This is a genomic window from Methylomicrobium lacus (genome assembly GCF_041897535.1).
In the GTDB taxonomy this organism is placed as follows: Bacteria; Pseudomonadota; Gammaproteobacteria; order Methylococcales; family Methylomonadaceae; genus Methylomicrobium; species Methylomicrobium lacus_A.
This window is the reverse complement of the sequence record NZ_CP169217.1, coordinates 2569678-3031050: the sequence shown is the minus strand read 5'-3', so window position 1 is coordinate 3031050 and position 461373 is coordinate 2569678. Positions and strand designations below refer to the sequence as shown.

The 461373-nt window shown below is 56.0% G+C and carries 389 protein-coding genes, 12 tRNA genes, 1 other RNA gene and 3 pseudogenes (2 of these 405 cut by a window edge); 196 read left to right on the top strand and 209 right to left on the bottom strand.

What is annotated here, in order from left to right; translation table 11 throughout:
* Nucleotides 1-2475: the 5' portion of a pyruvate:ferredoxin (flavodoxin) oxidoreductase gene (nifJ, locus tag ACEPPP_RS13335; RefSeq protein ID WP_374087448.1), read on the bottom strand. The gene continues 1149 nt to the left of window position 1, outside the view; 2475 of the gene's 3624 nt are visible here — the first part of the coding sequence; it begins with the start codon at nucleotides 2473-2475; its stop codon lies beyond the left edge, outside the window.
* 167 nt (nucleotides 2476-2642) lie between these two features.
* On the opposite strand from nifJ, the gene ACEPPP_RS13330 reads away from it, so the two are divergent.
* Nucleotides 2643-5033, top strand: coding sequence for a Lon protease family protein (locus tag ACEPPP_RS13330; protein ID WP_374087446.1), 2391 nt, complete (start codon nucleotides 2643-2645; stop codon nucleotides 5031-5033).
* Nucleotides 5034-5068: 35 nt separating this feature from the next.
* Here ACEPPP_RS13330 and ACEPPP_RS13325 read toward each other — a convergent pair whose 3' ends face one another.
* The 7 genes from ACEPPP_RS13325 to ACEPPP_RS13295 form a co-directional block, all read right to left on the bottom strand.
* A complete protein-coding gene (locus ACEPPP_RS13325; protein WP_374087444.1) occupies nucleotides 5069-6988 on the bottom strand; it encodes a PAS domain S-box protein in 1920 nt (639 codons plus the stop codon).
* Between the two features lie 586 nt (nucleotides 6989-7574).
* Nucleotides 7575-8189 carry an SPOR domain-containing protein gene (locus tag ACEPPP_RS13320; protein ID WP_374087443.1) on the bottom strand — a complete coding sequence of 205 codons (615 nt, stop codon included), beginning with the start codon at nucleotides 8187-8189 and terminating at the stop codon, nucleotides 7575-7577.
* A gap of 1 nt (nucleotide 8190) precedes the next feature.
* On the bottom strand, nucleotides 8191-9951 hold the full coding sequence (argS, locus tag ACEPPP_RS13315; RefSeq protein ID WP_374087441.1) for an arginine--tRNA ligase: 1761 nt from the start codon (nucleotides 9949-9951) through the stop codon (nucleotides 8191-8193).
* 165 nt (nucleotides 9952-10116) lie between these two features.
* A complete protein-coding gene (locus tag ACEPPP_RS13310) occupies nucleotides 10117-10473 on the bottom strand; it encodes a hypothetical protein (protein WP_374087439.1) in 357 nt (118 codons plus the stop codon).
* Nucleotides 10474-10973: 500 nt separating this feature from the next.
* Nucleotides 10974-13199 (bottom strand): primosomal protein N', encoded by a 2226-nt coding sequence (locus ACEPPP_RS13305; protein ID WP_374087438.1) that lies wholly within the window; start codon nucleotides 13197-13199, stop codon nucleotides 10974-10976.
* 345 nt (nucleotides 13200-13544) lie between these two features.
* Nucleotides 13545-14063 carry a disulfide bond formation protein B gene (locus ACEPPP_RS13300; protein ID WP_374087436.1) on the bottom strand — a complete coding sequence of 173 codons (519 nt, stop codon included), beginning with the start codon at nucleotides 14061-14063 and terminating at the stop codon, nucleotides 13545-13547.
* Between the two features lie 53 nt (nucleotides 14064-14116).
* The gene (locus ACEPPP_RS13295) at nucleotides 14117-14908 is read right to left on the bottom strand and encodes a sulfite exporter TauE/SafE family protein (protein ID WP_374087435.1); all 792 of its coding nucleotides are present in this window, start codon (nucleotides 14906-14908) and stop codon (nucleotides 14117-14119) included.
* Between the two features lie 93 nt (nucleotides 14909-15001).
* On the opposite strand from ACEPPP_RS13295, the gene ACEPPP_RS13290 reads away from it, so the two are divergent.
* Nucleotides 15002-16237: a multifunctional CCA addition/repair protein gene (locus ACEPPP_RS13290; RefSeq protein ID WP_374087433.1), complete on the top strand. Its 1236-nt coding sequence runs from the start codon at nucleotides 15002-15004 to the stop codon at nucleotides 16235-16237.
* Between the two features lie 106 nt (nucleotides 16238-16343).
* Complete coding sequence (locus ACEPPP_RS13285) at nucleotides 16344-16826, top strand: YajQ family cyclic di-GMP-binding protein (RefSeq protein ID WP_374087431.1); 483 nt, start codon at nucleotides 16344-16346, stop codon at nucleotides 16824-16826.
* A gap of 102 nt (nucleotides 16827-16928) precedes the next feature.
* Here the strand turns inward: ACEPPP_RS13285 and ACEPPP_RS13280 are convergent, their stop codons facing one another.
* From ACEPPP_RS13280 to lon, 5 genes are all read right to left on the bottom strand, one after another.
* Nucleotides 16929-18809 (bottom strand): SurA N-terminal domain-containing protein, encoded by a 1881-nt coding sequence (locus tag ACEPPP_RS13280; RefSeq protein WP_374087429.1) that lies wholly within the window; start codon nucleotides 18807-18809, stop codon nucleotides 16929-16931.
* Nucleotides 18810-18898: 89 nt separating this feature from the next.
* Nucleotides 18899-18975 (bottom strand) — tRNA-Asp (locus tag ACEPPP_RS13275).
* 6 nt (nucleotides 18976-18981) lie between these two features.
* Nucleotides 18982-19057 (bottom strand) — tRNA-Val (locus ACEPPP_RS13270).
* Between the two features lie 16 nt (nucleotides 19058-19073).
* The gene (locus ACEPPP_RS13265) at nucleotides 19074-19343 is read right to left on the bottom strand and encodes an HU family DNA-binding protein (protein ID WP_374087428.1); all 270 of its coding nucleotides are present in this window, start codon (nucleotides 19341-19343) and stop codon (nucleotides 19074-19076) included.
* A gap of 192 nt (nucleotides 19344-19535) precedes the next feature.
* A complete protein-coding gene (gene lon, locus ACEPPP_RS13260) occupies nucleotides 19536-21968 on the bottom strand; it encodes an endopeptidase La (RefSeq protein ID WP_374087426.1) in 2433 nt (810 codons plus the stop codon).
* A gap of 201 nt (nucleotides 21969-22169) precedes the next feature.
* Between lon and ACEPPP_RS13255 the strand changes: the two genes are divergently transcribed.
* The 10 genes from ACEPPP_RS13255 (at nucleotide 22170) to ACEPPP_RS13210 (ending at nucleotide 36180) form a co-directional block, all read left to right on the top strand.
* Nucleotides 22170-22700 carry a Slp family lipoprotein gene (locus ACEPPP_RS13255; RefSeq protein ID WP_374087424.1) on the top strand — a complete coding sequence of 177 codons (531 nt, stop codon included), beginning with the start codon at nucleotides 22170-22172 and terminating at the stop codon, nucleotides 22698-22700.
* Between the two features lie 271 nt (nucleotides 22701-22971).
* Entirely contained in the window at nucleotides 22972-23373 is a 402-nt protein-coding gene (locus tag ACEPPP_RS13250; RefSeq protein ID WP_374087422.1) for a hypothetical protein, read from the top strand.
* Between the two features lie 133 nt (nucleotides 23374-23506).
* Nucleotides 23507-24808 carry a TolC family protein gene (locus ACEPPP_RS13245; protein ID WP_374087421.1) on the top strand — a complete coding sequence of 434 codons (1302 nt, stop codon included), beginning with the start codon at nucleotides 23507-23509 and terminating at the stop codon, nucleotides 24806-24808.
* Nucleotides 24805-25959 (top strand): efflux RND transporter periplasmic adaptor subunit, encoded by a 1155-nt coding sequence (locus ACEPPP_RS13240; RefSeq protein WP_374087420.1) that lies wholly within the window; start codon nucleotides 24805-24807, stop codon nucleotides 25957-25959. The genes ACEPPP_RS13245 and ACEPPP_RS13240 overlap by 4 nt, the downstream gene beginning before the upstream one ends.
* Nucleotides 25959-29018, top strand: coding sequence for an efflux RND transporter permease subunit (locus tag ACEPPP_RS13235; protein ID WP_374087417.1), 3060 nt, complete (start codon nucleotides 25959-25961; stop codon nucleotides 29016-29018). Before ACEPPP_RS13240 ends, ACEPPP_RS13235 begins: the two co-directional genes overlap by 1 nt.
* Complete coding sequence (locus ACEPPP_RS13230; RefSeq protein WP_374087416.1) at nucleotides 29015-29320, top strand: DUF3240 family protein; 306 nt, start codon at nucleotides 29015-29017, stop codon at nucleotides 29318-29320. Before ACEPPP_RS13235 ends, ACEPPP_RS13230 begins: the two co-directional genes overlap by 4 nt.
* A 494-nt stretch (nucleotides 29321-29814) precedes the next feature.
* Nucleotides 29815-31008, top strand: coding sequence for an efflux RND transporter periplasmic adaptor subunit (locus tag ACEPPP_RS13225; RefSeq protein ID WP_374087415.1), 1194 nt, complete (start codon nucleotides 29815-29817; stop codon nucleotides 31006-31008).
* 9 nt (nucleotides 31009-31017) lie between these two features.
* Nucleotides 31018-34122, top strand: a complete 3105-nt coding sequence (locus ACEPPP_RS13220; RefSeq protein ID WP_374087414.1) for an efflux RND transporter permease subunit — start codon at nucleotides 31018-31020, stop codon at nucleotides 34120-34122.
* Complete coding sequence (locus ACEPPP_RS13215; RefSeq protein WP_374087412.1) at nucleotides 34119-35432, top strand: TolC family protein; 1314 nt, start codon at nucleotides 34119-34121, stop codon at nucleotides 35430-35432. The genes ACEPPP_RS13220 and ACEPPP_RS13215 overlap by 4 nt, the downstream gene beginning before the upstream one ends.
* A 28-nt stretch (nucleotides 35433-35460) precedes the next feature.
* The gene (locus ACEPPP_RS13210) at nucleotides 35461-36180 is read left to right on the top strand and encodes a hypothetical protein (RefSeq protein WP_374087411.1); all 720 of its coding nucleotides are present in this window, start codon (nucleotides 35461-35463) and stop codon (nucleotides 36178-36180) included.
* A 182-nt stretch (nucleotides 36181-36362) separates the two neighbouring features.
* On the opposite strand, the gene ACEPPP_RS13205 is transcribed toward ACEPPP_RS13210, so the two are convergent.
* A complete protein-coding gene (locus ACEPPP_RS13205) occupies nucleotides 36363-37340 on the bottom strand; it encodes a hypothetical protein (protein WP_374087410.1) in 978 nt (325 codons plus the stop codon).
* Nucleotides 37341-37591: 251 nt separating this feature from the next.
* Here ACEPPP_RS13205 and ACEPPP_RS13200 point away from each other — a divergent pair, with 251 nt between their 5' ends.
* On the top strand, nucleotides 37592-37717 hold the full coding sequence (locus ACEPPP_RS13200) for a hypothetical protein (protein WP_374087409.1): 126 nt from the start codon (nucleotides 37592-37594) through the stop codon (nucleotides 37715-37717).
* Nucleotides 37718-37778: 61 nt separating this feature from the next.
* Here ACEPPP_RS13200 and ACEPPP_RS13195 read toward each other — a convergent pair whose 3' ends face one another.
* The 4 genes from ACEPPP_RS13195 to ACEPPP_RS13180 form a co-directional block, all read right to left on the bottom strand.
* Nucleotides 37779-39011: a hypothetical protein gene (locus ACEPPP_RS13195; RefSeq protein ID WP_374087407.1), complete on the bottom strand. Its 1233-nt coding sequence runs from the start codon at nucleotides 39009-39011 to the stop codon at nucleotides 37779-37781.
* 168 nt (nucleotides 39012-39179) lie between these two features.
* The gene (locus ACEPPP_RS13190; RefSeq protein ID WP_374087406.1) at nucleotides 39180-39785 is read right to left on the bottom strand and encodes a hypothetical protein; all 606 of its coding nucleotides are present in this window, start codon (nucleotides 39783-39785) and stop codon (nucleotides 39180-39182) included.
* 130 nt (nucleotides 39786-39915) lie between these two features.
* Nucleotides 39916-40644 carry an esterase family protein gene (locus tag ACEPPP_RS13185; RefSeq protein WP_374087404.1) on the bottom strand — a complete coding sequence of 243 codons (729 nt, stop codon included), beginning with the start codon at nucleotides 40642-40644 and terminating at the stop codon, nucleotides 39916-39918.
* Nucleotides 40641-41579: an acetylxylan esterase gene (locus tag ACEPPP_RS13180; RefSeq protein WP_374087402.1), complete on the bottom strand. Its 939-nt coding sequence runs from the start codon at nucleotides 41577-41579 to the stop codon at nucleotides 40641-40643. Before ACEPPP_RS13180 ends, ACEPPP_RS13185 begins: the two co-directional genes overlap by 4 nt.
* Before the next feature lie 280 nt (nucleotides 41580-41859).
* Here ACEPPP_RS13180 and ACEPPP_RS13175 point away from each other — a divergent pair, with 280 nt between their 5' ends.
* Nucleotides 41860-42876 (top strand): SGNH/GDSL hydrolase family protein, encoded by a 1017-nt coding sequence (locus ACEPPP_RS13175; RefSeq protein WP_374087400.1) that lies wholly within the window; start codon nucleotides 41860-41862, stop codon nucleotides 42874-42876.
* 11 nt (nucleotides 42877-42887) lie between these two features.
* On the opposite strand, the gene ACEPPP_RS13170 is transcribed toward ACEPPP_RS13175, so the two are convergent.
* From ACEPPP_RS13170 to ACEPPP_RS13150, 5 genes are all read right to left on the bottom strand, one after another.
* The gene (locus ACEPPP_RS13170) at nucleotides 42888-43466 is read right to left on the bottom strand and encodes an NADPH-dependent FMN reductase (protein WP_374087398.1); all 579 of its coding nucleotides are present in this window, start codon (nucleotides 43464-43466) and stop codon (nucleotides 42888-42890) included.
* Nucleotides 43467-43487: 21 nt separating this feature from the next.
* The gene (locus tag ACEPPP_RS13165) at nucleotides 43488-44084 is read right to left on the bottom strand and encodes a DUF502 domain-containing protein (protein WP_374087396.1); all 597 of its coding nucleotides are present in this window, start codon (nucleotides 44082-44084) and stop codon (nucleotides 43488-43490) included.
* A gap of 154 nt (nucleotides 44085-44238) precedes the next feature.
* On the bottom strand, nucleotides 44239-45516 hold the full coding sequence (gene phoR / locus ACEPPP_RS13160; protein ID WP_374087394.1) for a phosphate regulon sensor histidine kinase PhoR: 1278 nt from the start codon (nucleotides 45514-45516) through the stop codon (nucleotides 44239-44241).
* A 12-nt stretch (nucleotides 45517-45528) separates the two neighbouring features.
* Complete coding sequence (gene phoB, locus ACEPPP_RS13155; protein ID WP_374087387.1) at nucleotides 45529-46221, bottom strand: phosphate regulon transcriptional regulator PhoB; 693 nt, start codon at nucleotides 46219-46221, stop codon at nucleotides 45529-45531.
* Nucleotides 46222-46289: 68 nt separating this feature from the next.
* Nucleotides 46290-46757, bottom strand: coding sequence for a nucleoside deaminase (locus ACEPPP_RS13150; protein WP_374087385.1), 468 nt, complete (start codon nucleotides 46755-46757; stop codon nucleotides 46290-46292).
* Between the two features lie 104 nt (nucleotides 46758-46861).
* On the opposite strand from ACEPPP_RS13150, the gene mscL reads away from it, so the two are divergent.
* Nucleotides 46862-47269, top strand: coding sequence for a large-conductance mechanosensitive channel protein MscL (gene mscL, locus ACEPPP_RS13145; protein ID WP_374087383.1), 408 nt, complete (start codon nucleotides 46862-46864; stop codon nucleotides 47267-47269).
* 88 nt (nucleotides 47270-47357) lie between these two features.
* On the opposite strand, the gene arsS is transcribed toward mscL, so the two are convergent.
* Entirely contained in the window at nucleotides 47358-48323 is a 966-nt protein-coding gene (gene arsS, locus ACEPPP_RS13140) for an arsenosugar biosynthesis radical SAM (seleno)protein ArsS (RefSeq protein WP_374087381.1), read from the bottom strand.
* Between the two features lie 3 nt (nucleotides 48324-48326).
* The gene (locus tag ACEPPP_RS13135; protein ID WP_374087379.1) at nucleotides 48327-48986 is read right to left on the bottom strand and encodes a DUF3047 domain-containing protein; all 660 of its coding nucleotides are present in this window, start codon (nucleotides 48984-48986) and stop codon (nucleotides 48327-48329) included.
* A 298-nt stretch (nucleotides 48987-49284) separates the two neighbouring features.
* Here ACEPPP_RS13135 and ACEPPP_RS13130 point away from each other — a divergent pair.
* Nucleotides 49285-49371, top strand: a tRNA-Leu gene (locus tag ACEPPP_RS13130).
* A 181-nt stretch (nucleotides 49372-49552) separates the two neighbouring features.
* Nucleotides 49553-49924: a hypothetical protein gene (locus ACEPPP_RS13125; RefSeq protein WP_374087377.1), complete on the top strand. Its 372-nt coding sequence runs from the start codon at nucleotides 49553-49555 to the stop codon at nucleotides 49922-49924.
* Nucleotides 49925-50061: 137 nt separating this feature from the next.
* Here ACEPPP_RS13125 and ACEPPP_RS13120 read toward each other — a convergent pair whose 3' ends face one another.
* From ACEPPP_RS13120 to ACEPPP_RS13110, 3 genes are read right to left on the bottom strand one after another with little or no spacing between them, the layout of a single operon-like run.
* The gene (locus ACEPPP_RS13120) at nucleotides 50062-50259 is read right to left on the bottom strand and encodes a hypothetical protein (protein WP_374090961.1); all 198 of its coding nucleotides are present in this window, start codon (nucleotides 50257-50259) and stop codon (nucleotides 50062-50064) included.
* A complete protein-coding gene (locus ACEPPP_RS13115; protein ID WP_374087375.1) occupies nucleotides 50165-50461 on the bottom strand; it encodes a transposase family protein in 297 nt (98 codons plus the stop codon). Before ACEPPP_RS13115 ends, ACEPPP_RS13120 begins: the two co-directional genes overlap by 95 nt.
* A 45-nt stretch (nucleotides 50462-50506) precedes the next feature.
* Nucleotides 50507-52081 carry an alkaline phosphatase gene (locus tag ACEPPP_RS13110; protein WP_374087373.1) on the bottom strand — a complete coding sequence of 525 codons (1575 nt, stop codon included), beginning with the start codon at nucleotides 52079-52081 and terminating at the stop codon, nucleotides 50507-50509.
* A gap of 378 nt (nucleotides 52082-52459) precedes the next feature.
* Between ACEPPP_RS13110 and ACEPPP_RS13105 the strand changes: the two genes are divergently transcribed.
* Nucleotides 52460-54646 (top strand): multicopper oxidase family protein, encoded by a 2187-nt coding sequence (locus ACEPPP_RS13105; RefSeq protein ID WP_374087371.1) that lies wholly within the window; start codon nucleotides 52460-52462, stop codon nucleotides 54644-54646.
* 197 nt (nucleotides 54647-54843) lie between these two features.
* Nucleotides 54844-56514, top strand: a complete 1671-nt coding sequence (locus ACEPPP_RS13100) for a di-heme-cytochrome C peroxidase (protein WP_374087369.1) — start codon at nucleotides 54844-54846, stop codon at nucleotides 56512-56514.
* A 46-nt stretch (nucleotides 56515-56560) separates the two neighbouring features.
* Here the strand turns inward: ACEPPP_RS13100 and ACEPPP_RS13095 are convergent, their stop codons facing one another.
* Nucleotides 56561-57781 carry a glycerophosphodiester phosphodiesterase gene (locus ACEPPP_RS13095; RefSeq protein WP_374087367.1) on the bottom strand — a complete coding sequence of 407 codons (1221 nt, stop codon included), beginning with the start codon at nucleotides 57779-57781 and terminating at the stop codon, nucleotides 56561-56563.
* Between the two features lie 325 nt (nucleotides 57782-58106).
* Between ACEPPP_RS13095 and ACEPPP_RS13090 the strand changes: the two genes are divergently transcribed.
* The gene (locus ACEPPP_RS13090) at nucleotides 58107-58748 is read left to right on the top strand and encodes an SCO family protein (protein ID WP_374087366.1); all 642 of its coding nucleotides are present in this window, start codon (nucleotides 58107-58109) and stop codon (nucleotides 58746-58748) included.
* A gap of 57 nt (nucleotides 58749-58805) precedes the next feature.
* Here ACEPPP_RS13090 and ACEPPP_RS13085 read toward each other — a convergent pair whose 3' ends face one another.
* The 11 genes from ACEPPP_RS13085 to ACEPPP_RS13035 all read right to left on the bottom strand — a co-directional run bounded on the left by ACEPPP_RS13085 (nucleotide 58806) and on the right by ACEPPP_RS13035 (nucleotide 80104).
* Nucleotides 58806-59804 carry an SCO family protein gene (locus ACEPPP_RS13085; RefSeq protein WP_374087364.1) on the bottom strand — a complete coding sequence of 333 codons (999 nt, stop codon included), beginning with the start codon at nucleotides 59802-59804 and terminating at the stop codon, nucleotides 58806-58808.
* 15 nt (nucleotides 59805-59819) lie between these two features.
* Nucleotides 59820-62381, bottom strand: coding sequence for a multicopper oxidase domain-containing protein (locus tag ACEPPP_RS13080; RefSeq protein ID WP_374087362.1), 2562 nt, complete (start codon nucleotides 62379-62381; stop codon nucleotides 59820-59822).
* Between the two features lie 515 nt (nucleotides 62382-62896).
* Nucleotides 62897-63208 carry a hypothetical protein gene (locus ACEPPP_RS13075; protein WP_374087360.1) on the bottom strand — a complete coding sequence of 104 codons (312 nt, stop codon included), beginning with the start codon at nucleotides 63206-63208 and terminating at the stop codon, nucleotides 62897-62899.
* Nucleotides 63209-63287: 79 nt separating this feature from the next.
* The gene (locus ACEPPP_RS13070) at nucleotides 63288-64136 is read right to left on the bottom strand and encodes a hypothetical protein (RefSeq protein WP_374087359.1); all 849 of its coding nucleotides are present in this window, start codon (nucleotides 64134-64136) and stop codon (nucleotides 63288-63290) included.
* A gap of 139 nt (nucleotides 64137-64275) precedes the next feature.
* The gene (locus ACEPPP_RS13065) at nucleotides 64276-69603 is read right to left on the bottom strand and encodes a choice-of-anchor D domain-containing protein (RefSeq protein ID WP_374087357.1); all 5328 of its coding nucleotides are present in this window, start codon (nucleotides 69601-69603) and stop codon (nucleotides 64276-64278) included.
* 586 nt (nucleotides 69604-70189) lie between these two features.
* A complete protein-coding gene (locus ACEPPP_RS13060; protein WP_374087355.1) occupies nucleotides 70190-70423 on the bottom strand; it encodes a response regulator in 234 nt (77 codons plus the stop codon).
* A gap of 943 nt (nucleotides 70424-71366) precedes the next feature.
* Nucleotides 71367-72029, bottom strand: a complete 663-nt coding sequence (locus ACEPPP_RS13055) for a response regulator (protein WP_374087353.1) — start codon at nucleotides 72027-72029, stop codon at nucleotides 71367-71369.
* A gap of 309 nt (nucleotides 72030-72338) precedes the next feature.
* Nucleotides 72339-73019 carry a LuxR C-terminal-related transcriptional regulator gene (locus tag ACEPPP_RS13050; RefSeq protein ID WP_374087351.1) on the bottom strand — a complete coding sequence of 227 codons (681 nt, stop codon included), beginning with the start codon at nucleotides 73017-73019 and terminating at the stop codon, nucleotides 72339-72341.
* 1014 nt (nucleotides 73020-74033) lie between these two features.
* Nucleotides 74034-74999: an SCO family protein gene (locus tag ACEPPP_RS13045; protein WP_374087349.1), complete on the bottom strand. Its 966-nt coding sequence runs from the start codon at nucleotides 74997-74999 to the stop codon at nucleotides 74034-74036.
* Nucleotides 75000-75017: 18 nt separating this feature from the next.
* Nucleotides 75018-77603: a multicopper oxidase domain-containing protein gene (locus ACEPPP_RS13040; protein ID WP_374087347.1), complete on the bottom strand. Its 2586-nt coding sequence runs from the start codon at nucleotides 77601-77603 to the stop codon at nucleotides 75018-75020.
* 203 nt (nucleotides 77604-77806) lie between these two features.
* Nucleotides 77807-80104, bottom strand: a complete 2298-nt coding sequence (locus ACEPPP_RS13035; protein ID WP_374087345.1) for a hypothetical protein — start codon at nucleotides 80102-80104, stop codon at nucleotides 77807-77809.
* A gap of 732 nt (nucleotides 80105-80836) precedes the next feature.
* Here ACEPPP_RS13035 and ACEPPP_RS13030 point away from each other — a divergent pair.
* Entirely contained in the window at nucleotides 80837-81082 is a 246-nt protein-coding gene (locus tag ACEPPP_RS13030; protein WP_374087343.1) for a hypothetical protein, read from the top strand.
* A complete protein-coding gene (locus ACEPPP_RS13025) occupies nucleotides 81079-81540 on the top strand; it encodes an iron-containing redox enzyme family protein (protein ID WP_374087341.1) in 462 nt (153 codons plus the stop codon). Before ACEPPP_RS13030 ends, ACEPPP_RS13025 begins: the two co-directional genes overlap by 4 nt.
* 235 nt (nucleotides 81541-81775) lie before the next feature.
* Here ACEPPP_RS13025 and ACEPPP_RS13020 read toward each other — a convergent pair whose 3' ends face one another.
* Complete coding sequence (locus ACEPPP_RS13020; protein WP_374087339.1) at nucleotides 81776-82219, bottom strand: hypothetical protein; 444 nt, start codon at nucleotides 82217-82219, stop codon at nucleotides 81776-81778.
* 394 nt (nucleotides 82220-82613) lie between these two features.
* On the opposite strand from ACEPPP_RS13020, the gene ACEPPP_RS13015 reads away from it, so the two are divergent.
* The 3 genes from ACEPPP_RS13015 to ACEPPP_RS13005 all read left to right on the top strand — a co-directional run bounded on the left by ACEPPP_RS13015 (nucleotide 82614) and on the right by ACEPPP_RS13005 (nucleotide 87339).
* On the top strand, nucleotides 82614-83669 hold the full coding sequence (locus tag ACEPPP_RS13015) for a rod shape-determining protein (protein ID WP_374087337.1): 1056 nt from the start codon (nucleotides 82614-82616) through the stop codon (nucleotides 83667-83669).
* Between the two features lie 129 nt (nucleotides 83670-83798).
* Nucleotides 83799-85991, top strand: coding sequence for a glycoside hydrolase family 3 N-terminal domain-containing protein (locus tag ACEPPP_RS13010; protein ID WP_374087335.1), 2193 nt, complete (start codon nucleotides 83799-83801; stop codon nucleotides 85989-85991).
* 64 nt (nucleotides 85992-86055) lie between these two features.
* Entirely contained in the window at nucleotides 86056-87339 is a 1284-nt protein-coding gene (locus tag ACEPPP_RS13005; protein ID WP_374087334.1) for a sugar MFS transporter, read from the top strand.
* Here the strand turns inward: ACEPPP_RS13005 and ACEPPP_RS13000 are convergent.
* Nucleotides 87282-88073, bottom strand: coding sequence for a hypothetical protein (locus tag ACEPPP_RS13000; protein ID WP_374087332.1), 792 nt, complete (start codon nucleotides 88071-88073; stop codon nucleotides 87282-87284). The genes ACEPPP_RS13005 and ACEPPP_RS13000 overlap by 58 nt on opposite strands.
* Nucleotides 88074-88483: 410 nt before the next feature.
* Between ACEPPP_RS13000 and ACEPPP_RS12995 the strand changes: the two genes are divergently transcribed.
* Nucleotides 88484-90028: an alpha-isopropylmalate synthase regulatory domain-containing protein gene (locus tag ACEPPP_RS12995; RefSeq protein WP_374087330.1), complete on the top strand. Its 1545-nt coding sequence runs from the start codon at nucleotides 88484-88486 to the stop codon at nucleotides 90026-90028.
* Between the two features lie 18 nt (nucleotides 90029-90046).
* Nucleotides 90047-90144 (top strand): annotated as a pseudogene (locus ACEPPP_RS12990) (transposase); the annotation flags it as partial.
* A gap of 282 nt (nucleotides 90145-90426) precedes the next feature.
* On the opposite strand, the gene ACEPPP_RS12985 reads toward ACEPPP_RS12990, so the two are convergent.
* A complete protein-coding gene (locus ACEPPP_RS12985) occupies nucleotides 90427-90609 on the bottom strand; it encodes a hypothetical protein (RefSeq protein WP_374087328.1) in 183 nt (60 codons plus the stop codon).
* Between the two features lie 374 nt (nucleotides 90610-90983).
* Between ACEPPP_RS12985 and ACEPPP_RS12980 the strand changes: the two genes are divergently transcribed.
* From ACEPPP_RS12980 to ACEPPP_RS12960, 5 genes are all read left to right on the top strand, one after another.
* The gene (locus tag ACEPPP_RS12980) at nucleotides 90984-91853 is read left to right on the top strand and encodes a hypothetical protein (protein ID WP_374087327.1); all 870 of its coding nucleotides are present in this window, start codon (nucleotides 90984-90986) and stop codon (nucleotides 91851-91853) included.
* 233 nt (nucleotides 91854-92086) lie between these two features.
* Nucleotides 92087-93022 carry a hypothetical protein gene (locus ACEPPP_RS12975; RefSeq protein WP_374087325.1) on the top strand — a complete coding sequence of 312 codons (936 nt, stop codon included), beginning with the start codon at nucleotides 92087-92089 and terminating at the stop codon, nucleotides 93020-93022.
* 294 nt (nucleotides 93023-93316) lie between these two features.
* Nucleotides 93317-93526, top strand: coding sequence for a hypothetical protein (locus ACEPPP_RS12970; RefSeq protein ID WP_374087323.1), 210 nt, complete (start codon nucleotides 93317-93319; stop codon nucleotides 93524-93526).
* A gap of 89 nt (nucleotides 93527-93615) precedes the next feature.
* Nucleotides 93616-93963, top strand: a complete 348-nt coding sequence (locus tag ACEPPP_RS12965) for a DUF1566 domain-containing protein (protein ID WP_374087322.1) — start codon at nucleotides 93616-93618, stop codon at nucleotides 93961-93963.
* Nucleotides 93964-94119: 156 nt separating this feature from the next.
* On the top strand, nucleotides 94120-94461 hold the full coding sequence (locus tag ACEPPP_RS12960) for a hypothetical protein (RefSeq protein WP_374087320.1): 342 nt from the start codon (nucleotides 94120-94122) through the stop codon (nucleotides 94459-94461).
* 33 nt (nucleotides 94462-94494) lie between these two features.
* Here ACEPPP_RS12960 and ACEPPP_RS12955 read toward each other — a convergent pair whose 3' ends face one another.
* A complete protein-coding gene (locus ACEPPP_RS12955) occupies nucleotides 94495-97542 on the bottom strand; it encodes an AAA family ATPase (RefSeq protein WP_374087318.1) in 3048 nt (1015 codons plus the stop codon).
* A 403-nt stretch (nucleotides 97543-97945) separates the two neighbouring features.
* Between ACEPPP_RS12955 and ACEPPP_RS12950 the strand changes: the two genes are divergently transcribed.
* Nucleotides 97946-98608, top strand: coding sequence for a hypothetical protein (locus ACEPPP_RS12950; protein WP_374087316.1), 663 nt, complete (start codon nucleotides 97946-97948; stop codon nucleotides 98606-98608).
* A gap of 249 nt (nucleotides 98609-98857) precedes the next feature.
* Here the strand turns inward: ACEPPP_RS12950 and ACEPPP_RS12945 are convergent, their stop codons facing one another.
* The 7 genes from ACEPPP_RS12945 to ACEPPP_RS12915 form a co-directional block, all read right to left on the bottom strand.
* Complete coding sequence (locus tag ACEPPP_RS12945) at nucleotides 98858-99127, bottom strand: hypothetical protein (protein WP_374087314.1); 270 nt, start codon at nucleotides 99125-99127, stop codon at nucleotides 98858-98860.
* Nucleotides 99128-99265: 138 nt separating this feature from the next.
* A complete protein-coding gene (locus ACEPPP_RS12940; RefSeq protein ID WP_374087313.1) occupies nucleotides 99266-100006 on the bottom strand; it encodes an ABC transporter ATP-binding protein in 741 nt (246 codons plus the stop codon).
* Nucleotides 100003-100749 carry an ABC transporter permease gene (locus ACEPPP_RS12935; RefSeq protein WP_374087311.1) on the bottom strand — a complete coding sequence of 249 codons (747 nt, stop codon included), beginning with the start codon at nucleotides 100747-100749 and terminating at the stop codon, nucleotides 100003-100005. Before ACEPPP_RS12935 ends, ACEPPP_RS12940 begins: the two co-directional genes overlap by 4 nt.
* Nucleotides 100750-100761: 12 nt before the next feature.
* The gene (locus ACEPPP_RS12930) at nucleotides 100762-101727 is read right to left on the bottom strand and encodes an ABC transporter substrate-binding protein (protein ID WP_374087310.1); all 966 of its coding nucleotides are present in this window, start codon (nucleotides 101725-101727) and stop codon (nucleotides 100762-100764) included.
* Between the two features lie 89 nt (nucleotides 101728-101816).
* Nucleotides 101817-102227, bottom strand: coding sequence for an ExbD/TolR family protein (locus ACEPPP_RS12925; protein ID WP_374087308.1), 411 nt, complete (start codon nucleotides 102225-102227; stop codon nucleotides 101817-101819).
* 1 nt (nucleotide 102228) lies between these two features.
* A complete protein-coding gene (locus ACEPPP_RS12920; protein WP_374087307.1) occupies nucleotides 102229-102894 on the bottom strand; it encodes a MotA/TolQ/ExbB proton channel family protein in 666 nt (221 codons plus the stop codon).
* Between the two features lie 16 nt (nucleotides 102895-102910).
* Nucleotides 102911-103666 (bottom strand): energy transducer TonB, encoded by a 756-nt coding sequence (locus ACEPPP_RS12915; RefSeq protein ID WP_374087305.1) that lies wholly within the window; start codon nucleotides 103664-103666, stop codon nucleotides 102911-102913.
* A gap of 202 nt (nucleotides 103667-103868) precedes the next feature.
* On the opposite strand from ACEPPP_RS12915, the gene ACEPPP_RS12910 reads away from it, so the two are divergent.
* The gene (locus ACEPPP_RS12910; RefSeq protein WP_374087304.1) at nucleotides 103869-105719 is read left to right on the top strand and encodes a hypothetical protein; all 1851 of its coding nucleotides are present in this window, start codon (nucleotides 103869-103871) and stop codon (nucleotides 105717-105719) included.
* Nucleotides 105720-105772: 53 nt separating this feature from the next.
* Here the strand turns inward: ACEPPP_RS12910 and ACEPPP_RS12905 are convergent, their stop codons facing one another.
* Nucleotides 105773-106318, bottom strand: coding sequence for a TIGR02281 family clan AA aspartic protease (locus ACEPPP_RS12905; protein ID WP_374087303.1), 546 nt, complete (start codon nucleotides 106316-106318; stop codon nucleotides 105773-105775).
* Between the two features lie 256 nt (nucleotides 106319-106574).
* On the opposite strand from ACEPPP_RS12905, the gene ACEPPP_RS12900 reads away from it, so the two are divergent.
* A complete protein-coding gene (locus ACEPPP_RS12900; protein ID WP_374087301.1) occupies nucleotides 106575-107546 on the top strand; it encodes a hypothetical protein in 972 nt (323 codons plus the stop codon).
* A 109-nt stretch (nucleotides 107547-107655) separates the two neighbouring features.
* Here ACEPPP_RS12900 and ACEPPP_RS12895 read toward each other — a convergent pair whose 3' ends face one another.
* Nucleotides 107656-108597 (bottom strand): hypothetical protein, encoded by a 942-nt coding sequence (locus tag ACEPPP_RS12895; RefSeq protein ID WP_374087299.1) that lies wholly within the window; start codon nucleotides 108595-108597, stop codon nucleotides 107656-107658.
* 133 nt (nucleotides 108598-108730) lie between these two features.
* Between ACEPPP_RS12895 and ACEPPP_RS12890 the strand changes: the two genes are divergently transcribed.
* Entirely contained in the window at nucleotides 108731-109075 is a 345-nt protein-coding gene (locus ACEPPP_RS12890; protein ID WP_374087291.1) for a DUF5329 family protein, read from the top strand.
* 21 nt (nucleotides 109076-109096) lie between these two features.
* On the opposite strand, the gene ACEPPP_RS12885 is transcribed toward ACEPPP_RS12890, so the two are convergent.
* From ACEPPP_RS12885 to ACEPPP_RS12870, 4 genes are all read right to left on the bottom strand, one after another.
* A complete protein-coding gene (locus ACEPPP_RS12885; protein ID WP_374087289.1) occupies nucleotides 109097-109417 on the bottom strand; it encodes an NGG1p interacting factor NIF3 in 321 nt (106 codons plus the stop codon).
* A 159-nt stretch (nucleotides 109418-109576) separates the two neighbouring features.
* Complete coding sequence (locus tag ACEPPP_RS12880) at nucleotides 109577-111439, bottom strand: Hsp70 family protein (protein WP_374087288.1); 1863 nt, start codon at nucleotides 111437-111439, stop codon at nucleotides 109577-109579.
* Nucleotides 111436-112110, bottom strand: coding sequence for a DUF2760 domain-containing protein (locus tag ACEPPP_RS12875; RefSeq protein WP_374087286.1), 675 nt, complete (start codon nucleotides 112108-112110; stop codon nucleotides 111436-111438). The genes ACEPPP_RS12880 and ACEPPP_RS12875 overlap by 4 nt, the downstream gene beginning before the upstream one ends.
* Before the next feature lie 10 nt (nucleotides 112111-112120).
* Nucleotides 112121-112504 carry a hypothetical protein gene (locus ACEPPP_RS12870; RefSeq protein ID WP_374087285.1) on the bottom strand — a complete coding sequence of 128 codons (384 nt, stop codon included), beginning with the start codon at nucleotides 112502-112504 and terminating at the stop codon, nucleotides 112121-112123.
* 175 nt (nucleotides 112505-112679) lie between these two features.
* Here ACEPPP_RS12870 and ACEPPP_RS12865 point away from each other — a divergent pair, with 175 nt between their 5' ends.
* The 4 genes from ACEPPP_RS12865 to ACEPPP_RS12850 all read left to right on the top strand — a co-directional run bounded on the left by ACEPPP_RS12865 (nucleotide 112680) and on the right by ACEPPP_RS12850 (nucleotide 116156).
* The gene (locus tag ACEPPP_RS12865) at nucleotides 112680-113519 is read left to right on the top strand and encodes a spermine synthase (protein ID WP_374087283.1); all 840 of its coding nucleotides are present in this window, start codon (nucleotides 112680-112682) and stop codon (nucleotides 113517-113519) included.
* Nucleotides 113516-115684 (top strand): YgiQ family radical SAM protein, encoded by a 2169-nt coding sequence (locus ACEPPP_RS12860; protein ID WP_374087281.1) that lies wholly within the window; start codon nucleotides 113516-113518, stop codon nucleotides 115682-115684. Before ACEPPP_RS12865 ends, ACEPPP_RS12860 begins: the two co-directional genes overlap by 4 nt.
* Before the next feature lie 130 nt (nucleotides 115685-115814).
* A tRNA-Thr gene (locus ACEPPP_RS12855) sits at nucleotides 115815-115890 on the top strand.
* Between the two features lie 35 nt (nucleotides 115891-115925).
* Nucleotides 115926-116156 carry a hypothetical protein gene (locus tag ACEPPP_RS12850; protein WP_374087280.1) on the top strand — a complete coding sequence of 77 codons (231 nt, stop codon included), beginning with the start codon at nucleotides 115926-115928 and terminating at the stop codon, nucleotides 116154-116156.
* A 569-nt stretch (nucleotides 116157-116725) separates the two neighbouring features.
* On the opposite strand, the gene ACEPPP_RS12845 is transcribed toward ACEPPP_RS12850, so the two are convergent.
* Nucleotides 116726-117724 (bottom strand): tyrosine-type recombinase/integrase, encoded by a 999-nt coding sequence (locus tag ACEPPP_RS12845; protein WP_374087279.1) that lies wholly within the window; start codon nucleotides 117722-117724, stop codon nucleotides 116726-116728.
* A gap of 479 nt (nucleotides 117725-118203) precedes the next feature.
* Nucleotides 118204-118413 carry a hypothetical protein gene (locus ACEPPP_RS12840; RefSeq protein WP_374087277.1) on the bottom strand — a complete coding sequence of 70 codons (210 nt, stop codon included), beginning with the start codon at nucleotides 118411-118413 and terminating at the stop codon, nucleotides 118204-118206.
* A 163-nt stretch (nucleotides 118414-118576) separates the two neighbouring features.
* On the opposite strand from ACEPPP_RS12840, the gene ACEPPP_RS12835 reads away from it, so the two are divergent.
* Entirely contained in the window at nucleotides 118577-119026 is a 450-nt protein-coding gene (locus ACEPPP_RS12835; RefSeq protein WP_374087275.1) for a hypothetical protein, read from the top strand.
* 343 nt (nucleotides 119027-119369) lie between these two features.
* Here ACEPPP_RS12835 and ACEPPP_RS12830 read toward each other — a convergent pair whose 3' ends face one another.
* The gene (locus tag ACEPPP_RS12830; RefSeq protein ID WP_374087273.1) at nucleotides 119370-119753 is read right to left on the bottom strand and encodes a transposase; all 384 of its coding nucleotides are present in this window, start codon (nucleotides 119751-119753) and stop codon (nucleotides 119370-119372) included.
* 238 nt (nucleotides 119754-119991) lie between these two features.
* On the opposite strand from ACEPPP_RS12830, the gene ACEPPP_RS12825 reads away from it, so the two are divergent.
* Together ACEPPP_RS12825 and ACEPPP_RS12820 are read left to right on the top strand one after the other, a co-directional pair.
* Nucleotides 119992-121470, top strand: coding sequence for an alpha-amylase family glycosyl hydrolase (locus tag ACEPPP_RS12825; RefSeq protein ID WP_374087271.1), 1479 nt, complete (start codon nucleotides 119992-119994; stop codon nucleotides 121468-121470).
* Between the two features lie 282 nt (nucleotides 121471-121752).
* Entirely contained in the window at nucleotides 121753-122280 is a 528-nt protein-coding gene (locus ACEPPP_RS12820) for a TIGR02281 family clan AA aspartic protease (RefSeq protein ID WP_374087269.1), read from the top strand.
* A 104-nt stretch (nucleotides 122281-122384) separates the two neighbouring features.
* On the opposite strand, the gene ACEPPP_RS12815 is transcribed toward ACEPPP_RS12820, so the two are convergent.
* Complete coding sequence (locus tag ACEPPP_RS12815; RefSeq protein WP_374087267.1) at nucleotides 122385-124142, bottom strand: di-heme oxidoredictase family protein; 1758 nt, start codon at nucleotides 124140-124142, stop codon at nucleotides 122385-122387.
* Nucleotides 124143-124799: 657 nt separating this feature from the next.
* Between ACEPPP_RS12815 and ACEPPP_RS12810 the strand changes: the two genes are divergently transcribed.
* The 3 genes from ACEPPP_RS12810 (at nucleotide 124800) to ACEPPP_RS12800 (ending at nucleotide 128144) form a co-directional block, all read left to right on the top strand.
* A complete protein-coding gene (locus ACEPPP_RS12810) occupies nucleotides 124800-125930 on the top strand; it encodes a magnesium transporter (protein ID WP_374087265.1) in 1131 nt (376 codons plus the stop codon).
* A gap of 36 nt (nucleotides 125931-125966) precedes the next feature.
* Nucleotides 125967-126740, top strand: coding sequence for a TVP38/TMEM64 family protein (locus tag ACEPPP_RS12805; RefSeq protein WP_374090923.1), 774 nt, complete (start codon nucleotides 125967-125969; stop codon nucleotides 126738-126740).
* Nucleotides 126741-127004: 264 nt separating this feature from the next.
* A complete protein-coding gene (locus tag ACEPPP_RS12800) occupies nucleotides 127005-128144 on the top strand; it encodes a hypothetical protein (protein ID WP_374087263.1) in 1140 nt (379 codons plus the stop codon).
* A 110-nt stretch (nucleotides 128145-128254) separates the two neighbouring features.
* Here the strand turns inward: ACEPPP_RS12800 and ACEPPP_RS12795 are convergent, their stop codons facing one another.
* Nucleotides 128255-129511 carry an MgtC/SapB family protein gene (locus ACEPPP_RS12795; RefSeq protein ID WP_374087261.1) on the bottom strand — a complete coding sequence of 419 codons (1257 nt, stop codon included), beginning with the start codon at nucleotides 129509-129511 and terminating at the stop codon, nucleotides 128255-128257.
* Between the two features lie 276 nt (nucleotides 129512-129787).
* On the opposite strand from ACEPPP_RS12795, the gene ACEPPP_RS12790 reads away from it, so the two are divergent.
* A complete protein-coding gene (locus ACEPPP_RS12790) occupies nucleotides 129788-130249 on the top strand; it encodes a hypothetical protein (RefSeq protein WP_374087259.1) in 462 nt (153 codons plus the stop codon).
* On the opposite strand, the gene ACEPPP_RS12785 is transcribed toward ACEPPP_RS12790, so the two are convergent.
* Complete coding sequence (locus ACEPPP_RS12785; protein ID WP_374087257.1) at nucleotides 130209-130766, bottom strand: YbhB/YbcL family Raf kinase inhibitor-like protein; 558 nt, start codon at nucleotides 130764-130766, stop codon at nucleotides 130209-130211. The genes ACEPPP_RS12790 and ACEPPP_RS12785 overlap by 41 nt on opposite strands.
* A 343-nt stretch (nucleotides 130767-131109) precedes the next feature.
* On the opposite strand from ACEPPP_RS12785, the gene ACEPPP_RS12780 reads away from it, so the two are divergent.
* The 6 genes from ACEPPP_RS12780 to acs all read left to right on the top strand — a co-directional run bounded on the left by ACEPPP_RS12780 (nucleotide 131110) and on the right by acs (nucleotide 133859).
* Nucleotides 131110-131186: transfer RNA gene (locus ACEPPP_RS12780), tRNA-Pro, on the top strand.
* Between the two features lie 2 nt (nucleotides 131187-131188).
* Nucleotides 131189-131265, top strand: a tRNA-Arg gene (locus tag ACEPPP_RS12775).
* 22 nt (nucleotides 131266-131287) lie between these two features.
* Nucleotides 131288-131363 (top strand) — tRNA-His (locus tag ACEPPP_RS12770).
* Nucleotides 131364-131480: 117 nt separating this feature from the next.
* Nucleotides 131481-131557 (top strand) — tRNA-Pro (locus ACEPPP_RS12765).
* A gap of 2 nt (nucleotides 131558-131559) precedes the next feature.
* Nucleotides 131560-131636 (top strand) — tRNA-Arg (locus tag ACEPPP_RS12760).
* A gap of 279 nt (nucleotides 131637-131915) precedes the next feature.
* Nucleotides 131916-133859, top strand: coding sequence for an acetate--CoA ligase (acs, locus tag ACEPPP_RS12755; RefSeq protein ID WP_374087255.1), 1944 nt, complete (start codon nucleotides 131916-131918; stop codon nucleotides 133857-133859).
* A 44-nt stretch (nucleotides 133860-133903) separates the two neighbouring features.
* Here the strand turns inward: acs and ACEPPP_RS12750 are convergent, their stop codons facing one another.
* The 3 genes from ACEPPP_RS12750 to plsY all read right to left on the bottom strand — a co-directional run bounded on the left by ACEPPP_RS12750 (nucleotide 133904) and on the right by plsY (nucleotide 136566).
* Entirely contained in the window at nucleotides 133904-134707 is an 804-nt protein-coding gene (locus tag ACEPPP_RS12750; RefSeq protein ID WP_374087253.1) for a ferritin-like domain-containing protein, read from the bottom strand.
* A 27-nt stretch (nucleotides 134708-134734) separates the two neighbouring features.
* Nucleotides 134735-135841: a 3-isopropylmalate dehydrogenase gene (gene leuB / locus ACEPPP_RS12745; RefSeq protein WP_374087251.1), complete on the bottom strand. Its 1107-nt coding sequence runs from the start codon at nucleotides 135839-135841 to the stop codon at nucleotides 134735-134737.
* 140 nt (nucleotides 135842-135981) lie between these two features.
* Nucleotides 135982-136566 carry a glycerol-3-phosphate 1-O-acyltransferase PlsY gene (plsY, locus tag ACEPPP_RS12740; RefSeq protein WP_374087249.1) on the bottom strand — a complete coding sequence of 195 codons (585 nt, stop codon included), beginning with the start codon at nucleotides 136564-136566 and terminating at the stop codon, nucleotides 135982-135984.
* 94 nt (nucleotides 136567-136660) lie between these two features.
* Here plsY and folB point away from each other — a divergent pair, with 94 nt between their 5' ends.
* A complete protein-coding gene (gene folB, locus ACEPPP_RS12735) occupies nucleotides 136661-137020 on the top strand; it encodes a dihydroneopterin aldolase (protein WP_374087248.1) in 360 nt (119 codons plus the stop codon).
* Entirely contained in the window at nucleotides 137017-137517 is a 501-nt protein-coding gene (gene folK, locus ACEPPP_RS12730; RefSeq protein WP_374087246.1) for a 2-amino-4-hydroxy-6-hydroxymethyldihydropteridine diphosphokinase, read from the top strand. The genes folB and folK overlap by 4 nt, the downstream gene beginning before the upstream one ends.
* Here the strand turns inward: folK and ACEPPP_RS12725 are convergent.
* The gene (locus ACEPPP_RS12725) at nucleotides 137506-138237 is read right to left on the bottom strand and encodes a pteridine reductase (protein WP_374087244.1); all 732 of its coding nucleotides are present in this window, start codon (nucleotides 138235-138237) and stop codon (nucleotides 137506-137508) included. The two genes, folK and ACEPPP_RS12725, sit on opposite strands and share 12 nt — an antisense overlap.
* Nucleotides 138238-138249: 12 nt before the next feature.
* Here ACEPPP_RS12725 and ACEPPP_RS12720 point away from each other — a divergent pair, with 12 nt between their 5' ends.
* Nucleotides 138250-138849, top strand: coding sequence for a GDSL-type esterase/lipase family protein (locus ACEPPP_RS12720; protein WP_374087242.1), 600 nt, complete (start codon nucleotides 138250-138252; stop codon nucleotides 138847-138849).
* A 102-nt stretch (nucleotides 138850-138951) separates the two neighbouring features.
* Here the strand turns inward: ACEPPP_RS12720 and murI are convergent, their stop codons facing one another.
* From murI to rpe, 8 genes are all read right to left on the bottom strand, one after another.
* Nucleotides 138952-139764, bottom strand: a complete 813-nt coding sequence (gene murI, locus ACEPPP_RS12715) for a glutamate racemase (protein ID WP_374087240.1) — start codon at nucleotides 139762-139764, stop codon at nucleotides 138952-138954.
* 13 nt (nucleotides 139765-139777) lie between these two features.
* Complete coding sequence (trpC, locus tag ACEPPP_RS12710; protein ID WP_374087238.1) at nucleotides 139778-140578, bottom strand: indole-3-glycerol phosphate synthase TrpC; 801 nt, start codon at nucleotides 140576-140578, stop codon at nucleotides 139778-139780.
* Nucleotides 140579-140581: 3 nt separating this feature from the next.
* Nucleotides 140582-141607: an anthranilate phosphoribosyltransferase gene (gene trpD / locus ACEPPP_RS12705; RefSeq protein WP_374087236.1), complete on the bottom strand. Its 1026-nt coding sequence runs from the start codon at nucleotides 141605-141607 to the stop codon at nucleotides 140582-140584.
* A gap of 15 nt (nucleotides 141608-141622) precedes the next feature.
* Nucleotides 141623-142129 carry a hypothetical protein gene (locus ACEPPP_RS12700; protein ID WP_374087234.1) on the bottom strand — a complete coding sequence of 169 codons (507 nt, stop codon included), beginning with the start codon at nucleotides 142127-142129 and terminating at the stop codon, nucleotides 141623-141625.
* A 2-nt stretch (nucleotides 142130-142131) separates the two neighbouring features.
* Entirely contained in the window at nucleotides 142132-143178 is a 1047-nt protein-coding gene (locus tag ACEPPP_RS12695; RefSeq protein ID WP_374087232.1) for an ATP/GTP-binding protein, read from the bottom strand.
* A 76-nt stretch (nucleotides 143179-143254) separates the two neighbouring features.
* Entirely contained in the window at nucleotides 143255-143845 is a 591-nt protein-coding gene (locus ACEPPP_RS12690; RefSeq protein WP_374087230.1) for an aminodeoxychorismate/anthranilate synthase component II, read from the bottom strand.
* Nucleotides 143842-145329, bottom strand: coding sequence for an anthranilate synthase component I (gene trpE / locus ACEPPP_RS12685; RefSeq protein ID WP_374087228.1), 1488 nt, complete (start codon nucleotides 145327-145329; stop codon nucleotides 143842-143844). The genes ACEPPP_RS12690 and trpE overlap by 4 nt, the downstream gene beginning before the upstream one ends.
* A 134-nt stretch (nucleotides 145330-145463) precedes the next feature.
* A complete protein-coding gene (rpe, locus tag ACEPPP_RS12680; protein ID WP_374087226.1) occupies nucleotides 145464-146138 on the bottom strand; it encodes a ribulose-phosphate 3-epimerase in 675 nt (224 codons plus the stop codon).
* 116 nt (nucleotides 146139-146254) lie between these two features.
* Between rpe and ACEPPP_RS12675 the strand changes: the two genes are divergently transcribed.
* Entirely contained in the window at nucleotides 146255-147109 is an 855-nt protein-coding gene (locus tag ACEPPP_RS12675; RefSeq protein ID WP_374087224.1) for a fumarylacetoacetate hydrolase family protein, read from the top strand.
* 9 nt (nucleotides 147110-147118) lie between these two features.
* Here the strand turns inward: ACEPPP_RS12675 and ACEPPP_RS12670 are convergent, their stop codons facing one another.
* The 6 genes from ACEPPP_RS12670 to ACEPPP_RS12645 form a co-directional block, all read right to left on the bottom strand.
* Nucleotides 147119-148723: an ATP-binding protein gene (locus tag ACEPPP_RS12670; protein ID WP_374087222.1), complete on the bottom strand. Its 1605-nt coding sequence runs from the start codon at nucleotides 148721-148723 to the stop codon at nucleotides 147119-147121.
* Nucleotides 148723-149388: a response regulator gene (locus tag ACEPPP_RS12665; RefSeq protein WP_374087220.1), complete on the bottom strand. Its 666-nt coding sequence runs from the start codon at nucleotides 149386-149388 to the stop codon at nucleotides 148723-148725. The genes ACEPPP_RS12670 and ACEPPP_RS12665 overlap by 1 nt, the downstream gene beginning before the upstream one ends.
* A 63-nt stretch (nucleotides 149389-149451) precedes the next feature.
* A complete protein-coding gene (locus tag ACEPPP_RS12660; protein ID WP_024299567.1) occupies nucleotides 149452-149724 on the bottom strand; it encodes an oxidative damage protection protein in 273 nt (90 codons plus the stop codon).
* Nucleotides 149708-150775, bottom strand: a complete 1068-nt coding sequence (mutY, locus tag ACEPPP_RS12655; protein WP_374087218.1) for an A/G-specific adenine glycosylase — start codon at nucleotides 150773-150775, stop codon at nucleotides 149708-149710. Before mutY ends, ACEPPP_RS12660 begins: the two co-directional genes overlap by 17 nt.
* A 25-nt stretch (nucleotides 150776-150800) precedes the next feature.
* Nucleotides 150801-151175 (bottom strand): hypothetical protein, encoded by a 375-nt coding sequence (locus ACEPPP_RS12650; RefSeq protein WP_374087216.1) that lies wholly within the window; start codon nucleotides 151173-151175, stop codon nucleotides 150801-150803.
* Nucleotides 151176-151224: 49 nt separating this feature from the next.
* Entirely contained in the window at nucleotides 151225-152607 is a 1383-nt protein-coding gene (locus ACEPPP_RS12645; protein ID WP_374087214.1) for an AsmA family protein, read from the bottom strand.
* A gap of 127 nt (nucleotides 152608-152734) precedes the next feature.
* On the opposite strand from ACEPPP_RS12645, the gene ACEPPP_RS12640 reads away from it, so the two are divergent.
* Nucleotides 152735-153037 carry a hypothetical protein gene (locus tag ACEPPP_RS12640; RefSeq protein WP_374087212.1) on the top strand — a complete coding sequence of 101 codons (303 nt, stop codon included), beginning with the start codon at nucleotides 152735-152737 and terminating at the stop codon, nucleotides 153035-153037.
* 91 nt (nucleotides 153038-153128) lie between these two features.
* Here the strand turns inward: ACEPPP_RS12640 and ACEPPP_RS12635 are convergent, their stop codons facing one another.
* A complete protein-coding gene (locus ACEPPP_RS12635; RefSeq protein WP_374087209.1) occupies nucleotides 153129-153734 on the bottom strand; it encodes a peroxiredoxin in 606 nt (201 codons plus the stop codon).
* Nucleotides 153735-154041: 307 nt separating this feature from the next.
* On the opposite strand from ACEPPP_RS12635, the gene ACEPPP_RS12630 reads away from it, so the two are divergent.
* Complete coding sequence (locus ACEPPP_RS12630) at nucleotides 154042-154554, top strand: hypothetical protein (RefSeq protein WP_024299562.1); 513 nt, start codon at nucleotides 154042-154044, stop codon at nucleotides 154552-154554.
* Nucleotides 154555-154689: 135 nt separating this feature from the next.
* Here ACEPPP_RS12630 and ACEPPP_RS12625 read toward each other — a convergent pair whose 3' ends face one another.
* Nucleotides 154690-155703 (bottom strand): NAD-dependent epimerase, encoded by a 1014-nt coding sequence (locus ACEPPP_RS12625; protein ID WP_374087205.1) that lies wholly within the window; start codon nucleotides 155701-155703, stop codon nucleotides 154690-154692.
* 127 nt (nucleotides 155704-155830) lie between these two features.
* Here ACEPPP_RS12625 and ACEPPP_RS12620 point away from each other — a divergent pair, with 127 nt between their 5' ends.
* Together ACEPPP_RS12620 and ACEPPP_RS12615 are read left to right on the top strand one after the other, a co-directional pair.
* On the top strand, nucleotides 155831-156430 hold the full coding sequence (locus ACEPPP_RS12620; protein ID WP_374087204.1) for a hypothetical protein: 600 nt from the start codon (nucleotides 155831-155833) through the stop codon (nucleotides 156428-156430).
* 570 nt (nucleotides 156431-157000) lie between these two features.
* The gene (locus ACEPPP_RS12615) at nucleotides 157001-157384 is read left to right on the top strand and encodes a 4a-hydroxytetrahydrobiopterin dehydratase (RefSeq protein WP_374087202.1); all 384 of its coding nucleotides are present in this window, start codon (nucleotides 157001-157003) and stop codon (nucleotides 157382-157384) included.
* A gap of 88 nt (nucleotides 157385-157472) precedes the next feature.
* Here the strand turns inward: ACEPPP_RS12615 and fbaA are convergent, their stop codons facing one another.
* The 7 genes from fbaA to hxlA all read right to left on the bottom strand — a co-directional run bounded on the left by fbaA (nucleotide 157473) and on the right by hxlA (nucleotide 165465).
* Nucleotides 157473-158552 carry a class II fructose-bisphosphate aldolase gene (gene fbaA, locus ACEPPP_RS12610; protein WP_374087200.1) on the bottom strand — a complete coding sequence of 360 codons (1080 nt, stop codon included), beginning with the start codon at nucleotides 158550-158552 and terminating at the stop codon, nucleotides 157473-157475.
* A gap of 110 nt (nucleotides 158553-158662) precedes the next feature.
* Nucleotides 158663-159664 (bottom strand): transaldolase, encoded by a 1002-nt coding sequence (locus ACEPPP_RS12605; protein WP_374087198.1) that lies wholly within the window; start codon nucleotides 159662-159664, stop codon nucleotides 158663-158665.
* 361 nt (nucleotides 159665-160025) lie between these two features.
* The gene (locus ACEPPP_RS12600; protein ID WP_374087196.1) at nucleotides 160026-161336 is read right to left on the bottom strand and encodes a hypothetical protein; all 1311 of its coding nucleotides are present in this window, start codon (nucleotides 161334-161336) and stop codon (nucleotides 160026-160028) included.
* Nucleotides 161337-161339: 3 nt separating this feature from the next.
* A complete protein-coding gene (locus ACEPPP_RS12595; protein WP_374087195.1) occupies nucleotides 161340-162050 on the bottom strand; it encodes a hypothetical protein in 711 nt (236 codons plus the stop codon).
* A gap of 122 nt (nucleotides 162051-162172) precedes the next feature.
* Nucleotides 162173-164167, bottom strand: a complete 1995-nt coding sequence (gene tkt / locus ACEPPP_RS12590) for a transketolase (RefSeq protein ID WP_374087193.1) — start codon at nucleotides 164165-164167, stop codon at nucleotides 162173-162175.
* A gap of 120 nt (nucleotides 164168-164287) precedes the next feature.
* A complete protein-coding gene (gene hxlB, locus ACEPPP_RS12585; protein WP_374087192.1) occupies nucleotides 164288-164821 on the bottom strand; it encodes a 6-phospho-3-hexuloisomerase in 534 nt (177 codons plus the stop codon).
* 2 nt (nucleotides 164822-164823) lie between these two features.
* Entirely contained in the window at nucleotides 164824-165465 is a 642-nt protein-coding gene (gene hxlA / locus ACEPPP_RS12580; RefSeq protein WP_374087190.1) for a 3-hexulose-6-phosphate synthase, read from the bottom strand.
* A gap of 440 nt (nucleotides 165466-165905) precedes the next feature.
* Between hxlA and ACEPPP_RS12575 the strand changes: the two genes are divergently transcribed.
* Nucleotides 165906-166742 (top strand): HAD-IIA family hydrolase, encoded by an 837-nt coding sequence (locus tag ACEPPP_RS12575; RefSeq protein ID WP_374087188.1) that lies wholly within the window; start codon nucleotides 165906-165908, stop codon nucleotides 166740-166742.
* Nucleotides 166743-166759: 17 nt separating this feature from the next.
* Nucleotides 166760-167749 carry a dihydroxyacetone kinase subunit DhaK gene (dhaK, locus tag ACEPPP_RS12570; RefSeq protein ID WP_374087187.1) on the top strand — a complete coding sequence of 330 codons (990 nt, stop codon included), beginning with the start codon at nucleotides 166760-166762 and terminating at the stop codon, nucleotides 167747-167749.
* Here the strand turns inward: dhaK and dhaL are convergent.
* Complete coding sequence (dhaL, locus tag ACEPPP_RS12565; RefSeq protein ID WP_374087185.1) at nucleotides 167732-168376, bottom strand: dihydroxyacetone kinase subunit DhaL; 645 nt, start codon at nucleotides 168374-168376, stop codon at nucleotides 167732-167734. The genes dhaK and dhaL overlap by 18 nt on opposite strands.
* Nucleotides 168377-168466: 90 nt before the next feature.
* Here dhaL and ACEPPP_RS12560 point away from each other — a divergent pair, with 90 nt between their 5' ends.
* The 3 genes from ACEPPP_RS12560 (at nucleotide 168467) to ACEPPP_RS12550 (ending at nucleotide 170479) form a co-directional block, all read left to right on the top strand.
* On the top strand, nucleotides 168467-169369 hold the full coding sequence (locus tag ACEPPP_RS12560; protein ID WP_374087183.1) for a carbohydrate kinase family protein: 903 nt from the start codon (nucleotides 168467-168469) through the stop codon (nucleotides 169367-169369).
* A 52-nt stretch (nucleotides 169370-169421) separates the two neighbouring features.
* Nucleotides 169422-169958: a cob(I)yrinic acid a,c-diamide adenosyltransferase gene (gene cobO / locus ACEPPP_RS12555; RefSeq protein WP_374087181.1), complete on the top strand. Its 537-nt coding sequence runs from the start codon at nucleotides 169422-169424 to the stop codon at nucleotides 169956-169958.
* A gap of 134 nt (nucleotides 169959-170092) precedes the next feature.
* Nucleotides 170093-170479: a hypothetical protein gene (locus ACEPPP_RS12550; protein WP_374087179.1), complete on the top strand. Its 387-nt coding sequence runs from the start codon at nucleotides 170093-170095 to the stop codon at nucleotides 170477-170479.
* 54 nt (nucleotides 170480-170533) lie between these two features.
* Here the strand turns inward: ACEPPP_RS12550 and eutC are convergent, their stop codons facing one another.
* Both eutC and ACEPPP_RS12540 read right to left on the bottom strand, forming a co-directional pair.
* Entirely contained in the window at nucleotides 170534-171277 is a 744-nt protein-coding gene (eutC, locus tag ACEPPP_RS12545) for an ethanolamine ammonia-lyase subunit EutC (RefSeq protein ID WP_374087178.1), read from the bottom strand.
* Nucleotides 171274-172662, bottom strand: a complete 1389-nt coding sequence (locus tag ACEPPP_RS12540; RefSeq protein ID WP_374087176.1) for an ethanolamine ammonia-lyase subunit EutB — start codon at nucleotides 172660-172662, stop codon at nucleotides 171274-171276. The genes eutC and ACEPPP_RS12540 overlap by 4 nt, the downstream gene beginning before the upstream one ends.
* A 203-nt stretch (nucleotides 172663-172865) precedes the next feature.
* Between ACEPPP_RS12540 and ACEPPP_RS12535 the strand changes: the two genes are divergently transcribed.
* Complete coding sequence (locus ACEPPP_RS12535; protein WP_374087174.1) at nucleotides 172866-174314, top strand: flavin monoamine oxidase family protein; 1449 nt, start codon at nucleotides 172866-172868, stop codon at nucleotides 174312-174314.
* Nucleotides 174315-174407: 93 nt separating this feature from the next.
* On the top strand, nucleotides 174408-175463 hold the full coding sequence (locus tag ACEPPP_RS12530; RefSeq protein WP_374087173.1) for an AI-2E family transporter: 1056 nt from the start codon (nucleotides 174408-174410) through the stop codon (nucleotides 175461-175463).
* A 74-nt stretch (nucleotides 175464-175537) separates the two neighbouring features.
* On the opposite strand, the gene purM is transcribed toward ACEPPP_RS12530, so the two are convergent.
* Entirely contained in the window at nucleotides 175538-176575 is a 1038-nt protein-coding gene (gene purM / locus ACEPPP_RS12525) for a phosphoribosylformylglycinamidine cyclo-ligase (protein ID WP_374087171.1), read from the bottom strand.
* 218 nt (nucleotides 176576-176793) lie between these two features.
* On the opposite strand from purM, the gene ACEPPP_RS12520 reads away from it, so the two are divergent.
* The 3 genes from ACEPPP_RS12520 to ACEPPP_RS12510 all read left to right on the top strand — a co-directional run bounded on the left by ACEPPP_RS12520 (nucleotide 176794) and on the right by ACEPPP_RS12510 (nucleotide 179697).
* A complete protein-coding gene (locus tag ACEPPP_RS12520) occupies nucleotides 176794-177366 on the top strand; it encodes a hypothetical protein (RefSeq protein WP_374087169.1) in 573 nt (190 codons plus the stop codon).
* A 183-nt stretch (nucleotides 177367-177549) separates the two neighbouring features.
* Entirely contained in the window at nucleotides 177550-178029 is a 480-nt protein-coding gene (locus tag ACEPPP_RS12515; RefSeq protein ID WP_374087167.1) for a methylated-DNA--[protein]-cysteine S-methyltransferase, read from the top strand.
* Between the two features lie 195 nt (nucleotides 178030-178224).
* Entirely contained in the window at nucleotides 178225-179697 is a 1473-nt protein-coding gene (locus ACEPPP_RS12510) for a RimK family protein (protein ID WP_374087165.1), read from the top strand.
* Here ACEPPP_RS12510 and ACEPPP_RS12505 read toward each other — a convergent pair.
* Complete coding sequence (locus ACEPPP_RS12505; protein WP_374087164.1) at nucleotides 179662-180603, bottom strand: serine/threonine protein kinase; 942 nt, start codon at nucleotides 180601-180603, stop codon at nucleotides 179662-179664. The genes ACEPPP_RS12510 and ACEPPP_RS12505 overlap by 36 nt on opposite strands.
* Nucleotides 180604-180646: 43 nt before the next feature.
* Between ACEPPP_RS12505 and ACEPPP_RS12500 the strand changes: the two genes are divergently transcribed.
* The 5 genes from ACEPPP_RS12500 (at nucleotide 180647) to ACEPPP_RS12480 (ending at nucleotide 188940) form a co-directional block, all read left to right on the top strand.
* Nucleotides 180647-181513, top strand: coding sequence for a YicC/YloC family endoribonuclease (locus ACEPPP_RS12500; protein WP_374087162.1), 867 nt, complete (start codon nucleotides 180647-180649; stop codon nucleotides 181511-181513).
* Nucleotides 181514-182052: 539 nt separating this feature from the next.
* Nucleotides 182053-184302 carry a CHASE2 domain-containing protein gene (locus ACEPPP_RS12495; protein WP_374087160.1) on the top strand — a complete coding sequence of 750 codons (2250 nt, stop codon included), beginning with the start codon at nucleotides 182053-182055 and terminating at the stop codon, nucleotides 184300-184302.
* A gap of 124 nt (nucleotides 184303-184426) precedes the next feature.
* Nucleotides 184427-187795, top strand: a complete 3369-nt coding sequence (locus ACEPPP_RS12490) for a tetratricopeptide repeat protein (protein WP_374087159.1) — start codon at nucleotides 184427-184429, stop codon at nucleotides 187793-187795.
* Between the two features lie 73 nt (nucleotides 187796-187868).
* A complete protein-coding gene (locus tag ACEPPP_RS12485) occupies nucleotides 187869-188126 on the top strand; it encodes a hypothetical protein (protein ID WP_374087157.1) in 258 nt (85 codons plus the stop codon).
* A gap of 148 nt (nucleotides 188127-188274) precedes the next feature.
* The gene (locus ACEPPP_RS12480; RefSeq protein ID WP_374087155.1) at nucleotides 188275-188940 is read left to right on the top strand and encodes a Crp/Fnr family transcriptional regulator; all 666 of its coding nucleotides are present in this window, start codon (nucleotides 188275-188277) and stop codon (nucleotides 188938-188940) included.
* Between the two features lie 111 nt (nucleotides 188941-189051).
* Here ACEPPP_RS12480 and ACEPPP_RS12475 read toward each other — a convergent pair whose 3' ends face one another.
* Together ACEPPP_RS12475 and ACEPPP_RS12470 are read right to left on the bottom strand one after the other, a co-directional pair.
* A complete protein-coding gene (locus ACEPPP_RS12475; protein WP_374087153.1) occupies nucleotides 189052-190956 on the bottom strand; it encodes a pyruvate kinase in 1905 nt (634 codons plus the stop codon).
* Nucleotides 190957-190999: 43 nt separating this feature from the next.
* Nucleotides 191000-191860, bottom strand: coding sequence for a LysR family transcriptional regulator (locus ACEPPP_RS12470; protein ID WP_374087151.1), 861 nt, complete (start codon nucleotides 191858-191860; stop codon nucleotides 191000-191002).
* A gap of 189 nt (nucleotides 191861-192049) precedes the next feature.
* Here ACEPPP_RS12470 and ACEPPP_RS12465 point away from each other — a divergent pair, with 189 nt between their 5' ends.
* From ACEPPP_RS12465 to ACEPPP_RS12425, 9 genes are all read left to right on the top strand, one after another.
* A complete protein-coding gene (locus ACEPPP_RS12465; protein WP_374087149.1) occupies nucleotides 192050-192904 on the top strand; it encodes a hypothetical protein in 855 nt (284 codons plus the stop codon).
* A gap of 3 nt (nucleotides 192905-192907) precedes the next feature.
* Complete coding sequence (locus ACEPPP_RS12460) at nucleotides 192908-193321, top strand: hypothetical protein (RefSeq protein ID WP_374087147.1); 414 nt, start codon at nucleotides 192908-192910, stop codon at nucleotides 193319-193321.
* A gap of 245 nt (nucleotides 193322-193566) precedes the next feature.
* The gene (locus ACEPPP_RS12455; protein WP_374087145.1) at nucleotides 193567-195150 is read left to right on the top strand and encodes a DHA2 family efflux MFS transporter permease subunit; all 1584 of its coding nucleotides are present in this window, start codon (nucleotides 193567-193569) and stop codon (nucleotides 195148-195150) included.
* On the top strand, nucleotides 195147-196589 hold the full coding sequence (locus tag ACEPPP_RS12450) for an efflux transporter outer membrane subunit (RefSeq protein WP_374087143.1): 1443 nt from the start codon (nucleotides 195147-195149) through the stop codon (nucleotides 196587-196589). The genes ACEPPP_RS12455 and ACEPPP_RS12450 overlap by 4 nt, the downstream gene beginning before the upstream one ends.
* 7 nt (nucleotides 196590-196596) lie before the next feature.
* On the top strand, nucleotides 196597-197769 hold the full coding sequence (locus tag ACEPPP_RS12445; protein ID WP_374087142.1) for an efflux RND transporter periplasmic adaptor subunit: 1173 nt from the start codon (nucleotides 196597-196599) through the stop codon (nucleotides 197767-197769).
* Between the two features lie 246 nt (nucleotides 197770-198015).
* Nucleotides 198016-203916 (top strand): alpha-2-macroglobulin, encoded by a 5901-nt coding sequence (locus tag ACEPPP_RS12440; protein ID WP_374087140.1) that lies wholly within the window; start codon nucleotides 198016-198018, stop codon nucleotides 203914-203916.
* A 381-nt stretch (nucleotides 203917-204297) separates the two neighbouring features.
* On the top strand, nucleotides 204298-204477 hold the full coding sequence (locus ACEPPP_RS12435; protein ID WP_374087138.1) for a hypothetical protein: 180 nt from the start codon (nucleotides 204298-204300) through the stop codon (nucleotides 204475-204477).
* A 184-nt stretch (nucleotides 204478-204661) separates the two neighbouring features.
* The gene (locus tag ACEPPP_RS12430; RefSeq protein ID WP_374087137.1) at nucleotides 204662-205876 is read left to right on the top strand and encodes a hypothetical protein; all 1215 of its coding nucleotides are present in this window, start codon (nucleotides 204662-204664) and stop codon (nucleotides 205874-205876) included.
* A 127-nt stretch (nucleotides 205877-206003) separates the two neighbouring features.
* Nucleotides 206004-206480: a hypothetical protein gene (locus ACEPPP_RS12425; RefSeq protein ID WP_374087135.1), complete on the top strand. Its 477-nt coding sequence runs from the start codon at nucleotides 206004-206006 to the stop codon at nucleotides 206478-206480.
* A 48-nt stretch (nucleotides 206481-206528) separates the two neighbouring features.
* Here ACEPPP_RS12425 and ACEPPP_RS12420 read toward each other — a convergent pair whose 3' ends face one another.
* Nucleotides 206529-207860 (bottom strand): IS4 family transposase, encoded by a 1332-nt coding sequence (locus ACEPPP_RS12420; protein ID WP_374086177.1) that lies wholly within the window; start codon nucleotides 207858-207860, stop codon nucleotides 206529-206531.
* Nucleotides 207861-208110: 250 nt separating this feature from the next.
* Between ACEPPP_RS12420 and ACEPPP_RS12415 the strand changes: the two genes are divergently transcribed.
* Entirely contained in the window at nucleotides 208111-208281 is a 171-nt protein-coding gene (locus ACEPPP_RS12415; RefSeq protein WP_374087134.1) for a hypothetical protein, read from the top strand.
* A gap of 164 nt (nucleotides 208282-208445) precedes the next feature.
* Nucleotides 208446-209900, top strand: coding sequence for an IS66 family transposase (locus ACEPPP_RS12410; protein ID WP_374086375.1), 1455 nt, complete (start codon nucleotides 208446-208448; stop codon nucleotides 209898-209900).
* A gap of 94 nt (nucleotides 209901-209994) precedes the next feature.
* On the opposite strand, the gene ACEPPP_RS12405 is transcribed toward ACEPPP_RS12410, so the two are convergent.
* Together ACEPPP_RS12405 and ACEPPP_RS12400 are read right to left on the bottom strand one after the other, a co-directional pair.
* Entirely contained in the window at nucleotides 209995-210867 is an 873-nt protein-coding gene (locus ACEPPP_RS12405; RefSeq protein ID WP_374087132.1) for a magnesium transporter, read from the bottom strand.
* Between the two features lie 126 nt (nucleotides 210868-210993).
* Nucleotides 210994-211122: pseudogene (locus tag ACEPPP_RS12400) on the bottom strand (transposase); the annotation flags it as partial.
* Between the two features lie 744 nt (nucleotides 211123-211866).
* Between ACEPPP_RS12400 and ACEPPP_RS12395 the strand changes: the two are divergent.
* From ACEPPP_RS12395 to ACEPPP_RS12375, 5 genes are all read left to right on the top strand, one after another.
* A complete protein-coding gene (locus tag ACEPPP_RS12395; protein ID WP_374087130.1) occupies nucleotides 211867-212322 on the top strand; it encodes a hypothetical protein in 456 nt (151 codons plus the stop codon).
* A gap of 54 nt (nucleotides 212323-212376) precedes the next feature.
* Complete coding sequence (locus ACEPPP_RS12390) at nucleotides 212377-216810, top strand: DUF4082 domain-containing protein (protein WP_374087128.1); 4434 nt, start codon at nucleotides 212377-212379, stop codon at nucleotides 216808-216810.
* Nucleotides 216811-216996: 186 nt separating this feature from the next.
* On the top strand, nucleotides 216997-217155 hold the full coding sequence (locus ACEPPP_RS12385) for a hypothetical protein (RefSeq protein ID WP_374087126.1): 159 nt from the start codon (nucleotides 216997-216999) through the stop codon (nucleotides 217153-217155).
* Between the two features lie 196 nt (nucleotides 217156-217351).
* Nucleotides 217352-218806, top strand: coding sequence for an IS66 family transposase (locus ACEPPP_RS12380; RefSeq protein WP_374086375.1), 1455 nt, complete (start codon nucleotides 217352-217354; stop codon nucleotides 218804-218806).
* Between the two features lie 46 nt (nucleotides 218807-218852).
* The gene (locus ACEPPP_RS12375) at nucleotides 218853-219098 is read left to right on the top strand and encodes a hypothetical protein (RefSeq protein WP_374087124.1); all 246 of its coding nucleotides are present in this window, start codon (nucleotides 218853-218855) and stop codon (nucleotides 219096-219098) included.
* A 348-nt stretch (nucleotides 219099-219446) separates the two neighbouring features.
* Here ACEPPP_RS12375 and ACEPPP_RS12370 read toward each other — a convergent pair whose 3' ends face one another.
* The 4 genes from ACEPPP_RS12370 to mgtE all read right to left on the bottom strand — a co-directional run bounded on the left by ACEPPP_RS12370 (nucleotide 219447) and on the right by mgtE (nucleotide 223880).
* A complete protein-coding gene (locus tag ACEPPP_RS12370) occupies nucleotides 219447-220217 on the bottom strand; it encodes an ABC transporter permease (protein ID WP_374087122.1) in 771 nt (256 codons plus the stop codon).
* A 9-nt stretch (nucleotides 220218-220226) separates the two neighbouring features.
* Nucleotides 220227-221051: an ABC transporter ATP-binding protein gene (locus ACEPPP_RS12365; protein ID WP_374087120.1), complete on the bottom strand. Its 825-nt coding sequence runs from the start codon at nucleotides 221049-221051 to the stop codon at nucleotides 220227-220229.
* Between the two features lie 305 nt (nucleotides 221052-221356).
* Nucleotides 221357-222130 carry an SPFH domain-containing protein gene (locus tag ACEPPP_RS12360; RefSeq protein WP_374087118.1) on the bottom strand — a complete coding sequence of 258 codons (774 nt, stop codon included), beginning with the start codon at nucleotides 222128-222130 and terminating at the stop codon, nucleotides 221357-221359.
* 307 nt (nucleotides 222131-222437) lie between these two features.
* Nucleotides 222438-223880, bottom strand: coding sequence for a magnesium transporter (mgtE, locus tag ACEPPP_RS12355; protein WP_374087116.1), 1443 nt, complete (start codon nucleotides 223878-223880; stop codon nucleotides 222438-222440).
* Nucleotides 223881-224131: 251 nt separating this feature from the next.
* On the opposite strand from mgtE, the gene ACEPPP_RS12350 reads away from it, so the two are divergent.
* The 5 genes from ACEPPP_RS12350 (at nucleotide 224132) to rdgB (ending at nucleotide 229015) form a co-directional block, all read left to right on the top strand.
* Nucleotides 224132-225136: a DUF475 domain-containing protein gene (locus ACEPPP_RS12350; protein ID WP_374087114.1), complete on the top strand. Its 1005-nt coding sequence runs from the start codon at nucleotides 224132-224134 to the stop codon at nucleotides 225134-225136.
* A gap of 28 nt (nucleotides 225137-225164) precedes the next feature.
* Nucleotides 225165-226370: an ABC transporter permease gene (locus ACEPPP_RS12345; protein WP_374087112.1), complete on the top strand. Its 1206-nt coding sequence runs from the start codon at nucleotides 225165-225167 to the stop codon at nucleotides 226368-226370.
* A gap of 2 nt (nucleotides 226371-226372) precedes the next feature.
* Complete coding sequence (locus ACEPPP_RS12340) at nucleotides 226373-227569, top strand: ABC transporter permease (protein ID WP_374087111.1); 1197 nt, start codon at nucleotides 226373-226375, stop codon at nucleotides 227567-227569.
* Nucleotides 227570-227687: 118 nt separating this feature from the next.
* Nucleotides 227688-228407, top strand: coding sequence for a ribonuclease PH (rph, locus tag ACEPPP_RS12335; RefSeq protein ID WP_374087109.1), 720 nt, complete (start codon nucleotides 227688-227690; stop codon nucleotides 228405-228407).
* Nucleotides 228401-229015, top strand: coding sequence for an RdgB/HAM1 family non-canonical purine NTP pyrophosphatase (gene rdgB / locus ACEPPP_RS12330; protein ID WP_374087105.1), 615 nt, complete (start codon nucleotides 228401-228403; stop codon nucleotides 229013-229015). Before rph ends, rdgB begins: the two co-directional genes overlap by 7 nt.
* 106 nt (nucleotides 229016-229121) lie before the next feature.
* On the opposite strand, the gene ACEPPP_RS12325 is transcribed toward rdgB, so the two are convergent.
* From ACEPPP_RS12325 to ACEPPP_RS12315, 3 genes are all read right to left on the bottom strand, one after another.
* On the bottom strand, nucleotides 229122-229448 hold the full coding sequence (locus ACEPPP_RS12325; protein WP_374087103.1) for a BON domain-containing protein: 327 nt from the start codon (nucleotides 229446-229448) through the stop codon (nucleotides 229122-229124).
* A 61-nt stretch (nucleotides 229449-229509) separates the two neighbouring features.
* A complete protein-coding gene (locus ACEPPP_RS12320) occupies nucleotides 229510-229824 on the bottom strand; it encodes a BON domain-containing protein (RefSeq protein ID WP_374087101.1) in 315 nt (104 codons plus the stop codon).
* Nucleotides 229825-230143: 319 nt separating this feature from the next.
* Nucleotides 230144-231232, bottom strand: coding sequence for a hypothetical protein (locus ACEPPP_RS12315; protein WP_374087099.1), 1089 nt, complete (start codon nucleotides 231230-231232; stop codon nucleotides 230144-230146).
* 320 nt (nucleotides 231233-231552) lie between these two features.
* Here ACEPPP_RS12315 and ACEPPP_RS12310 point away from each other — a divergent pair, with 320 nt between their 5' ends.
* From ACEPPP_RS12310 to ACEPPP_RS12225, 18 genes are all read left to right on the top strand, one after another.
* Complete coding sequence (locus ACEPPP_RS12310) at nucleotides 231553-231729, top strand: YezD family protein (RefSeq protein WP_084480156.1); 177 nt, start codon at nucleotides 231553-231555, stop codon at nucleotides 231727-231729.
* A gap of 96 nt (nucleotides 231730-231825) precedes the next feature.
* Nucleotides 231826-233439 carry an alginate export family protein gene (locus ACEPPP_RS12305; RefSeq protein ID WP_374087096.1) on the top strand — a complete coding sequence of 538 codons (1614 nt, stop codon included), beginning with the start codon at nucleotides 231826-231828 and terminating at the stop codon, nucleotides 233437-233439.
* 115 nt (nucleotides 233440-233554) lie between these two features.
* Nucleotides 233555-234559: a sulfate ABC transporter substrate-binding protein gene (locus ACEPPP_RS12300; RefSeq protein ID WP_374087092.1), complete on the top strand. Its 1005-nt coding sequence runs from the start codon at nucleotides 233555-233557 to the stop codon at nucleotides 234557-234559.
* 339 nt (nucleotides 234560-234898) lie between these two features.
* On the top strand, nucleotides 234899-235726 hold the full coding sequence (gene cysT / locus ACEPPP_RS12295; RefSeq protein WP_374087090.1) for a sulfate ABC transporter permease subunit CysT: 828 nt from the start codon (nucleotides 234899-234901) through the stop codon (nucleotides 235724-235726).
* A 12-nt stretch (nucleotides 235727-235738) separates the two neighbouring features.
* Nucleotides 235739-236596, top strand: a complete 858-nt coding sequence (cysW, locus tag ACEPPP_RS12290; protein ID WP_374087088.1) for a sulfate ABC transporter permease subunit CysW — start codon at nucleotides 235739-235741, stop codon at nucleotides 236594-236596.
* 44 nt (nucleotides 236597-236640) lie between these two features.
* Complete coding sequence (locus tag ACEPPP_RS12285; RefSeq protein WP_374087086.1) at nucleotides 236641-237690, top strand: sulfate/molybdate ABC transporter ATP-binding protein; 1050 nt, start codon at nucleotides 236641-236643, stop codon at nucleotides 237688-237690.
* A gap of 35 nt (nucleotides 237691-237725) precedes the next feature.
* Nucleotides 237726-238634: a LysR substrate-binding domain-containing protein gene (locus ACEPPP_RS12280; protein ID WP_374087084.1), complete on the top strand. Its 909-nt coding sequence runs from the start codon at nucleotides 237726-237728 to the stop codon at nucleotides 238632-238634.
* 224 nt (nucleotides 238635-238858) lie between these two features.
* Nucleotides 238859-239812 (top strand): serine O-acetyltransferase EpsC, encoded by a 954-nt coding sequence (epsC, locus tag ACEPPP_RS12275; protein WP_374090921.1) that lies wholly within the window; start codon nucleotides 238859-238861, stop codon nucleotides 239810-239812.
* Between the two features lie 29 nt (nucleotides 239813-239841).
* Nucleotides 239842-240774 carry a family 2A encapsulin nanocompartment shell protein gene (locus tag ACEPPP_RS12270; protein WP_374087082.1) on the top strand — a complete coding sequence of 311 codons (933 nt, stop codon included), beginning with the start codon at nucleotides 239842-239844 and terminating at the stop codon, nucleotides 240772-240774.
* Entirely contained in the window at nucleotides 240758-242542 is a 1785-nt protein-coding gene (locus tag ACEPPP_RS12265) for a family 2A encapsulin nanocompartment cargo protein cysteine desulfurase (protein ID WP_374087081.1), read from the top strand. The genes ACEPPP_RS12270 and ACEPPP_RS12265 overlap by 17 nt, the downstream gene beginning before the upstream one ends.
* 711 nt (nucleotides 242543-243253) lie before the next feature.
* Nucleotides 243254-244588 (top strand): TolC family protein, encoded by a 1335-nt coding sequence (locus ACEPPP_RS12260; protein ID WP_374087079.1) that lies wholly within the window; start codon nucleotides 243254-243256, stop codon nucleotides 244586-244588.
* On the top strand, nucleotides 244585-245757 hold the full coding sequence (locus ACEPPP_RS12255) for an efflux RND transporter periplasmic adaptor subunit (protein WP_374087077.1): 1173 nt from the start codon (nucleotides 244585-244587) through the stop codon (nucleotides 245755-245757). Before ACEPPP_RS12260 ends, ACEPPP_RS12255 begins: the two co-directional genes overlap by 4 nt.
* Nucleotides 245754-248864 carry an efflux RND transporter permease subunit gene (locus ACEPPP_RS12250; RefSeq protein WP_374087076.1) on the top strand — a complete coding sequence of 1037 codons (3111 nt, stop codon included), beginning with the start codon at nucleotides 245754-245756 and terminating at the stop codon, nucleotides 248862-248864. The genes ACEPPP_RS12255 and ACEPPP_RS12250 overlap by 4 nt, the downstream gene beginning before the upstream one ends.
* A 15-nt stretch (nucleotides 248865-248879) precedes the next feature.
* The gene (locus ACEPPP_RS12245) at nucleotides 248880-249272 is read left to right on the top strand and encodes a hypothetical protein (RefSeq protein WP_374087074.1); all 393 of its coding nucleotides are present in this window, start codon (nucleotides 248880-248882) and stop codon (nucleotides 249270-249272) included.
* A gap of 356 nt (nucleotides 249273-249628) precedes the next feature.
* The gene (locus ACEPPP_RS12240; protein ID WP_374087072.1) at nucleotides 249629-251674 is read left to right on the top strand and encodes a hypothetical protein; all 2046 of its coding nucleotides are present in this window, start codon (nucleotides 249629-249631) and stop codon (nucleotides 251672-251674) included.
* A gap of 159 nt (nucleotides 251675-251833) precedes the next feature.
* Nucleotides 251834-252679: a peptidylprolyl isomerase gene (locus tag ACEPPP_RS12235; protein WP_374087070.1), complete on the top strand. Its 846-nt coding sequence runs from the start codon at nucleotides 251834-251836 to the stop codon at nucleotides 252677-252679.
* A 6-nt stretch (nucleotides 252680-252685) separates the two neighbouring features.
* Entirely contained in the window at nucleotides 252686-253228 is a 543-nt protein-coding gene (locus ACEPPP_RS12230) for a hypothetical protein (RefSeq protein WP_374087068.1), read from the top strand.
* 43 nt (nucleotides 253229-253271) lie between these two features.
* Nucleotides 253272-254570 (top strand): OmpP1/FadL family transporter, encoded by a 1299-nt coding sequence (locus tag ACEPPP_RS12225; protein ID WP_374087066.1) that lies wholly within the window; start codon nucleotides 253272-253274, stop codon nucleotides 254568-254570.
* A gap of 223 nt (nucleotides 254571-254793) precedes the next feature.
* Here ACEPPP_RS12225 and ACEPPP_RS12220 read toward each other — a convergent pair whose 3' ends face one another.
* Together ACEPPP_RS12220 and ACEPPP_RS12215 are read right to left on the bottom strand one after the other, a co-directional pair.
* A complete protein-coding gene (locus ACEPPP_RS12220) occupies nucleotides 254794-255666 on the bottom strand; it encodes a hypothetical protein (RefSeq protein ID WP_374087064.1) in 873 nt (290 codons plus the stop codon).
* 200 nt (nucleotides 255667-255866) lie between these two features.
* A complete protein-coding gene (locus ACEPPP_RS12215; protein ID WP_374087062.1) occupies nucleotides 255867-256637 on the bottom strand; it encodes a methyltransferase domain-containing protein in 771 nt (256 codons plus the stop codon).
* A gap of 334 nt (nucleotides 256638-256971) precedes the next feature.
* Here ACEPPP_RS12215 and ACEPPP_RS12210 point away from each other — a divergent pair, with 334 nt between their 5' ends.
* Together ACEPPP_RS12210 and ACEPPP_RS12205 are read left to right on the top strand one after the other, a co-directional pair.
* Entirely contained in the window at nucleotides 256972-257184 is a 213-nt protein-coding gene (locus tag ACEPPP_RS12210) for a hypothetical protein (protein WP_374087060.1), read from the top strand.
* A 170-nt stretch (nucleotides 257185-257354) separates the two neighbouring features.
* On the top strand, nucleotides 257355-257858 hold the full coding sequence (locus ACEPPP_RS12205) for a hypothetical protein (protein WP_374087058.1): 504 nt from the start codon (nucleotides 257355-257357) through the stop codon (nucleotides 257856-257858).
* 239 nt (nucleotides 257859-258097) lie between these two features.
* Here the strand turns inward: ACEPPP_RS12205 and ACEPPP_RS12200 are convergent, their stop codons facing one another.
* Nucleotides 258098-260455 carry a penicillin-binding protein 1A gene (locus tag ACEPPP_RS12200; protein WP_374087056.1) on the bottom strand — a complete coding sequence of 786 codons (2358 nt, stop codon included), beginning with the start codon at nucleotides 260453-260455 and terminating at the stop codon, nucleotides 258098-258100.
* 345 nt (nucleotides 260456-260800) lie between these two features.
* Nucleotides 260801-261505: a hypothetical protein gene (locus ACEPPP_RS12195; protein ID WP_374087054.1), complete on the bottom strand. Its 705-nt coding sequence runs from the start codon at nucleotides 261503-261505 to the stop codon at nucleotides 260801-260803.
* A 712-nt stretch (nucleotides 261506-262217) separates the two neighbouring features.
* On the opposite strand from ACEPPP_RS12195, the gene ACEPPP_RS12190 reads away from it, so the two are divergent.
* Nucleotides 262218-262598 carry a hypothetical protein gene (locus tag ACEPPP_RS12190; protein ID WP_374087052.1) on the top strand — a complete coding sequence of 127 codons (381 nt, stop codon included), beginning with the start codon at nucleotides 262218-262220 and terminating at the stop codon, nucleotides 262596-262598.
* 207 nt (nucleotides 262599-262805) lie between these two features.
* Here ACEPPP_RS12190 and ACEPPP_RS12185 read toward each other — a convergent pair whose 3' ends face one another.
* The 12 genes from ACEPPP_RS12185 to ACEPPP_RS12130 form a co-directional block, all read right to left on the bottom strand.
* Nucleotides 262806-263099, bottom strand: coding sequence for a hypothetical protein (locus ACEPPP_RS12185; protein WP_374087050.1), 294 nt, complete (start codon nucleotides 263097-263099; stop codon nucleotides 262806-262808).
* Nucleotides 263100-263507: 408 nt separating this feature from the next.
* Complete coding sequence (locus tag ACEPPP_RS12180) at nucleotides 263508-264374, bottom strand: SIR2 family protein (RefSeq protein ID WP_374087048.1); 867 nt, start codon at nucleotides 264372-264374, stop codon at nucleotides 263508-263510.
* Complete coding sequence (locus tag ACEPPP_RS12175; protein ID WP_374087047.1) at nucleotides 264374-264682, bottom strand: hypothetical protein; 309 nt, start codon at nucleotides 264680-264682, stop codon at nucleotides 264374-264376. Before ACEPPP_RS12175 ends, ACEPPP_RS12180 begins: the two co-directional genes overlap by 1 nt.
* Nucleotides 264646-265362 carry a ParA family protein gene (locus ACEPPP_RS12170; RefSeq protein ID WP_374087045.1) on the bottom strand — a complete coding sequence of 239 codons (717 nt, stop codon included), beginning with the start codon at nucleotides 265360-265362 and terminating at the stop codon, nucleotides 264646-264648. Before ACEPPP_RS12170 ends, ACEPPP_RS12175 begins: the two co-directional genes overlap by 37 nt.
* Before the next feature lie 330 nt (nucleotides 265363-265692).
* Nucleotides 265693-266007, bottom strand: a complete 315-nt coding sequence (locus ACEPPP_RS12165; RefSeq protein ID WP_374087043.1) for a type II toxin-antitoxin system RelE/ParE family toxin — start codon at nucleotides 266005-266007, stop codon at nucleotides 265693-265695.
* Nucleotides 265992-266180, bottom strand: a complete 189-nt coding sequence (locus ACEPPP_RS12160) for a hypothetical protein (RefSeq protein WP_374087042.1) — start codon at nucleotides 266178-266180, stop codon at nucleotides 265992-265994. Before ACEPPP_RS12160 ends, ACEPPP_RS12165 begins: the two co-directional genes overlap by 16 nt.
* A gap of 97 nt (nucleotides 266181-266277) precedes the next feature.
* On the bottom strand, nucleotides 266278-267090 hold the full coding sequence (locus ACEPPP_RS12155; protein ID WP_374087040.1) for a formylmethanofuran dehydrogenase subunit C: 813 nt from the start codon (nucleotides 267088-267090) through the stop codon (nucleotides 266278-266280).
* The gene (fhcD, locus tag ACEPPP_RS12150) at nucleotides 267087-267983 is read right to left on the bottom strand and encodes a formylmethanofuran--tetrahydromethanopterin N-formyltransferase (RefSeq protein WP_374087039.1); all 897 of its coding nucleotides are present in this window, start codon (nucleotides 267981-267983) and stop codon (nucleotides 267087-267089) included. Before fhcD ends, ACEPPP_RS12155 begins: the two co-directional genes overlap by 4 nt.
* Nucleotides 267984-268009: 26 nt before the next feature.
* Nucleotides 268010-268270, bottom strand: coding sequence for a DUF2442 domain-containing protein (locus tag ACEPPP_RS12145; RefSeq protein ID WP_374087037.1), 261 nt, complete (start codon nucleotides 268268-268270; stop codon nucleotides 268010-268012).
* A gap of 4 nt (nucleotides 268271-268274) precedes the next feature.
* On the bottom strand, nucleotides 268275-268523 hold the full coding sequence (locus ACEPPP_RS12140; RefSeq protein WP_374087036.1) for a DUF4160 domain-containing protein: 249 nt from the start codon (nucleotides 268521-268523) through the stop codon (nucleotides 268275-268277).
* Between the two features lie 121 nt (nucleotides 268524-268644).
* Nucleotides 268645-270306: a formylmethanofuran dehydrogenase subunit A gene (locus tag ACEPPP_RS12135; RefSeq protein ID WP_374087034.1), complete on the bottom strand. Its 1662-nt coding sequence runs from the start codon at nucleotides 270304-270306 to the stop codon at nucleotides 268645-268647.
* On the bottom strand, nucleotides 270300-271577 hold the full coding sequence (locus ACEPPP_RS12130) for a formylmethanofuran dehydrogenase subunit B (RefSeq protein WP_374087032.1): 1278 nt from the start codon (nucleotides 271575-271577) through the stop codon (nucleotides 270300-270302). The genes ACEPPP_RS12135 and ACEPPP_RS12130 overlap by 7 nt, the downstream gene beginning before the upstream one ends.
* Nucleotides 271578-271816: 239 nt before the next feature.
* Here ACEPPP_RS12130 and prfB point away from each other — a divergent pair.
* A protein-coding gene (gene prfB, locus ACEPPP_RS12125; protein WP_374090920.1) for a peptide chain release factor 2 occupies nucleotides 271817-272915 on the top strand; the annotation gives its coding sequence in 2 pieces (ribosomal slippage) (nucleotides 271817-271891 and nucleotides 271893-272915; 1098 coding nt in all).
* 32 nt (nucleotides 272916-272947) lie between these two features.
* The gene (lysS, locus tag ACEPPP_RS12120) at nucleotides 272948-274444 is read left to right on the top strand and encodes a lysine--tRNA ligase (RefSeq protein ID WP_374087030.1); all 1497 of its coding nucleotides are present in this window, start codon (nucleotides 272948-272950) and stop codon (nucleotides 274442-274444) included.
* 122 nt (nucleotides 274445-274566) lie between these two features.
* Here the strand turns inward: lysS and clpX are convergent, their stop codons facing one another.
* From clpX to ACEPPP_RS12100, 4 genes are all read right to left on the bottom strand, one after another.
* Nucleotides 274567-275841 (bottom strand): ATP-dependent Clp protease ATP-binding subunit ClpX, encoded by a 1275-nt coding sequence (gene clpX, locus ACEPPP_RS12115; RefSeq protein WP_374087028.1) that lies wholly within the window; start codon nucleotides 275839-275841, stop codon nucleotides 274567-274569.
* 95 nt (nucleotides 275842-275936) lie between these two features.
* Nucleotides 275937-276569, bottom strand: coding sequence for an ATP-dependent Clp endopeptidase proteolytic subunit ClpP (gene clpP / locus ACEPPP_RS12110; protein WP_374087026.1), 633 nt, complete (start codon nucleotides 276567-276569; stop codon nucleotides 275937-275939).
* A 6-nt stretch (nucleotides 276570-276575) separates the two neighbouring features.
* Entirely contained in the window at nucleotides 276576-277877 is a 1302-nt protein-coding gene (gene tig, locus ACEPPP_RS12105) for a trigger factor (protein ID WP_374087024.1), read from the bottom strand.
* A gap of 96 nt (nucleotides 277878-277973) precedes the next feature.
* Nucleotides 277974-278058 (bottom strand) — tRNA-Leu (locus ACEPPP_RS12100).
* A 387-nt stretch (nucleotides 278059-278445) separates the two neighbouring features.
* Here ACEPPP_RS12100 and ACEPPP_RS12095 point away from each other — a divergent pair.
* Nucleotides 278446-281904 (top strand): PAS domain S-box protein, encoded by a 3459-nt coding sequence (locus tag ACEPPP_RS12095; RefSeq protein ID WP_374087022.1) that lies wholly within the window; start codon nucleotides 278446-278448, stop codon nucleotides 281902-281904.
* Nucleotides 281897-284023, top strand: a complete 2127-nt coding sequence (locus ACEPPP_RS12090; RefSeq protein WP_374087019.1) for a putative bifunctional diguanylate cyclase/phosphodiesterase — start codon at nucleotides 281897-281899, stop codon at nucleotides 284021-284023. The genes ACEPPP_RS12095 and ACEPPP_RS12090 overlap by 8 nt, the downstream gene beginning before the upstream one ends.
* Here the strand turns inward: ACEPPP_RS12090 and ACEPPP_RS12085 are convergent.
* Entirely contained in the window at nucleotides 284013-284864 is an 852-nt protein-coding gene (locus ACEPPP_RS12085; protein ID WP_374087017.1) for a radical SAM protein, read from the bottom strand. The genes ACEPPP_RS12090 and ACEPPP_RS12085 overlap by 11 nt on opposite strands.
* Before the next feature lie 47 nt (nucleotides 284865-284911).
* Complete coding sequence (locus ACEPPP_RS12080) at nucleotides 284912-286291, bottom strand: hypothetical protein (RefSeq protein WP_374087015.1); 1380 nt, start codon at nucleotides 286289-286291, stop codon at nucleotides 284912-284914.
* Between the two features lie 501 nt (nucleotides 286292-286792).
* Between ACEPPP_RS12080 and ACEPPP_RS12075 the strand changes: the two genes are divergently transcribed.
* Entirely contained in the window at nucleotides 286793-287551 is a 759-nt protein-coding gene (locus ACEPPP_RS12075; protein ID WP_374087013.1) for a methyltransferase domain-containing protein, read from the top strand.
* Here the strand turns inward: ACEPPP_RS12075 and ACEPPP_RS12070 are convergent.
* Complete coding sequence (locus ACEPPP_RS12070; protein WP_374087012.1) at nucleotides 287532-288173, bottom strand: hypothetical protein; 642 nt, start codon at nucleotides 288171-288173, stop codon at nucleotides 287532-287534. The two genes, ACEPPP_RS12075 and ACEPPP_RS12070, sit on opposite strands and share 20 nt — an antisense overlap.
* A gap of 118 nt (nucleotides 288174-288291) precedes the next feature.
* On the opposite strand from ACEPPP_RS12070, the gene ACEPPP_RS12065 reads away from it, so the two are divergent.
* The gene (locus ACEPPP_RS12065; RefSeq protein WP_374087010.1) at nucleotides 288292-289470 is read left to right on the top strand and encodes a DUF1624 domain-containing protein; all 1179 of its coding nucleotides are present in this window, start codon (nucleotides 288292-288294) and stop codon (nucleotides 289468-289470) included.
* A 91-nt stretch (nucleotides 289471-289561) separates the two neighbouring features.
* Here ACEPPP_RS12065 and ACEPPP_RS12060 read toward each other — a convergent pair whose 3' ends face one another.
* A complete protein-coding gene (locus tag ACEPPP_RS12060; RefSeq protein ID WP_374087008.1) occupies nucleotides 289562-289819 on the bottom strand; it encodes a hypothetical protein in 258 nt (85 codons plus the stop codon).
* Between the two features lie 758 nt (nucleotides 289820-290577).
* On the opposite strand from ACEPPP_RS12060, the gene ACEPPP_RS12055 reads away from it, so the two are divergent.
* The 7 genes from ACEPPP_RS12055 (at nucleotide 290578) to ACEPPP_RS12025 (ending at nucleotide 299367) form a co-directional block, all read left to right on the top strand.
* Nucleotides 290578-291894: a cytochrome C gene (locus ACEPPP_RS12055; protein ID WP_374087006.1), complete on the top strand. Its 1317-nt coding sequence runs from the start codon at nucleotides 290578-290580 to the stop codon at nucleotides 291892-291894.
* 203 nt (nucleotides 291895-292097) lie between these two features.
* Nucleotides 292098-292877 carry a hypothetical protein gene (locus tag ACEPPP_RS12050; RefSeq protein WP_374087005.1) on the top strand — a complete coding sequence of 260 codons (780 nt, stop codon included), beginning with the start codon at nucleotides 292098-292100 and terminating at the stop codon, nucleotides 292875-292877.
* 403 nt (nucleotides 292878-293280) lie between these two features.
* Nucleotides 293281-294297 (top strand): cytochrome c oxidase subunit II, encoded by a 1017-nt coding sequence (locus tag ACEPPP_RS12045; protein WP_374087002.1) that lies wholly within the window; start codon nucleotides 293281-293283, stop codon nucleotides 294295-294297.
* A gap of 11 nt (nucleotides 294298-294308) precedes the next feature.
* Nucleotides 294309-296303 carry a cytochrome c oxidase subunit I gene (ctaD, locus tag ACEPPP_RS12040; RefSeq protein ID WP_374087001.1) on the top strand — a complete coding sequence of 665 codons (1995 nt, stop codon included), beginning with the start codon at nucleotides 294309-294311 and terminating at the stop codon, nucleotides 296301-296303.
* On the top strand, nucleotides 296296-296874 hold the full coding sequence (locus tag ACEPPP_RS12035) for a heme-copper oxidase subunit III (protein WP_374086999.1): 579 nt from the start codon (nucleotides 296296-296298) through the stop codon (nucleotides 296872-296874). Before ctaD ends, ACEPPP_RS12035 begins: the two co-directional genes overlap by 8 nt.
* A gap of 108 nt (nucleotides 296875-296982) precedes the next feature.
* On the top strand, nucleotides 296983-298653 hold the full coding sequence (locus tag ACEPPP_RS12030; RefSeq protein ID WP_374086998.1) for a cytochrome c: 1671 nt from the start codon (nucleotides 296983-296985) through the stop codon (nucleotides 298651-298653).
* Between the two features lie 285 nt (nucleotides 298654-298938).
* The gene (locus tag ACEPPP_RS12025; protein WP_374086996.1) at nucleotides 298939-299367 is read left to right on the top strand and encodes a DUF2721 domain-containing protein; all 429 of its coding nucleotides are present in this window, start codon (nucleotides 298939-298941) and stop codon (nucleotides 299365-299367) included.
* Between the two features lie 74 nt (nucleotides 299368-299441).
* Here the strand turns inward: ACEPPP_RS12025 and ACEPPP_RS12020 are convergent, their stop codons facing one another.
* Together ACEPPP_RS12020 and ACEPPP_RS12015 are read right to left on the bottom strand one after the other, a co-directional pair.
* Nucleotides 299442-299756 (bottom strand): hypothetical protein, encoded by a 315-nt coding sequence (locus ACEPPP_RS12020; RefSeq protein ID WP_374086995.1) that lies wholly within the window; start codon nucleotides 299754-299756, stop codon nucleotides 299442-299444.
* Nucleotides 299757-299865: 109 nt separating this feature from the next.
* Nucleotides 299866-300696, bottom strand: a complete 831-nt coding sequence (locus ACEPPP_RS12015; protein WP_374086993.1) for an ion transporter — start codon at nucleotides 300694-300696, stop codon at nucleotides 299866-299868.
* Nucleotides 300697-301124: 428 nt separating this feature from the next.
* Here ACEPPP_RS12015 and cydP point away from each other — a divergent pair, with 428 nt between their 5' ends.
* From cydP to ACEPPP_RS11970, 9 genes are all read left to right on the top strand, one after another.
* Complete coding sequence (cydP, locus tag ACEPPP_RS12010; RefSeq protein WP_374086991.1) at nucleotides 301125-301346, top strand: cytochrome oxidase putative small subunit CydP; 222 nt, start codon at nucleotides 301125-301127, stop codon at nucleotides 301344-301346.
* Nucleotides 301346-302911: a cytochrome ubiquinol oxidase subunit I gene (locus ACEPPP_RS12005; protein WP_374086989.1), complete on the top strand. Its 1566-nt coding sequence runs from the start codon at nucleotides 301346-301348 to the stop codon at nucleotides 302909-302911. Before cydP ends, ACEPPP_RS12005 begins: the two co-directional genes overlap by 1 nt.
* A complete protein-coding gene (cydB, locus tag ACEPPP_RS12000) occupies nucleotides 302904-304043 on the top strand; it encodes a cytochrome d ubiquinol oxidase subunit II (protein ID WP_374086987.1) in 1140 nt (379 codons plus the stop codon). The genes ACEPPP_RS12005 and cydB overlap by 8 nt, the downstream gene beginning before the upstream one ends.
* A 12-nt stretch (nucleotides 304044-304055) precedes the next feature.
* On the top strand, nucleotides 304056-304160 hold the full coding sequence (cydX, locus tag ACEPPP_RS11995; RefSeq protein ID WP_374086986.1) for a cytochrome bd-I oxidase subunit CydX: 105 nt from the start codon (nucleotides 304056-304058) through the stop codon (nucleotides 304158-304160).
* Between the two features lie 123 nt (nucleotides 304161-304283).
* Complete coding sequence (gene rplM, locus ACEPPP_RS11990) at nucleotides 304284-304712, top strand: 50S ribosomal protein L13 (protein WP_024299380.1); 429 nt, start codon at nucleotides 304284-304286, stop codon at nucleotides 304710-304712.
* 11 nt (nucleotides 304713-304723) lie between these two features.
* On the top strand, nucleotides 304724-305116 hold the full coding sequence (gene rpsI / locus ACEPPP_RS11985; protein WP_024299379.1) for a 30S ribosomal protein S9: 393 nt from the start codon (nucleotides 304724-304726) through the stop codon (nucleotides 305114-305116).
* A gap of 198 nt (nucleotides 305117-305314) precedes the next feature.
* Nucleotides 305315-306046: a glycosyltransferase family 2 protein gene (locus ACEPPP_RS11980; protein WP_374086985.1), complete on the top strand. Its 732-nt coding sequence runs from the start codon at nucleotides 305315-305317 to the stop codon at nucleotides 306044-306046.
* Nucleotides 306039-306314, top strand: coding sequence for a lipid-A-disaccharide synthase N-terminal domain-containing protein (locus ACEPPP_RS11975; protein ID WP_374086984.1), 276 nt, complete (start codon nucleotides 306039-306041; stop codon nucleotides 306312-306314). Before ACEPPP_RS11980 ends, ACEPPP_RS11975 begins: the two co-directional genes overlap by 8 nt.
* Before the next feature lie 34 nt (nucleotides 306315-306348).
* Nucleotides 306349-307980 (top strand): ArnT family glycosyltransferase, encoded by a 1632-nt coding sequence (locus tag ACEPPP_RS11970; protein ID WP_374086983.1) that lies wholly within the window; start codon nucleotides 306349-306351, stop codon nucleotides 307978-307980.
* Nucleotides 307981-308000: 20 nt separating this feature from the next.
* On the opposite strand, the gene ACEPPP_RS11965 is transcribed toward ACEPPP_RS11970, so the two are convergent.
* The 5 genes from ACEPPP_RS11965 to lgt form a co-directional block, all read right to left on the bottom strand.
* Entirely contained in the window at nucleotides 308001-308711 is a 711-nt protein-coding gene (locus ACEPPP_RS11965; RefSeq protein ID WP_374086982.1) for a hypothetical protein, read from the bottom strand.
* A 93-nt stretch (nucleotides 308712-308804) separates the two neighbouring features.
* Nucleotides 308805-312287: a DNA polymerase III subunit alpha gene (dnaE, locus tag ACEPPP_RS11960; RefSeq protein ID WP_374086980.1), complete on the bottom strand. Its 3483-nt coding sequence runs from the start codon at nucleotides 312285-312287 to the stop codon at nucleotides 308805-308807.
* A gap of 10 nt (nucleotides 312288-312297) precedes the next feature.
* On the bottom strand, nucleotides 312298-312924 hold the full coding sequence (locus ACEPPP_RS11955) for an inorganic pyrophosphatase (protein WP_374086978.1): 627 nt from the start codon (nucleotides 312922-312924) through the stop codon (nucleotides 312298-312300).
* Between the two features lie 253 nt (nucleotides 312925-313177).
* Nucleotides 313178-314011 (bottom strand): thymidylate synthase, encoded by an 834-nt coding sequence (gene thyA / locus ACEPPP_RS11950; protein ID WP_374086977.1) that lies wholly within the window; start codon nucleotides 314009-314011, stop codon nucleotides 313178-313180.
* A gap of 48 nt (nucleotides 314012-314059) precedes the next feature.
* Entirely contained in the window at nucleotides 314060-314842 is a 783-nt protein-coding gene (gene lgt / locus ACEPPP_RS11945) for a prolipoprotein diacylglyceryl transferase (RefSeq protein WP_374086975.1), read from the bottom strand.
* A gap of 214 nt (nucleotides 314843-315056) precedes the next feature.
* Between lgt and ACEPPP_RS11940 the strand changes: the two genes are divergently transcribed.
* The 3 genes from ACEPPP_RS11940 to ACEPPP_RS11930 are packed head-to-tail and all read left to right on the top strand — an operon-like array spanning nucleotide 315057 to nucleotide 317083.
* Nucleotides 315057-315752, top strand: coding sequence for a cytochrome c3 family protein (locus tag ACEPPP_RS11940; protein WP_374086973.1), 696 nt, complete (start codon nucleotides 315057-315059; stop codon nucleotides 315750-315752).
* Nucleotides 315742-316602 (top strand): DUF3365 domain-containing protein, encoded by an 861-nt coding sequence (locus ACEPPP_RS11935; protein ID WP_374086972.1) that lies wholly within the window; start codon nucleotides 315742-315744, stop codon nucleotides 316600-316602. Before ACEPPP_RS11940 ends, ACEPPP_RS11935 begins: the two co-directional genes overlap by 11 nt.
* On the top strand, nucleotides 316586-317083 hold the full coding sequence (locus ACEPPP_RS11930) for a hypothetical protein (RefSeq protein WP_374086970.1): 498 nt from the start codon (nucleotides 316586-316588) through the stop codon (nucleotides 317081-317083). The genes ACEPPP_RS11935 and ACEPPP_RS11930 overlap by 17 nt, the downstream gene beginning before the upstream one ends.
* 27 nt (nucleotides 317084-317110) lie before the next feature.
* Here the strand turns inward: ACEPPP_RS11930 and ACEPPP_RS11925 are convergent, their stop codons facing one another.
* The 15 genes from ACEPPP_RS11925 to sucC all read right to left on the bottom strand — a co-directional run bounded on the left by ACEPPP_RS11925 (nucleotide 317111) and on the right by sucC (nucleotide 346366).
* A complete protein-coding gene (locus ACEPPP_RS11925; protein WP_374086968.1) occupies nucleotides 317111-317623 on the bottom strand; it encodes an aspartate carbamoyltransferase in 513 nt (170 codons plus the stop codon).
* A gap of 171 nt (nucleotides 317624-317794) precedes the next feature.
* Nucleotides 317795-320089 (bottom strand): penicillin-binding protein 1C, encoded by a 2295-nt coding sequence (gene pbpC, locus ACEPPP_RS11920; RefSeq protein WP_374086967.1) that lies wholly within the window; start codon nucleotides 320087-320089, stop codon nucleotides 317795-317797.
* 183 nt (nucleotides 320090-320272) lie between these two features.
* A complete protein-coding gene (locus ACEPPP_RS11915) occupies nucleotides 320273-323341 on the bottom strand; it encodes an SdrD B-like domain-containing protein (RefSeq protein WP_374086965.1) in 3069 nt (1022 codons plus the stop codon).
* 228 nt (nucleotides 323342-323569) lie between these two features.
* The gene (locus tag ACEPPP_RS11910) at nucleotides 323570-329908 is read right to left on the bottom strand and encodes a hypothetical protein (protein ID WP_374086963.1); all 6339 of its coding nucleotides are present in this window, start codon (nucleotides 329906-329908) and stop codon (nucleotides 323570-323572) included.
* A gap of 198 nt (nucleotides 329909-330106) precedes the next feature.
* On the bottom strand, nucleotides 330107-332902 hold the full coding sequence (locus ACEPPP_RS11905) for a beta strand repeat-containing protein (protein WP_374086962.1): 2796 nt from the start codon (nucleotides 332900-332902) through the stop codon (nucleotides 330107-330109).
* A gap of 192 nt (nucleotides 332903-333094) precedes the next feature.
* Nucleotides 333095-333682: a hypothetical protein gene (locus ACEPPP_RS11900; RefSeq protein ID WP_374086960.1), complete on the bottom strand. Its 588-nt coding sequence runs from the start codon at nucleotides 333680-333682 to the stop codon at nucleotides 333095-333097.
* Between the two features lie 731 nt (nucleotides 333683-334413).
* Nucleotides 334414-336057, bottom strand: coding sequence for a 2,3-bisphosphoglycerate-independent phosphoglycerate mutase (gpmI, locus tag ACEPPP_RS11895; protein WP_374086958.1), 1644 nt, complete (start codon nucleotides 336055-336057; stop codon nucleotides 334414-334416).
* A 413-nt stretch (nucleotides 336058-336470) separates the two neighbouring features.
* Nucleotides 336471-336977: a hypothetical protein gene (locus tag ACEPPP_RS11890; protein WP_374086957.1), complete on the bottom strand. Its 507-nt coding sequence runs from the start codon at nucleotides 336975-336977 to the stop codon at nucleotides 336471-336473.
* A 479-nt stretch (nucleotides 336978-337456) separates the two neighbouring features.
* Nucleotides 337457-338284: a reverse transcriptase domain-containing protein gene (locus tag ACEPPP_RS11885; protein WP_374086956.1), complete on the bottom strand. Its 828-nt coding sequence runs from the start codon at nucleotides 338282-338284 to the stop codon at nucleotides 337457-337459.
* 51 nt (nucleotides 338285-338335) lie between these two features.
* Nucleotides 338336-338794, bottom strand: a complete 459-nt coding sequence (locus ACEPPP_RS11880) for a hypothetical protein (RefSeq protein WP_374086954.1) — start codon at nucleotides 338792-338794, stop codon at nucleotides 338336-338338.
* Nucleotides 338795-339516: 722 nt separating this feature from the next.
* Entirely contained in the window at nucleotides 339517-340959 is a 1443-nt protein-coding gene (locus ACEPPP_RS11875) for a cation:proton antiporter (protein ID WP_374086952.1), read from the bottom strand.
* A 255-nt stretch (nucleotides 340960-341214) separates the two neighbouring features.
* The gene (locus ACEPPP_RS11870; protein ID WP_374086950.1) at nucleotides 341215-342546 is read right to left on the bottom strand and encodes a CorA family divalent cation transporter; all 1332 of its coding nucleotides are present in this window, start codon (nucleotides 342544-342546) and stop codon (nucleotides 341215-341217) included.
* A gap of 56 nt (nucleotides 342547-342602) precedes the next feature.
* A complete protein-coding gene (locus ACEPPP_RS11865; RefSeq protein ID WP_374086948.1) occupies nucleotides 342603-344219 on the bottom strand; it encodes an NAD+ synthase in 1617 nt (538 codons plus the stop codon).
* Nucleotides 344220-344324: 105 nt separating this feature from the next.
* Nucleotides 344325-345200, bottom strand: a complete 876-nt coding sequence (sucD, locus tag ACEPPP_RS11860) for a succinate--CoA ligase subunit alpha (RefSeq protein ID WP_374086947.1) — start codon at nucleotides 345198-345200, stop codon at nucleotides 344325-344327.
* A complete protein-coding gene (gene sucC / locus ACEPPP_RS11855) occupies nucleotides 345197-346366 on the bottom strand; it encodes an ADP-forming succinate--CoA ligase subunit beta (protein ID WP_374086943.1) in 1170 nt (389 codons plus the stop codon). Before sucC ends, sucD begins: the two co-directional genes overlap by 4 nt.
* Nucleotides 346367-346492: 126 nt before the next feature.
* Between sucC and ACEPPP_RS11850 the strand changes: the two genes are divergently transcribed.
* On the top strand, nucleotides 346493-348115 hold the full coding sequence (locus tag ACEPPP_RS11850; protein WP_374086941.1) for a nitrogen regulation protein NR(II): 1623 nt from the start codon (nucleotides 346493-346495) through the stop codon (nucleotides 348113-348115).
* A gap of 3 nt (nucleotides 348116-348118) precedes the next feature.
* A complete protein-coding gene (locus ACEPPP_RS11845) occupies nucleotides 348119-349465 on the top strand; it encodes a sigma-54-dependent transcriptional regulator (protein ID WP_374086940.1) in 1347 nt (448 codons plus the stop codon).
* 142 nt (nucleotides 349466-349607) lie between these two features.
* Here ACEPPP_RS11845 and ACEPPP_RS11840 read toward each other — a convergent pair whose 3' ends face one another.
* The 5 genes from ACEPPP_RS11840 to ACEPPP_RS11820 all read right to left on the bottom strand — a co-directional run bounded on the left by ACEPPP_RS11840 (nucleotide 349608) and on the right by ACEPPP_RS11820 (nucleotide 354528).
* Nucleotides 349608-350093: a hypothetical protein gene (locus ACEPPP_RS11840; protein ID WP_374086938.1), complete on the bottom strand. Its 486-nt coding sequence runs from the start codon at nucleotides 350091-350093 to the stop codon at nucleotides 349608-349610.
* A gap of 147 nt (nucleotides 350094-350240) precedes the next feature.
* The gene (locus ACEPPP_RS11835; protein WP_374086937.1) at nucleotides 350241-351461 is read right to left on the bottom strand and encodes a UbiH/UbiF/VisC/COQ6 family ubiquinone biosynthesis hydroxylase; all 1221 of its coding nucleotides are present in this window, start codon (nucleotides 351459-351461) and stop codon (nucleotides 350241-350243) included.
* Between the two features lie 5 nt (nucleotides 351462-351466).
* Nucleotides 351467-352678 (bottom strand): 2-octaprenyl-6-methoxyphenyl hydroxylase, encoded by a 1212-nt coding sequence (gene ubiH / locus ACEPPP_RS11830; protein ID WP_374086935.1) that lies wholly within the window; start codon nucleotides 352676-352678, stop codon nucleotides 351467-351469.
* The gene (gene pepP, locus ACEPPP_RS11825) at nucleotides 352678-353988 is read right to left on the bottom strand and encodes a Xaa-Pro aminopeptidase (RefSeq protein ID WP_374086934.1); all 1311 of its coding nucleotides are present in this window, start codon (nucleotides 353986-353988) and stop codon (nucleotides 352678-352680) included. The genes ubiH and pepP overlap by 1 nt, the downstream gene beginning before the upstream one ends.
* Before the next feature lie 15 nt (nucleotides 353989-354003).
* Nucleotides 354004-354528, bottom strand: a complete 525-nt coding sequence (locus ACEPPP_RS11820) for a UPF0149 family protein (protein WP_374086932.1) — start codon at nucleotides 354526-354528, stop codon at nucleotides 354004-354006.
* 285 nt (nucleotides 354529-354813) lie between these two features.
* Here ACEPPP_RS11820 and ACEPPP_RS11815 point away from each other — a divergent pair, with 285 nt between their 5' ends.
* The 3 genes from ACEPPP_RS11815 (at nucleotide 354814) to ssrS (ending at nucleotide 355538) form a co-directional block, all read left to right on the top strand.
* Entirely contained in the window at nucleotides 354814-355038 is a 225-nt protein-coding gene (locus ACEPPP_RS11815) for a TIGR02449 family protein (RefSeq protein ID WP_374086930.1), read from the top strand.
* Complete coding sequence (locus ACEPPP_RS11810; RefSeq protein WP_374086928.1) at nucleotides 355035-355337, top strand: cell division protein ZapA; 303 nt, start codon at nucleotides 355035-355037, stop codon at nucleotides 355335-355337. The genes ACEPPP_RS11815 and ACEPPP_RS11810 overlap by 4 nt, the downstream gene beginning before the upstream one ends.
* Nucleotides 355338-355358: 21 nt before the next feature.
* Nucleotides 355359-355538, top strand: a non-coding RNA gene (ssrS, locus tag ACEPPP_RS11805) — 6S RNA.
* Nucleotides 355539-355774: 236 nt separating this feature from the next.
* On the opposite strand, the gene ACEPPP_RS11800 is transcribed toward ssrS, so the two are convergent.
* Entirely contained in the window at nucleotides 355775-356203 is a 429-nt protein-coding gene (locus ACEPPP_RS11800) for a heme-binding protein (protein ID WP_374086927.1), read from the bottom strand.
* 3 nt (nucleotides 356204-356206) lie between these two features.
* A complete protein-coding gene (locus tag ACEPPP_RS11795) occupies nucleotides 356207-356833 on the bottom strand; it encodes an arylesterase (protein WP_374086924.1) in 627 nt (208 codons plus the stop codon).
* Here ACEPPP_RS11795 and ACEPPP_RS11790 point away from each other — a divergent pair.
* The 3 genes from ACEPPP_RS11790 to ACEPPP_RS11780 all read left to right on the top strand — a co-directional run bounded on the left by ACEPPP_RS11790 (nucleotide 356832) and on the right by ACEPPP_RS11780 (nucleotide 360490).
* The gene (locus tag ACEPPP_RS11790; RefSeq protein ID WP_374086922.1) at nucleotides 356832-357530 is read left to right on the top strand and encodes an ABC transporter ATP-binding protein; all 699 of its coding nucleotides are present in this window, start codon (nucleotides 356832-356834) and stop codon (nucleotides 357528-357530) included. The two genes, ACEPPP_RS11795 and ACEPPP_RS11790, sit on opposite strands and share 2 nt — an antisense overlap.
* Complete coding sequence (locus ACEPPP_RS11785; RefSeq protein WP_374086921.1) at nucleotides 357518-360001, top strand: ABC transporter permease; 2484 nt, start codon at nucleotides 357518-357520, stop codon at nucleotides 359999-360001. The genes ACEPPP_RS11790 and ACEPPP_RS11785 overlap by 13 nt, the downstream gene beginning before the upstream one ends.
* 93 nt (nucleotides 360002-360094) lie before the next feature.
* A complete protein-coding gene (locus ACEPPP_RS11780; protein ID WP_374086919.1) occupies nucleotides 360095-360490 on the top strand; it encodes a glycine zipper family protein in 396 nt (131 codons plus the stop codon).
* A gap of 54 nt (nucleotides 360491-360544) precedes the next feature.
* Here the strand turns inward: ACEPPP_RS11780 and ACEPPP_RS11775 are convergent, their stop codons facing one another.
* Together ACEPPP_RS11775 and ACEPPP_RS11770 are read right to left on the bottom strand one after the other, a co-directional pair.
* Entirely contained in the window at nucleotides 360545-361282 is a 738-nt protein-coding gene (locus tag ACEPPP_RS11775; protein ID WP_374086917.1) for a tRNA1(Val) (adenine(37)-N6)-methyltransferase, read from the bottom strand.
* A 144-nt stretch (nucleotides 361283-361426) separates the two neighbouring features.
* The gene (locus tag ACEPPP_RS11770; protein ID WP_374086915.1) at nucleotides 361427-365539 is read right to left on the bottom strand and encodes a hypothetical protein; all 4113 of its coding nucleotides are present in this window, start codon (nucleotides 365537-365539) and stop codon (nucleotides 361427-361429) included.
* A gap of 160 nt (nucleotides 365540-365699) precedes the next feature.
* On the opposite strand from ACEPPP_RS11770, the gene ACEPPP_RS11765 reads away from it, so the two are divergent.
* From ACEPPP_RS11765 to ACEPPP_RS11750, 4 genes are read left to right on the top strand one after another with little or no spacing between them, the layout of a single operon-like run.
* Nucleotides 365700-366152 carry a universal stress protein gene (locus ACEPPP_RS11765; protein ID WP_374086914.1) on the top strand — a complete coding sequence of 151 codons (453 nt, stop codon included), beginning with the start codon at nucleotides 365700-365702 and terminating at the stop codon, nucleotides 366150-366152.
* Nucleotides 366153-366162: 10 nt separating this feature from the next.
* On the top strand, nucleotides 366163-366735 hold the full coding sequence (locus ACEPPP_RS11760) for a hypothetical protein (protein WP_374086912.1): 573 nt from the start codon (nucleotides 366163-366165) through the stop codon (nucleotides 366733-366735).
* A gap of 15 nt (nucleotides 366736-366750) precedes the next feature.
* Nucleotides 366751-367317: an elongation factor P-like protein YeiP gene (yeiP, locus tag ACEPPP_RS11755; protein WP_374086910.1), complete on the top strand. Its 567-nt coding sequence runs from the start codon at nucleotides 366751-366753 to the stop codon at nucleotides 367315-367317.
* A 13-nt stretch (nucleotides 367318-367330) separates the two neighbouring features.
* Nucleotides 367331-368464 (top strand): methyltransferase, encoded by a 1134-nt coding sequence (locus ACEPPP_RS11750; RefSeq protein ID WP_374086908.1) that lies wholly within the window; start codon nucleotides 367331-367333, stop codon nucleotides 368462-368464.
* A gap of 104 nt (nucleotides 368465-368568) precedes the next feature.
* On the opposite strand, the gene ACEPPP_RS11745 is transcribed toward ACEPPP_RS11750, so the two are convergent.
* Complete coding sequence (locus ACEPPP_RS11745; protein ID WP_198408475.1) at nucleotides 368569-368721, bottom strand: hypothetical protein; 153 nt, start codon at nucleotides 368719-368721, stop codon at nucleotides 368569-368571.
* 253 nt (nucleotides 368722-368974) lie between these two features.
* Between ACEPPP_RS11745 and mfd the strand changes: the two genes are divergently transcribed.
* On the top strand, nucleotides 368975-372448 hold the full coding sequence (mfd, locus tag ACEPPP_RS11740) for a transcription-repair coupling factor (RefSeq protein ID WP_374086906.1): 3474 nt from the start codon (nucleotides 368975-368977) through the stop codon (nucleotides 372446-372448).
* Nucleotides 372449-372463: 15 nt separating this feature from the next.
* Here the strand turns inward: mfd and ACEPPP_RS11735 are convergent, their stop codons facing one another.
* Together ACEPPP_RS11735 and gshA are read right to left on the bottom strand one after the other, a co-directional pair.
* A complete protein-coding gene (locus ACEPPP_RS11735) occupies nucleotides 372464-373189 on the bottom strand; it encodes a phosphoadenylyl-sulfate reductase (RefSeq protein ID WP_374086904.1) in 726 nt (241 codons plus the stop codon).
* Nucleotides 373186-374793, bottom strand: a complete 1608-nt coding sequence (gshA, locus tag ACEPPP_RS11730) for a glutamate--cysteine ligase (RefSeq protein ID WP_374086901.1) — start codon at nucleotides 374791-374793, stop codon at nucleotides 373186-373188. Before gshA ends, ACEPPP_RS11735 begins: the two co-directional genes overlap by 4 nt.
* 75 nt (nucleotides 374794-374868) lie before the next feature.
* Between gshA and recQ the strand changes: the two genes are divergently transcribed.
* Nucleotides 374869-377010, top strand: a complete 2142-nt coding sequence (gene recQ / locus ACEPPP_RS11725) for a DNA helicase RecQ (protein ID WP_374086899.1) — start codon at nucleotides 374869-374871, stop codon at nucleotides 377008-377010.
* 196 nt (nucleotides 377011-377206) lie between these two features.
* Here recQ and ACEPPP_RS11720 read toward each other — a convergent pair whose 3' ends face one another.
* The 6 genes from ACEPPP_RS11720 to ACEPPP_RS11695 all read right to left on the bottom strand — a co-directional run bounded on the left by ACEPPP_RS11720 (nucleotide 377207) and on the right by ACEPPP_RS11695 (nucleotide 380498).
* Nucleotides 377207-377815: a metal-dependent hydrolase gene (locus ACEPPP_RS11720; protein WP_374086897.1), complete on the bottom strand. Its 609-nt coding sequence runs from the start codon at nucleotides 377813-377815 to the stop codon at nucleotides 377207-377209.
* 236 nt (nucleotides 377816-378051) lie between these two features.
* A complete protein-coding gene (locus tag ACEPPP_RS11715; RefSeq protein WP_374086895.1) occupies nucleotides 378052-378249 on the bottom strand; it encodes a winged helix-turn-helix domain-containing protein in 198 nt (65 codons plus the stop codon).
* Between the two features lie 31 nt (nucleotides 378250-378280).
* A complete protein-coding gene (gene minE / locus ACEPPP_RS11710) occupies nucleotides 378281-378547 on the bottom strand; it encodes a cell division topological specificity factor MinE (RefSeq protein ID WP_024299426.1) in 267 nt (88 codons plus the stop codon).
* 2 nt (nucleotides 378548-378549) lie between these two features.
* Nucleotides 378550-379356 carry a septum site-determining protein MinD gene (gene minD, locus ACEPPP_RS11705; protein ID WP_374086893.1) on the bottom strand — a complete coding sequence of 269 codons (807 nt, stop codon included), beginning with the start codon at nucleotides 379354-379356 and terminating at the stop codon, nucleotides 378550-378552.
* Nucleotides 379357-379386: 30 nt separating this feature from the next.
* Nucleotides 379387-380121, bottom strand: a complete 735-nt coding sequence (gene minC / locus ACEPPP_RS11700) for a septum site-determining protein MinC (RefSeq protein ID WP_374086891.1) — start codon at nucleotides 380119-380121, stop codon at nucleotides 379387-379389.
* Between the two features lie 122 nt (nucleotides 380122-380243).
* Nucleotides 380244-380498: a DUF504 domain-containing protein gene (locus ACEPPP_RS11695; protein ID WP_374086889.1), complete on the bottom strand. Its 255-nt coding sequence runs from the start codon at nucleotides 380496-380498 to the stop codon at nucleotides 380244-380246.
* 83 nt (nucleotides 380499-380581) lie between these two features.
* Here ACEPPP_RS11695 and ACEPPP_RS11690 point away from each other — a divergent pair, with 83 nt between their 5' ends.
* From ACEPPP_RS11690 to ACEPPP_RS11670, 5 genes are all read left to right on the top strand, one after another.
* Nucleotides 380582-381223, top strand: coding sequence for a SagB/ThcOx family dehydrogenase (locus tag ACEPPP_RS11690; RefSeq protein ID WP_374086887.1), 642 nt, complete (start codon nucleotides 380582-380584; stop codon nucleotides 381221-381223).
* Nucleotides 381224-381907: 684 nt separating this feature from the next.
* On the top strand, nucleotides 381908-383842 hold the full coding sequence (locus ACEPPP_RS11685; RefSeq protein ID WP_374086885.1) for a M6 family metalloprotease domain-containing protein: 1935 nt from the start codon (nucleotides 381908-381910) through the stop codon (nucleotides 383840-383842).
* Nucleotides 383843-383927: 85 nt separating this feature from the next.
* A complete protein-coding gene (locus ACEPPP_RS11680; RefSeq protein ID WP_374086883.1) occupies nucleotides 383928-384596 on the top strand; it encodes a hypothetical protein in 669 nt (222 codons plus the stop codon).
* Between the two features lie 368 nt (nucleotides 384597-384964).
* A complete protein-coding gene (locus tag ACEPPP_RS11675; RefSeq protein ID WP_374086881.1) occupies nucleotides 384965-386557 on the top strand; it encodes an ABC-F family ATPase in 1593 nt (530 codons plus the stop codon).
* A 35-nt stretch (nucleotides 386558-386592) separates the two neighbouring features.
* Nucleotides 386593-387096, top strand: coding sequence for a hypothetical protein (locus ACEPPP_RS11670; protein WP_374086879.1), 504 nt, complete (start codon nucleotides 386593-386595; stop codon nucleotides 387094-387096).
* A gap of 87 nt (nucleotides 387097-387183) precedes the next feature.
* Here the strand turns inward: ACEPPP_RS11670 and ppk2 are convergent, their stop codons facing one another.
* From ppk2 to ACEPPP_RS11650, 4 genes are all read right to left on the bottom strand, one after another.
* Nucleotides 387184-388347 (bottom strand): polyphosphate kinase 2, encoded by a 1164-nt coding sequence (ppk2, locus tag ACEPPP_RS11665; protein ID WP_374086877.1) that lies wholly within the window; start codon nucleotides 388345-388347, stop codon nucleotides 387184-387186.
* A 127-nt stretch (nucleotides 388348-388474) separates the two neighbouring features.
* Nucleotides 388475-389278, bottom strand: coding sequence for a DUF2063 domain-containing protein (locus tag ACEPPP_RS11660; protein WP_374086876.1), 804 nt, complete (start codon nucleotides 389276-389278; stop codon nucleotides 388475-388477).
* 6 nt (nucleotides 389279-389284) lie between these two features.
* Nucleotides 389285-390133: a DUF692 domain-containing protein gene (locus tag ACEPPP_RS11655; protein WP_374086874.1), complete on the bottom strand. Its 849-nt coding sequence runs from the start codon at nucleotides 390131-390133 to the stop codon at nucleotides 389285-389287.
* Nucleotides 390134-390224: 91 nt separating this feature from the next.
* Entirely contained in the window at nucleotides 390225-390632 is a 408-nt protein-coding gene (locus tag ACEPPP_RS11650) for a hypothetical protein (protein WP_374086872.1), read from the bottom strand.
* Nucleotides 390633-390861: 229 nt separating this feature from the next.
* On the opposite strand from ACEPPP_RS11650, the gene ACEPPP_RS11645 reads away from it, so the two are divergent.
* On the top strand, nucleotides 390862-392580 hold the full coding sequence (locus ACEPPP_RS11645) for a copper resistance system multicopper oxidase (RefSeq protein ID WP_374086870.1): 1719 nt from the start codon (nucleotides 390862-390864) through the stop codon (nucleotides 392578-392580).
* Nucleotides 392577-393284: a copper resistance protein B gene (locus ACEPPP_RS11640; protein WP_374086868.1), complete on the top strand. Its 708-nt coding sequence runs from the start codon at nucleotides 392577-392579 to the stop codon at nucleotides 393282-393284. The genes ACEPPP_RS11645 and ACEPPP_RS11640 overlap by 4 nt, the downstream gene beginning before the upstream one ends.
* An 84-nt stretch (nucleotides 393285-393368) precedes the next feature.
* Here ACEPPP_RS11640 and ACEPPP_RS11635 read toward each other — a convergent pair whose 3' ends face one another.
* Together ACEPPP_RS11635 and ACEPPP_RS11630 are read right to left on the bottom strand one after the other, a co-directional pair.
* Nucleotides 393369-394004 (bottom strand): thiol:disulfide interchange protein DsbA/DsbL, encoded by a 636-nt coding sequence (locus tag ACEPPP_RS11635; protein ID WP_374090919.1) that lies wholly within the window; start codon nucleotides 394002-394004, stop codon nucleotides 393369-393371.
* Between the two features lie 437 nt (nucleotides 394005-394441).
* On the bottom strand, nucleotides 394442-395122 hold the full coding sequence (locus ACEPPP_RS11630; protein WP_374086866.1) for a cytochrome c: 681 nt from the start codon (nucleotides 395120-395122) through the stop codon (nucleotides 394442-394444).
* Nucleotides 395123-395228: 106 nt separating this feature from the next.
* On the opposite strand from ACEPPP_RS11630, the gene yihA reads away from it, so the two are divergent.
* Nucleotides 395229-395837, top strand: coding sequence for a ribosome biogenesis GTP-binding protein YihA/YsxC (gene yihA / locus ACEPPP_RS11625; RefSeq protein WP_374086862.1), 609 nt, complete (start codon nucleotides 395229-395231; stop codon nucleotides 395835-395837).
* Here the strand turns inward: yihA and ACEPPP_RS11620 are convergent.
* Together ACEPPP_RS11620 and ACEPPP_RS11615 are read right to left on the bottom strand one after the other, a co-directional pair.
* Nucleotides 395834-396715 carry an MBL fold metallo-hydrolase gene (locus tag ACEPPP_RS11620; protein ID WP_374086860.1) on the bottom strand — a complete coding sequence of 294 codons (882 nt, stop codon included), beginning with the start codon at nucleotides 396713-396715 and terminating at the stop codon, nucleotides 395834-395836. The genes yihA and ACEPPP_RS11620 overlap by 4 nt on opposite strands.
* Nucleotides 396716-396732: 17 nt before the next feature.
* Nucleotides 396733-397575: an HDOD domain-containing protein gene (locus ACEPPP_RS11615; RefSeq protein WP_374086858.1), complete on the bottom strand. Its 843-nt coding sequence runs from the start codon at nucleotides 397573-397575 to the stop codon at nucleotides 396733-396735.
* 335 nt (nucleotides 397576-397910) lie between these two features.
* Here ACEPPP_RS11615 and ACEPPP_RS11610 point away from each other — a divergent pair, with 335 nt between their 5' ends.
* Nucleotides 397911-398117, top strand: a complete 207-nt coding sequence (locus ACEPPP_RS11610; RefSeq protein WP_374086856.1) for a DUF6494 family protein — start codon at nucleotides 397911-397913, stop codon at nucleotides 398115-398117.
* 10 nt (nucleotides 398118-398127) lie between these two features.
* Here ACEPPP_RS11610 and acnA read toward each other — a convergent pair whose 3' ends face one another.
* The 5 genes from acnA to ACEPPP_RS11585 all read right to left on the bottom strand — a co-directional run bounded on the left by acnA (nucleotide 398128) and on the right by ACEPPP_RS11585 (nucleotide 404103).
* On the bottom strand, nucleotides 398128-400836 hold the full coding sequence (gene acnA / locus ACEPPP_RS11605) for an aconitate hydratase AcnA (RefSeq protein ID WP_374086854.1): 2709 nt from the start codon (nucleotides 400834-400836) through the stop codon (nucleotides 398128-398130).
* Between the two features lie 41 nt (nucleotides 400837-400877).
* Complete coding sequence (locus ACEPPP_RS11600; RefSeq protein WP_374086852.1) at nucleotides 400878-401618, bottom strand: rubredoxin-like domain-containing protein; 741 nt, start codon at nucleotides 401616-401618, stop codon at nucleotides 400878-400880.
* A gap of 106 nt (nucleotides 401619-401724) precedes the next feature.
* Nucleotides 401725-402624, bottom strand: a complete 900-nt coding sequence (locus tag ACEPPP_RS11595; protein WP_374086850.1) for a DMT family transporter — start codon at nucleotides 402622-402624, stop codon at nucleotides 401725-401727.
* A gap of 53 nt (nucleotides 402625-402677) precedes the next feature.
* Nucleotides 402678-403730, bottom strand: coding sequence for a phosphotransferase enzyme family protein (locus ACEPPP_RS11590; RefSeq protein ID WP_374086848.1), 1053 nt, complete (start codon nucleotides 403728-403730; stop codon nucleotides 402678-402680).
* A 19-nt stretch (nucleotides 403731-403749) separates the two neighbouring features.
* The gene (locus tag ACEPPP_RS11585) at nucleotides 403750-404103 is read right to left on the bottom strand and encodes a TraR/DksA family transcriptional regulator (protein ID WP_374086846.1); all 354 of its coding nucleotides are present in this window, start codon (nucleotides 404101-404103) and stop codon (nucleotides 403750-403752) included.
* A 129-nt stretch (nucleotides 404104-404232) separates the two neighbouring features.
* On the opposite strand from ACEPPP_RS11585, the gene ACEPPP_RS11580 reads away from it, so the two are divergent.
* Genes ACEPPP_RS11580 through ACEPPP_RS11570 form a run of 3 tightly spaced genes read left to right on the top strand, consistent with a single transcriptional unit; the run spans nucleotide 404233 to nucleotide 408037 of the window.
* The gene (locus tag ACEPPP_RS11580; RefSeq protein WP_374086845.1) at nucleotides 404233-405135 is read left to right on the top strand and encodes an AAA family ATPase; all 903 of its coding nucleotides are present in this window, start codon (nucleotides 404233-404235) and stop codon (nucleotides 405133-405135) included.
* Nucleotides 405135-406085: a DUF58 domain-containing protein gene (locus tag ACEPPP_RS11575; RefSeq protein ID WP_374086843.1), complete on the top strand. Its 951-nt coding sequence runs from the start codon at nucleotides 405135-405137 to the stop codon at nucleotides 406083-406085. Before ACEPPP_RS11580 ends, ACEPPP_RS11575 begins: the two co-directional genes overlap by 1 nt.
* On the top strand, nucleotides 406082-408037 hold the full coding sequence (locus ACEPPP_RS11570) for a DUF3488 and DUF4129 domain-containing transglutaminase family protein (protein WP_374086839.1): 1956 nt from the start codon (nucleotides 406082-406084) through the stop codon (nucleotides 408035-408037). The genes ACEPPP_RS11575 and ACEPPP_RS11570 overlap by 4 nt, the downstream gene beginning before the upstream one ends.
* Before the next feature lie 20 nt (nucleotides 408038-408057).
* On the opposite strand, the gene ACEPPP_RS11565 is transcribed toward ACEPPP_RS11570, so the two are convergent.
* On the bottom strand, nucleotides 408058-408435 hold the full coding sequence (locus tag ACEPPP_RS11565) for a hypothetical protein (protein ID WP_374086838.1): 378 nt from the start codon (nucleotides 408433-408435) through the stop codon (nucleotides 408058-408060).
* 327 nt (nucleotides 408436-408762) lie between these two features.
* On the opposite strand from ACEPPP_RS11565, the gene ACEPPP_RS11560 reads away from it, so the two are divergent.
* The 5 genes from ACEPPP_RS11560 (at nucleotide 408763) to ACEPPP_RS11540 (ending at nucleotide 412018) form a co-directional block, all read left to right on the top strand.
* On the top strand, nucleotides 408763-409494 hold the full coding sequence (locus ACEPPP_RS11560; protein ID WP_374086837.1) for a DUF1538 family protein: 732 nt from the start codon (nucleotides 408763-408765) through the stop codon (nucleotides 409492-409494).
* Nucleotides 409491-410270 carry a DUF1538 domain-containing protein gene (locus ACEPPP_RS11555; protein WP_374086835.1) on the top strand — a complete coding sequence of 260 codons (780 nt, stop codon included), beginning with the start codon at nucleotides 409491-409493 and terminating at the stop codon, nucleotides 410268-410270. The genes ACEPPP_RS11560 and ACEPPP_RS11555 overlap by 4 nt, the downstream gene beginning before the upstream one ends.
* A gap of 8 nt (nucleotides 410271-410278) precedes the next feature.
* Nucleotides 410279-410629: a P-II family nitrogen regulator gene (locus ACEPPP_RS11550; RefSeq protein ID WP_374086834.1), complete on the top strand. Its 351-nt coding sequence runs from the start codon at nucleotides 410279-410281 to the stop codon at nucleotides 410627-410629.
* Nucleotides 410626-411033 (top strand): CBS domain-containing protein, encoded by a 408-nt coding sequence (locus tag ACEPPP_RS11545; RefSeq protein ID WP_374086832.1) that lies wholly within the window; start codon nucleotides 410626-410628, stop codon nucleotides 411031-411033. The genes ACEPPP_RS11550 and ACEPPP_RS11545 overlap by 4 nt, the downstream gene beginning before the upstream one ends.
* A 538-nt stretch (nucleotides 411034-411571) precedes the next feature.
* Nucleotides 411572-412018, top strand: coding sequence for a hypothetical protein (locus ACEPPP_RS11540; protein ID WP_374086830.1), 447 nt, complete (start codon nucleotides 411572-411574; stop codon nucleotides 412016-412018).
* A gap of 85 nt (nucleotides 412019-412103) precedes the next feature.
* Here ACEPPP_RS11540 and ACEPPP_RS11535 read toward each other — a convergent pair whose 3' ends face one another.
* From ACEPPP_RS11535 to ACEPPP_RS11515, 5 genes are all read right to left on the bottom strand, one after another.
* Nucleotides 412104-412607, bottom strand: a complete 504-nt coding sequence (locus ACEPPP_RS11535; RefSeq protein ID WP_374086828.1) for a DUF1269 domain-containing protein — start codon at nucleotides 412605-412607, stop codon at nucleotides 412104-412106.
* 282 nt (nucleotides 412608-412889) lie between these two features.
* Nucleotides 412890-413219 carry an exosortase system-associated protein, TIGR04073 family gene (locus tag ACEPPP_RS11530; RefSeq protein WP_374086826.1) on the bottom strand — a complete coding sequence of 110 codons (330 nt, stop codon included), beginning with the start codon at nucleotides 413217-413219 and terminating at the stop codon, nucleotides 412890-412892.
* 197 nt (nucleotides 413220-413416) lie between these two features.
* Nucleotides 413417-415648 carry a DNA topoisomerase IV subunit A gene (gene parC, locus ACEPPP_RS11525; RefSeq protein WP_374086824.1) on the bottom strand — a complete coding sequence of 744 codons (2232 nt, stop codon included), beginning with the start codon at nucleotides 415646-415648 and terminating at the stop codon, nucleotides 413417-413419.
* Nucleotides 415649-416146, bottom strand: coding sequence for an acyl-CoA thioesterase (locus tag ACEPPP_RS11520; RefSeq protein WP_374086822.1), 498 nt, complete (start codon nucleotides 416144-416146; stop codon nucleotides 415649-415651).
* A gap of 155 nt (nucleotides 416147-416301) precedes the next feature.
* Nucleotides 416302-417624: a UDP-glucose/GDP-mannose dehydrogenase family protein gene (locus tag ACEPPP_RS11515; RefSeq protein WP_374086820.1), complete on the bottom strand. Its 1323-nt coding sequence runs from the start codon at nucleotides 417622-417624 to the stop codon at nucleotides 416302-416304.
* 113 nt (nucleotides 417625-417737) lie between these two features.
* Between ACEPPP_RS11515 and ACEPPP_RS11510 the strand changes: the two genes are divergently transcribed.
* Complete coding sequence (locus ACEPPP_RS11510) at nucleotides 417738-419855, top strand: bifunctional (p)ppGpp synthetase/guanosine-3',5'-bis(diphosphate) 3'-pyrophosphohydrolase (RefSeq protein WP_374086818.1); 2118 nt, start codon at nucleotides 417738-417740, stop codon at nucleotides 419853-419855.
* 64 nt (nucleotides 419856-419919) lie between these two features.
* Here the strand turns inward: ACEPPP_RS11510 and ACEPPP_RS11505 are convergent, their stop codons facing one another.
* Together ACEPPP_RS11505 and ACEPPP_RS11500 are read right to left on the bottom strand one after the other, a co-directional pair.
* The gene (locus tag ACEPPP_RS11505; RefSeq protein ID WP_374086816.1) at nucleotides 419920-421056 is read right to left on the bottom strand and encodes an SMP-30/gluconolactonase/LRE family protein; all 1137 of its coding nucleotides are present in this window, start codon (nucleotides 421054-421056) and stop codon (nucleotides 419920-419922) included.
* A gap of 58 nt (nucleotides 421057-421114) precedes the next feature.
* Nucleotides 421115-422227 (bottom strand): IS5 family transposase, encoded by a 1113-nt coding sequence (locus ACEPPP_RS11500; RefSeq protein WP_374086814.1) that lies wholly within the window; start codon nucleotides 422225-422227, stop codon nucleotides 421115-421117.
* A 311-nt stretch (nucleotides 422228-422538) separates the two neighbouring features.
* On the opposite strand from ACEPPP_RS11500, the gene polA reads away from it, so the two are divergent.
* The 3 genes from polA to ACEPPP_RS11485 all read left to right on the top strand — a co-directional run bounded on the left by polA (nucleotide 422539) and on the right by ACEPPP_RS11485 (nucleotide 428322).
* A complete protein-coding gene (gene polA / locus ACEPPP_RS11495) occupies nucleotides 422539-425244 on the top strand; it encodes a DNA polymerase I (protein WP_374086812.1) in 2706 nt (901 codons plus the stop codon).
* 182 nt (nucleotides 425245-425426) lie between these two features.
* On the top strand, nucleotides 425427-425921 hold the full coding sequence (locus ACEPPP_RS11490) for a DUF2934 domain-containing protein (protein WP_374086810.1): 495 nt from the start codon (nucleotides 425427-425429) through the stop codon (nucleotides 425919-425921).
* Nucleotides 425922-426078: 157 nt separating this feature from the next.
* On the top strand, nucleotides 426079-428322 hold the full coding sequence (locus ACEPPP_RS11485; protein WP_374086808.1) for a fused MFS/spermidine synthase: 2244 nt from the start codon (nucleotides 426079-426081) through the stop codon (nucleotides 428320-428322).
* 143 nt (nucleotides 428323-428465) lie between these two features.
* Here ACEPPP_RS11485 and ACEPPP_RS11480 read toward each other — a convergent pair.
* Together ACEPPP_RS11480 and ACEPPP_RS11475 are read right to left on the bottom strand one after the other, a co-directional pair.
* Nucleotides 428466-428919 (bottom strand): annotated as a pseudogene (locus ACEPPP_RS11480) (IS5 family transposase); the annotation flags it as partial.
* A gap of 141 nt (nucleotides 428920-429060) precedes the next feature.
* Complete coding sequence (locus tag ACEPPP_RS11475; RefSeq protein ID WP_374086806.1) at nucleotides 429061-429591, bottom strand: hypothetical protein; 531 nt, start codon at nucleotides 429589-429591, stop codon at nucleotides 429061-429063.
* Between the two features lie 298 nt (nucleotides 429592-429889).
* Between ACEPPP_RS11475 and ACEPPP_RS11470 the strand changes: the two genes are divergently transcribed.
* Nucleotides 429890-430642 carry a hypothetical protein gene (locus ACEPPP_RS11470; RefSeq protein WP_374086804.1) on the top strand — a complete coding sequence of 251 codons (753 nt, stop codon included), beginning with the start codon at nucleotides 429890-429892 and terminating at the stop codon, nucleotides 430640-430642.
* Between the two features lie 6 nt (nucleotides 430643-430648).
* On the opposite strand, the gene ACEPPP_RS11465 is transcribed toward ACEPPP_RS11470, so the two are convergent.
* The gene (locus ACEPPP_RS11465; protein WP_374086802.1) at nucleotides 430649-431431 is read right to left on the bottom strand and encodes a TIGR01458 family HAD-type hydrolase; all 783 of its coding nucleotides are present in this window, start codon (nucleotides 431429-431431) and stop codon (nucleotides 430649-430651) included.
* 312 nt (nucleotides 431432-431743) lie between these two features.
* Here ACEPPP_RS11465 and ACEPPP_RS11460 point away from each other — a divergent pair, with 312 nt between their 5' ends.
* The 7 genes from ACEPPP_RS11460 to ubiD all read left to right on the top strand — a co-directional run bounded on the left by ACEPPP_RS11460 (nucleotide 431744) and on the right by ubiD (nucleotide 439604).
* Entirely contained in the window at nucleotides 431744-433636 is a 1893-nt protein-coding gene (locus tag ACEPPP_RS11460; protein WP_374086800.1) for an ATP-binding cassette domain-containing protein, read from the top strand.
* A gap of 61 nt (nucleotides 433637-433697) precedes the next feature.
* Entirely contained in the window at nucleotides 433698-434207 is a 510-nt protein-coding gene (locus tag ACEPPP_RS11455; RefSeq protein ID WP_374086798.1) for a hypothetical protein, read from the top strand.
* 8 nt (nucleotides 434208-434215) lie between these two features.
* On the top strand, nucleotides 434216-434659 hold the full coding sequence (locus ACEPPP_RS11450) for a universal stress protein (RefSeq protein WP_374086793.1): 444 nt from the start codon (nucleotides 434216-434218) through the stop codon (nucleotides 434657-434659).
* 78 nt (nucleotides 434660-434737) lie between these two features.
* Nucleotides 434738-435166: an NINE protein gene (locus ACEPPP_RS11445; RefSeq protein ID WP_374086791.1), complete on the top strand. Its 429-nt coding sequence runs from the start codon at nucleotides 434738-434740 to the stop codon at nucleotides 435164-435166.
* A gap of 56 nt (nucleotides 435167-435222) precedes the next feature.
* Nucleotides 435223-435999 carry a pentapeptide repeat-containing protein gene (locus ACEPPP_RS11440; RefSeq protein ID WP_374086789.1) on the top strand — a complete coding sequence of 259 codons (777 nt, stop codon included), beginning with the start codon at nucleotides 435223-435225 and terminating at the stop codon, nucleotides 435997-435999.
* 105 nt (nucleotides 436000-436104) lie between these two features.
* On the top strand, nucleotides 436105-438144 hold the full coding sequence (prlC, locus tag ACEPPP_RS11435) for an oligopeptidase A (RefSeq protein ID WP_374086787.1): 2040 nt from the start codon (nucleotides 436105-436107) through the stop codon (nucleotides 438142-438144).
* Nucleotides 438141-439604 (top strand): 4-hydroxy-3-polyprenylbenzoate decarboxylase, encoded by a 1464-nt coding sequence (gene ubiD / locus ACEPPP_RS11430; protein WP_374086785.1) that lies wholly within the window; start codon nucleotides 438141-438143, stop codon nucleotides 439602-439604. The genes prlC and ubiD overlap by 4 nt, the downstream gene beginning before the upstream one ends.
* Here ubiD and ACEPPP_RS11425 read toward each other — a convergent pair whose 3' ends face one another.
* Together ACEPPP_RS11425 and ACEPPP_RS11420 are read right to left on the bottom strand one after the other, a co-directional pair.
* Nucleotides 439605-440591: a 2Fe-2S iron-sulfur cluster-binding protein gene (locus ACEPPP_RS11425; RefSeq protein ID WP_374086783.1), complete on the bottom strand. Its 987-nt coding sequence runs from the start codon at nucleotides 440589-440591 to the stop codon at nucleotides 439605-439607.
* A gap of 61 nt (nucleotides 440592-440652) precedes the next feature.
* Complete coding sequence (locus tag ACEPPP_RS11420; RefSeq protein ID WP_374086781.1) at nucleotides 440653-441021, bottom strand: group 1 truncated hemoglobin; 369 nt, start codon at nucleotides 441019-441021, stop codon at nucleotides 440653-440655.
* A gap of 252 nt (nucleotides 441022-441273) precedes the next feature.
* On the opposite strand from ACEPPP_RS11420, the gene ACEPPP_RS11415 reads away from it, so the two are divergent.
* Nucleotides 441274-441900: a helix-turn-helix transcriptional regulator gene (locus ACEPPP_RS11415; protein WP_374086779.1), complete on the top strand. Its 627-nt coding sequence runs from the start codon at nucleotides 441274-441276 to the stop codon at nucleotides 441898-441900.
* A gap of 30 nt (nucleotides 441901-441930) precedes the next feature.
* On the opposite strand, the gene queA is transcribed toward ACEPPP_RS11415, so the two are convergent.
* Nucleotides 441931-442950 carry a tRNA preQ1(34) S-adenosylmethionine ribosyltransferase-isomerase QueA gene (queA, locus tag ACEPPP_RS11410; protein ID WP_374086777.1) on the bottom strand — a complete coding sequence of 340 codons (1020 nt, stop codon included), beginning with the start codon at nucleotides 442948-442950 and terminating at the stop codon, nucleotides 441931-441933.
* 90 nt (nucleotides 442951-443040) lie between these two features.
* On the opposite strand from queA, the gene ACEPPP_RS11405 reads away from it, so the two are divergent.
* From ACEPPP_RS11405 to ACEPPP_RS11380, 6 genes are all read left to right on the top strand, one after another.
* Nucleotides 443041-443127: transfer RNA gene (locus tag ACEPPP_RS11405), tRNA-Leu, on the top strand.
* Between the two features lie 177 nt (nucleotides 443128-443304).
* The gene (locus ACEPPP_RS11400) at nucleotides 443305-444558 is read left to right on the top strand and encodes a tyrosine-type recombinase/integrase (RefSeq protein WP_374086776.1); all 1254 of its coding nucleotides are present in this window, start codon (nucleotides 443305-443307) and stop codon (nucleotides 444556-444558) included.
* A 19-nt stretch (nucleotides 444559-444577) separates the two neighbouring features.
* On the top strand, nucleotides 444578-445456 hold the full coding sequence (locus ACEPPP_RS11395) for a DUF6387 family protein (RefSeq protein WP_374086774.1): 879 nt from the start codon (nucleotides 444578-444580) through the stop codon (nucleotides 445454-445456).
* Nucleotides 445457-445579: 123 nt separating this feature from the next.
* The gene (locus ACEPPP_RS11390) at nucleotides 445580-445810 is read left to right on the top strand and encodes a helix-turn-helix transcriptional regulator (protein WP_374086773.1); all 231 of its coding nucleotides are present in this window, start codon (nucleotides 445580-445582) and stop codon (nucleotides 445808-445810) included.
* Nucleotides 445807-447012: an AAA family ATPase gene (locus ACEPPP_RS11385; RefSeq protein WP_374086771.1), complete on the top strand. Its 1206-nt coding sequence runs from the start codon at nucleotides 445807-445809 to the stop codon at nucleotides 447010-447012. Before ACEPPP_RS11390 ends, ACEPPP_RS11385 begins: the two co-directional genes overlap by 4 nt.
* Before the next feature lie 688 nt (nucleotides 447013-447700).
* Nucleotides 447701-449194 carry a restriction endonuclease gene (locus ACEPPP_RS11380; protein ID WP_374086769.1) on the top strand — a complete coding sequence of 498 codons (1494 nt, stop codon included), beginning with the start codon at nucleotides 447701-447703 and terminating at the stop codon, nucleotides 449192-449194.
* 634 nt (nucleotides 449195-449828) lie between these two features.
* Here ACEPPP_RS11380 and ACEPPP_RS11375 read toward each other — a convergent pair.
* The 10 genes from ACEPPP_RS11375 to ACEPPP_RS11330 all read right to left on the bottom strand — a co-directional run bounded on the left by ACEPPP_RS11375 (nucleotide 449829) and on the right by ACEPPP_RS11330 (nucleotide 458802).
* On the bottom strand, nucleotides 449829-450185 hold the full coding sequence (locus ACEPPP_RS11375; RefSeq protein WP_374086767.1) for an HPF/RaiA family ribosome-associated protein: 357 nt from the start codon (nucleotides 450183-450185) through the stop codon (nucleotides 449829-449831).
* Between the two features lie 195 nt (nucleotides 450186-450380).
* Nucleotides 450381-451163 carry a hypothetical protein gene (locus ACEPPP_RS11370; protein ID WP_374086765.1) on the bottom strand — a complete coding sequence of 261 codons (783 nt, stop codon included), beginning with the start codon at nucleotides 451161-451163 and terminating at the stop codon, nucleotides 450381-450383.
* Between the two features lie 170 nt (nucleotides 451164-451333).
* Nucleotides 451334-451409: transfer RNA gene (locus ACEPPP_RS11365), tRNA-Lys, on the bottom strand.
* A 93-nt stretch (nucleotides 451410-451502) separates the two neighbouring features.
* Nucleotides 451503-451892: a ClpXP protease specificity-enhancing factor gene (locus tag ACEPPP_RS11360; RefSeq protein ID WP_374086764.1), complete on the bottom strand. Its 390-nt coding sequence runs from the start codon at nucleotides 451890-451892 to the stop codon at nucleotides 451503-451505.
* On the bottom strand, nucleotides 451889-452464 hold the full coding sequence (locus ACEPPP_RS11355) for a glutathione S-transferase N-terminal domain-containing protein (RefSeq protein ID WP_374086762.1): 576 nt from the start codon (nucleotides 452462-452464) through the stop codon (nucleotides 451889-451891). Before ACEPPP_RS11355 ends, ACEPPP_RS11360 begins: the two co-directional genes overlap by 4 nt.
* Nucleotides 452465-452654: 190 nt before the next feature.
* Entirely contained in the window at nucleotides 452655-453380 is a 726-nt protein-coding gene (locus tag ACEPPP_RS11350) for a cytochrome c1 (RefSeq protein WP_374086760.1), read from the bottom strand.
* A 1-nt stretch (nucleotide 453381) separates the two neighbouring features.
* The gene (locus ACEPPP_RS11345) at nucleotides 453382-454800 is read right to left on the bottom strand and encodes a cytochrome bc complex cytochrome b subunit (protein WP_374086758.1); all 1419 of its coding nucleotides are present in this window, start codon (nucleotides 454798-454800) and stop codon (nucleotides 453382-453384) included.
* Nucleotides 454797-455396 carry a ubiquinol-cytochrome c reductase iron-sulfur subunit gene (gene petA / locus ACEPPP_RS11340; RefSeq protein ID WP_374086757.1) on the bottom strand — a complete coding sequence of 200 codons (600 nt, stop codon included), beginning with the start codon at nucleotides 455394-455396 and terminating at the stop codon, nucleotides 454797-454799. Before petA ends, ACEPPP_RS11345 begins: the two co-directional genes overlap by 4 nt.
* A 189-nt stretch (nucleotides 455397-455585) precedes the next feature.
* On the bottom strand, nucleotides 455586-456680 hold the full coding sequence (hisC, locus tag ACEPPP_RS11335) for a histidinol-phosphate transaminase (protein ID WP_374086754.1): 1095 nt from the start codon (nucleotides 456678-456680) through the stop codon (nucleotides 455586-455588).
* Nucleotides 456681-456744: 64 nt separating this feature from the next.
* Entirely contained in the window at nucleotides 456745-458802 is a 2058-nt protein-coding gene (locus ACEPPP_RS11330; RefSeq protein WP_374086752.1) for a TonB-dependent receptor, read from the bottom strand.
* A 236-nt stretch (nucleotides 458803-459038) separates the two neighbouring features.
* Between ACEPPP_RS11330 and ACEPPP_RS11325 the strand changes: the two genes are divergently transcribed.
* On the top strand, nucleotides 459039-460394 hold the full coding sequence (locus ACEPPP_RS11325; RefSeq protein WP_374086751.1) for an ATP-binding protein: 1356 nt from the start codon (nucleotides 459039-459041) through the stop codon (nucleotides 460392-460394).
* A 122-nt stretch (nucleotides 460395-460516) separates the two neighbouring features.
* On the opposite strand, the gene ACEPPP_RS11320 is transcribed toward ACEPPP_RS11325, so the two are convergent.
* Nucleotides 460517-461092, bottom strand: a complete 576-nt coding sequence (locus ACEPPP_RS11320) for a TetR/AcrR family transcriptional regulator (protein WP_374086750.1) — start codon at nucleotides 461090-461092, stop codon at nucleotides 460517-460519.
* A 109-nt stretch (nucleotides 461093-461201) separates the two neighbouring features.
* On the opposite strand from ACEPPP_RS11320, the gene ACEPPP_RS11315 reads away from it, so the two are divergent.
* Nucleotides 461202-461373, top strand: partial view of a glutathione S-transferase family protein gene (locus tag ACEPPP_RS11315; protein WP_374086748.1) — the 5' portion only. Its footprint extends 485 nt past the window's final position; the window shows 172 of its 657 coding nt (coding positions 1-172); the start codon lies at nucleotides 461202-461204; the stop codon falls past the right edge of the window.

Below are 461373 nucleotides of genomic sequence, written 5' to 3'. Positions count from 1 at the left end.
AAACTCGAACAGAGGACGCAGGTGCATCGCCTCCGGAATCTTGTTATGATGCAGCGCGCCGCGCTCGAAATCCCGGATGCTTTCGAAAAACCGCCAGTTGGCGCTTTCCTGTTTGCGCAGCGGCGGCTGCGGGGCCATGTTGACCGCCTTGCGCTCCGGCTTCAAAGGATCGCGGATCGGACAGACGTCCACACACAGGCTGCAACCGGTGCAATCCTCCGGCGAGACCTGATAGCTGATCAGCAGATTCTCGAACGCCTTGCTCTTGACCGGCACATATTTGAACGTCGGAGGCGCATCCTTGACCTGTTCCGGTGCAAACACCTTGCTGCGGATCACGCTATGTGGGCAGACGAACACGCATTTGCCGCACTGCGTGCAGAGGTCGCTTTCCCAGACCGGAATTTCGAGCGCCAGATTGCGTTTGTCCCAGACCGAAGTCGCGGTCGGAAAGGTGCCGTCGGCCGACAAAAAGCTGACCGGCACCGCATCGCCGCGGCCGGCGATGATTTCGCCGGTCACGTTTTTGATGAACTCGGGCGCATCGGCCGGCACCGGCGGCGGGATTTCGCTTTGGCTGGTGGCATCGCTCGGCACCGCGACGCGATGCAGGTTGGCCAGCGCCGCATCGATCGCGTTCAGGTTCGCCTCGAGTATCCGCTGCCCGGCCTTCTGATAGGTTTTTTGTACGGCCGCCTTGATCGCGGCGATCGCATCAATCTTCGGAATGATCTCGACCAACGCGAAGAAACAGGCCTGCATGACCGTGTTGATCAGGCGTCCGAGGCCCGATGCCTCCGCGATCGCATAGGCGTCGATCGTATAAAACGCGATTTGCTTTTCGATCATCGCGGCCTGCATCGAGCGCGGCAGCGATGCCCAGACCTGATCGGCCGGCAGCGACGAATTCAAGAGAAACACAGAACCCTGCGCGGCCTTGTCGAGCATCCGGTAACGCTCAAGAAACACCGGCTGATGGCAGGCGATAAAACCGGCCTCGCCGTTGCCGATCAGGTAGGTCGAACGGATTTTTTCTTTGCCGAAGCGCAGATGCGAAACGGTCACCGCGCCGGATTTCCGCGAATCGTAGACGAAATAGCCTTGCGCGTAACCCTGCGTCTTGTCGCCGATGATCTTGATCGAATTCTTGTTCGCGCTGACCGTGCCGTCGCTGCCGAGGCCGTAAAACAGCGCGTTGACCGCCTGTTTCGAGGCATCGGTGCGAAAGCCCGCATCCCAGCGCAAGCTGGTATGGCCGACATCGTCATCGATGCCGATCGTAAACTGATTTTTCGGCTCCTGCTTCTCCAGTTCGTCGAAAACGGCTTTGACCATGCCCGGCGTGAACTCTTTCGACGACAGCCCATATCTTCCGCCGATCACCTTTGGCAACGCGGCAAAGCAAGGCTGTGCGCCCATCGCGTCTTGCGCGAGCGCGGTCAGAATATCTTTGTATAAGGGGTCGCCGTCCGCGCCGGCTTCCTTGGTGCGGTCCAGCACCGCGAGTCGGCGCAGCGTCTTCGGCAGCGCCGCCAGCAAGGCCTCGGCACAGAAAGGCCGAAACAGCCGCACCTTCAGCAAACCGACTTTTTCGCCGCGCGCGGCCAGATGCTCGACCGTCTCTTCGACCGTCTCCGCGCCGGAACCGATCAGGACGATCGCCTTTTCGGCATCGGCAGGGCCGACATAGTCGAACAGGCGGTAATGGCGGCCGGTCAATTCGGCGAAGCGGTCCATCGTGTCCTGCACGATGCCGGGCATCGCCTGGTAGTAAGGATTGACCGTCTCGCGCGCCTGGAAATAAATATCCGGATTCTGCGTCGAACCGCGCAGCACCGGATGCTCGGGCGACAAGGCCCGCCGTCGGTGCGCGGCGATCAGTTGGTCATCGATCAGCACGCGAATCGTTTGCTGGTTGAGCGGTTCGATGCTGGCGATCTCATGCGAGGTTCGGAAACCGTCGAAAAAATGCACGATCGGTATCCGCGCGGCCAAGGTGGCGGCCTGCGCGATCAACGCGAAATCCTGCGCCTCCTGCACCGAATTGGACGCCAGAAACGCAAAACCGGTAGCCCTGGCCGCCATCACGTCGCTGTGGTCGCCGAAGATCGACAGCGCCTGGCTCGCCAGCGACCTTGCCGCGACATGGAACACCGCCGGGGTCAACTCGCCGGCGATCTTGTACATGTTCGGAATCATCAGCAGCAGGCCCTGCGAGGCGGTAAAGGTCGTCGCCAGGGCGCCGTTCTGCAAGGCGCCGTGGATCGCGCCGGCCGCGCCCGCCTCGCTCTGCATCTCGATGATGCTCGGCGTCGTGCCCCAGAGATTCCCGCGCCGTTCGGATGCCCATTTATCGGCCAACTCGCCCATCGGCGACGCCGGCGTGATCGGATAAATCGCGATCACTTCACTGGTCAAATAAGCGACCGTGACGGCCGCTTCGTTGCCGTCGATCGTGGTTTTGCTCTTTTGCATACACGTTACCTCAATATTAAGGTTGTGAATCACGGGTTCCTCCGGGATTGTACTCTAAAACCATCCTGCCGCGCTGCCAACCCGCGTGACTGCGGCGGTTTTTCGAACCTGTGCCGAAAAATGGTAGAATCGACAGTTTCTCTCCTTAGATTCCATCCGAACGCTGAATGACCACCGTCTCCAAACTGCCTGCCGAAGCCCTGAAACTGCATATCGATCTGACCGGCGTCGATCTTGAGGAAGCGTCGATGCCGCATGCGCCGATACTGGGGCAAGCCCGGGCGCAATCGGCGCTCGAATTCGGCGTCGCGATGACCCGGCCCGGCTATAACATCTATGTGATGGGCGAGCCGGGAATCGGCCGCCTGTCGATGATCAGCCAGCATCTGACCGCGATCGCCGAACAGCAGGACGCGCCTCCCTCCTATGCCTATGCGGACAATTTTCAGAATCCGCGCGAACCGGTCGCGATCGAATTGCCGCCCGAATACGGCGCGGTATTCAGCGCGGATATCGAACATCTGATCGACAATCTGCTCGCGACCTTCCCGGCCGCCTTCGAAAGCCCGACCTATCAGCAAAAAAAGACATCGATCGAGCGGCATTTCAATCAGTATTACAACAACGCGATCGACTTGGTCGATCAGAAAGCGCTGGCGATGAGCATCGCGCTGTTCCGGGAAAGCGAGCAGATTTCGTTCGCGCCGATCCGGGAAGGCAAGGCGCTCGACGACAATCAGTTCACGCAATTGCCGCAGGCCGAACGCGACACCTTTCACAAGCAGGTCGAGGAGCTTGAGGAATATTTGAGCGACGTGCTGCTCGAATTGCCGCAATGGCGAAGGGCGTTGGTCGAAAAGATCAAGCAGCTCGACAACGATACGATCAGTCTGGCGATCGAACCGTTGTTCGCCGAGCTGAACGACAAATATCAGAATTTCGACGATGTGATCACCTATCTCGCCGAAATCGACAAAAATCTGCGCAACACGATTCCCGAATACCTGATGCCGGGACGGACGATCGATCCCCGCGAATTTGCGAACCGGCGGCAGGTGCTGACCGAATTGTATGCGCCGAATATATTGGTCGACAACAAGCTCGAACACGGCGCGCCGGTGATCCACGAGCCGCATCCGACTTATCAAAACCTGTTCGGCCGCATCGAATATGTCAGCGAACAGGGCACCCTGGTCACCAATTACCGGCGCATCTGCGCAGGTTCCTTGCACCGGGCGAACGGCGGCTATCTGGTTCTCGATGCGGAGAAAATGCTGACTTATCCCTTCGTCTGGGAAGGGCTGAAGCGCGCCTTGCAGGCCGGCAAGATCGAGATCGAATCGCCTTACTCGGAAATCGGCATCAATACGATTACCCTGAAACCGGAAGTGATTCCGCTGAATGTAAAGGTGATCCTGGTCGGCTCGCGCGACATTTATTATCTGCTCGAAGAACTGGACAGCGAATTCAACGAAATGTTCAGAATCCTGGCCGACTTCGACCATTATATTCCGCGCGATGCCGGATCGATGAAACAGTTTGCCGCGCTGATGAACCGCCATGCGAAGGATTCCGGAGCGAAACCGCTGACCCGGGCCGCGATCGAGGCACTGATCGAACACAGCTGCCGGTTGTCCGAGAACCAGCATCATTTTTCCGCGCGGATCACCGAATCGCTCGACATCATCGGCGAAGCGAGTTTGTTTTGCGCGAAGGCGAAGCTTGACCGGATCGACAGGCAGCAGATCGAAGAGGCGCTAGCCGCCCGTGAATTCCGTAACGGGCGGATTGCCGAGATCATGCTCGAAGAAATGCTCGACGGCACGATCCTGATCGATACCGAAGGCGAAGCGATCGGCAAGATCAACGGTCTGACCGTGCTCGAAATCGGCGGCAGCAGCTTCGGCGCGCCGGCGCGGATCACCGCGACCGTGTATCCGGGCTCGCGCGGCATCGTCGATATCGAAGGCGAGGCCGAGCTCGGCCTGGCGATCCACTCGAAAGGTGTGATGATCCTGACCGGTTATCTCGGCCATACCTACGCGCAGCAGTTTCCGTTGGCGATTTCGGCCAGCATCGCGATCGAGCAGTCCTACGGTGAAATCGACGGCGACAGCGCCTCGCTGGCCGAACTGTGCTGCCTGATTTCGGCGCTGACCCGCACGCCGATCAAACAGTCGTTCGCGCTGACCGGCTCGATCAATCAATATGGCGAGGCGCAGGCGATCGGCGGCGTGAACGAAAAAATCGAGGGTTATTTCAGACTTTGCAAGGCGCGCGGTCTGGACGGCCATCATGCGGTGATCATTCCGGCCGCCAACAAACGCAATCTGATGCTGAAGCAGGACGTGATCGACGCGGTTGCGAAGGGATTGTTTTCGGTTTATGCGGTGTCGAACGTCGATCAAACGCTCGAACTACTGACCGGCCAGCTGGCCGGCACGGCCGATCATGACGGCAATTATCCGGAGAATAGCATCAACTTCAAAGCCATCTCCCGACTGAAGGAAATTTCGGACATGGCGAATGCGGATGAGGAAAAGGTCGAAGGCGCCTAGCTCACAAAAGGGCTGCCAACGCCACGCCTCGCAATTTAGATCGTGGCCCGCACTTGATAAGGCGCTTCATAGTCGTTGTGATACAAAAACTGCAGCCCGGCGTCTACATTTCGATCAATAAAGCCGCTGCCGATATCCCACAGCACGGTCACTTGCGTGCATTTTTGCGGATGCACGCGAACCTGCAAATAATCGGACAGCCGCCAGATCATATACAGACCGACGCCGCTTTCCCTGACTTCAATACCGCCCTCCATCGCCCGCGCCAGGCTCTTGAAAAAAACCCCGGGTGTCAAGGTTCCCCAGTAATCGGTAATCATCAGCCCCAAAATATCGCCGCCCCGCGCGACATCGACGCTGATTTCCTCATAAGAAGCCAATTCCCTCGCCTCGCCTTTCGTATAATAAGGCATGCCGCTGTTGTCGCGCGGCGCAGAGTACAGGCTGTTTTCGATCATTTCGTCCAGCACGGTCAATACGGCGTCCAGCAGATCGTTCGGCAGGTTATGATGATCCCTGAGCCAGGCAGAGACCGATTCGGTAATGGCCGCCTCGTCATCCGTACGCTTCAATTCGAAATGGCGGTATTCGGACTTGCTGGGCATCAGCGCATACAAATCGTCATCGAGCGATTCGTTATGCTGATTCAACAGCCGGTTCCAGCCCAGCTTATTACAAAAATCGTTATGCCTTGGCAGGATACGGCAAATACGATCCTGATCGAAGTGTCTCGAAAATCCGGAGTAACCGTCTTCGGTAAAAAATGCAATGCTATCCTTCGCCGCCTGGGTAATTGGACGCCCGTTGCGACGGCACAGGGAAGCCGGCATGCGGATAATGTTGTCGGCTTCGCCGTGCGCGGTGCCCGGAATCAAGGCATCGCCACCGGGTAAGATAACCTCATCCTGCTGCCGGGCATTGAATTGCAGCAAATTGGCATCGGCGGTTTGCGGAAGCACCGAATCGCCCTGGTTCACGGAAGCCTCGGCACCGGTGAGCAGAAACATGCCCGGTTTGCCGGAGGCGGGTTCTTCGATCACCGTCATATGCCAGTCCATCGGCATTTGTTTACCCGAAGCATTCATCATGGGCGCCTCGATTCGGGCAAACGCCGCGTGCGCGCCGGACATCATGCCGTTAAACAGCGCCTGCAATTCATGCCTCTGTTCGGCCGGAATCAACCGCGCAAAAAAACCATCCCCCTTGATTTCGCCTGCGCTCCAGCCGCAATGCCGTTCGGCATGGCGATTCATCAGCACCACGTTGCCGTCGGCATCCAGACCGAAAATAGAGACCGGCACGGTATCTATCACCTTGTCCGCCAGGAGCTTTTCCTGGCGCATCCGCAATGCGCTGTCCCGCAACTGCTGCAATAAGGGCTGCAACAACAGCATGCCGATCATCACCAGGGAACCGAGCGAAACCGCAAACATCCAGTGCTGCTTGTTCGCCACGTTGCCGAGCATCGCCTCGCTGTGCTGTTGATAGCCAGTACTGACTCGGCGCATCTCCTGCAATAAGCGTGGCGACAGTGAATCCAGCAGCCTGCGCAATTCGGGATCGGTACTATTCAGCGCGTGCGGCGGCATCTTCTGCAGCTTGTCGGCGGACGCCGTGTATTCCTTCAGCAACGTATCCAGAGGCTTATCCTGACCCGCGAGCAATGCGGCATGAACCCGCTCCAGTTGCTCGATGGCGCCGAGAATCTTGTCGTCACCCCCAAAAGCCGCAGGACCGTCGCCATTGATGCTTTTCCGGATCAACCCGAGGTTGATCGTCTGCACGGCTTCCGCCTGCTCGGCGCTCATTTTGAGCCGCTCCGGATTGTTGTGCAAATCGCGCATCCCGGCAGCCGTCACGAGATAAGTCAATGTCACCGCGCCCCCCATCACGCACAACACCCGCATGGGCTGCTCCAGCATCCGGCCGGCAATACGGCGAAAAATGTCTTGCATCAGGTTTTCTCCTGTCAGTTTGTTGTCGTCCTTTCAGACGGAATGATTTACCGGTTTAACCTGTTTCCTGGACGGAGCACCTCGACCTATGACGCTCGAAGAGCCTATAGAAAACACCCAAACACTGTTGCTCGGCCGAAAAACCTAGAGGGACATTCAAGTTTTCGATACCCCAAAGGTAGCAGAGAACGCAGGGGTGTCAAAAAAGGGGGAGATTTCCAGACGTCACGGCAAAACGGATGAATTAAAGATAATGCAAAATATCTTTTTTATTTGGGCTGGAGGCAGATCGGCAAAACCGACATCAGGATGACCGCATGCGAGCGGGGCCGCCTTGTTGGCACAATGCAGGCAGGAGAGGAGGATTAAAGCCTATGTTTTCAAGGCATTACTGAAAACCGCAGAACAAGGACTGCATGCGGGTGCGGCCCTTATCTACTGCAAATATTGTTTTGATAGCGTGAACCAATTCACAAAATTGAAGACGAAAATCCTACGAACCCGGGATCGCCTGGAAAGGGGAAAGCGCCCGTGATTTCTCCGGGCGCTTTGCTAGTTCAATGCGGATGCCGAGGTTACCGAGCCATTACTGCCCCGACTCGGTCACGATCACATCGATACCGTTTTGCCGCAAGCGCGAGCGGATCACGCTGACGCTGGCCATGCGCGTATAAGGCCCCAACATCACGCGATGCCAGACCACGCTGCCTACCTTGGTTCTTTCGATACGCGACTCGATCCCCATCATGGCCAGTTTGGCGCGCAGACTATCGGCTTCCTCGCCATCCTGGTAGGAACCCGCCAGCAGAATGTAGTGGCTTGCCTTGGCCTTGCCGACCCGCTCCTCGCGCGTGCGCGTGTTGATCTCATGATCGGGCACGATGATTTCTTTTTTCGGCAAATACTGATAAAAATCGAATTGCGGGCCTTGCGGCTTGGGCACCGCCTCGACTTTTTGCCCGGTTTTATCCTCAGGCTTTGGCGCCGAACCATTAGCCGGTTTTTCCGCAACAGGCGGGTTGGCGGCCTGCTGGGAGCCTGTCTGTTGGGCGCCCTTGCTGCCGATGTAAAACAGAAAGACCACAAAGCCGATGATCAACGCGGTGATCAGCATCCACCGCCACATCGACATGCCGTCTTTCTGCTTGGGCCGGCGGCCGCCGCGCGGATCCTGGGCTCTGTATTTGTAATCTCTGGCCATGTTACATTGTTTCAGGCGTGGTGATATTCAACAATCCCAAGCCGTTGGCAAGCACTTGCCTGACCGCGGCGATCAGATTCAAGCGGGCGTTGCGCAACGGCGCGTCCTCGACCAGTACCTTATGCGCGTTGTAGTAGGCATGAAAATCGTTCGCCAACTCGCGCAGGTACAGGATCAACTGATGCGGCTCGTGTTGCAGCGCGGCGCGCTCCAGCGTCTCGGGATAGCGCGCCAGCTTGGTCACCAAATTCATCTCGTGCTCCTCGCTCAGCAAGCCGAGGTTTTCCATGCCGAGCGGCAGGTTTCTGTCCAGCCCTTTCTCGTCGAGTTGGCGGAACACGCTGCACACCCGCGCGTGCGCATACTGCACATAAAACACCGGATTGTCGTTGGTTCTGGAGGTCGCCAGCTTCAAGTCGAAATCCATGTGCTGCTCGGAACGGCGCAGCACATAGAAGAAGCGCGCCGCATCCTTGCCGACTTCGTTGCGCAGTTGTCTCAAGGTCACAAACTCGCCCGAACGGGTCGACATCTGCACCTTTTCTTCGCCGCGGTATAGCGTCGCAAACTGCACCAGCAACACCTTCAATTTGGAGGCATCGGCGCCGAGGGCGGTCATAGCGGCCTTCACCCGCGGAATATAACCGTGGTGATCGGCGCCCCAGATGTTGATGATCTCTTCGAACCCCCGGTCCAGCTTGTTCATGTGATAGGCGATATCGGACGCGAAATAGGTGTATTGGCCGTTTTCGCGCTGCACCACGCGGTCCTTTTCATCGCCGAGCCGGCTCGAGGCAAACCAGGTCGCGCCGTCCTGTTCGTAAAGATGGCCACCGGCGCGCAGGCGGTCGAGCGCCTTCGCGACCGAATCGTCAGCCATCAGGCTGCGTTCGGAGAACCATTCCTGATAGTCGACGCCAAACTCCTGCAAGTCGGCCCGAATGTCGTCCAGGATGTTGTTCAGGCCGGCCTGGAAAAAATGTTCGTAATGCGCGCTGCCGAGCAAATCCTTAGCCCGCGCGATCAAGGCATCGATGTGGATTTCCTTGTCGCCGCCCTGCGGTTCGTCGGGCGGGATATTTTCGAAAACCGCCTCGACCGAAAAACGGAAGGCTTCGCCCGAGTCCTTATGAATTGCCCAGGAGATGTCGCGCACATACTCGCCGCGGTAACCGTTGCTCGGGAAATGCACGACTTCGCCGCAATCCTCGAGGTAGCGGAGCCAAATGCTGGTAGCCAGAATGTCCATCTGGCGGCCGGCATCGTTCACATAATACTCGCGGTGTACGTCGAAGCCGACCGCCGCGAGCAGATCGGCGACGACCGAGCCGTAGGCCGCGCCGCGTCCGTGACCGACATGCAGGGGGCCGGTCGGGTTGGCCGAGACAAATTCGACCTGCACCCGTTTGCCGGCGCCCGCCTTGCTGGTGCCGAATTCGACGCCCTGGTCATGGATGGCCCGGATGATGTCGTACTGACCGGCCGGATCGATGAAGAAATTGATGAAACCCGGCCCTGCGATTTCGACTTTGGCGACCGCATCGTCCTTTGGCAGCGCCGCGACAATTTTCTCGGCCAGTTGCCGGGGATTCGATTTGGCCGGCTTCGCCAGCATCAAGGCCAGATTCGATGCAAAATCGCCATGCAAGGGATCCTTGCTGTGATCGATGTTGATGGACGGTTCTACGTCCAGGGGCAATGCGCCATCGCTTTTGAGTGTTTCAACGGCCAGGCGCAGCAGTACCTCTAGTTTTTTTTTCATTACGGGTAAACAGATGAAAGAATCGGAAAAATATGCGTGCATTATCCATCAAAATCACCGGATTATCCATCCGGCCGACAGCTGACGCCTGAAATCACGGGCTTTCCATGATCTCAAATCAGCCACTGCTTTCCTGCGGCAACCGAGTTCATCACACCCCGGCATCTACCGTGCCGCCTTGTCTGACGCAGCTTTCCTCAACAGCATAGTCGATTTTTTCAAGACCGCACTGTATTCCGCATCGAGAAAAGCCGATACCAGGAACCCGAGCAAAACCCGTTCCAGAGAGGAAATGCAAATCTTTGGCATGGGATTTAGCGCCGAATTCGAGCCTCCCCGCATAAATTCCCGCCCCTTCATAATCGTCGCAAAAACATCCGCCATGACCAAGACAGTGCAATATCGCGTCGAATCACACCAACTCGGTGCAAAAAGAACGGATGCCGCCCCCACTGTTCCTTGAAGCCCGCTTGTCATACCCAGCGATGGCTTCACTTTTTGCCCAAGAACGCTCTCTGGCATGGAATATGCTAAATGATTAATGCAATACCCGTAGTGACTCCGGCCTACTCGGACCCGCTCTTTTTCAACTTGCTCTGCTTCATGTCGGTGAAAACAGCCGCGCTGCCGCCGTAGCGTTCAACGATGCCGTTCTCCGCCTCGACCGCTACGACTCTGCGCCGCATCGACCTGTTTCCCCTCCGGAAAAACTCGCTCCCGGCGTGGTTTTCCGGCGCGTGCCAAGCCTTCAGCCCTGCATGTTCGGCGGTCAACCGCTCCCTATCGACGGCGATCCGCCGAATGAAGGCAACATGCTTACCCGCAACGACCAGGGCCAACTTTGACTGACCCGCGGCGATTCGACTGTCGCCAAGGCAGGCAAAGCCCCCGCGTCCTGGCGGCGGGTCAAACCGCGCAACGCGGTGCCAAGTACGCTGCACGGCCCACCGCTCCTTAGGGCTCCCGCAGGAGAGGGTGGCCAGGGCCAGGGCGGCGGAGTTTGTGCGGAATCGAAAATCCCCTCAATACAGATCCACCGGGTCGACATCGAGCGACCAGCGCAGATGCTTTTCCTTTTTCATCTTATCGATTGCCGGCGTCAGACTATCCAGCAATTGCTGCAACGCCTGCCGGTTGACATCCTGGAACAATAGCTGATACCGGTAGAGACCTGCGCGTTTCGCCATCGGCGCGGCAACCGGGCCCAGGATCAGCGTCTCTCCGGCCTGCAGCTTGCCGGCCAGTTTTTTGACTTCCTCCAAAAACACCTTGGGTCTGAAGGCATCGCTCGCCTGAACTCTCAGCAAGGCCTGATGACTGAACGGCGGCAGCGCTGCCGCCCTACGCTCGTCCAGCGCCTGCCGGGCGAAACCGTTGTAGCCCTCGCGGATCAAGGTCGTCAGCAAGGGATGCTCGGGATGGCGGGTTTGCAGGATCACCGTACCGGGCTTATCCTCGCGTCCGGCCCGCCCTATCACCTGCACGATCATCTGCGCGAGTTTTTCGGCGGAGTGAAAATCGATGCTGTACAGGCCGCTGTCGGTGTCGAGGATCGCGACCAGCGTCACATTCGGAAAATGATGGCCTTTCGCGAGCATCTGCGTGCCGAGGATGATGTCCGCCTGGCCTTCGTTGATCTGGCGCAAATATTTTTCGAGCGAGCCTTTGCGCTGTGTGGTGTCGCGGTCGAGCCGAATGACCGTTTTGCCCGGAAACAAGGTGGGCAGGACTTGTTCGACCCGTTCGGTGCCGAGCCCGAGCGGCGTCAAGGTACTGCCGGTGCAGGAAGGGCAGAATTTCACGATCGGCTGTTCGCCGGCGCAGTGATGGCAACGCAACTTTTGTTCGCGAAAATGGATCACCAGATTCGCGTCGCAATGCGCGCAACGCGCGACCCAGCCGCAGTCGTGGCAGATCAAGGTCGGCGCGAAGCCGCGCCGGTTCAGGAACAGCAGCACCTGCTCGTTCTTGTCCAGGGTTTGGCGGATCTCCGCGAGCAAGGCGGCGGAGATGCCTTCATGCAGGGCCTTGTTGCGGATGTCGAGCAGGCGGACCCGAGGCGCCGAGGCGTTGCCGGCGCGGTTAGGCAATTGCAGCCAGCGATAGCGTCCCGATTGCGCGTTATACAGACTCTCCAGCGACGGCGTCGCGGAGCCGAGCACTACCGGAATGTTCAACAATTTTCCGCGCACGATAGCGACATCGCGCGCGGAAAAGCGGAAGCCTTCCTGCTGTTTGAACGAGGTGTCGTGCTCCTCGTCCAGGATGATCAGCCCCGGCCTCGGCAACGGCGTAAACAGCGCCGAACGGGTGCCGAGCAGAATCGAGCAGACGCCCTGCTGCATCGACAGCCAGGCGGTCTGGCGCTGGGTATCGGTCAGCTTCGAATGCGACACCGCGATATTCACCGCAAAACGCTGCCGGAAGCGGTTTTCGAGCTGCGGCGTCAGCGTGATTTCGGGCAGCAGCACCAGCACCTGCTGGCCGCGCTCCAGCACCTCCCGAATGATCTGCATGTACACTTCGGTCTTGCCGCTGCCGGTCACGCCTTCGAGCAGAAACACGCCGAAACGGCCGAGTCCGTCGCAGACTTCGCTAATCGCTGCGGACTGTTCGGGATTGCATTCGATCGGAGTGCCCTTGATCAGCGGCAGAGCGGCATCCGCCGGCATGTCGCCATCGCCGATCTTGACCCAATCCTTCGCGAGCAATTGCTTCAGCGCGGGCCGCCAATTTTCGACCGCCGCCAATTGTTCCTCGCTCAAACCGTTCGGGCTGTTCTGCAGCGCTTCCAGCAATTGTTTTTGTTTCGGCGCTCTATGCAGCCCTGCCGAATCGAGTGCCCTGCCTGCATCGGTCAGCACGTAGCGTATCGGAAGGTCGAGGATCGCGGCCTTGCCCTGCCGCAGCCCGACCGGAAAGGCCGCGGCGAACACCTCGCCCAAGGGATGATGGTAGTAACGCGCCGCCCAATGCAGAAGGCGCAAATCGTCCGGCGCCAACAGGGGGGCTTGATCGAGAATCCGCGTGACGGGTTTTAACTGCTTCCGGCTCACTTCGCTGACCTCTTCCACGCCGACCAGATACGCGATCTTCTGCGTGCTGCCGAACGGCACCGCCAAGCGCTGTCCGGGTTTGAGCGCTTCCGGGGCTATCGTCTCCGGCGCTGCGTAATCGAATAAACGATGCAGCGGCACATCGATGGCCACCCGGAGAACGGGCGGATGGTCTTGCGGCAACTCTGGCATAGAAATTACAGTGGGGATTAAAAATGAGTGCTAAGTTGCTCTATCTCGGGGATTACTTCGAGTTACCCACAAAAGCTGTGGATAAGTCTGTGGACAAAGACTTTTTAACTGCGCTTAATTGCGGTTTTTATTACAGTTTTATTAATTTGACCAAAAAATGACCTTGTCATTTTTTTAATTTATTTTCAATGACTTGAGTCGAAATAAAAAAACTAAACGCCGCTTTTTGGACTGGTCCAGCGATCAAACGCGATACCGTAAGGCCCAATCCAATCGGTGTATAACTTGTCAAGCGCGGGAACACAATAGGCCATGAAGAATCCTGTCCCCGCCGCAGAAGAGCGATCAATTTGGCTTAGCATTCCAAAATTGCAGCAGGCTCAACGTCGCCAACAGCAAAAATGCGACCAGGGTCCAGCCCGGCATGCTCAGGCCCATGAAAATCCAGTCGACCTTCGCACAGTCTCCGGTGCCGTTCAGCATCAGTTTCAGCGTTTCGGTCAGCGGGAAGTTGTTGAAGATGTATTCGAGTCCTGGCCCGCATTCCGGCACGTCTTCGGGCGGCAGATGCTGCAGCCAGACATGGCGCGTCGAAATCGCGCCGCCGCCCAACGCGGTCAACGCGCCGAGTATCGCGTAGGTTTTGACGCCAGCGACGCCGGGATTATGCAAGGCGGCCAGCAAAAACACGATACCGGTCAGCAAAATCGCGATGCGCTGGGAAATGCATAGCGGACAGGGTTCCAGTCCGTCGACGAACTGAAAATAAGCGCCCATCGAGAGCAGAAACGCGCAGCCCAGAAAACCGAGCAAAAACCAGAGGCGTGGGGTCAATCTGATCCATTCGAGCCAATTTTTATTCATTCAATACCCGTAAGTGAATTCAAGTTAAGTAGAACCGGTGATTGTTCGGCCGCTTACAACCATAGCATCTTCGCCGCCACGGCCAGCAGCAATAACGCGAAATAGCGTTTCAGTTTTTGCGCCGGAATGATGCCGGCCAGCTTGGCGCCGATCGGCGCGGTGATCACGCTGGTCAAGACGATGCCGATAAACGAAGGCAGATAAATATACCCCAAACTCCATTCCGGCAACAGCGGCGAGCGCCAGCCCAACAGGATATAACTGGCGGCTCCGGCCACCGCGATCGGCAGGCCGCAGGCGCTGGACACCGCGACCGCATTGCGGATCGGTATCTGAAAATGCACCAGATAAGGCACGGTCAGCGTGCCGCCGCCGATGCCGATGAGCGCGGACAGACTGCCGATCACCCCTCCCGCCAAGTGATCCAAAAACCGCGATGAAGGCTTCCGGCCGGCATTCGGCTTCCTCTGCAAGGCCAGTTGCAGCGCCGCATACAACAGATAGACGATGAAAAGATAACGCAATACTTCGCCGGAAATCTTGTCGGCAATCACCGCGCCGAGCGCCGAGCCGACCATGATGCCGGGCACGAGGCGCCTTACCTTGTCCCATAAGACCGCGCCAAGCCGGTGATGCGCGGCCACCGAGGCCACGGCGGTCAGCATGATCGTCGCCAGCGAAGTCGCGACCGCCATGATCATCACGATCTCCGCGGCGAACCCCTGCCTAACGAACAGCATCGCCAGCACCGGCACCATGATCAGGCCGCCGCCGATGCCGAACAGGCCCGCAAACAGGCCCGCGACCGCGCCCAGCGCCATGCTGGCCAAAAATAAGATGATCACGTCTTCCCCTCAATCCTGTGGCGGCCAGAAAATGCCGCTCTCCGTTGCCGGCTATGTTATGCTAAGACGCATCGTTAAATAAAGTGATGTGATATGGAAATTTATCTGGTCGGCGGCGCGGTGCGCGACAGTTTGCTGAAGCTTCCGGTGGAGGAGCGCGATTGGGTGGTGATCGGCGAGACGAACGAATCGATGCTGCGCCAGGGCTTCAGGCCGGTCGGCAAGGATTTTCCGGTGTTTCTGCACCCGGACAGCCATGAGGAATACGCGCTGGCCCGGACCGAACGCAAGACCGCACGCGGCTACAGGGGCTTTGCGGTCGATGCGGCGCCGGACGTGACGCTGGAGCAGGATTTGCTGCGCCGCGATCTGACGATCAATGCGATGGCGATGAGCGCCGAAGGCCAAATCATCGATCCCTACGGCGGCAGGGCCGATCTCGAAAAACGCATCCTGCGCCATGTGTCGCCGGCTTTCGCGGAAGATCCGGTACGGATCCTGCGCATCGCCCGCTTCGCGGCCCGTTATCAGCGTCTCGGCTTCACGGTCGCGCCGGAAACCGTCGCGCTGATGCGGCAGATGGTTGCGGCCGGCGAAGCCGATTTCCTGGTCCCGGAACGGGTCTGGGCCGAACTGGTCAAGGCGCTGAAAGAGCCCCGTCCCGCCGCGTTTTTCGAAACCCTCAGAGACTGCAACGCGCTCGCGGCGGTATTCCCGGAAATCGACCGCCTGTTCGGCGTGCCGCAGCCGGAAAAACATCATCCCGAGATCGATGCTGGCGTGCATACCCTGCTCTGCCTGAATCAGGCGGCACGCTTGTCGAATAATCCGATTGTCCGCTTCGCCGCGCTGACGCATGATCTCGGCAAGGGCGTCACTCCGAAAGAAAACTGGCCGCATCATTACGATCATGAACACAAAGGCCTCGCCGTGCTCGAAGCGCTGTGTGAGCGTCTGCGCGTGCCGAATACGTACAAAGCCCTGGCGATGCAGGTCGCGCGCTTCCATACCCACTGCCATAAAGCGTTCGAACTACGTCCCGGCACCCTGACCGACACCTTGGCCGCGCTCGGCGCCTTCAAGCCCCGGCACGCGCAGCTCGAAGACTTCTTGTTGGCCTGCGAAGCCGACGCCAGGGGCCGCACCGGCTTCGAAGAGCGGCCTTATCCGCAGGCCGACTTCCTGCGCGGCGCCGCGCGGGCCGGCGCCGCGGCCGATACCGCGTCGATACTGAACGGCGGCTTGAAGGGCGCCGAAATCGGCGAAGCGATCCGCCGTCTGCGCATCGCGGCGATCAACGACTTCAGCAAGCAGCAACCGAACGGATAAAGCCGCTCGGTTTTTTGTGCGCAGGCACGCGGCGGATTCCGGTTGAATCGAGATGCAATCCTCGTTATAGTAAAAATTCCATTTTTTAACAGACGATCACCCATCAATGCCCTCTTTTGACATCGTTTCCGAATTCGACAAACAGGAAGCCCGCAACGCGGTTGACCAGGCCAACAAGGAAGTCACCACCCGCTTCGACTTCAAAGGCACGAATTCCAGCTACGAACTGAGCGACAATAAACTGTTGATGACATCCGGCTCGGAATTTCAACTGCAACAGATGCTCGACATCGTACAAACTAAGCTGACCAAGCGCGGCATCGACATCGCCTGCATGGACATCGCCGAACCGAAAGCCAGCGGCAAGATCGTGCGCCAGGAAATCACCCTCAAACAAGGCATCGAGAGCGTCCTGGCCAAAAAAATCGTCAAGCTGATCAAGGACAAAAAATTGAAGGTGCAGGCCGCGATCCAGGGCGATCAAGTGCGGGTCACCGGCAAGCAGCGCGATGATTTGCAGGAAGTGATCCAGATGTTGAAGCAGGAAAACCTGGAGATGCCGTTGCAGTATATCAATTTCCGGGATTGACCTCGGCCTGGCGCGTACTGAATCGCGCCAGACCGACCGAAGCTTCGATGGTGCGGGTCGTAAAAGGACAAAAAAAAGGGAGCTTAGCGCTCCCTTTTTTGTTTACTGTTTCTTGGCGTCGTCGGCCGGTTTGTTGATCTCGACATCCGCATCCGCTTCGAGCGTTTCCAGCATCGCATTGAACTCGGCTTGCCCGAAGGCCTTCGCGATATTCTTGGTCGCCAGCTCCATTTTCTTCTTGTCGTCCTCGCTCATCACGCCCGGCGTCACCTTGTTCAGGCTGACCACCGCCTGCGCGCCGTCCGGCAACTCGGCCACCAGGATCGTCGGCTTGCCGCCGACCGGTTTGGCCGCCTTGAATACCGCATCGCTGAGCGCGTCCGGAATCTCGGTTTTGCTGCGCGTATAGCCGGTCAGCTTTTTCACTTCGAGTTTTTCGCTCGCCGCCAGGTTCGCGAGGGTTTCCCCCTTTCTCAACGCATCCTTCAGTTTTTGCGCCGTGGCCGACGCCTGCTTCTTGGCCTTTTCGGCCAGCAGCTCGGCGCTGATGCCGGCTTTTACGCTGTCCAATGGCTGGATCGCGGCCGGCTTGTGTTCGAGTTTACGCAGCACGACCACATGTTCGGCGCTGATTTCGACCGGCGTGCTGTTGTTGCCTTGCAGCACTTCCTCGGTGAATGCCGCTTCGCGAACCTTCGGATTCGCGGCAATGCCGGTGCCGGTCGCCTTGGTAAAGAAGTCGGTTTTATTGACCGTCAGCCCCAAGGCCTTGGCGACCGTATCCAGGTTATCCGGATTTTCGTAACTCATCTCGGCGAGTTTTTCGCCGGAATCATAGAAAACCGTTTCGGCCTGAGACTTGCGATAAGCCTTTTCCACATCGGCCTTCACGCTCTCGAACGGCTTGGTTTCGCCCGGCACCAGTTCGGTCACCTTGATCAGATGATAGCCGAACGAGGATTTGACCGGCTCCGACACTTCGCCCAGCTTCAGTTTGCCGACCGCGTCTTCGAACGATTTTTCCATCGCGCCGGCATTGAACAGACCCAAATCGCCGCCGGTCTTCGCGGTCAGTTTGTCGTCCGACACTTCCGCGGCCAGTTTTGCGAAATCCTTGCTTGCCAGTTCGGCTTTGGCCTTTTGCGCCTTGGCGAGCGCGGCCTTGTCGTCGGTTTGCGCGTTGACCGCAAACAGGATATGGCTTATTTTCCGGCGTTCCTGCGTGCTGTACTGATCCTTTTGCTCCGCATAATACGCTTTCAGCTTGTCATCGCTCACCGCAACTTTTTGCGCGATCGCATCGAGCGACAGTTCCACATAAGCGACCGAGATCTGCTCGGGCGATTTAAATTGATCCTGATGTTGCTGATAGTAGGCGTTGATTTCTTCGTTGGAAGGCGGCTCGGACAGTTTCGGCAGCGCCACGGTCACGTACTCGAAATCGCGTTGCTGATTCTGGATCTTGAAAAAGCTCTCGACATCGTAGGCCGTCGCGAAACTGGTATCGGTCACGCTGCCTTGCAGTTGCTGCATGACCAGCGCATTCTTGATCCTGGCGACGAAATCGTTCGAGGTCATTCTTTGCGCATTCAACAACGATTTATAACGATCCTCGTTGAACTTGCCGTCGACCTTGAAGTAATCGAGTTCCTTAATAAAGTCGCGCGCTTCCTGATCGGTCGCGACCAAGCCCTTCGCATGCGCATATTGCAGCAGGACTTCGTCCTTGATCAGTTTATCGAGCGCCTGAGCTTTCAGAGTGGCTTCGTCGATGCCCATCCCGCGCAAGTTCTGGGCGTATTGCTCATAGGCGCGGTTCACATCGTTCTGATAAAAGTCCTTGTCGCCAACCGAAGCGACCGGTGCAATTTTTCCGGCGTCAATATAGTTTTGAATACCCCATAACGCAAACGGAACACCGATCACCAGCAAGATGACCCATGCGAACGCACCTTGCGCCTTTTCTCTGATTGTCGTCAGCATATGCTCTGTCCTAAAGAAACCACACGATAGTAGGAAAAACTCGGTTAAAAAAAAAGCCCCGGACCGATCGGTACGGGGCTTTCTTGTTTTGGCGGAGCGGACGGGGCTCGAACCCGCGACCCCCGGCGTGACAGGCCGGTATTCTGACCAACTGAACTACCGCTCCAAAGTCTGGTGGGTGCTGAGGGGTTCGAACCCCCGACCCTCGCCTTGTAAGGGCGATGCTCTCCCAGCTGAGCTAAGCACCCGACTTAAAGATTGCTATTATACAGCATCTTTTAAAGATTTGCCAACTTTAAATGAAGGAATTTTTGCAGCCTTGATCGTAATTTCTTCTCCGGTCTGCGGATTACGGCCTTTACGCTCTGGTCTTTCCTTCACGGAAAAGGTGCCGAAGCCGACCAAAGTGACCGAATCGCCTGCTTTCAAGGTGTCTTCCACTGCTTTAATGAAACCGTCCAGAGCACGGCCGGCGTCTGCCTTGGTCAGTCCAGCATTCTGTGCGATTGCGTCAATCAATTCCGATTTATTCATTATTCCCCCTTAAGGAAGTTCTATTCTGTATGTTCGTGTTTGCTCGTACAACTATAACCCGCTTCAATTCTTATGAGTGCATGAAAACCACACAAGAAAGCGCTCTTTATATCAAGCGCCGTCGCCGACTGTCAAGCCCGGAACGCGCAGAATGACTGCATTTCTGCGCGTTCGTCACAAAACAAACACCGATCAATGCGCGGTCAATCCCTGATTTTTGATTTTCCCGGGATCGAGTTCGGCCTTCGCCTTGTCCTCGGCCTCGCCTTTCGCCGTGGGCGTCGGCAAGGATTGCAGGGCGACCGCCAACACTTCGTCGATCCAGTGCACCGGCTTGATGTCCAGGTTCTGCTTGATGTTTTCCGGAATCTCCGCCAAATCCTTCGCATTATCGGCCGGAATCAACACCGTCGTGATGCCGCCCCGATGCGCGGCCAACAGTTTTTCCTTCAATCCGCCGATCGGCAAGACTTCGCCGCGCAGCGTGATCTCGCCGGTCATCGCGACGTTCGCGCGCACCGGAATCTTGGTCAACGCGGAAATGATCGCGGTGCACATGCCGATGCCTGCGCTCGGGCCGTCTTTCGGCGTCGCCCCTTCCGGGACATGGATGTGAATGTCGTGGTTCTGGAATGCCTCGTTGGCGATGCCCAGAATCTCCGCACGGCTTCTGACGACCGTCATCGCCGCCTCGATCGACTCCTTCATCACCTCGCCGAGCTTGCCGGTCGACGAATGCTTGCCCTTGCCCGGAATCACCGCCGTTTCGATCGTCAGCAATTCGCCGCCGACTTCGGTCCAGGCGAGGCCCGTGACCTGACCGATCTGATCCTGCTCCTCGGCCAGGCCGTAATCGAAACGTCTGACACCCAAAAAGCTGTCCAGATTCTCCGGCGTGACCACGGTTTTATGCTCGGCCGGCTGCAAGAGCAGCGATTTGACCTCCTTCCGGCACACCTTCGAAATGTCGCGCTCCAGACCCCGAACGCCCGCCTCGCGGGTGTAATAACGGATCATGTCGCGCACGGCCGCCTCGGTAATCTCGATCTCTTGCGGTTTCAGCCCGTTGTTCTTGACCTGCTTCGGAATCAGATAGCGCATCGCGATATTGATTTTCTCGTCCTCGGTATAGCCCGCCAGACGAATCACTTCCATCCGGTCGAGCAGCGCCGGCGGAATGTTCATCGTATTCGCGGTCGCGACGAACATCACGTCGGACAGGTCGAAATCGACTTCCAGATAATGGTCCGAAAAGGTATGGTTCTGCTCAGGATCCAGCACCTCCAGCAACGCGGACGCCGGATCGCCGCGGAAATCGGCGGCCATCTTGTCGATCTCGTCGAGCAGGAACATCGGGTTGCGCGTCTTCACCTTGGCCAGATTTTGCAGAATCTTGCCCGGCATCGAACCGATATAGGTGCGGCGGTGGCCGCGGATTTCGGCCTCGTCGCGCACGCCGCCGAGCGCCATCCGCACATATTTGCGGTTGGTCGCGCGCGCGATCGACTCGCCGAGCGAGGTCTTGCCGACGCCCGGAGGTCCGACCAGGCACAGGATCGGTCCCTTCAATTGTTTGACGCGCTGCTGCACGGCCAGGTATTCGAGAATCCGCTCCTTGACCTTTTCGAGACCGAAATGATCTTCTTCGAGTACCTGTTCGGCGATTTTCAGGTCGTGGCGGACCTTGGTCTTCTGTTTCCACGGCACGTTGACCATCCAGTCGATGTAGTTCCTGACCACGGTCGCTTCGGCCGACATCGGCGACATCAGCTTCAGCTTGTTCAATTCGGCCAGCGCCTTGGTTTTGGCTTCCTTGGACATGCCGGCGTCTTCGATCTTGTTTTCGAGATCCTCGATTTCATTCGGCGCATTTTCGATTTCGCCGAGCTCCTTCTGGATCGCCTTCATCTGCTCGTTCAGATAATATTCGCGCTGGTTTTTCTCCATTTGCTGCTTCACACGCACGCGGATGCGCTTTTCCATTTCGAGCAGATCGACCTCGCCTTCCATATAGGTCATCAAACTTTCCAGGCGCTTGCCGACGTCGATCGTTTCGAGAATGTTCTGTTTCTCGTTCACTTTCAACGCCATGTGCGCCGCGATCGTGTCGGCCAGCCGGCTCAGGTCATCGATGCCGGCCAACGCATTCAACACTTCGGGCGGAATCTTGTTATTCAGCTTGACGTATTGATCGAACGAACTGATCGCGGTGCGCTGCAAGACTTCCTGTTCCTGTACGGACGAGGTCAACTGGTCTTCGAGCGCCTGGACCTGGGCCGAGAAATAGCTGCCGGTTTCGATGTATTTCAATACCTGACTGCGCTCGCTGCCTTCGACCAGCACCTTGACCGTGCCGTCGGGCAGTTTCAGCAATTGCAGGATGTTCGCCAGCGTGCCGATCCGGTAGAGATCGTCGAAATCCGGTTCATCGACCTCGGCTTCGCGCTGCGCGACCAGCAATATCTGCTTGTTGTCCTTCATCGCGGCGTCCAGCGCATCGATCGAGCGCTCCCGGCCGACGAACAACGGAATCACCATGTGCGGATAAACCACCACATCGCGCAGCGGCAGCACCGGCACCAGCGATAGGGGTTGAGGTATGTCTAAATCTTTCTGTGTGTCCATTTAAGGAACCTTCAACACTGTTCTTGGAATAGTGATTATGGGGATGTCCTGAAAAATAGCAAGCTCCCCGGAAAATTATTCGCGCTATTTAGAGTCTTAATAGGCGTCCAATTTTGACCGGTTACCTTATTAATGGTGCAACATTCGACTGAAAACTAGCGAACGGCGGAAAACGCCCCGCAATACTCATGGAGACCTGCAATGAAAATCCTGTTATCGCTGATCCTGTTGTTATTAACCGCCTGCTCGAACCTGCCGAAGGCGATCGAAGACCCGCCGGCGATCGATATTTCGTACCCGCAGGCAAGCGCCGACATTTCGCGTTATCAAGGCTCGCCGGTGCGCTGGGGCGGCGTGATCATCGACGTGCAGAACGAGCAATCCTATACCCGCTTGCAGGTGATGGCCTATCCGCTGAACTGTTACGGCCGTCCGCTTCGTGATAAGCCGCATCAGGGCCGTTTTTATGTCGACAGCAACGAGTTTCTCGATCCGGCGATCTATGCCAAGGAGCAAGAGATCACCGTAGCCGGCGTGCTGAACGGCGACCAGGAACTGCTGGTCGGCAAAAAGCCGCTCAGGTTGCCGGTGATCAAGGCCACTACGCTGCATCTGTGGCCGGAGTATGAACCCCTACCTTATTATTATGAAGGCTATTACCCCGGCTATTACCGCTATTACGGTTATCCGTATTTTTGGGGCGGTTACTACGGCATTTATCCGCGCTATTAGCGCCTGAACGCCGCGCCCTGTATAAGGTGGTCCAGCGCAAGCCGTTGGCGAAGCGCTGTGATCGCGCGCATGGACCACTATCAAATGGCCGACAGCGGCCACCCTATGCCCGGAGACAGCCATGATCGAAAAGGCAACGCCTGAGACCGCGAGTTTTACCGCCTTAAAAGACAGGACCGCCGAAGACTGGAAGATTCTCTAGCCATTTAAATTTCATATTTGATTAAGTTTAGCGCGTATAATACGCAGACGGTTATCCACTTTCACCGCCATGTCGTTATCGATCCGCTCACTTTTGCCGCTTTTGCTGGTCATCCTGCAATTTTTTGCGCCGCTGTTGCATGCGCATGCGGGACAGCGCGACACGCATTTCGGCCTGCATGTTCCGGGACTTGAAGCTTACAGCAGCGCTTCCGGCGGCAGCCTCGCCAGCCAACCCGAGGCAAGTTACGCGGCAGCGAAAGACTGCATCGTTGCGATCGACGACGGCATACGTGAAAAACGCGCCCGCTCGATCGAAAAGCCTGCCGGCGGCGAATGCCTACCGCTTCTAACCTGGCTTTCCAGCTCTTCCGCCGAACCTCATTTTCTAGCAGAATTCCCTCGCCCGCCGCTGTTACTGTCGCGGCCGCGCCCCCTCTCGCTGTCTCCGCGCGCTCCTCCGGTCATTTAAAGTTCTGATATCTTCCTTAACTGGAAGATAAAACCGTCAGGCTTTTCAGCGCGTCTTGCTTTTTCGCACGGCCTCGCTTCGAATAGCCTATGTCATCCAGAGCGGCGCTGTCGCCGCATTGAGCATTTTTGTTATGACTGCACCTAATTTTCACGGCAGCCGCCGAGTCATCGTGACGCTTTGCGCCTCGCTGTTGTCTTTTGCCGCGCCGGCGGAAGACATCGACCGTCCGCCGGAGGTCCTTCCGGATGTCAAATCGATCGTCGGCCATCACGACCCGATCGAGGTCGATGCTTCGTTGAATCTGGCCAAGGTGATCGACCTGACGCTGGAAAAATTTCCCGATTCCGCCTGGCTTTCCGCGCAGGAAGCTGAAGCCGCGACGATCCTGGAGCGCAGCAAGAGCTGGACATCCGGCGCCTCGCGAGCCGGCCTGCGCTTTCAGGAAGCGACCAGCGGCACACTGCATTATGTCGACGCGGCCGTGCAGGTGCCGTTATGGAACTTCGGCCAGCGCGATGCGGAACGCAGCCTGGCCGACCGAGCGCAAGCGAGCGCCACCTCGCAATCGCAAGCGACCCGGTTGCGCGTAGCCGGATTGGTCAGGTCCGCGCTCTGGGATATGGCTTTGCAAAAAGTCCGTTATGATCAGGCTCAGGCCGAGGTCAGCAATTACGAGCAACTCTTCGCGAAAATTCAGCGGCGAGTCGAATTGGGCGACCTGCCGCGCGCCGACGAGTTGCTTGCGCAAACCGAATTGCTGCAAAAACGCGCGGCGCTGACGTTGGCCGAAGCCGAGATGATGCATGCGCGGAAACGCTATGCGAGTATCACGCAAACCACCAAAGCGCCCGCCGAATTCAAAGAAAAACTGATCGATCTCGACGAAATCCAGAAAACTCATCCGGCCTTGGCCGCGCTGAATAGTCAACTCGAACGCAAAAGAGCCGAAATTGAATCGTTGAAACTGGTCGGCTCCGGACAAACCGATCTGACGGTTGGCGTGAACAGCGATCGTCCGAGCCAAAACGATCCGCGCAGTAACAATACCGAGAGCTTCAATATCGGCGTGACAATTCCCTTCGGCGGCAAAGCCCACATCCAGCCGCATATCGCTGCCGTTCAGGTGGAAGCGGCCAAATTGCAATCCGACTACCAACAACTCTATCGCGATCTCGAACTGGCGCATCACGAAGCCGAGCACAATCTCGAAGTGAACAAGGAGGAACTGAAAATCGCCGAAGAAATGAAAAAAGTCGCCGAAGAACATATGCAGATGATGGAGCTCAGCTTTTCGATAGGCGAAATCGATTTGATGGATTTGCTAAAAGTCAAAGCCAGAACCCTGCAGGCCATCCTGAACGCGAAGGAGCGTTCGGTCATCTTACAACGCGATATTGCTTTTTATAATCAGGCGGTCGGAGTGATGCCATGAGAAAGATAATGATTAAACGCCAGACGATGGTTTTACTAAGCGCTTGCCTTGCGCCTTTTGTCGTGTCGTTTCCGAATCCCGGTCTGGCCGCCGCCAAGTCTGAAATGCAAGTCACGATTTCGGCTGACCGCTTCAATAATTTAGGCGTGACGCTGGGGAAACTGGAGCCTGTCGCGCAAATTCCGATGCTGACCGCACCCGCCAAAGTCGTAGTGCCGCCCGCACACGAATATCTGGTCAGCGCCTCGCAATCGGGTTTAATTACCCAATTGAACGCCTCGATCGGAGATCTTGTCCGCAAAGGCGATGTATTGGCGGAATTGAACAGCCCCGATTTGCTCTCGATGCAGCGGCTGTATTTGAAGGCCGAAAACGAATTGCAGCTGGGCTCTCTGTCCAATCAGCGCGATAAAAAACTGTTTGAAGAAGGCGTGATCGCCGAGCGCCGCTGGCAGGAAACCCATAGTCAATACAACGCCTTCGCTTCCGAAGCCAATGAACACCGGCAGTTGCTCGAAATCGCCGGCATGAGTGCGGCGGAAATCAACCGTTTGAAAAGCACGCACCGACTCAACAGCAAGCTGCAAGTACGCTCCCCTATTTCCGGCACCGTGCTGGAGCGGATGGGTGTTGCCGGATCGCGGGTCGACATGCTGGCGCCGCTGTACCGGATCGCCGATCTGAGCGAGCTTTGGCTTGAAATCAATATTCCTCAGGAACGCGCCGCCCAGATCAAAATCGGCGACAAGGTAGTGCCGGAGAATACTGACCCTTCCGCCGAGAAAATCAGCGCCAAAATCAGCCAGCTGAGTCAAAACGTGAATCTGGAAAACCAGACCGTTCTGGCCAGAGCGATTATCGACGCCAAACAACCGGCCATCCGTCCGGGACAACGGATCAATATTCAGATCATGCAGGCTACCGCGACACCGGTCTTCAAGGTACCGAACGCGGCGATCGCGCAAAACGAAGGCAAATCGTATCTGTTTATCCGTACCCCGGATGGCTTTCGGGTCACGCCGATTGCGATTATCGGCAAACAGAATGAAGAATCGGTGATCGGAGGCGAGTTGAGCGGAAACGAGGACATCGCGGTCAAAGGCGCGGTCGCGCTGAAGGCGAACTGGCTCGGCCTCGGGAGCGGCGAATAATGGCTAAGCTGATTCAATTTGCGCTGAGCCAGCGCATCCTGATTCTACTGTCGGTGCTGCTGCTGGCGGGCGCGGGCTATCATGCCTTCACGCATATTCCGATCGACGCGTTCCCGGAAGTGTCGCCGACGCAGGTCAAGGTGATCGTGAAGGCGCCCGGCATGACGCCCGAGGAAGTCGAGGCCCGTATCACCGCGCCGATCGAAATCGAACTGCTCGGCATACCGCATCAGGTGATGCTGCGCTCGATCGCCAAATACGCGCTGACCGACATCACGGTCGATTTTACCGAAGGCACCGACATCTACTGGGCGAGGCAGCAGATCGCCGAACGCCTGAACGGCATGTGGGGTTCTCTGCCTTCCGGCGTCGAAGGCGGTATCGCGCCGATGACCACGCCGCTCGGCGAGATGTACATGTTCTCGATCGAAGGCGGCGATTTGAACCTGATGGAGCGGCGCGACCTGCTCGACTGGGTGATTAGACCTGCACTCCGCACCGTGCCCGGCGTCGCGGACGTGAACTCGCTCGGAGGCCTGGTCAGAAGCTTCGAAGTGATTCCGGATAACACCCGGATGACCGCACGGGGCATCTCGATCGACCGGTTGACCCAGGCGATCGAAGCGAACAACCGCAACGACGGCGCAGGGAGAATGACAGACGGTGAAGAAGCCTTGATCGTGCGCGCCGAAGGCCGCATCAAGACGCTCGCCGACCTGAGCGGCGTCGTAATCGACAACCTTAACGGCATTCCGGTGACGGTCGGCGATGTCGCCGAGGTCCGGATCGGCTCAATGACCCGCTACGGCGCAGTCAGCAAAAACGGCAAGGGCGAATCGGTCACCGGCCTGGTGCTGAGCCTGCGCGGCGCGAATGCGCGGCAGACGATAACAGGCATCGAGCAAAAACTGGCCGAGATCCGCCCCGGCTTTCCGCCCGGCGTCGACGTGAAGGTGTTTTACAACCGCGGCAATCTGGTGGACAAGGCGGTCGATACGGTGCTGCATGCGTTGTTAGAGGCGATCGCGCTGGTCGTCGTGCTGTTGATCGCGTTTTTGGGCAATCTCCGGGCCGCGGTCACCGTGGCGCTGGCCTTGCCGATGGCCGCGCTGTTCACGTTCATCCTGATGAACGCGATCGGCATGTCGGCGAACCTGATGAGCCTCGGCGGCCTCGCGATCGCGATCGGCATGCTGGTCGATGCGGCGGTCGTGGTGGTCGAAAACATCATCACCCACCTCGCGTACACCGAAAAAGCCCAGCGTTTGCCGCGCCTGCATGTGATCTACCGAGCCGCGCGCGAAGTCGCAGCTCCCGTGACCTCCGGCATCCTGATCATCATCATCGTATTCCTGCCGCTGCTGACACTACAAGGACTCGAAGGCAAGCTGTTCACGCCGGTCGCGCTGACCATCGTCTTCGCGTTGAGCGGCTCGCTGGTGTTGTCGCTTTCAGTGATTCCGGTCGTCTCGTCCTTCCTGCTGAAAGAGGTTTCGCATGAAGAGCCGTGGCTGCCCCGGCACTTGTTGAAACTGTATCAGCCCTTGCTGGCCTGGTGTCTCGTTAATTACAAGAAGCTGTTCGCCGGTGCGGGCGCTTTATTGGCGGTGACCGTGATCGTCTTTACCCAGATCGGCAGCACCTTCATGCCGACGATGGACGAAGGCGACATCATCGTGCAGCTCGAAAAACTGCCGTCGATTTCGCTCGAACAATCGGTCGCGCTGGACGGGCAGGTGCAGAAAAACCTGCTCAAACAGGTTCCCGAGATCGACACGATCGTCTCGCGCGTCGGCTCCGACGAGCTCGGCCTGGACCCGATGGGCCTGAACGAGACCGACACCTTCCTGGTGCTGAAGCCGAAAGAAGAATGGCGGATAGACAGCAAGGACGAACTGCTCGAAAAGATCCGCGGGGTGATGGCGGAAACGCCCGGCATCGCTTTTGGTTTCACTCAGCCGATCGAAATGCGGGTCTCCGAGATGCTGACCGGAACGCGCGGCGACGTCGCGGTCAAACTGTTCGGCAGCGATTTAGCGGTACTTGGTGAAAAGGCCGAACAAATCGGCGACATTCTGCGCCATATCGACGGCTCTTCCGATGTCTTCGTCAAACAAAACAGCGGCATGCAGTTTCTGCAGGTCACCATCGACAAGGCGCGCGCGGGCCGCCTCGGCCTCGACAGCGACACCGTCGAAACGCTGCTGCGCTCGCAGATCGAAGGCCTGAAACTCGGCATCGTGCAGGAAGGCATCAAGCGCACGCCGCTGATTCTGCGCGGCAATAGCAACACCGCCAATTTCGACAACCTGCAGATCGCCTTGCCTGATGGCGGCCATGTGCCGATCACCGGTATCGCCAGGCTCGAAAAAGTCGAAGGCGTAGTCGCGATCGGCCGCGAACGCGGCCAGCGCTTCACGGTCGTGCGCAGCAACGTACAGAACCGCGACCTGGTCAGCTTCGTCGAGGAAGCGCGGCAAAAGGTCAAGGAACAGGTCAAGCTGCCGACCGGCTATACGGTCGAATTCGGCGGCCAGTTCGAAAACCAGCAGCGCGCGGCAGCGACCCTGTCGGTGGTGGTGCCGGTGTCCTTGGGCCTGATCTTCCTGCTGCTGTTTTCGACCTTCGGCTCGGTACGTCAGGCCGTGCTGGTATTGTCGAACATTCCGCTGGCGATGATCGGCGGGGTCTTCGGCCTGTGGCTTTCCGGCGAATACCTGTCGGTGCCCGCCTCGGTCGGCTTCATCGCGCTGCTCGGGATTGCGGTGCTGAACGGCGTCGTGATGGTCAGCTATTTCAACCAGCTTCTGGCCACCGGCATGGATCTCGCCAAGGTCGTCGTGATCGGCTCCGCCCGGCGTTTGCGGCCGGTGTTGATGACCGCCAGCATCGCGGCCTTCGGCCTGATCCCGCTGTTGTTCGCGACCGGCCCCGGCTCCGAGATCCAGCGCCCGCTCGCGATCGTGGTGATCGGGGGCCTGGTCTCGTCGACCTTTTTAACCCTCTTCCTGCTGCCGATCCTGTTCAAACTGTTCGGCAAAGCCCCGGAGCAAGCATGAGCAGCAAAGAATTTCTGGTCACCTTGAACGTGCCGACCAGCCTCGAAGAAGTGATCGTCGATTGCCTGTTGACGTTTGAGTCAGAACACGGCTTCAGCAGCTTCCCGGTCTATGCGCACGACCACCGCAACGAAGGCCTCTCGCTCGCCGAACAGGTCTCCGGCCGGCAAAAACGGCTGCGCTTCCAGATGTATGTCGAGGAAGCGGTGTTGACGGCGTTATTGGCGCGGCTCCGGGAGGAATTTTCCGGCGCGGGGATTAGGTACTGGGTGATGCCGGTGGTGGATAACGGGGTGATATGACCAGTCAAAAACAATCCGTAGTCGATTGATATTGTTGTAAAAAATACAAAACACCCGAGAGATTGTTGAGTTGATTCATCAGATTCCAATATAATAGCCAATCGATACTAACTTTCAAGTTTATAAGAACCCGTAAAGAAAGCCCAAACGCGTTCTTTTCTCAGGACGGCAGGCTTGCCGCGGTCCATTAAAACTGGCGATGCTGCTCGATGGCGGCATGGAACGTTTATTGCTTGAAGGTATCGAGAGTTAGAATAAATTCAAAGCATATCAAGGTATTGTCCTGCCAAGAAACTTACTCGACAGACGAAATCAACCGGTTAAACGGTTGATTTCAACCGCCCGTGCTTTCCTTAATGATAGGATTCGGCACCGATTAAGCACTTCCGTCACGTCCCAATGTTATCTTTGTAATTTTGTAACATGACTCATCCGTACCCGGTTTTTTAAAAAAATCGGTTTGTTACCACTCAATGGATCGGTTCGATTTGGATATGAAAACTCATTTTTCTCGGGACGCTTATTTCAAGAAGCTGACGAGTTTTCCCTGTTTTTTTATACTTCTCCTTGTCACGGCATGCAGTGGAGGCGAATCCGAACCCGATGCCGCCTCTTCCGCGCTTAAATCGCCATCTACCGCGAAGACTTTGCCCGGCAAACCCCAGCAACAATCCCCAGATTCCTCCGCAAACAAAGCAATCACGCTTCGCCCCGAGTCGCTGCCTTATATCAAGGTGCAGGAAGTCAAAGCCGAATCCCTGGGTGGCGTCATCTCGGCCCCCGCCCGCGTGGACTTTCGGGCCAAGGCGATCTCGACGACCGGAACCGTGGTGGAAGGACGGATCACCAAGATTTATGTTCAAGTCGGCGATCGAATCAAGGCTGGCGCCCCGTTGGCAACCTTATCGAGCGTACAAGCCACGCAGATGCGTTCGGACTATGCACGCGCGGAAGCCGAGCTGGGCAGAGCCGAAGACCGCTACCGGCGCCAGCTGGAAATGCAGCGTTCGGGGGTGGGGCTCGAGATTGAAAGGGTCGAAGCGGAAACGCAATTGAAGCAGGCCCGCACCGATCTTGACCGAAGCCGGGATTTTCTGCATTTGCTCGGCAGCGGCGCCGCCGACGAAGTGACTATTAGAGCGCCTTTTGACAGCATGGTTTTAAAGGCGTACGTTTCGGTCGGAGCCGCCGTCGGCAGCGACACGCCGTTGTTCGATCTCGGCGAGCCTTCCGCCGCCTGGATCGTGGCTGACGTCTTCGAACGGGATTTGGCGCTGGTCGAAAAAGGCGCCAAAGCCGTTATTGAACTGGCGTCATCGCCCGATCCGATACACGGCCATGTCGTCGCGGAAAGCGCCGCCATCCAAAGCGATCTCAGACGCGCCGCCGTCTTCATCGCGCCTGACGATGCCAAAATCGCTCTGCGGCCCGGCATGTATGCGCGCGCCTCGATCGAAACCTCCGGCCCCGGCCATATTTTTTTACCGGCTTCAGCGATCTTGATTCGTGATGGTAAAACGACCCTCGTCTATGTCGAGAAATCGGCCGGCGTTTACGAACCGAGAGTCGTACAGGTCGGTCAAGCGCGGGAAGGCTTGATACCGATTTTGAAAGGCTTGTCGGGCGGCGAGCGCGTCGTCGTGGGCGGAGCCCTGTTGATCGACGGCGAAGCCGCGATGCTGCTTTAAGGACGCCGTATGCTGAAGTTATTGATAGAACTTTGCGTCCACCGGCGGATGGCGGCCATTGCGGTCACCGTGGTAATCGCCTTGTTTGGCGTGCATGCGTATCTACAAACGCCGATTGAAGCCTATCCCGACGTAACCAATACTCAGGTCACCGTGATTTCGCTGATGCCCGGCTACGCACCGGAAGAGGTCGAACGGCAAGTCACCGTTCCACTGGAGCGCGTACTGAACGGCACCCCGCAAATGCTGCAAATGCGCAGTCAAAGCTTATTCGGCCTGTCGTTGATCACGATTACTTTCGACGACGACGCGGACAGCTTCCATTCGCGCACGGTGATTTCGCAGCGGATTTCCGGCGCGGAACTGCCGGACGGGGTGACGCCGGTGCTGGCGCCCGATTACACGCCGCTCGGAGAAATCTACAAATTCATGGTGGTCAGCGATCGCCATTCGCTTTATGACCTGCGTTCGGAAATGGAATGGAACGTTTCCCGGGTCTTGAAGCAGGTTCCTGGCGTCGCCGACGTGCTCACGTTCGGCGGATTTTACAAGGAGTTTTATGTCGAAATCGATCCGGTCCGTTTGGAATCTTTCGATTTGACGCTGGAAGACGTCAATCAGGCCATCACCCAATCCAACCGCAATGTCGGGGCCGGTTATCTGCGCCACGGCGATCAACAGATCGTGGTGCGCGGCGTGGGCTTCCTCAGCAAGCCGGATGAAATTCGCAACATCGTGCTGAAAAGCGCAGGCGGCACGCCGGTCACCGTCGGCGATGTCGCAAGGCTGGTGCAGTCTTATACGCCGCGGCAAGGCACGGTGGGATTGAACGATCAGAAAGAAGCGGTCGAAGGCATCGTGCTGCTGCGCCGCGGCGAAAACCCTTCGCTGGTCTTGGAGGCCGTGCATAAAAAAGTAGAGGAACTGAATCAACGGATCTTGCCGCAAGGCATGAAGATTCAACCTTTCCTGGATAGAACGGAGCTGGTTCACAATACCCTGCATACGGTTTACGACAATCTGCTGCACGGCTTCCTGCTGGTCGTCGGCGTCGTCTGGCTGTTTTTACGCAGTGTGCGCGGCTCCCTGATCGTCGCCGTGGTGATTCCCTTGTCGCTGTTGGTGGCCTTCGCCGGGCTCTATCAGCTAGGGCTGCCGGCCAATTTGATCTCGATGGGGGCGATCGATTTCGGCATCATTCTCGATGGCGCGGTGGTCCTGGTGGAACACGTGATCCATCAGGCGACGCACCAGCGGCCCCGTACCCATCGCGACATGGTCAAATTGATCGTCGAGGCGGCGGTTGATGTTGCAAAACCGACATTTTTCGCGATGCTGATCATTATCGCGGCATTGATTCCGGTATTCACTCTGGAGCGGGTTGAAGGCCGCATTTTCCGGCCCTTGGCGCTCACCTACAGTTTTGCCTTGGTCGGCGGGCTGATTTTTGCCTTGACCTTGGTGCCGGCCCTTTGCGCCGCCCTGATTCATCCGAAACATGCGATGATCGAGGAACCGCGGTTTTTGGTGCGCATCAGAAACGGCTATCGCCAATTGTTGGCCAAAGCGATAGACCGGCGCCCGATGACATTGGTTGCCGCCGCGGTTTTATTGGTCAGCGGCGCGGTGGCGTCGGGACAACTGGGAACCGAATTCCTGCCGGAACTTGACGAAGGCGACGTTCACGTTTTTGTCGAAATGCCGGCCAGCATCGCGCTCGGCAAGGGGCAAGAGATCCTGCTCGACATGCGGCAAAAGCTGCTGGCATTCCCCGAGGTGAAGGGCATTCTGAGCCAGCAGGGACGCTCCGAGGACGGCACCGACAACGAAGGGGTCAATATGAGCGAAACCTTCGTCCATCTGAAACCCCGCGACGAATGGCCGAAAGGCTGGCACAAGGATCGCCTGGTCGATGCGATGCGGGAATCGCTGACCTCGATTCCGGGCGTCCGCTTCAATTTTTCCCAGCCGATCAAGGACAACGTGGAAGAGGCGGTCAGCGGCGTGCGCGGCAAGGTGGTCTTGAAAATATATGGTGACGACCTGGAAAAGATGCGCGCGACCTTGGAAGCGGCCAAAGCGGTGCTGAAGAACGAGCCCGGCGTGATCGATCTGGATCTGTACCGGGAATCCCAAGTGCCGCAACTGCAAATCCGTCTCGACCGGCCCGGTCTGGCTCGCCAGGGCATCACCATCGATGCGGCTCAGGATGCGATCGAGACCAGTCTCGCCGGCAAGGTGGTGACCGATGTCTGGCAAGGGGAACGGCCGGTGCCGGTCCGCGTGATTCTTCCGGCCGGCGAGCGCGCGAATATGGAACAGATAGGCAATCTGATGCTGCCGACGCCGGCCGGCGCACGTATTCCGGTGCGGGATGTCGCCGACTTACATATCGAACGCGGCCGGACTTCTATCGAACGCGAAGCCAACCGCCGCTTTCTGGCGCTCAAATTCAATGTCGAAGGACGCGACCTCGGCACCGTGGTTCACGACGCGATGGCGCTAATAGAGGCAAAAGTCAAAGTTCCCGAAGGCCATTTTTTGGTTTGGGGCGGCGAATTCGAGAACCAGCAACGCGCGATGGGGCGGCTTGCGGTGATCATTCCGATCGCGGTGCTGATCGTGCTCGGTTTGCTGTATAGCGCGCTGCAATCGGCCCGCAGCGCCATCGCCATTCTGTTGGCCGTGCCTTTTGCGATGACCGGGGGCGTTTTCGTGCTGCTGATGTCCGGCATCGCCTTGTCGGTCAGCGCGACGATAGGCTTTATCGCGCTGTTGGGCCAGGTCTCGCTGATGGGGCTGCTGGTGTTGAGCGCCACCGAACAAAACCGGCGCAACGGCCAAGACTTACGCGATGCGATATTGAACGGCGCGACCGATCGCTTGCGTCCAGTGTTGATGGCTTCATTGCTGGCGCTGCTGGGCCTGTTGCCGATGGCCGTATCGACCGGCATCGGCAGCGAGACCCAGCAACCTTTCGCGATCGTGATCGTCGGCGGGATGTTGACCACCTTTTTCGTGGCGATGTTCGTGTTGCCGGTCATTTATTCCTATATCACTCCGAAGCGGCTGATTACTCCCGAGGAAGCCGACGAAATTCAGGACGCACTATGAGATTGTTAGCCCCCTCCACACGACGTCGGCACTCGCCTGCACCTTGGGCGGCATTGGGTTTGTTGCTGCTAAATCTGCTTGCCGAGCCGGTGTTGGCCTCTACCGAAACCGTGCCGGTCTCGGTCACGATCGGCGACTTGCTCAAAATCGTGCGCGAAAAAAGTCCTCGCTTTGCGGTGATGCTGCAACGCATCGAAACGGCCAGGGCCGAAGTGGTCGCCGCCGGCGTTCTGCCTAATCCGACCATCAGTTACGGCCGATATGATTTTGTTGGGGGTGGCGCGAATCACATGTTCGATGGCAATGCTCAGGAACAGGTCACCTTGGAAGTACCGCTGTTGATTGCGGGCCAACGCGGCGCCCGTATCGAAGCCGCGGAAAAGGGCGTCACCGCAGCCGAAGCGGATGTCGAGGCCGAATATGCGGCGTTGGTTCATGAAACGCGGCGGTTATTCGTAAAACTTTTGGCAGAACAGGAACGCGTCGCCATTTTTGAAGAAACCGCGCGCGACATGCAACATTTGGCGGCGATCGTGACCGGCCGCAAGGATGCGGGTAATGCCAGCTCTTTCGATGAACTGCGTATCGGTGTCGAAGCCAGCGGCATAGAGACAAAGCTCGAAACCGCGCGCAACGATCTGGCCGAAACCGTGGGTGATTTGGGCGTGCTCTTAGGCATGCCTGACTGGAAGCCGGCAGCGGTAGGCAAATTGGCGGTTTTAGGGGTGCCGGCCGATGCGCAAAAACTGCTGGCGGAAGCGCAAGTCTCGAATCCCGACATTGTCGCGGCGCAGCGCAGCGAATCCGCCGCCGATGCCGGTTTGGAAAAAGCGCGCCGCGAACGCTGGCCGGCCGTTTCTGTTCAGGTGGGCACGGTTTATACCGACAGTCCCTACAGTAACACGACGTTCGGCGGCGTTTCGGTCGAAGTGCCGATATTCGACCGCAACCAAGGCGGGATGGCAAAGGCCGAAGCCGCGAAACATGCGGCCATGCTGGAACATGACTTCGCGACGTCCCGCACCCGCGTGGCCATTGACCGCGCGGTCAACCTGCTCGTGCGCAGACAGGAAACCCGAGTCAAATTCGAAAAAGATGTGCTGTCCAAGCTGAACAGCCTTAAATCGATGGGCGAGTCGGCTTACCGTTTCGGCAAGGGAACCATTCTGGAACTGCTGGATTCCTACCGGTCCCGGACCGAAATGCGCTTGACCGAAGTCGATCTGATACAAGCCGAAACGGAGGCGGAACTGGATGCGCTGAGAGCATCCGGCCAGTTGTTAAGTTATCTGAACGCCACTCCCGATTGATCGCCTCAAGCAGATGAGGCCGCTCATAATGAAAAGCGCAAGGCTGATCATTTATCTGCTGAGTCTGCTGTGGGTTGGCTGGCCGCTTGTAACCTTTCCGAAGGGAAAGGTGCACGAAAAAGCCCCCAAACGAATCAAAGTCAATCCGGCCACCGAGGAGTCGGGCGGCCTGACGTTGACTCAGGAGTTCAATATCTATCGTGGCGCGACCTATGCCAATATCGTGATCGATTATGCCACGCGTGACGGCTGGGTCTTCGGTATGCAGCTTCTCAATGTTCCGGTCGCGGGCGACGGCGCCCAAACCTTTCAAAATGACGGCTACTTGACACTGTCCAAGACATTCACTATCAACGACACCTGGTCGCTGGCGGTAGGGTCACAAAACGGCAGGGTGCTGACCCATGCCCCTACGCACAGATGGCATCATTTTAGCTTTCTCGACAATCAGTTTATTCCGGGCGAACGGCTGAATTTTCATCTGGGCGCTTTCTATGTGAATGATGCGCTGGCGACGATTCACCAGCCTTATGGAGCGATGGCCGGTTTTGAACTTCGCATGCTTCCCAAAGTGCTGCATTTGCAGGCCGATTATTTCTCGGGCACATCCAACATTTCAGGCAATATCGTCAATCTTTTTTATTACCCTGCCGCAAACTGGCAAACCTATTTGGGCGTAAACATGCCGGCGCCGCATACGGGGGGTGAATTTGCGGGTAATGTGGGCATCGCCTATAACTGGCGCTAGCCGCGCCGCCGGATCGGCAAATCAATTTTTTTGTTCATCTCGATCCTGCGGCCTGACCTCGTCGGCTTTTTTGCCACCTTTCATTCCACTCACGGAAGGCAAACGATAAAGCGGCTGCCCTCCCGGCCTGATCCTGTTTTTTCAACCAGGCTGAAAATGGTGTTTTTATAGAACGCAAGAAATCATGGCTGCAAAAAAATGCCTTTCAACTCATCAGGTGCGAGCGTGTAGTTTCGCCAAATACGTTCAACGCTTTCCTGATGGTGAGGCCCAAAACGCTTCGGAAATTTCTTCAGCAGCGCCACGCCATCGAGCACTTGCGCGCGATGCAAATAGGCAATCGATTGAATCACCAACAGCAAGTTATCCTCATCAATTGGCGCGTCCCGTTCCAGATAGTCGTTGATCATGTTCGCATACTCAAGGGACGGCATTTGTAACGGCAGGAAAAGGATCCACTTTTCAACGGCAGGGTCTGACGTGGTGCGCATCACATCCCCCAAAAATTTGTACATGGGCTTCTCGCAACGGGAATAGGCCCAGATGTAGTTTAAGACCCATCCCCTGTCCTCCTCGGTCAACTGGCCCAAGTGTAAAATCGGCTCCGCCTGACGGCGAAGCTCCTCGGCGATTTCAGTCAGCTGATATTTCCCGATAAAATCGCTGGCCAGGTACTTCAGATTCTTATGGCTCTTGGGTTCTATCCAGGTGCTGAGTATTTTGACGATTTCTTTGGGCCGCATTTTGACCAGCGTGTCGAAAAAATCCATGCTTTCGGTAAACGTATATTCGTTGCTTTCCGGCCGCGCAGGATAAAACAGCGTCGGCGTCTGATTGATCTGGCTGGCGATTTCCTTTAATAAACGGAAAACCTCATCCGGCGTGAGCACATTGTAGGCTTTCAGCGCTTCATAAACCTGATCCTGACTCTCATGCAGAAGGTTTTTCAGAATTTCTTCCCGAAATAGATGCGAGGTGTACTCGTAAGTCAGTCCTATGACCACGGCAACGATCAGTGCGATGGAAATGTGGTCGGCCCAATTGCGCAGAACCTCGGGGAGCATGGGCTCGAAGTACTTTAAGAAAAAGGCGGTGAGTAAGATAATACCGAAGATCACAAAAGGGACAGCCGCATAAGCCGTTTGATTTGTCGATCGCATCGTTTTTTCTCCAAAATGACCAATTCCGATTTGAAGGAATGGCGGCTGAAAGATTCAGCGAAAGGGTAATTGAGTCTGGCGTGTATTGTGATTTTATTCACAACACTTGATGTGTTTAAGCGTAGCGAACTGCCGTGTTCGGCCAAAGAAGGAAAATTGCACTCATATTTTTTAATCCTTGCTTAAGCATACCTTCTGTTGCTTAATATTGCCTTAAAAGAAATAAGGCAATTACGTCTCCGGTTAACGAAATGCAAAAAGTGATTTTTACCGGTTTAACTGATTTTTTTGCTGCCGGCTGCAAGCGCCTCAGACCTGTAAACAGCCGTGGTGGCATGCAATCGGCCAAAGGCACCCGGCTTGGCTACTCCGCTTGACAGAATAAAACGCCGTCGACGGTTCAGGACTGAAACTCGGGTTATGGAAGCCGTAAAAGCCTCATTGTTTTGGCGACTCAACGGCTTCGGCTCCCTGCGCTTCGCTTTGGCGCAGTCCCCGAGTCCATGCCTTGATACGCTCGATCGCGCTGTCGAAAAGCGAAAAAGCGACTTCGACGCTATAGCCCATCACCAGTGCGGTCAATGTCAGGCTGATATTGAAGCCTTCCGCTTCTTTGGCGTCGGAGGTGATAAAAATACCGCTAATAGACCCCAGCAAACCGCCCAAACACAGACGCATGGTCAACATGCCGCGCGGGGAAGGCACATAGCTGTTCGAGGATAAGCGGTACAGCGTATGGCGTGTCACATAAGCGGTGGCGCCGATGAAGCCGAGCAATAGCGGCAGCACATAGCGCGACATCACCGTATGCGCCGAGAGCGCGTATTCGCGCTCCAGCGCCAGACAACCGAACAGAAAATTGCGGCTTTCCTTGATGGTAATGTGAAAATCTTTATTTTGGGCGCAACCGTTCAATGCATCGACGGTCGAATCACTGAGCCTGAAAAACGGGATATTTTTAAGCGGTTTGGTTAAATCGACCAGCGCTTGCGAGGCGGCGTTCAACTGCGTCCCCAGCATATAGGAAGCGCTCTCCACTTGCGCTTTCTGCTCAGCCGGAGTCTTGTCGTTGACCAAACGCTCGGCGGACTGCTGGCTTTCGATGCCGACGATCAACCTTGAAGAACTCGCCAGGGTGTCGGCCACCAGTACGCTGTAACATTGCACGACCACATAAAGGCTGACGAACACCAGCAGATACAGAGTAATCTGCGTTAAATCCTTATAGCACCGAGAAACGAGCTTGTTCATGCCGGAATTCAAACCGAACCAGTACAACAGCTTGGAGCCCGCCGAACCATCGTGTTTCGCTTGCGGCGCCATCACAGTGTCCTTGATGCCGTCGACAATTTGAATGCTGATGTCGGAGGCCGGATGAATCAGTTTCGCAAGTTGCGAATAAGTTTGCCACAACTTAACTTCATCGCTGTGCTGACAGGTGTCTGACTTCATGCGCAAAATATCGACGCCATTGGCGATCAATTCATCAGGAACGGTAATCGTGGGATTGGCGACCGCATAGCGCAGCATGCGCCCGACAGTGTCCCTCGCGCGCCGGATTTTCTCTATATCCTCGCTTGCCATCTCACCTGTAGGCTCGTTTGTTGCTTCCGGCAATAAGGAAGGACCGGATTGTTCTTGCATAGGATCACCGGTTTCTTTTTCACTCATTGGGTTTTCTCCGCCAAATTCAGCATGGAATAGTCCAACGCTTTCGATAGAACGATAATTTTCGTTAGCGTATGGCGAATTAGTTTGAATGTCAATGTCGCCGGGCGGAAAGGTAAACGCTTCGGCAGATTGTGCCGGCCTGATCCCGATTCCCGATCAATTCCCCCGTCAAATCGTGCCCGAATGCGGCGGCTGTTTTTCGGGCGGGATCGACTTTTCCAATTGTCGGCGGAATTCTTCCATCTGGCGCAGCAATTCTTCACTGAAAGACTTGAGCTGCCTTTCAAACAGCGGAATCTGCTGTTCGAGTTCCTTGTTGATCGCTTCGCCAATTTTGCTGAGGCTTTTAAAGATTTCGCCGAAAGGCTGGTTTAACAGGTTGTTCAGCGTTTGCTGATAATCCACCTTCCAGCGATCGTTTTCCTTCGACAGCGCGGTATCGAAAGTCAGGACCCTATTGTTTTCGGATTTTTGCAGCGTCAGCACGGTGGCAACCCGCGCATTGCCGCCTTCGACCAAGACCTTGCCGGTTTCCAGCGTCGCATCTTCGAGATTTTGCTGGCGACCCACCAGATGCTGGCTATCCCTGAGCGCATAGCTTCTGGCGGTTTCGAGATCGCCATCCGCCATCGCTTCCCAGAATGCCTCGGTGACTTGCTCCGGCGTCGAGACGGTTTGGCAGCCGCTCAGCATGAACAAAAACACGAACCCTCTGACCGCGTTTTTGATGCTCGGAAAGCGGGGGAAAATCGGCGCAGCGATGGGGGTTTTCATGTTCGGAATCTCCACGATGGGTCAGTCAAAACCAGCGCCGTTTAAACGCCGCCCTTTTTTCATCTGGGACAACGCATGGGGCCGAATGTTACCGATGCAATTGAGATAACCCATGCATTTGACTTCCGCATCACACATAGAGCCTTGTCATCTGCCGCCAATATCTGCCTCGATGCGCGCGCCCGTCCCATTCGTGCAACGCATGCGGCACGCCTTTGGACCAACATATCTGACTGAGATGGCGGTTGTTTTCGAGAAACGGGTCTTCCTTGCCGATCACGAACACCATGTCCATCTGCCGCAATTGCTTGAGGTGCGATTCGCAATCGAGCTGGGGCAGGAAATGCGTCGGGGTGTGGAAATAGATATTGTCGTCGTAGTAGCCGTCGAACAGGTTGTGAAAGTGCTCGACCGACAACGTCAAATCGTATCGGCCGGAAAATGCGCACAATTTTTGAAATCGATCGGGATGGCGGAAGGCGATGGTGGCGGCTTTATACGCCCCCAGGCTGCAACCGTAGGCGATCGTGCAGGGGTGTGGATTCTGCCTCGCCATGAACGGCAAGACATCGTTCAGGATGTAGTTCTCGTACTGGATGTGGCGCTGAATGCGCCCGGACGGATGGCACCAGTTGCAATAAAAACTCTCGTTGACGATGCTGTCCACGCAAACCAATTGCAGATGGCCGGCGTCGATTTTGTGTTCCAGCGTCCTGACGATGCCGATATCTTCGTACTCATAAAAACGCCCGTCGCGGGTCGGAAACATCAGGACTTTCGCCCCGCCATGGCCGAACACCAACAGCTCCATGTCGCGCCCCAGATCGGGACTATGCCAACAGTGATATTCGCGCTTCATAATCCGCCGAAAAACTCCCGCAACGCCGTAATTAATGCCTTATCCTGCTCCGCCTTGCGGGGATAGTCCGCATGTCCCTGGTCGAGGACGAACAGGTGTTTTTCCCGGGGCAGCGCGTTATAAATGCTGAACTGGCCAGGCGGCGCCACCACCGGATCGGCCAGCGCCGCCGCCACATGCACGGGCGCCTCGATGTAGCGCGCCGCGATGGCGGCATCATAATAGCGTAATGTGTCGAGAAGATGACCGTGCTCGCGCTGGTAGTTTTGCAGCGACGCCGCGCTGCCCCAGGTCGGCAGTTTCAGGCGCAGCGGGTGATCGCCGAAACTCGGCACATTCAGATGGGCGCGCTGAATGCGCTTGTCCCAGGGCAGCGCCAAGGCCCCGACGCCGCCGCCAAAGCTGATGCCGAGATAGCCGACATGGCCGGCCACGCCGGGAAATAGGGCCAGCAAGGCGGACACCGCGAGCCAGAGGTCTTCCACGCAACCGCCCAGGATGTAACGGTCTTTCTTATCGATGTCGTGCAAGACGTGATAGGCCGGATTATCCGAAATCGGCCAGCGCCGGCTGCGGGACAGACCGCGAAAACAGGGGAACAAAAACACCGCATCCGGAATCGGCAGATGAAAATCGGGACCGTCGCGTCCGCCATAACCGTGCCCGACGATCACACCGCGCGTCACCGGCGCACGCTTCGGAATCAGCGCCCAGCCCCCTATCTCGAACGCATCGGTGGACCGGTAGCTCAGATCGTAACACTCGAAATCGGGATGCGACCAAGCGCAGTGCGTGAGGCGCTGGCGCGGGTCCAATGCCAGCGCCCGCTGATAGCGCGCCTGCCAGAAGGGAACAAAATCATCCGGCGGCAGCGGCGGCGTGATGCTCAGTAATTGGTCCAGGGTATAACCGTAGGCGGGGTCGAAAGGCGGCATGAGTATCGATTCTGGTAAAATTCGTAATATCCTGGGGAGGCGGAGCCTCGCTGTTACCTTATTTTAAGGCCTGCAATGCGCCTGCATGACAAAATAATTACAAAAAAGTTCGTCAATTAGTAAAACTACCAATTGTTTAGCTAAGCTTAAATCAGCATGATGACAGCTAGAACGCCGCTCATTTCCGCGTCTGCCCGGAGATCGGCCCGTTTAATCACAGTCCAGCTTCCGCTACAACGGCATGGACAGGCGGATACCCATTAAAATAAGAGACAATACGATGAACTCAGGCACATTATTCGGAAAGAAACTGGCACAGGCCGGCTTGTGGCTCGCGCTGACGGCTCCAGCCCTGGCCGCGGCACAAACGCCTTACGACAGAATCGTGACTTTCGGCGCCAGTTTGACCGATCCCGGCAACGGCTTTTTCCTGCTCACGTCGTTGGTCGATCCTGAAACCCAGAAGCCATGCGGAACCCGATCATTAAGCGTCCCCCCCTATGATCAACTGGATGAACTGACCATCCCGGAAGCGCCCTATGCCAAAGGCGGCCATCATTTTACCAACGGCGAAACTTGGGTTGAATACCTCGCGCGCGCCCTCAAAATGCCAGGTGATACCCGTCCGGCGTTGAAGCCGGGCCAGCATGTCGCCAGTAATTATGCGGTCGGCGGCGCACGCAGCGAAGACTTCCCATGCCGGTTCAATCTGCCGGATCAGATCGACGCGTTCGACAAAGGCGGGCTGCAAACGACCGAACAGTCCTTATTTGTCTTGGAAATCGGGGGCAACGATGTGCGCGATGTGATGCTGTTGGCCTTATTCGATATGCAGTTAATAAGGCCTGCAATTGAGCGCATCGTAGGGAACATTTCGGCGACGGTGGAATATCTGCATACGCATCACAACGCGCGGCAAATTCTGCTGGTCAATGTTCCGGACATCGGGAAAACACCGGCAGTCACCGCACTCGACGCCAAATTTCCGGGCCTATCCGCCTTGGCAACTTACATATCGGCGCAATTTAATGGCGCTTTAGCCAATGCGGTCGCCAACACGATGATTCCCGCCGGCGTTGATGCCCGCATCTTGAATCTCTTTGACCTGCTCAACGACATCCTGGCTCACCCGGCCTCCTACGGCATCATCGATGCCGAACACGCCTGCGTGACCCCTAAAATTCCGCCGTACACCTGCAAGAAACCGGATACCTATCTGTTTTGGGACGGCATCCACCCCACCCGGGCCATTCATCAAACGATCGCCAAAGAAGCCGCGGCGACGCTGAGTTTTTGAGCCGCGTGCGGTTAACCCTGCAATTTCCGCGCTACGTCGACCAACCTCGCCCCCAAATTGAGCACGGTTGCCTGCATCTGCGCATCGTTCAGGTAGCCGTCAGGATGCAGCGCTTTGTCGGCTTGCACGATCGCCTGCTGCTCGGGCAACACCGTCACCCCGATGTTGCTGAGCAGCAATCTTAAAAAAACCAGCCCCCTGAGCCCTCCCAAAGCGCCCGGCGATGCGGCCATGATCGCCGCGACCTTGCCGCGATAAGCCAAGAGCGGCGCTTCATCGCCTTCGCGCCGCGACGCCCAGTCGATCGCGTTTTTGAGCAATGGGCTGAAGGCGCTGTTGTATTCGGGCGAGGCGATCAGAAAGCCGTCATGCGCGATCAACAATTGCTTGAAGGCGCGCGCGGCCTCGGGAATGCCGTGCTCGGCCTCGTCGTCCTGATTGAAGATCGGCATCGGAAAATCGGCCAGGTTGATCACCGTGACTTCCGCGCCGGCCTGTTCCGCGCCTTGCGCCGCGATTTTGACCAAGCGCTGGTTGAAGGAGTTTTTCCGGGCGCTGCCGGAAAAGGCGAGGATTTTGGGCTTGCTCATCGGGATGCTCAACCTGCGCCGTTATATTTTCGGCAAGGTGCCGATTTCGGCGACCTTGTTGAAGTCGACGCCGACGCTGATGATCAGGCTGCTCGCTTCCTCGATATTCATCGCCGATTTGATGACTTTCGACTTGTCCACGATCGCGGTAAAGCCGGAAGTCGGATTCGGCGAGGTCGGTATGAACAACACATATTTATCGTCGAAGCGGTTGGTCACATAGGCCGCCATCCAAACGCCTTCCTTCGGATATTCGACATAAACGACCTCTTTCGCGACCGTCTTGTCGTGGCCGGAAATCATATTGCTGACTTTTTTGAGGACCCGGTAAATGGTATTCAGTAATGGAATTTTATCGATAATACGATCGAAGGTCGCGATCACCCAGTAGCGCCCGTCCTTGACGATTTTATGGCCGATCCAGACCAGGATCGCGGTACTGACGCCGAACACCATCACCGTATAAAAATAATTGTCCGAGACGGCATAAACGGTGCCGATCAGATCGGACACGCGGTCTTTGACAAAAATCATGATCTGCAGCGTAATCACGATCGGGATTACGGCCAATACGCCGATCAGAAAATAATTTAAAACTTGTTTTACCAGTGGGTTCATTAGCGCTCCTCGTCGTTAACAGCGACCTTTCGCCGCGGCCGTTACTTTATAAAGTTGTTATTATTGAACGCCGTTACCTTGCCCCTGCGAATTTTTCGTTCAAGGCAGGGATGAGCCGGCAACTCATTATAAGCGAAATCAAGCAACTTACCGATCAATCGCACAGGCGATGCAACGGGAAATGACAACTGAAACAGCTCCCCTTCCCGAGCTCGCTGATGATATGCAGGCGGGCGTCATGCCGCATCAACACATGCTTCACGATCGCAAGGCCCAGGCCGGTGCCGGGCGTTTTCCGGGCGTGATTGGATTCGGCGCGGTAAAAGCGCTCGGTGACGCGCGGGATGTCCTCCGGCGCGATGCCGACCCCGCGGTCCTGGACCTCGAGCACGACCGTGCCGCCGTCCTCGAACCAGCGCACCTTCACGACCGAATCGGCGGGCGAATATTTCAGCGCGTTGCCGACGAGATTGGTAAACGCGCTGCGGAGTTCCTGCTCGTCGCCATGAATATTGGCATCCGATGCGAGAGACAATTCGATGCGCCCGGCCAAGTTTTCGACCACGCCGCGCTCATTGCAAATTTGCTTCAGCAATGCTGGCACATCGACGCAAACCGTACGCCTTTGCTGCGTCTCGAGCCGGGTCAGCATCAACAAGTCATCGACCAGATGCTGCATGCGCTCGGTCTGTCCGCGCATTTGTTCCAGCGAGCCGGTCAATAAGGCGGAACCGCCGTCATCCATATCCTGCAAGGTCTCGAGATAGCCTTTCAGCACCGTCAACGGCGTTCGAAGTTCGTGCGAAACATTCGCGACAAAATCCTTGCGCATCCTTTCCATCTTCTTCACTTGCGTGACATCCTGCGCCAACAACAGCCTGAGACCTGAACCGTAATTGACGATCCTGACCTCCAAGGTGATCTGATTGTTCACCGGCGAAGGCAACATGATCGCCTCCTGATAATCCTGCAATTTGAGATAGCGGATGAATTCAGGGTAGCGAATCAGATTCGGAATGCGCTGCCCCTTGTCCGCCGGCTGCAAGCCCAATACCTTCAGCGCCGCCTTGTTTGCCCATTCGATCACATCGTCCTCGCCCAAAATGACCGCGGCATCGGGCAAGGCCCCGGTGAAATCGCGAAACTGTTCGAGCAGTTTCCGGAGCTTCTTTTTACGGCGTTTTTCGGCCTTTCTGAGCCGGTAAACATGGTAGTAGATATCTTCCCAAATCCCTTTGGTTTTCGGATAATCGACTTTCCCCCCTCGGCTGATCCAGCGTTCGAAACGGCTGATTTGCTGCAGCTGCCGAAACAGAAAAATCAAGGTCGCCGCCATCAGTAAAGGCAGCAGAGCGCCTGTCAGAAAGCCGACAATGACTATCGCGAATAGCGATAGCAATACAATTGTAATTTCCCTTTTCCAAACTCCCATAAATTCTACGTTCTATTGCAGCAGCGAAAAACGATAACCGAAGCCGCGCACCGTTTGCAGAAGCTCCTCGCGGCCATACTCGGAGAGAATCTTTCTGAGCCTACGAATATGCACATCGACCGTGCGCTCTTCGATATATACACTGCGCCCCCAGACCTGATCGAGCAACTGCGTGCGCGTATAGACCTTGTCCGGATGGGTCATGAAAAACTGCATCAGGCGGAATTCGGTCGGACTGACTTCAAGTTGACGCTCGCCGATGCTCAGCCGGTGCTGTTCCGCGTCGAGCGCCATGTCGCCGAGCACGATCTGCCCGCCGCCAAGCAACTTACCGCTTCGGCGCAGCACCGCGCGAATCCTCGCGACCAGTTCCTTCGGCGAAAACGGCTTGGTGATGTAATCGTCGACGCCGACATCGAAACCGCGCACCTTGTCTTCCTCTTCACCTCGCGCAGTCAATAAAATGATCGGCAAGTCCTGATAGGCGCTTTCTTTACGCAAACGCCGCGCCCATTCCGCGCCGCTGATGCCGGGCAGCATCCAGTCCAGCAGAATCATGTCTATATGCGTCTGATCGAGAATCGCTTGCGCTTCCTTGGCGTCGCTCGCCGCATGCGCGATAAAACCGGCTTGCTCGAGCACTAAAAGCAGCATCGCGCGAATCGAGTCTTCATCTTCAACCACGAGAATAGAGAGTTTGGTCATGATAGGAAAGAAAAATAAAAGCTCGGATTGTAGTCCTGAATTAATGACAGCTTGATGACAGCGTCGCGCTAATTGGAACCGTCATCAAAACGCCCTTTTTGTGCCGCCGCGAATAAGGCATTGCATTCGGTTTCGAGAACACCGCCTAGGATCAGGGTTTGGCGAAATGCGGCTCTTGCGCTGATGTCGGCCGCGCGCAAATCGATCTGCCACCAACCGAGTTGTTGTAAATAGGGTATCGAGGCGCCATAAAAAACCCGGCCGATACCCGCCCATTCGATCGCCCCCTGACACATCACACAGGGTTCCGCCGTGGTATAAAGATCGAATCCGCTCCAGTCTTCCGGACGATGCCGCCGTGCACAGTCATTGATCGCGACCATTTCGCCGTGAAAAGTCGGATTCAGATCCGAGCGGTTAAAGCCCTCCCCGACGCACTGACCGTTCTCGCGCTGAATGATCACCGCGCCAAAAGGATACCGCGGCGCCTCCCTGGCCAATTCGATCGCTCGCCGCATGAAATGTTCATGATTCATAACGGCGAATTATATTAGAATTGCCCCGGCCGAGTTGAATTTTTAGCCTCACGAGGCGTCTCAGATGACGCAGTAAATCACGCTTCGCTGAACAGGAGAGCCACATGAGTGTATTACAAGAATTCAAAGAATTTGCGATCAAGGGCAACGCTGTGGACATGTCGGTCGGCATCATCATCGGCGCGGCCTTCGGCAAGATCGTGTCGTCATTGGTCGCCGATGTGATCATGCCGCCGATCGGCGTCCTGGTCGGCGGCGTCGACTTTACCGACCTCGCGATCACAATCAAGGAGGCATCCGGCGATGCGCCGGCGGTGATGTTGAAATACGGCAGCTTCCTGCAAGCCGTCGTCGATTTTACGATCATCGCCTTTGCGATTTTTCTGGTGATCAAACTGATCAACAACTTGAAGAAGAAAGAAGTCGAAGCCCCTGCCCCGGCTCCCGAACCAACCAAGGAAGAGCTGTTGCTGACCGAAATCCGCGATTTGCTGAAGGAAAGAAAACCTTAGCGACTCTACTCCCAGGAGAACGGCGCCATGGCTGATCGTCATCGCGCCCATTTCCTGACTTCCCTAACAGCACTTCCTATCGCTATTATCAGATTAACGCACCACCGCAACTGCTGCCCTGCCCGGCCGTGCAGCCGTAACAATGCTGGCGCACGCTGATCGGCGCGCCGGTCAGGGCCTTGCCGAACAATTGCTGCAAATGAATTTTTTGCTGGCCGGCAGAAGCGCCCAGCGGCAATTGCAGCATCTGGTTGAAATCGCAGTCATACACATAACCCTGCCAGTCGATGCTCAATGTATTCAGGCACATCACATGCCGGAGATTCTCTACGCAGTGGTTGTCTTTCAGCAATTGCAGGTACTGATTGAACATGCCCTTGCTGACCAGCATGCTGCCGAAGCGCTGGATCGGCAGATTGGCCATAGCGTAGAGCCGATTGAAGGTGACGCCGTAATGTTCCAGAAGATGGGCCTTGTAGGCTACTTCGAGCGGCTCTTGTGCGGGCGGCAGGGCCGCACCCTGCGGATTGAAGACCAGATTCAGGCGCAGATCGCCGCCTTCCTGTCCGTAACCGAGTCGGTTCAAGGCTTGCAGCGCCAAGATGCTCTGCCGAAACGTGCCCTTGCCGCGCTGCCGGTCGACATTGTCTTCGAGGTAACACGGCAAGGAGGCGGTGATTTCAACCTGCTGGCCCGCGAGAAAACCGGCCAGATCCTCGTAGCCGGGCTCTTCCAGAATCGTCAGATTGCAGCGGTCGATCACCTTCACGCCCAACCGCCTAGCTTCCGCCACCAGTTCGCGGAAATGGGGATTCATCTCCGGCGCGCCGCCGGTCAGATCGAGTATTTTGATGGCTTCCTTTTCGATAAACGCCAGCACCAGATCGACCGTGTCCTTGTCCATCAGTTCGTTTCTTTTCGGTCCCGCGTTCACATGGCAGTGCGTGCAGCTCAGGTTGCACAAATAACCGAGATTGACCTGCAACACCGCCAGTTCGTCCCGGAAAATCTGCGGAAAGTCGGTCTGATCGAGGAGCGGTAAGGTGGCGTGCATGGTTTACTTCGCGCTAAAAAAAATGTCGCCGTAATAGGCGGTCGCCCGGCCTCCGGCATTGTCGGTATCGGTCATGATCGCGACCGCGTCGATATGATCGATGGCTTCGCCGAATTGCTGGCGGAGGTCATCGAGAATGTTGCGTTTTTCGTGATACCAGACCGCCGTGTCGTCACCGGACGAGCGCAGCGCGATCATCATCACATTCTCGCCCGCATACGCATTCGGCCAGATTTTACCCTTCGGCGAGGTGCTTGCCCAGACATAATTGAGCGCCTTCTTGCGCCAGAACGCCAGTCCGCCGTCGATTACCACATACACCCGTGCCGCATAATCATCCCCAGGCTTCGACTGCTCGTTCAGCTGGCCGAGCCGGTTTTCGATCCGCCAGCGCCAGTTCAAAAACGGCGTTTTAGTCAGATCGATGCGCTGTTTCCTGAACAGACCCGACGCACTCGCCGCGCTGTCGGCCTGCAACACTTTGGCGCCGTCCTGTTGGACCAGGCGATAGCGCGTCTGTCCCTTGAACGCTTGCGTTTCCCAATCCTGTAGCGATCCGGATGAAAAATCGCCGATGCGGATCGTGTCAGCGCCCTGAGCGATGTTGGCTGCCAGCGTCAAAAGCAACAACGCAATCGATCGACGCGAAAATGTGATAGGCATGGCTTTTTGCTATGGCAATGGATTCTTGAAAAAACGGATCGGAATGATGCAGGTCCATGATCCGAACATGATGCCCAAACCCGAGGATCGGCAACGCACATCGCAGTCTCCGTAGCCTCGACGCGTGAAGTGGGCGCGCCTTGCGCACCACTTCAGATGGCCCGTTAGCCGCCATCCCAACAAAAATCGGGACCTCAACACGATGTTACAGAGGCAAACGATGCCCGGAAAAAATCCCGCCCGGCCCTAGTTTATTTTTGCGATTGCTATATAATACGCTGCTTATCAGCGCACCGATGCCTCGGTGGCGAAATTGGTAGACGCAAGGGACTTAAAATCCCTCGGTGGAAACACCGTGCCGGTTCGACTCCGGCCCGAGGCACCAACAAATTCAAGGACTTAGGTTTTTAGCCGAGTCCTTTTTTATTGCCTAAAATATTTTTGGGACACTGGCGGGGCATTTCAAGATAACAAATCACAACAAATGCCAATGCTTTAAAGTGACCTCTCCGGACAATAAGCTTCATAGAGCGTACCCTCGCCACCAATCATTTGAGCTTTGAACGATGAATACAGCGCAAATTAAATGCCTTTTGGTTTTCTCTGTCTTTGCCATCATCGGTTTTGGGCCAGTATCGCCGGGTTGCCTGATAGGAATGTACATCGTCATTGCGCGTCCACAATGGTTCATTACCTTTGCTCAGGATTTGTATGACAACCCGCACCCTCCTCATTTCCAAGAAAGACTTGGAACCGATTCCGAAAAGCAAACCAGACAAACAAGACTTAAGTGTTTTCTGAGTTTGCTAGGGTTGTTCATTATTGATATTGCACCAATCCCGACTACGCCAATCATTGCTGCCTTCATCATTTTTATTCGCCCTGCATGGTTTATCCGCACGATTGCGAACGTGTATGGGAAAGACCTAAAAGCATGACCAGTCGAATTCAAAAATCTCGCATCATCTGCACCAGGGAAAACCACTAAATTCGCCTCAAGACAAACGCCTGCACAGGGCAAAAAATTTATCCACAGGCTCTCGCTCATGTTTGGAGAGCTTTTATTTCGGGATTCTCAACAAGATTCATTTTCCAAAGATGAGCTCTGATCGATAACGGCTTGTTGCGCCAACACCCAGCGCGCTTTAGCCGCATAGGCGCTCGGCAAATGCACCGTTTTATCGCCGACGCGGCTGCCGCGTAGCATCTTGCCGTCCAGGCAGATTTGTTCGCCCGACGGCCCAGCAGGCTCGGCAACGCCGCTTGCACCCACAGCAAAAAGCGTCCTGGAAGGCTTTTGGATCGATCCAGCCCAATACGTCGCTTAAGGTGTCGTGGGATGGGATGCCGTTCGGCAACTCCAGAAATCCGCGCAGCCATGCCTCTTTCTCCTCGGCAAATCGGTAATTGTATGCCCCTTTACCTGTCAAAAACGAGACAGCGCGATTGCCCTGAAGTGCCAACGATAGCGTCATCGTTGGCCTAAAAGTGGCCGAGCTTGGCCGGCCACTTTCTATCAATTAGCGGTTCCTGAGCAGGGTTTTGCTGAAGACGACATCGCCGTTCAGGTCTTTCAGGTCAACCGTCAACGCCTTGCTCTTTTTGTCGATATTGACCTCGCCAAAGAACTGCAAGCCGGCATAAGGCGAAAGATTGGCTTGGCCGGCAGGCGGCGCCTTAGCAAAGACGACCTGAGGACCGAAGGTATTGTCGGTCGTATTGGGACCGAAGGAGCCCGCATTCAAAGGGCCCGCAACAAACTCCCAGAATGGAGCAAAATCTTTTGTTGAGGCCTTGTCAGGATCGTAATAATGCGCCGCCGCATAGTGGACATCGGCCGTCAACCAGACGATATTGCGAAGGCCCTTATGTTTGATGAAGCTCAACAAACGCGCAATTTCGAGCTCGCGGCCGGCGGCCGGGCCATTATTGCCGTTCGCGACGGCCTCCCAGCGCGGGTTGCCTTGCGCGTCGACGCCGTCGCCGATGTTCAGGCCAATCGGCATATCGGCCGAAATCACTTTCCATGCCGCCCGCGAATTTTTCAATTCCTTTTCGAGCCAAGCAAGCTGGGTTTCGCCCAGGAAAGCGGTTTCGGCGCTCTCCTGGCTTTGCAGATTACCCGTATTGGGCCCGCGGTAGCTGCGCATGTCGATCACAAACACATCGAGCAGCTTGCCGTAGGAAAGCTTCCGGTACACACGCTCGGACTCCTCCGCACCCTGCGGGCGCAGTGGCGCATATTCGTGAAACGCTTGGGTCGCACGCGCGACTAACAGCGGCACATCCTTGACCGCATAACGCGCATCACCGCTCAAATCCTTCGAGTCGGACCAGTTGTTCACTATCTCGTGATCGTCCCACTGCCAGACCTGCGGCACCTCGGCATTGAACCGGCGCAGGTTTTCATCGAGCAGGTTATATTTGTAACGGCCGCGAAACTCATCCAGCGTTTCGGCGACTTTGCTGACTTCCGGAGTCACCAGATTGGTCCATACCTGATCGTTTTCAGCGACTTTGCTTTCCGGTATCGGGCCGTCCGAATACACGTTATCGCCGCTTTGAATGAAAAACTGCGGCTCGACCTGGCGCATCGCTTCATAAATCTTCATGCCGCCAAAGGCCTCATTGATGCCCCAGCCCTGCCCCGCCGTATCGCCGCCCCAAATGAAACGGATATTGTCCTGCTTGCCGATCGTATGAAAATGCCCCGTCACCGGCTGGCTTGGGTGTCGCGCATTGGTCAAATCTTCAAACCAGACTTTCAAGAAAACATCTACACCCTCGGGAAGACCGACCAAATCCTGCCGGGCGGTAAAATCGGTTTCTGCAAAGGCATAAGGCCCTCTGATCGTGCGCGCGTCGTTGAATTGATCATTGAACGCATATTCAACCATCATCCGCGCCGGGCGGTCGGTGCGGCTCCACACCATTGCGCGCCCGGGCGCCAGGTCGCCGATTTGAATGCCTTGCTCCATCGCGGGCACATCGTCCGCTGCGATCGCATTTTCGGCCGTCAAAATCCAGGCCAACGACAGCGCCACCCTGCCGGCACGGCGGCAAACGGCATAGCCTTGTGTGGTTAACATCTTCATTGATTTGCTCTCTGCAAAAGTATTGAGAAAGCGCAAATTATAGGAAGCGTTAGATGACAAGATGATTAAGAGGAAAAACAGGATCCGGAGCCCAGCGACAATTTCAGCCAAAGCTGGTAACGCATCAATTCAGGTTTTTTTTGAATTCCCGAGTTAAATATCAGGTTTTCACCCGATGTTCATCCCTCGCCTTCAAGGCGTAAATTTAATCCGCCTTTTGCTTGATTATTAGAGGCATTGCTCGTCAGTGATCGGAGCGGTTTTTTTGATAATTGGGCGGGATCGTTGCCGAGCCAGTTTTATCCTTATTTATCAATTTATTATGCTTATTCCAATAACATAAATTTGTTAACTTAGCTGGTTTGTGGGGTATATATCATGTCTACTAAAACACAATCATACAGTGATGAAATCACTAACGGAGATGCTTTTCCTTCGCTAGCATCCCAATCCTATGATTCAAGATGGCTGTTCGGCAAAAACAGGAAGCACCGAGAAAAAGCCCGGCAAAAATCCGTATGCACGTCTAGGCGGCTGAACACGGCCGCAGTCTATCTAACCCTTTCATTGCCATGGCTGGGAAACGCCGCCTGGGCGGCGCTGCCGGGTGGCACTCTGGATCCGACGACAATACCCAAGTATGTCTCTCGCTTGTATGTTCCCCCGGCAATGCCAAAGACGCTTAACGCCGGCGATCCCAGTGTCGACTATTACGAAATCGCAGCACGCCAGATTACCCAACAGGTACTGCCTAAACCGTTGCCTAAAACGACACTGTGGGCATACGGCTCCAGCAGTGATTCAAAAACTTTCCATTCTCCTTCCTATAACATCGAGGCGAAATTTAACCGCCCGGTACGGGTGAAATGGATCAATGACTTGAAGGACGGCAATGGCAATTTCCTCCCCCATCTGCTGCCGGTCGATCAGACCGTGCACTGGGCCAATCCTGCCGGAGGCCCGGAAGGTCAGGATAGTATGGGCATGGACCCTAATCCGTATACCGGGCCGGTGCCCTTGGTCACCCATCTCCATGGCGCGGATGTAGTTTGGGGGAGCGATGGGTATCCGGAATCCTGGACCTTGCCGGCGGCATCGAATATTCCAGCGGGTTATGCGTCCAGGGGAAGCCATTGGAAGCAAATCGATGGATCGGAGGACGAGGCCGGAGCCGCGACCTATCAATACACCAATGCCCAGCGCGCCACGCACATGTGGTTCCACGATCATACCTTAGGCATGACCCGAAACAACGTCTATGCCGGTTTGACGGGCAATTATTTCTTGCGTGGCGGCGCATCGGACCTGCCTAGCGTGGCATTGCCGAAAGGCGACTTCGAGATCCCTTTACTGATTCAGGACCGCGCCTTCAATAGCGACGGCAGCCTTTTCTATCCGGGGGATCGGGCATTCTTCGAAGGGTTAGCCAAGAAGAAACTGCGGATACCCTTCATTCCGAGCAAAACGGTAGACGGCAAAGACAGCGATGTCTCGCCCATTTGGAATCCGGAGTATTTTTCCAACGTGATGCTGGTCAACGGCAACAGTTGGCCAAAGCTTGACGTAGAGCAACGCCGTTATCGTTTCCGCATCCTCAATGCGTCTGACTCCCGCTTCATGATTCTGAAAATAGCCAAAGACCCGACGGCCCGGCCTGCAACAGAAGCATCACCGATCTGGGTCGTGGGAGGCGACGGCGGCTTTCAACCCCAACCTGCAAAGGTCAATTCGCTGCTGATCGGTCCTGCAGAAAGAGTCGATGTGGTCGTGGATTTCACTCATGTACCGAAAGATTCACCGCTTTACCTGATCAATGAAGCTCCCGACGAGCCCTATGGCGGAGGGGAAGGCGGAACGGATTATGCCTATGCCGATCCTGATACCACCGGCCAGGTGATGAAGTTTGCGGTGATCGGACCTGCCACTTCAAAAGATGAATCGGTTCCTCCGGAGCAGCTAAAAACCTTGTTAGCCGCCGAGAAATTGGGCGCCCCGTTAACTGTACGCAAGGTTTCCATTAACGAAATGGAATCAGGAACCGTTTTCGCCGATTACAACGCCGATGCGAATGGCAACCTGGTAAGTATTATCGAGGATCCCGCCGGTATTCCATTCGGCCCGACCATTTCCATGCTCGGAACCATGGACAACACAGGAGCTCCCGCGCCTCTCCCCTGGATGGATCCAGCGACTGAAAATCCCGGCAACGGCGCCACAGAGATATGGGAAATCTACAATTTCACCGAGGATGCCCACCCCATTCATATGCATCTGGTCGAGTTCCAAGTTCAAAATCGTGAGCCGCTACAACCGGATCTGAACGGTATGCCCATGCTTCCCGCAACGCCACTCGGTGCAGCACGGGGACCGGAAGCTTGGGAGCTCGGTTCCAAAGACACGGTGATTGCTTACCCGGGTGAAGTGACGCGGGTCAAAGCCAGATTCGACCGCCCCGGCTTGTATGTCTGGCATTGCCATATTTTGTCTCACGAAGATAACGATATGATGCGCCCCATCTGCGTGGGTAGTCAGGATGACTGTCCGGTTCAACTCGCAAACCCCTAAGTCAAATGCCGCATCGAACAGGCAACGTCGCGCTTTGATCAGGCTTTATGCGGCGATCGACGTTCGCCATGCCTAACGGAGTGCAGCCTTGGACGGGCTGCACTCTTTTTATTGTTATCGAATTCTGTCATGCTATTTTTTGTCACCAGTCAACTGAGTTTTAGTTTACGCTATCGCTTTTTTTCTGGGTATCCATCATGAAATCCGATCATGCGAAGTTGGCTTTGTTTGCTGTGGGTAGTGTATTCGCGGTTGTTAACAGCACCGTTGTCGCAAATGACTTACCTTCTAAAATATCTAAAACACCTGACGATGTGATTTTTTTAGAGCAGGGTTGGGACGCCGAACAAAGGGCGGCCTTTTACCAGACCACGCAAGGCTCCAGAATGTTGCCTTATGACTGGTTCCTGAACTTGGAACAAGCCAAAGGGCGCCAGAAATTAAGCGCCGCCTCTAATTTGCGGAAAATGGGCTTTTTAGTCGATGAGCGTAGCGACACAAATCCCGATAAATTACCCGTTGGTTTTGCCAAGGATGTAGATCCTGTCAAAGGCGATTCCATAGGCCTTACCTGTGCAGCCTGCCATACCGGTCAATTAAAGTACAACGGATCGACTGTCCGTATTGATGGCGGACAAAGCCTGATAGACCTTGAACAACTGCAAAATGCCATTCTTGCCTCATTGGAGGCAACGCTCGCAGATGAGCAAAAATTTGACCGCTTCTCTAAAAAAATTATCGGCAAGTTTGCTTCTGATGCCCAACGCAATGACCTGATGGCAAAAGTTATCCATTATCGCGATTGGTGGAAAGCCCGTATTGAGCGCAGCAAAGGCATTACGCCGCATGGCCCCAGCAGAACCGATGCCTTTACCATCATAGCGAACGAGGTCGCCTGTTACTCCCTGGCTATACCGGAGAACTGCGCCCCTGCGGTAGCGCCCACTCAATTTCCGTTTTTGTGGAATACGCCGGATTTTGACTGGGTGCAATACAATTCGTCGGTACATAGCCCGCTTGGTCGTAATGTAGGCGAAGTGACGGGAGTCTTTGCCGAGACGGAAATTCGTTCGGACGGCTCGGTCGGTTCCAGTGCAAACATTAATAACTTGTATGATTTGGAAGCGTTGTTAAAAAAGCTGCACGCACCTGCCTGGCCGGAAAAAATATTTGGCAAGATCGACACCGGCCTGGCAAGCCAAGGGGAAGCTATTTTTGCCGACAAATGTTTGAGTTGCCATACGGAGGATCCGCAGCCGCGAACCGCCCCCAACAAATATGGTGAGACCTTTGCGAAAGTGAATTTCGAGACGCCTTTAAGCGTGCTGCAAACTGACTCAACGGCTGCATTGGCATTTGCAACCCGCCGCGCTTTACCCGGAGCTTTTTTACCCATTACCAACGCGTTGGGGATTGTCGGTGCGGATAACAAAGTCCCCGTAGCTTCATTATTGAATATTTCCGGCTCAGCGATTATCAAGGCGTTCTTCACGAATGGCGACTTGTCGAGAAGCCCGCTTGAATACCTCGGCTACCGCGAATCGCTCAGCCCCACCATTGCGCAGCTGACAACCTACAAAGCACGCCCGTTGAATGGCGTCGCCTTCACCGCTCCGTATCTGCACAATGGCTCGGTCGCCTCCCTCTATGAACTGCTATTGCCGGCCGCCGAACGGCTTGCTAAGTTTTATGTCGGCAGCAAACAATTTGATCCGGTTTATTTAGGCTTCTCGACCGAGCGTGAGGACCATAGCGTCCTGCTCGATACGGCTGCTCTGGGTAATGGTAATTCAGGTCATGAATTTGGCACGGATTTAAGCCATGATGAGCGTATGGCGGTTATCGAATACATTAAAACCTTGCAATAGCCATGGAGACCCGCCGGTTATTACACGACCGGCGGGCCGTCCCCAATCAATGACGCTTACACGCGCCAATCGCTGAAGGCTCCCTGGTATTATCAGACGCCTCCCGCGCCGCGAAGCCGGTATCGGGAAATTCGGTAAACAGGCCATCGACGCCCAGGTCATAGTAATAAGTCATCTCCTCGCGAGGATCGAAAAAGCCGTAGCCGCCGGCGTCGTTGCGGAATGTCCAGGTATGCACCTGCAAGCCTCTTTCGTGCGCTTTTTCCAAAACGCCGGTGCTGCCATCGACGCGGCGGTCGTTGATCGTGATCTGCCCGTCGCCATTGCGATCGACTTGATCATCGACGGTTTTGACCAGATAAGGCTTCCAGGGGCCGACCGCATCGGCATAGGTTTTGACAAAATCCAGCCCGGCATCGGTCAACAGGTCCGCAAAGGTGCGCGGATCGCCGGAGACGACGAAGTCATAAGGCTGGCGATAAGGCGCGACCAAAGACACCGAGCCGTCGGCGTTCACGTCATCGGCATCGATCAACTGCACCAAAGTGATTTGGGTTTTACGGCTAAGATATTGCAGGTTGCCGACTTCGAAAGACTGGATAAATACCGGCGCGCAAGCGCTGTTTCCGTATGCCTTATGCAGTTTGTTCAGTAACTTTATCTCGAAGAAATGCTTGCCGAACAGTTTATGTTTTTTTTGATTGGTCACCGTCGCATGATAGGTCGAATGCTTGATCTCGGGATAGATGCCGATCGTACGCCCGGTTTCCGCGCTCTTGCGCTTGGCCAAAGCAATCACTTGATCCAGCGTGGGTATCTCGTATAAGCCGTTGTATTGCTGATCGCGGTTCGCCCGCGCCTGCACAGCATGCAGGGTTTTAATTTCCGCCAGCGTAAAATCGGTCGCGAACCAGTCGTTATACTCGACGCCGTCAACCCTCCGCTTGGTCTTGCGGTCGGCAAATTCCGGGTGGTTCGCGACATCCGTGGTTGCCCCTATCATCGGCTCATGCCGGGCGATCATCTTGCCGTCCTTGGTCAACACCAAATCCGGTTCGATAAAATCGGCGCCCTGGTCGATGGCCAAGGCATAGCCTTCCAGCGTATGTTCGGGACGATAGCCCGACGCGCCGCGATGGGCTATCACAAGGGGTTTTGCGACCGGGGCCAAGGTTTCAACCGGTTTGGCTTGGACTCCGTTCTGGCAACCTAATACGGCCAAGGCGGCGGCCGCCAGACAGGCATGTTGGTGACTTTTGTTTAACATAAATCGTGTCCTTTATAAAAATCTGATGAAGGATGCAAACGCGGGGAAAGCGGCCGAGCTTACCCGGTCGCCTGCCATCCATTCGCGGCTTCTGAGATTGAGAAAGCGCAAATTATAGGAAGCATTAGGTGACAGGATGATTACGACAGAACGCGCTATGTTCGTGGGCTAGCAGACAGACTGCTTGGATGGGCTTTGATTACTATTTAAAACCGTAGGACCGTTGAAGTTCGTCTTTCAATATTTCGTTTAAACAACAGCCCATTTTGAGTTTCCGCGCTATCCGCCCGGAAATCGCCGCCGTTCAGTTTTAGGAATCAGCGCCATGATTATTGAACTCACCCACAAAGCCATCATCGTAATCTTGGCTTCCGGCATCCTGACGGTCCTCTTGCCAAGTGTGCCGCCGGTAGCTACCTCGGTGGCCATGCCTGCCGTTCAACTGCCGGATGCCGAACTGCTGGATCAGCACGGCACCTCGGTCCGCCTTGCCCGCGATGTCGTAGGTGACCGGATCATCGCCCTCAGCTTCATTTATACCGATTGCCATACGGCCTGCCCGGTCTCCTTGGCCATGTTCTCCGAGCTGCAAAGCCGGCTGGGAGAAAAACAGGCCCGGGACGTGCGCATCGTATCGCTGAGCATCAACCCGGCGGTGGATTCACCGGCTCGCCTGAAAGCCTATGCGGAGCATTTCCATGCCAAACCCGGATGGATCTGGCTGACCGGCAAGAAAGCCCAAATCGACGCCTTATTGAAGGAGCTAGGCATCTATACGAACGATCACGCCAGCCATGCGTCGGTCATTCTTGTCGGCGATCCGATCTTCGGTGAATGGCGGCGCTTTAACAATTTCTCCAATCCGGAGGCTATCGCCGCAAAAATCGATGAACTGCTCGATGCTCGCGATGAATTGCTGGTCGCTCGCGATGCCAGCCCCCGAGAACGGATAAGCGCTTCACATTAAGATACATTAGACAGCGGCAAGGCATAAATTTCTCAAGTCAGGTCTAATGCGTAAGATTTAATTTCCAGTACCTGCTTTTCCGGCCACAGCGATAGCACTTCCGCCATGCTTAACCGAATCCGAAGCGGCCATATAGGTGATCAGAGCTGCTACATCGTCGTCGCTGAGCCTCAGATTCGGCATCTTCAGTCTGTTGTAACGCTCAAACAATTGCGTCGCGATCGGGTCCTTTTCCGCCAGCATCTGATCCGGGGCCTTCAGCCAGCGTGCCAGCCAGGCGCGATCCCGCGTCTCGGTCACGCCGGCTAGCCCTGGCCCCAGTCCGTCTTCTGCACCCAGGCTATGGCAGCCATCGCAACGCGAACGATAGAGATCCTCACCCCGGCTCCTGTTGGGGAGGCGTGGCGCTTCGGCATAACTCGTTGGATTCGACTTGGCTACGGGCATGCGCTGGAGCGAATACCCGAGCAATCGAGCCAAAACCTTCGGCTCGTCAAAGGGCGAGCGTTTGATCCATTTCCCGGTGGCCTCGTTGCCGACGATGAGGCTGATGTTGTGATTCTGCGTTTTCTCGCCTGCCGGCTCTTCACTGTATAACCCCAGTTTCTTGCGCAGAAGCGTGATATCCGCCTTATTCCCGGTCAAGAATGTCCACCCTGGCCCTACCCTGAACCTCCCGGAATATTCCTTAAGCACCGCCGGCGTATCGTGCTCGGGATCCAGGGTGATCGAATAAAAGAAGACATCGCGGCCTACGCGCTCACCCAGCGCCTTTTGAACCTGGCGCAAGCTGGCCGTTTCTGTAGGGCAGGCATCCGGGCAATGCGTGAAAATGAAGTTGATCGCCACCACCTTACCCTTGATCAGATCATCATAGAAGCGGACTGTTTTCCCCTCCTGCGTCACCAGAGCAATATTCGGAAAATAGTCCCCGTTCCAGCGCGAGCCGGCAGGAGCGGCCACAACCGGGCCGCTCCCGAGAATCGAAGCGATGCAGACGAATAAAAGGAGAGTCGCCATTACCCTCGAATATTCTGCGGCATGCTGCATTTTCATCGCCTCCTCCAGGCCTCAGGGCAATAATTGGCAGTCGGCAAGCGGGCTATCGCATCCGTCCTTATAGGTCGGCAAAACATTTGAGCTTTCATATGAGACGCCATCCCATCCAGAAACAGGCGTAGGCAGCACTATGGGGTTAAGTGGGTCTTGAATATCCCAGCGCATCAGCATGGCCTTATCCTCGTGTTGCGTGTTGTGGCAGTGTTCCATGTAAGTCCCGGCGAATTCCCTGAAGCGTATAGCCATCTCGACACTGTCTGTCGCATCCGTTAGAGGACCGATACGATAGACGTCCTTGCGCGCCCATTTTTCCCATATCGGTGGCGCCTTACCGCCACGCTTCAGAATTTGTCCTTCTTCGAAATGCACATGCACGGGATGGCTCCAACCACTGCCGCCATTCACGATATGCCAGATCTCGGCGGCCCCCCCGGTCGGGGCGGCCGACAACCGATGCGGATCCATGTTGAGCCCTTGTCCGCCGTCGGTCTTGATGGTCCAGGGCTGTGTGTCGGTACCGTTGCTTCGCCCGAACTCGAATTTCCTATGTATCGCATTCTGGAGTTCATCCGCAGTAAAAGTGGGCAGCGGGATCATCTGCAAGCCTCCTTCGGCATAATCGGCCGGATTCATGCTGTAGTCCGGGCAGCTGACGGGACGCCCTCTCTGCACGCATGAGTGCACGCGGAATTCGAGGAACTTGCCTACGCCCGGATCGCCATTGATGCCGTCGGCCTGGTATACGCCGCTCACGACATCCTCGAGGGGTATCGCCTGTTTCGGACCTCTACCGTTGTCGTGCTCCAGCAGGTTGACGAAGTAGAGCTTGTCGCCGTCCTTGAAGTTTTTGAAGTCCACCACGAGGTCGTAACGCTCAGCAATTCCTTGTGATGGCAGATCGGCGGACTCGGCATTAGGGAACGGCACCGTATGCTCCATCAGATTGCCATCATTGGCGATCATATGAAACGGTACGCGCTGGCCCTGCTGATTGACCAGGGCAATCTTGAAGTAACGCGAAACACTGCCGTTCAAGATGCGGAAGCGGTAACGGCGTGCGCGTACATCGAGATACGGCTTCCACTGCCAGTTGACTGTGACCCGATCGCCGAGAAAGCCGTCCGTATTGAAAATATTGAAGAAGAGCTGGCCGTCTTGATCCCACGCTTTGTCGGCAATTATCAGGTTGACGTCGTAGTCGCGGTTGCCCCAATCAAGGGCTGTGCCGCTGGGGAGACATAGGTTTATGTTTTTGCCTGGATTGGCGTAGTGGCAGCCATAGCCGGGTTTTTTCGCATCGCCTCTCGCTTCTATCGCATTCGCCGCTTCCCGGCCTCGATCCACGGCGCTGTAATAGTTCATCATGGCCGCGTTGCCCTTGTAAACATTCTGCGCGGTGAAGTCGAGTTTATGGTCATGGAACCAATGCGTGCTCATCGTCTCGCGCCAGTCACCCGGAATCTTGATAATACCGCCGTTGCCATCCGGCGTACCGGCCGCCGGCACACCGGCCAAGGCATTGATACTGTCGTGCCCGGCGAGAATCATCGGCCAATTATAGTCATAGAACTCGCCCGGATAGAACCAAGAAGCCGTGTAACCGTCGCTCTCGGCCGGATTGTGGCCGTTATGCTCGTGGGTGCTGATCTCCTTGCTTCCAAAACCATGGTTCGCCACATCATCTATAGGGAGCGCATTGTAATGGCGGAATAATATAGATTCTCCGTAGCGCGCCATCAGCAACTTGGGAGGAAAGGTGCCGTCGAAGGTCCAGACGGTATCCGGCCGCTGGACGGGCAGCATGGGGTGGAGTTTGGCCTCGATGCCCTTCGTGGTTCCGCTGATATGGTAGAGTCCTCCGCTAGCGAATTCCCCTTTGCTGTAGCCGTGCCTCTGGTACAGATCGCGCAGGCCCAGGTTCTTGCGGGCACCGGTCTGTGCACTCTGGAAATAGACTTTGGGATAGATATATTTCCTATCATTAACTCCCGTCCACCGCTGATGGGCAAACCACACACCCGGCGGCCGGCCCTCCAAAACGGTTCTCGGGAATGGGCCCGCACATTCCTTAACTTTTGCATCCCAGGCATTCGGCAATAGCTCATTCGCGGCTTCGGTAGGAAGCGGATGAAGAGGCTCTCTAATGAAATTATCGAGGTCCTGCCCATTGGGTAGACTCTGGCAATCCAAAGGTGCAGGCAACGTGCTGGTATTCGAAGGCGGGCTCGTCGGCATTGCCTGCAGACCGAACTCCTCGAACATCAAGAGTGGAGCGGTAAAAGCCGTGGCGCATTGACCGTTGATGCACAATGGGCTGGGTACTGCAGCCGGGGGAATATCGGTAACCCCCGTGGGGATATTGAATGCCGCATAAACCGGCCTGGCAGCAATCATACCGAGGATGCAGGCCATAATAACTACTTTGCTCAGTTGATTGCTTGAACATTCGAAAGCATCTTTCGATCCGATCGGACGGCTGCAGTTCGCAGGTGTATTCGGTATAACAAGGTAATACCCTGCCCCAACGGTTCCGTGTTCGGCTAAGTTCATCCTGTGATTAATTTTGTTCAACATGATATACCTCCATTTAACTTTTATAAAATGGAATAAGAAAACCCACCTAGGTAGGCCTTTAACGGTATCCTACTCAGGGTCCTCATTATTTATTTGCGTCAGCAGGAGGGACTCATCCATCATTTTAAGATTGATCTAGAACCGGCCGACAAAACCCCCTCATGAGTTATCCTAATAATTCAGACTACTTAAAAGCACAGATTGCATATTTTTTGATATTCGGCATTTTATCAAATAAAAAACTTTACATATTAGCCATCTAATTACCGACTTCCCATTTTCAAAATATGCAAAACATAAAAAACACGAACCCTATTATTTTATATACTAATAACCAACTCAGCATAATCAGTACGGGCACTTATAATTAGTTCTGGTTAGATTAGTGCTCAGCATAAAACAAGACCACAGCCGCAGTACACAGCAAGCCAAGGCGCGCACAAAACAGGAGGCGAGGCAATATAGAAATGACCTTAGAAGCAAATTCTTCTAAGGTCTTTGATCATCTAATACTGCTACGGTTTAACACCCTCCCCCGAGCAACTTTGAAAAGTATTTATTGCAGCAATTAGAGTTCTATAATGAGCCTGAAAAGCACCTTGCACACAGTTTTGAACAACTGCCCCCGCAGGACGGTTCACGTAGCATTTATCTAACGCTGCTGACAGGGTTTGGCCAGAAGCCGTGGCTGTTTGCATATAAGTATTAGTACAAGCTGACGGAGCAGGAGCGGTGGCGGTAAAAGCCAAGCTACTCAAGCTTGAGATAGCGATAAGCACGACTCCGGCAACAAGGGTTCGCACCGTAATTTTTGATGAAATATTCATGATATGGTCCTCTTCATTAAAAAGTTTTTAATGGGGTTTAAGCGTCAATGCATTCGTCTCTGCAGGTCGGATAGATATCCTATTTATGCCTTTGCGAAAATTCCTGGCGCGCTGCTTTTGTCAATATGTTGTAAGCATCTTTTATGCTCTCACGTGCAGTTAATAACAAAAGCTCCTTCCCTTTCATTAGCTTTTCTTTCTCAGCTTCTGTTGAAGCGCTTGTAGCGGCGTCAAATTTCTCTTTTGCAGAATCTACATCCTGTTTTGCAGAAGCAATCTTTTTGCCATACAGAGAAAGCAGTTCTTCATGAACCCTAGTGTCTTTTCCGGATGCCTTAAGGAGATCTATACGTTTCTGAATACTTGAAGAATGTTCATCCGCATCCGATATCAGCTGATTTTCCTTTGCCGCAACGATCTGCCTTTCTGCGCGCTCCACACTGAGCCTGCTTTTTATCCATTCAGCCTTGATTTTATCGGCGACATTTTTGATGTCCTGCTTTGTTGCGCTCTTATTGATCTCTGTTTTGAATGCCTTGAACATGTCAATTTTGGCATCAAGCTCGGCAACCAGGCTTTTTCTTTCTGAATCGCTCAAGGTCGTCATATCGTTTACTCGGGTTCTGAAAGGCCCGAGCTGCTTCAGGCGATTGTTAACCTGGGTTAAAAGATAATTTTTCCCTCTAACCACCATCACTTCCATGGTATCGAGACGGTCCTTTTCTTTGCCGAAAGCCTTTCCCGCTCTGAAGCTGTCGGCTTTTGGGGTTATATATTGCTCGTCTGCCGCCGGGTTCTTCTCCTTGACTGCCTGTATTTTTGCAAGAGACGCGTTTTTTTCGGAAACATTGCCTACAAATGAAGGCGCAAGGATGGCCAGAACGAAAATAATGGCTATAAGAGATAATGCTATTGAGAAGGTTTTCATAAAAATATCCCACGTTCCTAAATCAAGATCGAATATCGCGGCGACCTTCGGAAGGTCGATTGCGGGAGCGGCTTGGGAGCCGTCCCGCAATCAGCCACGTAGCTAGCTACGCTACATTTCCATCATTGCCATTTTCATGTTAACGCCCCCTGCCCGTTAAGGTGCCGCTTGGGTTATTGCTGGCATTGCTCGCCATCGTCAGCGTTGCCGTATACGTCTGGACTGCCGTCGGTCTGAAAGTGACGCTGAGATTGCAGGTCCTTCCGGGATTAACCGGCGTAGTGCAGGTTCCGAGGGTGACCGAGAACGGTGCAGTCGTACTTGCAGAGGTGATAATGAGCGGGTTAGTGCCCGTATTCGTCACCCGGACGTTGCCGGTGGCAGAGGTACCGATCCGCACGCCCCCACCGCCTCCGATGGTCGCATTGGCGATGGTGGCGGTCGTTGCCGCGACGATGCCGTTGCCGCTCACCGTCACGCTGGAGGGCGATCCTGCCGCGTTGCTGGCGATGGAGACAGTGGCCGTCTTAGCGCCGGTCGAGGTCGGCCTGAACTGCACAGAGACAGTGCAGGAGCCGCCAGGGACGACAGCGGTCGTACAGTTGTTCGTGAACGAGAACTGTGTCGTCGCCCCGCTCAGGGTGACGCCGGATACGGTCAGATTGGCCGTTCCGGTATTACTGACCGTGATGGTCTGAGCCGCCGAGGTGGTGTTGATGACCTGGTCAGGGAAGGCCACGGCCAGCGAGACGGGCGCTATTGCGACAATCGGAGCAGGCGCGAGACCCGTACCGCTCACCGCGACGCTAGCAGGCGATCCTGCCGCGTTGCTGGCGATCGAAACACTGGCCGTCTTCGTACCGGTCGTGGTGGGCGCGAACTGCACATTGAAAGTGCAGGAGCCAAGAGGCGCGACGGTGGCACAGTTGATCGTGTTCGCCAGCAAGAACTGTCCCGGATCGACACCGGTCAGGGTGATGCCGGATACGACGAGGTTACTGTTGCCGGTATTGCTGACCGTAATAGACTGAGCCAGCGAGGTAGTGTTGACGACTTGGTTGCCGAAGGTCAACGCCAGCGAAGCAGGCGATATTGAAGCAACCGGAGCGATTGTACTGGCGACGCTGACAGGAGCCGCACGAACATCGCATGTTCCCTTAACGGCGCCAGGCGTCGTACAGAAGCTGAGCTGTTCGATATTCCGCAACGTGTCGGTGCCATCGACGCCCGTATTGTCTCTGACAGTCACGCTGCCATCGGCATTGCCAATGATGATGTAATTGGCCGCGGGACCCGAGAACCACGCCGTGTCGCAGTTGAGCGGAGTTGTGGCGCCGCAGTCGGCAACGGGAACGGTTGGTAGCAGGATCTCCCGCACGATCACGATGTTGCCCGGATTGACCTTGCCGGCGAACACCGCTTGTTGCAGGGTCATGCCGGTAGCGAGAGGACCAAAGTCTCCCGTAACAGCCGCGTTTTCCATCAGATCGGTGCTGCCGATTTCAGGGCCCGAGCCATTACGAACAGTGTCCACACCATTGGCGTCGTCCGTGCCATTACGAACGCTGAGCCGGACGTTCAGGTACCTGTCACCGTCGAGGATGTCATCGGCACCGCGGCCTTCCAGCGTATCGCTGCCTTCCCCGCCAAGGATGATATTACCTTCACCCCAGACCAGGCCAGTCAGCTGGCAATTGAATGATGCCGAGGCGGCAACAATCGGTGCGGACGGGATAGTTCGGATTGCCGCAGGCACCAATGCGTCAAGACCCTTGATGCGCGCCACGCCATTCGCATCCAACGCGTCGCAGCCGATGAAGCCGCCGCCATTGACCTGGCTGGGAATGATGCTGTCGCCATGCAGGATGTCGTTAAACTTCCATCCCGACATCGCTTCGACTTCGTTGAATTTATCGCGGGCAACGTTGACAGGAAGCGGCAAGCCCAGCAAAGGTATAGCCAGATCCATGTCTTGCGGCTGCGGATCACCCAGACCGATTTCCCAGTCATAGCCGGCAGCCCCGGCTACTTTCTCGACACCCGGACCGGACACGCCGATATCGTCGCCGCCTTCCATGTCGTAGTCGTCATCGCCGCCCTGGCCGATCAGGATGTCATGTCCAGGCAAGTTGTGGTCGTCGAAGAAAATGCTGGAACTGTCGCCGATCAAGAGATCAGGCTGATCGCCGCCTTCTTCCCACTCGTCGCCGCTGTCACCGAAGATGGCGTCTTCGCCCTGTCCGGCGATCGCGAAGTCATCATCGGGGCCGGCAAAGGTTTCATTGATATTGGCGCCGCCGTTGGTAAAGTCCTTGCCAGAGCCGGGAATGATGATGTCATCCCCGATACCGCCGTCGATGGCGTCGTTGCCGGGGCCCCCTTTCAGGATGTCGGCGCCGCCGAAGTCGGTGATGATGTCATCGCCGTCGCCACCGAGAGCCACATCGTCGCCGCCGCCGACCTCGATTCTATCGTCGCCGAGTCCGCCCCAGAAGGTATCGTTGTCATTGCCGCCATAGAATTGATCGGCAAAATCAGTGCCATTGTAAACGCTCTGACCGTTAATGCCGGCCGGGTCGATGTTATTGATCGCACGGTACTGGATCGTGCCATCGGCCTGAAACAACAGCAGTTGATTCTCATCGCATTCGGAGAGCGGGTCGTCATTTACCGACCCTGGACCCGTAATAGCAGCCAACGGGGGTACCAACGTCGATGATATGGGTAGTGGATCCGTACCTGGAACGTAAGGGGTATGGAGGTTTGCCAATTCGAACTTGCAATCGGCCGTCGCGAAGGGATCCGCCTTCAAGGTATGGGTATACGGATTGGTGTTGCGCATCACCAACTCGGCGAAGGAATTACCCTCGAGTTGGGTCCTGAGGTTCATGCCCGGCGTGCGGGCCAAATAGTACATGCGGTCGCCATTCTGGAGATCGGTGAGTTGCTTCTCGAACACGTAATTGAAGGTTGGACCGAGCAGGCCGCCGAACAAATTGGTGTTCTCGGCAAGACCGCCTACCCAGAGGTCGATGTCGTCAACGCCGGTTGTGGATACGCCGTTTGCATCATTCGCCCAGGCGCCCGTACTGAACATGAACGCACCACTATCGCCGGGAGGCAAGATGTCATCGCCGTCGCCAAGTATACCGTTCGGTCCAGGCAGGGTCGTGCCATTGACGATTTGATCAGCCGCCATCCGCCTGGCTTGTAAACTGCCGGCCAGGATCGGTCCGGCGCCATCTGGATCAAGTGTAGTAATACTAGGGTGTTTGCCATACGCCGCAATGAAGTTGACCAATGACACGTGGTGCTTAATATTCTGATCGAAGTCGATCCAGTTGGTGTAGGGCCGCAATTGGCCATCATTCGTCTTTGCGAAAATTTGCTTGCGGACGTTGTTCAGAGGTGGGATGCCTTCGCTGCGGGCACGCGCCATATTGATGCTGGGCAGATCAAGAGGGAGCCCCAGCAGATTGTTGCGCAGCGTGTCGGCGACGAATTCGTCGATCTCGTTGCCCGTTTGGTCAGACAGCCCCATTATGATAGAACCGGTGGCTTGTCGGGAATCGAGTGTGCCGGCGGAGCCACCCTGGTAGAACGCCGCCGGATTCAGGAAGCCAGCGAGCAGCGCAATGTCGTTATGCGAACCGTCTGCGTTTATGCGGGGAATCGTATCGGTCAGCATCGAATGGCCGAAGCGGTAGACCGCATGGGCATACTCAGCGGTGATTGCCGAGTTGAGGTCCGTCTGGTTGAAGGCGAAGGGCTGGAAGGGGTTGATCGCCGGTTGAACCTTGCGCGCGAACTCCTCGAACACCAGATGTTGATACTGCATTTCGGTGGCGAACCGTGCGGCCTGGAACAGGCGCTCCTGGAAGGTGAAAGGCTTCGGATTGTCCGCGGTGGGGGTGACGTTCTGGTAATCCGCCAATAGCGCGGCGTTCTCGGGTCGGGTCAGCACGCCATCCGTTGGATTCATGAAGTAATCGATCAGACGATCATGTTCCATATGGAAGATCTGGTGAACCGCGGTCAACGCGATGTTCTCGTTGCAGCGACCGTCACCGCAGATGAAGTGCAGGTTAAGCAGTTCGTCATCGTAGGAACCCGGTGGAGATGTTGTAGCCAAACTCGAGCCAACAACAGTGTCGGAGTCGGGAAACAGTATGCCGGGATTATTAGGATCGAAGGTTGGGGCTGCGCTGTGAGCGATATCGTTAAGGAAGGCCGTCTCGATACGGACAACATCCGCCGGGACAGGAACCGGGATGGCCGGATTGCCCTCGACGAGTCCGGTACCTCCGGTCGTCACGTACTGCGGCATTCCGCGGGCCGGACCGGGGATGAAGTTACCGTACTGGTCGGCAGCGATCATCGGGATGTTGGTTACATCCGCGTCTGAAAGTTGAAGGCCCAGTTTGGTCGCAGCCTGGGTTTTGACTGATGCCCAGGTCGCCATACCGCCATTGGCCTCCGAGAGGAACTTGCCCGTTGCAAGCGGTTTTCCAGAGGTATTGTCGTACTCACGCAAGAAAACCTGATGCGACGAATGTGAGGTATAGGTCTGGCTTTGATCTACGAACGGGGTGTCTGTGTTCGGCGCGCTACGGATACCGGTTATCGGATCGTTCTTGATCGTGCCCCGCGTCAGGACCATGAAGCGCAGTTGAGGCGCAAGGTCATCGACAGTGCCGAAGATATGGTCCGGGCCGGCGACCAGCGGATCGTCATCCTTCAACGGGACAAAGACTGTGCCGTTACCGCCGTTGGTGATCTTGTCCAGGCCGTGGTCGAAGAACTGGCCGAAGATGGTAAACAGCGAGTTGAAGGGCGGCGAGAGGCCGACATCGGTGGTCACGTTCGGGATAAACAGGGTCTGAAACTGCGGCACGCAGCCGGCGGGTAGTCCGCTGGCATCGCACGGAACCACGCCTGTGTCTCCCTGGGTTCTGGCGGGATTTCCAGCCACGAAGACAGCCGCCGGATTCGTGGAGGTCTGGTCGACAACCAGGTTACTGATTATGCGCGGCAGGGAGTCGGCAACCGCCCCGCTCGTCACCGCGTACGTAGATGGCGGTATTGCCGGAGAACCAGGGCCAAAAAAGTCCGCAGCAATCCCCTCCGTAGACCTGTTGAAATTAGGCGTGGTCAGGCGCGGAAAGACTTGGTCGGAAGCACCGAAGGTCTCCTGGCCTTTTTGCAGGTTGTTGCACGACCCATCTACGGTCCGAAGGCCGAAGGACAGGAGCGGGTCAGGGATTTGGTTAGGTCCAGAACCGACAAGTGCGCCACAAAGGTTCGTTGGTGTGGCATTCGCGGCATGGAACTCGGCGATCTTGATCTGCTGAAGGATAAACGCAAGATCGGCTGCTGTGACCGTGAACCCCGATCCGACCGATGAAGTGTTTATAGCCGCCTGCGAAGGTTCAACGCCGACATTCGTCATGGTGATGAGCACGGCCATCGGTATGGCCCGTAAGGATGCCTTACCGATTTCGGTAAGTCTGTGTTGGATTCTAGCTAACATTTCCTGATCCTCCTATCAATGAGGGATAGAGTCGCCTCCTGGATGAATCCTTGGACTTCAAACTGGGTCGTCGAAGGCGTTTCAGAATTTTTTACCGCTGCCAGAAAGTCTCCCGACAACAGCGATGCAGTTAATCTCACTATAGATTTCATGATCTCAAGCCCCTAGTAATTAAAATTTATTCTGCCAAGTCGACGAAGTCAGACAACCTTAGTCTGTGATGTCGCTCAGTAGACTTGTTAGTCATACCGACTACTTCTGCAACAGCCAACCGTTAGCAACATAATGAACTTTCGGTTTATTCATCAGATTTTTTCGTTGCGCCACTACTGTTTTGTTAAACTGATGCAAAGACTATCCACTATCTCTTTATTATTACCATAATACTAACTTAACCAGCTCGTTCTCCATCGCTGGAAACTAGCATACCACTGTCTTATTTACTAATTGACTTACCTATACTATTTTTCTCATCTATTAAGACACCCATTCATGTCCTTTAAAAAAACATGTCAGAAACATACTAATGGCCTGCGGAAATGTATTTTATAGCAGCAATAAAATGCTCCGTTGAAGCATCATTTAACAGACAACCATCGGCTCCCGCCTGGAATACCTCAGGAATGTAATTTTCCGCTTTGTTGCACGCATAAACCAGAACCTTAGAGGTATGCCAGTATTTCCTGATGTCTTCTATCACTGCCACGCCGTTCTTTTTTGGCATAACAAAACCCAGCAACACCAAATCAGGCGTCACAGAGAAATCTTTATTAAATAAGTCAATCGAATTTTTTTATTGAGCGATAATATTGAATTGAGGTTCTTTTGTTAATATGGAATAAAGCCCTACCCTCATAATCGTTTTATCCTCAACTATTGCAATATGGTACATCGTTGATTCTCCACTTATGACGATGCTTTGCAATAGATAGGCGCCCTGAGTAATTTATCAATAAACGCATATGAAGCTTATTTCATTAATCATGAGAATCCCTCTCCGCGCACTTGCCGACCGTCGAGATCGCTACGCATACTGCCACAGGAATTAACTCGCAATTGCCTTAATTCCATGCCTTAAGATTGACTCAGATCCCAAAGCAAAGCTGGCGATCTAAACCCATTTAAAGGCACCGAAAAAATACGAAATAAAGGCCGCACACCTTAGATGGCCTGGGCTTTCGCTTGTGCCCCATCTATAAATAAATTGCCGTTACAAAACAAATAACCCAGTGCTTTTATAAGGTATTTTATGATTCAAAGTAATCCGTATGCGTACTTATAAGTAGTCGCCCCATCAGTACTCGTACTTATAAGCCGTTGCAATTTTTTGTGGACTGAATAAATTATTCACTCCACAGCGAATCAGAGTGAAGGATGCAGGGATAGTTTGGTATGTTCTTATGTAGGATCACGGCCATTAAGTTAAGCGACTCATCGCAAAACTTAATCGTTGCTGAGTGGAGCCGATGCTAACGGCTTAATTTAATGGCAGTGTTTGTAGGCGTGCAAAAATCGGCACGGATATTGGGGTACCTAAAGACTGATTTTCCTACCCAAGGCTAAAACCAAGCCAAAAATAATATCTGGAGCCAAGGAAAATCACGAAAATCAATAAAGAAAGCGTGGGGAGTTCAAAGTGAAAGCGTCTAATTTAGAAAATTACAACCGCGTGTTAGTGATAAGAAATGAGACAGAATAGATCAAAGCTTTTTTTCATAAAGGTGAGTGATGCCTTCTTCTTCTGCAACTGAGATCAATTCGGCAACATTATGAACGTTCAGTTTTTTCATCAGATTGGTTCGATGCGTCTCGACTGTTTTTAAACTGATACAAAGACTATCGGCTATCTCTTTATTCTTATACCCTTCGACTATCAATTTAAGCAGCTCCCGCTCCCGCATCGTCAAAATAGTATGCAATTGATTCACCGATAACATTTTTTCCGCCTGAAGATAGCGATTCATAATCTTCGACAAAACCACATCCGAAACATAGTAATAGCCTGCCAAAGTTTTTTTCATAGCGACAATAAGTTCATCCGTTGAAGCATCCTTCAGCAGGTAGCCATCGGCCCCTGCCTGGAATGCCTTGGAAATGCTCTTGCTCGACTCATGGTACGTGTAAACCAGGATCTTAGTGCTATGCCAGCGCTTTTTGATTTCTTCTATGGCTTCCACGCCGTTCATTTTTGGCATAATCAGACCCAGTAACACCAGATCAGGCGCCGTAGGCCAGGCCTGCCGAAACAAGTCAATCGGATTTTTAGATTGAGAGATAATATCAAACCTAGGCTCTTGATTTAATACGGCATAAAGCCCTGCCCTCATAATGGTTTGATCCTCTACTATTGCAATCTTGTACATGCACTGAATCTCCATTGACGGCAATACTTTCTAGATGCATACACAGTATAAAGTTAAGAGGATATAGATTAAACAAAGCGTCATGATGCAGCTAAAATATTTGCCACGTATTATTTATACCTCTAATTGGATACTAAAAATAGTAATGGAGTTCAGTATTTTTTACAACAACTTCCATAAGGAAGGCTATTAGACTGGGTCGGACAGGTCGCCCCAGAAAAACCCTAGTTCCCAGAATTGACTTTAATGCCAACACAGATTGCAGAATCGCATGCTCACCTTTCATGTAATTCAGCCAAGAAGTCTGACTCAAACAAAGTCAGGCTGTAATTGCCATTTAGCGGAATGACTAGCAATATCTACTTCTTCGGCAACAGAAATCAGTTCGGCAACATTATGAACGTTCAGTTTTTTCATCAGATTGGTTCGGTGCGTCTCGACTGTCTTTAAACTGATACAAAGACTATCCGCTATCTCTTTATTCTTATACCCTTCGACTATCAATTTAAGCAGCTCCCGCTCCCGCGTCGTCAAAATGTTATACAATTGATTGACTGATAACATTTTTTCAGCCAGCCTATATCGACTAGCATTCTTAAACAAAACCCTATCCGAAACATAATAATGACCTACATAAAGGTTTTTTATTGCAGCAATTAAATCCTCCTGTGTAGCATCTTTCATCAGATAACCATCGGCGCCAGCCTGGAATACATCGTAAATACCCTCTCCCGCATCTTTGTATGTGTAAACCATAATCTTGGTGCTATACCAGAGTTTCTTGACTTGTGCTATCGCTGCCACGGTGTTCTTTTTGGGCATAATCAGCCCCATTAACACCAAATCAGGCGTGACAGACCAAGCTTGCTGAAACAAGTCAATCGGACTTTGGGATTGAGAGACGATATTAAACTGAGGCTCTTGAGTTAATATCGCATGAAGCCCTGTTCTAATAATCGATTTGTCCTCAACTATTGCAATCTGATACATAATTGACCTTCCATTATTACGATGTTTTGTCAATGAACTATGCGCTTTGCGCTCCCAATAGGCATTCCTCCTCTCTGCATGCGCCTCTACCCATCCTGTTTTTTGATTCTCATCTTCAAATTGGGTTTGTTACTATACCCTTGATGGCTTTCTGGAAAGCTAACTTATAGGGCACTCTCTCTAACAGGGTGTTCTTGTTGACCGGAGAGATCGCTTCGCATACTGCCGCAAGGATAAGCGGGTAAGACGGCATAGTGAATGTCCGGCCTTAAGGCATTAACAGCAATATTGTCCTGGCCCCCCTGACTTGATATTGAGCTGGATGCTACGCTGACGATAGAAACCCATTCACAGGTGCTAGGATCGCGTAGTTCGGCCTGAGTGCAGGCCGAATAAGCTATAAGATCTAGACGTTGGCTAATAGCTCCGGCATCATTGCAAACACTTACTTCATCCCAAGTTATCGCCGAAATCCGCTCATAAAAGACTCCGACCAGTAGACCTATCAGGAAAAACACCATAGGCTGAATTCTGCCGGCAGGAGCCCGATAGACTGAAATCCTGTCTGTTGATCTTTTCATCGCTGAGTCTCCCTTTCTTTCCGTAAATAAACGTACTCACGATATGCTTTTTATACCGGATCAACTGCCGCAACATAATTAGTACTGCTACTTATAAGTAGTTGCCCTTATATGGGTTACGGTTAGGTTAGTCAGGTCGTAGTAGTACCCGGCGAAGATTTCCGGAAAAGCTTGAACAGGAAGGCAGTAAATGAAGATAAGCTCGAAGTTTATGAAGGGACTGGCAAAACCAGCTCGGATATTGGAATATCCAAAGCCGGATCTGGTCCAGCCTGTCAACAGAGAATACGCTTGGGTTTATAGGTCAACTTTGGCTGCTGTCCGAAAACACAGGTTGAACGGATTGTGCTATGAAATTTTTCGTGCCTTTCGTGTTTTTCGTGGACAATGCGTAATATCAGCGACATAATGATTTTCAATGGCACAAGCCAAATTATCGTGCGGATTTGCTGCTCGCTTCCATATAGGCAATAAGGGCTTCCACATCGGCATCGCTGAGCCTTAGGTTAGGCATCACGACTTTTTTGTAGCGGTTGTAGAGATCAAGTGCAATGGGGTCTTTCTCGGCGAGTAATTGATCAGGCGTCTTCAGCCAGCGGGTAAGCCATGCCCTGTCACGCCGGTGAGTGACATTTAACAGCCCCGGTCCTAGGCCATCCGCATTGCCAAGGCTATGACAAGAATCACAACGGGAGCGGAAGAGTTCTTCACCCTTGCTCAGCTTGGGTATTTTTTCCGCACCTGCATAAGTTGCCAGATCGGTTTTCTGATCCGTCTTGCCATGACTCAAAGACCGGCCCAAAAGCCAAGCCAAAACCTTCGGTTCGTCAAAAGCAGAGCGCTTTATCCATTGCCCCGTGCCTTCATTACCTAAGCGAAAACTGGTGTTATGTTCGCCAAGTTTGCTGGCTTCGACACCGTCTCTGAATAAGCCCAGTTTTTTTCGCAGGAGCGTGGTATCTGCTTTGCTTCCCGTTAGAAAACTCCAGCCGGAATCGGATTTAATCCTGAACCTTTCGGCATACTCTTTCAGTACCTTCGGGGTATCGTGCTCAGGATCAATGCTGATCGAGTAAAAGAAAATATCTTTCCCCATACGATCAGCCAACAATTTGTACACCTGGCGCAAACTGGCCGTCTCGGCCGGACAGACATCGCCGCAGTGAGTATAGATGAAATTAATCGCGACGACTTTATCCTTGATCAGGTCATCGTAAAAGCGAACGGTTTTGCCATCCTGATTGACCAATTCGACATTCGGAAAATAGCTTTCTCCCCAAGGTGAACCCTTGGGGGCCGCCAACGCCGGGCGCCCCCCAAGGATCGACATAGCCCCGATGAATACAATGCAGAAAAACGACGTTCTCCAACAATCAACGGGGCAATGCGTTTTCATCATGGCTCTCCTCTTCCTTGATTATTGAGGTAAAACGAACGATTTCTTTGCAACCAAATCACCCGTTTTAGCCGTCGGTAAATAAATACTAGGATCGTATTGAACCCCCTCCCATCCCGGCATCGGTGTTGGGATGGCTAGCGTTTGCCCCGGATGCTCTATATCCCAGCGCAGCAACATGGCCCTGTCCTCATGCTGGGTATTGTGGCAGTGCTCCACATAGGTTCCCGCAAACTCCCTGAAACGGATAGCCATATCCACACTCGCGGTACTGTCTGCCAGTGACCCTATCCGGTACACATCCTTACGCGCATATTTTTCCCAAGGCGGTGGCGCTTTGCCGCCACGGTAGAGAATTTGCCCTTCTTCAAAATGCACGTGGACAGGATGACTCCAACCCCCACCGCCGAGCTTGATATGCCATATCTCAACTTTGCCTAAGCCGTTTGGCTGATCAGGAAGCGTTGGAGCCGCTGAAACCCGATGCTCATCGGCGTTAAAGCCCTTACCGCCATCGGTTTTGATTGTCCAGGGTTTTAGATCCGTGCCGTCCGATTTTCCAAACTCAAAGGTTCTCTGTACAGCCGCTTGCAGTTCCTGGGTCGTCGGTTTATTCAAAGGAATCATCTGTTTACCCGGTACCACTTTTTTAGTTACAGGATCGATAAAAGTTTCCTGATAGTAGTATGGATCCATGCTCAAATCCGTACCGCTGTAATCCTTGACACGCAATTCGAGGAACTTGCCAACGACTGGATCACCATTGATGCCATCCGCTTTATATTTGCCGCTCAGCACATCTGCCAATGCCACTACTTTGCTCGGTCCCAGACCGTTGACATGCTCCAGCAAATTGACGAAGTACAGCTTCTTGCCGGCCATGCCGTTGAAATCCACAACGATGTCATAGCGTTCGGCAATGCCCTGTTCTGGTAATGCCCCTTCTGCAGACGCAGAATTGGGGAACGGTACGGCATGTTGCAAGAGATTCCCGTCGTTAGCGATCATGTAGTAGGGTATTTTTTTTCCGGTTTCATCCACGATGGCGATCTTGTAATAACGCGAGACACTGCCGTTCAAGATACGGAAACGGTAACGCCGGGCGCGCACGTCAAGATAAGGCTTGTAAACCCAGTTGACGGTAATTCGGTCCCCCAGGTAACCATCGGTGTTAAAGATATTGTATTTAAGCTGGCCTGTATCATCCCACGCCTTGTCGGCAACCAGCAGGTTCACATCATAATCACGGTTGCCCCAGTCCAGTTCGGATCCACTCGGTAGACACAGATTCACGTTGAAAGGGCCTGGATTTGCCGGGTCAGGCGCAGCGTAATGACAACCGTAGCCAGGCTTGGAATGATCACCGCTGGCTTCCAGTATATCCTTAGGCTCTTTACCACGGTCCACGGCGCTATAATAGTTCATCATCGCCGCATTGCCTTTGTAGACATTTTGCGCGGTAAAATCCAGCATATGGTCATGAAACCAGTGGGTGCTCATGGTTTCACGCCAATCGCCGCGAACGGGAATAATTCCCCCGTTACCATCCGGGGAGCCCGCCCTATAATCGGTCGCACCGGTATTGATGCTGTCATGTCCAGCGAGAATCATCGGCCAATGATAATCGTAGAACTCACCAGGATAAGCATAGGCATGCATGAAGCCATCGCTTTCGGCCGGATTGTGCCCGTTATGCTCGTGGGTCGTGATGGTATGCCTGCCAAACCCTTTGTTTGCTGACTCATCGATCGGCAAGGCGTTGTAATGGCGGAACAATATGGATTCGCCATACCTTGCCATCAGCAACTTGGGCGGCAGAGTTCCATCAAAGGTCCACACAGAATTAGCATTCTGGGCGGGCAAATTAGGGTGAATCTTGACTTCTATTCCAGCAGCAGTGCCATTCGGCAGATAGTAAAGTCCGTTGGGGCCAAATTCCCCTTTATTATATTTGTGCATCTGGTAGCCGTCTCGAAGCCCGCCGTTGGCACGCGCGCCGGACATGGCGCTTTGAAAATACGTTTGTGGAAAAAACTCATCCCAGCGCTGATGCGAAAACCATTCACCGCCTGGCCGAGCATCGCCCCGTGTTGGCGTTTGATCCGATAATCCCACACACCCTTTCACCTTAGCTTCCCACGCATTAGTCAATGTCTCGTCTGCGGCTGCTCCGGGATAGGGATGAATTTCTTCCTTAAGGAAGGCGTCGAGATCCTGACCGGCAGGTGAGCTCTGGCAATCCGGAGCGCTTGGCAATACTGACGTTTGTGAAGATCCGCCTGGCATTTTTTGCAATCCGAATTCTTCAAACAGCAATAGCTTGGCGCTAAAAGGTGTGGCGCATTGACCATTGATGCACAATGGGCTCGCCGTTGAGTCTGTCGGGATGTTGAAGGCCGCCTTGACTGGTGCCGCATGAATTAACGACACCGACAATGCGGCTATGACCCAAGCCAAACTTGAATCAGCCTTGCTGATAGTTGTGGCTAATACGCTTCGGGTCATTGAATCAGGGAGCTTCAGCTCGGGTATTTGAGCTTTGCCGGTCCTATCCCTGCCTCGTTTTTCAGGATCATCCCTAACACTGAGCTTTATCTTCTTGTTCATGATAAATTCTCCTCTTCAGTTATTAAAACCTGATCGAGTTATTTGATGGCGTGCAAACGTTCTTTATTCGTTAGTTAACACGACTACAGTGGGTCCGATCGATTGCCTCATCTTGCTGTTGGTCGATAAGGTTGGCCTTGAACCAATGATTTTAAAAACCGGCCCCATGTGGAGCCGGTTTTTTTCTCTATACATACCTGATATTAATTAACACCGATATTTTCCCTCTTAGCGCCTGTCGCAGAGGACCGCAAGCTGATCGGCGTCTTGCAGGCAGGCCCTGGTTTTAACCGGAAGTCCCAGGTACCGTCGGGTATGCCGGCGAGCACAGGAGTTGCAGTTCCCAATTTATTGGTGTTCAGATCGGCCGGCACGGATGCCGTCAGGTACAACTGGATGCTGTTGTTCGTCTGCACCGAACTGGTGCCTCTGACCCGCCACTCGCCCGAAGTCGCATTGATGACTTTGCACGTTGCGGAGGAGATCACGATATTTTCAGGCGCAACAACCGTCACCGTGACATGCGCAAGCGGTGAAACCTGACCGCTGTCATTGGCTACGGTGTAGTCGAAGCCGAAGTTACCTGCCGTGGCACCGGCCGCGAAAGTCACCTTGCCGGTTGTATTAGGAGTCGCCGTACCTCCGGTGACGTTGGATACCGCTACCGATGCCGGATTCAACGTACCGCCATTGGCCGAGTCGTTGGCCAGCACGTCGATCACTACCGATTGGTTGACGGCCACATTGACCGGTCCATCGGGATTGGCAATCGGCGCAGGCCCAGCCGCGGATGCCGCGACCGTGACGATTACCGTTGCCACATTGGACTGCCCGACGCTGCTGACAGCCGTATATTGGAAACTCACGTCGCCATTGGCAGCCCCCGGCGTGTACGTGATGCTTGTGCCATTAACGGCTGCCGAGCCGGAACCCGCCGGGATTGCAGGTCCGACCAGCTGCACAGACGTAATCGGAGCCGCCGCGTTCGCGACATCGTTGGCGGTAACCGGAATGTCCACGGCCGGTCCTGCCGCTTGTGCCGCGGCACTATCATCCCTGGCCAACGGCACGCCAGCCCCGAGCGTTGTATTGATGCTTGTCGTTACCTGATTGCGCGCCACGATGAATGTGCCGCTGCCGTTGGCGGAAGATTTAACGGTCACGGTATCCGGCGGCGTACCAATACCGGTCGCTGTCAATCGGACTTCGGCCGGATCGGTAGTATTACCGGTCGATGCCGCCGTATGAGTGGGGTACTTGGTTTCGTCGAGGCTCAGAATAGGCGGCAGATCGGCTCCGAAGCCCTTATCACTGCTGGTCGCGATGACAGTCAGCGTGTCAGTAGAGAAATCGTAATTCGCCGATGAGGCCGTCACGACATCGACCGCGTCTTTCGTCACCATGCTGGGCGGCGTATCGGCGCTGTTGATCACCGAGATGGCTCCCGGCAACGTGCCGCTGGGGTCCACCATGCCCTGGGCATAGTACTCCCCGAGCGCAGTGAGGCCGAACGGGATCATCTTGACCGGCGCTATGTTCGCTGCGGCCGCCGTCAACGAAGGATCTGGCTGAGTAGGCAGTGCCTTGATGTTGCGAGCATACACATCGACCTGGGTGCCGGCGGTATCACGCCGGTAGAAGCTGTTGAAGATCTCCAGCGGACTGGGAATTGGATTTGCCACAAAATCGTGCAGGCGACCCATCAGGCTGAACTGGTCGGAACGCACGCACGTACCGCTGACTCCTTGGTCTCCCAATAAAATGGGAGTGCCATCGGCATGGACGCCGCAGATCTCTAAATAATTGGTGCCGAAGGGACTGCCGGTGACGAATTCCGTGGCGAGCCCGTCCGACAGGAATTGAGCACCATTAATCGTGACCGGTGGGAGCGGAGCGCCGCCGCTGCTGAGGGACCGTTGCAGGAAAGGCCCGAGACGGCTCTTCATTGCACCGTCAAACACGCCCCGCGCCACGCCGACATCTTCGCTGAAGGTGATGTCGCGATTGCCGGCAGCAACGGCATCAACCGGGAAGGTCTCGACGCCGTAAGGATGCGTGACCGTGTAAATGCCGGGTTCGGGAACGCCTGCAAATAAACGGATACGCGTAAATGTGATCTGATCGCCCACCACCACAGGCCCTACGGAGAAGGCTGCTTCCAGCGCCAGAACCAGGGTCGCGCGCTTGCCTCCCGGCATGTCCAACACGGACGTGGCATTAAAGTAAAAAGCCTCGTCGGGGAAGTTGGTCGGGAAGCTGTAGGGCGGATCGGGAAGGCCTGGCCCGACCAGTAAACAGGCATTCTGCTGCCCCGCGCCGGGATCGCTGGCGTTGGGCAAGCAAAGATCGAGGACCATGCCGTTCAGGTCCTGATACCAAAGCGGAAAGCCATGTCCCGCCGGAGATGGTAGGTTGGTCGGCCCGACCCGCGCCAGATCGGCGTATGCGGATAGGCTCGCCGCGGCAAGCGCGGCTGCAATCGCTATCTGTTTCGTTTTCATAGTCCACCTCAATGTAGAATTTGCTCTCATTAGGGTGTAGATCGGCGCGCCTTGCTATAGATGATTGCTCCTGTACCCATAATCCACACCCATTCCACAACCGGAGCTGCGCCTGATTCATATCCGGCATCAATACGGGATGTCAGGCATTCTGATGCAGCCCAGGGTCACAAGGTATAGCAAAAGCACATCAAACAAACTCAGGTGATCACCTGATATGGCACTAAGGAAATACCTGGAAAAAATAAATAGGATTGAGTTTTTAATTAAGGTGTTATCTTCATCTACGTTATAGATAGTTTTTAACCCATTGAAAAAAATGATGTTTTAAAAGAATTAACCGTTAATAATCTTGCTTCCGGCAAGACATCAAACGCGACCGAAACGCAAAAGCCGCACGGGGAACCACCTTCCAGGAACAACCCGAGCGATTTCCTGTCCGATCTGGATAGACTAATCGGCAGCCAGGGTAATGCATATTGAGTTTCGCCCCCTAAAAACCAGCCATTGCACGGAATTTCAGGAATTGCTGGGAATCTACCACGCAGCGTTCCCGCCAGAAGAGCGCCAGCCGGATCATGTGCTGAGGGAAAATATCGCGAAGACGATGCCTTACTGCATCAAAACCTTAGCGTCATCCCGGACAAGATAACTGTATCTAAACCGCTTACGTCAGGCCAGTTTGAGCCAGGTCGCCGTTAGAAAACCGCATCCGATAAAAAAGGAGATAACATGTCGAAGCACACATCTCTCACCCATCATTGGCTAATACAGATGCAGAAGGCATACCGTCAACTCGTCAGCGAGAGCCCGTTTTACGCGAAACTGGCCGATGCCCGCACCATGGACGATTTGCAATGGATTCGACAACCGTATTACTTGTCCTCTGACTTCACTGCCGCCGTCGCCTTGCGTTACGGCAGTTGCCTTGATCCTCGCTCCGCGACGCTTTCGGCGAACATGCCGCGGAGGAAGTGACCCATCCCCACGATTTGTGCGTCTGGATGCGGGAATTCGGCTTTCTTGCCGCCGACGAAGAGCCGACCTCGGTGCCGCCGAGTCTGGAAACCCTGGCCTATGGAAGCTATTTCATCCGCTCGGTCATGCGCGAACCCATCTGCCACCAAGTCATTACCCTGAATTTGATGGCCGAAGGCATGGCCAGGGATATGTTTGCCACTATCAACCCCCAACTGGCTGAGCGGGGGTTGCCGCCCAAGGGCTATTGGAAGGTCCATGAAAAAGCCGACATGAAGCACCAGATACTCGGGCTGGACCTGATTCCTGATCACGAACCGGCTTCCCTAGCCGGAAGACGCTATGCCCGCATCGCCTGGGAAGTCGCCAGCCTGGCGCGGCAAGCGTTGGACTCATGGGGCTGGATACCTCCGGAGTTGCGGCAAAAACTACCGCTGCCCCATGACCTCAAAGCCTGATTGATGCGCTTCTGCCTGGCCCTCGTAACCGAACGGTTCCGCCACTTCGGCGTGGATATTCATGAGCCCGTGGGTGACATTGGCGCGGGAGGACGCGTAGTCGGATTCTTTACCTGCTTGATCAAAAAGCTCGGGAACCGGGCCGGATACGTATTTACAGGCAAGGGCCCGAGCTTTGGCTGCCCCATCATCTGACCTGAGGCGACCGGCTACGACACCTTATCTTCCGTCGAGGTTAATGGCGATCGCGCCCGCCGCCCCCATGATGGTCGCCGCCTCCATGCGATTTACGCTGAATCAGGATTCCGCCGGAGCCGCTGCCCAAGAAAGGCCCGCCCCACATCCAGCCGAAATTTTGCTGAGGCGGGTAGCCCTGATGTATATCTATCTGTACCGGGTTTTGCCGGCTCCATTGCATTTCCTGTTGCTGCTGTTGCTGCTGTTGCATTTGCTTCAGTTGTTGTAGTTGCTGCTGTTGTTGTTCGACTTGTTCCTGCAACAATCTTGTTTTCTCGCGTTCCGCGTCCAGGAGCTTTTTTTGTTCGACTTCTTGCCGGCTTGGCGGTAATTCACCATTGGGCCCCAGATTGACGCCGCCCGGCCCGTAGATATTAGGGTCACCCCGGACAAAGCCTATCGCAGTGCCGAACAGAACGCATAGGGCGAATAGATTTTTCACGACATTCACTCCGATGTTGAACTCATTCATAAACCTTAGACCTACCAAGGAGGAAAAATAGTCCGATTGCCTTGCCAAACGCCGCACTTTTTAACCGATACGATCTACAACTGGCCTACGGATTGCCAATTCCTAACGGCACGGATTCCTGCACGAAACCGGGTCTAACTTCCATATCCAGGCAAGTTACCCCCCCCCCCCCAGCCGGGTATCACAACATTTCGCTATAATGATCAGCGCGCCCCGTGGGAACCGAGGACCGAACGCTAACGCCCGGTTCCGCGCTGTCGCACCGCTCGCTTGCTCCGCTTTCTGTAGGGTCGATGCCGACAACAAGCGTGAGGTAGCGAAAATACATTTCAATCAATTGCCTGGTGCCAAGGGACCATTCTCAATGCTATTCAAGAGAATTCGTGGATTTTTTTCGAACGATCTGTCCATCGACCTTGGAACCGCCAACACCTTGATCTATATCCCGGGACAAGGCATTGTCCTTAACGAGCCTTCGATCGTCGCGATCAAGAAAGACGAAAAGCGCGGCACCCAAAAGATCACGGCCATCGGCGCGGGCGCGAAACGCGTTGTCGGCCGGACGCCCGGCAACATCACCACGATTCGCCCGCTGAAGGACGGCGTGATCGCCGACTTCGCCATCACCGAACGCATGCTGCGCTTTTTTATTCACAAAGTGCATAAAAGTAAAATGTTGCGCCCAAGCCCTCGCGTTTTGATCTGCGTCCCTTGCGGCTCGACGCAAGTCGAGCGCCGCGCGATTCGCGAGTCCGCCACGCTGGCCGGCGCGCGCGAAGTATTTTTGATCGAGGAAGCGATGTCCGCCGCGATCGGCGCCGGTCTGCCGGTCGATGATATCTGTGGCTCGATGGTGCTGAACATCGGCGGCGGCACCTCCGAGGTCGCGGTGATCTCTATCAACGGCATCGTGTATTCGTCTTCGATCAGGATCGGCGGCGACCGCTTCGATGAGGCGATCATCAACCATGTGCGCAGCCACCATGGCAAACAAATCGGCAAACCGACCGCCGAAAGAATCAAGATGGAAATCGGCACCGCCTGCCCCGGCAGCGAAGTCAAGCACATCGACGTGATAGGCCATAATCCGGCCGAGGGCATTCCGCTCAATTTCACGTTGAACAGCGCCGAAATCCATCATGCCTGGCGGGAACTGCTCTCCGGCATCGTCGGCCTCGTCAAGGCGGCCCTCGAACAGACTCCGCCCGAACTGGGCGCGGATGTCGCGGCCCGCGGGATATACTTGACCGGCGGCGGCGCGCTGCTGAAGGATATGGACCGGCTGATCGCCGAAGAAACCGGCTTGCCAGTCTTTATCGCGGACAACCCGCAGACCTGCGTCGCCCGCGGCGGCGGCAGGGTGCTCGAAATGATGGGCAAAAAAGGCATCTCAGCTTTTTCCCTGTGCACGGTACCTTAATCTTTGACTGGGTTCCCGCTTCGAAGCGCACGCAATGCATCGAATCGCCCCAAACTCATTAGACAGACCTGAATCTTGAAAACAAAAACCTGTTTACTTATTAGCTTATTGTTTCCTCTGGAGTATGCCGTGAGCGCTGAAGCCGTAAAACCCAACATCGCCTCTCAAGTTAACCATCTTCTGGCCCAAATGACCTTGGAAGAAAAGGTCGGTCAGATGACACAAGTGGATTTTACGGTGATCGGGAAACCGGAAGAACGTCATGCCGAGAACCCTATCGATCAGGCCAAACTCGAGGATGCGGTATTAAGACGCCATGTCGGATCGATCATGAATACGCCATATACGCCGAACAACCAGGCGCAGCCCATCGCGACTTGGCGCAGGATGCAGGAGACGATACAGGCGGCAGCGGCCAGATCGCGGTTGAAGATTCCGGTGCTCTACGGCATCGATGCGATTCACGGCGCAACCTATACCCAAAATGCCACCTTGTTTCCGCAAGCCATCAGCATGGCGGCGACCTTCAACCCCGATTTGAGTTTTAAGGCGGGCGAGATTACCGCGCGCGAAATTCGCGCTTCCGGTTTACTGTGGAATTTTTCGCCGGTGATGGATATCGGCCGCCAGCCGCTTTGGCCGAGGCTGTGGGAAACTTATGGCGAAGACGTGCATTTGGCCACGGTGATGGGAACCCGCTTTATAGAGGGCCACCAAGGCGCCGACTTCAGCGCTGCCGACAAGGGCCTGACCTGTTTGAAACATTATGTCGGCTACAGCCTGCCGTTCAACGGCAAGGACCGCACGCCGGCATTCATCGGCGAGCGCATGCTGCGCGAATACTTTCTGCCCACCTTTGCCGCGGGCATCAAGGCGGGCGCGCCAACGGTGATGGTCAACTCCTCCGAAGTCGACGGCATTCCGGGGCACGCCAATCGCCATTACCTGACGACTGTTTTAAGGGACGAACTGGGCTTTAAAGGCTTTACGGTATCGGACTGGCAAGATATTCAGCGCTTATACACGCGCGACAGGTTAGCGGCTTCGGAAAAAGAAGCGGTCAAAATTGCGGTGATGGCCGGCGTGGACATGAGCATGGTGCCGTTCGATTTTTCGTTTTACGACATCTTGCTGGAACTGGCTAAAAGCGGCGAAGTCCCGATCGCGCGTATCGATGAAGCGGTCGGGCGGATTTTGACGGTCAAATATCAGGCCGGCTTGTTTAACACGCCTAAAGCGCCGATACCGGTAGAGGGTAATTTTGCGGCGCCTGCCGCGACCGCGACCAACCGCCAGGCCGCGCACGAGGCGATCATTCTCGCCAAAAATGAAAATCATCTTTTGCCGTTGAAAAAAGACGCCAACATCCTGGTGACCGGCCCCACCGCGAATCTTTTAAGCGTGCTGAACGGCGGCTGGACCATTACCTGGCAAGGCGATGCGGAACATTTATACCCGAAAGACAAGTCGACGGTGCTCGCCGCCCTCAAAAAACAATCGACCGGTAAAGTCACTTACGTCGGCGGCGATCGTTTCGACGATCCTATCGATAGTGAGAAAGTCGTTGCCGAAGCCAAGCATCATGATGTCATCTTATTGTGCCTCGGCGAAAAACCCTATACCGAAACCCCCGGCAATATCCCGTCCCTGGAACTTGACCCCGAACAACAGGCTTTGGCCGATGCAGTACTGGCAACCGGCAAACCGGTCATTTTATTGACTTTCGGCGGCCGCCCTCGCATTATCACGAAGGTTACCGAAAAAGCGGCGGCCGTATTACTCGGATTTTTGCCGGGCATGGAGGGCGGCGAGGCCGCCGCGGATATACTATACGGCGCCTATAACCCGGACGCCAAACTGCCGATCACCTACCCCCGCGATACCAACGCGATTACGCCTTATGATTACAAACCCATCGAGTCTTTTGAACAAAACACCTATGACCCGTTATACCCTTTCGGCCATGGTTTAAGTTACACCACCTTCGAAACCAGCCAGTTAAAGGTCGATAAGCCCCGCATCGGTTTCAATGAAAACATCAACGTCAGCGTGGATGTGACGAATACCGGCAAAATCGCAGGCAAAGAAACCGTTCTGGTGTATCTGAACGATGTGGCCGCTTCCGTGACCCGCCCGAATAAGCAGTTAAAGGCATTCAAAAAAGTCGCGCTGGAACCCGGTGAAACCCAACACTTGAACTTTACGTTAACGCCCGATGATTTATCGTTTATCGGCCTGGATTTTAAACGGCTTGTCGAGCCGGGGGACTTTACCGTGATGGTCGGCAATCAGAGCGTCAAGTTTACGGTGAGCCCCTCCTAAGACGCCGATTAAGCGCATTGCATGCTGCCGCTGACTTTCGACAACTATTTTTATCCAGGACATTATGCCGGCTAAAAACCCCTACCTTGGCTCTTTGAGCATTTTGACCTCGCTGTTTTTCATGTGGGGCTTCATTACCTGCCTGAATGACATCCTGATTCCGCATCTCAAGTCGATCTTCATCCTCAACTATACCCAGGTCATGCTGGTGCAGTTTTGCTTCTTTGCCGCCTACCTGATCGTTTCGGTGCCAAGCGGGTATTTCGTCGAACGGTTTAATTATCAAAAAGGCATTATTACCGGATTAGCCTTGGCCAGTCTCGGCTGCTGTCTGTTTTATCCTGCGGCGGAGTGGCTTTCCTATCCGTTGTTTCTCGCCGCCTTTTTTGTTTTAGCCTCCGGCATCACCTTGTTGCAAGTCGCCGCCAATCCTTATGTCACGATTCTGGGCCAACCCGAAACGGCCTCCAGCCGGCTGACGCTAACGCAAGCCTTTAACTCGCTCGGCACCACGTTGGCGCCCTATTTCGGCGGTTTATTCATCCTGGCATTGCCGGTCAAAACCACGGAGGAACTCAAATCCCTCGATGCCGAGGCATTGGCCGTTTATCAATCCGCCCAGGCGCAACTGGTACAGTTGCCTTATTTATGGCTCGCAGGCAGTTTATTGGCCATCGCCCTGGTCTTTGCGCTGATCAAATTACCGACTATCACGCCTTCTGCAATTGAACACTCCGGCACGGACCGCCCGGTTAACGATAATAAAAATGCCTGGCATTACCGGCATTTGCTGCTGGGTGCTCTAGGCATTTTTGTGTATGTCGGCGCGGAAGTGTCGATCGGCAGCTTTTTGATCAGTTATCTGGGCGAACCGGCTATCGCGGGGTTATCGGCGCAAGACGCCAGTCACTATGTTTCTTTTTACTGGGGCGGCGCGATGCTGGGCCGGTTTGTCGGCGCCTCCCTGATGCAACGCATTCCGGCCGGCAAATTACTGGCCTTTAACGCTTGCGCCGCCGTCCTGCTGGTGTTGATCGCGATGTCCTGGAACGGCCCTATCGCGATGTGGTCGCTGTTGGCCATCGGCTTGTTTAATTCGATTATGTTTCCGACAATATTTTCCCTGGCGCTGAATAGGCTCGGCAAACATACGGGACAAGGTTCCGGCATTTTATGTGCCGCGATTGTCGGCGGCGCGGTGCTGCCGGTGGTGCAAGGCCTGTTTGCCGACCGCATCGGCCTGCAAGCGGCTTTTTTTATTCCCGCGCTGTGTTACGGCTATATCGCCTATTACGGCTGGCGGGGCAGCCGGTTCGGCGTGGCAGGGGGCGCTTCCGTGCCGGAATAGAAATTATCAAAGGTGGGGGAAACGCCCTCCGCCTTACGACGCACAATGTGCACATAAGCAATCAAGCCGCTCCGTCCGCTGGGATAAACGCCGTCCTCCGCCGCAGAAATGCGATCTTTATATTTAGCACCGTCCCACATCATGATCGCGGCGCCGGTGCTCTTATCAATGATTTGCCCCCAGAGAAAGCCATCTTCCGACCAGAATTTCAGCCGGTAATCGCCGGCTGGGTCGGGCGCAGGCTTCATCCACCTGCCCTGTTCACCGCTCAGGAAAATCGGGGGAATGATTCCGCCCAGGCTTTTCACAATCATCAGCCTGCGCGAGGCGGGATCGCCATTCTTGTCGTTCCTTAGAATCAAGGCGTAACCCTTCAGCAGAAAATACGACGGCACGGGCTCCTGCAGCCGGGCCAATAGCCCGATGTCCTCCCCCCAGTTGTACGTCCAGTTCAGCAAATCGGCCTCCACATGGAATTTCGTATGCGCCGGCTCCTTCATATTGATGCTGCCGATGCGGCCCGGACTGAGAAGACTGCCCCATGGACTCTCCATTTTATATGCCACGCTGCCCGACTCCGTGGGGAACGAGTACGTCCCCGGCACCGGATTGTAACGCGTCCAACCATCGTCAATGCCGTCGTTGAAGTCGTCGAAGGTGGCGGCATGAGCAGAGGCAATGCAGCCGGCTACCATCAGGAATTTAAGGAGGGCTCTACTATTCAGTTTCATCATGCTTTCAACCGGCCGGATTGTTTTTAAACGATTATTTAAACGCAAGTTGAAGAAATACCGGCTGAAGGTTGGCGCACCACTTGCGCTATCGCTTGGGAATGGGGTTTTCCCAAGCGTGTCGATTCAGCCGATAGAAAAGTTCGTCGTGAAATTCCTGAATATAGAGTTCTGATATGCCATGATAAGTTCCAGGCAGATAGCTATTGGAATGGCCGACACATACAATCCGGCTTATTGGGACTGTGTCGTTTTTGGCAACGAAAGGAATGAACTTTGTGCGATTTCCGCAAAAAAACGCCATGATTTAGTGGCTAATGTTTTTTCCCATATCGGTGTACAATAAAAGGTTTTCTATCCACTCGATCAACGCGGCTGATCCCTGACCGCGCCAGGACCTAAAAACCTCGATTATGGCTACAAAATCCCGATACATCCAGCTCATGGACACGACCCTGCGCGACGGCGAGCAGACGCAGGGCGTTTCGTTCACGCCCGCGGAAAAAGTCAACATCGCGAAGGCGCTACTGCAATGGTTGCGCGTGGACCGGATCGAGGTCGCCTCGGCCCGGGTTTCGCAAGGCGAGAAAGAGGCGGTGGCCAGCATCAATGAATGGGCCCGGCAAGAAGGCTTTGCCGGCCGCGTCGAGGTGCTCGGATTTGTCGACCATACCCGTAGCGTCGACTGGATTCTCGAAACCGGCGGCAGCGTGATCAATCTGTTGACCAAGGGCAGCGAAAAACATTGCCGCGAGCAACTCGGCAAAACGCTCGAACAGCATACGCAGGATATTCTGCAAACGATCGACTATGCCTTGCAGAAAGGCTTGAAGGTCAACGTCTATCTGGAAGACTGGTCGAACGGCTACCAGAACAGCCCGGACTACGTGTTCGGCCTGATGGATAACCTGAAGGACGCCGGCATCAGTCATTTCATGCTGCCGGACACGCTCGGCGTGATGTCGCCGGACGAAGTGCTGGCCAGCATCGGCGACATGTGCTCGCGCTATCCCAGCTTGCTGTTCGATTTTCATCCGCACAACGATTACGGCCTCGCGACCGCGAATGTGATGGCGGCGGTGCGCGCCGGCGTCAGTTCGGTGCATTGCACGGTCAATTGCCTCGGCGAGCGCGCGGGCAATGCCTCGCTCGCGGAAGTCGCGGTCGTGCTGCGCGACAAGATGGCGATGCAGTTGTCTATCGACGAAACGCATATCGTCCGGATCAGCCAGATGGTCGAGAATTTTTCCGGCAAGCGCGTCGCCGCGAATGCGCCGATCATCGGCACCGACGTGTTCACCCAGACCGCCGGCATCCATGCCGACGGCGATCAGAAGGGCGGGTTGTACAAGACCCGTTTGAGCCCGGAACGCTTCTCGCGCACGCGCAGCTATGCGCTCGGCAAGATGAGCGGCAAGGCCTCCTTAAAGAAAAATCTGGAACTGCTCGAAGTCGAGCTGTCCGAGGAAAATCAGAAAAAAGTGCTGGCCCGTATCGTGCAGCTCGGCGATTCGAAGCAGACGATCACGACCGACGACCTGCCCTTCATCATCGCCGACGTGCTCGAAAGCAAGAGTTACGAGCATATCCGCCTGCTCAATTGTTCGATCACCAGCGGCTTGAATCTCGAATCGACCGCGAGCATCCGCGTCGAAGTCAACGGCGAGAAGCATTTGGCCGTCGGTTCCGGCAACGGCGGCTTCTCAGCGTTCATCGAGGCAATAGGCAAGGTATTGCAACAGCATGACTGCGCGCTGCCGGCGCTGGCCGATTATGAAGTCAGGATACCGAAGGGCGGCCATACCGATGCGTTGACCGAGTGCGTGATTACCTGGGATTTTGGCAATGAACTGCGCAAAACGCGCGGCGTGCATGCGAATCAGGTGTTTGCGGGGGTGATGGCGACGCTGAAGATCGTCAACATGCAGTTGCATGAGACGAGGGTGAATCAAGCTTGATTCAAGTCGGGCTTATCGATGCCGGAGTTTCTCAATCAGTTCGGTAGCGAAGCCCGATGTGAGAACGCGTTAGAACCCAGCACGCTGGCCACAAGGTTTTGTTTGCCCCTGTTGTGCCCATACGGGTCATAGTGTGTTCAAAGCCGGATCGCAAAAACGTTTACAAGGTGCCTTTTGTGGCTGCGCAGCCGCTCGATGACCAAGGATATCCCTTACTCCCGGGAGAAGCTGTCGAACGCCCCTTCGGCACACAGCCGATGCACGTGCAATTCCTGCTTTACCCGCCTCCTCGGGTGGTTCCGCAACGCCTCGCCCGCGCCAAAGTGCCGATGCCCTCCCCCCCAAAGCACCGCCGGCTTATCCTGTCCCGTCCGCATAAACATCTCGATTAAAGAGCTTTAACCTATCCCCGCTTCGCCGGTGACGAAGGCCAGTTGCCGGCGGCCTGCCACGGCCTTTTCCCTGAGTTGCTGAAGATGTGCCAAAGACGCCTCGCGGCCCACCCCGGGGCGGACGTTCTCCCGGCTCACTTCGATAGCCTCGCCGTGCCATCGTCTCGATGTAGCGCGGTGCCTTGGCATCTCATGCGTCCCTTGAGCGCCGATTCGCTGAAAAAGCGGTCCACACGGCATCCTGCAAATCATCCTTGGTCACCAGCCAGCCCGTCCGCTCGGCCAGGCAGCACGGAAGAGCGAAGGCCCGGGGGCAAAGGGCCGTCACGGCACAGGCTGGCATCGCCGGTATCGAGCCGGACTTAAACCGGACCGCATCCGAACCGGAGCCGGACGACTTTCCAAGCCCGTTCCGATATTCTGACATCAACTTCTGGAGCAGCCGCCTTTGCCTAATCCACACGCATGGGTTAGGGCGTCTGCATCGGAAGGTTTGACGCAAGGCTAAAACGTTCCATCTCAAAACGCTAACTTCGACAACCAAACGACCGAGGTAAAAACTCATGAATATTGACACAACGACATCAAGCGGCTTCAGAGCGCTGGTCTTCTGCACGCTGCTGGGTCTCATGGCGGGCCAGTCCGCCCAGGCCGCCGACTTTAACCCGCAGCCGGATCCTCCGGGGTTCGGCATGCTGGGCGTCGCCGGCGGGCAAACGGCGCGGCTCAACGTCAGGCTTGAGCGAGTGCCGGACCAAACCTATCCGCCCGACCCGTACCGCGTCACGCTGTATTTCCTGAACGGCGACGGCCGGGTCCTGACGCAACAGACCTTTCCGGTGATCGCCGGGCAGTCGGCGTTTCTGGATTATGCCGCTCCTGCAATAACGCTGGGCCAGCGGCAGAGAATTCGCCCGATTGTGACTGTCGAGCCGGATGCGCGCGGCAACACGCCGGATTTCAACTCAATGGTAGAAGTCATTGACAATGTCACCCAGCGCACCGCTTTCGTCTATCCGGGGCGGCATAACCCGCCCGCCGATACTTCCGCCGAACATAACCCGCCCAGCGATTACACTTCCGGCATCGTCGGCATCACCCGTGGGCAAGCGGCGCGGCTGAATGTGATCAACACCGTGGACATCCACAATCCGGACGGTCTCCCGCCCGACCCGTACCGCGTGACTCTCAGCTTTTATACCAAAGCAGGCGTATTGCTGGCGCAGACCACAAAATTGCTGGCACCCGGTCAAGCCGCCGCGCTGGATGTGAAAGCCGCTAATTTCCCGCCCAGCCAAGGTTCGCGTCTGGAGTTGTATCCGGTCGTCAGCGTCGTCCCCGACATCAACGGCATCGTCCCCTGTGTGATGCCGACGGTCGAGGGTTTCGATATCGCCAACGGCAAAACGGCCTTTTTGGTTCCGGCGATTTAGTACGCACCGATGCCAACCTCCCTGTGGGGAATAGCGAGCAAGGGTAAATCCATGTGCGAAGCAAACAACATTGAAAAGCCCGGTGCGGTAATTCCTCTCGCCGGGATTTGTGAGGGGACAGTCGGGTAACTGGCTGTCCTACCTTGATGGCCTTGATCGGTCATCACTCGATCGGCTGATAAAAAGTAGCCGCATATCCGTTTTAACCATTAACAGAAACAGAGGTACACCCAATGAAACTACAAGGCAAGTTGCACCGTATTACCAACCTCCAGACGTTTATTCCCAGTTGGATTAAGACCGGGGGAAAGCCGACTGAAGGATTTACCAACTGGGGGACGGCACGCGTCCATTTGGTTACTGACCTGCCCAGTGGGGTGTTTACAGGTGGATTCATTCCGTCGATGTCTTTGCAGACCGATGCCAATAGCCAAGGCGAGTTCAGCTTCAACACAGATGGCATATCGGCAAATTTTCGCGGTCAGATTGTCGCTTTTAGAACTACAACCGTTACGATTACATTACCTGGGCCTAGGCTAGTATCAGTCCCGGTATTCGATCCGGTGTACCGATCGGATATTTTCAAGTTCAGTGATGTTTCGCCGCAAGAGCAAGCGGCCTTTCAACACATATATATCTTCGAATCGACAACTCCAAACGAGGTCGGAATCTCTCAGAACCTGCTTGATACCGAACTCGCCGCACTCAGAGTCAAGCTCAAGCTCGACAGCTTGAAAGCGTCCATTCTCAGTGACCGCATAAGTGTGCAAGCCTCAAAGAGCGGCGGCGACATTAAATTCGATGCTTTCGTTCGCGGCTCGACTTCGGAGGATATTACGCGCGTCATCGAGGTCAGGGCTGGCGACATTGATATCGACCTGCCCGGTCCGGATTTCATAGTCGGCTTATGCGTCGATAAAGATCAAATCGAAGCCCAGATCCGGGTGGGGCTAGCCGGCCTGTCGAAAGACATCAGCCGCCGGCTCATTGCCGAATTGGAGAGGCTGGCTCCGGGAGCGTCGGCGTCGGCGACTATTTCGGTGTGGCGGACACGGCTTGCGCAAACTGGCACGAAATCCATCAATATTCCACGCGTACCGCCAATACAGATTCCGATTCGTTCAATTGTGCCGGATGCGGCCTTCGGCGTTCCGAAAAAATTGTATTGACGCGAGCGCGTAGATACTCTGTTCAAAGCCGGGAGCACACCCCACCCGGCTTCCTGTTGGGACTATTCCACTCCTACCGCCCCGTCGACAATTCGGGGAAGCTATTTATCACCAAATCATTAGGTTGTCAGGATGGGCAGGTTTTTTCCCATCCCTGACGACATTAAGGTATGAACTCAGCACTGGGGCGGGTGGAACAGCGTTGCATGTCTACTGAGGAGTTCCGTACGAAGCGGGCATAGTAATGTCTGTACCCCATTCCGGGGATTTTTCAACACTTTTTGGAGATTTAAAATGAAACAGTTTAATTTTACGAGAGCGCTAAGTATTGCAGTCATTTTTGCAATCACTCTATTGGGCATGATAACGCAGGCTGAAGCGCATGCGGGAATCACATCCGCTAATGTTATTCATGCCTGCAGCGGTAATGTGTTGGGTTTGACACGGATTGTGGGCGTCAAGGGAGCCTGTACGCCGCTTGAAAGCGCCCAGCACGGGACATAGTGGGTCCAACAGGTGCGACAGGACCCGCGGGTGCAATAGGGCCGGCAGGCGCAACTGGGCCACAGGGTCCTTCGGCTCCGGCAGGTGCAATGTATGTACTGGGCGACACTGGGCCCAATGGCCGCATAGTGTATTTTGTCGAGGGTTCTGGCGAACATGGATTGGAAGCACGAGCAGCAGACGAGCCGCATGGTTTAAATTGGTTTGAAGTTAAAACCGCCGCTAGCGCTTATGGACCCGGTTGGCATCTGCCCACAAAGACCGAGTTGGAACTGTTATATGAGCAAAGGAATATTGTAGGTATGGGCACTGATGGCTACTGGAGTTCTACGATTGCCAGTAACAATAACGCGTGGGCACAGAACTTCTTCACTGGCACTCAAGTCATCAGTAGTAAGCTCTTCACCTGGAGCGCGCGTGCGGTTCGGGCTTTTTAAACCATTCAGCTATTTTTTCTCCAGGCAGGGTGTGCGCCACGCGCCATGTGAACATGAAAACGGTGCGCGATGCGCACCCTTGACTGAATCAAGTGCCGAGGCGCGGCGGGGTTTGCAAATCCGCCGCCTGTCCATTCAACATTTTAAGGAACAGCCATGAAAACCCATTGTTTGTCTTGCCTCGTGCTGGCCGCCGCCAGCCTGTTCGCCGGCCATGCCCGGGCGCAAGTCGACCCGAATGTTCACGATCTGAGACAACGGGACACCGTGGTCGGGGTGATTTATGCGCCCGAACACCCCGGCCAAATTCGCTATGTGGAACATTGGTATTTGTTTAGCGCTTACGTCTACCCCGGTGCGAACAACCTCGTGACTACCGAAATCGTGCCGAAGGCCGGCAAGGGCTTCGATAGCGTCCGGAGTTTCCTCAAGGAAATGCAGGCACGCGACCCACGCGGCACCTATGTCGAGGTCTGGTCAGAAGCGCATACGCGCTAGGACATCAAAACTGTGCGCGATGCGAACATACCCTCAGCCCATCTTATGCGCTGCTTCGCCTTGCAGCAGCGGGTGGGCGAGGAGCGACCGGCGCAAGGGATCGTTCTCATCGAGCGAGCCGGCCAGGCGGGAAAGCCCTGCCTCGGCCTTGTGCCGGAAATCCCGGGCTGGGCCGGTCTGCCCCTGCCGCGCGTACAGTTCCGCAGCGGTTTCGTACACCCGCCAAGCTGCAAGCGGAACCTCCGCATTTTCGACGATAGCCAAAGCGCGGGAAAGCTGCGTTGCCGCTACATCCCAATCCTGCTCCGCGAGGGCGGCCTGTGCCAGCAACCGGTGGCCGAGCGCCTGATAGGCGCAATTGCCCGGTGGGTCGGACAGCTCCAGCAGACGCCCGGCCTCGGCCCGCGCCCGCGCGGGCTCCCGCTGCGCCAGCCAATACGCGCCGAGACCGCTGCGAAACCTTGTCTGATTGCGCAGTTCGGTCAAGCCGCCGGCGTCCAAGCCCCTGGTGAATTCCCCAAACCAGCGTGCGGCCTCGGCATACTCCCCCAGGCCCAGGTGGGCCTGGCCGCGCAGAACCCGATGCAAGAACAGGGCGGGATCACTCGGCGGCAGTTGCCCGCGTTCGCAAAGGGCCAGCGCCCCCTGAAAATCCTCAACCTCCAAATGCAGGGCCGCGCCCGCCAGGTGGAATATCGACCGGCCCATCGGACTGTTGTTTTGCTCCGCCGCTTTTATGCTTTCGGCCAGAACGCGCCGCAACTCGCCCCACCTGCCCAGGCCGAGCAAGGCCCAGGTGGAAAGATACTGGCCGCCCAGGTGAAGGTAGCCGTCGCCCATCGCCAGGCCAAACCGAGCGACTTCTTGCGCGGCCGCGAGCGCGCCGGCGTAATCTGCCTGATTGAGATCGAGGATGCTCTGTATCATCCGATATAAGGCCAGGGGCCTGTCATCCCGCGCCTGGCGGGCGATTTCCACCCCGTGGGCGATGGCCGCCATATCTTCGTTCCCCCACATGCCAAAATCAAGGCGAAAATACGCTCGATTGGCGACCGCGTAGGCCTTGAGCGGGTGGTTTGCGAGTCCGCCACTCCGCTCGACCGCCTGCTCCACAATGGCGAGATGACGGGAGCGATCGGAGTGAAACAGCGCCCAGCTTAACGATATCAAACTGCCGACTTCTTCCTCCCCCCGCCTCTCGGCGCGGGCCAAGGCCACCAACGCTTCGAGGTCCGCCACCATGCCGGGCCAATCGTTGAGCGTCCGGTGAATCAGGGCGCGTTGCTGCAACAGCGCCAGGCGGCTGTCCATTTGGGTTTCGACCGGCAGCCGCTCCACTAACGCCAAGGCCCGGCCAAGATAATCCAGGGCCTCGCGGTTGGCGAAGCGTCCCGCCGCCTGTCCGGCCGCGAGCTGCAGATAACGCACGGCCTTGACGAAATCCCGCCCCTCCTCGAAGTGCCGGGCCAGTTCGGCGGCGATTTCCGCCGTCCGTTCCGCGTAAGCGAGTTCCAGCCGTTCGCCCAAGCGCCGGTGCACCGAGATCCGATAGGCCGGGGGCAGGCGCTGGTACAACACTTCTGCATACAGCGCATGGCGAAAGGCATAGTTTCCCGCCAGCGTCCCGTCCGGCCACTCCGACACTCCGGCCGCCGCCAGCATCGGCCCGCGCTGCGCCAAGGCTTCACAGCGGGCCTCGATGGTGAGGGGATCTTCTTGTAGCACCGCCGCCAGCAAGGCCGCCGAGCTATCCATCCCGGCCGCGCTTGCCACCCCGAGCAGTTTCTGCTCGTCCGGGCTCAGCCGCGCGCACTGCTGTTCGATCATCTGCCGGATGTCGTCCGGCACCCCGCGCTCCAGGCCGTCGCCACCGCCGGCGACGCTCCACCAGCCGCCGCTCTGCTTGAGCCGCTCCTCGGCGAGCAGATAGTCGAGCAGGTTCACCAGAAACAAGGGGTGTCCGCCGGTGCGGCGGTGCAGGATTTCGGCAATCGCCTCGGGAAAACAACCTTCGGGAAAGCGCCGCCCCAGGTAGGTGCGCAGTTCCTCCCGGGAGAAGCTGTCGAGCGCCACTTCGGCGCACAGCTTATGCGCTTGCAATTCCTGCTGTACCCGCCGCATCGGGTGGTCCCGTAACGCCACATCGCTCGGCCGGTAGCTGCCGATCACCAACAGCGCAGCCGGCTCCGGCCGCCGCCCCAGCGCGGCGAGCAGATCCAGCGTGGCGTAATCGCTCCAGTGCAAGTCTTCCAGCACCACGATCAGCGGCGTGTCCGCGCTCAGGGTTTCGAGGATTTCACAGCCCTCCCGCAGCATGCGCTCCTGCGTGGCCCCCAGCACTTCCCGTTGCAGATCCAGGCGCTGCTCCGCCGAAAGCAGCCCCGGCATCTGCACCAGCCAGGCCGGCGCCCGGGCGCGTAATACGGAGATCAGGCTCGGCCCCCGCCGCGCCAGCGCGCCCAGCAGTGGCAGCAACGCCTCGCCCGCACCAAAGTGCTCGATGCACTGCCCCCAAAGCACCGCCGGCTTATCCTGCCCGTTCTGCATAAACATCTCGATCAAAGTGCTTTTGCCTATCCCCGCTTCGCCGGTGACGAAGGCCAGTTGCCGGCGGCCTGTCACGGCCTTTTCCCAGAGCTGCTGAAGATGCGCCAAAGGCGCCTCGCGGCCCACCCCGGGGAGGGCGTCCGGTGTGTCCCAGCGGATCGACGCCAAGGCGGCGTCGGCGGTCGGGCCGGCCGCAGCGGTCACCGGATGGGCGTCCTCCCGGCTCACCTCGGCGATGAAGCGATAGCCGCGCCGAGCCACCGTCTCGATGTAGCGCGGTGCCTTGGGGTCATCGCCCAAAGCCTGCCTCAGCTCGTTCATGCGGCCCTTGAGCGCCGATTCGCTGACAAAATGGTGAGTCCACACGGCATCCTGCAATTCATCCTTGGTCACCAGCCGCCCCGCCCGCTCGGCCAGGCAGCATAGCAGCGCGAACGCCTTGGGGGCAAGGTTGACGACCTGGCCGTCACGGCACAGGCTGGCATCGCCGGTATCGAGCCGGAATCGATCGAATAACCAGACAGGCTGTGGCATGGGGTTGTTCTCCTGAGTATTGCTCGTCTGCATAGCTCGGTAGGTCGGACATGCTTTTTATGCCCGACATTCGAGGCACCGAGGTTAATGTATCTCGATGCCATTCAACATCGCTTCATGCATAAACACCTTAATGTCGGGCAACGATGAAGCCTGTTGCCCAACCGACTGGCGCATGAGTTCGCCTGCCGGAGACAGGCGGCGTTTTCCGGCTGGCCGGCCCGCACCCGAAGCGGACTGAAACCGGACCGGAGCCGGACGACTTTCCCAGCCCGTTCCGATATTCTGGCCTCAACTTCCGGAGCAGCCACCCTGTCCCAGTCCAAACACATTGACCAGGGTGACGGCATTCGGGAGTTTTGTCGCAAGGCTAACACATTTCAATCATATTTTGGAGATTACCATGAAAACACTACACCGCACTTTAATGTCCGTATTGGCCACCAGCGCAATCGTTGCCTCCACCAGTGTCTCGGCTCTGCCAACAGGCTGGGTGGATGGTTTGCCCGCCTGGACCGCAACAGCATCCTCCTGCTCCGTTGATGTATCATCAACCGGCAAGTATGAATTTGCGAACTCGCAATTCCGCTATCTTGGCACCAACATTAGTAGCGTCTCCGGTTTTGCGCCATTCTTCTTCCCTCAGCCCATTACCGTGCGTTGCAATGTCACGCCTATCTATGACTATATTTATAGTCCGGCCGACTCCAGCGACGTTATCACTATACCAGCTACTGTGGTTGCGAAAAGCCCAAGCTGGAATTCTTTGATTGTCGGCTACAAGGACACTGACGGCATCAGTACTAAAGCCCAAGTGACGGCCTCACTGAAAAAAATCAGCAGGGCGACGCTGGGCGAATCGACCATTGCGACGTTTAACAGCAACCTGACAGCCAGTGTCGAGGCGCATGAAGACGTAAAGACATTCAACCATACCTTTGATTTCCAAAACAACGACTACTACGTCGAAATCAACTTGTACCGTACTGACACCAGCGTGGCGACTCCGGCCGCTTACAGCGTCCGCTTGGCAAATGGTTACTTTGCCGCTCCTCCGCCTCAGTAATGCGTTAACGCCGAAAAAGCGCTTGAAGCGAGCATCAGCAAACTCGTTGAGCAATACAACACAATTCTAAGATGGCGACACTGAAGATCGTCAACATGCAGTTGCATGAACTGAGGGCAAATCAGGCCTGATTCAAAATCGGGCTCAAATCGGGATGCGGCGAATCCAGCCGGATTCAGAATGCAGGTCGGGCGGCTCGGCAGAGCCCGTCCCGACCTGCCGGGGGGGTAGATCGAAAAAACGGGCTTATTAGTTAGGATAAAGCACTTTAGGCTCGAAGCTGGCCGCCGGGTATTTCGGATCGAATTCGGTTTGCTTCGCCGCAGGGGCTTTTTCCGCGCATGAAGTGGAAGCAGAAGCGCTGCTGCTGGACGCGGCGGCGGCCGCATCCTTATCGATGAAAACGACTTTCGGCTGGAAATTCGCGGCTGGATATTGGTCGTCGCCGGCTGCCGACGCGGTCAATGAGCAAAGCGCGAGACCCGCGGTCAGAAGTCCCGAAATAATTATTTTTTTCATAATGATGTGTCTCCGATGGTGTATAGGGTAGCCCCTATGGTTTTTAACGTTTCACAAAGCCTGATCGGTGCTAGTATCGGGCAAATCTATCCAATTAGCAACCCCCGGTTGGCGTAATCGAAAGCCGCGATCAAAGCGCTACAGAAGCTGTTTTATATGGGGCGCGCCGTCCAAAAGCTGGCGCCTGAATGCCTCGATTTCGTTTTCATCCCGCCGTAGGTCTCGCGGTATCGGGACCCGAATATCGCCGACGATCGACATCGGCGAAGGCGACAGAAAAATCAACCGGTCGGCCAGCGCGATCGCTTCGCGCAGGTCGTGCGTGACGAACAATACCGTGTGCGGACGCTTCCGCCAAAGCTCCAGCAACAGCTCCCGGACTTGCCGCGCGGTCGGCGGATCGAGCGACACGAACGGCTCGTCCATCAGCAACAGTTCGGGGTCGATCGCAAACGCGCGGATGATCGCGACCCTTCGGCTCATGCCCAGCGACAGGCGCTCCGGATACACATGCTGAAAGCGGGTCAGCTGCATCGTCTCGAGCAGGAAATCGACCGTCTCGCCGGCGTCCCGCCCTTGTAGCACCAGTTCGATGTTCTGCCTGACCGTGCGCCAGGGCAAGAGGCGCGGATTTTGGAAGATATAGCCGATCTTCGGCTGCGCCTGCTGCCTGGCGACGCGGATCTCGCCGTCATAGTCCTGATCGAGCGCGGCGACGATGTTCAGCAGCGTGGTCTTGCCGCAGCCGGACGGGCCGACCAGGCAGACGAACTCGCCGGCATGCAGCGTCAGCTTAAAATCTTGGATCGCGGCATGCGAGGCGGCCTGGCCCACGGCCGGGTAAAGCTTTTGCCGAATCTCGATCTGAATGTCGCTCACCTGCGCCACCTTTGCGACTGCTTATCCAGCGGTTTCAGGATCGAGTGCTCTATGCCCTGGATCACGATCACGAACGCGATCGAATAGGCCAGGATGCTCGCGACATCGAACAATTGAAAATACAGATGCAACTGGAAGCCGACGCCGTTGTTGCGGCCCAGGAGTTCGACGATCAGGATGATTTTCCAGATCAACGCGAGGCCGGAGCGGGTCGCGCTCATCATGAAAGGATGCAGTTGCGGCCAGATCACGTGCTTCAGCGTGTCGATCCGGCTCAGCCGATAGCAGCGCGCCATGTCCAGGAGATCCTGATCGAGCGTGCGGGCGCCTTCGCGTATCGTCACGATCACGTTCGGCAGCTTGTTGATCACGACCGCCAAAATCGCCGAGGTTTCGCTCAGACCGAACCAGACATAGCACAGGATGATCGTGACCAGGGCCGGGATGTTCAGAAAGATCACCAGCCAGTTGTCGAAGAACGCGTTCAGATTTTTGTTGCGCCCGAGCGCGAGGCCGATCGCCGAGCCGAGCAGCATCGCGATAGTGAAGCTGACGATCAGGCGGATCAGCGTCGATCCCAGATGATAGGTCAGTTGCCCGGAGACCAGTTCCAGCCAAAACACGCCGGCCACCGTCATCGGCGAAGGCAGGAGATTGCTGTCCAGCACCCACGCGGCGCCCTGCCAGAGCGCGATGAACACCGCCAGCGACAGGGCCGGGAAAAATTGTTGCAGTTTACTCAAGATGCGCCGGGATCAGTCGAGGGTCCAGAAGGTGCCGGGCTGGACCGATTCGGCAGCGCCGGTCAGCTGTTTGCCGCTCAACTCGCGGAGCAGCAGGTAGATGCGCTCGGCGGCCTGCCGTTCGGCTGCGCCGCCCGGCTGGACGATGCCGTCGCAATAGCGCTGCCTGAGCTTATCCTGGCTGGCTTGATCGTTGGTCTTCAGCAGCGGAATCACGCTGCGCCAGGCTTCATCCTGGCTGCAAAGCTGCTTTTTCGCCGTTTCGGTGGCCTTCAAAAACGCGTTGAGCGCCGGTTTATGCGCCGAAGCCCAGCTCTGCTTGAACACATAACCGAGGTTCGCGACCGGCTCGTCGATGCCGAGTCCTTGCAGGATGCCCTTGCCGTCGATGATCTGCCGGTAGCCCTGGGCCTCCAGGCGCGCCGCAAAATGCCAGTAATTCAGCGCGGCATCGATGCGTCCGAGTTTCAATTGTTCGTCGATCAAGGGCGGCGCGCCGAACACCTTTTCGACGTTCGCCTCCATATCGAACCCTTGTTTTTTCGCGAGCGCCTTCAAGAGCAGCCAGTTTTTGTCGAACTCGCCGCCCGCGATGCCGAGACGCTTGCCCTTCAGGTCGGCCAGCGCTTTGATCGGGCTGTCGCCGGCGACGACCAGCGCGCCGGAGGTGGTCGAATACGGATAAAAGGTGAAATCGGCACCCGTGGACCGCATCCTGGACACCCAGATCCAATCCGAGATGATCAGATCGACCGCGCCGGATTGCAGCGCGATCTTGCCGGCCTCGGCGTTCGCGAGCGGCTGCGTCTCTATCGTGAAGGGGCGTTTGGCCTTTTCGGGGTCCTGTTCCAACACCGACAGCTCCCAGCCGGAGGTGCCGGTGGCTTGCATGCCGATACGGATCGGGGTTTTGTCTTCCGCAAAACTGGCAGAGGCGGCAGACAGAAGCAGGCAGAACAGGGTGTTTTTGAGTTTCATAATCACATTTATCCGTGCGAGAGTCAGATTATATGCTATTCATGCCGGGCCTGCGCAAGCCATGCGGGCCGGCGCCGGGTCGGGCCTCATTACTGCTCGACCGTCACAAAGCCCATCTTCGAAATGCCCGCGTGTTGCACCGCGGCCATGATTTCGGCGACCTTGCCGTAGTTGACCGCCTGGTCCGCGTACAGGTGCACCGCAATTTCGGGGTCTCGGGCCAGCTCGGTCTTCAAGGCCGCTTCGAGCGCCGAGGTATCGGCGAGCGGTTTTTTGTTCAGGGTGATCGCGCCTTTTGCATCGATGCCCAGCTGCAACGGCTGATCTTTCACGTCGGCCGTGGTCTGCGCGGTTTTCGGCAGGTTCACCTTGACCGACTGGGTCAACAGGGGCGCGGTGACCAGCAGAATGATCACCAGCACCAGCATCACATCGACCAGCGGCGTGACGTTGATTTCGCTGACCGCGTCCTGGTCGTCCGATTGTGCTTTAAAGGCCATGTTATTTCCTCGCGTGCGCGTCCGAATTGAACGCGATATGCAGAAAGCCGTCGGCGAAATTTTCGAGGCCGACCCGGTGCTGCTTCGCGCGCTTCACGAAATAGTTGTAGGCAAGCACCGCCGGCACCGCGACCGCGATGCCGATCGCGGTCGCGATCAGCGCATCGCCGATAGGCCCTGCGACCACGTCGAGGCTCGCCGAGCCGCTCTTGCTGATGTCCTGCAAGGCGTTCATGATGCCGAGCACGGTGCCGAACAGGCCGACGAAGGGCGCGGTGCTGCCGATGCTGGCGAGCATGGTCAGGCCGTTTTCCATGGTTCGCAGTTCCTGTTGGGTCTGGATGCGCAGGGCCTGTTCCAGCAACGCTTCCGGCTCGCCGCGGTATTTCAGCGCCGCGCCGCCGGTTTGCTTCAGGTCGGCCAGCCAGGCGAAACCGCGCTGCGCGATGTTCGCTTTCGGGCCGCGCGCCAGGCTCGGCGGCAGAATTTCGGCCGCTTCCAGATTCGGCGCATCCCAGAAGGCCTCCAGGTAACGCGCGTTGTCGCGGCTGTTCCGACTGAACTGCCAGGCCTTGAACACGATGATCGTCCAGGTGATCACCGAAAAAAGCAGCAGAGTATACAGGGTTCCATCGATGATCAATGACGGTGGAATTTGCAGGGGCATTCACTTCTCCAGAGAGTTATTCGTTCAACAATTTGAATGGCATCGGCACGGTGACCGTGCTGGCGACCGGGGTGTCGCCGCGTTTGGCCGGAATGAAAGTCCAGTTCTTGACCGCCTCGACCGCGGCTTCGTCGAGAATTTCATGACCGCTGCTCTGTTGCACCTGAACGCTGGCGGCATGGCCGTCGGCCGTCACCTGGACGCGCAGCAGGACTTTGCCCTGCCAGCCGCGGCTTCTCGCGAGGCGTGGGTATTCGGGCTTCGGATTGGATTTGTAATTGGCCTTATAGTTCGCCTCGGTAAAGGTTTCGGTCTTCGGCTGAGGCGCCGAAGGTGTTACCGCGGGCCTTGGCGGCGCCGAAACCGGCGGCGCAGGACTAGTTTGCCGGGGTGCCGCCGCTTCGGGTTTTGCGGCCGGCGCGGGCTCTGGCGTTGGCGTAGGGGCGCGGACCGGCTTCGGGGCTACCTGCGTTTTCTTCGGCGTTACCGGCGCTTTTTTCGGCTTGACCGGCTTGGGCTGCGGTTTGGGCGGCACGACCGGCGGCGCGGACGGAACCGGCTTTGCCGGCTGCGGCGCCGGCGCGGCGAGCAGCGCCACATCCATCACCTGGGGTTTTGCAGGCGTTTCCGGCTCGTCAGGCCGATGCAGGTAAGCGATCAGCGCGGCATGCAGCAGCAAAATCACTAAAAACACACAGATCCATTGCCGCCGCGAGCTTTCTTCGCCGTGCTGCTTGCCCGGGGCGTTTTCCTCGGTTTTAAAAGCTTGCATTACCGTGATCAGACCGAAACAGAATAAGCCGGGTATTTTAATGGTCCCGGCGTGGATTTACCAATCGGCGGCGCTTTCGCTGCCAGCCGATGCCTGGCGGACCGCAAATCGGCGTTAACCACAAAAGCGAAAGATGATAAAATCCCGATGTTTACTCTCATTTCATTATCCGCCGTGCAAACGGCGCAGCCAAGATTACAGCATGTCTTTTCAACACCGATCAACCCGACATTTAACTTTGCTTGCCGCCGCCTTGCTGACGGCCTGCGCGGAAACCCGCCAGATTGCGATAGACCGGCCCGAAATGACCCCGCAGCCTTTTCAGCCACTGGCCGGTTTTCAGACGATCGATGGCGATGACTATTACATCCGCCTGGTTTCCGAATTCTCGGCTCAGGGCGACAATTTCCTGAAAGGCGGCTGTTCGGACCTTGCGCCTTATCAAAAAGGCGACTTGTCCGCCGCGTTGGTTTACCGGGTCCGCAACGACGTGGTCAAATTCCAGGGCGAAGCGTCCGGCTTTCTGTACCAGGCCACGACCGGCAAATGCAATTTCAGGTTCGATGCGAAAAAGCTGACTCTGACGCCGTGGCTGCGGCTCGACAACGGCCGGGAAACGCAGGTCGATTATGATTTCTATACCAATGCGAACAGCGATCTGGATGTGTCGAGTCTGGTCGGCGACGTGAATGCGGCCAGCGGCATCCTCGCTTTGACCGGCGCAGGGCTGGGCGTCGCTGTCATGGGACAGATGGCCGGACAGTGGATGCAGAGCAATCAACCAGCGGCCCCTGCCCAAAATCAGTCGTCCGCGAAGCAGAGTTCCGAATCGCATTCGCTGCCGGCGCTGGCCACCTACAGCGGCAAGACCGGCAAGCTGAACCAGACCGTCTTCAAGGTCTTTCAGATCGACGAAGGCGGCCTGAATCTACTCGGCGCCGAAACCAAACCCTTGGGCGAACTGAAGGTGTATCCCGAAATCGCGCCGACGCTGCTCTTGCGTACCGGCTCCGATGGCGTACCCGATGCCCATGACCTGTCTTTCGAGGAACTGAGCCGGTCGACGATCAAAGGGGCGGCAGGCGATATCAGCCTGGGTCAGTTGATCGCCCAGTCATCGCACCCCGACAAACCGAATTTAAAGCCGGACTGGAAAAATTACGCGGAGGTCGAAACGAACTGCCGGAAATTGAAACTGACCCTGAAGGCGCTCGGCTTCAACAAGTTCGACCGCGATGCGCTGTTGTATTATTTCCTCGGCAATAGCGGCGACTGGAAAAATTACAACATCGACCGGCGCCGGGCGACGGACAGCGACATGCGTCCGAAAACGATCGCCGCCTACCGCGACAAGAATTTCGGCAACTGCCTGGCGGAAGACGATTATGCGGTGATGAAGGCGATGGGGCTGGCGGTCAATACGCCCGCCGACTGGGATCAGCTCGGCGCCACCAGTCGGCAGCAGGAGCAATTGTTCTCGCCCCTGCAATCGATCGAGCGGCAGTTGCTGGCGGTGCTTAGAAACACGTCGGCCGCGGAGATGGAAAGGCAATTGTATCCGCTGCTGATGACCGCGGACAAAGCGAACGGCAAGGTCTTGCTGCAAAACCATCTGGGCGATTTCGGGCTGGAAAAGCTGCTGAATCCGCCGGCGGCTCCGGCGGCGCCTCTGCCTGGCGATACCGCCTTGCCTCCGGCGCCTGCGCCGGTTGTTCCTGTAACCCCTGCCCTTTCGCCGATTCCGGGAGAAGGCATTCAAGTCAGCGCGAAGCAACTGGCCGAGGTTTTTCTGGGCCTTAAATTCGGCGAGCTGAGCTGCGCGCGCCCTGCCCCCGGACAACAGGGCAAGGGCATCGGCATCCTGCTCTTCACCTCCCCGGCTGGCGGCCCGCGGATCAAAGGCGGCGCGCTCGAATTCGAATTCGCGGACGGCAAGATCAACCGTCTGGCCTTCCAATTGCCGACTTACCGCGATTTCGAGCAGGACATCGCCGACCGTCCCGAAGTCGGCGGCTGCCGGATCGACCCGGCATGGCTTGCGAAACTGCATTGAGCATAACGGCACATTAGCCGGATGCGAGGTCGCTGGTCGCCCGGCCCCTCCGGCTAATGCGCAGAAATGCGCAATTCGCCGTTTTCCTGCGCGATCTTGTAATGCTGGAGGACGTTCATCCCGAGCAGGGGCTGGCTCAGATTCGGCACGATCATGCTTTCCGCATCCTTGAGTACGAACTGGCCGAACTTGAGTTCCGGAATCACCGCGGTGCAGGCTTCGGTGATGCCGTTCGCGGTATCCATCAGCGCCTTGTCCTTGCAGCTGATGCCGGCCGCCGACGCGATCACGTTGGGCAGCGAAACGATCGAAGCGCCGGTGTCGATCACAAAAACGAGCGGCTTGCCGTTGACGGCGCCGTCGACAAAATAGTGTCCGCTGCTGTTCTGTTTCAGCGCCAGCGGCATGGCTTCGGCGGATGGGGCTTTGAAGGCCGGAGTCCAGGACAAGAGCGTTTCGACGTTGGCCGCGCAGGGTGTCTTTTGATAAAGCAGCCGGCCTTCCGAATTTTTGCATTTGTAGATCTGATCGCCTAACGTTGGCGCGCACGACGCGGCCAACAGCGCGGCGACGGTCAACCGAACGGCTGATTTGCGCATAGCTTCGCTTCCCCGGATCAAATTTATTTGGGTCCCTGCTTCGGCAGGGTATACAGAATTCACCGTACACTATAGTCGATCCGGCGAATCCTGCATCTGCGCGGCCGGCAAATCCGCGCCTCGTCGAATGTCGTCGACAGTTTCTGGCTGTCAGGCTTGGATCACGGCGGCACAAATGCTAGTCTATGTCACGGTTTTAAACCGCCCGTTTTTCCGGACGCCGCCTGGAAAATCAAACCTTTTTTTGGGAGAGAACATGAAGCTAAAAGTATTGTTTGCAAGCATCGGCTTGACGCTCATTACCGGCTGCACCGCAACGGTAGATAAAAAATCCGTGCAGGCCACCTCGGCGACTCCGGAGTCGATGCAGGTAGAGACCCTGCGTATTCCGTTTGATGCCGCGCAACCGATGTATGTCGTTACCGTCGAGCCCTTGCAGGTCGGCACGGGCGGCTCCGCCGGCGGGCCGCCGCCGAGCAGCGGCCAATCCAAGGGCAATTATTACGGCTGGGGACCTTTCGGCTGGATCGGCCCGCACGGAGACAGCCCGGCGCCCACCGCCTATGAAGCGCCTATGCAAGGCATGAGCGATAAGGTCGGCAAAGGCATTGCCGCGCAGCTTCTCAGCACGCTCGGCAACTCGGGGAATATCGTCGTGATCGATTACGATCATTACTTGAAGCATGCCGATGATCCGGCGAGTTTGCTGCGCCCCGGCGAAGTCGGGCCTTTCGTGATCAAGGGCACCGTCACCGAATTTAGCGAGGTTGCGGAAGCCAATAACGAGCGCCAGGGCGGATCGCTGGGCTGGGCCGGAACGGTATTGGGCGTCGCCGGTGCGATTTCAGGAACGCCGGCCGCAGGCATCGCCGGCGCAGCGGTCTCTGCCGCCAATCCGACCTGGGAAAATACCAAGGCCCGCCGTACCGGTGCCGTCGGCCTGGATCTGCAAGTCGTAGAACCCAATAGCGGACGCATGGTCAGTACCATCGTGTCGCATGGCAGCTTCACCGCAGAATCGGCCAGCAGCGGGGTATCGGTATTCGGTATCGGCGGCGGCGAAAGCGCTTTTGCCGCCAGCGCTTTGGGACAGGCAACCCGTTCCGCGATGAACGATACGGTCAAGCAGCTGGCGGATCAATTGCGCATCAAAGGCCGTGCCTTCGAACCGGCCAAGGCGCCCGTCGCTAAAAAATCGGTCAGCAAAAAAAGCCGGAAAAAACACTAAGGATTTCGTTAGCGTTGTTTCCGCGTCGCCCGAGAACCGCATCGATCGCGCGTCCTGGGGCAATCCATAAAGCGGCCCATGCGGCCCGGATGGGGAGCCTCTAGCTCTCCTATCCGTCAGTCAACTGTGTGCACTTTTGCTTCGCCGCTGCCGGCGCATAGAGAAAATCCTGATACGGCGCATTGTCTTTTTCGGCCAGGCCGAGTTTTTGGCGCTCGGCGTACCAGCGTCTTTGAAAATACTCCGCAAACAGATCGGGCATGTTCCAGTTGGCCGATTCGAAAGAATACTCCGTGCGGGTCTTGATGTCGGCCTGCCAGTGCAGGTAAGGCATCCTGCCGACCGGTTCGGAGAGATAGAAGCTGTTGTAGATTTCCATCATTTTCGGCGCGTTGCGCAGGATGATGAACAACGGGATGCTCGGCAGCGAGTCGTAGACGAAAACGCCGAGCGAGCCTTCGCTGCGGTTGTCGATGCGCCCTGCGATGTCTTCGAGCGCGGACAGGAACAGGCGGTTGTTTTGGCGAAACTCCTCGGCCTCGTAGCCGATGATTTCGCTGGCGCACATCTCGGAGATCGGACAATCCTTTAAAATCAGCATCCTGACGTGCACGCCCTTGCGGATCGCATGTTCCAGTTCCCGGCAGTGATGTTTGTAGCGCGGATCGAAGGTAATCAGCCAATACACATAATCGCCGTGATAAAGCCCGTGCATCAGCTCGGAAAAATCCAGTTCCTTGTTGGTGATGCCGACAAAGCCGCGTTTGGTGGCGTTGATCACGGTGCCGTCGATATATTTGGTCAGCACGTTCTGAAACATCTTCTCGGTTTCCCGGCGTTCTTCGGTCGCGATGATCCAGTGATGAAAAAAACCGACCGAAATCACGACCGAGGTGAACAAGCCGAATTCGGAGATCAATTTCAGCAGCCAGACATATTCTTTGCCGGAAAGATCGGTGGCCAGCACGCCGAAGATCTTGTGGACCACGAATCCGCCAAAAATCAAAACCAGCGCGAACAGCCATTTCAAGATGGTAATATTCGATGACATGGCCTTTCCCCTTTGCTTTTCGGGGCGGAAATTATTGATAATGAAACTCTCTGTTATGGGGTACGCGACATTTTTTAACAGCTTTTTGACCCTGTAGCACATCATTAAATTCATTCTTTAAACCGCCATGAACATGACCTGCAAACACTTCATTTTCTTATTATCGATAGGCTTCACGGCAACGGCGCAGGCACTAACAGCCGATGCGGAAATAGATCACCTATTAAAGTTTGTCGAAGGGACCCAGTGCCGTTACGAGCGCAACGGCGAGATGCATAGCGGCAAGGAGGCAGCCGAACATATCCAAAAGAAATACGCTCATTTCAAGGACGAGATTGCGACGGCGGAGGATTTCATCGCGCTGAGCGCGACGAAGAGCGAGCTGAGCGGAAAAAAATACCGGGTGTATTGCGGGGATAAAAAAGCCCAGGACAGCGATCGGTGGTTGCTGGAAGAGTTGAAGCGGTACCGGCAATAAGATGCGCCGGAATCGACGTTTTTACAGGTCCGCGGCGGTCAGGATTTTGTAAAAATGATAGGCGGGTTCTTCGTAGGGATGGACGGCCAGCAGGGTCTGGACGACGGCTTGGATCGCTTCGTCCCGGCAGATCATCTCGACCTTGTACTCGTCCAGCCTTTCCAGTCTATCGGTTTCTCCGACATGCGGCCGGCTGCCTGCCAGCGGCCGAAACTGTCCTTCTCCCCTCACCTGCCAGCAGCAGCGGTCGTAGGCCTCGTAGTGGCCGGCGCCCTGCGCAAACAGGGCAGCCTTGACCGCTTCCAGATGCGATTCGGGGACGTAGAAACAGAGTTGGTACATGGGTCGTAGGGTGTGCAGCGCACACCATAATAAAAATTTCAGTTAAGTCGAACATCCGTCAGGAGGGGATATTTGAAATCCCCTCCTGAACGTATCAAGACGGTTTCGATAAAACGTGCGGACGGGTTGGCAAAACCCGTCCGGCCGTGGATTTCGGGATTAATTTTCTCCCGCTCTGACATCAAACTCGATCTTCCAGCGCTGGCCGCCCTTTTGCGAAACCGCCTGCAATTCGAGCGTGCCGACTTCGGTGACCGCCGAGGCGAGATGCACCGGCACCACTTCGCCGGGACGGCGGTTTTCCGGAGGCAAGGTCACTTCGATCTCGTCGAGTTCGGTCAGCTCTTCGTCCGACCAATAAGCCAAGCGCTCGCCGACCTGGTCGTCGCGGCGCGAGTTCGAGGCAAAGAAACGGAAACGCACCGGTTCGCCGACCACGAGCCCGAATTCCTCGTCCGGCAACTCTTCCTGGGTGCCTTCTTCCATCCCGAACGGCGCGATGCACAAGGCTTGCAGTTCCGGCGGCAGACCTGGCACCGCGGGCATCGCGCTTTCGACGCCGACGTAATACGAGGCCGCGGTGCCGCCCTTGATGCGCACGCCTTTGCCCTTGCGGACCACGCCGTAGTAAGACGCGCCGCGCGCGACCGCGAGATCGAGATCGGCGCCGGGCAAGAGTCTCGCCTCGGGCGCGCCTTCGGCTGTGAGCCAGGAGTTCAATACCTCGGTCAAGCGCTCGGCCAAGGGCTCTGCCTTCAGCACGCCGCCGTTGAACAGGATCGCGGTCGGGTGCAGGAAGGTCGCCTGTGCGGGCAGATTCACGTCTTTCAGGTCGTTGGCCGCGCTTTGCTGCTTGGCCAGGAAGGCGGCCAGATGGCGCGTGATCGCGGCATCCTGCGCATACGGCAAGCCGACGGTTCTAAGGCCGGTACGCGGTCTGACGACAGGCCGGTCGATCGCGCTGACCTTCGGCATGAAGCCTTCGACCAGCACCTGGTTGATCTCCTCTCGCGTCAGTTCGGTGCGCAGGGTGCCGCCGATCAGGGAGGAGCCGCGGTTCGCGACCACGATCGGCATCTGCTCGATAGACGCATCGTTGAAGATCTTTTCCTTCGCATCGCGGCAGCTGTGCGTCAACGACTGCACCTGCCACGGTTCGAGCCGGCGGCCGTCCTTTTCGAGCTTGGCCTTGACCGTATAGGCGAGCGCGAGGTCCATGTTGTCGCCGCCGAGCAGGATATGGTCGCCGACCGCGACGCGGGTCAGTTCGAGATTGCCGTCATTGTCGGTCACCGCGATCAGCGACAGGTCGGTGGTGCCGCCGCCGATGTCGACGACCAGGATGATGTCGCCGCATTGCGCATAATTACGCCAGTCGCCGTGGCTCTGCTCGATCCAGCTGTACAGCGCGGCCTGCGGTTCCTCCAACAGGATCGCCTGGCCCAGGCCTACCGCGCGAGCGGCCTCGACGGTCAGTTCTCTGGCGGCCGGGTCGAACGACGCCGGCACCGTGATCACCAGGTCCTGGTCTTCGAGCGGTGCATCCGGATGCAGATTGCGCCAGGCATCGTGCATGTGCTGCAAATACGCGGTGGTCGCCGCGAAAGGCGAGACGCGCTCGACTTCCTCCGGCGCATCGCTCGGCAGGATCGGCGATTTGCAGTCGACGCCGGCATGGCAGAGCCAGCTCTTCGCGCTCGCGACCAGGCGAATCGGCGTCTTGCTGCCGAGCGCGCGGGCGATTTCGCCGACCAGATAGTCCGGTTTTTGCGACCAAGGCAGGGCGGTCGAGCCTTCGGCCAGTTCCGCTTCATGCGCCTGATATAAAAACGATGGCAATTGCGGCTTGTCTTCGACCGCGCCGGGCGAGGTCAGCTGCGGAATCGCCAGCACTTCGGGCGAAAAGTCGTCGTGTTCGACCTGGCTCAGATCGGCATAGGACAGCACGCAATGGGTCGTGCCGAGGTCGATGCCGACCGAATAGCGCGGTCCGGACGCGGCCGCTTGAATGTCTTCGCTCATAATTCCACCTCTGCCGGAGCGACGATCGCCGCGTTATAGCCTTGCGTCAGTTTCGGCAGCCGGATTTGCGTGACCTGCCAGCCTTTATGCACCAGCGTGCCGGTAAACGGCGCTTCGCCGGTCACCTTGCCGGTCAGCCGCACGCTTGCCGCGTCGAAGCCTTTTGGCAGTGTGACCTTGCCGCCTTCCTGTTCGCTGCGCACGGTGGCCAGGGTAAAGTGCTCGTTGATCACCTTGTTGCAGCCTTCGTGCACGACGCGCGCGGCGACGCCGATATCCGCATCGCTGAAGGCGGACAGGTCTTCCTTGATGAAGTCGATGAAACGCGCCTGCTGCTGCAGAAGTCCGAGCAATTGCAGCGCCGCATCCGGGGTCGATTCTTTCAGAATCACCGGCTCCGGCGCGGGGCCGGGCACGATCTTTTCGACTTCGACGATTTTCTCGACGATCTTGACGACAGGCTCGGGAGCCGGCGCTGCGACAGGCGCAACGACAGGAGCCACTGCCGCAGCGGCATGCTTCTTCCGGCATCTGGACATGCCGATCAGCATCGACAATAGCACGCAGATCAGAATCAGCGCCAACACCGCGGCGGTGCCGGCCAGGCAAACGTGCCAGAGGTCAAAGGTGGTCGGTCGTAGGGACAAATCGATTGCATATTGCATATTCATGAATCACTCCTTATTTGGTTTGGCCGGCATCGCGCGCGGCGGCCGCAAACATCAGGTTTTGCAATACCGTACGGGTCGTCTGCATGCGCATCTGCTTCAGATGACGGCCAATGATCACCTCGGGCACTTTTTCGGCCGCATAGACGCCCCGCATCTTCGCCAGCACCGGCTCGCATTGCTTAATGATCTGCTCGGTGCCGGTGCGCACATCGGCCGACTGATAAGTGGTTTTGCGCATTTCGGCATCCACGCATTTTTTATATTCGAATTGGGATTCCTGGATTTTCTTGATCGTGGCTTCCGACAAGGAGGTATTGTGCCATTCGTTTTTCGGGTCGTTCGCGAAAACGGCGAATGAGGACGACAATAAAACAAGGAAAAGAAACTGTTTCATGATGATTCTCGGGATGATTAAAGGGAAAATAAGCCATCGATTTGACCGGCTATGCAGGAGCGGACGATTCCAAACCGATATTAGGGCAATGCGCGTTTTTTCAAGCCGCACAGCGCCTCGTATTTTGCCGATGAAAACAATAAATTCAATAGGTTAAAAAGCATCTTGAGGTATAATGGCAGACAGTATATTGGAAACTTGCGACAAAGGCATGTACAAAGTCAAGGGCCGGCTGATTTATCAAAGCCACGATGACGACGGCGTCATCGAAGTGGTCGAACAAAACGGCGTCAGGTCGCTACACTTCGGTTCCTCCGCAAGGCAAAGCTGCCTGCGCGTCGACGATCCGGAAAATCTGGAACTGACCTATCTGCGCGCGATGAATAGCTGGATGCTGTTTAAAGATGCTCCGGAACAGGGTTTACTTCTCGGTTTGGGCGGCGGTTCGCTCGCCCGGCACCTATTATATCATTATCCGGATTGCCGGTTAGTCGCGGTCGAATACCGCAAAGACGTGGTCAGGGTTGCGCGCAGCCATTTCGGCCTGCCACTGGATAAGCGCCTGAAGGTGATTCTGGATGACGGCGGCGAATACGTGCGCCGCCGGGTTGAAACTTTGGCCGGCTATTTCAGTCTGTTGTTCGTCGATATTTTCGATCATGACGGCATGTCGCCGTCGCTATCGAACATCGCGTTTTTCGATGCCTGCCGCGCCTTGTTGAAGGATGACGGCATGCTGGTCGTGAATCTGTGGAGCACCGACAAGGAGCTTTTCGCGACCTATCGCGACTGGCTGAATGAAGCTTTTCAGGACCGTGTGCTGTTTTTGCCGGTTAAAACCTATGACAATGTGATCGGCCTGGCCTTCAACAAAGGCGCGCCGCTGTATTCGCTGAAAGATCTGCGCAGCCGGGCGGAAGCGCTCGAGTCAGTTTACCGTATCGAATTTTCGAGCTTTCTTAAAACGCTCACCAAAACCAATTCCAGCGTTATCAACCGAGTAATCACCAAATGACCCATCCTGCTTTTTCCTTCGAGCCGTATTTGTTCGGTTACCGTAAATTCTGGGCGCAACGTTTCGGCGTGGCCCCCGAGCTGCCGATGACCCGGCAGGAAATGGAGGCATTGGGCTGGGACAGCTGCGACATCATCCTGGTGACCGGCGATGCCTATGTCGATCATCCGAGCTTCGGCATGGCGCTGATCGGCCGCCTGCTCGAAGCGCAGGGTTTCCGGGTCGGCATCCTCTCGCAGCCGGACTGGACTTCGGTTGAGGATTTCCGGAAGCTCGGGCGCCCGAACCTGTTTTTCGGGGTGACCGGCGGCAACATGGATTCGATGGTGAACCGCTACACCTCCGACAAAAAAATCCGCTCGAACGACGCCTACACCGCCGACGGCGCGGCCGGCAAGCGCCCCGACCGCGCGGTTAACGTGTATTCGCACCGCTGCCGCGAGGCCTATAAAGACGTGCCGATCATCATCGGCGGTATCGAGGCGAGCCTGCGCCGCATCGCGCATTACGACTACTGGTCCGATACGGTCAAGAAGTCGGTGCTGCTCGACTCGAAGGCCGATCTCCTGGTTTACGGCAACGGCGAACGGCAGATCGTCGAAATCGCGCACCGGCTCGCGCAGGGCGAGGCGATTTCCGACCTGACCGGCATTCGCGGCACCGCGCATTTCGTGAAGGAGATTCCGCCGGGCTATGCGGTCAAGGATTCGACCGAAGTCGACAAACCGGGAACGCTGATGCCGCCGCAAAACCCGTATCAGGAACAACCGGCCTGCGAGATGAAGGCGCCGGAGGCCGCGCCGGGCGAAAACGTGATCCGTTTCGACAAGACCCTGCTTAGAAACCAGCGCGCGAACACCGTAATCCGTCTGCCCGCCTATGAAGCGGTCAAGGACGATCCGATCCTGTACGCGCATGCCTCACGGGTCATGCACGGCGAGACCAATCCGGGCAATGCGCGCCCGTTGATCCAGCAGCACGGCCCGCGCCAGGTCTGGATCAATCCGCCGCCGATTCCGTTGACCACGAAGGAAATGGACGGCGTCTTCGACCTGCCGTATTCGCGCCTGCCGCACAAGACTTACGGCAAGGCCAACATTCCCGCGTTCGAAATGATCCAGCATTCGGTCAACATCATGCGCGGCTGTTTCGGCGGCTGCACGTTCTGTTCGATCACCGAACACGAAGGCCGCATCATCCAGAGCCGTTCGGAAGACTCGATCATCCGCGAAATCGAAGCGATCCGCGATACTTCGCCGGCCTTTACCGGCCACATCTCGGACCTGGGCGGCCCGACCGCGAACATGTACCGGCTCGCCTGCAAGGACCCGGAGATCGAAGTCGCCTGCCGGAAGCCCTCCTGCGTATTCCCCGGCATCTGCCCGAACCTGAACACCGACCACACGCCGCTGATCAAGCTCTACCGGCGGGCGCGCGCGCTTCCCGGCATCAAGAAGATCTTCATCGCCTCGGGCCTGCGCTACGATCTCGCGGTCACATCGCCCGAATATGTGAAGGAACTGGTTACCCACCATGTCGGCGGCTATCTGAAAATCGCCCCCGAACACACCGAGCAGGGCCCCTTGTCGAAGATGATGAAGCCCGGCATCGGCACCTACGACCGCTTCAAGCAGATGTTCGACAAATACTCGAAGGAAGCCGGCAAGGAGCAATACCTGATCCCGTATTTCATCGCCGCGCACCCCGGCACGACCGATGCAGACATGCTGAACCTGGCTCTGTGGCTGAAGCGCAACGGTTTTAGAGCCGACCAGGTGCAGGCCTTCCTGCCGTCGCCGATGGCGATCGCATCCGCGATGTACCATTCCGGCCTGGATACGCTGCACAAGGTCAGCCGCAGCGCCGAAAAGATATTTATCCCCAAAAGCGTCAAACAGCGCCGCCTGCACAAAGCCTTCCTGCGTTATCACGATCCGAACAACTGGCCGCTGCTCCGCGAAGCCTTGAAGGAAATGGGCCGCAGCGATCTGATCGGCAACGGCAAACACCATCTGATCCCGACCTTCCAGCCTAAAGGCACCGGCATCGCTACCGAAAAGCTGCAACACTTCCGAACCAAACACACCGGGCAGGAAGCGGGACTGGTTGGAAAAAAACGGGAGCGCACGGGCGGCAATCCGCGCGCGGCCAAAAGGCCGAGATGATTCGCTGTCCGTAAGAATATAATTTTGATTGCTTTACCCCGTTGAGGGAGCTTGACGAGTCAATCCCGAGCTAAAAAGTTCAAAAATTGCTGGTCAAAATCAAATTATTCTGTATAATGGCGGATTCTTAGCTGGCGTAGCTCAGTTGGTAGAGCAGCTGATTTGTAATCAGCCGGTCGCGGGTTCGAGTCCCATCGCCAGCTCCATATAAATTAAGTACTTACAAAAAACGGTGGTTGTCATGAGTAATCAATCGTCAACCGATCGTCAACAATTTGATGAGTACTTGGATTTGAAAGAGTCTTCACAGAACTCTTTAAATCAGCGTCGAATGTTCAGAACCGCTTTACCTGCCTCTTACTTTGTTCGTCTTGAGTATGAGGCAGTAAAAAGGGGAACAACTTCTTTTAAATTTGCGGGTATGATTCTTATGGCATATTTGGATAAGAATTGCCCTCTTAAGTCTTCATAATCCCGAATCTTATTTGCCCTGTCTTTAATATCTGTTTCTTTGGTGGGGTAGCCTCTCGCCGTCGTTCGGTCGCGGGGCGTGTCGTTTCAAATCGGGCGGTCGGCGTCAAGGTCTTTAGAGCGTAGCGTGCCTTGATGCCGGGCGGACGATTTGGAATGATTCGACCCGTGGGCGGACGATTGCGAGAGGTTACACGCCAAAGAAATAGCGGGGTAGCCTTGAGCCAGAGTAAAGGGAGCGGGCTTTTTGGGCAGTCTTTTATTTTTTGCCTTCTTAAGTCGCTTTTTCCTTTTTTTTACGCGGTACTTTTTGCGCGTTTTTTTTAAAGTAATAAGAAGTTATCTCTTTATTATGTATCACTCCCAAAGGCTTTGCCTTTGGTACTCTTTTAAATCCTTTCTCGTTTTTCGCTCGTCAACATAGTTATTTATAACTATGCTTTATCTTATATTTATCCTTAGTCTATTTGCTTTTCTATCTTTTTTTGAATACTTTGTTTTTCAATAATTATTAAATAATAAATAATTATTGATCTTTTAATAAATATTTAAAATATCTATAGGTATTATTTATTTATTTATTATTTTTGAATAAGGACTTAAATTTTTAGCTTCTTCTAAATGGTCGGGTGATAAATGGGCATATCTCATTGTCATGGTAAGACTTTGATGACCTAGAATTTTTTGCAAGCTTAATATGTTGCCGCCATTCATCATAAAATGACTAGCGAACGAGTGTCTTAATACATGAGAACTTTGTCCGTCTGGCAATTCTAATCCTGCTCTTTTTACCGCTCTTTCAAATGCTTTGATACAGTTGCAAAACAGTTTTTCTGATCCTGGTTTGTGCGTTAATATGGCTTTTTCCAAGGATTCAGGAATTGGAACCGCTCTAAACTTTCCGCTTTTGGTGCCTGCGTAATTAATGATCCCATTTCTTACGCTTTCTCTTTTTAAATTAATTGCTTCTGACCATCTTGCGCCTGTGGCTAGGCAGATTGAAACTACTAAATATAAATCTTCGCTCTCCCCTTCCTCGATCGCTTGCATTAGCTGTTTTATTTGATCCTGTGTCAAGTAGGTTAATTCTTTTTCGTCGATTTTTAAGAGTCTGATTTTCTCTACAGGGTTTGTCTTCTTCCATTGCCCGATTCTTATTAGCTCATTGAACGCGCTTTTAAGGTAGGCATGTTCTCGATTCATACTATTTGTTGATAATCCTTCGGCTAGCCGTTTTTGTCTATATTCGCTGAATAGTTCAGGTGTTAATGTGTAAGCATAAGGATTATTTAATCTTTTGCTTATCCATTGTAATCGGCTATACATATCCTCACTTGTTTTAAGGTTTTTCCCGTGGTGTTCATACCATATTGCTAAAAGTTCGTTTAATCGCCTATAGTCTTTTTTATCGGGTTCCCATTCTGGCGTTTTAATGGTCTTGTTTTCAACAAAGGCTTTCCATCTTAGGGCTTCTGATTTTGTTGGTAGGGTTTTCCTGTAGCGTTTATGTCCGCGGCCTCCTGGTTGAATATCTACTAACCATCCGTTTTCAGTTTTTGTTATGCTCATAGGTCGATATTTTTGGATTTAATGAATTAGTTTGTTTCGGTTTGTAGCGCGTTCCTTATATCAAGCGGGGCATGGCGGCGGGGCGGCGTTGAAGGGTGACTTAAGGGCTGCGATTTAAATGAAGTGAGCGAAAGCGAAATTGTTGTTGCATCCTGTGGATATGTGGGAAAGTGCCGGCCAATCGGTAAAAAAGGGTGTGGATAACATCGTGCTGATAACAGGGAAGTTATCCACATGTTATCCATGCCCTTTTTTATCGATGCTCTGGCCGGTACTTTTCCACATATCCATAGGATCAACTTTAAACAATACCCTTCATTTTGCGGCCCTGTCGCCCTTCAACGCCGCCCCGCCATGCCCCGCTGATTATTTCGGCGCGTTTCAAACCGGAACTGTTAATCGCTTTTCGGCTCTTTGACGTTCCTGTATCACGTCAGTAGAAACGATAAAAGCGGGTGTCACAAAGGCTGGTAGACGCGCTATTCCTTGATGACTGTTAGCGTGGTTTTGCCCATCCTAATGTTATCAAGTTCGTTCAATGTTTTCCTAAATTGTTGATTAACAACAAATAGAACAGCTCCCACGTTTCCCGAATCACAATTGCTGCTTGTCGTTATGACTTGTAGGTTGTTGTATGCTTCATAGATAGAATACAAATCATCTTGTACTTTCAATAACTTGTCTTTCATTTTTGCCGCCTCTCAAGCATTTTCCTTGTTTGTTTGTATATACATTATAGTTAGCCTTAACCAGTTTGTATATACATTTTGATAAAAAAATGTCTATACAAAAAAATATTGTGTCTATACAAAAAAATGCGTATACTGGCTATAAAAATTTATGGGGTTTGCTTTGGAGACTTATCTGAAACTGACTGATGATCAATTAAAGCGTTTGCGCTTGGCTTTGGTTGAATCTCGATTAGCTAAAAATGCTTTGCAAGCTAAAAAAATGACTTCGAGTTGGAAATCATGTAAGGAACAATTTATAAATCTTGTGCATTGGTCTGATGCTTCCGGATTAGAGGATATAGCAGAATTGTATGTTGTTGATGATCCTTTTGATTCAAAACCGATAGACGAAAAGCTAGATGATGTTCCTATAGAACATGTGTCTGATGACAAACCTGTTAAGCGTGTTCGGGGTAAAGGTAAAAGCCCTTCTAAGTTGATGTATCCGGTTAGGCTGGAAAATGAGCAATTAGAGCGTCTGAAGCAATTAGGCGGAAATGTTAGCGCGCATATAAGGGCTGCCATTGATGCTTATTTATCATCAAAGCGTATAGACAAAAAAAGGGGGTGATCGATACTGCTACAAAAGAATTTATTGTCAACCAACTGTCAACATTACACGGCTATAGTTAGCTAAAAAGGGCTTTTATAGGCAAAACTTCGTGTATAACTCTATGAAATTACTTACAAATGAATAAAATATGAATATCTTAGACTGTTTTGTAATCAGCCGGTCGCGGGTTCGAGTCCCATCGCCAGCTCCAGATAAAATAAGGCCTTCGGTAGAAATACCTAAGGCCTTTTTTATTGCCTCATGATTTTGTTCCTCCGAAATTTGCGAGACCACCCATCTCGTTCCCGCGCGCCGCGTGGGAATGCCGGTTAAGACGCGCCAGCGTCGCGATTCAGCCATATCATTCCCTATCAATTTTCAACACCCCGTTTTCCCCTGCGTAATTACGGGCGCTGGAATTGCGCCAATGCACCGGATTGTCGACATAACCTCTTTTAACCGGGTTCTGATGGATGTATTCGATTTTTTGCCGCATCATCGCAGGGTTTTGTATTTGCTCAGGATGCGAGCCTTCCTCCCAGACCTGATAATCGCGGTCTTGCTTATGCGCTTTTTTATAAAAAGCCAGTTGTTTCAGGATGCGTTCGGCCTTTTGTTCTTTTAGCACTTCGAGCAAGCGTTTTGCGGTCCATGATTTGAAACTGCCGATTTCGGCTGGTAAGTCAGGCGATTGGACGATCAAATGCAGGTGGTTTTCCAGGTGTAGTCCATATCGCGGCGACATCGCGGATCGGGACGCTGGCGCGTCCGCACTGGGTTACCACACGGCGCGTGGGGACCAGATATAGTGCGATTGTCCTGCCTGTTCCCCATCATTTCTTGATATTGAAAGACCTGCCCCCATTATTTTCACTCGCGTACCGTTGGGACGAGGAGGGTTCAAGGACGGAACAGTACCTGAAGACCGGCTAAAATATTTCCCCGAAGAAAAGCAACAAACCACTAAACAAAAAGAGACTTTAATGAATTCCTGGACGAAATATCCGCAGATATACGAAATCAACACCTGGGTTTGGCTGGAAGAGCTCAGCCGAAGTGCCGGTCGCCCCATCACCCTGGCTTCGGTCCCCGATGTCGAGTGGGACTGCATCGCAGCGCTCGGCTTCGATGCGGTCTGGTTGATGGGGGTTTGGGAGCGTAGTCCGATGGGTAAAAGGATTGCGATGGCCAATGAAGGGGTGCGGGCAGAATTCCAAAACGCTTTGCCGGATTTCAAGGAGGCGGACAATGTCGGCTCGCCTTATGCAATAAGGCGCTATCGCGTTGACGAGCATCTGGGCGGACCGGATGCCCTGGCCCTCGCCCGGGCGAAAATGGCGGCGCGCGGCCTGCGCCTGATCCTCGATTTCGTGCCCAATCATGTCGCGCCGGATCATCCCTGGCTGGCCGAGCATCCACGCTATTTTATTCGCGGCGGCGACAAGGACCTGAGCAGAGAGCCGGCATCCTTCATCGACATCGGCGGCAATATCTTTGCCTGCGGCAAGGATCCGTGTTTGCCTGCTTGGCCCGACAGGGTCCAAGTGAACGGCTTTGACCCTGGATTGCGCGCAGCCACCGTCGAGACCCTGAACGCTATCGCCGGACAGTGCGACGGCGTGCGTTGCGATAGGGCCATGCTGTTGCTCGATTCGGTTTTTGAGGAAACCTGGGGGCCCCGCGCGGGAGACAGACCCGAAGCCGAATATTGGGGCGAGATGATACCGGCCGTCAAACAGAAGCATCCTGACTTTCTGTTCATTGCCGAAGCCAACGGGGACAAGGAATGGGAATTGCAGCAGCAGGGCTTCGATTTTTGTTACGACAGGCGCCTGTACGACCGCCTCGCGCATGAGTCGGCGGAAAGCGTGCGGCTGCATCTGGGGGCCGACCGCGCCTATCAGAGCAAACTGGTCCGCTTCATTGAAGATCATGACACGCTTAGAGCGTCCGCCGCTTTCAATGCAGAAAAGCTCCGCGCCGTCGCGGTCGCCGCGCTGACCTTGCCCGGCGCGCGCCTGGTTCACGAGGGCCAACTGGAAGGCCTGCGCGTTCGTTTGCCGGTATCTTTGGGGCGCCGGCCCGAGGAGGCCGCCGATAGCGATTTGCTCGCGTTTTATCTGCAACTTCTCTGCGCCTTTAAAAGGGGCGATTTCATGCGGGGCGATTGGCAGCTCTGCGAGCTTAGCGGCTGGCCGGACAACATGACTTGCAACAATCTGGTTGCCTGGACATGGACTACTGAAAACAGCCGTTGTCTTATCGTCGTGAACCTGTCTGAAACTCAAAGCCAGAGCCGAATAAAAATAGCCTGGCCGGGACTCAATGACAGGATTTGGCGGCTGAACGATGTGTTCCAGTCGACGAGCTTTGAACGCGACGGAACGGAGCTGGAAAAAGAAGGCTTATACGTCGATCTGCCGGCATGGGGATTTCATTTTCTGACCGCAGAGCGTCCTTGATCGGGTTCCCACGCAGGAGGAAAACATCGACCCGCGCCAGCCCAGCCGCTTGCCGCGGCTGTTCGCGATAGACAAGTCACCTCGGGAAACCTGTTTCGGATGGGGCAAGCCTATCGGGATGATGAAAAAGTCTCAGTACTGCCGAAACGATTGCCGTGAACCTAAACCGGACTATCCTTAACCAAAGCAAGCGCTCGGAATAACGCGCTTTTTGCCTGCGCCTGGCGCTTCGTGAACATTGGAGCAGCCGTAGGGTTCCAGTCGATCCCCGGAGAACAAACTATGAAAAAATTATTGTCCACCTTAATTCTCCTTAGCGCTACGGCAGGGTTTGTTCAGAGTGACGACAGCATCTATGGTCCAGGCGGTGTAAACCTTGGGCCTGACGGTAATCCATATCGACAACAGCAACGGCAAGATGCTGTCGCCGAGGAGGAATCCGAATCCGCTCTGATCCTCCGCCAGCAAAGCAACGGACATTATTTTGTTGACGGCTCGATTAACGGTTCCCCGCTGGTCTTTGTGATCGACACCGGCGCTTCGGTCGTCACCTTACCGAGGGAGGTTGCGTTGGGTGCGGGTATTTACTGCGAAAACGATACGACCGTGGAGACCGCAAACGGTACGGTCCAAGCCTGCACAGGTACGATCCCAAAGCTTAAATTTGGAGACTTCACGCTAACGGATTTGCGCTGCATCCTAGTTCCCAAGCTAAAACAGGCTTTGCTAGGCAGCAATGTCTTGAAGGATTTTAAATTACTTCAGAACAACGGCGAAATGCGAATTACCAAGAAAATAAATGCCCGATAATCATGTATTAGACTAAGACTAACGCGGCGTTCAAGTGAGCGGATACACGGCGAACGGCCGGATATTTCCTGACCATTCGCCGTTTAATATCCACTGTCTTTGCCTTATTCTTCGTCTTTGACGTTGCATGCCTCGGATAGCGGGTCGGGCGTCTCGCCGTTCTTGGCGGTGTTCACATACAGCACCAGATTGCCCAGGAAGGCGATCACGTCCTTCTGCTCGCTTTTGGCGAGCTTAGCAAAATTCTGGCGCGAAGCCTCCGAATCGCCGCCGTGCCACTGAATGGCTTCCCGCAGGGTCGTCGCGCGGCCGTCATGCAGCCAAGGGCCGGTGCAGGCGACGCCCCACAGCTCGCGGGTGCCGAATGTCGCCCTGCCCTTGTTTTCATCGTAGGCATAGGTTTCGGGCGGCAGGATCGCATTGACCGGATCATAGTTCACGAGACTCATATGGCCGTTGCCGTATTCCTTAGGATCTTCCAGCTCATCGACACGCTCGGCCAAGCCGTCGCCCATCCAGTGCCGTTTCAAGTCGCCGTATAAGCGCACGACGGTCTTGCCGTTGTGTTTTTCGAACGCGCCGAGCAACGTCTCCTTGCTGCCCTTGCAAAACCGGTTATCCGGCTGATCCTTGGCCAGATCGAATTTGACCGGATGCTCAGGCTTCACGCCCTCGGCCTCCAGATCGACCTGCACCTGCCCCTTTTTCAGGAAATCTTGTTTTTTGTCGCGGTGACCCAGTGAAGCGCTCGGCTCCTGAAACCAACTGTTGTCCAATGCCAGTTCCGCTTTATGGCACGCTGTGCAGCCGATCGAGCCGAAGAGTTTTTCGCCGCGCTGAATTTGCGTGCGCTCTTCGGGTTTCAACTTCTGTTTATTGGCGGCCAGGATGCCCAGATCGTCAAGCTCCACCCGGGTCACCGGCCGCGGCTGTGCCGCCATGTAGATCGTAAAAGCGGTCATGTCGCCGACGCTGAGCTCATCTGCCTTATTGTCATGATCTTCGTCATTGCCTTTGCCGACCAGCTCCACGCCCTGCATGCCGATTTCATTGTTGCCGGCATGGCGCATAAAGTCCCGCAAAAAGGCGACGTTCTTCTTCCACTCGTAGGGGCGCACCACCCCATCCGGCGAGACGCCTTCGAGTAGCGATTTTTCTCCCACAATCTTTGCCGTGCCGTCTTCGCAGCTTACCGTGACCCGGCCAAAATTCACGCCTTTTGCGGTCAAGTCCTGCGTGATTTCGGTCTTTTTAGCGCAGGTTTCTTCTTTGGCCTGAGTTATGACCGCCCTGAGTTGATCGCTCATTTCTTCCGCCAAGCGTTGCAAGGCGCCCAGACCGAAGACATGGGGCGTATTGCGCTGAATCATCAAGTCGGGATGATCCAGGCGCGGCACCCGATGCACGTTCGCCGAGGTAGGCCCCGCGCCGTCATCGACCGGCTGACTATGACAGGAGCCGCAGGACTGCGCATTCGGCCCCGTCGGCCGCATCACAAGACGCCCCTCATCGCCCCATTCTCCCGGCGCATGCAAATCGGGGCGCGGTATGCGTGTATAGTGGGATGGCTCGTTGCTGCCGATGAAGGCGCCGCCGCCTTGCCCCAGCGTAAAGTGGGTGCCGAAGATAAGATCGCCATGTTCAAACGCATCGTGAAAAACTTCATCGCCCTTTCCGGCCATGATGCCGGCCAGCAATTCCTGCTGATCCAAGGGGCGATAAACGTTTTCCTCTTCGCCGCCGTCTGCGGGACAAGCGGTGATGGCGGGTTCGGTTGGGGTGGGCGGGGATGGCGGATTGTTCGAACCGCCGCAACTGGTCAAGAGGATCACTGCCGGCAGCAGACTGCATGACTTTTTCATAAGGCTCTCCGCTGAAGAAGATTGAAGAAGATCAGAAACCCTGCGCGATTGCAGTGTTTCCCTATCAGCGTCATGCAAAGGCGCCCTCATGCGCTTTGCAGGCGACACCGCGAAATTGCCTCTTCTCTTAAATAAAATGCCTTGCTAAAAAGCCGAGATCCGTAGGAGCCAACAAACTCGTGTTTTGTTTTACCCTGATTCCCTCATCTGCTCATGTCCGGAGATTCTTGAATTGGCACATTCGGATTGGCTGTGTGAATCATGTTATTGAACTAAACCGTTAATCAATAATGATTTAACGGTTTGATTTTGCCGAGATCAGACAATTTTCGAGCCGCCATTTAGCGCCTAATCACGTCCCATGTCAATCAAAGTCTTTTACTTCGCTTAAAATACGAGACTCGGCGCCTTTGAAAAATGCCGCTTTGTCGGCGGATGGCAAAATGCAACGGGGGCTCCCTGATGGACTTCGCCCTGATCGTGGAGTACTATCGCCAGCAAGAACAGGTAGAGGAATTGATCGGCCGGCTTGAGACATGCATGGGCTAATTCCATGTCACGAGTTAGCCTGCGATCGATCATCTCATCATCTCAAAAGCCTGCAAACGACGTAACGTGTTGATCTCGCTTACCCACATCAGTAAAGAGGTAAATGACATGTCGGATATCATCGAAAAAATCGGCAAGACGCTACAAGAGCAGGCGATACCGGCGGCACGGAGGCTCCAGGCCCTTGTCTCGCACGTTGTGGTCATCATCCGTGAAAAGGCCGAAGAAATGGGCCGGGAAATCAGCAAACCTCCGCCGTACGTCACGAGGACGAAAGTTGCCGCCGACCGAGCGGAAAACCATATGTACAGCCCGGTTCCGACGGCTCAGGCGAGTGAAACAGTCTCGAAGGTCATGCAGCGGCTAGCCCGCTTGCCCAGCGCTTTCGATTCGATTGAATTGCTGTTTGTCACCGATACCGATCAGAAGCTGTTAGGCGTGGTGCCTTTGTCCAAGCTTCTGGTGGCAACGCCCCAGATGGCTATAGATAACCTGATGAACCGGGATATCACCCGCGTCACTCTGACCGACCCTCCGGAAAAAGTGGCCGAGGTGGCGTTAACCCACCCAATGCCTGCCGTGCCAGTGGTGGACGAGCGGGGATGTCTACTCGGCGCGGTCCCTGCGCACACGGTATTCAAAATCATGCGGGAGGAGCATATCCAGGATATGGACCGTTTGGCCGGAATTTGGCGCCACTCGGATCAAGCGCTGTCCGCCATCGAGGGAGACCCGCTGCGCCGGGTGATCGACCGGTTGCCCTGGTTGATCGTGGGAACCGCGGGGTGCGTGTTGGCAACCGGGCTCATGGCAACATTTGAAAGCACGCTGAGGACGGATTTGGCGGTCGCATTTTTCATACCCGGTATCGTATATCTGGCCGATGCCATCGGCACTCAATCCGAAGCGATTGCCGTGCGGGGACTCTCGTTCAGTCGTACGCCGGTTCCACAGTTGCTGAAGGGAGAACTCAAAACCGGCTTTTACCTGGGCATTGCATTGGCACTGGTTGTTTTTCCCTTCATTTGGCTTACTTTCAATGCATCCCTGGCTTTTGCGGTTTCCATTGCCCTGATTTGTGCCAGCAGCGTCGCCACCAGCATCGGGCTTTTGCTGCCATCGATTCTTTCCCGGATGGGGAAAGATCCCGCCTACGGCAGCGGCCCTGTCGCCACGATTGTTCAGGATTTGCTCAGCCTCCTGATCTATCTGAGCGTGATAAGCCTGCTGATTTCTTGATACCGATTTGTCGGATGGAAAAGCTCATGTTTGTTTATGCTGATGGGTGACTCATCAAAGCAAATCATTAATCATCTGCCTTCGTTTAAGGATAAGTCGGCCATGCGATTACCCCACACGAGTCTTGACAGGAAGCTGTCGGCGTTCTTGATCTTTGTCGGACTTGTTTTATTGATCGGACATGAACTTGAGCTTTATCTTCCTGATTTGGAAGTCTGGATTGAAGGCCGGGGCGTTTTCGCGCCACTGGCCTTTATCGCCTTGTTCATGGTTCTCTCGCCGGCATGCGTATCGGTTGATGCGCTTTGTTTTGCGGCGGGAATACTATTTCCTATCGCGACCGCCGAGTTGACTGTTGTGATCGCAACCTATCTGTCGGCTGCGGTGATATTCTTCCTGGGCCGGGATTTTGTGCGGGCAAGGGTCACGGCTTTTATTGCCGGACATAAGCGTTTTGCCGCATTGGATAAGGCAATCAGCGGCGACAACGCCTTCAAATTGATGTTGTTATTGCGCCTGACGCCGCTTCCATTTGCATTGCTCAGTTATGCTTTATCGGTTACGGAAGTTAAATTCCGGCCTTATCTAGCCGCAACCAGCGGCATTTTAGTTTACAACTGTAGCCTGGTTTATTTCGGTTATGCGACCAAACACTTGACCGGCCTGGCCAATGGCGCACCGAAAGCAAGCCTTGTTTCATACGCCATGCTGGTCTTTGGCCTAGCCATTTTAATCGCGGTTTTGATCTATGTTGCAAAAATAGCCGGCAATCTTTTAAAGGAGATGAATTTAGAAAGCTCCGACGATTAAGTGCAGGGAGATTCAAGCTTTTTTAAGGTTTGCCCCCTTATTTTGAACCTTACCGTGCGTGACGGGAATACAGTCATGTGACCGACGCCATAGGGGGAGGCCTCAAATCAAATAACTCGTGTTTGCCCCATTTAACACGAAAGAGGCAACGACTTTGATCACGTTAAACCTTATTAAGGCACGAGCATTGATGGCCAGGTTTAGCCCGCTCTATGGTGAACAAGGGAACAACAAAAACCAAAACCCAAAGCGAATGGAGAATATATGCAAACCAGAATCGGCACAGTCCGCCATGCGAGCCCGATGATCCTCCTGCTCACCGCCGTCGTCCTGGCAACAGCGACGGGCGCGGTCCAGGCCCAAACTTATACTTCGATTGACCTTACGCCCAATTCCCCCCTCAGCACAGCCAATGGCATTTCGACCGGCGGAGCGGCCGGCTATTCTGCCGATACCGCCTCGTTCGGCGCCATTCGCGCGACGTTTTGGGAAGATGCGAATCAAATCGATTTGCATCCCGCCTTCCTCGACGACCCTGTGAAAGCCGTCAAGGGACGTTCCTCCGTGCAAGGTAGCGCGGACGCCTTGCAGGTCGGCTGGGGCGCAGGACCGGGCACGAACAATCGCTCCGTGCCGCTGGTCTGGACCGGCACGGCGGCCAGTGCGACCACGCTCCCGCTACCCTTCGATAACGCCGGCGGCCAGGCATTAGCCACGGACGACAGCCAGATCGTCGGTTACGGCACGCCGCTGATCAAGGACGGCACGGCATTCGGACCACCGCACGCGGTCGTTTGGGACGCCATGACCCAGGCAGCCATTGATCTGGGCGACGCCGGCAACGGCGCACAGGCTATCGGAGTCGGCGGCGGACTGCAGGTCGGTTATGTCATTAAAGGCACAGCGAACGCCGCGCTGTGGAGCGGCAGCGCGAAATCCTTGTTGGTGCTTCACCCCAAGGACGCAGCCGCCTCGGTTGCGTATGGCACGGATGGCGTGCTACAGGTCGGGTATAGCGGCTACGACATCCGCGTCCGTTCCGAAGCCCCCAAGGGCAACAAGGATAAGCGCTTCAACTTCGCCACGGTCTGGTCTGGGACGGCAGCTAGCGCACTCGTCATTCATCCTTATCCTTTCACGCACAGCTACGCTGCGGCCGTGAATGGCCCGTGGATCGCCGGCTACGCGGGTGACGACTCGAAACGTAGTACACCAGCCTACTATCACGCCATCGTGTGGGACTCAACAAACTATCAGCCCACTGACCTCAACACGTATCTGCCCGCTGCCTTCGTCGGCTCGCAGGCGTTCTCCGTGGATGCGCAAGGCAACGTTGCCGGTGTCGCCCTGACCGCCGACGGCCAGCGTCACGCGGTAGTCTGGATGCTCGACCCGGCTCAATGAATCGGAGTCTTTGAAGAGGCGAGGCACAGATATTCAGCTTGGCAAGCGTATCTGTGCCCGCTCAAAAGAGCAGCCAAAGGGGTTAGCCTGTATCATCCGGAGCACACGCATCAAGACAGCCGCCAGCCAATCAGCAAGCCCAGTACTATGGCCGCCACCAGGACGCCTCCGACTCTGAGGCCAAGCGCATGACCGCCAATCACCCACGCCATCAGACTCTTGAATCCGGAGTTGACCGCGACCGCGATCAACACCGCGCGCCCGGCGACGCTGATGTCCATCCCCTGCTTGCTCAATTGCGCCATCGACAAGGTAATCGGGTCGACATCGGCCACGCCTGAAATACTCGCCAGCACGTAAGCTCCCGCATCGCCAAACTGGATTTGCAGCACCCTGGACAACAGCATGATCACCGACAAAAACAAGCCGAACTTCAGCGCCATGCCCAACTGAAAAGGATTTTGGAGCGGGATTTCCTGGTTGTTCTGTAGCGATCGGGTATTCAGCCAAAGCAGCAAGGCCGCCAGGTAGGTGAGCAGGCTCATCGCCAGCAGCGAAGACAGAAGCTGCTGGAATAACGCGGGATTCACTATCGAAGCCAGCAGCAGGGTCCGCGCGAACATCGTCGCGCAGGCGGTCAAGATGCCCGCCGTCAGCGCGTTGCACAGCGCCGGGTCGGTTTTTGCGAGGCGCGCCAGGTTGATGCTGACCGCGGTCGACGACACCAGGCCGCCGAAGACGCCGGTCACCACCGGCCCGTGCCGGTCGCCCGCGATCCGTATCGCAAAATAACCGAGATACGAAACGCCCGCGATCAGCACCACCATCCACCAGACATGATAGGGATTGAACACCTGCCAGGGACCATAGCCCTGATCGGGCAAGATCGGCAGCATCACGACCGAAATCAGCAACAGCTTCAAGGTCGCTTCGAGTTCCCGCTGATCGAGCTTGCCGACCCAGCCATGCAGCAAGGGCTTGAAACCGAGCAGCAGCGTCGTGACGACCGCCGCCGCGGCCGCCAGCACGACGTGACCGAACACCGCCAGCGCGCCCAGGATGAAGGTCAGCAAGGACGCGATCATGCTGGTGATGCCGACATCCTCGAATTTTTTGAGATTTTGGGTGTACGCGACCAGCAGGACCAGCGCCAGCGCGATAAAGACAAAACCGATCAACAGCGGACCGGTCTCCCGGGCCAGCAGCGCGCTGACCCCGCCCAGAAAGCTGATCAAGCCATAGGTGCGGAGCCCCGCGATACGCATGCCTTCGCGGCGCTCGCGCTCACGCCAGCCGCGCTCCAACCCGATCAGCAAGCCCAGCGACAGCGCGATGCCGAGCAACTTGAAATTTTCCAACTCCGCCATGCCGTTTCCTCTGCTTCCCGAGTCCTGTAAACGCCCTCAAGGCAATTTGGCCCGCCTCTGCGCACCCGCCATGATGCCTTTAGGACGCCCGCCGCGAATATCCACAAAACCTGTGGATAACGTTGTTCATTGCGCGTTGATAAGGAATGCAAGCGCTTGCCCTGCTTGATCCTGCGTTAAAATGACTAAAATTTAACCCATCTTAATTTGGCCTCGCGGCGATGTTTTCGACACGATCGCTACGCGCTTTAGCCTACCTGGAATTGAGAGGCATTGATGATCAAAATGACCGCAAAAACCGGTTCCGCCGCCGCAATCCTGACCCTCGCGCTGATCGCAATCACTCCGCTTTGCGGCCTGTTATTCGCCTGCGGCTGCGCCTGGCCGTGGTCCGGTTTCTTTTTCGGCTGCAATTATTTCGACCCGACCGCCGAACATCACTGCCCCTGGTGCGCCTCGACACTCGCAGGCTGGCTCTCGGTCGGGGTCTCGATCACACTCGGCACCCTCGCCTCACTCGCGCCTTTCACCGCGCAGGCTCGCCGCAGCGGCTCGGAAACTCTGATCCGAACCGGAGCGGGGATACTGGCCTTTCTCTGTACCGCGGTGTTGTCAGGCTGGCTCGCGGCGCGTTCACAGCACTACCCCCACGGCCCGATAGGAGACCGGGAAACCGCTGCAACGCAGGACAACGCGGCTAATGCCGATAGGTCCCAATCAATTCCGCCTTCCCGATGATATGCCCGGCCATCGCATTCTCGAGCTGGCTTTTATCCGGATTGTCCAGATCGGGCAACACCGCATCCAGCGCATAGAGCTTGAAAAAATACCGATGCCGGCCGATCGGCGGACAAGGACCGCCGTAACCGGTGCGCTTCCAGTCATTCAGGCCATGCAGGCTACCTGCCGGCAGCTTTTTCGCGGCAGCCGGCAAACCCGAGGATGAAGCCGGAATATTGTAAAGCACCCAATGCACCCAAACGAGCTTGGGCGCCGCAGGGTCCGGCGCATCCGGGTCATCGACGATCAACGCCAGGCTTTGCGTGCCTGCCGGCAGATTGGACCAGCTCAACGCCGGCGCCACGTCCTCGCCGTCACAAGTAAAGCGTTTCGGAATTTCGCCCATGTGAACAAAATCCGAAGATTCAAGTTTCATGTTCATGATTTTATTTTCCTCGGCCAAAGCCGCCCCGGCGAAAACGCAAAAAATCAACACCAGCGCGCGCGCAAAAAACAACCGGCAATCCCACTTCATAGCTTCTCCTCTAAAAACGTCAATTCCCGCTCATTAGTTTTACTGACAGGTGCCTTTATTATGACGCGCAGCTTACGCAGGCGCTACTTTTTGATCATTACATCACCAATAAATTCCTGCCGCCAGCAAGGCCTCCGCCCTATTCACCGCCATCAACAGCTAAGCCTTAATAATCAATATTTTGTGACAACAAATACGTAACTAACCCCTAAGCCGCCATAAGCCCATTGCAAAATAACCGCACTGCACCGAAAAAAAATTTGACGACACTCTAATCCATCGTTATCATAGGCAGCTCTTCAAGGGTGGCTGAGAAAGTCACAAGCCAGATAAGGAAGACACACGGGGTATAGCGCAGCCTGGTAGCGCGCCTGCTTTGGGAGCAGGATGTCGGGGGTTCAAATCCCTCTACCCCGACCATTGCGCTTGTAGCTCAGCCGGATAGAGCATCGGCCTTCTAAGCCGAGGGTCGCAGGTTCGAGTCCTGCCAAGCGCGCCATTTCTTGATATATCCGTTTATGGTGAGCGTAGCTCAGTTGGTAGAGTACAGGATTGTGATTCCTGTTGTCGCGGGTTCGAGCCCCGTCGTTCACCCCACCTATTTCAATTAGATCAACGCCTCGCGTCTTATCGCCGTAGATGTTGGCCTAATAAACGTGTTAAAGACCACTCGCCGAGAGTGGCCTGGAAAGTCACAAGCAACATTACGATATTCGGGGTATAGCGCAGCCTGGTAGCGCGCCTGCTTTGGGAGCAGGATGTCGGGGGTTCAAATCCCTCTACCCCGACCATTGCGCTTGTAGCTCAGCCGGATAGAGCATCGGCCTTCTAAGCCGAGGGTCGCAGGTTCGAGTCCTGCCAAGCGCGCCATTTCTTGATACCCCCTAATACCCGATTCGCATCCATTGCCGATAGCTGGCCGGATAATTCAATTCCAGGCCTCCTCCCGATTTTGCCCTTTTTTCTCCACGCCTTAGAAGTCGCCTAGCAAGGCATCGATCGCATTCTGCAAGCATTCAATCTCGGATTCAAATCTTTGCCGAGCCGTAAAAAATAAACTGGAATTTTATACGGACAAAACCGGACATTTTGATAAGATGCGTCTTCCCGATTAACTTCAACACTATCGCACCCTAAAGGATCCGCTTCATGTCAGACGTGCACGTCTATCCGGTCAAGCCAGAAATCGCCGCCCATGCGCACATCAACCGCGAGACCTATCAAGCCCTCTACCAGCGTTCGCTGGCCGAACCCGAGGCATTCTGGGCCGAGCAGGCGGAACGGTTTTTGAACTGGGATCGGCGCTGGGACAGGGTCTCGGACTACGATTTCGAAACCGCAAACATCCGCTGGTTCGAAGGCGGCCGCCTGAACGTCAGCGTGAATTGCCTGGACCGCCATCTGGAAACGCGCGGCGATCAGGTCGCTATCATTTGGGAGGGCGACGATCCGGCGCAGGATAAAAAGCTGACCTACCGCGAACTGTACGATCAGGTCTGCCGCTTTGCGAATGTCTTGAAGGCCCAGGGCGTCGAAAAAGGCGACCGGGTCTGCATCTATCTGCCGATGATCATGGAGGCGGCGGTCGCTATGCTCGCCTGCACCCGCATCGGCGCGGTGCACTCGGTCGTGTTCGGCGGCTTTTCGGCCGAGGCCCTGAAAGACCGTATTCTCGACTGCGGTTGTAAATATCTGGTCTGCGCCGACGAAGGTTACCGGGGCGGCAAGGTCGTGCCGATCAAGGCCAATGTCGACAAGGCCGCCGAGCATTGCCCACTGCTCGAAAAGATCATCGTGGTCCAGAATAGCGGCGGCAAGATCGCCTGGCAGGAAGGCCGCGACCTCTGGTACCACGAAGCGATGGCGGCCGCCTCGGCCGATTGCCCGCCGGTGCCGATGGATGCCGAAGACCCCTTGTTCATCCTTTATACCTCAGGCTCGACCGGCAAGCCGAAAGGCATGCTGCATACGACCGGCGGCTACCTGCTGTATGCGGCGATCACGCACAAATATGTGTTCGACTATCAGGACGGCGACATTTACTGGTGCACCGCCGACATCGGCTGGGTGACCGGCCACTCCTACGTAATCTACGGCCCGCTCTGCAACGGCGCGACGACACTGATGTTCGAAGGCATCCCGACCTATCCGGGGCCCGACCGCTTCTGGCGCGTCGTCGACAAGCACAAGGTCAATATTTTCTATACCGCGCCGACCGCGATTCGCGCGCTGATGGCGCAGGGCGATCATTATGTGACCGAAACCTCCCGGCAGAGCCTCAGAATCCTCGGCAGCGTCGGCGAGCCGATCAATCCGGAAGCCTGGGAGTGGTACTACCATGTGGTCGGCGACGGCTCCCGTCCGATCATGGATACCTGGTGGCAGACCGAAACCGGCGGCATCCTGATCACGCCGCTGCCGGGCGCGATCGACCTGAAGCCGGGCTCGGCGACCTTGCCGTTTTTCGGGATCAAGCCGGAGATCCTGGATGCGAACAACCAGATACTCGAAGGAGAGTGCGAAGGCGTGCTGGTCATCGCCCGCTCCTGGCCGGGGCAGTCGCGCGGCATCTACGGCGACCACCAACTCTTTATCGACACCTATTTCAGCAAGGCTCCCGGCTTTTATTACAGCGGCGACGGCGCCAAACGCGACGCCGACGGCTATTACTGGATCACCGGACGCATCGATGACGTGATCAACGTTTCGGGGCACCGGATGGGCACCGCGGAGATCGAAAGCGCGCTGGTGCTGCACGAACTGGTCGCCGAAGCGGCCGTGGTCGGTTACCCGCACCATATCAAAGGCCAGGGCATTTATGCCTACGTGACCCTGAATGCGGGCGTCGAACCGAGCGAACAACTGCGGAAGGAACTGGACGATCTGGTAAGGAAGGAGATCGGGCCGATCGCGCACCCGGACATCATTCAATGGGCGCCGTCGCTGCCGAAAACGCGCTCGGGCAAGATCATGCGCCGGATCCTGCGCAAGGTCGCGGCAGGAGAACTCGACAATCTTGGAGACACCTCGACCTTGGCGGACCCTTCGGTCGTGCAGAACATCATCGACCATCGGATCGTCAAAACCGATTGAGAGCATCTGAAACCGCGAGCGGAATGTCCTAGCTGCTTCTACCGCTACCGGGCCCCGCTCTCCAGCCAATCCAGCTCCGCCCCCGAAAAACCGGCCTGAATGCGGAGCGGTCGGTTGAAGGGCCCTTTCGGCCGGGCGCCCTTGTAGTACTCGCCAAGCAGGCGCCGGTATTCGGCTTCGGGCTCCAACCCCTGCCCCAGGCAAACAGACTTGAACCAATAAGACCCGAATTCGACATGGCCGACCTCGTCGGTCAGAATCCGGTCCAGGATCGCGACGCTCTTTGCATCGCCGGCCTGCCTGAATTTTTCGATCAGCGCCGGCGTCACGTCCAGCCCGTGCGCTTCCTGACAGCGCGGCACCAAGGCCAGCCTGGCCAGCAGATGCCCGGCCGTATCGGTCGCGAGCTCCCACAAGCCGCCGTGTGCGGGCAGATCGCCGTAATCGACGCCCATCGCCCGCAAGTGGCCGCGGATCAACGCGAAATGCTGCGCTTCCTCGTCGGCCACGCGCAGCCAGTCGCGGTAGAACTGCTCCGGCAGGCCGCGAAAGCGGTAGAGCAAGTCCCAGGCCAGATAGATCGCGACAAATTCGACATGGCCGATCGCGTGAAAAAACGCCGCGACGCCTTCCGGCGTATTCAACTTACGCTTCGGCATCTCGCGCGGCGGCAACAGCACCGGACGCTCCGGAAAGCTGACGCCGGCTATCGGCAATACCGCCCCGGAGTCTGCGAGCTGCAAGCGGCCTTCCCGCAACAACTGCATCGCCCGGCGCGTCAGCGCCAGTTTTTCGTCGATGTCGTTCCGGTAAAGACAGGCTTCGGCGAATTCAAAGATCGAATTCATCGACTGTTCAAACAAACCGGCATGCCGTTAAACTTTCGGCATCGCGCGCAGTTTTTCGACGACCTTGTCGCCGAATTCGACCGTGCTGATCATCTTGACGCCGCTGCCGGGCTTCGACAGGTCGGCGGTCGAATAGCCCTCCGCGAACACGCCCTGCATCGCCGCCCAGACGTTTTTCGCTTCTGCTTCCATGCCGAAGCTGTTTTCGAGCATCATCGCGACCGAGCCGATCATCGAATACGGATTGGCGATGTTCTTGCCGGCGATGTCCGGCGCGGAGCCGTGCGAAGGCTCATAATAGGCCTTGTCGTCGCCGAGGCAGGCCGAAGGCATCAGGCCCAGGGAACCGAGGATGCCGCCGCCCTGATCGCTCAGGATGTCGCCGAACATGTTTTCCATCACCATCACGTCGAACTGGGTCGGCTTCAGGCACAGCGCGGTCGCGGCCGAATCGACCAGAAAATTGACTACCTGCACTTCCGGGTATTCCTTCGCGACCTCCTCCATCACCTCGTTCCAGAGCACGCTCGATTTCAAGACGTTGCTCTTGTGGATGTTGTGCAAGAGCTTCCGGCGTTTCATCGCCAGCTTGAACGCCTGGTGCATGATCCGGCGGATCTGCACTTCGTCGTATTCGAGCGTTTCGCGCACGTAACGCAGGCCCTCGGCATTCACGCCCATTTCCTTTTCGCCGAAATAGAGGCCGCCGACCAGTTCGCGCACCATGATCAGGTCGATGCCTTCGCCGATCACCTCGGGCTTCAACGGCGAGAAATGCGCCAGCGCCTTCGGCAATGAAACCGGACGGAAATTCGCGTAGGTATTGTAGCGGCGGCGCAGCGGCAGCAAAGCGCCGCGTTCGGGCTGCTTGTCGACCGGAATCTTTTTCGATTCTTCATGGCTGAGTCCGATCGGACCTTTCAAAATCGCGTCGGCCTGGTCGCAAATCGCTATCGTTTCCGGCGGGAACGCATCGCCGGTCGCGAAATAGGCGCAGGCGCCGAACAACGCCGGCATCAGTTCGAAGGCGACATCGTTGCGCTCTTCGACGACTTTGAGAACCTTGAGGGCTTCCTGGGTGATTTCGGGACCGATACCGTCACCGGCCAGTACCGCGATTTTGTAATGCTTCATGGGTGCCTTGTGAATATAAGATCAAAAAATGCTGTAAAAAACCGGTTATTATACTGCACTTTGCCGGGACGGCATGATTGAAAATACACTGACATCGGCATCAACGCCTCGGCTGCATCGCCGACCCGAATAGCTTAAAATCAAGGCTTGATCGCCGCTTCCTCCCCCGCCAGCAGCCTCTGGATATTGCTCTTATGCCGCCACAGCAGGACCGCGGTCATCAAGGCAGACGCCTCGACCAGCGTCGGACTGCCGAGGATGAACCAGGCATAGGCAGGCGCCAGTACCGCGGCGATCAATGCGGACAAAGAGGAAATCTTGCTGATCTTGTAAATCAGCAGCCAGGTCGCGACGAAAGCCAAGCCCAAAAACCAGGAATAACCGAGCAAGACGCCGATCGTCGTCGCGACGCCCTTGCCGCCTTTGAAGCCGAAAAATACCGGGTAAAGATGGCCGATGAAGGCAGCAAGGCCGGTCGCGGCCAGCAGTTCGATCGGCACGCCGAACAGATTGGCGCCGTAAACCGGAATCAGGCCTTTCAACATATCGCCCAGTAACGTGATGCCCGCCGCTTTTTTGCCGCCGATGCGCATCACATTGGTGGCGCCTGGATTGCCGGAACCCTGCTCGCGCGGATCGGGCAGGCCCATCAGCCGGCAGATAATAATCGCACTGGAAACCGAGCCTATCAAATAGGCCGCGGGAACAAACAACCATTCCATCATCGGATACCTTTCATCAATCAAAACTTGTAAGCCGGGGGCAATTCCCCGATACTTAGCGCTTTTAAAAAGCGCACATCATAACCGGAAAATTACCATGGACATCATTTTTTTAGGCGGGCTGGAGATCAAGACGATCATCGGCATCTATGACTGGGAACGCGAAACCAAACAAACCATCGTGCTCGATATCGAAATGGGTTTCGACATCGAAAAGGCCGCCGAAACCGACGACATTCAATACGCCCTCGACTACAAAACGGTCTCCAAACGGATCATAAGCTTCGTCGAAAACAGCCAATTCTTTCTGGTCGAAAAACTCGCGGTCGAAATCGTCAAGATCATCCAGAACGAATTTAATGTGCCGTGGGTCAAACTGGCATTGAACAAAAAAGGCGCGATCAGCGGCGCCAGCGACGTCGGCATCATCATCGAGAGAGGGGATCGCAAGCGGTGACCAGGGGCTATATCAGCATCGGCAGCAACATCGACAAGGAAGTTAACATCCATAGCGCGTTGCGTGCGCTGGCGCTTTACTTTGGCGGTCTGGTGGTTTCGAGCACTTACGAAACCGAAGCGGTCGGCTTTATCGGCGACACCTTCCACAATCTGATCGTCGGTTTCGACTCGGACCTCGATGTCAAAACGATCGCCAAACAACTCCGCCAGATCGAACTCGACCACGGCCGCACCCGCGAATGCAAAAAGTTTTCGTCCCGAACGCTCGATCTGGACCTGATCCTGTACGGTAACTTGGTGGTCAGCGACGGGCGCCTGCAAATCCCGCGCGATGAAATCGAAAAATACGCCTTCGTGCTGGAACCCTTGGCCGAAATCGCAGGCGACGAGAAACATCCGGTCAGCGGAATCAGCTACCGCGAGTTATGGGAACGCTTCGACAAGAACGACCTCCAGCAAAAACGTATCAAGCCGGGCTGGTCGTCAATAAAATAAGGTGCGTCCGCCGTCGATGGTCAATATCTGGCCGGTCATGTAATCGGCGTCGCGGATCAGAAACGCCACCGCTTTCGCTATATCCTCCGGTTCGCCGCTGCGCTTCAGGGCCACACGCTGCAGGATCTCGGCTTTGCCCTGCTCGGACAAATCGTGTTCAGGCCAGATGATCGCACCGGGCGCGACGCCGTTGACCCTGACCTCGGGCCCCATCTCCTTCGCCAACACCCGCGTCATCGCGACCAGCCCCGCCTTCGCGATGCTGTATACCGGGAAACCGGGCAGGCCGCGCTCGGCATAGATGTCGACGATATTCACGATGCAGCCGCGCCTGGCCTTCAGCGACTCCCGCAAGGCCTGCGCGAGAAAGAACGGCGCTTTCAGATTGCTGCCGAGCAACTCGTCCCATTGCGCTTCGGAGGCCTGACCGAAGGGGGTCGGGTAAAAGGCCGAGGCGTTATTGATCAACACGTCGACGCCGCCCGCGATTTTTTGCGCGGCATCGGCAACGCCTTCCAGATGTTCGGTGTCCAACAGATCGGCCTGCAACGCGCTGGCCGAATCCGGACGCAGCAGGTTCAATTCGTCGCGCAGTTCCAGCGCTTCCCGTTCCGACGCTCTATAATGCACGATGATATGACAGCCTTCACTGTGCAGCCGCCTGGCGCACGCCGCGCCGATGCGTTTGGCCGCGCCGGTGATCAATACTTTTTTTTGCATCGAAACCGCCTTATGAAAATCATTCCGCTCATTCTGCTGTTGCTGCTGACCGCCTGCAACAGAACCGACACTCTGAGCAAACTGCCCAGCAATGCGGTCATTCTGGCCTTCGGCGACAGCCTGACCTACGGCACCGGCGCCTCGCCGCAGCACGACTACCCGAGTGTACTCGCGAAACTGACCATGTTGCAAGTCGTCAATGCCGGACGTCCCGGCGAAATCAGCGGCGACGGCGCCAAACGCCTGCCCGCCCTGCTCGACCAGCACCGGCCCGACCTGTTGATCCTGATCCACGGCGGCAACGACATGCTCAGAAGGATTCCGCCCGAACAAACCGCCGACAACCTGAAAGAGATGATCAGCCTGGCCAGAAACCGCAAGATCGGTGTCGTGATGCTCGGCGTGCCGAAGCCGAACATCTTATGGATGTCCAGCGCCGATTTCTATCAGGCCATCGCGGAGGCGATGACCGTGCCGATAGATGTCGAAACGCTGCCCGAGGTGCTCGGCGACAACCGCCTCAAATCCGATTTGATCCATCCGAACGACCAGGGTTACGAAAAAATCGCGACGCAAATCCACAGCCTGTTGGTCGATGCGGGCGCGCTATGACGCAGGCGCTTCACTACGTTGACTAAGTTCTGGAGATAACACCGTTGGCTGAGCGTGGTCGAAGCCAACGGCTAGGCCTCGAGTCGGGTAAATAGGGTCGCCTCATTGCAAAACGAAGGATTCAGGCAAGCGGCGAACTTCCACGTTCCGCCGCCACAACTGCGCGATAACCGGACCGGTTATCGCAGGATCCGCGCTGGACCAATACTGCTCGTTGCCGGATGTCTCCCTATCGGCCAACAAATCGTGCGCAACGAGGCGATGGCGTAGCTGGCGCGCGACCGCTTCGGAGGAGTCGATCACCGCCACATTCGGTCCTGCAATGTCCTGAATCAAGGGGCGCAAGAACGGATAATGCGTGCAGCCGAGCACCAGTGTATCGGCCCCGCGCGCGACCAACGGCAGCACATAGGTTTCGAGGAGGTTTCGGGTCTTCACCCCCGCCAGATCGCCGGATTCGACCTGTTCGACCAAGCCAGGACAGGCTTGCGGCAGGATTTCGGCCTCGCTTGCGTAACGCTCGAACAGTTTGACGAAATTGTGACTGGCCAGCGTCCTGCGCGTCGCGAGCACGCCGACCACGCCGGTTTTGGTCTGCGCGGCGGCCGGCTTGATCGCCGGCTCCATCGCGACGATCGGCTGGGTGAAATGGCTTCTTAATGACGCCACCGCTGCGCCGGTGGCGGTATTGCAGGCGACGACGATCGCTTTCGCGCCGCGATCAAGCAAGAATCGAGTGATCGCGAACGCGCGGGCCTCGATGAATGCCTGCGTTTTGTCGCCGTAGGGCGCATGCGCGGAATCGGCGACATAGAGCAGGTTTTCGGCGGGCAATTCGCGGCGTATTTCGCGCAGCACCGACAGGCCGCCGACGCCGGAGTCGAATACGCCGATCGGATCGGCAGCGGAATGCAAGGCCGTTACATCCTCACAGGCCGAACAGTTCGCGCATTTTCTGGCCCGGACTTTCCGCGCGCATGAACGCCTCGCCGACCAGGAACACATAGATGCCGTTGTCGAGCATCAGCTTCACGTCGTCCTGCGTGTGGATGCCGCTTTCGGTGATGATCAGGCGATCTTCGGGGATTTGCGCCTTCAGATCCAAAGTCGTCTGCAACGAAGTCTCGAAGGTGCGGAGGTTGCGGTTATTGATGCCGATCAGTTTGGTGTCGAGTTGCAGGGCCCTGTGCAATTCTTCTTCGTTGTGGACTTCGACCAGCACGTCCATGCCGAGCTTGGCCGCAAGGTCCGCCAGTTCGCGCATCCGGCCGTCTTCGAGTGCGGCGGCGATCAACAGGATGCAGTCCGCGCCTAAAGCACGGGCTTCATAGACCTGATACGGGTCGATCATGAAATCCTTGCGCAGCACCGGCAATGGGCAACGCTCGCGGACCATTTGCAGATACACTTCGGAGCCCTGGAAAAATTCCTTGTCGGTCAAGACCGAAAGGCAGGTCGCGCCGTTCATCGCATAATCCTGGCCGATCGTGACCGGCTGGAAATCTTCCCGAATCACGCCCTTGCTCGGCGAGGCTTTTTTGATTTCGGCGATGATCGCCGGCTTCTTCAGCGCGACGCGATATTGCAGGGCCCGATAGAAGCCGCGCGGTTTCTCGACGGTTTCGGCAAAACTTTCGAGATCGGCGATCGGTGTACGCAATAGTCGGCGAGCGACCTCTTCGGCTTTTTTGTCGAGGATTTTTTTCAGGATATCGGGTGTATCGGTCATGATTTAATCGGTTGTTACAGAGTTTGAATAAGCGACGAGGGCATCCAGTTTGGCGCGCGCAGCGCCGCTCGCCAACTGCGCCGAGGCCATTTTTACGCCGGCATCGAGCGAGCCGGCAAGGTCCGCCGCATAGATCGCGGCACCGGCATTCAGCACGACGATGTCGCGCGCGGGGCCGGGCCGGTTGTCGAGCACGGACTTCATCATCGCCAGGCTCGACTCTGCGTCGGTGATCGCCAGTTCCGACAGGCTCGCGCGTTGCAGGCCGAACTGTTCGGGCGTCACCGTGTAGGTCGTGACGATGCCCTCCTTCAGTTCGGCGATGTGCGATGGCGCGGCGATGCTGATCTCATCGAGGCCGTCGTCCGCACTGACCACCAGCACATGCCGGCTGCCGAGCGTTTTCAACACCTGGGCCAGGGGTTCGACCCATGCCTTCGCAAACACGCCGATCAGCTGGTTCGGCGCACCGGCCGGATTGGCCAGGGGGCCGAGCAGGTTGAACAGGGTTCTGACGCCCATTTCGCGGCGCGCGGCGCGGGTATATTGCATCGCACCGTGCAGCTTTTGCGCAAACAAAAAGCCGACGCCGATCTCAGCGACGCAATCCGCGACCTGGTCCGCACTCATATCCAGATTGACCCCGGCCGCTTCGAGCACGTCGGCGCTGCCGGAACGGCTCGACACCGAACGGTTGCCGTGCTTGGCGACCTTGGCGCCGGCCGCGGCGACCACGAAGGCGCAGGTCGTCGAGATATTGAACGTATTCGCCCCATCGCCGCCGGTGCCGCAGGTATCGATCACATGCTCGCCGGTAACCTGCACCTTCTGCGCCAATTCGCGCATCACCTCGGCCGCCGCGGCGATTTCGTCTATCGTTTCGCCCTTGCAGCGCAGCGCGATCATAAAGCCGGCGATCTGCGCGTCGGTCGCGCCGCCGCTCATGATCTGGCGCATCACCGCGCGCATTTGTGCGCGGGTCAGATCGTGTTTATCGAGCAGTTGTTGCAGGGCTTGTTGGATTTGCATCAGAATGAGTTCATTTTACAAACTGACTTGCCAGTCAACACATCTTGAAGCCGCATCAACAACCAGCGGATGTGCATCAATGGGATTTAACAACTGTCGAATTTTCTGTTTCACATCTACCAGATTGATGGCACGAGGACGCAATTTTGAGTGTTTTTCAGGTTGTTCAAGATGCAAGACCACTCGTAAATTATTCGCTGTTGCTATGGCACGAGCAAGCTGCTTTTCAATCGGACCGGTAGCATGAATTTTTGCCGGAATCATTGCAGACAAGGTGTCAAATACTTTGTGAACCACTTCCTTACTCAAATCAGAGGGTTTCGTACGGGAGTTGACGCGATAATCCTTGACCTCAATCAACCATGCGGTTTTACTCGGATCGATTGCAAGCAAATCCAATGCTTTGATTCCATACTTTATGCGGCAAAACTGATTTCGATAAAACGACCACTCATCGTATTTACCAACTAACCAATCATCAGGAAAATCAAATTGTAAACCGTCCACGTCTAAACCCTGCATGATCAATCCATTGCTAAAAAACGATCGGATTGTGCTAACTCTTCGTCCAGCGCAGAGATATCGCCTATATCGTCAACACTGACGCCTTGCTCAATTTTGACGCCAACATCAGTGTCATGAAGTCCAAAAAATTTAGCTTTAACTTTTTTATACCTTGAATCTGATAGCAATATTTCTAATTCTCGCAACAAAAACAGACTATGTGTAGCAATAAAAACCTGAATTCCGGAATCACATAAATCCAAAATACTTTTTGCGACCTGTTTGATAAGTACAGGGTTGAGATTAGCTTCAGGCTCATCCCAAAATAGGTACCCTTTATCAAGTAGCGCGCCGGTTGCAATCAAGCGTGAGAGCATTCCAAGCTTACGCAGCCCCTCAGCAACCAACGGCATTTCCATGCGCCCACTCTCATTTCTCAAATAAAAGCGCCCGTTCTTATCAAGCTCAATCGAGCCCTTCATTGCCTCTTCCAACGGCTCCAAAAGCTCTTTAATACGCTTTTCTTTTGCCCCTCTTTGTAATAAAGCCCCAAGCAAAAGGCAAGTATCCCGCCAAGTTTCTTCGAATTCGAGATAATGCCCTTCATAGACCGAAATGAAGTTAGGAAATATCGTCAGCAATTCACGCGTCGGCAAATAAGCAGGTGAAACATCGACCCAAGCATCCGGTAATTTCTCAATACTGACTTCTGATTTACTATTGCTAGCAAAGCTGAAAGCTATGTCCCAATCGCTTTGTTCAAACACCATGCTAACATCGCATCTCTCGCGGCCTTGTTTTCTCTTCGCCAAACGCCCCAGTGATTCGGGCCGATAAACATTAGTCAGCTTATCAGCGATACGTGTTTGTAAAATCGATTTAGTGGGAGATGTTACCTTCGATTTACGGCCTTCTTCAGCACTTACCGCCAATACCGAATAAATCATCTTCAGCAAATGCGTTTTGCCTGAGCCGTTTTCACCGATTATTACATTCAGACTCTTCCCGAACTCCAGATTTGCCTCTGGATAAACAGTCAAATTTTTGAGAGCCATCTGCTTAAGCATTGCTATTTCCTCCAAAGATAGACATAGCTTTAACTAAATTATGCTTCTCTTGTCCTGATGTACGGTTGGATAACAATCACCGCTCCAAAAAATTCCTCAGCAGATCATGTCCATGCTCGGTCAGAATCGACTCGGGATGGAACTGCACGCCTTCGATGTCGAGCGTCTTATGACGAACGCCCATGATTTCATCGATGTTGCCGGCTTCGTCCTGGGTCCAGGCGGTGACTTCAAGGCACTCCGGCAGGGTCGACTGCTCGATCACCAAGGAATGATAACGGGTCGCGGTAAACGGGTTTTTCAGGCCCTTGAACACGCCGACGTTATCGTGATAAACCTCGGAAGTCTTGCCGTGCATGATTTCTTTGGCATGGATGATGTTGCCGCCGAAGGCGTAACCGATGCTTTGATGGCCGAGGCAGACGCCGAGGATCGGGTAGCGGCCGGCAAAGGTCATGATCGCCTCGACCGAGACGCCGGCTTCCCTCGGCGTGCAGGGACCCGGCGAAATCACGATCTTGTCCGGCGCCAGGCGTTCGATGTCTTCGACCGTGACCTGGTCGTTGCGTACGACGGTCACGTCCGCGCCGAGTTCGCCGAAATATTGCACCAGGTTGTAGGTGAACGAATCGTAATTGTCGATCATCACCACTTTGATTGCGCTCATGCTCCTTCTCCTTCAAGTCCGGCTTCGGCCATGCTGACCGCGCGGAAGATCGCCCGGCCCTTGTTCATCGTTTCGTCCCATTCGTTGCGCGGTATCGAGTCGTAGACGATGCCGGCGCCGGCCTGGATGTGCAGCATGCTGTCCTTGATCACGGCCGTGCGGATCGCGATCGCGGTGTCGAGATTGCCGGACCAGGCGATGTAGCCGACCGCGCCCGAATAAACGCCGCGCTTGACCGGCTCCAGTTCGTCGATGATTTCCATCGCGCGGATTTTCGGCGCGCCGCTGACGGTGCCTGCCGGAAAGGTCGCGGCGAGCACGTCGAAGGCGTTTTTGCCGGATTTCAGCCGGCCGATCACGTTCGAGACGATGTGCATCACGTGCGAGTAGCGTTCGACGATCATCTTGTCGGTCAACTGCACGCTGCCGATTTCGGCGACGCGGCCGGTGTCGTTGCGGCCGAGATCGATCAGCATCAGGTGCTCGGCGATTTCCTTCGGATCGGCCAAGAGCTCCTTTTCGAGCGCGAGGTCCTGTTCCTGTGTCGCGCCGCGGCGGCGGGTGCCGGCGATCGGGCGCACGGTCACGATGTTGTCTTCGAGCCGGACCAGGATCTCCGGCGACGAGCCGACGATATGGAAGTCGCCGAGATTCAGGAAGAACATGTACGGCGACGGATTCAGGCAGCGCAGCGCGCGGTACAGGTTCAAGGGCGAAGCGGTGTAAGGGATCGACAAACGCTGCGACAGCACCACCTGCATGATGTCGCCGTCGGTGATGTATTCCTTCGCCTTGCGCACCGCGTCTTCGAAGCCTTGCTGGGTGAAGCCGGAGACGAAATCGGACTCGTTGACCTTTTTCGGCGCCGCATGCCTTGCCGGCTTGGCCTGCACTTCCCTGAGCTTGACCGCCCATGCGTGCAGGCGCTGCTGCGCGCGCTCAAAAGCCTGGTCTTCGGCGGGGTCGGCATGGGTCAACAGCAGCATCTTGCCGGACAGATTGTCGAACACCAGCATTTCTTCGGACACCATCAATACGATGTCCGGATTGCCTAAGGGGTCGGGCTTGCCGGCGCTGCCGAGGCGCGGCTCGATGTAAGAAATCGTCTCGTAGCCGAAATAGCCGACCAGGCCGCCGTTGAAACGAGGCAGGTCGTCGATGTCCGGCACCTTGTAGCGCGCCTTGAAGCCTTCGATCCACAGCAGCGGATTGTCGAGCACGGCGGTTTCGACGATCTCGCCGTTTTTCTCCAGGTTGATGCGGTTGCCGATCACCTTGACGACCGTTTTGCAGGGCAGTCCGATGATCGAATAGCGTCCCCATTGTTCGCCGCCGTGCACCGATTCGAATAAATAGGAATAAGCGCCGTCGGCCAATTTCAGATAGGCGCTGAGCGGCGTATCCAAATCGGCCAGCACTTCCCGGCTGACCGGGATGCGGTTATAGCCCTGGCGGGCGTATTGATTGAATTGTTCGGGGGTCATTCTTTTCTTCAAACTGCGCCTTGCGCAACGTATAAAACCATAGTTCGTAGGTTGGGTTAGCGCAGCGTAACCCAACATGATGTGTTGCCAATGTCGGGTTACGCTGCGCTAACCCGACCTACGGAAACTAACGATTATTTGCCAGCCTTCGCGAGTTCGGCGCGCATGTCGTCGATGATTTGCTTGTAATCGGGCTTGCCGAAAATCGCGGAACCTGCGACGAAGGTATCGGCGCCGGCTTCCTTGATTGCGCGGATATTGGCGCCGTTGACGCCGCCGTCGATTTCCAGACGGATGTTCAAACCGCTGTCGTCGATTTTCTTACGCACTTCGCGCAACTTGGTCAATGCGGACGGAATGAACGACTGACCGCCGAAGCCCGGATTCACCGACATCAACAGAATCATGTCCAGTTTGTCCATCACGTAATCCAGATAATGCAGCGGCGTGCCCGGATTGAATACCAGGCCGGCCTTGCAGCCGTTGTCCTTGATCAGTTGCAGGGTGCGGTCGATATGCACGGAGGCTTCCGGGTGGAAGGTGATGATGCTGGCGCCGGCCTTTGCAAAGTCGGGAATGATGCGGTCCACTGGCTCGATCATCAGATGCACGTCGATCGGCGCGGTCACGCCGTGCTTTCTGAGCGCTTCACAAACCAGAGGGCCGATGGTCAGGTTCGGCACGAAATGGTTGTCCATCACGTCAAAATGCACAATGTCGGCGCCGGCGGCCAGGACGTTGTCGACTTCCTCGCCCAATTTGGCGAAATTGGCCGACAGGATGGAAGGCGCGATCCAGTTTTCGTTCATTATCATCTCCTCGCGGTTAAACGTGGTTAAGTTAAAATGGCGCATTATATCTTTTTTTTTGCCGGCAGGCTTCGATATACAATAACCGTTTGCAATCTTTTCGGAAAAACTGCACGATGAAACTGGTCACCTTCACGCATCACCAATCCACCCGTGTCGGCGCGGTCGTCGAGGACTTTGTCGTCGACAGCCTGGGCAATGCCGCTATCCCACCGCGGATGCTGGAATTCCTGGCGGCGGGAGACCGGGCACTCGCCGCGATGCAGGCGCAAATCGACAGCGGCAAGCACCGCATTCCGCTGCCGGATGTGAAGCTCGAAGCGCCGGTGCCGCGCCCCGGCAAGTATCTGGCGATCAGCCTGAACTACGCGGATCATATCGCCGAAACCGGCAAGGACAGGCCCGAATACCCGAGTTTTTTCACCAAGCAGAGCACCTGCGTGATCGGCACCGGGGATGCGATTCACCGCCCCAAGGTCTCGGACAAGCTCGATTACGAAGGCGAGTTGGCGTTCGTGATCGGCCGGCGCTGCCGCCATGTCGCGGTCGAAAACGCGCATGAAGTGATTGCAGGCTTCACGGTCGCGAATGACGTGTCGGTGCGCGACTGGCAGGCGCGCTCGCCGACGATGATGATCGGCAAGTCGTTCGACACGGCAGGCCCCCTGGGACCGTGGATCGTGACCCCCGATGAAATCGGCGATCCGCACCAATTGAATCTGAGGACCTGGGTCGATGATGAGTTGCGCCAGCAGGCCAATACCGGCGAGATGCTGTTCAACTGCTATGAGATGGTCGCCTATCTGTCCACGGCGATGACGCTGGAGCCGGGCGATGTGATCAGCACCGGCACGCCGGCGGGGGTTGGGGTCAAGATGTACCCGCGCGGTTATTTGAAACCGGGGCAAACGGTCAGGATAGAAATCGAAGGCATCGGCACGCTGATCAATCCGGTCATCATGGAGCCATAAACCGCCATTCTACGAGACGCGCTTGACCTGCGCCGGCACCCTGGGTTTTTGCGGCGGTGCTTTATCGGCTTTTCTTCTGGGGCAAGGGAACAAAACCGTCACCTTCAGTCCGTCCAGCTCCGACACGCCGAGGCTGAACTCGGCGCCGTGGATCGCGACGATCCGCTGCACGATCGAAAAGCCGAGTCCGGTCCCCTGCGCCACGCTGGAGGTCTCCGCCAAGCGGTGAAAGCGTTTGAGCGATTTTTCGTAGGCTTCGGGCGCGATCCCAGGACCTGAATCCTCGACGCGCAACTCCACTTTTTTGTCTTTATCGGTCAGATAGACCCTGATGTTGCCGAATTCTGGCGTATATTTGATCGCGTTATCGATGATATTGCGGATCAGTATGTTCAGCAATTGCGGGTTGGCGATGATTTCCGCGGACGACTCCTCGATAAATTCGACTTCTATCGATTTTCGGTACGCTTCATGCTCCAGGTCGGTGATCACCTGGATCACTTCGGACGATAATTTGACCGAGGTTTTTTCGAGATATTCAGGCCCGGAATCGATACGCGAAAAGGTCAGCAATTGCTGCACCATGTAACTCATGCGATTGACCGCCTGCTCTATCCTTTTCAACGCCTGCCGCTGAATCTGTTCGTCCTGCGCCTTAAGCGCCACCTGCACCTGCGTCAACAGGCCCGCCAATGGCGTTCTGAGCTCGTGCGAGGCATCCGCGGTAAAACGGCGTTCGTTCTCGAACGCTTTTTCCAGCTGATCGAACAGGCTATTCAGCGCGTCGACCATCGGCACAATCTCATTCGGCAGATTGTCGACCGAGAGCGGCTTCAGATTGCTGACTTCCCGTTCCGCCAGCGCATGCTGCAAATGACTGATCGGCGTCAAGGCATTGCCGATGATAAACCATATCACCAGCGCCAATACCGGCATGCCGACCAGAAACTGCGTGACCAGCTGTTCGGAAATTTCATCGGTCAATTGCTTGCGGATCGCTTCCTGCTGGCCGACATGGATCACATAATTGCCCGCTTGGTTCGACACGGTGAAAACATGCCAGAGGCCGCCTTCGCTTTGCACCTCGCTGAACCCCTGCTTGGCAAAGGTAAACGGAACCTGCGGGGCGCTTTCGGAACGCAGCAGCAAGCCTTTATCCTTCGACCAAAGCTGAAAGGCGACCTTGCTTTCGTACTTCAGGCGAAATGCGTCGCCTTTCAGGGAGTCATCGAACACATGCCAAACCAGCTCTCCCGCCGCGTTCCCCTTCAGATCCTCCAGCAACCCCGGCGCCTTGCCGGAATGCGAAAGCAGGCCTTTTTCTTCCGACCATAGCTGGTAAGCCAGTTTTCTTTGATACGTTTCGGTAAAATTCAGGCCTTCATGACCTTGCGCCAGACGCCCTTGCCGCCAGTAATCGGGCAAGGCTCCGTCCTGCAACAAGCTGTCGACAAAAGCCAACAGGACTTTGCCTGATTGCGCCAGTTCCGCATCGAACAATTCGGCCACTTCGTCACGGATCGCCTTATAGCTGGAAAAGGCGGTAACGCCCCAGATCACCATCGTTGCGGACAGCAACGACACCAGCAGTAATTGCCGTAACGAATAATTCATTAACCTTCTTCGGCGTCAATGATGTAGCCAACCCCTCTGACCGTCCGAATCAAGCCGGAATCGAGCTTTTTCCGCAAATAATGGATGTGGACCTCGACCGTATTGCTTTCGATATCCGAATCCCACGAATACAGACTTTCTTCCAGGCGCGCCCGCGAGACGACCTTGCCGATATTGCCCATCAGAAAACTCAAGATTTCGAATTCTTTTTGCGACAGGTCGACCCGTTCGTCGTTGTAAGTCACGATATGCGAGGCCGGATCCAGAGTCAGGCCCTTATGCGCGATCAGCGGCGTGCTGCGGCCTTCGCTCCGCCTGGCCAAGGCGCGCAGCCTGGCGCAGACTTCGGTCAAATCGAAAGGCTTGTTCACAAAATCGTCCGCGCCGCTATCCAGGCCGATCACTCTATCGTTGATCGTGTCGCGAGCCGTCAACACCATCACCGGCGTTTCGTCCTTGCGGCTACGCAACTCGTGCAACAGTTCCATGCCGTCCATGTCCGGCAAGCCCAAATCAAGCACGATCAGCTCATAGAGATTATTTTTCAGCGCCTCCTCCGCAAGTTTACCGGTGGTAAACCAATCGACCGCGTATCCTTCCATTTTCAGGCCGGCCGACAGTCCTTCTCCGAGGATCTCATCATCTTCAACCAGTAATAGTCTCATGCAATTTCCTATCTCATTTAAAAAAGTCGCGCAGAACCTACAGGTATTGACTCGCCCGCCCGTTTACTGCGGCGGGGGCACATAACCTTCGGGCATCTCGTTATTTCCTTCGAACAAAAATTTGTCTCTTTCTTGCGCCAGAAAAGCCTTGGCTTTCGGATCATAGCTGGCCAAGCGGTATTCATTGATCAACATCGTCTGCTTGGCGATCCATTGCTGCCAGGCCAGCTTCGAAATTTTTTCATAGATTTCCTGTCCTTTCGGCCCCGGAAAAGGCGGCGCATCGAAGCCTTCCGACTCCACTCCCAGTTTTGCGCACTTAACCATTCTTGTCATGTTTGTCCTCGTGGTTTTGATAGTGTTTCAATAACAGTTTGATCGGCGCGGCCAAGCCCAAACGGTCGATCGACTCGATCGGATGCCAGCCCGCGGAGCCCTTTTCGCTGACGCCATGCCCGCCGCCGTCGGTCAGGATCACCAGCGGCGTGTAATCGAGATGATAATGCGAAAACGTATGCCGCCGCCTCTCCATCATGTACCGGTCAAGGATCGCGATATTGCGCTCCCGGCACCAGGCCAATGCCTGCTCGTGATGTTCAAACTCCGGGAGACACCATAACCCCCCCCAAATTCCGGCAGGCGGCCGCTTTTCCAGAAAAACGTGTTGCCGGCTATTCGCGAGCAACAGAAAAGCCCGCTGCTTGACCGGCAAGGTCTTGCCCGGTTTCGGCGTCGGAAAATCGGCAACCCGCCCCTCCTTACTTGCCAGACAATCGTCATTCAAGGGACACAGGTCACACGCCGGCCGGCCGCGCGTACAAAGTGTCGCGCCCAGATCCATGATCGCCTGCGTATAATCCGCCACCCGATCCTGCGGCGTCAACGCCCGGCTAAGCTCCCATAGCCGTTTGTTCACTTTCGCCTCGCCAGGCCAGCCCGCGATGGCACGATACCGCGCCAATACCCGCCGGACATTGCCATCCAGAATCGGATGACTGCGCTCATAGGCGATGCTCATGATCGCACCGGCGGTCGATAAACCGATACCGGGCAATTGCTGAAGCGCTTCCAGCGTATCGGGAAAGCGGCCCATCGCTTCGATTTGCTGCGCGGCGCGATGCAAGTTGCGCGCCCGCGCATAATAGCCCAGCCCCGACCAGTAGCTTAGCACCTCATCGAGTTCCGCTTGCGCCAAGGCCTGGACAGTCGGAAACCGGACCATGAACGCTTCAAAATACGGGATGACCATTGCGACCTGTGTCTGCTGCAGCATCGTCTCGGATATCCAGACCCGATAAGGCGACTTATCCTGCTGCCAGGGCAAATCCTTGCGTCCATGCCGATCAAACCAGGCCAGGAGGCGTTCGTCAAACGCTAAACTATTCATCGCAAATCGTCAAAGGCTAAATAAACTAGAACAACTTCCTGAACAAATGATCGACGCCGGGCCCCAATTTTTTATCCAGCTTATTTTTCAATTTGTCTATTTTACTCTTGTTTTTCTCGATGAACTTCTCAATTTTGGCCTGATTCTTTTCGGTTAGCAAGGCTTCCATATCCAGCCGATAGCCGGGCTCGACCAGGGTGCCGCTCATGACGGCCACGATCGGCGTGCCATGCAGTTTTTCCGGCCCGGTTTCCGTCGCCGGCGCCTTGACTAAGTGACTGACGAAGCGGTAATCGATATCCCCGGTTTCGATAGGAGTGCTGCCGCGGCCTTCCATCCGAAGGCGTGACGATTTGCCCCATAAGTCCTGGCTCCGGATCACATTTTCGGCCTGCCGCATGGAAATTCACGCTGCCGGCATAGCCGCCCGGATACAGCCGGCCGATGTTTTACCGGGTTTGGACGACACCATCCTTGGCATTTAATTGTAGCCGCAGTTCGTCGGCGGTGATGCCGTGCATTTGCAGATGCCCGAGCGAGACTTCGCCTTGCGCATCCAGTTTGCGAAGCTGCCCTGCCGGCAACATCGAAAAAGCGCCAGCCAGGGCCGCCGCCGGGGTGAGCTGCGGGGTTTTGTTTTTCGGCAAATAACGGCCGGCATCGAGCGTATCGGCAGCCAGATTGAAACGGATCGCCGGCGCTTCCCACCCCTCGATGCGCATCTTGCCTTGCAGCAAGGTGTCGTCCAGCTTGCAGCGCAAGGCATCGAGCGACAGCGCATTTTGCGCCACATGCCAATCAAAACCGGCCTGTAACCGACCCAAGGCGCCAGGGTCCTGAAATTTTGGCAGCGCGATGTCGAAGCGCTTTAACAGTTTGCCGGGATTGAACTCCGCCATTTCGAGGTGCCCTTCGACATCGGCCGCTTCGAATAAATGGCTTCCCTTCAGGCTGGACACGACAGCCAGTTCGCCGGACTCGATTTGCAGTTTGGCAATCCAAAGCTTTTGGGCGTTTTTTTCGAAGCGTATTTCCGGCGCGGTCAGCATCGCCGACAGGTCTTTGCCCGGACGCTTTTTCTCTTCCCTCGCCAAACTCAGCTCGGCGCCGGCAAGACTCACCTGTTCGAAATTTTGCTTGACCCGCACACGGGTTTTAAGACTGATGCGGTCTCGATAGCCGGTGCTCGGCCCGACGACGATGAAAGTCAGTGCCACATCGGCAAACTGATCCCACATCAATTTGCCGACGTTCAGGTTGATATTTTCCACATCGAGACGCTGGCCGGTCTGCTGGTCGTCCCAATGAACCGCCGCCTCCTCGAGCATCACACCGCCCACCGCGAAGACCGCCCATGCATTTTCCGGAGATCCGGGTTTATCCTGCGCGGCTTGACCGGGAGAAGTCGGTTCTACAGCCTCTTCGCTCGCGGATCCAACCCGACCCCAATTATTCCCGCCTTCCTTGTTGCGCAGCAAATTCAGCCGCAAGCCTTTCAATTCGATGCGGTCGATTTCCAGCCGCTTGCCGAGCAACGGCAACACTTTGACCTTGATTTCGCCCTGCTCGATACCGAGAAAGTCGGCTTGCCGAAAGCCCTCGACATTCTTGATCCGCATGGGTCCGACCGAAACCCCCAGCCATGGAAAAACGGACCAGCGTAAATCGCCGGCGAACTCGACTTCGCGGCCGATCTTTTGCCTGAGCGTTTCCGCCAACTGCGGCTTGAATTGATTAGGATCGATCACGACCGACAGGACCCCAAGCGCACTGCCGATCAATAAGATCGACAGTGCGAAAATGACCGCAAACACTTTCAGCGGTTTTCTCACAACGGGCTCCTGGCGATAAAATTATGTCATGAAGGGCGGATATGGAATATGATTAGCGCCTGCTCGCTGAGGCCTTGGCAAGCCTCGGTAGCAGCCTATCAAAACAATAATGAAATGGGGTGAGACGATGTTATATCTTGCAAAATTTGCCGGAGTGGCGATTTCAATCTGGTTTTATTTAACCGCCAAGGAAAAAGAGCAGCCCACGCTGCAATGGGCCATTATCGGATTTATCGGCTTTTGGCTGACCTGGTGGCTGGTCAAGTTGTCGGTCCTGCATCCGCTCGGCGACATGCTGGCCAAGAGCCCGACATCATTATTTCTGGTGACTCAAATTCCGGCCATCGCGGGCATTATCGTGTGTTTTTTCATTCGCAAAAAACTGATCGCGGATGCCGTGAAAAAATCGGCGCCACAAAACGATCAATAGCCACCGCCCGAACAATCTTGCCGACTAGGGCGCATTGGGATATTGCAATGCGCCCCAGATACCTGCCCCTGGGGCAGGCCTTCAAAAGTTATTATAACTTTTCAGCGTTTTTATCCAGGTATTCGGCAACGCCCGCAGGGCTTGCATTCATGCCGGCATCGCCTTTGTTCCAGCCGGCCGGGCAGACTTCGCCATGCTCTTCGTGGAATTGCAGCGCATCGACCATGCGGATCAATTCGTCCATATTGCGGCCCAGCGGCAGATCATTTACCACTTGGTGGCGCACGACGCCGCTGCGATCGATCAGGAAAGAACCGCGGTAAGCCACGGCCGGCGCCTCCGCTTCGACATCGTAATCCTTGCAAATGCTGTGTGCAATGTCCGCCGCCATCGTGTAACGCACCGGGCCGATTCCGCCTTTGCTGACCGGCGTACTGCGCCAAGCATTGTGAGTGAAATGCGAATCGATCGATACCGCGATCACTTCCACGTTGCGGCTCTTGAATTCATCGATACGATGGTCTAACGCGATCAGCTCGCTAGGGCAGACAAAGGTAAAGTCCAACGGGTAGAACACCAGGACTGCGTATTTACCGCGAGTGGCTTCAGAAAAGCTGAAAGAATCAACGATTTGACCATCGCCCAACACCGCAGGAACGGTAAAATCCGGTGCCTGTTTACCAACTAAAACGCTCATTTTTGTCTCCAAATAATTATAAAAAGCAAATAGTTATCAACTCACGAATAGCCACTTGAAAGTGGAATCCCTGCATTCTACACCAAATTCCTCGGGAATTTATGCTTTTTTCAAGTGAAATATTTCACTTGATTGTCATTTTTTTCTTGCATTTGTCAGAACTTTGGTCATAATTTGTAATCATTAGATTACAAACATAGCGGCTCTACTCTTCCTTTTTTTAAAAAAAACTTAAGCCGCTACGTTTATAGGCAACCTAGCTTTACCGCTATTAACTTTCATGTCGTTTTTGTGAGGGGTTTCTTCCATGGCAAAAAATAAACACATCACCGAACCGGACGTTTTCGGTTATCAAGTGCGCATCGTGCGCCGCGGCAAGGAAAGCAGCCGTTATTTTTCTCATAAATTATGGGGAAACAAAGCCAAGTCTTTGCAAGCTGCAATTCTGTGGCGCGACCAGATGCTGGTTGTTTTGAAGGGCAGCAAAACGCGCTTTTTAAAACCGCCGAAAAACAAAACCACGACCGGCGTCACCGGCGTTTCGAAGACGATCAAATACGACCACCGCAAGGACAAGAGCTATCTTTGCTACACCGTATTCTGGGTCCATAACGGCAAATCCAAGAACAAGACCTTCCAGGTCGGCAACGTTGCGAAGATTACCGCGGATGACGAATTGCATGCATTCCGCACCGCGCGCCTGTTCAGAAGCTGCTATGAGTATGCGATCGACAACGATCTGGAATTTGATGAAAGCAAATTCGCCGGCTGGAAGAAAAAACGCCTCTATGAGGACGAGTCTTTACGCGCCGTAGCGTAATATTGGCGCCCGGACAAAACCCGGCCGTTTATCCTCAAGCGCCTCGGTGCTTGCATCCTGATTGCTATGATTGACGCGCCATGGATGGCACGCTTCAAGCATTCTGGAACTGAACTGCGCCTGCGCGCCTCCCGGTCACCGGTCATATCCGTAAAAATCCAGATACCAGCGCACAAAACGCGCAATCCCTTCTTCCAGTTGCGTACTCGGCTGATAACCGAAATCGCGCACCAAATCGCTGACATCGGCATAGGTGTCGGGCACATCGCCGGGCTGCATCGGCAATAAGTTTTTGACCGCGGTTTTGCCGAGGCACTTTTCGAGCGTTTCGATAAAGGTCAGTAAATGCACCGGCTGATTGCAGCCGATATTATAGACCTTGTATGGCGCCCGACTGCTGCCGGGATCGGGATTCTCTCCCGTCCATTCAGGATTCGACCGGGCCGGCCGGTCCAGCACCCGGATCACGCCGTCGACAATATCGTCGATATAGGTAAAATCGCGCCGGTGATTGCCGAAATTGAACACATCGATCGGCTTGCCTTCGAGGATATTGCGCGCAAAGATAATCGGCGACATATCCGGCCTTCCCCACGGCCCGTAAACGGTAAAAAAGCGCAATCCCGTGGTCGGAAGCTGGAAAAGATGGCTGTAAGTGTGCGCCATCAATTCATTCGCCTTTTTGCTGGCCGCATACATGGATACCGGGTGATCGACATTATCGTGCACCGAAAACGGCATTCGGGTGTTGGCGCCATAGACCGAGCTCGACGAGGCATAAACCAGGTGCTCTATCGCATGATGCCGGCATCCCTCCAGAATGTTCATGAAGCCATGAATATTCGAATTCACGTAGGCCTGCGGGTTGACCAGCGAATATCTGACGCCGGCCTGCGCGGCTAGATTGACCACCCGCTGCACCTTTTCTTTCCGAAACAGTGCCTCAAGGGCCGCGCCGTCGGCAATATCCACTTTGATAAACTTGAATTGTTCATAGTCGGCCAGCAATTGCAGACGCGCGGTCTTTAAGCCCACATCGTAGTAGTCGTTTATATTATCGACACCAACGACTTCATCCCCTCGCGCCAACAGTTTGCCGCATAAGCTGGCGCCGATAAAGCCGGCCGCCCCCGTTACCAGAATTTTCAAAGATAATTTCCTTTCGCTGCTTGCATGTTAATATCTTGCCGGACCTATCCGTAACTGCTTCGTATTATAATACGAGAGCCTCGCCGCCCTTATGACAAAGACTTCAATTTTATTTTTCAGAACCACTATGAAAGCCCGGGTAAAAACATTTACCGCTGTTGCCGTATCCCTGCTCAGCGCTTGCTCGACCCAACCCGCTCAACGACAAGACACCGCCGCCATACAGTCCGCGGCAAAACCGGCACTGCCGCAGGAAAAGCCGGCCGAGAATTATGAGGCTTCCACCAATCCTCCGTTGACGACCACCAAAGACGGCAAGACCTTGAATTTGGTCAGGATCATGGATGGCGGCATTTGTAAAAATGAACTCCAGGGCGCCAGCGGGTCTTTTTTGGTTTATGCCGACCCGCAAGACCTCGAGCGCATCAAGCGCGAAAAGCCGAAAGAAATCTTCAAGGATTTTGAGACAAAAATCCAGAAACTCGCCTCGGAAGCCCTGGAAAAGGCGATCGACCAAACCAATTTGGCCGTCGATCCGTTCTCCCTGGGCGACGATGTGGCGCAGGAAAAACTGGCGGCGCAATTGACGAAAAACTTTAGCAGCGCCGCATCGGGCCCCGTGGCCGCCTTTGACCAGGAGACCACATTAACCATCGATGTAACGCCGTTCCCGCCATCGCTGCTGTTTTATCAAAAAGGCTGCGACGCCAACCGCTTCGAGCCTTAAGGCAATTCCCCTCTGCAAATCAAACGACCCAGTTCTGGCATTCTTGCGTTTTTTAATTAACTCGAATGCCAGAACCAGCCATTCCTGACCGTCTCTTTCCTGTGCTTCTGCGAGCGGTGCAAGCCTTTCGACAGACACATCACCACAAATACACAGAGACTACCGAGCAAGTTGATTACTATCATAAATTTTTTGAACATGTCCATCCCCTTCCTTTAAGCATCTCAACATAATTCTTCACGCCTCAAGGCCGCGAATCAAAGCCAGCCGCGCGAAGCAAGGCGCCTCTGCCGGTCAGCTACGGACACCTTTCTTATATTGAAATTTAGTTCAAAGTCGTTCTTTACACATCTCTCGTAACTACTAAACAACGCTACTTAAGAAAAGTTTCACATTTATTTTCTTAACCCCTCTCGCATCGAGGCCCGCCTTGCCCGCCTCTAGTCGTTATTTCTGATGCAACCGGCTCGATTCACACACAGATTGCCTGAGTCACGCATTATTTTTTCCGGATAGTGGCAAATCGTTTACAATCGGAGGGGAATCTTTCACCGAGCAGGAGTTATGATCATGGGTTGGCGCGAACGCAAACACGAAGACACTTATACAGACAGCGAAGTTGAAGAACGACTGAAGGAGGAACTGCCGCACTGGTACCTTGAAAACGGCTGGATCCGGCGCAAATACAAGACCAGCGGCTGGAAAGGCACGCTGATGGTCGTGAATACGGTCGGCCATTTGGCGGAAGCCGCTTTTCATCATCCCGACTTGACCGTTTCCTACGCTTTTGTGATCGTCAAGCTGATGAATCATGCCGCCAAGGGCATTACGAACAAGGATTTCGAACTGGCGCGCAAGATCGAGGACGTGATCATGTGGCAGCCGGGCAAGGAAGGCGGCGCACTGGAAGGCACACCCGACGATCCGCGTTTCAAATATATCAAATACGATTGACCGGCGAGGTCGATAGATAAGGATACGAGGGAGTATCCCAAGGGGAAATCACAGGCTTACGCGGTAAGCCTGTGATTTTTTGGCGATATTACAGCGAATTGACCGCATTCAGGTCTTGGAACGCCTGTTGCAGACGTGCGACCATGCCGAGTTCGCCTTCGCGTTGCCATACGCGAGGATCGTAGTACTTCTTGTTCGGTTTGTCGTCGCCTTCCGGGTTGCCGATTTGACCTTGCAGGTAGCCTTCATTTTTCTTGTAGAAATTCATGATGGCTTCCCAGGTTGCCCATTGGGTATCGGTGTCGATATTCATCTTGACGACGCCGTAGCTGATCGATTCCGCGATTTCTTCCGGAGTCGAGCCCGAGCCGCCGTGGAAGACGAAGGTCAGAGCCTTGGCCGGCAGATTGAATTTTTCGGACACATATTTTTGCGAGTTGTCCAGGATCTTCGGAGTCAGCTTGACGTTGCCCGGCTTGTAAACGCCATGTACGTTGCCGAACGAAGCCGCGATCGTGAAGCGGTCACTGATCTTGCTCAAATGCTCATAAGCATAAGCAACGTCTTCCGGTTGCGTGTACAACATCGAATGATCCAGGCCGGAGTTGTCGACGCCGTCTTCTTCACCGCCGGTCACGCCCAGTTCGATTTCCAGGGTCATGCCCATTTTTGACATGCGCTTCAGGTATTCGCCGCAAATCTCGATGTTTTCTTGCAGGCTTTCTTCGGACAGATCCAGCATGTGCGAGCTGAACAACGGCTTGCCGGTTTCCGCGAAGTGTTTCTCGCCCGCGTCCAACAGGCCGTCGATCCATGGCAACAGTTTTTTCGCCGCATGGTCGGTATGCAGAATGACCGGAACGCCGTAATGCTCGGCCATCAGATGAACGTGTTTCGCGCCGGAAATCGCGCCCAAAATCGCGGTTTTTTGGCCTTCCAGCTTCAGCCCCTTGCCGGCGACAAATTGCGCGCCGCCGTTGGAGAACTGCACGATCACCGCGGATTTGGCTTTCGCCGCCGCTTCCAGCACCGCATTGATCGAATCGGTGTTGATCACGTTGACCGCTGGCAACGCGAAATTGTTTTCCTTGCAGATCGCAAATACTTTCTGCACATCTTCGCCGGTCACGACGCCGGGTTTAACTACATCTAAGATTTTTTTTGACATATCGGAATGTAAGAAATAATAGGCGTCGATGCGGACATCACGCCATCTGTAGAGTGCCTTGGAATCTCCGGCACCGGGCAAACCGATGCCGGAGAATGTAATGGTTCAGCTTACGCAGTTTCCAACTGGTTTTCCAGTTCAGCCAGACGTTTGGCCAACAGGTCTTCCAGAGCAACCAGAGCCTTTTCGAAGCCGACGATGCCTTCGGCCAGCTTGTCGGTCGCCATGCGGTTTTCTTCGTGCATGCGATCGAAAGTTGCGCGGTCCATCGTGATTTTTTCGATTTGCATACTCGCGGCTTTGGCTGGATCCAGTTTGCGCGGCAATTCGCCTTCGGTGGATTGCAGCTCGGCCAACAGCGATGGCGCGATGGTCAACAGGTCGGAGCCGGCCAATTCGGTGATTTCGCCGACATTGCGGAAGCTCGCGCCCATCACTTCGGTCTTGTAACCGAATTTCTTGTAATAGTTGTAGATCGAGGTCACGGAGACAACGCCTGGATCTTCGGCTGGCGCATAGGAATCACGGCCGGTGTCTTTCTTGTACCAGTCGAGGATACGGCCGACGAATGGCGAAATCAGGGTAATGCCGTTTTCGGCGCAGGCGATCGCTTGGTGAATGCCGAACAACAGGGTCAGGTTGCAATGAATGCCTTCTTTTTCCAGAACCGCCGCGGCTTGAATGCCTTCCCAGGTCGAAGCGATTTTGATCAGGACGCGGTCTTTCGACACGCCAGCCGCTTCATATTGCGCGATGATTTCGCGGCCTTTCGCGATCGTCGCTTCGGTGTCGTAAGACAGACGCGCATCGACTTCGGTCGAAACACGGCCTGGAATGATTTCGAGAATTTTCAAGCCGAAGGAAACCGCCAGGCGGTCGAATGCCAGGTTAGCCACCAGCGCAGGCGCCGCATCACGACCCAAGGTGTTACGCGCACCCTTCAAGGTATCGTCAACGATGCTTTGATATTGCGGCATTTGCGCCGCCGCGGTAATCAAAGAAGGGTTGGTGGTCGCATCGCGCGGTTTGAAGGTTTCAATAGCCTGGATGTCCCCGGTGTCAGCAACAACGATGGTCATTTCCCGGAGTTGTTCTAGTAAATTCTTAGCCATAATATGCACCTTACAAATTTATAATTAAAATAACAAATGCCTCCGAAATATTACCATACTTCGTGTTTATACGACACTACTGAATGAGTCAAATTACGGCGCGGGTGTTAGCTGTGATTTTGGTGGTGGGCCGTCAAAAGATCCGACAAATTCGGGCATGCTGCAAGGCAGTCGGCTGTACGCTGGAAGACGAGGGAAAAGGATGAATGCGCGGAGGATCTACCGTCCGCTATCGACGAGAGCCGCGGCTGTAGCGACGAATCGGCCGTACAGACTTAGGCGACGGCCTGGATGAGGGGGGGGGAATAAGAGCCTGTATTCGCGCTGAACGAACGCAGGCTCAATGCATCGACACTCCGAATCAAGCGGATTGCAGCAGATACTTATCGACTCCGGTCGGCTTTTTGGCTCCGGCCGCTTTTTTTGTCGTCGCCTGTTGCTCATTGATATATTTGGAAACCCGGGTGGCCTTCGCTTTTTTAGGCTTAGCCGACTCATTTTCCAGAGCTTCCGCCGCCGGAATGAATTCGCCTTCCAAACAGATCTCGGCAGGAACGTCGGCCAGACTCGCCAACACGTGAGCCGCCTCGATTTGCAGGTTCAGATATTTGGCAACGCCAGTCAACACCAACTCCCGCTTGGCGGGCTGTTTCGCCGCAACAGAGATGTCGGCAACGGTTTGCCCGTGTTGAGCCAGATACTTCGTTACCCGGCTGACTTTGGCCGGCTGGCTTGCGACCGCCAGTCTTTGCCTGATCAAATATTTCGCAACCCCGGAAAATGCCGGCTGGGTTTTGGCAAGCAGAGCCTGCGTTTCCAAGTATTTGGCAACACCGCTCACGACGGGCTTTGCCGTATAGACGCGGCTTTTCGCAAGATATTTGGCAACGCCGCTTTGACGAGGTTTCAGACTGTCCCGAACGACTTGCTGCGCAATATATTTGGCAACCTTGCTGACTGCGGGCTTTTGCGCGTCGATTTTCGCCTTTTCCTGCACATAGCGCCCGACCCGGGTTTCTGCCGCCTCTTCCCGAACTTCGACCACTTGCGTCTCTTCCACTACCGCTTCCTGCCGGGCCGCAAGCGCCGCCTTTTCGGCCGCGATGCGCGCTTCTTCTTCGCGATACCGCTCGATCAGTTTCTGCGCATCGATCTTTCTTTGCAGCAAATCCTGTTCGGCCTGGTATTTCGCGACGCCGGTCAATGCGGCGAGTTTCGCCTCGGCGATTTCCTGGCGGGTGATATATCTGCCGACAGTGGTGCGTTTGGGCAAGTATTGCGTCTGGATAATTTGTTTCGCGACATATTTGGCAACGCCGCTGGCAGACGACTCGCCGTCGAAGCGCGCCAGATATTTGCTGACGCCGCTCACACGCACGACTTCCCGGTCTTTGATCGACTGCGTCACCAGGTATTTACCGACGCCACTCATCGGTTGCGCATTGCTCTTTTTCAGATACCTCGACACCCCGGATTGGACGGGCCGGTTCCGTAGGTAGCGCGACACGCCGGAATTGGTGTCCATGACCGGCGCCTTTGCAGCCACTCCGGAAGATTGTTCGTAAATCTCCTCGGAGTGGGTCAACGTTTGCTGTTTTTTCGTACCTGTTTTGGATCGCTTACCGAAGGGATAAAATCCCTCGACCAAGCTGATCAAGTAAGCTTGATCCATCCATTACCCCCGGTCGCGCAAATATTTTTCGACGCGGGAAGCTGGCTTTGACGAAGCGCTTTCGGCAGATGGCTTTTGGCTTGCCATGTACTTGGCAACACCGGTCAGAGGTGCAGAAGCCGTAGCGGATTTGACTTGTTGTTCCAGATAGCGGGACACGCCGGTTCCGGCTTTACGGCTCAGATATTTTGCCACGCCGGTCGCGCCGCCAACGGCTGCACGTGCAGCGGCTTGCGCCGCATGGCCTTCAGGACGCGCTTGTTTCTTGAAAAAGACCACGCCGACGAACGCCAGCACCGCCAGACCGATCAGATAAACGAAATTAGACTCTTCCTTTTTAGCTTCGGCAGCAGGCTTGGCTTCTTCGACAGCAGCGGAAGCGGCAGGCTGGCTGGCAGCCGCCGATGAGCTCTCAACCGATTTGTTTTGCGGTCTGCTGGAAGACGCGGTTTCGCTTGAAGATGACGCCTTATAGCTAGGGTCCGAATAGACCACTTTCGGTTGGAAATCGGACGCCGGATATTGCGAATCCGCCGGTTTTGCGCTGGATGGCGCGGCCGCCGCAGAGGATGATCCCTGATGCTTGTATTCGCTATCCTGATAAAGCACTTTCGGTTGAAAATCGGACGCCGGATATTGGGCATCCGCACCCGCAACAGAACTGGCCATCAGTAATGCCGCAAAAGCGCCGTTCGTTATATTTATAATTTTCACGTTGTTCACCCTAATAAGTCCAAGTATGTGGATCGAGATCCCGTACACGCCGAGTTGTGACTCTGTGCGGCCCAGGATCTCGTCAACTGACGGGATGAACGCGCCATCCCGCCTTTTTTCAATTAAAGTACAGCTTCCACGTGCTTGACAACATTTTCGACGGTGAAGCCAAACTCCTTGAAAAGCAGTCCTGCCGGCGCCGACTCACCGAAGTGGTCGATACCGACGATCTTGCCGTTGCTGCCGACATAACGCCACCAACCCTCGGTGACGCCGGCTTCAACTGCAACCCGCTTGGTCACGGCCGCCGGCAATACCGATTCACGGTATTCCGCATCCTGCGCATCGAACACGTTGGTCGACGGCATCGAAACGACGCGAATCTTGCTGCCTTTCGCGCGGAGTTCGTCCGCCGCTTTCACCGCCAACTCGACTTCGGAACCGGTCGCGATGATGATCGCATCCGGTTGGCCTTCGCTGTCGCTCAGGATGTAGCCGCCGCGAGCAATCAATTGGATTTGATCTTCGCTGCGTGGAATGTGCGGCAGGTTTTGCCGTGAGAACACCAGCGTGGACGGACCGTCTTTACGCTCGATCGCCGCGCGCCAGGACACCGCCGTTTCGACCGCATCGCAAGGACGCCAGACATGCATGGTCGGAATCATCCGCAAGGTCGCGATTTGTTCGATCGGCTGGTGGGTCGGACCGTCTTCGCCCAGACCGATGGAGTCATGGGTGAAAACAAAGATCGAACGGATCTTCATCAAAGCAGCCATCCGCAATGCGTTACGCGCATATTCGGAGAACATCAGGAAGGTCGCACCGAACGGAATCAGACCGCCGTGCAGAGCGATACCGTTCATGATCGCGGACATGCCGAATTCACGCACGCCGTAGTTCACATAGTTCGCGTCCGGCTTGTTCGCACGCATCGGCTTGTAACCGGACCATTCGGTCATGTTCGAGCAGCCAAGGTCGGCCGAACCGCCGAAAATTTCCGGCAGCAATTTCGCATAACCTTCGATCGATGCCAACGATGACAGACGGGTCGCGGTGGTTTTGGCTTGCGCATTCACGGAAGCGACAAAGCTGTCCGCATCGGCTTGCCAGTTCGCCGGCAGATCGCCGTTCATCCGGCGTTCGAATTCGGCCGCCAGTTCAGGATAAGCCGTTTTATAGGCCGCAAACGCCTCGTTCCAGGCTTTCTCGGCCGCCGTGCCTTTCGCTTTCGCGTCCCAACCCGCATAAACTTCGGCAGGCACTTCGAAAGGACCGTGATCCCAGCCCAGAGCCGCCTTGGTCAGGTTGATTTCTTCTTCACCCAGTGGCGCGCCGTGGCAGGCATGAGTGCCGGCTTTGTTCGGCGCACCGAAACCGATCGTGGTCTTGCAGCAGATCAAGGTCGGCTTGTCGGTCATCACTTTCGCCAGCTCGATCGCTTTGTTGATCGCTTCGGAATCGTGACCGTCGACGTCAGGAATCACATGCCAGCCATAGGCTTCGAAACGCTTCGGGGTATTGTCGGTAAACCAGCCTTCGACGTGACCGTCGATAGAGATGCCGTTGTCGTCCCAGAACGCGATCAGGTTGCCGAGGCCCAACGTACCGGCCAGCGAGCAGGCTTCATGGGAAATGCCTTCCATCAAGCAGCCGTCGCCCAGGAATACATAGGTCTTGTGATCAACAACTTTATGGCCGTCTTTATTGAAATGCGCAGCCAGGGCTTTTTCGGCAATCGCCATACCGACCGCATTGGTAATGCCTTGACCCAGAGGACCGGTCGTGGTTTCAACACCCGGCGCATAGCCATATTCAGGATGGCCTGGAGTTCTGGAGTGCAACTGACGGAACTGTTTCAGATCTTCGATCGACAAGTCGTAACCGGTCAGATGCAGCAGGGAATAAATCAGCATTGAGCCGTGGCCATTGGACAGCACGAAGCGGTCGCGGTTTGGCCATTTTGGGTTGACCGGATTGTGGCGCATGTGGTCGTTCCACAAAACCTCGGCAATATCCGCCATACCCATCGGGGCGCCTGGATGGCCCGAATTTGCTTTTTGTACAGCATCCATGCTCAAAGCGCGAATGGCGTTAGCTAATACACGGCGCGATGCCATAGTCTTCTCCTTCGTTGGTAAATTATGTTGTGTTAATCAGCCTATTCAGCGTCAGATGATTTCGTCGCCAAACACAAGAGAAAAGAACGGGCAGCCTGGGCCGCCCGTTCTGGGTTTACGCTATTCTAGGTTAGCGTGCCTTTCTCTCATGATTTCTTCCGGGATGCCCTTCTCATGGATGATATGAGAAATGGTGGCTTCCAGGAAAAACAGGGTCGACAGTTCGAAAACCGTACCCATCGGCATTCCGACCACTTTTCCGTATTGTTCAGCCTGACCGATCTGGAATACCGCATCGGCCAAGTCGCCTATCGTGGAGCTGCCCTTTGCCGAAATCAACACAATGTCCGCGCCGACTTTTTTAGCGCTTTTCGTGAAGGCGATCAGCTGCTCGGTCTCGCCCGAGCCTGAAATGATAATCAACAAGTCGCCGCTTTTGATGCTGGGCGTGACTATCTCGCCTACAACGCTGACATCATAGCCGGCATGTACCAGCCGCATCGCAAAAAAATTGCCGACGAGCTTGGAACGACCGGCGCCTGAAACAAATATACGCTTGGCGTTGTCAAGCATCTGGGTCAAGCGTTGATCATAGGATGGATCAGTCGCCGACAGAATGCCTGAAATCTTGTCTATGATGAGTTGCTGATGCATTGTTATACAGCTTCAACCAGTTCGCGAATTTCACGCGCAGCGTCAGCTGGGGAAGGAGCACCGTAGATCGCTGCGCCGACCACGATGATGTTTGCACCGGCTCTGACGACGTCTTGTACGGTTGAAGCCTTGATACCGCCAGCAACAGAAATTCTGACGTTCAGGCCCAATCTAGCGATGTCGCTCAGGTCGCCGAATGGAGTGTGACCTGCTGCTTGAGCGTCCAGACCGGTGTGTACGCCCATGATGTGAGCGCCGGCTTCAGCGGTTGCGCGTGCGCAAGCCACTTTGTCTTCAACGTTGATCAGGTCGATTTGAGCTTCTGCGCCATGCGCGTTAGCCGCTTTGATGACGCCTTTGCAAGTTGCCAGGCCGGATACGCCCAGAACGGTGCAGATGTCAGCGCCGGCCGCGTAGAAAGGAGTCGCTTCGTATTCGCCGGCATCCATAGTCTTCAGGTCAACCAGGATCAGTTTTTCAGGGAATCTGGCGCGCAGATCTTTAACCAGGTTAACACCGTTGTGCTTGATGCAAGGAGTTCCGATTTCGAAAATATCAACGTGTGGCGCTACGGTTTCAGCCAGCGCGATCGTTGCGTTGTAATCCAGAGAATCTAATGCGATTTGAATTAATGGTTTTGCCATGATATTGCTCCAATGGTTTGTTATTGTAGTTAGGTGATTACCTGTTTAATGCGAACGCTACTGTAAATTAGAAAGGGGAGTCATGTCAATGATCCGTGCCGAATACAGTAACGGCGCCTTCTGCCGGCCTTCCGGAGCACTTCAAAAACAAGCTACTATTCAGTCAGTTATCCGCTTTTTTTTGCCGATTTTACCAAGTTTCGCCGGGGGTCTTTGCACGTTCTCCGCACGTTCGAAAACACCCATTTTTTGGCATTTCTGTACCGAATTTGCCGCTTTTTTGCGCCAGATAGCGTAAAATCTGTTGCGCCTTGCGATGACTCCCGCCGCCTGTGGCCTAACCCCACCTTTTTCGCCCCCATTCTCGCCGCAAACAAACTGGACAAGCGCCTGAATCTTATGCCAAGCTGTTGCGAGTCTGAGTGAAGAGAAAACAGTTTATGGAATCTTTCAAGTCTATCCGCGCGATGATCATCGACATGGACGGGGTGCTCTGGCACGGCAGCGTGCCTCAGCCCGGCCTGTGCGAGTTTTTCGAAACCCTGCGCGACCTGCAAATCCGCTTCATCCTGGCGACCAACAATGCCAGCCAGACGCAGGATCAATATGTAAATAAGCTCGCCGACATGGGCGTGACCGTCTCCAGGGATGAAATATTGACGTCAGGCATGGCGACCGCGCTGTATCTCGCCGAACACACCGACCCGGCTTCGACCCGCGTGTTCGTGGTCGGCGAAGACGGCGCTTGCGGGCCCTTGCGCGAACAAGGCTTTACCCTGACCGGATTGTACGAACTCAAAACCGAAAAAACCCCGGATGCGCAAGGCGCGGACATCGTCGTCTGCGGTAAGGATTCGACGCTGAGCTGGGCCAAGCTCGCGACCGCAACCTTGAACATCCGGGCCGGCGCCCGGTTCGTCGCCACCAATGCCGACACGACCCTGCCGACCGAATACGGAGTCACCCACGGCAACGGCGCGATCCTGGCCGCGCTGACCGCCGCGACCGGCGTTTCGCCGATGGTGATCGGCAAACCGGAGCCGATCATGTACCGGCAGGCGATGAAGCTATTGGCCTCCGACCCCGCCGAAACGATCGCGATCGGCGACCGCCTCGAAACCGACATCCTCGGCGCGGTGCGCACCGGCATTCGCAGCCTGATGGTATTGACCGGCATATCGAGCGAAGCCGATCTGCGCTCCTCTGACTATCAACCGACCTGGCTGATGCCGGACATCATCGCCGTGACCGAGGCCCTGCGCCGCCAAGCCAACTAACAGCCGGAGCCCAAGCTATGAAAAAATTCATCAACACCATCGACAGCCTGCTCGAAGACAGTCTGAAGGGTTTTGCAAAAGCGCATGCGGACATCGTCGAACTGAACCAAGAGCCGCACTTCATCAAGCGCGCCAAGCTAGGGAGCCCCGGCAAGGTCGTGCTGATTTCGGGCGGCGGCTCCGGCCACGAACCGCTGCACAGCGGCTTCGTCGGCCTGGGCATGCTCGATGCGGCCTGTCCCGGGCAAATCTTCACCTCGCCGACGCCGGATCAAATGCTGGCCGCCGCCGAGGCGGTCGATCAGGGCGGCGGCGTGTTGTTCATCGTAAAAAACTATGCCGGCGACGTGATGAATTTCGAGATCGCGGCCGAAATGCTCGAAATCCCGAATGCGACCGTGCTGGTCAACGACGACGTGTCGCTGCCCAAGACGCACAGCATCGGGCGGCGCGGCGTCGCCGGCACCCTGATCGTCGAAAAGATGGTCGGAGCTGCCGCCGAAGCCGGCGCCGATCTGGCGGCCTGCAAGGCGCTCGGTGACAGGATCAACCAGTCCACCGCCTCGATCGGCGTCGCCTTGACCAGCTGCACGGTGCCCGCGCTCGGCAAGCCGACCTTCGATCTGGGCGATCAGGAAATGGAAATGGGCGTCGGCATCCACGGCGAACACGGCCGCGAAACGCTGCCTTTAGCCAACGCCAGTGAAATTGTCGAGCATCTGGCCCGGGCGATCGATGAGGAACTCAAACCGCAACCAGGCCAGTCCGTGCTGCTGCATGTAAACGGCTTCGGCGCCACGCCGCTGATCGAACTGCACCTGATTTATCATCTGGCCGCGCAATACTGGGAGCAGCGCGGCGTCGTGATTGCCCGCTCGCTGGTCGGCAATTTCACGACCTCGCTGGACATGGCCGGCGCTTCGCTGACATTGACCTTGCTGGACGAGGAAATGATCCGGCTCTGGGACGCGCCGGTCAATACGGCCGCCTTACGTTGGGGCGCCTGAAGAGGCGATCACTGCCGCAATCGCCGCGATCATCAACTGCGCGGTTTTCGCGCCCGCATCGATGTGCCCGAGGCTGCGCTCGCCGAGGAAAGACGCCCTGCCCTTGGTCGCGAGCATTTTGCGGGTCGCCTCGACGCCGGTCTCGGCGGCGTGGGTTACGTCGGCCAGCAGTTCCTGCAACGAAATTGATGCGTCCGCCGAATTTTGCAAACTTTGCGCCGCCGGAATCAGCACATCGAGCATCGTTTTTTCGCCCGCATCGGCCTTGCCGCGCAGCTTGACCGACTCGACGCCCTGCGCGAACGCGGCCGCAAAGGCTGGCAAGTCGGCCGTCTTATCGCGCAGCGCCTTGCCGATCGTCACGAACAAGGTGCCGTAGAGAGATCCGGAGGCGCCGCCGACCGTCGACATCAGGGTCATGCCGATTTTCTGCATTACGACCGCCCAATCCAGCTGCCCGATCTCCGCGCTTTGCGCCTGCAAGGCATGGATGCCGCGCTGCAGATTGACCACATGATCGCCGTCGCCGATCGCCTGATCGAGCTGGGTGACGGCCTCGGCGTTTTTTTCGATCGCCTCGGCGATCGCCTGGATGATGCGGGGCAAAATTTCGGGACTGATCTGCATAGCGGGCCTCCAGGATCAAAAACGGCAAAGGTGATTGGGGTTTTCGATTAGAATAACGCGCATTTTACCGAGCTGTCCACACCCAAAACCATGACAAAACCGCTGATTGAAGTCGATGTGCTCTGTATCGGCCATGCCTCCTACGATCTGGTGTTCTCGGTCGATCATCATCCGGCCGCGGATGAAAAAACCTTCGCGACCGGCTTCATCGACTGCGGCGGCGGGCCGGCCGCGAATGCGGCGGTGACGGCCGCGAACCTCGGCTTCAAGGCCGCCTTCGCAGGCTACCTCGGCGCCGATTTCTACGGCGACAAACACCTGCAAGAACTGATCGCGCATGGCGTCGACACCGGATTGACCCTGCGCGGCCCCGCGCCGACGCCGATCTCGGCGGTGCTGGTGAAGCCCGACGGCAAGCGGGCGCTGGTCAATTACAAAATCGGCACCCATCCCTTGCCCGCCGACGCGCTCGATTTCAGCCGCATCAATCCCAAAGTGGTGCTGTTCGACGGCCACGAGCCGCAGGTTTCTGCGGCCTATTGCCCAACCCTGCGCGCGCAAAAGATACCGACCGTGCTCGATGCCGGCTCCCTGCACGAAGGCACTGAGGCCCTGATGACTCAGGTCGATTATCTGGTTTGCTCGGAAAAATTCGCCGTGCAGGTCGCAGGCTCCGTTGCAAGCGCGCTCGCTCAATTGGCCCAGGTCGCGCCGAATGTCGTGATCACGCTCGGCGAAAGAGGCCTGTTCTGGCGCCGCGGCGGCGAACAAGGCTTCATGCCGGCCTTCGAGGTTCCGGATGTCGATTCGACCGGCGCCGGCGATGCCTTTCACGGCGCCTTCGCGGCGGCGGTCTCGCAGCGGATGGCTTGGCCGGATGTTTTGCGCTATGCCAGCGCGGCAGGCGCCTTGTGCTGCACGAAGATGGGCGCGCGTCCGGGCCTCCCGACCCGGGAAGAACACCGCCGCCTGTTCGAGCAAGGCCGTTTATAAAACCGTCCGGATGAGCGCTTTTCCGAATTCAACATAATCAACTTCGTAACCTATGAAAGACAGAAACAGACGCCAAGGCCTGATCGTGGTCAACACCGGCGCAGGCAAAGGCAAGTCGTCCAGCGCGTTCGGCATGGCGTTTCGCGCCGCCGGCTGGGGCATGAAAGTCTGCGTGATCCAGTTCATCAAAGGCCAGTGGCAGACCGGCGAGCAAAAAGCCGCCCAGCATTTCGACAATATCGAATGGCATGCGCTCGGCGACGGCTTTACCTGGGACACCAAGAATCCCGAGCAGGACATCAAGACCAGCCGCGAGATTTGGGAGCTCTGCAAACAAAAAATCATGTCCGAAGAATTCGACGTGGTCGTGCTGGACGAGATCAATTACTGCTGCGGTTACCACTGGATCAGCGGCCAGGAAATCGCCGAATTCATCGCCCAACACCGGCCGCGCTGGATGCATCTGATCCTGACCGGACGCAACGCGGCGCCCGAGGTGATCGATATCGCCGACACGGTCACCGAAATGACCCAGGTCAAGCATGCCTATCAACGCGGTATCAAGGCGGAACAAGGGATAGAATTTTAAGTCTCTGTTGCAGGATTCGGCACTTTACATTGCCGGGAACGCCTAATTCGCTTAGAATTCGTAAGGAAGTTGGCCGGGAGACCGGACTGAGCATAACTGGGATAATTCATTAATAACAAAAGCAGAGGTGCCAAATGAGTGAAGAGACTGAAGATACCAAAATGAGTGATACGACCAAGCTGATGTGGGCCGTCATCGGCGTGTTCGTGGTCGGCTTCATCGTCGTCGGAGTCAGCAAACAGGAATCGCCGCAAACAGTCGAAGCGCAGTCGATGCTCAGAAACTATGTCGCGATCCAGCAAATGGCCAACCAAAAATGCCCGGCCGCGATCCTGAAAGAAACCGGTGAAGAAGCGTTCTTCCCTTCTGAAGATCCAATAACCGACAAGGAAACCTACATCACCTTGAAATGGAAGGGCGAGAAAAACTTCAAGGAAGCCTCCTGCACGCTGCACGGTTCAATAGGCGGCATCTCCGAATTGATCATCGACGGCAAGACCATCATCAAAAAGAAGATCTAATCGATCGTTTTGTGAGTTTCGGAGCCATGCAACGCATGGCTCCGCTTTGCCTTTTCAATCAAGTAACTGTTTAGGCATGTCGTCCTTCAACCCCACCCCCGACAATCCCCGCTGCAGGGCTTCATAACTCAAATAAGCCAGTTTCGCCGCGGCCGCCTGATAGGACATTCCCTCCGGCGGACGGATATTCGAAATGCAGTTGCGCTCCGCATCGGTCCTGCCCACTTGCGGCGCGTAGGTCAGGTAGATGCCCAGACTGTCGGCCGCGCTGAGCCCAGGGCGCTCGCCGACCACGATCACGGACAGGCGCGCATTCAGCAAGGCGCCGATTTGATCCGCCAGCGCGACCCGCGCATTCGGCACCAAACAGACCGGCCCGCAGCGTAAGGGGATGTCCTGATAAACCGCAACGATAGCCTTTAGCAGCGCCAGACCGTGGCGCTCGACCGCGATCGAAGACAGGCCGTTACTGATCACCAGCGCCACGTCGACCGCCGGTTGCTGACGTTCCAGCAACGTCTGCCGGCTGACCTCGTCGAGACATCGTCCCAGATCGGGTCTTTGCAGATACTGCACCCTGCCCGCAACCGGCGTCGAGAGACATAAGGGCTCCAGGCCGATAAGCGTGGCCTCTTCCGCAAAGCGCTCGATGTCCCAGGGTTGATGAATCGCATCCCGCGCCAAGGCATGCGCGAGCTCAAAATCGAGTGATGCCTCCGTCGGCAGACCACAGCCGGCATGGCCTTGCGCGATTCTGGCCTGGGTAAAACGGCGGAGATTGTGCCAGGGATCATTCATACCGTCAGCTCCGAAAGTCCGCCGAAATCGCTCAGCAAGCGCGTTTCCTGCCGGCCGTCCCCCAGCCGGTTGCTTTGATCGAAAATGCCTATCGCCTGCAGCCAGGCCTCGAATTCGGGCGCCGGCCGGAGCCCCAACACCTCGCGCAGATAGAGCGCGTCATGGAACGAGGTGCTCTGATAGGCCAGCATGATGTCGTCCGCGCCCGGAATGCCCATGATGTAATTACAACCGGCGACGCCGAGCAAGGTCAGCAAAGTGTCCATGTCATTCTGGTCCGCCTCGGCGTGATTGGTGTAACAGATGTCGCAACCCATCGGCAACCCCAGGAGCTTGCCGCAAAAATGGTCTTCGAGCCCGGCGCGGATGATCTGCTTGCCGTCATACAGATACTCGGGCCCGATGAAGCCGACGACCGTATTGACCAGCAGCGGCGAAAATTCGCGCGCGACCGCATAGGCCCGCGCCTCGCAGGTTTGCGCATCGATGTCGTGATGTGCGTTCGCGGACAAGGCGCTGCCCTGCCCGGTTTCGAAATACATCAGCTGGTTGCCGATGCTGCCCCGGCCCAGCGCTTCGGCCATCGCCTTCGCTTCGCGCAGGAGAGAAAGATCGATGCCGAAACTGCGGTTCGCCGCCTCGGTGCCGGCGATCGACTGAAAGACCAGATCGACCGGCGCGCCGCGCCGCATCAACTCGATGCTGGTCGTCACATGCGCAAGTACGCAGGACTGCGTCGGTATCTCGTAGCGACTGATAATGTCATCGAGCAGATTCAGCAAGGTATGCACGTTCTGCAGGTTGTCGGTCGCAGGGTTAATGCCGATCACCGCATCGCCGCTGCCGTAGAGCAGCCCATCCAGAATCGAGGCGGCGATCCCGCGAGGATCGTCGGTCGGATGATTCGGCTGCAGGCGCGTCGACAGCCTGCCCGGCAGTCCGAGGGTATTCCGAAAACGGGTCACGACCCGGCAGCGGCGCGCGACCGCGATCAAATCCTGATTGCGCATGATCTTGCTGACCGCGGCGACCATTTCCGGCATCAAGCCTGGCGCCAGCGCAGCCAAATCGCCTTTGCCCGCCAACAGCCAGTCGCGAAATTCGCCGACCGTCAGCGCCGCGACCGGCGCGAATGCGGCCGCGTCGTGCCGCTCCAGAATCAACCGCGAGACTTCATCCTGTTCCGGCGCGATCAACGGCTCTTCGATGAATTGCCGTAAAGACACATCGGCCAACAGCCGCTGTGCCAGCGCGCGTTCGACCTCAGTCTCCGCCCCAAGCCCTGCCAATTCATCGGCCGACCGCCGCGGCGACGCCTTCGCCATCAAGGTTCGGAGATTCCTGAACTGATACGATTTGCCTTGTACGGTCGCGGAATAATTCATACGGGAAGACCTTAATGCGGCGCCTTAAACGGTCAAAAAACGGCTCAGAATAGGACAAGCCGATGACAATACCGTGACAAAACAAAACGCTCGGAAAACACCGGCAGAATCCAAAGCGATGTCACAAAACCCTTTTATGCATTTGATCATTTCGTTGCTATATTGGCAATAGACTTTTCTACGCCCCGGAACTTCGACGCCCCATGCCGATACAACATTCATCTTTTCGCTTTTTGCCAAGCCTCTGCGCCCTGTTCATCTTGTGCCTGACGTCATGCACGCCGCAGCTGCATCAAAACGCGGCGAAAGAGAATCCCGACGTGCTGATCGTCGGCGCGGGCCTTGCCGGCCTCAGCTCGGCCTATCAACTGCAGAAAGCCGGCAAAACGGCCTTGATACTCGAAATGACTCCCCACATCGGCGGCCGCATCCGCACCGCTCGCTATGCCGATCAGGCCCATGCCGAAGTCGGGCTGGCAGAGTTTTGGGGCAACAACCCGGCGCTCGCTATTTTTCGGGAGTTGGACATTCCGCTCGAAACCGCCTATACCAGCTTTTCAAGTTTCAGTTATCAGGGCAAATTATATCCCTTTACGCATGACACCAACCTGGAATTCCTGGAAGCGTTCATCGGCAAGGACGAAATGCCGGCTTACCGGGCCTGGGACCAAAAAATGGCCAATCTGTACCGACAGCTGGACCGCCGCCCGCTCACCCCCGAACTCGAATCGTTACAGGACATCTCGTTCGCCGACTGGATCCGGCAACAGAGCGGCCTGCCGCCCAAGGCGCAGGAATTTGTCCGACTCGAAACCGAACCGGAGTTTGCGACCTCTTGGGAAAAAATCAGCGCGCTCGACGGCATCGCCGAATGGCATATCTTCTCGGGACAAGGCACACAGCCCTATCATGTGATCGGCGGCAACCAGCGCGCCGCGGAAAAGATCGCCGATGCGATCGGGCGCGACAACATCCGCCTGAATCAACTGGTCACGCACATCCGATCGAGCGCTGCCGGCGTGGAAGTCACCGCGACCGACATGAAAACCTACGAACAAAAGGTTTACCGCGCCGATTATGTGATTACCGCGATCCCTTTGTTCAGGCTCAACGACATCCAGTTCGACCCGCCGCTGTCGGAAGCACGCCAGGAAGCGATACAGACCCAGAGCGGCGGCGCCTACTTTACCGCGCACCTCAAAGTCGACCACAGCGCCAGCCGCTATTGGACGCAAGACGGCGAAAGCATCCTGCCGATCCTGACCGACGGCCCGCTGGGCGTGATCTACGAAGGCCATGTCGAGGCCGGTAAGGATGCGCTGTTGAACTTGCTGGTGACCGGCGCTTATGCGGAGCGTTTCAATTCGAGGATCGGCAGCCCCGACGAGATTCGCGAAATGCTGCTCGCGGCGCTCGACAAACAATGGCCGGGTTTCAGCCCTGCGGTCAAACAAATGACCTTCTACCGCTTCCATCCGCGCGCGATAGCGTCCTGGCCGCTCGGCCGGTCGCGTTTAGATCAGTATTCCGATGCGCTCAGAACACCGCAGGGCCGGATTTATTTTGCCGGCGATTTTACCGAGGATACGCATTCGAATGGCGCCGCACACTCGGCCTTACGGGTCGTGAAAGACATTCTGCGGCAACACTGACAAAGGCAAAACAATAGCCGTTAGCAAAACAGTTGTCGATGAGCGCAATTCTCGGCATACTCCTCAGCCACCCACTTTTTTCAAGGCGCGCACATGACCGATTCACAAAAATGGCAGCTCTTTTCGCTCATCGGCCTGACCGTTTGGCTGACTTACCTGCTCGCGCCGGTATTGATGCCGTTTGCCGTAGCGTTGATGCTGGCTTATCTGGGCGACCCGTTGACCGACCGGCTGGAGCGCTTCAAGCTATCCAGGACGCAGGCGGTCTCGGTGGTGTTTTTCTCGATGACGCTGGCATTCTGCCTGATCCTGCTTTGGCTGCTGCCGCAGCTTGATCATCAACTCGAACGCTTCATCGCCAGCTTGCCGGCCTATGCCGAGTGGCTGAATCAGACCGCGATTCCCTGGCTGCATCAACGTTTCAATCTAGACATCAAGCCGCTCGAAACCCAGGCCGCGGTGAACCTGATCAAAAGCCATTGGCAGACGGCCGGCGGCGCGGCGAGCGTGTTGCTGCGCTCGCTGTCGGATTCCGGCGGCATGATCCTGGCCTGGATCATGAATCTGCTGCTGGTTCCGGTCGTGACATTCTATTTGCTGCGCGACTGGGACAGCCTGATGGCCAAGCTGCATGACCTTCTGCCGCGGCGCATCGCGCCGACTATCGCCGGACTGGCCGGCGAGTTCGATGCGGTGTTGTCGGCGTTCGTACGCGGGCAATTTTATGTGATGCTGGCGCTCGGCGCGATTTACAGCATCGGGCTCGGCCTGACCGGGCTCGATCTGGCGCTGTTGATCGGCATGACGGCGGGACTGGTCAGCTTCGTGCCTTATCTCGGCGCGATCGTCAGCATCGTCAGCGCCTCGCTGGCCGCGGCGCTGCAATTTCACGATGCGGCGCATCTGATCTGGGTGCTGGCCGTATTCGGCGTCGGCCAACTGCTGGAAGGGATGGTGTTGACGCCGATGCTGGTCGGCGACAAGATCGGCCTGCACCCGGTCGCGGTGATCTTCGCGATCATGGCCGGCGGGCAATTGTTCGGCTTTCTGGGAATTCTGCTGGCGCTGCCCGCCGCTTCGGTAATCATGGTCATGCTCAGGCATGCGCATGACGGGTATAAGGACAGCGAGTTTTACAGCCGGGTTTGAAAGGATGGACCTGTCAGGTTTTTAAAACCTGGCAGGTCTTCGGTTGGGAAGCGGAGTCGGAGTGAGCGTATACGCTACGCGTAAACGACTTTCGGCTTGCCTTCGCCCGCAATCAGCCTGCCGATCGGATACACGGCCTCGCCCAAAGCGACCAGCGTGTCCAGAACCGCCTGCTCGTCTTCCGCCGCGACGCAGACGATCATGCCGATGCCGCAGTTGAAGGTGGTCAGCATGTCGGCTTCGGCGACATTGCCCTGCGCTTGCAGCCATTTGAATACCGGAGGCAATTGCCAGGCCGACAGATCGATCTCGGCGTTGATGCCGTCCAGCAGCACGCGCGGCAGGTTTTCGGTGATGCCGCCGCCGGTGATGTGCGCCAGCGCATGCACGTCGATCTTGTCGAGCAGCGCGAGCAACGGCTTCACATAAATCCTCGTCGGCGCGAGCAAGGTTTCGCCGAGGCTTTTGCCCTCGAACGGCGCATCCAGTCTAGCGCCGCTGACTTCTATGATCTTGCGGATCAGCGAGTAACCGTTCGAATGCGGACCTGAGGAGGCGATACCGATCAATTTGTCGCCGACCTTGACCTTGGCGCCGTCCAGCGCCTTGCTTTTCTCGACGATACCGACGCAAAAGCCGGCCAGGTCGTATTCGCCGTCCGCATACATGCCCGGCATTTCGGCCGTTTCGCCGCCGACCAGCGCCGCCCCGGCCTGTTCGCAGCCCTTGCCGATGCCTTCGATCACCGCCGCGGCGGTATCGACGTCGAGCCTTCCGGTCGCGAAATAATCGAGAAAAAACAAAGGCTCCGCGCCCTGCACGATGATGTCGTTCACGCACATCGCGACCAGATCGATGCCGACCGTGTCATGCACGTTCAGGTCGATCGCCAGCTTCAGCTTGGTGCCGACGCCGTCGGTGCCGGATACCAGTACCGGCTCGCGGTAGCGGTCCAGAGGCAGTTCGAACATCGATCCGAAACCGCCCAGCCCGGCCATCACGCCGGCGGTGCGGGTTCTCGCGGCGATCGGTTTGATCCGCTCGACCAGGCTGTTGCCGGCCTCAATATCGACGCCGGCGCTTTTATAATTCAGGCTCTGTTGCTCGCTCAAGGCAGTGCTCTCTCAAAAAATTTTAATCGCCCTATTGTACAAGACAACCCGGGTTTTGGGTGAGCCTGTCGCACGGCTTTTTTTAGGTAAACCAGCGAATTGGTTACGCATCAGCAAAAACTTTACGGTTGAATTTAGCCCGAAAACTCATTAAAGTGGGCCGATCGGGGCTATCGGTAGGGATAGTTTTCTTTCAAAATGAATGGGTAGGTATGTCTATGAAAACAAGAATAATAAAATGTGCATCGGTCATCGCGATCCTGCTGGCGGCGCAAACCGCAAGCGCCTACGAAGACGAAAAAACCGAAGTGCTCTGCAAAGACCCCAAATTCACCGACTTCACGCTGAAAGAATACCTCGAGCCGGAAAAGATCGAAGTGCCGCCGGAAGCCGCGTTCGAGTTCAAAGTCTCCGCCTGGTCGAATCCGGCGACGATCCGACTGAGCGGTCGAAATGAAAATATTCCTTTCACGGTCGAAAGCAACAGCAGCTTCCACCGGATCAAAGCCAAATTACCGGCCAGCATGACCGGCAAATTCGTCAGAATCAATGCCGCGGTAAAGGCGGTATTGGGCTGCGAAGAGAAAAAAGGCTGGCTGGTCAAGGTCTCCGAAGGACCAGCCGCGGCCCCTGCTCCTGAAACCGCGGCACCGGCTCCCGCAACGCCGGCGGAAGCAGCCAAGCCGCAAGCTGGCGAGGCACCCAAAGCCGAAACGCCGGCGGCTCCAGCCGCTCCCGCGCCTTCGGCGCCTGCCGCCACGGCCGAACCGGCCCAGCCTGCGCCCCAGTAAGCCCTTTTTATTGCTCCGACTTTCACTCGCGGACACGCACCGAAACCCTGCATAACGCCTACATGCTGGGTTTCGCGCCTCACCCGATCCTCGATCCTTAATCCCTGGGGATTTATGACGACGTCCCATTATCGCCACGGCGGAGCCGATACCCACATATGCTTCGCAATAGAGAAATGCTCGTTGGGTTCGATTCTAGTCGCAATGAGCGAGCGCGGCGTTTGCGCGATCGCATTAGGCGACGATCCCGATGCGCTAACGCGTGATTTGCTTGATCGATTTCCAGAAGCCGAACGGATCGGCGGTAACCGCGAGCTCGAAAAATATGTCGCCGCAGTGATCGACTTTATCGAAATGCCGGCTTTGGGACTGGATTTACCGCTGGATGTGCGCGGCACCGCGTTTCAGCAAAAAGTATGGCAAGCACTCAGGCAAATCCCGGCAGGGACAAAAATCAGTTATTCCGAAATTGCTGAATGCATCGGCTCTCCGAAAGCGGTGCGGGCGGTGGCGACGGCTTGCGCGGCCAATACCTTGGCGGTGGCGATTCCCTGTCATCGCGTAGTCCGGTCCGACGGCAGCCTGTCCGGCTATCGTTGGGGCGTAGAACGCAAGGCCGAATTACTGCGAAGGGAAAGCAAAACATCAACGCCAGGGATTTGATCTGCGCGTTACATCAATCATCCCTCACGGCATTTTCCCGCATTCATGCCCCGTTAATTCGCGCCCCCATACCATGCCCTCCTAAATTGCGGCTAAAATTAATCCGCCTCCCCAAAACTCCCGATCTTATGACTTGTCTACCGCGGCAAGTGATTTCAAAATGCTGACTTTCCGAGTTAAGGAATAAATTTTATTATGGCGCGCACCGTACTGGTTGTTGACGATCTGGCCGACTGGAGCCCTTATTACCCCAGCGAGCATGTGATCCCTTTCGAAACCTACCTGGCCACCGATCAGGACGGCGCGGACGAGCGCGTGCGGGTGATCAATCTGTGCGGCAGCTACCGCTATTTGTCCGACGGCTATTACTGCTCGCTCTTGGCCGAGGCACGCGGCCACCATGTGATCCCCTCGGTCAAGGTACTGAACGATTTGGGCAAGAAAGCCTTGTACCGGCTACAGATCGAGGATTTGTCGCAGACCCTGGCCAAGGCCTTCAAAACCCAAAACAAACAGCAGGAAATCAAACTGCTCAGCTTCTTCGGCACCACCCCGGACCCGGAATTCCAGGATGTCGCTCGCCTGTTGTTCGAGCGCTTTTCCTGCCCGGTGCTCGAAGTCACCCTGAGTTATCGGGACCGCTGGGAGATCAACGCCTTGCGCGCGGTCTCGCACCGCAGCCTCGACGATGCGCAGCAGACGCTGTTCGCCGAGGCGCTCGATCAATTCAGCAAGAAGGTCTGGCGCAAGGGCCGCGTGCGCAAGGCGACGCGCTATGACCTCGCGATCCTGGTCAACCCGGATGAAGACATGCCACCGAGCAACCGCGGCGCGTTGAAGAAGTTCATCAACGCCGGCCGCCAGCTCGGCATCGATGTCGAGTTGATCACCCAACAGCATTATGTGCGCCTGCCCGAGTTCGACGGCCTGTTCATCCGCGAAACCACCGCGATCGACCACCATACCTACCGTTTCGCGAAAAAGGCCGAAGCCGAGGGCCTGGTCGTGATCGACGATCCGACCTCGATGCTGCGCTGCACGAACAAGGTCTATCTGGCCGACCTGTTCCGCACGCACAAGGTGCCGTCGCCGAAGACCTGGCTGCTGCACAAGGGCAATGCGGTCCATCTGGACCGGCTGGAGGCCGAAGCCGGCTACCCGGTCGTGATCAAGATTCCGGACGGCTCGTTTTCGCGCGGCATCGTCAAGGTGAACAACCGCCAGGAACTGGAGCAGAAGCTGCCGGAACTGTTTCAGAAATCGGCATTGCTGTTGGCGCAGGAGTTTCTTTATACCGATTTCGACTGGCGCATCGGCATCTTCAACAACAAGGCCCTGTATGCCTGCCGCTATTACATGGTCAAGAATCACTGGCAGATCTACCGGCACGGCGGCAGCCGCACCGACTCGGGCAATTTCGACACCCTGCCGACCTTTGAGGTGCCCAAAGCGGTGCTCGATGCGGCACTGAAAGCGACTCAGCCGATCGGTAACGGCTTTTACGGCGTCGATGTGAAGGAGAAAAACGGCAAGGGTTATGTGATCGAGGTGAACGACAATCCGAATATCGACAGCGGCATCGAGGACAAATATTTGGGCGACGAACTCTATCGCCTGATCATGGAAGAATTGCTACGGCGTATGGAAAACCGCAGCAAGGGACTTTGAGGCGCTGGACTCGGCGTTCAACGCCTCCCTGAGCTCGGCGGCGGATTGCGGCCTATCCTTCGGATACAGCCCCATCGCCCAGTCGATCGCCTGCAATAACGGCGCGGAATATTTCTTCTTGAACACTTTTGCCGCAGGCTCCAGCATGTCTTTTTCCGCGCGTTCGGGCGCCGGCTGCGGCGATTTCAACTCCAAACAGGCGCGCATGCTCGAACCGATCGCATAAATATCGGTCCACGGCCCGAGCGGCGCGCACAGATTATATTGTTCGATCGGCGAAAATCCCTTCGTCAACACCTTGGTCTGCTGCTGAGGCCTGACGGCCGGAAAGGCCTGAAACGCGCCGAAATCGAGCAATACCGCATCATTGCCGGGCCGCACCAGAATGTTGGCCGGTTTGATGTCCAGATGCAGATAGCGGTGTTCATGAATGTGGCCGACGCCGTCCAATAGGCTATTGAATACCGCCTTCACGAAGGCTTCGCTGGCATCCAAGGCTTTCCTCGCCAACACTTTTTCGAGCGTGACACCGTAGTTGTAAACCATCACCATGTAAGCGGTCGAATTGGCTTCAAAGAAATTGATCACTTCGACGATATTCGGATGCTTCAAGGTCGCCAACACGCGAGCTTCTTCAAAAAACAGCCGCCGGCCGCGCTTGAACAAGGCCTGAGACTCTTCGTCGTTGACCACGACCACATTGTTCCAGGTCCGGTGCGCCAATTTGCGCGGCAAATATTCCTTGATCGCAACCTGAACCTGGTCGGAAGTCTGCCGCGCCAGATAAACCGAGCTGAATCCGCCGTGCGCCAATTCCCGTTCGATCACATACTGGTCTATAATGGTGCCGGTTTGGAGATAGTTCCATTCTTTTGGATAGGTTTCGGGTTCGTAATATTCCGCCATCTGTGCACATTCGATTCTAAGCCCCGCTTATTATAGGTGAATAATGACTAAAAGTATGACGGCGTTTGCCAGCAGTGAAACCGAAATCGGCGCGCTGACGATTAATTGTGAATTACGTTCGGTCAATCACCGTTATACCGACATCCTGATCAAGCTGCCGGAACGTCTGCGTTTTGCCGAGACCGAAATACGCTCCGCGATCATGGCAAAGATCAGCCGCGGCAAGATCGAGTGCACGATCACCAGCAAGAAGCAGATCAAGGACTCGCAAAGCCTGTTCGTTAACCGCGACGCTGTGGCCGCGCTGTTGACCGCGGCACGGCAGATCGAGGAACAGATGACCGCGCCGCAGTCCTTTTCCGCGCTCGATGTGCTGGCCTTTCCAGGCATCCAGCAGGAGCCCGAACTGGACAAGGATGAGCTGAACCGGGGCATCGCCGAACTGGTCAACCGGACCTTGCTGAAGCTGCTGGAGGTGCGCGAGCGGGAAGGCCAACAACTCCAAATACTGATCGAGGATCGTTGCCGGAAAATGCAGATTTATACCGAAGCCGCCAAAAAGCGCATGCCCGACGTCCTGCAAGCGATCCGCAACAAACTGAAGGACCGCATCACCGATATGGTCGCCCAGCCCGATTTCGACCGGCTCGAACAGGAACTGGTGTTTCTGACGCAAAAACTCGACATCGCCGAAGAACTGGACCGGCTCGAGACGCACATCAAGGAAGTGTTGCGCGTGGTCCAGCAGGACGAACCGGTCGGCCGGCGGCTCGATTTTCTGATGCAGGAAATGAACCGCGAAGCGAACACGATGGGCGCAAAATCGTCCGACAAGGAAATCACCAAAATCTCGATCGAACTGAAGGTGCTGATCGAGCAGATTCGGGAACAGATTCAGAACATCGAATAGCGGAGGCCCTCACTCTTCGGCGTGAGAATGCGCATGCGGCATCATGTGAAAAATTCACCTGCTTGCTGTGTATTTTTTACTATCTTCATTCAGCGTTCGGCGGTACTCTAAAGTCGTTCAATGTTTCAGCCCTTGGTACCTGTCGCCTTGCTATGTTTACGCGTTGACCGGTCTTGTCGCACGCCCAGTCCCTCTCCTGACGCACGCAAGACACCTCCATAGCCAAGGCAACTGATCTTGAGTTCAGAGATCTTCAAAGAACAAGCTCACTCAGCGATGCCTCCAAACTCCAGGGGACAGGGACGTTCCCATACTTTTCAGCCGCGCCGGGCAAGCGGTTACGGCCTACTCTTCCCCCCTCCGCCCCTCTTGCGGATTGCCGAACGACTTGCCGAGCAATGTATTGTTCTCGCTTACGACTTTCCCCTTTCTTCCGTGGTCAAGGCTATAATGTCAGGCTAGTTCACGGCTTTTTGATCCCTGGGTTCTGAGCATTCAGCCAAATCGATCATAACAGCCCCTTCGCGCGCTTCCTGATCATGAATGTTTATAAAAAAACCTCGAATGCGGTTGTCTCGGCCTTGCTGATAGGGTTCTTGGGAGCCCTCCTCAGCGCGACGATGCCGGGTCTTTACCTCGAGGAAGAATGGGGCTTGCCCTGGCTGTTCAAAGCCCGCGGGGGGATCGCCTCACCTCGCGACGTCATCATCGTTACCCTGGATAAATCATCGCCGGAACAGTTGCACTTGCCCGAGAATCCGGAAAAATGGCCGCGATCGGTCTATGCCCGCTTAATCGAAACCTTAAACCGCTACGACCCTGCCGTGATCGCCTTGAACATCTATTTCGGCGAAGACCGCGAGCCTTCCAACGACACCAAACTCGCCAAAGCCATCGCGGCCGGCAGCAACGTGATTCTCAGCAACTATTTAAAACAATACACGTTTCCGTCCGCCGATCCCGCCAAGGCATTTACTTATGAAAAGGTCATCGACCCGATTCCGGTTTTAGCCCATGCCGCGCTCGGCGCGGCGCCTTTCCCGCTTCCCAAGACGGTCACGACCGTCAAGCAGTTCTGGACATTCAAACAAAGCGCCGGCGGCATCTCTACCTTTCCTGTCGTGGTTTTTGAATGCTTCGTATTGAAACGGGCTTATCCCGAAATCTTGCGCCTGCTGCGTCAAATCGATCCTGCACTGCAAGCGACTTTGCCGCCGACGTTTGACCAGCTGGCCGCCAAAGCTTCGGTTTTTGGAATTGCCACCCAGATCCGCCAAGCATTTGCCGCCCAATCCTTGCCTCAATTCAACGATCTGCTGGCCAGAGCAAATTATCCGCAGGAAACCTTGCGTTTATTGCGGTCGTGGTTTGCCTTGGCTAAAGGCGCCGACAACCGCTACTTCAATCATTACGGTAAAGCCGGCACGATTACCACCCTGCCTTTCCATCAGGTTCTGGAAGATAAGCGCTTGAATCCCAAACTTTTCCGCCATAAAGTCATTCTGATCGGCTACTCCGAAAATCTCGAACCGGAAAAGTTACAGGGATTTTATACCGATTTTTCCGGCGACATCAGCGCCACCCTCAGTTCCACCGAAATTGTCGCAACCGCTGCCGCCAATCTGATCGACGGCAGCGGCATACGGCCTTTGCCGCTGCAAACTCAATGTGCTCTGGTGCTGTTCTGGAGCTTCCTGCTGTTTGGCGTGTGCCGCGTGTGTACCTACCGGCTGGCGACAGTTTTAGTCATCCTACTGACCGCAGGCTACGCGGCCTTCGCCTATTTCCGCTTTACCGCCGACCATCTCTGGTTGCCGTTGTGTGTGCCCCTGCTCTTGCAAACGCCTGCGGTCGCGGCCGTGATGATCTTTTCTTATTTACAAAAAAACAAACAGGATCAGCAAAACCTGCATAAGACGCTCAGCTATTATCTGCCGGATAACGTGGTCAGCGCCATTGCCAATCAGGCCAGACTGGAAGCGATGCCGCATTATGGCGAGCTGGTGCACGGCGTTTGCATGGCGACCGATGCGGGCCGATACACGACGCTGTCCGAAACGATGGATCCTCTGACCCTGAATGCGCTCCTGAACCGGTACTATGGGGCGATGTTCCCGCTCGTCAAACATCATCACGGCATCATTTCCGATGTAATTGGCGATGCGATGCTGGCCTTATGGGCCACGCCATCGGAAGAATCCCAGCACAAAATCAACGCCTGCCATGCCGCGCTGGAAATCAAAACGGCCGTCGACCATTTTAACCGGTCGCAGCCTTATCAATTGCCGACACGCCTGGGTTTGCATTTCGGCGAGATGCATTTGGGCAACGTCGGCGCGATGGAGCATTTCGAATACCGCGCGGTCGGCGATATCGTGAACACCGCCGTGCGCATCGAAGGCTTGAACAAGCTGCTGGGCACGCAGATCCTGGTATCTGCCAGCGTGATCGAGGGTTTGCCCGGCTTTTTCACTCGGGAAGTCGGCGCCTTCGTGCTGAAAGGAAAGACCCAGCCGGTCGAACTCTTCGAACTGATTGCCCCGCTCGATCAGCTTGATCCGGTCTGGCCTCCCTTAGCCGAAGCCTTTAGCGATGCGCTCAAATTATTTCAAAGCCACCGCTGGGCCGAGGCGCTGAACGCTTTTCTCGACATCGACCGGCAGCATCCGGGCGATGGGCCGACGCTTTTTTATATCCAATATCTGCGTCAGCGCCCGCCGGAAACCGGGCTTCTTGACCAGCCGGCACGCATCGAGCTAGGCAGTCCAATCAATCAGTTGCATTTATGATCGCCACATGCATACAATAAATGTTAATCTAGATAACGTTTTAGTTAGGGAGACCTAAAAACACGTTGGATTCCGTTTTATAGCCCAAGCGATCGATATGCATCGAAGACCTAAGCTTTACCCATTGCTGCTTTTTCTGCTCGCGCCTCTCGCAGTTGAGGCCGCATCGCTGTGCACGCAACCGGTCGCCAAAGTCGTCTCCCTCCAGGGCAAAGTGACCCGGCAATCACCCGGCAATCCGGCATGGGCGCAGGTACACGCGGATGACAGTTTTTGTCCCGGCGAAACCCTCCGCACCCAAAAATGGAGCCGCGCCACGCTGGTGTTAAGCAATGAATCGCTGATTACGCTCGACCAAGGCTCCACGTTGATTTTCTCGGAGCCCAAGAAAGAAAGCTCGCCTTGGCTGCTGAAATTATTGGAGGGAGTCAGCTATTTCCGCAGCCGACAGCCGCAACGGCTGGACGTTCAGACGCCGTTTATCAACGCGGTGCATGAAGGCACCGAATTTCTGGTCACGGTCGACAGCCGGCAAGCCCAAATTGCCGTATTCGACGGCCAGGTCGCGGCCACCAACGCCGCCGGCCGCATCCATATCAAAAAAGGCTATGTGGGCAGTGCCTCCCAAAATCAGCCGCCCCGCCTGCAAGCGCTGACAGTGGCCCCAACGGATGCGGTCCAATGGGCATTGTTCTATCCGCCGCTTATCGATTATCAACATTACGCCACACCTGCCGATCCGGTATTGGCGTCGGCGCTGGCAGCCTATCGGCAAGGCGACGTACAGCAGGCACTGACCCTACTGGATGGCGTCTCGATCGATGCTCAGCATGCCGATGTGGCGGCGCTGAAAGCCTCGCTCTTGCTCACGGTGGGCCGCGTCGACGAGGCATCGGCCAGCATCGACCAGGCCCAACGGCTGCACCATGACCCCAGCACGCTGTATGCGCTACAGGCGGTGATTGCGGTCGCCAAAAACCGGCAAGATACCGCCCTGGAACTGGCGCACAAGGCGGAGTCGCTGGATCCGAAATCATCGGTCGCCAAAATCGCCCTCTCCTACGCCTATCAGTCCTTATTTAAAATCGAAGAGGCGTTGAGCGCCACCCAACAAGCGACACAACTGGCGCCGGAGGATGCGCTGGCCTGGGCTCGGCTCGCGGAATTGCAGCTTTCGACCGGCCACCGTGACGAGGCATTGCTGGCCGCGCAAAAAGCCGAACAATTGAATCCGCAACTGGCCCGGACAAAGACCGTCCTAGGCTTCGCCGACCTCGCGCAAGTCGACACCGCCGCCGCCAAACGGGCTTTCGAACAGGCGCTGGCGCTGGATTCCTCCGATCCGATCGCCAGGCTGGGTCTGGGGCTCGCTAAAATCCGCAAGGGCGCGCTCCAGGAAGGCACCCGCGAGCTCGAAACCGCGGTCAACCTCGCCCCGACTGATGCAGTGAGCCGAAGCTATCTCGGCAAAGCCTATTATGAATTGCGCAACAAGGACTATGCCGGCACCGAATTGAACCTTGCCAAGGAGATGGACCCGAAAGACCCGACGCCCTGGTTTTACGATGCAATCCTGAAACAAACCATCAACCGGCCGGTTGAAGCCCTGCATGACATGCAAAAGGCGATCGAATTGAATGACAACCGGGGAGTTTACCGGTCCAGACTGTTATTGGATAGCGATAGTGCGGCGCGTAGCGCCAGCCTTGGCCGTATCTATAATGACCTGGGTTTTCAACAGCGCGGCTTGCTTGAGGGCTGGAACTCAATCAATCAAGATCCCGGCAACTATTCTGCCCACCGTTTATTATCGGATAACTATGCGGCCTTGCCCCGGCATGAAGTTTCGCGTCTAAGCGAGCTATTGAAAGCGCAGCTATTACAGCCCATCAATATAACCCCTGTACAGCCGCAGGCCGCAGAGTCCAATATATTGATATTAGATAGCCTGGGCCCCCAAATTACTTCTTTCAATGAATATAATCCGTTATTTACCCGGAATCGACTGGCTCTACAGGCATCAGGATTCTATGGCAGCCACGATACCTGGAGTGATGAAGCCGTACAGTCCGGCGTATGGGATAGATTTTCCTATAGTTTAGGCCAGTTTCATTACCATACCGACGGTTATCGAGAAAATAATGCGCAGAAAAAAGATATATACAATTTTTTTGCGCAGGCCGCCGTCACGACCAACGCCAATGTACAAGTTGAACTACGTCGATCTGAAGATGAATTCGGAGACATCAATCAGGGTTTTTTCAGGGATCAATTCTCTCTCATAAATCACGGACAAAATGAAAGCAATTCCATTCGTGGCGGCTTTCATTATGAGTTTAACGAGAATTCCAATTTATTAGCCTCTATTGTTCATAGAGAAGAAAATTTTTCCGGCATTGAAGAGATCTTTCCCGGTACCCATTTGAACTTTTCCCGTAAAGTTGAAGGCACGCAATATGAATTGCAACACCTCTACCTCAATGAACATTTTGATTTGACGTCGGGCATAAACTATATTTCCGACCAAAACCAAAATCAGAATTTAGACTTTTCTTCGGTTGATAATTTTTTTTTCCAGGCTCTAAACCTAAACGCAAAATCGGAGCATAAAGCCTTTTATCTCTACGCAAACACAAAAGTTATTCCAAATTTTTTGATTACGACCGGAGTATCACAAGATTTTTATCAAATTAAAAAACCCAATGACCTATCATCATTAACGCCAGACTATAGCAGCAACCCACTGAACCCTAAGTTTGGGGTAACCTGGAATCCGACAAAAAGCACGACGTTCAGATTTGCAGCTTTTCGTTCTTTAAAGCGCGGAATTATCCAAAAGCAGACGCTGGAGCCCACACAAATTGCCGGCTTCAATCAATTTTTCGACGACATCGATGGAGCGATCGCGCGGCGTATCGGATTTGGGTTGGATCACAGATTGAATGCCCGGCTATTTGCCGGGGCGGAAGTTTCCAGGCGGTACATCGAGACCCCATTTATTACCATCTTCAGTCCGACTTTTGACAAAACCCGGTGGAATGAAAAAAATGCCCGGACTTATATTAATTGGACATCCAATGAATTTGTTTCGCTCGGCGCAGAATACAATTATGAAAAACTGAATCGAAATAACAATTTTTTTGATACCGCAAATAATAATTCCAATTTTTTTACAGACCTGGAAACACATCGAGCGCAGGTATTCGGAAACCTTTATCATCCATCCGGGTTTCAATCAAAGCTGAGTTTATCTTATGTCAACCAGTCAGGCCTATTCACTTCAAAGCTCGATGGCACTGAAAGTTTCGCATCTTCTCGATTTTGGCTTTTGGATACCGAAATTGGCTACCGTTTACCCCGTCGTCATGGTTTAGCCGCATTAGGCATAAAAAACTTATTGGATGAGAAATTCAACTTTCAGGGCACCGATGTTAATTATCCAAGCTTCCCGCAGGGAAGATTCCTGTTTAGCCGCCTTACCTTGTCGTTTTAAATTGGAAATTCGACTAAAAAAGCATTTTATTTTTGATAAAACCCTAGATTAACTATCACTTGGAGCAAAAAAAATGAACTCACATGCCGTTAGCCATAAAAAAGACAGCTTTTTAGCCGTAAAAAAAATCCCCAAGCCATCGTCAAAGGTCTTAATTTTTTTTGCCATCGTGTTAGCGGCAGTCGCTTATATGTCATTTAAAACGGATAGCCCGAAAGTCACTTCCATGGCCTTTCAAGTTGTCGACCCGGCAAATTGCACATCCAACACCTGCACAAATGGCTACATGTGGAGATATATTAGTGGCGTGAAGGCCTGCACGACATGCTAAAAATAAATACCCAATATCATGAATTTAAAGCTTTTTAACATTTAGTGAATCATTGTTATCCCGGATTTTTTCTTGGTGTGCCGCAGACTTAGCGAGACAGCGGCACCCGGAAAGCCGTCTAAAAATCTCAGCATAAAAAGGCCCAGCCATGCAACAAGAAGTTTTCTCAAGCCTAAAAAACATTTCCTTTCTTTCGCAGGTGCCCGACGAGGCCGTTGCAGCCTTGGCGGCAAAGGCGAAAATGGTGAAGTTTCCCAAACAGGCGGTGATCATTTCGGAAGGCGATGAGGGCAATTCTTTGTATGTGATCATTTCCGGCAAGGTGAGGGTTTATACCAGCGATGAAAAAAGCAAGGAAGTGACGCTGGGAGTGCAGGAATTAGGCTCCTATTTCGGCGAACTGGCCCTGCTCTGCGGCGAGCCGCGTTCAGCATCGGTCGAAACGCTCGAAAAAACCATGTGCGGCATGATATCGCGGGACGATTTCAAGGTCTGGCTGGAAAGCCATCCGGAGGCGGTCGCCGAATTATTGCGCGAACTTTCGGAAAAAGTGATGCACTTGACCGAACGGGTCAAGCAGATGGCTTTGTCGAACGTTTATGAGCGTACGATCAAGGTCCTGCAAGACATGGCGAATCAGGAAAATGGCGTGGCGGTGATCCACAACCGTCCCACCCAGCAGGAACTGGCGAATATGGTCGGTTCGTCCCGGGAGATGATCAATAAGATCATGAAGGAATTGACCAAGGGCGGTTATATCGTGGTCCAGGATAAATCGCTCAGGATAGAAAACAAACCGCCGGCTTCCTGGTAAGGTCAGCGCTTCAGCCGCAACCCAAGACATTTTTCAAAGCCCGGCTCGGATCGCGGCTGAAATGCCCGCTAATACAAAGAGTCTAATCAGCCAACAAATAACCCCTTTCGGTTACCATTCCAACGCCCGCAACTGCGGTGTTTTTTTGTACTGATGCGCGTCCATCCGGTTCAGAATGTCGCCGAGCACGCGGATCGCATCGAGAATATACGGCCCCTTGTTCAGCATCACGCATTCGGCGCGTACGCTCATCGCCGCATCGGTGATTTCAGGGCGCGAGGTACGGCCTTTCTTGGCCAGAGTTTCCAGCACCTGGGTCGCCCAGATCACCGGCACATGCGAGGATTCGCACAGCCACAGGATTTCTTCCTGAATCTCGGACATTTTGACGCTGCCGAGTTCAACCGCAAGATCGCCGCGTGCGATCATGATGCCGAGAGGATGCCGCGCCATCGCGGACAGCAGGATCCACGGCAAATTATCGACCGCCGCCTTGGTTTCGATCTTCGCGATGATCGGCAAATCGGCGCGTCCGCGCCGCTTCAATTCCTGAATCAAAACCTCCATATCCGCCGGCGAGCGCACGAACGAAAAGCCGATCATGTCGGCATGGCGGCAGACGAAGTCCAGATCCTCTAAATCCTTGGCGCTGAGCGCCGGCAGATCGATCTCGGTTTCCGGAAAATTCAGCCCTTTGTCGCTGCGGATCACTACCCCGCCCTGCCCGGCTTCGGTGACTTTCAGCATCGCACCGTCATCGCCGATCGACTCGACGACCGCGCCGAGTTTGCCGTCGTCGATCCAGACCGGCTGGCCCGGCCGCAATGCCGAGAACACCGCATTGCAGCTGCTGCCGATCCGCGCCGGCGTCATGATTTGCCCGTTCACGCCGTAAACGGCAGGGCAACCCAGTTCATCGCCGCGGCTCAACAGCAAATGGTCGCCGTTTTCGACATGGATGCTCGAAAACTTGCCGGAGAAAGGCGCCAGCGGAAATTCACCGAGCACGTCGAACTTGCCGTCCGCATTCGCCCGCCGCCAGCTGAACTGCGTTTCGGCATGCAGATAGGTCGAGCTGAAACCGTGGCAAAGCCAATAATCCGGCGTCGCTTTCTCGACGACCTCGAAAAAGCGCGTCTTGTGCCGGCAGTCGCCGAAATACATCCGGTCGCCGAGGGTCAACCGTTCATGAAAATCGTCGGGAATCTGGATGATCCAGTAATCCGAACGCTGCGCCTCGCTGGAAACGGGGCCCGATCCGGTCTTGCCGAGCAGGATATGAAACGGCGCGACCAACTGCCCGTAGAGATCGCGCTTGACCTTCAAATGGATCACCGGCGGCGCCGGCTGAATCGGTCCGGTACGTATTTTATGGCCAGCCAGATCCATCAGAATCTTGCAGTGCAAGCCGGTTTCGCGCTCTGCGCGCCGGATGTTTTCGAGCAGCTTGGCCCAGATCGTCTGATCGTCATGCGCGCAGTTGATCCTTGCGCAATTCATGCCTCTGAACAGGAGGCCCTTGACCAGGGCATAATCAAATGCCGCTTCGATCGGCAGCGTGACCATGATCCGGACGCTGCGGTCTGACGGCGGCGGACCGAACAGATCGGCGGTATTCTGCGCGAGCAGATCGCGCCCTTTGGTAAAGGCTTCGTCATCGGCAATCGCCGCATCGACATTCTCGCCGACGACTTTCGCCAACAGGCGGATCACCACGTCCAGATTGGCCAGCACACGCGACTCGCTCCGGCCCAGCGAAGACAGTCCCGCCTCGGCCAGACGCATTTGCAGAGAGCAGAGGTCGCGCCGCCGCAGCGCGACGTAATGGGCCAGGTTCAGCGCGCTATAAACCGCCCGGTCATCCGCGAGGCATTCATGATATGGCTCCAGAATGCGCTCCGCCTCGTCAGTGATTTCACGGCGCAGGCACAATAAATCTTCCAGCAGGTGTTTCAACTTAGTCTCCTTCATCTGATTGCGACCGGTCAAATTAGCATCGGTAGATGACAGCGCCATGTCAAGTCCCTCGTTTTCACATCGAAATGCGTGGCGATAATTTTCAAGCATAACTCGTCTGCCGCTCGACCGTCGCCAGCGTGCGCAGATTGCCGAGCACCTGCGTCAGCACGGGCGATTCGGCATCCAATGGATAGACCATGTAGGCCGGCAGCTTGAACTCCGGGCTGTTCGGCACGCGATGCAAACGCTTTGCCCAGATATAAGGCTCGGCCATCCGAATCGGCAAAAAACACGAGCCGCCGTTGGTCAGGATCAACTGAATGCCGAGCCAGCCGATATTGACCACTTGCGCCGGACGCTCCAGGTTCGGATAACTGCTGCTGTGCTGGGCGTAAAACGCCGGCCCCCAATCGACATAGACATAATCGTCGTCAGGCCAGGGCCGGTCCGGCTGCGTCGTCAGCAGCACCAGCGTCTCGTCGAACAGATGCTCGACCTTCAGGCCCGGACTGTGCTGCGGCGTGTACATCAAGCCGATGTCGACCGTACCCTCGATCAGCCGGCGCATCAAATCTTCCTCGAAACCGATGTCGCAACGCAGCGACACGTCAGGCAATACATTGCGAATCTCGCCGATCCAGCGCGGCAGTATCGTCTCGCACAACGCAATCCGCGCGCCGACCGTGATGCTGGCCCGGAAACGGCTCGGCAGGCCGATATCGTGTTTCGCCTGTTCCAGCGTCAGCAGCATCGACTTCGCATGCTTCAAAAAGCGGCGTCCCTGCTGCGTCAAATGCGCGCCGGCGCGGTTGCGCACGAACAAGGGCGCGCGCAGGTATTCCTCCAGGCGCTGGATGCGCATGCTCACGGTCGATTGCGTCACATACAGCCGATTGGCCGCTTCCTGAAAGCTGCCGTTCGCGGCCACGCTCAAAAAGGTTCGGATTTGTTCGAGGTCCATCGCATTTAATATTGGATTTGTCGATATTAAAGTCAAATATAAATCGTTTGTTTCATTTGTAAACTGAATCTATAGTGGGTGTCAAGATGAAAGCCCTATTTTGAAGCATTGTTTTTCACCGACTGTCCGGGCGATTCATCAATGTGCGGGGGCAAACCCTGCTTGCGTAGCCCATGTGGGAGATTCACCATGTTCAATCCATCTGTAAAAAACTGTTGGCTCTGGCTGTTGCCGGCGCTGATCACCGGCTGCCAGACCGCCGCCACGATCAACACGGTCAAACTGCCGAGTGCGGCAGCCTCGACGATCAAAACCGTGCGGATCACGTCGGTCGAAGCGCCGCCTCTGGAAGTGCTGCCCGATTTGCTCGAAACCCGGATGCCGAATTATGCGCATGAATACAATATGGTTTTGCCGGTTACCTCGCAGGAAGCGGTTTACCGGAGTCCTGGAGGCATCCTGATCGCCGGCAAAGTCGGTCACGGCGATAGCGTGGAAACGGTCGACTTGTCTAAGAACGGCGATGCGGCCGATCAAATCAAGCATTGGACGCCGACGCTCGAACTGTCTTCCATCGCACAAGCGCAACTGGATGCCGCGCAAATCAAAACCGAACTGAGCCCTCAGACTGCGCTCCTGCCGATCGCCGCCGATGAACGCAACGCGAATGTCGGCCACTGGCGCGGTGCGGTCGCCCGCTGGTATGCTCAAAACGCCCCGGCTGCCGTTGACCGTACGGATGCCGTCGACGCGGTGCTGGAAGTCGGCATCGGTCAGTACCGTATTTTCGAAGGTCAGACCTCGCTGCAGGTCCTGATCAAGTTAGTCGACGCACACAGCGGCCAAGTGCTCGCCAAGACCGGCAAGAAAACCTGGTTGACGGGTGAGACGGCGCAGGCGCTGCTCTATCCCGAAGGCGAAAGGTTCAAGGCGCTGGTGCGTGAAAACGGCGCGCGACTGATCGCCGAGGCAATGCAAGACATCGGGCTGACACCGATGCGCGTGTCGCAACTGTCGGAGCCCGAAACGACCGCGCGGAGATAGCTCATGTACGGTTCGGTAAAACTGAAGATCGGTTTTGCAGCCACCGCGATAAGCGTCTTCTATCTGCTGTCCGATATGCTGCTCGATCTTGTTTTGGAGTTCCTGCACCTGTGCTTCGAGGCGCTCGAATTCACCCTCGATATCATCATCGAACATCTATTCGATACGGGCCGTCACGCCACACAAACCGTCACCTTTTACGTAATACTGCTATTTGCAGCTTACTTCTTGTTCAAGCTAAGCCGCAAATTGCCGGTGTGGTACGGTGCGATCAAAACCGAGTTGTCCGGAGTTCGCCATCAGTTCACCGTTGCGGCGGAGGATTACTGGCATACGGCTCCGGTAAATAGCCTGGTCAAATGGTGTTCGGTGTTGATGATCGGCGTGAGCATGCTGGCGTGGGGATTGTTGGCTTAAAGAATGAGTAAAAAATAACGGCTTGAATATGACGAATGTAGAGGCGGCTTGAATCGTCCCTGAAGGCGACAGCGTTCGAGTTAAAGCAGCGCAAAGGAAGTCAAGATGCGTCTGCAATAATAGCGAATCGCTATTTTATTGAATGCTTTCAATGCTTTACCCGGATTACCCATCGCTCCCTCGCACTGCGAAGGAACGAGAAACGAAACAGGTCGCCATCCTCTTCATATGGAAAACTTCAGAGCATGAGTCTCATTTATCACAAACGCTTGCGCGGCTGGCGCTTCGTGCTGTTCAATCTGTGCCTGGGACTCGGCCATGCGGTCGTGATTTTCAACGCCGGCGCCTACATCGCGATGCTGCCGCGCGTGGCCGGCGGCCTCTCGATTCCGCCCAGTTTCGCGACCTGGACGCAGACCGATTACATGACCAGCCTGGCACTCGGTTTTCCGATCGGCACCTGGCTCGCCAGGCAGAAAGGCGAATACCGACCTTTCGCCTGGGCCTTCTTTATCTTTGCGCTCGCTTCGGCCGCGTGCGCCTACAGCACCTCGCTGTACCCTTATCTGGCGGCACGGATCGTGCTCGGCTTCGCCGGCGGCGTGACCCTGCCCTTGGGTCAGGCGATGATCATGAAGGAATATCCCGACCGCCGAAAGTCGATCGGCATCGGCATCTGGAGTATTTTCACCCTGACGCCGTTCACCTTCGGCCCGCCTATCGGGGGCTGGATCGCCGACAATCTCGGCTGGCGCTGGCTGTTTATTCTCAACGTTCCTGTCGCGCTCGCGATCGGCGGCATCGTCGCCGCGCTCTTGTCACGGCGCGGAGCGAAGACCGTTTTCAGCCATTTCGATTGGGTCGGCTTCGGCCTACTGACCGCCCTGATGGGCAGCTTTCAAACCCTGTTGAATCAGGGCAACGATTGGGACTGGACGAATTCCGGCTATATTCAAGCCGTGATCTTCACCTGCGTCGCCTCACTGCTTTACTGGATCGTCTGGGAGCTCGGCCATCGCCGTCCCTTCCTGGACATCGGCCTGTTTGCGCACCGCAATTTCACGCTCGGCGTAGTGCTGCTCTCGGTCGGCTTCCTGTTCTTTCAGGGCCTGTTGTCGCTATTGATCGTGCAACTGCAACTGGCGCTCGGCTATTCGTCGTTTCTGGCCGGACTGGTGTTTTTGCCGATGGCGATTTTCGCGAAACCGGTTGCGAGTATTTTTCACGAGGTCCTCAAACGCTGCGACGCCCGGCCGCTCGCCTCTTGCAGCCTGCTCGGCTTTGCCGGGGTTTATTTCTGGCTCAGCCGTCTCGACGATCCGTCGTCCTTCGCCGACCTGTTCTGGCCGAAACTGGTCGAGGGCATCTGCCTCGGCAGTTTCTTTGCGCCGCTGACCGCGCTGATGCTGCACGGACTGCCGCCGCCGCGCCAGGCGCGCGCGGTCGAAATCGCGGGGCTGATGCGGATCTGGGCCGGCGCGATCGGCATCTCGCTGCAAACGATCGTGCTGTACCGGCGCACGCCCTTCCACATGACGCGCGCGGCCGAGACGGTCACCCCGTTCGATCCAAGCTTCGATCAGGCGATGGAGTCGCTGGCCGGCGCCGGCTTCTCCGAAGCGACGGCCACCCTGCAATTTGCGAAAATCGCCAAACAGCAGATGGCGATCCATGCGGTCAACGATGCCTTCTGGCTCGCCGGCTGCGCGTTTACCGTGATGGCGCTCTTGGTCTGGCTGGCGCAGCCGACCCGGCCGCCGCGGCGCGCCTCATTGACGCAGTCCTTGCGCCGGCGCGCGCTGGAACTGCTCGCGGGGGAAGAAGCATGACCGGCAAACATCTTCGTCTTGCCGCGTGCCTCGGCGCGCTGCTGTTGAACGTATCCTGCGCCTGGCTTCCCGAGCCCACCGCGCGCGCGGCGATGACCGCCATGCCGCAGATCGACAAGACGCTTGCCGCCGCTCAAGACCCCTCATCGATCAAATCCAGCTGGCCCGCCCAGGGCTGGTGGCAAAGCTTCGGTGAACCGGCTTTGAACCGCCTGATCGAAACCGCGCTGAAAGACAGCCCTACCCTCAAAACGGTCGAAGCGCGGCTGCATCAGGCACAAACCCTGGTCGATTCGGAGGCCGCCGACCAGTATCCGACCGTCAGCGCGAACATCGGCTTCAGCGCCCAGCGCTATTCGGCCAATAGCGTGCAGGCCAAGCTGGCGGGCGAGCATTTCCGGCAATTGCTGATCAATCCGTTCGTACTGCGTTATCACCTGGACCTGTGGGGCCGCGACCGGGCCGCGCTGGAGGCGGCGATCGGCAAGGCGCAGGCCGCCGAGATCGAAGTGGCCGATGCCCGCCTGCTGCTGTCGGCCGCGGTCGCCGGCACCTATTTCGATCTGGCCGCGGCGCAGGCCCGCCTCACCGCCGCCGAAAAGATCACCGCCGACCGGGAAGAATGGCTCAAATGGGCCGAAACGAGGCTCAACACCGGCCTCGCCTCCTCCGCCCCGTTATTGAAGGCGCGCATCGATCTGCACGATGCCAAGCAGCAGGAAGCGGCTGTGCGCGCTGAGATTGCTCTGCATAAAAACCGTCTTGCGGCCCTGGCCGGCAAAGGCCCCGATTGGGGACGGCAGATCGCGGCCGAGCACCTCCGACTGCCGAGTCTGTTGCCGCTGCCTGCCGATCTGCCGCTGCGTCTCCTGGCGCACCGCCCCGACGTGCAGGCCGCGCGCCTACGCGCCGAAGCCGCGGCGAAGTTGATCGAGGTCGCGAAAACTGCGTTCTATCCCGATGTGAACCTGCTGTCTTTCGCAGGATTTCATAGCGTCACCCTGACCGACGTGCTGCTGCAAGGATCGAGCCTCGCTTATGCGGTCGGCCCGTCGATCGACTTTCCGATTTTCGAAGGCGGACGCCTGCGCGCCGATCTACAGTATCAGGAAGCCGCCTATGACGAAGCGGTCGAGCGCTACAACACGCAGGTGCTGCACGCGGTGCAGGAAGTCGCCGATGTCCTGTCCAACTGGAAAAAAATCAGCGAACAGGTAAGCGAGCAGCGGCAGACGCTCGCCGCGGCGGAAGCGGCCCGGCAGTTGACGGAAGCCGAATACCGCGCCGGCCTGAACGACCGCCGCGGCCTGATCGAAGCGAATGCGGCCGCATCCGCCCAGCGCCTAAGGCTTGCCGCGCTGGAAGGCGACTATTGCAAAACCGCCGCGCAACTCGCCCGCGCCCTGGGCGGCGGCTATCTGAACAAAACGGCAGAGTAAGGATCCGATGCAGAAAACGATAAGACCCAAGGAAATCATCCGCCTGCGCCAGCGCCGCCTGGCCGCGGTGACTATGACCCTGCTGCTGGCCGGCACCGCCGCGTTGGGCTACTGGTGGTATACGACCAGGGACTGGGCCGCGACCGACGACGCCTTCGTAACCGGGCATCTGATCACCCTGAAAGCGCAAACCGAAGGCACGGTCGTCGAAATCCTCGCCGAAAATACGCAGCAGGTGCGTCAGGGCCAGGTGCTGGTGCGTCTCGACGGCGTCCGCGCGCAACTGGATCTCGAACAAGCGCGGGCCGAGCTCGGCGAAACGGTGCGCCGTATCGAAAAATTGACTGCCGGCATCGCGACCCTCAGCCAGCGCATCGAGGCCCGGCAAGCCGCCCTGAACCAGGTCCGCCACGACCTGCAACGCTACCTTGCCGCCTTCAAGGACGGCGCCGCCTCCGAACAGCAGGTGCAAAACGCGAAGGACAAAATCCGCGAACTGGAAGCCGCGATCAAGGAGGCCGAAGCCGAAAAAGCCGGCGTCGAAGCCGAGGTGCAGGGCGTCGGCGTCGACCGGCATCCGTCGGTCGAAAAAGCCAAAAGCAAACTGCGCCGGGCCTTCCTGGAATTCCGCCGCCGCAACATCGTCGCCCCGGTCTCCGGCTACGTCGCGAAACGGCGCGCGCAGATCGGCGACATGGTCAAGCCCGGCGCGCCTTTGCTGGTGATCGTGCCGCTCGACGACCTCTGGATCGAAGCGAATTTCCTCGAAAACCAGATCGCCCCGATCCGGCCCGGACAGTCCGCCGAAATCCGGATCGATGCCTACGGCGATGAACGGATCTACCACGGCCGCGTACAGGGCATCAACCCCGGCACCGGCAGTTCGTTCGCGCTGCTGCCGACAGACAATGCGACCGGCAACTTCATTCACATCGCCGAACGAATACCGGTCAGGATCGGCCTCGATGCGGAAGAATTGCGCAAAAATCCGTTGCAACCGGGGCTATCGACCCTGACCCGGATCAAGATCAGCGAAAAGGGCGAGCCGTTGCTGGCCTCGCATATCGAAACAACGGGCGAAGCGTATCGCACCGGTATCTATGAGCATGAACTGGAGGATGTCGAACAGCTTATCGAGAAAATCGTAGCGACGAACCGATTTGAAAAGCCGCGTAGGTAGTGGCTAAGGAAGTGGTTAAAATGTTGTTTTAGTCGATTATCTGGATTATCACTAATTGCATACGTTTTGTGCCTTGCGCGATGACAAAGGATACGAAATGTAAAGCGTACAGCGAGCCGTGATTCGGCATTAGCAGCCGTCAAAATACCCGCCTCAACATCAAATCGCTGGTGCACTTAATGAATTGAATGGAGTAAAATCTCAGTTGCTTTTTTGTCGTTGTCTCTTGCTTCGGAGAATGGATCGATGGCCAGATTATTCGCGGTGTTGTCCCTATTATGGAACTATTTTTTACTGGGCTGGCGCGCTCTATTCGGCGTCTGGCATTGGGACAGGCCGGCCTGGGTCGAACGATCAAACAGCCGGTTCACGGCACGTATTCATTATCTCAAAGGCCATCTCTGGCAAAGCGTTACGGCTTTGCTGCTGGCCGCGGCGGCCGGCGGCGCTAGCTGGTACGGCTATCATTGGTGGGAGACGCGGCCGAAGCCGGTCACGATCGATTTCTCGGTCGAGGCGCCTAAGCGGATGAAGATCGAGGAAAAGAACGCCAAACCGAATCCGCTGGTGATCACGTTCGCGGGATCGGTGGCGCCGCTGAAGATGGCCGGCAAGGACATTGCGGGCGGCGTCACGATCAGGCCGGAGGTCAAGGGCCGCTGGCGCTGGCTGGACGACCGGCGGCTTGAGTTACAGCCGGAGAAGGAATGGCCGGTCGGGCAAAAATTTGAAGTCACCTTCGAAAAAAACCTGGTCGCGGCACAAATCCGGTTGGCGCGCGACGAGTTTGCGTTTGATGCGCCGGCCTTCACCGCCACGCTCGACAAATCCGAATTCTATCAGGACCCTCTGGACCCGGCGCTGAAGAAAGCGATATTTCAGGTGCGCTTCAGTCACCCTGTCGATACCGCCTCGCTCGAAAAGGCGGTCGAACTGATGCTGGTCAGCACGAAAGATCCGAATATCAAACCCGAGAAACTCCCTTTTACCGTCAGCTACGACAAATTGGGCCTGACCGCCTTCATCCACAGCCGGCCGCTCGCGATTCCGCAGCACCCGCAGCAGGTTCGCTTCCTATTGCAGAAGGGCGTCAAGGCCAAGGGCTCGGAGGCGGAAACCCCGTCCGAGCTGCAAAGCTCCGCGCGCGTGCCGGGACTGTATGACGAGCAAATGATCGAAGCCATGCAATTGACCGTCGCGCCGAACCTCCAGTCCGGCCAGCAGGAGCAGATATTGATCGTGAATACCTCGGTGCCGATTCATGAGCGGGAGGTCGCCAAGGCGGTCGAGGCCTGGCTGCTGCCCGAATTTGATCCGAAGACGCCGGAAGAAGAACGCGATCACCCGGCTTATTGGTCCGCCGACCAGGTCACCGCCGACATTCTGAAAACAGCCCCGCGCGTCGACCTGCATGCGATCCCGGCCGAAAACGAGTACGGCACGACGCATGCGTTCCGCCTCGATGCCGATGTCGGCCGTTATCTCTATATCAGGGTTTCGAAGGACCTGCGCTCTTTCGGCGGCTATCAACTGCCGAAGCCGGTCCATCAGACTTTACAAGTGCCCGAGTTTCCAAAGGAACTGCACATCATGGGCGAAGGCTCGCTGTTGACGCTGAGCGGCGAAAAGAAGATCGCCGTGATGACTCGCGACGTGCCGGGCCTGAAAGTCGAACTGGGCCGGCTGTTGCCGGATCAGTTGCAGCACCTGATCACGCAGTCCTCGGGCGATTTCGCGCATCCCGAATTCCACGGCGATGTCGGCCAGGACAACCTGACCGAACGTTTCGAACTGAAGCTGCCTTTGGATGAAAGCGCCCAAGGCAAACCGCATTATCAAGCAATCGATTTAAAGAACTATCTGGTCAACGCGGAAGGCCAGCCGAAACGCGGCATCTTCCTGCTGACCGCGAAGGGTTACGATCCGGACAAGGTCAAGGAAGACGAAGCATCGGACGATGATACCGAAGATGACGAAGACGATTCCGGCCAGCCGGAAGAGAAGCGTCTGGTCTTGGTGACCGACCTCGGCATGATCGTGAAGACCGAACTCGACGGCTCGCAGGTCGTCTTCGTGCAATCGATTCAGACCGGCGCGCCGCAGCAAGGCGTCGAGGTCTCGGTAATCGGCAAGAACGGCCTGACCCTGATGCAGGGCCAGACCGACGCGGACGGCAAATATCGTTTCTCGAAACTCGCGGGCCTGGAGCGCGAACGCGAACCGGTGCTGTACCTGGCGTCCCACCAAGGCGACAGCAGCTTCCTGCCGCTCGGCCGCGACGACCGCGACCTGAATCTTTCGCGCTTCGAAATCGGCGGCGCGGCCAATGCGCTTGATGCGGGCGAGCTCAGCGCCTATCTGTTTTCGGACCGCGGCATCTACCGTCCCGGAGACGAATTTCATATCGGCATGATCGTGAAGGCCGAGAAGTGGGATACGCCGCTGACCGGCCTGCCGCTGGAGGCCGAAATCCTCGACCCGCGCGGCCTTACGGTCAAAAAAACCAAACTGAACCTCGGCCAGGGCGGCTTCAACGAACTCGCGCACGCGACGCTCGAAAGTTCGCCGACCGGCATTTATACGGTCAATCTGTACACGGTCAAGAACAACAAATCGGACAAGCATCTCGGCTCGGTGTCGGTCAAGGTCGAGGAGTTCCAGCCCGATAGGATGAAGGCGGCGATCCGCTTTTCGAAACCGGTCACCGAGGGCTGGCTGCATCCGAAGGATTTGCAGGCGACCGTGAACGTGCAGAATCTATACGGCGCGCCGGCCGAAGACCGCACCGTCGAGGCCAGCCTGACCCTGAGCCCCCGCCTGCCGGAATTCCCCCGCTTCAAGGATTACCGTTTCCACGACCCGCACTTTGCCGAACAAGGTTACGATCAGGACCTGAATCCGGCTCAGACCGACGCAGACGGCAATGCGGTCTTCAACCTCGGCCTCGAAAACTACGCGAAGGCAACCTACAAGCTGCATTTACTGGCGCGCGCGTTCGAGGCGAAAGGCGGGCGCAGCGTCGCGGCCGAAGCGGACATCCTGGTCTCCGACCTGCCCTATCTGATCGGCTACAAGGCCGACGGCGGGCTCGAGTTCGTCGCCCGCGATGCGAAGCGCAACGTCGAACTGATCGCGATCGACCCGACTCTCCAAAAGACCGCAGTCGACAAGCTGACGCTCGAACTGGTCGAACGCAAGGCATTGTCGGTGTTGATCCGTCAAGACGACGGCACCTACCGCTACGAGTCGCGGATCAAGGAAATCAGCCTGAACAAATCCCAGCTGAGCCTGCCGAAAGAAGGCTATATGCTGGCGCTCGACAGCACCACGCCGGGCGACTATGTCTATCAGGTGCGCAATGCGGAGGGCGCGGTACTGTCCAAAATCGCCTACAGCGTCGCAGGGCTCGGCAATGTGTCCAGAACCCTGGACCGCAATGCGGAACTGCAACTGACCCTCGACAAACCGATTTACGAGCCCGGCGAGACGATCAAGCTGAACATCCGCGCGCCCTATACCGGCTCGGGACTGATCACGATCGAGCGCGACAAGGTCTATGCGAGCGCCTGGTTTCATGCCGACACGCAATCGAGCGTGCAGACGATCGAAGTGCCACAGGAATTGGTCGGCAACGGCTATGTGTCGGTGCAATTCATCCGCGATCCGGGCTCCGACGAGGTTTTCATGAGCCCCCTGTCCTACGGCGTCGCGCCGTTCAAGGTCAGCCGGATCGCGCATACCCAGCCGTTGACGATCGCTGCGCCGGAGCGGATCAGGCCCGGCGAGACCTTGCCGATCAAGCTGACCAGCGAAGGGCCGGCCAGGGTCGTCGTGTTCGCGGTCGATGAAGGCATCCTGCAGGTCGCGCGCTACAAGAGCCCCGACCCGCTCGGCCATTTCTTCCGCAAGCGCCAGCTCGAAGTCAAGACCGCGCAGATTCTCGACCTGATCCTGCCCGAATTCAAAAAGCTGCTGCAAGTCTCCGCGCCCGGCGGCGACGGCGAGGAAGAGGAAGCCGCGTCCTATCTGAACCCGTTCAAACGCAAACACGACAAGCCGGCCGTGTATTGGTCCGGCATCGTCGATATCGACGGCGAGAAAACATTCAGCTACGAAGTTCCCGAGACCTTCAACGGCGCCATGAAGATTTTCGCGGTCGCGGTCGGCGACCTGAGGATCGCCAGCGCGACCGGCAAGACCCTGGTGCGCGGCGACCTGATCATCACGCCGAACGTACCGGCGATGATCGCGCCGGGCGACGCATTCACGGTCAGCACCGGCATCGCCAATCATGTCGAGGGCAGCGGCGCGAAAGCCGAGGTCAAGGTCGCGCTGACCGTGCCGCCGCAATTGCAAATCAAGGGCGGCACCGAACAGACGCTTACCATCGCCGAAGGCCATGAAGGCGTCGCGACCTTCACCCTGCAGGCCGGGGCGGGTATGGAGGCGCTGCTCGGCGACGCCGAATTGCGCTTCAGTGCGACGAGCGGCGGCAAGTCGGCAAAACTGAGCAGCCATCTGAGCCTGCGTCCGGCCGCGCCGAAGATCGCGAACCTGAGGCTCGGCACGTTCAAAGGCAAACAGGAAATCACAGGACTCCGCCAGATGTATCCCGAATACCGCAAGGTCAGCGCCGGGCTGTCGGTGCTGCCGTTGGTTGCGATGCCGGGGCTGACCGCCTATCTGGACAATTTCAGCCACTACTGCACCGAGCAGTTGACCAGCAAGGCGATACCGGGCATCGTGCTGGCCAAGCGCCCCGAGTTTGCCGAGAAGCCGGAGTCCGGCGATACCGGCACGGATTTCTTGAAACTGTTTTCGGTGCTGCGCACCCGCCAGAACAGCGAAGGCGGATTTGGTCTCTGGACCGCATCGCCCGAGGCGCATGAATTCGTGTCGGTCTATGCGACCCACATGCTGCTCGAAGCCTCCGCGAACGGCTTTCCGGTTCCCGCCGACATGCTGCAACACAGTTTGAATTACCTGCAAACCCTGTCGGCCAGTCCGTCGTCTGAACTGACCGGCCTGCGCGCTCGCGCCTATGCCGCGTATTTGCTGACCCGCCAGGGCACCGTCACGACCGCGGCGCTGACCGGGATTCGGGAAGCGCTGCGGGCGAATTATCGGGAAGAGGAATGGCAAAACGACCTGGTCGCGGTCTATCTCGCGGCCAGCTATCAGTTGCTGCAACAGCCGTCGGTTGCCGACGAGCTGATCAAGGTTCCCGCCGAAAAACTGGGTAAATTCGCCGGGTCGTTCGATTTCGCCGCGTACTACGACCCGTTGATTTATCAAAGTCAGACGCTCTATGTGCTGGCGAAACATTTTCCGGACCGGCTCCGGAAAATGCCGACCTCGCTATTCGAGGCGATCGGCAAGCAATTGCAGGAAGACCGCTTCAACACGCTGTCCTCGGCTTATCTGCTCCTGGCATTCGACGCCTACCTGGAGGTGCTGCCGCCCGAAATCGCCGGGAAACTGTCGATTACCGCGATCGACGGCTCAGGCCAGCGGAAACTTCTGCCGCTGCCGCAAAACTTCGCGCCGCGCGCATCGTTTCCGGCCGACACGGCCGAGCTCGAATTCGCCGGCGACGGCAGCCTGCCGCTGTATTACGCGGTTGCCGAATCGGGCTTCGATTTACGGCCGCCGACCGCCGAGGTGCGCAATGGCCTCGAAATCATCCGCAGCTACCTGGACGACGACGGCAAGCCGCTCGATAAGATTCCCTTGGGCGCGGAAGTCACGGTCCTGATCCGGGTGCGGTCGGTCGACCGTGAATTTATCGACAATGTCGCGATCGTCGATCTGTTGCCCGGCGGTTTTGAAGCGGTGCTGCAAAATCCTGCCGAGAGGGAGCGGACGGATTCTGAGGAAGACGGCGAGAGCGAGGAAAATTTCGCGCGCTGGCAGGATAGGCTCAAAACCGCCGGCAACTGGGCGGCCGATTATGTCGATGTGCGCGAGGACCGGGTGCTCCTGTACGGTACGGTCAGCACCGGGATGGCCGAATACCGCTACCGCGCCAAGGCGACTGCCGCGGGTGTCTTCAACGTGCCGCCGGTTTATGCCGAGGCGATGTATGTGCCGACTTTAAGGGCGCATTCCGGGGCGGGTACGTTGCGCGTTGATCAAAAAGATCGGTAGATGGGTACGACTACAAGGTTGTAGGAGTTAGAGCAACGCATGGAGCAGTTGCCGAGGGCGCCAGCGAAACTCATCAATTTGAAATTACGGAAAACAAATGCCTGAATTTCGTCGCTATCGGCTAAAAGACCGGTTGATGGGTTTCGGCTATCGCCTCTACCCATCCTTGGCTTGCTTACACGTTGTCGCTGGATAAGTGCACAACACTTGCCAACGGATAACTTAAGTAGGAGAATGAGCCTGACTGATAATATTCAGCCGAATAAAAATTCGCCCCACCGCTTCCTGTAATGATTAGTGATATTCCTTAAACGATGTTTCGGTCGCGCCATCGTTAGGGAAAACTCTTTAATTGCGACCCTCAATTCAGGAGTACGAACCATGAGTAATCTTGCGAAAAATATCGGTCCTTTGACATGGGCGTATGCCATTATTATAGGAGGAGTTCTGTTGCTTACTCCCGGCGGCATAGGCCCAATTGTGACAAAGATTGCCGGTGCTCTCGGCATAGCATTGGGCGCAGCGGGTTTTTATATTGGGAGGACACCTCAAGCGCGGTGAAGGTCCGTAGACAAAACACTGCCGAAAGAAGCCCATCGAACTGACGGTAAACAGCTATCGCTCGCTATCGATGGGTTTCTCGCCTCAGCCTCTCCTAAGCCTCTCCTATGGGGCTACCAGGCTTGATGTCAGACAAACCTTTTCGGCATCACTACCAGTCTGAGCAAATTTAAAGGAGCATGCGATGAAGAAAACAAAATTTCTAAAACTGCTGTTTCACATTGCCGTATTTTTTGCCTTTTCCGAAACATCGAAAGCCAATGCAGCGGGGCTTGACACACTCACCGCCTACCGGATGGCGGTGGCGGCTGACTGCACCTACCACATTGTCCCGGCGACTTGGAGTTTAGGGAGTGCACTCCAATGTCTTAAACAGCACAATGAAATTCCTAGCTTCTCATCCTTGGCTGAAGAAGATGTGGTGTTTTGGCCTAAGCCCAACGGCAACACCAATCAAGACATAAATGCTTATGTGCTGATCAGAACAGCCAACGAATTAATTCTTGCTATCAGAGGCACACAGCCCCCCATACCGGATAGTTCAACCGACATCAGCATGCTGAGAGATTGGCTTAACAATTTCGAGGCCGTGCCAACAGAAGATGGTTTCCATTCGGGATTTTTGAAGGCTTGGACTTACATCCAGGAAGATCTCAAAGCCAATCCAGAGGCAAAACGCTTGCTTGATGATAAAGGCCAGCGCAAGTTTATGATTACCGGACACAGCAAGGGTGGCGCTATCGCCATTATTGCTGCCATCAAAATGCAGGAAGGCGGCAAGGAATGGCCTTTGCCCAAGGCCGATGATATTTACGCTTTTGAAGCAGCCCGCCCGGTTACCATCAAAAGAGCAGAAAAGTATGCAGGACAACTGCCTTATCTAAAACGCCTAGACTACAAAGCCGATATTGTTCCCCTCCTCCCCCCAGGGGCGGCGCTAAAAGCCGAGCTAGCAAACTATAAACCTTTAGAAAAAATAATTTCCCAAGCATTTCCAAAGGGAGACACATTCGGCTATACGAACGACGGTCTTGGCAAGCTCTATTATGTCAATAGCCAAAACAAACTCTTAGACATCCCCGAACCCGCCATTTTAAAACAACAAATTGCAGCGGTTGGAATTGCGTATAGGGACTGGGAAGGCGCCATTGTTAGGCCAGTGTTAAAAGGAGGAATACCTTTTTGTCATACCATCGAAAATAACCATCTCGCCTATGTTGATTACTTGCGTCATTACTCCACAAAAGGCGAACCTGCCAGCGGCAAACCGATTACATCACATTGGGATCGGTATTGCGACACAAAATCTGTAATAAGAGCGGTTGGCAGAGATGTTAAAAGCCGGCTTGCTGAAGCATGTCAGCTTTATTCTTTAAGCAATCTTTGCACCTATTTCTAGGCGGCTTACTTTAATCGCTTAAAGGGCCGTAGGATGATGTTAGATAGCGCATATGCTCAGAAATTCAGTGAGCCAAATATATGTGCGCTTCTTGTAGATCGATTACACCCCTGATAGGATGAGAAAAATGAAAAGATCGAATGAATTAGATAATGAATATTTGGAAAACCAAATGAAAAGAATGGACTCTTATATTGTTGGAGGAAATAATCCAGCAGGCGAAAAGATTGTAAAAATTTACGCTAAAGGTGACGAATTTCTTGTTTATGACATCGCAGCTCCATCCCCAATAGAATCGCTGCGTGTCCTTATAGATACTAGAGACGAAGTAGATATGGAGCCCGTTAAATTATTTGATCAAGTAAAAGACGAATTCGATAAATTTAAATCCGTGATGAATAAAACAGGCGCCGATTCTTCATATAAACATCGAGCTGCCAATGCGATTTCAATAGCTATTTATGGAGATACGGAAAAAGCTAGAAATATTCTTATAAATATTCAGAACGAAATAATTTCAGAATTTCAAGACAGGCTTACTGGGCGTATATCTTATTTTGGAGGGGCAGTAGGATTAGTTTTGTTTTTTCAATTATTTCAGTAATTACATATTTAAACCGTAGTACTGATTTTGTTAGTTAAAACCATTTCGTTATACACAATTCTGAGCTTCCCGCATCGCGCGAATGCCGATGGCGAAGTCCATGACGCGCTGAAGACCGATCCAAAGTGTTTTGGCGCCGGGCTCACCATCGCCTTTGCGTCCGAGAAAGCCGCCGAAACCGGCAATCACTCTGATGATCTCGTTCAAAGTCGGCGGCTTATCCGGTAGGGGTTTGCGCGCCACTAGCCAGGCCGCCTGCCATTCTTCCCGTTCGAACACCGCTTCGCCATCCATCTCCGGGCAGCTTCGCCCCAAACGCATCAGGTAACCGATCCGCCAAGCGGTAATCAGATAGAAAGCCAAGGCCAACTCGACGCGGGGCATCGCCGACAATTGTAAGGCTTCCACCTTGCAGCCGTTTTTGAGAATGTTGAAAAACATCTCAATCTCCCACCGGCATCGGTACCAATCGATTAACTCCCTCGCTGCGTCCAACGTCGACGCCGGAAGATTTGTCATTAAGCGCCATTCCACCGCCTTTTCGCCTTCAGGCGGGGCGATTTCGCGCGCCAACAGAGCGCTCACTTCAAACGTTCCACCATTGCCATCGGCTAAGCCGACACGCAGGCTGCGTAGCTGTTGGCTTACCTCGCGCCCTTTCTGTCCCGGGCGTGGCTGCAGATGAAAGCGAATCTCGCCCAAGACCTGCGCCCGTTCGACCTGCTCCCACAACTTGGCCTCATCCTTCCCAAGTTTGCGGTTGTGCTGGGATCGGATCAGCCAATCGGCTGGATTCTTCAGGGCATGGGCGCGTTGCATTAGTCCCAGGATGTCGGCTTCGCGGTCTGCCACATAAACCCAGCGCGTGTCCGGGTGTGCCTCCGCAACCTCTGCTACGCGTTCGTAACCTTCCCGCCAGCGCGCGCTCTCACAGATTCCACGCCGCTCGCCATCGGCGTCTTTCGGCTCCCGTGCCCACATCCAGGCATCCAATACGCCCAGCGGCAGCCGTTCTGGCGTCACCGCATACGTCGGATGCAAGTACATCCCTCGCTGCGCTTCATATGACAACGGCCCCAATCCCTCGATTGACTGTCCGTTAAAATTCAGCTCCGTGGTGTCTTGTAGGCACAGCACCACCGGATAGGCTTGACTGCGTATCAAGGTGCAATCGATATGCGGCTGCAGAATGTCATTCCACGCAATCCCCTCTTGCCCGAAAAACCGGTACGCCGCCAGGGTCTCACTCCAACCTCCACAGGCTGTCGGTATGCTCGCGCTCGGCTTCGACGCAAAACTTTTCAACAGCTTCGCCGATCTTTTGTTCAAACGCTCATCTCCCAGTTTGATTCCAGATAATTCCTTTTTCACCCACTCCATTTGCCTTCTTGTCCTTGGTTCGAAAAAATCGCGTAGCTTACAGGATTAGGCAAGTTGTGTATAACGAGATGAGTTAAAACAAGGCTCTTTTTGATTATTTATACGGCGTTACATTTTCTGGTTTTGGAGGGTTATTATCAGTATCAATACGAATAAAAGAGTTATTTTTGAAAAAGCTCTTAATAATGCCATGTATTTTCTTTATGGATCTGAAAGATTAATTTTTTCACTCCTAGGAGGGATAGCTATATTGACATTGCTGAAAGCAGATCTCATCTTTACATCACTAACAAAAGGAAATGCAGGAATATTTTCTATATTATCAATATGCTTCGTTGCTGGCTTTAGCGAAACTCTTATTCCTAATACACTTAAAAAAATTGAAGACCAAGAAAATAAAGGCACTAACAAAACAAATTAACTCGATCCACAAATTCTGCTACGTTTCTTTACGTCAGGTTATTTCCAATGTTAAATGACAGTTTTGAGGTAGGAACCCGCTATTGGCTTAACATTGTCGAATGATCGCAATTGTAACCGTTCACGCCCTTGCCAAAGCCAGGCCGCTTGTTAGAAAATTGCGATATGTCAAAACTCGTTATCGATCTCAGTCAACCGGCGCCAGTCCCGCAGAGCCTCGAAGAAGCGCAGCAACTCATTGCCGCGCTGTGGCAGCTTTTGGTCGAACTGCAAAAACGGCAAGCGGAGCTGGAAGAGCAGCTCAATACGCATTCGGAGAACTCCTCAAAGCCGCCGTCGCAAGACAGCCCCAAGCAACGCGCAGAGCGGCCGTCGAAAAAACCGACCGGGCGTGCGAAAGGCGCGCAGCCGGGGCATGGCAAGCACGAACGCGCTTTGCTGGATGCCTCAGCGGTGGATCGGATCGAACATTATTATCCGCAGAGCCAGTGTGCTTGCGGCGGCGAGGTCGTCATGGACGGCTATCGCCGACATCAAGTTTTCGACTTGCCGGAAGTGCGTTACCAAGTGGTCGAGCACCGTTGTTATAGCGGGTGTTGCAGACAGTGCAAGGCGCGTCATCGCGCGGCCTTGCCGGACGACGTGCCGAGCGGGCAAATGGGCCCCGGCTTGATCGCCTGGATCAGTCTGCTGAACAGCCAATACCACTTGAGTCTGCGTCAAATCGAGAGCCTGTTGGCGGAGCAGTGGCAGCTGGATTTCAGCTTGGGCGCGATCAGCGAAGCCCAAGCGCCGGTGATCGACTGGCTGTTGCCCGTCTACCAACAGATTGGCGACCAGGTGCGTGATGCAGGCGTGGCTCACGCCGATGAAACCAGCCATTTTCGCGGGAAGAGCCGCTACTGGCTGTGGTCCTTGAGCACGCCGCAGGCGGCTTATTTTATGACCCATTATTCGCGCGGCAAACAGGCGGCCCGGGAACTGTTGGGCGATTTCGACGGCATTCTGGTCACCGACCGGCACGGCGCTTACAACGATTATGACGCCGACCGGCATCAGTACTGCTGGGCACACATCATCCGCAACCTGGAGAAAATCTCCGGACGTTCGGGACAAGCCGGGGAAGACGGCACTTACCTGTTGCGCCTGGCCCGCCTGGTGGTGCACTGCGGCAAGCGCTGGCAGCACAGCGGTTGCCAATCCTTGCTGTACCGAAGGCGTTTGCAGCGCTTACGCCAACATTTTCAAGCCACCCTGGAACGCACCGCAACGACCCATGGCGATACGCGCACCGGCCACGCCTGTCGCAAGCTTTTGCGCGACAGCCCACGGCTGTGGACGTTTTTGAAATATCAAGGCGTGCCGATGACGAACAACGCTGCGGAGCAAAGTCTGCGACCGTATGTCATTTGGCGGAAAATCAGCTTCTTCACGCAATCACATCGGGGCAATCAGTTTCGGCCGATGATGTTGTCCCTGATTGAGACGTGCAAGCGGCTCAAGGTCAATGTCTATCAGACCCTGCGGACGGTTTGCTGGCAAGGGGTGATGGAGGGGCATGTCTCCTTCCGGTTGCCATTCCCAGCTTTAGCTTGCTTGCCTTCGGCTTCGGGGGCGTGAACGGTTACTCGCAATTGACCGAACTAAGACCGTCAATAACACGTTCAACCCAAACCTAAAGTTTGATTCTGTCAGACCAAGTGCGCGCCGGCTTTCATAACAAAAACACACTCGCCAGTCCCAAGAAGATAAAAAATCCCATCGCATCGGTAATCGAAGTCAGCATCACGGTCGCGCCGGCGGCGGGGTCCTTGTCGAACTTATGCCGGAGCAGCGGAATCGCAAGGCCTGCCACGACCGCGACCAGGAGATTCAAAAACATCGCGAGCGCCATTACGCCGGCCAGCGCCTGGTCCCGGTACAGGAAATAGGCGACCGAACCGACCACCAGGCCGATGAAGGTGCCGTTCAGCAAGGCGAGGGACAGCTCTTTTCTGATCAGCCGCCTGACGTTGAGCGGGGTGATTTGCCCCAGGGCCAGCGAGCGGATGATCAGGATGCTGGTCTGATTGCCGGTATTGCCGCCGGTCGCGGCGATGATCGGCATCAGTGAGGCCAAGGCGACCAGTTGCAGGATCGTATCTTCGAACAGGCCGATGATGCGGGTCGAGAGGAAGGCGGTCGTGACATTGATCAGCAGCCATGACCAGCGGTTACGGGCGCTCTTCCAGACGCTGGAGAACAGGTCTTCTTCCTCGGAGACGCCGGCCTGGATCAGCCGGTCTTCGTCGTTTTCCTCGCGGATAAAGTCGAGGATGCTGTCCACGCACAGCCGCCCTTGCAGCCGGCCTTTGCTGTCGACGACCGGCGCCGAGATCAGATCGTAGCGTTCGAAAGCGCGCGAGGCTTCGGAGGCGTCCTGGTCGACCTGAAACTGCACGAAATCGGTCACCATCGCGTCTGCGACGAATAGAATCGGCGAGTGCGTCAACAGGCGCGACAGCGGCAGCACGCCTTTCACGACATCCTGTTGGTCGACCACGAACAGTTTGTCGGTATGGCCGGACAGCTTACCGAGTTTGAGCACGACGGGGTCTTACATTTAATCATCTTGAATGATAATGATCTATGCTACTTTGAACGACCCCATTGCCCGTGCCCCATTGCCCGAAAGACCTCGGCCGCGCATTCCGTCAGCTTTCGCTTACCCCCCGGTTATCTGGTTCGCGTGAACTTCGTATTCCTGAGCCAGTTGCGCCATGGTTTTATCTCCCGCCAACGCTGCCATGGCGACTTTGGCTTTGAAAGCCGGCGAATGTTTTCTTCCCATTTTGATTGACATCTTCCGCTCCGTTTTATCGACTTTCTGGACATTCAAAAGTAGTAGGTGTTCCACTTAACCGGCTGTTCAATTTTTCGGCATCACCTCTATTGTTCGCTAACGTACAGACATTTCTTTAATTTTGTGGAAATATGCAGAGGAAACATAGGTTAGCGCTTAGCAAAAAGTTGACAGATATTGTTTTCTGACGGGAAGAGTAGGCCAAAGGGCTTAATTCACATATGCCTGTTTATTTATTGTTAAGCGTTAGAGTATTAATCACAAGTAAAGGGAAATTATTTTCAAATGGTAACATATTAAGATGCGTATGATTATTGAATTGCAACCAAACAAAGATAAAGTTATGAGCGCTTCATCGAAATTTTCAATGGCAGAAAATTATTGCAAGACTGAATTTAGAGAAAATCTTCGATAAGCCTTGTTTCCTTGAGCAGCTTCGTGTTGAGCGTTACCGTGTGCACCGATAAGGTTCGCCATTATTTATCTTGCTATTGACGCAAGATAAATTTAGCACGGTTAACATTAGGGAACATCGGAAAACTTTTTTCTCTTACAACAATATGGGCTTTCAGAAAATCACGAGGATCCTCAGTAAGATACGGAAGACAGAGTCGCGATACGCACGCTTTTTAGTTCCGAGAGAATATTCGCGTTTTGTAATAACTACCGGAATATACCCTAATGAGCACATGTATTTTCCGATTAACGAACCCATTCGATTAACGAACCTATTTAGGATCAGCTATGAAAACTCTCATCCTAGTTGTTACGGCTAGTCTTGCGACCGCATCGGCTGCGGCTAATGCCGCGCCGACCAACGACTGCACCCAAATTTTAGAAACCCTCAAGGCTAGCGCATCCGCAATAACCCAGAACGCGAACTCTTATTGGCAGCACCGGGCTGACTTTGTCAGCCTTAATTATGGTCAGGCCCGCCAAGCCGTTCCTAACGCGCTGACGGTCGCAAGACAGGAAAAAAGCCACGGCAATGCACTAAGGGCAGCAATGCCGAACAGCTTGGCAATCTTTAATGATCAAGTCACGGTGGCGCTATCCCAAAATTGTCTTTCTCCTACCCAATTGTCGGCGATTGTCGAGCCGATAATCAAGGACGCGAAGCGGGTTAAATTCGATAAATTCCCAGAAGATAAGAGAGAGTCATCAGTCAACCACGGACCGCCGAGAATGCCGAATAATTAAGCAGATGCAGTTTTGTGCTTTCGCTATTATGTTAATTCTCTATGAGATACAACGATGAAAAAAGATACAATGATGAAAGTTTTGCTGACGTCACTTCTTGTTATGGCAATCGCCATTAACAGTGCGTTTGCGCAAAACGCGATTGTCACTGAGAATCAGTTACAAGGCACTCCTGCGAGCCTGTGGGATCTTAATGGACCAGGCTCAACAACTCTCCAAGGCTTCACGACCGACATTAGCATCAACCATGGCTCTACGGTCGATTTCAAAATTCAATCTGGCACGAATAATTGGCGTATCGATATCTATCGCCTTGGTTATTACCAAGGGAATGGCGCCAGATTGATTACGACGATTAACAAGAATAGCTCTCAAAGTCAGCCCGCTCCCGTGACCAATTCGACGACCGGCGAGGTTGATGCGGGCAATTGGAGTGTTACGGCATCATGGGCAGTTCCCAGCACCGCGGTATCCGGCGTTTATATAGCCCATCTTGTGGATCAAAACAACACCAGCAATGAGAACCACATTCCATTTATTGTCCGCGCCGATGAGTCGACCAGCGACATCCTTTTCCAGACATCGGACACGACGTGGCATGCATATAACGGCTGGGGCGGCGCCAATTTGTATGGTGGTAATGGCCCGGGTGGGGATTCGGCTGCCGGCCGTGCCTATAAGGTGAGTTACAACCGACCCATCGCGACCCGCGACGGAGTGGGAACAGCCGCTAGTTGGACTGACTTTCTTTTTGGTGCCGAGTACGCCGCGATATATTGGTTAGAAAAGAATGGCTACGACGTCTCATACATTGCCGAAGTGGATACCGCTCGGTCCCCTTCGCTGTTGCATCAGCATAATGTCTTCACGTCCACCGGCCATGACGAATATTGGGACACCACGGCGCGTGCAAATGTAGAGGCGGCGCGCGACGCCGGCGTTAATCTTGTCTTTATGAGTGGAAACGAAGTCTATTGGAAAACCCGCTGGGAGCCCAGCATCGACGGCAGCGCAACGCCTTATCGCACGCTCGTTTGCTACAAAGAAACGCGGCACAACGCTCCGCTCGACCCGCTGGACGCAAGTCCGATCTGGACTTGGACCGGGACATGGCGCGATCCGAGGTTCAGTCCACCCGCCGACGGAGGAAAGCCCGAAAACAATTTGACCGGCACGATTTTTCAGGTCGACTCCTACCGCTCCGACGCCATTCAGGTCCCTTACGCCATGAGCCGATTGCGGTTTTGGCGCAATACCCCGAATGTCTCGAAGCTCGCATCGGGCAATAGTTGGAGCCTTACCCAGAATATCCTCGGCTACGAATGGGATGCGTCCCCGGACAACGGTTTCGCTCCAGAAGGTCTGATAGCCCTGTCATCGACAACGCTAAGTGTGGATACGTACCTCCTCGACTATGGCTCAAGGACCGGCAATGGTACGGCGACCCATAATTTGACGATGTACCGTAACCCGAGCAGCAGCGCACTGGTATTCGGCGCGGGCACCGTCTTCTGGTCGTGGGGGTTGAGTGCGGAGCACGATGGGCCGCCAACGCCGACCGATCCGGACATCCAACAAGCCATGGTGAACCTGCTCGCCGATATGGGCGTGCAGCCGGGCTCGTTACAGGCGGGACTGATCGCAGCGGTCAAGTCCACGGACACGACGCCTCCCACCTCTTCGATCTCGATGCCTAGCACCGGATCCAGCTTCTCGGAAGGCCAACCAGTCACCATCAGCGGCGTCGCAAGTGACATAGGTGGGCAGGTTGCCGGGGTCGAGGTGTCAGTGGACGGTGGCAAAACATGGTTCAGGGCATCCGGCACGACAAACTGGAGCTATACCTGGAATGCCACGGCCGGATCGCACACAATCATGTCTCTCGCGACTGACGACAGCCTCAACTCGGAGACCCCTCAGGCTGGGAACAGCATTGGTGTAACAGCGAGTTCCAACCTATTTGGGAATACGGCTGTCCCCGATATCGATACCTACAGCGACAACCCGGTCGAACTCGGTATAAAATTTTCAGCTTCGACCTCGGGCACTATCACTGGCATTCGTTTCTGGAAGAACTCAATAAATACGGGCACCCATACAGGAAATTTGTGGTCGTCGACGGGAACGTTGCTTGCTAGCGCCACTTTCGCCAACGAAACGGCAAGCGGTTGGCAGGAGGTCCTATTCTCGCAGCCAGTTCAGATCGCGGCAGGCACAACTTACGTTGCCTCCTACCACAGCAATCAAGCCTATTCTGCGGGTGACGGCTATTTTGTCTCACCCTTCACGAACGGTTCGCTAATCGCGCCTGCTAGTGCCGGTGTTTACGCCTACGGCTCTACCAGTGCTTTCCCCGCCAACACCTATAATAGTGCCAACTATTGGGTGGATGTGATGCTCAGCACTGGCCCCGCACCCACGCTGCAGTCGATCTCGGTGACACCGGCGAATCCGTCGATTGCGGTCGGCGCGACGCAACAATTTGCGGCGACCGGAACCTATTCGGACGGTAGCACGAAGGACATCACCAGCCAGGTTACATGGGCTTCCTCGGCTACGGCGGTAGCCACCATCAATAGCAGCGGACTTGCGTCCGGTGTCAGCGCGGGCAGCGCGACGATCACAGCGACGACCGGGAGCGTGAGTGGCACTACGGCCCTGACGGTAAACACCGCGGCGTTGAGCATCACCACCACGGCGCCGCCGGACGGAACGGTGAACATCTCCTATTCTGCGAGTTTGGCGGCGATCGGTGGAACACCACCTTACACCTGGTCGATCAGCGCAGGCTCGCTGCCCCCAGGTCTGAGCTTATCCAGTAGCGGTGTCATTAGCGGCACACCCACCACGGCCGCGACGTATACGTTCACCGCCCAGGTAACCGATTCTGCCAACCCTGCCATAACGGCTAATAAAGCTTTGAGCATCACTGTGGCCACGGCTACAACAAGCATTTGGCCGAGCACAACCATTCCGGCTGTGATCGATAGCGGCCCTGATAGCGCGGTAGAGTTGGGTGTAAAATTTAAATCTGATGTGAGTGGCAAAATCACGGGTATTCGCTTCTACAAGTCCAGTAATAACACCGGTACCCATGTCGGTAACTTGTGGAGTTGCGACAACTCTTCATGCAGCACCGGCACTAACTTGGCCTCGGTCACCTTCAGTGGAGAAACCGCTTCCGGGTGGCAGCAAATGAGCTTCAGCTCCCCCGTGGCCATTACCGCCGGTACTGTATATGTGGCCTCATATCATACCAACGTCGGCCACTATAGCGTTGGTCTAAATTATTTTGCGACCGCCGGAGTTGACAGTCCTCCACTTCATGCCTTAGCTAACGGAGTTTCGGGCGGCGATGGAGTGTACGCCTATGGCTCTACTAGTGCTTTCCCCGTCAACACCTATAATAGTTCCAACTATTGGGTGGATGTGATGTTCAGTACTGGCCCCGCACCAACGCTGCAGTCGATCTCGGTGATACCGGCGAATCCGTCGATTGCGGTCGGTGCGACGCAACAATTTGCGGCGACCGGAACCTATTCGGACGGTAGCACGAAGAACATCACCAGCCAGGTTACATGGGCTTCCTCGGCTACGGCGGTAGCCACCATCAATAGCAGCGGACTTGCGTCCGGTGTCAGCGCGGGCAGCGCGACGATCACCGCGACGACCGGGAGCGTGAGTGGCACTACGGCTCTGACGGTAAACACCGCGGCGCTGAGCATCACCACCACGGCGCTGCCGGACGGAACGGTGAACATCTCCTATTCTGCGAGTTTGGCGGCGATCGGTGGAACACTGCCTTACACCTGGTCGATCAGCGCAGGCTCGCTGCCCCCAGGTCTGAGCTTATCCAGTAGCGGTGTCATTAGCGGCACACCCAGCACGGCCGCGACGTATACGTTCACCGCCCAGGTAACCGATTCTGCCAACCCTGCCATAACGGCTAATAAAGCTTTGAGCATCACTGTGGCCACGGCTACAACAAGCATTTGGCCGAGCACAACCATTCCGGCTGTGGTCGATAGCGGCCCTGATAGCGCGGTAGAGTTGGGTGTAAAATTTAAATCTGATGTCAGTGGCAAAATCACGGGTATTCGCTTCTACAAGTCCAGTAATAACACCGGTACCCATGTCGGTAACTTGTGGAGTTGCGACAACTCTTCATGCAGCACCGGCACTAACTTGGCCTCGGTCACCTTCAGTGGAGAAACCGCTTCCGGGTGGCAGCAAATGAGCTTCAGCTCCCCCGTGGCCATTACCGCCGGTACTGTATATGTGGTCTCATATCATACCAACGTCGGCCACTATAGCGTTGGTCTAAATTATTTTGCGACCGCCGGCGTTGACAATCCTCCACTTCATGCCTTAGCTAACGGAATTTCGGGCGGCGATGGAGTGTACGTCTATGGCTCTACCAGTGCTTTCCCCGCCAACACCTATAATAGTGCCAACTATTGGGTAGATGTTGTTTTTACAACGCCTTGATTAAAATGTGGATGACGGATTTCAGTAGCTTGAACATTCAATAAGTTGGAGCGACGTTATTGAAAAACTCAATAACTGTCCGATTCGCTATGCCTCCGGTTCAGCCGGAGGACTCCTGATGTTTTACATTTGAAAAAGATCTCCCAATCATGCTCGACCGCTCAAAGCATGAAATGGATAACTTTGATGACAACAGAACCAAAACTTCTACTGGAAAATTTGCACGCTTTTTTAGTGGAAAATGGCTTTGTTGCATACAAAAACACCCACGGTTTTGATCTATATTGCAAAAATAGCGAGCAATCTTTGAAAGGAAATGAATTTAAAACAAACTCCTGCGATTAATTTGGCCGGGATAAAAAATCACGTATCTTTACTGAGCCGTTTTCAACTTTCTGTGGGTAATTATTTATGGCAAATCAACGAAATATCAGGCTGATAACAAAAGTTCTTATAATCGGTGTGGTGGTAGCTGTTCTCAGCTACCTAGTAACCGTTCACGCCCTTGCCAAAGCCCGGCCGCTTGTTAGAAAATTGCGATATGTCAAAACTCGTTATCGATCTCAGTCAACCGGCGCCAGTCCCGCAGAGCCTCGAAGAAGCGCAGCAGCTCATTGCCGCGCTGTGGCAGCTTTTGGTCGAACTGCAAAAACGGCAAGCGGAGCTGGAAGAGCAGCTCAATACGCATTCGGAGAACTCCTCAAAGCCGCCGTCGCAAGACAGCCCCAAGCAACGCGCAGAGCGGCCGTCGAAAAAACCGACCGGGCGTGCGAAAGGCGCGCAGCCGGGGCATGGCAAGCACGAACGCGCTTTGCTGGATGCCTCAGCGGTGGATCGGATCGAACATTATTATCCGCAGAGCCAGTGTGCTTGCGGCGGCGAGGTCGTCATGGACGGCTATCGCCGACATCAAGTTTTCGACTTGCCGGAAGTGCGTTACCAAGTGGTCGAGCACCGTTGTTATAGCGGGTGTTGCAGACAGTGCAAGGCGCGTCATCGCGCGGCCTTGCCGGACGACGTGCCGAGCGGGCAAATGGGCCCCGGCTTGATCGCCTGGATCAGTCTGCTGAACAGCCAATACCACTTGAGTCTGCGTCAAATCGAGAGCCTGTTGGCGGAGCAGTGGCAGCTGGATTTCAGCTTGGGCGCGATCAGCGAAGCCCAAGCGCCGGTGATCGACTGGCTGTTGCCCGTCTACCAACAGATTGGCGACCAGGTGCGTGATGCAGGCGTGGCTCACGCCGATGAAACCAGCCATTTTCGCGGGAAGAGCCGCTACTGGCTGTGGTCCTTGAGCACGCCGCAGGCGGCTTATTTTATGACCCATTATTCGCGCGGCAAACAGGCGGCCCGGGAACTGTTGGGCGATTTCGACGGCATTCTGGTCACCGACCGGCACGGCGCTTACAACGATTATGACGCCGACCGGCATCAGTACTGCTGGGCACACATCATCCGCAACCTGGAGAAAATCTCCGGACGTTCGGGACAAGCCGGGGAAGACGGCACTTACCTGTTGCGCCTGGCCCGCCTGGTGGTGCACTGCGGCAAGCGCTGGCAGCACAGCGGTTGCCAATCCTTGCTGTACCGAAGGCGTTTGCAGCGCTTACGCCAACATTTTCAAGCCACCCTGGAACGCACCGCAACGACCCATGGCGATACGCGCACCGGCCACGCCTGTCGCAAGCTTTTGCGCGACAGCCCACGGCTGTGGACGTTTTTGAAATATCAAGGCGTGCCGATGACGAACAACGCTGCGGAGCAAAGTCTGCGACCGTATGTCATTTGGCGGAAAATCAGCTTCTTCACGCAATCACATCGGGGCAATCAGTTTCGGCCGATGATGTTGTCCCTGATTGAGACGTGCAAGCGGCTCAAGGTCAATGTCTATCAGACCCTGCGGACGGTTTGCTGGCAAGGGGTGATGGAGGGGCATGTCTCCTTCCGGTTGCCATTCCCAGCTTTAGCTTGCTTGCCTTCGGCTTCGGGGGCGTGAACGGTTACGCTACCTATTTCATCCCGAGGTTGGACAGTTAAGTGTGATGATCAATGGGCAACCGGTCGCAGAGCCACTAGTCCGCATTGCCGCCATCCCAACATTTTTGATGATTATGGGGCTCGCCGCTATCCTGACGATAATGCTGTTTTTAGGTATCGGAGTGTTCATGTTTCTGGGCGCCCTATTTATTGCATTAATGGTTTGTATCATGTTGGCTCCTTATTTCTGGCCTGTTCTGGTGATGATTTTTCTGTTAATCGCGGTGATGTCAATTAGTCATGAAAAATGACGATGTTACTCAATCGTGCTTATTTAAAAAGCATATTAATAACAATAAGTTAACTAGAGCGCAAGACAAATAACCTTTAGATCTGCATCCATTAAGCGAAATACGTAGACGGGGCCGGCTCCCCTAAGCAAAAACTCCATTTAAGCGTTTTAAAAGAAATACAGCCCAAAGGCTCCAACTCGCCATTGACATGCATATCATTGATTTAACTCCGTATTTCGAACATTTACGTTTTCAGCCTTTCCGACAAGGGCAAGGAAGTTGTTGGCGCTATTTAATGATTTTCAAAATTCAGACACCACAAATCCTCAAAACAGACATTCTCAGGGACAAAAATCCAGGCAGCACTCATACCGCCAATGTCGGGTATAACTTTACGGCGATGGCTAGCAGGATGGAAAATACGACGAGCATCACGGCAAAATCGAGACCATAACCATAAATATTTTCCCCGCCTACAATGACAAGTCCGCGTAACGCATCGATCAAATAAGTGAGCGGATTGACCTGCGCGATGAGGCGCAGCCAACTTGGCATCAAATTGAGCGGATAGATCGCATTGCTGGCGAAAAACATAGGCATCGCCAGAAGTTGGCCGATTCCCATGAAACGCTCACGCGTCTTTACAATGCAGGCGATGATCAGTGAGAAAGTGGCAAATATGCCTGAACCCAGCATCACGCTGCTCAGCACGCCAACGATTGCCAAAGGATCCAGTCTGATGGAAACGTGCATCACCATAGCAATAAGGTAAATGACAGCCGCTTGAACGATGCCCCGAAACCCTGCAGCGATCGCTTTGCCGAAAAGCAGCGCACTGCGCCGGGCCGGGCTTACCAGGAGCTTTTGTACCACGCCAAGATCGCGCTCCCAGATGATGGCGATGCCATAGAAGATGGAACTGAAGAGCACGCTCTGAGCGAGAATGCCCGGCGTAATGAAAGCCAGGTAGCTCATCTGTCCCGTATGGATACCACGAACCTGGGCCAGAACCTGTCCGAATATCACCAGCCACAATACCGGCTGTACCGCGCGTGCAATCAGCTCGGTCGGATCCCGAGCAAGCTTGATGAGTTCTATTTCTACAATGGCGGAACTCTCTCGAATGAAGCGCTTCATATGCTCGCCTTAGCCAAGACGGTGAGCCGTTCTGCGCGTTTGTGCGACCGCGCTGAAAGTCCCGCCATCATGTATCAATCCGCCGGCATAATGCGCAAATACGTCATTCATGGTTTTATTGGCTCCCAGTCCTGCGCGCAACTCGACAGGCTTTCCGACCACGCTGATGCGCCCCTTATGAAGAATCGCCAGCTTATCGCAAAGCGTTTCGGCTTCTTCCATATCGTGCGTCGTGATCAGGACAGTCATACCGTAGTCGCGTCTAAGATCCAGCAAGCGATCCCAGACAGTATGGCGCGCGACCGGATCGAGTCCAAGGGTCGGTTCGTCCAGAAACAGAATTGCAGGACGATGCAGCATGGCTTGGGCAAGTTCAAGACGGCGGATCATGCCGCCGGAATAGGTTTTCACCAGTTTGTGCGCCGAATCCGTAAGCCCCATAAACTCCAGTGCATCGCCAATGAGCACATTTCTCTCCGCTTTGTCCAGGCCATAGAGCTTGGCCGACAGACGCAAGTTCTCGTAGCCCGTCAGGGCGCCGTCGGCCGACAAGAGTTGAGATACATAGCCAATGCGCCGCCGGACCTGTCCCGGAGATCTGATAATGCTAAATCCTCCCACTTCAGCGGAGCCGGATGTCGGCGGCAGCAGAGTCGTCAGCATCTTGATCAAGGTGCTCTTACCGGCGCCGTTTGCCCCAAGCAATCCGAAAATCTCCCCATAGGGAACCTGCAGTTCGATATGATCCACCGCCGTCAAATGGCCAAATCGGCGTGTGAGTTCGGACACTTGGATAGCAAATTTGTCTGCCCTGCCGGATGCGGTGGTGTTCATGGAGGAAGAGGCTATAGTCCCAAAGGAATACCTAGGAAAATCGATTAATATCGAATTTTCTCATTTGCAAGTTAGATACCTTAGAGAGCGGAAATGCGAAGATTTTTTCGCCTACAGGATAAATAAATATTGAGTCAATTCAGCATCGACTATTTACCTGCATACAGCACCCTAAATGACCACAAGCAGTGACTATGACCTGATTTGGTCAGAGTAATTCTACAAGCTAATAAAAATAAATGCCGATCTACACGTCGGAAAGATCAACAGTAAACCGGCATTGGCAAGCAGTTATGATGCAGCGGCTATTTGCTGCTTGAGTCTTGCTTGATCGTCGAAATCGCCTCCTGCACGGTGGTCATGAACTGCGCTGGGAAGATGATTGTGGAATTCCTTTCCGTGGCAATCTCTGCCATCGTCTGGAGCGTGCGGAGCTGGAGTGCAACCGGATGCGACGCGATGATGTCCGCCGCCTCGCCGAGCTTCACCGCCGCCTGAAACTCGCCTTCTGCAGCAACGATTTTGGCTCGGCGCTCCCGTTCAGCCTCTGCCTCCTTCGCCATCGCACGCTGCATATTCTCGGGAAGCGTGATGTCCTTAATCTCGACGGCAGTCACCTCTGCACCCCAGGGTTCGGTGTGCGCATCGATTACGTTCTTAATCTGTAGGTTAATGTCTCTCGTCTGCGAGAGCAACTGGTCCAGCGAGAACTGGCCCACGACGTTGCGCACGGTGGTCTGGCTGATCTGATTCACAGCATTCGTGATGTCCTCGATCGCGACGACCGACTTTTGAGGATCGATGATCTTGTAGTACGCGACGGCCGCGATGTCGATAGACACATTGTCCTTCGTAATAATCTTCTGCGACGGAATATTCATGGTGATCGTGCGGAGGGTAACCCTCGTCATTTGCTCTAAGATCGGTATGAGGATGATGAGGCCCGGGCCGCGAACGCCGGTGACTTTACCGAGAAAGAAAATGACCCCTCGGTCGTATTCCTTGACGATCCGAAGTGACATGAAAATTAAACCCAAGACGACGAGAATGATGGGAATGAGGGGGTCAATTGATAACATTGTTATCTCCATTGTTACTGATGGACTTACAAGCCCTATTACAGGTTATTGTTTAACAATGAATATCTTATACTCGTTTCAATCTCAGTCGACAAGAATACCTTTCTAAATCATTTTTTTCTAACCGGGTTATACCCAAAATTTGTAAGTTGCTCTCAAGATAAAGGCATCACCGCCAGCAATGCCACAGAAACCCGCCTTTCAAGGACATACGCCGACTGACAGAAATTGGCCGAACTGAGACCGTCAGTGTCACGTTCAATCCAAATTGAAGTTTGATTCCGTCAGATCAGATGCGCGCCGGCTGTCATAACAAAAACACACTCGCCAGTCCCAAGAAGATAAAAAATCCCATCGCATCGGTAATCGAGGTCAGCATCACCGTCGCGCCGGCGGCGGGGTCCTTGTCGAACTTATGCCGGAGCAGCGGAATCGCAAGGCCTGCCACGACCGCGACCAGGAGATTCAAAAACATCGCGAGCGCCATCACGCCGGCCAGCGCCTTGTCCCGGTACAGGAAATAGGCGACAGAACCGACCACCAGACCGATGAAGGTGCCGTTCAGCAAGGCGAGGGACAGCTCTTTTCTGATCAGCCGCCTGACGTTGAGCGGGGTGATTTGCCCCAGGGCCAGCGAGCGGATGATCAGGATGCTGGTCTGATTGCCGGTATTGCCGCCGGTCGCGGCGATGATCGGCATCAGCGAGGCCAGGGCGACCAGTTGCAGGATCGTATCTTCGAACAGGCCGATGATGCGGGTCGACAGGAAGGCGGTCGTGACATTGATCAGCAGCCATGACCAGCGGTTCCGGGCGCTCTTCCAGACGCTGGAGAATAGGTCTTCTTCCTCGGAGACGCCCGCCTGGATCAGGCGGTCTTCGTCGTTTTCTTCGCGGATAAAGTCGAGGATGCTGTCCACGCACAGCCGCCCTTGCAGCCGGCCTTTGCTGTCGACGACCGGCGCCGAGATCAGATCGTAGCGTTCGAAAGCGCGCGAGGCTTCGGAGGCGTCCTGGTCGACCTGAAACTGCACGAAATCGGTCACCATCGCGTCTGCGACGAATAGAATCGGCGAGTGCGTCAACAGGCGCGACAGCGGCAGCACGCCTTTCACGACATCCTGTTGGTCGACCACGAACAGTTTGTCGGTATGGCCGGGCAGTTTGCCGAGTTTGCGGATGTAGTCCGCGATCGCTTTCAGCGTCAGGTCTTCGCGGATCGTGATCATGCCGAAATCCATGAACGCGCCGACCTGGTCGTCCTCATAAGCCAGTACCGCATTGACGTGCTGGCGCTCCTCGCTGTTCAACGAACGCAGGATTTTCAGCATCGCGTTTTTCGGCAGGTCGTCGGCCAGCTCGGCGATCTCGTCGGCATCGAGGTTTTCGGCGACGGTCGCCAAATCCTCCGATTCCATGCTCGAAATCAGCGTTTGCCGAACCGCGTCGGACACTTCGACCAGCACCTGGCCATGATCACTGGCCTCGATCGCATTCCAGGCAAGCTTGCGCTGATCGAGCGGCAAGGATTCGAGAATATAGGCAATATCGGCCGGGTGCAGCGCGGCCAGCTTTTCGTGCAGACGGCTTTCCTGCTGTTTGCGCAGCACGGTTTCGAGAAGCTCGTAGTTAGCGCCAGGGCTTCTCTCGAGCAGCGATTTTTCCAGCTGCTGCTTTTCGAGCAGGGAGATCACTTCCTGGAGCTGTTGTTGTAAAAACTGTGCTGGGCTGAGTTTGTTCGAAGAGTCCATAACGTCACAGAGTCAAAATGCAGCGGGGTTTGGCCGGGCGATCGAGCCAAATGCTGGAATGGCGATGCGCCGGCCGAGAATCGGGCAGGCCATTATAAGCGATAAAAATGGCACTGGAATGAAATATGCTTATAAATAAGGGGCCAACCCTTTTATTGCAGCCGAAACGTTAAACTTGTCGCCCTAACTATTGATTTTAAGCTAATTCGACTTATAGTTACGCTTCCATAAAACACATTCAGGAGTTTTGCATGCAGCATTTTCGTCTTTCCATCATCGTGACCGTCTTGAGTCTCGCGATCGCGCTCTACTGGGGCGGCCTGACCGGGGCCTTTATCGCGCTGATTCTGGGCGTCCTGGAAGTCAGTCTGTCGTTCGACAACGCGGTCGTCAACGCCTCGGTGTTGAAGCGCATGGATGAACGCTGGCAGTTCTACTTTCTGACCTGGGGCATCCTGATCGCGGTTTTCGGCATGCGGCTGTTGTTCCCTGTGCTGATCGTGTCGTTCGCGACCGGCATCGGCTTGTTTGGCGTCGCCGACATGGCCCTGCACGACCCGACGACTTATGCGCAGCATCTGACCGAGTCGCATGTGCAGATCGCGGCCTTCGGCGGCATGTTCTTGCTGATGGTCTTTTTCGGCTTCATCTTTGACGACGCGAAGGAACTGCACTGGCTCGGGCCCGTCGAGGAAAAACTGGCCGGCTGGGGTAAACTCGAATCGATCGAACTGATCGTGGCGCTGTGTTTGCTGTTGTTCATTCAGCACTGGCTGCCGGCCGAAATCCGCCTCGAAGCGCTGGTCGCGGGCGTATCGGGCGTGATCTTGTTCGTGATGGTCGATAGCGCCTCGGCGTTGTTTGAAGACGAAGAGGAAGGCGAGCAAACGGCCGAGGCGTTGAAACGGGCTGGCATGATGAGCTTCCTGTACCTGGAAGTGCTCGACGCCTCGTTCTCCTTCGACGGCGTGATCGGCGCGTTTGCGATCACCCAGGACGTGATCATCATCATGCTGGGTCTGGCGATCGGCGCGATGTTCGTGCGAAGCCTGACCGTTTACCTGGTGCGCCAGGGCACGCTGGACGAATATGTGTTTCTGGAGCACGGCGCGCACTATGCGATCGGCGTCCTGGCCGGCATCATGCTGATGAGCATGACCACGCATATATCCGAAGTGATCACCGGCCTGACCGGCGCGATCTTGATTGCGCTCTCGGTCTATTCCTCGATCCAATACAACAAGGCGCAGGCGTAACCAGGTAGGGTACGCCGAGCGTCCGGCCATGCTCCCGGCCGACCTTTTCCGCCAGGCCCTGCTCGCGATCAAATCCCAGCCGCTCAGGGCCGGCTTGATCGTTCTGGCGATGAGCATCGGCGTCGCGTCCGTTTCGATCTTGGTCGCGCTGGGCGAGAGCGCGCGCCTTTATATCGTGCACGAGTTCGAGTCGCTCGGCACGCATCTGGTCATCGTGCTGCCGGGCCGCAATGAGACGACCGGCGGCCAGCCGCCCATATTCGGCGAAACGCCGCGCGATATGACGCTGGGCGATGCCGAGGCGCTGGCGGTCAGCCCGCATATCGCCGCGATCGCGCCGCTGATGATCGGTTCCGCGCCGGTTTCGGTGCACGGGCTCGAACGCGAAACCAATATTTTCGGCTCGACCCAGGCGCTGCTGCGGGTCCGGCACCTCTCGATGGCGCAGGGCAGTTTCCTGCCCAAGATCGACTCCGATCAGGCGCTGTCGGTCTGCGTGATCGGCCAGACGATCCGCAAGGAATTATTCCCGAACCAGCAGGCGGTCGGCCAATGGCTCAGGGTCAACGACCGGCGTTTTCGGGTGATCGGCGTATTGGCCTCCGAGGGCGAGTCGATCGGCGTCGATTTCGACGAAATGGTGATCATTCCGGTCGCTTCCGCGCAGGCCCTGTTCGATACCGAGTCGCTGTTCAGGATTCTGGCCGAAACCAAGTCCGAGCAGGCGATGCACAAGGCCGTCGATGAGGTCAGGGCCATCATCAAGGCGCGCCATGAAGGCGAGGACGACGTCACGATCATCACCCAGGATAGCGTGGTCAGTACCTTCGACAAGATATTGACCGCGCTGACCCTGACCGTCGCCAGCATCGCCGCGATCAGCCTGGCGGTCGCCGGCGTCCTGGTGATGAACGTAATGCTGGTCAGCGTGACCCAGCGCACCGCCGAAATCGGCCTGCTGAAAGCCCTGGGCGCGACCCGCGGGCAATTGCATGCGCTGTTTTTGACCGAAGCCGCGCTGCTGTCGCTGGCCGGCGCCACGGTCGGCGCGCTGCTCGGGCAACTCGCCCTGGCCGGCTTGCAGGTGATTTATCCGGCATTTCCTTTCGAACTTCCGCCCTGGGCATTGTTCGCCGCGCTCGGCATCGCGCTGCTGAACGGCCTGACCTTCGGCTTCCTGCCGGCCCGCAAGGCCGCCAAGCTGAATCCGATCGCCGCATTGGCCAAGCGCTGACCATGCAAATCCTGGATCTATTGCATTTTTCCTACCGCTCGATCATCAGCCACAAACTGCGTTCGTCATTGACCGCGTTGGGGCTCGTGATCGGCATCGCCGCGGTGGTGATCCTGACCTCGATCGGGCGCGGCATCCATACCTTCGTGCTGGCCGAGTTCACCCAGTTCGGCACGCATCTGTTGTCGGTCAATCCGGGCAAGAAAACCACCTTCGGCCTCTCCGGCGCAACGATCAGTACGGTGCGGCCCTTGACTATCGACGATGCGGCCGCGCTGGGCAGGCTGCCGTCGGTGCTCGCGGTCGTGCCGGTCGTGCAGGGCAACGTGCGCGTCGAGGCCGGCGTCAAACAGAGGCGCACCAATGTGTTGGGGGTGGGCAGCGCGGTGCCGGAGGTCTGGCGCGTCAACACGGCGGTCGGCCGCTTCCTGCCCGCCGAGGCAGGCAATCCGCGCGCATTCGCCGTGCTGGGGCACAAGATGGCGGCGGAATTGTTCGGCACGGCAAATCCCTTGGGCCAGCGCATCCGGATCGGCACCGACCGCTACCTCGTGATCGGCGTGATGGAAAAAAAAGGCCAGATGGTCGGCTTCGACATGGACGACACGCTGTATATTCCGGCCGCGAAGGCGCTGGAACTGTTCGACCGCGAAAGCTTGGTCGAAATCAACGTGCTGTATAAGCCCACGGTGTCGGCCGCCGCCGTGCAAAACGCGGTCAAGCGGCTGCTGATCGCCCGGCACGGATTCGAGGATTTCACGATCATCACCCAGAACCAGATGCTCGAAACGATGGACTCGGTCTTGAATATCCTGACCTTGGGCGTCGCCGCGCTGGGCGGCATCTCCTTGCTGGTCGGCTCGGTCGGCATTTTGACCATCATGACGATCGCAGTCTCCGAACGGATCTCCGAAATCGGCCTGTTGCGCGCGGTCGGCGCGGAACGCCGGGTCATTTTCCGCCTGTTTCTCGGCGAGGCGCTCGCGTTGAGCGTGGCCGGCGGCCTGGCCGGCGTCTTGATCGGCATCCTCGCGATTCAGACGATCGGCTATGCGTTGCCCGCACTGCCGGTCGAACTGGCCTGGAGCTACATCCTCTCCGCCTTTGCGGTGTCGGTCTTGATCGGCATCGCCGCCGGCGTCGCACCGGCGATCAAGGCGGCGCGGCTCGAGCCGCTGGAAGCCTTGCGGACCGAATAAATCATCAGCTAATCCAATAAAATGCGATGGCTTTAAATATCAATATATTGATATTTTGGGGCTCCGAGTCCATGTAGTTCGGGTATACTGTGGCGATTTTAATTTTGGCACCACACACATGAGACCGAGCGGAAGACAACCCGATCAACTGAGAGAAATCAAATTCACCTGCGGCTATACCAAACATGCGGAAGGCTCCGTACTGGTCGAGTTCGGCGATACCCGCGTGCTCTGCACCGCCAGCGTCGACAGCCAGGTGCCGCGCTTTCTCAAGGGCAAGGGCGAAGGCTGGATCACCGCCGAATACGGCATGCTGCCTCGCTCCACGCACAGCCGGATGGGGCGCGAAGCCAGCTCCGGCAAACAGGGCGGACGCACGATGGAGATTCAACGCCTGATCGGCCGCTCGCTGCGCGCCGCGGTCGATCTGAAGGCGCTTGGCGAAAACACGATCACGATCGACTGCGACGTGTTGCAGGCCGACGGCGGCACCCGCACCGCGGCGATCACCGGCGGCTTCGTCGCCTTGTCGCTGGCGGTCAAAAAGATGCTCAAGAAGAAGCAGATCAAGACCAATCCCTTGCACGGCCAGGTCGCCTCGGTCTCGGTCGGCATTTACAACGGCGTGCCGGTGCTGGATCTGGACTATAACGAAGACAGCAACGCCGAAACCGACATGAATGTGGTGATGAACGACGCGGCCGCGTTTATCGAAGTCCAAGGCACCGCCGAAGGACATGCATTCAGAAAGGACGAACTCGACGCGATGCTCGATCTGGCCGGGCTCGGCATCAAGCAATTGATCGAAAAGCAGCGGGAAGCGTTGGAAAAATGCTGAAGATCACAACACACCAAAAAATCGTGCTGGCCAGCGGCAATCCGGGAAAAATCCGCGAGATTCAGGCGCTGCTGGCCGAACACCCGATCGTGCCGCAATCCGACTTTTCGATAAGCGACGCGGAAGAAACCGGCACCACCTTCGTCGAAAACGCGATCATCAAGGCCCGCCATGCGGCAAAGCTTAGCGGCCTGCCCGCGATTGCGGACGATTCAGGGCTGGTCGTCGATGCGCTGGACGGCGCGCCCGGCGTGTATTCCGCGCGCTACGCGGGACCCGGCGGCAGCGACCTGGACAATCTGCAAAAATTGCTGCGAGAACTCGAGGGCGTGCCGGAAGCGCAGCGCAGCGCGCGCTTCATCTGCGTGCTGGCGTTCATGCGGCATGGCGCCGATCCGACACCGATCATCGCACAGGGCGTTTGGGAAGGCAGGATTTTGACCCGGCCGGCCGGCAGCAACGGCTTCGGTTATGACCCGGTATTCTGGGTGCCGACGCACCAGTGCGCTTCGGCGGAGTTGGCGCCGGAAGTCAAGAATGCCTTGAGCCATCGCGGACAGGCGCTACGCAACCTGACCGCGATGCTGAAGACCAAGGAAACGGCGTAAATCAGGCAGCGCTCAGCGCCTGATGCCTTAACACACGGGGCTTTCCCCCTTTACTGAATGAGGCGCGGCGATTGCCTCCCTGCATCGCCGCGTTTTCCTGCCTGTTTTACTTCACGATCAAGCTATTATTGACCTGTTTGACGCCTCTGACCGTGCGCGCCAGGCGTACGGCGCGATCGGCGGCTTCCTGGGAATCGACAAAGCCGCTCAACTGGACGATGCCCTTGAAGGTTTCGACATCGATCTGCATGACCTTGAGTTTGGAATCGCCGAGAATCGACGCCTTGACCTTGGTGGTCAGCACCGAATCATCGAGATATTCGCCGGTACTTTCCGATTTCTTGCTGCTTGCACAGCCGGTCAGAGAGCCGGCCAGCGAGGCAATGATCAGCAGCCCCAATAAAAAACGCAGGAATGAAGTGAATTTTTTCATGATATTTCCATAAGACATAAAAACAAAACGCAATAACGTGAACAGCCGGTAACTGCCCGGATTACTTGACGATCAAACTGTTGTTGACCTGCCTGACGCCCTTGATCGTGCGCGCCAGATGCACGGCCCGATCCGCGGCATCCTGGGAGTCGACAAAACCGCTCAACTGGACGACACCCTTGAAGGTTTCGACATGGATCTGCAGAAACTTGGTTCTGGCATCGCCAAGAATCGAGGTCTTGACCTTGGTGGTCAACAGCACGTCGTCGAAATATTCGCCCGTGCTTTCGTGCCGCTTGCTGCCCGCGCAGCCGGCGAGCGCCAGCGTGATAGCTAATCCGAAAAAGAAACCTCTGATCGAATTAAATTTTTTCATGATATTTCCAAACCACATGAAGAGTTAAAAGTAATACCCTGAAGAATCAAGAAAAGCTGGAACAAGTCTGACAGGATTATATTAACACCATGTGAACGCGGATAAAACATGGGCGATTAGGCAATGGCTTTTTTGGGAGATGCGCGAGCCATCACGAGGATTAGGGCGGCTTAGTATTGTGCCTAGCCGCCCGACAGCCGACAGGGCATTCCGACCTTGTCAGTCTCGGCTATCGAAAATTGGGAGGGACAGCCAGCAAGCAGCTGGAAGCTTGAGTGTTAATGTTTCTCGTCAGGCTTCCATTGCCGCTTTACAAGGCTCACCACCACTTCACCCTTTTGCCGCCTTGCCGCAAGGCGCTGTCAGGATCGTTTCGGTCTTTTCGCCACGTGGGATGCCGGAAATTGATCACGAAATCGCCGTTATACGAGACCACCGCATTGTTGAAATTGACTTTGCCGATGGTTTGCCAGTCGGTGATCGTTTGTCTTTCGCCTTTCGGCAGCAAGGCGCGTTTGCCGTGATCGGAGACCGAGATATCAAAGCTCAGCGTGCGCTGGGGAACCGGGTTGCCCTTGTCGAAGATATAACTCATCACTTCATCGCGCACATCGCCCTCTTCGGATGCCGGATGGCCCGGGGCCATTTGCAAGCGCATGAATTCCGGCGCACGGGTCGCGACGCCGGCCGGTTTGCCGAGTTCGGCGATCGGATAGACCTGGCGGACCGAGGGCTTCAGGTCAAGAAACTTGAATAACACGCCTTCTTGCGCCAGGGTCGGCAGTTCGTTGCCCCGATTCCAGACGGTCACATGCGGCGCATTGGTCAGTGCCGCGCCGGTGATTCGGGACGCCGTGGTGCCGCCCAAATCGTCAGCGAGAATCACATTGGCCGTCGGCAGCACTTCCTGATGGTTTTCGTCGATGGTCGGGAAAATCTTCAAAAACAGGCCATAGCTGCGCCTGATCCCCCAGGGCGTTTTCGTCACGCCGGCGCTGATCCGGGCGATCGCCAAACCCTGGCTGCCATTTTGGAAATAACCGGTATAGGGATTGTCTTCGCTGATCTGCCAGGTGCCGAGCGCGCAAACGCCGTTCGGACGCAGTAAGCGTCGAAAGCCGCGGCCGTCCTCTCCCCAGCGCAGATCCGCCGAGGAATCCAGGGCCCGGATCGCGGCCAGGGCGAATTGCGGCGGCCGGCCGCCCGGCAGGATACCGGCATAGGTGCTCTTGTTGGTGGTTTTATAGTAGGGCAACGGCGGCTCGTTCGGCCCGCCCCAGATTTTTTGATAGGGGTTGGCGAACAGTGCGGCGTTGACGTCGCTGAAACGGGAACCTTGATAATTCTGATCTTCCTGAGTGATACCCTGGCTTCCAAAAATTTCCTCTGGTCCTGGAATTTGGCTCATGACTAACCTCGAGTGAATGATGGCGTATTGCCGACGACGGTGGTTGGCGACATTGATTCTAACTAATGCAGTTAGTCGTTTTAATGTATCACGGTTGCGCCAGCCGCAACAAAAACTTTTTCCGATCCTGAAAGATGCGGTTTGCCGGTTTTAGCGAGATCGTTGCGCGCGCTTTTAGCCATGGCGATAGCGTTTTTCTGACAGAGCCTTTGGCTTAAGCTTCTGAAAAACAGATATGGAAATCTAATAATATCGTTTTTTTAAATTCAATCACCTATTTAAAATTCTCTCCAACACGACTTTCTGCATGGAGTACAGGCATGGCCAATCACGTTGAAAACAGTCACAACAAACCTCAACACCTTGAAATCGCGCATCAGATTAGCCAGATGCTGGAAGGCATCCGTTTTGGCTCTATCGAAATCGTCGTGCACGACAGCAAGGTCGTGCAGATCGAACGCAAAGAAAAGTTAAGGCTGGAGCATTCCTCCAAATAGGCCTACCGAAATCCAGCGGAACACCGAGGATTGGCAGCAAATTTTTTTGGCAGCGTGTGACCGGACGACCGGAGAAAGCTGTACCGCGAGTGAACTATGAAAACTAAACACCTATTGTTAGCGACAGCCGTCAACGGCTTGATCGGCATTGCCGGCTCGCCGCTTGCCTTCGCAGCGGGCGAGTCTGATGCCGAGATGAAAGCGAAAATCGAGGCCAGAAAAAAAGAAGTCCAGCAGGAAATTGCCGCGGAAGCGGCCCAAAGGGATGGCTATTATAAGGAGCCAGGAACCTACGGCACCAAGCGGCTTTCAACGCCGCCGCCCTATACCGTCAATTTGAGCAAGACCGGCATCGATGCGGTTCGGGACATTACCTGGCTGGATGTCGGTTTCGAGCAAAGGACGCGCTACGAACATCGCGACGACGATATCCGCCGCAGCAATCCCCTGCCGAATGCGGGGCCGGCGGCAACACGCTCTTACGCGGGCGGCGTCGACGAGCCGGTGTTGCTGAAAACGCGCGCCTATCTGGGATTGAAGGAAATCCTGGACCCGTTCCGTTTCGCGGTCGAAATCCAGGACTCCCGGCGCTACAACAGCCGCTTTGCCCCGGATAACCGTGATGTGAACGAATTCGAGTTCATCACCGCTTACGGCGAATTGTTTTTCAAGGATGCGCTGGGTAAGGATGATCTGGGCAATAACCGGCCGTTAAGCATCAAGGCGGGGCGCTTCAATTTCGAATTTCTCGATCGCCGCTTGATCGCCAGCAACGAATGGCGCAACACCACCAACACCTTCCAGGGCTTTCAGGTCGCATTGGGCCAGGACAAAAACGACTGGAGCATTGATGGGCTGGCGCTGCAACCCCTGGATCGTCTCAAGTACAACACCGACAAGCCAATCGAACAACAATGGTTTTACGGAGCGATCGGGCACTGGCGCAAATGGAGCAAGTGGGTCACGTTGGAGCCTTACTACCTGGGATTAAGAAAAGAAGACACCGGTTACGCTGGCGATAAGGACAATCGGGACATCATCGCGCCCGCTTTGCGCGCTTATGGCTTCATCCCCGGCACCGGTTTTAACTGGGATATGGATGCGATGTATCAATTTGGCCGCAGCAATGACAGAAACTCCGGAAAAGCGCTGCAACAGGATGCTTTCGGCTTTACCTTTGAGGCCGGCTATACCTTCGATCATCCCTGGAAGCCCAGAATCAGCGCGCAGTATGGTTACGCCAGCGGCGACAAAAATCCGAACGACAACAAGAACAACCGCTTCGAGCGCTTCTTCGGTTTCGCAAGGCCCTGGAGCGCGGATGACTACATCGTCATGGAAAACATCAGCGCCCCTAAAATCAGGCTGGAGTTTCAGCCTACCAAAAAGCTGAGTATCGACACGGGTTTCGGCATGTATTGGCTCGCCAGCGACAAGGACAGGATGAACAACCTGTTCAGTATTCCGGATTCTAACAATTTCAATCGCGATAGAACCGGTAATAGCGGCGACTATGTCGGCAACTCGTTCGATATCCGGGCGCGCTACGAACCGTTTGCCCATGTCAAAACCACCGTCGGCTATTCGCATTTCACGACCGGCGATTTTGTGCGCAACAGGATGGTGGCGTCGAATGGCGGTGCTGCGGGCGCTTTTGCCGATGATAGCGACTTTTTCTATCTGGAACTTACGCTGAATGCGTTCAAATGATCAATCGGTTATCTAAAAAACAGATAAATAACTCAGAATATATCGTTTTTGATTGAGAGCCGCAAAGCCTAAGATAGCGACAACGATTTTTTATTCCTTAACTGCGAGTGAACAGATGAAAACCAAAACCGTATTGAAAACAGGCCTCTTGGCGGCGGCGTTGCTGCTCAGCGGCGCCGCTTTCGCGAACCGCACCTTGCTGAACGTCTCCTACGACCCGACCCGCGAGTTGTATCAGGACTTCAACCAGGAATTCGTGAAGTATTGGCGGGAAAAGACCGGCGAAACGGTCGACATCAAGCAATCGCACGGCGGCGCGGGCAAGCAGGCCCGTGCGGTGATCGACGGCCTGGAAGCCGACGTCTTGACCCTGGCGATCACCTACGACATCGACAACATCGCCAGAAGAACGAAACTGTTACCGAAAGATTGGCAATCGCGCCTGCCGAACAAAAATATCCCTTATACCTCGACGATCGTTTTTCTGGTGCGCAAGGGCAATCCGAAAGGCATCAAGAATTGGGACGACCTGGTCAAGGACGGCGTCTCGGTCGTGACCCCGAACCCGAAAACCTCGGGCGGCGCGCGCTACAACTATCTGGCGGCCTGGGCGTTCGCCGAAAAGAAATACGGCAGCAAGGACGCCGCCAAGGACTTCGTGAAGAAGCTGTATAAAAACGTGCCGGTACTCGATTCGGGCGCGAGAGGCGCGACCACGACCTTCCTGCAACGCGAAATCGGCGACGTGCTGCTGACCTGGGAAAACGAGGCGTATCTCGCGATCAAGGAACTGGGCGAAGGCAAGGTCGACATCGTGGTGCCGCCGAGCAGCATCCTGGCCGAAACGCCGGCCACGATCGTCGACGGCATCGTCGATAAACACAAGACACGCGATCTGGCGGAAGCCTATCTGCAATTCCTCTATTCGCCGACCGGGCAAAAATTGGCGGCCAAGCATTTTTACCGCCCCAGCGAGCCCAAATATGCCGATCCTGCCGACATCGCGCGCTTCCCGAAACTGGATCTGTTCAAGGTGAACGACGTATTCGGCAGTTGGGACGATGTGCAGGAAACCCATTTCGACGATAACGGCATCTTCGATCAGATCTACGAACAGTAAACCCTGGATCGCAGACTGCCTTGAAATGGCTAGACAAGGCAATCTGCGCACCTGCGGTACGCGTCGGAGCTCTTTGAAAAATAGGGATTCCGGCATTAAAGGGCCTCCTCAACAATCGGTGCGGAGTCATCGATCAGGTAAAACCCACGATGAAATGTCTCTCGTGGTTTACGCTGAATGTTTCGGGATGAAAGCATTCAGCGCTTTTTTTAGCAGAAGCCGGGAGTGTCGGGAAGTGCTGTATTAACCGGACCCACTCGGTTTCCCATTACGGTTTCCACGCGGGGCGTGGCAAGCGGAATACCCATTTATGCTCACCACCACCAAAGCGTAAAATTCATGAGACAAAGTCATATCCTGCCGGGTTTTCGTCCGGCCCTCGGCTTTACCCTGTTTTATTTGGGACTCGTCGTGCTCATTCCGCTCAGCACGCTGGTCTTCAAAAGCCTTTTCCTGAGCTGGGACGAATACCTTGACATCATCCTGAACAAGCGGGTGCTGGCTTCGTTCCGGGTCAGTTTCGCAACCTCCCTGATCGCCGCGGCAATCGCGAGCGTTTTCGGCTTCATCATCGCCTGGACCTTCGTCCGCTATCCGTTTCCCGGCAAGCGCGTGCTCGACGCGCTGATCGATCTGCCGTTCGCGCTGCCGACCGCGGTGGCCGGCATCGTGTTGGCGACGATCTACCAGCCCGGCGGATTTCTCGGCAAATTCATCGCGGAGGCGTTCGGCCTCAAGGTCGCCTACAATCCGACCGGGATCGTGATCGCGTTGATTTTCATCGCGCTGCCGTTCGTGGTCAGGACCGTGCAGCCGGTGCTGCAGGAATTCGACACGACCATGGAGGAGGCCGCATCGACCTTGGGAGCGACCCGCCTGCAGGTATTTTTGAAGGTGATCTTTCCGAATGTGTTTCCGGCCTTGCTGACCGGTTTCGCCTTGGCGTTCGCGCGCGGCATCGGTGAATACGGCTCGGTGATCTTCATTGCCGGCAATCTGCCCTATGTCTCCGAAATCGTGCCGTTGATGATCATCACCAAGCTGGAACAATACGAATACGCCGGCGCGACCGCGATTGCGCTGACCTTGCTGGTCATTTCGTTCTTGCTGCTGCTGGTGATCAACTTACTGCAATACTGGGTGCGGAAGCGCTCGGGACAACTCTAGGAGTCTAGGCCGATGAATGCGATAACTGTTGCCGAAACGATCGATCAAGCCCCGCGCCGCCATATTGCCCTCGGCGATGCACCCTGGGTCCAATGGAGCCTGGTCGCGGTGTCGGTCGGATTCATCTTTCTGTTTTTATGCCTGCCGCTGGCGGTCGTGCTCTTCGAGGCCTTTGCGAAAGGCTGGGATGCCTACTGGTCCGAGCTGACGCAGCCGGATGCGCAAGCGGCGATCGAGCTGACCTTGATCACCGCCCTGGTCACGGTGCCTTTGAACACCGTCTTCGGCGTGGCCGCCGCCTGGGCGATCACCCGCTTCGAATTTCCGGGCAAGAGCCTGTTAACGACCCTGATCGATCTGCCGTTTTCGGTGTCTCCGGTCATTTCCGGATTGATCTTCGTGCTGTTGTTCGGCGCGCAGGGCTGGTTCGGCGCATGGCTCGGCGAACACGATCTGAAGGTCATCTTCGCGGTGCCGGGCATCGTGCTGGCGACGCTGTTCATCACCTTCCCCTTCGTCGCGCGCGAATTGATTCCGCTGATGCAGGAGATGGGCAGCGAAGAGGAAGAAGCCGCATTGTCCTTGGGCGCCAGCGGCTGGAAGACCTTTTTCCTGATCACCTTGCCGAATATCAAATGGGGGCTTTTGTACGGCGTCTTGCTGTGCAATGCGCGGGCGATGGGCGAGTTCGGCGCGGTTTCGGTCGTCTCCGGCCATATCCGCGGCCTGACCAATACGCTGCCGCTGCATGTCGAAGTCAGTTACAACGAATACAACTTCGTCGGCGCCTTCGCGAGCGCCTCGATCCTGGCCGGACTTGCGATCGTGACGCTGGTCCTGAAGAGCCTTTTGGAATGGAAGAAGCGCTGAGATTGGATCTCGATTTCCTGAACCTTGCACCCTGAACTGGCATTATGAGCATCCTACTTTCGAACATCAGTAAAAACTTCGGCGACTTTTCCGCGCTCGACCATATCAATCTGGAGATTCCGGAAGGCGAACTGGTCGCCCTCTTGGGCCCGTCCGGCTGCGGCAAGACGACCTTGCTGCGCATCATCGCCGGCCTGGAGCAGCCGGATTCCGGGCGCGTGCTGCTGAGCGGCGAGGACAAGACCGAACAGCATGCCAGCCATCGCGGCATCGGCTTCGTGTTTCAGCACTATGCCCTGTTCCGGCACATGACCGTGTTCGACAACATCGCCTTCGGCCTTCGCGTCAAATCGCGCAAGGAACGTCCCGGCGAGGCGATGATCCGCAAGAAAGTGCACGAGCTATTGCAATTGGTGCAGTTGGACTGGCTGCACGACCGCTACCCGGACCAGCTTTCCGGCGGCCAGCGCCAACGGATCGCGCTGGCGCGCGCGTTGGCGGTCGAGCCTTCGGTGCTGCTGCTCGACGAGCCGTTCGGCGCGCTCGATGCGAGCGTGCGCAAGGACTTGCGCCAATGGCTCAGAAACCTGCATCATGAACTGAACGTGACCAGCATCTTCGTGACCCACGATCAGGAAGAAGCGATGGAGGTCGCGAGCCAGGTGGTGGTGCTGAATCACGGCCGCATCGAGCAGCAAGGCGCGCCGAGCGAGATTTACGATCATCCGGCCAATGCCTTCGTATCGCAGTTCATCGGTCAGACCAATGTGTTCGATCTCGAAAAAGAGGATAAAATCTGGCTGCAACACGCCGGCATCATCCTGGAGCATCCCGAGGCATTGACCGCGCATGTGCGTCCGCACGACATCGACATCGAAAAAAATGCCGATGCATCCTCATCGCCTTTCACCCTGAAAGACTGGCAGCATCTGGGCTCGGCGATCCGGGTCGAATTGTCCAGGGAGGCGCGGGGACAAGGCAAGTCGACCGCAACCGTGTATGCGCAATTGCCGAACGAACGCTTTAAAGCCTTGCGGCTCGCGAAGGGCGACCGGGTGGCGCTCCGGATCAGGCAGGCGCACTGGTTCAATTGAAAAAAATCTATCGCTGAATTAACGTTAAGGAAGGCATGAATCTAAATCAACTCGAACTCCTCCGCGTCTTGCAGGAGACCAATTTCAACCTGTCGAAAGCGGCGGAGAAAATGTTCGTCGTGCAGTCGGCGGTCAGCCGCCAACTGCAATTGCTGGAAGCCGAGCTCGGCGCGCCGGTGTTCGAGCGTCAGGGCAAGAAACTGGTCGGCCTGACGCCGCTCGGCGAACGCATCATGGAAGAAGTCACGCTGATCAACCTGTCCAAACGCAACATCCAGGCGATCGCGGAAGATTTTTTGCACAACCGGGGCGGCGAATTGCATGTCGCGACCACGCACACCCAGGCCAAGTATTTTTTGCCGGAGCCGATCCGCAAATTCCGCGAGAAATACCCGAACATCAAAATCTACATCGTGCAGTCGTCGCCGACCAATCTGATCGACCTGCTGCATCATCATCAGGCCGACATCGCGATCTGTACCGAAAAGCTGAATGAAGAGGACGACAAGCTGATCATCAAGCCGTGCTACGAATGGCATCATGTCGCGGTCGTGCCGAAGGGCCATCCCTTGGCCGAGGGCGAGATTACGCTGGAGCGACTGGCCGATTTCCCGATCTTGACTTACAGCAAGGGCTACACCGGCCGTTCCAGCATCGAAAAAGCCTTGACCAGCAGTCATACCTCGCTGGACATCGCGCTCGAAGCCGCCGATTCGGACATCATCAAGACCTATGTGCGGATCGGCCTCGGCGTCGGCATCATCGCCGCTACCGCGTTCGAGCCGCAGGCCGATGACGACCTGATCGCGCGCGATCTGGGCCACCTGATTCCGCCTTCGGTGACCCGCTTCGCTTATTTGAAGCAGCTGTATCTGCCGGAGTTCTGCCGGTTTTTCATCGACGAGTTGCTGGCGACGGCGGAGCGGAAACACCCGACGGCATAGTTCGTCGCGCTTTGCCGATAGCATCGGGTCGGCTTGACAGCACAAAGCCGATTAGAGTACTTTAACCATCACATTCAGTTCACGCTGACCGGACAACCGGAAGCCAGTGACTCCCGTGAGGGAGCACTGGCTTTTTTTTGCCCAAAATTTTGCGATGGTTCGGCGCCGGGGCGACAAATCGGCGCGATTTTTGTTAACCATTCGAGACAAAAAACATCGGAGAAATCAACGTGAACGGAAACCGTCTGGAAATCGAAGGCCTCGTCGCCGAACTGCGCGCCTTGCGTTTGCGCTCGCTCGAAAGCCGCGCGCGGCTGAACAAGCCGCCGAAGCTGCCGTCGCGCAAGGTACTGATCACGATCATCGACGGGCTCAGCGCGGCGATGTTTCCGAACCGGCTGGGCCTGCCCGACCTGACCGACGAAGGCATCGACAGTTATGTCGGCCACACCCTGGACGTGACGCTCAGGGAGTTGCAAAGACAGATCCGCCGCGAGCTGTGTTTCATGGCCGCGGACGATGCCGACGCGGAGGAGATCCTGCTGCACGCGTCGGCGATCACCCGGGCGTTCGCGGTCACGATTCCGGCGCTGCGCCGGCTGATCGACAGCGATATTCAGGCCGCCTATGAGGGGGACCCGGCCGCCGGCAGCATCGACGAGGTGCTGGTCTGCTACCCGGGCGTGACCGCGATCATCCATCAGCGCATCGCGCACGTGCTGTTCGGCCTCGGCGTTCGGCTGACCGCGCGGATGATCACCGAGATCGCGCATTCCGCGACCGGCATCGACATCCATCCGGGCGCCCAGATCGGCGAAAGTTTTTTCATCGATCACGGCACCGGCGTCGTGATCGGCGAAACCGCGGTGATCGGCCGCCATGTGCGCCTGTATCAGGCCGTGACCCTGGGCGCGAAGCGTTTTGCGAAAGACGCGGACGGCGTGCTGACCAAAGGCTACCCCCGCCACCCGATCGTCGAGGATGATGTGGTGATTTATGCCGGCGCGACGATCCTGGGCCGCGTCACGATAGGCCAGGGGTCGACGATCGGCGGCAATGTCTGGCTGACCGAGAGCGTCGCGCCCGGCAGCATCGTGACCCAATCGCGCGCGCACCACAGTGAAATTTTAACTAAAAAAGAGCCCCCGGTTTACAGCGAATCGCCTGTAAATCACTGATTTATTGATAACCAAGAGGAAAACATCCGATGACCGATATACATGACGCCCATACCGCATTAGGAGACGTCGCCGCCCGTACGCTTTCGAATGCAACCAAAACCGTCCCGATGATGGGAGCCATTACGCCGCGCTGGCTGGTCCACCTGTTGCAATGGGTGCCGGTCGAGGCGGGTATTTACCGGGTCAACAAAGTCAAGAATGAGGCCGATCTCGCGGTCGACTGCTCCAGCCTCGATGAAAAAGTATTGCCGCAAACCTTCGTCGATTACGAAGAGTGGGGCCGGGAATACCGCTTGAACGCGGTCAATACCGTGCTGGACGTGCATACCCGTATCGCCGATTTGTACAGCAGCCCGCATAACCAGATCCGCGAACAGTTGCGCCTGACCATCGAAACGGTCAAGGAGCGTCAGGAAAGCGAGTTGATCAACAACGCCGAATACGGCTTGCTGAACAATGTCGCCGACTCGATGAAGATCAAGACCCGCCATGGCTCGCCGACCCCGGACGATCTGGACGAGCTGATCGCGAAGGTCTGGAAAGAGCCCGGCTTCTTCCTTGCGCATCCGCGCGCGATCGCGGCCTTCGGCCGGGAAGCGACCCGCCGCGGCACCCCGCCGCCGACCATTTCGCTGTTCGGCTCGCAGTTTTTGACCTGGCGCGGCCTGCCGTTGATCCCGACCGACAAACTCCGGATCACCAACGGCAAGACCAACATCCTGCTCTTACGCACCGGCGAAAGCCGTCAGGGCGTGGTCGGCCTGTATCAGCCGAATCTGACCGACGAACTGAGCATGGGCCTGTCGGTGCGTTTCATGGGCATCAACCATAAGGCGATCGCTTCTTATCTGGTGTCGTTGTACTGCTCGCTGGCGGTCTTGACCGACGACGCGCTCGGCTTGCTCGAAAACGTCGAAGTGGACAACTATTATGACTACGCGTATGACTACAAGAAGTGATCTGGAGGGGTTGACCAACGCGCAGCCCTTGCCGGACATCGAGCAACTGACCCGCTGGGCGAACGAGTTTTACTCGGCCCAGCCGACCGGGGGCTTCGACTCCGCCCAGCCTGCGGCAGGGCAACCCGTCACCGAGGCTATCACCGATATTTCCCCGTCTTCGGGGCACGCGAAGGTACCGCCGTCGTTCAGCGTGCCGCACGAAAGCGGTTTGCATGAACTGGCGACTCCGAGCCGATCCGTAGAACCTGCGGCGTTGGGTTCTCCGTATTATTTTCAGCAATTTGCGAATGCGGAAGGGCTGGATGCGGTTCCGCATGCGTCGGCGACGCATGGACTGTCCGGCCTGATCGGCGATGCGTCGTCATTCGGCGTCAAGCCGGAAAGTTTCGGCCTGCCGGGCGTCGGCGAACTGAAAAGTCTGGCGTCGCCGAAGATCGGCGCTCCCGGTCTGTCCTCCGGTTCTTCGTTTTATTTTCTCGAAGAAGCGTCTAGTGTTGCCCGCAACGCGGCGGCGCCGAGCCTCGGTTCCGCGCATCCGCCGTTCGACGTGCAGGCGGTGCGCCGGGATTTTCCGATCCTGAGCGAAAAGGTCAACGGGCGTCCCTTGGTGTGGCTCGACAATGCGGCGACCACGCAGAAGCCGCAAGTGGTGATCGACCGGCTGAGTCATTTCTATCAGCACGAAAACTCGAACATCCACCGCGCCGCGCATGAGCTGGCCGCGCGTTCGACCGATGCCTACGAAAACGCGCGCGAAATCGTCGCGCGCTTCATCGGCGCGGATTCACCGAACGACGTCGTGTTCGTGCGCGGTTCGACCGAGGCGATCAACCTGGTCGCGCAAAGCTGGGGCCGCGCGAATATCGGTCCGGGTGACGAGATCATCGTCAGCTGGCTCGAACATCACGCGAACATCGTGCCGTGGCAGCAGTTGTGCGCGGAAAAGGGCGCGGTGCTGAGAGTGATTCCGGTCGATGACTCGGGGCAGATCCTGCTGTCCGAATACCAGAAATTGCTGAGCGGCAAGACCAAACTGGTCGCCTTCACGCAGGTCTCGAACGCGCTCGGCACGATCACGCCGGCCCAGGAGATCATCGAACTGGCGCATCGCGCCGGCGCGAAAGTCCTGCTCGACGCCGCGCAGTCGATCTCGCACATCAAGGTCGACGTGCAGAAGCTCGACTGCGATTGGCTGGTGTTCTCCGGCCACAAGATCTACGGTCCGACCGGCATCGGCGCGGTGTACGGCAAGCCGGAAGTGCTCGAAGCGATGCCGCCCTGGCAGGGCGGCGGCAACATGATCGAGGACGTAACCTTCGAGAAGACCGTGTACCAGCCTGCGCCCGCGCGCTTCGAGGCCGGCACCGGCAACATCGCCGATGCGGTCGGCCTCGGCGCCGCGCTGGAGTATGTCGAAAGAGTCGGCATCGAAAACATCGCCCGTTACGAGCATGAACTGTTGGCTTACGCGACCGACGCGCTCTCAAGGATTCCGGGCCTGCGTCTGATCGGCACCGCGCGCGACAAAACCAGCGTGTTGTCGTTCGTATTGAAGGGACTGAATACCGCCGACATCGGCGCCGCGCTGAACAAGGAAGGCATCGCGGTGCGTTCCGGCCACCACTGCGCGCAGCCTATCCTGCGCCGGTTCGGGCTCGAAAGCACGGTCAGACCTTCCCTGGCGTTCTACAACACCTATGCCGAGATCGATTGGCTGGCGACCGTGGTGCGCAAGATCCAGTGCGGCAATATCCCGCTGCGCTAAAACGGCAAGCCTTCTCTCCCCGGTCGTCGAGGGGAGAGGCGACTTGATCATGAGGCTCGGTGATAAATACCCCCATATCCCTCCTTAAGGGCGGTTCCGGCCAATGCTCCGACAACGCATCGGCGATCGTGTCGATGCAGGCTTACCAAGGCATGTTCTGTTCTTTGATCCCTACCGGTTAGGCGGCTTTGCCTAACCGGCTCATAATGAAACTCCTCCTGGGTGATGAAAACTTCGGTTTCTTTCAATCACTGCGTTTTCCCAGAGCCGACTGATAGTTCGCTAAGCAATTATCGATGCCTCTTGCCGTGCAAATAAGTCCATCTCCCTTCCATTAGGATCGTACAAGACTACAGATCACACTCTCGCGGCGAGGTCGCCTTGCCGAAAAGCTACAGGACGGGGAAATGTTGTCAACAGTTATGCAGCCTAATGGCAGGGTGCTGCGTTATAATGGCGAATCGACAAGAGCGCGCAAATTTTAACCGGACTGTCTGAATGCCGCGTTTTTCTATTACACCTTTCGCAAGATTTGTGGATGCTGGTCGATGTTTGATTATTTTCGGTACGTTGACGAGGTGTAATTAAAACATGCGCAAGATCACTCGCATGCCTTCACATGGCAAAGGACGCTTATCTGTAATAACGGTTTTGACCCTGCTAAACGGATGTGCGCCTCAATCTTATCAGCCCATCCTGCCGCCTGCCTACATGCAGGATTTTAAAGAGTCCGATCGTGATGCGGCGCCCGATCCGGAGCCGGAACCAGAACTGCAAGCAGAAACGGCTTCGGCCGAAGAGAAAAAGCCGCCTTCACCCACAACGCAGGGCAGGGAATTCAATTTAAATCAGGTCATCCAGACCGCCTTAAAATCCGATCCGGTCATTCAGTCCGCCTTTGAAAACATCACGCAAGCCGAAGCCGATTTGATAACGGCTGGACTTCTGCCAAACCCGGATGTTTCGGTCAGCGGTTCGTTGATCCCATTGGATCGAACCTTTACCGTGAACCGGCAAGGCGGCCCGCCGCAATTCGATGCGGGGATTTCGATGCCGATCGATTGGTTTTTATTCGGCAAACGCGCCGCTGCGATCGTTTCCGGTCAGCACGGGGTCGATGTGGCCACTGCCGATTTCGCGAATACGATCAGACTCAGAATAGCGTCCGCGATCGCCGCCTTTTATTCGGTGCTGGAAGCCCAGGCGATGTTGGAACTGGCGCAGGAAAATAATGCCAATCTGACCAAGTTAGAACAGATCATTCTGAATCGCGTGGCGCTCGGCGGCGTCGGCACGATCGAGGCGGACAGGATCCGCTTGTCCATTTTCAGCAGCCACCGTGATGTGCATGCGCGCGAGCTCGAGTTGAATGTCGCGATCAATCAGCTGCGTTCTTTGCTCGGAATCGTTGAAAATGTGCCGATTAAAGTGAAGGGTTCACTGGAGATCGCAGCGCCGGCAGAGCCGCTGCCGATCGACACCGCATTCAAACTGGCCGAGGAAAACCGGCCGGATCTTTTGTCATTGCAAAGACAACTCGCCAAGGCGAATGCCGATATTGCGCTCGAGGAAAGTAAAGCCTATCCGCAAGTCGTGCCGAAAATCGGTTATACCCGGCAGTTTCAAGAACAGGCGATCGGTTATCCCGATGCAAATTCCTGGGGCGCCGGTGTCGATATTGTCGTGCCGCTTTTCGACCGCAATCAGGGCAATATCGCGAAGGCAAAATCGGTGTTGGTTCAGTCCCGGGCGAATCTGCAGGCGCAATTGACCGCGCTGCGCAGCGAAATCGATCAGGGGGTCAATGCCTTTGCTTCCGCGCATCAGATCCTGGTCAATGACGATCCCGGCCAATTGGAAGCCGCGAAAAACGTGCGCGACAAAATCAATCAGGCCTATGAATTGGGCGGCAAAACGCTGATCGAGGTACTGGATGCGCAGCGAATCTACCTTGAAACCTACCGTTTGCACATCACCAGCCGCTCCAATTACTGGCATTCCCTGTATCAACTCAATGCGGCTATCGGCAAAGAAGTCTTGCGATGAATCATCATTTATTTTCATTTTCCGGCAGGAATATGCGTTTTCATGTCGGCTGCGTCGTTGTTGCCGCCGTGATTTTGTTCGTGTTGGTTTCATGGCAGCCCGGCCAGGCTCAGCAAAACACCGTTGATAATACGGAGGTCGTAAAACTGATCGGGCCAAGGACGGTCCGCGTAAAAGCGGGCAGCCTGCTTGAGCAAAAGCTGGATATTTCGATCGTCCCGAAAGAGCAAATCACCACGCCGCTATTGCTGGCGACAGGATCGGTCGTAGCGCATTTGGCGCCGGGTTCCAATCCGAGCGAAGACCGTTGGCAGTTCAACAGCATCGAGCTTTCCGGAGTGTATGCCGACTGGCAGCGGGCGCGAGCGGAAAAAGAATTTAACGTCAAGCGCCTGGCCAAGATTCGCGAGTTGACCGCCTCGCAGACGCAATCGCAAAAACTGGTGGTTGATCGGCTGCGCAAGCTGGTTGCAACCGGGACCGAAGCGATCAGAGATCTAACCGCCGCGGAAGCGAACCTTTTGCAAGTCCAGCTTGAAGGTCAGAAAGCGGTGTATGAGGCCGAAACGGCCTTGACGGTCGCGACGCGCAATCGCGCCGCGCTGGAAAGAACCTTGTTACAGGATGGCGTCGATCCTGCGTTGCTGGAAAATGCGACATCCGGTACTTCCCTGATCAAGGCGGACGTACCCGAATTAAAAATCAGCCTGGTCTCGGTCGGGCAGTCCTGCGTGACCAAATTTTATGGCTTGCCGGGACAAACCTTTATCGGCAAGGTCAAGAGTCTGGCGCCGTCCTTGTCGGCTGAGCAGCATACCCTGCGGGTCTTCTTTGAGTTGCCGGATGTGAATAACAAATTCAAACCGGGAATGTATGCCGAAATCGGTCTCGGCACCGATCCCAGGATGGCGATCCTGGTGCCGTCGGATGCGGTCTTGCACAGCAGGAATGCCGATTTTGTGTTTATCGGCGACGGTCCGGGATTATGGCATATTACCGAAGTGCAGGTCGGTGAAAGCATCGGCGATCGGGTCGAAATTCTGCAAGGCCTGCAAGGCGGCGAAAAGATCATCGGCAATGGCGCGATCCTGTTGAAGCCGATGCTGGTGCAGGCGCTGCTGAATGAAGAGGTGGTCAAGGAGATGCAACCCGAGGGCGTTGCGAAATGATCCCGCAACTCTTGAATAATGCGATGCACCATCGTTTGATCGTGCTGGGCATCGCGGTGATCATCACACTGCTGGGGCTGTGGTCGTTTTCACGGATGCAGATCGATGCCTATCCGGATATTTCCGCGCAGATGGTGCAGGTGATCACGACCTATCCGGGACGGGCGCCCGAAGAAGTCGAGCGCCAGGTCACGGTGCCGATCGAGATTCAGATGCGCAACGTGCCGCGGGTCGACACGATACGTTCGCGGACCATCTTCGGCCTCTCGGTCGTGCAGCTGATCTTTGAAGAAGGCGTCGAGGGCTACTGGGCGAGGCAGCGAGTACAGGAGAAGCTGACCGGCCTTGATTTGCCCGACGGCGCATCGGCCGAATTGGGGCCCTTGGCGACCGCTTATGGGGAAATCCTGCGCTATGAGCTGGTCTCGGACGGCCGCTACGATTTGATCGAACTGCGCTCGATCAACGATTGGGTCGTGATACCGCATTTGTTGCGCGCCTCCGGCGTTGCCGACGTGAGTAATTTCGGCGGCGATGAAAAGCAATACGCGGTGCTGATGAATCCGGCGCAATTACAGCGCTTCGGCTTGTCGCTGAATGATGTAGTGGATGCGATCCGGACCAACAACGAAAGCGCTGGCGGCAGCGTGCTGTCACGAGGCAGCATGTCCTTTGTGATCCGGGGACGCGGGGCGCTACAAAGCGTCGAGGAAATCGGCAACATCTTCATCAAATCGCACGGTGGCACGCCGATCTATGTGCGCGATGTCGCGGATGTCGAAATCGATTCGAAAGTGCCTTCCGGTATTTTAAGCAAGGATCGTAACGATGCGACGATCGAAGGCATCGTGCTGATGCGCCGAAGCGAAAATCCTTCGGGCGTTCTGGATAACGTCAAGGACGTTATCGCCGAGCTGAACAAGGTCGATTTGCCCCAGGGTGTGCGTGTCGAGCCTTTTTATGACCGTTCGATGCTGGTCGACAACACGCTGCATACGGTCAGTCACAGCGTATTGCTCGGTATTTCGCTGGTGACGCTGGTGTTGCTGTTCTTTTTGGGGCGTCCTTCATTGGCTTTGATGGTCGCCTTGACGATCCCATTTTCGCTGTTGTTTGCGCTGGTGCTGATGAACGCGATCGGGATTCCGATCGGCTTGCTGTCGATCGGCGCGATCGATTTCGGCATCATCGTGGACGGCGCGGTGATCATGGCCGAAAACATTGCCCATCGCCTGGATCAGGCGTCGCAACAAAAAAGCCAGACCGGCGCCGCCAAAACGGTGTTGGAGGCTTCATTGGAGGTCGAGCGTCCGGTCTTTTTCTCGATCTTGATGATCGTCGGCGCCTTTTTGCCGCTGCTGACGCTGACGCATATCGAAGGTTTGCTGTTTCGACCGATGGCGTTGACGATATTGTTTGCCTTGTTCGGCGCGATGCTGTTTGCCATTTTCGTGGTGCCGGCCTTGGCCAGCATTTTATATCGGCATGGCTACAAGGATTGGGAAAACCCGGTTTTGAAGTGGCTTTACCCGCGCTACTCCGTCTTGCTCGAAACCTTGATGCGCCATCGCTGGCGTACGGTCATGTTCTCAGTTGCGCTGCTGGTCGCCAGCCTGCTGTCGATCGTGCCGCGCCTCGGCACCGAGTTTTTGCCTTACATGGACGAAGGCGTCGCGTGGGTACGCGCGAATTTTCCGGAAGGCACGGCTTTGGAGCAAACCTCCAAATTCGGCCAGCGTCTTCGGCAAATTGCGCTGGAATTTCCCGACATCGATTTCATCGTGGTGCAGGCGGGACGCAGCGATAGCGGCACCGACCCTTTCCCGCCCAGCCGGATCGAAATGCTGATCAGTCCCAAGCCTCGCGATCAATGGACGCAATTTTCCCGCAAGCAGGAACTGCTCGCCGCGTTGGGAGCCCGCTTTCGCGAAGAGTTTCCGACCACTCGCTTCAACTTTACCCAGCCGATCATCGATAGCGTGACCGAGGATGCAAACGGCACCTCCGCGAATTTGGCCGTGGAGTTTTCGGGCGCCGATTCGGAGGTATTGCTGCGTCTGGGGCAGAAGACAAAGGAACTGCTGACGAAAGTACAGGGTGCGGAGGACGTCAGCATCGAACAGGAAGGGCCACAGCCGCAACTGGTGATCAAACCGGATCGTTTTCTTTGTGCGCGCTACAACATCAACGTTGAGGAGGTCAATCAGTTGATCGACGTCGCGATCGGCGGCTCGCCGATCGGACATTTGTTCGAGGGGGAACGCCGCATCGACATCGTCGCTCGCTTCGCGAAGGAATATTTAAGTTCGCCTGCCGCGATCGGGCGATTGCCCGTTTACAACGCGGAAGGCATACCGATTCCTTTGGCGCAGGTCGCCCATATCGACATCGTCGACGGGCAGACGATCATTGCCCGCGGCGACGGGCGTCGCCGGCTGACCGTGCGTACCGACATCGTGAATCGCGATCAGGGCGGTTTCGCCGAAGAGGCGCAACGTCTTTTCGAAAAGGAAATCACGGTGCCGGCCGGTTACCGGGTGGCCTGGCTAGGCATGTTTGAAAATCTGGAGCGCGCCGGGCAGCATTTCGCCATTCTGGTACCGATGAGCATCGGCGTAATTTTCTTGCTGTTGTTGGCGACTTTCGGCTCGCTGCGCGCGGCGTTGATTCTGCTGTTCGCGATTCCTTTCGCGTTTGTCGGCGGGGTGGTGGCGCTCTATCTGCGCGACATGCACATGAATGTGTCTTCCGGCGTCGGCTTCGCGGCGGTCTTCGGCGTTTCGATCATGAACGGTGTGCTGATCGTGCGCACGATCACCGAATTGCGGATGAACGGAACCGCGCTGGAAGCCGCGATCGTGCAGGGTTCGGTGCGCTGTGTCCGGCCGATTTTGATTGCCTCGCTGGTCGCGATTCTGGGATTGGTGCCGGCATCGTTGGCGACTGGTCTGGGTTCGGATGTCCAGCGGCCTTTGGCGACTGTGATCGTGTGGGGGCTTTTCAGCGCCACGGTCATGACCATTTTACTGGTGCCCGTTCTCTACCGGTTATTTGAGCCGCCGATCAGTTTGCCCAGCGAAGAAGAACTGGAGCTGGATCAAGATTAAATTCTGGTCAGCCGGGTGTTTAAAACCCGGCTGATCTACGGCAGCGAAATCAGTTCTCGCCAGATCCCTCATTATGCGCATAGCGCTGTATTTTCGGCAGTCGAAAGGCCAAAGACAGGCGGTCTAAAAAAACTCAAAGCCTACTTTCCGCGCCATGCGCGGCTTTTATCGGCGCCGCATTCCAGTCCCAGGATGACGCAGCTGCCAATCGACCAGGCGCTTTCCGGCCTCATCGGCCAAGCGCTGAGCCTCTCCATTCATACGTCGTTCGAGCCGACCGTATCGCTATTTTCTTGTAGACCGCATTTCTCTCGTTCAAATCATGCCGGCGTCTGTCGGCGCAATCAGCGCTTGTTGAATTGGCAACGCCTGCTGCTGCTTCGATGTTTGTCGAGCAACCTCAAATAAAGCCTGATTTTGAATGTTACTCTCCGGCGCGCGACCTCACAGGGTACGCGAGACCGTGCATCGTGCAATCGAAATGCCAGCGGAGCAAGCATTGATTGCTGGAATATCAGCACAAAGTGCTGGTTTGGTGTTGGTATATCAGCAGTTTTGACTTAAATAACACTTAAGAATATTAGAAATTCATAATAGAACAATTGGTTAAATGGTGGCATGGAACTTGCGATATTGATTTTGCGAACTTGCGCACGGACAACAAGGTTTTCGGCCGCTTTGAGAGGGGCTGCCAGGAATCGGGTCAAGGATGACCCTCGAAAAACAATAAAAGTACCAATGTCTCACTAACTAAGGATGTAACTATGAATAAGCTTACCATCAAGCGTAGGCCGCGAGCGGCTAAATTCCCGCTTGCGGCGGGACTGCTGGCCTTGTCGCTGGCCGGATACGGCAGCGCCCAGGCCGGACTTCTGGGAGGGCTGGTCGGTCCTGACTTGACTCTGCAAACGACCGGCGGCTTGCAGCGCGCCCCTGAAGCCATCAGCAAAACGACGGGCAAAGTCATTCCGAATGGCACTGTCCTATTGGCGTGGACCGGCGATGATATTCTGGACGATCAGAATGCCGATTCCGATTTCCTGACCGTGATCGACGCGGAGCCGGATTCGACGACCTACGGCAAGGTGATCTGGACCGCCGGCCTGCCGTCCATCCTCGGTGCGAACAAGCCGGGCACCGCGCTGCTGCATACATCGGACATCCACAACGAGCCGCATCACAACAACGCCTACACCACCTATATCGATCCGGTCAGCAAAAAGAAATACCTGTTCGCCGGCGGTCTGATCAGCGGCAACATTTTCCGCTTCGATATCACCGACGTGCGCAAGATTCCGAAGGCGGAAATCGCCGTTTGCGGTATGGAGTTGCTGAAGTCCTCGCTGACCGACGACTTCGTGGTGCTGCCGAACGGCCACATTGCTGCCACCTTCATGGGCGGCACCGCTTATTACGGACCCGGTACGGTGGTCGAGTTCCATCCTTTGCGCACAGGCGCATGCGCGGGCGGCCTGCCTTATCTGCCAATCCCTCTGGTTGGCGATATTTTGCAGAACGACAAGCAATACCTCAGCGAAAATTCCGCCATCGTCTGGAACTCCGGCGTCACCCGTTATACGCCGCAGCATTTGACCGGAATTTCGGATGCGGGACTGGAAGCCTATCCGCACGGCATGCAGTTGACCTATAACGGCAATTATCTGGTCACCTCCGATTACGCCAATCCTCTGGTATTGGGTGCCGGCGACCCGATCGCGAATCTGTTCAGCGATTACTTTACCTACAATCCGCTGCCGACCAATTTGACCAGCCTCCGCCAGTTCGGCACCACCGTACGGGTATGGCGAGCCAATGACCTGAAGAAGGGGCCGATCAGCGTCAGCCAGGTGCCGGATGGGCCGCGGATCGAGGATGTCTATTTGCACGAAGAACCGGAAGGCTTGATGGGCCTGGCGCTGCCGCACAGCAAGGGCCATACCGATCCGCAGACCGGTCAGCTGGTGCCGCATAACGGCGCTTTCGCGGCCAGCATGTGCGGCGGCACGCTGTATTACACCTCCAATATTCTCGCGCCGCAGACCGCCAATAACGGTCAGGGTCCGGAATGGAAGCCGGTCTATGACGTAGGTCCTTGCACAGGCGTTTCCTATTTTGCGATCAGCGACGACGACAAATATCTGTTCCTGCCGATCGCCGGCGAAAACAGCCCGGGCGACCATGTTTATGAGCGCGATTATCCGGGCGAACACGACCGCCGCGTGTTGTCGCTCGATATCCAGCCTTTGCTCGCGAAAGGAACCGATCCTATCGATTGCGATTTCCCGGCAGCCGATTCGAGCCGCCCCGGCAATTCCACGCTGGGCCTGCCGATCGCAGGAAACGCTTTGAACAACAGGGTGCATAACAACGGCGCCGCCGATTGCCCGGTGGTGGTCGGACAAGTCACCGCGAACTCTCCGGAAAACTACGCCACCCACGGTGGCCCGCATTTCGTCGGCATTGACCGCGCCGGCGCTACCGGTTCATCGGCAAGCGGCGCGTTGCAACCCGGCAAGCGTCTCGTGTTCATCAATTACTTCGTCGACCTGAACCATATGGGACTTCTGGGCACCGGCTCCGGCGGGGACAGAAAGATCTATGTGGCGAAAATCAATGCCGACGGTTCTTTGCAATATGACGAGAGCTTCAAGGACGAACTGACCGGTGAATTGGGCGTCGCCCTGACCGGACCTGAGCGCTCGGAGTTCGACTGGCCGAATCGTGGCGTCACCGGCTCGGCACGTCCGCACGGTGCGATTTTCGAGAAGAACGGCCTGAAACTGAAAGGGCCTGAGCATTACCAAAATTAGCCGTGACTGCCCGGCGCGGTTAACGCCGCGCCGGGTTTTAAGCTGAAATTTTGTATGAGGCAGAGGCCGATGTCCGGGATTTCTAACCCTCTGATGACTCCTCCCGGTAAGTCGCCCCTCCCTCTTTTTATGACAATCCTGATCAAAGCAATCGCAACCATGTCAACAATCAACAAAAAATACACGCTGCTGGTTTCCGCTCTCGGCTTATCCGCCGCGCTGGACGTGACGGCCGCCGAGCAAGCGCAAACAGACTCGCAAACATCCGCCATCAGTCAGGCGGAGATAGACTACGTCGTGAAACGGCGCGCCGCGCAAGGCGTGCCGCTGACCGACGAGATCAAGCAGGATATCAAGGAAGATCTGGTCAGCCAGTCGCTGTTAGCGGACCAGGCCCTCAGGAAACAACTGGACAAGAATCCCGAAATCGAAGCGCACCTGCAACTGGACCGGCTGGCCATTCTTTCGAAAGCTTACCTGGACGCCTATTTCAAAGAGCATCCGGTAACGGAAGACAGCATTCGCAGCGACTACGAAAGCAAAAGGACGTCCGGAAAATTTCTCGAATACAAGATACGCCAGATCGTGGTGCCCGATAAGGCCGAAGCCGAGGGCATCATCAAACAAATCAAGTCGGGCGCCGATTTCTCCGAACTGGCCAAACACAAATCCCATGACCCCGGCGCCGAACATCACGGCGGCAGTATCGGCTGGTTCCGTCCCGACATCTTCATCGACGAGGCCTTCGCCGGCGCCGTCACGCAACTGAAGAAAGGCGAACTCACCGTCGAACCGGTCAAGACTCGCTACGGCTGGAACATCATCCTGCTCGACGACGGCCCGCGCAAGGTGACCGACGCCCAGCCTTATGACCATACCAATATCAAGCTGCGCGGCGTTCTGCGCGAAAAGGCGGAGAAAAAGCAGGTCGAAAAACTGCTCGCCGAATTGAAAGGCGCATCGCATGTCGCCGCGATTACCGATTCGAACAGCAAAACACGGTGACCGCGAATGAGTTACAAAACATTATTCGGCGCCGCCCTGCTTGGCCTGGCCGGCTCGGCTTACGCGGCGCCGGTGCTGATCTCGCCCGATTGGGGCGCCGAGGCGTGCCAGGCCTGGAATGCCAGCCCGGTGCTGACCCAAAAACTGGTCGAATCCGGATGGGTAAAAAACAATGATGGACGCGGTTTCAAGGTGATCCAGCTTTACCGCGAGGACTGCGGCGACAAGCCGACGGCCGAATTGCGGATTGCGCTGCAGGGTAGTCTTGCCCGCTGCGTCTATGGAGGCAAAGCCGAGACGCAAGCATTAGCGTCGGGTGCCGACTATGTGATGAGCGCCGAGACCGATAGCTGGGTCGAGATGGGGCGCGGCGACTACGGCCCGATGCGCGCGATGATCTCCGGCAGTTTGGGTTTCGACGGTCCGATGGGCGAAGCGATGGGCAACATGGAGCCTTTCGAGAGTTTCCTGTTGTTGGTAGGCAAAGTGCCGGCCGACACCCGGCAATGCCCGAATCAGCCGGCCAAGCTCTCTTCCAGTGCGCCTTAAGGCCAAACGCCACGGTTTGACAACTATTTAGGAGAACTAAGCAATGACTACAACAAACAGGTACCTGGCCGTCGCGGCGACGGCCGTATTGGGCGGCTTGCCGGCCATCGCGGGGGCGACCAACGGCTATTTCGCGCACGGCTACGGCGCCCGCAGCAAAGCCTTGGCCGGCGCCAGCACCGCGCGGCTGCTGGATTCGTTCGCGGCCGCGGTCAATCCGGCCAGCAGCGCCTATCTCGGCGACCGGCTGGATGCGGAAATCGAGCTGTTCAGCCCGCGCCGCCAATATACCGTCGATGGCGAGCCGACCTTGGCGCCCGGCGCGTTCCCGCTCAATTCCGGCACCGTCAGAAGCGACAGCGAATGGTTTCCGGTGCCGGCCATCGGCTGGAACCACAGGATCGATGCGGAGCAGGCGGTCGGCGTGACGATGTACGGCAACGGCGGCATGAATACCGATTATGTGGCCACGCCGAATCCTTTATGCCCCTTCCCGGGCGGCAGCGGCACGTTTTGCGCCGGCACCACCGGCGTCGATCTGGCGCAGGCCTTCATCGTGCCGAGTTATGCGCACAGCTTCAACAATGGCCGCTTCTCGTTCGGTATCGCGCCGATTTTTGCGATCCAACGTTTCAAGGCGCGCGGACTGAATGCGTTCGCGCCGTTTTCGAGCGATCCGGCGCATGTTTCGGACCAAGGCTATGACTATTCGTTCGGCGGCGGCGTCAGGGTCGGCGGCCTGGTCGAGGTGCTTCCGGGCGTCCGGTTCGGGGCGTCGTATAAAAGCCGCATCACGATGTCGAAATTCAACGAATACGCGGGGTTGTTCACCGAGCAGGGGAGCTTCGATATTCCCGAAAGCTTCAACTTCGGCCTGGCCTGGGACATCAACAAAGACATCACGACCTCCTTCGATGTCGAACACATTCGTTACAGCCAGGTCGACTCGGTCGGCAACGCGATGTTCCCGAATCTGTTGACCACTCGGCTCGGCGATAACGGCGCCGCCGGTTTCGGCTGGGAGGACATGACCATTTTCAAACTCGGCGCCGAGTGGCGGCCGAACAAGCGTTGGACCTGGCGCGCGGGCGTCAGCTACGGTGCGCAGCCGATTCCAAAGTCCGAAGTGTTGTTCAATGTGCTGGCGCCGGGGGTGCAGGAATACCATTTGACGACCGGCTTCAGCCGCGCGATCGGCGACAAGGACGAAGTCAATTTTGCGTTCATGTATTCGCCGAGCAATTCGGTCAAAGGGCCTAATCCTTTGAGTCCGAAGCAAAACATCGAACTGGAAATGGATCAGTATTCATTTCAGCTGGGCTGGTCCAAGAAGTTTGAATAACGTTAGGACGGCATTTCGGGCATAGCCTGGGCTTGTGCCCCGCGGAAGCACTGGCCAAGGATGGCGGCAGTGCTTTTGCCTAGTTGGTGATTTTTGATAAAGAATGTAACCATCGTCGGTAAATATACCGTAGGCTGAGCGGAGTCGAAGCCAACGGCATCGCCGTAGTGAACCTCCCGGGATTGGGAAGTCGGTAGGGAGGTGATTTAACTCTGGTCCCTCATCAAGCGCACAGCGCCTTATTTTCGGCAGGCGCATGGTCAAAAGACGGGTTGCCGTAGAAATCGCCCTCGACCAGATCAAAGCCTGCGTTCTGCGCCAAGGCGCTGCTTTTTGTTTGCGTCACATTCGCCAGGATGCTGCGCCCGCCGATCGAACGCACCAGCGCATTCCATTGCCGCAGTTTTTCGGCAGCCCTGGCGTCGCGGATCGTGTCCAGCGAGTTGGCCGCCAAACTGACATAATTGGGCTCCAAGGCCTGAATCAACTGATTGGCGTGTTGGCCCAGCGCGGCATAATCGAACTTCAGCGCGATTTGATAGCCGCGGCGCCGGTAATTCTCCAGCCCCTGATTCAACTGTTGCTGAAAACGCGCATAGGCCGGATTGACGGGCACCGTGATCGCGACGTTCCGAGTCTCGAGCCCGCAGCGCACGATGATTTCTTCGAAATAAACGCCGTGATTCTCCTTCACGCCGAGGATATGCCGGGGATCGACATCCAGAAACAGCGTATCGGTTTCCGCCTGCGTCGGCAGCAATAAATAATTCAGCATGTGCACGGTTCTCGACAGACGGTCGAAACTCAGGATCGACAGCGTGTCGATCGACGGCGCCAAGGGATGATCGAGCAAATGCTCGATGTCATCCCGGTACAACGGTTCCGCCGGGCTATTGGTCAGCTGCTGTTTGGCGGTATACCCCGCGATCTGCGCCGGATCTTCGGTCAGCCGAACCGGTGACAAGACGCTGCCGATCTGTATCGGTCCATATACACCATGGACGACGCCGTTTTTGAAGACGAACGGTCCGGAGCTGCCGGGGTCGTTAAATCCTAAGCGATAGTTGAAGTGTTCGACTAACTGCTGTAAAGGCATGGTATTTAAATCCTTGATGAAACAATAGCAGGGAAAATACCCCAATGATTGACGATAACGAATAGGTTAAGGCATATGGCAGACGAAATGAAACGATAGATTTAGAAACCCATATCTCAAATGATGATAGGCGGCGTGCAGGACATCGATTTTGATGGGAGGCAACTCGAACCGAGAGGTGCCCGGCACATACGCCGCGATTATTGGGCTCGCCGCGCCACCAGATGCACATAACGCCCCATGTCGCGGTAAGTCGGCATCCGGCAATGACGGTATTCCAGCGCGAACAGTTCGGACTGATCGCTGTGTTCGAGCGTTTCTTTGTCAAGGTAGTCATGAAACACGCGAATACCGGTATGAGCCGTGATCTCGAAATCCCAGCGCTTCAGGTGCTCGACCACTTCATGCGGGTACTGCGGATTCGGCGGCGTCAGCTTGTCGCCCTTGCCGAGATAGCTGTCGCTCAGCAGGTGTTGCCAGCGCCAACCGCCTTTCAGCGCATTGGTATAAACCATCGCGTTGCGGTTATAGAACAGGAGCGACAAGGTGCCGCCCGGTTTGACCCGGTCCGCGATGATTTGCAGCGTCGGTATCGGTTCCGCCAGCCATTCCAGTACCGCATGGCACAATACCAGATCAAACTGGGGTAGGCGGGTCGCCAGGTCTTGCGCGGCCTGATGGTGAAATTCGGCATGCTGTCCATGTTTTTGGAAGAGCTGCCTGGCGCGCGCCAGCATTTTTTCTGACAGGTCGCACAGCGTCAGCCGATGCCCTTTTTCCGCCAGCCCCAAACTGATTTGCGCAAAGCCGCAGCCGGCATCCCAAACGGTCAGCGGCGTAGGGCTCCGGTAAAAAGCGTCCAGATCCTCCCTCAGCAACTTCAGCCGCCAATCGCCCTTCGCGGTCGCGTAGACCTTCTTCTCGAATCTTTCGATCAGTTGGTCGAAATTTTTATCCTGTTTTAATTTCATTGGATGCAGTTAAAACCCAGCGTCAGGCAAAATTTCCCGATAAAGCGGGAACAATCCAGGAACTATACTTCCTAAGCAAGAGGTGGTTTTAGCGCCAGGGAAAAAAAATGAGCCCAGCTTGTTTCCCCGTTATCCTGCCGAATTGCTTGTTTGACAGGAAAGCAGGGAAATATGTCATTGTACAAAATATCCGGAGAGTATAATCGGTGCAAGCCATTAATTCTTTTCAGAAAGAACGGGAACTTGACGCGGTGGATGCGTGCGTCAGCCAGAGCGGCAGGCGGCTCCCGTGGTTTAGATAACATTTATACTAAACAAACCGAGGAATTAACCCATGAAAACAACAGACGAATACAGCCACCTGGTGGACGAATATGTTGAACGGAGTGCCAGGATCGATAAATTGGTAGAGAAATCCCGGCAAGGTGAAGATGTGGCGCAAGAACTCGAAGCGTTGCGAGCCAAACAGCGAGAAGCCAACCAAATATTACAAAAATTGGAAGTGTCCAGCAGCAGTATTTGGGAAAATATCGGAAACGGCGGCTAATCTGTCAAGGGGTTGGTGCACCGGCGGCATTGCCAAAACGTTGGGGATGGGGTTTGCAACCCTGTCCCGCCCGGACCTGCAAGGCGATTGACAACGCTTATCTGCCTCGGTATTTTTATCGTCACTGAAGGCCGTTTTTCCCCTTCTCCTAGGCTATAAAGGATTCCGACATGAGCTACGACCGCACCTACTCCCGAGAGGAGATCCACCAGATGTTATATCTCAGCGAGCGCCGGCTGCGACCGGGAGGGGCTCACACGGGGCATGCCATCAGCAGGCATTCCGAGCAGCGGGAGGACCCTTTCGATCGGCGGCAGATTCGCCAGGACTCGACCTTCTCCAGCCGCAAGCACCTCATCCTGGCTACGGAAGAGGCGCTGCATTCAACCCAGGGCCAGCAGGAATTGAGGAAGTTGAATGCCCACGGCAACAACTCTTGCAAGATCGCGTTCCAGCTCGTGGCAACCCAAGGCAAGATTCTCGCCGACGTCGTGCTCAATCCGATGGCAACCGTGGGTAACCAGCAAGTTCCCGCACAGGGCCCTGCGCTCTATCTGCAGAAGCTCCCCGTCGACTCGATCATCCTGATCATCGACAAATTGACGGCCTCCGAATCCTGGGCGCCACTGCACATTCAGACAGCCTATCCGAACAAGGTGATCATGCCCTCCTAGCGAGCCGTGATCGTCAACAGCCAATGATCTTAAATAAAAGGGAGAGCGCGTGGTTCGGATGTTGCCCACTCGAAATGGGGCGCGATGCGCCCCCTGCCCTACTTGGCTTTCGAAAACATAAAATAATCGAATTGATCCGCCGGACGGCCGTACTTATTGATTTGGCATTATTTTTTGTCGCCTTGTGATTTGAAAATTGCAGAACAGCCAGACAATGGATAGTCAGGTGTTTTTTACGGCTAATGCTCCTGTTCGCTATTATGCTCCGGCAACGGTTTATTGTCGTCGTCAGCGTTGTCCCTCTCAGCTGCATCTTGATTAACAGCCTCCTCTGTCCTGGGCACGGCGTCTGCCTGGAAAAACTCCCAGATTCCTGCTTTGTTGTCTTCGTACGTTAACTGCCCCGTTGCCGGATCAATAAAGGCCTCGACGATTCCATTGGGGATGGTTACGGGCGCTTCCGGGGTATTGGCCAACGCCGTTTTCATAAATTCCACCCACATCGGCAACGCCGTTTTGCTGCCGGTTTCGCGCTTGCCAAGCGACTTGAAATCATCGAATCCGACCCATGACGTCGCGACAATCGAAGGCGTGTAGCCATTAAACCAGGCATCCCGATGGTCATTGGTCGTGCCGGTTTTTCCTGCGACATCCTGTCTGTTGAGCAGTTTGGCGCCGGCTGCGGTGCCGTGTTGCACCACATCCTCTAACAAGGAATTCATCAAAAAATGGATGTCCCGCGCCATCACTCTGGGCGCATACAACCCCGTTCCTGTACGGCTGTCAGTGCATAGCGGACAGGCGATACCAGGTCTGGCCTGAAAGAGGACGTTGCCTTCGCCGGATTCGATGCGTTCGATAAAATAGGGTTTAACCAGGAATCCGCCATTGGCGAATGCGGCATAAGCCTGCGCCATTTGCAGCGGCGAGGCATAACCGCTGCCCAGCGCCAGGGACAGGGTAAGAGGTAATTGCCTTGGAGTGAAACCGAAGCGTAAGGCCGTTGATACGGCGTTATCTATGCCGATTGCATCCAGTAATCTGATCGCTACGATGTTGCTGGAATGCACCAGTGCCGTTCTGAGGGTAATCGGTCCCCGGTATTTGCTATTGTAATTTTCAGGCCGCCACTCGACTTCGCGGTACGGGTCTTCGATGATGACGACCGGTTCATCATAAAAAATGCTGGCGGGCGTGTAGCCGGCCTCCAGCGCGGCAGTATAAATAATCGGTTTAAAACCGGAACCCGGCTGCCGTTTCGATTGCGTCGCCCGGTTAAATTTGCTGCTTAAAAAGTCGAAACCGCCGGTTAAAGCCAGTATGGCTCCGTCGGCAGGATCTAATGCGACAAAGGCGCCTTCGACTTCCGGCACTTGCGTCAATGCCCAGGTTTTATTGGGCAAGAGACGTACACGGATGATATGGCCGGTTTTGATGAGGCTTGGAACCGCTTTTCTGCCGGCGACCGCCCATTTGATGTTTTCCCAGGGGATGTCAATCAGGGTGTTGTCCTGGAGTTTTGCCGCCACCTGCTTGTCTTTGACTTTCAGCACCGTGGCGGGAAGCGTATCGCCTATCACAGGCAGTTCGTTAAAATTGCCTTTGTCCTCAAGCGTGGAAGCCGGCCGATAGCCATGGCGTTCGTCATACCCATGCAGCGTATTGCGCAGCGCCTGATCGGCAGTCGTTTGCAGCAGTCCGCTGATCGTGGTGTAGACATTCAGCCCTGAGGTATAGGCCTGTTCGCCATAGCGTTCGAAAACCGCCTGCCTGACCATTTCGGCCACATAAGGCGCCGATATGTCAGCGGCTTGATAGTGCAGTTTTGCCGTTGAAGGCTGGTTTATGGCGCCGTCATATTCGGGTTTTTTGATATAGCCGAGTTCCAGCATCCGGTGCAGGACATAATTACGCCTTTGGATCGCGCGCGTCTCGTTCGCGATCGGATTGATCGCGGACGGCGCCTTGGGCAGTCCGGCAAGCATCGCGTATTCCGCCAGCGTCAGCTGGTTCAGGGGCCTGCCGTAATAAGTCTGGGCGGCGGCGGTGACGCCATAAGCGCGCTGGCCCAGGTAGATCTGGTTTAAATAAAGCTCAAGGATGTGATTTTTTGAATATTCGCGTTCTATCTTCCGGGCCAGAATGATTTCCTTGATTTTCCTCAGGAAAGTTTTTTCATTGCTGAGCAGAAAAAGACGGGCGACTTGCATCGTGATCGTACTTCCGCCCTGTTGTTTCTCGCCGGTTAACACGAGTTGCCGGCCGGCGCGGACAAGGCCATCGAAATCCACGCCGGCATGGGCGTAGAAACGGTCATCTTCGGCCGCGATAAACGCATGAATCAGTGGCTGCGGAATTTGATCCAGGGTGACCGGCGTTCTTTTTTGTGCGCCGAATTGAGCAATCAGCCGCTTGTCGCGGGTATAAATTTTCAAAGGCGCTTGATACTGGAAATGATCCAGCGTTTTGACATCAGGCAGGATGGTCAGCAGGCGGGTGTAGACATAGTAGCCGGAACCCATCATGCAGACGCTAATGACAATCAAAAAGAAGAGGAGCCATTCGAGAAATGACTTGTAGAGTGGCTTTTTAGACACCAGGGCCTGAGAAGTCGGAGCCCGTCCTAACATACTTACACCAGAGAAGCCTCAGGCTACAACCCCTGCAACGCCTATATGCCAAAACGCCCCGCCAGCGGCAAAATAAGAACGCGTGACTTTTCCTCGTCTAGGTAAGTTTTCACCCTGGCAGGCGGCCAATTCATCTCAGTCAACAGGCAGCTCGATTGCTTCCGAGCGCGCTATTTTGTTGATGAGTGTATATCCAGACGCGACTAAACTCGCAATAGTTCCTGATGTTACACGCCTACTCCGAATACATGATTGCCCGACGTTTGTTCACCCAGTCGGGTACAAACAAACAGCATTGCCCGACCAGCTCAGCTACGCCTTGCCCTTAAGCGATTGAATAATCTTTTTAGCGATAATTTTCCCGTATTCATCACGGATTTTTATATTCGTATCTAGCTTCATATTATCGTCCCAATCGGTTGGAACAAGTGCTGAGAGAAAAGCTACGCCGGTCAGTACAAACCATCCCACGATTGAACCGGAAAATACCCCTCTGGCTGTGCTGGAGTAATGGATTTCATACCTATCCTTACTTGGCACGTTGATGACCATGCCTATTCGAGTATCCGTAATTCGTATGTCGGTACTAATGTCCAGATAATAAAGAAGCCCCTTCCACCATGTCGTAAATGCAAGCACGCCAGGCCACTGTTTCGCCCAATTTCCAGCACCATCATCAGAATATGCGGTGGCAATGGTAGTTTCTAAGATAAGTTCTGGAGACTGAGCATCGCCGCTTTTATTTGCCGAATAATTTTGCTGTATCCGAGAAAAACAGCCTGCGTGACCCAATGCATCGACGATGCTCTCAGATAACGCCTGTTCGTATTGATCCTTTACCTGCGGAGGCTTTACTCCGAGTGCAAGCTGTGATTTGGGGCATTCATTGACTACCGTATGGCCTGCTCCTTCACCTGGCCCATATTTAGCTTCCAAAGAATGAGCACAGCCATATAAAGTGGTAAGTACAAAAGCGACGACGGTTACCAGAAACAATGATTTCAGAATTTTATTCACAGTAACCCCATTTATTTGATTAATAGACTTAAAGCGCTGAAAAGTCGAAGGCATCTCCCTAGCCAGAATAGACTGACGGAGGCAACCGATCGTTAACGATCAATGGGCTTCGCTCCTCGCCCATACTATCTAACGTTATTACTGTATAACTTATTTTAATTAATCCGGTAAATCTATTGGTATAAATACCGAGACTGGTTGCGCCGCAAAAAATCTCGACTAGAAAGGTCCGGGTGAAGTCCGACTTGGTGGGCTTCGATGATGGTGGATTGCCTGGCGAATCCACCTGACAATTGATCCGCCGTACGGGCATACGCCGCTATAGTTTTCTACATCCTCTTAACAGAAATTCTCAAAGCGGTGAGCGATAAAAATGAATTTTGCACCACAAATGATCATTAGCGCACCATTAGTGGTCATTTTTTTCCGATCCTCAAGCCTCACTCGGCGGATTGCGTGAGTTTTACTAGCGAAAACTATCTGCCCTAAACGAATTTCCAGCCTCCCCGCCGCATATAAGGCCTTCAAATTGAAGCTTGCCCTATTCAATTGCCGAATGAAAGCAAATTACGAAGTTGTATACGAATCAATAACCTGCACCACATCGGCATTGTAATTTTGCGTAACAAATTGTCACTGGAAGCTCACCGTGCTTTCGAACAGCCGAATCGTCCCTTTTATAATACTTAGAACCAAACAACTCAATAATAAGTTGGCATACAATCTGCTGGATATTTTTCAGAACCGGACACAAAAACAAAAAAGCCTTGGATTTGGCAGCAATTATCCCAATCAGTCTGAAAAATCAGAGGACAATGTTATGAAAAGCTTGATAGTTACCGCTTCGATCCTGTTGCTAACAGCATGCGCTTCGAATCCGAATCTGGCACGGCATGATGAAAATGACAAATTATGCGAAGCGCACAAATCCGATTTCCAATATTATCAAGCCGCATTCGATAAAGAACACGCCCAAGCGTGCGCCGGCGGCTGCGTCTATAATGCCTCAATGACCAAAAACTCCGATACAATGGAACGGATTGCCGGTCTGTACTATATGATGAACTGCGACTCCAATCACGGTAGATTGTAACTGTGCACAAAATTGGATCAATCCTGCGTTGATCGGCAAACGACGCCAACTTTCGGCAGCGCATCTATACGAATCTATGAAGGCTTTTCTGCCATCGCACGTTACCGATGCGCTATGCTTTTACCGCCTAACGTACATCGAATCGAATTTTACGATAAGAAATCGTTGATGTGCCGTAATCATAAAATTACGGTATGGTCTGAATTATTAGCTGCCGCAACTGTAGGCGCGAGCAATGGCTACGCCATTGAATGCCCCGACCGGGATCGTCCTTTCCCATACAATGTGGCTAGCCCCAATTTTTTTCGCGTGTCTAAGCGCGGATGATTTGGCCAGCGGCAGCCAACCGTTATTCTTGCCGTAACCGGACGATCCCTCGATCTTGCCCAAGAATTGACAATTCTCAACCGTAGCGAAACGCGCCTCGGTGGGGCCTTCTACCGCCATGCTCAATAACGGAAAAACCGACAGCGCAACGACCAACGCGCCTTTCATGGCCATTCTGCGATTCGCTTTGCAATCAAAATAACTGCCCATAACAACACCTCTCATAAATTTTTCATTTCGGCCGCGTCGTTGAACTCGCCTCGGCATTTCATTCCCGTTGAGCATCGTTAAGTGCCGCGGCTACGGAAACCCCACATCATTATAATTAGTATCGATCCACAATCAATAGCTGCAACAAAATTCACAGAATAGATCAAAATTTTTCGGTGAGCTTATGATGGGAGTGTTGGGTTGTCAATAAAACAGACGACCCATCCTTCATGGCGCTTGACTTGGTTAACAGTATCTACGCTGCTGATCCTATTGTTTCCGGGTGAAATTCGGCTTGGCTGGCTGCGATGATGGTGGATTGCCTAACGGTGAATCCACCCTACGACTGATTCGCCGTACGTCCGTTAGAAATTACCATTTTTGATCTATTGCTCTTTCTGACCTATATGATTCCACTTTTGAAACCAGCTCTTTTAATGATAAAGTTAACTCTTCATGTCCATTATCGGGTGAATATTCATAAAATCTGATCTTCATGGTTTCTGAGACTAATTCTAAAACATCCGGATCGACCTCATCTTTCGGAATTGTCATATAGTGATAAGGCATTCTATTGTGAGCGAATTGCACATCTTCAAATAATGCTCGAATATCCGGATCCTCTACGCCACACCCCAAAAACAAAAACCTATGCGTCAACACTAAAGATTTCAGTATCTCATAAAATAAAACATACTTTGTTCTCGCCTCTGCATAGTCTTTCCTTGTGAAAATAACATTTCCTGGAGTATTTGCTAAGCCGTGGGTCTTCAATAAAAGCCTTGTTTCACCACCGGAAAGATAGTTTATTATATCTTGGCTAGTATGATCTTTTATGATTATTGTGCCCGCTGATGTCGAGGAGGCATATGTGTCGTAGATATTATAAAAATTTGGCGATATAACTATTGACGAGTCAAGATTATATATGTGTTCGTGAATTTCCGCTTTTCGATATCCTGGCCTCTGATATTCTTTCTGAATCGAGGCGATGAATTCATCGGGCTTGAGTCGCTTTTTTATTAATTCACAAGCGGTGAGATAGTCCTTTTGTTCAATGAGCTTTACCAACAAAGGAGGATTTCCTAATCCGACTGAAGCAGTTCGTAGAAATTCTTCCCATGTAGCCGGCCTCTTTCCATGACAATTAGTGGAGTTCCTTGATACACCAGCACCTAGAACAATAACACTTCTCCTGCGTCCAATTGTTTGGACAAGTTCGTCATCCCAAGAAATCATTAACCGACTCTTTGTATGAAGTTATTAGCAATTTGATGATAAAACTTACCAGCATCTGCCACTCTATTATAATGAGAACCGACTATTCCATCTTTTGATCCAAGAGCAAAGATTGGCGCATGAGCCTGTTGAGAGAGGGGAACGACACTACTTAGTGTTGGTACTTCACCAAGATTAATAGCCTTTTGATCTGGGCCAAAGAATTTACCGAGAGCTTCCAACTCTTTATTTTGGTCATGAATAATACGTTCGAAAGCCTCAACTGCCTGCCTTACCCCTTCTTTTTTCTTTGCAGTATATTGCTGCATAACATAGCCAGCAAATTGCAGAGTCCACTGGACATCAGAGCTTTGAATTTGAATGACATTCCCTCATCTTGTTTATGCTTTAATATTGCTGCGTCAAGCGCTTCTTTCCAGTTTTTAAATGAGCTCAATATATTAGCCACAGCCATCAAACTAAATATATCAACCGATAAAGGCATTAAAAAATAATCAACCGCTAACAAAGCTGATCTGTTGAGAGCACCTAGTGACGGCCCCATATCAACTAAGACATAATCATAATTTGTAAGACGAGAAATTAGCTCTTTTATTGCATATGTAGTCTGAAAACCACGTGGTTCACCATTGCGTGTAGAGGCCCAGTCGGTCGCTAGCAAATCTTCGCGAAGCGATAATTTTGGATCACCAACTATAAGATCGACACCAAAACGCTCACTCTTAAATACCGTTGGAATAGAACTTGGATAACCTTGCCCACGCCGTATTGGATCGTAAAATGAGTCGATACTGCTATGCCTATTATCGAGAAGTATTTCTACAAGCTTATTCTCTGGTAACAGATATGCGGATGCATTACATTGAGGATCGGCATCAAGAATTAATATTTTCTTATTGTTCTCAAGAGCAAGAGAGGCAGCCATATTGCAAAGAAGAGTGGTCTTACCGACGCCTCCTTTATTATTAAAAAAACCGACACTTTTCATGCTTTTTCCTTTATGGCTAATAAATCATATTTAACGCGCAGACTGGGTTGTAACTTTGCAAAGCTCCGTATTTCAGGGCCGTAGGATGGGCTGACGAAGGAAGCCCATCGTTCGCGATTGATGGGCTTCGTATCCTTAGCCCATCCTACAACTTAACCAAAACCTCACCCCGTCCCATTTCCGCCATATCCCCCGCATAGCGCCGCACGCGATTAAAACCTACCGCCGCATCAGCAAAACGCGAATTCAGGCTTTTGAACGAAACGAACAGCCAGGTAGGGTGCGCATCGCGCACCTTAACGAACACAAAACAACGAAAAAGCTAATCGATTAGGTAAGCTTTCCAAATCTATCGGAAATGTTTTCAATCAATCGTTTGCCATGAATAATTGCAACCACAAGTATTCGATTCTGTTCGATATGATAAACAACTCGATAACTGTATATGAACCGCTCTCTGATATTCTCATCGTTGAGTTCCGGCACGACTCTTCCAATCCAAGGAAAATCTTTAAGGCTTCTGGCTAGTTGCAAAATCTTCGACACGACGGCTCTTGCATAGAACTCCGAGTCTCGGCCAATATAGTCGGCGATCGATTCCAGGTCTTCGATGGCTTCCGGCGACCAGACTACTTTGTAGCCCATTTATCGAATCGCTTCTCGACTTCGTCTTGAGAGACGACACCCTCGATCTCCGCTCTTTCTATCCCTTTTCTTATTTTTTCAATCACATAAAGGTGATATTGGATGTCTTCGAATGAGCAATCATCGGGCAGTTTCTGGAGCAATGATTGAATTTCATTTTTTGCGGTATTCAAAATGACCTCCAGCCGGGTAGATCGGGCAACAGCTTCATCGTTGACCGACGTTTGGGCATCAAAATGTCGGGCACAAAAAGCGTGCCCGACTACAAAGCTACAATTTAACCAAAACCTCGCCGCGCCCCATTTCCGCCATATCCCCCGCATAACGCCGCACCCGGTTAAACCCAACCGCCGCATCGGCAAAGCGCGAGTTCAAACTCTTGAACGAAGCAAACAACAGCGGTAAAAATCCCAACGTATGCGCGCCGCAGTCGTTGAAGCTGGCCGGAAGCTGCGGCTGATTCCACAACAGCAACGTGCCGCGGCGCATCGCATAGCCGGCATAGCGGCCGGTCTGGCCCATCACCGCGATGGTGCCGGCGGTCATCCGGGAGCCGCAGTAGTCGCCGGCATTGCCTTCGATCAGGATCGTGCCGCGGCGCATGTGGTCGCCGGCGCGTTCGCCGACGTTGCCTTTGACCAGGATCAGGCCGCCTTTCATGCCCATCTTGTTGCCGGGCAGCGCGCCGCCGAGAAAGTCGCCGGCGTTGCCGTCGATTTCGAGCGTGCCTTTTTTCATTTCGCAGGCCGCATAGAGGCCGGCATTGCCGGTAACCCTTATGCTGCCGGACTTCATGCCCAGGCCGAGATAAGCGCCGGCGTCGCCTTCGACGCGGATGCTGCCGCTGTGAAGGTCCTTGCCGATGAAATCGAGCTTGCCAAAGCTGTTCTTGATCACGATGTTGTGCGGATCGTTGCCGGAAAGGGTGAACAGCGCATCGACGCGCAGTTTCGCCTTGCCGGATTGCAGTTCGAGCGCGGCGATCTCGCGATTTTCCTTGCCTTCGAGGTTATGGCAGACCAGCGGCGACATGTCGACGCTCTGGTCGGGGCGGTGTTTCAGCGTAAAGGTGAGCGCGCTCATGCCATGATCTCCTGCAAATGAAAGTGGAACGGTCCGAGTTTGCCGCCGTAGTTGCCGGCGCTGATGCGTTTGATGCCGTTGGCGGCGCCCAAGTCGCAGACGGCCTGGATGCCGGCGCGCATCGCCTTGTCGATGTCTTCCTTGGTCAGCCCGTCGATCACGATTTCCATCACCGACTCGACTTCAGGCGACAGTTCGGTCTGGGTCATGCCTTTCAAGGTTGGGCAGAACGCATCGTTGGTCGAGGCGCCGAGCGCCTTGTATTTGGAGCCGACTTTCGAGCCGGAGCGCACGACACCGCCGGGGAACGGCATGATCACGTTCGGCACCTGGCGCATCGCTTCGATCGCGGCTTCGCAGGCGGCCAGTGCTTGCGGCTGCGATTCGGCCAACACCAGGAAATTGCCACCGCCGACCGCATCGACTTGCGAAGTGGTCGCTTCGGTTAGAAACTCGCCGTCCATCACCGGAATACGCCAGTAGCGCTTGCCGCCGATCACTTTCGCGACCTGAAAGCCGTCGCCGAAATAGCGCAGGTTTTTGCCGAGCGGAATCGGCTTGCCGCCGTCGATGCCGGCGAACAAGGCCGAAGTCGGCGAGGTCAGCACGCACTGGCCGGCTCGGGTTTCGAGTTGTTTCGCGAGGCCCTTGCCGCCCATCGCGAAAATCATGATCGAGACGCCGGGGCGGCCGTCCGGGGTTTCGGACGGATCGAGAACCCGTTCGATGCCGGCCTCGCAGCCGCAGGCAATCACCGAGGTCGCGAAACCGGTCATCGCCTGCGCGGAAATAATCGCCCATTTTTCGTTCTGCGCGGTGATGATCGCCCGCGTCGCCTTCATCGGAAACGCTTCGGCGAAGGTTGCGTCTATCGTTACACCGTTAATAATCATGGTTGGCACTCATTGTTCTTTTTCATTTATTGAATCCAATTGACATGTTTTCCAGTCGCTCTTTCATAAAGCGTTTCAGGGGATACATCAAAACCGCAATCCCATACTACCGTCGCCCACTCGTCTAAGGTAAAGGATTTGAAATTATTAATATCTCTTAATGGCGATGCGGCATCGTATTTGAAGACGAGGTCTTGTAAATCGACATCGCCGGATTCTCCGGTGTCAAAAACCAGATTCAATCGATACGCATCAAGATATTTGGCTGCTTTTACGCTAACAATCATGTTGTTATACCAACGGTTTAACTTTATGAAAATCCTTTGTATTCCACATTTCCAATAATTCTTTTTGATGCAACTCCGCCCACTCTTCAACCAAGCCGCGGACTTTTCCAGGGAGATGGCCTGCCAGGATATTTAACGATTGGATTTCCACAACAGCTTTGTATTCATTGTATTTGACATGAAAATGCGGCGGATTATGTTCGTCAAAATACATAAAAATGATAATTCCCAGAAACCGGCTTATCTCAGGCATTCAAAATCCTCACGAACAGCCATGGCGCAGTAAATTGTCGTTGATAATGACAGCAAGGCGTAGTGTGTGTATCACGCACCTTAACAAACACCAAACACCGAAAAGGTGCGCGATGCGCACCCTACTTGGCTTGCAGCGGATGCACGGTGATGCTGCCGCGCCCGTCTTCGGTTATTTCATCGTCGCTGATTTTAAAGTTGCCGAGTTTCATCGTCAGATAGCGGTCGAAATAGTCCTTTAGGCCTTTTTCGACCGACGGGTCGAAATCAGGATTCACGACATGGGTGGTGCCCCATTTGCTGTGGATCACCTTGCCGTCGCGCACGACCAACTCGCCGTCCTTGAATACATAGTCCGGTTTCTCGAACATCTTTTCGCGGTCCGCGTTGTCGGTATAGATCGTGATGTCGGCCCAGTTGCCGGGACTCAGGCCGCCGCGGTCCTGCAAACCGATCAGCCTGGCCGCGCCGGCGCGGGTCATGATCGCGATTTCCTGCAAGGAATATTCGCGGTTTATCGAAGCCAGGGTCGTCATCTTCTGCGCTTCCGGATGGATCCTGGACAACATGTCGTTGCGGAAGGTCTTGTCCATCAACAGGCGGATCAGATGCGGATAGCTGGTGAACGGCGCGCCGTTCGGATGATCGGTGGTCAGGAAGATGCGCCACGGGTCGTCGACCAGCAGGAAGGTTTCGAGGCCGATCGCCCATTGCAAGGCATTCACGAAATTCTGGTCGCGGTACTTGAACGGCACGACCCCGCAGCCGGCATCGCACTCGATGTCCATCGTGACCCATTTGTTCGGGTTCGCGTGCTTGTGGTTGGCGTGCTGGCGCATGTTGTCGCCGGACGCGGTGACGGTCTGCCCGAACAGGATCTGGCCGACGTCGATCGTGATGTTCTTGTGCTTGTTGACCGCTTCGGCGATCTTCGCCGCGCCGGAGGAGAACTTGAAGTCGCCTTCGGTGCCGTAGCTGTGGAACTGGATATGCGTCAAATGCAGCGGCAGGCCGCCGATGCCTTCGATCGTGTTCAGCGTGGTATCGACATTGCCGGGCACGCCAAGATTGCAGCCGTGCACATGCAAGGGATGCTTGACGCCGATTTCCTTGACCGCGGTCGCCAGGGTTTGCAGAATCTGCCGCGGCGTCACCCCGTAATGGCTGTTCTGCTCGTCCAGGTCGAGCTTGCGCTGATTGAACTTGAACGCATTGATGCCGCCCGGATTGACCACCTTGACGCCGATCGCCTTCGCCGCCTGCATGGTCCAGGCGACATAATCGTTGACCGCCTTCTGATCCTTTTTCGCGGTCAACAGGCGCAACAGGTAGTCGTCGCTGCCGAGCAAGACATAACCGCCCTTGTCCAGGATCGGAATGTCGGCCATTTCCATGTGCGCCTGGCGCGCGTTGACCGGCAGCACGGCCGGCTCGAAGCCGGCCGTGTAGCCCATCTCGGCATAACGGTAGCCGGTCACGAAGGTGCTCGGCATCGCATGACCGCAGCCCGAGCGGGTGCAGGAAGTGCGCGCGACCGGATCCTGGCGATGATCTTCCGGCAGCAAAGTCCGGGCGATGTTGCCCTTGCCGCCACCGATATGCGTATGCATGTCGATCGCGCCGGACATCACGACCTTGCCTTTCAGGTCGTATTCCTTGTCGATTTGCACGTCCTTCACGGGCTTTTTGACGATGCGCCCGTCCTGAATGTAAATGTCCTGTTTCTTGCCGTCGACGCCGGCGGCAGGATCATAGACGGTTCCACCTGTGAGTTTTATCAGCATACATTCATCTCGCGTAGGGCGTTTTCAATCGCATGAAGCGCGTCGGCCGTGCTCGGCAGGCCGGAGTCGCGCAATTTTTTCAGACGGATCGCAACCACGTTGTCCATCCGGTAGGCGTGGCCCGCATGATCGATACCCGGGGTTCCGACCGGGATGAAGACAGCGGGCTCTTTCGCGAAGGTCATGCCGGAACGGCCGATCACGATCGTCGGCACATGGTTCGTAGGCGGCACCGCTTTCGCGTTGAATGCCTGCACCCAGACCAGCGCGTCGGCCTCGTCGTTCGCGATCAGCGCATTCGCGTCGTTCAAGAAAGGGTCGTATTCGGGATAGCCGCGCGAGAAACGGGTGCGCGCCGGGAAGCCGGTGGTCCAGCCGCAGACCTGGTTGGCGGTCTGGTCGCCTTCCTTGCCGCCGAGCGGCAGGCCGGAGCATCGAGTATTCATGTCGTTGATGTCCTTGATCATTTCGGACAAGGTCTGCACGGTCAGTTCGGCCTGACGGAACGCCAGGGCGCCTGCGGCCCAGGTCACGACGCTGTAACGCGCGGCCTTCAATTGCTCTGCAATTGTTCTTAGCTCGGCGATCGCGATGCCGGCGACCGCTTCGGCCTGAATCGGATGGCCCTTGACCAATGCGCGCAGGACCGCGATCACTTCCGGCAAATCCGCATCGGCGCAGGTCAGGACTTTTGCGGCCTGGCCGTTCGGCGAAGTCGAGGCGTTGCCTGACGGCGCCTTGCCGAGATAGATCACCTGACGGCTCGCCGTATCGTCGACGAACATCGCTTCCTTGTTCCAGAGGTAACGCTCGAAGAAACGCGGCGCGAAGGCTTCCAGGTCGGAGCCGACGACCAGCAGCAAATCGCAGCGGTTTTTGACTTCGGCCAGCGTGGTGTTCATCCAGCCCGAATCCTGCAACGTCAAAAAGTTGTTGCGGGCGGCCGAGAAATTCATGTTGTCGACCACCGCGCCGACACGATCGGCCAGCGCCAGCAGCGCGCGCATGCCGTTCACGTCGGTTGCGCAGCCGCCGATCACCGGCAACCGGGTGTCTTTCAGCAAGGCCGCCGCCTTTTTCGCGGCAACCTCCAGACTGACCTCCTTGCCGTCAACCCGGGGAGAGGTATCGGTGATCGCCTGTTCGAACGCGGGCGTGTTTACCGCGCAACCGTTCGCCGTCACTTTCAGCGCCAGGCCGTCCACCTGAACCGTCAGGTCATCCGTGCCGATGCCGCAAAAAGGACTCGGTACTTCAGTTATTTCAGTCATCAAGCTGTCCTTCTGATTATGTATGAGATGACCGGGACCGGCTTCGCGCCCGATACCCGTGATTTTGCGGCTATTTTAACCCTAATTTGTTGCGACTGTCTCGATAATGGCGTGTATCTGAATGCATAAGTTGTTCATGCCAGCCATCCCAATATGGGTTATAATCAATGGTTTTCATCAATTTAGCCGCGCAGGTTTACCGCAAACCGTCGCGGAACGACGGCCTTTCTGTTTCAGCCATGCAAGAAATCAATCCGATCAAATACAAAATCGCCGACCTCAGAGAGCGCACCGAGTCGCTTAGGGGGTATCTTTGACTTCGACAGCAAGAGCGAACGCCTGGTCGAAGTCCTGAGAGAACTCGAAAACCCGAAGATCTGGGATAACCCGGAACTGGCGCAAGGCCTCGGCAAGGAGCGCGGCCAACTCGAATTGGTCGTCAATACGATCAACGAAATGGACACCGGCCTCAGCGACGCCGAGGAATTGCTCGCGCTGGCGGTCGAGGAAGGCGATGCCGATACGGTCGACACGGTCGCGAGCGACCTGGAGCACCTGGAAAGCCAGGTCGCCAAACTGGAATTTAGGCGCATGTTCTCCGGCGAAATGGACGCGAACAATGCATTTCTGGACATTCAGTCCGGCTCCGGCGGCACCGAGGCGCAGGACTGGGCGTCGATAATCGAGCGGATGTATCTGCGCTGGGGCGAAAGCAAAGGCTTCAAGGTCGAGCTGATCGAAGAATCGCCGGGCGATGTGGCCGGCATCAAGAGCGCGACGATCAAGTTCGAAGGCGAATACGCGTTCGGCTGGCTGCGCACCGAAACCGGCGTGCACCGCCTGGTGCGGAAGTCTCCGTTCGACTCGGGCAACCGCCGGCATACCTCGTTTGCTTCGGTCTTCGTCTCTCCGGAAGTCGACGACAATATCGCGATCGAGATCAATCCGGCCGATTTGCGTATCGACGTTTACCGCGCCTCGGGCGCCGGCGGTCAGCACATCAACCGGACCGAATCGGCGGTGCGGATCACCCATAATCCTAGCGGCATCGTCGTGCAATGCCAGAGCGACCGCTCGCAGCACAAAAACAAGGACACCGCGATGAAGCAGCTGAAGGCCAAGCTGTACGAACTCGAAATGATGAAGCGCAGCGAAACCCAGCAGGCGCTCGAAGACAGCAAATCGGACATCGGCTGGGGCAGCCAGATTCGCTCCTATGTGCTCGACCAGTCGCGCATCAAGGATCTCCGCACCGGCGTCGAAACCGGCAATCCGCAGGCGGTGCTCGACGGCGGGCTCGACATGTTTATCGAGGCGAGCCTGAAGAGCGGTTTGTAAATAGAATTTCCACGCTTGAGAAACAGTAAAAAATGTCAGAAATTGAACAAGATGAACAGGAACTGATTCGGCTGCGCCGCGCCAAATTGAGCGCGTTGCGCGAAAGCGGCATCGCGTTTCCGACCGATTTTCGGCGCAACGTGGTGGCCGGCGAAGTGCTGGCCGAATACGGCGAAAAATCGAAGGAAGAACTCGAAGAAAGCCCGCTGCGCGTGAAGGTCGCAGGAAGGATCATGACCCGGCGGATCATGGGCAAGGCAAGCTTTTGCCATATTCAGGACATGTCCGGTCAGATCCAGTTGTATGTGACCCGCGATGCGCTGCCTGAAGACTTCTACAACGAACAGTTCAAGAAATGGGACATCGGCGACATCGTCGGCGCGGAAGGCGTGCTGTTCAAGACCAATGCGGGTGAACTCAGCGTGAAGGTCGATGACATTCGCCTGTTGACCAAATCGCTGCGCCCTTTGCCGGAAAAATTCCACGGCATCGCCGATCAGGAAATCAAATACCGCCAGCGTTATCTGGATCTGATCATGAGCGAGTCGTCGCGCAAGACCTTCTTGCTGCGCTCGCGCGTCGTCGCCTATATCCGCGAATTCTTGATCAAGCGCGACTTCCTCGAAGTCGAAACGCCGATGATGCAAGCGATTCCGGGCGGCGCGACCGCGCGGCCGTTCGTGACCCATCACAATGCGCTGGACATGCAGTTGTTCCTCAGGATCGCGCCGGAACTGTACCTGAAACGACTGGTCGTCGGCGGCTTCGAGCGGGTTTTCGAAATCAACCGCAATTTCCGTAACGAAGGCCTGTCGACTCGGCACAATCCGGAATTCACGATGCTCGAATTCTATCAGGCCTATGCCGAATACGGCGACCTGATGGATCTGACCGAAGCCATGCTGCGCGGCCTGGCCGAGGAAGTCGTCGGCCAGACAGTGATTACTTACCAGGGCGAAGACTACGATTTCGGCAAGCCGTTCGAACGGATGAGCGTATTCGAATCGATCCTGCGCTTCAATCCCGAGCTGACCGCATCCGACATCGATAACCGAGAAGGCGCGATCGCGGTCTGCAGGAAGCTGAATCTGTCGGTCAAGGACGGTTATGGCCTCGGCAAGTTGCAGATCGAGATTTTCGAAAAAACGGTCGAAAGCCGGCTGATGAATCCGACCTTCATCACCGCCTATCCGGTCGAGGTGTCGCCGTTGGCGCGCCGGAACGACCAGGACCCTTTCATCACCGACCGCTTCGAATTCTTCGTCGGCGGCCGCGAAATCGCGAACGGCTTTACCGAGCTGAACGACGCGGAAGATCAGGCCGCGCGCTTCCAGAAACAGGTCGAGGACAAGGAAGCCGGCGACGATGAGGCGATGCATTACGACGCGGACTACATCGTCGCGCTCGAACACGGCATGCCGCCGACCGCGGGCGAAGGGATCGGCATCGACCGTCTGGTGATGCTGTTCGCGGACGCGCCGTCGATCCGGGATGTGTTGCTGTTCCCGCACCTGCGCGCGAAGCAGTAGGGTGCGCATTGCGCACCTTTCCTTTGCCGTAATGAGAGAAGGTGCGCGATACCCTGGAAGGGCATAAATGCGCACCCTACGACAGACACAAAAAAGGAGCTAAGCAGCTCCTTTTTTTTTGCTCAGACTTCCGAGGAAGCCTTTTTGAGATCCGACTTGTAAACCAATATCGGTTCGGATTCGCCGCGAATCACGTTTTCGTCGATCACAACCTTGCAGATGTCTTCCTCCGAAGGCAGGTCGTACATCGTGTTCAGCAGCACATTTTCGACGATCGTGCGAAGACCGCGCGCGCCAGTCTTGCGTTCCATCGACTTGCGTGCGATTGCGCGCAGCGACTCGGTGCGGAATTCGAGCTCGGCGCCTTCCATCTCGAACAGGTGCTGGTATTGCTTGACCAACGCGTTTTTCGGCTCGGTCAAAATTTGCACCAGCGCATCTTCGTCGAGTTCCTCCAGGGTCGCGACGACCGGCAGACGACCGACGAATTCAGGAATCAGGCCGTATTTGATCAAATCCTCGGCCTCGACCTCGGAAAACAACTCGCCGATATTTTTCTTGTCGTCCTTCGACTTGACTTCGGCCGCGAAACCGATGCCGCCCTTCTCGGAACGTGCCTTGATCACCCGGTCGAGGCCCGCGAAGGCGCCGCCGACGATGAACAGGATGTTCGCGGTATTGACCTGCAAAAACTCCTGCTGCGGATGCTTGCGACCGCCTTGCGGAGGCACCGAGGCGACCGTGCCTTCGATCAGTTTCAACAGCGCCTGCTGCACGCCTTCGCCGGACACGTCGCGGGTGATCGACGGATTGTCCGATTTGCGCGAGATCTTGTCGATTTCGTCGATGTAGACGATGCCGGTTTCGGCCTTTTCGACGTCGTAATCGCATTTCTGCAATATCTTCAGGATGATGTTTTCGACATCCTCGCCGACATAACCCGCTTCGGTCAAGGTCGTCGCGTCGGCGATCGTGAACGGCACGTCGAGCAGGCGGGCCAAGGTTTCGGCGAGCAGGGTCTTGCCGGAACCGGTCGGTCCGATCAGCAAAATATTGCTCTTGCCGAGCTCGACGCCGTCCTTTTTGTTTTTATTCCGAAGGCGCTTGTAGTGATTGTAAACCGCGACTGCCAGGATCTTTTTCGCGCGCTCCTGGCCGATCACATAGGCATCGAGCTCCTTCTTGATCTCTTTCGGTTTCGGCAGGTGGCCATTCTTAAAAGCAGAGGTCTCTTCCTGCAATTCGTCCTTGATGATGTCGTTGCAAAGCTCGACGCATTCGTCACAGACATACACCGAAGGCCCCGCAATCAGCTTGCGGACTTCGTGCTGGCTTTTCCCGCAAAAAGAACAATACAGCAGTTTGTCCTCGTCTTTGCCCCTTTTGTCATTACTCATATCGGTACCCGAAACTATCCCAAAGCCTAAGGATTATTTGCATTAAGCAAAGAATATCCCGAAACCCTCGGAAAAAAAACTATTTTCTATGGTTTTTACAACCGGCTGGTCAAGACCTTGTCGATCAAACCATAATTGACCGCTTCCTCGGCGTTCATAAAATTATCCCGATCGGTGTCGACCTGAATCTTTTCGATCGGCTGGCCGGTGTGCTGCGCCATGATTTTATTCAGCTTGTCACGCACGGACAGAATCTCCTGCGCATGTATCGCGATATCCGATGCCTGCCCCTGAAAGCCGCCCAGCGGCTGGTGGATCATCATCCTCGAATGCGGCAAGCAATAGCGCTTGCCTTTCGCGCCGCCGGTCAACAGCAAGGCCCCCATGCTAGCGGCTTGGCCGATGCACATCGTGCTGACATCGGGCTTGATAAACTGCATCGTGTCATAGATCGACATGCCGGCGGTCACCGAACCGCCGGGCGAGTTGATATACAGATGAATGTCCTTGTCCGGGTTTTCCGATTCCAGGAACAAGAGCTGCGCGACGACCAGGTTGGCCATGTAGTCTTCGACCTGGCCAACCAGAAAAATCACGCGCTCCTTCAAGAGGCGGGAATAGATGTCGAAAGAGCGTTCGCCGCGCGCCGTCTGCTCGACGACGATCGGCACCAGGCCGCCCGCCGCTTCTATCGTCATCGCCGGATTGATCATCTGTTGCTTGAACATGCTGTATTACCGTGCTTGATTGTCCATCAAATCATAAAAGCTCAGGGCTTCGTCCTGAACCTTGGCCTTGGCGACGAGCCAGTCCACGGCCTGATCTTCCAGCACCATGTTCTTGACGTCGTCCAGTCTTTTCTCGTCCGCATAATACCAGTTGATCACGTCCTGAGGATGCTCATAGTTTTGCGACATCTCCTCGATCGTGCTGCGGACGCGGTCATTGTCCAGCTTGATTTCGCCCTGGTCGATCACTTCGGCCAGAATCAGGCCGACCGCGACGCGGCGCTTGGCTTGTTCTTCGAACAGGTCTTTCGGCAGCTCCAGGTCTTCGAATTTGACCTTTCTTTTCTTCGCGTTTTCCTTGTAAGGCGCCATCAGATTTTCGATTTCGCTGTCAATCAAGGCATTCGGCACCGTGACCGGCACCGCGCCGTACAGCGCATCCATCACGGTATTTTTCAGGCGGGCCGCCAAGGCTTGCGCCAGCTGGCGTTCCATCGTGTTGCGGATGTCGTCGCGGAAAGCCGCCACGTCGCCGTCTTCGATACCGTGCTTCTTGATGAAGTCCGCATCGACTTCAGGCAGCACCGACGCTTCGACCTTGACCACTTCGACTTCGAACTCGGCCGCTTTGCCGGCCAGCGTGTCTTTGCCGTAGTTTTCGGGGAAGGTCGCGGTAAACGTTTTTTGCGCGCCTGCGGCCAGGCCGATCAGGCTGTCTTCAAAGCCGGGGATCATTTGGCCTGCGCCGATCTCGACCGGATATTCCTCGACCTTGCCGTCGGTGAAGTTTTCGCCGTCGACGCTGCCGGAAAAGGAGATCGTGATGCGGTCCTGCGCCTGCGACGCACGCTCGACGGTTTGCCAGGTCTTTTGCCGAGTGCGCAGCTTTTCGATCATCGCATCGACGTCGCTCTCGGTCACTGCGGCAACCGGGCGCTTGACTTCCATGCCGTTGACGCCGTCAAGAGAAATTTCGGGATATACCTCGAATTCGGCGGTGTATTTAAAACCTTCGCTATCGTCGGCCGAATGAATGTTGGGGTAGCCGGCCGGTCTCAGCTGCTCTTTGGTCAGGGCTTCAAAATAAGTGCTCTGGATCAGGTCGCCGGTCACTTCGCCGCGCACCCGCTCGCCGTACAGTTTGTTGATCACTTGCTGTGGCGCCTTGCCGGGCCGAAAACCATCAATCTTAACATTCTTAGATAATGACTTTAAGCGCTCCGCAACTTTCTGCTGAACGACGTCTTCAGCCACGCTTACAATCATTTTTCTGCTTAATTCTGATGTCTTTTCGACAGAAACCTGCATTTCTTTACCTCAACTTGTTTGGAATACGAATTTTAGAGCGCCTTGCGGCTTAGAACGGAAAAGTCAGCCTGGAACGACTGCTTCTTATTGAATAAATGGTGCGAATGGAGAGACTCGAACTCTCACAGGCTGCCCCACTGGAACCTAAATCCAGCGCGTCTACCAGTTCCGCCACATTCGCACGTAAAATGAACACACAATTGTAACCGATAATGCCCGCCATAGCTAATTATATTCGCGGCGAATGTTGCTTCGGCGGAAGTGCGTCAACGAATTCGCTCAAACCATCCCGCAGAATACGGCCGAAAAAAACAGCGCGCGGGAGGAATTCTGCATAAAAATTGTTCACCACGGAGAGTTTTTGCCTGTTGGGCCAAACCTTCGTCGCGCCCTATTTCCGGCTTTTGCCGGCGCATTTGCGGTTTATTAGAAAATTCTTAGTTATCCATTATACTGTGTCGACCCCAAACCAAAACCGATCCATTGCTTTTAACGCGGCCGCTTTCAGCCAACCGCCATTCGAATCATGCCGCATCCTTCCAGCCGCCCTGCCATTCATACTGCCACCATGCCCGCTGGATTTGCGGCCTGCGCCGCCGGCCTGGTGATGCTGTCCAGCCTGCTGGTGCTCGGCGGCTGGATTTGGAATGTGCCGGCGTTAAAGGAAATTTCGCCCGGCTGGGCAACGATGAAGCCACTAACGGCCGTGAGCCTGTTGTTGGCCGGAGCCGGACTTTGGCTGCTGCGGCAGGACGGCGGCGCGCTTCGACGAAGACTCGGGTTGGCCTGCTCGGCAGGAGTCGCACTGACCGGCAGTCTCGTCCTGCTGGAATATGAGACCGAGTTTAATTTTGGCCTCGACCTCTGGTTTTTCCGCGATTCGGTATTGGCGGACGACGGGCTTTATCCGGGGCGCCCGGCGCCGAGCACAGCCTTCTGCCTGCTGCTGACAGGTATCGCGCTGATGACTCTGGATGCCAAAGTAGCCTGTCTCGCCCCCCTTCTGGCCTTGCAGGCACTGTTGGTTTGTCTGCTTGCCCTGGTCGGCTATGCCTACGGCGTCTCTGCGCTTTATCAGATCGAACCGTATGCCTCGATTGCGCTGCATACCGCGGCGCTGTTATTCATTCTGGCCCTGGGGATTGTGTCGGCGCGGCCGGAACCCTTCCTGTCCCGCCTGACCTCGCCGCTGGCCGGCGGCCTCATGGCGCGGCGACTGCTGCCGGCGGCCGTTTTATTTCCGTTTACGGTCGGCTGGCTGCAACTGGCGGGCCTGCACGCCGGCTTCTATGGCGCCGATTTTGGCTGGGCGCTGTTTACCACGTTTCATATCGTGGTCTTCAGCGGCCTGATCTACTGGACCGTCGGCCTGCTTAACCGGGCCGACGCCGGGCGCGAGGCCACCTTTGCCGCTTTGCGCGCAAGCGAGGAGCGTTTCCGCCTCCTCGTCGACGCCTCCCCGAACGGCGTACTAATGACCGACCCGGACGGCCGCATCAGGCTGGCAAACCGGCGGGCCGACACGCTATTCGGGTTTGCGGCCGGCCAGTTGCCGGGCCTTCCAGCCGAAACACGACTCAAACCACGGCAAAGCGGCGACCGCGCCTGGCTTCAGGATGCCTGCGCCGCCGTCCTGAGGTCACAGACCAACCGCCCGGAATACGAACTATCCGGCGTGCGCCAGGACGGCTCGGAGTTTCCGGTCGAGATGGATCTGACGCCGCTAGCAACCCGAGAAGGCGACAGGCTGCTGATCACCCTCGTCGATATTACCGAGCGCAAGCGGACCGAGGAAGACCGCAACCGCTTCGTCGCGCTCGCCGACGGCAGCTTTGAATTCATCGGCATGTGCGACACCGACTTCAAACCCTTCTATGTGAACCCGGCCGGCATGCGCCTGGTCGGCCACGAAAGCCTTGCCGACGCCCAGAGGGTGCGAGTCCAGGATTACTTCTTTCCCGAGGATCAGGCCTTCATCACCGACGAGTTTTTTCCGCGGGTGATGCGGGAAGGACATGCCGAAGTCGAAATTCGCTTCCGCCATTTCAAGACCGGAGATGCCATCTGGATGCTCTATAACGTTTTCAATCTGCGCGATGCGAACGGAGCGATCACCGGCTGGGCCACCGTCAGCCGCAACATTCACGACCGCAAACGGCTCGAGGCGCGGTTTCGCGCGGTGATTGAATCGGCGCCCACCGCGATGATCATGGTCAACGCCGAGGGCGAAATTGTCTTGGTCAACACCCAGACCGAGATTTTATTCGGCTATGAACGCAACGAATTGCTCGGCCTGACGGTCGAGAATTTGCTGCCCGAACGCTTCCGCGCATTGCATCCCTTGCAGCGCAGGCACTTCTTTGATCATCCGGAAGCGCGCCTGATGAGCGACGGGCGCGACCTTTATGGCCTGCATAGGGACGGCTCGGAGTTTCCCGTCGAGATCGGCCTGAACCCGCTCAGAACCGACGAAGGACCGTTTGTGCTCGCGGCCATCGTCGACATCACCGCGCGCAAGCGCGCCGAGGCCGCTTCCCGTGAAAGCGAGGAGCGGCTCCGCCTATTGGTCGAAGGGGTGCAGGACTATGCGATTTTCATGCTCGACACCGAAGGCAGGGTGGTCAGCTGGAATGTCGGCGCGAAACGCATCACCGGTTACGACGCCAACGAGATCATCGGCCAGCATCTGTCGCGTTTCTATACCGAAGAGGATGTCGAAGCCCAAAAGCCCGACCGCGAACTCGAAGCCGCGACCGACTATGGCCGCTTTGAAGAAGAAGGCTTGCGGGTCAGAAAGAACGGTTCCCGTTACTGGGCCAGCGTGATCCTGACCGCGCTGCGCGATTCGACCGGGCGCCTGCGCGGTTTTGCGAAAGTCACCCGCGATATCACCGCGCGCAAGCATACCGAAGAACAAATCCTGACGCTGAACGCGCAACTGGAACTCAGGGTCGCGCTCCGCACCCAGGAACTCGAAGTCGCCAATGCGCTGCTGAAAAGCGAGCTGACCGAACGCCAGCGCGCCGAAGCCGAGGTCGAGCGCTTTTTCAATATGTCGGTGGACATGATCTGCATCGTCGGCACCGACGGCTATTTCCACCGCCTGAATCCTTCCTTCGAAACCACGCTGGGCTATACGCACTCGGAATTGACCAGCCGGCCGATCCTGGCGTTCGTGCATCCGGACGATATGGTCGCCACGCTGGCGGAAATGGCAAAGCTCGCAGAGGGCGTGCCGACCGTCCGCTACGAGAACCGCTACCTCTGTAAAGACGGTTCCTACAAATGGTTCGGCTGGACCTCGCAACCGGCCCCTAGCGGCACGATCTATGCGATAGCCCGCGACATCACCGAACGCAAACTGAGCGAGGCCCGTATCGCCGCGTCCCTGCACGAAAAAGAGGTGCTGCTGAAGGAGATCCATCACCGGGTCAAGAACAATCTGCAGGTCATTGCGAGCCTGCTGCGCCTGCAGGCCGACACCCTCAGCGATCCCGCCGCCCGCGATTTGTTTTTGGACAGCCAGCGGCGGGTGCGCTCGATGGCGCTGGTGCACGAACAACTCTATCAGTCCAGCGGACTGTCCAGCATCAATGTCGCGGAATACATCGCCAATCTGGTCAGTTACATCCGTCGCTCCCATGCCCAGGCACCGTCCCTGGTTTCGATCAGGGTCGACATCCCGGCCATCACGCTCGAAATTGACCAGGCCGTGCCGCTCGGCTTGATCATCAGCGAACTGGTGGCGAACAGTATCAAGCACGCTTTTCCGGCTTCCGGCAATGCGTCAGCCGCCACCCTGTGGGTGACGATGGCTGCCGCGGAGGACGGCGGCCTGACCCTCGAAGTCGGCGACAACGGCCAGGGCATTCCGGACCAGGTGGACATCGAACGGCCGTCATCGATGGGACTGCATCTGGTGCAATCTTTCGTCTTGCAACTCAATGGCCGCTTGACGGTTCAGCGCCGGCCGAGCGCCGTTTTCTCAATTTTTATACCCAAGAAGAAGAATAATAATCATGTCTAACGCGCGTATCATGGTGGTCGAGGATGAAGTCATCATTGCCCAGGACATTCAAAGGACCTTGATCAAACTGGGATACGATGTACCGCTGTTCGTGACCTCGGCGGAAGTTGCCCTGGAGCAGGTGTCGGTGCTGCGGCCGGATCTGGTCTTGATGGACATTCATTTGAACGGCGACATGGACGGCATCGCCGCGGCCGAAGAAATCCGCCGGCGCGACCGCCTGCCGGTCGTTTTCCTGACCGCCCATTCCGATGAAGCGACGCTGAGCCGGGCGAAAATCACCGAGCCCTACGGCTATGTGCTGAAACCGTTCGAGGAACGCGAATTGCAGATCGCGATCGACATCGCCCTGTACCGGCACCGTTCCGAATTCCAGCTCAAACAAATGGAGCGCTGGCTGTCCACCACCTTGATGAGTATCGGCGACGGCGTCATCGCGACCGATATGGACGGCACCATCACCTTTATGAACCGGGTTGCGGAAGTCCTGACCGGCTGGCCGCAAGCCGAGGCGCTGGGCCGGCCGTTTACCGAGGTGTTGCGCCTCGTCGACATGAAGACGCGCGAAAGAGTGGACAGTCTGGTCGAGCGGGTGCTGGATGATCATCTGATCATCGAACTGGAACCCGATACCGTGTTGATCACCCGGGAAGGAAGGGATATTCCTGTCGACGACAGCGCCGCGCCGATCCGCGATGAAGACGACAACGTAACCGGCGTCGTGATCATTTTCCGCGACATCACCGCGCGCAAATGCGTGGAAGATAAACTGCGCCACCTCGCCGCCCATGACCCTTTGACCGGGCTGCCGAACCGGGCGCTGTTTGCAGACCGTCTGGCGATCGCTTTCGAGCTGGCCAAAAGGCATCCTGAATACCGCTTTGCGGTGCTATATATCGACCTCGACCGCTTCAAGATCATCAACGACAGCCTCGGCCATCTGTTCGGCGACCAGGTACTGATCACCGCGGCACAGCGCCTCGGCGAGCACTTGCGCGGCGAAGACACCCTGGCCCGCCTGGGCGGCGATGAGTTTGTGATTCTGCTCAGTTGCATCGATGATATTTTGGACGCGATCCATGTGGCGAATCGTATCCTGAAAAAAATGGCCAAAGCCATTACCGTCGACGGGCTGGACGTGTTTACTTCGGCCAGCATCGGCATCGCCTTGAACGCACCGCGCTACGAACGGCCGGAAGAGATATTGCGCGATGCCGATGCGGCACTGAATCAGGCCAAGACCGAGGGACGCGGACGCTTCAGCGTGTTCGATACGGCGCTGCATCAGCGCGCCTTGCAGTTACTGCAACTGGAAACCGACCTGCGCCGAGCGGTCGAACGCAAGGAATTTCAGCTTTATTATCAACCGATCGTGTCACTCGCCAGCGGCAGCCTGCATGGCTTTGAGACCTTGCTGCGCTGGCAGCATCCCGAGCGCGGCCTGCTCGCGCCCGCCGATTTTCTGGCGCTGGCCGAAGAAACCGGCCTTTTGGCCAGAATCAGCGAATGGGTGCTGAAGGAATCCTGCAGGCAGCTTAGGGCTTGGCAAAAACAGACCGCGAACACCGCGCTGACGGTCGCGGTGAATCTGTCGCAGACGCAGTTTCTGTATCCCTCGCTGCACGAACTGGTCACGCGTGCCTTGGCATCCAGCGGGCTCGAAGCCCGCTGCCTGTGCCTGGAAGTTTCTGAGGAAGTGATCGCGGATCACGCGACGGCGGCGCGCATCCTGGCCGAACTCGACGCACTAGGCGTGCAATTGCACCTCGATGATTTCGGCACCGGCTACTCCTCCCTGAACATGCTGCACCATCCGCCGATCGATGTGGTCAAAATCGACCGCAGCTTTGTGCAGCCGATCGCCGATGCGGCCAGCGAAAAGAGCGCAATCGTGCGGGCGATTCTGTCGTTGGCGGGCGAGCTGGGAAAAGAGGTCGTGGCCGAAGGCATCGAAACCGCCGACCAAGCCGAGCGGCTTCTGGCCTGGGGATGCCAGTATGGACAGGGCTACCATTTTGCCAAAGCGCTGACGCCGGAGGACGTGGAAAAATTATTCCTATATCCGGCAAGCCATCCTCTGCAAGCCGGCACGGCGATCGGGACGCCGCTTACAGACTGACCGAGGCCTCGAAGCCCAGCTGGCGCAGGTCGTCCGCAAACGCCCGCATCACCGGCTCCGGCATTTTGCCGAGCCGCCCCGCTTCGGGCTGCAGGGAGGGACGGGCCAAGGTATAAAGCATGACCTCGCGTAGATCCCCTTTTTGCTTCGCGATCGCCAGCGCATCCAGCAACGCCCGCCTTTCCTGTTCGACAAATCCCTGACCGTCGATGTCGACCAGACAGACCTGCACCTTGGTCCGGCAACAGCCTGACGCCAGAATCAGGTTATTCAGGCTCGCGTCGATGCTTTGCCCGGCCTTGTTGATCAGCCGCCGGCCCTCTGCGGTCGCGCTGTCCAGTTTAAACCAGACTTCGCCGCCGAACCGATTCAGCATTTTCAGGCCTTCCTGAACCTTCGGCTGATGCACCAGGCTGCCGTTCGTGATCAACACATAGCGGCTGCCAGGCAACACGCCTGCCGATGTCGCGATGTCGCCGATCAGTTCGACCGCATCGGCAAAGCGCGGCACGCTGGTCGGCTCGCCGTTGCCCGAAATGGCAATATCCTTGATCACCCGTTGCGCCTCGGGCACCGCAAATCGCCGGTAGAAATCGCCCGACTGCACCTGAGCCAGGAAACCGCGCAATTCGGCTTCGAGCAAGCCGAAATCCAGTTCGGGCGCGGCGCCGAGGGTCAGATCCGGCACCTGGCAATAGATGCATTGCCAATTGCAGGCGTTGTTCGTATTGAAATTGATGCCGATCGACAAGCCGCCCGCGCGCCGGGACAAGACCGGGTAAACATAGGTCAATCCGGCGCTGTCCCGGCTGTGATCGGTGACGGTGAGTGGTGAGGACATCGATTAAGCGGGTTGGCTACGGACAAAGCCTGGCATGTGACTGAAGATCATTTGGCCGTGCTGAACAAATTTTTGATTTTTCCGAACGGCTTTTTGGCTGAGCCCGCCGGAGCCTCGCCGGCATCTGTGGATTCGGACACAGAGGCGGCCGCGGGCGTTTCGGCTGCCTGCGCGGCTTCTTTAGCCGGTGCATCCTGCTTGGGCTTGCCAAACAGGCTCTTGATTTTTCCGATCTGGCTTTCTGAGAATCCGGCCGGTGACTGCGCCTGAGCCACCGTCTCGGGCTGAATTTTTGCTTCGACAGGAGCCGGAGCGATTTCGCTTGCGGGCGCCGCGGCGGCAACGGGCTCCGCTTTGGACCTGCCGAACAGGTTTTTGAGTTTGCCGGCTACGCCGCCACCCGCCGCGCTCGCCGGCTGCGCATTCGAAACAGATGCGGCAACGGCCTCCGGCTCGTATTCCCAATCGGGCAGTACTATCGTTTGATTACCCTGCGCTGGAATCGCCTCCGCCACCGCGGGTGCCGACGGCTGCATGACCGGCTCGGTTTTCGCCTGGATTGGAGGTTGAACGAGCTCGACTACCTTGGGGGCTTCCGCCCGGATTTCCGGCCGGATTAACTCGGCTGCCGCAACGGCCTCGGCAGGGGTTTGCAGAGGGATAGCTTCTGCTTCCGCACGCGGCTCTGCCTGGATTGGCGGCGGGATCAATTCGGCCGCCTTTTGGGCTTCGGCCCGGATTTGCAACTGGCTAAACTCGGCCTCCTTCGCGATCAGCTTGGCTTCCAGCAATTCCAATTTTTGTCTGGTATTGTGCCATTCCACGGATTGCTGTTCCAGTTCCGCGAGCCGTGCCGATTGGGCGGCGTATTTTTCGAGAATTTCGGCGCTCTGCTGTTCCAGGCCGCTTATCTGACGAGTTTTCTCGGCCAGCGTATTTTGCAGGGCGTCGGCCACCGCTTCTTTTTCAACGCGCTTGCCGATTTCCGCCTGATAGGATTGCTGCAATTCGGCCTTGGCCTGTTGCTCTGAACGTAAATGGCTGGCCAGTTGTGCAAGCACCCGGTCATGCTGCTGCCACAACGCGTCGGCTTCCGAGTCTTCGCCGGCAGGCAGCGCCTGTTCGCCCAGATCAAAGCCCGTGGTCAACGCTTGCACCGTGCCCGCAATCTGCTGATTGCGCTGCGCCAGACGCTCTTGCAGCCCTGCCGCGAGTTGTTGCGACTGCGCCAGGTCATTCGACAGTTCGACACGCGCCTTTTCACTGGCGGCCGCTTTTCTTTTGATGGGAATGCTCTTGATGCTGCCAATAATCATCGCCAGCAAAGCCGTGGCGATGACCAAGGCGGCCGCATACAACGGGTTGGCAAGCGTCAGTTGCGCCCATTCCAATAGCATGGTTTTTATGATGGGTAAGTATTCTTGCATAACTATTTCCTCAGTTTAACGAGCGTTCATGTGTAGCGGATTGGGGTATTTATTTTTTATTCTTCAATACCCTACACATCGATTTAAGGTATCTGCCCAGAAAATAAACTCTCAAAAAGCCAGGGCTTCGCGAACGGCCTTTCGGTTTTCTACTTTAGTTTTTTTAGGCTCTCTTGGTTTTCCTCAATAGCGAAAGGATTGCGCAAGGACTCTCCGTCCCTGGGTGCAACCTGCCGATCCGCTTTTTCGATTATTGTACTTATATTAAGCGATCGTAATGTATATTCATCATGTCATCGGCAGCCCCTTAAGCGTGGTCAATCCTTCCTGTATACCATACATTTGTGCAATGCATCAATGATTTAGCCGTTTTCTCGGCACAAAGCCCGTGCTGATGCCGCGACAACTACGACAAGCGGCCGCCCCTGTTTGACAAACCGCCCCGCACGAAGTAGATTCCTGTAAACTAATAAACCTTGCAAGCCGAGTCCCATTAAAACAATGATTTCAAAACATCATGCAGAGCATCTATTTGAAGGCGCGATTGCGGAAGAATACGAGATACTGAAGCGGATTTGTCCGGCCGCGGCGGATCTGAGCCGGCGTGTCGGTCTATGTGTCGGCGACTGGACGCCGCCCTACCCTCTGGAACAATTGCATCTGCTCGAAATTGGCTGCGGCACCGGCATCACTACCGCCTGCCTATTGGCGAGCCGCGAGGATGTGTTGATCGAAAGCGTCGATAATGCGCCCGCGATGCTGTCGCAGGCTCGGCAAAATTTGGCCGCGGCGCTGGCGGCAAAGCGGCTGCGGCTGATCGAAAACGATGCACTGTCGCATTTGCGGGAAATGCCTGACGCCTCGGTTGACATCGTCGCCAGCGCCTATGCGGTGCATAATTTTCTGCACGGCTACCGGCGGCGGGTGCTGGAGGAAGTGTTGCGCGTGCTCAAACCGGGCGGCCTGTTCGTGAACGGCGACCGTTATGCGGTCGACGATGCGGCGGAGCATCTCAAAAATACCCAGGAAGAGGTCAAGGCCTATTTCCGGGTATTTACCGAAATGAACCGCATCGATCTTCTGGAACAGTGGATCGTGCATCTGTTCAGCGATGAGTCCGAAGAGCACATCATGCGCCTTCGGCCTGCGCTGGACGCCATGACCGAGATCGGCTTTCAAAACGTCAGCCTGCATTATCGGGACGGCGTCAATGCGTTGATCAGCGCGACTAAATCCTCGCTTATTGCTGCGGCACCGTAATATGCAGAGGCAGGGCATAATCGATACGCTCCACATCGGTGACAGAAGGGTCGTTCAGAGAAACCGGATAGACGGTCACCTCGCCGCCAAAACTACAGGATGATGGGGCCTTATAATAACTTTCTAAAATTTTTGTTTCCTTGCTGGTGAAAGGCACGTAATACAGATCATCGCTTGTGGTCAGGTTGTTGCCGCCCGAGGTGAACACTTCACCGGGCATCGCGCTGTTTTCCTGGCCGTTCGGCATCACAGCATCATCTTGCTTGGCGATATATTGTTCACCGTCGCAGATCGGATTCGCATAGCGGATCACTTTAGGCGTGATTTTGCCTGCATGATCGACCGAAAAAGCATAGCCTTGCGTACTGAGCAGGTTGATTCTGTCGGCTTGTTCACGCACGACGGTGCCGACGATCTGATCGTTGGCGTCGACGAGAATGGGCGCTTCGAAATGATATTTCGACTCCAACGCGCTGACTTTTTCTTTCATCTGAGCCAGCTGGGATTCCAGCTCGACAATCCTTCCCTCCAGTTCCTCGGGCGTGGCAGCCGACAGGATTCCCCATGCGGTCAAGGCGACCAGCGCCAATAAAATAATGCTGAAAATCATCATTTTATGCATAGCGTAGAGCTCCAAATTAATTAAACTTTGGTAACATATCAGATTAATTCGGCGCTGAATATTCGTATGATTACGCGTCGCCAGCCAGTTATTCTCCCCTTGTTTGCAGGTCAACCGAATGAGCCCCTCGATGCACCGCCTGGAATCAATCGACATGATGCGCGGATTTGTGATGGTGTTGATGGCATTGGATCATACCCGCGATTATTTCTCTAATGCACCGTTTGATCCGGTCGATCTAAGCCAGACCAACGCCGCCTATTTTCTGACGCGCTGGATCACCCACCTCTGCGCGCCGACGTTCATGCTATTGGCCGGCGCCGGCGCATTTTTGTCCACCCACCGCAAGAGCCTGACGCCAGGACAGCTCTCTGTTTATCTCGCCAGCCGTGGACTGTGGCTGGTCGTCTTGGAGTTGACGCTGGTGCGTTTCGGCTGGACATTCAATTGGGATTACAGTTATGCGATCGGCCAGGTGATCTGGGCGCTGGGCTGGTCGATGCTCGCGCTGGCCGTTCTGGTCTTGCTGCCGCGGTGGGCGACTGCGGTTTTTGCCGTGCTGCTGATCGCCGGCCATAATGCGTTCGACGGTATACCTGCCGATAACACCCGGCTTTCGGGCTGGCTATGGATTTTCCTGCATCAGCCGGGCACGATCGAATATTGGCCCGGCCATGCCCTGAATTTGTTCTATCCGCTGATTCCCTGGGTCGGGGTGATGGCCGCAGGCTATTGCCTGGGCCCGGTGTTTCTTGAGCCGAACCGGCAAACGATCCTGTTCTGGCTGGGGCTGTTTGGCATCGCGCTGTTTTTATTGCTGCGTCTAGGCAATCTGTACGGCGACCCGCAGCCCTGGGCGCCGCAAAAAAACGGGCTGTTCACGCTATTTTCGCTAGTGAATTTTCAAAAATACCCGCCCTCGTTGCTGTATTTGCTGATGATGCTGGGTCTGATGTTTATCGGACTGGCCCTGTTCGAGAGCCGCTCGCTGCGCCTCATCCGGCAACCCTTGCTGACCGTCGGCAAGGTGCCGTTATTTTTCTATCTGCTGCACATTTACCTGATCCATGGTGCGGCGTTGGCCGTGACCCATCTGAGAGGCCTGCCGGACGCTTGGCTGTTTGCCGGTTCCGTCGCCCATCCTTTTCCGGCGGTGCCCGCGCCCGAATACGGCTACGATTTGCCGGCGGTCTATGGCGTATGGCTGGCAGCGCTCGTGCTGCTGTATCCTTTATGCCTTGTCTTTATGCGGATCAAGCAACGCTACCGGCATGTTGCCTGGTTGAGCTATTTGTAATCGCTAAACACGCTCTCCAGCAAGGCGGGCATTTCTGAAAAAGCCCCCCAGCAACGACAATGCGCTGCCAGGGGTAAGGGGCGTTGCTTATTTATTTGGCGGAGTGTTCGGCGGCTTCCTTGGTTTTCATGTGTGCGGTTTCTGAAGCTTTGCTGGCATTCTCAGCATGCTTCTTTGCTTCTTCATGTTTGCCGGCCTTGTGTTGTGTGGCGGCCGCTTTGTGGTGCTGCGCAACTTCCTCATGAGCTTTGGCGGCTTCTTCGTGTTTTGCAGCCGCCTGATCGGTTGCGGCAAATGCGGAAAAAGAGATGGTGGTAGCCATGAATAGTGCGCCAATGATCTTTAACATAAATGACTCCTGGATAATGCAAGCTTATGTGAATCGATTCCAGATTGGGTTATCGATTTTGTCGTGGATGTCGAAAACGATTTCCCGACAATAAGGACATACATTAATCGTGCCATAAGATTCCCTCCCGCAATTTGCTCAAAAAATCACGCTTCAGGAGAATCATTCGTCGAATCTAGCCAGAACATGCGGGGTTAATGGGTGAAAAAACCCTATTAAATCGGTGTTTATAGCCCAGATTTACTAGCCTCTTTGCCTTGCCGCCAATGTCGTATTTACGCCTCTTCCGACCGCCCTTTTTATAGCCGCGTTTAATAGTTTGAACTCAAAAACCACGCATCGAACTTATTCTTACGCTCGCGGCCGTAATGGGTTTATTTCCCCCATCCCGGCGCATATGAACCGGGACCCCATCCCTTATCCACTTCAAATTCCTTTTTATTTATAAGGTAAAGGTGTATTAACAAGGGTTTATGCCAATTTCAGGGTGCAGGAAAAGTTGGCATGAATTGTGGTTTATATACCGAAGCGGCCTTGCTCTCTCACCCCGGCATAAACCTTATTGCCGGCTTGGCTGCGGCGGTCGAGGTAAGCAGCCGACGATGGAGCATGCAGCAAAGGCACGACAAATTGTGCCGTATCACGTTGCGATCCTTGGAATTAATTTAATGGGAGATTTTATGGTTGGGCTATTCGTAGTGCCTGGTAGCAGATCTGATTTCGTAAGGGCGAAATCTTACTTTCTAACGGGATTATTGATGTTGTCAACAGCATTGTCATTCTCGATGCATGAAGCGCAGGCCGTCCCCAGTTTCGCGCGTCAAACCGGCATGTCGTGTTCGGCTTGCCATACCCAATCGTTCGGCCCGAATCTGACCCCGATGGGCCGCGATTTCAAGCTGAACGGCTACACGATGAGTACCGGCTCCGATGCCAACTCGAAACTGCCGCCGATCAGCGCGATGGTGGTCGGCTCTTTCACGCATCTCGACAATAAGCTGCCGGAAGCGCCCCCCGGCCATCATACCAACAATAACGCCTCCTTCGATGAAGCCAGCCTGTTTTATGCCGGCAAGGTGTATTCCAAGTTGGGAGCCTTCGTCCAGTTAACCTATAACGGCATTGAAGATATTCTGGAGCTTGACAACACCGATATCCGTTTGTCCGATAAAGTGAAACTCGGCGATCAGGACTTTGTTTACGGCTTATCCTTCAACAACAGTCCGACCACCCAGGACTTATGGAACACCACCCCGGTGTGGGGCTACCCTTACGCGTCATCCGAACTGACCAACACGCCCGGCGCATCGACGCTGATCGAAGGCGGTCTGGCGCAAAATTCGGGCGGCGCAACCGCTTACATGATGTGGAACAATCTGCTCTATCTGGAAGCCGGCGCCTATGCTTCGTTTTCGACCCAGTTTCAGCGCAATGTCGGCATCGCGGAATCGGCGACCGCGGATAAAATCGACGGCGGCGCCCCCTACTGGCGGATCGCCTTGCAACATCAGCTCGGCGGTCATTATTTCTCCCTGGGAACCTTCGGTTTACGCGCCAATATCGTTCCGGGCCGCGATCATTCTTTGGGCCTGAACGAATATTCGGACTTGGGTGTCGATGCGAACTATCAATTTTTGGGCTCCGGCAAGCATATCTTCGAATATAAAGCCTCTTACATCCGGGAGGATCAAAAGCTTGGTTCTGGCTTTTTGGCCGGAGGAAACGCCGCGAATATGAACAATCGGTTGTTTTCCCTGCATTCGAATGCCTCCTATACCTACGATCAAACCTACAGCGTCAATCTGGGCTACTTCAGAACCACCGGCTCACACGATACGCTGCTTTATGCGAGCAACACAGCGATGAAACCGAATAGCGAAGGTTTCATCGCCGAACTGGATTATGTCCCTTTCGGTAAATCCGACTCGACTCTCTCGCCTTGGCTGAACTTGCGTTTCGCCTTGCAATATACCGGTTACACCAAATTTGACGGCGCCCAGTACAACTATGACGGCTCGGGCAGAAACGCGAGCAGCAATAACACGTTATTCTTGAACGGCTGGCTGATTTTCTAAACCTACTTTTCGCCCATATCCGACGTCAACAGGTTTTTGACGTCGGAACGAGCCGCCTTTTTTATTACCCATAATTTTTTTCAGATAGTCATCTGAAAAAATCCCTACGCCGGGCTTTTCTCGACCATCGACCATGAAACAGCCAATGGCGCAGCTCGCATAAAAACTTATTTATCCGCACATTCGTCACATCGAGGCTCATCATGGCAGAATCTTATATTAACCGAACCGAAAGTGACCGGCGCACCGGGGTTTATCGACGCTTCAGAGATATTTCGATCAGCGAAAGAATTCTGAATACCGCGTTTTTGCTGACCATTGGAATCGGTTACCTGGTCGCGCTCGCGAATATGTATTACACGCATCAGGGACGCGACGGCAAGGCCGGCTTATCGATTGACGACGTGATGATTAATTATCACGGCTCGCACGACCAGACCCGCCTGGGCTCCGCGATCAAGGGCATCATGGAACCGAACTTGAAATATAAAAGCGATAAGGATGTGATACTGCAATGGATACAAAATGGCGCCGAGGAAGCGGAATATAACGAACGCATCGCGCCGATCCTAAACCGCGACTGCATCAAATGCCATACACCGGCTGTCAATCCGTCATTGCCTGATTTGACCCATTACGCGGGCGTCGCGCAAGTCGCCCATGCCGGCGGCGCGACGCTGCCTTTTCTGATCCGGGTTTCGCATATCCACCTGTTCGGCATTGCCTTCATCCTGTATTTCATCGGCAAGATTTTTCTACTTTGCGACATGAACGTGATTGTAAAAAGAATCGCGGTCGTCATTCCTTTTGCCGCGATGCTGTTGGACGTGATGTCTTGGTTCGTCACCAAATCCTTTCCCGCTTTTGCCTACGTGGTCGTAGCCAGTGGCGCGTTGATGGGCCTCTCGATGGGCATGCAAATCCTGGTCAGCGTTTATCAGATGTGGTTTTACTCCGAAACAAAAAGCGGATCGCAGAACTGATAATCGCCTACACATGATGATGTATGCGGTCGGATGGATAGCAATGTAAGCTTGCTTGCAGGATTTTCCAATCTGTTGCGGCTAATTAATCCGGTCTCGGCCTGAACTATCCCATGAGTGTGTTTTCTAATTGGCTGAAAGTTTACCCCAGCGTATTGGGTTTTGGGTAGCAAGATATCCTTGGAAAAAAGCGATCCCATTGCGAGTTGCCCGCAAAAGGTGACGACTACGGCCAGCGGCGCTGAGCACGACTGCAATCAGGCTGATCGATTGTTGCGCTGGAGGGGAGTCAGTTATAGGCATCCATTGACATAAAAGAGAGTTTTATGCAAAACAGCCTAATTTCTCAACCTTCGGATCGACGCCAATGAACCGTTTCGGGGCCGGATGCGTATATTGCGCCGTGATCAGGTACGTTTTTTTCGCAGGTGTTCTGGCGATCGTTTCGAGCCCAATCGCTCTGGCAAAGGACACTGCCGCGCCGCTGAATTATTTTTTGCACAGCGCGGGCCCCGCTTCGTCGCCTACGATGGTTTTGGGATGGGTTTTGACGACTGTCGTGGCAGCGGTCTTCCTGATCATCACGTTGCTGCTGACCGTCGCCTTGCTCCGCAAACGGACTGTTGAAGATCCCCAGGCAATCGGTCCGGAGAATCAGGGCATGGCATGGATTTATATTGGGACGGGCGTCTCTTCGTGCATCTTGTTCGCGCTCGTTATCTATGTACTGATCACCTTAAACACGATCGCCAATCCAACGCGCACGCCGGCACTGACGCTGACGGTCACCGGCTACGACTGGTGGTGGAAAGTTGAGTATGAAGAAAACGACGCAGCCCGCTACTTTGCGACTGCCAACGAGATTCACATCCCTGTCGGCGAGCCCGTTCTGGTCAAGTTAAAAAGCGCTGACGTCATTCATGCCTTTTGGGTGCCGCTGTTGGCCGGAAAAACCCAAATGATTCCCGGCTTGGTCAATCGGCAGTGGCTCGAGGCCGATGTCCCGGGAATCTATCGCGGACAATGCACGCAGTATTGCGGCCTGCAACATGCGCATATGGGATTCGAGATCGTCGCGCAAAATCCGGCCGATTTTCGAAAATGGCTAGACGAGCAGAGAAGAGACGCGGCACCGTCTTCAGCGCTTGAGGTGGATACAGGCAAAGAATTTTTTATGACGCATTGTTCCGGTTGTCATTCGATCCGGGGCCTCGGGGCCGCGGGCGCGCATGCGCCCGATTTGACGCACCTGACAACGCGTCGCCTGATCGCCGCGGGACTATTGGCCAATACGCCAGAAAACCGGATCAAATGGATTACCCATGCTCAGGAACTCAAACCGGGAGCGCGCATGCCCAGCTTTGCGCTATCGTCCGGCGAGATTGCCGCGCTGTCTGCATTTTTATCGACCCTCAACTAGGAGCACCGCCCATGTCCGATGTTGCGCCAAAGCCGTCCGATCAAAGACTCGAACGCATACCCGACATCGGTTGCGCGCCGGTCGGCTCGTCCGCCGAAAGGCGCCTCGCCGAACTTTGGGAGACGGCACCCGGCTGGCGCGGCTGGTTATCGACGGTCGATCATAAAGAGATAGGACTGCGCTATCTTGGTACTGCATTTATTTTTTTGTTGATGGGCGGCATTGAGGCGCTGATCATGCGGCTGCAGCTCGCGCGTCCGGATCAGACCCTGCTGACGCCGGATCAATACAATCAATTGTTCACAATGCACGGCGTGACGATGATTTTTCTCTACTCTCTGCCGGTGCTGTCGGGTTTTTCCAATTACCTCTGGCCCTTGATGCTAGGCTCACGCGATATGGCGTTTCCACGCCTGAATGCGCTCTCTTATTGGATATTCCTGTTTTCAGGCATTTTTCTCTATGCAAGCTTTCCCTTGGGACAGGGACCGAATGCCGGCTGGTTCAACTATGTGCCGTTCGCAGGACTGGAATTCAACCCCGGACCCAATATCGACGTGTATGCGCTCGGCATGGTCCTGCTGGGCATTTCGACGACCGTCGGCTCGATCAATTTTGTCGTTACGTTGTTCCGGATGCGCGCGCCCGGCATGTCGATCGATAGGGTGCCGATACTCGTATGGGGAACGCTGACCGCGTCGGTCGCCAATATCTTTGCGGTGCCCTCGGTCAGCCTTGCTTTTTTTCTACTGTGGCTGGACCGCAATGCAGGGACGCATTTTTTCGACGTGATCAACGGCGGCAAACCGATGCTCTGGCAGCACCTGTTCTGGATGTTCGGCCATCCGTGGGTGTATGCGGTCGTGCTTCCGGCCATGGGCATCGTTTCGGACGCGCTGCCGACCTTTTGCCGGCGCCCGCTGGTCGGCTATTCCGCGGTGGCGCTGTCGACGATGGCGACCATGCTGCTCGGTTTCGGCGTCTGGATTCATCATTTGTTCGCCGCCGGTTTGCCTACGCTGGCGATGTCGTTTTTTGGCGCGACCAGCATGGTGATTTCGATTCCGAGCGCGGTCGCCGTCTTCGCCTGGATCGCAACGATCTGGCTCGGGCGTCCGGTTTTCAACACGCCGTTTCTGTTTTTTGCCGGTTTTGTGCTGCTCTTCGTGATCGGCGGGCTTTCCGGCGTGATGACCGCGGCGGTGCCGCTCGATTTTCAACTGAACGAAACTTATTTCGTCGTCGCGCATTTGCACTACGTGTTGATCGGCATCAATGTCTTTCCGGTCGTGGGCGGCATCTATTACTGGTTTCCCAAATTCTTTGGCCGCATGATGAATGAAACCCTGGGCAAGTGGAGCTTCTGGGTCATGTTCATCGGTTTTAATCTGGGCTTTTTCCCGATGCATCTGGCAGGACTCCTCGGCATGCCGCGGCGGATCTATACCTATGCACCGAATATGGGCTGGAACACGGTCAACCTGGTGACCTCGATCGGCTCGTTCATGTTTGCGGCCGGCATTTTGATCTTTCTGGTCAACGTGGCAGTGAGTCTGCGGCGCGGCTCTGTCTCATCGGCAAATCCCTGGGACGCGCCGACCCTAGAGTGGGCGACCCCTTCGCCGCCGCCGGCCTATAATTTTGCGGTCATTCCGTTGGTCGCGAGTCGGCATCCGCTATGGGAAGACAGGCTGGCCGAGGGTGAAAGCCGAACCAGTCTGAATGAAGGGTATTTACTGATGGAGGGCCGGGAAACGATCGGCACGACGCCGCTCGACGCCAAACCGGACATCATCCTCAAAATGCCGGACGACTCCTATGCGCCGTTTTTTCTGGGTCTGTTTAGCGCCTTGGTATTTACCGGTTTGCTGCTGGATTGGCGGCAGTTCACGGTGCTGATGATCCTGGCGTCCGGCCTGACGCTGATGGCCTGGCTGTGGCCGAGAGAAATCCTGCTGCAGCGCATAGCGGGCAGCGAGCACGCCGAGGCAGGCGATTATGGCTGAAAGAGTGAGAACGGGCAAGCGATCCGGCGGCTGGTGGGGCATGTGGACGCTGATCGTCACCGAAGGTTCGCTGTTCGGCTATCTCTTGTTTGCCTATTTCTATCTGGCGTCGCAAACCGAACAGCACTGGCCGCCTACAGGGTTGCCTATTCTGCTGATACCGGGCATCAATACGGTCATATTGCTCACCAGCAGCGTATTCGTTTGGCTGTGCGAGCGCTGCTTGGCGTCCGGCAGGCCCCGTTGGAGCCTGGCATCGATGGCGACTGCATTGATGCTCGGCATGGGTTTCGTGCTGATTCAGCTCACCGAATGGCAAAAGAAAACTTTCGATATGACAACGAATCTGTATGGCTCGTTGTATTTCACGATTACCGGATTTCACATGCTGCACGTGCTTGTGGGTCTCGTGATTCTAATGATCTTGCTGATCTGGATTGCCCTCGGCTATTTCGATCACCGACGCTATGCCGCCGTCACGATCGGCGGCTTGTATTGGCATTTTGTCGATGTGGTTTGGTTGTTCGTATTTTCCACCCTGTATCTGTTTCCCTATCTGGACTCGACCTGATATGAACCCTGCAACCGAATCTAAACCATCAACCGACCCCCTTCTACTCAATCAGGGAAAGGAAGGAACCCTTCGTACCCTGGTTGCCTTATTCGGCGCGCCGACTGCTTGGATGGTCCAGATTTTGTTGAGCGAACCGCTTGTCGCCCATGCCTGTTATCCCTATCAGACGCCTTTGGCCACACCGCTCTGGGACGGATTGGCCTTATTATTGGCTTCGCTCAGCCTGGTATGCCTGGCCTTTGCGCTGCTGTCCGGCTTCGTTGCCTGGACGTCGTGGCAGCAAGTGGTGAGCCAGGCATCAAGCGGCGGAAACCCCGTCGAGATGACAGCCGGGAGGAAACGATTTTTAGCAAAACTCGGCGTCATGTCGAGTTTAATCTTCATCGTGGCGGTGATCTTCAACATCTGCGCGGTTTTATTGACGTCTTTGTGCAGTTCATGGTTTTAACGGTGATTCGATTGGCTTATGTACTCAAAATCGATTTGAAGGGTGCGACTGTCAGAATCGCCGCTCTCATCTGCGCCGCCTGTTTCTCCAGCCTTGTCGTAGCTCAGCCATCAACCGATCCCTCCACAATCAGCCGAGGAGCTTATCTGGCCAGGGCCGGCGATTGTATTGCCTGCCATACGGCCGAACCGAAGCAAGCGCCGTTTGCCGGCGGACTACCGATCAACTCCCCTTTCGGCATCATTTATTCGACGAACATCACGCCGGATCCGGTTCATGGCATCGGCAACTACAGCTTGGACGATTTCAGCCGCGCCGTGCGGAATGGCGTTGCCAAGGACGGACGGCGCCTGTATCCGGCAATGCCTTATCCTTCATTCACGGCGATCACCGATGAGGACATTCATGCGCTCTACGACTATTTCATGAATGAGGTAACGCCAGTCAGTCAGAAGCCCCCGGAAACGAAGCTGCCGTTTCCTTTTAATCTGCGCGTGAGCCTGTTTTTCTGGGATGCTGTTTTCGCCAACCATCAACGCTTTCAACTGCGGAATGACCGCGACGCCGCATGGAACCGGGGCGCCTATCTGGTGCAGTCGCTCGGTCATTGCGGCGCCTGCCATACGCCGCGCGGCCTTGCCTTCCAGGAAAAAGCCTATACGGAAACGTCGCCACTGTATTTAAGCGGGGCCGAAGTGGACAACTGGTATGCGGCGAATCTGAGAAGCGATCCCGCTTCCGGTTTGGGACGCTGGTCGGAAGCAGACATCGTTGCCTTTCTGAAAACCGGCCACGGCGGCAAGATGGCCTCGCTCGGCAGCATGACCGATGTGATCGAAAACAGCACGCAATATTTGCTTGAAGACGATCTCTGGGCAATCGCCCGCTATTTGAAGTCGCTTTCGGCACGCGGCGAAAAGTCATCCTATCGGCTCGATAGGCCGGATGTTGCCGTCGAATTGTCGGCCATGGTAACCGGCGCGATTGAGCGCCCGGGGGCAGGAATATATGAATCATTCTGCGCGAAATGTCATCACATAACCGGGAATGGCCAAGCCGAAAAAAAATATCCGAAGCTCGCCGGAAATTCGCTCGTCCTTTCGGAAAATGCAACATCACTGATCCGATTACTGCTCGAAGGAAGTGCGACTGCCGAAACGAGTCTGGAGCCGAAGCCTCAGAAAATGCCGAGTTTCGCAAAGAAATTGACCGACCGCCAGATAGCCGAGGTGCTGAGCTTTATACGCGGTAGCTGGGGCAACAACGCAGCCCCGGTGACGACACGGGAGGTCTTCTTGTTGCGAAACGCTTTAGGGAAGCCACCGTGATCGAATCATTAACGATGGTGATCCGGATTTATTGACGGAAGTGATCCTGCTCAATAAGAGCGGATCTCGTTTATGCTGCCGGAAAAAGATCAATCAAAAGCATCACTGCACCCGGGGCAATTGAACAAGCCGATAAGTTCCATTGAACGCCCGTTACACTGATCGCTAAACAAGCACCACTCGCCGATGAAGGGAACTTGACCGCCGTTCCTTTTGTGGTTATCTTGGCAAATCTATTGAACGCACTCAAGCCATCTGGACAAATCGTTAGACTGTGAAGACCGAATGGACACCTTAGCCACTCTTCCCAGCGTTGCCCATGCCATTCAACAAGCCGTGGCGCCGGTCTTTCTGCTGACCGGGATCGGCGCGATTTTGAGCGTGCTGACCAGCCGCCTGGGCCGCGTCGTGGACAGGTTCCGCTTATTGAATGACATGCAGGAAGCGGCGACCGCAACGCAGCGGGATGAGATGCGCACGTTGTCGCAGAGGGCGCGTTGGAACCATTCGGCAATCACCTTGTGCACGGTATCGGCCTTGTGTATTTGCTTGTCGATCGCGGCGCTGTTCATCGGCGCCGAATTGCGCGTCGACCTGTCCGGCGCGGTCGCCCTGCTGTTCGTCGCGGCAATGCTGGCGCTGATCAGCGGTCTTTTGTGTTTTCTACGCGAAATTGCGCTGGCGACCGGGGTGATTGAGATGCGCAGGCCGTAGGGCTCCCGCAACCACGGCCGTTGCTGACCGGAAGCCAAGGCAACGAGGGTTGCCTAAAGGCGCATCAGCTCTTGCTAACGTCCGTAATAACCGCCAGACGGATTACCCTGCCATGGACGATTTCGATCATAGGATCTTTCCCGGTACTCATCATCGTCATCATCCCTGTCATGGTCGTGTCCGCGATAGTTTCGGTCGTAGTCACCTTGGTTGCCATAGCCGTCCTGCTGATATGGCCCATAGGCCGGCCGCGGGTAATTGCCTGAATAAGGTGCGGTCTCGCCGTAGCCGCCGCCGTAGGGAGCGGGATAGGAATAGCAGCCGGTTTGGCTCAGAAGCGTCAATAAGGCAGCGGCCGGAGTCAGGGCGCTTGGAATTTTTCGTTTCATCTGCATTCTCCGAAATCATTTGCGTTTATGCTATCGCGCCTACCCTTAATGCCTGCTGAACGGCTTTTTACCGACTTGAAGCGGGACAAACCCGCCTTGATCCGCAGGGTCAATGCGAAGGCGGCAATTCCATGCCGCAGATGCGGCAATAATTGGCGTCCTTCTCATGCCCCGGATGCCGGCAGCGCGGACAGGTGCGCTGATCGGCCTTGCGCTGTTTTTTCATTTCCTTCGACAACTCGGCGGTGAAAATGCCGGTCGGCACCGCAATGATCGCGTAGCCGGTGATCATCACGATAGCCGAGACCGCGCGTCCCAGATCGGTCTTGGGGGTAATGTCGCCGAAACCGACCGTGGTCAGGGTCACGACCGACCAGTAGATGCTGACCGGTATGTTCGTGAAGCCGTTTTCCGGGCCTTCGATCAGATACATCGTCGAGCCGAACACGATCAGCAGCGTCGAGATCGTGAACATGAAGATGGCGATCTTGAGCCGGCTGGCCAGCAAAGCATTGACCAGAATATTGGCCTGATTGATGAAGCGGACCAGTTTCAGCACCCGGAAAATGCGCAACACCCTCAGGATGCGGATGACCTGGAGATAATGGGCGCCGGGTAGAAAGAGGCTCAGGTAGGAAGGGGTGATCGAAAGCAGGTCGATGATGCCATAGAAACTGACGATATATTTGATCGGCTTGTGGATGCAGAAGATGCGCAGACCGTATTCGAGCGTGAACAGGACCGTGAACAGCCATTCTGCGGCGTAAAGTTCTTTCCCATATTCCTGATTGATTTCGGCGACGCTGTCCAGCATGATCGTCAACACGCTGGCCAGGATCAGGACCATCAGCGCAATATCAAAGCCTCTTCCTATCGGCGTGTTGGACTGATAGATGATCTGATACAGCGTATGCCGCCAGCCTTCTATGCGCGCTCTCATGTTTTTTGGACCTCTTCCTGAATGTTTGCTTGCTTCATCGTGTCATAATGGCATCGTTCCGGCAATTTTATTCGCGATGCCGTCCGCCTGTAATCCACCTTTATGAACGCGACTGTTTCACGGCTTAATCATGAAACAAAATATGTTTCAACCGAAACGCTTTATGATACAAAAATGATCGGCAGCAGGCCGCCAAGGGTGAGGAGGCGTTAACCCTCAGGGTTTTCTTGTGATGGCATAACCTTTGCTTATTTTATATTGAGAGCAGTGTTTATGCTTATTCGATATCCTCATCCTCACCTTCTCTCGACTGGCGCAATCCAGCCGGGGGAAGGTATTTTTTTACATAGCCGTCATATATCAAAAGGCTATGTCTGCCTATTCGATTTTGTTTGCAACCGTCTTTGCTTAATGATCGGAGGTCTTGTATGCCCAATCATGAGAGTTTGTTCTGCCCTCGGCAGTCGAAGCGTGATCACTCCGGCCGGACTGATTTTCGCCGGGAGATTACGCTGGCGCTGCTCGTGAAATTTTGCCTGCTGGGCATTTTATGGTGGAGTTTTTTCGCCGGACAAAAAGTCCCGGTGGATGCCCCAGGCGTCGCGCGCGCTGCTGGAAGTTCCGCTGAAACCTTGACAGGAGAAACCTGATGATCGTTGACGAAGTAGTTGAGCTGTCGCGACTGCAATTCGCGCTGACCGCGCTGTATCATTTTTTATTCGTGCCCCTGACCCTGGGCTTGTCGTTTTTGCTGGCGATCATGGAGTCGGTCTATGTGATGACCGACAAGCCTATTTATAAGGATATGACGCGCTTCTGGGGCAAGCTGTTCGGGATCAATTTCGCGATGGGCGTGACGACAGGCCTGACCCTGGAGTTTCAATTCGGCACCAACTGGGCCTATTACTCGCACTATGTCGGCGACATCTTCGGCGTGCCGTTGGCGATCGAAGGCATGATGGCGTTCTTTCTCGAATCGACCTTCGTCGGACTTTTCTTTTTCGGCTGGGAGCGCCTCAGCAAGGAGCAGCATCTGCTCTCCACCTGGCTGTTGGCGCTCGGCACCAGCCTGTCGGCGTTGTGGATCTTGATCGCGAACGGCTGGATGCAGCACCCGGTCGGGGCCGAATTCAATTACGAGACGATGCGGATGGAGTTGACCAGCTTTGCCGACCTCTTTTTCAATCCGATTGCGCAGGTCAAGTTCGTGCATACGGTTGCGGCCGGCTATGTGACCGGATCGATGTTCGTGCTAGGGATCAGCGCCTGGTATCTCTTGCAAGGCCGCGATGTCGCCTTTGCGCGGCGTTCATTCCGAATAGCGGCCGGCTTCGGCCTGGCTTCGGTGCTGTCGGTGATCGTGCTCGGCGACGAAAGCGGCTATACCGTCGGCGAAGTGCAAAAGGTCAAGCTGGCCGCGATCGAAGCCGAATGGGAAACCGAGCCGCCGCCGGCGTCGTTTACCCTATTCGGCTTTCCGGATGAAGCCGCGATGAGGACAGACTATGCAGTCAAATTTCCGTGGGTGATGGGCATGATCGCAACGCGTTCGATCGATGAACCGGTGCACGGACTGAAAGATATTCTGAACAGCAACCGGAAAAGAATCAAAAGCGGCATGATCGCTTACGAAAATCTGCAAATCATCCGCCAGGATAAGTCCGATGCGTCTGCGAAAGCACTGTTCGAGGCGCATAAGGCCGATCTGGGTTATGGATTGTTGCTGAAACGCTATGCGCCGAATGTAACCGATGCGACGCCTGAGCAGATTGAAGCGGCGACCCGCCATTCGGTGCCGAGAGTCGCGCCGATCTTCTGGAGTTTTCGCGGCATGGTGTTTTGCGGCGTGGCGATGTTATTCATCTTTGCGGCGGCATTCTATTTCAATGCCCGGCGCAGCGCTCACAGCAAGCGCTGGCTCTTGCGCCTGGCCTTTTACGGCATTCCGCTGCCGTGGATCGCCTCCGAATTGGGCTGGGTGGTGGCCGAATACGGCCGACAACCCTGGACGATCGCCGAGATACTGCCAACCCATTTGAGCAGTTCGAGCCTCAGCGTCGGGCAGTTATATCTGAGCCTGGCGGGATTTGGTCTTTTTTATACGGTGCTGCTGGTGATCGAGCTGTTTCTGATGGTCAAGTATGTGCGCCTCGGGCCGAGCAGCCTGCATACCGGCCGCTATCACTTTGAACGGGAGGAGGCCAGTCATGTTTGATTTTGAAACGCTACGAATCATCTGGTGGGCCATTCTGGTCTTTCTGGTGTGCGGCTTCGCGGTGCTGGACGGCTTCGATCTCGGCATCGGCATCCTGCTGCCGTTTTTGGGCAAGACCGACGACGAGCGCCGGGTCATGCTGAACACGGTCGGGCCGACCTGGGAAGGCAGCCAGACCTGGCTGGTCACGCTCGGAGGCATCAGCTTCGGCGCCTGGTCGCTGGTGTATGCGTCGTTTTTTTCCGGCCTTTATACCGGCTTGCTGGTGCTGCTGTTCGCGTTGTTCCTGCGTCCGGCCGGCTTCGACTACCGCAGCAAGATCGCCGACCCGCGCTGGCGCAGCGCCTGGGACTGGGCCTTGTTTTTCGGCGGCCTGGTGCCGGCGACCGTGTTGAGTCTCGCGGCCGGCAATTTGATGATGGGCCTGCCGTTTCAGCTGGACGGCGATCTTCGCTCCATATACTCGGGCGGTTTTTGGGATTTGTTCCAGCCTTTCGCGCTGCTTTGCGCAGTGACCGGCGTTGCGCTGTTCACGCTGCACGGCGCGGTATTTTTACATTGGCGCACCGAAGGCGCACTGGCGCAGCGCGCCCTACGGGTCATTCGCTGGAGCAGTCCGGCGTTCGCGGCCGGTTTTGTGATCGCCGGGATCTGGGCCGGTTTGGGCGTGGATGGCTACCAGATCACGTCCAATATCGAGCCTTCCGCCGTTGCCAATCCATTGGCGAAAACGGTCAGCAAGACGCAAGGTTTGTGGCTGAACAATTACCGGCTCTATCCGGCACTGATGCTTGCCCCGCTTCTGTCTTTGATCGGTTCGTGGCTGGTCGTCAAATTGAGTTCCGGCCGTCATCACGGAACGGCTTTCATCGTCAGCAGCCTGATCGTGATCGGCGCGGTCGTGACCGCGGGCGGTTCGATGTTTCCGTTCATGATGCCGTCGAGCACGCATCCGAGCAGCAGTTTGACCGCCTGGGACGCGAGCGCGAGCCACTATACGCTGCAATTATTGTTCGCCGCCACGGTGGTGCTGATGCCGGTCGTCTTGGCTTATACGATCTGGGTGTACCGGGTGCTGCGCGGCAAGGTGACGGTCAAGCAGATTCGCAGCAATGAACATACACTGTATTGACGGAGGCGTGGCATGTGGTATTTCGCTTGGATTTTAGGCGTGGGGCTGGCCTGCGCGTTGGCGATCATCAACGCGATGTGGCTGGAACTGGGCGATGACGTTGAGCCGGAAGAATAATTTTTCCAGATTTTTCGGCCTTTTACAGATCTTAAAGTGCAAATAAACTTGAAAAGTGATTGACTATTTAGTAGAATTCTCGGTCTTATTTATTGATCCTTTAAAAGCAAGACCGAACTAACGATGAAAACATTTAGTGCAAAACCTGCAGAAGTTAAGCGCGATTGGTACGTGGTTGATGCGGAAGGGAAGACGCTTGGCCGTCTTGCTTCTGAGATTGCACGCCGTCTGCGCGGAAAACACAAACCGGAATATACCCCGCATGTGGATACCGGCGATTACATCATTGTCGTGAATGTCGAAAAAATCGGCGTCACCGGCAACAAGGAAAAGGACAAATTGTATCACCACCACACCGGCTATATCGGCAATCTGAAGACCGTCAGCCTGGGTAAGTTGAGAAAAACCTTTCCTGACCGCATTCTGACCACCGCCGTCAAAGGCATGCTGCCTAACAACCCATTGGGCCGCGCGATGTTCAAAAAATTGAAAGTTTACGCCGGTCCGGAACACGATCATCAGGCGCAACAGCCCAAAGTATTAGAATTTTAAGCGAGTAATCCATGGCAGCAGCTCAATATTACGGAACAGGTCGTCGTAAAAGTGCAATTGCACGCGTTTACGCAACCAAAGGCACCGGCAAAATCACCATTAACCAAAAATCAATCGAAGACTATTTCGGCCGCAAGACCGATCAGATGGTTTCCCGTCAACCGCTGGAATGCGTTGAGATGGAAGGCCAATTCGATGTGAACGTGATCGTCAAAGGCGGCGGCCCATCCGGCCAAGCCGGCGCAATCCGTCACGGTTTGACCCGTGCGTTGATGGAATACGACGAAACCCTGCGTCAAGCCTTGCGTAAAGCGGGTTATGTCACCCGTGACTCCCGTGTCGTCGAACGTAAAAAAGTCGGCTTGCACAAGGCAAGAAAACGCCCACAATACTCAAAACGTTAAGCGTTCGGTATTGTCGCGAGTGGCCAGGCCGCTCTACGAGAAAGGCTGCATTTCATCCGGATGCGGCCTTTTTTATTGCCTGAAATTACTGCAAAACTAAATCATTCTCAAATACTGGCAGGGTTTGTGCAGAATTGTCATAACCTCGTGCGGGTAAACGTTGTATAGTATTCAGCGAAGCTCAAGAACTCTCTCTCCATGAAAATATCCATCGTCGTTCCAGTCCATAACGAAGCCGGCAATATCTTGCCGCTGATCGAAGAAATCGAACAAGCCATGACGCAGGCGGAGGCCTATGAAATCATCTATGTCGATGACGGCAGCCGCGATCAAACCGAAGCCGAACTGAAAGACGCGATGCGGCGCTTCAACGCGTTGCGCGTGATCAAACACCGCCAGAGCTGCGGCCAAAGCACCGCGGTGCGCACCGGAGTCAAGGCGGCGACCCATCCCTGGATTGCGACGCTGGATGGAGACGGACAAAACGATCCCGCCGACATCCCGCGTTTGTACAAGGCCTTGCTCGAAAAAAATCAGACCACAGCGAATCTGTGGATGATCGCGGGATGGAGAAACAAGCGTTACGATTCGAAGTGGCGCCTATTCTCGTCCAAATTCGCGAATACGATCAGGTCCGCATTGCTCGGCGACAAGACGCCGGATACCGGCTGCGGCTTAAAAGTCTTCGCACGGGATAAATTTTTGGAATTGCCCTATTTCGACCACATGCACCGGTTCTTGCCGGCCCTGGTGATTCGGGCCGGCGGTACCGTCATTTCGGAACCGGTCAATCACCGGGCACGCGGCGTCGGGGTTTCGAATTACGGCACGCTCGACCGCTTGTGGGCCGGCATCACCGATTTGCTGGGCGTGATCTGGCTGCAACAACGCGCAAAACTACCGGAGGTAAACGAAATTGAACGTGGATAAAGAAACCATCTGGCTGGCCGTCGGATTTCTAGGTCAAGCCCTGTTTTCCGCACGCTTTCTGGTGCAGTGGATCAAAAGCGAAAAAGAGAAAAAAAGCGTATTTCCGATCGCATTCTGGTATTTCAGCATCGGCGGCGGCGTGACACTGCTGGCTTATGCGGTCTACCGGCAAGATCCGGTTTTCATTCTCGGCCAAGCCTCCGGATTATTGATCTATTTCCGTAATCTGTATTTTGTGATCTACGAACGCAGACAGCTCAACGCCTGATCCCCCAAAAAAAAATCATCGCACTCGGGTCGATATGTATCAATTGCTGTCCGTCAGAAGCTGGGTGTTTGTGATCTGGCTGGTTTTGGTCAGTTTCGCGCTTTATGCCCGGCCCTTGTTGCCGGTTGATGAAACCCGCTACGCAGCGGTAGCCTGGGAGATGTGGCAACGCGGCGATTTCCTGGTGCCCCACCTCAACGGCGAACTTTACAGCCACAAGCCGCCGCTTTTGTTCTGGCTGATGCAGCTGACCTGGCTGTTGTTCGGCGTCAATGACTGGTCGCTTCGGCTCGTTTCGCCGTTCTTTGCGCTCGGCACCGTGTATTTGTCCGCCGCGATGGCCCGCATCTTATGGCCGGAACGTCAAGCGATCGCCGACATGGCACCGATCATGCTGCTGGGCTCCGGTTTCTGGATCATCTTCAGCACACTGACCATGTTCGACATGATGCTGGCGTTTTTCGTCACGCTGGCCATTTATAGCCTATTGAAGCTGACACACGCGGGGCTGGCGCTGCCGCGCTGGCTGCTGCTGGGCGCGGCCATCGGCGGCGGCGTGATGGCGAAAGGCCCGGTAATCCTACTGCACGTGTTGCCGGCGGCTTTATTGGCGCCCTGGTGGCTCAAGGATGCCAAGCCGGGATCCTATTGGCGACATTGGTATGCCGGGCTTGTTTTCAGCATCCTGCTGGGCGCCGCCATCGCGCTATGCTGGGCGATCCCTGCCGGGATCGCGGGCGGCGAAGTTTACCGGAACGCAATTTTCTGGGGACAGACGCAAGGTCGCATCGTCGAGTCGTTCGCGCACAAATTGCCGTGGTGGTGGTATGCGCAGTATCTGCCGGTCCTGCTGTTGCCCTGGCTGCTGCTCAAACCGTTTTGGCTGGGCCTAAAGACGCTGAACCTAGAAGACGCCGGCCTGCGTTTTTGCACGGCCTGGGGCCTGCCGTTACTGATCGCCTTTTCGCTGATCAGCGGCAAACGCATACATTACCTGCTGCCGATGTTTCCCTTGTTTGTCTTGATCCTGGCCAGAGCAGCGGAAGCGGTTAACGCCCGTCAAATCGATTGGCGGCGCGCCCATCATGGGGTCATCGCCTTATTGGCTTTGATCGGCGTCGTGATCACGACCGCGCCGTGGGTGAACGCCCTGACCTATCGCAACGCCGAATTGGCGACATTGTCCCCGCTATGGGGCGTCTTCTTGTTGCTCGTTGCTGCATTATTGTGGCGTCATGAAGCCATAAACGCCCAGGAGTCGGTCTTTACGGTCAGCATCGCGACAGTGATCACCTTGCTGGTCATCTCTTCGGCGTTTTTTTCGCTCAGGGGCGAGAGTTTCGATACCCAGGAAACCGGCGTAAAGATCGCCGAGGTTTTCGCCCAGAACAAGGAGGTGGCTTATCTGGTCGCCGTTTATCACGGCGAATATCAGTTCGGCGGGCGCTTGACGAAGCCCATCAAAACGATCGTCGGTTTACGCAACCTCGAGAAATGGCGAGCAGAGCATCCGGATGCTTATGTGTTGATGCGTTATAGAAACGCTTCCGATTTACCGACTCCCTTTCCGTATTATCATCATCGCCACAAGAGTTTTAATGTCGCCCTGTTGCCGATCGATGCGTTCCTGAACCATCCCGAACTGCATAAGATTTTGATTTATTAGCCCACGTTATGGATTGCGCCCTATCGCATTTGCTTATTGCCAATGCGAATAACGTTGAAATTATCAGAAGACAGAAATATTTTTTGCTTTAAATCTGGAGTAACAACGACGTAAAGGTCACCTAATTTACCAAGCAGAGGAAGTTCGACACGCTGCTGACCCCCCAAATCGATTTTTAAATCAGTAGATATTACATATGAGAAGGATCGATTATTAAGAATATCCTCAGATTGGCAATACGCAAGAAAAACGGACATAATTGGCATGTAGACGGCTGCAAAAGCAGCAGTTCGTCGAGAGAAATGCGACTTGAATGCCAAGTCCCATTCCTTCAATCTAACTATCTCTTTAAAGAAAACGGCACTCATTCCAATAAGGGCAGAAAATGCTAATAGCGTTCCCCTGTGGCCCAGAGCCTCAGAAAAATAGAAAACGAGTAAGCAAACTGCAAACGCCACAATCCAAATAGGAATGACATAGCGCTTGATTCCGTGTTGATCTGCCCCATCCGATGTTTCGGGCGGAAAAATCAGAATCGAAAAATACACAGCAGACAAAACAACAGCCGCTTGAGTAATAAATGGTGCTGCTACGGGGAAAATATCTGAAACGCGAACAAAGACAAATGGATTTATGTCGAATTGCCCCCAGTAGAGAAATAGATTGAGTGCGGCTGTTGCTGTAACAATCGCTGCTAGAAATGCTGTTAAGGCTTGCGCTTCTTCTTTCATACGTTACAACCAAGTTTCTATTAAATAATTTGGCACCTTGACATTCCTGGTTCCGTTACAAAGCATCCGGGCCATTCTTTTACGCCATAACCGCTATCGATATTTAACCTCCACCGCCTCATTCCCCAACTGTCGCTTCAACCGCAACAACAACTCGTCGGTCGCAAAAACCCGCCATTCATCGCCGAGCCGCACGGTGGCCTGAGCCTGCTCCGAGCGGTACTGGATCAGCACCGGGCAGGCGCCGCCCTTGAACGGTTCCAGCGACGAGCCCAGTTTTTCGGGCAACGAGTCGCCGTTGACGCCATCCTGCCAGGTCAACTGCAAGCCGCGCGCGAAGGCGTTGCGGGCCTGGTCGATGCTGTAGAGTTTTTCGGCGGTCAGGCGCGGAGTTCCGGTGAAATCGTCCATTGCGAGGGCGCCTTCGGCGACCAGCAGCACGTCGCGGGTGACGATGTCCCGGTGCCGTTCGTAGGTTTCGGGGTAGATCGCCACTTCGAGCCGGTCGGTGCGGTCATCCAACAGCGCGAAGCCCATCGTCTTGCCGTTTTTGGACTGGCGGGTGCGGATTTCGACGACCAGCCCCGCGACGCGGGCTTCCATCTTGCCCTTGCTGCGTTCCATGTCGGACTTCAGCTTGTTCAGGCTGCCATGGGTGAACTGGCCGATTTCGGCCTCGTACTGGGCGATCGGATGGCCGGTCAGGAACAGGCCGAGGGTTTGTTTTTCGGCGTTCAGTCGCTCCTGCTCGGGCCAGGGTTCGACATAGGTCGAATAGGCGGCGATCGCGTCTTCCTCGGCGCTGGCTTCCTGCAGGCCGAACAGATCGTTCTGGCCGGTTGCGGCCATCTTGCCGTGCTGTTCGGCGACTTTCAGCACGGTCGGCAGTTCCGCCAGATGCGCGGCCCGGTTCGGATCGAAGATGTCGAACGCGCCGGCGCGGATCAGGGCTTCGAGCACGCGCCGGTTGACCTTGCGCAGATCGACGCGCTTGCACAGATCGTACAGGTCGCGGTAGGAGCCGTTCTGCTCCCGTTCCAGGATCATGTCCTCGATCGCGTTCTCGCCGACGCCCTTCAGCGCGCCGAGGCCGTACACGATCTTGCCTGCCTGGTTGACCGTAAAGCGGAAGTTCGAGTCGTTGATCGACGGCGGCGCGATCGGCAGTTTCATGCGCCGGCATTCCTCGATCAGCACGACGACCTTGTCGGTGTTGTCCATATCGGCCGACAGTACCGCGGCCATGAATTCGGCCGGATAATGCGCCTTCAGCCAGGCGGTCTGATAGGCGACCAGGGCGTAGGCGGCCGAGTGCGATTTGTTGAAACCGTAGCCGGCGAACTTCTCCATCAGGTCGAAGATGTAGGTCGCGATGCTTTCGTCGATGTTGTTCGCGATCGCGCCCTGGGTGAACACTTCACGCTGCTTGGCCATTTCCTCGGGCTTTTTCTTGCCCATCGCGCGGCGCAGCATGTCCGCGCCGCCGAGCGTGTAGCCGCCCATCTCGCGGGCGATCTGCATGACCTGTTCCTGATACAGGATGACGCCGTTGGTCGGTTTCAAGATCGGAACCAGAAGCGGGTGCGCATATTCGGCCTTGGCGCCGTGCTTGACGTTGATGTAGTCGTCGACCATGCCCGATTCGAGAGGCCCCGGCCGGAACAGCGCCACCAGCGCGATGATGTCGTCGAAGCAGTCCGGCTTCAGCTTCTTGATCAGCTCCTTCATCCCGCGCGATTCGAGCTGGAATACCGCGGTGGTCTGCGCATTCTTCAAGAGTTCGTAGGAGTCCTTATCGTCGCGCGGAATCGCGGCAATATCGACGATAGGTTCGCCGAGTTCCTGTTTCTTGCGGTTGATCGTCTGCAAGGCCCAGTCGATGATCGTCAAGGTGCGCAGACCCAAAAAGTCGAACTTGACCAGGCCGACCGCTTCGACGTCGTCCTTGTCGAACTGAGTGACCAGATTGCCGCCGCCCTGTTCGCAGTACAGCGGCGTGAAATCGGTCAGCTTGGTCGGCGCGATCACCACGCCGCCCGCGTGCTTGCCCGCGTTCCGCGCCATGCCCTCCAAGGATCGCGCCATGTCGATCAGCGATCGGACCTCTTCCTCGTTCTCGTAGCGTTGCCTGAGGTCGGGGCTGTCCTGCAGCGCCTTGTCGAGCGTCATGCCGATCTCGAACGGGATCAGCTTGGCGAGCTGGTCGACGAAGCCGTACGAAAAGCCGAGCACCCGGCCGACGTCGCGGGTCACCGCCTTCGCGGCCATCGACCCGTAGGTGATGATCTGCGCGACCTGATCGCGGCCGTAATGGTCGGCGACATAGTCGATCACCTCGTCGCGCCGGTCCATGCAGAAGTCGACGTCGAAGTCCGGCATCGAAACCCGCTCCGGATTCAAGAAACGCTCGAACAAAAGGTCGAATTCGATCGGGTCGAGGTCGGTGATCTTCAACACATACGCGACCAGGGAGCCTGCGCCGGAGCCCCGGCCCGGTCCGACCGGGATCTGGTGGTTCTTCGCCCACTGGATGAAGTCCGCGACGATCATGAAGTAGCCCGGAAACCCCATCTGCGTGATCACCTTGAGTTCGGTTTCGAGCCGGTCGTAATAGACCTTGCGGTTTTCCTCTTCGGTGCCGCTTCCGAAAGGCGGATGCTGGCGCAGGCGTTCTTCGAGGCCTTTGCGGGATTCCTCGGCCAGTACGTCGCCGATCGTCATGCCCTCGGGGACAGGATAGTCGGGCAGGAAGTTTTTGCCGAGGGTCAGCGCGATGTTGCAGCGCTTCGCGATCTCGACCGTATTTTCGAGCGCCTCCGGAATGTCAGCGAACAGTTCGCACATTTCCTCGGGACTGCGGAGGTATTGCTGGTCGGTATAGTCCTTAGGCCGGCGGCTGTCGTCGAGCACGCGGCCCTGGTTGATACAGACGCGGACTTCGTGCGCCGGAAAGTCTTTCCGATGCAGGAAACGCACGTCGTTCGTCGCGACGACCGGCAACTCGGCCGCCAAGGCCAGTTCCAGCGCGGCCGCGATATAGGCTTCTTCGCCCGGCTTGCCGACTCGCTGCAATTCCAGATAAAAGCTGTCAGGAAACAGGTTGCCCCAATAATCGGCCAGAAGTCTCGCGTCGTCCTTGCGCTCGGCAGTCAGCGCTCGTCCGATGTCGCCGGCCATTGCGCCGGACAATGCAATCAAGCCGCCGTTGTTTGCCTCGATCCATTCGTATCGCAGCATCGGCACGCCCTGATGCTGGCCTTCCTGATAGGCCTTGGAGATCAGTTCGGTCAACGTCGTATAGCCCTGCTGGTTTTTGGCCAGCAAGGTCAGGCGGAACGGATTGGCCGGTTCGTCCGGATTGAAGATCAAGACGTCGGCGCCGGCGATCGGCTTTACGCCTTGACCCATCGATGCCTTGTAAAACTTGACCAGTGCGAACAGGTTCACGTGATCGGTTACCGCCGCGGCCGGCATGTGCAATTCGGCCAGGCGCTTGACCAGCGGTTTGATCTTGACGATGCCGTCGACCAGCGAGAATTCGCTGTGCAGACGTAAGTGTATGAATTTTGGCTGCATCGAGTTACAGCTACAAATCTTCGATGCCGTTGAACAGGCTCATGTAATCCTGCATCGCGCGCACGATCACCTCATGTGCTTCGGCGCGGCCGTATACGTCGGTGATCTCGCAGGTGGACTTCTCGCCGGGCAGGTTTTTATAGGTCAGAAAATAATGCATCAGCCGGTTGATGTACGAACTCGGGCAGTCCGACACATCGTTCCATTGCCGGTAAAATTCGTCGCCTTTCATCACCGCGATGATCTTGTCGTCCGCCTCGCCGTTGTCGAGCAGGCGGAAACCGCCGACCGGGATCGCCTGCAGGATGATGTCGCCGTGCGACACGCTGCGTTCGCTCAACACGCAGATGTCGAGCGGGTCGCCGTCGCCCTTGATGCCCGTTCGGCCCGACTTCAACGCGGCGAATTCGGCGACCTTGTTGCCGCAATACGTGCGCGGGACGAAGCCGTATAATGTCGGCACCATGTTCGAAAACTTTTGCGGCCGGTCGATTTTCAGATAGCCGCTTTGCTTGTCGATTTCATATTTGACCGTATCGGTCGGCACGATTTCGATAAACGCATTAACCACGGAAGGCGTGCTGTCGCCCGCGCTGATGCCGTGCCAGGGGTGGGCTTTGTAGTGGTAGTTGTTCATAAGCTTTCGGTCGGTTAAGTGGGCGATATTGCATCGTTGCCACGCTCCGCGCCACTGCCATTAAGTTAAGCCGTTCGCTGAGCGAAGTCGAAGCGATTTGTTGGCTTCGGCTCCGCTCAGCCAACGATAAGTTTTGCGCGGAAGCTGTGAATTGAATATATCCATTGTAGCCTCGATGTCGTGCCGCGATCGAGGATTTCGATTGCGACACGGCTCAAGGCGATATCAATAGGCTGGCGCCGTTCGATTCCGATCAAACCGAAATCGGTGCCCGGATAGGATCGTGCGCCTGATAGCCTTCGATTTCGAAATCCTCAAACCGGTAATCGAACAGCGAAGCCGGCTTGCGTTTGAATTTCAATCTTGGCAAAGGATAAGGTTCACGACTCAATTGCAATCTGGCCTGCTCCAGATGATTCAGGTACAAGTGTACATCACCGCCGGTCCAGATAAAATCGCCGACTTCGAGATCGGCCTGCTGCGCGGCCATGTGCGTCAGCAAGGCGTAGCTCGCGATATTGAACGGCACGCCGAGAAAGATGTCGCAGCTGCGCTGATAAAGCTGGCAGGACAGACGCCCCTCCGCGACATAAAACTGAAACAGCGCATGGCAGGGCGCGAGCGCCATCCTGCCCTGCGCGACATTCGCCTGCGGGCCGATCGTTTCATCCGGCAGATCGGCGACGTTCCAGGCCGAAACGATCATCCGGCGGCTGTTCGGCGTGGTTTTGATCTGCTCGATCACCTGCTGCAATTGATCGATCGTGCGGCCGTCAGGGGTAGGCCAGGCGCGCCATTGGCGGCCGTAAACCGGGCCCAGGTCGCCGTTTTGATCGGCCCATTCATCCCAGATACTGACCTTGTGTTCGTGCAGATAGGCCAGGTTCGTGTCGCCCTGCAAAAACCAGAGCAATTCGTGAATGATCGATTTCAGATGGACTTTCTTCGTGGTGACCAGAGGAAAGCCTTCGGCCAGAGGAAAACGCATCTGATGCCCGAAGATCGACAGCGTGCCGCTGCCGGTCCTGTCGCCTTTTTGGACGCCTTCGTCGAGGATTTTATCCAGTAAATTCAGATATGGCTGCATGCGGTCCCGATTTCAAGTGATGAGTGCCAGCGAGATTTGCGTATTGGGTTAAGCGGCTTTTTTATAAGCCCAATAAACCATGCCCGCCCCGATCAATATCATCGGCGTCGATAAAATCTGTCCCATCGTGACCCAGTCCAGCGCCAGATAGCCGAGTTGCGCATCCGGCATCCTGAAGAATTCGATGAAAAAACGGAAGCAGCCGTAGAGCATCACGGCCATCCCGGTCGGAGCCATCGTCGGACGTGGCTTGGCGGTATAAATCCAGAGTATCACGAACAGCACCACCCCTTCCAGGAACGCCTCGTAAAGCTGGGACGGATGGCGCGGCAGCGGGCCGCCGTTCGGGAACACCATCGCCCACGGCACGTCGGTCGGCCGCCCCCAGAGTTCGGAGTTGATGAAATTGCCGATTCTTCCCGCGCCGAGGCCGATCGGGGCCAAGGGCGAGATGATGTCGGTCAGTTGCAGCATCGTGCAGTTTTGTTGTTTGCCGAAAATCCACATCGCGACGAACACGCCGAGCATGCCGCCGTGAAACGACATGCCGCCCTTCCAGATTTCGAAAAGCACCAAGGGATTGTGTAAAAACTCGCCCAGATTGTAAAACAGCGTGTAACCGATGCGCCCGCCGAGGATCACGCCGATCGCGCCGTAGGTGACCAGATCCTCGATCGCCTCGGGCTTGATCGGCGACCAGGGGGCCAGGGCGCGCCGCTTGCCCAGTATCCAGACACCGGCGAAGCCGACCAGGTACATCAGGCCGTACCAGTGAATTTTGAGCGGGCCGATGGCGACGGCGATCGGATCGATATTCGGATAAGTCAGCATAGTCAGGGAGAGTCTAGAGCGAATGATGACCCATTATACCTTGCCGGGCATGACATCTTAAGCGGCGAGATTTTGAACGTATAAAATCCATAAAGCGATTGTTGTTATCAGCGCAGCTTTTCCCATATAATTCTTAAAAAGATATTACGGATTTGGAGCGTAGTTTATTTGCCGATGGCCTTTGAGTTAATGTAAAAATGCATCGATCGCTGTTATGAAAAAGCCCTCACCCACCAGAAAACGGCAGCATTGGGCTTATGCGGTAGGGCTTGCGGCGGGCGCATTGAGCTTGTCGGCATTGGTGTTGCCTGCCAATGATGCCTGGCATCGGCGCGGGCCGATGAATACGGGGCACGATCAGATTCAATGCCCGGACTGCCACCAGCAGGCGGCGGGCAGTTATCGCCAGCAAATTCAGGCCAATGTCCGTTATCTGTTCGGCCGGCGCGAGCATCCGGCCGATTTCGGCAAAATGGCGGTCGCCAATGAAACCTGTTTGGATTGTCATGAGCGCCCGAATGACCGGCATCCGGTTTACCGCTTTCTTGAACCGCGTTTCAAAAAAGTGCGCGCCACGCTCCGGCCGCATCTGTGCGTTTCCTGTCATCAGGAGCATCAAGGCAGGCGCGTCGTGCTCGGCGATAGCGGCTATTGCGTGAATTGCCATAAAAACACCCGTCTCAGAAACGACCCGCTGGATACGCCGCATGCACGTCTGATTGCGGACAAGCGCTGGGCGACCTGCCTCGGCTGCCATGATTTTCACGGCAATCACCCGATCAAAACGGCCACCAGGGTCGCCGAAGCGATTCGGCCCGAAGCCATCCGTGCCTATTTCGAGGGCGGTCCCTCGCCCTATGGCAAGGACGTGCGCTATCCGGCCAGAAAGGAGAAAACGCATGACGAATAAAACTTTCTGGGTCAGCTTGTTTGCCTTGACCTGCCTCGGCATTTATCTGTTCGTCAGTGCCCCGCCGCCGTTGCCGGAGACATCGACGGCGCAGGCATCCATTCCGGTCGAGCGCCTGTTCGAGTTGGTGCAGGCCGAAAATGCCGCGGTCAGGGCTCTATGGACCCAGGAAATCGTCGGCCAGGGGAAAAAAGCCGGGCTGAAGTTTGACGAGCATTGGCGCGATGCCGAAAGCGAAGCCGGTCCTCTGCCCGCGCTCTTTCTGCGCGAAACCGCCAAGAGCCTGGAAAAAAGCCGGGTACGGATCAGCCTGTTCCTGGGCTCGGACTACCCGATCAGTCCCGACAATCGCTTTGAAGGGCTGCAAAAGGACAAATTTGAACAGTTACGCCAGACACGGCAGCCGCAATTTTTCTATATGCCCGACATCGAGCGCCATACCGCGATGTTCGCCGATGTCGCGGTCGCCGAACCTTGTGTCGAGTGCCACAACAAGCATGAGCAATCGCCGAAACACGATTGGCGTCTGCACGACATCATGGGGGCGACGACCTGGATGTATCCGGCGCAGAAGGTTTCCAGCGAGGAAATTCTGCAAGCCCTGACGGTGTTGCACGACGGCTTTCGCGATGCTTACACTGCCTATCTCGATAAGGTGAAGACGTTTAAAAAACCGCCGGCGATCGGCGACAAGTGGCCGCGCGACGGCTATTTTCTGCCCAGCATAGAAACATTCATGCAGACGGTGCTGGAACGCACGGCCCCGCATACGCTGCCGGTAATCGGCGCTTTGGCGGCGGCGAAGGGCTCCGGGTCTGTGGAGGCAAAACCGCATGCGGCTGCGCATTGAAAAACGCTTGATCAGGAAGAGTTATTTTGGGCTGGGCCTCGGGCTTCTCGGCGCATTTTTCGCGCAGGAAATTCAGCGCTGGCAATGGCCCTGGCTGGCCGGCTGGCAGGTCGACTCGGTTTATAAACAGTTGTCAGGATTGGTGCTGATCATTTTTCTGGGTCAGCAATGGCATTGTTCCTTGCTGCGCAACCAGGGATGTACCGCGCGCGGCAACTCGCTGCTGCCGCGGCATAAATGGTTCGGCGCTTTGGCCCCGCTGTTTTTTTACGCCCATGCCCAGCATCTCGGCTACGGATACTTGCAGGCGCTCAGCGGGTCGTTTTTCGTGGTGTTCTTCACCGGCTTATTCAACTGCGAGATAATGCACATCCGCCAGCCCTGGTTTCGTCCTGTCTGGCTGATATTGCATGTCGGCCTGGCGACGGCGCTGCTGTTTTTAATCGGTTACCATGTCGCGATCAGCTATGTCTATGAATGACGCCAGTCCCAGGCTATCCTAGCACGGTTATTCCGCCACCCCGGTATGATGCTTCATGTGTTCGGGCATCACCACATTGCCATGGTCCTTGGCTTGCGCATTCAACCATTCATGCAGCGCCTGGTCAAATTGCGGATATTCGGTCGAAAAATGAATCTGCGCGCCGTTGGGCAAGGATTTGTATTCATAACGGATATCGTCGGGTTTGGCGGTTTTCAATTGGAGAAGTCCCGGCATGTCCGGCCCATGCATTTTTTCGCTAATCGAAAAGTCGCCTTTGGCGAAGGCAAGGGACAACTGGCGCAGATGATTTTGAATCAGTTCGATCTGGTCGGGCGCATCCGGCTTGGCGATCACATGCATCACCCCGCCGTGAACGGTTTTCGAAAACGTTTCCACGACCTTATTCGCGTCGTAGGGCACCAGTTTTTCACGCTGCTGCCGAATCGCTTCCAGGCGTTGCGTGCTGGCATGTTCCTCCGCGAACGTCGGTGCCGCAAAAAATAAAAGGCCAATCGAAATTAAGGCTAGCTGTTTCATTATCGTTCTCCTCATGGGGGGCTGGCCGGGGTACGCCGTGCGCACTCGGGTTTCGGTTGATTTTTGCCGAAAGGTCGGCGACCGCAAATTTCCGATGTTCAAAAAACAAGTAAAATATAGTAGGAAGACCGGTTTAGCGTGCTCCAGGTTCCATGACTTGCGATACGGCCTTCAGGGCGCCAATTCGACCTGGATTTCGGTTGAAGCGGAACGGCCTTCCGCATCGACCGCGTTGATCAGATAGCGGCCGGGATGACCGGGCTGCCAGGAATAGGCCTCCGAGGGCGCCGTTTTGGCGATAAAGCTTTGATTGGCGAACCAATAGACGCTGTCGCTCGCGGTCGTATTCGCCTTCAAGGCCAGGGTTGACGCTTTGCCGAGGCGCAGCGTATAGGTTCCGGCTTTGGATGGCGAGACGATGCGCGGCGCATCGCCTAGCCCCGCCGAATTCCGGTAGCAGTCGGGCAGGTGCGGCGGCGGTCGGCGCGGCATGCCGGCCTGTTCAAACAGGCGCAGCATTTCGCTGTCCCAGAACTCCACGATTTCTTTCCGGCTCTCCGGGGTGTTCGGGCAGACGACGCTGCCGGTTTCTGGATCGAGATAGACCGCGCGGTGCAGTGTGCTGGTCTTGATTGGCGATTTACCCGGGATGAACCAGGTCTTCGCGCGCACCGGACATTCCGCATTCGGCAGGTCGCCGCTGGCCGCGCAGACTTCGACTTGTGCAACCGTAACGGGTTTGAAGGCCGGAATCGGATCGTCCAGACCGTTCAGCAGACGCTGACTGCGCAAACTGTCGATGATCGCAAAGAACAGCGGTGCGGCGGCTTTGCCGCCGATCAGGGCCGGGTTTTTCGCGCCGTCGAAATTGCCGACCCAGACCACCAGTACATGATGGCCGACGACGCCAACGCTCCAGGCGTCGCGAAAGCCCCACGAGGTGCCGGTTTTCCAGGCTGTGTCGGGCCGGTCCGGGCGCTTCGAATCGGGACGCGGATTGTGCCTCAACATATCGAGTGTGATATAGGCCGCGGCGCTGCTGAGCAGCGGCAAGGGGCTGTCTTCGCTTCGCGCGCCGCAATAATTGATTCGTCTAGACATGCCCTGGTTAACCAGCAGCGCATAGAGCTCGGCCAGTTCCTCCATCGTCACCTCGCCGCCGCCGAGTGCCAACGACAGGCCGTAATGCGCCTCGCTCCGCAGCCTTCCAACTCCAGCGCGCTGCAAAAACTGATACAAGGTCGGTCCCGACAGTTTCGCGGCGGTCGCGACCGCAGGCACATTGCGGGAGCGGATCAGGGCATCCTGCACCGTGATGGGCCCCTCGAAACGGCCGTCGAAATTTTCCGGGCTATAAAGCCCGAAGGCGGTCGGGAGATCCGCCAGGATCGTGCGCGGATGCACCAGCCCCTGATCGAGCGCCAGCGCATAGACGAAAGGTTTCAGCGTCGAGCCCGGCGAGCGCTTCGCGAGCGCGCCGTTGACTTGGCCGTCGATTGCGGCATTCCGGTAGCCGGCCGAGCCGACCAGCGCCCGCACCTGCATCGTTCCCGCATCGATCAACAGCGCGGCGGCATTTTGAATGCCCTTGCCGCGGTTGGCCGCGAGGTAATGGCGGAGCGAGCGTTCGAGGCTTTTCTGCACGTTCAGGTGCAGGCTGCTATGGATCGTTTCCGCCCCGGCGCAACGCTGCAACAACAGATCGGTCAGGTGCGGCGCTTCGATCGCCAGCTCACGCCGGCTGTATACGGGCAAGGGCAGGGTCAAATCGTTTGCAAAACGGCTGTCTTCCGGAAACTCCGCGATCCAGTTTTGCCAAAGGCGCTGCCGAGCAGCCAGCAGCGCCTCCGGCAAGGCGTTATGGGCCGGAAAGCGGCGCGCCGGATTTTGCGGTATCACCGCCAGGGTCAAACTCTCGACCAGGTTCAGCTCCGCCGCGGGCTTGTGAAAATAAATCCGGCTGGCGGCGCCGATGCCGACGATGTTGCCGCCATAGGAAACGCCGTTCAGATAGGCTTCGAGAATCTCGTCCTTGCTGTAGCGCAGTTCGAGCCATAGCGCGAGCGCGATCTGCTGGAGCTTACCCCAATAGCTTCGTCGGTCGATCCGGTACAACTGACGGGCCGTCTGCATCGTGATCGTCGAACCGCCTTGCCGGCCGCTTCCAGCCAAAATTGCCCAGGCCGCGCGCGCCAGGGACCCGGGATTGACGCCGGGATGATGGTAGAACCAGCGGTCTTCGTAAAGCAGGGCCGCGCTACGTGCGCGGGCGGGGATGTCGGTGAGCGGCGTCCACAGCCGGTACTGGCCGTCGCTCGCCAGGGTCAGGCGCAGCAGTTCGCCGTGACTGGCATAGATCGCGGTCGATTTGGGATAGCGGCCGGAGAGCGGCGATTTGGGGATCAGCCTGATTACGGCAAGGACAAGGCAGATCGCCGCCAAACCGAGCGCGATGATGCACGGCATTCGGCGTGCTGGCGGAGTTTTTAATCGGCGGCCAATCTGCATTCGGGCTGAATTCATCGGCTGCGCTCGGAATTTAGGGGGTTATCCATCGCGGGGGCCAAAGATTATGTTGAAATGATTGCCCGAAGGCCTCTCTCGTTCGTCATTATTGGCCATGTGTCGGGTGTTCAGCAAGCGTGCCTGCTAATCCACCTTGACTTGAAAGGTCACAAAGCCGGTACCGGCGGGCGGCAGTTGTGACGGCGACCCCGTCGACGAAAAAGTCCATTTCAATGCACCGGCCCGCTGAGGCGGCGGCATCAGGGTCAGCGTGCACAACCCGAGGCTCGCGGGCGTTGCAGGGGCTGCGATTTCACAGAGTCCCGATACGAACGTAGTGAACGCCGGCGTGGCGTCATTGATCTGTAAATTCGTGATCGGATCGGGGCCGTTGTTAGTGTAAGTGATCCTGTATTCCAGTATCTCGCCCGGCTTGGCCGTATTGCGGGTTTTCCATGCCGGTGTAGTCGGCGTGCTGACGTTGCGCACTTCTTTATACAATAACAGCGCTGACGAACCGACCGTGGTGACATCCTGGCGCGTGTAAACGGCATCGGGCAAAGAGGAGCCAACGTAGGCGAACAATGCCTGTACCGGCACATAATTGCTGGCGCCTTGATCCGCGCCGGCAGGGATGAATTCTTTCTGGATAAGACAGAGGGTTTGCCCCTCGGCGACTGTCAGAGCAACAGGAAGCAAGAGGCTATTGGCTTCGGCGTCATCCAGCAGTGCATCACAATCGCCATCCATATACAACACTTCGCTCCAGCCCGGAATGTTCGGTGAGGCGACGGCGCCGGGCAGGCTGAAGGTGACCGAGCCGCCCGTGCCCGCGATAAAGGTATGCGGGTAAATCAGCGTGCTGCCGGCGATACCGGTCTGGTTGCCGTCGGTGAGAAATTGATTGGCAGGCACGTCGCCGAAATTCAAGCCGGCATGACTGATTCCGTTGGCCAGGCTGAAGCCGATCTTGTCCGCCGTAACCAGCGTGTAGCCCGGAGGCGTGGTGCTGCCCGCCACATTGATCCCGGTCGAGGTGTAAGCCGATAAATTGCTTTCCTCGACGCAGACGCTTCCTTCCGGAACCCCTGAAGCAAGGAAACGATAGCTCCCCGCGCCGTCGGTCGCGGCGGTGCCGTATGTGATGCCGTTGCAATCGGTCAGCCTGACCGTGACGCCGCTGATGCCCGCTTCGGTGCCATCCTGTATGGCATTGTTCGCGGTGCCGCCGCCGGTGCCGCTGTCTTTAAAAACGCTGCCGGCGATGACGGCTTCTATTTTGGCATTCGTATAAGTACAAATAACATCGGTATCCGTAGGACCGATGATGACCGTATTGCCCGATAAACCGGCCGTTCCCGTGCAACTCAAGGCGCCGGTATAGCGAGCCGCATTATCCGGGCCGAAGGTTTCGGCCAGCGTGATAATGTCCCCCGCATGGACGGATTGTGCCGCCGCCGTATCGGTTTCGTTGGCGGCATTCGCGACGGAATTCAGAGAGGTCAGTCCTGTTGCCGATACGATCGCCGCATCGTTAACCGTCGCGTTCACCCAGGTTTTTTGCAGTGTGAAATGCGCAGCTTTACGCGTATTGGTAAAAGTGCAGGCAATAACGTCCTTATTGGCAGGCGTAAAACTGAAACTCGTGCCTATGCCGGAAGCGATCGCCGTACCGCCTGCGCTTGTGTTGGTACAGGCATAAGTCGTGGTGTAATTGCTTAAATTGGTGGTGCCGGCCGCCGTTTCCGTTAACGTAACCGCAGTGCCCGGCGTGGCGATAAGCGCTGCCGGCGGAGAGGTAATTGACGCGCCGCTGCCGGTGGTCGTTACCGAAGCTGCGCCTGTCATCGCCAGCGTAAATTGATCGGTATCGGCAACCCGCCCGTTGCCCGAGGCGCCGATGACTTTTTGCAGGCTGATGCGCGGTTTGGGGGTATTGGTGTAGGTACACGTGATGTCGTCGCCCGGGGCCGGGGTAATGTTGGCGCTTGTCGTATTGAGGTTGTTCGGCAAGCTCGCATTGGGCGTTGCGCCTGCGCCGGTAAAGGCATTGGTACACGTTAAACGCGTGTCATAGCCTGTCAACGCGGTGGGGCCGGCGGCCTTGGCATCCATTAAGTTCAGGGTCGCCGAGGGGCTGCTGTAAAAGGTCGTGCTTGCGGTGGTTGCGGTGCCGGAGGTCGTCGCCGAGGCCGTCCCCACCAGGGTGCCGCCGCCAGTGGCGCCGACGCTGAATTGATCGGCATTGTCCACGCGCCCGCCGACCGTTTTGACTAAGGTGATTCGTGAACTTTGCTTGTTGGTGAAGGTGCAGGCGGCGGCGCTGTTGGTCACGGTTAAATTATTTGCGGTAATCGTGCGGGTCGCCGGATTGGTGGTGAGCGAGGGGTTTCCCTTCACCGAGGAGCAACTGATCGCCTGGGCTGCCGACTCCCAGCCCGGAGCGGCCGCCTCGGTAATCGTCAGCGATTTATTGCTGGCGGTCGCGTCGATGTAAAAGCGTACGGTTTGTCCCCCGGTAATCGATACCGTGGCCGTATTCGTTGCCGCACTAATCAGCGTAGGCGTATAAGTCGCGCCAACCAAGGCCACAACCTTAGAACCGGCAGGTCCGGTTGCGGTGTAAGTAAAGGATTGGCTCGTATTGCCGGCGGGTAAAGTCGCTTTGGTCACATCGACATAAGCGCCAACGCGAACGGCGACGACGCCGCTGACAGCGCTGGTGCCCGCATTGCATTTGGAAGGCGAGCCATTTTGCACATCGGCAGGGCCGGTACATGCATTGCCGTTATTCTGCCAATAAGTCAGCACGTAAGGAATGGTCAACTCGCCGGTCGCGGTATCGCCGGCGCAAACGACTTTGATTTCGTTGATCGTCGTGGTTTGATTGCCGCCGCCTAAAAAATCGCCGCAGGCATCAAAATCAACGTTTTTCCAAGGCAACGGGCTGGTCGGAAAGGTGGCGACGGAACAGTTATTGCCCGGGGTTTCGGCGCGCGGATCGTTGCCCTGTTGCCCGACGAAAAAGCCGACATCCATGCGGTCCGTATTGGAACCGGAAAGCCCCAGCTCCACTTGGAAATTAAAAGCCTCCCCGGCGACGCAAAAAGGGGGGGTACCGGGCGCCGCGCTGAACACCGGACTCACGGTGAATTCGCCCGCAGTACAAGTCGTGTTGCCGGAGCGATAGCCGACGCAGGTCTGATCTTTCAATGCCGACGTCGTTAACGCCCAAACAGAAGAGGGCGATGCCGACAGCAGGAGAAGAAAAACAAGAAGTCTGGATAAATACCCTATCGAAAGGGAGATCATCAAAATGCCGAAGCGGGACAGTGTTGAGGGATAATGCGGCGTCATTGCAATTCAATATTCACGCGTCGGTTTAGTTGCAAAGAAAACATTCCTTTTGCGTTGTTCAATTTTTTCATCACGGGCTGTTTTTTACCATGACAAGGTATTTTCATCAAACTTGAAGCGCGCCCGGACATAAATACCCGGATCCAGATAATCGTTGGCCGCCAGATCGGGGTCGCTGACGCCTTTGAGGTTGTAGCCGGCCGATAGCCACAGATTGTCGATAACCTGATAACCGACTTCGGCGCCAACCGCATATTGGCTGGCGCCGCCCTTGCCGACATAGATCCCGGTTTGCAAGGACGCATCCCAATCTTTGATAAAATCCCAGGTCGCGCGCCCATAAAGCAATTGCGCCCAATAGAGAGAATTCAGTACATCACTGCCGGTCAACGTTTTGTCGCTCGTCACTATTTTGCCGGCGTAGCGGCCTGAAAGAATGACATCCGCATTGGCTTGATAGTTGGCATGGGCGGATACAATGTGTGTGCGCGTACTCGAATCCGTCTGACTGCCGGTGATGTCCTCGTATTTGTGCTCGTAGCGGCCCAAGAGATTCCATACGTTTCGATCGACTTCACGGTAGGCGAAGCCCACTTGCTGGCGGGTTTGCAGCGTCTTGCCGGCGCTTTTATTGTCGATATAGGAGAAGATGGTGCGCCCGAGAAAACTCCAATCCCTGCTCAGCTTGTAAGACACTCCCAAGGTATTGAGCAGACTGTCGCTGGTATCGGCTTTGCGCAATTCCAGGCTGGCGCTGGTGCGGTAGCGCGGATGGGCAAAATATTCGGCGGTACCGACCAAGGCGTTAGAATTGTTGCCCGCCAAGCCGTTGAACGTTTGGGTGGTCTCGAAGCCGCCGCCGATGCGGAAACCCTCGGAAACCATCCAGGTGTTGCGCACGCCCAGCGCCGCCTGGGCTTCCCGCCCGGATTGGCCGTCACGCAGCCGGTATTCGTTGTACATGTTGCCGCCTTTCATATAGGCGCTTTCAATACCGATCACCGCGGCATTGTTGGGTGCGAAGCTGTTGAGGTTGAACTGGCTGCCTAGCGTGGAGGCCAGTTCATAACGGCCGAACAGCCGGGTCTTTTCAGACACCTGGTAGTTGGAGCCGACGGCGAACAGGTGCTTCTGCAAATCGCGCACATCCTGCTCGGCCTCGACATAAGTCTGCAGCCCGCTTACCCAGGGTATTTCCGTGGTGAATTTGCCGCGCACGGTGAGGAGTTCGTTCCGGCTGCTTATACCTGGCCTGGTTAATGCGGTCGGCGCGCAGTTGGCGGTCGTATAGGTCAGAGTAGTCACGCAACTGCTGCCGCCGAGAACGCCCGTATCGACGGACGCGCGCATTCCCAGTTCACCGACCATGCCTTCACCGAGGCGCTGCACCAAGTTGGCGATCACGCCCTTGCGGATGCCGCCGTTAACGTCATCCTTGCTGTAAAGGCCTTCTCCCCGGAGCGTGGTGTCGGGGCTGAGCTTATATTCCACCGTAGCGGGGGCTTCCGTGCGTCCGGCCGTGCTGTAGGCGCTCTGATTGCTGAAGTTTTTATCGGTTTTGGTGAACTGAGCGCGCGCCTTCAGGCGGCCCTGTTCGTGGCGGATTTCGATGCGCTCGGCGTCGCCGCTGCCGTTCAAGTCGGTGTTGCTGCGCGCCAATTCTCCGTTGACGACGGTTTTTTCGCCCAGTTTTGCTACCGCCGTAGCGCCCAGGAGGGTCGATTTTTTGCTAGGGTCATTATCCTTGATACCGATGACCCCCAGCTGGATGTTGTCGGTGACTTTGACCTGGGCATCCACGCCGCCGACCCCGAATTTGGGGCCGCCGCCCGCGCCGCCTACGCCGTTTGCGCCGATTTCGTAGGTGACCCGGATATACTGACGGTTCAGGTTGGCATCGACCGATGGCACGGGGCCGCGAAATAACAGGCGCTTGCTCAGGGGCTCGAGGTTGTAATCGACAAAACGCACCTGGGTCGAACTGGCGAGCACGATGCTGAGTTGGTTGCGGTCACGCACCAGCACCTCCACTTTTTCGCTGTTCTCTATGATATTGCCGCCGTTGCCCAGTTCATAGGGGCCTGAGGTGCCGTTGGCGGGAAATTCCTCGACAATCTGGGTTGAACCGTTATCGCTGTAAAAACCGGTGACATTGAATCTCTGATCTTCGTAATGCCCCTTCACCCCGGTCAGCGAACGGCTGTACTGGGTCAGCTGGCGCACGTCGGTATTACCCGCCGTGGTGTAATCGCCGTACAGCAGATAGGACTTGTCCTTATCCACCCTGACATACAATCGGTTTGTGCTCTGGGCATCGAAACCTTTGGTCGCCGAATCGCCGTAAATCGGATAAAACTGATCCGGCTGAATATCCCGGAACAGACGTTCCTGCGTCCCCTTGTCGCTGTCGTACGCCGTCGTCAGCAAATACTTGCCCAACACCGAGCCCTTGAAGAAAAACGCCGCCCGGCCTCTGGCCGTGGTCGTGTTATCGTCGCTGCTGACCGACAGATGCGACAGTTCCTTTTCGAAAGCGTCGGTAGGCTTCGTTGCGGTCAGATTGCCGCTGGCCAGCCTGCGCAGGTTCAATACGCCCTCTAAGATACCGGCACCGACGAGCGGACGCAGTTCCGGCAGATAGGCGATTTTGACTTCCCGTTCGATCATGCCGGCGCTGATGCGGATAATCCCGTCGCTGGGCTCGCTCGGCGGCATCAGCACGACTTCGGCGCTGCCGCCCTGGACAAAAATCTGGGTGCCCGGCTCGGCTTGATTTAAGTCCTGGGTGACCCAGCGTCCCCGATCCGTTTGCAGGGTCACCTGGGTACGTACGGTGACCGGCACGCCCGTGCCATCGGTCAGGCGCAGCTTCATCCGGATCGGCGTATTGCCGTCGGCGATGGCAACGGCGGGAAGATCGAGTTCGAGTCTGCCCAGGGCGTCGGGCGCGGTCAGGGTAATCGTCTTTTCGCCGCGAGGATTGCCCGCGATATCGATCTGTTCGAGCTTGAGGGTATTGCGGCCCGGATGCAAACCCACGCCGACAAACTCCCACGCTTCCATCTGCTTGTCCGCAAGCCGGCTACGCTTGCCCACGCGCTTGTCGGAAATCTCCCTGCCGTTCACGGTCAGACGGAAAGTGGCGCCCAGCGCGCCTTTGACCCGGATATTGGCCTGATCGATGGGCAAGGTATCTTCATCCTTCAGGTCAACGAAGTCCAGACGGTTGTCGAGCTTGGCGATCTGGTCTTCGAGTTTGACGACAGGCACCGGCGAGACGGGAACATCCGGCAACGCCAATGGGCGCACTAGGTTCAGGTCGCGCGGCATCACGCTGGTAAACGCCTGGGCGGCGCCTACGGTTTGCGTGCCGTTGACGGCTCCAGGCAATTGGCCCACCAGGCCCGCGGCCGGCAGGCCCCGGATATCGCCCGGATTGATAGGCCTGCCTTGCGCATCGAGACGGGAGCGCAACACAACGTCGATCTCGGCGTCCGGCCGTTCCGCCAACGCGGCACGGCGGCGCGTGACCTCTTCGAACACGGGGCCTTGCCCGCACACGGCTTTCCCTGCCTCGCCAGGATCATTGGCAATGGCAAAATCCGCCTTGTGCAGCTCGCCTTTCTTAAGATCGACGAATCGGCTGTCGCCCTTGCCCGAGTTGCGGTTGGACAAGGGAATCAGCTTCGCGCCGCGCGGCAAGGTGGTGCTATCCAGCTTCAGCACATGGGTTACCGGCTTGATGCCGTAAAAACTGTATTTGCCCTCGACATCGGAAATGATGTAGGTGCCGTCTTCCAGGAAGATGCGCACGCCGGGCACGCCGATTTCCCCAGGCTCCTGGATACGGTCGGCGTTGCAGTCCATATAGACTTTGCCGACGATGAAGCCCTCGTCGCTGAATACGCCGCCGGTGACTTTTACCCGCGCCAATGCCTCTTGCGAGCGCAGAGGGCCGCTGCTGGCGACGGCGTGATTGATGCCGTCACCCTGAGCGGCGCCCACGCCCACCCGTACCCGGTAAGTCAGCTCAACGCTGCCTCCTACGGGAATCGTTTTGTCCGGGTCGGACCAGGTGATGATAGGACCGCGGCCGCCCTCGGGATCCGCGGCGCGGGTGTCATCTATCAGGGTGCTGCCGGACTCGTAAGCAAAGCCTGCAGGCAGGCTGTCGACGATGCGGTAGCCGGTGACGGACGAGGCGGTTTGATTGGTCAGGGTAATGCTGTAGTCGAGAAAATCGCCGAGTTCGACTACCGCCTTGGCCGCGGTTTTTCTCAGAAACAACTGCCCGCCGCTGCCGTCAGCCGCCGGATCCAGCGGGATGTGATTGTGAAACACCGAGCCGAAACCTGGACCCAGGCGGAAGTTCAGATAATACGGTGCGGCCGCAGGGTTTGTCGGCGGCCCGTCCTGGGGCTGTACCAGACCCGCAGGGGCAATCCCCGCCCGCGGCGCTATCGCGGACTGAAACGCATAACCGTCGGGCGCCGCCACCTTGAGCGAATAATCGCAATCCAGCGCGACCGGCGGACTTTTTAATACGAAGAAATAGGCGCCGTCAGCGCCCGTTATCATGCTGATCGTATTACGGCTTTCGCTGGTGTAGCGACCATCGGCGCCGAACTGCAACTGGTCGAGGGTAAAGTCCGGCGCGGGTCCGCCGCTGCACTGCTCCCGAACCAGCATGACCTTGGCTCCCTGAATCAATTTGGCCGGATTGGAGGCGTCGTATATCACGCCCTGCGGATCGATTAACAGGGCGTCGGTCGTCGCCGACGCTGCGGCAACAAGGGTTGCGCCGTTAAGGCTCTGGGCATCAAAGGCGGCGCTAAAGGCCTTGTTGACAAAAGTCTCGCTGGTTTTCGCCACCGCAAGATCGCGCACCAGGCGGACGGTGAACGTAATCACCTCTTCCTCGCCGGCTTTGAGACCGCGGCTGCCATCGCTGAGGCTTAATTGCGGTAGGTTCGGAAAGCCCAGCCTCGCGTCCGTTTGATCCAGTTGAGCGCGGTCACAAACTCCCTGGCCGATAGCTCCCTGATAAGCCGCACCCGCCGACACCAGCAGTCCGTTGTGCATCACCGGCGGGCCGAGCAGTTCCCAGGATTTGACAGGGCCATTGGCGCGGTCCATTTGAAAAGTGCAGTCCAGATTGTCCGCCACTCTGATAAAAGGGGCGTCGGCCTCACCGGTATTTTTGACCTTGATGGTGTAGTCCAGCTCATAAGTGTCTGCCGAAAGCTTGCGCGGCATCCCGACCGTCTTAGTCATCGAAAGGTTGGGAGTGGCAGCGGCGGCCAGGGGCAGGACGACCGCATTGGACTCCGTACTGATAGTGCCGGAGCCGTCGTTAAAAGTCACGAAACCGCTGTTGCTAATGTTGTCGCTTCCCTTGCCGGTCACCTTGACATCAAACGCCATCGATTCGGAGAGACCGGCACCCACTGGCGTCGTCAAGCCGATGGCGGCCTCGATGACGAGCGCCGGTTCGATGAGTGTCGTCTGATAGTCGTAAGGCATCGCCCCCCGTACACGGTACATTTTTATCGCATTCGCGTTGCTGGCGGCGAGTCCGCCGGCAAATGTCGTTTCTGCGGGGATGGCATCGCGGATCAGGACGAGAGACTTTGTCACCCCGTCGACTTTAATCGGGGTAGCGGCGAGGCCCGTTTCAGACGCGGGTAGTGCGGGCTGGCTGCCTGTGTTGATCGCGGTCAGCGTGTAACGCACCGATTGACCCGGCTTAACCGGCCCGGCTTGATCGGCTTTCTTGACAATCGACATCACGGCCGCATTGGCCTCTTCGATCACATCGGTATTGCTGCCGCTTGCGGCCCCGCCGATCGTTTTTACTTCCAACACCACGCGTGAAAGTCCGCCAGTTTGAGCAGCCGGCACCTCCCCGATCGCCAATAAAGAGGCCGACTCGCCAGCGGCCAAGGCAATGCCCGTATTGGGATCGTTTAATTGAATCAGCACATCGGCATCGTCAAAAAGGCCATTATGATTGCGATCATGCACGAGGCGCAGGGCGACGAGGTCATAGTCGTCGTTTTCCGCGTTGCTCAGTGAAACCAGATAGGTCGATGGGGTATTGCCGGTATTGGTCAACAGATGCGGCAATACGGCGGTGGCTCCTGCCGGAAGACGGACGCTCTGGTCCTGCGTCAGCGTCAGTGCCTCAACGTTTTGTACCGCGACCTCCACGGTGTTGGAATAGACCGTTTCGCTTGCCGCCCCGCCATAAGGCACATAACTGGCTTCGGCACGGTTCTGAATGACAGCGCCCCCCGCAGGCATGGCAGCGACCGCTTGCCCAGCAAATAGGCCCAGCAAAAGCAGCATATGGATCATCGCTGCTGGGGCTTTATAAGCCAGCACTGGAGTAATCCATCGATGCAACTTCGTTGTTATTGTCATTTTTATGAGGTGCTGAAAAACCCAGCGGCCTGGCGTTTTTCTTTGCGCTCTCATAGAAAGAGCGCAAAGGAAAACAGCGGCGCTTCATGCTGATAATCGGATTAGTGTTTCCGCCATTTCCGCTTGAGACCTGACAGGGTTTAAAGCCTGTCAGGTCCGGAAGGAGCCGAAGGATGGGCTTCGGCTTATGGCCTGCTGTTACTGGTCGATACGAACCGCAAAGTCCAGTTGGACTGTAGCGGCTGGCGCTACCGTTGACCATTTGTCGCAATTGACTGCGCCGGTGCTACCCACGGCAGGCACGGCTAACGTCGCACCGGCACTGCAAGCGCCGCCACCGCCGTAAGTCGTGAAGGTCGGCGTGGCATCATTGATGACCACATTGGTGACATCCGCGTCGCCTTCGTTGGTGGCCACGACCTTGTACCAGATACATTCGCCCGGTTTTTGACTCAGGGCAGTGCTAGCGTAAGAAGCCGCGTTCGGAGCCGTACCGCAGCCAGTGCCGGTCCATGTTCCCAATGCCTGGGTTTTGACGAGACGAATCTGGCCCGCCAACACGGTGGTGGTATCCGCTATCGGCGCCGTCGTGCCGCAGCTTAATACGGTGTCGGTCGCTGTGATGTTGATCACATCCAACGCACCCGAAGTGGCGCCAGCCGGGGCTTGTACCTTGACCAACAGTTTTACGCTGGTGCCGGCAGACAAAGCGCTCATCGTTGTGGTGATGGTATCGGTTGCATTGCTGCCTCCGCCCAGAACGGTATCAGACGCGTCAACCTGGCCATCGCCATTGTTGTCCAGATATAGCAGATAAGACCAACCGGCTGCGGCTTGAGAGTTGGTTACGGTAAAGCTGAAATTACCTCCGCAACTTTGGTTACCGCCATTAGCCAGGGTATGGGGATACTGGATGGTACCGCCGGGCTGAATCTGGCCTGTGCCGGACGGCGTCAGGGTCAGGTTGATCAGCGGGGTCAAGGTCACGGCATCCAGCTTGATATCGCTGGCGCCGGTTGCGCCCGACATCACCCTGAAATAGGTTCTGTATGAACCCGCCAAGGCGGTCGGCCCGGCTGCCGGCGTTGTGACCACGGCGCAAAAATTCGCCGTGGTTGACGGCGCAACCGCACCGGTATTGGTCACGACGGAGCCGAGCGTGCCGGCGCTGCAAGCCCCCGTCCCCGCGGTGTTCACATGGAAGGTCACCGTCCAGCCCGCCAGCAATGTGCCGGGCGAAAATGCGGCCGCGCTGGCAAGGTCGCTGCCAGTGGTATCAAGCAAGTGATAACTCAGGTTGTAGTTATCGATCGCTGCGCCGCTATTGGTTACGTTCAAGTTGAAGTACGCCGTCGCGCCGGGCGCTACAGACACGGTGGTGATCGCAGGACTCGCTACGCTGCCTGCACCCGCACCTTTAGCGTCTGCGTTGGTCAGGTCGACGCTCGGCTGCGCAATGGCGGTCAATTGATCAAATACCGTGTTGCTTTTACTCGGGTTGCCTTGCGATGTCGCTGTTTTGGATACCGTGAAAGGGCCTGTCGGACACGTCGGGTTACAGGCGTTGGCCGGGAGAGTCGCTTTCAAGACAACGGTATAATAAGCGCCTGCCGCCACGGGGCCGGTGTCGGGAATACCGTCCGCATCGCTGCTCGTCAGCGGCGTACTGCCGTCGGACTTGAACAATTGGAAGGTGGTGCCCACCGGGAAAGCCGTCGAAGCGGTTGCGGTAACGCTGCCTGTGGTAATGTTAAACGTGTCGGAAGACGTGCCCGTGTTCCAGATGATGTTGTTGAACGACACCACCGCGCCGGGCGCTGCGGATGCTACCGTCACAACGTCATTGCCGGCGGCGGCTGTGTTGTCGCCATCGGTTGATGAAGTCGTGCTGTTATTCGCCACGACATTGTAGCTGCCGATCACCGTGAAAGGCGATTGGTTGGTCGTCGTCACCGTGCCGGAAGCAGGTGTGCAAGGCAGTCCGGTACAGTCAGCCGTGCCGTTGTTGGCTCTGGCATATTCTGCGATGTTGGTCGTCTCGCTGGTGCCTAACGGCGCACCGGCCTCAACCGTCACCTTGAAGGTAATGAAGCCCGAAGCGTTGGCCGGCACGTTCGCGATGAACGCTTCGATCGTGGTTGTGCCAGATGACGTAATAGCCTGGTACACAACGCCGCTAGGATCTGCGCCGGTATCAGCCGCATCAGTCAGCGCCGTCGCACCGGAACTTGACCATTTGGCGGAGCCTGTCACATAACTGTAGCTTGCCGTGGTGACGCTGCCGATCAGATCCTTAAGGTATAAGGGGCCCGCCGCGTTACCGGAGTTGGTATAGGCCAGTTTATATTCGACTTCCGTACCTGCCGGGCCCGTAGTCAACGAGCTGATGATCGACTTGTTGACCGCAAACACCGGGATGTTGTTTGCGACCGTCAGGGTGTCATTGTTCGATAAGGTCGCTGTTGCGTATAAAGCGGCGCTAACAGGCACCGCCGTAACGACTTCGGGAGCCGCCATTGTGCCGTTTAGAGCTGTCGCCTTTACGTTCATCACGACGACAAAGTGGAACGCATCGCCCGCGGCAAGCAAGCCTGTTTGGACATTGGTACCCGTACATGCCGGCGAGCCGCCCACGGTACAAAGCGGTGTCGTGCCGTCCGGCTGACCGTCCGCATTGGCATCGGGGTAAATCGCCACGCCTGACAGGTAGGTCGTATCAAATGTCGTCGGCAGGGTAATATTGAAGGTATCTGCGCCGTTACCGGTATTGGTTAAGGTATGCGGCATATAAACGGCGGTGCCGGGTGCCGCCGTCTTGGTGTTATCAGTATCCAGTGTATAACTGCCGACTTGGGTGACAGTGGTCGTGACTTCATTGGAGCTGGCGTGTTGCAGCGTACCGCCGGTGTCGTTATAGTCGGCGGTCGCCCTATTCGAAATCGTAGCGCCTGCCGGCGGCGTGGCGGCCTGCGCACTCGCAGATAATACCGTCATCAGCGATACGGCAGCGATCAAGCCGATGAGAAAGCTAAAGCCAAAGCTTCGCCTGTTCAGCGGCGGGGGCGCCGTTGGGATATTACTAAACATTAAATTGACTCCTGAGTTAAAGAAACGATGCGTTTGGAGGGGTAACAAATACTCTTGAGGGATCGGCGACGATAGGGATAAGAAAGGTGTCGTTTTTGTTTACTTGATCGTCACCGGCGTGGCGGGTTTGACGACCAGCTCTTCAGGCGATTTGGGCAACGCGATGACGCGCATACGCGCGCTGACCACTGATTTTTTACCCGCACCCAGGTCGCCGATTTCCCAACGCAAATTGCGATAGTCCGAGTAGGGAACCTCAACCCGCTGATCTCTGCCCGCCTTATCTTTAATGGTGCGCAGCAAGGGCTCGGCCGCGTAATTGGCGCCATCGGTGGTGGCCAATACAGAGGATGGCTGTGCCGATCGCTTGACATATTCGAGGCCTAGAGGCACCGGCAGTGACCCCTTAAGGCCGGAAATGGTTTGCTTGCTGCGATTGCGATACACCGCGGTATATTCCACTAGATCGCCCGGCTTGATACGGGGCGCCTCTTCCAGTATTTCATTACCCTTGACATCGGTAACGACACGTTTCATTGTCAATTCGATAGTAAGCGCTTCTTTCTGCTGAGTGCCTGCAATAGCGTTGCTGTTACTGAATACGCCGGCCAAAAACACACATAAGAAGAAAACCCGGGTTATTCGCCGGTTACCGCTAAGCACACGACTCGTTTTGTCTATGTTCATTAAACTTGCCTCTTGGTTTGAATGAAGGTAAAAGCCGATGCAGTTACCCAGAAAATTAAATCTGTCCGCTTTTCATCCTTGAATCGTTGATGACCGCTCCTCCATAATATTTCGATGCTATTGGCTGCAAGCGGGTAGGCAGAGAAGAGTCTGGTCCGAACAGGCCGTCGAGAGGAATCTATCAGTGTTTCCTAAATTACGACTCGTTCACAAATTTAGTATGAATATTGCCGCTCGCTGGAGGCGTCTTAAGAAAACGTGAACAAAGTCACAGAAATTGTGGCGGTGCTGGACGTGATGTCGATGCGAAACTTGTTTGAAGCTATCGCGCAGGGTATGGTGACAAGAGGTTATCTCGTTCAATCGCAATAGTTTTTGTAAGGTATTTTCTGACGTCTTTTCTATGTTGCTGATAATTTAGAAAAAAAATCCGTTTTTGGGGGAAGCGCAGTCATTGCGGAGGAAGGCGGGTGCGAACATGAGGGGGTGACGGCAGTAATTCGGCGCGAGTACGTAACTCATGCCGATAAGTTAAGTCCTCACCGCTACTGCCGCATGGGTTTGGGACTGATGCGGGGGAGGATTCGCCGCGATTGGGGCGTCGCATAGTTGTTCAATGCGGCTCCCTGAGTTGTGATCAAGAGACAGGTTGCAAACCCCGTCCCGTTTAGCCCAACGCCGCGCACGCTACGGCTGTATATGACAAGCCGCAGCATGCAGGCGCGGGCTCTTTAGGCCGGTTCGATCAGGCTTGCGTCGTAATCTGCCGGCGCTTCGAAGCCAAGCAGATTCAGCACGGTCGCGGCGATGTTCGACAGGCCGGCTGCCTCCAGATCCTGGCGCAAACGGTAAGCCGGCGCCACTTCGCCGGAGATCAACACGAACGGCACCGGATTCAGGGTGTGCGAGGTCTTGGCCTTGGTACGGCCTTCCGCATCCCGGGTCACGTTGCCTTTTTTATCCAGTTCGTACATTTCGTCGGCGTTGCCGTGGTCGGCGGTGATGATCGCGGTGCCCTTGGCTTCCAGAATCACCGGAATCAAGCGCGCCAGTTGCAGGTCCAGGCCCTGCATCGCGGTGATAGCCGCTTCGAAATTGCCGGTATGGCCGACCATGTCGCCGTTGGCGTAGTTGACCCTGAGGTAGCGGTATTTGCCGCTGCGAACCGCGTCGATCAGGGCATCGGTGATCTCGGCGCATTTCATCCACGGCCGTTGTTCGAAAGGTACGACATCGCTCGGGATTTCAACATAGGTTTCCTGCGCTTCGTCGAATTTGCCGCTGCGGTTGCCGTTCCAGAAATAAGTGACGTGGCCGTACTTTTGCGTTTCGCTGATCGCGTATTGCGAAATGCCGTTTTTGGCCAGATATTCGCCCATGGTGCGATCGATCGCGGGCGGCTGGACCAGAAAACGCGGCGGCAGATGGGTATCGCCGTCGTACTGCATCATGCCGGCATAGGTGACTTTCGGCAGCGGGCCGCGCGGGAATGCGGTGAAATGCTCTTCGGTGAAGGCGCGGGAAATTTCGATGGCGCGGTCGCCGCGGAAATTGAAGAACACCACCGCGTCGCCGTCGACAATCGGCCCCAAGGGTTTACCGTCTTTGGCGATCACGAAGCCAGGCAAATCCTGGTCGATCACGTTCGATTCGTTACGGTAGGTGACGATCGCTTCATGAGCGCTGCCGAATTGCCGGCCCTCGCCGCGCACGTGGATGTCCCAGCCGCGCTGCACCATGGCCCAGTGCGCTTCGTAACGGTCCATCGTGATGGTCATACGGCCGCCGCCTGAGGCGATCGCGACATCGAACTCGAGGCTGCGCAAGCCGTCCAGAAAGGCTTCGAACGGATCGACGTAATCCAGCGCCGAGGTTTCGCCCACGTCGCGGCCGTCCAGCAGAATATGCAGCCGCACTTTCGCGACGCCTTCTTGCTTGGCTTGCTCCAGCATCGCGCGCAGATGGTCGATATGGGAATGCACGTTGCCGTCGGAGAACAGGCCGATGAAGTGCAGCGTCCCGCCCTGTTTGGCGGCAGCCACGACTTCGTGCCAGGCCTGGCCCTGCCACAAGTTGCCGCTGGCGATCGATTCCGCTACCAGTTTGGCGCCCTGGGCAAACACGCGCCCCGCGCCTATCGCGTTGTGGCCGACTTCGCTATTGCCCATGTCTTCGTCGCTGGGCATGCCGACCGCGGTGCCGTGCGCGAGCAAGGTGGTCATTGGAAAATTCGCCATCAGGCGGTCCAGCATCGGGGTGCGCGCGGCTTTGACCGCATCGCCGTCCTCGCGCGGAGAAATGCCCACGCCGTCGAGCACGATGGTGACGACGGGACCGGTGCAAGCGGAAAAGCGGGAAGATTTTTCTAATTTCATAGGGTTTCGAGGGAGTAAAAAATAAGCTGAATGAATAAAAGTGGGCCGTTGCGGCGAAAAACGCTTATTTTACCATGTGTTGGCCGTAGAGCGGTTTCGCATCACGACAGTATGGACGCAGGAGGCAGGGAACCGACAGCAGGCGCTTTAGGCGAGGCGGGAACCGTTGCCGAGCAAACGGGCATTGGCGAAGTTGCAAAGAAGGGAAAAAGCTGGAAAACAGTCGTTCGTCTTGAGCTGTGAAAAATTCGGATTTATTGGCTTCGATGACTGTCGATTGAGGGCGCGAAGCCGTCCTACAATTGATGGGTTTCGTTGCCGCTCTGCCCATCCACGGCCCTTTTTTTCCAGCGGCTGCTTAGGCCACAAATTGCTCGCTCAACGATGAAGCTCAGCCGCTGTCCTGCGATCGGCTATGGATAAGCGCCATTCCAAGGCGTCCAACTCCAGCCGTTGTTGGCCGCATGCGCGGCGATTAGAGCAGCGTTATTGTCGCTAGAGTTGCAGTCAAAGTACCGTTTGCTCGTTCCAGCGCCACCTATACCTTCGTCACGGTGTGAAAAGATGCGGAGGGGCTTATTCGGCAATCCAGCCTGTCGGATAAGATACGGAACGCGAAAAAGACAACCGTTAAATTGCCCATCACAGGGCATTAGTGTGCAATCGACTTCGACGCGAACAATCGCCGCCGCCCCTCCTGCTGCGGCGATTGCGGCGGCCATATTTCCCTGCCAATACTGCTGATCTGGGTGTTGATTCGGTCCGCCGCCTGCGGCGATCGCGATTGAATTGGCAAGGGGGAATGCGGCAGGCGCAGCAGTAATTGCATGAGCGACATAGTTAATCGCCCCAGCGTTCTGCCACCAGTTGTACGTTAGATTGTAGATCGCAGCAATTTTTGGCCGATGCAAGTCAGGCATGTCAAAATCTCCCGCAAAGAAAGTAACAGGTGGAACAGCCGGGTCTATCCTTGTGCCATATGGTGTTGAGTTCGTCCGTTGCTGATGGTTAACAAGTCCTTATCCATGTCGGGTTAGCATATGGCTTTTCTCAGTTCATTGTCAAGAATTAGGTTAGGCGTAAGATTTTCTTAACGGTTTAATTCTACTTTGTCAGATTGACATGGATATCCAGAAAGGCTTATTTAGTAAGGGCAATTGGGCCAGGTCTTGCAAAGTGGCATTCATTATCATTCAAGATGATTAAATGCAAGAGCTGTCGTTTGTATTCAACGTGGAGCAAACAGAGTGCGCGCCCGGAAAACTGAAAAATTAATCCGTAGCATAACCACGCTTTGGTTGATTGCCATGTAAAGCCGGATGCTTGATTGGGAGAGTAGCTACGAGAATCCCGGTGAACCAGTACGTCTCGCAGCCCTCGCAGAACCGGACTTGGAGCGTTACACCATCCGGCTCCCAGTTTGAGTCATCCACAGTGGTTTGGGATATAGATTGTGCTGGATTCGCAACGATGGCATCCAGCCTGACAGGACTTCGCTAAACCGATCCCACGACACACTGCGCCTCTGACTGCGCCGGTTTAGCCATTTGACAAGCAAACGGCTGATCCGGTAGGCATAGGTGCGTACTTGGCGGATATTACCGCTAACCGCATAATACCCGACATGCCCTTGCAGGTGGCGCCTGGCATAATCCATCATGGCTTGGCCTCCTTCGATACGTAGCGCCGATAGCCGGTCGCCCACTTCCTTCAGCTTCTTGACGATCCGCTCACGCTGGCTTTTACGCCCGAGCACAAAGCGCCCCTTACGGCTTTTGCCTACGTAGTGTGTAAAGCCCAGAAAGTTAAAAGTCGGTGGTCGTTTCACGCCATCTTTACGGCAGTCAGTCGCTGCCCTGTTGCCAAAGCGTAGCAGGCAGGTTTTACTCGGTTCGACTTCCAGCCCAAATTCGGCCAGCCGTTCCGCCATCGCATCCATGAATCGCCGTGCATCGGCTTCACTCGTAAAGCAAGCCACATAATCATCTGCGTAGCGAACCATATAGGCCCCTCCCTTGCAGGTGCGGACATATCGTTTCTCAAACCACAAATCCAGCACGTAGTGCAGATAAATATTTGCCAGCACTGGCGATACGAGACCGCCTTGCGGCGTCCCGGCTTCGCTGGCGGTGAATACCCCTGACTCCAACACGCCCGCTTTGAGAAAACGCCTGATAATCCGCAGTAACACCGGGTCTTTGATTCGATGCGCCAGAAAACGCATCATCCAGTCGTGACTGACATTGTCAAAGAATCCTTTGATGTCGGCCTCGATTAGTCATTGGGTGTTGTGATTGGTGACAATCTCGCCTAACCGCGCAAGCGCTTGATGCGCGTTACGATACGGGCGAAACCCGTACGAACAGTTGCGAAATTCAGGCTCCCAGATCGCTTGCAGTATCCCGGACAGGCGATGTTGTACGATCCGGTCTTCAAAGCAAGGTGTGCCCAATGGCCGTTGCTTTCCATTGCCCTTGGGAATATAGACGCGCCGAACCGGTTGGGGTCGGTAATTTAGACTACGTAGTCCGGCTGAAAGCGCTTTAATCCGCTCTTCCACGCCCTGTGCGTATTCCGCTTTACTGACCTTGTCGATTCCGGCTGCCTTATTGTCAGGCTGGGCTTCGAAGCTGTCCATCAGGCCTTCGGGATGGCTTAGCAATCCCATCAATGCGTTGTACTGCGCTTGCGGCTGTTGCCTAGCCCACTGTGTGAGATGAATAAGTTCGGTTGTCATGCGCATAGTCCGCTCGGTGTCGGGGCATGTTTCCCCTATCCATTATCTCAAACCGGCACCCCTTTGCTCCCGCAGCATTACCCGCGTTCCTCGCTACTATGGGTGCCTCCGACTTCCTCTCGCCACTGTTTCCGTCCTTGCTGTTCAGGCTTGTCGGGAAATGCGCATGCTATGCGCCGACGAGGGGATCTCCTGGGTTACCGCCCATTCTTATTGTCTGGCTCGAAGCGGCCTACGATCCCGGATGGTCGCGACATTCTCACCATAACCAATGTCGCGCTGTTGCCTGCTGGCGTCTTGATACCATCGGCCCTTTCCAATGCGGTCATTTCGGGACTCTACACCTTCACGGTCAGCATTATCTCTGTTACCATTGCTCCTCGCCGGCTTTCGTGCCTACGCATCAAGCGCACTGTTACCAGTTCGCCTGCAAGGCTCGATACCCAGCCCGTGGCTAGCGGTTACTAGAACGGGGTTCTCACCCGCTAGAATGTGCAGCATTGCCCAGCCGCAACCAAGACTTGAACCTGTTTTGCAGTTTGTGGATTGAACGTGACGCTGGCGGTCTCAGTTCGGCCAGGAGCCGACTGTCAAAATTGTCAACTGTATGGCTTGTCAATTTTGGAAGGTGGTCATTCATTCATAATGTTGCGCTCTGCCGCACGCGCAATGGAAATGCCTTAAAGAATGCGCATCGGTAGAAGAGCTTGGTTAGACCGGTCTCATGCGTCCGCAGTTGCCTTTTCGTGCGAGGCAGCGCGAGCATCCGGCATGAGGAGGCTCAGCAAGGGGCCCGTCATCAAAGTTGTGACGAGCGCCATGAGGACCATCATCGTGAATATCGCGGGGGTAATGATGCCGAAATCGTAGCCGATGTTGAGGACGACGAGTTCGACGAGTCCTCGGGTATTCATCAGCGCTCCGATTGCGAGCGATTCGCGCCAGGTTGAGCCGGACCAGCGTGCCGCGGCGGCGCTGCCGACGAACTTTCCGGTGATCGCCACGAGGATAATGACGCCGCAGAGAATCCATGATGCCCAATCGTTGAGCAGGCTGATTTGGGTACGAAGGCCGCTGAGGGCGAAGAAGATGGGCAGCAGGATGATCCTACTGAAACTCTCGAGGCGGACCGCGAGTGCCTCACGGATAGCTGTTTTCTTGGGAATGACGATGCCTGCCAGAAAGGCGCCGAAGAGTGCGTGGATCCCTATGGCCTCCGTCATGAAAGCGGAGAGAAAGACCGTGAACAAGACGGCCACGGTGTCCCCCTTTTCGCGAGCGTTCTCGGTGGCGCGGCCCTCTATCCAACGCCCCAGGAGGGGCCGGACCACAAAGAGCATCGCCGCGATGTGCAGGCCGCAGAGCGCGGTAACGATCAGGGAGTTGGCGATTGTGCCCTGCCCGGAGACCGCTGCCACCACAGCCAATGCGCACCAGGCGGTCAAGTCATCGACCGCCGCACAGGTGAGTGCGACGGTCCCGAGGGGGGAGCGGCTTAAACCTCGCTCGTGGAGCATTCTGGCCAGAACGGGGAAAGCCGTGATGCTCATCGCGATGCCCATGAAAAGGCAGAATGGAGTGAAAGGAACCCCGGCAGGCGCATAGCCTTTATAAAGGACAAGCGAGAGCAGCGAGCCCAGCAGGAAGGGCAGGATGATGCTCGCGTGGGATATCAGCACGGCTGAACGGACTTTTTTTGCCAGGACTTCGGTATCTAGCTCCATTCCGACGACGAACATGAAGACGATCAATCCGATCTGGCTCAATAGGCCCAGATTCGCCAGGGAAGTCGTGGGAAACAGCAAGGCACCGGCGACAGGCCAGAGTAAACCCAGTACGGATGGACCCAGGAGTATCCCGCCGATGACCTCGCCGATAACCTCGGGCTGGCCGAATTTCCGCATGACTTTCGCGCAGCAGCGGGTGAAGGCGATAATGACCAAAATCTGAAGCAGCAAAACACCGAGCGGGCTGCGCAGATTCCTATAAAGCTCCGCACTCAAGCTGCTTGGAGCAACGGCGGCCGCGACGATAGTTGGAGTGGAAAGGCTCGGCTGTCCGGCCGTGCCGACTAAGAGTATCAGCCACAGCGCCGCCCCGAAGAGGATCAAACCAAGAGAATAGATGGCGAACCGGCTATCAAGGTGTTTAATTTCTCGATTCATATTCTTCTTTACCCACTGGACCGTATAACAAGCCGTATATAGTATCCGTCTATCATCCCTGATTGCCACTTTCTAGGTAATAAATTCAGGCCAGAAGTCGGCTATGTGGTGGCAAGCAGCCAAACTACGACGGACCGCCAGAGGCCGTTAAGGGTCGAATTCAGCCTGTCAATGGCAGATTCAATCGAGGCTAATTTTTGCAGCCGTCAGATCAAGTTCAGAGTTTTACACATCAGACATGAAGCCGGTCAAGCCCTAACGCTTTCCTGATTTACCGTACTCGCGCTTTTCAAGTAACCGCAAAATGACGAAAGTCAGCCAGCCGACCACGACCAGGCCCAAGGTAAAAAGACTGTAAGAGACAGGCCAGGGAATCCCTTGCGTCATCATCGTGAACTCCGACATGCCGCCGATGCTGGCCAGTATATTCAGCGGCATGAAGATCACGCTGACGACGGTCAGGCGCTTGATGACCTTGTTCTGGTTGATGTTGATGAAGCCGACCGCGGCATCCATCAAAAAGTTGATCTTGTCGAAAAGGAAAGCCGTGTGGCCGTCCAGCGATTCGATGTCGCGCAGAACCTGCTGGGAGTATTCCAGTTGCTCTTTCGCAAGCAACTTGCTGCGCATCAGGAATGAAACCGCGCGCCGCGTATCCATCACGTTCCTGCGTATCCGCCCGTTCAAATCCTCTTCAATGGCGATGTCATTCAAGATTTTGGCGGCCTCCTCGTCACTCATTTGTTTGCTCAGCACCTGATTACCAACGACTTCCAGCGCCAGATAGACATCCTCCAAGGCGCCGGCCGAATACTCGGCATTGGCGGCGTAGAGATCGAGCAGCATGTCGTTCGAATTCGCGACATAATTGGGCTGGCTCAGCGCGCGTAAACGCTGAAGCCGAAAGACCGGCAGTTCTTCCTTGCGAATCGAGAACAAAATATCCCGATACAGGATAAAGGCCACGACGACGTTGCGCGACACATCTTCCTTGTCCAGCAAGAAATCCGAATGCAGGTGGATTTCACCGTTTTCTTCGACATAGAAGCGGGCGCTGGCCTCCAGATCGCTCAATTTGTCCGGATCGGGAATTTCTATCCCAAAAATATCGCCGATCCAGAGCCGATCATCAAACGTCGGCGCCACCAAGTCGATCCATATAGGTTTGGCTTCGATCAAGTCCTGCGGCGTCTTGATCGCAATCTCGCGCAGGCGGCCTGCTTGCAAATCGAAAGCCTTGATCCTGGGTTTTTCGGTCTTGTAATCTGGCTTTCCGAGTATTTGCTGCACAGAAGCCGGGGCATCCAGCCGAATGGCTTGCTTGTGCTCATCGTCCAGTTGCTCCCAGATCAGTCGTTGATCTTCCGGCGGCAAGGCTTCCAGAATATCGGCAATTTCCTCAGCCGCCAGATGATCGAGGATTTGCCGCAATTGCGCCATGTTCTCTTTGTGAACCAGCGTTTCGACCAGATCATGGCGGGGCATGTCCTGCTTATGCACCAGCTCCGCGATCAGCTTTTGCTTGACCAAAATATCGAGTACGGATTGCCGGCTATTATGCTCTTTCGCGGCTGGGTCTATTTGCATGTCGGAATGATAAGGTTTGGCGCATGATAATTCGGCTTATTTCGTCTGGCTCCCTTCTATCCCTTCATTCCCCGATAGCCGGAGGTAATCGGATAACGCCGGTCGCGGCCGAAAGCCCTTTCGGTGATCCTGATGCAGGGCGGGGACTGGCGGCGTTTATACTCATTCCGGTCTACCAGACCGATCGCCCGCGCGACATCCTCGCGTCGGAATCCTGCCGCGATGATCTCGTCGGCCGATTGATCCAGTTCGACATAGCGTTCGAGGATCGGGTCGAGCACCTCATAAGGCGGCAAGGAATCCTGATCGACCTGATCGGGCGCCAGTTCGGCCGACGGCGGCCGGGTCAGGACCCGCTCCGGAATCACGAACGACAAGCCGTTCCGGTAGCGCGCCAGGCGGTAAACCAGGAGCTTCGGCACGTCCTTGATCGGCGCGAAACCGCCGGCCATGTCGCCGTACAGGGTCGCGTAGCCGACGCTCATCTCGCTCTTGTTGCCGGTCGTCAGGAGCAGCTTGCCCTGCTTGTTCGAAATCGCCATCAGGATCACGCCGCGGCAGCGCGCCTGGATGTTTTCCTCGGTCGTGTCTTGCTTCGTGCCGGCGAAGAGGTCCGCCAAGAGGCCACCGAAGGCGGCGACCGCCGGATCGATCGGAATCGTGTGATATTTGACGCCGAGCGCGTCGGCCTCCCAGACCGCATCCTCGATGCTCATCGCCTGCGTATAGCGCGACGGCATCAAGACCGCTTCAACCTTGTCCGCGCCGAGCGCATCGACCGCGAGCGCGAGTACCAGCGCCGAGTCGATGCCGCCGGACAGCCCTAATAGCGCCCCCTTGAAACCGTTCTTGCGCACATAATCCCGAATCCCGAGCACCAGCGCCTGGTATTCGCTCGCGACCGGCGTGTAGAGCGGCGCGCAAACCGATTTGACCGGCTTCAGGTCCGCAAACTCGACGAGGTCGAGCTGCTCCTTGAATTCTTCGGCGCGGAACACGACCTCGCCGCGCGCATCGACCACGAAGGACGCGCCGTCGAAAATCAGTTCGTCCTGACCGCCGATCTGATTCACATACACCAGCGGAATTTCGGCGGCCTTGACCTGCGTGCAGATCACCGCCTCGCGCTGCTGGCTCTTGCCCGCGTTGAACGGCGAGGCGTTCAGGGTCAAGAGCAAATTGGCGCCTTCGCGTTTGTTCGCATCGATGATGCCGGGATGCCAGACATCCTCGCAAATGGTCAGGCCGATCATCGCATCTTTGAACGGGAACACGCAGGGCTTATCGCCGGCGGTAAAATAGCGCTGCTCGTCGAAGACGCCGTAATTCGGCAGCGCGCGCTTCCGGTAAACGGCCAGCACCTTGCCCTGGTGGAACACGGCCGCGCTGTTATAAAGCCTGCCGCCGTCCCGTTCCGGAAAGCCGATCACCACCGCAATAGCCTTAGGCAACAGCGTTGCCAATTGCCCCAGCGCATCGTTCGCCGCGGTAATGAAGTCATTGCGCAGCAGCAAATCCTCGGCCGGATAGCCGGTCACGGTCAACTCGGGAAATACGACCAGGTCCGCGCCGAGTTGCTGCGCCTGCCGGGCGTTCTGGGTGATGTTTTGCACGTTGGCGGCGATGTCGCCGACCAGGAAATTGGTTTGGGCGAGAGCGATCTTCAAAGTCATACGGAGATATTCGAGGAGGACGACGGCATAGCGGTCATCGCACCCATAAGGCGTAATGACCGCCGCATGCCGCAAAGGCGGCATCGTTAAAAAAGAGCAATCCGATTACTTCCGGGGCAAACAGGCCTTGATCGCCGCGCCGATGTCGGTCGGCGAGCTGACCACCTCGACGCCCGCCGCTTTCAACGCCGCGACCTTGCCTTCCGCGGTGCCCTTGCCGCCGGTCACGATCGCGCCGGCATGGCCCATGCGCTTGCCGGGCGGCGCGGTTTGGCCGGCGATGTAGGCGACGACCGGTTTGGTCACGTACGCCTTGATATAGTCGGCCGCGTCTTCTTCCTCGCCGCCGCCGATTTCGCCGACCATCACGATGCCTTGGGTCTGCTCGTCCTCCTGGAAGCGGCTCAACACGTCGACGAAGTTCATGCCGTGGATCGGGTCGCCGCCGATGCCGACGCAGGTGCTCTGGCCGAGACCCTGATGCGTCGTCTGGTGCACCGATTCATAGGTCAGCGTGCCGGAGCGCGAGACGATGCCGATCGAACCCGGCATGTGGATCTTGCCCGGCATGATACCGATCTTGCATTGTCCCGGTGTGATCACGCCGGGGCAGTTAGGGCCGACCAGCAGCGCGCCGGTGCCGGCCATCGCGGCCTTCACGCGCAGCATGTGCAGGGTCGGGATGCCCTCGGTGATGCAGACGATCAGCCTGATGCCGGCATCGACCGCTTCGAGGATCGCGTCGGCTGCGTAGAACGGCGGCACATAGATCACGCTCGCATCGGCGCCGGTCGATTTGACGGCTTCTTGCACGGTGTTGAACACCGGCAATCCCAGATGCACATCGCCGCCGCGCTCCGGCGTCACGCCGCCGACCAGCTGCGTGCCGTATTCGAGCGCCTGCTGCGAATGGAAGGTGCCCTGCTTGCCGGTAAAGCCCTGGCAAATCACTTTGGTGTTTTTGTCGATCAAGATGCTCATGCTGCGGCCTCCGCCAGCGCTACGACCTGTTCCGCCGCGTGCGTCAAATCGTCGGCGGCATATAAATTGAGTCCGGTATTATTCAACAACGCGCGGCCCTGTTCGGCATTGGTGCCTTCCAGTCGTACCACGACAGGCACCGCGACATGCACCTGCTTGATCGCGGCCAGGATGCCGCTCGCGATGATGTCGCACTGCACGATGCCGCCGAAGATATTGACCAGCACCGCCTTCACGTTGCGGTCGGACAGGATCAGCTTGAACGCCTCGCAGACCTTTTCGACATTGGTGCCGCCGCCGACGTCGAGAAAATTGGCGGGCTTGCCGCCCTTCAGCTTGACCAGGTCCATCGTCGCCATCGCGAGCCCCGCGCCGTTGACCATGCAGCCGATCGTGCCGTCGAGGGTGATATAGTTCAGACCGTATTGTTGGGCCTTGTTTTCCTTCGCGTCCTCCTGCTCGGCGTCCCGGAGCGCCAAAATGTCGGGATGCGCGGCGACCGCGTTGTCGTCGAAGTTGATCTTCGCATCGAGCGCGAGCAGGTCGCCGTCTTCGGTTTCGATCAACGGGTTGATTTCGATCTGGCTGGCATCCTTGTCCAGAAACAGGTTATACATGCCCTGCATGATGCCGGTCAGCGCCTTGATTTGCTGCCCCTTCAGGCCCAACGCATAGGCGATTTGCCGGCATTGATTGGCTTGCAGTCCGGCGGCCGGGTGGATCAGGATCGAGATGATCTTCTCGGGAGCTTCATGCGCGACCGTTTCGATGTCCATGCCGCCCGCCGCGGAGGCGATAAATACCATCCGTTCGCTGCCACGGTCTACCAGCAGGCTAAGATACAGCTCGCGTTTGATCGGATAGGTTTTTTCGACCAGCAATTTGTGCACCGGCAAGCCGACACTGTCGGTCTGCTGCGTCACCAGGCGCTTGCCGAGCAGCGCGCGGCTGAGGCCTGCGACTTCCTCGACCGCTTTGGTCAGCTTGACGCCGCCCGCCTTGCCGCGTCCGCCCGCATGCACCTGCGCCTTGACGACCCAGCCCTCGCCGCCGAGTTCTCGGGCCGCGCGCTCGGCTTCTTGCGGAGATGCCGCCGGCTTGCCGTCGGGCGCCGGGATGCCGTAGCTGCGAAACAGCTGTTTAGCCTGATATTCGTGAATATTCATTGATGCTCCGATGAAGCGGGATTACGGTTGGGTATTTTTCGCAAGATTGCGCGCGGCAATGCTATGCTTAGTGGCTGGCGAATATTCTAATAAATTACCGGGTAAACAGCATCAAGATTAGTCGACATGCCGGAAAATAATCAAACCATCATCCATCCCTGTCCGTTTTCGAAAGGCTACGGCATTCCCGAAGCACAGGCCTGGCTGCTCTTGAAGGTCTATTTCGTTTACCGCCTTGTCCTCGCCTGTCTCTTCATCTCGATGTATTACGGCCGCGTCACACCTTCGCTGCTCGGCTCCCTGAACGACCACCTGTTCCACTACAGCAGTGAAGCCTATCTCCTGCTGACGCTGGCCTCGGGATTCCTGCTCCGCTTCCGCTTGGCCTCCTACAGCTTCCAGGCGCAATTCCTGCTGTTTTCCGACATCATCCTGTTGACCCTGGTCATGCATGCCTCGGGCGGCATCAAAAGCGGCATCGGCATCTTGCTGGCCGTCTCGGTTGCCTCCGGCGGCGTGACGATCGGCGGGCGCTGCGCGATGTTCTTTGCCGCCATCGCCAGTTTGTTGGTGTTGGCCGATGAAATTTATGCGGATCTCACCGACAGCTTCGCAACGACCTCTTATACCTACGCCGGAATGCTCGGCGCCGCCTTCTTGACCATCGCGCTGTTGTCTTATGTGCTCGCGAAACGCAGCGAAAGCCTGTTGAAACTGGCGGAGCAGCATCAACAAACGATCGCGAACCTGGAAGAACTGAACCACTATATCATCCAGCACCTGCAAACCGGCATCATCATCACCAACAGAAAGCAAAACGTGCAGTTGGCGAATACCGCGGCATTGAAAATGCTGAATCTGCCGAAAAAACCTTCGCAACTGTACGATATTTCGACGCACCTGTCCGAGGACTTCAGTGACTGGCTGCACAATAAAGATCTGGACCAGTCGCTGCTGACGCTGGCCAATCAAACCGAGATCCGCATCCGCTTCATGTTATTGCCGACCGGAGGCCGTTCCTTCTATATGCTGATCATGGAAGACATCGCGCTGTACAACCAACACGTGCAACAAAGCAAACTGGCGTCACTGGGACGGCTGACCGCCAGCATCGCGCATGAAATACGCAATCCACTCGGCGCAATCAGCCATGCGGGGCAGTTGCTCTCCGAAAATCCGGACTTTTCGCCGCAGGACCGGCGCCTGACCCAGATCATCCAGTCCAACTCGGCCCGTGTCAATCAGATCATCGAGGACATCCTGCAGCTTTCCCGGCGGGAGGCCTCGCGCCGGGAAAGCATACAACTGAAACCCTGGCTCACGCATTATCTGGAAACTTTTATGCTCGAACACTTGGTCGAGCCGAAGGCCTTCAGGCTGCAGATCGACCCGGGACCGCTCACCGCGTTCATCGACCCCGGCCATTTGAAACAGATCCTCGACAATCTATGCCAAAACGCGCTGGCCTACGGCCGCCCCGAACAGGGACCGATCACCCTGCGCGGCTTCATGGCGCTAAAGTCGGCCTGCATCGAAGTGATCGATAACGGTCCGGGCATCGAGCGCGAGCATCAGAGCCATCTTTTCGAACCTTTTTTCACTACCTCGAACAAGGGCACGGGGCTCGGTCTCTTCATCTGCAAGGAACTGGCCGAACTCAATCAGGCCAAGTTGGGCTATTATTTCACCGAAAGCCAGCGCAGCTGCTTCCGGCTTTATCTAAGCGACGCCGACAAATCACTCAATTAATCCATGAAAAATCCCTTTGCCTTGATCGTCGATGACGAGCCCGACATCATCGAATTACTCGAAATCACGCTCACCCGGATGGGTATCGAAACCCGCAGCGCGGGGACGCTCGGTCAAGCCAAAAAATTATTGCAGGAGCGCACCTTCGACCTGTGTCTGACCGATTTGAGATTGCCCGACGGCGACGGCCTCGAACTGGTCGAGCTGATACAGACCTCCAGGACGCCGTTTCCGATTGCGGTGATTACCGCGCACGGCAACATGGATACCGCGATCACCGCGATGAAAAAAGGCGCTTTCGATTTCGTCTCCAAGCCGGTCGATCTCTTGACGCTCAGGCAGCTGGTCGGCAACGCGCTCAAATTCGCCGAACAAGCGCCGCGCAAAGACAGGCGCACGCGCCATACCTTGCTCGGCGATTCGTTGGCAATGCGCGGGATCCGCTCCAAAATCACCAAGCTCGCGCGTAGCCAGGCGCCGGTCTATATTCACGGCGAATCCGGCGCCGGCAAGGAACTGGTCGCGCGCTTGATACATCAGCAGAGCACGCGCAGCGACAAGCCCTTCGTCGCGATCAACTGCGGCGCGATTCCGCACGAACTGATGGAAAGCGAATTTTTCGGCCATAAGAAAGGCAGCTTTACCGGCGCGATCGGCGACAAAAAAGGGCTGTTCCAGGCCGCGGACGGCGGCACGCTGTTTCTCGACGAAATCGCCGATCTGCCGGCCTCCTTGCAGGTCAAACTGCTCCGGGCGATTCAGGAGAAGAAGATCCGTCCGGTCGGGGAACAGCAGGAAATCCCGGTCGACGTGCGCCTCTTGAGCGCGACGCACCGGAATCTGGCCGAAATGGTGCAGAACGGCAGTTTCCGGCAAGACCTGTTTTACCGGATCAATGTAATCGATCTCGATGTGCCGCCACTGCGCGAACGCATCGACGACATACCCGTACTGGTCGATCATATCCTGAGTAAACTGAGCGGGCAGCCGGAGAGCAAGCCGGCCATTTCGCCTGCGGCAATCGCCGCGCTGCAACGCTACCGCTTTCCGGGCAATATCCGCGAACTTGAAAACATCCTCGAAAGGGCGCTGGCATTGTATGACGGCAAGTGCATCGAAGAGGACGACCTGAATCTGCCGGTCGGCATTCCGGTGCCGAACCCTGCGCCGGAACACGGCTACGACCCGTGTCAGGGCTCGCTCGAGGATTATTTGGAAGCGATCGAAAGAAAGGCGATTCTGCAAGCGCTCAAAGAAAACAAATGGAATAAGACGGCGGCTGCCAAACAGCTCGGATTGTCGTTCCGCTCGTTCCGGTATCGGCTGAAAAAGCTCGATTTGGATAATTGAGACGCGGATGGGGCGAGGATAGCGATCCGGTTATCGAAGACCGGATAAAGCTTGGGAGAGTGTTAGAAAGCTGGGTCTGCGGCCTCTCGGAATGGGCTTTAAACAGCCCATTCGTCACTGCCGCTTGCAAAAGACGATCAAATCAGGCTCGGTATTTGGGCAGGGCTTCGAGTTTGGCGACCGCATCCTTGATCTTGGCTTCGGTGTCGGCATCCAGTTCGTTGTTCTTGTAGACTTTATCCAGCAAGCCTTCGGCGACCAGCGCTTCCTTAATCCAGCGCTTGGCGAAACGGTAGTTGGTGAATGCGGCGGTCACCTCGCCGGTTTCCGGATTTTTCAGGCCGGACTTCGCGGCCGCTTCGGCGGGCTTGGGGGCGGCAGCAGCCGCTTGCTGTCTGGCCGCAGGTTTCGGCGCCGGCGCTGCAGCGGACTTAGCCGCAGCTTGCGGTTTCGCTGCGGGCGCGGCGGCCTGTTTGATCGCCGCTTGCGGCTGCGGCGAGACCGCAGGATCGGCAGCCGGCCTCGCCTCGCCGCCAGAGGGGTTTGCGCCGGCTTTTTTATCGTTGACTACCTGATAAACCACATAAGCCGCAAAAATAACAGTCAGAATAAACAAGCCTTCAGTCATGACGAAACCCCCTCTATTATTGAATCGATACGCCGGTCATCTTTATTATCGTTAAGAGCCTACGGTGTTCCGGCAAGCCGTTTTCCCATTTGCCGAATATACCAGAAGCGGGCCAATCTGGTAAACCTCCAGAGTCAAAATAATCCGCTACCAGCAGGGCTTGCCCTGCGCGAGAGTCGGCAAATCGTCACGCTGCCCCATCGCATAACGGTTGAAAATGTTCTTCAACAAGGCGGTCCGGTTGATCCAGCTCATGCCCGCCGAACGCAGGCCGGCCACTTCGCTGCTCTGGATGCCGAAGGCTTTGTTCAGCACATCCATGCTGCCCATCATGATCAGATTGTCGCCCTTGCGCCAGCGTTCGTAACGGCGGAGCAAGCCGCGCCCCGCCAGCGACCGTTGCTCGCGCCGGGTTTCCAAAACGATCTCGGCGATCGCGGCCGCGTCCAGAAGGCCCGCGTTCGCGCCCTGTCCGGCCAGAGGATGCATCACATGCGCCGCATCTCCGACCAGCGCGAGGTGCTCGCCGGTATAGCTGTTCGCGTATTGGAAGCGTAACGGAAACGCCGCGCGCGGGCCAACCCCGAGCATTTTTCCGAGCAGGCCGGCGGATGCCTCTTCCAGCGCTTGCAGAAAATCGGCATCCGATAATGCCAGATGCGCCTTCGCGGTCTCCGAGCGCAAGGTCCAGACGATCGAACACTGGCCGTTCGCGAGCGGCAGAAAGGCCAGCGGCCCTTCGTCCAGAAAGCGTTGCCAGGCCGTGGCCCGGTGGCTCAGTTCGGTGCTCACCGTCGCGACCAGTCCGTGCTGTCCGTAGTCCCAGCCGGTCACGCCGATGCCGGCCAGCTTGCGCAATGCCGAATCGTTGCCGTCGGCCGCGATCACCAGGTCGGCCGCGAAAACTCGGCCGTCATCGAGGCGGAGGCGGGCGCCTTCAGTGTCCGTCTCGATGCCGGCGACCTGGGCCGGCGTGATGCAATCGACGCTGTCGAGAGTGTCGAGCACGTCCCACAACGCGGCGACCGTGACCCGGTTTTCGACGATATGGCCGAGTTCGTTATATTCGGTGTCCGCGCAGTCGAAATGCAGCTCGCCGCCCGCGCGCGCATCGAAGACGCGCATTTCGCGGTAAGCGGATACGCCGCGCCGCGCCATGCCGGGCCAGGCGCCGAGTTGTTCCAGCATCAGGCGGGAAGCGCGGGTCAAGGCGGAGACGCGGATGTCGAGCGGCTCCTCTGGCCACTGCCGCAGAGGCTCGGCCTTGTCGAGCAGGGCCACGCGCACACCGCCATGCCCCAGCGCGCAGGCCACCGCCGCGCCGACCATGCCGCCGCCCACCACGATCACTTCGTAACGTTCGTGCATGCGCTTTACCTCCTGGCGCCGAGACGCGGCAGCCGGCCGGACAGCCCCATCGCATGCCGGGACAGTAATGATTTGGCGGCCGGAATCTGATCGAGCAGGCAGAGGCCGGCATTCCGGGCCGCCGCCAACGGCAGCCACTCGTTCGAAAAAATGTGGATCAGTTGATCGGTAAAACGGATCGTGCGTTCATGATCCTGGCGCCGCGACTCGGCATAGGCTTTCAATAGCACAGGATCGCCGATGTCGCCGCCTTGCGCGTGTTGCCCGAGCAGCGTTTCGGCCAGGGCAGTCACATCGCGAAGACCGAGGTTGAACCCTTGTCCCGCGACCGGATGCAGTTGATGCGCCGCATTGCCGATGATCACCGCACGCCCTTCGGCCATCCGTTCGGCGCGGATCAAGGTCAGCGGAAACGCTCGCCGCGGAGCGGCCAGGGTCAACTCGCCGAGCCGGTAACCGAAGCAGGCTTGCAGTTCGGCGATGAAGTCGGCCTCGTTCGCGGATAGCAGCGATTCGGCCTCTTCCTGGCTGCGCGTCCAGATCACCGCCGACTGCCGTTCGCCGACCGGCAACAGGGCCAGGGGACCCGAAGCGGTAAAACGCTCGTAGGCGGTGAAATGATTGGGGAGGGAGGATTTGACCGTGGTGACCAGCGCGGTCTGGCCGTAATCGCTGACCCGCTGGCCGATGTCGAGGAGCTTGCGCACCGAGGACAGGCCGCCGTCCGCGCCGACCAACAGCTCCGCGGATACGGTCTCGGGTTCGTCGCCGAGTTTCAGGCTGACGCCGATTTCATTACGGCCGGAATGGAGCCCCGCGACCCGCGCCGGGCAAAGCACCTCGATGTTCGCCGCTTCGACGCAATCACCGACATGGCCTTCGAGATCGCGCGCGGTGATCACATAGCCCAGGGCTTCGACGTTTTCCTGTTCGGCCGACAACCGGGTCTTGCCGAAATGGCCGCGATCGGAGACATGGATCGTCTTGATCGGCGTCGCGGCCTGTTTGATGCCTTGCCAGGCGCCCAGGGCATCGAGCATCGTGACGGTGCCGGCGGCCAAGGCCAACGCGCGGTCGCCGACGGCGGATGCCTGTTGCTGCGTGCGCGTGTTCGCCTCGATGATCGCAAGCCGGAGGCCCGCATCCTTCAACGCCAGCGCCAGGCAATTACCGGCCAGCCCGCCGCCGGCGATCAGCAAATCATAATCCTGCTGCATCAGGCGGCCTGCATCAACGCTTCGATCTCGGCGATCGCTTTCGGCACCGCGGAGGTCAGGCATTCGTAACCGTTGGCGGTGACCAGGATGTCGTCTTCGATACGGATGCCGATGCCGCGCCATTTTTCCTCGACCTTGTCGTAATCGGCGGGAATGTAGAGTCCCGGTTCGACGGTCAGCACCATGCCGGGCTCCAGCAAACGCCATTCCTGATCGACCTTGTAGTCGCCGACATCGTGCACATCCATGCCGAGCCAGTGACCGATCCGGTGCATGAAAAAAGGCTTGTACTTTTCGTCCTTGATCAGTTTTTTGATCTTGCCTTTCAGGATACCGAGGTCGACCAGGCCCTGGGTGATCGTTTCGACTGCCGCGTCGTGCGCCGCATTCCAGGGCAGGCCCGGCTTGATCTGTTCGAGCGCGGAAGCCTGCGCATCGAGCACCAGTTGATAAAGCTGTTTCTGCGGCTCCGAAAAACGGCCCGATACCGGAAAGGTGCGGGTGATGTCGGCCGCGTAATGATCGCATTCGGCGCCCGCGTCGATCAGCAGCAAATCGCCGCTTTTCAGCGCATCCTTGTTTTCGGTGTAGTGCAGCACGCAGGCGTTCTTGCCGCCGGCGACGATGCTCGGATAGGCGACGTGGCGCAAACCGCCCTGATAAAACTGGTAGAGCAACTCGGCCTCGATCTGGTACTCGTACAGGCCCGGCTTGCAGACCTGCATCGCCCGCGCATGCGCCTGTGCGGACACCTCGGCCGCGCGCCGCATCAGTTTCAGTTCGGCCGGGCTCTTGAACAGACGCATCTCGTGCAGGATGTGTTCGAGCGTGACCAATTCGCCCGGTGCCGAAACGCCGCGTCTGGACTGGCCGCGCAGGTGATTGATCCATTCCAGGAGGCTATGGTCGAGCTCGGGATCGCGGCCCATCGGATAAAACACCTTGCCCTTGTTTTCGAGCATGCCGGGCAGGATCTCGTCGAGATCGTCGATCGGAAACGAATCGTCGGCCTCGTAATGCTTGACCGCGCCTTCGAGCCCCGCATGCGCGCCTTCCCAGAGCGCCTTGGTTTCGTCGTATTCACGGCAGAACAGGATGTATTCGCCCTGCTCGCGGCCGGGGATGAACACCGCCAGCGCCTCCGGCTCATTGAAGCCGGTCAGATAATAAAAATCGCTGTCCTGCCGGTACGGGTAATGCACGTCGCGGTTGCGCACGCGTTCGGCCGCGCTGCCGATCAGCGCGATATTGCCCTTGCCGACGCGCTGCATCAATTGCTTGCGCCTTTTTTTAAATTCGCTTTGTTTCATGCCTGATTTTGCCGTTTAATGAATCCTGGCGCGCCCTTTCGAGCCGAATTCGGCGCGCAACAATAAGACCGCGGTGCGTAAATATTCGCTGACTTCCATGAACGCGACTTCGTCTTCCTCGCCCGCCGCGTCCGGGTCCAGCTTGGTGAATTCGGCGATGTCCCTGAGGATTTCCTTGGCCTGGTCGGATTGTTCGCCGGCCTGATACAAGGCGCCGAAGCCGAACAGGAAGCCCTGGCACCACTCGCTCAAGGCGATGATCTGCTCGGAGAGCGACACGTCGTCCTCGTCGGGCAGGAACGGTTCGAAGTCATAGTCGTCGCTTTCGAGCGACGCCTGGGTTTCCTCAAACAAGCTGACGAGCAGCCGCGCTTGGTCGCCGCCGATCTGCGCCTCCTCGCCAGACAATTGCTTGATCCAGGCGCTGCTTGGCGTTTGGCCGTTCACGCACAACATGCCGGTCGCCAGACCGTGCGCCTCGGCGGCCGAGTTGACCCCGTCGTTGTGTCTGAAGAAACTGTCGATATGCTGATAGCTCATGATTTGTCTAAACTCATTGAATGCCTTTATGCTACCACCGAAAAGCCGCTGATGCCGACAAATACGCGGCCCCTAACATTTTTTGCCAGTTTCAGGATCTGCCGGAAATGCCCGGTTTTCGAAGCGCGCACCTGTTACCGATACCAGGCCAAACTGTGTATAATGTAGGGCACTCGCGGCAACTGATTGATGTTTGATGTGCGTCATTTTAGCAGAAAGCATTTTGCGTTGATGCATGGCAGGTAAAACATCTTTTTACAATCATAACGCCAAGTTCAGACGACGATGAATACAAACACCAATCAACCACTCGAATTGAAAGAGCTCGAAGAAAAGCTGGACTTGCTGATCGAACAATACAATGCGCTCAAAAACGAGAATCATTCCTTGAAGATCAAACAGGAAGCCTTGGTTAAAGAAAAAGCCAAACTGATCGAAAAAACCACGCAGGCCAGAATCCGCGTCGAAGCGATGATTTCCCGCCTGAAAGCCATGGAACACGGCTCATGAATATGGTCAAGAAGGAAGCGGTTCTTCTGAACATCATGGGCAAGGAATATAAGATCGCCTGTGACCCGGAGGAGCGCCAGAACCTGATCGACTCGGCCCAGCTCTTGGACAAACAAATGCGGCTGATCCGCGACTCGGGAAAGGTCAACGGCCCGGACCGGATCGCGGTGATGGCCGCGTTGAACCTGGTGCACGAGCTGTCTTCGCTGAAAAATCAGAATGTTAGCCTGCCTTCCGACCTCGGCGAGTCACTGGCCGGCATGGTCCAAAAAATAGAAAACGTTTTGGAAAATCGATAAACGCGCTACAATAGAATTCTGTATCTCCTGCAGCGTTCGAAATGCATTGGGTGTTTCCTGAACCTATATTTACCCCGGGGGCGAACATCCGGCAATGGTGAGCATGCCCGTACTTTTCGGGAAGCCTGATTTACCGATCCAGCCTCCACTTGAACCATCGGTTCAAGGACGAAAATGCATTACGGCGCAGGCGGGAGATGCATTACCTTTATCGCGATTCAAGCTCGGCAGCATGTAGGCCTCGCGCTCCGCAGATTTCGAGCATTTCCGGGTTGCCGTCAACGTTCCGGCTTCATCCCTTGGCAACGACTATTTCACGACCGCCGCGCCATCAATTGGCTTGTCGACCGGTTTTTTTTCGGCCGCGCCAAGACCGGCGCCGACCGCACCCTCCGTCAGACGGCGCCGCTTTACTTCAGAGTTCATTCCGCAAGGCCTTACACCCCGGCCACAAACCCTGCCGCTTCGATTCCCGCGATCGCGCAACGCTCGTCCTGATCGGAGACATCGCCGCTGATGCCGACCGCTCCGACCAAGCGATTGTCTTTGTCGCGGATCAGCACGCCGCCCGGTACCGGCATCACCTTGCCGTGCGACAGCGTGATCAACGAATTCATGAAATCCGGCCGCTGCACCGCGACGCCGGCCAGGCTTCGCGAGGAGACGCCCATGCTGACCGCGCCCCAGGCTTTCGCGGTCGCAATTTCCTGCCGAATCATGCTGGCGCCGTCTTCGCGCTGCAGTGCTTTCAAGTGCCCGGCGGAGTCAAGCACCACCACGGTCAACGGCGCCATTTTCAATTCTCTGGCCTTCGCTATCGCAGTCTGTATAATCAGGTTGGCTTTTTCCAACGTCAGTATGTGCATCCTTCAATCTCTTTTTTTTGATGATGGGGTTAGTAAAGGCAATAAGTGCCGCCAAATCTTGTCCGCAATCAGCGGTTGCGCTTTCGCATTCGGGTGCAGGCCGTCCGGCTGCATCAACTCCCTGACCAGAGCGATGTCGTCAAGGATGAACGGAATTGCCGGCACCGCCATTTCCCGGGATAATTCATGGTACACATTATAAATCATATCGATATAGCGTTTACCGTAATTCGGCGGAATGGTCATGCTGAGCAATAGCACCTTGGCGCCGTGGGCCTCACTGCGGCGGATCATTTCTGCCAGATTGTGCTTCAGCTCGGCCGGGGACAGCCCGCGCAGGCCGTCATTCGCGCCGAGTTCGATGATCACGACGGCGGGCTTTTGCGCGTTCAGGATGCGGTCGATGCGGGCGAGGCCGCCGGCGCTGGTTTCGCCGCTGATGCTTTCATTCCGGACCTCGGCCTTGCTGCCGGCCGCTCGCAACTTTGCCGCCAGCACGTGCACCCAGCCCTGCTCGACGTCGATGCCGTAGGCGGCGCTGATGCTGTCGCCCAGCACCACGACCGTCTCGGCCCGCACACCGACTGAAAACGATACCGCACAAAGCAACACACATAATCTTAAGAACATGAATAACCCGCGCAACGAATCCATAACGGACATTATCGTAACAGAAAATCTGAGTAAATCGGTGACGACTTCGGAGGGCGTTTTGCACATCCTGTCGGCAATCGATCTGCGCATCAAGACAGGCGAAAGCGTTGCGATCACCGGCGAGTCCGGCTCCGGCAAATCGACCCTGATCGGTCTTCTGGCCGGTCTCGACACGCCCAGTTCGGGCTCGATCCGGCTGGCCGGCCGTTCGCTGACAAAACTGGACGAAGACGGCCGCGCCCTCTTGCGTAACGAATTGATCGGCTTCATGTTTCAGTCGTTTCAACTGCTACCCGGCTTGACCGCGCTCGAAAACGTGATGCTGCCGCTCGAACTGAAAGGCGATGACTCTGCCGAGACCGAGGCGCGCGAATGGCTCGGCCGGGTCGGTCTGGCCGGACGCTTGACCCATACGCCGAAGCAGCTTTCCGGCGGCGAGCAGCAGCGCGTGGCGCTGGCACGGGCATTTGCGACGCGCCCGAAGATACTGTTCGCGGACGAACCGACGGGCAACCTCGATAGCCAGACCGGAGCAACCGTGATCGATCTGCTGTTCGAACTGAACCGGGAAAACCGCACCACGCTGCTATTGGTGACTCACGATGCGGCGCTGGCCGAGCGCTGCGAACGCACGGTCAAACTCGCTGCCGGGAGACAAACATGCACCGAATGAGACTCGCCCTGCGCCTGCTCGGGCGCGAGAGCCGCGCCGGTGAACTGACGCTGCTGACGCTGGCGCTGCTGATCGCGGTGACCGGCCTGACCGCGGCGTCGCTGTTCGCGGACCGTCTGCAACGCGCGATGACCATGCAAACCGCCGAATTTCTGGCGGCCGACCTGGTCATCGAAAGCGCCGAGCCGATTCCTGCCGACTGGCTGGCCAAGGCCCGGCAACTGGGGCTGAAGGACGCGCAGAAGATTGAATTTTCGAGCATGCTGATCGAAAACAATGAATTGCTGTTGGCCAGCGTGAAGGCGGTCAGCGCCGCCTATCCGTTGCGTGGCCAGCTGAAAATCACCGACGCCAAACATCCCGCCGAAACGGCCGTCGGACACGGCCCGGAAAGCGGTGAAGCGTGGGTCGAGCGGCGCATCCTGTCGGCGTTGAAACTGAATTTCGGCGATCCCTTGACGGTCGGCGAGAAAAAACTCAGGATCACCCAGATTCTGACCTATGAGCCGGATCAGCAGGGCGGTTTTTACAGTTTTTCGCCCAGGGTGCTGATCAACGCGAACGACCTCGAAGCGACCCGGGTGATCCAACCCGGCAGCCATGTGCACCGTTTTTTTCAATTCAGCGGCAATGAAGACGCCTTGACGGCCTTCCGAAGCTTCGTGAAACCGCAATTGAATCCGTCGCAGCGCCTCCTGGACATTCATGAAGACCGGCCCGAACTCGGCTCGGCGTTGACGCGCGCGGAACAGTTTCTGGGCCTGTCCAGCATCATCGTGGTGATCATCGCCGGTGTCGCGATCGCGATGGCGGCGCGGCGCTACAGCGAACGCCATTTCGATGCCTCCGCCCTGCTGCGTTGCCTCGGCTGCACGCAGCGGGAAATTCTGCGGCTCTATTGCCTGCAATTCGTGATCCTCGGCCTGATCGTCGGCGCCCTGGGCTGCAGCTTCGGCTGGCTGCTGCAGGAAGGCTTGTTCCTGCTGCTGCGCGCGCTGCTGCCGGCGCAACTGCCGCCGCCCGGCATCATGGCGATCGCATTCGGCGTCTGCGCCGGCCTGACGATTTTGTTCGGCTTCGCGCTGCCGCCTATCCTGCGCCTGAAGCAGGTGCCGCCGCTGAGGGTACTGCGCCACGAACTGGAACCGCTGCCAAGCAGCGCCTGGCTGGTTTACGGGTTGGCGCTGGCGCTCATCTGCGTCCTGGTCTGGCGCTACACCGGCGATGCCAAAATGACCGCGATCGTCACCGGCGTCACGCTCGGCGCTTTGCTGCTGCTCGCCTTGCTGATCTTCGGCTTGCTGGCCGCGATTCGGAAACTACAGCCCCGCATGCCCTTGAGCTGGCGTTTCGGCTGGCAGGGCATCCTGCGCCAGCCGCGCGCGAGCATCGGCCAGATCCTCGCGTTCGGCGTCACCTTGGCGGCGATTTTGTTGAGTTTGATCATTCGGAATGAATTGGTCGACACCTGGCGTGAGCAACTGCCGGAAAAGGCGCCGAATCATTTTGCGCTGAATATTTTTCCGGATCAGCTGGCGCATTTTAAACAGTCCTTGCAGGACAAAGGCATCGAGAGCAGCCCGTTTTATCCGATCGTCAGGGGCAGACTGACGCATATCAACCGGACGCCGGTACAGCAGATCGTCACCAAGGGTTCGCAGGGCGACAACGCCACGCACCGTGAGTTGAACCTGACCTGGAGCCATGAGGTGCCGGCAGAAAACCTGATCGAGGCCGGTTCCTGGTGGAAGCACGCCGAGCCGGGTTTGGTGTCGGTTGAACAGAAGCTCGCGGACAGCCTGAAAATCAAGGTGGGAGACCGCCTGACCTTCAGCAGCGGCGGCCAGGAGTTCGTGGCGACGGTCGCCAATCTCAGGGCGCTGCGCTGGGAATCGATGAAGCCGAATTTTTACATGATTTTCTCGCCCGGCACGCTCGAAGCCTACCCACACACGCTGATGACCAGTTTTTATCTGGATGAGGCGAATAAAAACGCGTTGAACACGCTGGCGAAAGAATTTCCGGGCATGTCGATCCTCGAAGTCGACCGGATTCTGCGGCAATTGCAGACCGTGTTCAGGCAATTGACTCAGGCCGTCAATTATCTGTTTTATCTGGCCTTGCTGGCCGCATTGACGGTCTTGTTCGCGGCGGTGTACAGTTCGCTTGATCAACGCATCCATGAAAGCGCGCTGCTCCGGACCTTCGGCGCCTCGCGCACATTCCTCAGGAAAATTCAAGTCATTGAATTTTTTTGCCTCGGCGCCATCTCAGGGTTGACCGGCGTATTGATCGCGGAATTGCTCAGTTATGCCCTTTACCGGCAGGTCATGCACATCCCGTTTCATCCGCATCTGGAATTATGGCTGGCGGCCCCCTTGCTGTGCGCGGCTGCCGTCGTCTTGTCGGGTCTCTGGGGGCTGCGGCGGGTGATCAACAAACCGCCGCTTCGGGTATTGAGAGAGTTATAATTTTATCGGCTTAGAAGCAAGCCCATTCATCCGTTATTCATCAAAGATCAGCTACACTTTTCATCACATAGCGACAACACAGAAGGTTTACACATGAAAAAATCAGCTTTAAGCATGGCCATCATCGGCAGCGCCTTGCTCACCGGTTGTTACAGTTATGGCGGCTGGAAGCCGACCGTCGACTCTTACAACGACCCGAATGCTTATCGGATCAATCAGGACATGGCGGAATGCGAGCAACTCGCCAAACAGGCCTCCGGCGGCACGGCCAAGGAAACCGCGATCGGCGCAGGCACGGGCGCATTGATCGGCGCGGCGGGCGGCGCGGTGGTCGGCGCCTTCACCGGCAATCCAGGCGCGGGCGCGGCAATCGGTGCGGCGGCCGGCGGTTTCGGCGGCGGTGCCAAACAAGGCTACGAGGCCGAACACGATTACAAGCGCGCCTACGCGACCTGCATGCGCAACCGCGGACACCGCGTCGTCAACTAAAAGCGATGGTTTTGGGCAAGCACAAGGACGTGTTTGTTCAGCGCCTTCGCCCTTTCAGTTACAACTCTCCGCGCTTTCCCGCACCGCAAAGCGCAACAAAAATTCCTCCAGATAGGCCCGGCTGTCTGCCGAATAAACGCCCGGCTCGTCATAAATCGTCAGCGTTTCAAATTCCGGCTGACCTATCTGCGCACGGCCGAATGTCAAGGCGATCACCTTCACCGCGCTACGCGCATAGCCCCGCAAAGCGGTTTGACGCCGCAAATGAAAACCTGACTGCATGGCAAGACGGTTAAACGAGTCCACCGCCTGGGCGGGCAGCAAGACATAAAACAATCCTTCCTGAGCGAGCAAGCGATTCGCGATGCTGGCGAGTTCGGCATGCTTCAGATGACCGTCATGCCGGGCGGCGTTGCGCATCGGCTCCGCAGCATTAAAATGCTTTTCGAAAAACGGCGGGTTGCTGACGATCAGGTCGTAGCGGCCTGTTTCATCGCTCGCGAATTCCTGGATGCTCCGTCGAACGGCCCGCAACCGATCCGGCCAGGGACTGCGGGCAAAATTTTCCGCCGCCTCCCGGCAGGCGCCCTCCATCAATTCGACGCCGGTGACGCTGCCGGCGCCGAGCTGCGCCGCGATCAGCGACAGCAGGCCGGTCCCTGCGCCGATGTCGAGCACGTCATCCTTCGGCTCGACCGGCATCATCGCGCCGAACAGCAGGCTGTCGGTGCAGACTTTCATCGCTGCCTGCCGCTGGGATACCGAAAACTGCTGAAAACGAAAAATCGTCATTACTTATTCCTGATACAGATCAAACACGGCAGCTTGTATTTTGTAATACGTTTTTGTACCAAACTTCCCTATCCATTTTTCGTGCCTTTCGGGTTTTTCGTGGATATTAACGTGCGTAACGCCAGTGGTTTAATGTTTTTCCCGTTATTTGTGGACTTCCGCTTCGGTTTGCTCGGCTTTCTCGTCTTTTTTAGGCGGAGGCTTTTTCCATAAGCCATGGCTCGAAAAACATCCCCAGCCCCACTTCAGCCAATTCAGCAGCGACACGGCCAGCCACAAGGACCAGGCCAGCATCAGCAGACGGTAAACCTTCAGCGGCACCGAAATGACGGTCGCTTTGGGCAACAGCGCGGCGCTTCTGTCCTGGTACCAGTTCAGCGAATACGGCGAGGACTGGTTGCCGGTGATCAACATGTCCGGCCTGTTCAGCAGGCCGTGCGAGACCGCGTAGAACAAGACGGCCAGCGACAACAGGGTCAGGCCACCGAGCAAGACTTGCAGGCCGTTGAAATAACGGATGTCGGCGGCAGACTTGCCGCCGCGCCAGCCGAGCAGCATCAGCCATGCGATCACGATCAGCGCGGTCTCGATAGGGATCTGACTCAGCCCTGTCAGCAACAAAAACCATTGCCAATGCTTCAGCGGCGTCAACGGTATTTTGCCGAGCCCCCATGACAGCAGCACGATCACGATCAACACGCCCCAAAACAACACCGCCGGCCCCATTTTCGGGCCGTGCACCCATAACACCCAGCGGTCTTCGCCGAGGCCGATGTTCAGGCTCGCATTCACGCTGGCCGCGCCCAAATCGACCGCGGGGGTCGTGACCTTGCCGCTGACCGGCTGCGGCTCCAGCCAATGCAGCGCGACATTTTGCAGCCCCGGCTTGATCGGCAGCGCCAGCTTGCGTCCTTCCTGCCGCAAGGGCTGCGGCTGGCCGTCGATCGCGACCGTTTGCAATTCCGCTCCCTCCGGCAGGACCAGCATATGCTGGCCGCCCTGCGAACTGCGGATGCTCAGCGAGAGTTCCGCATCGCGGGTGCGCTTGCCGGGCGTGATCGCCAACCGGCTTTTGTCGATCGTCAGCGTCTGACCCTCGACTGCCTCCGGGCGCGAGATCGCCAACGTGACTTTTTCGCCGGGCCAGGGCCGCCATTCGGGCAGCCAGCGCTGTTCGTGGTTCAGATACATCATCGCGATGCCGGAGGTTTCGATGTGCCAGATCGGGCTCACGTCGGCCTTGAAAATCTCTATCCATTGCTCGGTCTTGGCGGCAGCCAGCTCGATTTTGTCCTTTTTTTCGAGCGTCGACGACCATGCCATCACCGTTTGCCCGGCCGCCATGTTCGCCTCCGCCTTGCCGTCGCGGACGCGGACGCCGGGCGTGGTGACCGCCTCGCCCGGCAACAACGGCACCGCCAGCAGCACCGGCGAGTTCGGCTCGGAAACCCGGACGATCCGGGTCGAGGCGTGCCAGTCCAGGCCAAGTTGCAGCGTGCGCTCGATCTGCACGAACGCTGGCAGCACGCCCGGCGTCAAAGCCGCCGCCTGCGCCTTGTCCTCGGCCTTCTGCACGCGCTCGAATTGCAGCTGTTCGCCCGGAATGCCGTTTTCCTGGATGCCGATCACCTCCCAGCCGCTGCCGCCTGCGCCGACCCGATGCGGCTTCAACGGCAACGGCACGGTGAATTTGGCGACCTGCGGCAGCACGCCCCGCATTACGACTTGATGCCGGCCTTGGCCAAGATGCAGCCAGAGGCTGTTGCCGGTGCGGAACAAGCCCGGCGCCGGGGCGCCGTCGACGCTCACCTGATTCGGAAACCACTGCTCGGAATCGGCCGGCAGCGGCACCGCGACGTCCTGCTGGGCATGAATTTCGAGCGTGATCACCAGGTCCTTGTCGCCAAGGTTCGCCTGCATCGTCGCGATTTCGGCGCAGGCCGGCAGGCAGTCGGGGGCTTCGAGCAGGCGGGCTTTCAATTGCTCGAGCATCGCCTGGCTCGGAAAATCCGCATAAACCTTTTGCGCCGGCAGCGACAGCATCGGCATCAAGAGGCACCAGACAAGCAGCGCAGGCGAGGCCTTGAAGCGGAAAGTCAGGTTTTCGGCGACGCCGAACATCAACAGCGCCAGCGCCGCGATCAGGCCGGCGCGCAGGAAATTCAGCACCAGCGTCAATCCGGGCGACAGATACCAAAGCCGCAAGGGCTGTCCCGGGTCGACCGAGCCGTTCCAGCTCAACAGCACCTTATGCCATTGCCAATCGGGAAGGCCAGGGCCTGTCTGAATCTTCGCATTCGGATCGAGGCGTTCGAAACCGGCGGCCTTGTCTTCGAGATAACCCATGCTTTCGGCGACACTGCCCGCCATATCGGCCATTTTTTTCGACCGGGACAGCATCCGTCCGGGCGCCATTTCCGCCTTCATTTCAGTCGATTCAGATGCCGGGGCCGGCATTTGCGCGGCGACAGGATAAGACGACGGCGCGATGATGTTCTGCCAGGGCCGTTCCAGTTGCGGATAGAGCCCGATGCGCACCTGATCGATCATGAACGGCACCGCGATCAGCACCAAGCCGAGCCAAGCAGCGCGCCGGTACCAATTCATGAAACTCAGAAAGCGCCCTTCCGGCAGCACCCGGATCAGCGCAGTGGCGGCCAGAATGTGCAGCCAGATGTAATGCGGCGCGCCGGCTTCGTGCCAGATCAGCGCCAGGGTGACCAGGGCGAACAGCCCCCAAAGCCGCGTCCACAGCTTGTAGGTTGCGTACGACGAGATCAGCACCAAAAAGAAATCGAGCAGGGTCCAGCGCGCGATCCAACTGTCCGGCACGTTATCGACGCCGGTCGCCGCGAACAGGCGCCAGCCCGGCGGCAGATTCAGCTCGGCGCTGACCTGCTGAAAACTTTGCTCCCAGCCCACCGCGCTCAATTCGCCGATAGCGCCGGTAAAACGGCTGTCGGCCTCCAGCGCGATCCTGCCGCGCCGGACCTCGACGCCTTCCTTGCCGGAGCCTTGAAGGCGCGTGACCAGTTGATTGGCTCCGTCGAGCGTGACCTTGCCGAGCTTGATCTCGGGCAGGGCGTTCAGCCGCCAGCCGCGCGTCATTTTGCCGGTGATCCTGTCGTTGACCGTGTAGCCCTCGCCGTCGAAATCGAGCCACAGTTTGCGCGTCAGATTCAGCTGGCTCGGTTCGGGCTCCGGGTCACCGCGCCGGATCACCTTGAAGCGCATCGCCTGACCGGAGGCGACCTGATAGGCGGGCCAGCCTTTCCAGTCGTCCGGCAGATTGGTCAGGTTCGCATCGACCGCGCCGGTCTCTTCGACCTCGACGACCCTGAGCGCCGGGCGCGCCTCGAAGACCCAGATTTCGGAGGCCGGCCAGGCGACTTCCTGTTTGTCCGCGGCGGGCGCGGGGGTTAAGGGCAGCGCATCGACCGCCCCGCGGCTTCTGCCGGTGATGTCGATTTGCCAGCGGCCGGGACGCAACTGGATCAACAAGCGGCCGTCATCTTCCAGGCGTGCTGGCAGCGAACTGGAGAGCCGCAACGGAATGAAACCCTCGGGCGACGGCACGGCCAGTTTCAATTCGCGCTGTTCGCCGGACACGTCCAGCACCAGCCGGGTGATCATCTGCAGCGGCACCTCGTCGACGATCCGGCGAAACACTTGCAGCGCGACCTTGTTTTCGACGCCTTCCGGTTTGCCCGGACGCAGTTCCGCGGCCTTGATCCAGAGCTGGCCGTCCTTGAACACCGGCGCCGACACCGGGCTGCCGTTCACGCTCAGGCCGAGCAGCCCGGTGTCGGCCGGCACGCTCAGCGTTTCCGGGATGCGGTCCCATAAAAATTCACCCTTGACCTGATAAGCCTTCGCCTCCGCGCCAGGGCTCAATTTGAGCGCCGGCCAGCCGTTCCTGTTGATCACCTGCGCCGGACTGTCGTTCAGTGTCACCGCCTGCGGCCAGTGTTTCTCGTCGCCGGGCAGCGTCAGCCACGTGTCCTGAAACGCCGAAACACGCAGCGAAAACGCGCCGCGTTGAGCGTTTAGATCCAACGTCAACTCGCTCGGCCAGCCGCAATGCTTTTCGTCGAAGCTGTTGTACACGAAAGGGCAGCCGTGTTCGGGATTGTCGTGCAAGGCCCAGTCTATCCAGGGCTTCAGCGGTTCGGGCGTGCGCTCCGGCGTCAAGGGCAGCGCATGGGCCGATGAAAAACCAAGAAATGCGATGAAGCACAGCCAGACGAAACGGTTCATGAGGGTTCCCCAATGGAGTGATCTTGTGATGCTATCTTACTTGGAAGTCTGCAAAATTTCTAACGCGCACGCTTGGACGCCGGAAAAACGATCGTTTCCTCAATATTCGCGATTAATTTGCTAAAATACTCGGTTCATACTTTCAATCAACGACGCCACCATGACGGCCTATCGCCACATTCTTTTGACCGCTGATTTTTCGGAAGCCGGCGAAACGGTCGCCGCTCGCGCGAGGTCTCTCGCCCGCGCCTTTCAGGCGAGATTGAGCCTCCTGCATGTGCTCGACGACATTCCGATGCCGGACACTCCTTACGGCGCCCGCATTCCGGTCGATGCGCCCTCCGAATACGATCTCCTGGAAGCCGAGCGCGCCAAACTCTTGGCGTTGGGCGCCGACCTCGGCGTCGATCCATCCGATCTCTGGCTGATTTGGGGCGTGCCGCAAGACGAAATCGTGGGCCTCGCCGAAACCATTGCGGCCGATTTGATCGTGGTCGGAACGCACGAGCGGCACGGCCTGGCCTTGCTGCTGGGCTCGACCGCGAACGGCGTGCTGCATCATACGCCCTGCGATTTGTTAGCCATTCGAATTCCCACTATCAACGACATTTAGGTTAGACACCATGAAAAAAAATACCTTCGCCATCATTTTGACCATAAGCAGTCTCTGGTACGCCTCATGGAGCTCCGCGGCGGCTGAAACGCCCGAGCAGCTTTGCGAAAAATATTTCACGGCCATCAAACAACAAGGCGCCACGGCGTCCGTCGATTTTATTCACCCTGACGAACTGTTACGCTTCAAGCAAATGCTCTTGCCGATCTTCGAGGCGGGTGAAGAGAAGGCCAAAGCCGAGGTCATTCAAGCTCTATACGGCAAAAATGCCACCAGCGCATCGGTCAAGATCATGCCGCCTGCCGACTTCATGCGCGGCTTCATGAAAATTTCTGAGGCGCAGGCAAAAAGCATGAATATTTCTTTCGGAGACATCAAAATTCTCGGCTCGGTCAAGGAGGGCGATGTCGTCCATCTGGTCACCCGGCATAGTGCGGGGACCCAAGATTTCAGCATGACGGAGTTGGAGGTCGTGAGCCTCAAGCCGTATCAAGACAGCTGGAGGGTTTTGCTCTCCGGAAAACTTGAAGGCATGGGCCAAGCCATTAAAGCCCAGATACTTAGAGCAAGAAGCCAAAAATGACCCAGGAGACTGTACGTGGCTAAGGCGAGTGAGTTAAAAAAAGGCATGGTCGTCGAGATCAACGGCGCCCCGCATGTGGTCAAACAGGTCGAGGTTCGCAACCCGTCGTCGCGCGGCGCTTCGACCCTGTACAAGGTCCGCTTCAACAACCTGAAGACCGGGCAAAAGCTCGACGAGACGCTGAAAGGCGACGATGCTTTCAAGGACGCCGACTGCGTGCGCGCGAAAGTGCAGTTTTCGTATCAGGACGGCGACAATTTCATCTTCATGAACCAGGAAGACTACAGCCAATACAGCCTGAACAGCGACGATCTGGAAGGCAAGGTCGAATATTTGACCGACGGGCTGGAAGGCATCGTGGCGCTGCTGGTCGATGACGAGCTGATCGGCATCGAGCTGCCGTCGTCGGTCGTGTTTACAATCGTCGAGACGCCGCCCGCGATCAAGGGCGCGACCGCGTCGAGCCGGACCAAGACCGCGAAACTGCATACCGGTCTCGAAGTGCAGGTGCCCGAATACATCGAAACCGGCGAGTCGGTCAAGGTGAATACCGAAACCGGAAAATTCATGTCGCGCGCTTGAGACTAGACTCCTCATGCAGTTGATTGCCCCCCAGGGCGCTTTCGATCTGATCCGTCTGCCGCTGCGCCGCAACGAGCTGTTGCAGCCTTTCGACGCGGCAGACGAGTATCTGTTGACCCATCTTGCCGAGCAGGGTTTGCCGCAGCCGGATAGCCGGGTTTTGATCATGAACGACAGCTTCGGGACGCTCGCGCTTGCCTTGAGCGACCATCGCCCCGATGCGGTGTCTGACTCCTTCCTGTCGCGGCAGGCGACCCAAATCAATCTGGAGCGAAACGGCAAAACCCAGGACGCCATCCGCCTCCTGCACAGCCTCGAAACGCTGCCGGAGGCTTACGATCTGGTGCTGATCAAGGTCCCGAAGACGCTCGGCCTCTTGGAGCACCAGCTGATCAGCCTGCGCGGCCATTTACGGCCGGACGCGCAAATCATCCTGGCCGGCATGGTCAAGATGCTGCCGGCCTCGGTCTGGCAGACGGTCGAGCGCCTGCTCGGCCCGACCACGACCGCTTTGGCCCGCAAAAAAGCCAAACTGATCTTCGCGCAGGCGATAGCACTCGAAAACCCGCCGCCCAGTCCGTATCCGGTACGCTACCGGCTCGAAAACACCGATTTCTGGATCGTCAATCACGCGAATGTATTCTCGCGGGACAGCCTGGACATCGGCACGCGCTTCTTCCTCGAACACCTGCCTTCAGGACTTGGCCCGTGCGAAATCGTCGATCTCGGCTGCGGCAACGGCGTGGTCGGCTTGATCGCGGCTCAAAAGAATCCCGAAGCCACTGTGCATTTCGTCGACGAATCGTACATGGCGGTCGCCTCGGCCAAGGAAAATTTCGCAGCCGCATTCGGCAATGATCGCAAAGCGACGTTTCAGGTGGGTGACGGCTTGAAGGCATTCGAGTCCGAATCGGCCGATCTGATCCTGTGCAATCCGCCTTTTCATCAGCAATATCTGCAAGGCGACCAGATTGCGCTCAGCCTATTCAAGGATGCCAGGCGGGTACTGCGTCGGGACGGCGAATTCTGGGTAATCGGCAACCGGCATCTTCACTATCATCAGACGCTGGAACGGTTGTTTGGAGGGTGTGCGGTGGTCGCGGCAAATCCGAAGTTCGTGATTCACAAGACCCGGAAAAAACGCTAAAAGGAAAAAGATCGGGACGAGATGGAACTTAGCGGGGGAAGGCCCGCGTCGAAGCTGAAGCTGCGACGCGGGTTGGAGTGGAAGGGTTAAACATGGAACATCCCTTAACCGTGGGTTCTGCGGCTCAGGAACATGTTCGTGTAGATCGCGGCGGTGGCGAAAAAGATATTCGAAAAGATGAATTCGCCCGAGATGAAGCCGGCAAGCCCGGTGATGAACATCAGGCCGATGATGATGTCGCGTTTAGCATAAGACATGGTATTGACTCCTAAGATGTAGTTGATAATAAATGAAAATTTTCACAACTACAGTATAGGGTCGCTATCGGGCGTTTACAATATTGAAACTGGTTAATTAATAGTTTCTTGTTTATTAACAATAGCTGCCGCCATCCTTACAATGCCGGCACCCGTTCGAGCGATCCGCCCCGGCATCCCCGCGGTCAAAGTGTTAAACTATCGCCATCTTTTAATCCGCGATTCGCGTAGCAAACATCCCTGATAACCCAGCATGGCCGAAGATAACGCCTTGATTTTTTCACCGCAGGTTCCCGAATCCAAAGATGCCGTATTGCGCTGGAACGGCCTGCACGGCTGCGCCGATGCGCTGGCGCTGGCTTCGGCGATCAACGCGCAAAATCGCCTGTTTCTGGTCGTAACCGCCGACAATCACACCGCATTGCGGCTCGAACACGAACTGGCGTTTTTCCTGCACGGCACCGGGATTCCGATTCTGCATTTTCCGGACTGGGAAACCCTGCCTTACGACGTGTTTTCGCCGCTGCCGGAGATCATCTCCGAGCGCCTGAAGACGCTCGCCCTCCTGCCTCAGGTCAAGCGCGGCGCACTGATCGTCTCGGTCGCCACGCTGATGCACCGGCTCGCGCCGAGGGAGCACGTGCTCGCACACAGTTTTGCGTTGAGTGTCGGCGAGACATTCAATCTGGAGTTGAATCGGGCAAAGCTCGAAAGCGTCGGCTACCAGTGCGTCTCGCAGGTGTATCAGCATGCCGAATTCGCGGTGCGCGGCTCAATCGTCGATCTGTTTCCGATGGGTAGCAAGACCCCCTACCGGATCGAACTGTTCGACGACGAGATCGAGTCGATCCGCACCTTCGATCCGGAGACCCAGCGATCGATGGACAAGATCGACCGGATCGAACTGTTTCCGGCGCGCGAATTTCCGTTTACCGACGCGGCGATCAAACATTTCCGCCAGGCTTTCCGCGACCTTTTCCCGGACGCCTCGACCAAAAACACCTTGTATAACGATGTCAGCAAGGGCCTGGCGCCCGGCGGCGTCGAATATTATCTGCCCTTGTTCGTCGAACGCACGGCCACTTTGTTCGACTACCTGCCCGCCGGCACGGTCTTCGTCTTGCCGTCGGCGCTGGATGCGCAGGCCGACGCCTTTGCCGCGGAAGCCGGCGAACGCTACGAACAGCGGCGTTTCAATGTCGATCGGCCGTTATTGAAGCCGGAATTGCTGTTCCTGAGCACGGCCGAGCTGAAGCACAGGGCTTCCGCGTTCGCCCAGATCGAACTGCAAAACGGCGCGGGGGAACCTGCGAACCAGGCCGGCAGCCAGATCGCTTTCGACTGCGCGCCGCTGCCCGAATTGACGATCGATGCGAAGCTGAAAGAACCCGCCCAGCGCCTGCGCCAGTTCATCGAAGGCTTCGACGGCAAGATCCTGTTCGTCGCCGAATCGGCCGGCCGCCGGGAAGGCCTGATCGACAGGTTAAAAACCTTCAAGATCCGGCTGAAAGCGGTCGAAGGCTGGCGCGAGTTCGTCGAGGTAGTGGACAACCTCTGCATCACGGTCGCGCCGATGGATCAGGGCCTGTGGCTGGAACGGCAGAAGCTCGCGGTGATCGCCGAAAGTCTGCTGTCCGGCGAAAAGGCCCAGCAGCGGCGCAGAAGGCGAACGGCGGCGGCCAAGGAACTCGAAAAGATCGTCAACAACCTGAATGAATTGACGATCGGCTCGCCGGTCGTGCATCAGGAGCACGGCGTCGGCCGTTATCTCGGGCTGCAGACCCTGGATATAGGCGGCATTCCGGCCGAGTTTCTGGCGCTCGAATACGCGCACAACGACAAGCTGTACGTGCCGGTCTCGTCCTTGCACCTGATCGGCCGCTACACCGGCGTCAGCCCGGAAACCGCGCCGCTGCACAAGCTCGGCGGCGATCAATGGAGCAAGGCGAAGAAGAAGGCGATCGAGAAAATCCGCGACGTTGCGGCGGAACTCCTGGAGATTTATGCGAAGCGCGCGGCCAAGAAAGGCCACGAGTTTCATGTCGCAGACAAAGACTATCAGGCCTTCGCGGACGCGTTTCCGTTCGAGGAAACGCCGGACCAGCAGACCGCGATCGAGGCGATCCTGGAAGACATGCTCAGCCCGCAGCCGATGGACCGGGTCATCTGCGGCGATGTCGGCTTCGGCAAGACCGAGGTCGCGATGCGCGCGGCCTATATCGCGGTGCAGGACGGCAAGCAGGTCGCGGTGTTGGTGCCGACCACCCTGCTCGCGCAGCAGCATTATCAGAACTTCCGCGACCGCTTCGCGGACTGGCCGGTGCGCGTCGAGGTGATGTCGCGCTTCGTGACGCCGAAACAGCAGAAGGAAATCGGCGACGCGCTCGCGGAAGGCCACGTCGACATCATCATCGGCACCCACAAACTGTTGTCGAAGGAACTCAAATACAAGGCACTCGGCCTGGTCATCATCGACGAGGAACACCGTTTCGGCGTGCATCAGAAAGAGCATTTCAAGAAGCTGCGCAACGAACTGGACCTGCTGACCTTGACCGCGACGCCGATCCCACGGACACTGAACATGGCGATGTCGGGCCTCAGGGACATTTCGATCATCGCGAGCCCGCCGCCGAACCGCCACGCGATCAAGACCTTCATCAGCGAGTGGGTCGATGCCTTGGTACAGGAGGCGTGCCTGCGCGAAATCAAGCGCGGCGGGCAGATTTTCTTCCTGCACAACGACATCAAATCGATGGAAAAAATGGCCGGCGAGCTGCATAAACTGGTGCCCGACGCGCGGATCGAGATCGCGCACGGCCAGATGCCGGAGCGCGACCTCGAACGCATCATGCTCGACTTTTATCACCAGCGCTTCAATTTGCTGCTCAGCACCACGATCATCGAGAGCGGCATCGACATTCCGAGCGCGAATACGATCCTGATCAACCGCGCCGACAAACTCGGCCTCGCGCAACTGCACCAACTGCGCGGGCGCGTCGGCCGTTCGCATCATCGGGCCTACGCCTATTTCATCGTGCCGCCGAAAACCCTGATGACCAATGACGCGCAGAAGCGGCTCGAAGCGATCGAAGCCTCCGGCGACCTCGGCGCAGGCTTCATGCTGTCCTCGCACGACCTCGAAATCCGCGGCGCGGGCGAATTGCTCGGCGACGAACAGAGCGGCCAGATTCAGGAAATCGGCTATACCCTCTACACCGAGCTGCTCGACCGCGCGGTCAATGCCTTGAAATCGGGCAAGCAGCCGGAACTGGAGCTGCCGGCCGAGATGGGCCCGGAAGTCGATCTGCAATCGCCGGCGCTGATCCCGGAAGACTACCTGCCGGACATCCACGCGCGCCTGGTGCTGTACAAACGCATCGCCAGCGCCGAATCGCCCGAGGAGTTGCGCGACCTGCAAGTCGAAATGATCGACCGCTTCGGCCTCCTGCCCGAACCGGTCAAAACGCTGTTCAGCGTGACCGAATTGAAACAGGGCGCGCAAAAACTGGGGCTCAAAAAGATCGAAGCGAATGCAGCCGGCGGGCGTCTGGTCTTTACCAAGGAGCCGAAAATCAACACCGAGCAGTTGATTACGTTGATTCAGACCCAGGCGCAGGTCTATAAATTCGACGGCGCGGACAAGCTCCGCTTCATCCAAAAATTTGACACGACCGAGCAGAAGCTGGAGTTCATAACCGCGTTATTGGCGCGGCTGGCGCTTGAGTGACAGCCTTGACCGGCTTCATTCCGCTTTCACATTCCCCGCATGCAGCCCGCATTCCTTCTTCGCCGCATCTTCCCACCACCAACGTCCGGCGCGTTCGTGCTGGTTGGGCAGCACCGGCCGGGTGCACGGCTCGCAGCCGATGCTGATGTAGCCGCGCTGGTGCAGTTCGTTATAAGGCACACCGTAGGCCTCGATATAATCCCAGACCTGGGCGGAAGTCCAGTTTAACAACGGATTGAACTTGATCAAGGGATGATCCGGCGTCGAAAAGGCGGTATCGAGCTGCACTTCCGGAATGTCCTGCCGGGTGTCGAGGCTCTGGTCCTTGCGCTGGCCGGTGATCCAGGCGTCGAGGTGCGCGAGTTTGCGCTTGAGCGGCTCGACCTTACGGATGCCGCAGCATTCGTGATGGCCGTCTTCGTAGAAACTGAACAGGCCCTTGGCCTTGACCAGCTTGTCCAGTTGTTCCCGGTCCGGCGTCAGCACGTCGATCGCGATGCCGTAATGTTTTCTGACTTTTTCGATGAAGCGGTAGGTCTCGGGGTGCAGGCGGCCGGTATCGAGCGAAAATACCTGAATGTCCTTGCGGATCTTGACCGCCATGTCGATCAGCACCACGTCTTCCGCGCCGCTGAACGAGATCGCAATGTTGTCGAACGACTCCAGCGCTTTTTTCAGGATCACGCGCGGGTTCTTGTTCTGTAATTCGGTTTGCAGAGTCTCAATAGCGAAAGCGGTCATGTTGGCGGGTTGATATCATCACATTGGGCAAAATAGCTTGCCAAAAAATCATCGAAAGACAGTTGGTCCTGGTTTTCGATCTCGGTTTGTTTGATCAGCGATTGTTCGGCAAGTTCTGTAAACTCAAGGTTGCGGACATCGGCGAGCCGGTGGTTTTTAAAATACTGCGCATGGTCTTGCGACGCCTGTAACGCAAAACAGGCGAACGGCTGCGCGCTGCCGGACATCGCCGCGAGCATCCTGGCCGACGGGGTCAAGTCCGGATTTTGCACGACTTGGCGCTGTTCCGCCAGGGCCGCGCTGTACGGTTTGTCGGCCAGGCCTTCGTCGAGAACCGCGCAGACCGGCTGCATCGTGTCGAGGATTTCGTTCGCCCAATCCTGCAACGCGATCGTCTTGCCGTCTTTGTTCAGTTCGAGGCCTGGCTTTCTGCCGTTATTCGCCACCGCCAGTTGATTCGCGTTATAGATCGCATAATCCTCGGGCGTGTTCGGCGGACTGTCGTGCAACAAACAGTTCAGCAGCAAGGCTTCGATGAAGCGGCCCCGGCTCACGTCGATGCCGGCCGGTTTGAACACGTCGAGGTCGAGCGAGCGCATTTCGATGTAGCGCAGGCCCCGCCGCTTCAGCGCCAGCGTCGGTTTTTCGCCGGACTTCGCGATTTGCTTCGGGCGCATCGTACTGTAAAACTCGTTCTCGATCTGCAGGATGTTGCTGTTCAGCTGCCGGTATTCGCCGTCCACCTTCACGCCGATCTTTTCATATTCGGGATAAGGCGTCGTGATCGCATGGTGCAGGCTCGCGATATAGGCGGGCAGCGAATTGTAATCGATGTTCAGAGCCGCCTGGTTTTTGCTTTTATAGCCGATGTCGCTCATTCTGAGCGAGGTCGCATAAGGATGATAAAGCGTGCCCTGATCGAAGCTTTCGAACTGGTCCATCAGGGCAGGCCGGCTCTTGAAAAAGCTCTTGCAGATGGCCGGCGAGGCGCCGAACAGGTACAGAATGATCCAGCCGATGCGCTGGAAGTTGCGGATCAAGCCGAAATAGCCATCGGCGGTGAAGGCTTCGACGCCCGCCTCGCCGTTTTCGAGTTCGCACAGCACCGGCCATAACGCGGTCGGCACCGAATAGTTGAAATGGATGCCGGCGATCGACTGCATCGTGCGCCCGTAGCGATGCCACAGGCCGCGCCGGTAGATGTGTTTCATCCGGCCGATGTTCGAGATGCCGTAGGTCGCGATCGGGATGCTTTCGTCGCCGTCGATGCCGCAGGGCATGCTCGCGCCGAGCAGCATTTCATCGCCGAGATGAGCGTAAACGAACCGATGCAGGTCGGAAAGATAAGCGATCGTATCCTCGATCTCCGCAAACGGCGGCGTGATCAGTTCGATCAAGGCTTCCGAATAGTCGGTCGTGATGTAGGGATGCGTCAGCGCGGAACCCAGGACTCTAGGATGCGCGGTCTGCGCGATCATGCCGTCCTTGCCGATGCGCAGACTTTCTTTCTCGATGCCTTTCAGTCCGCCGCGGAGCAGATGTTGTCGGCCGTTGTTCAAAAGCCGCTCCAGTCGCGGCGAAAGCATCGTATCGGAATGAGTCATGGAAAGGTTGTCGGGCTCTTCTGTCCTGTATAATCGGACTATTATAAATAGGTTGCGGGCATTCAAGAAACTTAAATGAAGACGCGGAGGACGATAGTGGAAACTCAGCCGCTCGATATTTTGAAATCGGTATTCGGTTACGACCGTTTCCGGGAGCCGCAGTCCGAGGTGATCGGCCATCTGTTGGCCGGCGGCGATGCCTTGGTGCTGATGCCGACCGGCGGCGGCAAATCGCTGTGTTATCAAATCCCCGCCTTGCTGCGCGCCGGCGTCGGCATCGTGATCTCGCCGCTGATCGCGCTGATGCAGGACCAGGTGAGCGCGCTGACGCAGCTCGGCATCCGCGCGGCGTTCCTGAATTCGACGCTGAGCCTGGACGATGTCCGGCGGATCGAACAGCACTTGCTGAACGGCGAACTCGATCTGCTCTATATCGCGCCGGAACGGCTGACTACAGAACGCACCCTGGCCTTGCTCGCCCGAATCGAGATCGCCCTGTTCGCGATCGACGAAGCCCATTGCGTTTCGCAATGGGGCCATGATTTTCGCGCCGATTATTTGCAGTTGTCGCTGCTGCACGAACGTTTTCCGGCCATCCCGCGCATCGCGCTGACCGCGACCGCCGATGCGAAGACGCGCGAGGAAATCATCCGGCGTCTCGGCCTCGGCGAAGCCCGGATGTTCCAGCGCGGCTTCGACCGGCCGAACATCCGCTACCGGATCGTGCAGAAACAGAACGCGCGCAAACAGCTGCTCGACTTCATCCGCGGCGAGCATGACGGCGATGCGGGCATCGTCTATTGCCTGTCGCGCAAAAAGGTCGAGGAAACCGCCGACTGGCTGCAAGCGCAGGGGCTGAACGCGCTGCCTTATCATGCCGGGATGAACGCTGCGGAACGCCAGCGCCATCAGCACCGCTTCCTGATGGAAGAAGGCCTGATCATCGTCGCGACGATCGCATTCGGGATGGGCATCGACAAACCGAACGTGCGCTTCGTCGCGCATCTGGATCTGCCGAAAAGCGTCGAGGCCTATTACCAGGAAACCGGCCGCGCCGGGCGCGACGGCCAGCCCGCCGATGCCTGGATGGCGTATGGCTTGCAGGACGTCATCATGCTCCGGCGCATGCTGGCCGAGTCGAATGCCGACGACGCGCACAAACGGCTGGAGCTGCACAAACTGGACGCGATGCTGGCGCTGTGCGAGCAGGTGCATTGCCGAAGGCAGGCGCTGCTCGCGTATTTCGGCGATCGCCTGGAGCAGCCCTGCGGCAATTGCGACACCTGCCTGGAACCGGTCAAGACCTGGGACGGCACGCTCGCCGCGCAGCAGGCGCTGTCCTGCATCTTCCGGACCGGCCAGCGTTTCGGCGTCGGCCACCTGATCGACGTGCTGCTCGGCAAAACGACCGACAAGGTGCAGAAAAACGGGCACGACAAAGTTTCGACCTTCGGCATCGGCAAGCATCTTCAGGAGCAACAGTGGCATTCCTTGTACCGGCAATTGATCGCGCGCGGCCTGATTGCGGTCGATTTCGAAAGCATGGGCACCCTGAAGCTGACCGAGGCGAGCCGGCCGGTGCTGCGCGGCGAGGAAACCTTGATGCTGCGCGAGGACATCAAACCCGAAAAAACCAAACGCGCGGCCGCGAAAGCCGGCGGCGCGGCCGGCACGCCGTTGTGGGAAGCCTTGCGCGCCAAACGCAAGGCCATCGCCGAGGCCCAGGACGTGCCGCCTTATGTGATCTTCCACGATGCGACGTTGATGGAGATGATGGCCGCGCGGCCGCAGAATCTGAAACAAATGGCCGCGATCTCGGGCATCGGCGCGCGCAAGCTGGAATTGTACGGCGAGCAGTTTTTGGAGGTGATCGCCGAGCATAGCCAGCAAAGCCAGTCGATGTCCTCCGATACGGTCGGTGCATCGATCGAGCTGTTCCGGCTAGGCTACAGTGTCGAACAGATTGCTGCGCAGCGTGAATTGAAGACGACCACGATATACGGACATCTGGCCGAAGGCATCGAGCAAGGGCAGGTGATGTTGCAGGAAGTCGTCGATCTACCGGAGCAGGAAATCAAATCGATTCAGGAGGCGTTATTGAAGCTTCCCGACGAGCGCGGTCAGACCCTGAAGCCGGCCTTCGATCAGTTTAGCGGCATTTACAATTATGGCATATTGCGCTGCGTGCGAGCGGCGTTGAACAGGATGACCGGTTGATTCAAACCGGCAATGCAACAAACAGAAAAACGCCGAAGGACACCGTGTCCGTCGGCGCTATTGAGTGGGATGGGATATGTATACCGCCCCAAAAATTATCAGGACTTCGAAGCGGATTGAAACGTTACGTCCGGGTTTTCAAAACCCGTCCCAACATTGCTTCTCATCCTTGGAACCGGCTTATCTGGACTGCTCATCAGGTTTTAGACTGCCGAATCAATTGCCTCGGTGCCGCTTTCGTCGCCGCGTCTTCCGAGAAACTCTTCAATTGGCTCTGACACAAGGCGATAAGTTTCGTCGTGTTGGCGCCTTTGAACAGCAGACCGTCGGCCACCCCGGCGCACAGCCCCCAGGATAATAGGATCACCACGAATTCCAGGTTGCCGCTGCGCCACATGGACAGCGAATGGCGCCGATAAATCCACGGCACGCCCATCGGGTTGGGCCAATCGGTCAGCAGATGCATCAGGCCGCCTGCCGCGAATCCGAAGGCAACGGGAGCCCACCATACCGAATTGAAGCTGGTATACGCATACCACAGCAGCATTACCCAGGGAATGCCCCAATGGGTTAACGAGCGATGCGCAATCCATAAACGGCGTTTGCCGCGATATTTTTTCCGCCACCATGCAACTTCCAGCCAGTCCGGAGCCGTTCCTCCCCACGCCCCGGCCAAGAGCGCCAGCATGGCGAGCAATTGGTAGGGGCCTCCCGCCTTTTCATGTACCACAATCACCGCCGCCAGTATGCCGGCCGCAAGGCCGGAGGCTTGATGAGCTTTTTTCGACGCCATGGGTTCCTTCATGCAAAACCTGCCATTTTACAAAATAACCGGCATAATGCGGAACCCGCTTAAAGATTTTGATTGAGAGTAACATTCCAGATAGGTGGCGGGCAGAAAAACGCGGCCACCCTATCCGACGCAATGATTCGATAGGCATAAAAAAACGCCGAAGGGTACGATGATCCTCCGGCGTTGTCAGTTTGCCCGGCAGGCTCGAAATCGCTCGGAACCTGACGCGAGAAATTAGCGGCTTGGGCTTATTTCAATGACAAGGTCTCCGCGCGGCCCACCATTTCGATATTCAGCTTGTCTTCTTTCAGAAGCCAGCCGATCGCGCGCTGGATGTCATTTTTGTTTTCACCGGTTTCGACGGTAATTTTATTCACGCTGGACGGTCCGTTTTGATCCAGAAAAGTCCAGATCTTGCCAGCTACTTCACCGATACTATCAGCCATAAGAGTCACCTATTGTGTTGATTGAGAAACGTTAAGACTTTTTGGGAGGTTGATCGGGCAATACGATATTCAATTCGAGCGTTTCCTGATTGCCGTCCTGTTCGAAACTGAACGAGATGGCATCCTGGTTGACGTTGACGTGCTTGCGAATCACCTCCAGCAATTCTTTTTGCAATTGCGGAAGATAGGATGGCTGGTTGCGCGACACCCTTTCGTGCGCAACCAGAATTTGCAGCCTTTCCTTGGCGACGGATGCTGAACTTGGCCGCGAAGTTCTAAAATAATCCAGCAAACTCATGATCATCTCCCGAAGAGTTTCCCGAAGAGTCCTTTCTTCTCGTCAATGAATCGGTGGGGTTTGTCTTCGCCCAAATAACGCGCAACGATGTCCGCATAAGCCTGGCCCGCATCGCTCTTTTCATCCAGAATCACCGGCACGCCGGCGTTCGAGGCATTCAACACCGATTTCGATTCGGGAATCACGCCGAGCAGGTGCAGGGACAGGATTTCCTGCACGTCCTCGACGCTGAGCATTTCGCCAAGCTTCACGCGTTCCGGCGAATAGCGGGTCAACAGCAGGTATTCCTTGATCGGCTCCTGATTTTGTTCGGCGCGGCGCGATTTGCTGGACAAAATGCCTAACATGCGATCGGAGTCGCGCACCGAAGACACTTCAGGATTGGTCACCACAAACGCATCGTCGGCAAAATACATTGCCAGATGCGCGCCTTTTTCGATGCCGGCCGGCGAATCGCAGACGATATATTTGAAATCCTTGGACAATTCGTCAAGAATCTTGCCGATGCCTTCCTGGGTCAGCGAGTCTTTGTCGCGCGTTTGCGAAGCCGGCAGAATATACAGGTTGTTGCAGTGCTTGTCCTTGATCAAGGCCTGATTCAACGCCGCTTCACCGCTGATCACGTTGATCAGGTCATAGACGACGCGACGCTCGCAACCCATGATCAAATCCAGGTTGCGCAGGCCCACATCAAAATCGATCACGACGGTTTTATGGCCTCGTTTCGCAAGTCCCATCGAAATGGCGGCGCTGGTGGTGGTTTTGCCGACCCCGCCTTTACCTGATGTCACGACAATGATTCTGGCCAATGGTTTTTCCTCCAAATAGAGCGGATTAAATTAAATTTCCTTGATGATGAGCGAATTATCCTGAAGATAAATCTGCACCGGTTTTTGCTGAAATTCTTTGGACAAATCTTCGCTGACTTTATAAACCCCGGCGATCGAGATCAGTTCCGCCTGCAAGTCGGAACAAAAAATCCGCGCTTTTTCATTGCCCTGCACGCCGGCCAGCGCCCGTCCGCGCAAAGAACCATAGACATGAATGTTGCCCTCGGCCATGATCTCGGTGCCGGAACTGACCGTCGCCAGCACGATCAGGTCGCCGTGCGCATAAATACGCTGCCCCGACCGCACCGGCTGGGTAATCAACAGCGTGGACGGGCCTTCGCTTTGTAATGACTCTTCGGGCGCGGCGGCGATCGTTTTAATTTTTGTGCTTTCCGAAGTCGGTGCGCCATGGGAAGCGTGCACCGGGATGCCCAATGCCAATGCCTGCCGATTTTGTTCTGCATTGCCGCCGCGAATGCCGATCGGCAGTAAATTCAATGCCTTAATCGCTTTGACCAGATCCGCCACGGCGATGTCCAAATCGCGTTTGTTCAACTCCTGCAAATCCAGCAGGATCGGAGAATTTTTGAAAAACTCCGGCGCCAGGGCAACCTTTTCTTGTAGTTGTTGTTCGATGTTCTGGAGGCTGTTGCTGAATAGGACTAAAACGGGTACCGAGAAAGTACTGCTTTTAAATTCCAGCGCGAGGTGGCTAAGAGACGATTTTTGGGAGTCTGTCGGCATCCGTCAATCTGCTAAATTCAATTGTAGCCTTGATTTTAACATTACTATCTAAAAAATCATACATTATCAGCGGATTAACATTGCAAGATGGAGGGCGTTATATAAACACCCTATCCGTTGTTTCAGTGCTCGCGCTGCCAGATTAAGCAGCCGTTCCGGTAAATGGCTTTGACGCGATGATAGGGCACGGAATGCAATTCGCCTTCCTGGTCGATCAGTTCGAATGAAAAATGATCGTCTTTGGGGAAAAAGATTTCCTTGAACGCGACAACAATGATCCGTTTTTCGATCCGGTCGTAATACCCTATCTTGAATTCGTCATCCGCCCAAGTCTTGTCCCAACGCATGCGGTTGAGCATCTCCTGCACAGGTTTCATCGATTTTTACCCATTAAAATCTGCACTGAAAACGGATTGGACTGTCACAATGATTTTGGTTTCCTCATGCGGAGGTACGCACAATGAACGTCACAGCCATGATCCCGATGGTGCTTGTCTCTCAAGCCATGCATGTCGGCGAAATCATCCACTTGCCGCCTGCAAAGGTCAAAGGCGAAATGTCATTGGAAGAAAGCATTGCCAAACGTCGCTCGATCAGGGAGTTTGCCGCGAAACCCTTGAGCATCGAACAGATAGGCCAACTGTTGTGGGCAGCACAAGGCATCACCGAAAAAGACAAGGGATTGCGCGCCGCCCCTTCTGCCGGGGCATTGTACCCGCTTGAGACCTATGTCGTTTTGCCGGAGGGAGTTTATCACTACAACCCTCAGCGCCATGAGCTAAAACGCGTCTTAGCAGGCGATAGGCGGCTTGAGTTGCAAAAAGCCGCGCGGGACCAGGAGGCGATAGGCTCAGCCCCCGCTGTTTTGGTTTTCACCGGGGTATACGAACGCACCGCCGCAAAATACGGCGATCGCGCAAGTCGTTACGTCTCCATCGAAGCCGGGCATGCCTGCCAGAACGTGCTATTGCAAGCGACGGCACAGAATCTGGCGAGCGTGCCCGTTGGCCCATTTGAAGACACGCAGGTTGCCAAGATAATCAATTTGGCAAAGAACGAAAATCCACTGTACCTGATGCCGGTGGGTTATCCGATGGAATGATTCGAATCTCTTTGCCGATTAACGCGAAGGCAATAGGCCTGGGCTTTCATTGGCTTTATTGCATGATCCATCATTCCAGGCCGGCCGAAACACTCAATGTCTCGGCCGGGCTGTTTCGATACTATTTTCTTACCCTTTCGATTCAGATTCCGGTTTAGAGTCATCAGGAGAAGAACATTCCTGATCATCACCTACACCGTCGTCGTCACTGTCGTGATCGTCACCATCCTTAATGCCGTCATTGTCTTTGTCGTCGTCAACATCGTCAGAAACGCCGTCGTTATCCGAGTCATCGTCGCATTGATCGTTGTCGTCGACGTCGTGGACAGCTTAGATCAACCCTGAAAAAGCTACAAAGAAAGCTTTGTTGAAGCCCTGTCACGCCCATCAGAGCACGACACTAATCGGCCCGCCCCTATCCTATTTTGAAAAATAGCCAAACGATTCATCCTGCCACTTATGCGGTGTAAGTTGATTGACTTTATTGCAATATCTTATTTCTTAGGCTACGCTTAAATCAGTCGCCTTTGAGGATGCACGTGACCCCTTATTAAGGGTTATACCTACTTTTCTCATGAAAACATTGAGCGTAGTTATCGCTTCTGGTGACGACTAGGCACCTGTCTCACTGCGGAGTATGCAATGTTATAGCAACTCATCTTTTTCGTAGCTGTGATATTAGCCATGCCATTGATCATCGATTCTTGGGGTCACGTCATGCGACATATAATAAAAACCTTGCTGTCTCTTTCCGTCATCGCCTTACTTATAAGTCCCGCATTTGTGGCCGCCTCCCCGGTTTTGGCGCTGCCGATCGAAGTTTCACAACCGGAGGATGAACTCCCGGACATCGCCCCATTTAATATTTATCCCAAAGGGGATGAATGGAGTAATTGGGACGAAACCCAGGATGGATACAGTATCATAAGAGACACAGCAACCGGTATTTGGCGCTATGCAAAAAAGAACGCGCAAGGCAAATTGAAGCCGAGCGGAGCGGTTGTAGGGCGCGACAACCCTAAGGCTTGGGGCCTGAAAAAGCATCTAACGCCATCGCGCCGCACTCAACTCCCTTTCGGTCTGAGCCGGGTCTCCGCCAAACCGGCATTGAGTACCGCTTTGGAACTTGCGATCAGCGGCCCGAACTCGGATGCAACCCCCACATTGTTTATCTTGGTCAGCTTCTCCGACAAATCCGGAACCTATGCGGATTCTGATTTCGCGAACTTCCAAACGAATCAATTACAAAAATACTTTCAGGAAACTTCCTATGGCCGCTTTCAAACCGTGCCGGCGAGCGAAAGCTTTGGGACCCTTAATGACGGCGTTGTCGGCTGGATTCCGCTCAATCAAAACCATCCCAATCCCGGAGGGAGCTTAGATGATCGTAACCGCCAATTGACAGCCGATGCGATTAAGGCGGCCGACCCTTATGTCGATTATTCTAGCTATGACATCAATAAAGATGGCTATATAGACTCGAATGAACTTGCCGTGGTGGTGATTCCTGCCGGCTATGAAACTTCTTATGGTGGCTCTAATTGCGCCGGCACCCCGTCCGTATGGGGGCATCACTGGTCATTAGGATGGGGAACGGTAGCGGCGCCAACAGTCGACGGCGTGATCGTCGGCGATTACCATTCAGGCAATGGCGGCTATGCCCAGTTCGGTGAAATACACGGCATCAACACGAGTTGCGCCGTCAGAAAAGACCACCAGGCCACCCTTGGCATCATGGCTCACGAACTAGGTCATTTGATCCTGCATTGGATCGATCTTTACGATACCGATTACACCTCGGCGGGGCTAGGTAATTTCAGCCTGATGGCTAGTGGAACTTGGTCATGGAAACCGGGTGATTTATATCATGGCCAAACGCCGGTACACCCCGACGGCTGGTCAAAATTGTACGCAGGCTGGATTGATCCCGTCTATGACACCGTCGGCATTTTCACCTTGCCGGCATCCGGCTCCAGTAGCGCAACCGCAACGAATGCCGTCCAAATCCAGACGACATCGAACCCAAAACAGTACTACCTGTTCGAAAACCGCAGTCAGTATGGTTATGACCGCGGCCTATATCGCTTGGGTTCGACTACCGGCGGCATCGCGATATTGCATATCGATGAAAGCATAGAGAATAACGACAATGAGGCGCACAAAAAAGTCGATCTCGTGGAAGCGGATAATGACCTCAGCATGGATAAAGACTCATATGACTCGGGCAAACCCACGAATTTGTTTTATTGGGACAATAGGACGGAATTCGACGACACGACAATACCCAATTCACGCTTATATAGTGGCCTCCCAACGGATATTGCGCTCGATTCCGTATCCGCAATCCAGGAGGAGATGACTGCCGTGTTTGTGCCTCGCTACACCCTGACTCTGTTTAGTAGCCGCAAAGGCACCGTCATTAGTAATCCTTTAGGCATCCGATGCGGAAAAGTCTGTGCCGCGGACTTTAGCGAAGGGACGGTTGTGACCCTCACTTCGAAGTCTCTTAAACGCCACCCTTTCATCGGCTGGGGTGGGGCATGCTCGGATTCAGGGATCTCGCCGACATGCTCCCTCACGATGGACCGCGCGAAAAACGTGACGGCGGCATTCCAGTAAAAAACCGCGCACAGATGAATGAAGACGACAGGCTTTTCTGGTGTTTTCGATGCAAAGTTAATCCATTTGAAAAAGGGCTTTGATTATGAATAAAAAATTTTTAGCTGCATTCCTGCTTTTTACTGGCGTCATTACCCAAACACCTTCGCCTGCCTATGCCTTTACCGAAGGACAATTAGACGGCGTCTGGTTTAAGACGCGAATTAAGTCCACCCTGAAAAAAGGGCATGGCGTTGTCTATTTGGCGGACACGCCGGCTTCATTATCAACCCGTCAAATTAAGTTTGATAGCGGCAAAGACAAATGTTATTCCGGCTTCCATTTTGAGGGCTCGTCTCAATACACGCTGCATACCGTGTGTAAAATTTTGGGGGCATGGGAAAGAGACGATAGCACCGGCCCCCTTTATGAGTTGAATGACGGCAACGTCGCCAGCGACTGGAGTTATATCTATATTCCGGCAGAAAACCAAACCGAATATCCTTTTACAGAAGATGCGGCGTATATAGGCACATTAGTCTTCAGAAAAACCTTAAAATCCGACGGCAGCGTTAAAAACGTTAGGCTCATTCAGCCGCAAGACGGCACCATTTATTATGAAAACAACGCTACCAATACCTGGGGCACGGCGCGTTCAGGACTGAGCATGGAGCAGGTCGATCCGAGCAAGGTTCCTGCAGGAGCCCAGGCTTGTTTCGACAGTATTCTAGATCCTGCGCATCCTATCCCCAATTGCGCGGCGCCTTCACCTTGATGGTGTTTCAACCTGCGGGGTGGTTGATTTTTAAGAACCCTTCGCGCGTGTGCCTGAAAATAGGACTTCGTCCGCGTCCGTTGCGGACGAAGGTTCATAGTCACATTTAGCGACAGCAAAACCGCCTGGAATGAAAAATTTCCAGGCTGAATTTAACCTGACAGGCACGTTTAAAATCCAGTCACTGTCTTATCCCCATGAATCCGCCGGCAGCCCCTGCCTTTGCCGTCTGCGCCGTTTTTCATTAACCCGGCCGAGCTTTTTGTAGCCATATAGACAAGCCGTTAATGTAAAATGAACAGGCGCAAATCCAAAACCTTTCGCGCCTTTGCCCCCTAAACCTTTATTTACCCTTTCGGAACACCACTTTGATATCCACCGCAAACATCACCATGCAGTTCGGGGCCAAGCCCCTGTTTGAAAACGTCTCCGTAAAATTCGGCGACGGCAACCGCTACGGCCTGATCGGAGCCAACGGCTGCGGCAAATCGACCTTTATGAAAATCTTGAGCGGAGAGCTCGAACCCTCGGCCGGCAACGTCAGCATCAGTCCCGATGAACGCCTCGGCATATTGCGCCAGGACCAGTTCGCCTACGAAGAATTCAGCGTGATCGACACCGTGATCATGGGCCACAAGGAACTCTGGCAAATCAAGAAGGAGCGCGACCGCATCTACTCGCTGCCGGAAATGTCCGAAGCGGACGGCTTGCTGGTCGCCGAGCTCGAAAGCGAGTTTGCCGAAATGGACGGCTACACCGCCGAAGCCCGCGCCGGCGAATTGCTGCTGGGCCTGGAAATTCCGCGCGAACAGCATTACGGCCTGATGAGTGCGGTCGCGCCGGGCTGGAAACTGCGGGTATTGCTGGCGCAAGCGCTGTTTGCCGATCCCGATATCATGCTGCTGGACGAACCGACCAACAACCTCGACATCAATACGATCCGCTGGCTGGAAGGCGTGCTGAACGAGCGCAACAGCACCATGATCATCATCTCGCATGACCGCCATTTCTTGAACAGCGTCTGCACCCACATGGCGGACATGGATTATGGCGAACTGCGCGTGTATCCGGGCAACTACGACGATTACATGACCGCCTCGACCCAGGCCCGCGAACAATTACTGGCGAGCAACGCGAAGAAAAAAGCGCAGATCGCGGAGCTTCAGACCTTCGTCAGCCGCTTTTCGGCCAATGCCTCCAAAGCCAAGCAGGCGACTTCGCGTGCCCGACAGATAGAAAAAATCAAGCTCGACGAAGTGAAGCCATCCAGCCGGGTCAATCCGTTCATCCGCTTCGATCAAACGAAAAAACTGCATCGTTTGGCGCTGGAAGTCGAAGAGTTGAGTAAAGGCTTCGGCGAAAAGCCGCTGTTCAAGGACCTGAATCTGATGGTCGCGGTCGGCGAGCGGGTGGCGGTGATCGGCCCGAACGGCATCGGTAAATCGACATTGCTGCGCACGCTGGTCGGCGATTTACGGCCGGACACCGGCGTCGTCAAGTGGTCGGAAAACTCGGAAGTCGGCTACTATGCCCAGGATCATGCCGAAGACTTCGCCGAAAACATCTCGCTGCTCGAATGGATGGGTCAATGGCGCAAGGATACCGACGACGATCAGACGATACGCGGCACCCTGGGCCGCTTGTTATTCTCGCAGGACGAGATCAACAAACCGGTCAAGGTCCTGTCCGGCGGCGAACAGGGACGCATGCTGTTCGGTAAACTGATTCTGCAAAAAAACAACATCATGGTGCTGGACGAGCCGACCAACCACCTTGACATGGAATCGATCGAATCGCTGAATACGGCGCTGGAAAACTATCCCGGCACCCTGATATTCGTCAGCCATGACCGCGAGTTCGTCTCCTCGCTGGCCACGCGGATTATTGAATTAACGCCGACCGGCATTGTCGATTTCAACGGCAACTATGAAGACTATCTGACCAGCCAAAACCTGGCGTAGTATCCTGCTCTTAATCCAAATCGGGGTGAACTGATATGACGACAAAAACTGATTTTTCTACGGCCGAATGGGAAGTCCTACGCGATGCGCCCAACCTTGTAGTCCTTGCGATGGCCGTTGCCGGCGCCAGCGGGTTTTTCGGAAGCATCGCCGAGGCGTTGGCGCCGTCCGAAACGATTCGTCACGCCTTGCAAGGCCGCAATCAGTTATTACGGGGAATTTGTGAAAAGGATGAAATGATGGCATCGGTCGAATCGATCAAAAGCCAAGCCAAAGCCGGCGGCGATTTTGCCCACATCCAGGCGGCCTTGCGCAAGGAAGCCATCGACAAATCGCGGGCTGCCGTCGCGCTTTTGCGGCAAAAAGGCTCGCCCGAAGATATTGAGGCATATAGGGAATTCCTGATCACCCTCGGCGACAAGGTCGCCAATGCGGCGAAGGAAGGCGCATTCCTTGGCTTCGGCGGTGAGCGGGTCAGTGAACACGAGCGGACCTTGCTGGCCGAATTGGCGGAGGCTGTGGGGGCGCTACAGGCTTGAGGCTCACGCGATCGATGGGAGGGCAAAGAAAGCCCATGCTTTCGGCGGCCTTGTTCAGGCATAAACAAGCGATGGGGGAGACGGAGCCTATAATATTGCCATGTCCTCTTCGCCCTGCTCATAAACGATATGCGCACGGCCAACCAGCAACGGGTCCAGAGAACCGATATGCTCAAGGCTTTTATTGGTGTAAGGCAATTTATGCAGGATATAGCGCATGGCATTTAAGCGCGCGCGTTTTTTGCAATCGGATTTAATCACCGTCCACGGCGAATCGGCTGTGTCGGTATAAAAGAACATCGCCTCCTTGGCTTTGGTATATTCATCCCATTTATCCAGTGAGGCCATGTCGATCGGCGACAACTTCCATTGCTTCAAGGGATGGGATTCTCTTTCCCGAAAGCGGCGGCGCTGCTCCTGGCGACTGACCGAAAACCAGAACTTGATCAGGTGAATGCCGCTGCGCACCAGATTACGTTCAAATTCAGGAACCTGCCGCATGAACTCGTTGTATTCGTCATTGCTGCAAAAACCCATGACTCGTTCAACGCCGGCGCGGTTATACCAGGACCGGTCGAACATAACGATTTCGCCTTCGGTGGGCAGATGCTGAATATAGCGTTGAAAATACCACTGCCCGCGTTCGACCTCGGACGGTTTTTCCAGCGCCACGACTCTTGCTCCCCGCGGGTTAAGATGTTCCATGAACCGTTTGATCGTCCCCCCTTTTCCTGCCGCATCGCGGCCCTCGAACAGGATCACGACGCGCTGCCGGGTTTCTTTAACCCATGCTTGCAATTTCAGCAGTTCGACCTGCAATAGATATTTATTTTGTTCATAACTTTTCCGTGTCATCAGATTTTTATAGGGATAGCCGCCTTCGCGCCAATCGTCCGATAATTCATCATCCGGATGGGGCTTTCTCCTGGCGATCACTGGCCGTATTTGTTTCAGCAAAGCATGCCGTATTCTGACAGCATCATCCGGGGAAGCGCCGGACAAAATGGTTTCCAACGTCCCCGCAAGGGTCTGGGTGTCGCCCGATTGGATAGTGGAGAGAATATCCTGAACCGCTGTTTCTTCAGACGATTGTGCCGCTTCGATAGATTCGCCAACGACGAAGGATTCAATGCCGGCATCGGTCAGATCGGGTGAGATATCACCTTCGATAGCCCTGCGCCGGTTACGATTTCGGGGCGAAACTTTCTCGGCTGGGCTGTTGGAGTGGGTAGTAGATTTTTGCTTTTCCATACTTAGGTGCCTTTGGATGGATTAAATCTATAAAAAATCATCGCGAAGAAAGGAAAACTTCTTCACTGTCAATCTTAACAAAAGTTGATTCTGGCACCACTTAGTAAGACTACTTATTGATTTTTCTTTATTTTTTGCTGCCTTGTGATGGAGGATTGCCTTCGGCGAATAGCCCCTCGCCTTGATTGTCCAGAAGAATGATATGCTTGCCTGCCAAGTCCTGCACGATTTTGAGCCCGCCCGCGTAAACAATTTCGGGCTGCGGATGCCGCAATAGTTCCGCAACCGATTTCAGGTAGACGGCCGCCGTCTGCCCCGGTTGCTCCTGGATCAATGCGAGCAATTGGTAGGTGATCGGGGTGATTTCGATGAAACGGACTTCGTCATCGAGGTCGCGGTGTACGATCAGGAAAGTCGGCTGTTCGGGCGGTTCCGACGGCTGATAGGCCGGCGAAATTTTGTGCACCGGAAAGCGGTAGGCCAAAGGCCAGGCCAGCGTCGACAGATGCAGAGGTCGAGTAGAAAGGTCGCCGGAAAACGGCGGGTTGACCGGATTTTCCTGCTTCGCGATCGACAGCGCCATTTCGGTCCATTCGTAATGCGCCAGTTCGAGCATGAACGGAAGATCGCCCGGATTGTCCCGCTCGCTTTGCAGATAGTCGAGAAACTCCTCGGCGATTTCCGAGAAATAAGGCGTCTTGCAGGTATGGCGGGCATAAAAATCCTGTGCCAGTTCACGCCATTGGGCGTCGGTCAGGAGCCTCCTCAGCACCGGAAAATTGACGGCCAGGAATTGGTCGATATTGTTGAAGAACAACTCCCGGTACATCGCCATCCGTTCGGGCTTCACATCCGCCGGCGCCGGATGCTTTGCAGGGTCGCGCAGATAGGCCGAAAATTCCTGCTGTTTGGCTTTGAAATCGACGCTCATTTTCAATCAGGCCGAACGCTTCGCGTGTTCGTTGCGCCAGGCGTCCTGTATCGTCTTGATCGTTTCGACTTCCCGGAGCAGTTCGGCCAGCGGCGGCAGGTTGAAGTCGCGTTCGAGCAGGGTCGGGAACACGCCGTAAAGCTCGTAGGCCTTGCCGAGCAATTTCCAGACCGGGTCGATCACTTCCGATCCGTGCGTGTCGACCAGGAAGTCTTCCGCTTCGACATAGTGCCCGGCGATGTGCGCATAGGCGATGCGCTCGGCCGGTACCGCCTTCAGAAAGGCTTCGGCGTCGTAACCGTGATTGACGCTGTTCACATAGATGTTGTTGATGTCGAGCAGGATGTCGCAATCGGCTTCCTGCACGACCGCATTGAAAAAGTCGATCTCGCTCATTTCCTGGCCGGGCGCGGCATAGTAGGACACGTTTTCGATCGCGATGCGCTGTTCGAGCAGTTCCTGCACGCGCCGGATGCGCTGGGCGACATGCCTGACCGCGTCTTCGGTAAACGGGATCGGCATCAGGTCGTAAAGGTGGCCGTCGTGGCTGCAATAACTCAAATGTTCGCTGTACAGCTTGATTTGATGTTCGGCCATGAACCGTTTGATGTCCAGCACCAGCTTTTCGTCGAGAGGATCGCTGCTGCCGAGCGACAGGGACAGGCCGTGGCAGACGAAATCGAAACGTTCGGTCAGTGCGCGGAATTGCTTGCCGAATTGGCCGCCGAGCATGATCCAGTTTTCGGGGGCGACTTCAAAGAAATCGACCGTTTGCGCCGGAGGTTTTTTGGCGATTTCACCGAGCAAAGACCGTCTCAGGCCGAGCCCAGCGCCTTGAACGTGAAAGTGCGACATGAATCAGGGGATTAAAAAGAGGCGTTGTAGCGGAAAATTTGCCTGCCGAAAGAAAGCGGCGAAGACGCCGCTTCCTCGGTTTCGGGCGGAATTATTTCTTCGTCGCGCCGCAAGAGCCTTCCTTGCCTTTCATCATCGCGCCGCAAGCGCTTTCCATGCCTTTCTTCATCTTGCCGTCGTCCATCATGCCGCCGCATTTGCCTTCACCGCACTTGCCTTCGGCGGCCTTGGCTGGTGCGGCTTTAGCGGGTGCTGCAGTGGATTTTTGGCCGGCGCAGGCGCCTTCGGCGGTTTTGTTCTGTGGCGGGTTCATGCCGGATTTGTCCATGCCGCCCATGTTCGCGCCGCAAGCCATTTCGCCGGCCGCAACCTGCATGTAACCGCTGTTCAACTCGGTCATGCCGAACGGATTGGCTTCTGCATGGGCGGTTGCTGACAGGGTGGAGATGACAGCGGCGCCCATTGCGGCGGCCAAAGGCGATTTATTCAGTTTTTTCATTGTAACTCCTCGTTATTAATAATAATGTTCGGTCATTGAACCGACCGAGTGGTTGTAAATCTACGCTAGACATCTGAATAACAGATGAATATAGTCATAAATGCGATATGAATTCGCCGACTATACAGATTTTCTTGTAGTTTCGCCACTTGCGATTTTAGTCTCGTATCAGCCGGGAAAGATTCATTTAAGCGTTTCGACGCAGAGCCTGTGAGAGGTCAGCTTTTCGATGAAAATAGCGTGCCGCCGATTTTTCTTTTTCGTTTTATGGCTGTGCCATCTGGGCTTCGGTTCGGCCGTTGCGGACACCTATACGCTGACGGTCGCCGAAAAATCGGTCAACCTGATCGGAAAAAAGCAAACCGCGATCGTCGCCAATGACAGCCTGCCCGCGCCGACCCTGCACTGGCGCGAAGGCGAAGAGGTCACGCTACATGTTATCAACCGATTGCAAGAACCCACCTCGATCCACTGGCACGGCATCGTGCTGCCTTATCAAATGGACGGCGTGCCCGGCGTCAGTTTTTCGGGCATCGAGCCGGGACAAACCTTCACCTACCGGTTCCGGCTCAAACAGAACGGAACCTACTGGTACCACGGCCACTCCGGCATGCAGGAGCAGCAGGGCCTGTTCGGCGCACTGGTGATCGATCCTTTGCAACCCCAAGAAAAGGTCGAGCGCGACTATGTGCTGCTGCTTTCGGACTGGCCCGAAGCGGACCCCTACCGGACGCATGCGCGGCTGAAAAAACAGAGCGATTACTATAATTTCCAGAAAAGAACCGTCGGCGATTTTTTTAACGATATCAGCAAACGCGGTTTTGCAGAAACCTTAAGCGACCGGCTCGACTGGGGGCAAATGCGCATGGAGCCGACCGATTTGGCCGATGTGACCGGCGCGACCTATCATTATTTGGTCAACGGCCAAACGCCGGCGATGAACTGGACCGGGTTGTTCAGTTCCGGCGACCGGGTGCGCCTGCGTATCATCAATGCCTCCGCGATGACGCATTTCGATGTCAGGATTCCGGGACTGACGATGCGCGTGATCGCGGCCGACGGCCAGCCGGTGATGCCGGTCGATGTCGAGGAGTTCCGGATCGCGGTCGCCGAAACCTATGATGTGCTGATCGAGCCGAAAGCGGATCGCGCCTACCGGTTCTTCGCCGAAGCGATGGACCGCAGCGGCTTTGCCGCGGCCACGTTGACGCCGAGGATCGGCCTGCTTGCTGAGATGCCCACATTGCGTCCCTTGACCTTGTTGACGATGGCGGACATGGGGCCGATGCACGGCGGCCATGCGGAGCATAATCATCGAGTGATGCCGATGAGCGGCATGGCCGCACAGCCGGCCCATGCAGAACATGCAGAACATGCAGAACATGCAGAACATGCAGAACATGCGGCGCCTCCGAATCACTCGATGCACGAAGGGCACGGCGCCTCGATGCCCGAGACTCAGGCTGAAACGGAGGCTCCGATGCGGCAAGCCGAAGCCCCGGCGATGGGGTCGCACAAGGCGTTGAGCTACCAGCACCTGATGGCGGCGACGCCAAATGGCGAATGGCGGCAAGCCGACCGCGAAATCACCCTGCGCCTGACCGGCAATATGTACCGTTATATCTGGTCGTTTGACGACGTCAAATATTCGGATTCGGAACCGATCCGGGTCAAATTCGGCGAACATGTCCGCTTCACCTACGTGAACGAGACGATGATGAATCATCCGATTCATCTGCACGGACTCTGGCAATATCTCGATAACGGCAACGGCGCCTATAATCCGAAAAAACATGTAATCAATGTGCCGCCGGGCAAGACGGTCAGCGTGATCGTCGTGGCCGACGCGGAAGGCGAATGGGCGTTTCATTGCCATTTGCTGTATCACATGGATGCCGGCATGTTTAGGAAACTGATCGTCGAAAAATCGGAGCCTGCTGACCGATGAAGACTCATTCTAACAAAGCGCCCAATTTCCGAATCCTGCTCTGGAGCCTGTTCGCCTGGAGCGTTTTCCCGCCTCCCGCAGCGGCGCAAGATGATTCGATGCTTTTCAGCAAGTTCATGGCCGAGCGTTTCGAGTACGAGGGCAACGACAATCTGCATTTATTCAAATGGGACATCAAGCATTGGATCGGCAACGACGAGCACAAGCTTTATCTGAAAACCGAGGGCGATTATTCGGCCGACCAGGGTATCTTCGGACGCGCCGATCTGCAAATGCTTTACAGCCGCAACATCAGCACCTTCTGGGATTTTCAGATCGGCGCGCGTCGGGCTTTCGAGCCGGAACGGACCTTCGACGCGGTGATCGGCTTTCAGGGGCTCGCGCCTTATTCGATCGAAGTCGACAGCGCCGCCTTCATCACCGAAAACGGCAACCTGCTCGGTCGCTTGAATCTCGGTTATGAAGTGCTGCTGACCCAGCGTCTGATCCTGCTGCCCCGCATCGAGGTCAATGTCGCCGCAAAAGACATCGAGCATCGCGGCGTCAAGGCCGGCGTGACCGAATTCGAGGCGGGCATGCGCCTGCGTTATGAAATCGAGCGGGAGTTCGCCCCTTACGTCGGCTTCGATTATGTCGAGGAAGAATCCCTGCGCGAGCACCATCACAGCGTGCGCTTCGTGGTCGGGATGCGGTTTTGGTATTGAGGCGGCGAGAGCCTGAATTGGCGCCGCCCTGGGTGGGTATGGCATTCCCGCGCCGGAGCGCGGGAACGAGACGGCGAAATGATGTTATTTTTTCGCCGCGCTTTCCCTCTTGATCAGCTGGTTCATCACTTCGATCATCCTTTCATGCGAACCGGCCGATTTGCCGTCGACCTTGTATTTGCCGTTCACGATCAGCACCGGTACCCCGGTTACGCCGTAACGCGCGGGGGTGACGGCGGCCTGGCGGACTTTGGTGTCGACCAGGAATGAATTATAGGCTTCGTGGAAGTCCGCTTCCTTGACGCCATGGGCGGCAAAGAAGGCGCCCAATTGCTCTTCGGTCTCCAGTTTTTGATGCTTGTTCTGCAAGGTGTCGAAGAAGTCGGCATGGACTTTGTCGAGTACACCCAAGGCTTGGGCGACATAGAACGCTTTCGCGTGTTTCGCCCAGAGATCGCTGAATGCGGCAGGCTGGCGGATGAAATCGACATTCGCCGGCAGCTTTTTGACCCAGCTGGCGAGGATCGGCTCAAAATCGTAGCAATGCGGGCAGCCGTACCAGAAAAACTCGATCACCTCGACCTTGTCGGGATTCTGCGTCGGTTGCGGAGTCGCCAGGGTTTCAAAGCCTGTCAGTTCTTCTGCGGCCGCCGGACTTTCGGCTGGAGCGGCGGCTTGCTCGGCTGGCGCCGGCGCGGCAGTTTCGGCCGCAGGTTGCATCGGTGCTGCCGCCGGCGTTGCCGGGGCTGCGGTTTCGGTGGCCGGTGGTGTTGCCGGGGTCGCAGGCGCTGCGGTTGTCTGTCCCGGTGCGGCGGCTTCACTGCCGGGCTGTTTCTGCATTTTCAGATAGAAGAATGTGGAAACGCCAGCCAGCACGGCAAGAACTAAAATGATGAGTCCGATTTGAATAAAATTTTTACGCATGAACTTCGATTTCCCATGTGGTTGTAAATGACCGGAGACGGCGGCTATCAGTTTGCTATTACTTAGAACTGATTCCGCTTACGGAACTTTCCGCTGCATTCAGACAGTGATAACGGCAGGCGAGAAGGCCTGCGCTTGACTCGGCAAGGGCGGAAGCGGGCGCTCCCGGAGCGGCGTTCCCAGGCCGGAAGCCGGGGAACGCGCCTAACATAACATTTGACCGGAAAGGCAGGCTATTTCATCATCGAGATAGCGTAAGCGACCGCGCGAATCTCCTCGTCGGTCATCTTTTTGGCGATCATGTGCATCATGTTTTCCGGGGTATTGCCGCGCGCGCCGGTTTTGAAGTCGGTCAACGCCTTGATCAAATAGTCGGGGTGCTGTGAATGCAGGGCCGGGAACGCGGCCGGCAGGTTGCCTTCGCCAAACGGGCCGTGGCAGGCGATGCAGGCGGAGACTTCGCGTTGCAGATCGCCGTTACGGTATAAGTCGCTGCCCTGCGCAATCAGTTCGGGCACCGACTTGGGCTTTACGGCAGTGCCGGCCGCCGGCTCTTCTTCGTCCTCATCGGGCGGCGGCAATACCGGCATCGAGTTCGCCGAAATTTTCTGCGCCGCATAAAAGGCGCCGATGTCGGCCATGTCTTCATCGGACAACGGCAATGCCATCGCCGACATCATCGGATCATTACGGACGCCGCTTTTGAATGCCTGCAATTGCTTGACCAGATAGGACGCATGCTGCTGGGCCAGCTTCGGAAAGTTCGGTGCCACGCTGTTGCCATTGTCGCCATGGCAACTGTTGCAAGAAGTGGCTTTGTCTTTTCCTGCGCGCGCATTGCCCTCGGCGTGTAAAATAGCGGAGGCGCCGTAGATCGCAATACCTATTGCAACTGCCAGGAATTTTATTTTCATCAGACTCCCCTTCGGAATATTTCGTTATTTTTATGACATTCAGAATTGGCTGTTTCCATCCTAACCCGGGATTCTACCCCATTTGCCTTAGCGAAGCGAGACAGCGATGAACCCAGTTTATCATCAAGCAAAATTTATTAACAGTGCTCCCAGCCTGAAACATGCGCCGCCCGACCATGGGCTCGAAATCGCCTTTGCCGGCCGTTCGAACGCGGGCAAATCGAGTGCGCTGAATACGTTGACCCGGCAAAATGCGCTGGCGCGGATCAGCAAGACGCCGGGGCGGACGCAAATGCTCAATTTTTTCGCGATCAGTGAAGAGCGCCGCTTCGTCGATCTGCCCGGCTACGGTTTTGCGAGCGCGCCGCTCGCGATCAAGCAGCAGTGGCAGAAAGCGATCGAGGAGTACATGAACCGGCGGAAATCGCTGTGCGGCATCGTGTTGGTGATGGATGCGCGACATCCCCTGACCGAATTCGACTGGCAAATGCTGCACTGGTGCGAACATGCCGAATTGCCTGTGCACATCCTGTTGACCAAGTCCGACAAATTGAGCTTTGGTGCGGCCAAAAACACGTTATTGCAGGTGCAGGAAGAACTCAGCGGCGCGCCTATCCCTTTGACCGTGCAACTGTTTTCTTCGCTGAAGAAAAGCGGTGTGGACGAGGCGCATCAGGCGCTGGATTACTTATTTGCGCAGGCAGGCGAGGACTAAAGGCAGACTTCCAACCCCTCGCGCGCGATGAACAATTTGTCCGCAAACTGGGGGTGTTGCTCCAGAAGATCCCGATGGATCAGATCGAGATCGGCATCGGTCCGGGTCGGTTCGTGGTGGGTCAGAAACAAGCGCTTCGCGTTCGCCTCGGTCGCCAGCTGGATGCCGGAACGGTAGGTTCCGTGCCCCCAGCCCAGGCGGATCGCATATTCTTCATCGGTATAGGACGAATCCACGATCAGCGCATCCACATCCTGCATCGCGGCTACGATTTCCTGATGTTTTTCGAGCAGAAAACTCCGGTACGAAGCGTAGTCGTCATCCTCGGGTTGATAGATATTAATCTGGCTTTCGAAGTCGCCGGTAAAAAACAGCGAGGAGCCGTCGCAATCGACCCGGTAACCGAAATTCAACACCGGATGATTCAGGATGATCGGGGTAATGCGGGCGCTGCCGACGCAGACCGTTTCGCCTGGCCTGACCGTCAAATAGTCGATTCGGGCCTTCAGCTGCGCCTCATGGATCGGAAAATAACTGTATTGCAATTGCGCGGACAAGGCCCGGTTGATGTTTTCATCGGTGACCGGATCCTGGCCTCCGTATAGGTTGATGCGATTGTTTTTGAAAAAAATCGGCAGAAAAAACGGCAGACCCTGAATATGATCCCAGTGCGTATGGGTGATGAAAATATGCGCGGTGATCGGCATGTCCCGAAGCAAGGTTTGCGCGAGTGCGTGAATGCCGGTGCCGGCGTCGAGAATGATCAGCTCATTCCGGTCGGTTCGGATTTCGATGCAGGTCGTATTGCCGCCGTATTTGATGGTCTGCGGACCCGGCGTCGGGATCGACCCCCTGACTCCCCAAAATTTAAATTTCATGCTTGTTATTGTTGTTGTTAGGGTTTGATAAAAAGTTCGGCTTCCTTGACCATGCCGCTCAGATCGCCGAGTTCCTCGATCAGCGCTTCCAAGGGCATGCCGAAGCGGTTCACGATCGTATCGGGAAGCGCTTCGACGACCGGATTGCCGCCGTCGCCGAAATGCAAGCGCTTGCTGATCTGATTCGCCGCGAACAGGCATTCGCCGAAGGCGTTGACCGGCTGGCCGTGATGATGCCGAATCGCTTCGATCAATAACTCGGAAAGGCCCCATTTTTCGGCCAGCAGCGTGCCGGCCTCGATATGATTGATGCCGATGAATTCGAGCTCGGTCAGGTGCAGAGAAACATTATCCTCCCGGCTCTTGGCCAGTGCCAGCTTGAAACGCTCCGGCATGAATTCCGCGAACACGACCTTGCCGAAATCATGCAGCAAACCGGCCACGAAACAATCGCTGCATTCCTGTTGACTGAGACCTGCCCGTTCCGCGAGTTTGCGGCTGATCGCGGCGGTCGTGAGCGCATGCAGCAAAAACGCCGTGGCGCTGAAATTGGCCTTGTTCGAGGTTTTCAGCATGCCCATCGCGGCGACGCTCATCGCGAGGTTTTTGACCGTATTCAAGCCGATATGCACGACCGCGCGCTGCACCGAGTTGATCTTCTGCGAGAGCCCGTAAAATGCAGAATTGATCACCTTCAAAATTTTGACCGTCAACACCGGATCATATTCGATTACCTGTACGATTTCCTTCGCGGAAACATCGATATTGGAAGTCAATTGCACGACGCGCTGCACGCTTTTCGGGAAAGCCGGCATCTTTTCGACCAAGGCAACGAGTGCGGCGTGTTCTGAGGAATCCATGGACATGGCGAGGGTAAGGTGAAGATGCTATGAGCATAGCAAAGAAACCCAATAAAAGGCCGGATAGAAAAAGAAAACCCCAAAATACCGGATCGATATTTTGGGGTTTAAAGAAAATCAGCCGAATGCAGGGGGAGAGCTAGGCTGATCCGACGCCGTAGGAGACGTACGGCTAATAGGATTCGACGGGATATAAAAAGTTCAACAAAGTTTTAGGCGCAAAGCGTGGGCCTTGAAAATGAATTATTTAGCGCTGCTCGGGTCACTCTATCGTCGGCCAGGAAAGTCGGCCGCACCATCTGGTAAATCAAATCACTGATCCTCGGGAGGTTCCTATGAACGAAGACACCTTGAATATGGAAATCCGGAAATACCTGAAGAAAGTCGGCGTGACCTCGCAGCGCGAAATCGAACATGCGGTGCTGAAAGCAGTTGAGAACGGGCAACTGGCGGGGAGGAACTCCATCCGGGTCAAGATGACGCTGGAAGCTCCCGAGCTCGGCGTCAGCCACTGCATCGAGGAGACGATCGCCCTCGAATAAATGCGCGTTTTTAGCTCTGATTTCCGGCCAGCAGTTTTTTCAGCACCGTGCAGAGGATGCCGCCGTCGCGGTAATAATCGACTTCGATCGGCGTATCGATTCGGCAGATCGTTTGAAACATTAAGCTTCTCCCCTCGACACTCTTCGCCGTGATCTTGATCGTCTGCTTTGGCCTAAGATCGTCCTGCAGCTCGGCCGTCAGCGTCTCGGTTCCTGTGAGTCCAAGACTGTCCGCGGATTGCCCTTCTTCAAACTGTAAGGGCAAGATGCCCATGCCGACCAGATTGCTGCGGTGGATGCGCTCATAACTTTCGGCGATAACGACCCTGACGCCTTGCAGATAAGGGCCTTTCGCGGCCCAGTCGCGCGATGAGCCGGCACCGTAATCCTTGCCGGCAATAATGCACAGAGGAATCGCCGCCGCTTGGTAACGCATCGCGGCATCATAAATACTCATCTGCTCGCCGCTCGGGTGAAAAACCGTTCGGTTACCTTCCGAACCCGGAATCAGCCGGTTACGCAGGCGCACGTTCGCGAAAGTCCCCCGGCACATCACTTCGTCGTTGCCGCGCCGGGAGCCGTAGCTGTTCCAGTCCTTCCGCGCGATGCCCTTGCCGGCGAGGTACAAGCCGGCCGGGGAGTCCGGCGCGATCTGGCCGGCCGGCGAAATATGGTCGGTCGTGACCGAATCGCCGAACAGCGCCAAGACTCTAAGGCCGCTGAGCGGACCGAGTTTTTGCCGTTCGATCTTCAAGTCATCGAAGAACGGCGGCCTGCGAATATAGGTCGATTGCGGGTTCCAGGGGTAAAGTTCGGATGCGGTCAGCGCAATCTTCTGCCATTCGGAGGTGCCGGCAAATACTTCGGCATAACGTGATTTGAACATCTCGGGGGTCACGAAAGCGGCGATCGTGGCGTTGATCTCCTCGTTCGTCGGCCAAACATCCTTCAGATAGACCGGCGCGCCTTCCTTGTCGAAGCCCAAGGGCTCCGTGGTAATATCGATCGCGGTTGATCCGGCCAGCGCATAGGCGACGACCAGCGGCGGCGAGGCCAGAAAATTGCTCTTGGTCAAAGGATGCACGCGGCCTTCGAAATTGCGGTTGCCGGACAGGACCGCCGAAACCACCAAATCGTTGTCGACGATCGCCCTGGCCACCGATTCTTCCAAGGGCCCGGAATTGCCGATGCAGGTCGTGCAGCCGTAGCCGACCAGATAAAAACCCAATTGCTCAAGATAAGGCAGGAGGCCCGATTTTTTCAGATACTCGGTCACGACCGTCGAACCGGGCGCGAGCGAGGTTTTGACAGTGCGCTTGACGCGCAAGCCCTTCTCGACCGCCTTCTTCGCGAGCAGGCCGGCGCCGAGCATCACCGAGGGGTTACTGGTATTCGTACAGGAGGTGATCGCGGCGATCACGACCGCGCCATGACCGATTTGCTCCTGAGTATCGCCGATCGAGACGGTCGCGGTTCGCTTAAGTTCGCTTTCGGCAAGACCGAAGCCCTTGAAGCCGACCGGCTCGGTCAACATGCGGCGAAAGCCGGCGCCGGCCTGGCTCAGCGCAATCCGGTCGTGGGGCCGCTTGGGACCGGCCAGCGCCGGTTCGATTACGCCGAGGTCGACCGTCAACACCTGGCTGTAGAGCGGATCGGGCATGTCGTCGCGGCGGAACAGGCCCTGGGCCTTGGCGTAGCGCTCGGTCAACTCGATCTGCTCGGCGCTACGACCGGTCAGCCGCATGTAATCCAAGGTCAGTGCGTCGATCGGAAAATAACTGACCGTCGAGCCTTGTTCGGGCGCCATATTGCCGATCGTAGCCCGGTCCGGAATGCTCATCGACGACAGGCCGGGGCCGAAGAATTCGACGAACTTGCCGACCATGCCGACGCTCCGGCACAATTCGGTGATCCGGAGCACCAGATCGGTTGCGGTGACTCCAGGGCTCAGCCTGCCGGTCAGTTTGATGCCGGCCACATCGGGAACCAACATGTAGATCGGCTGATCGAGCAGCACCGCTTCGGCTTCGATGCCGCCGACGCCCCAGGCCAAGACGCCGAGACCGTTCACCATTGGCGTATGCGAATCGGTGCCGACGCAACTGTCCGGATAACACAGGTTATTGTCCTGATTCCGGAAGATCACCTGCGACAGATATTCGAGATTGACCTGATGCACGATGCCGGTCGTCGGCGGCACCACGCGGAGGTTCCGGAACGCGGCCTGGCCCCATTTCAAAAATTCATAGCGTTCGGTATTGCGTTCGAAATCGAGCGCTTCGTTTAACGCGAGCGAAATGCTCTGGCCGTAATAATCGACTTGCACCGAATGATCGATCACCAGGTCGCAGGGCAGCAAGGGATTGATTTTTTTCGGGTCGCCGCCGAGCTTCTTCATCGCATCGCGCATCGCGGCCAGATCGACCAGCGCGGGCACGCCGGTAAAATCCTGCAAGATCACGCGCGCCGGTTTGAAAGGGATCTCGCGTCTGTCGCCCGACGGGAGCCAATTCACCAGATTCAACACGTGCTCCTCGGTGATCGCGAAGCCGTCGCAGTTGCGCAGCAGCGATTCGAGCAGGATCCTGATCGAGAACGGCAGCCGCGATAGATTGGTGCCGGTATTTTCTTGCAGGCGGCGCAGCGAATAATAGGCAAGATTACCGAAAGCGCCTGGATCCAGGTCTTGCCTGACTTTGAACGGGTCATTCCGGGGCATCGCGGGAACCTCCTCAGAGTATCGGGTTAAAATCGCAGGACTTAGCGCTCCGCCAACAGGCGTTCAAACCGGGGTAGCCAGTCAGCAAAAGGGGCCACATAGTTATAGCCGCAGACGGTCATAAGCGTCCGCTTTGCCAGGACCTCGCGAATAAAGGAAGCCTGCTGGCGGGTTTCGCGCTCGGGGCCATAGGGATTGAAAATCATGCCGGCTGGAGTCAAAAAGACGTAATCGCAGATGAACAGCACGTCGCGGTAGATGTAAAACGTAAAGCCCTGCGTATGGCCGCCGCAGTGATGGGCCTCTATACCGAAAGCGCTAAAGCTTTCCGTAAAACGGTGATCGACGGTGAACGATCTTGCCAAGGGCTGGCTCGCATCGTGTTCATGCAGCCAGACTTCCGATTGCCAGAGCTTTCGGTATTGGTTCGAGGCGCCCATGAAGTGATGATGCGTGAACAGGATCGCCCGAACCGGCGCCAGGTCGCGGTTGAATGCGGAGGGCGCATCGATCCACACCCCGCCTTGCGCGGTTTCGATCCGGTAGGCGGCATGTTCGTAACCGAGTTTCGGCACCGAAAGCAGCTGAGTCACCGTGTCGTCGACCGGAAACTCGGTCACCCGAAATTGGTGCTCGGCGACCTCCCAAGGCAAAAAGCGCTCGTGTCGGGCGCCGCAGAAAGGGCAAACATCGGGCATTTCGCCGATCATGTTGTAGCCGCATTCCAGACACACCCATTGCGGGGGCATTTCTAAAAGCGTATTGGCTTCCGATATTGTCATGTTCGGTCTCTCCGGCTTCGCTTAAAGCGGAGCGCAGGCTATGTAACTTATCTTGAGACCTCAAGAAAGCCAATAAGTTGGCAAAAAATTGCCGTGGAATGCCGAATCAGACTTTGTTTTTGCCCAGCACATAGACGCCGCTCAACACCAGCGCCGTGCCGCCGAGCTGTATTGCGGAAACGGGCTCATCCAGCAAGAAATACGCGAAGATCAAGGTCGCGATCGGGCCGGTCGTGCTGATGATGGACGCGAAATCCGCTCCGATACGGCGGATGCCCGCATTCATCGAAAATGCCGGCAGCACGGTCGAAAAGACCGTGATCAACAGGGCCAGTCCATACACGTCGGCGGCAAAGCCGATCAGCGCGCTGCCGCGCTGCACCGCGAAATGAATCAAGGTGGCGATGCCGGCCGCGGTCATCGTATAGGCGGTAAAGCGGATCGAGCCGATCTTGTGCACCATCACGCCGCTGCCCATCGTAAAGCCCGCGAACACGAGCGCGCTGCCCAGTACCAGCGCCGAACCGAGCCAGAGATTCGGCGAGGCGGCGGAGAGATGGTCGAGAAAGACCAGGATCAGGCCGCCGTAACTGAGCAATAGCGCGATCAACACGGCCGCGGTGATAGGGCGGCGGAACAGCAGCGCCGAAAACAGCACGACGAAGGTCGGATACAGGAACAGGATCACCCGCTCCAGTCCTGCCGCGATGTATTGCAGGCTCGCGAAGTCCAAATAACTGGCGAAGTAATAACCGTCAAGTCCGAGCAGCGTCACGAACAGCCATTCCTGTTTCGACAAGGCCGGCGGGTGCGCCTTGAGGTTATGCAAAAGCGCCGCGGCGATGAAAAAAGGCAGGGCGAACAGCATCCTGAGCGCAAGCAGCGTGATCGCATCGATGCCGGGGCTGGCCGCATAAGCCATCTTGATCAGGATCGATTTGATCGAGAAGCCCAAGGCGCCAAGCAGCACCAGGGCGAGGCCGATCGCATAATTCCGCCTGTCCATCACTTAGGATTCGGCGGGATCCGGCAATACCGTCAACGGGGCGCCGAGGCGAATCATGCCGTTTTGCCGAGCAAGGATTCGACCAGCTTTATGATGGCCCCTTCCTGAGCGATGATGCTTTTACACAAACGGAATTGACCGAGGGCACGTTCGAGATTCTGCTCCGGTCCTTCGACCTTGAAGTAGCGGTCGCCTTCGAGATGGTCGGTATAGAAACGCAGGCCCAACTCGAACGGAATCAGCCGGATCGCGGCATAGAGATAGTCATAATCGGGGCCGGTAAAGAAATGGCCGGCTTCATCGAGATAACTGGCCAGTATCGCCTCGCCGATGTCAGGATCGAACGTGTCGTTTTCGGGGCGGTGGCAGCAGGAGCGCAAACAGTCGCCGATGTCGTAATGCAGGAGGCCCGGCTTGACCGTATCGAGATCGATCAGACCGACCGCTTTTTGCCGGTCGCGGTCGAATAAAAAGTTGTTCAGCTTCGGGTCGCCATGGATGATTCTGAGCGGCAAGAGGCCTTGCCGCTTTGCCGTTTCGAGATCGTCGGCGAAGACGCGGTGGCGTTCGATAAATGATGAGCAATCCTTGCTGATCCGGTTCGGATCGGCCGTTGGCTGGATGCGGTCATAATTCGCCAGATAGGCTGGCGTAATATGGAAGCCGGGTAGCGTATCCTTCAGCCGTACAGGATCGAGGTCGCTGAGCAGGCGGTGAAAATGTCCGAGCGCAAAGCCGGCCTGACGGGCCTCGTGCAGATTGCCGAGCACTTCCAGGCTGACCGTATCGGCAATATAACGGGTCGCGCGCCAGATGCGGCCCCGGTCGTCGCAGACCGAGTCGAAGCCGGCTTCGGACTGGATCAGCCGAGGGATTTGCAGTTCGACCGCTTCGGGTGCCTTGCTGTCGATATGCCTGCCGATCTCGGCCAGGTTCGTGAGAATCGCTTCCGGCTCCGGAAAGACATGCGCATTGATGCACTGAAGCACGAATGGCTCGGCGGCGGTCGTGACCAGATACGTCGCGTTGATCAGGCCGTTGCCCAGCGGCAACACAGCCGTACTCGACCCGGAAAATTGCCGGGCTATCGCTAGAAGTTCAATCATCGCGTGTGCGGTAGTCGTCTCAACAGCCTTGTTGGCTCGCGCATTTGATGCACAAATTCGAATAAGGCAGTGCTTTCAGCCGCGCCTTCGCGATCGGTTCGCCGCAGCTTTGGCAGATGCCGTAATGGCCGGAATCGATCCTGGCGATCGCGTCCTTGATTTGCGCGATTTCGCTTCTGGCGCGATTGCCGAGAAAATCCAGCACTTCATCGTTCTCGGCCTGCACGGCCTGTTCTGCAAAGTCCTTTTCCGGCGGCTCTTCGGTATGCTTCACATCGTCGGTGATCTTGCTCAAGCGGTCGTTCAGCTCTTCCAGCATGCCGATCAAATTGCCGCGTATTTCTTCATAATCGTTCACGGTTTTTTCCTCCATGTCAGTCTATTGTTGGCTTGCGCGCTGTCCGTGGCCTTAAGGATGCAGCGTGACATCCTGCTATACTTCAAGGGCCTTGCCGGGTTTGTCGCAAGCCGGCGTTTCTCATCTAGCATCGTATCATCACTCATGCAAAATGCAATCAACGCGTTACTGGATTCGGCCAATCAAATCCTGCTCGGCAAACGGCGGCAGGTCCGGCTGGCGGTCTGTTGCCTGCTGGCGCGCGGGCATCTGTTGATCGAGGACATTCCGGGCGTTGGCAAGACCACGCTGGCGCACACGCTCGCGAAACTGTTCGGCCTCGATTACCAGCGCATCCAGTTTACCAGCGATCTATTACCGGCCGACATGATCGGCGCCTCGGTGTTCGATGCGAAGAACCAGCAATTTACCTTTCATCCGGGACCGATTTTCACGCAGATGGTGCTGGCCGACGAAATCAACCGCTCGACGCCGAAGGCGCAAAGCGCATTGCTCGAAGCGATGGAAGAACATCAGGTCACCGTGGACGGCAAGACTTATCCATTGCCGGAGCCTTTTTTCGTGATCGCGACGCAAAACCCGGCGCACCAGATCGGCACCTTTCCGCTGCCCGAATCGCAGTTGGACCGCTTCCTGATGCGGATCGAGCTCGGTTACCCGGACTCCGCCTCCGAGCGCCTGCTGTTGGCAGGCCAAAGCCGGCACCGCTTGATCGACACACTGACCGTCAAGCTGCCGCCGGAACAACTCCAACGCATTCAAAAAGAAGTGCTAGAGGTGCATGCCTCGAATGCTCTGCTCGATTATTGCCAGGCGATCATCCGCTTTACCCGCGAATCGGCGGCTTATCCCACGGGGCTTTCTCCGCGCGCAGGACTTGCGCTGCTGACCGCAGCCAAGGCCTGGGCTTACATGGACGGCCGCGACGCGGTGATTCCGGAAGACATTCAGGCGGTACTGGCTTCGGTCGCAGGGCACCGGATTCGCTCGGGCAGCGTCGAGGCCGACGCGGTCGTCGCGCCGATCCTGAGGCAGGTCGCCGTTTGATGAATGCCTTGGCCTTGAAGGAGCGCTTCCGGCTCAGCCGCTTCGTGCTCGGCGAGAACCCCGCGCCGGGGCCGATCACACTGAACCATCGCCGCATCTTCATCCTGCCGACCCCGCGCGGCCTCGGCTTTGCATTGCTGACGCTGCTGCTGTTTTTCATCGGCTTCGTTTATAACAACAATCTGGTCTATCTGCTGTCGTTCTTATTGGCCAGCACCTTTTTCATCACGACCGTGCACAGCTTCAAATCGCTGTCCGGGCTGGTGATTAGCGAAGGCCTTGCGAAACCGGTGTTTGCGGGCGAAATGGCCGCTTTTCCACTCCATATCTACAATCCGTCGGCAATGCCGCGCCCGCAAATCAGGATTGCGGGCCAAATCGAAACCGTTCTGTCCCTTCCGGCTGACAGTCAAAATCCAACCTTCGTTTATCGACACACCGCCCGGCGGGGCTGGTTTGAGGCCGGCACGATCACCTTGTACAGCACCTTTCCGCTCGGCCTGTTTCGCGTCTGGTCGCCGCTGCGTTTCGATCTGAGAGTCCTGGTTTATCCTAAGCCTGCCGTGGCCGATCTGCCTTTTCCGCAAGCGGCCCTCGGCGCCAATCAGGAGGGCGCCAGCCAAAAGGGCAACGATGATTTTTACGGCCTGAAAAACTACGAAGCCGGCGACTCGATCAAGCACATCCATTGGAAAGCCTACGCGAAAGGGCAAGGCGTATTCAGCAAGCAATACGGCGGCGACAGCAACGGCGAGCTCTGGTTGGAACTGGACGGCACACCGGGCTATGATCTGGAAGAACGTCTCTGCCAATTATGCCGCTGGGTGCTCGATGCGGACAAGGCTGGTTTGGACTACGGTCTTTGCCTGCCCGGCGTCCTACTGGCGCCCGCTAGCGGCGCGCAGCATCGGCAATCCTGCCTCGAAGCCTTGGCGCTGTGCTCGCCATGAAAACGGCCGCAATCGACAAAAACATTTTGCTGTTATTGCTCGGCACGGTCGGCCTGGCCGTGCTGCCGCACCTCCGGCATATCCCGAATCTTTCTTTCGGCTTTTTCACCGCCCTCTGGGGCTGGCGTTTGCTCGGCATCTGGCGTCCGGCCTGGCTGCCCGGCCGGCTACCCGTGTTTTTGTTGCTGCTTGTCGGTATCGCGCTGCTCTTCGTCGGACGGCAAGGCATCCTCGGCCGCGACGCCGGCTCCAGCCTGCTGATCATTGCGCTGGGCCTGAAACTGATGGAGATCAAACAGGAGCGCGACTTTTATCTGATCATCTACATGACTTTCGTCGTGGCCGCCACCCAGTTTCTTTATGCTCAAAACATGCTGCTCGGCGTCTATATCGGAGGCGTTTGCTGCCTATTGCTGGCGCTTTTGATCGCTATGAACGGTTTACAGAAGCAATTCGTGCAGGCGCTCAAACTGGCCGGCCTGATCACCCTGCAGGCGGCGCCGCTCGCGGCCGCGATGTTCATTCTGTTTCCGCGCCTCGATGCGCCGAAATGGATGGCGGTGGGCAGCGAAACCCAAAACAGGACCGGCCTCAGTGAAGTGATGGAGCCCGGTTCGATCACCAATTTGAGTTTGTCCGATGAGTTGGTGTTCCGTGCGCAGTTCGACGGCCCGATACCGCCGCCGCAAGAACGTTATTGGCGTGGCCCGGTGATGTCGATGACCAACGGTAAGCTCTGGATGCAGGCGCAGAATTTTGCGGACTATGCGAAGCGCAATCCAAAGGTCTCGGGAAGCCCCTACCGTTATACCTTGTTGATGGAGCCGCAGGAGAAAAACTGGGTGTTCGCCTTGGACATGCCGGTCGGCTTTTCTGCGCCGCTGACCCGAAACGCCAATTATCAATTGACCACCTCGGGAAATTTCGAACAGCGCGTTGCCTACAAGCTGACTTCTTATCCGACCTACAATACGGGGCCGCTATCGGCCGGCGAATACCGGGATGCGGTGCAATTGCCGGGCAAGCCCTCGCTGCGTATCAAGGAACTCGTCAGCCAATTGCACGGTTATAACACCACGCCGGCGGCTTTTGCCCAAAAGTTATTGGATCATTTCCGCAACGAAAACTTCCGTTACACGCTGGAGCCTCCGAAACTCGACGACAATCCGATCGAATCGTTCCTGTTCGATACGCGCGCAGGCTTTTGCAGCCATTATGCCTCCGCTTTCGTCTATCTCCTGCGCGCCGCGCATATACCTGCCCGCGTCGTGACCGGTTTTCAGGGCGGCGAAGTGAACGCTCTCGGCCATTTCATTCAGGTCAGGCAAGCCGACGCGCACGCTTGGGCCGAAGTCTGGCATGAAAATGCAGGCTGGGTCCGCTACGATCCGACCGCGGCGATTGCACCGGAAAGAATCGAATATCCGCTCGATGTCAGCCGCTTGAGTCCGGGCGCAGAAATACTCTTCGATATGGAACATCAAGAGTTCGGCAAGGTGTTCAACCTGATCAAGCAGGCCCGATTGATCTGGGGCACCGTCGATTACAACTGGCAGCGTTGGATCATCGATTACGACAGCCTGCACCAGGCCAATTTCCTGTCCGGCTTCGGCATCAAGGACAGCGGGGAGATGGTGTATTGGCTGACCGTGATCGTGGCCGTGATGACGTTATTGCTGACGGCATCGATGCTCTTGCAAAAACGCCGGCAAACCGACCCGACGCTGCTGATCTACGCGCGCTTCTGCGCCAAACTCGCGCGTAAGGGCCTGATCAAGGGCAGCGGCGAGGGCGCGAAAGACTTCGCCGAACGCGCCAAAACCCAGCTGCCGCAGCATGCGTCCGAAATCGAGCGGATTACCGAGGTGTTCATCCGAATGCGTTACGGCAAACAGGCGGCGCCATCCGACATCAAGCAACTGAAACGCTGGGTCGCGTCGTTCACGCCGTGACGAAAGCTCGGTACTGGGTTTTACGGCTTGTTTTCTTCTTCCTTGACCGTTTCTTTCAGCGCATTGATTTTATCCTTATTTTTTTCCTTCAGCTGATACAGCTTGAGTTTTTGCGCCGGCGTCAGCGTCTCCTTGACCTCTTCCTTGCTCTCTTCGCGGATTTCCTTGATTTTTTGTTTATGCTTTTTAAACAGCGACTTGATTTTGGCTTCCTGCTCCTTGCTCAGGTCAAGTTCCTCGCTCAGTTGTTTCAACTTGATGCCGTGATGCTTGCCGGCTTCGGGCTGTGGCGCGGCGGCGGCCGGAGCCGGAGTTTCGGAGGGGGCTTGCGGGGTTTCGGCAACAGCCGGCAAGGATGTGCTGAAGCCCAAAATCAGGCCGACGATCAGTTTGTTCATGGGGATGTCTCGATGGTTGGAATCTGTAGTGTGGGGTAGAATGATTGACTTATTTTACTCTCGGGTGTGCAGTTCGAGTAGTCTCTTCTGCGTGTAGGCGAATTTTGACCAGCCCCTGTGAAGTATTGGCTCCGCCGGCCCGAGCTTGGCGAAGCTCTTGTTTAGCTAAGCCTTAGGACAAACGCTAAGCGAACAGATTCAAACATTAATGGGCCGGAACACGATTTCATTGGCAATCGCTGTCTTTAATATCTGCGCCCAGGTCGATAGCCTTGCCCGTCTGCTTTCATATACAATGAACCGTTATTTAAGACTCCAGGACCCTGCATGCTCAACAATCGCTTCATCAAATACCTGCTGGGCAGTTGCCGGGATTTGGCGCCGATTTTTGCAGTCGTGCTGATCTTTCAGGTGTTGATCATCAAACAACCGTTGCCCAATCTGGTTGATTTGATCTCGGGCTCGCTGTTTTTAATTATCGGTCTGACCTTGTTTGTTCAGGGTCTGGAACTCAGCCTGTTCCCGCTCGGCGAGGATATCGCGTATGACTTTGCCCGCAAGGGCAGTCTGCTCTGGTTGTTGGTCTTTGCCTTTTGTCTCGGATTTAGCGCGGCAGTCGCCGAACCGGCACTGGTCGCCGCCGCCGAAAAAGCCGCGGATATCGCCAGTCAAGGCAACAGCATCGAGGCGACCGAGACGGCGAAAGCCGACTATGCGCTCGGCCTGCGCGTGACCGTCGCGCTGTCGATCGGCATCGCGCTGATCATCGGCGTATTGCGGATCATCCGCGGCTGGCCGGTCTATTATCCGGTTTTTATCGGCTATTTATGCGTGGCCATGATGACGCCGTTTGCGCCGAAAGAAATCATCGGCATCGCCTATGATGCAGGCGGCATTGCGACATCCAGCATTACCGTGCCCTTGGTCACCGCGCTCGGCGTTGGACTCGCGACCGCGATCAAGGGCCGCAATCCGATGAGCGATGGTTTTGGTCTGGTGGTGTTTGCGGCATTGATGCCGATCATTTTCGTGATGGCTTACGGCATGGCGAAATTATGATCGACGAACTGATGCAGTTTGCGATGACACTGCTGGCCACCTGCCGGGATGTGTTGCCGATCGCCGCGACCATCATCGGCTTTCAGTTGCTGATTATTCGCCGGCCGATCGCCCATCCGAGAAAAATTCTGATCGGTTTTATTTCGGTCTTGCTCGGCATCGTGTTTTTTCTGAAGGGCCTGGATATGGCGCTGTTTCCGCTTGGCGATCTGATGGCCTCGCAGTTGACCACGCCAGAGTTTTTAGGCGTCGCCGTTCTGGATGAATCGGTCTCCTGGCAGGCTTATTTCTGGATTTATATTTTCGCCGCCAGCATCGGTTTTGCGACCGCGCTGGCCGAACCCTCCTTGCTTGCGGTCGCGTTGAAGGCCGAGAAAATTTCAGGTGGTACGATCCGGGCCTGGGGCTTACGACTTTCGGTCGCGCTCGGCGTCGGCTTCGGCATCGCGCTCGGCGTTTTTCGCATCGTGACCGGTTCCGAATTTTATCTATTCATCCTCGGCGGCTATCTCGTCGTGATGATTCAGACCCGCTTTGCCCCCAAACTGATCCTCGGCCTAGCCTACGATTCAGGCGCGGTCACCACATCGATGGTTACCGTGCCGATGATTACCGCGCTCGGGCTGGGTCTTGCCGAGGCCGTGCCCGGACGCAATCCGTTACTGGACGGATTCGGCCTGATCGCCTTCGCCAGTCTGTTTCCGATCATCGCAGTGCTGGGTTATGCGCAAATCGCGCAATGGCTCAATAAGTCCCGTCTTTCATCCAAGTCCTGAGGTACATCATGCATTTCAAATTAATCCTTGTTTTCGTCGATGACGACAAAACCGATCTGGTGCTCGAGACGGCCAGGCAAGGCGGCGCGAAAGGCGCGACCGTGATCAACAACGCCCGCGGCGAAGGCATGAAACAGTCGAAAACCTTCTTCGGCCTGACGCTCGAGGCGCAACGCGACGTGGTCTTGATGCTGGTCGAGGAACACATCAGTCGCCACATCCTGGAGAAAATCGCCAGCGTCGCCGATTTCGACAACACGCCAGGCACCGGCATCGCAATTCAGATCGATGTCGAGGACGCGATCGGGGTGATGCATCAGGTTGAGGTATTGAAACAAGAACTGGAGGACGCCATATGAACAACCGCATGATTATCCGCGTCAGGGACGTGATGAAAACCGACTTCGGCACGATAGACGGCATCGCGACCGTCGGCGATGCATTGAAGAAGATGAAGGCCATGCAGACCGCGGTGCTGATCGTGAACAAGCGCCATGACGATGACGAATACGGACTGATCAACTGCGGCGACATCGCCCGCCATGTGTTGGCCAAGGATAAAGCGCCGGACCGGATCAATGTCTATGAAATCATGACCAAACCGGTCATCTCGGTGCATCCGGAGATGGACATCCGTTATTGTTCGCGGCTATTCGCGCACTACGATCTGGTCCGGGCGCCGGTGATCGAAGACCGCAAGGTGATCGGGATCGTCAGCCCGAATTCGCTGGTGCTGGACGGGCTGTACAAAATCTTTGCATGAATGGCGAAACGCCAAGTTTTTGAGCGGAAATCCGGACTTCGGGGGCGGCATCTTCGCCACCCCCAGTCGCCGGTGTTGCCGACCGCTTATCCCGATATGAATGGGAGTGATGTATCGGCGTATTCGACATGAATAGGTGGGCATGCAACGAGGGCTATCCAGTTTAGCCACAAAATCCCTGCATTGGTATAAACAAAATGGAAATTAATTGTTTCCAATTTGGATATAACGAGGACGTCCCACGTTGAGAAACCCTTAATTTAGCCGCGTGTCAGTTTTCAACACATTGATTTAAAGGCTGGTTTTGCCGGCTCATCGACAGGGAAAAATAAAGCGAAACCCAAAAGGCTAACATCGGGAGTCTCATCTTCGAAGCAAGTCACACAATCTTAACATTGGTCTAAGTACTTTTTAAGTTCAAATGCCCTAGAATCCTTAACGCAGTCGAGAAGAAGGCTTCTGATTGCGATGGCTGGAATCACTTTCGGCTGAAAAACAATCCATGTTATTCAATAGTTTATTTTAAAAGGATACTGTCATGACAAGTAAAAAGCGTTTAGTTGCCGCTGTATTATTTACTACTATTATCTCAGGAATCAGCACCCAGGCTTCCGCAGGCCTTATTACAAATACCACCAATACTCTGATAAGCACCACTAATACTCTGTTGGGCGTTGTCGATTCAGCGGTTAACGCGATTCTGGATCTGACTTACAACCAACTGACTGCAACGGCTACCACGCTTGACAACACCATCGCGAAACTGCCAAGCCCGCTGGCTTGCGCCTCTGCGTATACATCCCTGGTAAACGCAGCCAATCTGCAATTGTCAGTCGATTTGCAACTTTGCGCGGCTACCCACGTTTCGACGACCGATCCGCTCGCTCTGACCAGTTGCACAAACAACGCCGTTAGCGTATCTTCCGCCGCGATCAACAATGCTCTGGCTGCGACTCAAACTTGCTTGAGTTCACATCTCCAATAAATTTTAATTGTTTGAGACGAAAATGGCCGCTTTATGCGGCCATTTTTGTATCCGCGACTTATCCAGGCGCTGGCGCGAATTTCCATCAATATTTCAACGGCAGAATCGGTTCGATCCCTTCAAATTCCGCCGTCGGATGATGTTTCCCAATCTTTTCGGTAATCTCGCCGATACGATCCAGAGGAATATCGATCAACACCAGCAATTCGCCGTTTTCGATCGCGGCTTCGAATTGATGGAGTCTTGAATTGCCGGAATTCATGCCGGCCAGACCGCCCATCAGCGAGCCGATGGTGGCGCCGGCGATGATGATGCCCAGGATGGGGCCTCCGGCGATGACGAATCCCGCATAAGACAGCCCGGCCAATCCTGCCAGCAAGCCTGCGGAGCCGCCCAAGACGATGCCTCGCTCCAGGGCCGGGAGAAAATCGGTTTTTTGCAGCACGGAGGCTTCCGGCAAGTCTTCCAGCGGGGTGTCCCGCTTGGCCAGGATGTGAATATGGCGGTCTTCGATGCCTTCCCGGCGGAGCTCGTCGACAATTTTGTGCGTCGTTTTGATGTCCGGCGCTAGAAAATAGATGCGTCTCATCGCGTTACCCTCGCTATGCGATCGGTTAAGAATCCGCCCTCGGCAATGAACTCGGCTGCGGGCTGCCCTGATGATTTCCTTCACGATTGGACTGCTCCCTTGGCGTGCGGTTCATTGTCGGCGCATTGAATTCGAGAGGGAAAGCTTTGGCGAGCGGGTACTGACGGCCCGAGCAGAAAGGCGCGCTCGGTTGAAGCGGAATTTTAGAAGTTTGTGTAGCGAATCACCCGGGTGGCGCGCTCGGTTTCCGGCGCCAACCGGATGCGGTGTTTGATCGATCGGCTAGAAATAATCCCAAGGGTATTCGGGGCTTAAAATGGGCCTATAGCCTGCAGGCACCGGGAAGGGCGCGCTGACGAACTCGTAAACGCCGACCAGTTCCCGGGTTACCGTCATGCCGAGCCCCTTTGCCAAACCGACCGGAAAGCCGATCGCGCCGCTTCTGCGTGTTTCCTGCACGATATTGCCCGGAATTTCGAGAAAACCGCAGGTCATGCCGGCCAGGCCGCGGCCAAACTTGCCTGCCGATGAATTATCCGCCGCCGCGGTGGTTGATGCGCCTAACAATAGAACGGCAATGGCAACCGTCAAATAAATGCGTAATTTGTTCATTTACTATCCTCCCATTGGATGATGTCGAATGTTACCGGCTAAACGGTGTGTTTTTGGTGCAATTGCGCTGACAATTCAATGTTTCCTTTACGTCCCCTCCGTTATGCCCAGTGGGCGCACGGAAGAGGAGAACGCGAATCTCCTCAAGCTAAGACCTACGGAAAGCCACTGAATTCATCGCGCGAGGCATTTTACTGTCATTCGGCTTCCAGCGCATCGACGCGTTGAAAACCGCGCGGCAGATGCAGGCCGCGTTTCGCGCGCGCGCCCGAATAGTGCTCAATGTCCGCGCCTTTCAAGGTCAACGGCCGTTTACCGGCGGTGACTTTCAATTGGCCGCCTTCGGGCAGCGCCGTCACCGCAATGACCGCATCATTGCCGGCCGCCAAATCGTCCGCCGGAATCTGGATCAGTTTGTTGCCCTTGCCTTTGGCCAGCTCCGGCAGCTCCAGCGCCGGAAAGATCAATAGCCTTCCCTGCCGGGTCACTACCGCAAGCCGGTCGCTGTCGCTTCGGAGTTCGGCGGGCTTGATCACTTTGGCGCCTTCGGACAGCGTCAGCAAGACCTTGCCGGCTTTGTTCTTGCTGAGCAGCTCTTTCAGTTGCACCCGGAAGCCGTAGCCGTAATCGCTTGCGACCACAAACCAGTCGTCCGGGCTGCCGGCCAAAAGATGCACGAACAGCGCGCCGGGCGGCGGATTCAGGCGTCCGGTCAACGGTTCGCCCTGGGTTCTGGCCGACGGCAGGTCATGCGTTGTGATGCTGTAGGCGCGTCCTGTCGAATCGAGCAGACAAACCGGCTGGGTCGAGCGGCATTTGACCGCTTCGAGAAAACCGTCGCCGGCGCGGTAGTTCAAGCTGTCGACATCGAAGTCATGGCCTTTCGCGGCCCTGATCCAGCCTTTTTGCGATAAAATCACGGTCAACGGCTCGTTGTTGATCAATTGCGTCGTTTCCATCGCCTGCGCGGCTTCGCGCTCGACGATAGGCGAGCGGCGGTCGTCGCCGTATTTTTCCGCGTCGCGTTCGAGCTCTTTGCGGATCAGCCGATTCAGAAGGCGCGGCGAGGCGAGCGTTTTTTCGAGCGCGGCGCGTTCCTGTTCCAGCTCGTCCTGTTCGCCGCGGATTTTCATTTCCTCGAGCTTGGCGAGATAACGCAGCTTCAATTCGAGGATCGCCTCGGCCTGAATATCGGAAATCCCGAAACGCTCCATCAGCACCTGCTTCGGATGTTCTTCCTGGCGGATGATCGCGATCACCTCGTCGATGTTCAGATAGGCGATCAGGAGGCCTTCGAGGATGTGGAGGCGCGCCAGGACCTTGTCGAGGCGGTGCTGCAAGCGTTTTCTGACCGTGTCGGTGCGAAATTGCAGCCACTCGACCAGGATTTCGCGAAGATCCCGAACTCTCGGCCGATTGTCCAGGCCGATCATGTTCATGTTGACCCGGTAGCTCTTTTCGAGATCGGTGGTCGCGAACAGATGCGACATCACCGCATCGGTATCGGTGCGCTTCGATTTCGGAATCACCAAGAGGCGTGTAGGGTTCTCGTGATCGGATTCGTCGCGCAAATCCTCGATCATCGGCAGTTTTTTCGCGAGCATTTGCGCCGCGATCTGCTCCATCAGTTTGGAGCCGGAGACCTGATATGGCAGTGCGGTGATCACGATCGTGCCGTCTTCGACCTCGTATTTCGCGCGCATCTTGATCGAGCCGCCGCCGTTGATATACAGCTTGCGGATGTCGTCGCGCGAAGAAACGATTTCGGCCGCGGTCGGATAATCGGGGCCCTGGATGTGTTCCAGAAGTTGCTCGATCGTGCTGTCCGGCGCGTCGAGCAGTTGTATGCAGGCGGCCGCGACTTCCCGAAGATTGTGCGGCGGAATGTCGGTCGCCATGCCGACCGCGATGCCCATCGTGCCGTTCAGCAGCACGTTCGGCAGCCGTGCCGGCAACAGTTCCGGCTCTTTTAACGTGCCGTCGAAATTGTCGGTCCACTCGACCGTGCCCTGGCCGAGTTCGCTGAGCAGGGTCTGCGCGTATTGGGTCAGCCGCGATTCGGTGTAACGCATCGCCGCGAACGACTTCGGATCGTCCGGAGACCCCCAGTTGCCTTGGCCGTCGATCAGCGGATAGCGGTAGGAAAAGTCCTGCGCCATCAGCACCATCGCCTCGTAGCAGGCCGAATCGCCGTGCGGATGGTACTTGCCGAGCACGTCGCCGACCGTGCGCGCCGATTTTTTATACTTGGCCAGCGCGGTCAGGCCGAGCTCCGACATCGCGTAGACGATTCGGCGCTGCACCGGCTTCAGGCCGTCCGCGATATGCGGCAGTGCCCGGTCCAGGATCACATACATCGAATAATCGAGGTAGGCTTTTTCGGCGAACTCTTTCAGCGGCAGTTGTTCGAAATTGTCCTGCAAACCCACTTAGAGCAGCCCCTCCGGCAGATCGACGCGGATCGCGCGGTTTTTTTCGAGCAGTTCCTCGCGGCATTTTTTGCGCTGTTCCGCGTCCTTGAACAGCTGTTTTTCGACCTCGGTTTCGAGAATCAATTGCGGAACTTCGATGCTGTGCCCGTGGCCGTCGATCGCGACCATCGTAAAGTAGCAGGAGGTCGTATGGCGCTTTTCGTGCGTGGTCAGGTTTTCGGCGACCACCTTGATGCCGACTTCCATCGACGAGCGGCCGACATGATTCACATGCGCATAGAACGTGACCAGATCGCCGACGTTGATGTTTTCCTTGAAAAACACCTGATCGAGCGCGGCCGTTACGACATAGTTCTTGCAATATTTGGCCGCGCAGGCATAGGCCACCTGATCGAGCATTTTCAACAGCGAACCGCCGTGCACGTTGCCGGCGAAGTTGGCCATGTCCGGCGTCATCAGCACGGTCATCGCGAGGGATTTTTCTTGTTTGGTCATTTGAGCGTTGAGTGGTTGGGTTCTTCCAGAAGAATGAATGGTAGGTATTTCGCCGAGCGCTGGACAGGGCTTGCCGCGACTCCCTTTTTCCGTTTTTTGAAACTTTAGTGGTAGGCGCGGCGCACGCTACATGATTTTTATCATAACAGCATCGATTAAGGTCTGCCTATCGCATGATAGGCCAATCCGCTGCGGCGCACAAACGCCGGTTCGTACATGTTGCGGCCGTCGAAAATGACCTTGTCGCCGAGCGCGCGGTTCAGCTCATCGAAATCGGGGCTCCTAAATTCCTTCCATTCGGTCACGATCACCAAGGCGTCGGCATTGTCCAATGCGGCACTTGGAGATGAGCAGAGTTTCAACTGCGGCTTGTCGCGGTAAATCCGCCGCGCTTCGGCGAGCGCCTCGGGGTCGTAGGCCTGCACCCTGGCGCCGGCCCGGCAAAGGCTCTCGATCACGACCCGGCTCGGCGCCTCGCGCATGTCGTCGGTGTCGGGCTTGAAGGCGAGTCCCCATAAGGCAATCACCTTGCCTTCGAGCTTGCCCTGATAATGCGCGCTGATTTTTTCGAACAAGCGGCTTTTTTGCCGGTTGTTTACGTTTTCGACCGCGTTCAACAGTTCGGCATGATAGCCCTGTTCCTTTGCGGTGCGCTCCAAGGCCTTCACGTCCTTCGGAAAACAGGAGCCGCCATAGCCGCAGCCCGGATAGATGAAACTGTAGCCGATCCGGCTGTCCGAACCGATGCCCTGCCTGACCTGCTCGATGTCTGCGCCCAAATATTCGGCCAGATTCGCGAGTTCGTTCATGAAGCTGATCTTGGTCGCCAGCATCGCATTCGCCGCATACTTGGTCAATTCGGCCGAACGCACGTCCATCGTGATGATCCGCTCATGGCTGCGGTTGAACGGCGCGTATAAGGCCTTCAACAATTCCGCGGTGCGCGGATTGTCCACGCCGATGATGATCCGGTCCGGGCGCATGAAGTCGTTCAGCGCCGCGCCTTCCTTCAGAAACTCGGGATTCGAGGCCACGTCGAATTCGATCTTTTCGCCGCGTCTTGCCAGCACCTCCTCTATCTTCGCCTTGACCTTGTCGGCGGTGCCGACCGGCACGGTCGATTTATCGATCACGACCCGGTAGTCGGTCATGTGTTCGGCGATGCTTTCGGCGACCGCCAACACATAACGCAGGTCGGCCGAGCCGTCTTCATCGGGCGGCGTGCCGACCGCGATGAATTGAAACACGCCGTGCGCGACCGCTTCCTTCACATCGGTGGTAAACTTAAGGCGTCCCGCCGCCTGATTTTCCTTGACCATCGCATCGAGGCCCGGCTCGAAGATCGGAATTTCGCCTTGCTGCAACTTGGCCACCTTGTCCGCATCAATATCCATACAAATCACCTGGTTACCGACATCCGCCATACAGGCGCCCGTGACCAGACCGACATAACCGCTACCGAACACTGTAATTTTCATTTTATTCGCTTTATTATTGCTAAATGAATTGACTCAACCGGCGATAGCGCCTGTCAAAGTTTCCGACTATCGAGCCAAGAGCCTGCGCGGCCTTCCCTGTATTTTTCCGTACGATGCCGAAAAAAACCGACCCCAACAAATCGCTGTTAGACGGATTTTCCGAACCCGATCGCGAGCAGATCAGCCAGGCGCTTGCCATCATCGCCCAAATTCCAGACGATCCTGATTATGGCCGTCCGAAGGGATTTGAAGTGGCGGCTATTTTAACGGATTTTCATGTCGATCTGAAAACGACTCTGGCGGCTATTTTAAGCGACCCCCGCTTGAATACGCTCAAGCCGCGCCCGGATATTGCCGGCCGCTTTGGCGCCACGGTCGACGCCTTGGTCAACGACGTCAATTGGCTGAACAAATTGAGCGTCTACACGCCCGAGATGACGCATCAGCCGAACCAGACCGAAACCTTGCGCCGGATGCTGCTGTCGATGACTCATGACGTGCGCGCGGTGCTGATCAAGCTGGCTTACCGGGTCAAGCGCCTGCGCGGTCTCGCGGGCGAAGCGGAAGAAGTGCGCCATTTCATCGCGCGCGAAACGCTCGACATTTATGCACCGATCGCGAACCGGATGGGGATTCATCAGTTCAAATGGGAGCTCGAAGACCTGGCGTTCCGCTATCTGGAGCCGCAGGTTTACAAGAGCATCGCCAAGTCGCTCGCCGATAAACGGGTCGAGCGCGAGCGTTGCGTCAGCCATTTCATCGCCCAACTGCACGCCGCGCTGAACGAGGAAGGCATCACTGCCGACGTATACGGCCGGCCGAAGCACATCTACAGCATCTGGAAAAAGATGCAGAAAAAGCGGCTCGGCATCGAGGAACTGTACGATCTCCTGGCCGTGCGCGTGATCGTGAACAACCTGACCCAATGCTACACGGTCCTGGGTCTCGTGCACAGCCTCTGGCAGACGATTCCGAAAGAATTCGACGATTATATCGCCAATCCAAAGGAAAACGGCTACCAGTCCCTGCACACGGTGATCCTCGACGGCGACGGCAACCGGATCGAGGTGCAGATCCGCACCCGCGCAATGCACGAATTCGCCGAAATGGGCGTCGCCGCGCACTGGTCGTACAAGGAAGGCGGCAAGCACAATGCCGCGGTCGAAAAAAACATCGCCTCGCTGCGCAAGCTGCTGGAGGAAAAAGACAGCGACGAGACGCTGGCCGAGGATTTCAAGACCGAACTGTTTTCCGACCGCGTCTATGTGCTGACTCCTGCCGGCAAGCTGATCGATCTGGTCAAGGGCTCGACGCCGCTCGATTTCGCCTATGCGATCCACACCGAAATCGGCCACCGCTGCCGCGGCGCCAAGGTGAACGGACGCATCACCCCGTTGACCTATGTGCTGAAATCGGGCGAACAGGTCGAAATCCTGACCGCGAAGGAAGGCGGGCCGAATCATAACTGGATCGACCCGAACCTCGGCTACCTGAAATCGCCGCATGCGATCGCGCGCGTCAGAAGCTGGTTCAAGAATCAGCAGATGGCGCAAAACATCGCGACCGGCAAGGCGATTCTGGACAAGGAAGCGCAGCGGCTCGGCGTCAAACTGGCCAATCTGAACGAGCTGACCAAGCATTTCAAGCAACCGGACAAGGACAAGCTGTACGAGGCGATCGGTCGCGGCGACATCACCAGCCGCCAGGTCGCCGCATTTTTCAAGATCCCCGAGCTGGAAGAAGCGCCGTTCATCAGGATTCAGCAAAAAAAGCCGGCCGCGAAATCGGCGGTCACGGTCGACGGCATCGATCAGGTTCTGACCTCGTTCGCGCACTGCTGCTCGCCGGTGCAGGGCGACGAGATCATCGGCTATATCTCGCACAAGAAAGGCATCATCGTGCACCGCCGCAACTGCGAGAATATCCTGCAGTTGAGCCCGGAAAAGCAGGCGCAATTGATTCCGGTCGAATGGGGCGGCGACAAATCGTACTATTCGGTGCCGATCATCATTCATGCGCAGAGCGCGAAGGACTTGTTGAACCAGGTGACACAAGTGCTGGCGTATTCGAAGATTCATATCTCGAATGCGGCATTGAACACGCACCCCGATTTTTCGGCCGACCTGAATCTGACCATTCAGATCGAAAATATCGACCAGTTGAGCCAGGTCTTGACCCGAATCAGCTGTTTGCCGAACATTGTCGAGGTGAAAAGAAAGCAGACAGGCTAAAGCGGATAATACTGCACAATCCAGCGCCCCGAAACGCGTTGGAGCTCGTTTCGGGGCGGCGGAGCTAAGGCAGGCTGGGTTTTGCGAGCGTAGCCGCCACGTCGTTCACAAAGACGTTCAGAACCGCGAAGTGATCCGGATTCGGGTTGAACGAGGCATGGTTGGTCACGAGCAAGGATCTTCTCGCATTGTCGAAAGCAATATTCGCCGGCGCGTCGAGCGGAATGTCGTCGCCGGCTTGACTCGCTATCCGAGAAATTTCGCTGCCGTCCGGCGCCAGCACCGAAATTTGATTGGCCGCGGCAAGCGCCACATACAAATTACCCGAGCGGCCAAATGCAAAACCGTCCGGCGCCTCGCCCTGAGCGTATTCATGCACCAGTTCTACGTCCGCCGCAACGGGTTCTTGAACCAACGGCACCCGATAGATCGCGCCGACGCCCGGATTCGCGGCCGAGAAAGTGACCGAAAAATAGACATGCTGTCTCGAAGGATCCAGGCGAATGCCGTTGACGCCAATCGGAAACTGACCGCCGCCGGAAAGCAGCGGGCTTTGCAGCCACACCAGCGGCGCGCCGCCTCCGGGCGGGACTCGCCAAATGACGCCCTGGAACGAATCGCTCACATAAAGATTACCGTCATCGGCGAAGGCGAGATCGTTAGGCAGGGAGCAAGCGCCGGGGAAATCCGGGCCGAATGCGCAGGACGGCAGGTTGGGAAAGGCTTCCGAATAGGTCTCCTGCAGATAGGATTTGCCTTTCTTGGTGAAGCGCAAGATGCCTTTCCGCTCTTCGGGCGGCGCAAACAGCTGCGCGGTCAGCGTGTAGAGCCGCTGCTTCCTGTCGACCGCATTGCAGCTCAGGGCATGCTCAAACGCGGTATTTTCCCCGGCAACGGTAATCGTACTCTCGAACTGGCCGGAATTGCGTTTGTAAACCAGAACCTGGGAGGGGCCGGTCCCGGCGGTGCCGGCCGTTGCGGGCCCCGAGACATAAACCCGATTGCCCTGCACCGAGATGCCCTCCGGAAAGCCCGGCGCGGACGGCACGGCGGCAAACGTCTCGATGTCGCCATACTGGCCGGCGTATGCTGCCGTAGGGATGGCGAGCGCGACCAAAGCCAGCGCCTGCAACGCCAGTGCGCCGCGAACCCAACACCCTTTTATCGGGTACGGATTGAATACTGTTACACGATTCATCATGAGCCCCCCTGTTGTGTTAATTTATCAGTTCTTCCTAAGAGGGTGTAGACAAAATAAACTACCCTGTCAGCCGACTGGCGAGAATTCTCGCTTCGGCGAGCCAAACCCAGGCTTCAGAGACATCGGTCAGGCGGTCGTGATGCATGATCAGGCGGCGGGCGCGCTCGTTCCAGGCGTGGGTACGCTCGACCACCCAACGTTTAGGCAACACGGTGAAGCCGGTGGTCAACGTTTCAGGGAACAAATCGTGCTGACCGGCTTGCGCCCACCGTCCTACATTCCGATTCGCCGGATGGCGAACGACTTCCACCGTGACGCCGTGCTGTTGCTGGACCGTAGCCGCCCATTGCCCGGCATAAGCCGAATCGACAAACAGGCGTTGCACGGTCGGGTACTTGGCAGCAGCACGGGCGATCGCCTCGGTGCCGGCATCGCGATCTTGCAGACTGGCGGCACATACGCTGATGGCCAAGACGAGCCCTAAGGTATCGACCACAAGATTGCGTTTGCGGCCTTTGACCTTTTTGCCGGCGTCGTAACCGGAAGGCCCGCCCTGCGGCGAACTGCGCGTGCTTTGCGCATCCAAAACCGCGGCGCTGGGCTCCTCTTCCCGCCCTTCGCGCACACGCCACATCTGCCGCAGACGATCGTGCATGGCCTCGAAACGACCTTGTGCGCTCCAGCGCCGGAAGGTTTTGTAGACGTTATCCCAATGCGGGAAATCTTTCGGCAACAAGCGCCACGCACAGCCCGTGCGGACGACATAGCAACACGCATCGACCATGGTGCGTCGCGACACCTTCTCCGGCACTCCCCGTCCGCCTTCAGGCTCGAACAAGTCTTGCACCAGCGCCCATTCCGCATCCGTCAGCGAACTCGCATAGCGTTCGTCTTGCACTGGCTGACGATGGCGTTCCTGATAACCATACCGTTTGAGCTTAGCATCCGCCGTCTTACCAATCGCCGCCGAACGCTTTGCCGGTTTTATCCGCTGGATGCCCGCGGCCGTCAGCGCTTTGCGTAACGTGGCGCCGTGGACGCAGCGCGAAGTGCGCTCCTGAAAGGCTTTGACCAGTTCTTCCAATGTCGCCGTTGGTTTCTCCGCGGTCAGTTCCTTGAGTATCTCTAAATCCCCAGCGGTTATTTTGGCAGGTCGGCCGCTACGCTTCATCACTCGACTTTTTGATATAATTCTAGAAGCCTCCTATTTTACTTTATTTTGTCTACACCCTCTAAAGGCGAGTTTTCTTCAGGACCGAAAACATTATCGCCGTAGCCGTTTCCGAAGACCTGAAGGTTCGCTGAAACCCTCTTAAAGTTTTGTCGGTTTTACCTTGGCTCCTGCCGAATCGCCAGTTAAGGGCGCCGCTACCGGGCGGCGCCTGACTCAAAGGGAGGGACACGAGACGAAAGCGTTTGACGTGCCTTGCGCCGCGCGCCTTTTTCCTTTAGCCTTGCGCCTTTATCCTTTTACCTGCTGTTATGACCACTTCCAAACGCCTGATTCTCGTCGACGGCTCGTCGTTTTTGTTCCGCGCCTATCATGCGCTGCCGCCGTTGACCAGCCCAGAGGGGCTCGCGACCAACGCGGTGTACGGCGTCTCGAACATGCTCAGGAAAATGCTCAATGATTACCCGGATGACCATTTCGCGGTGATCTTCGATGCGCCCGGCAAGACTTTCCGCCATGAGCTTTACGATCAATACAAGGCGCACCGGCCGCCGATGCCTGACGATCTGCGCTGCCAGATCGAACCCTTGCACCGATTGGTGCGGGCGATGGGATTGCCGCTGATCGTCGAGTCCGGCATCGAGGCGGACGACGTGCTGGGTTGCCTGGCGAAGAAGGCCGAAAAGCTCGGCTTCGAGGTGATCATCTCGACCGGCGACAAGGACATGGCGCAACTGGTCAACGCGCACATCTTGCTCGAAAACACGATGAACAACAGCCGGATGGACGTCCAGGGCGTGATCGACAAATTCGGCGTCCGGCCGGATCAGATCATCGATTACCTGGCATTGATCGGCGATGCGGTCGACAACATCCCGGGCGTGCCGAAGGTCGGTCCGAAAACGGCCGCGAAATGGCTCGAACAGTACGATTCGCTGGACAATCTGATCGCGAATGCGGACAAGATCAGCGGCAAGATCGGCGAAAATCTGCGCGCGAGCCTCGAACAACTGCCGCTGTCGAAACAATTGACCACGATCAAGTGGGACATCGACCTGCCTTACGACATCGAAGCTCTCGACCGCAAACCGGCAGATCCTGCCGAATTGAAAGCATTGCTTTCCGAATTCGGTTTTACCTCCTGGCTGAAGGCGCTCGGCAGCGAAACGGCCGCGCAGGCTGCATCCGATCCGGAAACGCCGCCTGGCAAAGCCGACTATGAAACGGTGCTCTGCGAAGAAGATTTCGAGCGCTGGCTCGCCAGACTCGACAACGCGGAGCTGTTCGCGTTCGACACCGAAACGACCAGTCTCGACTACAGCAAGGCACGCATCGTCGGCGTCTCGTTCGCGGTCGAGGCCGGCCATGCGGCGTATGTGCCGCTCGCGCACGATTATCCCGGCGTGCCCGAGCAGCTCGACAAAACTTGGGCCCTACAACGCCTGAGTCCCCTGCTCGAAAATCCCGCAAAAGCCAAACTCGGGCAGAACCTCAAATACGACCTGCATGTGCTCGCGAACGAAGGCATCGATCTGCAAGGCGTCGCGCACGACACGATGCTGGAGTCTTACGTCTATAACAGCACCGCGACCAAACACAACATGGACGATCTGGCGAAGAAATATCTCGGCGTCGACACGATCCATTACGAGGACATCGCCGGCAAGGGCGCGAAGCAGCTCTCCTTCGAGGAAATCGCGATCGAACAGGCCGCCCCGTATGCGGCCGAGGACGCGGACATCACCTTGCGCCTGCATCAACGGCTCCGGCCGCTGCTCGCGGAGCATGACGCGCTGTACCGGCTCTATCAGGAAATCGAGGTGCCGCTCTTGAGTGTGCTGGCCCGCATCGAGCGCAACGGCGTCGCGATCGACACCGACATGCTCGCGCAGCAAAGCATGGAACTGGCCAATCAAATCGTCAGCCTCGAACACCATGCGCACGATCTGGCCGGGCACAGCTTCAATCTCGGTTCGCCGAAACAGATTCAGGAGATCCTGTACGACCGCCTGCAACTGCCGGTGCTGAAGAAAACCCCGAAAGGCCAGCCATCGACCGACGAGTCGGTCTTGCAGGAACTGGCCGTCGATTATCCCTTGCCCAGGCTGATTCTCGAGCATCGCAGCCTTAGCAAGCTGAAGTCGACCTATACCGACAAGCTGCCCGAGCAGGTCGACCCTAATACCGGCCGTATCCATACCTCGTATCATCAGGCGGTCGCCGCGACCGGGCGGCTGTCGTCGTCCGATCCGAACCTGCAAAACATTCCGATACGCACCGAGGAAGGCCGCAAGATCCGCAAGGCATTCATCGCGCCGCCGGGTTACAAGATCGTCGCGGCCGACTATTCGCAGATCGAACTGCGCATCATGGCGCATCTGTCCGGCGACGCGGGCTTGTTGAAGGCGTTCGGCGAAGGCCTCGACGTGCATACCGCGACCGCGGCGGAAGTGTTCGGCGTCGCGCCGGAGCAGGTCACGCACGATCTGCGCCGTTCGGCGAAGGCGATCAATTTCGGGCTGATCTACGGCATGTCGTCGTTCGGCCTGGCGCAGCAGCTCGGCCTGACGCGCGGCCAGGCGCAGTCGTATATCGACCTCTATTTCGCGCGCTATCCCGGCGTCAAGGACTACATGGATTCGATCAGGGCCTTGGCCCGCGAGCAGGGCTATGTCGAAACGCTGTTCGGGCGTCGGTTGTATCTGCCCGACATCAACTCACGTAACGCGGCGCAGCGCCAGTATGCCGAACGCACCGCGATCAATGCGCCGATGCAGGGCACCGCGGCGGACATCATCAAGCGCGCGATGATCGCGGCCGACCGCTGGCTGACCGAGGAACGCGTGGACGCGAAGATGATCATGCAGGTGCATGACGAACTGGTGTTCGAAGTCGCCGAAGACCGGCTCGATCATTGCATGGCCAGGATCAGGGCGCTGATGAATTCGGCCGCCGATCTTAAAGTCCCTCTGCTCGTCGACGTCGGCGTCGGCGACAATTGGGATGAAGCGCATTAACCGGCGGCGTTAGGCCGCTCCGAACGAGATCGCTTGCCCCCCGATATTTATGGGTAATATCTTCCTGCATCCGTGCTAAGCAGCCCAATAGTTTAAACACTTATACCCTATAAAAAGTGCACTAATCTTATCCGATCGAGGTCAATAGACCCGTCCGGATTACTCAACACAAGAAAAGTTGCATGAACACGAGCCCCGAGAATCGCCGGTTGCCCTTGCCGATCGAGCCAAACGACGAAATCTCGCCCAAGGCTACGCCGAGTGCTCAAGCCTGCGGCGAACGTTGGGCCGAGGAAAGCCAAAAACGCCACGAATGGATTGCGGTCGCCGCGTATTTCAAGGCCGAAAAACGCGGCTTTGTGCCGAACCACGACTGGGAAGACTGGTTCGAGGCCGAACTCGACTATGCCAAGCGCCAGGTTCAGGACTATCTGATCCTCCTGGAGGAAGACGGCGAGGTGACCCTGGTCGGCCTGCAAAGACTGGCTTTTTCGATCGGCGTCGAACATCCAGACCAGATTCATTCGAAGACCGATCTGATCCAGGCGATTCAATGCGCCTGTCAGTTGTTGCCATGTTTCAGGATCGACGCCGAAGACCCCTGCAGTCAGTTCAACGATTGCCAATGGCGCGCCGAGTGCAAAAAAATGATCGCGGATTGGAAACGATACGGCTAAGGAGCTTAGAGCGATCGCGCGTTTATCTTCCACTGCCTTCTGCCGTGAAATCGGCGAATTTTTACCCCGATTCCGGATTAAAGTGTCTCATTAGCGGCCAAATGCTTTATCATTAGCGCCTCAAAAAATAATAATTAGCGAGCCGCTTTAAACCACTATGAGCCTGCCTTCAGAAAACTCGAACGACCGCCGTTTATCTCTGATCTTTTTGTTTGCCGCGACCCTGTTCAGCAGCGCATCCTTGATGTTCGTGCTGCAGCCGATGTTCGGCAAAATCCTGCTGCCCCTCTTGGGCGGATCGCCGTCGGTTTGGAATACCTGCATGGTGTTTTACCAAACGCTGCTTTTTCTCGGCTATTTGTATGCGCACCTGCTGTCGACGCGGCAAAACACCCATCGGCAGGTGCTGATCCATGGCGGATTGATGCTGGTCAGTTTGCTGGCACTGCCGGTCGCGATGCCCGAAAACGCCGCGCCGCCGACCGAAAGCAATCCGACTTTCTGGCTGCTGTGGACCTTGTTCATCGCGATCGGCCTGCCTTTTTTCGTGGTCTCGACCACCGCACCGTTGATCCAGAAATGGTTTGCCAACGTCGGCCACCATACCAGCCATGACCCTTATTATCTGTATGCGGCGAGCAATGCCGGCAGTTTGATCGCGCTGCTCAGTTACCCGTTTCTGTTGGAGCCGAATATCGGGCTGGATCAGCAACGGTCGGACTGGAGCATCGGCTATGTGCTGTTGTGCCTCTTGATTGCCGGCTGCGCCTTCATGTTATGGAAATCGCAGCAGCAAAATCCGGTCGTAGAGGATGACAATGGGGCGGATGATGAATTGAGCCCTCTGACCCGGTTGCACTGGCTGGTTCTGGCCTTGGTGCCTTCGAGCCTGCTGCTCGGTCTGACCAATTACATCAGCACCGACATTGCTTCGGTGCCGCTGCTCTGGATCATCCCGTTGACGCTTTACCTCCTAACCTTCATCATCGTGTTTTCGAAATGGCACGACCTGATTCATCCCTGGATGGTCAAGCTACAGCCGATGGTGCTCTTGCCGTTCATCGCCTATTCGTTCATCAATCCGGCGATCATTCCGTACTGGGTCAATCTGGCGCTGCATCTGGCCGCGTTCTTCATCGCGGTGATGGTCTGCCACGGCGAGCTGGCGAAAGCCCGGCCGCATACCCGGCATTTGACTACCTATTATCTGATCATGTCCTTCGCCGGCATGCTCGGCGGCATGTTCAACACCTTCGTCGCGCCGTTCGTGTTCAACGGCGTTTATGAATACCCGATCATGATCGTAGCCGCACTGCTCTTGCGTCCGGGCCTTAAACTTTCCCTCGGCAGCGACAAGATCGACTGGCTGAAACAGGCACTGTTCCCGGTTCTGCTGCTGGTGTTCGGCATCGCGGTGTATCTGGGCATCCATGATCTGCCGGAATATCTCGACACGATCGGCGTCGGCCTCCTGGTGTTGGCCGGTTTGCTCTACGCATTCAGGGACCGTCCGTTGACGATGGCTTTGTCGACCGGCATCCTGATTTTCTTCACGATGGGGCTGCACGGTCTGTTGTCGAACACGCTGTACCAGGACCGCACCTTTTTCGGCGTATTGTCGGTCCGGGAAAGCGTATTGACCAACGAGCAGGGGGAACCGGAGAAATACCACGAGTTTTATCACGGCACGACCAAGCACGGCGCGCAGCGCCTGACGGCCGAACATGCGCTGACGCCTTTGACCTATTTCAGCCGGCCGGGGCCTATCGGGCAGGTGTTCAGCGTTTTCGACGCTGTCGATCAAAACTGGGAGATCGGCGTCGTCGGTCTCGGCGCCGGCACCTTGAATTGCTACGCGAAGCCGACGCAAAGCTGGACCTTCTACGAACTCGACCCTCTGGTCGTCGAGGTCGCGAGCAATCCGAAATACTTCACCTATATCAGCGGCTGCAATCCGAAGGTGGCCATGCGCGTCGGCGATGCGCGCCTGTCGCTCGAAAAAGAACCGGATCAAAAATTCGATTTATATGTGATCGATGCCTTCAGCTCCGATTCGATTCCGACACACTTGTTGACGCAGGAAGCGATTCAGTTGTATTTCAAGAAGCTGAAGCCGAACGGCATTCTCGCGCTGCATATCACCAACCGCCATCTGGCGTTGAAAAAGGTGCTGGCCGATCACGCCAAGCAACTGCATTATGATGCGCTGCTCCAGGAGTTCGTCCCGCAGCAGGAAATTCCGCTGGTTGCGGCCACCGACTGGGTGGTGATGGCGAAAAAATCGGAGACGCTCGATCCATTGCGCAGCAGCAGCCTCGGCAAATGGCAAAAGCTGCCGATTACCTTCGGCCTGAAGCCGTGGACCGACGATTTCACGAATATCGTCACGATCTGGAAATAGGCGCTCCGGGGTAAGACGCAAACAAAAAGCCCGCCCTTCTACGGAAGGGCGGGCTTTTTTTATCGCGAATTCTAGGGGCTGTTGCCGTTTCACATCGGTAGCCAGATGAAAACACAGGCCAAGGCGATGACGCCTTCAAACCTGTCATAGCCTTTGTCAGCGACCACGTACTCAACCGGGGGAAGTTTGGCCACCAACTCCGGGGCTTCTTTGCAGTCATGGACTTCCCTCCGGTGACAGAGAAATGGATGGGAAGGCCGCCCGCATCAACAACCCTGTGAATTTTAGTCGTATTGCCCGCAACCGATTTCCCGATCGCCGTTTCCTGTTCATGGGCTGCGCCGCTGCTATGCTGGTGGGCTTTCACGATACTGCAGTCAATGAATGCCCATTCCAAATCCGGCGCCACAACCAGTGCCTGAAAGAGCCCCATTAATTTTTCTTGAAGCGACCAGGCATTGAATCGCTTATAGACCGCATTCCATTTGCCAAAGGCTGCCGGCAAGTCTCTCCAAAGACAGCCGGCTCGCATACGATAAAAATGCCTTCAACTGTTTGCCGAAGCGTGGGTTTGTCATAAATCCCCAAACTCAGCAGGACGGTTTTAAATTTGTTTCAATGTTCATCCGTAAACAGTTGTCGCGGCATCGATGGCTTTTTCTTTGTGACTGAAAAAATTCAATTAGTGGGGCCAATCCAACAGCGTTTCAAAGGCATGATTGTAAAATGGCAAGCCCTCTAACTTCTCAGTATTTCGATCAGCCTATTGATATATAGCCTGGCAGGGGACAAGCGCGTTTTCAACCATGCCTTTCCCGTTCTAAGCCTTGCCACGATGCTTTGGTGAATAGCGCTCGATTTAATCCTTTCGATGATCAATAGGATTAAATCGTAAGCCTGTTTAAACCACCCGAATGTCATCAGTTTCTCTTTTGCTACCCGAAAGAGCCAAAAAGTGAACGCGGCAACCGGAATTTTACCCGCATACAGCGCCGTCCCGGCGACCACCTTGCCTGTGCCTATCAGCTTCAGCGCGAAAATACCCAGTAACTCCACCTGGATAAACAACGCCAAAAAGAGCACCAGCAGCACATGGCGATTGAGCCTGTCAATAAACGCCTCGGCTTTCTGCAGGATGGCAAGACCATGGATGAAGGTGTAGATCGGCTCGGCGATGTTTTCCCAAACCAGTTCTTCCAGAACGATATAAACGGTCACCAATACCCCTAAAACGATATCGGCGATTTTCGCGATGATTTTTTTCAACATAGTTCGATTCTCAAAGCGCTGATGGTCAGTGGACCATTGTATAGCAATCCAGTATTTTCGGCCCCTAAGTTCGGTGGTTTCGTGCTACCCCTTGGAGCGGATACCTATCATGTGACGACAAGCTATTATTAAGAGCATTCGTGTTAGACTCTGGCCTCGTAAGCCGTCCGTCAAAAATGCGCGCTACGCAATCGGATTTCCCGGCAGGTCGGTTTACCTTTGCTACAGCAATGGCGTCATTCGAACGCAAAAAGATAAGTACTTAACCGTTCATCAGTTTTTTGGGGAGAGCAATACGATGTTTAAAATAGCATACAGCCGGTCCCAGCTTTTTCTGGGCGTTTTTTCGGCCGCGCTGGCTTTCGATGCGGCGGCAACCGGGGTGGACAAAGCCTATCGCCATGCCGTCGAGGATGCGGCCTTCGCCGAGGAGAGCGAGATTTCAAACAACCTGATTCCGATCTCGAAAGACAATCCGAACCTCGTCTGGAACGAAGACAAAAGCAAGATATTGGTCGCGACCTGGAAGGCGCAAGGCGCTTACGAGCGGTTTTTGAAGCCCTACGATAAAACCTCGGACAATCCGGAATACGCGGTCTGGGTCACTACGGCACCGCAAGCCAAAAAGCTGTGTTCCGAATTTGCCGCGGCGAAACCTAAGATCGCCAAAGACGCGGTCGACCTGCGGCTGAAACAATATTTAGGCCTGGATTCACAATGGCAATACGACGTGTTCGTCGAAATGTGGGTAGACCCTGCCGACCTGTTCCGTCCCTGTGTCGATCCGCAAACCGACGACAAAACTTGCGGCCGCGATTTCGCCGGCGAGCCGCCCAAGGTGGAGAAAATCGCCGATTACCGCGCCTTTTATCGGGACCTGTATTTTAAAAGTTTCCGCAGCAGCGCCGGCGTGCCCTGGACCGGCCTGGGCTACACCTACGACTGGGGCAACAAAAAAAGCGAAGTCGGCGCCAGCGAGTTCATCATGAAACCCGAAAGCCACTATGAAATCAAAGCCGTGACACCGACGATGGAGTATTGCCGGACATAAGGCAGCTTACAACCCTGGCAAAAGATCGGGCAGATCGGCAACCGATGCAATGAGCCGGTCCGGCACGACCGGGCTGTTGTCCGCATAGGCTTGCCGGTATTTGCCGGTTTTGACCAGAATGCCGGTCAGGCCCGCGCCCTGGCCGCCGCCGATGTCGGAATCTATGTCGTCGCCGACAATCGCGACCTGCTCCGGCGGCAAGCCCAGTTCGGTCAGGGCGGCCTTAAAAAAATCCGGCGACGGCTTGCCGATAATCGTGGCCTGTTTCTGGCTGGCGTATTCCAGGGCGCTGACGAAGGCGCCGACGTCCATTTGCAGGCCGTGTTCGGTCTGCCAGAAGCGGTTTTTGTGGATCGCGATCAGCTCGGCGCCGTTGATCAGCAGGTTGAAAACCCGATTGAGCAGCGCGTAGGACCAGGCCTCGCCGATATCGCCGATGATGACGAAATCGGCCTTGCTGTCCGACTGCCTGAAATGCCGAAAATCCTGTTTGACGTCATCGGCCAGCAGCAAATGGCAGACCGGATCGTCGAATTGTTGCAGGTGGATCAGGGCGGCGCGGGTCGCGCTGACAATTTCGCCTTCGGCGATGCCAAAACCGAGACCGGTCAGTTTTTGATGCAGCGAAGGGCGCGATAAGGTGCTGGTGTTGGTGATGAATCGGCAGCGGTAGCCGCGTCGTTTTATCTGATCGACGGCCTCGATGGCACCTTCAAGCACCGTTGAGCCGACATACAGGACGCCGTCGAGATCGAACAGAATGCCGCGTATTGAAGATAAAGCTGCCATCCAAGATCCGTTAGGGTGCGGGGAAGAAGGGGGACGCGCTGCAGAATCGGCGCCTACCGTGCCCAAAAAAGTTGTGTCGATACATAGACTCCGTCCCTGCCGCAATTATCCTGCCGTCTCCCTGCGCCACCAGTCGATTACAAAAGCCTTGCCTCAGACGGCGGCTGTTCGCCCCAATCGACCGCGACTTTCGGCCCGGCAACGCGGCAAAACCGTCAGGCGCCCGCAGGGCACGTATTTTCGAACACTCAGAGAAGTTGTTTCATGTTATTCTTGCGTTCCTATGGATTACTGATTTATTGCTGATTTTTAATGCTCAATTTCAAAAATATCGCCCTGCGCCGGGGCGCGAGACTGCTGTTCGACGAGGCGTCTTTTACGATTCATCAGGGCGAAAAGGTCGGTATTACCGGCGCGAACGGGGCCGGCAAGTCGAGTTTTTTCGCGCTGATCCGGGATGAACTGCATCTCGACGCCGGCGATTTTTCGATGCCGCCGAATCTCGAAATCGCGCATGTCGCGCAGGAAACCCCGGCCGCCGAATGCAGCGCGATCGACTATGTGATGGACGGCGACCGCGAGCTGCGCCGCCTGCAAGGCGAACTGCAAACGGCCGAAGCGGCCCATGACGGCCTGAAACAGGCCGAACTGCATGCCGCGCTCGACGTGATCGGCGGCTATGAGGCGCAGGCGCGCGCATCGCGGCTGATGAGCGGTCTCGGCTTCAAACCCGCGCAGGAACAGGCCCAGGTCGGCTCCTTTTCAGGCGGCTGGCGGATGCGGCTGAATCTCGCGCAGGCCTTGATGTGCCGTTCCGACGTGCTGCTGCTCGACGAACCGACCAACCATTTGGATCTGGATGCGGTGATCTGGCTGCAGGACTGGCTGTGCCGGTACCCCGGCACCCTGCTGCTGATCTCGCACGACCGCGATTTTCTCGATGCGATCACCGATCACATCGTGCATCTCGAACAGGGCAAGGTCAACATCTATACCGGCAACTATTCCGCATTCGAAAGGATGCGCGCCGAGAAGCTCGCGCAGCAACAGGCCGCCTTCCAGAAGCAGCAGCGCGAAATCGCGCACATTCAAAGCTTCATCACCCGCTTCAAGGCGCAGGCGACCAAGGCACGGCAGGCGCAGAGCCGGATCAAGGCCCTGGAGCGGATGGAATTGATCGCGCAGGCGCATGTCGACTCGCCCTTCCATTTCAGTTTCCCGGAGCCCGGCCGGATGTCGAGCCCGCTGTTGACGCTGGATAAGGCGGACATCGGCTACGGCGACAAGATAGTGATCCGAAAAGCCGGCCTGTCGCTGTCGCCGGGCGACCGGGTCGGGCTTTTGGGGCCGAACGGCGCGGGCAAGTCGAGCCTGATCAAGGTATTGGCCGGCGCGATGCGACCTTTGTCCGGCGACAGACAGGAGTCGATGCACCTGAAGATCGGTTATTTCGCCCAGCATCAGCTCGAACAACTGCGCATGGACGAATCGCCGCTCTGGCATTTCCAGAGACTAGACCCGCAGGCGACCGAAAAAGACCTCAGGAATTTCCTCGGCGGCTTCGATTTTCAGGGCGACAAGGTGATGGAGCCGGTGCGGCCGTTTTCGGGCGGCGAGAAAGCGCGGCTGGTGCTCTCTCTGTTGGTTTACCAGAACCCGAACCTGCTCTTGCTCGACGAGCCGACCAACCATCTGGACCTCGAAATGCGCGAGGCCCTGATCATGGCGCTGCAGGATTACCAGGGCGCCCTGGTCACCGTATCGCACGACCGGCATATGCTGCGCTCGGTCACCGACCGGTTGCTCCTGGTCGCGGACGGCAAGGTCGAGCCCTTCGACGGCGATCTGGACGATTACAGAAACTGGCTCGGCGAGCAGAAAAAAGGCGACGTGAAAGACACGGCGGCCGAGGCCGCGTCCGGCATCAACCGCAAGGACCAACGCAAGCTCGATGCCGAACGCCGGCAGCGCAACAAACCGTTGATGGATGCGCTGAAGAAAGCCGAACAGGCGGTCGAAAAATTCCATCAGGAACAGCGGCAACTGGAACAGCAACTGGCCGATCCCGGCATTTATCAGGACTCGGAAAAAAACCGGCTGAAAGAGGTGATGGCCAGAAAGGTTGAGGTGGACAAGGCGCTCGAAGACGCCGAGGCGCTCTGGCTGGAGGCGGAGGAAAAACTCGCGGCGGCCCAGCAGGACTGATCTCGGCACACGGGCGGCGCATGCAAACACGATAACACTAAGAATCCAGGCAGGCCACCCCATGTACGAATTGATCGTTCTGCTCTTCTCGATTTGCCGCTTGAAAAAAGGCCCGGAGGATTTGCCTTATTCGCTGACCTTGCTCAAAATAACCGCCGCCGCCTTCGCAGGCGTCCGGATTTTGATGCGTTACAGCGGCGGCCATCTGCTCCGCGCGCTCCTGGAGACCGGCACCGAAATCGTTTATATCGGGCTGTTCAGCGCCGCGATGCTGCATGCGAGCCGGCATCTGAACCGCTTTTATCAGGTCGCGAGCGCATTTTTCGGGGCCTATGCATTGATCGGCTTTCTGGCGTTACCGGCCGTCTTGATGTTGCTGGCCGGGCAGCCCGGAGGCCTCGCGGCGATCATCTTGATCGGCATCACCGCCTGGTTTTGCGCGGTTACCGCGCACATCGTCTATCATGCGCTGGCGCCGAATATTTGGCTCAGCCTGGGCTGGGCGCTGGCTTTTTTGGTCGGTTTTGTACTGCTGGCCATATTCTTCGGACATGAAAACGGCATCGGTTAGGAGGAAGGGTGAAAACATACAAACATATCTTATTGGCGGTGGATTTTTTCGACCAACAGGCGATCGTGATCGAGCGCGCGCAGGAACTGGCGGCGCGCTACGGCGCCAAGCTCAGCCTGATTCATGTGGTCGATAATTTGCCGATAGGCGATCCGGCGAATGACGTGCTGGTGCCTTTCGAAATGGATTTGTCGCAGGAGTTTATCGCGCTCGGCCGGAAAAAACTGGCCGAACTGGCGGCGAAATTGGGCGTTCCGGAAGCGCAAACCTGGCTCGAAACCGGCAGCCCGAAGCAGGAAATCGTACGTATCGCCGAAGAAAACGCGGTCGATCTGATCGTGGTCGGCTCGCACGGACGCCATGGCTTGGCGCTGTTGCTGGGCTCGACCGCCAACGGCGTGCTGCATCATGCCCGTTGCGACGTGCTGGCGGTGCGCTTGCAGAATCCATAAAATAAGTAGAATAAATCAGGCCTCCGCCACGCGGCAGCAATCCGACGGCGGCAGTCTTTCACATTAAGGTAGGGGAAAATGATAGGAAAAATTGCAAGTTTCGATCCCGAAGCCGGGACCGGCCTAATCGACAGCGAAGGACAGACTTATCCGTTTGCGTTAGAGGATTGGACCGATGAGGTGCCACCCGATCAAGACGACGACATCCGCTTCGAACTGGAAAACGGCAAGGCCGTGCGCGTGGCCCTGGTCGGCACTTATACCGAAGAGCCGAAGGCCGTCAAATACAAATATCTGGCCGGCGCACTCTCCTTGTTTTTCGGCTGGGCGGGGCTCGGGCGGATTTATCTGGGCTATTACAAGATCGGCTTCTTTCAAATCATCCTGACCGCCTTTCTGTTGCGCGCGGGCTTCATGGTGTTCGTGCCGCAATGGGGCTTTGTCGAAGCGGTACTGCTGTTCGCTAGCAAGTTCGACCGGGATGCGAAGGGCCGCCCTTTGAAATAGCGGCGGTGCTCGCCCTCAGGATTTAATCAAACATCACTATCCGGAGTTCCACCCGTATGAATATCCGATCCATTGGATCCGGCCTGCTGGCGCTAGGCTTTTGCGCTGCGGTTTTCGCGGCCGATCTTGACCGCGCCGAAGTCGAAAAACGCCTCGCCGCGGCCGACAAAGCGCATCCGGCCGATCTGCGCCGCAAGGATTTGACCGACCTGGACCTCTCCGGTCTGGATTTTCGGCAGGCGGACCTCTGGGGAGCCGACCTGCGCCGAGCGAATTTCAGCCGCAGCAATCTATCGGGCCTGAATCTGGACTTGTCCGTGATGACCAAGATCAACCTGTCCGGGGCCGACCTGTCCAACACCAGCATTTTCGGCGTCTCGATCATGGGCGCCGACCTGAGTCATGCCAATCTTGCCGGCAGCCGGATCATCGCGAATCTGGACAATGCCGATCTGAGCCATGCCAATCTGGCGCATGCGAAGTGGGGCGCGGACATGAAGAACCAGCCGATGGGACTGATGCGGGTCAGCCTGAATCATGTCAACCTTTCAGGCGCCGACCTCAGCCATGCCGACCTGAGCCGCGGACTGATGCGGCATGCGAACCTCCGCGGCAGCCGGCTGAACAACGCGGTGCTGTCCAGCGTCGATTTATCCGGCGCGGATTTGACCGACGCCGATTTGAGCGGCGCCGATCTGTCCGGCAGCCACCTCGAAGACGCCGACTTGACCGGCGCCAATCTGGCGGGAACCCGCCTGACCGGCATCGGCAACAAATCCACGATCAAGGGGCTGGACGCGGCGAAAAACCTGCAATCGGCGATTTTTGATTAACACCGAAGGCACAACCCGCCGCAAACAATTGATTCACTGCAGAAACTCTGCCGACCACACGCCGCCTTATCAAGGCGCAAAACCGATTTGATGACTGGACACCCGATGAGCAACCCATTATTGGCCAATACCGAACTGCCGCTGTTCTCCCAAATTCAACCCGAGCATGTCGAACCCGCGATCGACCAGTTACTGGCCGAGGCGCGCGCGACCGTCGAAAACTGCCTGAACGCGACAAGCGATTACACCTGGAAAAACCTGATCGAGCCGATCGAAAACGCCGAAGACCGGCTCAGTAAGGCCTGGTCCCCGATCAGCCACATGAATTCGGTGGTCAACAGCGACGCGCTCCGCGAAGCCTATAACGCCTGCCTGCCGAAACTGAGCGCCTATGCGACCGAGATGGGGCAGAACGAGGCCTTGTTCAAAGCCTACAAGGCGATCGAAAGCAGCGCCGAATACGCCAGCCTCGACATCGCCCAGCAAAAGATCATCCAGAACGCCCTGCGCGATTTCCATTTGTCCGGCATCGATCTCGACGCCGAGAAAAAGCAGCGCTACAAGGAAATCAGCCAGGAATTGTCGAAGCTTGCGAGCACCTACGAAGAAAACGTGCTCGATGCGACCAACGGCTGGTCGAAACTGATCACGAACGAACTCGACCTGACCGGCCTGCCCGCTTCGGCCCTGGCGCAGGCCCGGCAGACCGCCGAACAAAACGGCCAGCAAGGCTGGATGATCACGCTGCAATTTCCGTCCTATCACGCGGTGATGACCTATGCGGACAACCGCGAACTGCGCCGCGAACATTACGAAGCCTACGCGACCCGCGCCTCCAATCAGGGCCCGCAGGCCGGCCGCTGGGACAACAGCGAAATCATGGAAAAGATCCTCGCGCTGCGCCACGAAAAGGCGCGCCTTTTAGGTTTCGCCAATTTTGCCGAACTGTCGCTGGCGACCAAGATGGCCGAGAAACCCGACGACGTGATCGGTTTTCTCGAAGACCTGGCCGACAAATCCTGGCGGCAGGCGCGCCGCGATCTGGCCGAGCTGCGCGAATTCGCAAAGGCCCATTACGGCATCGGCGACCTGCAAAGCTGGGACATCGGCTATTACTCCGAAAAAATGCGCCAGCATTTCTACCAACTGTCGCAGGAAGAGGTCAAGGCGTATTTCCCGATCACCAAGGTCCTGCCCGGCCTGTTCGCGGTCGTCGAAAAATTGTACGGACTGCGGATTGCCGAGACGGATGCTGTCGACATTTGGCATCCCGATGTGCGTTTTTTCGAAATCACCGACCCAAACGGCGACCTGCGCGGCAAATTCTACATCGACCTGTACGCGCGGGCGAAAAAACGCGGCGGCGCCTGGATGGACGACTGCGTCGGCCGCAAGAAAATCGACGGCGCCGTGCAAATCCCGGTCGCCTATCTGACCTGCAATTTCACCCCGCCGACCGGCAACGAGCCTGCGCTGCTGACGCACGACGAAGTCACGACGCTGTTTCACGAGTTCGGCCACGGCCTGCAGCACATGCTGACCCGGGTCGATCACCTCGGCGTGTCCGGCATCAACGGCGTCGAATGGGACGCGGTCGAATTGCCGAGCCAGTTCATGGAAAACTGGTGCTGGGAGAAGGACGCGCTGGCCTTGATGTCCGGCCATTACCAAAGCGGCGAGCCCTTGCCCGACGACTTATTGAACAAGATGCTGGCGGCGAAAAATTTCCAGGCCGGCATGCTGATGGTGCGCCAGCTCGAATTCAGCCTGTTCGACTTCCGCATCCATCGCGACTACGATCCTGACAAGGGCGGACGCATCTATGAAACCTTGAATCAGGTCAGGGAGCAGGTCGCTGTCGTCCAGCCGCCGGCCTTCAACCGTTTCGCGCACGGCTTCTCGCACATCTTCGCGGGCGGCTATGCGGCCGGCTATTACAGCTACAAATGGGCCGAAGTGCTGTCCAGCGACGCGTTTTCGTTGTTCGAGGAAAAAGGCATCTTCGACCCGGAAACCGGCCATGCGTTTTTGACCCAGATTCTCGAAAAAGGCGGCAGCGAGGACGCGATGGACCTATTCGTCAAATTCCGCGGCCGCAAGCCGACGATCGACGCCTTGCTCCGGCATAACGGCATCGCGGCATGAAATACAAAGACCTCCGCGACTTCATCGCACAACTCGAAAAGGAAGGCGAACTCAAACGCGTCAAAGTCCCTGTCGATCCCTATCTCGAGATGACCGAAATCTGCGACCGCACCTTGAAACAAGGCGGCCCGGCGCTGTTGTTCGAAAACCCGGTCGGCTCGAACATTCCGGTGCTCGGCAATCTGTTCGGCACCGCGCACCGGGTCGCGATGGGCATGGGCGCCGACTCGGTCGGTGAATTGCGCGGCATCGGCGAACTGTTGGCCTATCTGAAGGAACCCGAACCGCCGAAAGGCATGAAGGACGCGCTCGAAAAGTTTCCGGTATTCAAGCAGGTCCTGAACATGGCCCCGAAACTGGTCAAGGATCCACCCTGCCAGCAAGAAGTGATCGAAGGCGGCGACATCGATTTAAGTCACTATCCGATCCAGACCTGCTGGCCGGAAGACGCCGGCCCCTTGATCACCTGGCCCTTGGTGATCACCAAGGGGCCGTTCAAGGAACGGCAGAATCTCGGCATCTACCGCCAGCAGGTGATAGCCAAGAACAAAGTAATCATGCGCTGGCTGGCCCATCGCGGCGGCGCGCTCGACTTCCGGGAATGGCAGAAAGCCCGCCCGGGCGAGCCGTATCCGGTCGCGGTCGCGCTCGGGGCCGATCCTGCGACGATCCTCGGCGCGGTCACGCCGGTGCCCGATTCGCTCTCCGAATATGCGTTCGCGGGGCTGCTGCGCGGCAGCAAGACCGAGGTCGCCAGCTGCCTGAGCAACGATTGGCTGCAGGTCCCGGCCAGCGCCGAGATCGTGCTCGAAGGCTTCATCTATCCGGGCGAAACCGCGCCGGAAGGCCCGTTCGGCGATCACACCGGCTATTACAACGAAGTCGACGAATTCCCGGTGTTCACGATCGAGAAGATCACCCAGCGCCACAACCCGATCTATCACAGCACCTATACCGGCCGCCCGCCCGACGAACCGGCGATCCTCGGCGTCGCGCTGAACGAGGTGTTCGTGCCGATCCTGCAAAAACAGTTCCCGGAAATCGTCGATTTCTACCTGCCGCCGGAAGGCTGCTCGTACCGGATGGCCGTGATCAGCCTGAAGAAGCAGTACGCCGGCCACGCGAAAAGGGTCATGTTCGGCACCTGGTCTTTCCTGCGCCAGTTCATGTACACCAAGTTCGTGATCGTGGTCGACGACGATGTCGACGTGCGCAACTGGCAGGACGTGATCTGGGCGATCACGACCCGGATGGACCCGGCACGCGATCTGACGATCCTCGAAAACACCCCGATCGACTATCTCGACTTCGCCTCGCCGGTATCCGGTCTCGGCTCGAAAGTCGGCTTCGACGCGACCAACAAATGGCCCGGCGAAACCAACAGGGAATGGGGCCGGACGATTGCGATGACCGAAGCCGTCGTCAAGAAGGTCGATGCGATGTGGGACAGTTTGTTTTAATTAGGCGACGGGCGCTTGCTCGGCCGCCACCACGAACGCATCGCAGTAAATGTCGGCCAGCTTTGCGCCTTTCAGGTAAGCCTGTTTTTGGGCCGTCTTGACCATGTCCGGGTGACCGCACAGAAACACGCGCCAACTGGACAAATCGGGGTGCGCGGCCAGGGCCGCCTCATTGGCCCGCCCTTGGATAATGCCTTCCGGCGCATCGCCGCTAGAAACACAAGGCGTGTAGGAAAAATTGGGATGCCGTTCGGCGAGTGCGCGCATTTGATCGACATGGTAGAGGTCTTCATGCTCGCGGCTGCCGTGAAAAAGACCGATCGGTCCCGAGTGCCCGTGCGCCAACGCATCGGCCAGAATGCCCGCCAGCGGCGCCAGGCCGGTGCCGGTGCCGATCATCAGAATCCCCTGGTCCTTGCGGTCGGGAAGATAAAAGCATTGGCCCTGCGGTTCCGAAACCGGGATCGAATCGCCAACCTTCAGTTCCTCATGCACCCAGGTGCTGAAACGTCCGCCCGGCAGACGGCGGATATGGAATTCGAGGGCACCGGAAGCATGCGGAATGTTCGCGATCGAATAGCTGCGCGTCAGGCCGTCGCTGCGTTGCAGATTGACGAATTGGCCGGCCCGGTAGCGGTCCGCGTCACGAATTTCGATGATCAGCAGTTGGGTGTTTCGATTCAAGGGCTCGTTGGCGACGACCCTGCCATCGGCAAAACTTGCCGCCTCTTTGGACAATTTCAGCGTCATCGGCTGCTCGGGATGACATTGGCAGGCCAAAAAATGCCCGCTGCTTTTCAGGGTGTCTTTCAGCCCCCCCTGCGCTTTTACCGGCGGTCTGGCGTCGAGACTTTGCACCACACAGCTCTGGCAGACGCCCGCCTTGCAGCCGTAAGGGATATTGATGTTTTCGCGCAAGAGCGCGTCGAGCACTGTTTCGCCCGGACGGCAGGTGACGCGGTTGTTTTTGATCGTTAGGTCAAACATAGTAACCTCCTTGCAAAATCAAGCCGTGATCCGCTCGGCAAATCACGGCTTGCCATCGCATTTATAAGCCCAGAACATCCGACCGCGCGCTCAGCGCAATCGCGGCGGCTTCGGCAATCAAGTCTTCAGGCACGTTCAACTCATGCAGCGTGGCGCCCAGATGCTCCATCACCGCATCGAAATGCGAACCGTTCATACCCATCTTGACCAGGCGCGCGTGCGCGCTGCGCATGTCCTTGCCGGTGTAGTTGTTCGGACCGCCGAAAGCATAGGTAAAGAACGCTTTTTGCTTGGCGACCTGGGCGTCCATGTCGGTCGAATCGAAAAAACGGTTGATCCGGTAATCGCTCAGTACCTTACGGTAAAAAAGATCCACCGCAGCATTGACCGCCGCCTCGCCGCCGATTCTTTCGTAGAGTGAATTGCTCATTGTTGATGCCTCATGATATTGGAAATTAAACCTCTCTCGTGCGGTCTGTGTTCGAGACTATCGAATGAAACCGCGAGATAATTTTAACTCGATATTACACTTTTGCAATATTTTTATTGCAAAAGCAATAAAAATATTGCAACCTAGACGAAACAGACATCATTCGGCCTCTTTCGAAGAAGAGTTTCCTAGTCGCAGGACCTAGGATTTGCTATGATGGGCATTAATGAAGATTTAATAAATAGGCTTTATATGGCTGAAGGCATTAGCTCAAGGCAACAACAAATTCTTGATCTGTTATTGAATTTCAAGGCAGGCCTCTGCATCGACGAAATTGCCGGAAAACTGGAGATTTCGCGCAACGCGGTGCAGCAGCACATCGACAAGCTCGAACGCGACGGTTATGTCAAAATGGGCATGTTGAATAAGACGGCGGGGCGCCCGGTACGCGTATTTGTGCTGACCGAAGCCGGCATCAACAGCTTTCCGAAACAATACGCCTGGTTTGCCGAGCTGATTCTGGCCAATTTGAAGCAGGAGATGGGCGCCGAGGCGTTCCAGCGCTATTTACATCAATTGGCGACTTCGCTGGCGCAAGGCTTGCTGCCCCAACTTGCGGGCAAGCAAAATGAAGAGCGGCACGCCGAACTGGTCCGCATCATGAACGAACTCGGCTTTCAGGCCAGACTGACTGCGGCGGACGGGGGCCAGCCGTCGATCGAAGCGTTCAACTGCGTCTACCACGATCTGACGCAAAAATTTGAGGAGGTCTGCGAATTCGACAGAGCCCTGATGACGACCCTGTTGAACCAGGACATCGATCACGTCGAGTGCATGGCCAAGGGCGGATGCGTGTGCAAATTTCGGATCAAGCCTTAGCCGCAAAGCGTTTCCTCTCTCCCCGCCGCGTCAACGCCTCGCCAAAAACATCGCATCGCCATAGCTGAAAAAGCGGTAAGACTGCTCGATCGCATGCCGATACGCCGTCATGATCCGCTCGTAACCTGCAAAGGCCGACACCAGCATCAGCAGAGTCGATTCGGGCAGATGGAAATTGGTCAGCATCGCATCGACGGTGTTGAATCGGTAACCGGGCGTGATAAACAGATTGGTGTCGCCGCAGCCCGTTTGCAACTGGCCGCTTCGGCTGGCCGATTCGAGCGCCCTGACCGCGGTCGTGCCGATCGCGATGACCCGGCCGCCGCGCTCGCGGACTTCCTGCACCGCCGCCACCGTTTCGGAAGAAACCGAGAAAAATTCGTGGTGCATCACATGCTCGGCCAGATTTTCGACCCGCACCGGCTGGAAGGTGCCGCTGCCGACATGCAACGTCACGAAAGCGGTTGCCGCGCCTTTATCCGCGATTTTCGCCAGCGTCTCCAGATCGAAATGCAGGCCCGCGGTCGGCGCGGCCACCGCGCCCGGCTCTTTCGCGAACACCGTCTGATAACGGCTTAAATCTTCGCTCTCGTCGGAGCGGGCAATATAAGGCGGCAACGGCACATGGCCGATGCGATCGAGCAGTTCGGGCAGCGCCGAATCAAATTCGAGTTCGAATAAATCGCCCGCCCGGCCCGACACCCGGCATGACTGCGCCTGATCCAGTTCAATCCGCGCCCCGGGTTTTGGCGATTTGCTGGCGCGGACATGCGCGATCGCATGGTGCGCATCCTGAATGCGTTCGATCAGAATTTCTACCTTGCCGCCCGTCGCTTTCTTGCCGAACAGGCGGGCGGGAATCACGCGGGTGTCGTTGAATACCAGCAAGTCTTTCGCATCGATCAACTCGATAAAATCGGTAAACATCCGGTCCTGAATCTGCCAGTCGGGCGCCTGCATGCACAACAGCCGGCTCGCCTGCCGTTCGGGCAGGGGGTGCTGGGCAATCAGGTTGTCGGGGAGGAGGTAAAAGAAATCGCTTTTCTTCATGAACGCCAGGTCATTTATGGGGGTGATGACCTATTGTAAAAAAAATGCTTGCCAATTTGTAATTTATTTCCGTATAATAGCAACTTCTTTGCCGGGGTGGCGGAACTGGTAGACGCGCCGGATTCAAAATCCGGTGATGGTGACATCGTGTCGGTTCGATTCCGACCCTCGGTACCAGATTATGGTTCAGAGCCGTGCAAAGAACTCCAAAAACCCGCAAGTCTTCTGGCTTCGCGGGTTTTTTTATGCCCAACGAAGTACAACGGAATACAGTAACATTCGACAAAAACAGCAGTAACATTTACAGTAGTTTTCGCCCCCACCCCAAAAGTTACTGCAAATCGAGGTTACTGCATGGCGAAAGAATTACTGAAACCTGTAACAGTCAGCAACGCCAAACCCGGCGACAAAGATAAGCGACTGAATGACGGCAACGGTCTGTATGTACTCATCAAGACCACTGGCGCGAAATGGTGGCGACTTGACTACACCATCAACGGCACGCGAAAAACTTTATCACTCGGAGTTTTCCCTGCAACAAGTTTGGCCGATGCTCGACGCAAAGCCGAAGAAGCCCGCGCTAAGGTTGCCAATGGTGTGGACCCCAGCGACACTCGCAAAGAAATCAAAGCAGCCAAACAGATCGAGGCGGAAAATCAAAAACGAATCGATGCTGGCTTACCAGCCATTAATAGCTTTGAGCATGTGGCTCGTGAGTGGTTAGCATCTCTTTTACACACGGTTACCGACAAAACCCACCAAAAGAAAGTCAGACGTTTTGAACTTCATGTCTTCCCGTCGATTGGTCAAATGGGAATAGCCGTGATCAAGTCGCCCAATATTTACAGCCTGCTCAAACCACTCATTGCAAAAGGGGAATTGGAGACAGCTCACCGACTGCATAGCGAGATAGGCGCAGCTTTCGCTTATGCAATAGCTCATGGATTCACTGATTACGACCCGGCGCAAGCGGTTGCCGCACAGATTCCACCCCAAAAGGTAAAACACCGAGCTGCATTGACTGAACAGAAAGAGGTAGGTCAAATGCTCAGGGACATATACAGCTATGAAGGAACTTTTGTTGTGCAATGCGCCTTGAGAATATCGCCGCTCTTATTTCAACGTCCCGGCGAAATCCGACAAATGGAATGGAAGGATGTTGACCTAGTAGAACGTGAGTGGAGGCCATTTGTTACTAAGACCAACGTTCTACACATTGTCCCTCTATCGGCACAAGCAATCACCATTTTGGAAGCAATAAAGCCGCTAACCGGATCGGGACGTTATGTTTTTCCCTCAATCCGGGGCGATGGGCGGCCAATGTCAGACGGTACCATCAGAACTGCGCTAAGAACCCTAGGATATGACAAAGATTCGATGTCAGCGCATGGATTCAGAACAACCGCATCAACCCTTCTGAACGAACAAGGTTGGAGCCCTGACGCGATTGAACGGCAATTGTGCCACATGCCTAAGGATCAGGTTAGAGCCGCCTACAACCGGGCGCAATACCTAGATGAGCGGCGGCGCATGATGCAGGCTTGGGCTGATTATCTTGACGGCTTGAAGAATGGAGCCCAAATAATCCCGATCAAGAAAATCGGATAAAACATACTGAAATTGACCAATGACTAAAGTAGAAATTGATACAAGCTGGTTTGATTTAAAGAACTATGAAGCGTTAAAAACGATGTCAACTGACGGATGGGCAAAAGCCCTCAGTATTCGTCATCAAATCTACTTCAGCAGTATTGAAAGCGATAGCCCTTGTCAACCGGGCAGACCTCCTCGCACTTTCTTATTAAAAAAAGTAGAAGCATTAAAGAAAGGCGTCGTAATATCTAATGAAAACGCAGATGCTGGTTTGAATTACAAAGTAAATTCCATATTAAATGGTGACCCATTTTCAACGTTTTCTGTAAACAGCCTTTCTTCTTATGAACTGGCTCAATTAGCGACAAATCCCAATCTTTCACAAGTGTGGGAGGCTTGCAATCACATGTATGAGCTTGATGCAAACCGCTATGACGATAAATTAAGTCTAATTCCAGATCGCAATTTAACAGAAATTGCCTGGACTCCGCATGATGTTAATCTTAGACAACAATCGAATAGCCCCCACCCCCTAGCTTATGTGGCGGTCAATCTAGATTCAACAAACGAGCAAATTATAAAAGACTTTGATCACTGGCTTACACACTACCGAAAACAAGTTGATTTAATTAGTCGAAAAAATTTAATATCACAGAAAGATTTTAATCATTGGATTGATTATCGTATTATCCCATACCTTGATTTAACGCTTATAGCGAAAATAGAAGGAAGAAAGCTCACTCAACACAAGTTGGCCCAAATGATATTTCCTGATGAATATAATGTTGATATTGTTGGACGCTTAAGGCAAGTTACCAAACCAGAAGCCGAAAGAGTAATGAAAAACCATATTCATAAAGCACTATCAGCACAGAGTGTCTTTGAAAAAATAGTTGGGATGAAAAAAGCTTAAAATCATCCCGCTATCAAAAAATTCTTAATTCACACTAAGACGAAATAGCCTAAATTCTATCTCTTCAAACTGCGAAAAATATGCTTAGAATGAGGAGCCTTATCAATCAATAAGGAGCTAAGCATGGCTATAAAATCCGCAACACTACCAGAAACCGGATTCTTGCGAATCTGGCACATTGTAGGCAACAAAAAAACCAACACACCAGCTCTAATTCCCATAAGCCGCACTACGTTCTTAAACGGTGTAAAGACTGGAAAGTATCCAAAACCCATTAAACTTGGAGCAAGAACTACGGCTTGGCGCGTAGAAGATATTAAAGCCTTGATTATCGAAATGGGCGGCCAAAAATGAGTATAGATTCAACTACCAATACCAAAAATAAACAAGTTAGAATCGAAAACACTGGAGAACAAGATAAAGCAGGAGGAAAATTATTTTCACTAGTACCGGCATCAGAAATGACCAATAAACCCACTTCAATTGAATGGATATTGGAAAATTTCATAGAACAAGGTAGTTTAAATTTGTTATTTGGAGAGCCCGGTGCGGGAAAATCGTTATTCGCCTTAGATTGGGCCTTTTGTATTACTGCGGGGCTTAATTGGTACGACAACAGGACAAAGCAGACCGATGTTGTAATTATTGCTGGAGAAGGCTTTTCAGGAATTCAACGAAGACTAAAGGCATTGGAACAGAAATATACGACTAAGTCTTCTTACAGATTGTTTATTAGCCAACAACCTGCGCAATTCCTCAATGGAAAAAATGCAGAATTAGTTGCTGAGGAAATCAAAAAAAAGTGTTCTTCCCCTGGTCTTGTCATAATTGATACTTTGCACAGAAATATGGATGGAGACGAGAACAGTTCTAAAGACATCGGAAAGTTTATCAACCATCTTGATACATTTTTAAAACCATTGGGCGCAGCAGTTTTAATTATTCATCATAGCGGACATGGCAATAAAGAGAGAAGTCGAGGGAGCAGCTCAATCAGAGCAGCAATGGATGCAGAATTTTCGGCAACTAATAAAAATGATCTAATTACTTTAGAATGCCATAAAGCTAAAGACTTTGAACCATTAGATAAGTTAGAGTTTAAGCTAAACCCTATTGAATTGAGTTGGATCGATGATGAAGAAGATGACGACGAGCCTATGACCAGTGTTTACCTAGAATTTCAAGGAAAGGCTACAAATTCAAGCAAAAAGGTGAAGTTAACCATTCAAGATGAAAAAATTAAAGCACTGTTGATTGAAATTAGTAAAGCGCATGGGGTAGAGGCAACAGATGAAATTCAAGAACGATTCAAAGAATCTGGTTCTTTGATAGTAAAAGGCCAAAGAATCGTTTCTATTGAGGAATGGCGAGAAAATACGTATAAAACTTTTGAATCAGATGGCAAATCTACAGCTGCTGCAAGAATGGCTTTCACCAGATCCTACAAGAAGTTCTTGGATGTAGGCCTCATAGCTGAATGTGAGGGCTATGTTTGGCTAATTAAAAAATCATGGAGCCCCATGCCAAAAAAACCGAACGGAAACGAACAAAAGTGAACAAATGTTCGGGTTTAGGCGAACGAACATGAACACACTTCTTTAGAAGTGTTCATGACGTTCGTAACCTGTTCACTGGTAAGCGCATTACAACAAGTCTGCATTATTTAGTTTTAACGAGCCAGCTATCGTTTGGCTACAGAACCTAAATGACAGTTGAATTGTTGTTAGGCGCTTACACACTCGTTACACCTTCTTTAAAAGACTCAAAGGATGGTTTGCCCTAATAACATCCTAAAAAAAAACAAGACATCGCCACCCTAAAACTATGATATTTTTACGATATATCTACAATCTTGGCTAGCAAAAAGCGGCTGTTTTTACTTTTTTTTGCCATTGAAGGCTATTTCATGGCATTATTCCCATTTTCCTACCATTTAACATCTGTTTTTTAAGCATTGATGATACGTTTAGAGTGATAGTTAATTTCGCTTAAATGATATGTCGAGAAAGGCACTTCTGTGAGGTAGCTTGCATACGTAAACTCGCATAACGCCATAGTTAAATATACTTTTTTAAAAAAAGATTTGATATAGAAAATAAATATTATCTTCCCTATAACAAATATATTTTGGTAAAAAATAAAAATAAACTTATATTTACAACTCAAACAACTTGACCCACCTCCTTATTCATAACACCCATATGTTTAAATAAGGATGCTTATATTAATTTAGTATTTAAATATATGACAAAAACAAAAGAACAAACAGTGCAGCAATATGCAAAGATTTCTGAAATTCCATTGAAGCAAGTTTTAGAGGATTTAAATAAGGCTGGATTTTCCTGTGCAGCTCATGATGAACTTAATCAACAAATGCGGAAACATCTTTCAAAGCTATTCCGTCAACGACTCAGACCAGAACAACGGGCAATGACAGTAAGCGCATTAAAGGAGAGGGAAAAAGAGGCACTAGAAAGGAAGAAATCTGAAACTATAGCCAGGGAAAAAGAGGCACTAGAAAGGGAGAAAGAGGCATTAGAATATGCTGAAGCCAAAACAATTGAAGCACAGGAGGAATTAATAAAAATAGGACAATTGATAGATTTATGTTTTGACTTGCTCCCAGAAACAGTACGAGCTTCTTTAAAAGGGACAACAGACAATCAAACAATGTCTCAAAATTATATTCAACATAGCTCTAAGCATCTAATACAATGGTTTGTTGCTGCAAAAAATATTACTAATTATGTAAAGTTTAACGCAATTACTTCCAATGCCAAACAAAAAGAACTTTATAGTCTGCACAACAACCTATCTGAAATAAAATTTAGCAAAAAAACCGACATTCCAGAATGGATAATAAAAGATTATCATATAAACATATATAGGGCAACTACAAACATAGGAAACTTGATTGATCAAAGAAAAAAGGAAAAAAGTTATACCGCAGCTTTAATAGAAATAATTTATTTTTTAATTAATTTTGATTTATTGCAAAATCTCTATTGTGATTTATTTCGCGACATCTATTATGAGGATAATGAAATCAATGATTTAGATTTTAATAAGAAATTAGATTTTGAGGTTTTTTATTTTATAGGCGATCTATTGATCGACATGGGAGCAATAGATCATGCTTTGATGCTATATACTATTGATGAAAGAGTCTTTATTAATTCTAACAGACTTAGTTTATTAGCCAGCAACGCAATCAAACAAGGCAATTTAGAAAGCGGGCTCAAGTTAATTACAAAATTAATTGAAAAAGAACCTTATCACCCTTCCATTCCTATTATACAGGCCGATATTAAACGTCTTGAGCAAAGAGAAAAACTGAAATTTATTTTTTCCCTTGATTTTTCTAAGATCGATGAATTATCCGGCACAGAATTTGAAAATCTGCTTATGGATAAATTTTCCTTAATGGGCTTTCAAGTAAAATCTACGCCTAAAACAGGTGATTTTGGCGCTGATTTGATTGTAGAAAATACCGAAGGAACCAAGGTAATAGTTCAATGTAAGAGATTTAAGTCAAAAGTTAATCTTAAAGCCGTTCAAGAAACTATAGGAGCAATCGGCTACTATGCTGGTGACATGGGCATAGTAATTACAAACAATTCTTTTTTGAATAGCGCAATTAAATTAGCTGAATCACATGATATTGAGCTATGGAATGGTGATTGCCTAGTAAGCTTTCTAGCCGGTGATTTATCATTTTCAAAAATATTTAATATCTAACATTTACACAAAAAAGCCTTCCCCCATACTACCCTAAACACATTATCACTTACTGTTAAGCGCTTACTATTTATTTTCTAAATTAAACCCCGCACAAAGAAAATGGTATATTTAACTGTAGCGCCTTGTAAGTTTACGCACACTTACAACCTTTTAGAAGTACCTTTCTATCTAAGCAACGACTAACCTATAAAGGCTTAACTGATATTGGTCTAGTCACAAAAGTAAACCAATCATAGTTTTTTTGGTTTTAGATGTTGGGGCCGGGTAACATCGATTTTTTGTGTCAATTAGCAACCGCAACCATTGCGGATGAAAAAGCAGGAAGGATGAAATTTTTGCGATTACAGCCAGAATCTTGAGGCTGCAATAAAGAAGTGCAGTAACTTTTACAGTAGCTTTTAAAAATACAAGCTGTAATGCTTGATTTTTCTAGTTATTCGATTCCGACCCTCGTACCAGATTATGGTTCAGAGCCGTGCAAAGAACTCCAAAAACCCGCTAGGTTTAACGTCTTAGCGGGTTTTTTTATGCCGGAATCCAACCAGAGGGAGGATTTTACCCTCCCTCCTGCACTCAAGCCATCGACTCAAGCCTTCTTTTGATTGCCGGCACTAAGACTGCAATTCGCAGCTCATTCCTCCGGCGCCGAGTGGGTTTTCACCTCGCCGCGCTGCACGCGCACATAATCCTCGAGCTGTCTTGCGGCGGCGTTGAACGCGTCGCGGATGGCGACATACACGTCTTCGTGGGCCTGATTATCATGACGCTCACGGCTGATCACGATTTCTTTGCCCGGCGTGGTGATGTCGATGCGAATATGATACAGATTGCCTTGATGATGATGGTGATGCCCAGCCTCCACCGCGACCCTGCAACTCATCATGTGCGAGTGAAACCTTTCGAGCTTGGCGACTTTTTCTCGAATTCTCGCCTCAACCGCTTCTGACGGCTCAATACCTCGAAAAATGATCTGTAACGGAATTTGCATGATGATTTACCTCTCCTGATTATTGCGAAATAAAGCCTCGGCCCTTGCTTCACCCAAATGCGCCGCGACAAGAACCCGTCTGCCTGCGCGCGAACCGATAAGCTTTATTGTATTGTAAATCTTTGCCGATGCCTTTTACCATTGTTTATTATGTCGCACCCCGGCACAATCAGTACAAATACCTACAACCGCCCGCTAATTTGCCGCCCGGGCTGGCTCGGGCACCCTCTTGACCAGATTCCCGTAGTTGATCGAGATCTTGAGCCCCGCAAAGCGGCCAGACATCCGGGTCAGCTCCTGTGTTTTATCGTCGAAGCTGAGGTTGATTTCCGTCAGTTCGCGGTCTTCATAGCCTTCTTCGATACCGTGCGTAGCCAGCTTGAAATGATACACATAAACCTCCTGATCCTTGTCCTTGTCGATGCGCAAGGGCTCGCCCAGCTTCTCGACGATCTTATCCTTGCGCGGCAGTTCCGCCGTAATCTTGCCGATGCGCGAGGTATCGGCCTTCAACTGCATTTTTTCTTCATTGATATCCGCGCCGCCTATCGAACGCAAGGAAACCTCGAGGAATTTCGGCGGGGCGATTTCGAGAAAGAGGGATGAAAATGACCAGTCGGTGATCCGGTCTTGCTTGTTGAAGTTCAAATCGGAATAGAACTCGATCTTCGGCTCGACCAGCTTGCCTTTTTTATCGACCTTGCGAAACCAGTAGCGCCAGCGCTTGCCGCTCGGCGTCGCCTTTTCCTCGCTGGCATGCAGCTTGGCCAGCGAGACAAAATCATCGCTGTACATGATCGGTTCTTTGAAATGCAAGGTGAAATCGTCGGCGGCCACGACCTTGAAATAGCGATCGAATTCGCTCATTTGCACATAGGTCTGATAGGCGCGCCACCAGTAAATACAGCCGGTCAACGAGAGAGTCAGCAACAGGGCCAACGCGATGCGAAAAATTTGCCGGGAGTGAGATAGATTCATGACAAGAATGACTCTAATGCATTTAAAAATGGGCGACACTGAGCGCAAGAACGAATCCCGACGCTATTTGAAGCATGCCTTTGCAAATTTTAGGAAATCCGCCTCAATCAATCTAAGGCAATGCGGAGAAAACGACGGCAGGCAATCTGAACTGCCATGCCAGGAATGAATGGTGGGGGGTCAGGGACTCGAACCCTGGACCTATGGATTAAGAGTCCACTGCTCTACCAACTGAGCTAACCCCCCATACAGATAATATGATCTGGAGAAATAGAAGCGAAATTATAACGGATTTTTTGCGAAATTCCAAGCCCGAAACATTAATCGTTCGTCCGCGCCTTATTTGACGACCTTCAACTGCGGCCGGCCTGCCGGCGGCTTGGTATCCGGCGTTTCAGGCGGCGTGTCGTCCGTGCTTTCTTCCTCCGGATCGAAGACCATGCCCTTGCCGTTTTCTCTCGCGTAAAGCGCGAGAACCGCGCGGACCGGCACAAAAATATGCCGGGCGACGCCGCCGAAACGGGCATTGAATTCGATCTCCTGATTGCCGAGCGACAACGCCTCAACCGCCGCCGGCCGCAGGTTCAAAACGATCTTGCCGTCCTCGACAAATTCGCGCGGCACGAGCGCGCCGGGATGTTCGGCATTGACCAGAAGATACGGCGTCATGTCGTTATCGGTGATCCACTCGTAAACCGAACGGATCAAATAAGGCTTCAGCGAGGTCATTTCGGCAGTTGCGCCATGTCTTTTTCGGCGTCGCTCAGGCTGCGCTTGAAGGCAGGCCGTCTGAAGATGCGCTCGGCGTATTGGGTAATCGCTTCGTTCGGCGTCGAGACATCGATGCCCAGCATCGGCAATCGCCACAATAACGGCGCCAGCGCGCAGTCGATCAGCGAAAATTCGTCGCTCATGAAAAACGGCCGGGCCGCGAAAATCGGCGCGGACGACAGCAGGCTCTCCTTCAGCATTTTCTTCGCGCGGGCGGACTTTTTCTCGCCGGAGAACAAAATTTCATCGAGTAATTGATACCAGTCCTGATCGATCCGCTTGATCAGCATCCGCGCATTCGCGCGCGAAACCGGGTCCATCTGATGCAAAGGCGGATGCGGAAAACGCTCGTCCAGATATTCCATGATGATCCGGGAGTCATAAAGCACCAGATCGCGCTCGACCAGGGTCGGCGAGATGCCGGTCGGATTCAGTTCGAGCAAATCCTCGGGCGGATTGCTCGGATCATAATATTCGATGTCTGCGACGATCGCTTTCTCGTGCAATACAAAGCGAACGGAATGGCTCATTGCGCATGTGGGAGAAGAGAATAGAGTCATCACAGATTTATTGTTAAATAAATTGGTCACTAATTAACAACCTCTTTAGAACGTGCAAAACGCTGAAACGAGGCATTATAACATTCAGACAAACAGATTTGGGCGATCCGCAAACCGAATCGCCCACGTTATGTAAACGGCTCTACACAGAGCCGATCGCTTAATGCACGTCCTTCCAGTATTCCTTTTTGAGCTGGTAAGCGATGCCCAGGAACAGGAACAGGAAAAGCAATACATACTTGCCGAGACTGATTCTTTCGAGTTGCATCGGCTCCCCGACATAGACCAGGAAATTTACAAGATCGGTCACCAGATCGTCAAACTCTTTTTCGGACAGAGTGCCGGGCTTGACCAGCGTCAGACCTTCGACGACCTGCTTGCCATCGACCATCTTCACGACCGCTTCCTGTTGTCCTTGCAACTGCCAAAGCACATTCGGCATGCCGACATCGGGAAAGACCGTATTATTCACTCCCAACGGGGCGCCATGATCGACATAGAAGCCTTTCAAATAGCTGTACAGCCAATCCTTGCCGCGTGAACGGGCAATCACCGACAGGTCGGGGGGCTGGAGTCCGAACCATTTCTCCGAGTCATGGCGGTTCATTGCGGTGAACATCTGATCGTAAATACCGGCATTTTGCGGCGCTATCTGGACCAGAAGCTTCTTCTCATCCATTTGCAAATCCTGCGCCAGTCGTTTGTAGCGCATGTATTTGATCGAATGGCAACCGAGGCAGTAGGTGACAAAGTTTTTAGCGCCCCGCTGCAAAGATTCCTTATTGGACAAATCGATGTCGGCCGATTGCAGTTCGACCCCCTCCGACGCGTATCCGTTCACCGACAGCGCACAAAACAGCAGTAATGTTGTTATTATTCTTTTCATATCAATCGAGGCTCGTTTTGAGGGTTTTGGCAAAACGCTTGGCGGCCTTGCGGATGCCTTCGGGGTTCGGTCTTCTTCTGAGAAAGGTGCATTTGCTCAGCAGCGATGGCACCTGCTCAGGCGTGGCCGGCAACACGACGGTGACCTCATCGTAAATTTTCTTCGCGTCGCGCAGACGATCTTCCAGGGTAGGCTGCTCGGTAACCCGCGTCGGCACCGGCTTCAGTTTCTCCCAACGCGTATAAATCGGCATCAACAGGAAGAAGCCGAAATAGATCGCGGTGCAGACCCTGGCCATGATGGTAGAGACCGGGGTTGGAGGCTGCGTGCCCAGATAGCCGAGGACCAGGAAGCTGACCACGAACAGGAACAACGCCTTCTTATAGATACCGCCGCGGTAACGCACCGATTTGACCAGGCCGCGGTCGAGCCAAGGCAGGAAAAACAGCACGACGATCGCGCCGCCCATGCCGATAACACCGGCGAATTTATCCGGAATCGCGCGCAGGACCGAATAGAACGGCGTGAAGTACCAGACCGGCGCGATATGCTCCGGCGTCTTCATCGGGTCGGCCGGAATGAAGTTCGCGTGCTCCAGGAAGAAACCGCGCATTTCCGGCATGTAAAAGATCACGACCGAGAAAAATATCAGGAATACTGCGACGCCGACGATGTCCTTGACCGTGTAGTAAGGGTGGAACGGAATGCCGTCGAGCGGGATGCCATTCGCGTCCTTCTGTTTCTTGATCTCGACGCCGTCGGGATTGTTCGAGCCGACTTCGTGCAGCGCGACGATGTGCAGGAACACCAGCATCACCAGCACCAAAGGCACCGCGATCACATGGAAGGCGAAGAAGCGGTTCAAGGTCGCGTCGGAGATCACATAGTCGCCGCGAATCCACAGCGACAAATCGTCGCCGATCACCGGAATCGCGCTGAACAACGAGATGATCACCTGCGCGCCCCAGTAGGACATCTGCCCCCAAGGCAACAGGTAGCCCATGAACGCTTCTGCCATCAAGGCGACGAAGATGCACATGCCGAAGATCCAGATCAGCTCGCGCGGATGCTTGAACGAGCCGTACATCAGGCCGCGGAACATGTGCAGATAGACTACGATGAAAAACGCGGAAGCGCCGGTCGAGTGCATGTAGCGGATCAGCCAGCCCCAGTTGACCTCGCGCATGATGTATTCGACCGAATCGAATGCGAGCTTCGCGTCCGGCTTGTAGTTCATCGTCAACAAAATGCCGGTCAGGATCTGGTTGACCAGCACCAGAAGCGCCAGCGACCCGAAAAAATACCAGAAGTTGAAATTTTTCGGCGCATAGTAATGCGCCATGTGTTCATTCCATAACTTGGAAAGCGGAAAGCGATCGAGAACCCAATCGCCACACTGTGTCAGACGTGAAGGTTTCATGCGCTTGCCCCTTGGCTGGTTTCGCCGATGATCAGTTGGTTTTCGGTCACGTAACGGTAGGGAGGAATCTCGAGATTGGTCGGCGCGGGTACGCCGCGATAGACGCGGCCGGCCAAATCAAACCAGGAACCGTGGCACGGACAGAAGAAACCGCCTTTCCATTTGTCGCCGAGATCGGCAGGAGCGAGTTCGGGCCTGAAGGTGGGCGAGCAGCCCAGATGAGTGCAGATGCCGATCGCGACAAAAATTTCGGGCTTGATCGAGCGGTAGAGATTTTTGCTGTAATCGGGTTGAATCGACTCCTCGGACATCGGGTCGCGCAGCTCGTTATCGAGCGTTTTGAGCGTCGCCAGCACCTCCGGCGTCCGCATCAAAATCCACACCGGCTTGCCGCGCCAAGCGACGCGGATCAATTGACCCGGCTCTATTTTACTGATGTCAACCTCGACCGGCGCGCCGGCAGCCATCGCCTTCACGCTGGGCTGCATCTGCGCGAGAAAAGGTACAGCTAAATAACCCGCACCGACCGCCCCCACTACGGTCAATGCCGAGGTTAAAAACTGGCGTTTTGACTTATCGACGCCTTGGTTATTCATTATCTAACTCTCCTGTTCAGGTCTGTGTCGTAATTAACGCGTTATCGGCGCAATATACCACTAGAACCTAGTCGATTTGAAGTGCTTAATAGATTTGTTTACCGGGAGATGACAAAAAAGGCGGCGACGAGTCAAATCGAAAAGCGGGGCGGCCTGCGACGCCGGTTTGCCGCCGGCCACCCAGCACCTTCAGGGGTTGGAGCTAAGGCTTTGCTTCAATGCGGAAAGAAACGCGGCGTTTTCATCGGGCTTGCCGATCGTGACGCGCAGGCAATCGGCCAAAATGCCGCCCTGAGGGCTCAAATTCTTGATCAGCACGCCCTGCTGTTTGAGGGAGGCAAATAGCGCGTTCGCACGGCCCGGCGGCGTTCTGAACAGGATGAAGTTGGCCGCGCTCGGATAGGCGGTAATGCCGGCCAGCGCATTCAATTCGGCGAAGACGCGCGCGCGTTCGGCCCGGATCAACCGGGTCTGCTGGTCGAACAGCGCCTTGTGGTTCAAGGCGAATTCGGCACTGGCCTGGGTCAGCACATTGATATTGTAGGGCAGGCGGATTTTGTCCAGTTGCCCGATCAGTTCGGGGCTGCCGCACAGATAGCCGAGGCGGAGCCCTGCCAGCCCCAGCTTGGACACGGTCCGCATCACCAGGAGATTCGGATGGCGGCCGAGCCTGCCCAGATAACTCGCGTCCGCGAACGGCTCATAGGCTTCGTCGATCACGACCAGACCGGGAGCTTGAGCGATGATCTTGTCGATCGCGTCCTGGTCGAACAGGTTGCCGGTCGGATTGTTCGGGTAAGCCAGAAAGATCAGCTTCGGCCGGTGCTGCTCGATCGCCGCCTGCATCGCCGGCATGTCGAGCGCAAAATCCTCCGCCCGTAAAGGCACGCCGATGTAATTCAAGCCCAGGCAGTGGCTGAGCTGCCTGTACATCACGAAGCCCGGCTCCGGCGACAACACCGAGGAGCCTTGCGGCAGCGCCATCAGCAGCAACTGGATGATTTCATCGGAGCCGTTGCCGAGCAGCAGCGCGGCGTCCTGATCCTGAGCGTTCATCTCTCTGATCACCGAGGCGAGGCGGCGCGCGCCGGGATCGGGATAGCGGTTCAGCGGGCAGGCGCGCAGGCTTTCGAGCCAGCGCGTCTTGATGTCTTCGGGCCATTCGTACGGATTTTCCATCGCATCCAGCTTGATCAAGCCCTCGGCATCGGCAACATGGTAGGCGGACATCGCCAGCACTTCCTGGCGGAAGACGCGGGCGATCAGGTCATTATTATTTGTCATTGGGGTCGGTATTACTACGAATGAGATTGCCCCGACATTGTCCCAGATTCCTCGTCCGATGTCTTCAATAACTCAGCCTGAAGCCGATCTCCGCGCCTATTCCGGCTTCCGGCGCAAAGTTCCTGAGATACGAGGTCGAATTGCGGATGTTTTGATCGAGCAGGTTGTTGCCCTTCGCAAACAGCATCAGTTCGGCATCCTTGTAGGCTCGCAGTTGATAGTTGACGCCGACGTTCAGCAAAAAATAACCGGCGGTGGAGGTTTCGAAATCGCCGGCATGCGGCTGATCGTCTGCGCGGGTGAAACGCAGGTAGCTCGACAGTTTGTTCTGCAGATAATCGAATTGTAGGCCGTAACGCAACGGCGGCATGCGCGGCACGTCGCCGCCGTTCGCGAATTCGCCGCGCGTATAGTCGCTGAACAAGGTCAAATCCAATAGGCCATGCCGGTTCTCCATCACCGGGAAAATCAGCTTCGCTTCATAGCCTTTGAAGATCGCGTCCTGCTGGCTACTGACCAGGACCGGCTTGCAGTCGATGGTGCAGGGATTGCCGTCTTCATCGACGAATTCGCCGCTGCGTTGCTGATAGATGTAGTTGCCGGCCCAGTTGTGAAATAGATCGAACTCGGCGCGCAGCCATTCCGACTTGAAGCGGTAGCCGAGGTCGAGGTTGTAGGAGGTTTCTTCCTGCAAGGCCAGGTTGCCACGCTCGAAGCTGCGGGTCGCATCATGAAAGCCGTTGACTAGAAGCTCCTGTACTTGCGGCGCCCGCGCCGAACGGGTCAGCGCGAGGTTCAGGCTGTTTTTGCCGTCGATTTTCCAGTTGGCGGAGGCCGACGCGCTGACCGGGGTGTAGGCGAATCCCCGCATGCCGTCCGGCCGAATGTCGGTTTGGTCGATGCGGGTGCCGAACTGATAGGTCACCGGGCCCACGTCGAACGCCTCGACCGCGAACACGCTGTAGCTGTTGGTCAACGAATGCGGCACGATCGGCGCGCTGGTCAGTTTTTCGATCGCGTTGAAATCGCTGGCCTGGGCCTGAAAGCCGACCGTGCCGCGCAACGGGCCGAGATCCTGATGGTCCATTTCGAGCCGGCTTTCGTAGGATTGATTGGTGAAAAACGCGCCGGGCTCGCCGTTCGCGATTTCGGTGTGTTGATAGTCGGTATAGCCCAGGCGGGCGCGCAGGCTTTTCGCGAAGCGGAACGGATCGACCAGTTCGCTCTTGAAGTCATACTTCTCCTGCCGCAAGGCGATGCGCACGTTTTCCTCGCCGGTGCCGTCCGGGGCGATGCCGTAATTGTTTTCGAGATGATTGATCGAAGCGCCCGCGAAACCCGGCTCGCCTATCCAGGACAGGCCGGCCGAACCGCTGATCGCCTCCGCGCCGGTATTGTTCAAATGCCCGTCCGGATTATCGACGATCTCTAAAGAGGGATCGGTGATCGAGGCCTTGGCCGTATCGATCGCGCTGCCGCCTATGGAGAGATCGTCGCGGTGACGGTAGAAACCGTCCAGATGGTAGGCTAGATGGTCCTGGCCGCCGTCGATCTTCAGCGCGGTGCTGGTTTCGTCGCTGGTCGAATCGAAGCGCTGTTCGAGCGCGCCGCCGATCGGCTTGTCCGGCATTCGCCCCGGAATCCGGTTGTCGATCACGTTGACCACGCCGCCGATCACGCCGCTGCCGTACATCAGGGTGGCGGGCCCCCGCAGCACTTCGATGCTTTCGGCCAGCAGCGGCTCGACGCTGGCCGCGTGGTCCGGACTGAATGCCGACGCATCGTTGCTGCCGATGCCGTTGCTCAACACCCGTACCCTGGGGCCCGCCTGCCCCCGGATCACCGGGGTGCCGACGCCGGGTCCGAACGACTGGCTGCTTATGCCCAATTCATCTTTCAGCGTCTCGCCGATGCTGTGGCCGATTTTCATCCGCAATTCCTCATCGCTCAACACCTTGGCCGGCTGGACAGGGCTCGCCTGCGTCTCTCCCGAAGGCGCGGTGACGACGACTTCCTCCAGCATGCCTTCCGGCTCTTCCGCGTGCAGCGTGGCGATCGGCAGGGCCGCGCCCAACAAACAGGCGATAACAGACGGATAAACAGCAATTTGATTGATCTGCATGGCGGAATTTTAATGAAATGCAATGTTATATTATAACACAGACAAAAGGCCGGCGAGCCCGAGAAACCGACTCTTTTGCCTGCTTGCCTGATCAGGAGTAAGCGCGACAGGGCGGTTTTGATTAGAATAGACGGCTTCATGGAATGAATGTGACAGGCCGATTCCTGGCGGGTTCCGCAGCGCAAGCCAGGAAAATCCGTGACTTTCATTGCGACCAACAACACCGACGACAACCGATGAAGAACGCGACGCGCACCAAATCCTTAAGCTTTAGATTGCTGACCTCCGAAGGCCTGGTGTTGGCGGCCTTTTTCGCGCTGGTCGCCCTGGTGCTCGAGCAGGGCTTTCGCGAAAGCGCCGAGGAGGCCTTGAAGGAACGCTTGCGGATTCAGGTGTATTCGCTGTTGTCTTCCGCGGAACTGAAGGATAACGGCGAATTATCGGTTTCGCCGAACCTGAACGACCCGCGTTTCACCAATCCGGGCTCGGGCCTCTACGGCTTCATTCAGCAAATCAATAAAAAACTGGTCTGGAGCTCGCCTTCCGCGATCGGCCTCGACCCGCCGCCCTTCCCCGAGATAGCGCCGGGCGAATCGGCGTTCACCCTGGAAAAACGCAACCGCTATGCGTTTCATTACCGGGTCATTTGGCAGAATGTAGCCGGCATCGAGCGCGAATATATGTTTACCGTGGTCGAAGACGGCGATTTTGTCGCCCAGCAGGTGAAGCGCTTTACCGTGACCTTGCGAGCCTGGCTGCTGGTGATCGGCGTGGTGCTGCTCTTGATCCAGTTTTCGCTGCTGCGCTGGAGCTTGAAGCCGCTGCGCCGGATCGTCAGGGATCTGGAGGCGATCGAAAAGGGCAAGCGTCTGCGCCTGGACCATTACTATGCGACCGAACTGCAGGGACTCGCGAGCAATCTGAACGCCTTCATCAACAGCGAGCGCGCGCATCTGGAGCGCTACCGCAATACGCTGGCCGATCTGGCGCACAGCCTGAAGACGCCGCTGGCGATCCTGCACGGCTGCGCGCAGTCCTTTCAAGGCAATCAGGACGCCGTGATCGAACAACTGACCCACATGGACAAGATCATCGAGTACCAGCTGCAACGCGCGGCCGCGAAGGGCGAGACCAAGACCGTCGGCACCTCCGACGTGACCGAGATCATCCGCAAAACGGTCGCCTCGCTGGCCAAGGTGCATAGAGACAAGGGGATCGTTTTCGACCTGAACATGCCGGAGTCGAGCCCGGTGTATTACGAGGAAGGCGACCTCTACGAAATCATCGGCAATCTGCTCGACAATGCCAGCAAATGGTGCCGCACAACGGTCAGGGTCAATGTTGCGCTGAACCCGCGTAAAAACCGCCGCAATTATGCCGTGCACCTGTTGATCGAGGACGACGGCCCCGGCATTCCGCAGCAAAAGCTCAGCGAAATATTGAAACGCGGCGTCCGCGCCGACGAGAACATTCACGGGCACGGCATCGGCATGGCGGTCGTGAACGACCTGCTCGAGCTATTGGGCGGCAAGCTGGAAGGCTTACCGAGCAAGGCGCTGGGCGGAATGAGCTGGAGCGTGTATTTGCCGTAGGTTTCGCCGGCATGTCCGGCTATTCGCTCACGACCTCTTCCAGAAAGCGCGATTGACTCTAGCGCCCATAGTAAGTTACATTTTACAGCAAAGCATTCCCCGGACAGGATCTTCGGCAACCCTCAAGGCGCCGAAGCGGCACAGGCCTGGCCGACCAGAATTTCGGCCGCCTGGCGCGCCGCCGTGATTGCCCCCGAATCGCGCTGCATCTGTTCGGCGATGATCGCGCCGGAAAGCAGCAGGCTCAATTGCCGGCCCAGCAAGTCGGGTTGCCGCGCCTCGGCCGCCGTCGCCAGTTCGACGAGGCTCTGGCGGAATTGCGCATAAAAATCGGCGGAGGCTTGTTTGAAGGCTTCTTCTTCGGCGGACGCTTCGGTCGCGGCATTGATGAACGGACAGCCGCGAAAGCTGTCTCGCATCAACAACTCCCCAAAAACATCGAAGACGGCGAGCAAGCGGTCTTTCGGCAGGGATGCGCGCTCCGCGATGCCGGTCATGATCCGCTCGCGCATCATCTCGGCGCTTTTTTGCAAATGCGCCAGCACCAAGTCGTGTTTGGAAGGGAAATAGTGATACAGGCTCATCTTGGTGGTGCCCGCCGCCTTCACGATCGCATCGATGCCGGTCGCCCGGATGCCCTGGCGGTAAAACAGATCGGACGCCGCCTCTAGGATGCGTTCTTTGAGAGTGCTAGTCATGGCTCAAGCATTACAAAATAATTTGCAACTATACCGACCGGTCTGTATTATTGCAAACGACTGACCGGTCAGTCTACTTCAATGCAGTCATCAACCCGGAGATCGAAACATGATTACCTTATACGGCTTTGCACTCAGCAACTATTACAACAAGACCAAACTGGCCCTGCTCGAAAAAGGCGTTCCTTTCACCGAAGAGATGCTGGCGCCGTCCCAGGATGCGGCGGTGTTGAAGCGCTCGCCGCTGGGCAAGATTCCTTTCATCAAGACCGAACAGGGCG

Excerpts from the sequence above, each read along its gene's own strand:
- ACEPPP_RS13330 (WP_374087446.1), top strand. The coding sequence starts at position 2,643 with ATGACCACCGTCTCCAAACTGCCTGCCGAAGCCCTGAAACTGCATATC.
- ACEPPP_RS13325 (WP_374087444.1), bottom strand. The coding sequence starts at position 6,988 with ATGCAAGACATTTTTCGCCGTATTGCCGGCCGGATGCTGGAGCAGCCC.
- ACEPPP_RS13320 (WP_374087443.1), bottom strand. The coding sequence starts at position 8,189 with ATGGCCAGAGATTACAAATACAGAGCCCAGGATCCGCGCGGCGGCCGC.
- argS (WP_374087441.1), bottom strand. The coding sequence starts at position 9,951 with ATGAAAAAAAAACTAGAGGTACTGCTGCGCCTGGCCGTTGAAACACTC.
- ACEPPP_RS13310 (WP_374087439.1), bottom strand. The coding sequence starts at position 10,473 with ATGCCAGAGAGCGTTCTTGGGCAAAAAGTGAAGCCATCGCTGGGTATG.
- ACEPPP_RS13305 (WP_374087438.1), bottom strand. The coding sequence starts at position 13,199 with ATGCCAGAGTTGCCGCAAGACCATCCGCCCGTTCTCCGGGTGGCCATC.
- ACEPPP_RS13300 (WP_374087436.1), bottom strand. The coding sequence starts at position 14,063 with ATGAATAAAAATTGGCTCGAATGGATCAGATTGACCCCACGCCTCTGG.
- ACEPPP_RS13290 (WP_374087433.1), top strand. The coding sequence starts at position 15,002 with ATGGAAATTTATCTGGTCGGCGGCGCGGTGCGCGACAGTTTGCTGAAG.
- ACEPPP_RS13285 (WP_374087431.1), top strand. The coding sequence starts at position 16,344 with ATGCCCTCTTTTGACATCGTTTCCGAATTCGACAAACAGGAAGCCCGC.
- ACEPPP_RS13280 (WP_374087429.1), bottom strand. The coding sequence starts at position 18,809 with ATGCTGACGACAATCAGAGAAAAGGCGCAAGGTGCGTTCGCATGGGTC.
- ACEPPP_RS13265 (WP_374087428.1), bottom strand. The coding sequence starts at position 19,343 with ATGAATAAATCGGAATTGATTGACGCAATCGCACAGAATGCTGGACTG.
- lon (WP_374087426.1), bottom strand. The coding sequence starts at position 21,968 with ATGGACACACAGAAAGATTTAGACATACCTCAACCCCTATCGCTGGTG.
- ACEPPP_RS13255 (WP_374087424.1), top strand. The coding sequence starts at position 22,170 with ATGAAAATCCTGTTATCGCTGATCCTGTTGTTATTAACCGCCTGCTCG.
- ACEPPP_RS13250 (WP_374087422.1), top strand. The coding sequence starts at position 22,972 with ATGTCGTTATCGATCCGCTCACTTTTGCCGCTTTTGCTGGTCATCCTG.
- ACEPPP_RS13245 (WP_374087421.1), top strand. The coding sequence starts at position 23,507 with ATGACTGCACCTAATTTTCACGGCAGCCGCCGAGTCATCGTGACGCTT.
- ACEPPP_RS13240 (WP_374087420.1), top strand. The coding sequence starts at position 24,805 with ATGAGAAAGATAATGATTAAACGCCAGACGATGGTTTTACTAAGCGCT.
- ACEPPP_RS13235 (WP_374087417.1), top strand. The coding sequence starts at position 25,959 with ATGGCTAAGCTGATTCAATTTGCGCTGAGCCAGCGCATCCTGATTCTA.
- ACEPPP_RS13230 (WP_374087416.1), top strand. The coding sequence starts at position 29,015 with ATGAGCAGCAAAGAATTTCTGGTCACCTTGAACGTGCCGACCAGCCTC.
- ACEPPP_RS13225 (WP_374087415.1), top strand. The coding sequence starts at position 29,815 with ATGAAAACTCATTTTTCTCGGGACGCTTATTTCAAGAAGCTGACGAGT.
- ACEPPP_RS13220 (WP_374087414.1), top strand. The coding sequence starts at position 31,018 with ATGCTGAAGTTATTGATAGAACTTTGCGTCCACCGGCGGATGGCGGCC.
- ACEPPP_RS13215 (WP_374087412.1), top strand. The coding sequence starts at position 34,119 with ATGAGATTGTTAGCCCCCTCCACACGACGTCGGCACTCGCCTGCACCT.
- ACEPPP_RS13210 (WP_374087411.1), top strand. The coding sequence starts at position 35,461 with ATGAAAAGCGCAAGGCTGATCATTTATCTGCTGAGTCTGCTGTGGGTT.
- ACEPPP_RS13205 (WP_374087410.1), bottom strand. The coding sequence starts at position 37,340 with ATGCGATCGACAAATCAAACGGCTTATGCGGCTGTCCCTTTTGTGATC.
- ACEPPP_RS13200 (WP_374087409.1), top strand. The coding sequence starts at position 37,592 with ATGCAAAAAGTGATTTTTACCGGTTTAACTGATTTTTTTGCTGCCGGC.
- ACEPPP_RS13195 (WP_374087407.1), bottom strand. The coding sequence starts at position 39,011 with ATGAGTGAAAAAGAAACCGGTGATCCTATGCAAGAACAATCCGGTCCT.
- ACEPPP_RS13190 (WP_374087406.1), bottom strand. The coding sequence starts at position 39,785 with ATGAAAACCCCCATCGCTGCGCCGATTTTCCCCCGCTTTCCGAGCATC.
- ACEPPP_RS13185 (WP_374087404.1), bottom strand. The coding sequence starts at position 40,644 with ATGAAGCGCGAATATCACTGTTGGCATAGTCCCGATCTGGGGCGCGAC.
- ACEPPP_RS13180 (WP_374087402.1), bottom strand. The coding sequence starts at position 41,579 with ATGCCGCCTTTCGACCCCGCCTACGGTTATACCCTGGACCAATTACTG.
- ACEPPP_RS13175 (WP_374087400.1), top strand. The coding sequence starts at position 41,860 with ATGAACTCAGGCACATTATTCGGAAAGAAACTGGCACAGGCCGGCTTG.
- ACEPPP_RS13170 (WP_374087398.1), bottom strand. The coding sequence starts at position 43,466 with ATGAGCAAGCCCAAAATCCTCGCCTTTTCCGGCAGCGCCCGGAAAAAC.
- ACEPPP_RS13165 (WP_374087396.1), bottom strand. The coding sequence starts at position 44,084 with ATGAACCCACTGGTAAAACAAGTTTTAAATTATTTTCTGATCGGCGTA.
- phoR (WP_374087394.1), bottom strand. The coding sequence starts at position 45,516 with ATGGGAGTTTGGAAAAGGGAAATTACAATTGTATTGCTATCGCTATTC.
- phoB (WP_374087387.1), bottom strand. The coding sequence starts at position 46,221 with ATGACCAAACTCTCTATTCTCGTGGTTGAAGATGAAGACTCGATTCGC.
- ACEPPP_RS13150 (WP_374087385.1), bottom strand. The coding sequence starts at position 46,757 with ATGAATCATGAACATTTCATGCGGCGAGCGATCGAATTGGCCAGGGAG.
- mscL (WP_374087383.1), top strand. The coding sequence starts at position 46,862 with ATGAGTGTATTACAAGAATTCAAAGAATTTGCGATCAAGGGCAACGCT.
- arsS (WP_374087381.1), bottom strand. The coding sequence starts at position 48,323 with ATGCACGCCACCTTACCGCTCCTCGATCAGACCGACTTTCCGCAGATT.
- ACEPPP_RS13135 (WP_374087379.1), bottom strand. The coding sequence starts at position 48,986 with ATGCCTATCACATTTTCGCGTCGATCGATTGCGTTGTTGCTTTTGACG.
- ACEPPP_RS13125 (WP_374087377.1), top strand. The coding sequence starts at position 49,553 with ATGAATACAGCGCAAATTAAATGCCTTTTGGTTTTCTCTGTCTTTGCC.
- ACEPPP_RS13115 (WP_374087375.1), bottom strand. The coding sequence starts at position 50,461 with ATGACGCTATCGTTGGCACTTCAGGGCAATCGCGCTGTCTCGTTTTTG.
- ACEPPP_RS13110 (WP_374087373.1), bottom strand. The coding sequence starts at position 52,081 with ATGAAGATGTTAACCACACAAGGCTATGCCGTTTGCCGCCGTGCCGGC.
- ACEPPP_RS13105 (WP_374087371.1), top strand. The coding sequence starts at position 52,460 with ATGTCTACTAAAACACAATCATACAGTGATGAAATCACTAACGGAGAT.
- ACEPPP_RS13100 (WP_374087369.1), top strand. The coding sequence starts at position 54,844 with ATGAAATCCGATCATGCGAAGTTGGCTTTGTTTGCTGTGGGTAGTGTA.
- ACEPPP_RS13095 (WP_374087367.1), bottom strand. The coding sequence starts at position 57,781 with ATGTTAAACAAAAGTCACCAACATGCCTGTCTGGCGGCCGCCGCCTTG.
- ACEPPP_RS13090 (WP_374087366.1), top strand. The coding sequence starts at position 58,107 with ATGATTATTGAACTCACCCACAAAGCCATCATCGTAATCTTGGCTTCC.
- ACEPPP_RS13085 (WP_374087364.1), bottom strand. The coding sequence starts at position 59,804 with ATGAAAATGCAGCATGCCGCAGAATATTCGAGGGTAATGGCGACTCTC.
- ACEPPP_RS13080 (WP_374087362.1), bottom strand. The coding sequence starts at position 62,381 with ATGTTGAACAAAATTAATCACAGGATGAACTTAGCCGAACACGGAACC.
- ACEPPP_RS13075 (WP_374087360.1), bottom strand. The coding sequence starts at position 63,208 with ATGAATATTTCATCAAAAATTACGGTGCGAACCCTTGTTGCCGGAGTC.
- ACEPPP_RS13070 (WP_374087359.1), bottom strand. The coding sequence starts at position 64,136 with ATGAAAACCTTCTCAATAGCATTATCTCTTATAGCCATTATTTTCGTT.
- ACEPPP_RS13065 (WP_374087357.1), bottom strand. The coding sequence starts at position 69,603 with ATGGCCGTGCTCATCACCATGACGAATGTCGGCGTTGAACCTTCGCAG.
- ACEPPP_RS13055 (WP_374087353.1), bottom strand. The coding sequence starts at position 72,029 with ATGTACAAGATTGCAATAGTAGAGGATCAAACCATTATGAGGGCAGGG.
- ACEPPP_RS13050 (WP_374087351.1), bottom strand. The coding sequence starts at position 73,019 with ATGTATCAGATTGCAATAGTTGAGGACAAATCGATTATTAGAACAGGG.
- ACEPPP_RS13045 (WP_374087349.1), bottom strand. The coding sequence starts at position 74,999 with ATGATGAAAACGCATTGCCCCGTTGATTGTTGGAGAACGTCGTTTTTC.
- ACEPPP_RS13040 (WP_374087347.1), bottom strand. The coding sequence starts at position 77,603 with ATGAACAAGAAGATAAAGCTCAGTGTTAGGGATGATCCTGAAAAACGA.
- ACEPPP_RS13035 (WP_374087345.1), bottom strand. The coding sequence starts at position 80,104 with ATGAAAACGAAACAGATAGCGATTGCAGCCGCGCTTGCCGCGGCGAGC.
- ACEPPP_RS13030 (WP_374087343.1), top strand. The coding sequence starts at position 80,837 with ATGTCGAAGCACACATCTCTCACCCATCATTGGCTAATACAGATGCAG.
- ACEPPP_RS13015 (WP_374087337.1), top strand. The coding sequence starts at position 82,614 with ATGCTATTCAAGAGAATTCGTGGATTTTTTTCGAACGATCTGTCCATC.
- ACEPPP_RS13005 (WP_374087334.1), top strand. The coding sequence starts at position 86,056 with ATGCCGGCTAAAAACCCCTACCTTGGCTCTTTGAGCATTTTGACCTCG.
- ACEPPP_RS13000 (WP_374087332.1), bottom strand. The coding sequence starts at position 88,073 with ATGATGAAACTGAATAGTAGAGCCCTCCTTAAATTCCTGATGGTAGCC.
- ACEPPP_RS12995 (WP_374087330.1), top strand. The coding sequence starts at position 88,484 with ATGGCTACAAAATCCCGATACATCCAGCTCATGGACACGACCCTGCGC.
- ACEPPP_RS12985 (WP_374087328.1), bottom strand. The coding sequence starts at position 90,609 with ATGCCAAGGCACCGCGCTACATCGAGACGATGGCACGGCGAGGCTATC.
- ACEPPP_RS12980 (WP_374087327.1), top strand. The coding sequence starts at position 90,984 with ATGAATATTGACACAACGACATCAAGCGGCTTCAGAGCGCTGGTCTTC.
- ACEPPP_RS12975 (WP_374087325.1), top strand. The coding sequence starts at position 92,087 with ATGAAACTACAAGGCAAGTTGCACCGTATTACCAACCTCCAGACGTTT.
- ACEPPP_RS12970 (WP_374087323.1), top strand. The coding sequence starts at position 93,317 with ATGAAACAGTTTAATTTTACGAGAGCGCTAAGTATTGCAGTCATTTTT.
- ACEPPP_RS12965 (WP_374087322.1), top strand. The coding sequence starts at position 93,616 with ATGTATGTACTGGGCGACACTGGGCCCAATGGCCGCATAGTGTATTTT.
- ACEPPP_RS12960 (WP_374087320.1), top strand. The coding sequence starts at position 94,120 with ATGAAAACCCATTGTTTGTCTTGCCTCGTGCTGGCCGCCGCCAGCCTG.
- ACEPPP_RS12955 (WP_374087318.1), bottom strand. The coding sequence starts at position 97,542 with ATGCCACAGCCTGTCTGGTTATTCGATCGATTCCGGCTCGATACCGGC.
- ACEPPP_RS12950 (WP_374087316.1), top strand. The coding sequence starts at position 97,946 with ATGAAAACACTACACCGCACTTTAATGTCCGTATTGGCCACCAGCGCA.
- ACEPPP_RS12945 (WP_374087314.1), bottom strand. The coding sequence starts at position 99,127 with ATGAAAAAAATAATTATTTCGGGACTTCTGACCGCGGGTCTCGCGCTT.
- ACEPPP_RS12930 (WP_374087310.1), bottom strand. The coding sequence starts at position 101,727 with ATGAAACTCAAAAACACCCTGTTCTGCCTGCTTCTGTCTGCCGCCTCT.
- ACEPPP_RS12925 (WP_374087308.1), bottom strand. The coding sequence starts at position 102,227 with ATGGCCTTTAAAGCACAATCGGACGACCAGGACGCGGTCAGCGAAATC.
- ACEPPP_RS12920 (WP_374087307.1), bottom strand. The coding sequence starts at position 102,894 with ATGCCCCTGCAAATTCCACCGTCATTGATCATCGATGGAACCCTGTAT.
- ACEPPP_RS12915 (WP_374087305.1), bottom strand. The coding sequence starts at position 103,666 with ATGCAAGCTTTTAAAACCGAGGAAAACGCCCCGGGCAAGCAGCACGGC.
- ACEPPP_RS12910 (WP_374087304.1), top strand. The coding sequence starts at position 103,869 with ATGTCTTTTCAACACCGATCAACCCGACATTTAACTTTGCTTGCCGCC.
- ACEPPP_RS12905 (WP_374087303.1), bottom strand. The coding sequence starts at position 106,318 with ATGCGCAAATCAGCCGTTCGGTTGACCGTCGCCGCGCTGTTGGCCGCG.
- ACEPPP_RS12900 (WP_374087301.1), top strand. The coding sequence starts at position 106,575 with ATGAAGCTAAAAGTATTGTTTGCAAGCATCGGCTTGACGCTCATTACC.
- ACEPPP_RS12895 (WP_374087299.1), bottom strand. The coding sequence starts at position 108,597 with ATGTCATCGAATATTACCATCTTGAAATGGCTGTTCGCGCTGGTTTTG.
- ACEPPP_RS12890 (WP_374087291.1), top strand. The coding sequence starts at position 108,731 with ATGACCTGCAAACACTTCATTTTCTTATTATCGATAGGCTTCACGGCA.
- ACEPPP_RS12885 (WP_374087289.1), bottom strand. The coding sequence starts at position 109,417 with ATGTACCAACTCTGTTTCTACGTCCCCGAATCGCATCTGGAAGCGGTC.
- ACEPPP_RS12880 (WP_374087288.1), bottom strand. The coding sequence starts at position 111,439 with ATGAGCGAAGACATTCAAGCGGCCGCGTCCGGACCGCGCTATTCGGTC.
- ACEPPP_RS12875 (WP_374087286.1), bottom strand. The coding sequence starts at position 112,110 with ATGAATATGCAATATGCAATCGATTTGTCCCTACGACCGACCACCTTT.
- ACEPPP_RS12870 (WP_374087285.1), bottom strand. The coding sequence starts at position 112,504 with ATGAAACAGTTTCTTTTCCTTGTTTTATTGTCGTCCTCATTCGCCGTT.
- ACEPPP_RS12865 (WP_374087283.1), top strand. The coding sequence starts at position 112,680 with ATGGCAGACAGTATATTGGAAACTTGCGACAAAGGCATGTACAAAGTC.
- ACEPPP_RS12860 (WP_374087281.1), top strand. The coding sequence starts at position 113,516 with ATGACCCATCCTGCTTTTTCCTTCGAGCCGTATTTGTTCGGTTACCGT.
- ACEPPP_RS12850 (WP_374087280.1), top strand. The coding sequence starts at position 115,926 with ATGAGTAATCAATCGTCAACCGATCGTCAACAATTTGATGAGTACTTG.
- ACEPPP_RS12845 (WP_374087279.1), bottom strand. The coding sequence starts at position 117,724 with ATGAGCATAACAAAAACTGAAAACGGATGGTTAGTAGATATTCAACCA.
- ACEPPP_RS12840 (WP_374087277.1), bottom strand. The coding sequence starts at position 118,413 with ATGAAAGACAAGTTATTGAAAGTACAAGATGATTTGTATTCTATCTAT.
- ACEPPP_RS12830 (WP_374087273.1), bottom strand. The coding sequence starts at position 119,753 with ATGTCGCCGCGATATGGACTACACCTGGAAAACCACCTGCATTTGATC.
- ACEPPP_RS12825 (WP_374087271.1), top strand. The coding sequence starts at position 119,992 with ATGAATTCCTGGACGAAATATCCGCAGATATACGAAATCAACACCTGG.
- ACEPPP_RS12820 (WP_374087269.1), top strand. The coding sequence starts at position 121,753 with ATGAAAAAATTATTGTCCACCTTAATTCTCCTTAGCGCTACGGCAGGG.
- ACEPPP_RS12815 (WP_374087267.1), bottom strand. The coding sequence starts at position 124,142 with ATGAAAAAGTCATGCAGTCTGCTGCCGGCAGTGATCCTCTTGACCAGT.
- ACEPPP_RS12810 (WP_374087265.1), top strand. The coding sequence starts at position 124,800 with ATGTCGGATATCATCGAAAAAATCGGCAAGACGCTACAAGAGCAGGCG.
- ACEPPP_RS12805 (WP_374090923.1), top strand. The coding sequence starts at position 125,967 with ATGCTGATGGGTGACTCATCAAAGCAAATCATTAATCATCTGCCTTCG.
- ACEPPP_RS12800 (WP_374087263.1), top strand. The coding sequence starts at position 127,005 with ATGCAAACCAGAATCGGCACAGTCCGCCATGCGAGCCCGATGATCCTC.
- ACEPPP_RS12795 (WP_374087261.1), bottom strand. The coding sequence starts at position 129,511 with ATGGCGGAGTTGGAAAATTTCAAGTTGCTCGGCATCGCGCTGTCGCTG.
- ACEPPP_RS12790 (WP_374087259.1), top strand. The coding sequence starts at position 129,788 with ATGATCAAAATGACCGCAAAAACCGGTTCCGCCGCCGCAATCCTGACC.
- ACEPPP_RS12785 (WP_374087257.1), bottom strand. The coding sequence starts at position 130,766 with ATGAAGTGGGATTGCCGGTTGTTTTTTGCGCGCGCGCTGGTGTTGATT.
- acs (WP_374087255.1), top strand. The coding sequence starts at position 131,916 with ATGTCAGACGTGCACGTCTATCCGGTCAAGCCAGAAATCGCCGCCCAT.
- ACEPPP_RS12750 (WP_374087253.1), bottom strand. The coding sequence starts at position 134,707 with ATGAATTCGATCTTTGAATTCGCCGAAGCCTGTCTTTACCGGAACGAC.
- leuB (WP_374087251.1), bottom strand. The coding sequence starts at position 135,841 with ATGAAGCATTACAAAATCGCGGTACTGGCCGGTGACGGTATCGGTCCC.
- plsY (WP_374087249.1), bottom strand. The coding sequence starts at position 136,566 with ATGATGGAATGGTTGTTTGTTCCCGCGGCCTATTTGATAGGCTCGGTT.
- folB (WP_374087248.1), top strand. The coding sequence starts at position 136,661 with ATGGACATCATTTTTTTAGGCGGGCTGGAGATCAAGACGATCATCGGC.
- ACEPPP_RS12725 (WP_374087244.1), bottom strand. The coding sequence starts at position 138,237 with ATGCAAAAAAAAGTATTGATCACCGGCGCGGCCAAACGCATCGGCGCG.
- ACEPPP_RS12720 (WP_374087242.1), top strand. The coding sequence starts at position 138,250 with ATGAAAATCATTCCGCTCATTCTGCTGTTGCTGCTGACCGCCTGCAAC.
- trpC (WP_374087238.1), bottom strand. The coding sequence starts at position 140,578 with ATGACCGATACACCCGATATCCTGAAAAAAATCCTCGACAAAAAAGCC.
- trpD (WP_374087236.1), bottom strand. The coding sequence starts at position 141,607 with ATGCAAATCCAACAAGCCCTGCAACAACTGCTCGATAAACACGATCTG.
- ACEPPP_RS12700 (WP_374087234.1), bottom strand. The coding sequence starts at position 142,129 with ATGCAGGGTTTAGACGTGGACGGTTTACAATTTGATTTTCCTGATGAT.
- ACEPPP_RS12695 (WP_374087232.1), bottom strand. The coding sequence starts at position 143,178 with ATGCTTAAGCAGATGGCTCTCAAAAATTTGACTGTTTATCCAGAGGCA.
- ACEPPP_RS12690 (WP_374087230.1), bottom strand. The coding sequence starts at position 143,845 with ATGAGCGCAATCAAAGTGGTGATGATCGACAATTACGATTCGTTCACC.
- trpE (WP_374087228.1), bottom strand. The coding sequence starts at position 145,329 with ATGACCCCCGAACAATTCAATCAATACGCCCGCCAGGGCTATAACCGC.
- rpe (WP_374087226.1), bottom strand. The coding sequence starts at position 146,138 with ATGAACGAAAACTGGATCGCGCCTTCCATCCTGTCGGCCAATTTCGCC.
- ACEPPP_RS12675 (WP_374087224.1), top strand. The coding sequence starts at position 146,255 with ATGAAACTGGTCACCTTCACGCATCACCAATCCACCCGTGTCGGCGCG.
- ACEPPP_RS12670 (WP_374087222.1), bottom strand. The coding sequence starts at position 148,723 with ATGAATTATTCGTTACGGCAATTACTGCTGGTGTCGTTGCTGTCCGCA.
- ACEPPP_RS12665 (WP_374087220.1), bottom strand. The coding sequence starts at position 149,388 with ATGAGACTATTACTGGTTGAAGATGATGAGATCCTCGGAGAAGGACTG.
- ACEPPP_RS12660 (WP_024299567.1), bottom strand. The coding sequence starts at position 149,724 with ATGACAAGAATGGTTAAGTGCGCAAAACTGGGAGTGGAGTCGGAAGGC.
- mutY (WP_374087218.1), bottom strand. The coding sequence starts at position 150,775 with ATGAATAGTTTAGCGTTTGACGAACGCCTCCTGGCCTGGTTTGATCGG.
- ACEPPP_RS12650 (WP_374087216.1), bottom strand. The coding sequence starts at position 151,175 with ATGCGGCAGGCCGAAAATGTGATCCGGAGCCAGGACTTATGGGGCAAA.
- ACEPPP_RS12640 (WP_374087212.1), top strand. The coding sequence starts at position 152,735 with ATGTTATATCTTGCAAAATTTGCCGGAGTGGCGATTTCAATCTGGTTT.
- ACEPPP_RS12635 (WP_374087209.1), bottom strand. The coding sequence starts at position 153,734 with ATGAGCGTTTTAGTTGGTAAACAGGCACCGGATTTTACCGTTCCTGCG.
- ACEPPP_RS12630 (WP_024299562.1), top strand. The coding sequence starts at position 154,042 with ATGGCAAAAAATAAACACATCACCGAACCGGACGTTTTCGGTTATCAA.
- ACEPPP_RS12620 (WP_374087204.1), top strand. The coding sequence starts at position 155,831 with ATGAAAGCCCGGGTAAAAACATTTACCGCTGTTGCCGTATCCCTGCTC.
- ACEPPP_RS12615 (WP_374087202.1), top strand. The coding sequence starts at position 157,001 with ATGGGTTGGCGCGAACGCAAACACGAAGACACTTATACAGACAGCGAA.
- fbaA (WP_374087200.1), bottom strand. The coding sequence starts at position 158,552 with ATGTCAAAAAAAATCTTAGATGTAGTTAAACCCGGCGTCGTGACCGGC.
- ACEPPP_RS12605 (WP_374087198.1), bottom strand. The coding sequence starts at position 159,664 with ATGGCTAAGAATTTACTAGAACAACTCCGGGAAATGACCATCGTTGTT.
- ACEPPP_RS12600 (WP_374087196.1), bottom strand. The coding sequence starts at position 161,336 with ATGGATCAAGCTTACTTGATCAGCTTGGTCGAGGGATTTTATCCCTTC.
- tkt (WP_374087193.1), bottom strand. The coding sequence starts at position 164,167 with ATGGCATCGCGCCGTGTATTAGCTAACGCCATTCGCGCTTTGAGCATG.
- hxlB (WP_374087192.1), bottom strand. The coding sequence starts at position 164,821 with ATGCATCAGCAACTCATCATAGACAAGATTTCAGGCATTCTGTCGGCG.
- hxlA (WP_374087190.1), bottom strand. The coding sequence starts at position 165,465 with ATGGCAAAACCATTAATTCAAATCGCATTAGATTCTCTGGATTACAAC.
- ACEPPP_RS12575 (WP_374087188.1), top strand. The coding sequence starts at position 165,906 with ATGGAATCTTTCAAGTCTATCCGCGCGATGATCATCGACATGGACGGG.
- dhaK (WP_374087187.1), top strand. The coding sequence starts at position 166,760 with ATGAAAAAATTCATCAACACCATCGACAGCCTGCTCGAAGACAGTCTG.
- dhaL (WP_374087185.1), bottom strand. The coding sequence starts at position 168,376 with ATGCAGATCAGTCCCGAAATTTTGCCCCGCATCATCCAGGCGATCGCC.
- ACEPPP_RS12560 (WP_374087183.1), top strand. The coding sequence starts at position 168,467 with ATGACAAAACCGCTGATTGAAGTCGATGTGCTCTGTATCGGCCATGCC.
- cobO (WP_374087181.1), top strand. The coding sequence starts at position 169,422 with ATGAAAGACAGAAACAGACGCCAAGGCCTGATCGTGGTCAACACCGGC.
- ACEPPP_RS12550 (WP_374087179.1), top strand. The coding sequence starts at position 170,093 with ATGAGTGAAGAGACTGAAGATACCAAAATGAGTGATACGACCAAGCTG.
- eutC (WP_374087178.1), bottom strand. The coding sequence starts at position 171,277 with ATGAATGATCCCTGGCACAATCTCCGCCGTTTTACCCAGGCCAGAATC.
- ACEPPP_RS12540 (WP_374087176.1), bottom strand. The coding sequence starts at position 172,662 with ATGAATTATTCCGCGACCGTACAAGGCAAATCGTATCAGTTCAGGAAT.
- ACEPPP_RS12535 (WP_374087174.1), top strand. The coding sequence starts at position 172,866 with ATGCCGATACAACATTCATCTTTTCGCTTTTTGCCAAGCCTCTGCGCC.
- ACEPPP_RS12530 (WP_374087173.1), top strand. The coding sequence starts at position 174,408 with ATGACCGATTCACAAAAATGGCAGCTCTTTTCGCTCATCGGCCTGACC.
- ACEPPP_RS12520 (WP_374087169.1), top strand. The coding sequence starts at position 176,794 with ATGAAAACAAGAATAATAAAATGTGCATCGGTCATCGCGATCCTGCTG.
- ACEPPP_RS12510 (WP_374087165.1), top strand. The coding sequence starts at position 178,225 with ATGGCGCGCACCGTACTGGTTGTTGACGATCTGGCCGACTGGAGCCCT.
- ACEPPP_RS12505 (WP_374087164.1), bottom strand. The coding sequence starts at position 180,603 with ATGGCGGAATATTACGAACCCGAAACCTATCCAAAAGAATGGAACTAT.
- ACEPPP_RS12500 (WP_374087162.1), top strand. The coding sequence starts at position 180,647 with ATGACTAAAAGTATGACGGCGTTTGCCAGCAGTGAAACCGAAATCGGC.
- ACEPPP_RS12495 (WP_374087160.1), top strand. The coding sequence starts at position 182,053 with ATGAATGTTTATAAAAAAACCTCGAATGCGGTTGTCTCGGCCTTGCTG.
- ACEPPP_RS12485 (WP_374087157.1), top strand. The coding sequence starts at position 187,869 with ATGAACTCACATGCCGTTAGCCATAAAAAAGACAGCTTTTTAGCCGTA.
- ACEPPP_RS12480 (WP_374087155.1), top strand. The coding sequence starts at position 188,275 with ATGCAACAAGAAGTTTTCTCAAGCCTAAAAAACATTTCCTTTCTTTCG.
- ACEPPP_RS12475 (WP_374087153.1), bottom strand. The coding sequence starts at position 190,956 with ATGGCGCTGTCATCTACCGATGCTAATTTGACCGGTCGCAATCAGATG.
- ACEPPP_RS12470 (WP_374087151.1), bottom strand. The coding sequence starts at position 191,860 with ATGGACCTCGAACAAATCCGAACCTTTTTGAGCGTGGCCGCGAACGGC.
- ACEPPP_RS12465 (WP_374087149.1), top strand. The coding sequence starts at position 192,050 with ATGTTCAATCCATCTGTAAAAAACTGTTGGCTCTGGCTGTTGCCGGCG.
- ACEPPP_RS12460 (WP_374087147.1), top strand. The coding sequence starts at position 192,908 with ATGTACGGTTCGGTAAAACTGAAGATCGGTTTTGCAGCCACCGCGATA.
- ACEPPP_RS12455 (WP_374087145.1), top strand. The coding sequence starts at position 193,567 with ATGAGTCTCATTTATCACAAACGCTTGCGCGGCTGGCGCTTCGTGCTG.
- ACEPPP_RS12450 (WP_374087143.1), top strand. The coding sequence starts at position 195,147 with ATGACCGGCAAACATCTTCGTCTTGCCGCGTGCCTCGGCGCGCTGCTG.
- ACEPPP_RS12445 (WP_374087142.1), top strand. The coding sequence starts at position 196,597 with ATGCAGAAAACGATAAGACCCAAGGAAATCATCCGCCTGCGCCAGCGC.
- ACEPPP_RS12440 (WP_374087140.1), top strand. The coding sequence starts at position 198,016 with ATGGCCAGATTATTCGCGGTGTTGTCCCTATTATGGAACTATTTTTTA.
- ACEPPP_RS12435 (WP_374087138.1), top strand. The coding sequence starts at position 204,298 with ATGAGTAATCTTGCGAAAAATATCGGTCCTTTGACATGGGCGTATGCC.
- ACEPPP_RS12430 (WP_374087137.1), top strand. The coding sequence starts at position 204,662 with ATGAAGAAAACAAAATTTCTAAAACTGCTGTTTCACATTGCCGTATTT.
- ACEPPP_RS12425 (WP_374087135.1), top strand. The coding sequence starts at position 206,004 with ATGAAAAGATCGAATGAATTAGATAATGAATATTTGGAAAACCAAATG.
- ACEPPP_RS12420 (WP_374086177.1), bottom strand. The coding sequence starts at position 207,860 with ATGGAGTGGGTGAAAAAGGAATTATCTGGAATCAAACTGGGAGATGAG.
- ACEPPP_RS12410 (WP_374086375.1), top strand. The coding sequence starts at position 208,446 with ATGTCAAAACTCGTTATCGATCTCAGTCAACCGGCGCCAGTCCCGCAG.
- ACEPPP_RS12395 (WP_374087130.1), top strand. The coding sequence starts at position 211,867 with ATGAAAACTCTCATCCTAGTTGTTACGGCTAGTCTTGCGACCGCATCG.
- ACEPPP_RS12390 (WP_374087128.1), top strand. The coding sequence starts at position 212,377 with ATGAAAAAAGATACAATGATGAAAGTTTTGCTGACGTCACTTCTTGTT.
- ACEPPP_RS12385 (WP_374087126.1), top strand. The coding sequence starts at position 216,997 with ATGACAACAGAACCAAAACTTCTACTGGAAAATTTGCACGCTTTTTTA.
- ACEPPP_RS12380 (WP_374086375.1), top strand. The coding sequence starts at position 217,352 with ATGTCAAAACTCGTTATCGATCTCAGTCAACCGGCGCCAGTCCCGCAG.
- ACEPPP_RS12375 (WP_374087124.1), top strand. The coding sequence starts at position 218,853 with ATGATCAATGGGCAACCGGTCGCAGAGCCACTAGTCCGCATTGCCGCC.
- ACEPPP_RS12370 (WP_374087122.1), bottom strand. The coding sequence starts at position 220,217 with ATGAAGCGCTTCATTCGAGAGAGTTCCGCCATTGTAGAAATAGAACTC.
- ACEPPP_RS12365 (WP_374087120.1), bottom strand. The coding sequence starts at position 221,051 with ATGAACACCACCGCATCCGGCAGGGCAGACAAATTTGCTATCCAAGTG.
- ACEPPP_RS12360 (WP_374087118.1), bottom strand. The coding sequence starts at position 222,130 with ATGTTATCAATTGACCCCCTCATTCCCATCATTCTCGTCGTCTTGGGT.
- mgtE (WP_374087116.1), bottom strand. The coding sequence starts at position 223,880 with ATGGACTCTTCGAACAAACTCAGCCCAGCACAGTTTTTACAACAACAG.
- ACEPPP_RS12350 (WP_374087114.1), top strand. The coding sequence starts at position 224,132 with ATGCAGCATTTTCGTCTTTCCATCATCGTGACCGTCTTGAGTCTCGCG.
- ACEPPP_RS12345 (WP_374087112.1), top strand. The coding sequence starts at position 225,165 with ATGCTCCCGGCCGACCTTTTCCGCCAGGCCCTGCTCGCGATCAAATCC.
- ACEPPP_RS12340 (WP_374087111.1), top strand. The coding sequence starts at position 226,373 with ATGCAAATCCTGGATCTATTGCATTTTTCCTACCGCTCGATCATCAGC.
- rph (WP_374087109.1), top strand. The coding sequence starts at position 227,688 with ATGAGACCGAGCGGAAGACAACCCGATCAACTGAGAGAAATCAAATTC.
- rdgB (WP_374087105.1), top strand. The coding sequence starts at position 228,401 with ATGCTGAAGATCACAACACACCAAAAAATCGTGCTGGCCAGCGGCAAT.
- ACEPPP_RS12325 (WP_374087103.1), bottom strand. The coding sequence starts at position 229,448 with ATGAAAAAATTCACTTCATTCCTGCGTTTTTTATTGGGGCTGCTGATC.
- ACEPPP_RS12320 (WP_374087101.1), bottom strand. The coding sequence starts at position 229,824 with ATGAAAAAATTTAATTCGATCAGAGGTTTCTTTTTCGGATTAGCTATC.
- ACEPPP_RS12315 (WP_374087099.1), bottom strand. The coding sequence starts at position 231,232 with ATGAGCCAAATTCCAGGACCAGAGGAAATTTTTGGAAGCCAGGGTATC.
- ACEPPP_RS12310 (WP_084480156.1), top strand. The coding sequence starts at position 231,553 with ATGGCCAATCACGTTGAAAACAGTCACAACAAACCTCAACACCTTGAA.
- ACEPPP_RS12305 (WP_374087096.1), top strand. The coding sequence starts at position 231,826 with ATGAAAACTAAACACCTATTGTTAGCGACAGCCGTCAACGGCTTGATC.
- ACEPPP_RS12300 (WP_374087092.1), top strand. The coding sequence starts at position 233,555 with ATGAAAACCAAAACCGTATTGAAAACAGGCCTCTTGGCGGCGGCGTTG.
- cysT (WP_374087090.1), top strand. The coding sequence starts at position 234,899 with ATGAGACAAAGTCATATCCTGCCGGGTTTTCGTCCGGCCCTCGGCTTT.
- cysW (WP_374087088.1), top strand. The coding sequence starts at position 235,739 with ATGAATGCGATAACTGTTGCCGAAACGATCGATCAAGCCCCGCGCCGC.
- ACEPPP_RS12285 (WP_374087086.1), top strand. The coding sequence starts at position 236,641 with ATGAGCATCCTACTTTCGAACATCAGTAAAAACTTCGGCGACTTTTCC.
- ACEPPP_RS12280 (WP_374087084.1), top strand. The coding sequence starts at position 237,726 with ATGAATCTAAATCAACTCGAACTCCTCCGCGTCTTGCAGGAGACCAAT.
- ACEPPP_RS12270 (WP_374087082.1), top strand. The coding sequence starts at position 239,842 with ATGACCGATATACATGACGCCCATACCGCATTAGGAGACGTCGCCGCC.
- ACEPPP_RS12265 (WP_374087081.1), top strand. The coding sequence starts at position 240,758 with ATGACTACAAGAAGTGATCTGGAGGGGTTGACCAACGCGCAGCCCTTG.
- ACEPPP_RS12260 (WP_374087079.1), top strand. The coding sequence starts at position 243,254 with ATGCAGGATTTTAAAGAGTCCGATCGTGATGCGGCGCCCGATCCGGAG.
- ACEPPP_RS12255 (WP_374087077.1), top strand. The coding sequence starts at position 244,585 with ATGAATCATCATTTATTTTCATTTTCCGGCAGGAATATGCGTTTTCAT.
- ACEPPP_RS12250 (WP_374087076.1), top strand. The coding sequence starts at position 245,754 with ATGATCCCGCAACTCTTGAATAATGCGATGCACCATCGTTTGATCGTG.
- ACEPPP_RS12240 (WP_374087072.1), top strand. The coding sequence starts at position 249,629 with ATGAATAAGCTTACCATCAAGCGTAGGCCGCGAGCGGCTAAATTCCCG.
- ACEPPP_RS12235 (WP_374087070.1), top strand. The coding sequence starts at position 251,834 with ATGTCAACAATCAACAAAAAATACACGCTGCTGGTTTCCGCTCTCGGC.
- ACEPPP_RS12230 (WP_374087068.1), top strand. The coding sequence starts at position 252,686 with ATGAGTTACAAAACATTATTCGGCGCCGCCCTGCTTGGCCTGGCCGGC.
- ACEPPP_RS12225 (WP_374087066.1), top strand. The coding sequence starts at position 253,272 with ATGACTACAACAAACAGGTACCTGGCCGTCGCGGCGACGGCCGTATTG.
- ACEPPP_RS12220 (WP_374087064.1), bottom strand. The coding sequence starts at position 255,666 with ATGCCTTTACAGCAGTTAGTCGAACACTTCAACTATCGCTTAGGATTT.
- ACEPPP_RS12215 (WP_374087062.1), bottom strand. The coding sequence starts at position 256,637 with ATGAAATTAAAACAGGATAAAAATTTCGACCAACTGATCGAAAGATTC.
- ACEPPP_RS12210 (WP_374087060.1), top strand. The coding sequence starts at position 256,972 with ATGAAAACAACAGACGAATACAGCCACCTGGTGGACGAATATGTTGAA.
- ACEPPP_RS12205 (WP_374087058.1), top strand. The coding sequence starts at position 257,355 with ATGAGCTACGACCGCACCTACTCCCGAGAGGAGATCCACCAGATGTTA.
- ACEPPP_RS12185 (WP_374087050.1), bottom strand. The coding sequence starts at position 263,099 with ATGGCCATGAAAGGCGCGTTGGTCGTTGCGCTGTCGGTTTTTCCGTTA.
- ACEPPP_RS12180 (WP_374087048.1), bottom strand. The coding sequence starts at position 264,374 with ATGATTTCTTGGGATGACGAACTTGTCCAAACAATTGGACGCAGGAGA.
- ACEPPP_RS12175 (WP_374087047.1), bottom strand. The coding sequence starts at position 264,682 with ATGCAGCAATATACTGCAAAGAAAAAAGAAGGGGTAAGGCAGGCAGTT.
- ACEPPP_RS12170 (WP_374087045.1), bottom strand. The coding sequence starts at position 265,362 with ATGAAAAGTGTCGGTTTTTTTAATAATAAAGGAGGCGTCGGTAAGACC.
- ACEPPP_RS12165 (WP_374087043.1), bottom strand. The coding sequence starts at position 266,007 with ATGGGCTACAAAGTAGTCTGGTCGCCGGAAGCCATCGAAGACCTGGAA.
- ACEPPP_RS12155 (WP_374087040.1), bottom strand. The coding sequence starts at position 267,090 with ATGAGCGCGCTCACCTTTACGCTGAAACACCGCCCCGACCAGAGCGTC.
- fhcD (WP_374087039.1), bottom strand. The coding sequence starts at position 267,983 with ATGATTATTAACGGTGTAACGATAGACGCAACCTTCGCCGAAGCGTTT.
- ACEPPP_RS12145 (WP_374087037.1), bottom strand. The coding sequence starts at position 268,270 with ATGATTGTTAGCGTAAAAGCAGCCAAATATCTTGATGCGTATCGATTG.
- ACEPPP_RS12140 (WP_374087036.1), bottom strand. The coding sequence starts at position 268,523 with ATGCCTGAGATAAGCCGGTTTCTGGGAATTATCATTTTTATGTATTTT.
- ACEPPP_RS12135 (WP_374087034.1), bottom strand. The coding sequence starts at position 270,306 with ATGCTGATAAAACTCACAGGTGGAACCGTCTATGATCCTGCCGCCGGC.
- ACEPPP_RS12130 (WP_374087032.1), bottom strand. The coding sequence starts at position 271,577 with ATGACTGAAATAACTGAAGTACCGAGTCCTTTTTGCGGCATCGGCACG.
- lysS (WP_374087030.1), top strand. The coding sequence starts at position 272,948 with ATGTCAGAAATTGAACAAGATGAACAGGAACTGATTCGGCTGCGCCGC.
- clpX (WP_374087028.1), bottom strand. The coding sequence starts at position 275,841 with ATGAGTAATGACAAAAGGGGCAAAGACGAGGACAAACTGCTGTATTGT.
- clpP (WP_374087026.1), bottom strand. The coding sequence starts at position 276,569 with ATGTTCAAGCAACAGATGATCAATCCGGCGATGACGATAGAAGCGGCG.
- tig (WP_374087024.1), bottom strand. The coding sequence starts at position 277,877 with ATGCAGGTTTCTGTCGAAAAGACATCAGAATTAAGCAGAAAAATGATT.
- ACEPPP_RS12095 (WP_374087022.1), top strand. The coding sequence starts at position 278,446 with ATGCCCGCTGGATTTGCGGCCTGCGCCGCCGGCCTGGTGATGCTGTCC.
- ACEPPP_RS12090 (WP_374087019.1), top strand. The coding sequence starts at position 281,897 with ATGTCTAACGCGCGTATCATGGTGGTCGAGGATGAAGTCATCATTGCC.
- ACEPPP_RS12085 (WP_374087017.1), bottom strand. The coding sequence starts at position 284,864 with ATGTCCTCACCACTCACCGTCACCGATCACAGCCGGGACAGCGCCGGA.
- ACEPPP_RS12080 (WP_374087015.1), bottom strand. The coding sequence starts at position 286,291 with ATGCAAGAATACTTACCCATCATAAAAACCATGCTATTGGAATGGGCG.
- ACEPPP_RS12075 (WP_374087013.1), top strand. The coding sequence starts at position 286,793 with ATGATTTCAAAACATCATGCAGAGCATCTATTTGAAGGCGCGATTGCG.
- ACEPPP_RS12070 (WP_374087012.1), bottom strand. The coding sequence starts at position 288,173 with ATGCATAAAATGATGATTTTCAGCATTATTTTATTGGCGCTGGTCGCC.
- ACEPPP_RS12065 (WP_374087010.1), top strand. The coding sequence starts at position 288,292 with ATGAGCCCCTCGATGCACCGCCTGGAATCAATCGACATGATGCGCGGA.
- ACEPPP_RS12060 (WP_374087008.1), bottom strand. The coding sequence starts at position 289,819 with ATGTTAAAGATCATTGGCGCACTATTCATGGCTACCACCATCTCTTTT.
- ACEPPP_RS12055 (WP_374087006.1), top strand. The coding sequence starts at position 290,578 with ATGTTGTCAACAGCATTGTCATTCTCGATGCATGAAGCGCAGGCCGTC.
- ACEPPP_RS12050 (WP_374087005.1), top strand. The coding sequence starts at position 292,098 with ATGGCAGAATCTTATATTAACCGAACCGAAAGTGACCGGCGCACCGGG.
- ctaD (WP_374087001.1), top strand. The coding sequence starts at position 294,309 with ATGTCCGATGTTGCGCCAAAGCCGTCCGATCAAAGACTCGAACGCATA.
- ACEPPP_RS12035 (WP_374086999.1), top strand. The coding sequence starts at position 296,296 with ATGGCTGAAAGAGTGAGAACGGGCAAGCGATCCGGCGGCTGGTGGGGC.
- ACEPPP_RS12025 (WP_374086996.1), top strand. The coding sequence starts at position 298,939 with ATGGACACCTTAGCCACTCTTCCCAGCGTTGCCCATGCCATTCAACAA.
- ACEPPP_RS12020 (WP_374086995.1), bottom strand. The coding sequence starts at position 299,756 with ATGAAACGAAAAATTCCAAGCGCCCTGACTCCGGCCGCTGCCTTATTG.
- ACEPPP_RS12015 (WP_374086993.1), bottom strand. The coding sequence starts at position 300,696 with ATGAGAGCGCGCATAGAAGGCTGGCGGCATACGCTGTATCAGATCATC.
- cydP (WP_374086991.1), top strand. The coding sequence starts at position 301,125 with ATGCCCAATCATGAGAGTTTGTTCTGCCCTCGGCAGTCGAAGCGTGAT.
- ACEPPP_RS12005 (WP_374086989.1), top strand. The coding sequence starts at position 301,346 with ATGATCGTTGACGAAGTAGTTGAGCTGTCGCGACTGCAATTCGCGCTG.
- cydB (WP_374086987.1), top strand. The coding sequence starts at position 302,904 with ATGTTTGATTTTGAAACGCTACGAATCATCTGGTGGGCCATTCTGGTC.
- cydX (WP_374086986.1), top strand. The coding sequence starts at position 304,056 with ATGTGGTATTTCGCTTGGATTTTAGGCGTGGGGCTGGCCTGCGCGTTG.
- rplM (WP_024299380.1), top strand. The coding sequence starts at position 304,284 with ATGAAAACATTTAGTGCAAAACCTGCAGAAGTTAAGCGCGATTGGTAC.
- rpsI (WP_024299379.1), top strand. The coding sequence starts at position 304,724 with ATGGCAGCAGCTCAATATTACGGAACAGGTCGTCGTAAAAGTGCAATT.
- ACEPPP_RS11980 (WP_374086985.1), top strand. The coding sequence starts at position 305,315 with ATGAAAATATCCATCGTCGTTCCAGTCCATAACGAAGCCGGCAATATC.
- ACEPPP_RS11970 (WP_374086983.1), top strand. The coding sequence starts at position 306,349 with ATGTATCAATTGCTGTCCGTCAGAAGCTGGGTGTTTGTGATCTGGCTG.
- ACEPPP_RS11965 (WP_374086982.1), bottom strand. The coding sequence starts at position 308,711 with ATGAAAGAAGAAGCGCAAGCCTTAACAGCATTTCTAGCAGCGATTGTT.
- dnaE (WP_374086980.1), bottom strand. The coding sequence starts at position 312,287 with ATGCAGCCAAAATTCATACACTTACGTCTGCACAGCGAATTCTCGCTG.
- ACEPPP_RS11955 (WP_374086978.1), bottom strand. The coding sequence starts at position 312,924 with ATGAACAACTACCACTACAAAGCCCACCCCTGGCACGGCATCAGCGCG.
- thyA (WP_374086977.1), bottom strand. The coding sequence starts at position 314,011 with ATGCAGCCATATCTGAATTTACTGGATAAAATCCTCGACGAAGGCGTC.
- lgt (WP_374086975.1), bottom strand. The coding sequence starts at position 314,842 with ATGCTGACTTATCCGAATATCGATCCGATCGCCGTCGCCATCGGCCCG.
- ACEPPP_RS11940 (WP_374086973.1), top strand. The coding sequence starts at position 315,057 with ATGAAAAAGCCCTCACCCACCAGAAAACGGCAGCATTGGGCTTATGCG.
- ACEPPP_RS11935 (WP_374086972.1), top strand. The coding sequence starts at position 315,742 with ATGACGAATAAAACTTTCTGGGTCAGCTTGTTTGCCTTGACCTGCCTC.
- ACEPPP_RS11930 (WP_374086970.1), top strand. The coding sequence starts at position 316,586 with ATGCGGCTGCGCATTGAAAAACGCTTGATCAGGAAGAGTTATTTTGGG.
- ACEPPP_RS11925 (WP_374086968.1), bottom strand. The coding sequence starts at position 317,623 with ATGAAACAGCTAGCCTTAATTTCGATTGGCCTTTTATTTTTTGCGGCA.
- pbpC (WP_374086967.1), bottom strand. The coding sequence starts at position 320,089 with ATGCCGTGCATCATCGCGCTCGGTTTGGCGGCGATCTGCCTTGTCCTT.
- ACEPPP_RS11910 (WP_374086963.1), bottom strand. The coding sequence starts at position 329,908 with ATGACAATAACAACGAAGTTGCATCGATGGATTACTCCAGTGCTGGCT.
- ACEPPP_RS11905 (WP_374086962.1), bottom strand. The coding sequence starts at position 332,902 with ATGACGGTATTATCTGCGAGTGCGCAGGCCGCCACGCCGCCGGCAGGC.
- ACEPPP_RS11900 (WP_374086960.1), bottom strand. The coding sequence starts at position 333,682 with ATGAACATAGACAAAACGAGTCGTGTGCTTAGCGGTAACCGGCGAATA.
- gpmI (WP_374086958.1), bottom strand. The coding sequence starts at position 336,057 with ATGAAATTAGAAAAATCTTCCCGCTTTTCCGCTTGCACCGGTCCCGTC.
- ACEPPP_RS11890 (WP_374086957.1), bottom strand. The coding sequence starts at position 336,977 with ATGCCTGACTTGCATCGGCCAAAAATTGCTGCGATCTACAATCTAACG.
- ACEPPP_RS11885 (WP_374086956.1), bottom strand. The coding sequence starts at position 338,284 with ATGATGCGTTTTCTGGCGCATCGAATCAAAGACCCGGTGTTACTGCGG.
- ACEPPP_RS11880 (WP_374086954.1), bottom strand. The coding sequence starts at position 338,794 with ATGACAACCGAACTTATTCATCTCACACAGTGGGCTAGGCAACAGCCG.
- ACEPPP_RS11875 (WP_374086952.1), bottom strand. The coding sequence starts at position 340,959 with ATGAATCGAGAAATTAAACACCTTGATAGCCGGTTCGCCATCTATTCT.
- ACEPPP_RS11870 (WP_374086950.1), bottom strand. The coding sequence starts at position 342,546 with ATGCAAATAGACCCAGCCGCGAAAGAGCATAATAGCCGGCAATCCGTA.
- ACEPPP_RS11865 (WP_374086948.1), bottom strand. The coding sequence starts at position 344,219 with ATGACTTTGAAGATCGCTCTCGCCCAAACCAATTTCCTGGTCGGCGAC.
- sucD (WP_374086947.1), bottom strand. The coding sequence starts at position 345,200 with ATGAGCATCTTGATCGACAAAAACACCAAAGTGATTTGCCAGGGCTTT.
- sucC (WP_374086943.1), bottom strand. The coding sequence starts at position 346,366 with ATGAATATTCACGAATATCAGGCTAAACAGCTGTTTCGCAGCTACGGC.
- ACEPPP_RS11850 (WP_374086941.1), top strand. The coding sequence starts at position 346,493 with ATGCCGGAAAATAATCAAACCATCATCCATCCCTGTCCGTTTTCGAAA.
- ACEPPP_RS11845 (WP_374086940.1), top strand. The coding sequence starts at position 348,119 with ATGAAAAATCCCTTTGCCTTGATCGTCGATGACGAGCCCGACATCATC.
- ACEPPP_RS11840 (WP_374086938.1), bottom strand. The coding sequence starts at position 350,093 with ATGACTGAAGGCTTGTTTATTCTGACTGTTATTTTTGCGGCTTATGTG.
- ACEPPP_RS11835 (WP_374086937.1), bottom strand. The coding sequence starts at position 351,461 with ATGCACGAACGTTACGAAGTGATCGTGGTGGGCGGCGGCATGGTCGGC.
- ubiH (WP_374086935.1), bottom strand. The coding sequence starts at position 352,678 with ATGCAGCAGGATTATGATTTGCTGATCGCCGGCGGCGGGCTGGCCGGT.
- pepP (WP_374086934.1), bottom strand. The coding sequence starts at position 353,988 with ATGAAACAAAGCGAATTTAAAAAAAGGCGCAAGCAATTGATGCAGCGC.
- ACEPPP_RS11820 (WP_374086932.1), bottom strand. The coding sequence starts at position 354,528 with ATGAGCTATCAGCATATCGACAGTTTCTTCAGACACAACGACGGGGTC.
- ACEPPP_RS11815 (WP_374086930.1), top strand. The coding sequence starts at position 354,814 with ATGAATACAAACACCAATCAACCACTCGAATTGAAAGAGCTCGAAGAA.
- ACEPPP_RS11810 (WP_374086928.1), top strand. The coding sequence starts at position 355,035 with ATGAATATGGTCAAGAAGGAAGCGGTTCTTCTGAACATCATGGGCAAG.
- ACEPPP_RS11800 (WP_374086927.1), bottom strand. The coding sequence starts at position 356,203 with ATGCACATACTGACGTTGGAAAAAGCCAACCTGATTATACAGACTGCG.
- ACEPPP_RS11790 (WP_374086922.1), top strand. The coding sequence starts at position 356,832 with ATGAATAACCCGCGCAACGAATCCATAACGGACATTATCGTAACAGAA.
- ACEPPP_RS11795 (WP_374086924.1), bottom strand. The coding sequence starts at position 356,833 with ATGTTCTTAAGATTATGTGTGTTGCTTTGTGCGGTATCGTTTTCAGTC.
- ACEPPP_RS11785 (WP_374086921.1), top strand. The coding sequence starts at position 357,518 with ATGCACCGAATGAGACTCGCCCTGCGCCTGCTCGGGCGCGAGAGCCGC.
- ACEPPP_RS11780 (WP_374086919.1), top strand. The coding sequence starts at position 360,095 with ATGAAAAAATCAGCTTTAAGCATGGCCATCATCGGCAGCGCCTTGCTC.
- ACEPPP_RS11775 (WP_374086917.1), bottom strand. The coding sequence starts at position 361,282 with ATGACGATTTTTCGTTTTCAGCAGTTTTCGGTATCCCAGCGGCAGGCA.
- ACEPPP_RS11770 (WP_374086915.1), bottom strand. The coding sequence starts at position 365,539 with ATGAACCGTTTCGTCTGGCTGTGCTTCATCGCATTTCTTGGTTTTTCA.
- ACEPPP_RS11765 (WP_374086914.1), top strand. The coding sequence starts at position 365,700 with ATGACGGCCTATCGCCACATTCTTTTGACCGCTGATTTTTCGGAAGCC.
- ACEPPP_RS11760 (WP_374086912.1), top strand. The coding sequence starts at position 366,163 with ATGAAAAAAAATACCTTCGCCATCATTTTGACCATAAGCAGTCTCTGG.
- ACEPPP_RS11750 (WP_374086908.1), top strand. The coding sequence starts at position 367,331 with ATGCAGTTGATTGCCCCCCAGGGCGCTTTCGATCTGATCCGTCTGCCG.
- ACEPPP_RS11745 (WP_198408475.1), bottom strand. The coding sequence starts at position 368,721 with ATGTCTTATGCTAAACGCGACATCATCATCGGCCTGATGTTCATCACC.
- mfd (WP_374086906.1), top strand. The coding sequence starts at position 368,975 with ATGGCCGAAGATAACGCCTTGATTTTTTCACCGCAGGTTCCCGAATCC.
- ACEPPP_RS11735 (WP_374086904.1), bottom strand. The coding sequence starts at position 373,189 with ATGACCGCTTTCGCTATTGAGACTCTGCAAACCGAATTACAGAACAAG.
- gshA (WP_374086901.1), bottom strand. The coding sequence starts at position 374,793 with ATGACTCATTCCGATACGATGCTTTCGCCGCGACTGGAGCGGCTTTTG.
- recQ (WP_374086899.1), top strand. The coding sequence starts at position 374,869 with ATGAAGACGCGGAGGACGATAGTGGAAACTCAGCCGCTCGATATTTTG.
- ACEPPP_RS11720 (WP_374086897.1), bottom strand. The coding sequence starts at position 377,815 with ATGAAGGAACCCATGGCGTCGAAAAAAGCTCATCAAGCCTCCGGCCTT.
- ACEPPP_RS11715 (WP_374086895.1), bottom strand. The coding sequence starts at position 378,249 with ATGGCTGATAGTATCGGTGAAGTAGCTGGCAAGATCTGGACTTTTCTG.
- minE (WP_024299426.1), bottom strand. The coding sequence starts at position 378,547 with ATGAGTTTGCTGGATTATTTTAGAACTTCGCGGCCAAGTTCAGCATCC.
- minC (WP_374086891.1), bottom strand. The coding sequence starts at position 380,121 with ATGCCGACAGACTCCCAAAAATCGTCTCTTAGCCACCTCGCGCTGGAA.
- ACEPPP_RS11695 (WP_374086889.1), bottom strand. The coding sequence starts at position 380,498 with ATGAAACCTGTGCAGGAGATGCTCAACCGCATGCGTTGGGACAAGACT.
- ACEPPP_RS11690 (WP_374086887.1), top strand. The coding sequence starts at position 380,582 with ATGAACGTCACAGCCATGATCCCGATGGTGCTTGTCTCTCAAGCCATG.
- ACEPPP_RS11685 (WP_374086885.1), top strand. The coding sequence starts at position 381,908 with ATGCCATTGATCATCGATTCTTGGGGTCACGTCATGCGACATATAATA.
- ACEPPP_RS11680 (WP_374086883.1), top strand. The coding sequence starts at position 383,928 with ATGAATAAAAAATTTTTAGCTGCATTCCTGCTTTTTACTGGCGTCATT.
- ACEPPP_RS11670 (WP_374086879.1), top strand. The coding sequence starts at position 386,593 with ATGACGACAAAAACTGATTTTTCTACGGCCGAATGGGAAGTCCTACGC.
- ppk2 (WP_374086877.1), bottom strand. The coding sequence starts at position 388,347 with ATGGAAAAGCAAAAATCTACTACCCACTCCAACAGCCCAGCCGAGAAA.
- ACEPPP_RS11660 (WP_374086876.1), bottom strand. The coding sequence starts at position 389,278 with ATGAGCGTCGATTTCAAAGCCAAACAGCAGGAATTTTCGGCCTATCTG.
- ACEPPP_RS11655 (WP_374086874.1), bottom strand. The coding sequence starts at position 390,133 with ATGTCGCACTTTCACGTTCAAGGCGCTGGGCTCGGCCTGAGACGGTCT.
- ACEPPP_RS11650 (WP_374086872.1), bottom strand. The coding sequence starts at position 390,632 with ATGAAAAAACTGAATAAATCGCCTTTGGCCGCCGCAATGGGCGCCGCT.
- ACEPPP_RS11645 (WP_374086870.1), top strand. The coding sequence starts at position 390,862 with ATGAAAATAGCGTGCCGCCGATTTTTCTTTTTCGTTTTATGGCTGTGC.
- ACEPPP_RS11640 (WP_374086868.1), top strand. The coding sequence starts at position 392,577 with ATGAAGACTCATTCTAACAAAGCGCCCAATTTCCGAATCCTGCTCTGG.
- ACEPPP_RS11635 (WP_374090919.1), bottom strand. The coding sequence starts at position 394,004 with ATGCAACCTGCGGCCGAAACTGCCGCGCCGGCGCCAGCCGAGCAAGCC.
- ACEPPP_RS11630 (WP_374086866.1), bottom strand. The coding sequence starts at position 395,122 with ATGAAAATAAAATTCCTGGCAGTTGCAATAGGTATTGCGATCTACGGC.
- yihA (WP_374086862.1), top strand. The coding sequence starts at position 395,229 with ATGAACCCAGTTTATCATCAAGCAAAATTTATTAACAGTGCTCCCAGC.
- ACEPPP_RS11620 (WP_374086860.1), bottom strand. The coding sequence starts at position 396,715 with ATGAAATTTAAATTTTGGGGAGTCAGGGGGTCGATCCCGACGCCGGGT.
- ACEPPP_RS11615 (WP_374086858.1), bottom strand. The coding sequence starts at position 397,575 with ATGGATTCCTCAGAACACGCCGCACTCGTTGCCTTGGTCGAAAAGATG.
- ACEPPP_RS11610 (WP_374086856.1), top strand. The coding sequence starts at position 397,911 with ATGAACGAAGACACCTTGAATATGGAAATCCGGAAATACCTGAAGAAA.
- acnA (WP_374086854.1), bottom strand. The coding sequence starts at position 400,836 with ATGCCCCGGAATGACCCGTTCAAAGTCAGGCAAGACCTGGATCCAGGC.
- ACEPPP_RS11600 (WP_374086852.1), bottom strand. The coding sequence starts at position 401,618 with ATGACAATATCGGAAGCCAATACGCTTTTAGAAATGCCCCCGCAATGG.
- ACEPPP_RS11595 (WP_374086850.1), bottom strand. The coding sequence starts at position 402,624 with ATGGACAGGCGGAATTATGCGATCGGCCTCGCCCTGGTGCTGCTTGGC.
- ACEPPP_RS11590 (WP_374086848.1), bottom strand. The coding sequence starts at position 403,730 with ATGATTGAACTTCTAGCGATAGCCCGGCAATTTTCCGGGTCGAGTACG.
- ACEPPP_RS11585 (WP_374086846.1), bottom strand. The coding sequence starts at position 404,103 with ATGGAGGAAAAAACCGTGAACGATTATGAAGAAATACGCGGCAATTTG.
- ACEPPP_RS11580 (WP_374086845.1), top strand. The coding sequence starts at position 404,233 with ATGCAAAATGCAATCAACGCGTTACTGGATTCGGCCAATCAAATCCTG.
- ACEPPP_RS11575 (WP_374086843.1), top strand. The coding sequence starts at position 405,135 with ATGAATGCCTTGGCCTTGAAGGAGCGCTTCCGGCTCAGCCGCTTCGTG.
- ACEPPP_RS11570 (WP_374086839.1), top strand. The coding sequence starts at position 406,082 with ATGAAAACGGCCGCAATCGACAAAAACATTTTGCTGTTATTGCTCGGC.
- ACEPPP_RS11565 (WP_374086838.1), bottom strand. The coding sequence starts at position 408,435 with ATGAACAAACTGATCGTCGGCCTGATTTTGGGCTTCAGCACATCCTTG.
- ACEPPP_RS11560 (WP_374086837.1), top strand. The coding sequence starts at position 408,763 with ATGCTCAACAATCGCTTCATCAAATACCTGCTGGGCAGTTGCCGGGAT.
- ACEPPP_RS11555 (WP_374086835.1), top strand. The coding sequence starts at position 409,491 with ATGATCGACGAACTGATGCAGTTTGCGATGACACTGCTGGCCACCTGC.
- ACEPPP_RS11550 (WP_374086834.1), top strand. The coding sequence starts at position 410,279 with ATGCATTTCAAATTAATCCTTGTTTTCGTCGATGACGACAAAACCGAT.
- ACEPPP_RS11545 (WP_374086832.1), top strand. The coding sequence starts at position 410,626 with ATGAACAACCGCATGATTATCCGCGTCAGGGACGTGATGAAAACCGAC.
- ACEPPP_RS11540 (WP_374086830.1), top strand. The coding sequence starts at position 411,572 with ATGACAAGTAAAAAGCGTTTAGTTGCCGCTGTATTATTTACTACTATT.
- ACEPPP_RS11535 (WP_374086828.1), bottom strand. The coding sequence starts at position 412,607 with ATGAGACGCATCTATTTTCTAGCGCCGGACATCAAAACGACGCACAAA.
- ACEPPP_RS11530 (WP_374086826.1), bottom strand. The coding sequence starts at position 413,219 with ATGAACAAATTACGCATTTATTTGACGGTTGCCATTGCCGTTCTATTG.
- ACEPPP_RS11520 (WP_374086822.1), bottom strand. The coding sequence starts at position 416,146 with ATGACCAAACAAGAAAAATCCCTCGCGATGACCGTGCTGATGACGCCG.
- ACEPPP_RS11515 (WP_374086820.1), bottom strand. The coding sequence starts at position 417,624 with ATGAAAATTACAGTGTTCGGTAGCGGTTATGTCGGTCTGGTCACGGGC.
- ACEPPP_RS11510 (WP_374086818.1), top strand. The coding sequence starts at position 417,738 with ATGCCGAAAAAAACCGACCCCAACAAATCGCTGTTAGACGGATTTTCC.
- ACEPPP_RS11505 (WP_374086816.1), bottom strand. The coding sequence starts at position 421,056 with ATGATGAATCGTGTAACAGTATTCAATCCGTACCCGATAAAAGGGTGT.
- ACEPPP_RS11500 (WP_374086814.1), bottom strand. The coding sequence starts at position 422,227 with ATGAAGCGTAGCGGCCGACCTGCCAAAATAACCGCTGGGGATTTAGAG.
- polA (WP_374086812.1), top strand. The coding sequence starts at position 422,539 with ATGACCACTTCCAAACGCCTGATTCTCGTCGACGGCTCGTCGTTTTTG.
- ACEPPP_RS11490 (WP_374086810.1), top strand. The coding sequence starts at position 425,427 with ATGAACACGAGCCCCGAGAATCGCCGGTTGCCCTTGCCGATCGAGCCA.
- ACEPPP_RS11485 (WP_374086808.1), top strand. The coding sequence starts at position 426,079 with ATGAGCCTGCCTTCAGAAAACTCGAACGACCGCCGTTTATCTCTGATC.
- ACEPPP_RS11475 (WP_374086806.1), bottom strand. The coding sequence starts at position 429,591 with ATGTTGAAAAAAATCATCGCGAAAATCGCCGATATCGTTTTAGGGGTA.
- ACEPPP_RS11470 (WP_374086804.1), top strand. The coding sequence starts at position 429,890 with ATGTTTAAAATAGCATACAGCCGGTCCCAGCTTTTTCTGGGCGTTTTT.
- ACEPPP_RS11465 (WP_374086802.1), bottom strand. The coding sequence starts at position 431,431 with ATGGCAGCTTTATCTTCAATACGCGGCATTCTGTTCGATCTCGACGGC.
- ACEPPP_RS11460 (WP_374086800.1), top strand. The coding sequence starts at position 431,744 with ATGCTCAATTTCAAAAATATCGCCCTGCGCCGGGGCGCGAGACTGCTG.
- ACEPPP_RS11455 (WP_374086798.1), top strand. The coding sequence starts at position 433,698 with ATGTACGAATTGATCGTTCTGCTCTTCTCGATTTGCCGCTTGAAAAAA.
- ACEPPP_RS11445 (WP_374086791.1), top strand. The coding sequence starts at position 434,738 with ATGATAGGAAAAATTGCAAGTTTCGATCCCGAAGCCGGGACCGGCCTA.
- ACEPPP_RS11440 (WP_374086789.1), top strand. The coding sequence starts at position 435,223 with ATGAATATCCGATCCATTGGATCCGGCCTGCTGGCGCTAGGCTTTTGC.
- prlC (WP_374086787.1), top strand. The coding sequence starts at position 436,105 with ATGAGCAACCCATTATTGGCCAATACCGAACTGCCGCTGTTCTCCCAA.
- ubiD (WP_374086785.1), top strand. The coding sequence starts at position 438,141 with ATGAAATACAAAGACCTCCGCGACTTCATCGCACAACTCGAAAAGGAA.
- ACEPPP_RS11425 (WP_374086783.1), bottom strand. The coding sequence starts at position 440,591 with ATGTTTGACCTAACGATCAAAAACAACCGCGTCACCTGCCGTCCGGGC.
- ACEPPP_RS11420 (WP_374086781.1), bottom strand. The coding sequence starts at position 441,021 with ATGAGCAATTCACTCTACGAAAGAATCGGCGGCGAGGCGGCGGTCAAT.
- ACEPPP_RS11415 (WP_374086779.1), top strand. The coding sequence starts at position 441,274 with ATGGCTGAAGGCATTAGCTCAAGGCAACAACAAATTCTTGATCTGTTA.
- queA (WP_374086777.1), bottom strand. The coding sequence starts at position 442,950 with ATGAAGAAAAGCGATTTCTTTTACCTCCTCCCCGACAACCTGATTGCC.
- ACEPPP_RS11400 (WP_374086776.1), top strand. The coding sequence starts at position 443,305 with ATGGCGAAAGAATTACTGAAACCTGTAACAGTCAGCAACGCCAAACCC.
- ACEPPP_RS11395 (WP_374086774.1), top strand. The coding sequence starts at position 444,578 with ATGACTAAAGTAGAAATTGATACAAGCTGGTTTGATTTAAAGAACTAT.
- ACEPPP_RS11390 (WP_374086773.1), top strand. The coding sequence starts at position 445,580 with ATGGCTATAAAATCCGCAACACTACCAGAAACCGGATTCTTGCGAATC.
- ACEPPP_RS11385 (WP_374086771.1), top strand. The coding sequence starts at position 445,807 with ATGAGTATAGATTCAACTACCAATACCAAAAATAAACAAGTTAGAATC.
- ACEPPP_RS11380 (WP_374086769.1), top strand. The coding sequence starts at position 447,701 with ATGACAAAAACAAAAGAACAAACAGTGCAGCAATATGCAAAGATTTCT.
- ACEPPP_RS11375 (WP_374086767.1), bottom strand. The coding sequence starts at position 450,185 with ATGCAAATTCCGTTACAGATCATTTTTCGAGGTATTGAGCCGTCAGAA.
- ACEPPP_RS11370 (WP_374086765.1), bottom strand. The coding sequence starts at position 451,163 with ATGAATCTATCTCACTCCCGGCAAATTTTTCGCATCGCGTTGGCCCTG.
- ACEPPP_RS11360 (WP_374086764.1), bottom strand. The coding sequence starts at position 451,892 with ATGACCTCGCTGAAGCCTTATTTGATCCGTTCGGTTTACGAGTGGATC.
- ACEPPP_RS11355 (WP_374086762.1), bottom strand. The coding sequence starts at position 452,464 with ATGAGCCATTCCGTTCGCTTTGTATTGCACGAGAAAGCGATCGTCGCA.
- ACEPPP_RS11350 (WP_374086760.1), bottom strand. The coding sequence starts at position 453,380 with ATGAAAAGAATAATAACAACATTACTGCTGTTTTGTGCGCTGTCGGTG.
- ACEPPP_RS11345 (WP_374086758.1), bottom strand. The coding sequence starts at position 454,800 with ATGAAACCTTCACGTCTGACACAGTGTGGCGATTGGGTTCTCGATCGC.
- petA (WP_374086757.1), bottom strand. The coding sequence starts at position 455,396 with ATGAATAACCAAGGCGTCGATAAGTCAAAACGCCAGTTTTTAACCTCG.
- hisC (WP_374086754.1), bottom strand. The coding sequence starts at position 456,680 with ATGACAAATAATAATGACCTGATCGCCCGCGTCTTCCGCCAGGAAGTG.
- ACEPPP_RS11330 (WP_374086752.1), bottom strand. The coding sequence starts at position 458,802 with ATGCAGATCAATCAAATTGCTGTTTATCCGTCTGTTATCGCCTGTTTG.
- ACEPPP_RS11325 (WP_374086751.1), top strand. The coding sequence starts at position 459,039 with ATGAAGAACGCGACGCGCACCAAATCCTTAAGCTTTAGATTGCTGACC.
- ACEPPP_RS11320 (WP_374086750.1), bottom strand. The coding sequence starts at position 461,092 with ATGACTAGCACTCTCAAAGAACGCATCCTAGAGGCGGCGTCCGATCTG.